This is a genomic window from Pectobacterium cacticida, from assembly GCF_036885195.1.
GTDB classification, from domain to species: Bacteria; Pseudomonadota; Gammaproteobacteria; order Enterobacterales; family Enterobacteriaceae; genus Pectobacterium; species Pectobacterium cacticida.
Genome location: NZ_CP133656.1, coordinates 865,073 through 1,326,445, shown reverse-complemented (window position 1 = coordinate 1,326,445; position 461,373 = coordinate 865,073). Strand labels below are relative to the sequence as shown.

Genomic DNA, 461,373 nt, shown 5'->3' with positions numbered 1-461,373 from the left:
CATGATCGCAGACAGCATCTGTTCAGCCTGCTGTTGCAAGCGGGAGTCGGGGTGCGGTAGAGCCACACTGGTGCGCAGAATACCGTCCTGATGCAGGTTATGGGTAAGCGGATAAAACACGCATTTCCCGTGCGAATCACGCGCGCCCACCAGCGAGACTTCACCTGAAAAGTTAATGCCTTGCTCAACGATGCACGCGCCGTAGCAATCATCAGGCAACGTCTGCGCTTCGCCTGCGCGTAAGCGCCACTGCCCGCGACCATCGTAACCGCCGACACGACGTTTCACGATAGCCAGCTCGCCCAATGAGGCAAATACGTGTGGCCATTCTTCGGCGTTAGCCAGCAGTTGCCAAGGGGCAGTAGCCAGATTCAGCGAGTCCAGCAACTGTTTCTGTGTCAGACGATCGGCTAAGCGAGGAAAAATATCACGATTAACAAACGCCCGATGTTCTGCCAATTCGCGCGTAAGGGCGGTTTCTGGCCAACGCTCGATCTCGGCGGTAATCACACTATGTTGAAAGGGAACAGACTCAGGCTCCGCATCCAACCCTACGGGATACACCGCAATGCCTAACGGTTCGCCAGCCTGGCGTAGCATTCTGCCTAGCTGACCATTACCTAATACACAGACCGGCTTCATGCGTCCTCCCGCGGATCGGGATGAGAGAGCACCTCATCGGTTTGCGCCTGACGCCAGTCCACCAATCGGGCGGCGATGCCACTATCGTGCAGAGCCAGAATTTGTGCCGCCAATAACGCCGCATTTGCCGCACCCGCTTTGCCAATCGCCAACGTACCGACCGGTATACCGCGAGGCATTTGCACAATGGAATACAAGCTGTCTACACCGCTCAACGCCGCGCTTTGTACTGGCACACCGAGTACGGGAACGCGTGTTTTCGCCGCCAGCATTCCCGGCAGGTGTGCCGCCCCCCCGGCGCCCGCGATGATCACATCAAAACCGTTTTGTACGGCTTCTTCAGCAAAGCGAAACAGTTTATCTGGCGTCCGGTGAGCGGAAATAATGTCGACATGAAAGGGGATATTCAGCGTGGTAAGAATTTCCGCAGCAAACTGCATGGTAGCCCAGTCACTCTTTGAACCCATGACGATGGCAATTTTAGCCGGGGCAACGTTGGAAGGCATGCCTGTAATGCTCCTGTAATGGTAGCTGTATTGAACGTATTCGCGACGCCTCTGACATAAGGCCGCATCAGCCAGACAGGGAGACTCTGGCGTTGAGGGCGTAAAGCATAACACGGCATTATGGTGAGGAAAACGGTTGCGTATGCGCAATGATCGGCGACCTTAAACCGCAAGGCAGCAACGCTATTACAGCGGAAAGAAGATGAGTTCGATATTTTGTGGCGTCACCTTAATCATCGACCCTTCTTCATGCCAGGCTCCCAGAACAGCGCGGCGACCAGAGGTTCCACCGAGATCGAGGTCATGGATAGCCGGGCGATGCGTGTGACCATGGATCATGGTTTCCACCTGGTAATACTGCAAACGTTCACGCACGGTGTCTTGATTAACATCCATAATCTGCAACGATTTCTTCTCATTTTCCCGTTGGCTGGCGGCACGCATCTTTGCGGCAACATTTAATCGCAGAGACAAAGGTAATAACAGAAAGAGCCGCTGAATAAGCGGATTGTGAACGCGACGGCGGAATCGTTGATACGCCAGATCGTCGGTACACAGGGTATCGCCATGCAGAATCAGAATCTTTTGGCCGTAAAGATCGAGCACCGTTTCCGTCGGCAACAACGTCATTCCACTTTGTCTGGCGAAACGTTTACCGATCAGAAAATCGCGATTCCCGTGGACGAAGTAGCAGGGAACGCCGCGTTGATGTAGCGCGTACAATTCAGCGGAGATCGTCGTGTGTAACGATTGAGGATCGTCATCGCCAATCCAGGCATCGAAAAGATCGCCAAGAATGTACAGCGCATCGGCATGCACCGCATCATGACGTAAAAAACGCAGAAAACCGGCAGTGATTGCCGGTTCATGAAGACTTAAATGCAGATCGGCAATGAACAACGTTGCCATGCAGATCGGATTATTCGCTGACGGTGACGTGAGTTATCACCACATCTTCTTTCGGCACATCCTGATGCATCCCGCTGCGGCCTGTCGCGACGCCTTTAATCTTATCAACCACATCCATACCTTCGACGACTTCAGCAAAAACACAGTAGCCCCAGCCATCAGCGCGTTCTGAACGGAAGTTTAAGAAATCATTATCGACTACGTTGATAAAGAATTGGGCCGTCGCAGAGTGCGGATCATTGGTACGGGCCATTGCCAGCGTACCACGCGTATTTTTCAGACCATTGTTAGCTTCATTTTTGATCGCGGCGTTGGTTTCTTTCTGCTGCATGCCGGGGGCAAAACCACCGCCCTGGATCATAAAACCATTAATCACACGGTGAAACACCGTGTTGTCATAAAAACCGCTATGGCAGTAGTCCAGAAAGTTTTTTACGGTAATCGGTGCCTTGTCCTCAAACGTATTAATAACGATGTCGCCATGATTGGTATGAAGCGTGATCATAATAATGAACCCTAGATAGCTTTAGTGATAAGAGCGTCGTCAACACAGGATGGTGAACAACAAGAGCGCTTTTATAGCATAACTGGTTGACTGAGTCAGTACTTCGGTGCGACGCGCTATTGCGCGTCAATAACGTCATTGCAAAATCATACAAAGCGCTAGTCATGGCGACAACAGGGGCAGATATCCACTTCAGATACCGTCATGGCGGTTGTTCCCTCGCAATCCCATTCGACGCGCACAGGCTGCGCTTCCGGTTCCGCATGGTGCAGGTATTTGTCAACCGGCTCTTCCGTCAACCCTGTAATCACTTCCGTTGCGATGAGTTTATCTCCGACAAAAACACGCGCCGTCGCCCGTGATGCCTCGCGTGTTTCACCGAATTGGCGATATAAATAGTGAACCGTCAGTTTAATTCCAGACATAACGTTTCTTAACTGTGAAAACAAAAAAACAGTGTATCGCGTTCTCCAGCACTTGTAGAGCCAGAGGTCTCTCTGATTTCTCCAGATCGCGCATAGATAAAATTAAAACCGGCGACTCGCCGTGAGGCTATTCATCCCCGATGAATGGGATAGTAAGTAATCAAAAAGATAAATATTATTCCTTTTGGATATTAATGGAGTTGAAAAAACAGCCGATATTCTCTGTAGTAGGCATGTTTTAATGCAACCGCACCAACTCATTAATGCCGTATTGTTAAATAACAAGACTTGTGTTGAATAACAAAAACACCCCTACGCATTCATTCCTTTACCAGTAAAACATGCGTTCATTGGTGTTGATGGAAGAAATGTCGGCCACCACAAACAGGGGATAGGGTTTCACTCATTGAATTTTTATACAGTTGGCTTTAACACACGCAAGTCATTTACTGGTAAATTTCGTTGCCAGCATTAAAGACAGATAAGAGGGAGTTATACTGTGGTAATTCCAGATATTCAAATTGTCAGTGCGACAACGCCGGCCACAATGCCTCTTATTGGCGCTGCGGCTAACCCCACTGTTGTTGCCGCTATCAGCGCGGGGAATAAAGCTGATACCTCAAAAAATTCCGATTCTCAGGACATGCAAGGCTCGAATGAGAGCACGAAGGTCACGCTGTCTTCGCAAAAGGCGCGCCGTGAAGAAGATAATCCCCCTTCCCCCGCTGAACAGGCGAAGACAACGCAGAAAACCGCTACGGAATACTCTCTGGCAATGACCGGCATCCCTTTGTATAACGGCAAGCTCATTTCGGTGATTAAATACCCAGACGGTAACTCAGAAATGTTTGATGCCTTTACCGGAGAGCGTATCACACAAGAAGATTTGGCACTTATTGGCGCGCTTCACCACGCTGATGAAGGGCAAGTCTTACAATTCGAAAGTAAAACGTCTTATAGCAATTTGTCTGCGGCCGAAGTTTATCAGCAGATTCAGGCGATGCTACATGGCTCAGGCGATGAGAGTATATCTTCCTGATAAAACACGGTTGTCGGTAAAAACAATTACACCGTCCCTGTATCATAGAAAAATATATAGCCCTGTTATAATAATGGGGCTATATAACGCAAACAAGCCTATTAATAATGAGTAATAAGCGCTTGCGAAAATTCAGCTAATCGTGTCAGGCCGTATTCCCATCTTCCAAACCCCGCCTCGGCGTTAATATGACCGGCGTCTCCCACGTCAACCAGTTCACTGCCCCACGCCTGCGCCCAATATTCGGCTCGCGTAAAACGCATTAGCGGATCATTATGGCTGGCGAATGTCAGCACCGGCACCGACAACGGCACCGCTCGAATGCGATCGTCAATCTCAAAACGCCTGGGCTCGGCGGGCGCTACCAACATCACACCGGCAATCCCTGCCAGTCCCTGTTGCGCAACATAACAGGAAGCTAAAGCGCCAAAGCTATGGCCGATCAGAATGACAGGACGTGTGCAGTCGTTGAGTTCACGGCGGATCGCCAATACCCAGCGATCCAAATCTGCATAAAACCATTCTCGCTGGCGTATACGGCGCCAGTGAGGGAAACGCCGTTCCCAATGGCTTTGCCAGTGTTCATCATCGCTATCGCGTAGCCCTGGCACCAACACCATTGTTAGGTGCTGGCTCACTTCCGTTAATCGCCGCTCGATTTCTGTTGTCTGCATCCGCCTTCAACGCTCCTCATTGTTGCCCCATGCTGCCTGCTCAGGGCTATCGGCTACCGCTTATTTTAACAAGCTGGCTCTACAGCTTTTCCCCTTTATTTTTCCTTTCTGGAGTTGCTGCAACGCGCGTTTCGCGCTGTCTTTACGGATAGCAACATAAGCCTGTAGTGGAAACAGATCAATCTTTCCGACTTCCTCAGCCGTTAATCCCGCATCACCGGTTAACGCGCCAAGAATATCTCCAGGGCGAATTTTCGCTTTTCTGCCCCCTTCAATACACACCGTCATCATTTCAGGTTCGAGCGCAACATCGCCACTGCGACTCATCTCATCCGCCGATGCCCAGTGAATCCGCATACCGAGAACATCTTCCAGCAGATTGGCGCGGTTCATTTCCTGTGGCGTACACAGACTTATCGCCAGCCCCTGCATCCCCGCACGACCGGTTCTGCCGATGCGGTGAACGTGGACCTCAGGGTCAAAAGCCAGTTCAAAATTCACCACCAGCGACAAGGCTTTGATATCAAGGCCGCGTGCCGCCACATCGGTTGCGACCAGCACGCGACAACTGTGGTTAGCGAAACGCACCAAAACCCGATCGCGATCGCGCTGTTCCAGGTCGCCATGTAGCGCAGATACGCTAATCCCACGCATGTTCAGCGCGTCAAATACGCTTTGGCAATCCCGCTTGGTATTGCAGAAAACTACGCAGGATGCGGGTTGATAATGGTTCAGAATGGCAATCAATAGCGGAAGACGCCCATCTTTCGTGGTTTCATAGAAGCGTTGTTCAATAACAGGGGCTTCTTTATCGTCTTCAACGTCAAAACGCTGAGGTTGACGCTGAATGCGCGCACTGATCTGTTCGATCTCTTCAGGATAAGTGGCAGAAAACAGTAGTGTCTGCCGATCGAGCGGCGTATAGCCGATGACATCATCAATCGCCTCTGTAAATCCCATGTCCAGCATGCGATCGGCTTCATCCAGTACCAACACTTTCAGGTTATCGAGAGCCAAAGACCGCTTGCGCAAATGATCCTGAATACGCCCCGGCGTCCCGACAACGATGTGCGGCGCATGAACCAGCGAATCGCGTTGCTGCCCCATAGGCTGACCGCCGCATAACGTTAATATCTTAATATTTTGCGCAAAACGCGCCAGTTGACGCAGCGCTTTGCTGACCTGATCGGCGAGTTCGCGCGTCGGACACAATACCAGCGCCTGCGTCGTAAAATCGCTGACGGCAATACGATTCAAGAGCCCGATCCCGAAAGCCGCCGTTTTACCACTACCGGTTTTCGCCCTGGCACGCACGTCCGCGCCGCTCAGAATGGCAGGCAGCGTTGCCGCCTGAACGGGCGTCATGTCGGCGTAGCCTAGTTCATTAAGATTAGATAACTGCTCTGCGGGCAGCGCGAGTGAAGAAAAAGAGGTTGTACGCACAGTGATTACTCTACCAAGGACGAGATAATGAAAGGTGACGCCGAACCAAAGCGCGGCGCAGATTGGCGGCAATCATAGCAGAGTTCGCTACAGTTAACCGATTTACCGCCTATGCAATCCAGCTAATTAGTTTAGCGTATCAGAGAGGATACCCGGACTCGCGAATTCCGATATCACTACGGTCACCGTCAACGTTCTTCTGTAAATTGCTACACAAGGCAGTCGGACTTAGTCAGAGAAACTGAATCTTTAGGTTAAAAAAAATGACATTTATTCCCGCGATTAATTGCGTAGAGTAGGTTTTATCTCTTAATCAGCCACCTCATACCCTGCAGAATGAAGGTGAATATAAGGATAAACTCCTATGAAAAAGATTGGCTTCTTATCATTCGGCCACTGGGCGCCGTCGCCACAGTCGGCGACACGCACGGCGGCTGACGCATTGCTGCAATCTATCGAACTTGCCGTCGCCGCGGAAGAATTAGGGGCCGATGGCGCCTATTTCAGAGTGCATCACTTTGCCCGCCAGTTAGCCTCTCCTTTCCCGCTGCTGGCCGCGATTGGCGCGAAAACCAAACGCATTGAGATCGGCACCGGCGTCATCGATATGCGCTACGAAAATCCGCTGTACATGGCGGAAAGCGCCAGCGCCGCCGATCTTATCTCGGGTGGGCGTTTACAACTCGGTATCAGTCGCGGTTCTCCTGAACAGGTGATCGAAGGGTGGCGCTATTTCGGCTATCAGCCACAAGAAGGCGAATCCGACGCGGATATGGCGCGGCGTCACACCCACGTGCTTTTGGATACGTTACGTGGTGAAGGTTTTGCAAAACCGAATCCTCAGCCAATGTTCCCAAACCCTCCGGGGCTGTTACGCTTGGAACCCTACGCAGAGGGATTACGCGAACGCATCTGGTGGGGAGCGGGTTCGAACGCCACGGCAGTCTGGGCTGCAAAACTGGGCATGAATCTGCAAAGCTCCACGTTAAAGGATGATGAAACTGGCGAACCTTTTCATATCCAGCAGGCGCAGCAAATTCGCGCCTATCGTGCCGCCTGGGCTGAAGCGGGGCATACACGCACGCCGCGCGTCTCTGTCAGCCGGAGCATTTTTGCCCTGGTGGATCATCGCGATCGGGCCTATTTTGGCGCAAGCAGAGATGATAGTGATAAAGTGGGTTTTCTCGATGAAAAAACGCGCGCTATTTTCGGACGTAGCTATGCCGCAGAGCCAGAAACACTGATCCAACAGCTTAAACAAGATGAAGCCATTGCCGAGGCGGATACGTTATTACTGACGGTGCCGAATCAACTTGGCGTTGATTATAACGTGCATGTTATCGCCGCTATTCTGAAATATATCGCGCCAGCGATGGGCTGGCGCTAGTAGGTTATTAGCCGCCACCATTCGCCGTGTTTTAATTAGCGTAAAATACAACGATAATGCAATTCAGATTTGGGGGTAAAACAGGGAGTTTTTACTTGTTTATCCCCAGATTTTTCTGTCTCTGGAATCACGCGGCGCTTTTTAATGCTATTTTGCAAATATAGTTTCTACACCTCTTGAATTCCCCCCCTGACTCGGCGTAGATTTAGCGCCGATCCCGTCATAACTGGTGTGACTCTGGTGATGACAACGGGAAAAATTACTCTTTGGTGATATAACCAACAGCGTAATTATTTCCTTTCATAATAAAACGCACAATCGGGATCGTTGCTGGCGTGGTTTCTGCTGGAGAATAAATCGGTGAAGTATTTTTTTATGGGTATCTCATTCTGTTTAGTCGTTTGGATGAGCACCTTTATGCTGATGGTAGAATAACCTGTCATTTGCCCAATACTGTTTTCTTCGTTGAAGGGCACGCAAAAATATAAAAGGCTGAGGGCATTATACCGTCAGCCTTTTTCGCATCGGTCGTTTAACCCACGAATCAACATAGCGCCTATCCCAATAGGCGTCATTGGCGCCGTCAGTTTGGTCTCGGACAGCGCGCAGAAACCGGAGCGTACACCGAGTACGTGAGGATTTCGAGCACTGCCCAGGGCCAAAATGGCAAGTAAAATAGCCCTAATGGGATAGGTTCATAATCCTTTTCTATCCGGACACCCCATGCATTATGACGCTAAATACGCCGCCTATCGCCAGCCACGGGCCAAAGGCTAGCGGTGTTGCGGCATCTTCTCTACGTAACCCTCGCCAGACAAGTGTCACCATCAGCCCACTCAACGCCGCGACTAAAACCAGGTTCGGCAATGCCTGCCACCCTAACCAGGCACCCAATGCCGCCAAGAGTTTAAAATCACCATATCCTAGCGCCTCTTTGCCGGTTACGGATTTAAACAACCAGTAAAGCAGCCACAACGATAAATACCCCGCCATTGCGCCCACAACGGCATCTTGTAACGGGACAAACGTCTCTGACAGATTAAACAGCAATCCCCCCCACAAGAGCGGTAACGTCAGCGCGTCAGGCAGCAACAGCGTTTTGCTATCAATAACGGCCAACACTAAGAGAAAAGACAGTAAAATCAGCGTTCCACACAACACCATACCGGGTAACCACCGCATCCCCGCTATCAGGAAAAATAGCAGGGTCACGGCTTCCACCAGCGGGTATTGCACAGAGATAGGTTGATGGCAGCAACGGGAACGCCCACGCAACCACAGCCAGCTCAATAGCGGAATATTATCTTTGATGGCAATGGGGCGCTGGCAGTGCGGGCATGTGGAAGGCGGCCACCACAGGTTGTAGCGCAGACACGCGCCACCGAGTTCAGCTTCCCCTATCTGAAGGCCAATATCCTGCCGCCAGCGCCGTTCCAACATGATTGGCAAGCGGTGAATCACGACATTAAGAAAACTGCCTATGATCAACCCCAGTAAGGCGATAGCGCTACACCACCAGGCCGGAAACTCTTGAGCAAATTCCCTTAAACTCTCCATGTTAGTCCCTGATTATTGATAAAGAGACCATCGCTTGCTAGCGTTTGATCGTACGCAGATGGCTGACTTAGGCATTATCGGAACGTTCCAGCACCAATCTCGTCACATCGACTATCCCCGGACGTTGTGCTATCGCCTTTACATCCAACGACATCACTTTTACGCCATGTTGTTGTTCGAGCTCGTTCAGCCAACGTAGCAGACGATTGAAGTCACTGGGGGCCAGCGTCACAGAAGCCTGATTGCCTTGCGGTTGCAAGCGGACTATCGTCAGACCAAAATGTGCCGTGCTTTGTGAAATCAGCATTGGCAAACTGACTTCCTGATCACGCGGCCCGTCTTGAGCCTGATTTCCCGCCGGGATCAACGACGCCTGCTTTTGCATCCAGAGGACGGTCTGTTGCTCACGGGTAATCGTACGTTCCCATTGTTCTTCTCGCTGCTGCCACGGCTGAAAAATAGCGTAATACACCAGACAGAGCAGAAGCATCGACGCACACACCAACATGAGCTGACGTTCTCGTTGGCTCATCGCCTGCCAACGTTGACGTAATTCATTCATGGTTGCTCCTTAAGGTTAACCGCCCTTCAACCTGGTCGTTTTCCTGCCGCATTTCCCCCGTCTGTACCTGATAATACCTCGTAGCCTGTTGCTGAAACTGTTCTAACGCCTGGTATGATGCGCCGAGCAATTCCAGCCGCAATTCTCCGGCGGCGCCATCGTAAGACAGTGATTGAATATTGATAGCGCTATTCTGCGTGATGAGTTGCTGCAAGGGATTCAATTGTTCTAGCAGCCCTTTTCCTGACGGCTTAGCAGCGATACGTTGTAGATGTTGCTGCATCTGCGCACGCGGGTTAACCACCTGGGTTTCAGATGGAAAGATATGCTGATAGACGCGAATGCTCTCCTGCCGCCAGTGTTCAGCCTGCTGATAAAGCTGATAATGTGTCCAGATGGCATTCCCCATGACCAATAGCAGATAACACGCAAAGGCAATACCTACGCCACGCCACGGTAACAGCGTGTTTTGCCACGCTTTCTCCGGTGCATACTCGCCCTGGCGCAGGTCGACCGACGCAGGCAACCGCGCTTGCGCCGCCAGAGTAAACAGATCGGTTTCGTTTTGGACTTTCCACTCGCCTTCTGCCTGCCATTCGTATTGCGCCATTTCTCCACAGACCGATGTAGCGCTGTAGCTGTAGAGAGTAGGCAACGGCATAAATGCCTTCAGCAAATCGCCGCACCAAGAAGATTCTGCCGCCATCACGTGCCCTGTCGGCTGACGGAACAACCACATATCATCGTGCTGCAACGCGCTCCAACCATCTTGATGAACCGGCAATACGCAGGCATCTGGTATTAAGGCATCGATACGGTGCCCAAGCGCATTACACTGCGTCAGCCAATGCTGCATACGGTTTTTTTCTACTACGGCGATAATGGCGTCGTCGCCGTGGATTTCCAACACCGCAAAGTGCAGTTTATCAATGTCTGTGGCTAACCGATCTTCCAGCATAAAGGGCACGACTTGCGCCAACTGGCGTTTCGCCTGCCGCGGAAGCGTCAAGTCATACAGCGTCACATCCGTTGCCGGCACCAGGACGCGGGTAAATGCGACGGAAGCGTACGCTGTCAGCGCGGCGCTAACCTGTTCTATATTGCCGCGCCCCTGATGCTGTACCGTTTCCCCATCGGATGAACGTAGCTGCCATTCGATATCTCCCTGAAGCTCGACAGGAAGACGAACAATGAGGCACGGACGATCTGCGCCTGTTTCCCGATTCAGTGGGGATGTTGCCGCTTTTCGCTTCCCTCTCCCTGCTATTTTCATGGATTCACCGTCCTATATCCTCCATATTGCCGCTGCGCAACCTGTACCTTTTGCCCATTCAGACGAAGTAAGCTGCGTTGATGGAAATCGCTGTCACCGACACGTACCCGGAGTGTGACAAAGAACCATTCACTTTTGACGACCAGCACCCGCTGCGCCGTGTTTTTACTATTTGGCGGCAATAACCCCCCTTGTTGCAAAACTTCGAGACTAGCCCACCCCTTGGGAGGCCGCTGTTGCACCAGCGTTTTCGCCTGCGACATCGTCATTTGGTTCAGAAATACCGCGGATAACAGCGGCGCATCCGCCTCAGTCAACGTATTGATGTTAATTGACATGGTATCCAGCGGTAGCGCACAAACATAAGGCAACAGGCGGCGATAGAGGTCGCTATCCACGCCATAAACCGCCCGTAATTCGCTAATATCACTCATGCGCTGATTGGCAGTACGATAAGGCGATGGCAACATGGCGTAGACCTCGTCTTCAGCGCCATTGGCCGACGGATAATTATCCGCATCAATCCAGTCCCGGACGGCGGCGGTAATTTTCTCCGCTCGTTCAGCCTCCTCACCCAGATTTTTCAACAACAAACGAAAAACCTGAGCCGGATAAGGCGTCTGTACCTGCGTACTCTCGTTATCCACGCCTTGATTGATCGCATTCACGTTAAAGCAGGTACGCGCATCGCGGATCTGCCAGATAACGTCGCCTCCCTCCACGGGAAAACGTTGCCCTGTTAGCGACCAGGGCTGCCCGGCAAACGTGCGCCCCGGCATATCTCTGGCATCGCGCAATAATCTCTGCCCGCTTAATGCTTCAGCGCCCAAGGCATACCACTTCGCCTGCTGACGACTAAGATGACTCTCGGTACGCATAAAGGCGTTCCCGGTGCGCTCCGCAATCGCCGCTGCAATTGTTACCATCAATGCCAGGATAAGAAGCATCACCAGCAGCGCAACGCCGCGCTGACGCGATTTCATTTATCCGACCCGCTGGTAATTAAAAACAGGCGCGACATTTCTCCGTAATCCCTTAAGGTCAACACAACTTCAATCCCTTGTGGTAATTTCGTACTGTTGTCCCAGCGATCGCGCCAGGATTTATCGCTAAAAAAACGGAGCCGGAAGCCATCGACCTGTGTCAACAACGGCTTGACGCCGGGATCGAGCCCCGCTATCGGGTCAGGCGTGGTGTGCGTTAACCGCTCAAGTGTATTTCCCCGCAGCCGGTAAGCCACTGGCTGAAGTTCGGATCGCGGCAATATGCCAAAGGGATTTTGCCAGCCGTTACGCATAAAGCTGACGCCCCAATCATCACTCTTAACCCGATCGCGTCCGGCATAAAATTTCACCGTACTACCCCGACTGTTCCGCGCGATCATTTGAGAGAAATCATTATCCATCTGCGCAAACGCACGCTGTATTTCAGCCAGTCGCGCCGCCTTGCGCTGTGAAATCTCATCGTTACGCATTACGCCATTGAGCACCTGAAATGCGCTGACGCTCAGTGCTGCGAAAATCGCGATCGCCAGGATCATTTCCAGCAACGTAAACCCCTGATGCGGCCGCCTGTACGCCGTTAGCCTCCGCCTTTCCGCTTCACCTTGTGGAGTGATTTTGATGCTCATCATTTCACCACGTAGGTACGTAATGCGGCATCAGCGGCAACGGCATTTTTATTACGCCGCACTTCCACATCCAGCGCATTGGTCTGCGGGTCGCCGGTCTCAATTCCCCGCCAGCGCCAATACCAGCGTATACCCGCGAATAGCGTTTCTCCTTGCACCCAAGAGGCGTCAGGCCAATGCTGCTCCAGCCGCAGTTGAACCTGCTGATTTTCCGCCACCCAACCAGCAAAGGTTTTCTCTTCTAACCGACTCAAGCTGCTAGCCTGTCTGGCCGTCGTTTGCAAAACGGCAACCCCCGCTAACGCAAAAATACTCAGGGCAACCAGCACTTCTACGAGCGTCATGCCATTCTGTCGTCTCATCGTTTTTCGTCCTGATCCATCGATGTTACTAAACGCCCGAAAGCATCCACCTCCAGCCAATGGGAGAGCGATTTATTTTCTGCCGCCACTCGCAGACGAAAAGGGGTAATTTCACCACCGGGCAAAATCAGGATATCGGGATCATCGCCCCGCTGCGTTTTATCCGCTTTTTTCCCTCCGGCCCCCAAAAGTTCAAGCCGCAAGGTCTCTGGCAATGTTGCCGAAGTGTTAACCCGATGCGGCCGCCACGGTTGCCATTGATACCCTTGCCAACGATCGCCGCTGGCGACGGGTACGCCTTCGGCAGCAACAGGCCGCTGGAGTTGATAAAATTGCCAGCGGTCAGGAAAAAGCCGCACGCCCAGCATGTAGTCATTAACCTGGCTGCTTTCAGCGGCAAACGCTAACTGCGCGCGAAAGCGCTCCACCTGCCAGGCGCTGTCATTCTGGCGTTCCGGGGGAAATGTCATGACGACCATGCCAGCCGCGATGCCAGCCAGTAGCACCACTAGCATCATTTCCAGCAAAGTAAACCCCTGCTGCCCGTTCATTGACCGCTTCATTGCGCGTTGCCACCCTTTCCCTACCGCCCTTGAACGTCGGGCTACTTCCTCGCTCGCCACCAACATCAACGAGTGTCGACTCGCCGCCCGTGCTTTTATTTCTTATCAAGATTCCAGTTACCGATGTCATCTTCCGTGCCCGGAAGACCATCAGGCCCCAGGGAGAAGATATCCAATTTGCTATGTTGGCCGGGATTCAATAATTGGTAGTCGCCACCCCACGGATCCTGCGGCAAACGGCGAATATAGCCATCGGCTGGATAGTTACGAGGCTCTGGCTGTACCGTCGGCTTCGTCACCAGAGCCTGCAATCCCTGCTCTGTAGACGGATAACGATTGTTGTCCAACTTGTACATATCGAGCGCGCTTTCCAGAGAAACGATGTCGCTAATCGCTTTCTGCCGATCCGCCTTTTCCTTATTCCCCATCAGATTAGGCACGACCAGACTCGCCAGTACGCCGAGAATGACGATCACCACCATAATTTCCAGCAGGGTAAAACCGCGCTGGCCATCACTGTGCCGATCATAACTACGTTGATCATAATCATGCTGATCATAACTATGCTGAGACTGTTGCATCCTTACTTTTCCTTGTTCAAGTGTTGTTCTCTTACCCACGTATTACAGCGACAAAATCACTAAACTTATGAACTCATTAACGTATTTAATTGCAGAATCGGCTGCAAAATCGCCAGTACGATGAACAAGACGACCGCCGCCATACTCACCACCAGCAGAGGCTCAAACAGCCCCAACGCCAGCGTCATTTGCGCACTGAATTCCCGATCCTGATTATCCGCCGCCCGCTCCAGCATGCTGTCCAGTTCACCGCTACGCTCACCGCTGGCGATCATGTGGCGCATCATCGGAGGGAAAAGTGCCGTCTGCTCCAGCGCTTTATGCAGGCTGACGCCCTCGCGTACCGCATCCGCCGCCAGTGAAAGCCGCTGGCGGGCATAATCATTACTCATGACATCGCCACTAATCCGCATCGCTTGCAACAGCGGTACGGCGCTGGCATTGAGAATGCTCAGTGTTCGTGCGTAGCGAGCCGTATTCAGGCCGCGAACGATTCGCCCCAATAGCGGCAAATACAGCAGGCGGTGGTGAAAGCGGATGCGCCGCTTTTCTTGCCTTAACATGACGCGAAACGCCATAATCCCTGCCACTACCGCCAGCAACACCCACGGCCCAAATGTACGTACCGCCTCACTCATCCCCATTAAAATACGGGTTGAAAGCGGCAGCGCCTGCTTCATGTGTATAAACTGTTCGACGACTTTCGGCACCACCGCCGACAGCAAAATGCTGACCACGGCAATCGCAACCACAGTTAACACACAGGGATAGATCATCGCTTGCTGTAGGCGACTACGCATCTGCTGGCGCTGTTCGGTGTAATCCGCTAGCCGATTTAGCACGGCATCAAGATGACCAGAGGTTTCGCCGGCGGCGACCATCGCGCAGTACAGTCGTTCAAAGCAACTGGGAAAGCAGCTCATGGCATCAGCCAAAGAATGCCCTTCCATAACCTTACTGCGTACCGCCGCCATTAACTGACTCAAATGCGGTTTTTCACTCTGCTTCGCTACCGCGTTCAACGCTTCTTCCAGCGGCAACGACGCTGCCACCAACGTGGCTAATTGACGCGTTAATAGCGCTAAATCAGAGGTGCTGATGCGGATTTTCCGGCGTAGAGAGAACCCCATTGCAGCGGATTTTTGCTGGCTGCTGCGGATTTCCTCCACCGATAGCGGCACCAGGCCGCGTTCACGCAATAGCTGGCGCGCCAGTCTGGCAGAATCGGCCTCCTGGCTGCCACGGCATTTTTTTCCCTGCGCATCCAGCGCCTGATACTGGTACTGTGCCATGTCATTCCTCTTTGGTTACACGGATCACTTCTTCCCAGGTCGTCAGCCCTGCAAGTACCTTCTCCAGCCCGTCCTGGCGGATAGTCATTCGTTGCGCGCCCAGACGTTGCGCGATTGCCATTTCCCCGTCGCGTCGGTGTATCGCCGCACGAATATCATCATCGATTAACACCAGTTCATGGATGCCGATGCGCCCCCGGTAGCCGGTATAGCTACACCGCGCGCACCCCACCGGATTTTGCAGCAACGTTCCTGGCGCAATGCCCATCTGTTTGGCCTGAATCGGGTCGACCGGATGTGGCTGACGGCAGTCCGGACACAACGTCCGGACTAAGCGCTGTGCGAGCACACCCAGCAGAGACGTCGACAGTAGGAAAGGCTCAACACCCATATCCTGCAAACGCGATAGCGCGCCCAGCGCACTGTTCGTATGCAATGTGGATAACACGAGGTGGCCGGTTAGCGAGGCTTGCACGGCAATCTGCGCGGTTTCACCATCACGAATTTCCCCCACTAACACGACGTCCGGATCCTGGCGCAAGATGGCGCGCAGACCTCGGGCGAAGGTCATATCGACTTTGGCATTGACCTGTGTTTGCCCGATGCCTTCCAGTTCATATTCGATGGGATCTTCTACCGTCATAATGTTACGTTCAGAGGCATTCAGACGGCTGAGCGCGGCGTAGAGCGTGGTGCTTTTCCCTGACCCTGTCGGCCCGGTCACCAGAATAATTCCGTGGGGACGCTGTATCAGGCCATCAAGCTGTTGCCGATGGCGTGCCGACATGCCCAGTAGTTCAAGATCGAGCTTAACGCTGTTTTTATCCAATAACCGCAATACCACGCGCTCGCCGTAGTTTGACGGCAGCGTCGAGACGCGCACGTCAATCGCCCGACCGCCGACCCGTAGCGCCATACGCCCATCTTGCGGAATGCGTTTTTCCGCAATATCGAGTTTAGCCATCACTTTGATACGCGACACCAGCAGCGACGCCAGCTTGCGCTGAGGGCGCAATATCTCACGCAAGACACCATCAACACGGAAACGGATAAGCAAATAGCGCTCATATGTCTCAATATGGATATCCGATGCCTTATCCTTAATGGCTTCGGTGAGCATCGCATTGATGAGACGGATAATCGGCGCGTCGTCATCCGCATCAAGTAAATCATCGCTATCGGGCATCTCTTCCACCAGCGTGTAGAAATCCATCTCATTCCCGATGTCTTCCATTAAACGACGGGCTTCTTCCGAATCGCGCTGATAGCTCACCACTAATTGCCGCTCAAACACGTCTTCTGCTACGCGTTCAACGCTGAGCGCGCATCCAGCGATACGGCGCGCCTCCAGCAAGGCGGCTGGCGATGTCTGCGCAACACATATTGCCTGTACGGCAGTTGCACGCTCTCCCTGTAACAACAGAATTTGCTGCGATCGCGCATAGGCGAAAGGCAGCATCGGGCGCAATTCCATGATCTGGGATGCTACGTCGCTCATTTCCTGCCTGCCGGGTAAAACGCCATAATGGAAGCCTGAACGTGACGGAACGTATGGGCATTTCCCCCTTGCGACAGTCGTAGCAAATCATTATTCAAAAGCCCCCCTTCGCCGTTGCTCACGTTTCTCTGCTTTTCTTCTTCGGCATTGAACGCGTGATACTTACTGGCAGAAGCGCTCTGATATTGGCTACGATCGCGGATAATCGACGGGCGGATAAACAGCATCAGGTTACGCTTTGACGTCTCCTGACTGTTTGAACGAAACAAATATCCAAGCAGAGGAATATCCCCCAGGAAGGGAACCTTGCTGGTAGATTCGCGCGTACTTTTATCCAGCAACCCCCCGACTACCACAGTTTCGCCGCTACTAACCAATACCGCGTTATTAACGGTACGCGTATTGAAGGTTGCCCCCAAGTCGGCGCTGCTGCTGGAAGCGGCGTCCGCCACGCTAGAGACTTCCTGCTCGATTTCCAGTAAAACCGAATCGCCTTCGTTGATTTGCGGTTTCACCTTCAGTTTGATACCGACCGTTTTACGCTCTACCGTCTGGAAAACGTTATCGCCAGATGTTGTTTGCGAACCGGCTAAAACCGGCACTTCCTGACCGACGTTAAACGTCGCTTCCATATTGTCCAAGGTGACGATGCTTGGCGTCGCCAGAATATCGTTTTTGCTATTACTGGACAGCGCGGTCATCAGCATGCTCCAGTTCCCTTGATAAAAACCTGCGGCAATGCCATTAAAATTGCTAAGCGCATTCGACGCCGGGCCGGTCGTTCCATCACGTCGATATTGCTCCGCACCCGCCATCATGGTCGTAATCGGTAATCCTGTATTGGTGAACTGTGTCGTGCCAGCATTTTTATTAGCCCACTGCACGCCCAGATTCATCCCATCGGCATCCTGCACCTCTGCGATGATCGCCTCGACCAGAACCTGAGGGCGACGAATATCCAATTGCGCGATCACCTGTTCCAGGTCGCGCATAATGTCAGGCGCCGCATTCACAATCAGCGAGTTGGTTTGTTCATGCGCTTTAATGGATATGTCTTTGCGTAATGCGGGCAGCGCATTTTGCTGGTCGGTTTGAATACTGTCGCCTACGCCAGTGAGCACTTCGACCAAATCGGTCGCCTTAGCATATTTGAGATAGATGACTTTGGTATTGCCTTGCACCGCCTGCTGGCGATCGAGTTGTTTAATCGTTTCGATAACACGCTGGCGGGAATTGGGTTCGCCTCTCACGAGTACCGAGTTGGTACGCTCATCCGCCACGACATTGGCGGTCAACATGCCTGGTAGAGCGGATTTTTCGTCCGTTTTGTTCAGTTCATTGATCATTTTGACGACTTCTGTCGAGGAGGCATAAGACAGCGGAACGCTCGTGACATCGCGATCGCCGGTCTGATCCACCCGCTCGACAATCTTCATCAGCCGCTTTATCACCCCTGCACGACCGGTCATCAATAATACATTCGACGGCTCATAATGCACCACACTGCCAGCGCCGGCGTTATCGTTCAACTGACGTAGCAACGGCGCCAAATCACGAGCGGCAACGTTGTTGACGGGCACAACACGCGTCACCACCTCATCGCCAATGCCCGGTTTTTCATCCGTAGCCAGCGGCATCGAGGTCGATTTTGCATCTTTGGAGCGAATAATTTTCAGGACATTGTTATCCACTGGAACCGCAGTGAATCCATACACATCCAGCACACTCAGGAAGAATTGGTAATACTGTTCTTCGTTCATCATGTCATAGCTGCGTACGGTAATCGTTCCGCTCACCGAAGGATCGATAATAACGGTCTTATTCAGATTTTTACTGACAGTATTAATGAACTCCTGAATATCCGTGTTTTTAAAACTGGCGGAAAATTCAGCGCTCCACGCCACCGATGACGTCATCAACAATATACCGGCACCGATCAATAATATTCCCTTGCGGCGAACATACTCACGCCAGTGCCTTTTACTCAATCCCTGCTGTCTATCGGGAGAAAAAACCTGACGAGTGAAAAATCCTTGTCCCTTGCTAAACAAATTAGTGGTCTCCATCCAGTGTCAGATATATATCCTGCGGTTGGCCATCGCGTTCAATGGTCAATGAAAATTCACGTATATTCGCCAATTGCACTATCGTCTGCCGAGCCTGATTCGCATCACGCAAATCCATGCCGTTTACAGACACCACGAGGTCGTTATCCTGCAAACCAGCGCGGTAAAAGAGATCGGGATTGTCACCAGGAGTCAACTGGTACCCTTTTAGGACATTGTCGTCCATCGCCGGAGAAAGAATGAAAGCGTCCTGCACCATAAAAGCGTCCTGATGCGTTTCGCCTGTCGATGGTTTTTGGGTTCCAGACAATGGCAGCGTATCGGCAGACTTTTCATCCTGATACAAATCTAACGCTTCATAATGCCCCTGATATTGAATCACCACGCGATCGGCGGTGATAGTCACAATTTTGGCATCATAGCCCGGAACGGCATCACCAACGCCGCGGCTATATTGCTGACTGTCTTTTGCGATGATGGCAATAGAGCGCTTAACATCATCACTCGCTAATACCCCAGTCAAACTAATATTTAGCGATGACAGGGGAATATCGTCAGATAATGCGGCGTGGTTAATCACTGGTTCTTCGGTATCGAGGGCATGACCAAACAAGGTAAAGTCGCCCGGTGCTGCAGGCTTTGACTGCGCCTGAGCAGGCGTAACCGATACCCCAACAGGATGGAGGTCTTCGGGAAGGAGCGCACGGCGGGTTAATACAGCCAACTGTTGACAAATCAACAGCAAGATCAACCCCAATGCAATGCGCCGCATTAACGGCGCAGGTAGTGACTGAAAAATGGCAGACAGCGAATGAAAAGACATATCGTTGAAAGCCTGTAATCGTGACATAGGTTATCATCCATAATATTCCCCACATCCTCTGACGTGGGGAAAATGCCTTATTCCGTTGCGGCTTCCCGGATGATGATTTCATCAGCGCGAGTAGCCAGCGCGGCATCATTATTTACACGGTCTTCAAGCCTGATATTTTCAATATGGCCAAAATGCCAGGCTCTGGGTACATTCTCGAAAATGACATTTTTAAAGTTACTGTTTCTCAAAAACGTGATATCCGTGGCCTTTACATTTTTGAATTTTACATTCTCAAAATGCAAGCCCTGATGGTAGGCATCACGTCCGAAAGAAAACTTATACGCCTTAGCCATTTCAGCTACGGTCATCCCATCAACCATGATGCTGTTTCTCTTCGCCGTACCATCGACGGTGACGTCAGAGACGGTCACATCGCGGAACTGCGCAGGTTCAGCAGCCGGCAGGGTATCGTTCACATCCGCTTTATAGTTTATCGTGAAGACAAACGGTTCTTTGACAATATCACGCATCGCGTTATTACGGAATACCACATCGCGCGCCCCACCGCCATAATAGGGTCGACTCTTCATGCGCAGGCCCACATCCGTCTTATTCATTATATTATCTTCAGTAATGATTTTTTCAATCCAGGCGCCGGTATGGCTACCTGTAACCACCGCCCCATGACCACGACGGAAATAGTTATTGAAGATCCAAGCCCCGCTCTGTGCCTTTTGCCCCAGTGTGGTCACCTCGGCGCCATAGCCGGCCGCAAAGTTGACACTGTCATCGCCGGTATCAAAAAAGTTATTGAATACCATAACATTTTGACTATTTCCGAATTCAATACCATCCGCGTTATTAGCGTCGTAGGTTGTGTGTGTCAGTGCATTTATCGCCACATTTTCAGATTCCAGTACCATCACGCCATGGTAGGCAGGATTCAGAATCGTCAACCCGTCCAGATACAGATTACTCACGCCACGCAGTGTCATCAGACTGGATCGACGATTTTTATACGCCTCATCCAGGCTCATGCCTTGCGCAACAGCTTTAGCCGTTTGGTCTTTGGCCAGAATACCGTCATCGCCAACTCGGGTCGCTTTGCTCGCACGATAAAGTGGCAATGTTCTCTTCAATTCATCAGTTTCGGTAACGTTTTTATCACCTGCTTTCAGACCACGCAGCCAACCGTTGCCGTCAATCGTCCCCTGCCCGACAATGCGAATGTTTTTAAAGGTGCCAGCATGGCTACTGCCCCGATCGTCAGTTTCGAGAACATTAATTAGAGAAGGCGGACGCTTAGGCAATTTAGGCGACTGATAAGGATAGAGATAATATCCGCGTGAGATCGGGTAATCATCGCCCTTTTCCGACCCGAGCAACGTCGTCTCTTTCGTCACCTCAAACGTCATGTCGCTATGCAGAAACAACGCCCCCGTTTTAAATGTGCCGCCATCAACCACGACTTTACATCCCTGCGGATAGGCGGCGGGCGTACATGCGTCAATCGCCTTCTGTATTGCCAGCGTATTGTTGGTAATGCCATCGCCTTTCGCACCATAATGAGTGACATACAGTGACGCAGGCGTTGGCGTTGTTTTCTGCACGACGGCTTCGCTATCTGCGGATTCGCGCCCATCGTCATACAGTGCGCGCACGGTAAAGCGGTATTCCGTTTCCGGTAACAGATTCGTCACCTTAAAATTATGGAAATTGACCCGGACATGCCAGTTATCGGTATCGACCGTATTGTAGAAGTTATCAATGTAAGGTTTGGCAGGCGAATGGATATTCTGATTATCAAGAGTACTGCCCAACAGAGTTCCATTCATGTAGACACGGTAATCCTTAATGCCAGCTGGCGGTTTGGCCGGTTTTTCCCAAACCAGCACGACGCTACTGTCGTCATAGGCTAACGCCGGAACGTTGAGATTTTGCGGCGCGGCTAAGCGATCTACCACGGACAGCGCAGTTGAATCCCCCTTGCTGCACCCAGTCACTAAGCTGCTGAGAACGAATGTCGTACAGAGCGTGAAACGAATACCCGGTAAAAAGGCGGCCATAATATTTCCTGTATTTGACGATAATTTCGCTCGATCTCTACATCCCAATGGCAGGTTCGTTACCATAGGAACAGGTAAACGGGCGGAGGGGTTACCAATGAAAAATGACTTAACGCATCTTTAGCGCTGACGGCGAGCATTGAAAGACTATCTCGTTTCGCTACGTTGATATGATGCGATCTCATACCTGAACGACCGCGCAGTGGGAATTCCGTCATGGCAACATGTTGACGCCATTTCAGTTTATCGCTACGGTTTTCAGTTCTATCGCGATGAGGATTCCCTTATTCGATTGCATCATCCTTTCATCAGTAAAAAATTTTTTAAATATGCCTAGATTAGCATGCAGATCAATGAATAATATTTTGGACTGCCTCCTTGTTTATGATGATGAGACGGTAAAAACACTAAGCGAGCACAATACTAAAACATTGTTTCAATAAATCAAATTTCTCTGTTTTTTTTTGCGACTAACATCAAGATTTATTCCATTTTTATTACCATAATAATGGTTTTAATTAGAATAAAGAGGTTATTACATAACCTAATGCATTTATTTCCTTACGCTTATCCGTTTTCACGAAATAAAGCGGTTGGCGGCATACCACTCATCTCACTTTCGTTTATGATGTGACGTGATGGGCGCTAAGGTATATCTTTACGCATTCGAGAATCAGTAAAACCGCCTGCGACTGTCTGTTGAAATTGACAAGAGTCCGTCGAAATAAGAGCCTATCCCAGTTAGCATAATTGTCGCAGTCAGTTTGGTCTCGGACAGCGCGCAGAAACCGGGGAGTACATGAGGATTTCGAGCACTGCCCTGGGCCAAAATGGCAAGTAAAATAGCCCTACTGGGATAGGGTTTAAGGCTCAATAGACCCGAGTAATTCTATCGTAGGCCCCCAGTATGACGGGAATGGAGCATGAAGGATTAGCGCATGGATAACGCATCAAAGTCACCGTCTCACTCTCAACCAGCCTGGCTGACCAACTACCCCATGCCTGGTTATCTCATGGTAATTTATGCTCTACTTTTTATCGCGCTCGGCTGGTTCAGCCACCAGCGTTGGGGTAGCGCTACGAGCTCCCAGCCGCCGACGCTGAGCGTTCAGGCCGCCACTTTGCCCACCGCGCCAAACGCACTTGTAGTCACACCCCAGCCCCCGGAAACGCATGCCGAGGCACCAGTCTCTATGGAGAAAAAGGCCACGCTACCGTTGCCAGCTATCAGCAACGATGAGATCCCGGCGCTGACCTACAGCGCGCACGTTTACACATCGGATGAAGCCAAGCGCAGTATCACGCTTAATGGCCAGCTATTCCATGAAGGCGATTCGCCTATAGAAGGGTTGGTTATTGAACAAATTCAGCAGGATATGACTATTTTTAGCGTAAGAGGAGACGCTTTTATTCTGGAAGCCCTGGAAGATTGGCCTGGCGGAAAATTCAATGAAAATGAACGTTCCGCTATTGAAGAAAGAGAATACGCCGATCCTTAGCTATAAGGCCGTCCACTTAAGCATGAATGTAAAGGGGAAACACGGTGATAGGTTCACACAGAGATACCGATACCTTGTCCATGGTCGCCCCCGGAAGTTTGCTCTTTAAACGATAAGCAAGAGTTCCCCGCTGCACCGTTCCTAATCTTAACTGCGATTGTGCATAGCACTGATAAAAGGCGTCAGCATACGGTTGAATTCCGAGCATTGTCGCTCTTTTGGCGTGCTATCTTTTAATAGCCCCTGATACAGGCTATCGCTACGCTGAGATAAAGCCTGATGGTTTGCGATATTCCAATCTCTTTGTTTCGCCACCGTCAGTGCGGTATTCACTATCGTCTCATCATCGGGAAGATCGCTTCGGTTACACGCCAATTTTAGGTAACGCGTAGCCGCTATCAGTGACGACAATTGATTGAGTTGATCATTAGGAGAAACCGTTACCGCAGAAGACTGCCCCGCCACCGTTCCTTTATGCGCTGGCGTTCCCGTTTGTTGACACCCTGCCAGCGTGACGCAAAGCAGCGCTAACGTGGAAAATTTAGACAAAGATAATGACATGACACACTCATCCTGATTGAGATTAACGGTAGGCATTCTAGCAAATGATAAGCCGCTGTCACGGCATGTTTATGAGGCGCCCCGACAGACGACAGGGCGCCAAAGACATCAGGCAGAAGTTCCCTTGCCGGATACAGACTTCGCTGCGGGTAGGATACCGTCAGCGCGGAACATCGTCTTAATACCTCGCACCGCCTGCCGAATACGATCCTGATTTTCAATTAAGGCAAACCTAACGTGCGTATCGCCATAATCACCAAAACCGATACCGGGAGAAACACAAACCTTTGCTTCCGACAGCAGGCGTTTGGCAAACTCTAACGATCCCAGATGCGCGTAAGCCTCAGGGATTTTTGCCCACACATACATCGAGGCCTTCGGTTCATCAACCATCCAGCCGGCCTCATGCAAACCACGCACCAACACGTTACGTCGCTGACGATACTGTTCGGCAATATCCCGCACACATTGCTGGTCGCCTTCCAACGCCGCGATCGCGGCTACTTGCAACGGCGTAAACGTACCGTAATCGTGGTAGCTCTTAATTCGCGCTAATGCATTGACCAATTCAGAGTTTCCGACCATAAAGCCAATACGCCAGCCTGCCATGTTGTAGCTCTTTGACAGCGTAAAGAATTCCACCGCGATATCCTTCGCGCCAGGAACCTGCATGATCGATGGTGCCTTCCAACCGTCGTAAACGATGTCGGCATAGGCCAAATCATGGATGACCAATACGTTATATTGTTTCGCCAGCTTAACCACGCGTTCAAAAAAGTCCAGCTCGACACACTGTGCCGTCGGGTTCGACGGAAAGCCGAGGATCATCATCTTCGGTTTCGGGATACTCTCGCGAATAGCGCGTTCTAATTCATTGAAAAAATCGACGCCGTCCACCAACGGCACGGAACGTACCTGTGCCCCGGCAATTACCGCGCCATAGATATGAATCGGGTAGCTGGGGTTGGGCACCAACACGGTATCACCATGATCCAGCGTCGCGAGCATCAGGTGCGCCAGCCCTTCTTTGGATCCTATTGTGACGATAGCCTCGCTTTCTGGATCGATATCAACATCATAACGATCGGCATACCAGCGAGCTATCGCCCGGCGTAAACGCGGTATCCCACGGGATGTAGAATAACCATGGGTATCTTCGCGCTGTGCAACGGTACACAATTTTTCCACAATATGAGGAGGTGTCGGGCCATCGGGATTGCCCATACTGAAGTCAATAATATCTTCGCCACGACGACGCGCAGCCATTTTTAATTCAGCGGTGATGTTAAAAACATACGGGGGGAGACGATCGATACGCGTAAAATGACGCGGGGCAGTAGAATCAGCCATAAATCCTCAAATGAACGTGAGCGCCCGGACCGTCCGAGCGACGTAGTGCCAGTATAAGGGCACGCTGTTCGCCTCATTCAAATCGGAGAATACCGTTTTTAAAACCGCAGTCATAGCGCTACGGCTTAAACGACCTGAAGCAAGGTGAACGCCCCCACGCTAGCGTAGTTCATTGTCGCTGTCGATACCCCGGCAGAATAAATATTTATCTGAGAATAAGAGCCTATCCCAGTAGGCGTCATTGTCGCCGTCAGTTTGGTCACGGACAGCGCGCAGAAACCGTAGCGTACACGGAGTACGTGAGGATTTCGAGCACTGCCCTAGGCAAAAATGGCAAGTAAAATAGCCCTAATGGGATAGGATCTAAGTCTATTAATTTCTTACCACATTAATTTCTTATTAAAGGTACGAAAAATGAAGATTAGGGGCCGAAAGAAGCATTACACTTCGTTGCTCGCCCGGACTGCGATATATGATGGGCAATCGAACCGTGAGTACCATTTTTGATGGCATGCACGTTTATCGTGGTACCAGGTGCGAGCGGTTGAGAGGATCGAGTGCCTTACAAACAGGCTGCGCCATAGTAATAGCAAAATCCCCTCAGCGCACATTTGGGGGAGAACCCGTATTAACCTGCATTAAGCAACTATTAAGGAGTGTTGTAATGCAACGTATTGTGTATGTCGATGGACAATTTCTGGAAGAAAATGATGCAAAGATCTCTATATTTGACCGCGGGTTCCTGTTTGCCGATGCGGTTTATGAAGTAACAGCGGTCATTGATGGAAAACTAGTGGATTTCCCCGATCATCTTGCTCGCCTGCAACGCTCCTGTCGTGAGCTATCGCTCACTTTACCCGTCACGCTAGAAGCACTTAAAAATATTCACGCTGAACTCATCAGCAAAAACCAGCTGAAAGAAGGCGCGATCTATTTACAACTCAGCCGGGGCAATGCGGGCGATCGTGATTTTCACTTCCCTTCTCCAGATGTCAAATCAACGCTGGTTTTATTTACTCAGGCGCGTTCGCTGATCGATAACCCCAAAGCCACGACGGGTTTACATATTCTCACCACCGAGGACATTCGCTGGCATCGTCGGGATATCAAGACCGTTAGCCTGCTTGCCGCTAGCCTGGCAAAAGAGTATGCCCACGCGAATCAAGCCGACGATGCCTTCTTTGTCGAAAATGGTTTCATTACTGAGGGAAGTTCCTGCAATTGTTACCTCGTTTTGCATGACAACACGGTGGTTACCCGTCCACTCAGCAACGATATTCTGCACGGTGTTACACGCCAGTCACTACTCAAACTGGTGAAAAAAGAAGGTATTGCACTAGAAGAACGGAATTTTACGCCGCAAGAAGCCTACCATGCCAAAGAGATTTTTGTGACTTCAGCCACAATGCTCGTCCTCCCTGTTGTGATGCTGGACGGGAAAACGATCGGCGACGGCAAGCCAGGAAAAATAACTCAGCGACTCCGTGAAATCTATCTGGATATCATTACTCAGTTGCCATAGCCGCGTTCACATCTTGCCGCTGTAGTTCACTTCCACGTCTGTCCGTGTCCGTTACCCGTTAAATGTCGGATAACGGATGACGGCGCGAGTTACTTATCTTCGCCTGAGGTATCAGCTAACGCCTCCCCCAAATTCTCCAGCACCATCTTTTGTGGTACAGCCAGTGGGATATTTGATGCCCGTAACCGTTTGATGATTTCAAACAACAGATCGCTCTTCGCTTCCGCGACCATTCTCGGGCTACTGACATAACCAGTGACACTCAGCACCATGCCCGTTGGGGTTAACTGACTGAACTTGACGGATGGCGCAGGCAATTCCAGAATCGCATCATGGTTAGTATAAGCATCCAGTAACAGAGCACGGATTGCTTCCGGGTCACTATCCAGTGGAAACGTCAATGCCAGCGTCGCGACGCCCAACGGATTCCCCATGGTAATATTGCGCACATTCTGGGAAATAAACTGCGAGTTCGGCACGATCACCGTCGACCGATCACCCAGTTGGATTTCCGTTGCGCGCACATTAATCCGACGGATATCGCCTTCAACGCCGCTAATACTAACGGAATCCCCTACTTTTACCGGACGCTCCGTCAACAAAATCAGGCCAGAGATAAAGTTTTTCACTATCTCCTGTAAGCCAAAACCAATCCCCACAGACAGCGCACTGACAATCCATGCCAGCTTGTTCCATTGAATCCCCAATGTCGCCAATGTCAGTAAGATAATCAGGATATAGCCGATGTTACTGAACAAGGTGACCAGCGATGCCCGGATCCCTCGCTCTAATGTCGTTTTAGGAAGAAACTCTTCCTCCAACCAGCGTCTTGATGAGCGTAAAACATACACCCCCACAACCAGAAAAATGGCAGCATTGACCAAATGGGCAGGCACAATGCTTAAGGTTTCCAGCCCCTTTCCTCCCCAAATTTCAATGGCTTTTTGCACCAGTTCCAGAGGCGTAGTCGTGCCAAGCGTACCATTCAGTAAGGCAACCGCCGCCATTAAAATTAAAAGCACTTTGCAGCTAGCCGACAATATCAGGGAGGCCTGCGCCAGGTGCCGATCGTCTAAATTGAGCGAATGCTTAACTCGCTTACCGCAAGCATTGTTGGGAGAGAAGAGGCTTTCACAAATATCGGTAGTAAATGTCGAGAGCAAATACAGGCAGGAGAACACCATGCCAACCCACACCAGCTCGAACGCCAGGAAACGGGCCAAAGAAATATAGCCAATGATAAGCGACATCAGTATCGAAAACGCCGTCGCCAAGACAGCAAGGTGAATCACACCAGATAACGTCGAACGCGCTTCCGGCTGGGCGCCCGAATGCACGAGTTGCCGACGCACCTGGTCACTTTTCAGCGCAATTGCCCCCGCAGTAAGCGCTAAGAACAGGGCAGATAATCCGTTTACCATGATAGTGGCTGCGACCGATGTCCCCGCAGTCACCGTAATTTGCTCGATAAAACCGAAAATCAAAATAATGCCCGCGGCAATTACCGGAAACGGCTTCATGGCTTTCGCTACCGGGTTGGCTATCACGGGTAAACGCCACGATGGACGCTGATTTGAAAGAAAGGATCGTCCTAACCCGGCGATCATCGAACAAAAGATGGCCTGTTTTACCAATTCCCCTAGAAATGACGCGACACGTTCCGTCGACTCACCATGGCGCGTGAACGTAAAATCGATCAAATTCGCCACAATACCAATAGTAAGCACGGTAGAGATAACTGATGTCGTGGCCAGGAAACTACGTCGTAATCGCCCTTCCGGTAACCAGTTAATCCCGGCCCAGGTCAGATATTTTTCCAGATAATGACGCCCCATCCCCCCCACAATCGTGGCGATCAGAATCAGGAATACGGAACCATAACGCCAGTCTGGTGCCCATGCAGCCGCAAAAGCAGCGCTGAGCTGATCTTGAAAAACGCTTAAACGATGTATATCTCCAGTTTGCGGCGTCACCATCGGCGCCCAGAAACGCCCCCCCAGAATACTGCCAGAATTCAACGCCAACTGCGTTTTCAACGCATTACGACGCAGCGTCACAATCTGTGCCGACAGATTAGTCGCACTGAGTCTAAAAGACTGAATCTGCTCAATTTGCGCATCTATTTTTGTTTTCTGCGCATTCAAACTATTACGCTTACGCGTTACTTCACTGGTTTCATTAATACTGGAGTCAGATTCAGGCGCTGGCCCTAACACATCCAACTGCGCCTGAATTTGCGCGCGCTGCGGCGTCACTGCATTAGAAAGCGCATCGGCGCTATTAACCAATTCCAGTGTAGCGTCATTCAGTGCGCCAAATTTACTATCATTATTTGCGCCAGAAACCTGCTGCTTAATGCTATCTAACTGTTTTTGTAGCTTGACTAGCTCAGCATCAACATTAATTTTTACGGGAGCACCGGACTGCACAGACTGAGAATCAGAATCCTGACTAACCGCCGATACATGTCCAACAGGGCATAGCATCGCCAGTAAGCAAACTCGCAAGAGCAAAGATGAAAAAATTTTCATAAATCACTCGGTCCAACGTTCGATAAAATAACGGATTCACAGACGACCGGGCAATGACCCCAACGTGTGAAACAACCTACACTCATCCAAACCCCAATGAATGCATCATAGTGTATCAACAGCGTCTGGCGGAAAATACGCGCGTTCATAATCTGAAAAGAATTACTGAACGCATCCCGCAGCTACAATGAAAACTTGCATTGCTATGTCTAGTTCATATGAACGGCAATCACAATTGTGCAAAAAATCCACGCACAAAAATGACTTGCACGAAAGTTGTACAGGCATTCACCGTATAGCGTAAATCCAATGTCAATCCGTTGACTCAAAGGGGCGAGTGGGTATAATCCAGCCCACTGTTGCAACCTGCAACGGCCATTTCTTGTATAACGCGCCCTTAGCTCAGTTGGATAGAGCAACGGCCTTCTAAGCCGTAGGTCACAGGTTCGAATCCTGTAGGGCGTACCATAATTTGGTCTTTTGACGTCGCTTAAAGTCTATAATCCCCTTTAAAATCAGCATTATCCTCTACAGCATGGGCTATCAAGGTCTAGTGTGGTCTCTTGAGTTCTTGCATCACTTGAGGGCATGATAGGGGGCATTCGCAGGTTCAATAAAGGTGATGCCCCCAAATGAAGCTAACCGCTCGACAAGCAGGTTGAGAAAAAAGCAAAAATCGCGGCGGTCAACAACAGCTTTAAGCTTATCGCATTAGAGTGGCACGAACATAAGCGCCCTAACTGGTCGAAGGGTTATGCAGAAGATATTCTTGAATATCTGAAAAAAGACATCTTCCCTTACCTTGGTAAGCGACCAATCACTGACATCAAGCCAAAAGATATGCTGGATGTGCTGAGAAAAATGGAACAACGGGGCGTGCTGGACAAACTGAAAAAGACACGGCAGGCATGCCGACAAATTTTCACCTATGCCATCGTATCCGGTCGGGCAGAATATAATCCGGTAACGGACTTGGCTGGGGTATTGAAAGCACCGAAGCAAAAACACTTCCCTCATCTGCTAGGCTGTGTTCCTTAACTTAACAACCGTTTCAAAAACAACCGTTTCAAAAATAACCTGATCGCCTCCAGCTTTAGCATGCTCAGGTAGTTTCTGGCTGTTTTTTCCGAGCGAGTCGCAATACGACGATTTTCTTTCAATATCGCAAAGCAACGCTCCACGACATTGCGTTTTTTATACAAGCCCGTATTAAGGCACCGACGTCTGTCACGACTGGCTTTCTCATTCGATTTAAACGGAATTACCACTTTTATTCCTTTTTTTCAAACGAATACGGAGGCTGTTACTTGAGTAACCCTTATCCGCCAGTACCGCTTTCGGGCGCGATTTCAAGTACCCACTTTGTCGGATGACCCCGACCCGGTTAAGCAACGTTTCCGCATACTGGCTTTCGTGAGCTTGTCCGCCGCTCAGACAAAAACTTAGTGGTAATCCTGTGCCATCTGTCGCCAAATGGATTTTGGTGCCAAAGCCGCCGCGAGAGCGACCCAGCCCATGGTCCTCGAGTTCATCGGGATGTTTTTTTTGCACCGACTGCTGCTTTCAGGGCGCGAACGTTACTGCCATCCAGCGCGATAACATCCCAGTCAATCAGCGCTTTTTCGTCCAAAATCTGAAGTAATTTATTGAAAATACTGTTCATTACTCCAGTTTTGGACCACCGGTTAAAGCGGTTGTAAATGGTTTTCCAATGACCATAACGCTCAGGTAAATCCCGCCACGGCGCACCGGAGCAAAGCACCCAGAATATACCATTCATGACACGCCTATGCGCAAAGTAAGGACGCCCGCCTCGGGAAGAACCCCTTTCAGATGGCAGCATAGGAGAAATCAGTGCCCATGCTTCATCGGGGAAATCGTAACGCTGCAACTGGCGCGCAGCGTGGGGGATGGGTTTCGCTATCTGTTGTTAGAGTCTGGCTATTCACTGTGTCCCTCAACGTCATCCACGTTTTCTGAACTGCTTAGCCGGCCCCTCCCCTGTGTCCAGCGCAATACCGGTCCGGTTCGTCTCAGCGAGGCGCTACAAATCGTTGCCGATCCTGCATGGCGACTGCGTGTGGATGATGTGAATCGGGAGGTTTGTTTTGTGCTGCGTGATGAATACCGTTCCTTTGCGTCGGCAGCGCCTGTTGCATTGTCTGGCGTCCCCGTAAAACCGGTTATTTCAACGTCGCCGAAGCTCTCCGGAAATCCCTTTACCGGAAAGCATGGGCGCAATAGCGGGCATTAAAAATGGCGAAAAACGGCCAATAATCTTGGCGTTGACATACTAGGTACGGATGGGCGAGGAAGCGGAGCGATCCACCCGTTGAAAGCGGCTGCTGGTTATCGCTCGCGCGGTTCGTTGTTGTCGACAACGTCCTGATAGGCGACGAGATCAAGGAAGGCTTCTGCCTCGACAACCAAATCGTCCTTCATCCGGAATATCCAGATAAACTGGTTGTTATAGGGCGACCTGGAGGTTGTGATGGCCGAAGCATCGAAACGGATGATAACGCTGTCGCCTGAGGCCCAGATGTGGTGTACGTCTGGCGTCAGCGGCGTAGCCAGGCGGCTGACGAGGGGAACCGATGCGCGCTGCACAAAATCCGCCAGGCCGTTGTAAGTACCCGCGACCGGACCGGAACCATGGATCGTCCAGCGGATATCGGGAGCAAGGAGATCGAAAATATTGCCGCGGCCGGACGTCCATTCTTCGAATGCTTTCCGCACGATAGCTTCGTTACGCCCGGTCAGATCAGTGTCAGCTTGCGCGGGTGAAACAGCCGCGACGATGGCCAGAGCAAGCAGTAGATTACGGATGACGATCGCGATGTTTTTGGCTGATGAGAAAAAGGTCATAGAATCACTCCTTTTTTGAAGGGGCTTGGTTGAGGCCCCAACGTGGCGGCATTTATCGGTCTGCGGTATTAATTGACTGATGCGGTCGGCCGAATAGTAATCTCCGTAGTGTCCACGCTCGCGGGCGCCTCGATCACCTGCCGGACCGCGCGAGCGATGTCGGCAGGCTGGAGCGCGACAGCGCGATAGGCACCCATCGCCGCCATGGTTTCCTCATGGGTAATGGTCGAGGCGAGTTCACTTTCAACCACACCGGGGTTGACGCAGGTCACGCGAATATTTGTGCTCTCCTGACGTAACCCATCTGAGATCGCCCGGACTGCAAATTTGGTGGCACAGTAAACCGCTGCAGTAGGCACGACCGATAATGCGCCGATGGAGCCGATATTAATGATCTGGCCGCTACCCTGTGCCTCCATGGTTGGTAGTACTGCGCCGATCCCCCAGAGCACTCCCTTAATGTTGACGTCGACCATATGCTCCCATTCATCCTGCTTACCTGCAGAAAGGGGCGACAGCGGCATCACGCCGGCATTATTGATCAGGACGTCAATTCTCCCCCAGATATCCAACGCAGCCTTGGCGAAGGCCGCCATGGAGAGACGATCGGTCACGTCGAGCGCTCGCGCCTCGGCAATGCCGCCTGCATTGCGGATTTCGGCGATGATGGATTCAAGGCGTTCCAGTCGGCGAGCGCCAAGCAACACGTTGGCGCCAGCCGCGGCCAGTTCTTTAGCAATGCCTTCCCCGATACCGCTGGAGGCTCCAGTAATAAGGACAATCTTGTTCATGTTGTACTCCCCTGAATGATGACAGGAAAAATATGGACCTTATCGATTGATTATGCTATCCCTCAAATACTGAACTTAATGGTTAGCATGGCTGGACAATGAAGTTAGATCTTAACCTTTTGCCGCTTTTCCTCGCCGTTGCGGAAGAGCACAATTTTCGGGCGGCCGCCGATCGTCTGGGCGTAACCCGCTCGGCCATCAGCCAGGGCATGCGACGACTTGAGGATGCCTTTGGAACAGCACTGGTGTTGCGTACGACGCGCTCTGTGCGCCTGACGGAAACCGGAGAGCGTCTGGTTGAAGCGCTGTCGCGGCCGCTCTCCGATATCGGCGCAGCACTTGAAGAGGTGGCTACGGCGAACAACGTGCCACGTGGCCTTCTCAAGATCGCTGTAACCTCAATTGCGGAGAAATTCCTGTCAGGTCCTCTCATCGCTTCGTTCGCAGCGGCATATCCCGATGTGACGCTCGATGTTATGGTCACGGACGAAGATTTCGATATCGTCGCCGCTGGTTACGATGCCGGAGTCAGGTTGGGAGAAGTCATCGAGCAGGACATGATCGCCATTCCCCTGACCGGCGATCAACGAGAAATGGTAGTGGCTGCTCCCGCTTATCTCGCCACCTACGGCACACCGACTCATCCCCATGAGCTTATCAACCATCGTTGCATCGGGTGGCGTCTGAGGCCTAACGTCGCGCCATATCGCTGGGAGTTTGAAGAGAACGGCATCGCCTTCGATGTCGCGGTCGAGCCCCAGATCGCCACCAACGATCTCCGTCTGATGCTAAGCACTGCGCTCGCTGGAGGTGGTATTACTTTTGCCCTGGAGGAGACCTTTCAGCCTTTTGTCGAAACGGGCCAGCTTGTCTCACTGTTGAGTGATTTCCTGCCACCATTCCCCGGCTTCTTCCTGTACTTTCCCCAGCGCCGTAACATGGCGCCCAAAATGCGTGCCCTGATTGAGCATGTCAGGTTATCAAGATAATGAACTGGCCCACCGGCGGGTGGGCACTCGTTATGAAAAAATAGCCATAAACTATTTTTCGATGGCTAAACTAGGTTGTATCAGTCTTTTTCTAAGAAGATTATGTAATTGATGGGCATCGCCTAAAATGGACGTTGGCAGTATAGATGATGTCTGTAAAGAGTTAAGGGATACGAAATATGAGTGTGAAATTCAATCTTAATCAGTTGCATACGATTTATTCAGCGGTATAGATGAGGCACGAACCCACCATTCAATCGCGAGGAAAACGTAGCGTTTCAGGCAGGTGAGAATTTTATCGACGTGCGCCTCTGACCAGAGCCTGAGGCTGTTGGTAGATACCGTGAGGTACAGGCCTTGCGAATCGGTGAGCTTGTAAGATTTTGCGAGAGGTTTCGCGGATCGGACTTTGCTGTCAGTTAACCTATGAGGGTCACTCCCGTTCATCGAACTGAATGACCCGCAATCTGACCCACAAATTCCCCGATACGAAGGGATAAATCAAAACGCATCGGAAAAGATTTTCACGCCAACTTATTGAATTAAAACAATATGGTAATTTATAGGGAGGCATAAAAAAGGAAAGGTGGTGCCCGGACTCGGGATCATTCAGCTTTCTATTAAGTTGAAATGTAGCATAAATTTTAATCGCTCTAGTTGTCAAGACCCGTGGGTTGACCCATTTTTTCATAGATAGATCAGAATGATGGGATACATGGGATAAAGAAATGTCCGGTTCGTTCCTTGGGTTCGATTCCCCATTGATACCGATAAATCGTAATGACATTACCCGGATTCGCCTGATTTCAGAATAATAATGAACAGATGTTCGGTTAGTCGGGCTTTGCGCATGGAGGATCTATCACAGGTAAATAATTGATATTTCGGAATACCTCTAAAAATTAATTATTTAGTTTAATTTTTCACATCTATATGAATGCATTCAGGAAAACCTATTTGACTGTAACTCATCGTTTCGGTAAAGTAACATTTTTGATCAATGAAATCTCTTATAAATTCGTTTCCATAACCAGATTTTATGATTATTTCATCTATTAGTACTTCATTCCAATTATTACTAAGTTCATTGATTTCATTACACACCTTTCTATTTATATCTTCAAAGTCAACTTCATCTATCATTCCCGCTATTTGAAACGCCCTAAGTACATCGCTTGTGTATGACATTCTGAAAAATAGAGAAATTAGCAATCTTAGTGTTATATGCGTGTAATCTAGACTCAATACTCTTGGGAATTCTGCGATGCGATGTAATAGCATTGCAACAAAAAAAGCTGAATGAATGGCGTTTACAGGCAGTAAGGTCCCTAATACACTAATTGCACCGCATGTTAAAAAACCATTGGCGACTGAAGCGTGAGAACCACTTATGGCTGATGTTAGACAAGCGCTCAAAATAACAATAGGTGGCATTTTTATTTTTTTAGACAAATGCCAAACATCAACTTTATCATCACCTATTTCTAGCCAGCCATTCTGTTTTACTCCCCCATGATGGCCATGGCAATCCATAACAAGGATTTTTCCAGAAAAGTCATTAATTGCGTCAATTAGCTCGTGTTTATTGTTAATATCAATAATTTTGACATCAATGCATGCAGATAATTTCTCAATTTTATCTATTGATAGCTCAAGGCAATATTTTATTTCATCATCAGGGCGGAATGAGCGTAAGACTAATATTTTACTCAACTGTGAGGCTTTGATTTCCACCTTTGGATATAAAGATGAGTCTTTTAGGAGAACATTTCCCGGAGTGGAATTTATACGTGAAATTTCATGCGTAAGCATTAATGGTAGATTACCAAATCGGACCCAGTCTAAAGGAGTATCACAGACTAAACTTACTGAGTTAAAATTATCGCAAATGTAATCTATGATTTTTTTTCCTATTCTTCTTTTCATTAGTGTATTAATTGCTTTAATCTTTACCTGAAATTCATTTGAATATATTCCTTGTTTTATAGATTCATATTCGATGGACTTAAATTTATTCAAAAAATGATTAACACCATTTGGCAATCTCAATGCGGGTGAGTTTTTGTGTTTCGCCAAAAATGATATTGCTACTGTGGTTAATTGTAACTCACGGCGTCTTATGTTTACAATACTTTTAAATGATTTATTGTTTAAAAATTCATAATATTCTTCGCCCTTTTTACTTACGATTTGCGTGCTAGAGTAATTTGGGGTTTTTATTACTCCATCGATGAGAAAATGGTATTTTTCATCATCGACCATATTTTTCACTTTCTGAATTGATTCATCTCCTCTTTCATAATAATGAGTGTATAGTCCTGGTGTGTACATAATTACTTCATTAGGAATTGATGATGAATTTAATTTTAAAGAGTAACTATATGAGTCAATACTGTCAATTATGCTTGATATAAATATTCGCTTACTCCCTAAAGCTTTTTTAGACAATATTTCGTAATGAGAAAAACAAAATCCGAGATTGTTAACAAGGAATTCGTTTGGTTTTGTTGCATAGTTTGAGTAGGTGGGTTTATTAATTGTCAATAATGTTTTTTTTCTTTTTGTTAATTTTGATAATTTTAGTTTTATAGATTCCTCTGGGATGGTTTTCTCAAGTTCAATAACCTTTTTATAAAGCATGTTATCAAATGAATATTTGTTTTTTACATCTTTTAATTTTATATGATCTTTAGGCGAATCACCGCAGAGTATAGGTTTGTACCTGAAGCGTTTAGATATTTCTCTGGAGAATTTATAATCTTTTTCCTCATATAGTATGATGATAAATGGAGAATTGAATATATTTATATTTTCTCTGAGGGTTTTTTTATTAAGGAGATATATAGCATCTCTGCTTAGATTCATATCAAACGCATCAGAGTGGAGTTCTTCGAATATTTCATAAATACTTGTTGGTATAAAATTAACAGCATTTAAAATTCTGTAAAAATCAGACTCGATCAATCCCGCACTAAATCCTTGAAATGGGGAGGTTAATTCATCATCTGGCATAATTACTATTTTGAGAATTGACCCAACGTGTTGCATTAATTCCATAATTGATGACTATCCTTTTTATAATAAAAAATTTCACGAGCCTGAAAAAAGAAGCACCGCTGACACTCTCAATAGTAGCACATTTTTGGAGCGGGCGACTCCACAATAGTAAGGTTCTCTCATCACATCGCCGTAAGTATAGCATGAAGCACTCTTACAGGGAATTTACTCCGGCTGTGGGATACTTACAGTCTTACTTCCCCCCGATCAGGGGGGAGGTAAGAGAAGTTTATGGTCTGATAGGAATAGAGGTTTGTGGTTGAATTGGAACTAGTATTTGATTGTATGCGCGCAGAATTTCGTTATAGAGATCCTGATGTTTTGCAGCCCTTACGGTGATGATTAGAGCATATTTGATTTTATCAGCCTTATGGCTAACGATGCTGGCTCCAGCCTCACGAGCATTATAATGAATATCGAATACTGGATTCTTTAATGAAGAACCACGCATATTTTTTGTGCTATGTAAAACTGTTTCCCATTTTCCCATATCAGAGCGACGTTCACTTTCTGTTGAGAACTTTTTCAGCTCAAAGAAACCGCTAGTATCTGCATTTTTACTGCCTTCTTTCACTTTTGAATCGTTAGGCCTAAAGGAAATTTCTAAACCTGCTTTTGTATAAGAGGCTGAATCTTGTGGATCTGTTGCAGTTGCGTAACAGAATGTGGCTGTCAAGTTTACTGTACCCTTTAATCCTCCATCAGGAATAGGTACAGGGGCTCGTAGATATTTTCCTGGCTTTAACTCACCTTGGTAGACTATACGAGCAACTCCATCTGGGCTAATAATAACATCACTCAGATCTTCAGGTAATTTTCCCCAACCAACTTCAGAGCAATGATGTTCAAGCGGTTTGGATGCATGAATAAGTAATGCTTTAATAGCCAATTGACTTAGCTCGTTTCCTAATATGGAACGTATTCCAACAGCAGAGCGTAAAGCGTAAGGGGCTGCAAAACTTGTTCCTCTTTCAGGAGAGACTACAGGTTTTGTACCTTTACTAAGTACATGAAAATATTCTGTCGTTTCACCACCAAAGGCCACTAGATCTGGTTTCATTACACCGGGACTTCTTCCTGGACCCATGGCGCTATAAGAAGCTCTTTTCCATTGAGAGTCATTAGTTGAATCACTAGCTCCAACGGCAAGCGCGTTGACGCAGTCAGAAGGAACTTGAATTCGAGCGTTGCCCGATTGACGATCCATTTCTCCATTATTTCCAACAGCGACAGTCATCAGTGTTTCACCATCGCTCAATAAATCATCCATCACCGAAGTCCATGCATGAACTTCAGTGTCTTCAATAGGAAGGTCTGGTCCCAGACTAAGATTCAAAAACTGGTATTGTCTAGAAAGCAATACTTCCTCTATAAATCCTAGTGTCCTGTATAATTCTAAAGGATCTTCTTCACATGTTTTATTGTCCAGAACCCTTAAATTATCAATAGAGGCATATGGGCGTGGTAATTCTTCTTGGGTATTTATTGGTCCAAATAAAAATGCAGAAGATACAGCTAATCCATGATCAAGTGCATCAGGATCATCTTCTGCATGGTCATCCAGTACTCTGTATGATCTCAGCCAAGGGGTAATAGGATGTTTTTCTGGTAAGCCACCGTCAAGAATTGCAACCCGTATTTCCGGTGAAAGTGGCCCCTCTGATGGAAGGGTGCATTGCGCTTCAGCTCCCTTTGCTCTGCGAATTGGCCGAATACCACGAAGTTTGGGCACAGGTCGAATTACACGCACAAAAGTGAATTTAGCTAGTTTATTAATTTTTATTCTATCCCCTTTAACTGGTAGGAACCAAAGTGTCCCTGCAGTAAAGGCTAGCTCGTTATGGACTATAATATCTAAGGAGTTAGCATATTTTATGAACTGCTGCTGAATAAAGTCGCGACCATCATCAGCTAACAAATGTATCCCGACTTCAAAGTAAGAATTATTATCAATCGCTTTACTTACAATGCGTTCATCTGGTAAGTAAGGCTGAAGTTGTTCTACTCTTGCAAAGTCAATCGCTTCGTCAGAATTAACCTCTAAATCATCTATCCATTTTGTTAAGTTGGAGAATGATGTTCTCTTACCCGCAACAAATATTTGCGTTGTCGGATACTCGGTAACTTCAATCTTTCTTTTCCAACTTTCTGGCGTAATTTTGACTGTCCTACTACCAACAGATTCTAAACCGGTATCCTTTAAGAGCGCTGATGGGAAAAATGACCGCGCAATATAGCTGGGATTCAGGGTGAGTTTAGCAACAGCATAATCATTCGGACATGCAGATGAAGGTAAGGTATTAAAAGCCTCAATTGTGGATTTCACTTGCGGTAGAAGTCTTTGTCTCGCTTCAGACAAAGTGTATACCTCAGATTTATCCATTCTTCTTCTTGGTCCAGGAATGTCATGTGTTAACAGTTCACCTCTACCAATTAAAAAATTCGTTTTTGGCATAATAATTCCTTACTGTGTCTAGTCAACGTTAGCTGAACGATATTTCCTAATAGTATCCCTACTGACGCTGGTCAAATCTGATATAGCGCGCTGAGGTAACTTAGAATTTTTAGTAAGACTAACTGCAATTTCTATCCTTTCGTTTCTATCAAGCTCTGACAACCTCCCTTTTATGAACTCTTCAATTAACTCTTCATCGGACGCGATACCCAGAGCTACAGAACGTCTAAATCTATTTATGGAACGTTCTATGTTACTAAATGACTCGTCTTTAAATGCCAATGCTAAAACATCCATCCATCTCCCAAAAAGAGCATAATCAGGGCCCAAAAATCTTGTTACTGCATCGCGAATAGTAGCTTGGTCTGGTTTATCAAAATTTAATACAAGATCAAACCGACGCCAGAGTGCTGGATCTATCAATTCTGCATAGTTGGTGGCAGCAAGTAATAAGCTTGAGGAAGGCCATTCATCAACTTCTTGTAATATAACCGTTACTAAACGCTTAAGTTCCCCGACATCTGAGTCATCGCTTCTTTTCTTCGCAATTGCGTCAATTTCATCTAAAAGTAATACACATGGACCTTTTTTAGCAAAATCTAGAGCAGCTCTTAAATTGTTGCCACTTTTACCTAAATAGCTGCTCATTACTGCCGTTAGGTCGAGTACATAGAAAGGGACACCCAATTTTTGTGCAAGCCAGCTAGCAGTTAATGTTTTACCAACACCAGGAGGACCCACAAAGATTGCTGATCGAGTTGGCATTAAGCCTAGTTCTTCGAGGCGTTTAATACTTTTACGCTCAAGGATAAGCTGATCCAGGGCATCTTCAATTCCACTTGTTAACATCGGTTTAGATATTTGTGTTTTATCCGATGGTGCTTTTAACAAGGTAAGCCTGGAGTCTTCGTCAACAGGCATCGCCTGCGGAGCTAACTCTGGGGCATTGGCTTTTCTTAACCCTTGAGTGGATTTCTGTGGTTTGCTACGTAAGTATAAATCCAATTGCTCGGACAGTGCTGGCATTGATTCCCGATACTTACGAACTAAACGTGCAACATACAGCCGCACATCATCATATTGTTCAGCGATCACCAGTCGGACCAACTGGGCTAAATCTGATTGAATTCCTCTTAACTCGCCCACTTTATTTTCAACCTCTTGATTTCATCGGATAAATAATATTTTTAATTTGGACTATTTATAGTATTGCATTTTTTAATCTGACGGGGAAGTAAAATACTATATGTAATTACAGTGTTAGGCTCTTGGTCTTAACTAAGTGGGGTTCGATATCTACGCCAGAGTTGCTACTATTTTTCGCCAATGCTTTCCAGTGCGATAGTTGCCATAGAAGAACTACGTATAGTGTTCTAAATTGAGCAATTGCAGTTCAACGAGAGTGTAGATACGAAAAACGTCACGATGCCGTGCTTCCAGCGGGATACGCTGATGGCTGACGATGGCGTATTTCACGCTATTGAACATCCGCTCAATAGCTCGCTTTATCTGCGGATCGGGCACGATATAGAAGACGTACATCCAAAGTTTTTGAGTACGAGTTATCAAATGCTGGGTGATAATTGTCTGATAACGGGCCTTGGTTTTCAGATGCCGCTCAGTCTCAACGGCGATGACGGTTCCGTCTGGTAACGTTATCACCCCGGCCGGGCGATGATATACCTCATAGCGTCTGCGGAATGTTGAATCAGCGCCGCTGATCCACCCATATGCGCCTTTCTTCTCAAGAAGGAGCCGCGATAGCTGACGATCAAGGCGCTGTATCAGTGTCCTGCCAGTGACTTTCGAGGGCTCAAACCGTGCAGGAAAACCATCCTCATGGGATGTGGCAACAACGGATAATCCGTCGTTGGTGATCCCCCATAGTGAGATTTTTTCCATTCTTGTGCAAAACGTCTGTTTTTGAATGAATCCCATGTCGATGGCTTTTGCCAGCAACAGATACAGCGGCTTGTGATTTTTATAATCAAAAAGCAGCATCAGGGTTTTAAAATCGCTGTAGGTTTCTTCTTTCAGAAAGGTGAGCAGAAGTCGCATTTTTTCGTGACTACGCGCCCGGCGTTCACGGTAATCAGAAATCAACATGGTTCCTCCTTCGCATTTTACTGGGGTGTTCGCTCTTTCGGTTTTATCGCCTCATCGCATGGGGGAATACCTTCGCCCACTGGCATGAGTCGACGTCATGAGGCGATCTTGTGGGGATAAAGAGGTGACCGCGATGCGGTCATGCGCCGGAAAATACATTTCCCGGCACAAAACGGCGTGCGCCAGTTCATGCGGGCTGGATGCCCTTATTGCCTGTCGCATGGGGGTAATGTCGCGGCTGAACGCCACGCCAAAACCCCCAACGTCAACGGCAGCACACCGTCGCGCGCTACGCGCGACGGTGTGCTGGGCTGAAGCCCCCCAAATAAACCGACGCGTGGGCGCGTCTTTTTGCTCGCTGGGGCGGCAAAATTTATTCGGCTCCCCCCGGCCAGCTCGGTTTCCCGTGGGGGGAACGCTCGCCGGTGGGTTCGTGCGACGCAAATGAGCCCTTTCTGCGAAAGGGCATTTACTCGCCTCACACCACGGATGAATGCCCGCGAGGCGCAGGCATTCACCCGCTTAAACCCGTCGCGTCCTGCGTCGTGGCTAAATGGTCTGTTGAGCGCTGTCAGCATTGCGAAAATAAAACGTGCTGGCATATCTCTCCCCACTGGAATCAGCCAGTAGGGAAGGCTATCGGGAAAGGACGGTGTTGCTTGCAAACAACTCCGGATCATTTTAGAAGATGCAGTTAGGCTAAATCCTTTGTTCAATAATGAGCACTAAAATCAACCGCTAGTGTAGTTATTATCAATAAGCTTAATATAATTCTTGCAAGATAGCGTCATGAAAATTTAAATACCTGAGGCTATCTTGTACATGCTAATATTTAATAACCTACGAATCGCATTAAAATCACATACTGCTACTGCCATCCGTTTTATGTTTTTCGATTATCTCATCTTGCTCATCACGCAGGTCTACAGGTTTACCATATCGGTTACTTACATATGAGGAAACCTTATCTATTTCTGGATAGATAGAAGCTTCATTAATACCAATTTTCTCAAGCTGAGCGAGAATGGATTCCTTCGAGTTTTTATCAACGAGAAATCTAGCGCCATTTTCAAGTTGATATTTTGATGGTATTGACGCAGGTTGCGACTTGTTTGATTTCATTCCAAAAATCAGAAAAGCCCCATCCTGTCTTATAATTCTAGCGTTATTCAATTTAGGCTTTACACATACAACCGAAGTCAGAGTCGATTTCTTAATTCTATTTATGAAATACGATTTTTCGCGTTTAATATCATCAAGGAAATGGATTAATTTTTCATTATTATCATCATCCAAGCACGCAGTACTGAAGGCCCTTTTCTGCTTTGCTATATTTGAAATGACGGTAACAGCATCACTATCAAAATATTTCACTTCATCAGTGGGAATGCTTAGGACCTTCACCTCTCCATCATAAGAATCAGTTTTATAGGAGGAGCAAGAAAAGAACAATGCAATTAGTGGATTAGTAGTGATATCCAATAGCCTTGTGGGCAAGGAATAATGTTGCATTTTTACTAACGTTTCAAAGGTTGATGCTGTATGTGTAAAGTCATCAGGACATCTTACTAACAGTTCATTATAAATAACATTCTCATTATTTATTAAATCCGACTTTCTGTATATCCCCGGTTCCATTTTATACAAATAACTCGAGTGCCCTCTAAAATAAAATACAAATGAAGATGGCAAAGGTATTTTTTCTAATTCATCTAAAAATTGAGAGACCTTTTTTATTCTAATAACATTTTCGCTCTGGTCTAAAAGACAAGTGCTAAAAAAACCAGTGACGCTATTTTCATTAGAAATAAAGGCCCTAACTTCTTTAACGAAATTAATTGCAGATTGTAAGTTTTTGAATGTTGAACTATATGCAACAAGTTTAGGATTAAAACAACCTAAAAAAGCGGTGTCATTTTCATAGACTTTCTTTTTATAATTTTTAGTTTCTAATAGTGCCTCAATTATTTTAGACGATGCTTTTTTCAACGATTGCAGGGAGCTATATTTTTTACTAATTAGTCGCCCCCCACTCTTATTGTGAAACTCTAAACGATAAGATCCGTCGATTGTTTTTACGTAGCCGCCTGTTATCATTTTATCAAGTCCGCAATTAGAAAATAACAATAAGCATATCCTTTCATTAAAGTCAGTTTCAATCCTTAATTTTAATAGAATGTCTTCTTTTGGCTTGTTTTCTCCTGTCAGCCATCCTCGTAGCAACTACATCTTAGCCATGAGTCAAAGCCACTTAAGGAACTCTGAGTTAGCTTAGCTTTAAGAGCGTAAATCATCACTCAAAGGAGATGGAAGGTCTCAATAGTGGCGATGTAACTGAGCAATTGTGATAATCAATGATCTCAATTGATAACACAATCATATGATTTTTATTGCAAATGATTGATATATAAATACTAGGACAGGAACTCAATATTGAATAGGAAGAATTATGGTTATTCAGCCACGAAAGCAAAAAAGCCCTGACCGTGAGTCACCCACGGCAGAGCTTTAATCAGGCAGAACATATTCAGATGGTTATCTGGCGGTGAGTGAGTGTGCGCGTTTTTGCATCGTGGTAAGGGCAGGGATGAGTAAACTGATTGCGGTTAACCCATGTCCCAACTGGCACAAGCTTTCTGGTGTCGATTCGCACACGTCATTATCGGCAAAGGTAATCAGCGCATCGCCAATGAAATTCAGGCAATGACGTAGCCCGGCGCTGGTTTCGGCGCAATACTCTGTCACCTGCGAGAGTTCGTCATTGTTCATGTGTGAAAAGTCCAGACGAGCCAGCGCGGCACTCATGGCGGAGTAACGGTTCTCATAATCCGGCAGTGATTGATAAGACGCGCCCGTGTTACTATCGGTGTCAGCCATAGCATTAGTCCTCATAATGTTGTGGTCAGAAGCCCGGTTAGTGTTCCTAGCACTGCCGGGCTTCGCTCTTTACTGTTGCAAAACACCATGTAATTGCGGTGTAATTACAACTATGCCATGCTATGGAATTTGTAATTACAATGTCAAGTGAAAAAACAAAAACAGACCAGTATCAAATTCGACTGTCCCACGAGTTTCGTGCGCAATTAGAAGAACAAGCCCATAAGGATGGCGACAAGACATTGGCTACGTGGATAAAGCGTGTTCTGCGTAAGGAACTCCAGACTCGCGGTATTGAACCAAAAGGCTGAGCGGTGGTTAAAGTAGTCAGTCGATATAGAAAATCCTAGCGTAGCAAAAGACGGTTGGCAGAATGCTCGAATGGTTTTAAGACAACGCTCCTGACGGGTTTTCTATCACATAGAAAGCCCGTCAGGAGCCAACAAGCGCAGCGCGTTAGCCAGCCGTATAACTTCGCGCATAAATATACGGTGCGACATATCCTTCGCGGTTGACGTCCAGATAGTCCGACCACCACTGCATCATTTCGATTCTGGCTTCCAGATGTTCCGCTTTATGCACATAGGCAGCCCGCACGCCGTTGCGCTCTTTGTGGCTCATCTGCCGCTCAATGGCATCCTTTGACCAGCGTCCGGACTCGTTCAGGGCGCTACAGGCCATGGTTCTGAAACCGTGACCGCAGATTTCGGTTTGGGTGTCGTAGCCAATCACGCGCAGCGCTTTGTTGATGGTGTTTTCACTCATCGGCTTGTTTAGGGTATGTGCGCCGGGAAAAACGAAGACCGATTCGCCGGAAAGCGCCTGAATCTGTTTCAGCAGGGCGACCGCCTGCCGTGACAGCGGCACCAGATGTTCATCCTTCATCTTGGCTCCGCGTTCTGAGAACCGCACGCCGTTTACTGCCTCGCGCTGGGCGGGCACGTTCCAGATATGCGCTTTCAGATTGAATTCATCCCAGCGGGCAAAACGGAGTTCGCTGGAGCGCAGGAAAACATGCAGATTCAGCTCCAGCGCCAGACGGGTCAGCATCCGGCCTTTGTAGTTCTCAATCTTCTCAAGCAGTTCAGGCAAGCGTTTCAGCGGCAGGGCGGGGTGATGTTGGGTCACGACCGGGGTCACGACGCCATCTAAATCGTAAGCCGGATTGTATTTGATGACGCCCGGCTGCACGGCGTGGCGCATGATTTTGGTCAGGTGCTGGCGTACCCGTCCGGCGACGTCATGCACGCCTTTGTCGTCAATCGCCTTAACCAACTGCGCCAGATGGCGGGTTTCAACCTGAGCGATATCCATCGCACCTATCGCAGGGAAAACGTAGCGTTTCAGGCAGGTGAGAATTTTATCTGCATGGGCGTCCGACCAGAGCTTAAGACTGCTGGTGTGCCATGTCATCGCGATATACTGAAAGGTGCGGGATTCATCAACGGCGGGATTGTTCGTTTTGCGAAGTTGGAAAGGGCTGATGCCGGATGCCAGTAGCTTACGTGCCGCATCGCGCTTTTCGCGGGCCTCTGCCAGCGTAGTCTGTGGATAGGGGCCAAAGGCCAGACGGTTCTCTTTACCGCCGAAGCGATAGCGGAAATACCATAGCTTAGCGCCGCTGGTGGATTCCGTGAGGTACAGGCCTTGCGAGTCAGTGAGCTTGTAAGATTTTGCGAGAGGTTTCGCGGATCGGAGTTTGCTGTCAGTTAACCTATGAGGGTCACTCCCGTTCATCGAACTGAATGACCCGCAATCTGGCCCACAAATTCCCGGATACGAAGGGATAAATCAAAACGCATCGGAAAAGATTTTCACGCCAACTTATTGAATCGCAAAAACATAGGGATTGATAAGGAGGCATAAAAAAGGAAAGGTGGTGCCCGGACTCGGACAAACGCCGAAGGCGTTGAACAGCGCGCTTGTCGCGCTGGCCCTGAAAGGGTGAGCCGCTTGTGGCGAATAATCGAACGTAGTTCGATGGAGAGTCCACACGCCGGAAACGAAAAACCCCCGCCAAAGGCGAGGGTTAAGAAGAAATGGTGCCCGGACTCGGACAAACGCCAAAGGCGTTGAACAGCGCGCTTGTCGCGCTGGCCCTGAAAGGGTGAGCCGCTTGCGGCGAATAATCGAACGTAGTTCGATGGAGAGTCCACTCGCCGGAAACGAAAAACCCCCGCCAAAGGCGAGGGTTAAGAATAAGTGGTGCCCGGACTCGGAATCGAACCAAGGACACGAGGATTTTCAATCCTCGTGCTGAGATAGCCGCAAATAAGCTGCACATTCAACAGAGTGTGCAAAATGAAAATTTTACCCGTAACTTCGCCGAAAGGCGGTGAAGGCAAGTCTACAAAAGCGGCTAACTTGGCTGGTTTCGTGGCTGATGCTGGCCTAAAAACCCTACTTATTGACGGCGATTATTCTCAACCAACTGCCAGCAGTTACTACGCTTTGGAGTATGAAGCACCACATGGGCTCTTTGAGGTGCTCATGCAGATTGCAGACCTCAATAAACCAGAAAGTATAATTTCCCGTACCGTAATTCCTCGACTCGACCTCATCATTTCAAACGATCCTGACGAACTTTTACCTAATGCGATGCTACATGCTCCGGATGGGCGTATACGGCTGAAAAACATTCTTCAACACCCAACTTTTCAACGTTACGACGTTATCGTCATCGACTCTAAAGGCGCGGGCGGTGTGATGGCTGAACTTGTGGTGATGGCGGCCACGGACAGTGTGATTGGTGTGGTTAAACCTATACTTCCGGATGTTCGGGAATTCATTCGCGGATCAACTCGTCTGTTCTCTCGTTTGTCTGCTTTTGAAGCCTACGGGTTCAAAATCCCAGACATCAAGATACTGGTTAACTGCTTTGAGAACACGTTGCTTGACAAGAAAACCCTGAAAGATTTACGCGTAATTGTGTCTGATAAATCCTATTCATACCCCGAAAAAATTAATATCAGCATGCTTGAAACTGTTGTTGATCAACTTGAAGTTTATAAGCGTGGGCATGTTTATCAGCAGCCAGTTCATCGCCTCGAGTATAAAACCGATCGAATAATGTGCCCGGCAGCAGCAGTGACCATGCATAGTCTCGCTTGCGAACTCTTCCCATCCTGGAAAGAACGGTTCGATTCCGTTCTACGGAACCAAACCGGTGCAGAGGAGGTGGGTAATGTCTAACAACACTCCCACATTAAACTTCCCTGTTTCTTTCCAACACATTGCGGCAGAAGAAGTGGCTTGCCTGATTGAAGAGGTGTGTGAGAAAGGCGCTGCGATAAGAGAAAAGCCTGTTGGATTGGTTTCTGCGTTAATTCACGGTGACCATCTTAAAATTAGAGAACTGAGTGATGGCACTGTGTATATGGTCGAAAACGCAGAGCAGCTTCATCACTGGTTTTATGTCATCTGGTTACCATTATGGAAGGCTGTTCGGGAACAAAATATAGAGGCTTACCGTTTGGCGCGAGTTGCTCTATTGAAGGCCTGCATGGGAGAGCTTGCGAATGCTACGGCTGATTTAACGAATAAGCAAATAGTTCAAATGTCGGAACGTGGGGCTCTGGACTCCTGGGAATGTTTGGCGCATTTCGACATTGAAGCATTACAACCAAGAGCGGATATAAAGAGACAAGATATTTTCTGGGCGTTAAGTTTTGTTAGTGATGCACTTTGTGGCGCTATGGCCATGCATCGCGTGGGTGAAGCGGCATTGCTGAAAGAGAATTTTCACACACTAAAATTTGCTAGAAAATATCGTCTGTTTGGGTTGTTACTGGATGCAGGCCCAAACGGAGTGGCTGATCTCTGGGTTGAGTGGTTAGTTCCGCATGTAAGGAAGCTTACCGAAGAACGCTTACCGGAAGAGTGGTGCAGAAACTGGTTACGTAATACCAGCCTGGAGTTCTCATTGCTCCGTGAGCAATTTGATCGCGAAAGTGCGGCGTCAACGCTGAAATCTGAGGGGGAAGCCAACCATGACGCTGAATAATCGCGTAATGCAATGCCTCAACCGGGGAAATCTTTTTGAACTGCGATTTCCATTGGTTACGCACCTTAAGCCATTCGCCCAACCAGAACAGACGGAACATCAACTGCCTGTCTTCCGCTTGTTTGGCTTCAGCCCAAAAAGCATGGCTCAGGTTATCAAAAATATCATCGGGATAAGTAGAATCAATGTCGGACTGATGTTGCTTGTTTGTGTTCATTCTTTTCTCCTGCTGTTGTGGATGAATATGGAATCACTGGCATGTGCTTCTGATCGCGGTCGCGAAACTCATCGATCAGAAAACGTGCATCCAGTGAAAGGGAGTATATCCCTGGCAACTATCAGCCCGACGCCCTTTTCAGATATTTACAGAACCTTACTCAACACGCTGTTTTTACATGACTTTAATGTAGTTTTGGCGTGTGATTCTATCGGGGAGGGAAAATAATGAAGGCGGCTATGACGACGAATAATCGCTTCCAATGTCCTGAGTTACTGACTCAAGAGTCACTGGATGAACTGAGCTTTATTATTGAGACCGTCTGTGAGAAAGGTGAGTTTTTCTGGAAAGGTGAAGAGCCCAGGATCAGCAACTGTCATCTAAAAGTCCGTAAATTGAATGATGGTGCTTTAATTATCAGTACGACTGAACCAGATGAATTACGTACCTGGTTCAGGGACCTATGGTATCCGCTTCACCGTGCTGCGATTGAAAATGATGTTGAACGCTATAGAAATGCAGAAATAGTCCTGTTGCAGAACGATCTACAAGACCTCATCGATCTCCTGGCGAGAGAGAAAGAGGGGAAAGTGCGCGGTACTGGTTTTGGTCATTTGAGTGTGGGACGCAATTATTGGATCTCATTTATTAGTATTATTTACGGGAAAAAGGACGATAAATTCTTACGGGAACCGTTCCGTATTGCTGGACATCTCCGGCAACACTTTAGTTCGGCTCTGGTATTGCACCGCTTCGGTAAAGAAGCGGTGTTCAATGATGCATACCAGTCAAAACAACTCACCAGTCTGAATCAGTTTCAACATCCGTTATTACTGCTTCAGTGGATCTATAGTGATGATGAAGCTGCTCTGGATCAGTGGGTAGAACTCATGCTATCTGAAGTCCAGCCTAGTGTCTTTTCGGCTGATGTTCTTCGTTATATTGCTTCACTTTTTTCTCATGTACTTAAGAGCGCGTCTTCGGAATATGGTTGGCCTCTAGCAATGACGTCAATTCAGTGGGAACCCGTGGTTCTTTCGTTACCAGAACGTCAGTATGCCAGTACTCCAGATATGGACCATATTCAGGACGAGATGGCTTCCCCCCAAAATTCCCATGCCGTTTTACCGAATTCAGGACGGAATGAACCCGAAAAATCATCGGGATTGGATGTTCTAGACCCACAGTGTCCAGTTCAATCTACTCACCCTGATGCAGAGGAGGAAACGGATGATCCGATTCAATGAAATGGGGCGGGAAAGGATTATTGAGGTCATTGGCAATCATAACGCTATCGTCTTGCAGCAAGAAAAACTGCATGGAGTATTTTTTAATCGGTTCAATGTCGGACTGATGTTGCTTGTTTGTGTTCATATTTCTATCTCACAAATAATGGTTGATATGAAATCACTGGCATGTGCTTCTGATCGCGGTCGCGAAACTCATCGATCAGAAAACGTGCATCCAGTGAAAGGGAGTATATCCCTGGCAACTGTCAGTCCGACGCCCTTTTCAGAAGTTTACATAACCCTACTAAAAACAGTTTTATTACATGGCTTTAATGTAGTTTTAGCAGATGGTTATGTCGGGGAGGGAGCGCAATGAAGACTCTCCATCGAGCATTCTGCTCTTGCAACCATTGGCGTTATAAAGACGTTGATGAACAGACCGTTTTTTTTGAAACGTTTCACACTGAACATGCCGGAGAACGTTTACGGTCGCTCCTGGCGAACACGTGGGGCGTTCCTGAATCCTCCGTCATTGTTTACAACGTTTTTCCTGAACGGGAACTATCTCTTCTCTCATTGGATGATTCACCATCACCTGGTGACAAGATGCTGTTTGAGACTGGCTGGGATCGGGATGCCAAACGCCCCCGCTATTTGGATGATTGGCCTCTGATGCTAGTTTCACCCAGAACACATGAGCGCCTGGTGAAAGCATTCATGAGCATTAGTCAGATTGGCTGTGGCGGAAAGGAGGCTGCGCATGGCTAACTCCCAGATGCAACATCTTCCTTTTTCTTTGGAAGCCGAGCAGTCAGTTATCGGGGCATTAATGCTGGAAAACAACCGCTGGGACGATGTGGTTGAACGGATTGTTGCCGGCGATTTTTACAATCGGGCACATCAGCAGATATTTACGGCTATGCAACGGTTGGTCGAGAGAGGTCAACCAATCGACCTCGTAACGCTGTCTGAATCAATCGAAAAGGCCCCTAATAACCTGTTTGAGTCAATTGGGGGATTTGCCTACCTCGCAGAACTGGCTAAAAACACGCCGAGTGCAGGGAATACGAATGCCTATGCTGAAATTGTAAGGGACAGGAGCCAGGCTCGTCAGTTGATTACGCTGGGTAAACAAATCAGCGCTGATGCCATGTCCACGGCACAGGGACGAATAAAAGTGTCTGATATTGCAGAAAAGGCTGAGCAAGCGCTTTTTGACATATCGGAGCAACGTGAAACCAAAAGTGAAACGACAGTCCAACAGGGATTGATGCTAGTTGTAAATCGTTTAGAACGCAACTCTTCCATACCTGATGGAATAACGGGAACGCCTACGGGATATCGCGAGTTAGATAAAGAGACGTGCGGTCTGCAGGAAGCTGACTTTATTATTCTTGCCGCACGTCCTTCAATGGGTAAGACATCGTTAGGGCTAAATTTTGCTGAAAATGCGATTGAACGTATAACTGATAAACCCATATTCATATTTAGCCTGGAAATGCCAACAGAACAATTGCTTATGCGTATGGCTGCATCTATCGCAGGTGTGAGCATCCAGGCAATGCGCAGTGGCCAATTGAGTGATGAAGATTGGGGGAAAATATCCAATGCATTAGGAGTGATGAAATCCTGGGAAGATCGCCTGGTAATTGATGATAACAGCGAGTTAACTCCAACTTTGTTACGTTCCCGCCTACGCCGTTTTATTCGTAAATATGGTCAGCCATGCCTGGTCATGATTGATTACTTGCAGTTAATGAGTTCACCCGGTTCTGAAAACCGTACTCAGGAAATATCGGTAATTTCTCGTTCTCTCAAAGCCATTGCCAAGCATTTTAATGTTCCTCTGCTGGCGTTATCTCAGCTAAATCGTGCGTCACAAACCCGAGCTGATAAGCGACCGACCCTATCTGATCTCAGGGATGGTGGTTCTCTGGAACAGGATGCGGACATGATTATGTTCATCCATCGTGAAGAAGTTTACGACTCTAATACCTCAGAAAAAGGGTTGGCTGAAATCATTATTGGTAAACAACGTCAAGGTCCTGTGGGCACGGTAAAACTTGCCTTTGATGCGCAATATACGCGTTTTAGAGAATGGCATTTAGGCTATGGAGAGAAATACTGATGAATAAAAAAATAGCCTCGTTGCAACTTGGTAACGCAATGCTGCAAGGCAGTAGGGAGCCTGCAACCGCTCAGGTTTCAGCACTACCCGTCAATGAAATGCCGATGGTACTGACGTTGGATCAGATGGCTCCTAACCCTGATAATCCACGTACTACGCGCAATCCCAAATATGACGAGATTAAAGAATCTATTCGTCATAGAGGGTTAGATAATGTACCCAAGGTTACACTTGATCCGAATGTTCCCGGTGTATATATCTTCAGTGATGGTGGTAATACTCGTCATAAAATTCTAAGTGAGCTATGGGAAGAAACTCGCGAAGAACGCTTCTTTCGCCACACGGTTATTTTTAAACCTTGGCCCGGCCGACTTAAGTGTGTCATTGGCCATTTGGTAGAGAACGAAGTTCGTGGTGAGCTGGCTTTTATTGAAAAGGCCTTTGGTATCCAGAAAGCTCGCAAAATTTATGAAGAACAACTTGGTAAATCAGTATCACTGCGTGAGCTGGAAGTATTGCTAGCGGAAGAGGGATTGCCAACCGACAAATCCAGTATCAGTCGTATGGAGAGCGCGATAACCTTCTTGTACCCCTATATGCCAAATTTACTTGAATCAGGATTAGGCGCTCCCCAAATTAGAAGCTTACTATCATCAAGGCATGATGCTGAAAAAATCTGGTCTGAGTATGTTTTGACAGTTTCAACCGAAATGTCTTTTGAGGACGTTTTTGGCGGGTGCTGTAAAAAATTTGATTCTCCAGATGACTGGTCACTGGAAATGTTCAGGGACGAGTTCATCGGTGATCTGGTTAAGGCCTTACCGCACCCATCGCTTAACTACGATCGCTGGGTGATGGAGCTGGATCCGAAAGTGCGTAATCAGCGTAAGCTCTTTGGTGATACCGAGCCATTACCCCCGTTCGTCCATGAATCCCCACTTGAAACCACAAATAAGGATAAAGGCGATGATGCTAACGCCAAATCCACAGCCTCACAACATGGGGATAATGGCGATAGGCACGTTTTTTCGGCACCGGCTTCAACAGTTGCTTCTCCACCGTTAAACAGTGCTGTTGATGAACATCGTCAGCATACTAATGATGAATACGATGAATATGACAGTGATGAAAATGAAGAAGATGAAGGTGCCAAAACAAATGACAGCGCAACCTCTCATGCTAGTAATGGGGGAAATGTGCGTCGCATGGATGATGCTTCGGATCACCACACAACATCTTCTTTACCATCAGAAGAGCATTCATCCCCATTGCCAACATCTTTAGCTCCAGATCTCTCTTTCGCTAATAGTGGTCTGGAGCCTGTCGCTAATATCTGGCAGATATCAGCGTTCCAGGATGATATCGAACATTTGCAGGATAGCGCTTATCGACTGGCATTTGAGCTGGCTGAGGCTATGGGCTATCCCAATGAAATCCAGGAAGCGAAAGGGCCTCTTGATGCTGGCTATATTGCCCCGATGACATCTAAAGCACCGTTTATTCTGTTTCTCAATGGATTAGCTGGCCAGCAAAGCGATGAATCATTCAATATGTTCAGCTTTTGCCTGAATGTTATCGGCTCCGCAAACAAAGGGGATTCACCCGTTCTTGACGATGCTTACACCGTGAAAATGTTACGCTTGATTCGAGTATTACGTCGTTTACGTGAACATCAGCGGCAGATCGTAATGGAACAAGCTGAGCGGTAAAGGATGGGGAAATTACGTTTAGAAAGCGGCACCTATTATGAGGTGCTGCTTAATGCACTATCTAGTGCCATAAAAGAGAAAGAACGCCAGATACGGGATGCGTATACAGAGGATGTCAGAATATTAGATCTGCGCGGTGAAATACTCAGCCAGCATGATGAATGTGACATTTTCTTAAAAACAGCGAATGAATGTACGCCGTTAATTGCTGATTTTCGGCGTATTCATGAGTATTTATTAGACAGGTATTCAGGTTGTTCAAAAAATAAATAACACGTAAATGCAGAGGAAAATCATGAGTGAAAGTTCACTACAAATAGCAAATGTATCTCAGCCAGCAAATAACCTTCTTACCCAGTTAGTGATGGACTTAAAGAGTGGTTATATACGTCGTTGTGAGTCTCTTGGACTAAAACAAGAGGAAATGCAACTACTGCAAAGTTTGACGATTGAAGACTTGCATTATATTTCTAATAGCTCCGTTTCCGTATTGCAGTTCAGCCTTCATCACGAGAATTTTTATCGTCTGGTTCAGCATGCTCGCCGAGAACAGATGCGCGTACAACGCATCGATCGTGCGTTATCACTAGGTGGGTCGATTGAACTCATGCAACACATGTTTGGACTATCCAGTCTGGAAGTCGCTAATCGGCGGCGCATTGCCGGCATTGATGTACGTCCCGGGCGCGGCGTTGTTTTGAGCGAAGAGGAAAGTGTGGTGTTATGGCAGCGTTGGCAATTGGCTTCTGTAGAAAATGTCGACAGTGGCGAAGGGTTGGATGTCATGATGTTAGCTGCAGAGCAGATGGATGTGTCATTGACGGCTGTCTGGCACGCTGTTCGATCATGGAGTCAAACGCATCGGATGAATATTCCCGCTGAATCAGCAAGAAAAACGATATCACGGTGAGGATAATAATGCGTTCTCGTTTATGTGAAATTATGCCGGGATTATATGCTCCGGCAACCGTGCCAAAATCACATTACCACAAGGCTAAGAATCAAATTAGACGCTTTCGAGAAGGCGAGCGAAATTACACCCGTCTTACAGAAAAAAACTCCCGGTATTTAAAAATTGATATCGGTCCGTTTTGGCGTTTATTAAGCCGGAATCATGGTGACTCTTGGGAATTAATGAACCACGAACGTTATAACAACGAAATACGGAAATAATATGAGGTGGAATATGTCGAAATCGAAGTATTAAAAATGAGTCAATTAAAAGATGGCTAATCAGTGTGTTTATGCTGCATCTGACTATTCGGATGCAGAAACAAGTGCATTGATGTTTTTTATTACGAGCCAACAGCCGTATAAGAAACAGTCAGCGATAAGGACAACAATATGAATCTGCCGGCAGACAGCCTGATAGCCTACACCGTTGAGAAGATGAATCTTCGGTTGGCTGAGCGAATACCCGGCGATGACGCAGGACAACTGCGTAGCGGGTTGCTTTACATGGGGAACGTACATGATGCGTATCCCAGACGTTTACTATTAGACACTCGGCTATCTCCTCTGGATAAGATGGCTTGGATGATGATCCGTTTGTATGCCCAGCAAAATGAGGGCGCAATTTTCCCTACGTATGATGAATTACAGCTTCAATTGGCTTCCCCTCACAAAGGTAAGGCCTCCCGGGAGACCATCAGCCGTGTTCTGCTGATGTTGCGGATCACCGGTTGGCTGAGTTTGTGCAAACGCGTTCGCGACAAAAAGGGGCGCGTTCGTGGAAATATTTACGCGCAACATGATGAACCTCTCTCATTTCGTGATGCGGAGATTTTAGATCCCGGTTGGCTGGATATGGTTGCTGAAGCTTGTCAGAACAAAAACAAAACCATCAGTCAGACTGCATATGATGTTCTGAATGAAATCAAGAATGACGTAACGATGAGGCATCGTCATAGCCGTATCGCACTCATAGAAAGTCGTCTGGACGCTATTCAAACTCCACAGCAACTAGCGGCTAGGCAACGGACTCATTACCCGAGTTCGGAATCCGAACTAAGACAAAAATCACCGAGTTCGGACGCAAAATCACTAAGTTCGGAATCCGAACTTAGTCATACAGAAGGGGATAAATCACCTGGTTCGGAATCCGAACTCAGTGGTATTTCAAGGGGGTGTCGCTCAGTTCGGAATCCGAACCGTTACGTACGTAGTAATACACACAGTGTAAAAAGAAATACGTACGTACTGCCGAGTGCATTTGAGCAACTGCTGCTGCCGGATGACCGTGGCATGGTGACAGATCAACTTCAGGCACTGACTAGCGAGCAAGCTGAGCAGGTATTGCAATCGATAAATAGGGTGCTTTCTGACGGTGGACTTACTAACCCGATTGGTTGGCTACTGGCCGTATTGAAACGAGCCCGTGACGGAAAACTCTTCGCACAAAAAACACCGGCACCGTCTGGACGGCCAACGCAATCTCAAGTGGTAGCCTCTCCTGCGGCAGCAACCGATATTATGCCTAAACCTGCCGTACAAGTTTCAAACAAGGCACATGTTCTGAACGTATTGGCTGAAATACGTCGGAAGTGTACCGGTGAATAATAAGTAAGTAAGAGGACTAACAATGCAAAACATCGGAAAGTATAGATATAAAAAAAGTCTTAAAGAGTTTGAAGGTCATGTGCACTTTGCTGTGTGTGTAGCATTTGCGTTTGGGATACTTTTGATGATGTTTTTAATAAGCCTCCTGCTCTGAGCGCATTGTCTGAGATATAGCGGAAATGTGCGGCTGGATGATTGTGGGGATGGTTAAAAAATAGGCGGTGTTGGCACTGCCAACAGCGATTAAAAAATGACCGCATTGAGGATTTAGGTGTCAGAATGGAATGGTTTTGATGGATGAGTGTTGAATTGGTTAAAAAATAGGCTCTGTTGCAGGGCTGCAACAGCGATTAAAAAATAACCACATTGGGAATTTAGGCGCCAGAATGGGATGGTTTTGGTGGGTGGGTGTTGAACTGGTTAAAAAACATACGCTGCTGACACTGCCAGCAATGATTAAAAAATGGCCATAAATTTCTGTTTGTTTAATTCATGGATATTTACAGATCTGTAAAACTGGTTTGGAATTGAGCTGGTTACTCCTTTGCCCTGAATATTTCTAACCTATATCAGAAATATTTTAGGTCAGCACAAGGAGTTAGCGATGTCAGAGTTAGATCATGATATGAATAATGGCACACACCAGGAGCCAGTTTCACCAGAGCCGACAGTTCTATCCCCTACCAGTAATCCTATCCGTGAACGTGAGCCCCGAGCTGGCGCATTGAAATCATCTTTGACTCTAGAACTCCATACTCATTATGCGATTCGGTTATGGGATGGTCGTAGGAGGGGGCACCGGGACGATAATTTGGATAAAAAACCAAAGCATCGAGCGCGTTTTTTTCGGATCTTTAGTATGCCTCAGGTTATTGCCGTTGCTGGCGTGGCAAACAATGATTCGTCTCTAGACAATCCGTACGCAGATGCATTATTGGTTAAGTTAGAAGATGCCCTGACAGTGTCGAGCCAAAAAATACAATCTGACGTTGATGAATTGTCCAGTATTTTAAAATCGATACCTCAAACACTGTCATTAACTGATGTCCGTTCCGTTTCTCCGTTAAATATTGGCGTGTATAGCCGATCACCTCTTGGCTACCGCTGTGTATGGCTGTTGGTCGGATATGATCAACTTGCTATGAGAGTGTTTCAAGCTTTCCACTACGGATTAATTTCCAGAGCGCAAAGAGATAAATATCTCGACAGCAATGGATATGCAGTCAGACAAATTTATGGATTGGTACAAAGTTATCGATCATTCAGTGTCACTCGAAGCGATATTTTATTGAGAACACCTATTGGTATTAAAGCGATAGAACGTTTTGGTGAACCTGATCCTGACGTCATGTCTGGCCGAGTTCGTTCATCGTTCTCATCACCGTTGCATGAGGGAAAATGATGCGACTTTTTCTTTGCGAAAAGCCGAGCCAGGGGCGAGATATCGCTCGTTTTATAGGTGCAAATCAACGAGGAAAAGGCTTTTTATCAGGCGCAGGCGTTGTCGTAACTTGGGCTTTTGGACACCTTCTGGAAATCGCCTCCCCCGAAGAATATGGCGCTCAGTTCTGCAAACCCTGGCGAATGGATGTATTACCGATTTTGCCAACAGAATGGAAAATGATTGTTAAGAAAAATTCTGCTGAGCAATTCGCCGTAATTAGTCGGTTATTGAAACAGGCAGATGAAGTCATTATTGCTACAGATGCCGATAGAGAGGGAGAAGTTTTAGCCAGAGAGTTACTGGATTATTGCCGTTTTACTGGGAACGTAAAACGACTGTGGTTAAGCGCACTTGACGATGCCAGCATCCGAAAAGGGTTAGATAATCTACTCCCTGGAGAAAAAACAGTCCGTCTTTATTATGCCGGTATGGGGCGCAGTAAAGCTGACTGGCTTATTGGGATGAATTTAACGCGAATTTATACCCTTAAAGCTTTGGAGCAAGGTGTAGATGAGCTGTTATCTATAGGGCGGGTTCAAACGCCGACATTAGCGCTAATTGTCCAGAGAGACAACATTATCGAGAATTTTACGTCTAAACCTTACTGGCAGGTATTCACTGATCTTGAAAAATCAGGAGTGATATTTAGGACTCAATGGGTTCCCGCTGCTGGATATTGTGACGATGAGAAGCGATGTGTTCAGCATAATGTGGCGCTTGCAGTAGAGCAGCTCTGCAAACAAACGTCATCAGCATCTGTTATTGATATATCACAAAAGAGAGTGAAAACATCGGCACCGTTATGTTTTAGTTTGAGCGCATTACAGAAAGCTTGTTCCGATAAGTGGGGAATGAGCGCCCCAAAGGTATTAGAAATTGCTCAGTCGCTTTATGAGGTTCATAAAGCAACGACTTATCCTCGAACTGATTGTGGGTATTTGCCTGAATTAATGAAAGGGGAGGTAAACCATGTACTTTCAGCCATTTTGAAGTCAGATCCTTCCATCACCCCACTTGTTAACGAGGTTGATAGTTCTTTTGTTTCCCGTATCTGGAATGACAAAAAAATTTCAGCTCACCATGCAATTATTCCCACAAAACAGCCGTTTGATATCAGTAAACTATCAGATGATGAACTGAATGTTTATCAACTCATTCGATTGCATTACTTAGCACAGTTTTTTCCACTTCAGGAATCTGATATTACGGATGTTACATTTAATTTAGGGGGGCAACTCTTTAAAACCCGGGGTAGCGTGGCTGTAGTAATAGGTTGGAAAAAACTTTTTTCTAATGACAAAGAACCCGATGCTTATTTTGATAAGAATGGAAATGAAGAAGCTCTTCCCATCTTACATACAAATGACATTTGTAATGTGTCAACGTGTGAAGTCAAGGAACAACAGACCAAACCTCCATCTCGCTTTACTGATGGAACATTGATTGATGCAATGAAAAACGCAGCCAGTTTTATTAGTGACCCGACATTAAAAAAAATATTACGTGATAATGCTGGACTGGGTACCGAGGCAACTCGAGCAGGGATAATTGATGTCTTATTCACACGTAATTATCTAAAACGACGTGATAAATTTATCTATTCGACCCAACTGGCCAGAGAGCTGATTTCTCAGCTACCAGAAGCGCTGACGAATCCTGGCATGACTGCACTTTGGGAACAGGCATTAGATGATGTTGCTGAAGGACGCATGTCGTTAGATGCATTTTTACAAAAGCAAAAAGAATGGACATTACGATTAGTCGATAGGGGGCGCCAGCAAGCGATTAAGTTAACGGCTCCAGTCTCCCCGTCGTGTCCTCAATGTGGTGGGGTAATGAGAAAAAGAAACAGCGACAATGGTGCGTTTTGGGGCTGTGCAAAGTATCCACTCTGCAAAGGGATTGTTGGCGAAGGGGTAAAAAAGACTAAACGAGGGAAGAAAAACCTAAAAACTAGGAGTAAACCAGCTACCTGATATTTGCCATATTTGATATGGTAAAGCCGCTTTGATGCAATAGTACCTCGCAGGCTACGAGGTAGTGTTGACGTTCTTACGGGGAACTGACCACTACCAGCCCAACAGATGGCTGCCGCACACTCAGTCGATTTGTAAGACGCATCCACTCCGTGAAAAGCGCGTCAGGAAATTTCCTCGGAGCTATGTTGAAGACCTCAGGGACATGGTACATCCTGTTAGACGGTGTCGGATAAAACCGACACCGTTTTATTTTGCCATTGCGAGAACAGTCCGACAGTCCGAGCCGGACGTATCTCCGCGTCGAGCAGGAGCGAATAGGCGTTTGATTGCCGTAGAACCAGTAACGATTTATCAGTCATTGGTCAGATGTTCTTACAAACTGCAGTTCCCCAAAGGCACTCATCTCAAATGCCGTTTTATTTTCACTCACACATAAACAATTTAGGTTTGACGATATAGTGCTGTGGTTTAAAAATGAACGTGCTTACTCGTCATCTCTGATGACCACCAATGATCTTTCAGTCTGTGAGGATCGCCTTCGGGTGACTGAATCACTTTTCCAGAGCCTGTAAGGAAAAGGGCGTGATTAAGAAGCGCGGTAAATCTGCCATCCTTTGAAAGCAGATGTCACCAAGTAGTTTAAACGCCGCTACGAGCGTGGTGATGAAGGTCCCGCTTAACTAACCAGACAAGCCAGGATAACAGCTGATCCTGACCCTTGACGGGAAAAATAATTCCCTCAAGGGAAATGTTTTTCCCGTCGAATAAATTAACATTCCATGGAGAAATACATTATGTCTGCAAATAACAACAACCAAGCTCAAAACACTGGTAAACCAGAATATTTTAATCTTTTGATTAATGGATTGGGGTATGTCAGTAATATTCGCCAAGTTACTGGTGCATCAGGGCAATTCTTGAGCTGTGTCGTTAATGCGTTGTGTGGTCCTTCAGATGACGCGAGCTATGTTCGCTTTGATGTCACTGTCGCTGGTAAGAAAGCGTCTGACTTGATCGCACGCTGTCAAAAGGCGTCCGATGAGGATAAGAAAGTTCTTATCGGATTTACACTTAGCAACCTCTCTACTGAGATTTTTACATTAAAATCCGGTGATCATGCCGGTGAACAGCGTGTTAGCCAGAAAGCCCGTTTGATTAAGGTGGACTGGATAAAGGTAGGCCAGAATATGGTCTATAAAGCTGAGAAACCCGACTCCGTACCTCCTCAGAATGGCGCTGCTGCAGCTTCTAAAGCCTATGCGGAAAACTCGTTCTGATAACAGGTACTCATTCTAGACACCCCGTTCGCGGGGTGTTTTTCAATGCAAAAGGAGAAGGATTATGGCTTCACGTGGTGTTAACAAAGTAACACTTATCGGATTTTTGGGACAGGATCCAGAAGTTCGTTATATGCCAAATGGTAACGCCGTTACTGGTATTACTATGGCAACGTCAGAAACCTGGCGCGATAAACAAACTGGCGAAGAGAAGGAGCGCACTGAATGGCACCGTGTGGTGATATTCGGGAAGGTCGCTGAAATCGCCGGAGAGTATTTGCGTAAAGGGTCTCAGGTTTACATTGAAGGGCAACTTCAAACACGTAAGTGGCAGGACAGTGCAGGTGTAGATCGTTGGACGACCGAAATTGTAGTCAGCCAGCGTGGTACGATGCAGATGTTAGGATCTCGCCCGAACGACGGAAATAACAACCAAAGTGCAGCCAGTACTGCATGGGGAAAACCTCAGCAGCCAGCTGCATCGGCGCAGAGTGGTACACCTCAATCTCAACGTCCGGCAGGCAATGAACCGCCGATGGATTTTGATGACGACATCCCGTTCCTCGGATTCGGCTATGGCGTATGTCGCAAGGCAATTTACGCGATTTCGTAAACACATGCACCAGTCTTTGACTGGTGCTTTTTTACATGACAGACTTAGTGAAACACTTACTTTGTCTGTGATCTTACGGAGGTAAAAATGACTACACATACTCGATACGAGACTGATGTTGTCGCCTGGGCTAGCGAACAAGCAGCTCTCTTACGCTCCGGTAAATTTTCAGAGATCGACCGTGAAAATATCGCGGAGGAGATTGCAGACGTGGGTAAGAGCGAACAAAGGGAGCTGGCAAGCCGCATGGCTGTCTTGATTGCTCACCTGCTGAAATGGAAATATCAACCTGAACGCCGTGGTTCGAGCTGGGAAAAGACGATCAAAGCGCAGCGCAAAGATGTTGCGTATGCGCTGAAAGAATCTCCCAGCCTGAAAACCAAACTGAATGACCCTGATTGGTATGATGTGATCTGGTCTAAAGCTGTGGCTATTGCTGCGGATGAAACCCATCTTGAAAACCTGCCGGACGAACAAATCTGGACGGTAGAAGAGGTGTTGTATTCCGAATTCTGGCCAAATTAACTTTTCCCGTGTAGCTATGGGACACTAACGCTGGCTCCGGTCAGCGTTTTTCTTTTGTGCGTACGTTTTAGTCTTGCTTATCGGCAGAATAATCGCCTTTTTACCTATTTCAACGGGAGAGTCAGTGTGTCGCAATACTTGTCTCAGGTTTGACTGGCGCATTTTTATTCACCATAATCCAACGTAATGAAAGGTACGCCGATGCCAGTGATACTGAGGTTTAGAGGTTTTACATTTTTCTTCTACTCGAATGAAGGCAACCCCTTGGAGCCAGCACATATCCATGTCCGAGGTTCAGGCGCGGAGGCCAAATTCTGGTTAATGCCAGAGGTTGAACTTGCTCGAAATGATGGGTTTAATGCTCGAGTGTTGAAAGAACTCTCCGAAATTATTGATACTAACAAAGCGTCATTTCTGGAGGCCTGGAATGACTATTTCAGCTAAGAAAGTTTGTTTCGATGAATTCAACATGTGGGTAGAGCTGAGTGATGCTCGTACCTTGGGGGTTCCGTTAGCCTGGTTTCCCAGATTGTTGCATGCAACAGAAGCGGAACGGAATAACTATGAACTGAGTCCCCGTGGTATTCACTGGGATAATCTTGATGAAGATATTTCTGTTGAAGGTTTGCTTGATGGCCGTGGCGATGTTACCCATCGCCCTCACCATGCAGCATGATTATTTTTATTAATCCAATAATGTAACGCTGGCTTCGGTCAGCGTTTTTCTTTTCTGAGCACGTTTTTAGTTTAGCGTTGTCCTGTTTGGGCGTGTCGGCAGAATAACCACCTGATTTTGAGATTTCTCTTAAACGACGGTGGAGACTGATGACAAGACCTATACGGCACCCCCTAAATACGCCAATGCTGGCATGCTTGTCTGCTGCTGCAATGTTGGTCGCTGGATGTGCTCAACAGACAAAAACGTCCTCAGCTCCCCGTCAGAACGTATCCGTATCTCCCAGAGTGAACGATATTTATCAACATCGCTCACCTGAAGTCGTGCGTTATGACCGTTACACACTGGTCAGCACCCGCCCAGCGGATTCACAACGTGATCCTCTCAATCAGGTGATAGACATCACCATGCCGCCGCAACTGGTACGCAGCGTGGGGGATGGGTTTCGGTATTTGTTGTTAGAGTCTGGCTATTCGCTGTGCCCCTCAACGTCATCCACGTTTTCTGAACTGCTTGAGCGCCCGTTGCCTGGTGTGCAACGTAACATCGGCCCGGTTCGTCTCAGCGAGGCATTGCAGATAGTCGCCGGCCCTGCCTGGCGACTGCGTGTCGATGATGTAAACAGGGAAATTTGCTTTGTGCTGCGCGATGAATACCGTTCATTTACTCCTGTCGCCACCGCCGCATTGCCTGTCACCCCCGTCAAACCAGCGGTTCCGCCTCACCCCTCCGCTAACCCCTTTACCGGAACGAGTAGCCAGGCGACGACAACCGCCGGAATGTTAAAAGCAGACAGTCAGCCGTTACCTGTCCCAACCCTGACAACGCTTTCACCGGCGGTGACAGGGAGTAAACCTTCTGCCCCGGGAACGGATGCTCAGGTTACTGCAAATAAACCGGTATTTTCTGCCTCTGTTTCGACGCCGCCTGTGGCTGCTAAAACAGCGCCGTCCGTGACATCATCACTCAAACCTTCAGTGGCGTCGGCTCCCGCCGCTAAAACAATGCCGGGGCCGACAACGGCATTGCCACTGGCGCCCGTTGCGCAGCTGCCGAAAAAAGAAGACACGACAAAATTACTTTCGACACCGTCTAAAGTGAGCGCGGCAACCGATGTGCATGCGCCAATGGTGTCCGTTCCTGCGCCCGCGCCCACTAAACCCCTGGCTTCTGAGGCCAAACCTGCACCGGTCATTACCCCCGTCTGGAAAGCAGATCCCGGCACCACTACGTTACGTGAGTTTTTGACGCGGACGGCTGCTACGGTGGATTGCCCCTATGGCGGAAAATGGGCCGTTGTTTGGCCGATTAATGTCGATTATCCGCTGCCGCCTCGTCTGGTCATCCATGGCAGTTTCGATGAATTCGTGAACCGCATTTTTTATTTATATGGACCTGAGCGGGTCGATACCCCGCTCTACGGCCTCGCCAACCGCAGTCAGTGTGTGGTGGTGGTGTCTGATAAACCACTTAAAACGGGGCTGAAGTAATGCAGGGCATGCTGGTGTTAATGGCGTTGTTAGTCCTGGTCGGTGGGTACCAGAGCTGGCGTGCTCCCGTGGGTGTGCAGAACGATATCGTCATCGAAACCGCCACGGCACGCCAGATGCTGCAGACTGCCAATGCCCTGGGCATGTTAAAGGCCCAGGGTAAACCGGTACTTTCTCTGTGTCCCGGACTTCGTCCCGCAGATTCACTTCCTGTGCCGGGACTGGCGGACACGCAGGAGATTCACTGCACCGAATATAACGGACGGATCATTGTATGGACCCGTGAGGTGCCAGGGCTGGCCAGCACGTTGCGTGAGTATTCGCGTGAGTCCAGATTGCTGGCCCGTTTTGAACGGGGCGGCGTCACCACGCTGGTCGAACCGGCTCCCTGGTCGATTTCATTGCCTGCCAGCGTCTCGGAAGGCTCCCTGGTATACATCAACTGAGAGAAGAAAATGCAGCCATTTTCCCGTCATTTGCCTTGTCGACGTACTCTGCTGGCACTGTTTGTTTCCAGTCTTCTGGCCGGGTGTGCGACACAGGGCTTCCGTCATACTGATGAGCAGGCCAGGCGTGATATCAGCACGGCTGAACAGTTACATGGATTATCGCGTACGAAACCCTCGTCACCGTCTCTCATCTGGGTTGATGAGCCCTGGGTTAATCCCCGTCCGATCCGCGTCAGTACACGTGCACAGCAGTTCAAGTTACCCCCCTGCACCCTGACATTGAATATCGATGGCAGCTTGTCTCTGTATGAAGTCGGGCAACGTATTACGCGTAGTTGCGGCTTCCCGGTGGTGATAACACCTGATGCCATGAGCGTGTTGTCCGGGGGGGCGGCATCGCAGGGGGGCGGTGCAACACGCGCTATCCAGGGAGTACTTCCTCGTCCCGATAACGGAGGACGTCCAGCGCTTGCCAGTATTGGCGGCGTTACATCTACCTCGTCGTTTTCGCCAAATATCAGTGCGGGACTGATTACGGATATCAGTTGGGAGGGGGAGCCCCTAGGCAGGGCACTGGACCAAATTACCTCGCGTTCGGGGCTTAGCTGGAAATTCGAAAATAATCAGATAGTGCTGTATTACCTGGATACGCGAACTTACCGTCTTAAGGTCCTCAATGCCGAAACGGCGATGAACTCTAACTTGACGGGGACCAGCAGTTCAACGGCCGGTGGTGATAACAGTTCGGTCAGTGGCAGTCAGAACTCAGGACAGAGCACGAGCGTTAAGCTGGAAAGCAAAATTCACAATGATATTGCCGAATCAGTCAAATCAATGATCAGCCCCTCCGGCACCTGGCATCTGTCGGGTTCTACGGGAGAGTTGGTTGTTACGGATGTTCCGCAGGTGCTGGACCGTGTTGAGACCTATATCGACAGTCTGAATGTACGTATGAACAAAATGGTCAAGTTGATGGTCAGCGTCTATTCGGTTCAGCGTAAAAGTGCCAGCCAGACGTCACTGGACTGGTCGGTTGTTGCGAATCGTCTAGATCGCTTTGGTATGACCTTAGCAGGCACACCAACAGCCACGACGGCGATTTCTTCTGCCGGTTTTAATGTACTGAATGGCAAGTTTGCGGGCACGACAGCACTGCTTCATGCACTGGAAACGCAAGGCAAAGTGTCTGTTGTAATGTCGCATGAAGCGACAACGACCAATCTTGTGCCAGCACCATTTCAAATCGCAGGTCAGATGGTTTATCTGAGAAATCAGAAAACAACCGTGTCTGAGAACTATGCCACAACTGACATGGAGCCTGGCAGTATCACTACGGGGACGCAGATGACGCTATTGCCGGATATTCGCGATGAAGGGGATATCCAGTTGCAATTTAACTTCAGTCACTCCGATCCGGCACAGCTACGCCGTGAGTCCTCTGAAGACGGCAGAACCAAAATGGAGATGCCCTATACCACGGTACGTAGCTTAAGTGAACGATTCAATCTGAAGCCTAATCAGACGTTGATCGTCAGCGGTTATAACTCGCGCAACCTGACGTCGACCCGGGAAGGGACGATTCATCCTGATGTCACGGTAGCCGGCGGGGGAAAATCCAGTGAGTCGGATGATGTCACCCTGATTATCGCCGTTACGCCGGTGCTGATGTGAGGGCAATACCGTGATTATAGTTCCTCATGAAAACGGTGGCCTGATTGCCGGGTTGCGCTGGGAACCGATGGCGGAGAATCGCCCCCGGCGGTTTGGCCGCGATGTGTTGTCCCTGAAACTCACCCCCGTTCGTGGGCGTAACAAGGGGAATCAGACTTCCGATAGGAGTCAGACTGCCGATATCCATACTGGTGCGCCAGCGGTGACAGGAACTTGCCCGTGGCGAACTGGGCGGTTGTGGTCACTGGCCGCACTGGCGACGAACTGGACGGGGGAAAATGGGTATGGTGTTGTTCAGCTCGGTGACGATGAATACGTTTTCCTGGCGACTATCAGTGGTATTCCGGCCCTTAACGGTGACATCTGCGGTACACGCGACGATATGCTCGCCATCACCAATGAATTTATTGCGCTCACCCCAACACCCAGTACGGGATGGAATGTCGCCTCTACACCTGAAGCGCCGGCTGTGCCTGCCGATATTCTGCCGCGCCGCCGTCGAGACTGGCCTGCGCGTTATCGATTAACGTGCCCAGCAAGAATACAACGTGCGTTATTAGTTAGTGTGCCAGTGCTGTTTGCTGTCGGCATTGCGGGAATGTGGGGCGTGCAATACTGGCAACACTGGTCTGCCCGTCAGGCTCAGGCGGCAAAAGCCAAGCTGGTCGCGATGGCGGCGGGAGATAGCGAGCCTTCTCAAAAAGAAAAACGCGTATTACCCCATCCGTGGGTCGTGCAACCATCAGCTCAAACGTTGTTAACGGTCTGCGAGCGTAAGCTCGGTGGACTTCCCCTGAAGTTGGGTTTTTGGCCATTATCCTCAGCAGATTGCCGGGCTGACGGTGTCATGACGACATGGGTACGGGAAAAAGATAATCGACTGGCGACGGTTGACCGCCTGATCCAGGCCACGAAATCTCTCTCGGGCTCACCGGTTGTCTTGATTGATGAGAGTGGGGATTCTGCGCAAATTGCGTGGTCCTATCCCGCTCTTCCTGGGGGCGGTGACGATCGCGTGATTGAGAGTGAATCTCTTCGTCGGCAGTTGCTGAGTTTCTTTCAGTCCCGAGGTATTCCCCCCTCACTCCAGAGTGTTCCGCCCACATCAATACCGGCGGATGAAAAGGTCATATGGATCCAGGACTGGAGTGCGTTTGCCTTTTCTCATACCTCCCGTTTAGCGCCCTCCTTTCAACTGGCTGGCTTGTCAGCCGCGGGACTTCGTCTGACGCGTGTCGGGCTGACATTGGAAGGGCGGTCATTGACCTGGTCATGGGATGGAACGGCGTACAGTCGTGCCCAGAACAGCGTTGCACCAGAAGGAAATGCACCATGATGAAAGTTTTTTTCCTGTTTCCGTTGCTGTTTACGGCATCGGTATTGGCTTCTGATATGACGGAAATCAGTCCCATTCCTTCCGAGGGTGTCTTGGTTTCTGATGAGCCGACGGTCGATACGCTGAGAGCCGTCGAGCTGGAAATTGATTTATTAAAAGCGCAGCAGGCGAAACAAGATGCGCAGAACGCGCTGGCAGAAAGCCGCCTGAAAGGACAAGCGCTGAAGAATCGACCCGATATTTTACTTCCTTCGACTTCATCGGCATCTGGCGTTGGAATGGGGACGGCGGGCAAAAGCGCAGGGGTAAGCACGGCGGCGCGTTTGAAAGAAATATGGAGCGAAAACGGCACACTACGTGCTGCCGCCGAATTTAATGGTCGCCGTATCGTGTTTCGTCCAGGCGATATCTGGCCTGGTAGCGACAATCGAGTGAAACGCATTACCGCACGGAGCATCGAACTCAGTAATGGGCAGGCCATCCCCGTAGGGGGCGCTCAGTGATGAAAATGATGAGGAGGGCTCAACAATGAAAAATCAATCAGTCAATGCCAATGCAGATTTGGCCTGCCGTGTCCCCGCGCAGTACAGCGATGACATTGCGCTCACGCGCCTGAATAACGAGTCAGTGAGCGTCCGTGTTAACCGGGAAATTCGTGAAGAACCGGCGTTTGTTAGCTGGTTTGCCGGGCTGCGTCGTGCCGGTCTGAAGCCATTACCGCCTGAATTTGTGATGAAAAGCGAACTGGGTCAAGACGGGTTGGTCAATACGCATGATGTGGAGGCGGGGATTAGTGGTGCACAGCGCGAGGTACGTCGGATGTTTCGCAGTGTCATATCGCTGAACGCCTCTGATATTCATGTGCATCTCGATAAGCGTCAGGGAAGCAGGATCCGCACCCGGATCAACGGGCTGCTGTACACCATTCGTGAACCGGATTTTGAGGAAGGTGGGACACTGTTGTCGACCATGATGGAAAGTATGTGCGACACCAAATCCCAGGGATACAACCCGCGGGTTGCTCAGGACGGCCGCGTTAAACCGGAATTTCTGGCAGACATGAACCTGTATGCAGCCCGCTACAGCCATCGTCCGACCGATGACGGTGGCGTTTTCGCGGTGATGCGCCTAATTGAAGACGATCGCGGACGTATCAGAACACTGCAAAGTCTGGGTTATCAACCGGAGCATGAAGCGGTGCTGGAAGAAATTGAACTGACATCTCAGGGGTTGATTGGGCTTTGCGGAACCACGGGCTCCGGTAAATCGACAACGCAACGGGTCCTCGCGGGTCGGTGGCTGGCCAGAAATAACTTTCAGGTCAGCCTCATGACCCAGGAGGCGCCGATCGAGGGGCTGATTTTGGGCGGAGTCCAATGTGCGGTAGATACCGATAATCTCAGTTTTCATCAAGCCGGGGAAGCCTGGGCGGGCGGTGTGGTGATGAATATGCGTCTAGATCCGGATGGTCTTTACACCGGGGAGTCTCGTGATTATGCATCTGCGTATGCTGCATTGGAAACAGCGATTAGTGGCCATCCAGGCTGGTTCGGTATCCACTGTACCTATCCGCTGGATGCACTGAACCGTATGCGTAACTGGGGCATTGATGCGCGTGAGCTGGCCAACCCGACCTATTTTCGGGGGCTAATTGCTCAAACGCTGGTGAATACGCTGTGTCCGTCCTGCGCCTTGCCGTGGTCAGACGCGCTTAAACGTCAGTTGATCCCCCTTGCGCATCAGGCACTGGCCAGACGCATGTTTACTGAGGATGAGCTTACGCAATTACGTTTTCGTAACCCTGACGGCTGTTCTGAGTGCACCAAATCCCTACTGGGAACTGAGATTAATCAGGGGATTAGCGGTCGAACCATCGTCGCTGAAATCGTGCGGCCCGACCGTCATATCATGAAAATCTGGCTAGATGAGGGCAGTTTTGTGGCGCGCCGACGCTGGCTACAGGCGGGCGGATTTAGCCGCGGACAACATTTACGACGTCTGTTGCTGGCTGGCAAAACTGACCTGGTGATGGCGACAGAGCGCATGGATCCGGATGAAGACCGTGATTTTACGGAGAGCGCGTAGTCATGGTGATATTGCTGATATCGACATTCTGTGTATTTCCGGTACTGGGTGTCTTTCTGGTTTTATCTGTGACGTGGCCCCCCTTGATGCGCCGGACATTTTGGCTGAGGGAACGGATTAAGTTTTGGCAGATGGTTCGTACGTACTGGCGAATGGGGATACCGCCGGCAGAGATTTTCGACATTATGCACGATATCTACAGCGATAACGGAAAACGGCGTAATCGCGGTAGCCTGCTGTGCCAGCAATTGGGCGATGCGGTCAGTAAACGTACCTTCGGTGAAATCGGGTTGCCTGGTCCCCGGGATCAAATAGCTACGCTGGAAGATGTCCTGGCTGCGTGGTGTTCGCCATTGGAAGCTGTACTTTTTCGTGTCGGAAATGTCTCGGGCGATATGTCTGAAGCGCTAGACCAATCCATTAGCCTGCTGAGGTACATTCGGCAAATTCGCAGCGCCATGGTGCCAGCATTAGGCCAAATGGGCATGGTGGCGTGCGCTGTTCCGGGGATCCTCTACGGCGTTTCGCAATATCTATTGCCGGCAATGTCAAAGCTTATTCCTGAGGATCGCTGGACGTTACATATCATCATATTGAACAGCGTCAGCAGAGGAATGCAAGAGCACGGCGCCATACTGTGTTTCGTTATCTGCCTTATCACCATCCGTATTATTCGCAATATGCCGAAGCGAGGGGGCGTTATTCGTCGCCGCGTTCTTGAGTTTATTCCTCCCTGGTCAGTCTACTCTACGTTGCAGGGCGCGCTGTTTATGCTCAGCGCCGGCTCGTTGCTGAAAGCGGGTATGTTGCCCCTGGAAGTCCTGAATACACTCAGTAAGCATGCTTCACCGTGGCTGGTTGCACGCCTTGATGCGGCGGCGTTTCGGGTGCGTAGCGGTCGCAATCTCGGGCTGGCGCTCTATGAGAGTGGCTATGACTTCCCGTCCAGGGAAAGCGCCATTTTTCTCAGCCGTGCCGGTGCCAGCCGGGATATTGCGGATGTGCTGACGGATTGGGGAGAGGAGCAGATGCCCGTTACGCTGGAGCGGATCCGATCGCTGAGTGGCTGGCTCACATTCGGACTCGCGGGCGCTATTGGTGCGTTTCTGATTTACGTCATGTTCTCTGTGGTGGGGCTAACGATGACCTTGAGCTCTCAGGGGTTCTGATCTGCATTTCTACATTATGTTTTTCTAACGCTATTTATTATCACGAGGTTACTGAATGGAAATGTCTCTGACTACGTCCCGCCGCAAGGCGGGCATTACAAAATGGCTTACTCCGGCGCGGGGAGGGAATTTGAAGGACGCGATTATCGCCGCAGTGGTCATTGCTGCAATCATTATTCTGGTCTTTCAGTTGGGTACTTATCTCTGGGGATTATATCAGAACAGCGCCACACAAACTGAAGTCACGACCATGCTGGAGCAGTCCCGCAAGCTGAAGAGCCGGGCCGGGTATACCGGTGCGTCAATGGCAACCCTGCGGGCGGTCAATGGGATCCCAAACTCGGTCGATCGCACGGGGGATGTGTATTACAACCGCTACGGCGGAACGTATGCCTTGGCTCCTGCCAGAACAAACGGATCGGCATTTAATAACTCGATTGCGATAACGCTGACGAAGGTATCGGAAGGCGGTTGTGGCGATCTGGCGCAAATGTTCCTGAATGCCGGCGAATCTATCTATTCCGTCACCATTGGCAGTACCGCGATGCTGACGGCCCAAGTCACTACCGGCACATCAACGGCCGCGACGCTGATCGGTACGCAGTGTGATGGCGGTGACAAGACATTGATTATTACCACGTCGCGTTAACGCGTTAATTAATCATGGCCAATGTGTTGCTGCTTATCACGGCTATCTTGCTGGCGTATTTCCCGAGCAACAGCGTTGCTCAGGGAAATACGCCGGTGAAATATACGGTGCAGCCCTGGTTGGCCTGTATTCATACCGCGAGTGTGAAGTATTTCATTGACGCGCTGCTGATTGAAGCAGTGATGGAGCAGGAAAGCAGTTTTAATCCGCGTGCCGTTAACCGAAGTAATTCAAATGGTACTGCGGATTACGGTTTGATGATGGTGAATTCAGGCAATATTCCGAAGTTGATCCGAGAAGGCATTATCTCGACAGCGCAGGAACTGCTGGATAAGCCGTGCCTGAATATTCAGATTGGTACCCGATTGCTGGCATCCCATTTTCAGGTGTGTGGCGTGAGCTGGAACTGCCTGGGGAGCTATAACGCGGGGTTTGGTGATAAGCGTCATCGGCTACGTGAGAACTACGCCAACCATATCTGGGAACGTTATAAACGGTTGTTGCGTGAACGGCGGGGCATCGTCCTGAAATGAGCGTAATTATCGTAGCGCCGCTACTCTTTGTTGGATTGACCATGGTCGCCTGGTTGGCCTGCCAGCATGTGCGCTGGTTCGCCCGTTTTTTAACGCTCCCATCAGCGCCAGTGCTGAATGGGGCAACCCTGGTATTACTCGTCGTCCCATTCTGGCTCGCCAGCCTGACATCGTTTCTCGTTCATGGTGCTGACATTACCCCATTATTAATGCTCGCCGGGTTACTGGCGTGTGCCGTAGCCGACGTGGAAAGGGAATGGTTACCGGACAGCTATACCCTGCCGCTCTTTTTCTTCGCTCTGTATTACTCACCGTTGCCAACCTACATCATTCAGCCCGTGATGGTGATGTCTGCGATGGTCGTGGTGGCGATGCTAATCGCTGTTATTGCCCGGCCGTCGTTGGGCGGCCTTCTACCCGGACGGGGAGACATCATGCTGTGGCTGGTTTTGAGTGCCTGGGCAGGGATCGCTGGCAGCGTGATCCTGTTTATGTCCCTGATTGCCGGCGCGCTGACGATGCAGCTGACTGCGCGTGACCATACGCCACTCGGCCCCTGGATGGCAGGCTGTGGCGCCCTGATTATTCCTTTTACGACGGATGTCCAGCGATTGGCGGACCGTTTTATGTTTATGCTCTGGCACTGATAGAGGTCACCTTATGTTTTCGATAATTACGTCATTGCAGCGCCTGTTGAACCGCTTTATCCGGCGACAACCTGCTCGCGGCAGCTTAATCAAAGACTCAATCATCGGTGTGATAGTTTTTATTGCGTTGAGCGCCCTGGTAGTGCAGGTGATTAGCAATTATGTGACCGAACTGCACTATCAGGCCGTGGCTCGCCATGCCAGCCGAGTCTCTCAAGCGGCAGGGAAGTACCTAGCTGATAAGCATGACGCCTATTTGTGCCAGCTGGCGCCGGCAACCTGTACGACCGGACCCTCTACATCCCTGCCACAACCCTTTACGGCCCAGACGTTGATTGATGCTGGGTACCTTGATGAAGGGATGGGCACAACAACGATAGACAGACAAGTTTATCGATTTGGCGTCAGAGCGCGGGCAGTCAGTGGCTCAATGAAGCCAGCGCTGGAAGCGCTGATGGTCACTACGGGCGGTGAGGCGCTGGACGAAGGTGGCGTTCGTCGGGTTGCACAGCTTATCGAGGGGATGGGGGGATATATCAGTGACCCCACGCTGACCGAGTTAGGTGGGCAGGCGAATACCGCTTATGGGGCGGAATTGTCCTGGGCTCTTCCGGTAACGCCATTTGGGTTAACGGCGGAGCCTGGGCATATCGCGGTAGCCATCAACGGCGGTGTGATCGGTGGTCTGGATAAAGAAAGCGATCGTCTCTATCGCTTCAGCAGTGATGCGCATCCGGAATATAACCAGATGAATACCGCTATCGATATGAATAGTAATAACATCAACAATGCAGAACAGGTCAATGCGAATGAGGTGAATGCTGCGAGATTTGTGGCACTGCAGAGCAAGGGATTTTTTGGCTGGCGCAATGGGAATGATATTGAGGCCTGGCTCAAATGGAATAATGACAAAAAGCGCGCGGAGCTCAATGCAGGAATTAATGCTGAAGGGGACATTAGTTCAGAGAAAAGCGTTACAGCAGTCGATGATGTTACCGCGGGCAATTTGGTAATTGCTGATAAATTCTTGTACCAGAAAACCGTTGTAGTTGCCGATGAAAAGTGTGATTCGATAACTCTGGGACTGACATCGGTGGTCGACACAACCGGCTTTATAGGCCATGACAGCACTGGGGCCGTACTTTCTTGCCAATCCGGTGTGTGGAAATCTCAAGTAATTAAATGTGTCCATATGGACAATCGAACAATGGTGAAAAGTGCGTGGTTTAATGTCTTTGGAGATAACGGAGTATATGGCAATGGGGCGAACGCGCGTATGGATGATCTGTATGTATGGTGTGATGAAAACGGTAATGTTTCATCGTTAGTAGGTTATCCCATGAGTGAGCACCCTTAGGTTCATCATTAAAGCAGGTAAACTGCTTTTGAGCACTTTGCCAATCCGGTGTGTGGAAATCCACTTCATCCGTTCAGCCTGGCACCATCACAATGTGGGGGACACCGGTGCCCCCGGATGGGTGGTTGGAGCTTAACGGGCAGATGTTTGATCCTATCCAAAACCCGATACTTGCTGGCCTTTATACCAGTGGTAGGGTGCCTGATTTTAGGGGCTATTTCCCACGCGGTTGGAATAACGACGCGGCTGTAGATCCTGATGAGTCGCGACATATGCTTTCTGTTCAGAACGACGCCATCAGGAATATTTCCGGTAAATTTAAAACGTTTGACTACAGTACTGACTCACCAACAGGAGCATTTTCATACGTTGAGCGCAGTGGTGCTCTTGTCAGTGGCGGTTTTGTCGGTTGGTACCATTCGATCATCGGATTGGATGCATCTAAGCAAGTACCAACAGCTGAAGAAAACCGGCCCAAAAATATAGCTGTGATGTTTATTATTAAGGCTGGTTAAGTGGGTTTGAGCGCTTTGCCAATCCGGTGCGTGGTCAGGTGATGAAAAATCACAGGGTGCATTGTGTGGTTTTGCATCTGATGATTATTTGTTTGGGAATATTAATATCTATCTTTGCCAGGGACACAATCCCTCAATTTCATGTCCAAATGACTATGTGAAATCGAGGATTTTTCAGGCTGACTCAAACTACTTGTACTCATGTGTAATCACCCGAAATTTATCGGGCGGATGAGTTGCATTATGAGCAGCTAATAATGTAGCTGCATTTCCCACTGATATCGGTTCGATTAGTACCAGAATGAAAATTATACTCATCGAAATAACCGCACGTAACAATCCGATTTGCGTCGGCTATAGCTACAGATCCTGCGTAATATTCGGGCTTCCAACCATGTGGATTTTCACTATTACTAACACTCCATTGACACTGTTTTTGGCTAAACCCATCAGGCATAGGAATCTGTTGTCCATGGGTTATGAGTCCAGTTAGCACAGCGCTTCCTGATGACTTTTTCCACGCACCGGATTGGCAATTTACTCAAAGGTGAAACAAATGGCCTGGCACAGTGAGTCATCGGCCTGCATTTGCCAATTCTGAGAATTGGCTGGCGACTCTCGAACAGCACACCATTGATTTCGATGGTCATTCATACGTACGTAGGATAATGAGCAGTAATCATACGTTCCGAGATCTACCCAGTTACTGGTATAGCCAAAAACATTCATTTCGTATGACGCCGTTTTTGTTTCTTGCTTAGGCCTTTTCCACGCACCGGATTGGCAAAGCGCTCAAACCCACTTAACCAGCCTTAATAATAAACATCACAGCTATATTTTTGGGCCGGTTTTCTTCAGCTGTTGGTACTTGCTTAGATGCATCCAATCCGATGATCGAATGGTACCAACCGACAAAACCGCCACTGACAAGAGCACCACTGCGCTCAACGTATGAAAATGCTCCTGTTGGTGAGTCAGTACTGTAGTCAAACGTTTTAAATTTACCGGAAATATTCCTGATGGCGTCGTTCTGAACAGAAAGCATATGTCGCGACTCATCAGGATCTACAGCCGCGTCGTTATTCCAACCGCGTGGGAAATAGCCCCTAAAATCAGGCACCCTACCACTGGTATAAAGGCCAGCAAGTATCGGGTTTTGGATAGGATCAAACATCTGCCCGTTAAGCTCCAACCACCCATCCGGGGGCACCGGTGTCCCCCACATTGTGATGGTGCCAGGCTGAACGGATGAAGTGGATTTCCACACACCGGATTGGCAAAGTGCTCAAAAGCAGTTTACCTGCTTTAATGATGAACCTAAGGGTGCTCACTCATGGGATAACCTACTAACGATGAAACATTACCGTTTTCATCACACCATACATACAGATCATCCATACGCGCGTTCGCCCCATTGCCATATACTCCGTTATCTCCAAAGACATTAAACCACGCACTTTTCACCATTGTTCGATTGTCCATATGGACACATTTAATTACTTGAGATTTCCACACACCGGATTGGCAATTTACTCAAAGGTGAAACAAATGGCCTGGCACAGTGAGTCATCGGCCTGCATTTGCCAATTCTGAGAATTGGCTGGCGACTCTCGAACAGCACACCATTGATTTCGATGGTCATTCATACGTACGTAGGATAATGAGCAGTAATCATACGTTCCGAGATCTACCCAGTTACTGGTATAGCCAAAAACATTCATTTCGTATGACGCCGTTTTTGTTTCTTGCTTAGGCCTTTTCCACGCACCGGATTGGCAATTTGGCAAACTACTGTAGAGTCTCTCCCTTTAAATTTAGGGACTGACATTTTTGATGAGAAAACGTATAAAAAAGATGCTATTAAGCAATGCGCTGGACAAATATTTCGCTACTGTCTCACGCTATAAGCGGGGGCAGTTGCAGGAATTTTACCGAATAAACGTTATCAAAAGATCGCCTCTTGCTAACCGAAACATGGATGAAATTTCATCAGTTGATATTGCTGGATATCGAGATGACAGACTGGCTCAGATTAATCCACGTACAAAAAAATCTATCAGTGGCAACACTGTTCGTCTTGAGCTTGCGTTGCTCTCCGCATTGTATAATTTAGCCAAAGTTGAATGGGGAACATGTACAACTAATCCCGTTGAGAATGTAAGAAAGCCAACGGTTTCTTCGGGTAGGACGCGCAGGTTAACGTCTCAGGAAGAACGGAAAATAACGCGTTATCTAAAGAGTAGAAACCCTGAGTTATTAGCTATTTTCCGTTTGGCCATTGAGACGGCGATGAGACAAGGCGAAATACTGTCATTACGATGGGAGCATATCGATCTGCGACTCGGTATTGCTCACTTGCCATTAACGAAAAATGGTTCTGCACGTGATGTGCCGCTGTCTTCAAAGGCGCGTCAGGTGCTGAAAGAAATTGGCGAACTGGGGCGTGATGATACGGGACGTGTTTTTACATATACGTCGAGTGGCTTTAAAAGTGCCTGGCGTATCGCATTACAGTCTCTATCGATTAATGATCTGCATTTTCATGATTTGAGGCATGAAGCGATTAGCCGTTTTTTTGAACTGGATACGTTGAATGTCATGGAAATCGCAGCAATCTCAGGGCATAAATCAATGAATATGCTGAAGCGATATACCCATCTCAGAGCGACTCATCTGGTCGGTAAGCTCGATGCGCGTAAGAAACAAGCGCAGAAATTAATTTCGATTTTCATACCTTACCCAGCTGATATCGAGGTTCATGATAATGGTCATGTGACAATGACGTTTTCTGATTTTGATAACCTCATTGTGAGTGCTGCAACTCACGATGAGGCATTACGGAACGCATCGGTAGAGCTGTTACGGTTCCAAGCTATAGCAGCTAAAAATGGCGAAAGGCTTCCCCCTCCTGGTCATATTTCTGTTAATATGACTAATCGTATATTAATCAACCCACTATAAATATTAAAAGGCGATATTGAATTAAATATCGCCTTTTTTTTGAGCAATTTGCATGCTTTCTTTATCCCATACCTCATGGAGTTATTTATGCTCTCCTTATTAATCGCTGTTATTTTTCTTATTTTGTACTGTCCAATTTATTCTATCATATGCTTATTTTATCCGTTTAAGGGATTTACTAATTCATCCATGAAGCATCGAAGTAAACGGTACGCTGTAGTCCATCTGGCGCTTTTTTCTCGAATAGGACACCTTAACAAGAACCAACTGAAAAAATTTAATACTGCATTTATTTGCACATTAGAACTGGCTCTCCAGAAAAAGAAACTACCTATCATTTTCCGTTCCCATTTGATGAGGGCAGCTCAGGTACAATTAGCCAAGCAAGTTTTAGATAAATACGGGTGCTACTATCGAGTATCTCCAGTGTTGTTATCAAAAGTTGAACGTGTTGGTATTATGTGCCAGATCTTGTTACAAGAATGGCGGTTTGTACGCGTCCCACGTAAGGGGATGATGGTTTTAGTCAGAGCTAGATAAATTTTGAGTGTAGGAAATTAATTTACTATGGATTAAGAGAGTACATTACTTCAATGTGATCGATACATTAGATCGAACCGATCGATTTATTTTGTTTTACATGATTAATTATGTTGTTTAGTCTCGTTTGTACATTAAAGCGAATTACTCAACTACATTAAAATAATCTTCTTGTGGAGTCGTAGTGAATGAATCCTACATATACGGCATTAATTGCACTATTGCGTTCAGGGGATATGGTATTCCCTGAAAGTGATGGAAAATATGATGGTGGTAATAGCCAGTTTTCAGTAAGGATCAAACCAGAAAGCAGGGCGTTCCTTGACATGCATGCCGAACGTATCGGTGTTTCAAAGTCTACGCTCTACGGCATTATCTTGGAAGGTGTACTTTCTGAAGCTAGAGCATCAACAGCTGACAAAATGATGGGGGTCTACGAACGTTTTTGTTTGTTGATGGATGCTTATGGGGTAAATGTATTGCAACAGGCGCAATTGCTTGCATCATTTGGTATTAGTCAGGGGGCATTATCCAGCGCAGAACGAACACTGGACTTGCTAAATCCTCAAGTATTGCATCAATTGGCATCATGGTTTGAAATCGACGTGCAGTGGTTGTTCTGTGAGAAAATGTATCCAATGGAATATTGCCATTTTTTTGATCAGGAACCCCTGGATTATAACGTCCTGAGTGAAACTGCGGAGTTGGCCTTCTTTCGTGCAATAGGTGACTGCAATGTTACTTTAGCTTTTACTCGGGAATGGAAAAATATTCATGGGGTAATTAACATCCCAATTATTAAGGTTTTTCGTATATTGAGAAAATGGGATCTTCGGGAAGCGAAAAATGTCAGGTATCTGGCTTATTCACAGAAACAAGTTGAGTCGTTAACTGATGGTTCAGTATTTCCCATTATGATTGTTGATAATTACAAACGTGAATATAAGAGCTATCAAGATTTTTTAGTAGGCTAATTTTTTTATTAATGATGCGCCAACATCAAGGGATTTTTTTAAAAATCAGAAGTGAATGTTGTGCCAGCACCAGGGAATACCAAGAAAACATAATCATAAATATTTATTTAACCTCAATATAGGAATAAAGAATGAAACTTTCATTAATCACACGCAGTTTTATTATTGCGGGGATCGGTGCAATTGCTGCTTCAGCTAACGCTGCTGGAACATGGACTGAAGCTCGCGGAGATGCTATGGGCGGAACCGGTGTTGCTTCCTCGCACTACAGCGCAGCGGCTCTTGTAAACCCCGCGCTGCTGACGAAATTCGATAAATCCGATGATTTCAGTCTGATTTTACCCGCGGTGGGCGCCCAAGTTTCCGATCCGGATAATCTGCAGGATGGTGTCGATCGTATTGATCGCGACTGGAAATCATTTGAACGCGCAGTCAACGCAGGCGGTGATACTAGCTTGGCAGCCACCAAATTACGCGCATCACTGCAAGATCTGTCTGGCAGTCATGCGAAAGCGCATGCCGGTGCGTCAACGGTTGCTGCAGTTCCCAATAGCGTTCTGCCATTTGCCATCGTTGCTAAGGCGTGGGGAACGGCAACAGTCAAAACCAATGTGACAGATAGCGATCTCCAGTGGCTTGATGGCGTGTCAAACGGTACTGCAAACGGCTCAGATCTGAGCTCGTTAACGTCATCCGCCAATGGCCGTGCCGCTGTCGTCGCAGATGTGGGCATTGCGATGGCACGCGAATTCAACATCGGAGGATTCGAGTTCTCTGCCGGTATTACGCCAAAAGTGCAGCGCGTCTATACATTCAATTACAACGTTGCGATCAACAATTATGACAGCTCGGATTTTCGTAGCAGCGACTACCGTAACGATAAAACAGGCGCCAACGTCGATGTCGGTTTTTCAACCAACTTGAATGATAACTGGATTGTTGGTCTTGTCGGCCAGAACCTGGTTGCCCGTAGTATCGATACGAAAGAGGTTAACGGCGTCAAAGACACGTTCAAAATCAAGCCTCAGGCAACACTGGGAACGGCATACAGTAATGGTTTCTTTACTACTGCTCTCGATGTCGATCTGACGCCTGCCAGTCGTTTTAACTCTGATAAAGACAGCCAGTTTGTCAGCGTGGGCGGTGAGCTGAATGCCTGGAAATGGGCTCAACTGCGTGCTGGGTATCGTGCCGATATTCATGACAGTGATAATTCTTATTTCACAGCAGGGATTGGTTTGTCTCCGTTTGATGTCGTACATCTGGATATCACTGGCATGGCGGGAACAGACAGAACGTATGGTGCTGTCGCTCAACTGACGTTCACATTTTGATGACGGCTGGGGCTATCGACAAATAGCCCCACGTTATGAAGGGAAGGCAATATGAAAATCAAAGAGCTGGAAATTTATGGAGAGCCTGGCCAGTTTGCAGGTTCATTTAATGACGATGGCACTCATGCTGGGTTTGAGTTGAAGCCTTGCCCGTTTTGCGGAAGCAAAGAATATCTTGAGTTATGCAACACGTGGACACCGTATTTTTGGGTTGAGTGTGAGTGCGGTGCGAAGGCACGTCTGGTAGGTGTCGACAATGATGCGGCCCATAAAGCAGCAACATCAGAAATCGCCCGCGGGTTATATGAAAAGGCTATGGGTGATGCGGTCAATGCCTGGAACACGCGAACTGAGTTTCGGGACTGACAGACATTAAATAATAAAAATGAACGGTCAGTATCTGAATAATTATGAATACGCCGATGATTAAAGGATTTTATATAATGGCCAAACTAAAACCAATAGATAATAAGGTGTTAATCGATTCTATCGAAAAAATGACTGCCACTGCAATCTGTGTAGGTTGTGGCTGTGATGGCAATAATGCTTGTGTAAATGAATATCATGAAGTCTGTTATTGGCTACGGGTAAACAGAAATACAGGCTTAGGGGTTTGCTCGTAATGTGCAGAGTTTATTGACACCGATATAGACTCAGTAAGGAAATAATTCAGATGAGCATGAATGACCTAAAAGTAAATTTCACTCATGATGGCCAGGTAGTGATTGTCGGCATTCATAGTAAAATAAAATGCAAGATAAAAAACAGTGACGAAACTGTTTGGATTATAAACCACAGCATCACAGTAGATGATGTTAAATATCGTCAGAGTGATTATGGGCGAGAATGGGAACGCATGATCGAACCCAAAGATACGCGACAGTATCGACGCTGGGAGCATAGTGGCGTCCCATATTACTATTTCAGAAAGGTAACATCGGTTCGAATTATTTCATTATTAAATACCATTCTACAACGGGATGAAGTTAAGAAGTTTAATTGGCTTAGGAATTAATACGAAGGGTGATTATGGGGTTCTTCATTGAAATGCGTTGTGAAAAGCGCGGTGAGGGGCGAAGCACAGAGGATAATCGTTGTGAATCGGATGACAACGGGGGACCAATGGATATGGCCGACGATACTCAATCTGGCGTTGTCTCAACCATCAGTTTTTTTAACTCGCGAAGCAAAGAAAGCAGGATGGCGGAATATTCGAGATATTGGCTGGGTTTGTCCTGCATGCCAAAAACATATGACTAAAAATGGTGAGTAATATGACCGTGTTAAAGAGCGCATTTGATTACGTCAATCAGCACTACGGCGTTAATGCCTGCGTTGGGCGACGTGTTATTGCATATGGTCATCCTGGAACAATAGTGCGTGATTTTGGCCAGTACATCGGCGTGGTGCTTGATGATGACCCTGATTCCCCACCTGACCCTTATCACCCAACAGATGGCATTATTTACGGTGATATTGTTGATTACACCCCGCCGAAAATTAACGCCAGGCAAGCCAAGGCTAAGTGTAATTATCAGGAATATCAGGACGCTGATTACGGATATGATTTTGCTGAGTGGTTAGGTATCAACGTTCCACGCGTTGACTACGACAGTAGTCGCGGGGAATGGCGTATGTATCGGTACGGGAATTATCAGGATTCAAGCATCTACGGCGAGTGGTGCAAAACAAAGAAAGATGCTAAGGCCAGTTACAAAGAGGCTTTGAAGAAATACAAGGCTAAATAACATGAAATCAATATGTAAGAAGTGCTCCGATTTTTTAATAGGTGTGTTGGTTCTTTTTGCTATTTTCACCTTCATATCAGCTATCACTCTATCAGGGGAGTATGTTGCCAATATTTTTCGCACAGAGGAACGTTTATATCCTCCATTCGGTGACCCCTATTTTATTGGTTACTGGCTCGCCAACTTTTTTTTAGGGGTTGCCTGCTGGGTTTTACCCTATTTTGTCTTTAAATTAGTTTCTACAATTGGCGCTGACTCTCGAAAAGATATAGCTATAAAATTTATTAGATTAAAGCGCATCATCAATAAGCTTAAAAAACGTTGAAGAAATACAGGGCTAAGATTTCGATACTCCAGTCTTTTGAGGCTGTTAAAACGTTTCACCAATAAATTTTCATCATAGGTCTGTGAAAAAGAGAGTACGTAATGAGAACCCCTCCAGAGGTAAGGTATGTTTTAGTTTTTTCTTTTTTACTATCGATTGTAATAATGCTTTTAATAATAACATCAATCGCAAGTATTTGGATGGGAATTCGACTGACTTTGTTTTCATTAATTTCCTTGCTCGCGACTGCTTATATTATATATATAAAGAAGACATAAGGGATGGAATAGATGGAAACGACATTTCGGCAAGATGAGGCCATCAAATCAGTAAGAGCCGCACTGGGTAAGGCTCATAGAGCAGGGATGGTTATTCGTGTTTACGATGGACATGTTTTATTGGCAACTAAAGATCACGCGAATGATCCACGCTGCGACCTGATGTCGGGGATATATACCGGAGACATGGCGGAATGGATTGATGAGTGTGCGCATGTAAACAATGGAATTAATGCTGATGGGGGATCTGGCGTATGACTGATTTATTGAGCAAAGAAAGGCTGGGAAAAGCACCAGAGTGGCGCAAGGCGCTGAATAAGGCCGTAGAAAACTATCAATATGCCCTGTCTTGGTATGAAGAAAATCGGGATAGTCCATCAGCACAACAGGATATAGAAGATGCTGAAGGCGGGATTGCAAAGCTGATAAGACAGTACGGGGTACTCATTGTCTTGAATTTGCTTGATGAGATAGATGAGGTTCAGGGCCGACTGGCGGCTTATGACAGGGCGGCGAAAGAGGATGAAATGAGTTTCAACGATGCCTCTGCTTTCATTCTCAATAACGGCATGGCTAACGAGGACCGCGCAACTATCGCAATGCGTGCGTATAACCACGGCCGCGCCGTAATGCTCCAGCCTCCAGCGCCAACCGACCGTATCGTGCCGGTCCTGCCTGTTAGGGATGAATACGGCTTCTGGCGACACCCTAACCGCATTGAAACACCATTCGATGAAGGTGGCGCTTCGACGCGAATCTATGAAGCGTGGTTCGCAGAGCGGGGCATGGCCGTGGACTTTACGTACATGAACCAGGTGTTCTGCGACGATTGCGTCTATGGCGAGAACATCGAGCACCCCGCGCTGCATTGGAACCCGGAATCGCCCTGCGGTGACGGCTGGCTCCTGACGGCCATCTTCGACACTGAAGAGGGACCATGCGCTGAATGGGTGCGCTACAAGTCATCGGACAGTGATAAGGAAGCAGGTTAATCTGTATGAATATGAAGATTCATCGCCATGTAGCTGAACAGACTGACGTTGAGGGAATCAAGAACAGGCTGGATTCAGCAACTATGAGGAGCTATTGATAAACGCTGAAGACAAACAATGCTGTCTGACCATTAATGTCACTGATGAATCATGTGCTGACGAATTAATTGTTCTGAACTTTCCCGACATCCGCTCTGCTTACCTGCATTTAATAGCTAGTCGATATCGGACGACGCGTTATTATCAGCAGCTAATTAAAAAAATAGTAGTTCATATATCCTTTCGCTAATTTTATAACGAGGTATAAAAATGAAAAATGAAGAAGAAAAAGAAAAATACATGGAGAAAATCCAAAAACTCCTCCATTTAGCAAAACGCAGTACAAATGAGCATGAGGCCGCTAATGCTATTAGCCAGGCTCAGAATCTAATGCATAAATTTGGCTTGAGCGAGTTAGATATCAATCTGAAATCGATTAAAGAATTTCAGAGCGAGCATTGTCCGTCAAATGCGACAAAACTCCCAGAATACGTGGTCAGTTTGGCCAACATGCTGTGCTATGCATTCGGTGTGCATTGTTATTACACTTGGACACGGAACCATCGACGTTCTGTTGCATTCTACGGTCCTACAGAACGGCCGCAGATTGCTGCATATGGATTCGATGTATTGAGTGTTCAGTTAGTTAAAGCCCGTAGCGAGTTTATTGCCTCACAAAACAAGCGCATCAAACGCAGCACTAAAACCAATCGCGCAGATCAATTTTGTGCAGGTTGGGTAAGAGGAGCTCGCAATGCCATTAACCGGTTTGCTGTTGAACCGGAAGAGCAGCAACTAATGTCGCTGTATTATAAGCAGATCTCCGAAGGATTTAGCGAACTTAAAAGCCGGGAGGCGAAACGCTGTCGTGGGGATGATGATGCATATCATGCGGGCTATCATTTGGGTAAAGATGCTCGACTGCATCAAGCGGTCGGAGGGAAATCAATAATAGGTATTGAATATTGATTTAAACGCTAAATTTCTCATCCCCAATATTCAATAGTGAGATATGAAATGATGCCTGTGAGAGTATTTACATTTTTATCATAGTGATATGGGGATTAAAGTAATGTCAAACAAACAAACTATTAGAACGTTAGTTTAACCTGAACTTAAAGCATCAAAGCGAAAAGCTGTCGGTGTGCAATGTCCGGAAACCGCAATATTTCGGTTGAGGGTGAGCCATCTATCTGGATTGGTTGGAACAACGATTACCGCACTGAGAGTTTTTTGGATGCCCTTGTGGATCCTGAAAATTACGCCTAAAGATGGTAGGCGTTCGGACTGTATCGAGCAGTTATATAGGAAACTGATTAAATTATTCTTAACGAAGGGCAGTTTCGCCTCCTTTCTCGTGGGCTTAATTTCACATGCTCAATGTTCAGTTGTTTGTCGTCTCTGGTTCTCGGTTTTTGCAAAGTATTGGCGAAAACCGCTAACCAAAGGATTTGAGGAATGACAACTGAGTCCTCCGTTACAGACACCATACTTCCCCCTTTATCTGAAGCTCAAGAAGATGATCCGTTTACTGAAGAGGTTAAAGCACATTACGCCAAAACGTCCTCTGCTGATGTTGCTGCAAAGCGGATGGGGATTTTCGACAGAAACGAAAGTGATCATGAATTGCCACGGAGGTCTTGGCAATCGTGGATCTTTAAAAGCCTGCTTGCCGTTTTGTTTTTCGTTCCGCTAGCCGCATGTGTCATGTTTTTTCTGATCGTCCAACAGCAGAGTGTTCAGTTGGACTCGCTAGATGCGGCATTTCGTCGTGGCCAGCTTCAGCAATTGCCGGCAGAGATGCAGGAATTAAAAATTAAAATTGGCGAGCTTCGGAGCGAATTTGTCTCTGTGAAGGAGCTCGACGCATTGCGTCAGTCTCAGAATGATTGGGCTAGCACCCTGGATACGAAACTGAATCAATACATAAAAAATGTAGAAGGGCAATCAGCCATTCCTGAACGGCTAGCACATCTTGAACAGCGTATTAATGATCTGCAGGGAACTGCAGATGCACAGGATAAACGTATTTCCTCTTTAGCTTCTGACTGGCAAAACAGATTTGAAAAGCTAGTGCCGCAAAAGCAGAAGGCTACTCCCGCAAAAAAGTCTCAACGGATAATTAAACCCATGCCCGCCCCTTTTGCATTAACCAGTATTGAGCACCGAGGAGGGCAGCAATATGCCGTCATCATCCCTCATTCAGCAGCAGGTAATCGCTGGTCAGACATACGAATGCTAACGCCCGGCGAATCGGTTAATGGCTGGACGTTATCCCGTATTGACGGAAATCAGGCGCGTTTTCTGGTTAATGGAAAACCTCAAATTCTCACATTGCAGTAAGGAACCGTTATGAAAGTGAAAGCAATGGCGCTAATGCTTACTTTAGCAGGAACGGCACACGCCTCCGTCAATACCAGCATTCATGTTACGCCTGAGTCGAATTCACAAACTCGAGTGGTTGATCAGGGATTGTCTCACCTTCAGTCGACACAGTGGGGGTTGACCGATGAAGAATGGGCTCGATATCAGGACATGATGCGAGGGAAAACGGGCATTCAGTCGCCGGGATTGGATCCGTTAACCACCCTGGGTATTGAAGCTCGCAGCGATGCAGAACGGCGGCAGTTAGCAGAGAAGTGGGTAAAGGAAGAATTTCAGCGCACTGAAAAGATCTTGAAATTTCAGCGTGAGGTGGATGCGGCTTGGGGGCGTATTTATCCGAATGCATTGCCAGTCAACATGGGCAATGCAGGCGGTGTTGCACACGATAACGGTGGTCGATTGGCGTTATTTGTGAAATCCCAGGATTGCGGCAACTGTAATTCGCGCCTCGCAGCCGTTCTGGCGGATGAACGCCCGGTTGACATCTATCTGGTTGACAGCGGTGGGGATGACAACAAACTGCGTGAATGGGCCAGAGAGCGCAATATCCCAGTGGAGCGAGTGCGTAATCGCCAAATCACATTGAACCATGATGGCGGTCGTTGGATTCGATTTGGTAATGGACTGATGCCAGTGTTGTTGCAGCAGGGAGAAAGTGGATGGCGTGTCGCTGCCTTCTGATGCTGGTTATCTTCAGCATTTTTTCTTCCAGTGTTAACGCATCACGACAACCGGTGCCTGACGGGTATCAGCGTGTTGCGTATTTACATCAGGTTCCGCCTGAACTGTTCTATGCACAATCATTACAGGAGTCTAGCCGCAAGCTGCCTCATGGCGTTCGCCCCTGGCCCTGGAGTCTGAATGTTCAGGGGAGAAGCTATCAATATGACAGCCGACTGGAAGCCTGGCAGGCACTACAACGTTTTCTGAAGACGGTACCACATAAAAACATTGATGTTGGATTAGGGCAGGTTAACTGGGGTTGGAACGGTCGTCGTTTTGCAAACTCCTGGGAGGCGTTTGAACCCTACACCAATCTGAATGTTTCAGCACAAATTCTACGTGAATGCTACGAGAGAAAACCGGGCAGCTGGTTACGAGCTGTTGGTTGTTACCATCGCCCTGCCGGCGGAGCTCCAGCTGCAAGATACATTTCTGCGGTACAGCGCAAGCTGGCCATGATTGAACCGATTGAAGCTTCTCACCTTCCTGATATTGCTCCTACCACTCAACTTGTCTGGATCGAACCCCGGAGTGTCAAATAAATGAAAATTATTTCTGCATCTACGCTGTGTTTTCTGGCGATCCCGTTCTTTGTTCATGCAGAACTGAATATTGTCGCTGATTTGGGAGGGAAAGATACCGCATCGTTCTTTGATGGTATTAACCGCCAGGACAATAACGAAGCCAATAATACTGAAAGCCGTACCTGGCTAGGTCAGTCAGGGGAAGGGGCGATGCTGCCGGTGTTGACGCCAGAGCTAACCGTTGGTATTGAAGCATCAAGAACGCTAAATTTGCCTGGAATTGGTGCGTTATTTCTCGTTGGAGACGATCCCGCATCACGTTCCTGGTTGCAAATTAATGCTGCAAAACTGAGCCAGATGAAGGCTGTCGGTTTAATCGTTAATGTAACGGATATGGCTGCGGTTCAGTCCCTGCGAACACTGGTTCCTGATGTGCAGATGGCCCCTGCATCAGGTAGTGAGTTAGCTCGCCGGCTACAATTGCGACATTATCCCGCGCTGATCACGGAGACCTCTGTATCCTCAGAGGTACAACCATGATCCCACAGCGTCCATATCTGGCTGAGGCTGTGATTGCAGACCCTGCCTTGATTGTTGTGCCTATTCTTTTTTTCATTCTTACTGTTGCCGTTATAAGCATGTTGTTCCGCTGGCGTGGCAAAGCTAGCGTGCGTCGCCATCGGCGTTATCGTAAAACGGCCGAACGCTTGTTAAAAAGACTCCCTACCTTGGCAGGCGATGCACAGCGTTTTTCCTATCTCCGTCGTGTTAATCCGTATGTGTTCGAAGAACTCCTTTTACTGGCAATGGAGCGTCAGGGATTAAAGGTGATTCGCAATGCATCATACAGCGGTGACGGCGGATTGGATGGGCAGGTCTTTATTGCAGGGCAACGTTGGTTAATCCAGGCAAAACGCTATAGCAGAGCAATAGATCCCGCGCACATCGCTGCATTCTCGGCATTACTGATACAGCATCGGTGTTGCGGACTATTTATTCATACCGGACGTACTGGAGTTAAAAGCAAGCAGTTCACAACATCAAGTCATCATAGGGCTTTTCCCCTTCATATCATCAGCGGTCAGCAATTACTGGCATTATTGGCCGGCAATCCAGCTTGGATAAATTTAAAAGGTAGAAAATATGAAGATTTCCATTAATTACTGGTATGCAAAGTTATTGGTAAAAGAGATTAGTATTACGTTTTATCGCGTGTTGATTATGTGGCCGAGCCTTATCGCTGGCTCATTATTATTTTTATTTTTCATGATGGGCTCATTGACGGGCGGTTTAGAGCCACTTTATTCAGATGTATTGTCATCTCGGGCACAAGCATATCAATCCGCTCCTCCTGGATATATGAGTGAAAAACACTGTGTGGAATTGCCTACAGAAATGACAATTAGCAATTGCGTGAATAAATCGATGCCATTATCAGGAGTTGTTCATCAAGATCTTAAAAATGCTAATAGCTTTTATTGTTTTATCGTCCTTATCTCAATGTGCATTGAGGGACTTTATCGTTTTCGTTTCTGGCTGTCCCATAAGATGAGTAGAGGCGTATATGGATATGATCATAGTGGATCCGTTTCTGCAAAGCAGAATTGGGATGAGTGATATGGAAAATTGCAATGAAAGAAATATGCCTTTCCTTGAACAGGTCAGAAAGAATACGCCACGATGGGCGTACGATATCATCCAATGCTGGGATGATAAAACATTTCGTTTAGCTGAAGATTTTGTTACGCACAGTTATTGGATCTATCAGGGAAGCATTAACGTATTTCGTATTATTGGTACCATCGATCAAGAATATGCAGGGATGTCATGGTTAGAGTTTTTAGAGTATGGCAAATGGATGGATGCAAATATTGCATTAATAGAGAAAAATCCATTGTATTACGAACCTTACAGTACGCCTGTTGGGATGAACTTTATCAGTCTGGATGGCATTAACTGGTATGTGAATACCGATGGCAACCACCGCAGTTGTTTGGCTCGTTTCTATTTTCACCTTAAGGGGTTGGATAACTCGCAACTACATAATGTCTCACTGAATCTTTTCCATGTTGATTGGGTATTTTTTAACGCTTACCAAAAATTGCAGGCGTTACTCCCTTCATTGCACGAACGGGGATACCACGGGCAACTACATGTCCGCCGCACAATTGTTGAGCGTGAAGACCAGCCTGGCTGGAAGATGGATCGTTTTCATACAGTAGCAACGCTGACATTGTATGTCGGGAAAAACGCCCCTGACGTTCAAACGTTTGAACTGAAAGAGGGTAATGAAGCGTTGCACTGCCTGTCTTTTTTGGAACAGCAACTGTCTTCAGCATCACCAACATGGGGGAGAGATGACCATCGCATGGAGCATGAAAAACTTCCCTGGTGGCGGCGATTCACTGGGAGAAAGAACCAATGAGCGATCGTTATGTCATTGAAGCGTTGCTACGACCAGCCGTTGAACTGAATACAGCCGCGGTATCTGCCACTGCTGCATTTGTCTGTATGCAAGCGCCGTGGGCGATTGCGCTGGCCCCGTCAGTGAGTTACATGACGGCCGGTGGGTTTGCTGTTCTGGCCATGGTACGTACTCGGCAGGGGATGAAAGTGCTGCGTTACCGTCGTAATTTACGACGACTACCGCGCTATGTGATGAGTAGTAAGCAAATTCCAGTCAGCAAACGGCGGCTGTTTATCGGTAAGGGATTTATGTGGACGCAGAAACACACTCAGCGACTGCGTGACACGCTACGTCCGGAAGTAGAACGCTACATTCAGCCATCAACGTTATATCAGGCAGCTCGTAAACTGGAGAATGTGTCAGAACACAGTTTGCCTTGGCTTACCAGGTTGTTAAGCGTCGATTCTCCGCTGAACCCAGTACGACCTTTGCCACCTGTCGGCGGGAAGCCGGTTTTGCATGGTATTGAACCGGATGAAGTGAATGTCACCATGCCACTGGCCGATCGCCCCGGGCATACCATTGTTTTGGGTACGACTCGTGTTGGAAAAACACGGTTGGCCGAACTGTTTATTACCCAGGATATCCGCCGTGGTGATGTGACGATCGTCTTTGATCCAAAAGGCGATCCTGATTTATTACGTCGTGTATGGGCTGAAGCACATCGAGCTGGGCGAGGTGATTCGCTCTACATCTTCCATCTAGGTTGGCCCGAAATATCAGCCCGTTATAACGCAGTTGGGCGGTTTGGGCGTGTATCCGAAGTGGCATCGCGTATTTCTGGTCAACTGGCAGGGGAAGGGAACAGTGCTGCATTTAAAGAATTTGCGTGGCGTTTCGTAAATATTGTAGCCAGAGCTTTGGTTGCATTGGGTGAGCGGCCTGACTACACGCTGATTATGCGTTACGTTAACAATATTGCGGATCTGTATCTGCGCTATGCTGAGAAAATCATTGAAGAAGAACTGCCCGAGCTACAACTGCAGATACGTAATAACCTAGGGGTACTTACTGATGAAGATGTTCCCCGAAATATGCAGGGTCAGCCTAATAGCGTTGGCATCTGGGCGATAGAAGTTGCATTAAGCTCTGAAGTTGGCAAGGCACTCTATGATCCGATTCTTGATGGTCTGCGTAGTGCGGTTCGCTATGACCGAACCTATTTCGATAAAATTGTGGCATCGCTATTGCCGCTACTGGAGAAACTGACTACGGGTAAGACTGCATCTCTTCTGTCCCCGGATTATCTTGATATGGACGACCCCCGTCCCATTTTCGATTGGGAACAAATTGTTCGCAAACGGGGCGTTGTGTATATCGGCCTGGATGCCCTTACAGATAGTGAGGTTGCGACAGCGGTCGGCAACAGCATGTTTGCCGACCTTGTCAGCGTTGCTGGCCATATTTATAAACATGGAATTAATGCCGGGCTCCCGCAACAGAAAGAGGAAAAGGCTGTTATCAACTTGCACTGCGATGAATTCAATGAGCTTATGGGCGATGAATTCATTCCGCTGATCAACAAGGGCGGTGGTGCCGGCGTTCAAGTAACCGCCTATACGCAAACGTCATCGGATATCGAAGCGCGTATCGGCAATGCTGCGAAAACGGCTCAGGTCATTGGTAACTTCAATACACTGATCATGCTGCGTGTCCGGGACAACAAAACCGCAGAATTGCTTACGACGCAGCTGCCTCAGGTTGAGATCTACAGTAAAACGTTGGTTTCTGGTCACTCGGATACGGCTAATGTTGAGACTGGCCAGGATTTTACTTCAAGCACACAGGACCGTGTCGGCACGATAAAAACTCCGCTGATTGAACCGTCTGATGTTGTTAGTTTACCTAAAGGCCAAGCGTTCGCCCTGCTTGAGGGGGGACAGTTGTGGAAAATCAGGATGCCACTGCCGGCGAATGATTTGAATGATGCAATGATGCCAGCCAATTTGCAGGCTGTAGCCACAGAGATGCGCCGTAACTACCGATCCAGTGAGGGATGGTGGAACGGTAGTTCAGTTGGGGGGGAGTAATATGGCCGAACCTGCGCGTAATCCCTCCACACAAAAGCCAGAGCGGCCACATGGATTGCTTTATAACGTATTGTGGGGCTGGCCATGGAAGTTGATTGGTATCATTTTGGGTTCGCTATTACTGAGTTTGCTGATTGAATACGTGGGCATTGCCTTCTTCTGGCCAACGGAAGGGGCGGCACACAGTCAGCAGGTAATGAACACTGAACTGGGCTATTTATCTTCAGAATTCAAACGAAGTCTGTTGTTTTCCGAGCCATCTGTCACCGTGATCCATTGGATCAACACCGGCTATCACTGGGCATTTGTCAACAGTGGCTTTATGGATTGGGTCAGTAATCAATATCAGATGCAGGCAAACAGTCATAGTGAACTCAGTCGTAGCTTAAACGCCTGGAGTGGTTGGCTGGCACAATCATTGCGGGAATATTTGCTGGCCACTGTTTATGTCACGGTGGTGACGCTGGTGAGGGTCACCATCCTGGTTCTCTCGATACCCTTGTTTGCGATGGTGGTAATTGTGGCCATCGTCGAAGGGCTCGGGCGTCGTGACTTGCGGCGCTTTGGTGCAGGCTATGAATCCAGTTTTCTCTATCACCATGCCAAACGTCTGGTGAAACCTGCGTTTTATGTCCCTGCCATGCTGTACCTGTCCTGGCCGATGGCGGTCTACCCTAATTTATTACTGTTGCCGGCAGCACTGCTGTTTGGGACCGCGATTACAGTAACTACTGCCACATTTAAAAAATACCTGTGATTTTAGGGGGAGGATAGACGGTAATGAGTGATGGATCCTGTGAGGCGGCTGTCGCTGCTATTCAGTTTTCGCTGGGGCAGGATGCGGATGAATGCAAGATGTTCCTGCGATACTGGAATGAAGGTGAATTCGATATTCTGAGGGAGGAATGGGGAGGTATCCCTGATGAGGTATTTGTTGGCGCGGATCCCCTCTTTCAGAAGATGAGTGTCTCTTAATTGAGCTGGACAAAAGCGTACAAAACTTGTTTTGTGCGCTTTTGTCAGCAGACAAGCCACGAACGCACAATTTCTGGCGCGTCAGTTTGCTAATTCAATCAGGATCGTGACAATTGCTGCGATTGAAATCCCACATATGAAAATGGAACCGGTATGTAATGCTCTCCATATCCAGGATGGGTATCTAACCTCCATTAAGAGGGAAAACTTGATAAGTAGGAGCCATGCGATTACGAAGCTTGTCCATTTTATTAAAAAGGGAAAATTCATGTGCGATCGTTTCCATGAGGTTTTCACTCCATGTGATGGTAACGAAGGCATGCCTTTGAAAGCATTAATAATTCAATGTCATCAAAATAAAATATTATGATTATCGGAATGTGCCGTACATCAGCTCTATAATCCCAATTATTAGACCAGCGACGCTCAGAATCACACTGAGATATGTTATCAAACTAAATTTTAGAGAGTGAAAATAGAGTTTATCGCTGACCAATCCTCCCTGATTCCTCATCCTATGTGCATCGTCAACTCACTGTGAGGTGTGCATGTTTTCTCCCTCAGTCCGGCTTGCTTGTCTGCTTGGTGCTTCATTGCTGTTTACTCATGCCGTAAATGCATCAGAGAAAGACGAGCTAGCCAGCACGCAACGCCTACTCGATCAGGTCCAGGCCTCGCTGGAACGAGCCCGCGTTGTTGCTGCGCAATCTGACCCCGCCGATCGTGCCCGATACCACTTTGACTATCAACGTATTACTGCGGATTTGAATGCCATCAGAGCAGGTATTGATACCTATTTGGCGCCATCCCGGGCACAGCCGCGTGAAGCTAGCTCAATCGCCGGGAACTACCGTCGGGAGAGTCCCTGATATGTCTATGACTGCCGCACAATCTTCAGCCTTTAAATCTGCATCTGGTTTCGATCCCCAAATACTCAGCCTCATTTGTATCGGCTTTCTGCTGGCCTCGCTGTTTCTGTGGGCTGCCTGGGCATTAAACGATGTCTGGAATGGGTGGGCTAACGAGAAAGTCAGAGATGCTGCGCTAGGGCGGTTTGTGTTCAGAACAATGCTTTTGTTGGTCATGAGCATTTGGATTTTTGCTAGTTAATCATTTTCTACACAGAGGAATTATTCATGTCTATGTTTCGTCGTTTTATCTCATTCCTGTTTTACATTGGAATGTTATCACAGTCCGCTTTTGCGGCTTTGCCTTCGGTTGAGGCTCCCCAATCGAGTGGGGGATCGGGGTTGTTGGGGCAAGCGAAGGGCTATTTACAGGACTTTATTGTACTTGCCGGATTAGTAGTCGCCGCAATCATGTTTATTAACGTCGCTATTGCTGCGGGTCATACCTTCGTTGAAGTTCGTAATGAACGAGCAACCTGGACCAAGTTCGGCGCTATTGTCCTCGTCGGTGTTGTCCTGTTGGTTGCAGTCATCTGGTTGCTGGGCAAATCTGCCAACATTCTTTTGTAAGGCGACGGCATGCAGACCATTCCGTTTTTACCCGATCGCCTAAATGTGGAGCCTGTTGTATTTCGTGGATTTACCACCTCAGAACTGGGGCTTGCAGCGTTGTTTGGCGCTCTTACTGGCCTCCTGGGGTCTCTATTTTTTATTCCTCTTGCCGGATGGGTCATCATCCCTACCGGGATGCTCTTGACCCCTCTGTTAGTCATTGGTTTCGGAGGTAGTTGGATCGTGCGCATTAAACGCGGTAAACCTGAGAACTATATCTGGCAGAAGTTGGAGGAAAAAAAACGACATATTGGTGTAGGGGATAAGACGTTGATTATCCACTCTCAGGGATGGTCATTGCGCCGTAGACGCGATAAGGGACGATCATGAGTATTTATCGTAACGCGGTAAGAAATCGCGACCAGCATATCCTGACATTACGCATTGCCTGTGGTGTTTTGGTGATTCTGCTACTGGTCACGATACTCGGCTGGATGCGGGCACCCAGTAATCTAACGATCCATAATCCACCTGACCTTCGTACCGGCAGCACCAAACCCTGGTGGGAGATTCCTCCGCCAACGGTCTACAGTTTTGCGTTTTATATTTTTCAGCAGTTGAATGCCTGGCCAAAAAATGGCGAACAGGACTATCCCGGCAAGATATTCAGCCTATCCCCGTACCTGACGCCATCCTGTCTGGATTTTCTGAATGCAGACGCGAAAAAGCGCTCCCTTGGTAATGAGCTCCTGGACCGTGTTCGTGTGGTTTACGAGATCCCCGGACGTGGATACAGCGCGGAGAGTGTGGATGTTATCAGCCGTGATAACTGGGTTGTCCGTCTGGATTTGGTTACCGATGAGTATTATCACACCGAACCTGTTAAACGGGTACTGGTGCGTTATCCGCTAAAAGTCGTTCGCTGGGATGGGGATGCAGAGCGTAACCCGTTCGGCCTCGCGCTGGATTGTTATGACGGAATGCCGCAGCGTCTGGAAATTTCGCATCAGCCTCAGTCAGAGAAGAAAAAGGGGATTATGCAGTGAAAGTGAAACCTTCCACAGCTCAGCGACTTTTTCATCGCGGTTTACTGGGATTGTTCATTACAGCATCATTGCACGTTGCCGCTGATGAATTAATTAAATGGGAACGCATCCCCCTGCAGATCCCACTAAAGGTGGGGCAAGAACGCGTTATTTTTGCGGATAAAAACGTTCGTGTCGGTTTCCCGCCGGCACTGAATGACAAGTTACGCGTTCAATCGACAGGTGGGGCGGTTTATCTCAAAGCGGACAGTGCATTTCCTCAAACGCGGTTGCAGTTACAGGATCTGGAAAGCGGCGAGATTATTCTGCTCGATGTGACTGCGTCGCCGAATGGCCCAACAGAGCCTGTTCGTCTGGTATATAGCGGTGATGTCACTACGGTAGATAGCAGCGATCGTCCTGCTAAGGTATCCGGGCATAATGATTCATCTTCCACTACCGGAGCGAAGCCAGACACGAAAGAGTCTAAAGCGCCTCGCTATAACGCCCCCCTACCTGTCGTTCTGACGCGTTTTGCCGCGCAAACACTCTACGGACCATTGCGTGCGGTAGAGCCTGTGAGCGGTATTCATCCCGTTAACCCTCGTCTATCTGGGAAGATCACGACCTTATATCCCTCTGAACCGTTGGATATTACCACGCTGTCGGCCTGGGGAGTTGGGGCGCGCTCCGTTGTGGCGTTACGTGTTCGTAATACGTCCAGCCGAAAGATTGTCCTCGATCCCCGGGTCCTTCAGGGACAGTTTGTTTCTGCCACGTTCCAGCATCGTTGGGTAGGGCCAATAGGTACACCAGAAGACACGACAACATTATACCTGGTCACCGATAGCCGTCCGGAACTGGCATTTGTCGCAGAGCCGGTCGCCAAAATGCCGCCAACATCAGGTAAGGCCAGTAAGAAGGATCGTGTTCATGCAAATTAAGTCCAATACGTTGGTCAAAGTGATTGTGCCATCGGTGCTGGCCATCGGTGCACTGATTGGCGTAAAGAGTTGCCAATCAGATTCAACCCAGACACAGAATGCCGCTGATACAGCAACGACAACACTGGGGTTGTCTCCAGATGAACTCAAAGCGTTGGGCGTCGCGGGTGATACTCCCGAGGATACGTTACGTACGTTGGTCGGCTCGTTAAATCAGGTGCGCCATGATTTAGGCAGATTGAGCCAGCAAAATGAGGACCTGAAAAAACAAAATGAGGCATTGACCCGCCGTAGTACCGATGTGTCAGGGCAAGTGAATGAAGCTGTTTCTGGCGTGCAGCAGTCCTACGATACACAGCAAAAACGCTTACAGGATGAACAGTTACGGCTACAGAATAAAATTCAGGAACTGACCGATAAACTGGCTAATACGATGAGTAATCCCGGAGGCCATATTAGCGGAGGGAGTAACTACCAGGACGCCTCTGGGCACGGTGATATTCCTCTGGGGTTAGGGCTGGACGGCATGGGGAGTGGTTCGAACGGTACGATGTCGCAGGGTGCGGATGGCCTGATATGGGTACAGCCAAAAGATCAGAAACCCACTGACCCTAATAAGGCTTCCAGTTCTGGTATGCCTGCATTGCCTCAGTTTCCTACCTCATTTCTTAATGACAATGAGTTAACGCGCCAGAAAGCGGCGTATGAGCAACAGGTGAAAGGGTACTCGAACGAAAAAAATGAGGTTACAGCAGAGCCAGTTTACACCTTACCTGAGAATTCCACACTGATCGGCAGTCGGGCAATGACGGCGCTGCTAGGGCGCGTCCCGATTAATGGCACTGTGACTGATCCCTATCCATTCAAGGTACTCATTGGTAAAGACAACCTAACCGCAAATGGTATCGATTTGCCGGATGTTGAGGGGGCGATCGTGTCGGGTACTGCCAGCGGTGACTGGACGTTGTCGTGCGTTCGTGGCCAGGTCAATAGTATTACGTTTGTGTTTGCCGATGGCACCGTTCGTACATTGCCGCGAGCTGACGCTAATGGCAACAGTAATAGCAATAATGGCGGTAGCAACCAAGGGGAGAGTAGTACCAGCGGTGGTATTGGCTGGATTTCTGATGAAGCGGGGATCCCCTGTATCGGCGGGGAGCGCAAATCTAACGCATCTACCTATCTGCCCACCATTTTTGCTTTGTCTGCTGGCTCTGGTGCTGCTGGTGCGCTGAGTCAAAACCAGCAGACGACGCAAACAAATGGCTATGGTGGGATGACCTCCTCACTCACGGGGGACGCGGGCCAGGCGGTTCTTGGTAAGGCGCTGGCCGGTGGTCTGAATGAGACGACTGACTGGGTGAAACAGCGCTACGGCCAGACATTTGATGCGATTTATGTCCCGCCAGGTATGCGATTAGCTGTGCATATTACGAGACAACTGGCGATTGATTATGAAGACAAGGGCCGCAAGGTTCGATACGACTTCTCGTTACCGGCTGATGGCAGTAACCAACGTGGTTTGGATTGAGGAGGCGAGATGGAAACCATTCACGACTGCTGGGAAAACATCTGGATCTTTAGTACGGCATCCGCAACCGATCAGCTACGGATTGATATTCACTATTGTCAGTCCGATTCTGAATTACTAGCCAAGAGTCTGGCTGAATCAGCGCAAGCGTCGCTTTACTGGGTTAATGACGCACTATTTCTTGATGTTGGTAGCCATTGTATTCCGGTGCTGGAAGGCTGCTTTTTTGTCAGACAACTACCGCCCGCATCACTCAAACGCTTTGAACTGGCCTGTTTTCTGGAAAAACAGACCGATCCTTTCCTGATGGCCATCGAACAGGGCCATCTTAATGACTGGCACACCGTACGGATGACGGTTGCCGAATTATCCCGTCACCCGATGTGTCGGTCATTTTCGCTCATTGCCGGTCATTTTCATTTATTCCGACGTTCTGGAGAAACACATGCCTAAATGCCAGATTATGGCCACACTGCTTATTATGGTGTTATTGAGCGGGTGCTCGACCTCAAAAGAAGAAATGCTGCCAGCTGGTGAGCACTCCATGTTGGAATTATGGAATGGTGTAGATGGTGAGGGAACAACTCGACGTTCAGCCCAGGCCAGAGATACATTACGCCGACCGCTGAGTGCATTGGAGCTTCAAACGTCGTTACATGACGACCGGAGTTACAGCCGTACTCAGGAGAGTGAAATCAGCCAACAGTTTCCCCGTCTGCCGAACCCAGACATGGTGATATACATTTTTCCTCATCTGGCGGAGGGCAGTACACCGGTTCCCGGATACAGCACGGTCTTTCCGTTCTATAGCCAGACCCAGTATGCGATGCCGGGTGAACGCGTGGAGGCACTGTAATGTTCTCACTATTTAATAAAAAGCGCCTGTCCCGATCTCGGAAAATGCCAGTGTCTGATGAGGTGATCGGAAGTCTTGCTGAAGGCATTCCACTTCAGGTCGCTGGACGAGCGTCACTGCAACGCCCCGGGAAGATGACGATCCAGGATGAAGTAAAGCTGAATCACGCTAACCCTTCAATCATTGATTACCTGCCGTGGGCTGAGTTCCTGGATAACGATAAATGCCTGTTGTTGGATGACGGCATCTCTGTCGGTGCTGTATATGAAGTTTCTCCTGTTGCGACAGAGGGGCGTACGGAAGAGCGCCTGGAACAAATCCGCGATACGGTGGAGGACGCCTTGCAGGACAGCTTTGAGGATCATGATGAGAACCCTTGGGTTGTCCAGTTCTTCTGCCAGGATGAGAACAACGTTGATACCTATCTTGATCGCCTGAGGGGGTATGTCAAACCACATGCCCAAGGTTCGCCATTTTCGGAGGCCTGGCTGAAGGAAACAGAGCGTCATTTACGGGGGATTGCTCGTTCGGAAGGGTTATTTACTGATACTAAAATTACCGGCCAGCCCTGGCGTGGTCAGCAGCGTCGTACGCGTATGGTGGTTTATCGCTGGATTGGTAAAAACAACCGAGACCCGATGCCGCCGATCGCGATGCTCAACCAGGTATGTGAACGTGTGACCAGTGCATTGTCTGGCGCTGGGGTAATGTGTGTGCGACAGAATGGCCATCAGGTACATGGCTGGTTGCTGCGTCATTTTAATCCGTCGCCGGAATGGGTCGATAAAGAGACGTTATATCGTCAGGCCGCCTATTTTGACCGACGCGATACACCTGATGGCACCATGCCGGTACTCAATGATTTTACGGAAACGCTATGGTTCAATCCGCCACGTTCGGACGTGGAGAACGGCGTATGGTGGTTTGATAATCAGGCGCATTGTGCGTTGCCGGTCGAGAAATTACGGCGCCCGCCAAAACCTGGAGCGATTACAGGGGAAATGCTCCGGGGAGAAAAGATCAATGCGTTAATGGATCTCTTTCCGGAAGGTACCACCCTGTGTATGACCATAGTGGTACAGCCGCAAGATAAACTGGAAGCTGATTTTACCCGGCTATCGAAGAAAGCAGTAGGCGAGAACACCGAGTCTGGACGTGTTCGCCAGGATGTTAAAACCGTCAAAGAGTACCTGGGAAATCGGCATAAGCTTTACCGTGCCGGGCTAACATTTTTGCTGCGTGCTGATGATGTGGAAACGCTCAATCATAAACGCGTAGAGCTGACGACGGTGTTACTCGGTGCAAGTTTACAACCTGTGCGACCGGAGTATGACGTTGCACCACTTAACAGCTATCTGCGTGCACTCCCTATGTGCTTCAACCCGGAAACCGATAAGAAACACTGGTATACCCGGCTAACGTGGGTACAGCATCTGGCTGGGTTATTACCTGTAACGGGTCGTGAAACCGGTACGGGGAATCCCGGGATCAGCTTTTTCAACCGCGGGGGAGACGTATTTTCATTCGATCCGTTGAATAAAAGTGATCGCAGCCAAAATGCTCATAAATTGATATTTGGACCGACCGGCGCCGGCAAGTCGGCAACGATGTGCGCGATGTTATCGCAGGTGATGGCCATACACCGCCCCCGACTGTTCATTGCTGAAGCCGGCAACTCATTTGGGCTGTTGGCCGATTATTTTGAAAGCCTTGGACTGACGGTGAATAAGGTCAGTATCAAACCGGGCAATGGGTTGAGTCTGCCGTTGTTTGGTGATGCTTATCAGTTGTTGAACAGTGATGTTCCTCTGGCCATTGATGCAGATGCACTGCCTGAACTGGACGCTGATACAGAAGATGATACAGAAGATCAAGGGGACGAACAGGAGGATAAAAAAGAAAAACGGGACATTTTGGGTGAAATGGAAATTTCTGCCCGCATGATGATCACTGGTGGGGATGCTAAAGAAGAAGCCGAACTAAAGCGTGCCGACCGGGCGATGATCCGTGAGGCCTTGGTTATGGCCGCCAAAGCTTCCTACGCGGCTTCGGAACAAATGCTGCCTTCGCATTTACAACGCGCATTGCTCGATATCTCTATGGATGTAGAACGTAATGAGCAGCGGCGAACTAAAGCGGCCGAGATGGCAGAGTCTTTAGGTATTTTCACACAGGAGGGGAGTTTTGAAGCAGAGCTGTTTAACCGTGAAGGGCAGCTTTGGCCAGAAGCTGACGTCACGCTGATTGATCTGGGCTATTTTGCACGCGAAGGGTACGAAGCACAGATGGCGTTGACCATGGTGTCACTGACGAACACCATTAACAACATTGCCGAGCGTGACCAATACAAGAAACGGGATATCGTTTTTGCTGTCGATGAGGCACATATTGCAACGGTTAACCCACTGTTGGCTCCCTATATGACCAAGATCGTCAAAATGTGGCGAAAATTGGGGGCATGGCTTTGGCTAGCCACGCAGAACCTGGAAGACTTCCCCGATGCGGCCGGCAAAATGCTCAATATGGCCGAATGGTGGCTGTGTCTCGTTATGCCGAAAAAGGAAGTTGATGATATCAGTCGCTTTAAATCCCTGACGGATGAACAGAAATCAGTGCTGATGTCAGCCAGTAAGTTGGATAAATGCTACACAGAGGGCGTCGTTTTATCGAAGAACGTCCAGGCATTGTTCCGTGCGGTTCCTCCCAGTTTGTACCTGGCGCTCGGTATGACGGAAAAAGAAGAAAAAGTGGAACGACGTCGTTTGATGAATGAATTCCATTGTTCGGAGCTGGAGGCGGCAATGCGGGTCGCCAAAGCGCTAGATAAAGCCCGTGGTTTGGTTGACCAGGAGAAAGTAACAGCATGATGACATTGAAATACCCTACGCCGAGCGTCCAGCCGGAAGGTGGCCATTTTCCCGTACTTTTTGGTTTGAAACCGCAAGGTGAGGCAGAAATCTCCCTGAAAAACCATAACGAACTCCAGCAGTTACGTAATGCTATTCGCCAGCGTTTACCTATGCAGTGCAATGTAACATGTCATCCGCATCGGGTTGGCTCTCGAGGGGCGGTAGCGCTGCATTTTGATGGTGGGAACAGCATTGGCCCCTGTGTCGATATTCTGATTTCTGTTGCCGGCATCACGAGTTGGCCAGAAGCTGATGATTACGATCATCCCCGTTGGTACATTTCTGTTCCGGATGCTGTTGATGTGGTTTATTTGGTGCTTTATCTGAAAGAGATAGCCGTTGGCAGTATCGACGCTATCAGCGCTGACGCTTTACGTTTGCAGGAAGGTTCAGAACAATACCAGCGAGATGCTGTCGCCACCACAGAACTGTTGCGAAACAAGCTGACTAAAACTACCTCATAGGTTACGTTGGATATAAGTTTAAAAATCCCCTGAGCACGCAGTTGGTTGGGGGATTTATTTCTATAATGAAGAGGACATCAAAAATGACGTCGCCCTAAATGTTGATGGCACGATGCATTAAATGAATTTTTACTATAGGAATAAGTTGGTCGTCACTCTTCGTCAGACTAATTGAGTACTTTCTAGTCTGATTCTGCTTAAGTGATATTAAAAATGTAATTCATGGATACTCAGTCACCACCATCAGGCCATGTCTCTGGGTGCCCATTGCAGAAGCTGCAACCAGTAATTACGCTAAATTCATCTATATCTGTACTGTAATGACCGCAGCAATCGCACTGGTCAATAGATTCGAAAAAGCTAAAGCATTGAGTGCAGAAATATCCCTCCCCAAACTCACAAACGGAATCGTCGACTTCACATTCGGAGCAGCCTGCCGGAGTGGATGCACAATGGTAGTCGTCTTGTGAGTAACTGCTCGTATCAAAAAGTTCATAACGGGGAACAGAATGCTGGCATTTGGTGCATTCAAAATCCGTTTCATGCCAAGCTCTCAGAGTTTGCTGTTCATTGCATTCCGGGCATGAAAATTCGGCCACCTTGTCCTGTGAAGAGTTACACACCTGACATGACGATGTTTTGATGGAATAACCATTTATTTCAAAAACATCTTTTACCAGTGCAGCAGATTTTCCGCACAGATAACAATCGATAACCTGACCGCCGCTTTTTCTATGATCATCAATTGATTGTTTAACCTGCGTGAATTTAACATCGGCATAGTAGGTGTTTTTTATGAGAAGATTCGTTTCTTGCCCGGCGAGGTAATATCCTAGCGCACCTTCAAAAAGCGACTTCCAATCTTCTTGCATCAATCGGTTCAACGCAAACCAAGCATCAGCCTGCTCAGCAAGAAGTCTCGCTTTTGCTTCTTCGGTAAAGGCATCGTGATAAAAATGGACGACTCGGTTTCGGTGCTTGCGGATTTTGTTAAAGGCTTTAAGGGTGGCCGGTGGCAGGGGCTTTTCCAGTACATCGGACAGTCGTTCACAGGTCTCCGCGAAGGAGATTGATTGAAAATCACCGGTAAGATAATTCGCGCGAATAATTTTCCTTCCGCTGCATACCAGCGACCAGTGTTCATGAGCAAGCGGCACTTTAAGCAGCAACTCGACGGCAGTCCAGAAACTGACGATGGAATGGGTAGGAGAAGTGGAAAATTCATCCTGCGCCTTTTGCAGAAAGTCCATGCCGTTATCCATCAGTCCCCGAATTTCGGGGGATAGTTCAAGGTTGCCAGTTCTCAGTTTTTGGGTGTTCATACGCCTCCTGTGGGTGAATATTTATGGGAAGTAACCTTATTTATTAGCCTTCTTTTCCTTCACCGTTGTCTTTGGCAAGCGCATCTAGAACCGGCTGGTTAATATTTGCTATACATTGCATCATAAAACTTTAAAATTCAATGAGGTGCTCGCTGATGACAATATTGAAGTAATGAAAATTAACTCATCGGTTATTGTAGTTCGTAAATTTTCACTTGCCTAAAAAGAGTTTAACGATGTTTATCTCCCCCGCCTGCTGCAACCTGAAGGGTATTTATTAGCCTAAAGGAGTGCGGTGATGAACAGCAAAATCCATGCTTTTCTTCTCCTGTTTTTACCTGCGCCATTACTGGCCAACCCCGTTGTTTATACCGACCAACAACATCCTCCTGCCAATCTTACCCCTGATACTCAGATAGTCTGGCTGGATGCGCCGGAACGGCTGCAACGTTCTCTGTTTGGCGAGCTTTCAGCATCGATGGAGCAAGCGACAGCACAGGCTCAGGCTGTCATGCGTTCTCCTCAGTGGCAACAACATGAGAATGACCTGCAAATGGCCTATCGTGGTGTCGTGCATGCATGGGAAATCGGTGTACGCAAATATCCCGCTGTTGTTTTTGACGATCACGACGTGGTGTACGGCACGGCTGATGTTGCCAAAGCGCTTGCGTACAAAATGCAGGAAGGGGGACGGCCATGAGTAAATGGCGAGCCCGATTCCGCCCGATTGCTGTTGGCATTATGCTCACGACGGCATATGAACCCGCCGCTATTGCTGCCGTCAATACCGCGCAGATTGTCACCAGTGCTATTTCTCCCGGATGTATCAGTTGGCGTGTTAGTGGTATCTGTTACTGGCTATTCTGCACAAAGTTTGGTTGCACAATTCGCACATCCGTTAAAGTGACTCACTTTATTCCTGATGCAGTTGTGTCCACATACATGGCTCCAGGAGGTAATCCCTGGACAGAAATGTCTCTAGTCAGCCAAGGTGCAGGCGGGTTGGAAAATGCAGTGACCAGTGGATTAACCGACGTCTCTGCGGGCGGCGGGAACGCGGCGGATATTAAAGATCCCGGCCGACGAAAATCCAATATTAGATTTAAGTATGTGGATGCGATTGGTCATCCCGCATCGACACTTATTGGTGGACAAATTCCCGGTTATTCCTGCGATAGCGTCGCCACGCCGTTCATGCCGTATTTTCTGAGCACGTTGGATTCTCTCGCCTGGCGAACGGGCATTCCTGAATCGCTGTATCCGGAGGCGCTCATTCCTGGCCAACGCGAAGTGGGTAGTATGGCATCAGGAAATATGTGGGGAAATATTTATCCCCGCTCTGGATTTATCCAGCATACCGATGACGATAAAGCGTCAGCCGTAGTTGCTCAGCGCGTGGCAGACATTATTACACGTACCGGTCAACCGCATGTCTATCAACCTCTTAAGAGCTCTCGCCGTGATGGATATTGGCCTCCAGAGCCTGTTGTGGAAAACACACAGAACCACAAATGGCAGCGTTTGTCTCCACAGTTGACCACCTCATGCGCGGTATTCCCTGATGGTGACCATATGTCGGCTGAAAATGGTAATGCTGCCTACACTCTCTGGCAACCCTACAGTTGCTGCCAACGCCGCGGACAGCGGTTGTTATCTGTCACAAATTTTTAAGGGATAGTGATGAAAATAAAATATTGTGTGCTGGCCATCGGTCTGCAATTAGCCGCCCCGTTTACCTTTGCCGATCTTCTTAATGTCAACCTTCCCCAGGCAAAGAGTAGTGCGTTGGGCTATGGCGCAGATATCAGTGGTGGGGTCTCGGATAAGTTGTTTTATACGCTCGGTGGCGGTTCCGTGATCTCTCAGCCAGCGACACGGAGCAGTATGCAGAAGCTGGGCGTTGATCTCGGTTGGAGTTCTGATTTGCAGTGCGGCAATTTTGACCTGAAAACAACGGTCGGCAATCAGTTGAACGGCGTGACATCCGGATTTAAAAATCTGATGGGTGAAGTCATTCAGGGAGCAACCGGTGCGGTTGCCAGCTTACCTGGAGCCATTATTCAAAGAGCGAGCCCGGGCCTCTATGACATGCTAACTAACGGTGTGCTTCAGGCAAATGTGGCGTTTGATAAAGCGATGTTCAATTGCCAGAACATGACGAAACGCATGATGGATTTTACGGATTCCAGTAAATGGACACAGTCGGCGTTGGTTGATGAGTACAAACAGATGGTTAACAGCGGAAAAGCTGATGCTATTCAGACAGATAATGATTCCCAAAAGTTGACTGGCAATAACGGTCAAAACTGGATTGGTGGTCAACGACGTGGCGGTAAAGGGCAACCCGCTATTCGCCCAACACATGATTTGGCTGCAGCGGGTTATAACATGATGAACAGCCAACCGGTGTTGAGTACCTCTTCCGTCAGTACTAACAATTGTACGGGTTCAGTTTGTCAAAAATTCGCTAATTCAGAGGAAGCCGCAAAGGCTGTCGTCCAGGTACTTGGCGATCGCTCAATGCGGACATGTAAGGTTGCCTCTGAGTGCACCAGTGGGGATGACGCTCAGCAACCCGGTACTACCCAGGCGGGAACGGGATTTGCCCCTATGCTGGAAGAGGCGACGAAAACCAATCTGGAACAACTGGTGAAGCTGGTCAATGGCGCGGAGAAGCCAACGGCTGCGAACCTGGCCAAACTGAAGGCCGGAAGCCTGACTATCACCAGTGGGGTGATCCGAGCATTACAACGTGACCCGGATAATGCGGCGTTAACTGGCCGACTGGCCAGCGAACTGGCGATGGCGGATACGGTTGAGACGGCATTACTGATGCGCCGTATGTTGATGACCGGTATGTCAGAGCCAAACGCTGCTGCCCAGGAAGCGGCGGTTGATGAAGGAACCCGTCGGATTGAATCGCTCGATCGAGAAATTAATGCCCTGAAGAATGAGATGGAACTCAAGCGTGAACTTGCGCGTAACTCGGTATTGACCATTATTGAGCGAGAAAATAGTCGCGTAGAGACCAATCCGCTGAAACAAATCCAGGACAATACGGATACACGTTTCAATCAGATGACCACTCCTGAAACTCAGAGCAACTAAAGGAATGTTCATGTCTGAATCTAAAAAAAACCATCAAAATACGCCTCCCTTTTTCGAACGACTACGATATGGCACCAAATTGTCATTGTACGCGCTGGCAGTCGGTATAGGAGCTATGTTCATTGCGTTTCTGATTGCCAGTATTGGACTGTCCTATCCGGATGAATTTTTGGATCTGCGCCACTGGATGCAGCGAACGAGTCTCGGCTGGCTGGCCTGGCGACTGATGCTGTATGGCGTATTGGGATGGGGGTTCTGGAAAATCTGGCATGCCCCAGGATGTAAGCCAGAGTATAAAGCGTCGCTAAAACGGATAGCCATCGTGAGCGTGATATTTTTATTGGCGTGCGAATATGCCATCTATATCGATACAGGAGCGACGCGATGACCACAAACAGCTATCTCGAATATTTTCTGACGCTGTTGGGCTGGGTCATTAATAATGGCCTGTGGAACATACTGATTGGTACTGGCCTTTTTGCTGCGCCGCTCGCGTTCAAAGTCGTTGGTATCTGGATGAAAGTCCGGGAAGAAGGGGAGGATGAGGGCAACAAAGGCATGCTGTCACTGCCACGCATCGAGAACGCGCTGTATGGCGCGTTTTTTGTCATGCTGGCCTGTTGTGTGCCGTTGATTAATTTGAGTCTGAGTACCATGGCGTATGATACCTCCAGAGCAAGAACCTGTGGTACCTGGACGCCGCTGGCGCCAAATGACAGCGGATACTCCAGTGTAGTGTCCAGTTTGAATAACCAAACAGCTGCCGTGCCTTTTTGGTGGGCGATGGTACACCGTTTGTCCAAAGGAATTACACAGGCAGCGGTCGCGACAATCCCTTGTCGGCCAGATTTACGCCAGGTACGTTTTGAAGTACAGCGAACCAATATTAGTAACCCGGCACTGGCTGAAGAGCTTCAGGATTTCACCAACGATTGCTACGCACTCGCACTATACATGTGGAAACAACAGGATCAGGGGACAACCAAAGATAAAGGGGTGCTGAAGGATATCGAATGGCTAGGCAGCTCAACGTTTCGTTCCCATTATTATGGTGAACTGAACTCAAAAATGCCGCGGTCAAATTTTCCCTGGAACGATGCCAGAGACAGTGGTCGGCCGAATACGGGACGAGGCGGTTATCCTACCTGTAATGAGTGGTGGTCAGCAAAGGATACTGGTTTGCAAGATAGGGTGGTCAATCAAGCCGATCCGGGTATGTGGTTGCGCCTTTCCGCCGCACTGAAAATGATGGGAAAAAGTACGGACGATTATAAAGAAGCGGTGATCAGGCGGTTGGTGAGTCCCCAGAGTCTGAACATTTCCCAGGGTGGGCAGGTTTACGCTGGCTATGGTGGTAATGCGGATTTTACCACAATGAATACCATCAGTCGGTTCGGTGCTATTGCCGGCGGCGCGTTGGGTAGTTTGGGAGCATTTCCGGCATTTGATGCTATGCGTCAGGCATTGCCGATGGTTCAGGCCATTTTGCTGATGGCTGTCTGCGTCATGCTGCCGCTGATTTTGGCGTTCGGAACGTATCAGTTTAAGCCAGTGATCACCCTGACATTTGTGATATTCGCGCTCAACTTCCTGACGTTCTGGTGGGAACTGGCTCGCTGGCTTGACAGTTGGCTATTGGAAGCGTTGTACAGCTCTGATACTCACAGCCGATTTAATCTGGCGGGCTTTCAGAACACCTCTGACGATATGGTCATGAACTTTGTGATGGGAACGATGTTCATTGTTCTGCCGGCTGTGTGGGTTGGTGCGCTATCATGGGCAGGGCTGGATATCGGAGCTGCGTTATCCAATGCTATTGGTAACGGAGTTAAAGATGCTACAGCTGCGGGAAGTAAGGCCGGTGAATATGCGAATAACTCTATTAAAAGTTTTTCCGGAGGAGTTAAAGAAGGAATGAAATAGAAATATAGATAGTCGGTACAAGGTATCGGCTATCTAATCATCCCACTTATTTTCTTCTTCCCATGAATGCCTGTGGTTGTCCCATGTATTTCTATGGGGATGGTAATGGGATGAGCTGTCTGCAACGTAACTCTCAATATGAGAGTCGGAAGATTTTCCGAGAATTATTGATATAAGCCCAGCAGCAAAGATGAGAACGAAAGAAAGAATAGCTCCGCCCAGCAATACACCAGAAGCAAACAACACAATCCCCGCTGCAATCGGAATATGGCCAACCAACTTCGGTAAATGGTTCTGGGTAGCCCATGCAACGCAGGCTGCATCCCATTGCTTCAGGTGGTTCTTGGTGCTTTTCCAAATACCTGCTGCCTTAAGTCCACGCTGATAGGCTCGGTTCTTTGCTGTGTTTTGCATCTGAATATCCTTCTCAATGAGAATATCTCATGACTATATTTTAACCTAGCTGGGAGCGTAAGTCCATAAAATGAATAGAGATTACACACTGTTTCGCAAGAGATGTCTGCCGCTACAAGACCGGATTTAAATGAATCTATTTTTCATATGCCCAATATGTTCGCCAGTGTGATTTCGACATCAGCCATGACCTGAGGTGAAACCGTATCAATATACTTTGCCCCTCTAGCCTGGAAATCAAGAGAGTTCAATTGATGGCAAAGGATAACCCCGGTCACTTTTCCTTTCTCGCTGTCACCGCCCCCGATATAAACTACGATATTCTTTTCGCGCAAGGAGCCCGCGCCTGATGTTATCGCTGCGCAAGCGGTAACGCCGGTTTCCTTGTTCACGGTATCAACAGATATCACAAGAAAATAGTGTGGCCCGGCAATCTCTTTACCTGCAATGGGATCTGGATTGACTAACCATATTTCACCTCTTTTTGGCGTCCGAGCCATCAAAAGATCTCCCGTCCTGTAGGCTTCAGTTGCTGAAATGGCTGTGTCGCTTCCCTTAGCATTTGGATATCTTCAGCGCTTAAATCAGACACCAGTTCGTCAGGAGACATCCTGCGTTTACGAGGTTTTACTGTCTGTGGCATGATTTTCAGTGCGCCATCATCCTGGACAAGAACGACGTCTTCGCCTTCTTTCCAGTTCATCGCCAGGGCAATTTCCTTAGGAATTGTTACAACGATGGCCCTGCCCTGCTTACGCAGGCGAGCGCTTTTGCCTGTCGTTTTTTCGGCTACAATACTCATGACTTATCCTCTGGTGTAACCATGATAGCACCACTATAGCGTAAAAAATGCGCTATAAAAAGACATAAATAAACGAAATATTATCACTGCTCTGAAGACGTTGTATGATAACTAAATGAGTATGAAAAGGAATACTGCCTGACTACAACACGAGTGCGGAGTTCAACATCAGCCAGATTATTCTTCCCTTAAATACCTTAAAGCATAGGCTGTCCATTATCATTATTGTGGCAATAAATAAAGAGTAGCTAAGGAATAAATATGTCAAATACATCCCGGTTGTTTGAATCCTATGATGCATTGGATTATGTCGAGTTTTTGAGTAAACTGGATTCACCTAAAGTATATCTCTTGGTGGAGGATAAGCCTAGCACCATGTATTATCTTCCCGGTTATGTTATTGAATCATCTGTTACAGGTGAATGGTTTGTTTTTAATCGCGGTGTCTTTGCTTTAGAAGGAGATAGTGGCCTTCGACAAATGAAAGAGTTTCTTTCTTACCTCAAAGATCATGAAGTGATTTTTTCTGCATGGGTAATAATTCAGGATGTTTTGAATAATATGGAATCCGGACTTACGTTATGGCCTGACGTTAAGAGCAAGCTTATACCATTAAGCACATATCATTCAGATGATATTATGTGGAATGCCAGAAAAAGAGTTGTGTCTGCATTTAAGTAAGATATGTACGCTCAACATGGTATTGGTTGGGCGTTTTTAATTTGACTTTATTTTATGGTGTTGGAATGGATTTCATTGCGCTTGTTTTTCTAATTATTATTTTAGTGTTTTGGTTTTTAAAGAGGCCTCCGAATAACAAGGAAAAAAAGGCTCCTCCAACCTTCAAAAACGATAGTGGCATAAAGTATGGGGATTTATCTGTTTTCGATACTGCTCCTAAAAAATGGGAAACAAGAGATGCTCTTTTCTGGGGAGTGATTAATAGTGGTACTTGTATTAATAGGAAAGGTTACTTTTTAAGTGAGTGTGAACGGAAGTTCTATGATAATTTAACCGCATGGCATGGTAATTATTGTGATATTCATTGCCAGGTTTCTTTAGGCCAGTTGACGACAATACCCAAAGGAACCTTGTCGGATGAAGAGTATCGACGTTTTTCAGCAATAGTAAATAATATGGCTTTAGATTACGTCCTTGTTTCAAAGAAAACAAATAAAGTGGTTTGTGTAATCGAACTTGATGATGCAACTCATCAAAGAGAAAAACGTATTGAGCGAGACAGGAAATTAAATAAAATATTGTCTCTGGCAAAAATAGGTTTCTTACGTGTTCCTGTCGGTAATGTTGATGATAAGCCCGATATTTGGAAAGAAAGAGATTCAATCCATTAATACTCTGAGTCGCTAATTTTTTGTCGTTATCCACATATCCACGGACAAATAAGCCAGTGAGTCCGCGCCCTCCAAAGGTGCGGGCGAACGGGAGCTGTCGGCGAGTGTCGAGCCGACTTTGTCGGTGGGTATGTGGGTAACTATTTGACGATTCTGGGTCGGGTTGCTAATATCATTTCCGCTATACCATCGTCTTTGGACGATCACCAATGATCTATCAGTCTGTGAGGATCGCCTTCGGGTGACTGAATCACTTTTCCAGAGCCTGCAAGGAAAAGGGCGTGATTAAGAAGCGCGGTAAATCTGCCATCCTTTGAGAGCAGATGTCACCAGGTAGTCTAAACGCCGCTACGAGCGTGGTGATGAAGGTCCCGCTAATGCACTCAAGTACTGACTCGTTTTATTGAGTACAGTTCGATAGCTTCGGCAACAATTTGATATTGTTCGAGGTTTTCTGTTTTACGCACATTCAAGATACGAATACGTCCAGAGCGACGTCCGACCTTTGCACGAACGTATAAGGCCATTTGGCACATTTGGCCGCTTACGAGAGTCGCAATGGAAGGTCGAAGCTGCGCGGCGTCACTTGCGTGCAAGCGAAGCGAACACCAAGTGACGCGCGAAAGTCGACATCACGCACGTCAGGCGTAATGCGGGTTTGAGACGTATTTACGAATCGAATTATCACGTGTCGTACAGTCTGAGATACGTCATCTGGACGTTTTTACTACGCTCGGCGCGTCCGTTTTCACGGACGGACGCACCGGGAATACCATCAACTTCAATTAACGGCTTCCCGCCTCGGAAAGCGTTAACCCCATGATTAAAGGAGAAATTCGTTTCGATATTGAGGCGTCAGATTTGGGACTGACGGGGAGTATTACCCGATGCCACCCTGAAATGGGTAGCAATCGATCTCCTGCAAAAACTCAACACAGATTAGCTCTGCTACACAATATCAAACGAGCCAGGATGGCGAACAAACCGACACGCGGAGACGTCTGTGACGACGAAAAACTAACAATCTGGCATTTCGTCTGCTTACGCCGCCCTGTCTGTACGGCTGGCCGGGGTAAGCAGATGCATTGCTTCGTCTGATATTCACGCGTTTTGTACGCAGGGAGCAGAAATAAGATGAGCAGAAAATCAGCAAGATCGAAAATTGAAATATTCAGGAAAAACTTCATCACCCATGCCCGCAATGTGTCCGGAGGGTATGCTACAAGCGCGGACAGGATGCGTATTGCGACATATTTTCTTAATTACCTCAGGGATAATGGGATTAAATTACGGCATACAGACAGTATCAAGACACGTCATTTTTCTGGCTATCTTCTCAGCAGAAAAGAAAAGGGCATTTCCGAAAGAACGGTTTGTAATGAACGAGCCGCCCTCCGGGGGGTATTTGGTAGCCTGGGAAAGCAGTCATTAGCCGATCCTGATAATCCGTTACTCAGTAATAAAACGCTGGGGCTGGAAAGCAGCAGCCGCAATGGAACAAAATCCGCCCTGACGGCAGAGGAATTCAGGCAGGCATTTATTGAGGTGGAAAAAAAAGATAAAGGTGTTGCCGCAACAATGTTACTTGCCCAGACTTTGGGATTACGAACAAAAGAAGCTGTTGAATCCTGTAAATCGATTTCAACCTGGAAAAAAGCGCTGGAGACGGGTCAGAATTCTGTCAGGGTTGTTTTTGGCTCAAAAGGTGGCCGTCCAAGAGATACGGTTATTCTGGACAGGGAGGCCTTAAAATATGCCATCAGTTATGCTGAAAAAGTTATGCGGGAAAATAACGGTAAACTTATAGATAAACCTGATATCAGAAAAGCGATCGATAAATACCGGTACCATGTTCGTCGTGTCGGATTAGTGGGGAAAAAAGCGCCACACAGTATGCGTTACCAGTTTTCTCAGGATGCAAGAAAATATTATGAAGAAAAAGGGTTTTCGGAAAAGGAAATTTACGCTCAGGTTTCGATGGATTTAGGTCATGGCGATGGACGAGGACGCTATGTTAAACAGGTCTATTTTAAAGGTGATGAAGATGAGTAAATCCCGATTGTTTGAATATACAGGCAAAACAGAAGTGTCAGGTATTTTAATGACGGTTGTGTCTGTTGAGTTAATCTACGAAATTAATCTTTCAAAATCTGGTTGTGACGAAATTATCATTAAATTTACGTGTGAAACACCGTTAAATGAAAGTGATACGTGCTTTATGATAAGCAGATACTTCTCTGATGAAGTTTATTTTGATGAGAGCGACTATGATGCCTTCATCCGTAAAGACAGCTTTTCTGAAATGCGTGGTATTATTCGGGTTATGCCTACTGAAAATAACCTGAGGGTAAAAACAGGAGGGTGTATTATTCCGATACTTCCTGAAGTGATTGAAGAGATTAAATCCGGGGCCTATGATCCCGATAACGAAGACATAGAGAAAATGGTTAAGCGTCAGTGTGGAGATTTGTTTGATAAAAAAGGTAACCTGATTATTCACTCCTGATAACGTTCTTTGAGTGGGAGATGGAGATTATCAATGCATTCGTTGGTCGCAGTACATTCAGGGCTGCGGCTTTTATGACTCAACCGTTAGTGAATCATTCTGTCCTAGCACAGACATAAGCTGAGAGAGGGTTATAGCATTACTCTTTTCTGGCGTTGTAAATATTCGCGGCGATATCACGTCCATGAGATGTTAATGCACAGGATAGCTGCAGGTTGTGACTTCTGCGTTGCTGAATAAGTCCATGACGATTCAGAGTATGGCATGACGTCCTGAAATGATTGGCGTACAACGTTCTATGGCAATTATTTTCAACCATCTTGAATAGTTTTGTCACGGGTACGAAAAAACACTCCCCTTTTATTTGTTCGATAGCATATAAAAGGAATAGAATATCTTGTTGGTTTTTTGAAATTCTCATGATAGCCCTTATTTATTTGTATCAGGTACGATTTGATATTCTTCCCGCAAACAGTTCAATGCTTTATTCGTATCAGATACGAATAATTTAATGATGCCAGCGTGGCTGAAAATATATTGAACTCTATTCCGTTTTTGGGTATGTTGAGGATGTTAATTGTCGTCTATGACGACCACCAATGGTCCATCAGTCTGTGAGGATCGCCTTCGGGTGACTGAATCACTTTTCCAGAGCCTGCAAGGAAAAGGGCGTGATTAAGAAGCGCGGTAAATCTGCCATCCTTTGAGAGCAGATGTCACCAAGTAGTTTAAACGCCGCTACGAGCGTGGTGATGAAGGTCCCGCTTAACTATCTATCAATCCTCCGGGAAACTACTTCCCGATGACGAGGGGGTGGTTTTCCAAATATTTTATTTCGGAGTAACCACTATGAACGCTTCTACTGCATATCGTGACGGATACTGGGTAGGTCAATTGTTGCTTTCGCTGAAGAAAAAAGTGAAAACGCGGCGGCATGTTTATAAGACCTATAGTTTCCTTCAACTGTTACTCATTTGGGGGAGTGCAGTCATCGTCTTCTGCTTTTTTTATATGAGCAGGTTAGGCGGTTTCCAGCATAAACCTCAGCAACAAGATGAACTGACGGATTCTACCGTCGAACCTGTTAAGGATTCGGCAGAGCAGGCATATCCGGAAGATTCTTTTTAACACCGACTTTAAGTCAGCAACCCAACGGGAAAAATATCTTCCCGTCCGGGTGAGATGTTCTCCCGTTTCTACCAGGAGAACATCATGCAAATGGTCTTACGTCGTACGATTAATTTCACCGAACGTCTGTCTGCGTTGCTGAAGAAAAACATTCAACAGCGCAACGATGGATTTATTGGTGAATGGATACCGAATCGTTCAGGGCATATGAACTTTCGGGCGCGGGTTTCTCGAAGTAATTCCGGATGGAGTTACCAGGTAGAAAGTCGTACCGGTTGGTTAGGCTCAAAATCTTACCGATTTGACGTTCATACTTGTGCTGATGATACGTTTCCACAACGTCACCAGGCGATCAAAGCCGCGCAATTGTTGGCAAAACAATTAGCAACGCTGCGTTATCGGTTTCAGTGACCTTGGAGGATGTATGTCAGCTGGAGATGAAAAGCTAATTAACGCAATTACCAACTATGAATCACTCTGCGACAAATGTAGAGCGCAATCTCAAGAAGCAAAGGGAGAGCTCCTCTACATAAAGAACGCCTTGTCCCATCGCGGGATGGAATATAACACTCTCAATCTCGCGAAATATGGCAGCAAGCGGAGTCTTGATTACATCAAACGTGGTTTGGTTGACGGTTACTCATTAAGTGTATTAGCTCAGACCTGATCTGACAATTACCGGTTATTTATACAGGTATCTGTCAGATTACATCTGGCCTAAATTTTTCTCAGACCAGATGCGCTTTCCATCAAGTAATGTTTCCATTGGCGTCCGGCCACAGCACATTTTCCCCTGATGAGTTCGCTCATTATTATAGTGAGCCAGCCATTCATCAAGATCCGATTGTAATGTGTCGAGAGCACCATACAACTTTTTGCGGAACGTCACCTGATAAAACTCATTCAGTATCGTTTTATGGAACCGCTCGCAGATGCCGTTGGTCTGCGGTGACATTGCCTTCGTTTTCGTATGCTCAATGTCATTTATCGCCAGATAAAGCTGGTAATCATGCTGCTCCACTTTGCCGCAGAACTCAGTGCCCCTGTCGGTCAGTATCCTCAGCATCGGTAGCCCCTGAGACTCATAAAATGGCAGCACACGATCATTCAGTAAATCAGCCGCTGTAATCGGTGTTTTAGTGACGTAGAGCTTGCAGTGTGCCACTTTCGAGTACGTATCAACGAACGTCTGCTGATAGATACGCCCGACGCCTTTCAGGTTGCCTACATAGAACGTGTCCTGTGAACCCAGATAACCCGGATGAGCGGTTTCAATCTCACCACAGGCTTCATCATCACTGGCTTTACGTTCCAGCGCTGCGATCTGGCTGTCAGTCAGTTCAATGCCGTCACGGGCCACTTTTTCTTCCAGTGCTTTCAGGCGTTTTTTGAAGTTCTCAAGGTTATGACGTAACCAGACAGAACGGACACCACTGCCGGAGATAAAAACGCCCTGTTTACGCAGCTCGTTGCTGGTCCTGTGCTGGCCGTGAGCCGGGAATGCGACAGCATAATCAACAACAGCCCGCTCAGTGACCTCATCGGTTCGGTTCTTAAGGTTAGGGGCACGACGGCTGCGATTTATCAACGCATCCACGCCACCTTCCTCGGCCAGCTCGCGATATCGGTAAAACGTATCGCGAGAGACGCCCATGATTTTGCAGGCTTTCGACACGTTACTGAGTTCTTCAGCCAGATTGAGCAAACCGGCTTTGTGTTTGATGATGGGATTGTTAGTATGAAGCATGAGAGTTACCTCGCGTTTTGTATAAGGATTCGACACCCATATCAAAACCGGTAACTCTCAACCTTTCAAGGTCATGTGTCAGATCAAGTCGCGACTAATACACATTAAGCGAGAGCGGAGAGATCGTCAAAACCAGATAGCGTGATATTCATACCCACATGGGGATTTATCCCCGGTGGAGATAAATCCCTTTTCGTTTTGTACCGAAAAAAGGATTTATCAATGTACGATTTCAACACGAAACCTTTCGTCTCGCGTCTGGCCATTCTGCGACGCGATGATGAATTTCTACAACGTTCCACAGCTGAGCTCATCAGGATTGTTTCTGACATTGAGTCTACGTTGATGGAAGCGACTGCACTTATGCATCTCGGCATCGATACGATTGACTGGGGTGATTTTGTGCTGATGACGCTTAACGAGAAAAAGATAGCGTGGGTTGCACGGCAGGTCGGTGAAATTATTGGTCTGAACCTGTTGTCTCCCGTGTTTATCGAAAAATACCTCACAGAGGTTCTCAACATCGGTCTTTCCGTTGATGCTGTTTTCTGGCGGTGCTATTTCAACAAGGGTCTGAAAGATGCAGCAAAAGTGCATGAGAGCCCGAACGCCAGTATCTGGCTCATTGACTACTACCTTTACGCGCTCAGTTTAGACATCAAGCGCAACTGGTATGAAGGCCGGACATTCTACTGACCGGCTGCCATATCGTGACTTAACCCATGCGGGATTTATCCCGCTGGGGATAAATCCCTTTTCAAATTGAAGAGTGGATTTATCTATGAATACTTTACTTAACCGTCTTGCTCGTAATCGTCATTCTGTTGTTGACCTGCTGTGTGTGATTTCTGACATAGAAGGAAAATTGATGGAGATTGGTGCATTCGAGGCACTTCGGATCAACTGTTCTTCTGATGAGGATGGTTTTACAGACAATGATTATCAGATTTTCGAAATCGCAGAATGTCTTGGCGAAACCGTTGGGCTGAATTTTATCCCTGATAATTACAGTCATTATTTGAATGATGTGATTTCACTGGGAAACAAAGTTGCCCAGGGTTTTTGGGATAAGGCCTTTCAGAATGGCGTCCAGGAGGGTAAGCATACCTGCTGGGAATTCTCTTCCTGCCTGGATGGTGACAGCGATTTTGATGGTTACATTGAGTGGCTCGGTCGAGCGCATTGAATACAGTTTTTGATGCATTTTTTGTTACCTTAACCCATACGGGGATTTTTCCCCTATGGGGGGATAAATCCCTTTTCAGATGCACTAACAACCTGTTTTACGTCAATTATCGACCTGCGATAATTCTACCTTTCCCCCAATGGCAATGCTTTCCGCCATCTGGGGGAAAGCATTCGCCCGTAAGAGGTCTTTTATGAGCGAGTTAACCTTTTCTCACACCACTGTTTATCCCGATCGGGAGTCACGTGTCATCAATATGGCATTGGCGCTGCTTGAGCGGAATATCAAGAAACGAAAAGCGGTGACGTCCCCTGATGAAGTTAAAGCTTACTTACGTCTGAAGCTGGAGTGTTTGGATCGAGAGGTTTTTGTCGCGATGTTCCTGAACAATAAGCATCAGTTAATTGCCAGTGAATTCCTTTTTGCTGGATCGATTAACAGCGTTGAGATCCATCCACGTGAAGTCGTCCGCCGTGCTGTTCTTCTGAATGCCGCCGCGGTCATTTTTGCACATAACCATCCTTCCGGTAATGCTGACCCCAGCAATGCCGATCGGCAAATCACCGAGAGGCTGGTTAACGCACTGGCTCTGATTGATGTCCGCGTGCTGGATCATATTGTTGTTGGCCACGGTGAAATGGTGTCGTTCGCCGAACGTGGTTGGTTATAACCACATAAACACTGTCGTCTCATCAGACGTTACCCCGCAGGGGAGAGTCCTCTCCCGCGACGGGATGACTCTCCCTTTTTTATCACCTAAAAGGAGAGTTCATGTCTCACATTGATATCACTCAAGAAGCTCCCACTCCGGATGCTTCGTTTACACCAGAGCAGGAAGACGCAGTCTGTCAGCTGATTCGCAGGGAATGCTTCCGGCGTGATCGCAATGCACTGTTGAAACTGCTCGGCTATCTCACCTTGCTAAAAGTAGCCGGTTCATTGGTGCTTTTGGCGCTCATTTTGTTACTTCGCTGGTTGACTCACTGAGGAGCGGTTATGCCAATGCCTTTACACCTACTGATTGTGCTGTCTACGGGGTTATGGTTCGTTGTGCGCTGGACGTGCAAATGGCTTGCGCGAACGGTCGTGTGGCTTTATCAGGTCTGGCGCCAACGTTCAGAGCCCGTGGAATTGTCAGCGCATCGACTCATTTACACCGGTAAATGGTTGCTCGCAGACGATCATCAATGCTGCGGCCGTGCTGTCGTCTTGAAACAGCGTCACGGATATAAGCCGGGGGTGGAGTTGCAATACTTTGGCGAGGAAGCGGCCCAACCGTTTTACGGCGAACATTATCTGGATAACGAAGACGACGCTGTCGATACCGCATTGACCATGCACCTGAAGCTATTACGGAATGTGCGTCAGCGGCCTAAACCTGAACGGATGCCCGCTGTCGTGACGATTTCGTCAGCGGCGCAGAATGATGAGGCAGCGTGATGCGTTGGCCACAACCTTCTCCGGGTATCGCTATTGATGACTGCGCCTGGGCAAGACTGGTCGCGTTTGTGCCTGAGCCAGCGTACGAAACAGAACGGCTGCATCGTCTGATTCGCCATGCATTAAAAGCTCTGGCGGCGAGTACGCACTCAGAAATAACAACCGGCTACTTTTGTTTACCTGGTGACGGCAATGAATCGGCATCGTTGTGGCAGCAGTTATATCTGCGCTATGAGAATGATGTTGTTCATATCAGCCTGACAGACTAACTCAGCCTATTACTAACCCTGACGGGGACACCCGCAGGGGTGGACCCGTCTTCTTTTTTCGGAGTCCATACCATGAGTTTACTGACCACGAATGAGCAGCTCGGAGCTGCTCGGGCGACACACGATGCAATGCGCACGCTGACACGAGAGCCTGACGTAATTAGTCGTACGCGCAGTCATTTTTATCGCTGGTTACAGGCAGAATTTGACCGTCATTACCACACGTTACGCGATGGTGGTTACCGGCGCTTTCTTGAGGATCAACACCCGACAGAATTGGAGCGCTATGACATAGCCTGTGAGCAGTTACGGCGTGAGGAGTTCAGCCGTTTTGCAGAGCTTCAGACGTTGGGATTGTTTTTACATACCCAGGTTGCGGAGAAGGAGGCTCAGTTCCGCCGCCGGCGTAACCAGTTTCTGATGGCGATGTCGGCGACGGGGATAATCACCTCCGGCGTCGTCTGGGCCTATCTGCATCACGAACAGTTTGTGCAATTGTGCCAGCAAGCGGTGATTGCGGGCCATGCCATCCTGCAACTGTTTACCGCCATACTCTGATTTTTCCCTGAGGGAGCCATCCCTCAGGGGATGGTCCCGTTCGATAGAGACCATTATGAAAACTTTCACATTACAGGATGCCGGTGATATTTGCCGGCTGTTAACAGAACGTCTGATGCAGAGTGTCAACGCGGGTAAAACGCCGTGGCGACAGAGTGTTATTCGCCAGGGGATACCGGAACACGCATTAAGCGGACAACGGTTCACCGGTATTAATGCTTTATTGCTCTGGCAGTCAGCGTTACAAAACGGTTTGATATCAAACCGTTGGCTGACGGGCGATGACCTGCGTTCTCTGGGGGGAAGGATAATTCCCGGACAGAGACCAACCACGGTCGTTCGGTATAAACCCTCACTTTCGCTGTTTCGTGTCATCAACATCGAGCAGTGCGAAGGATTATCCGACATGTTGCAACCCGGATGGCCATGGCCACCGTCTCGCGTTCCTGGCATGGAACGGCTAGGGGAGTGGCAGTTTGCTTCTCAGGTTCAGGTACTTTTCAACGCACAACGCCCGGCAGTTTACCTGCCTGACAGCGATCGCATTGAATTACCCAAGCACGATTTGGATAGCCTTGCCTCACTGCTTATTCGTGCAACCGGGCATCCAACCCGGCTTGGTCGTTTTACGGTTCCGAATGATTTACCTGACATAAACACGTACCTGCAGGAGGCGCTCGTCGCTGATATCGGGCGGGCGTTGCTTGCGGCTAGGGCAGGTATATTTCTTGCCGGCGACCCGATGTGGACAGGAGAACGGGGTTCAGATCCCTGGATACTGTTTAAATCTGCTTCTGAAGCAGGCAAGGCGGTTGATTGGCTGGAAAAACAGCGCTTGGCCACATTGCCGTTCGATGATGTTCAGCATTGGCAGAGACAGGCAGAACATCTGTTAACTACTCATTATGGCCAGCAGTTGGATGATACGACGTTAGTGTGTGACAGCGTGGTGCATCAGCACTTGCGCTACAACATTTCACCGTCACAGGCGGTCAATGCGTTGGCACGGATTTATGACTGGCCGCGGAGTGATATGCCGACGGCATTGTTCACGCCAGAGTTGAATAGCGTTGCTGATGCATTGGCGCGTTTCTCACTGGATCCCGGAAGCCTGGCTGTTCATCGTGTCGCCAGCGACATCGATGATAGCGACGTCGTTCAGGAGGCTCCTGAACTTGGCACGTTGTTGCTACCGCCACCGTTTGCTGAATCGGTCGATGAGGTTGCGGCCAATGATGAGGACGAAGGAGATGATCCGGACGATCCAGGTAATCTGTCGACGCTTCCCTGGGTTGCTAATCAGGGCCGGAAAAATCCACACCGGGAAACGTTTATCCGCCAGTTTCAGGAAATTGCACCGTATGAGAACCGTTGGACGGTCTTCAGCGATTTTATTCACATGTCGGCAGCGGCGTTACATAACCGATGCCATTTTGTGCAGGAAATCGAAGATGATTACATGCGGCGAATAAAACGTTACAAGACAGATGATCAGCGTCGTTTCCCTGTGCTTTTCAACACACTGGTCGACGGTATGGAATTCAGTGCCTCAGATTTTCTCGGCTCTGTTTTTATGGAACTTGAGCTGGGCGATCATCGCCAGGGGCAGTATTTCACCCCCTATTCTGTTGGTTACATGATGGCGAAAATGCAACTGGCTGAGGGTTTGTCAGCACTGTCCAGCGGGGAACGGGATTTCATTACCGTCTCAGATCCTGCGTGCGGCGCCGGTGGCCTGGTTGTTGCAATGGCACAAGCCATGCTTGAAGCAGGCTTTAACCCGCAGAAACAGATGATGGCCGTTTGTGTCGATATCGATCCCGTTGCCGCAATGATGGCGTATGTACAACTGTCTCTGAGTGGTATCCCGGCGATGGTCATCGTGGGTGATACGTTACGCATGGCATTTCACCAAACCTGGCGTACGCCTTTCTGGATGATGTTTGGCTGGGAACGTAAATGGACCCGTGAACAAGAGCGAAAAGCTCAACAGAAAGTCGCCTGACATAACAATTTAACCCCAACCGGGCGTTTCTCCCGGAAGGGGAAGCGCCCTTACTTTATTTGTAAGGAACGTCGATGCTGACTGAGCAGTTTATTCAACAGATCTACCTGAAACACATGAACCTCTTCCTGCATCCGGAGGAGTGGCAGGCCGATATCAGTAACGACCTGCGCGATTACCTGAACACGGATATCGTGTTTCACAGCCCTCGGCTGTTACCGATCATGCAGTTTATGCTCGATAGCATTCCGGGCAATCGCCAACTACGGGCGCGTTGTCAACTGAGTGAGCGTATTCTGACCTTGTGGATTTTGGGGCTGGATGCGCTGGCCACAGCCAGTGGTAATACACGGCTGTTACCGAGAACGTCTCCGGAAAGTAGTGGTCGGGTTGATTGTCTGCTACCAGGCGATCCGTCGGCATTACTGGATTTGTCGGATGCCGACTTTATCCAACTGACGGCACAGGGCGAGCGACATACTGCTGATGTCATCCCTCGCGCGCAGTTGGCACACACAGTGCGGCACTGGTCTCGGTTTGAATGCTGGCTGAGTCGAGCGTTGGCACAAACGGGCGAGCACTGTGTGGCGCAGTTGGCCACATTGCAACGGCGTTGTGACATTGATGAACGGGTTGTCCGACGGTTTGACACGGATTTTGGGTTTATCTCGGTGAATCTGGGGGCAGTTGACCCAGAGCAGATGAACAAGCCTGAAGATCCGGTGGAGTATGTCAAACGGGTTTGCCGCAACGAGATATATCCCGTTGCGTTGGAGAGCCGGATCCATTACCACAATGGCGCCATCATTGGCCGTTTTTCCGTTCAGAACGATGTCGCGAATGTGAACCGATTGACAGTGGCAGACTATGGTGAGGTTGTGCGGCAGGCAATCGCCTGGCTGCGTGACGAACGTCGACGTCTGCAACTCGATAACGACTCACCGGCGCCCGCGTTACGTCTGGTCGCCTGACTTATTACTTAACTTTACCCGGCAGGGGGAACGCCCTGCGGGCCTCCTGCCATCCCTCATTTTGACAGGAGTACACAATGTGCATTATTCATGAATATATTCAACAAGCGTATCAGCGGGCATTAGGTTACGCGCCGGATTATGACGATATATGTTGGCAGTTGGATGTTGACGCCGGTATTACTTACGTTAATACGCAAACGTTGTTTGAAAACGAGCAGTTGACGGCCGTGATGGAAACCCTGCTGGCACGCCTTGATACAGACGACGCTAAGCGTGAACGTAGCCGAAAAGTTCTGACGTTGTGGATAAACGCCACGAACTGGCTGGCTAATGGTAACGGGGTAGATCATGGGTATTTGTATCTTCCCCGGGTTCACCCGCAAATCAGTGGTCGAACCGACCAGTTGCTGCGCGCTGACATCATGCCTCTCTACGAACTGGATGAAGCGGCGTTTCGTGAGGCCTCTGGACAACGCGACAGCATTCCTGAGGAATACATCACGTTGGCACAGTTTCGGCAGAGTGAACGCTACTGGTTTCGGTTTATGGATCACCTGGAGCGATCGTTGCGTGATGTTTCTTATCAGTGTGCAGAAACGCTGACGCAGTTTGTCAGCAACTGCACATTTGAGGCGCGACGGATACGCCGATGGTGTGGTGATGCTGGAGAGATACGTCTGTATATGGCTCCGCAACCCATTGACGACATCGACATCATGGAGTTTGAGGATGACTTTCTGACCCCGTATGTCAATACGGTAGCGGCGGGCATTCATGTGCCGGTGATGTTCCGTGCTGATATTGTCTACAGGAATGGTGTGGTGATGGCCAGTTTTACCGGGGATGCGGAAGTGAACGAACCAGATCATCCTAATGCTTCTGATTATTACGCCGTGGTTGACGATGCTATTGAATGGATTAGGGAAGAGTCAGAGTATGTGGTATCGCAGTTAAATAACATTATTCAGCCAATGGGGGACGTTCATCAATTGGCAGCTTAAAAACAGAAAGCGCTCCTTCGGGGGTGCTTTTTGCTATGGAAACGAATCTTCCGAGGAAAATGAAGTATATTAGGAGAAACCAATTAGGATCAGGCAGGAGAAACCGTGACGCACAATTTAGGGGATTTGCCGCGAGAAGAGCGGGATAAAGTGAACGTTGATTTGGCTGCATCAGGCGTAGCCTACAAAGAACGTCTTAATTTGCCTGTTATCGCAGAGCAGATTGAGAGAGAGCAGCCTGAGCACTTACGTGAGTATTTTCGCCAACGTGTTGCGCATTACAGAGAAATAAGTAAACAATATCCCCGTGGTACTGACCCGATATATCAAAAGATGGCAGAAGATAACGGCAAGAGATAATGTTGACTTCATGTTAAAAATTAAGTGAATTTTATGACTAGCCGTGATCTTACTGCCTTTCGCTATTTTAAGGGAATGAATGCGGTAATGTAATCGGCCTGATTTTGTATTGCATGCTCTATTATTTTTTTCAAAATGCTAATTTCTTGTACGGTCAAGTTGTTATCTTTTTGGGATGTGATCTCGATTATTTTTAGTGATTCGCTCATGCTAATGCCAAGTAATGCAGTGCTATACAAGGTTTCATCGTTGCAATGACCATCAACCTGTAGAGCATGAGGAATAGCACTAATTAGCTGAAAGAATTTTATTGCCAGAGAGGATTTGACGGCGATTTTTGTCGCCTCATCGATTATTTCTAATATGGTTTTATCATCATCGCTATAGCGATATGGAATGAATGTGGTTGATGAAGGAATTGCTGCGCTTGCCAATATGCTGGCTATTTCTTCTGTCATCTCTTTTGCCTTTTTATGAATGAAGCCATTTTTATAGCGCGCAGAGTGATAAAAAACTGGGGGAAACCCTATTCACGGATCTAAAAATTTCCAGAGTGAAGAATTGGTTTTTAATGGCGGTAAAACATACTTTTCCGCACTGTACGGGCATGATTTTTCATCCTGGAGTACGGGCATGGCTTACTCGGATACGGCAGAGCAATCCGCCGTTATCAACTGGAAAGGGCAGTATCTGGTCGTTAACGCGTTTGCTGGCACGGGTAAAACGACAACACTGATTCGCTACGCACAGGCCAATCCTGAACGCAGAATGCTGTACCTCGCCTACAATCGTGCTGTTCGTGATGAAGCGGAGCGTAAATTCCCCTTCAACGTTGAATGTAAGACCTCTCATCAACTGGCCTGGATGAAATTTGGTAAGCATTTTAAGCCAAGATTAACACCCAACTTGCGCATTACCGACATCGCCCGCAAGCTGAATACCCGCCACTGGGTGCTGGCCAGAACGGCATTATCCGCGTTGAACCATTTTCTGTGTAGTGCTTCCCCGGCACTCAGCCATGAACATCTGCCGGACGAGAACGATCGTGATGGACTGGGTGCTGACAAGATATTGGGCGCGGCGCAATTTTTGTGGTGTGAGATGAGCCGCATCGACTCGACGTTCCCCGTAACGCATGATACCTATCTGAAACTGTTCCAGTTATCAGCGCCCGATTTGTCAAAACATTGGGACACGATCCTGTTTGATGAAGCCCAGGATGCCAATCCTGTCATCAGTTCGCTGGTACTCACTCAGAGCTGTAATGTCGTTCTGGTTGGCGATCGTCATCAGCAGATTTACCGTTTTCGCGGGGCAGATAACGCGCTGAATGCGCCAGCACTGGAAGGCGCTGACCGTTTGTGGCTGACGCAAAGTTTTCGATTCGGCCCGGCAGTTGCGGAAATGGCGAATGTCTTGCTGGCGCGCCAGGAGGAAACACATCCGGTGATCGGCAATGGTGGTGATGACGATGTGGTTGATCGACTGCCTGCGAACGTTTCGCGCTACACGGTGCTCAGCCGTACGGTGGCGGGCGTCATTGGTGCCGCGCTCTACGAGAGCATGAAAGAGAAGCGCGTATACTGGGTAGGGGGAATTGAAGGTTATAAAACGGAAGAGCTGGAAGACTTGTACTGGTTTTCAGTCGACATGCCTGAACGAATGCGTACGCCACGTCTTGGCCGAGAATACCGGAATTTTGAAGAGTACAAATCGATTGCCAAGGCAACCAATGATGTCGAAATGAATCAGGCGATTGGCCTGTTAGATAAATACTTCCCGCTGCCGCAAAAATTACAGGTTTTACGCCAGCAAGCGACGACGAATGAGGACGACGCCGATGTTGTGGTGTCGACGGCGCACCGGAGCAAGGGGCTGGAATGGGACACGGTGATACTGAACAACGATTTCTCTGATATTACCGATCCGTTGTTATCGGAAGACGCCAGAACAGATGAAACCAATTTGCTGTATGTGGCGACAACCCGAGCCCGGAAGTTATTGGTCAGGAATGAGCTGCTTAAACTACTCTGTGAACAGAATGAGTCCGATGATCTCACTGAGGCACAGCACTCTGACAAGAGAGAGCCTAACATCGCCGATACGCTGTCATTTATCGACAGTCCCCTTCTTCCCGAATTACCCGGCATTGAAAATAATTTTTAAAATGCAGAAAGGGTTTCAGCTTGCCCCTGTCAGTGAGTCGCTTAAGACTGTGCCGCTTACTGGCCGGAGGCAAACATGTTCAACCGAATAAAAAGATTTTTTGTTGGTACGGATAACATTCCCCGAAGTGAAGCGACGCCGCCTGAATCAGTCTGCCCGTCCGGCTATCATCTTCCACATCCCATTGACATGCTGATTACGTCGCCAAAACGTCGGACCTTTCTCCAACAGCTCAGCGACAATCACTCGCTGCCAGCGACATTTTATCGGCAGTGTTATCTGACGCCGATGTATTCATTGCTCAGTCGAGTTCAGAACCTGCCCGCATCGGAAGAAGGGAATTGGTCGTATTCCGGTGCGTTTGGTGATCTGACGGTACAGTTTACCGCGTATGCAGTGAGAATGGCTAAGGGCAGAACTCTGCCTCCAGGGATCCCGCCAGAGGAACAAGCCGCCCAGGGATTACTCTGGAATGCTGTAGTGTTCTGGTCAGCCTTATTCTATCACTTGCCGCTTCTTTGTGAGTGGGAAGGGGAACTGGATGGCGGAGAAGGCTGGATGCCAGGATTGACTATTCCTGGGAAGCCATTTCGATTTCGGCATTGTATAGATAAATTGCCGCCATCTTGTGCGCAAGGGAGAGTATCTCTGCTGGCCAGCCAGTTACTTCCCCCTTCAGTGCTTCCCTGGTTATCTATAAATCCTGACGCGCTTGATTGTCTGGTTCAACGGATGCAGAGCCGCCCCGCAACCATTACTCTGATTGATGAACTGTTACAGTCGGCAGCGGAAAAATGTGGCGCCCCGCCGTTAGTCAATAGCCCGTTGTCAATGACGCTACCGGGGGAAGAACACGCAGCGGCAGCGCTTTTCCCGTCGGAGCCCTTAGAGGTTTCCGCCCTCACCTCAGCATTGCCTGATAGCGCTTCAGCAGAAAGCTCGCTGACCGGTAATGAGCCGATACCGGTCATGGCCCCTGATGTTTCTGCGGGAGAAACGGAACCGCTACCCCAAACCGCGCCATCCTCCGGAGATGGAGAACACCTCGTAGCGACTCCATCGTCGGATGATACTCAGGCGCTTCTAAGCCTATTTCACGGTATGTCGGCTCCTGAAGCTGAAGAGGTACCTGATGTAATACCTGCTATTACAGATGAAATAGGCAATCAACAGGAAAAGGAGTGTATTACGTTAACTGAGTCAAAGGTAACAACTATTTTTTCGCCAGAAAATAGCGAGGCTATTCGCGATGAGAATAATAAAGGTTCAGTGTTTTTGGAATGGTTATCATCCGGTTTAATTGAAGGGAAAATACGGGTAAACGAAGAAGGTTCCCGTGTTCATATTGTCGCTGGATTTGTTTTTTTATGCGTTCCCGAAATATTTTATTTGTTTCAGAAGGAAACGGGAAATAAAGGGAAACGCAACGCGTTACAGTCATCATTTGAGCGACTAGGCATTCATCGCGTTGCTGATGGTAAACGTTTCCTGCAAGCCAAAATATACAACAGTCCATCGGGAACCGGGACATATAAAAACATTAACGGTTATCTGGTTAAAGCTTCATCACTTTACCGGGGGAACCGTGTTCCTGACGATAGCGCATTATTGATCTTGCCTTGAGGCATGGCAATCTGATTAGCGGACTCATTTTTAGTCTGCATGCAGCAAAGGTAAATTTTGTGCTTTTTATTGGAAGGGAATAAATATGTTATGTAAGTCACTGACCTGGGATGAAATTGTTGATGAGTACTTTTTCTCACATAATTTACGTGAGGCGACAGAAATTAGTTATCGGAAGGTGGTGAGTGCTTTTAGTCGATTTATTGGTATGTCTGTTTTTCCTACCCAGATAACACAGCGGGATGTGTTGAAATGGCGCAGGAATCTATTAAAAGAGCGTAATTTATCCACACATACGTGGAATAATAAAGTAGCTCATATGCGGGCAATATTTAATTTTGCGATGGAACGAAATTTAATAGAGCAGGATAAAAATCCATTTAACGATACGGTCGTTCAAAAAGAAAAAAAGAAGAAGAAAACGTTAACGCGTGAACAACTTACCGCTATTTATCTCCTCATGCAGAGGATGGAAGAGGAAGAGCCTCATGCTACCTGGGGGCAACGATGCGCACTTTATCCCGCCTGGTACTGGCTCACCGTGCTCGATACGCTTCGCTACACCGGGATGAGGCAGAATCAATTGCTACACATTAGGCTGCAGGATATCAATCTGGATGAGGGATACATTGAGCTACGTCTGGAGGGAAGCAAAACACATCGAGAATGGCGCGTCCCTGCAGTGCGCCAACTGCGTGCGAGGCTGGCATCGCTAGTGGCGAGAGCAAAACTGGCAGGGGCAGAACCCTCCGACATTCTGTTTGATGTAACCCGTTTTATGAAATCTTACCGACATAGAGAGGAATATCAGTACGATGAAAAGAGAGCACAGCAAACCCTCCGATCTTTTTTCAACCGATTATCCCGGGATTGTGGATTTCTGGTGTCAGCACATCGTTTCCGTCATACATTGGCGACGGAATTGATGAAAGCGCCGGAACGAAATCTGCTGCTGGTCAAGGATCTACTGGGTCACCGAAACGTCAGCACAACAATGGAATATGTCGAGCTAAACATGGAAATCGTGGGACGGACACTGGAAAAAGAGCTGGCGTTACATACGGATATTTATGCGCAACCCGTTTTACATGACTTGACAGTAGGGTAATTCACTGTAAACATACGCGGGAACGAGGAAAGGGAATCTGCTCCAACAGATTCCCTATCTTGAGGATTTCAGTTCTCATTCACAGTGCAGCCTTTCGATTATCTCTGCACAGGAACGATTTTATGACTGAACCCTGTATTAACCGCCCGTTAAGTTTCTCACTCTTAACCAGCGTGCTTTGATGCAAGTGGTGCCCGGACTCGGAATCGAACCAAGGACACGAGGATTTTCAATCCTCTGCTCTACCGACTGAGCTATCCGGGCAACGGGGCGCATTAAACCTTAATCCCAATTGATCGTCAACATTATTTCAGGAAAAACCATCCAATTGCTTAACTTTACGGCAATCTGAAAAGTTGTTGACGCTTTTACACAAATCTTCCAGAAATACGCGCGGTTAAAGAGTAAATGCTAATAGCTAAAAGAGAAAGCGAAATGGCGAATGATTGGCTTGAACTGCGCCAGCATAAAGATACGGGAATTGAAACGATTAAGGCACATTTTGAGGGGCACGCCTACGATCCACATTGGCATGACAGTTATCTTGTGGGGATAACCCTTTCGGGGACGCAGCAGTTCCACTGTCGGCGCAAGCGACAGTGGAGTCGTCCGGGCGATGCCTTCTTGTTGGAACCCGGTGAAATTCACGACGGTGATGCGCCAATAGATGGCGGTTTAACCTCGACGAGCACTGGCTATCCAATATGCTGCATGGCTTGTATGAATCTACTCCCGAAAGTTACTTGATTCATTTTACTCAAACAGTCAGGGCTCATAAAAAGGAGTGACCTGTGAGTTTGATGCAGTTTCTGTTGTTTGCGTTTGTCGCCTCGATAACGCTGGGGTCAACGAATATCCTGATTTTAACCAATAGCCAGCGCCATAATATTAAAAACACTTCACCTGCGGTGGTCGGTGCCTGCGTGGTGGCAAGCGTTATCGTTCTGATTTTAGGTGCTGGCGCGAGAGAGGTGCTGCGTCAGTATCCGTTGGTTCGTCAGGTGATGTGCTTGGGTAGGCATGCTCGCTTAGGTCAACGCGCCGTTTTTGCGGCACAACGCGAAGCGTAAGACATCTTCAGCCAGGCGTTGAGCGGTGGCGATGCTGGCGGCCTGATGCTTGACCAGTAGGTTGCTCAGACAGCCTTCCAGAATCAATTCCATCTGCTGTGCCACCATTTCAGGATCGTCGGTTTCCAGCGCTTCCAGTAAATCGCGGGTGTACTGGTAAGAGGCTCGCTTCTGCTGTTCCGCAATCTGGTGGATGGGGTGATTGATATCGGGGAAAAAGCTGCACGCAGCGATAAACAGGCAGCCTGGATAACGCTGCTTGTTCACTGATTCACGCAGCACCTGATAGCGCGCCAGTAGCTTCTGCTCAATGGTTTTCTCGTCGTCCAGTAGCAGTTGACGCCGCCAGGTATCGACCTGCTGACTATGATGTCGCAGGCAGTCGTACAGCAGCGCCTCTCGATCCGGCCAGAATGGTGTCAGTTCTTCTACCGTAACCCCCATTTTCTCCGCCAGCATATCCAGCGTTGTCATGGCGAATCCGTGCTGCTCCAGTAGAGTAAGCGCATATTCAAGAACGTCTTCCCGTTGCATCATGTCTCCTCCAGAAGCGCAAAATTAGAGAGAAAGTGTCGTTTATGGGCTGAACTTCTGCAAATGTGCCTGAAATTGTTCAGCGCTCATGAAGCCGGTGATACGCGAGCCAGGGATCTCTTTCCCTTGAGTGTCAAAAAACACAATGGTCGGCAAGCCTAAAACCTGTAGCTTCTTCAGTAACGCATTCTGTTCTTCGCGGTTCGCAGTAACATCCGCCTGTAGCAGCGTGAGATGTGACAAATGATTTTGCACCACTGGGTCGCTAAACGTGTATTTTTCAAATTCTTTGCAGGCAACGCACCAGTCTGCGTAAAGGTCAAGCATAACAGGCTGACTACTGTTTGCCAGCGCGCTGTTGAGATCGGCAATATTAGCGACAGGGGAAAAGTTCAGTGCCGAGGCGTGGGGTTGCGCTACGCCAACAGGAGGAAATACCCAGTCTTGCAGCGGCTTGGCGACGATCACCACGCCTGCTAGTAGCAGCAACTGCACGCCACGCATCCAACCTGTGCTACTGCGCAGCGTCAGCATAAGCGCCCAGCCGAAGAAGGCGATACCTAGCATACTCCACAAGCGCATTCCCCACGTCTCGCCTAGAATACGTTCCAGCAGGAAGATGGGCAGTGCCAGAATGATGAAGCCAAACGCTTCTTTAACGTACTGCATCCACGGGCCGCTGTTCGGCAACAATTTGTTGCCGAACAGCGTGACCAGAATGAGTGGTAAGCCCATGCCCAGCGCGTAGAGGTAAAGCGTGATGCCACCTGCCAGCATATTGCCGCTCTGGGCGATATAAAGCAGGATGGCACTGAGCGGCGCCGTGGTACAAGGAGAACAAATTAGCCCGGCTAACGCCCCCATACAGAATACGCCAGTAACGGAGCCACCCTGCTGACGGTTACTCCACGCTGTCAGCCGGGTTTGCACCGAGGACGGGAGCTGTAGTGCATACAGGCCAAACATAGAGAGCGCCAACGCGACAAACATCATCGACAGGCCAATCAGAATATACGGATGCTGGAGCGCGGCCTGAAAGCGCAATCCGGCGGCGGCGACAACCAGCCCGAGCAGCGTGTAGGTCAGCGCCATACCCTGAACATAGATCATCGACAGCAGTAGCGTTCTGCGCGGCGACAGCTGGTCTTTTCTGCCTAGCACCAGACTGGCAATCAATGGATACATTGGCAGAACGCAGGGAGTAAAAGCGACGCCGATACCAATCAGCAGCGCCCACCACGGCGAGAACGGCATAGGCGTGGCCTGTGGCGGTGGCGTCTGGGCGGATGCGGTATTCGATGTGTCTGTGCCTGCGTTAGCCAGTACCTGGCTGAGAGGAACGACTCGCGTTTCCGGCGGATAGCAGAAACCCGCATCGGCGCAGCCTTGGTAGGTGACGTTAACGGTCGCACCATTTTCGGCCTGTTCAATGGGAACCGCTAGCGCCAGCCGATCCCGCAGGATAAAGACCTGACCGAAGAACGCGTCGTTATGGCTTTCGCCCTGTGGCAGCACTACCTTGCCGAGCGTAGCACCCTGCCCTTCAATCTTGATCTGTGCGCGGTACAGGTAGTAATCAGGATGGATATCCCAACGTAAATTGAGCCGATCGTTTTGCTGCTGAAACTCAAAGGCGAACGCCCCATCGGCTGGCAGAAAGCGCGATGTCGTGCTATTGCCAAACAGTTTTTGACCGAAAGAAGCCGCTGCCTCATTCGGTATGCCGAAAATTGTCCATAACAGGAAAATCAGCGTAAAGATGCGTTGAGCCATGTCAGATAATCGCTATCGCCCCCAGATACCGGCAGGACTAACAGCTCCGGCGTATCGTAAGGGTGTTGTTGTTTCAGATGCGTCAGCAGCGCTTGCTGATGCGAAGTATCGCTTTTTATCAGCATTTGTATTTCAGATTGCTGTTCAAGCTTACCTTCCCAATAATAGAACGAACGGGCTCCTGGCAACAATGTAACGCAGGCGGCAAGCCGTGTTGACAGCAGTGAGCTAGCCAGATGCTGCGCGCAGGCGTCGTCTGGCGCAGTACATAATATGACGACGGTATCGCATAGCGGGTGGTCTGACATCATCCCCTCCGTGCCAAATGAATGAACGAAATCCCAGACTACTGAAACGACACTATACACAATAAACTTCGTTGTGGGACATGGTTGATAAATTGGCATTCTCTGCTAAAAAGAAAGTTCAACCAGAGGAGATCGTAAATGATGTTACCGAGTGGACACACCAAGAGCCGACTCATGAAAAACTTTACGTCGTTGGGGCCTTATATCCGTGAAGCACAGTGTGAAAATACGACCTTCTTCTTTGATTGTCTGGCAGTTTGCGCCAATATTAAGCCCGCGCCCGAACATCGGGAATTCTGGGGGTGGTGGCTACATTTGGAAGATATGGGGCATGCCTTTGCCTATGAGTACCACTATGGTTTATTTGATAAACACGGCAATTGGCGTGAGGAAAAAATTAAGGATCACGCCGTAATGGATCAGGTGGAAAATGCTAAACAGGTATTCCATGTTCGGCTGGAGAAACTGCTAAACTCGCTAGAGCCTACTTGTACTCTGGTTGCGCGACCATGATATTCCCCTGGCGATCCCCGATTTATTCATAGATTTTCGCGTTATGCCTGTTGGCATAACGCGTCTGTCCTGCTACAACGTCTTCTTTATTCTTTTTTAACATCCAATGGCAGAGAAATTATGAGCAGCAGCCAGACGTTGGTTGTGAAACTGGGCACCAGCGTACTAACCGGCGGTTCGCGCCGTCTTAACCGCGCCCATATTGTTGAATTAGTGCGGCAGTGCGCACAGCAGCACGCGGCAGGACATCGGATTGTTATCGTTACTTCTGGCGCCATTGCCGCCGGGCGCGAACATTTGGGTTACCCCGACCTCCCCGCCACAATAGCAACTAAACAACTACTGGCTGCCGTAGGCCAAAGCCGCCTGATTCAGCTATGGGAACAACTTTTCTCCATCTACGGTATTCATGTCGGGCAAATGCTATTAACGCGGGCGGATATTGAAGATCGCGAGCGTTTCCTCAATGCGCGCGACACCCTGCGTGCGTTATTGGATAACAACATTGTCCCCGTTATTAATGAAAATGATGCTGTTGCTACTGCGGAAATTAAGGTCGGCGATAATGATAATTTATCCGCGTTGGCGGCGATTCTGGCAGACGCCGATAAGCTGCTATTGTTGACCGATCAGGCCGGGCTATTTACCGCCGACCCGCGCAATCATCCGGATGCGGAACTGATCCGCGAAGTGACGAGTATCGATGATGCGCTGCGTGGCATCGCAGGTGATAGCGTGTCGGGGCTTGGAACAGGCGGTATGTCGACTAAATTACAGGCCGCCGATGTCGCCTGTCGCGCCGGTATCGATGTAGTGATCGCTGCGGGAAGTCGGCCTGGCGTGATCGGCGATGTGATTGCTGATATCTCGGTTGGGACACGCTTTCATGCACTGGATGCTCCGCTGGAAAGCCGGAAATACTGGATTTTTGGCGCACCGCCGGCGGGGGAAATTACTGTCGATGACGGCGCGCTATCGGCGATTCTCGAACGCGGCAGTTCGCTATTGCCTAAAGGTATTCGTTCCGTTGAAGGGAATTTCTCTCGAGGGGAAGTGATTCGCGTGCGTAGTCTGGCGGGTCGGGATGTAGCACACGCCGTGACGCGTTATAACAGCGATGCGTTACGTATGATTGCCGGTCATCATTCTCAACAGATCGCCGATATTCTTGGCTACGAATATGGCCCGGTGGCTATCCACCGCGACGATATGATTATTAATTAAGGATTTTGCAATGCTTAAAGAAATGGGGAAAGCGGCAAAAGCGGCTTCATATCAACTAGCCACCCTAAGCACTGCTCAAAAAGATCGTGCGTTGCTGATGATTGCGGATTTACTCAATGCCGAAAGTGAGACGATTCTAGCGGCCAATGCACAGGATGTCGCTGAAGCGCGCCAAAATGGCATGAGCGCCGCATTGCAAGACCGCCTGCTCTTAACGCCGGAGAGACTAGATGCGATCGCCAGCGACGTGCGCCAGGTATGTCGCCTGAATGACCCGGTAGGAGAAGTGATTGATGGCCGTCTGCTGGATAATGGTTTGAAACTGGAACGCCGTCGCGTGCCGTTGGGGGTGGTAGGCGTTATTTATGAAGCGCGTCCGAATGTGACGGTGGATGTCGCCAGCCTGTGTCTGAAAACCGGCAACGCAGTGATTTTGCGCGGCGGCAAAGAGACTTATCGCACCAATGCGGCCACGGTGAGTGTGATTCAACGCGCACTGGCACAGAGTGGGCTGCCCACTGCGGCGGTTCAGGCGATTGAAAGCCCGGACAGAGAAATGGTCACCCAACTATTAAAACTGGATCGCTACGTGGATATGCTGATCCCGCGCGGTGGGGCTGGGCTACATAAGCTGTGTCGCGAACAATCCACCATTCCGGTAATCACGGGGGGGATTGGCGTGTGCCATATCTTTGCCGATGAGAGCATTGATTTCGCCAAAGCGCTGACCGTGATTGAAAGCGCCAAGGTGCAGCGCCCAAGCGCGTGCAATAGTCTGGAAACGCTGCTGGTTCATCGCGCCATTGCCGCGCGGTTCCTGCCTGCACTGAGCGAGAAAATGGCACACGCAGGGGTGACGCTTCACGCCAGCCCGGAAGCCTTGAGCGCGCTGAAAAGCGGGCCTGCCAAGGTGGTTGCGGTGGAAGCCAAGGACTACGATGACGAATGGCTTTCTAACGACCTCAACGTGGCGCTGGTGGACGATATGGATGACGCCATTGCCCATATCCGTGAACACGGCACGCAGCACTCTGATGCTATTTTGACGCGCTCCATCAGCAATGCGGAACGCTTTGTGCGCGAGGTGGATTCCTCGGCCGTATACGTCAATGCCAGCACCCGCTTCACCGATGGCGGACAGTTTGGTTTGGGCGCAGAAGTGGCGGTGAGTACGCAGAAACTGCACGCGCGTGGCCCGATGGGGCTGGAGGCCTTAACCACCTATAAATGGATTGGTTATGGCGAAGATTTAATCCGCGCCTAACTGCCCCTTAAGCCTGAAAGTTATAGGATTCTCCGTTATTAGCAGTGAAAATAATGAGAGAATCCTGTTATTCCTCAGGTCGTTTACAAAACCAGCAAACGGACGGCAAAGCTATTGACTTGCTACGATGATTTCACTACTTTGTCACCCCGTAGTCCACCGTCAGTGTTCGCTGGCGAGTCTCGAAGCCGATATAGCTCAGTTGGTAGAGCAGCGCATTCGTAATGCGAAGGTCGTAGGTTCGACTCCTATTATCGGCACCATCCTACCTATTTTAACGTCTCCTTAAGTCTACTTAAATACCCTTTAAACCCTTATAATACGCGGTTTCACGGCCATTGTTGTCTCTGCTCGTCTACTCACGTTCACAGAAATCTACGGTGAGTTGGGGGTATCAATGGGGGTATTCGCTGTTCGGTCTAAAGGAGATACCCCCAGATGAAGCTCAATGCCAGACAGGTCGAGACTGCCAAGCCCAAAGAGAAACCCTACAAGATGGCTGATGGTGGTGGCCTCTACTTATTGGTTAAAACCAACGGGTCACGCTACTGGCGTTTGAAGTATCGTATCGATGGAAAGGAAAAGTTATTGGCGCTGGGGGTATATCCCGATGTGTCCTTAGCTGATGCCAGAGCAAAACGTGATGAAGCTAGAAAGGGTATCGCTGGGGGTATCGATCCTTTAGAAGTGAAAAAAGAACAAAAAGTTGAGCGTGAAGCGCAGGTCAAAAACAGCTTTCAAGAAATTGCGCTTGAATGGCATAACATGAAAGTGAAGAAATGGTCTGCGGGGTATGCCTCTGACATTCTTGAAGCTTTTAACAAAGACGTCTTCCCGTTCATTGGTCAACGTCCTGTTGCAGACATCAAGCCGTTGGAACTGCTAAACGTGCTGAAAAAGATGGAAGACAGGGGAGCTACCGAGAAAGCCAAAAAAGTGCGCCAACGCTGCGGCGAAGTGTTTCGCTACGCCATCGTGACAGGCAGAGCCGAGTATAATCCCGCGCCAGATCTCACCAGTGCCATGCAAGGGCATGAGTCTACACATTACCCGTTCCTGACCACTGAAGAGCTTCCTGCTTTCTTTAAAGCCCTTGCTGGCTACTCTGGCAGTGAATTGATGGTGCTGGCAGCGAGATTGCTGATCATTACTGGCCTGAGAACAGGTGAATTGCGCGGTGCGTTATGGTCAGAAATCGATACCAAGAAAGCGCTGTGGGAAATTTCTGCTGAACGCATGAAAATGCGCCGTCCTCACATCATCCCGCTCTCTACCCAAGCGCTAGCTATTATCGAACAAATCAGAGCGATGACGGGGCAATTTCCTTTACTGTTTCCGGGACGCAATGATCCAAGCAAGACCATGAGCGAAGCCAGTATCAATCAGGTATTCAAGCGAATTGGCTATACAGGGCGGGTTACGGGTCACGGCTTCCGCCATACCATGAGCACCGTTCTTCATGAACAGGGCTACAACACCGCATGGATTGAAACCCAACTGGCGCATGTTGATAAGAATGCTATCCGTGGCACCTACAACCATGCGCAATATCTCGATGGCAGACGTGAGATGCTGCAATGGTATGCCGACTACATGGTAAGTCTTGAGAACGGAAGCAATGTGGTGCAGGGAGCGTTTAATCGGCGTGGGTAAGGATAACTGCTGATGAAAGAAGGGCTATGTCTTAACGGGCATAGCCCTTTTTCATGGCTAAAGCAGATAAGAATTAGGTCAGAATTTAAACTGCATATATATAACATATTGATTATAAATAATATTTAAAGATTTTTTAAAACAAGAAAATAAGTAGCACTTTTTGCTAAATCACTCTACACCCCGCCCAGTGACAGCTCTCTCGCCATCTCATCTATTTTTGTATGAAAAACACTCAATTCAAGTTCAATTCTGATTTTCCGAGGGTTGAACGTCATAAGCGATCTGCAGATACTACATTCATCAAAACAACAACGGAGAAATATATGACAACAAGAAGACTTATTCGCCTGCCGGAAGTGATGAATAAAACAGGATATAGCAAAGCATGGATTTATCGACTTATTAGCAGGGGCGTATTCCCAGAACCGATAAAGATTAGAATAAGAGCCAGAGCTTTTGTTGAAAGTGAAATCGATGAATGGATTGAAAAGATTATTCAGTTATCACGTAAACATGCTGATTAATGAACAATACACTATTAATATGATGAGGAGGTTTTATGTAAAACGTTAAACACTGTGTTTTTTACAATATTATAAAATAAAAACTAAAATATTTTATGCATTAATAATGCAGGGTGTTTTACACTATAAACAAAGAAAAGGAAAAATATATGAATAAGAAAAATAATGGTTTTGATAGGATTGCTACTGAGATGTTTCTACTATCAGCGATGAAAGAGTATTACCGTATCTATTGGGATATAGTCAAAAAAGGGCCCAAAGAGGCATTTAATTTACTTACTGATAATCATCATATGGAAACAGTCTATGACCAAGTAATCGAACGAGCTAAAAAGGGTGTAGCCAAAAATAAGTGCTATCTTATCGATTTCGAAGGGGTGAGAATGGAGGTAATGACGCTGCATACCAAAGCATTAGTGTTAGCCTATATGTAAATCTATTTGGCCCCTTATTGGGGCTGAAAATAAACTAAATATTAAATAATCATATAAAAGTGAGGGTTAATTATGTCTAAAAATAATAAAGTTAAAAACAAATCTACAAAACTGTTCCTTGATCTTGCTAAAAGATCGTTTGAGGTAAGTTGGATCAGTTTACAAAATGATCACGATGGGGATATAAGAGAGTATATTAGTGATCATGATTTTATGAGTGCAACTATCATGTGCGTGATAATGCATATTAAAAATAACTTTGAGAGTTTAACACAGAAAGAAGGAAATAATGGAAATATTGACGAAGTTGATCTTAAGGTAATCGCTAATCTGCTGGTGAGGCATTCGTATTTATTTGTTCATAAATCTTTGTAGTTTCCATTGATGATATATTTGCCTCGTAAGGGGCAGATAAAAACACTTATGACAATAGGAGAAAACTGATGATTGATGAGTTCCACGTTATGTTTATGTATAAAAAAATTCAAGTTGAAGCCGCTACTACTGATATCAAAACACTGAATCAGCTTTTGAAGAAGTTCCGAAAAGTGGTAGAAGAGCGGCGTGAGGAGTATTATCAGGAGATTGGTGAAAATAAGGTGCGTAAGCTAAGGATGAAGAGAATGCAAAAAATACGTGAGCAAATGATACGCGACAGGATTTTACCAGAGGATCTCATTGACTGGTAATAGCCAGTCATAATAATGTATCTTCATTAAGAAATGGAGGTCATTATGTGCTGGGAACTTCACATAGTAAGAACAGAGAATTGGTTTGATAGCGCAAGTGATCCAATAAGCAGTGAAGAATGGCTCCAGCTTGTTAATGATGATAAAGAACTATCAATAGATAACAAGAATGGTGACTTTTTTGCTATATGGAGCGGTCAGAGTGAACACGATGAACCTTGGCTTGATTGGAATGACGGAAGGATTTCAACTAAGCATCCTGATGAAGCTCTTTATTGTAAGATGTTGCAGATAGCTGATAAGCTAAATGCTGTAATCGTTGATGAGGATGATCATAAATATTTACTTCAAAGTGATCTTATAAATCCAACATGGGCAAACTCATCACCGAGTAGTAAAAAACAATCTTTATGGGGAAGGTTAATTTCAAAGCTAAAATAATATTTTTATAGTGGACCCTGTAAATAATTCTGTGTAACTGCCACCGTATTAAAGGTGATCGCTCAGGCGGTCACCGAACTCGATAATAAAACGGCTCATCGCCAGCCGCCAGTTCTGTATCGGCATGCTCCATTTTTTCGAGGCCGACTCGATCGCCAGATAAATCACTTTCCGCACCGAATCGTCCGTTGGGAACACTTTGCGTTTCTTTATCGCCTGACGGATGACGCTGTTCAACGATTCGATGGCATTCGTCGTGTAGATGGCCTTACGGATATCGGGCGGGTAGCCAAAGAATGTATTGAGATTTTCCCAGTGCGTGCGCCAACTCTTACTGATTTGCGGGTATTTCTCATCCCAGATGCCGGAGAATTTGTCCAGCGCCATCAGCGCCGCTTCCTCTGTCGGTGCCTGATACACGGCTTTCAACCCGCTGGTGACTGCTTTGTAATCCTTCCATGAGACGTATTTCAGACTATTGCGTACCATATGGATAATGCATAACTGAATATGGGTCTGCGGATAGACGCTGTTGATGGCCTCCGGGAAGCCCTTCAGACCGTCCACGCAGGCAATGAGAATGTCCTTAAGCCCCCGGTTCTTAAGCTCTGTCAGCACGTTCAACCAGAACTTCGCCCCTTCATTTTCCGCCAGCCACATGCCCAGCAGTTCTTTCTGACCGTCGGTGTTGATGCCCAGCGCAAGGAACACCGCTTTATTGATGACACTGCCGCCATCACGAACTTTCACCACAATACAGTCAAGATAAACAATGGGATACAGTGAGTCTAACGGACGGTTTTGCCATGCAGTAACCTGCTCTTTAACGGCGTCGGTCACTTTAGATATCAGCGTGGGAGAGACATCGGCATCGTACATTTCTTTGAACGTGGCGACAATTTCCCGCGTGGTCATGCCCTTGGCATAGAGGGATAAAATCTGGCTGTCCATCTGCGTGATGCGAGTCTGATTTTTCTTTATTAACTGCGGTTCAAAGGTGCTTTCACGGTCACGTGGCGTGTTGATTTCAAGCTCGCCGTCATCGCACAGCAGGGTTTTAGATGAATAGCCGTTGCGGGTATTCGAGCCTGATTTTGGGGCATTTTTCTCGTGCCCGAGGTGCTCGGTTAACTCAGCATTGAGTGCTGTTTCGACGGTAAGCTTTGTCAGCATACGAGAAAACGCATTCAGGTCAGCTTCGGTTTTAAGGCCTTTAGCCAGTTCAGCAGCGAGTGCTTTGAGTTTCTTTTCGTCCATAATTAGCCTGTCTCTGTTGTTGGAGTGAACATATCAAAAACAGGCAGATACACAATCTAAATTACAGTCTCATCGGAAATGAACTTTCAGTACACAAATTTATTACTTCTCGATTTATTAAAATAAATGCTTCTGATTTTTCATGACCAGAATTTCCACCATGCTTTCTTTTTGAAAGTTGGTAGATTATTTTTGATACCTGCTGAAGGTGTTATCATTTGATTGATCGTTGAGGACATCTTACCCATATAGTCTACCAATGGTATCCATTTCTCTTGAACTAAAACCTCAAAGTGAGTCACAGGAATACCTGCGGATGAGAATTCAGAGTTACTTTGGGTCAGTATTTCTTGGCACCAAAACAGATACGCTTCTCCTACGATAAAACCGTCATCCCAGCTTTCTGTAAAGCCATATGTTGACACAGATTCTTTATGACAACGAGATATATGACTTTCCCCACGTGGTAAGAAATCATTTATTAATGATTTTTCAGCAAGTTGTTGACTGGTATAAAAGCATATTAAATAAAGCCCTTCGGTTGAAGGTAGATCAGCGTAAAGAGATTTGAGAAGCCTATGCGGATAGTCTTCCCCACTTCTGTTTTTCCATCTTCTTGCTCGGAAGATGCCATCCTGAATCTTTCTAATACGGATATCTCTGTCAACTCGATATATGTATTCGGTCATAGTGCTAATTATTATTGAAGTGAATTATTTGCCGTAGAGCCAAACCCGGTTTTTTAGATTTGGCTCAGAGATAATACGATCAGGTATTATCTTTCACTGTCTTGGTGCTTCCGTTGTTTTTGACAGATGCAATGCCCGTTTCACGCGATTGCGTGGTGGCATACATTTGACTTGTCCCAATGATCTGATGATTGGCTGCTTTTAAATTGAAATAGAATTTTCCATTGGAGGCGTCTTTCTTTTCATACCTTTCATCTAAGGGGCTATTTACCTGAACAGAAGCAATGCCATTCTCTGCTGCTCCTTTCGTCGTATAAAGCTCACTGGTAAGGATAATTTCGTGAAAATGCATTTGTGCAATATCAGTATGCCTGAAAACCCACTTGGTGGGAATGAGATGATGAAGTTCATGATTTGTATTGACCTGATTTTTACTTTTATGTCGATATCCCTGTCCTACCTTGACTTTTCCAGCTACGCCAATTAATCTGTACATAAATGCGTACATTTATTATCTGGAGGAGAGTTTACTATGGCACACGTTCGTTTGACCGAATTCCGCCAGAACATTGCCGCCCATTTTGATGAAGTTATCTCATCAAGAGCGCCGTTGCTGGTTACACGCCAAGGGTCAGAAGCAATGGTCATGCTGGCTGAAGGTGAATACGAATCCATTTTGGAAACGCTGCACTTGCTTTCAACTCCGGCAAACACGGATCGGCTACGTGAGAGCATTAAGCAGCTTGGTGACGGGAAAGTGGTAGAGAGGGATCCGACTCTCTGATATGAAACTGCTATGGACAGAGAATGCTTGGCAGGACTATTTATACTGGCAGGAAAATGATCCCGGTATGGTCACAAAAATCAACGATCTGATTAAGGATACCAAACGGTCGCCCTTCAAAGGATTAGGGAAACCAGAACCCCTTAAAGGTGACATCTCAGGCTTTTGGTCGCGACGGATATCCGGTGAACATCGTTTTGTCTACCGTGTGTCGGGAAAAGGCGAGGCTCAGCAACTGGATGTTGTTCAATGCCGGTTCCATTATAAATAGCCTGCACCTAAGTGTATTAGCTGGCTCATGATCTAATACACTTTATCGCTCATTCGCCATGTTATTTTTCCAGCACCGCATTCCGAGTTATTTGATCTCGAAATCTTCCAAGGTCTTACCGCCTTCAAGCGCAGCGGCGATAGCTTTTGGTGTACGGCCCTGACCTGTCCATAACTTTTCATTGCCGTTTTCATCAACGTATTTATATTTAGCGGGACGAGGAGCACGTTTAGATTTCGCTGACTTGGTGGCAGAAACAGAACCAAGCAATTCAGCCGGATCGATACCGTCTTCCAGTAGCTGAGCACGAAGGGCTTCAATTTTTGCCAGACGTTCAGCCTGTTCTTGTTGGGTTTTGGCTTCTTCTTCCCGACGATCTTCAACAATAACGGTGAGTTTTTCCAGCATTTCTTCCAGTGTTGCCAGATCGGTTTCTCGTGCCTGAGCACGCAGAGTACGAATATTGTTTAATAATTTCAGTGTTTCATTCATAGCGTATTATCCTGATGGTGATAAAGAGTCGTCGATAGGTATATCAAAATTTAGTATATATCAGTATGGATGTAGAGGAAATAATGAAAAAGCAGAAACCAAAGAAAAATCCGCGCGTTACATAGATAATTACTCTACCCTCAAAGGCGGTTTTTATTACATGGATAGCAAATCAACCGTTCATCGGTAAAACGACAAGTATCTGTTCTTTACTCTTGTTCAAACATAATTAATTGATTATCTCTTTTTTATCATTTGAATGACAAAGGAGATAAAAATGATCTTGTTGAAAAAAAGAAAAAGTAAAAAAGGGTTTTCGTTACTCGAACTGCTCTTAGTGCTTGGTATTATCGCCGCGTTAGTGGTAGCGGCATTTATTGTTTATCCAAAGGTGCAGTCCTCACAAAGGGCAACAGCAGAAAGTAATAACATTGCAACGATTCAGGCTGGAGTGAAATCCCTTTATACTGCGGTGTCCAGCTATTCAGGATTAAATGAAACCGTCGCGGTTCAGGCAAAGATTTTCCCTGATAATATGTTAGTCAGTGGTAAGCCTGTGAATGCCTTCAAAGGAAATGTTTTATTGGGTACGTCAACCGACAGTCCTTCCGGTGTGGCTAATTCCGCTTTTACCATTACGTATATTGGGGTTCCTGCATCGGAATGCACCAAGATTGTTTCCGGCGTTGGCGCTAACTTTTATAGCGTAGCCATTGGCACAGGTAGCGCTGCATTGTCCACAGGAAATATCAGAAAAGCCAATAGCGATATGAATATGGCGACAGTGGCATCAGCTTGTCAGTCGGGTGGAAACAGCAATACACTTACCTTTACATCATTATAAATAAAAGGGCTGGTGCCCTTTTATCAATTAATCCATTATAGATATCTTGACCACTCTTTTATTTTTGCTAATTAAAATATATGTAAATAAAAAAGGACGGTGGAAATGATTAAACATAAAAAAGGGTTTTCCCTATTGGAAATCACATTAGTGTTAGGTATCGGCACAGCAATGGCATTTATGAAATTTCAGGACATGAAAAGCGATCAAGAGAAAGTAATGGCGAATACTGTAGGTTCACAGATGAAACAAATGGGAGAAGCCGTAAATCGTTATGTCAGCATTCGCTATGACAAGCTTTCAACATTAACTTCAAGCAGCAGCCAGACCAGCGATCCGGGACCAAGAACCTGTTCGGCTAATGGCTGTGAAATTACCTATCAGACGTTAGTCAATGAGGGGCTATTGCCTGCGGGGTATACTGGCGTCAACATGCAAAAATCCTCTTATAAGATTCTGTTAAAACGCGCTGGCACTGCACCTAACTACGTTATTAACGGGCTTGTTATCACAACAAAGCCGTGGTTAGAAGGAAATCGTATTCGCTATGACTTGTTAGGCCGTGCTATGCAAGCGGCAGGTATTGACAGCGGTATGACGCAATCCGCAACGGTGGCATCAGGTACGGGGGGACAATGGACTGAGAATCAAAGTAACTATGCCGGGATAAATGCGACGGGGTTGTTGGCCTACCGAGTAGGCTATGATTCCTCAATGTATTCAGTTTACCTGCGTCGTGATGGGACGCTTCCTATGACAGGGGATCTGAATATGGGCGGTAATGATATTAACCATGTTAAAGATATGACCGCATCAGGAACGGTGTCGGCGTCCAATGTGATTGCATCAAACTCGATAACCGGGAAACAAGGAATGATAAATGACTACCTTGGTGTGGGCTTATCTCAAAGCCGATATAAAAAAGAAAAAACAGGACCTGCGGCCTTTTATGGCAATTACACGCTTGAAGTGAATGGCAATCAGGTTAATTTTGGCAATATCGTGTCAACAGAAAATATTGTTTCGGGAAAAGACTTTATTGGACGTAATGGTAATGGTGATCTATTTTATTTGGGCGGATATGACGCGGATGATTATGAGTTGCGTGTTGGATCTGACAAACCCCTGACGATATACCGTATGGGTGGAGAAAAAAACAATGAGCTTCGCCTGCGTGTTTTGGGTCGCCAAGAAGTTTGGGGAGATTTACATGTCCGCTCACAGTATGGCAGAGATACCGAGGGTAATATTGTCGCATCAGGTAATATTTCAGCAGCAGGAACGGTTTCGGGTCAATATTTACAACCAATATCAATATCAATTCCGGGTGAGGGGTGTATTGATCCGGGAGCAATAAGTAAAGATAGTGCCGAGAAGGTATTGTCTTGTGTAAGCGGAGAATGGAAATCTATGGCCGGAGGTTTACAGGAATACAATGGTCAGTCATGCCCAGAAGGATTGCAGATTTTTGCATATTATGCATATTATGCATATATCCGTGAATCTTGGACTGTAAGTAATCATACAAATTCTCGTTACTACACTGGATGGGTTACCGCTAGTCAACTGAACAAAGTTAGCTATTATGTTACGAATAATAATAAGGATAGTGAGGCAAGCCATGAATACCATCCTTTCGAAATATGGGGAGAGACTACAAAAGTTAAATGTGGATAAATATTGTCTTTTACCAAAGACTATTTTTTAGTCGGGATATTTAAGTCCTGATATGTCTGTTATTCAGGTGATTATGAAAATTTCTGGATTTTATCGCCGTAGCACCAGTGTTTTATCCTTTCTGTTAGCGTAAGGTGGGTAAAGATTTTTTGACAGGATTATGACTTAATAAAAGGTAATCTCTTGGCCTAAATAAAAATCTCATTCATCAATGCTGTTTCTGCATTTGATAGAGCATTCAGGATTGAATCCCCTATCAATATCACTCAGAATTCCGTTATCAATGGAATAATTTACCGTCAAAGGAGAATGACCATGCCGGGTGCGGCTCGTCTTAACGATATCGGAAGCGGTCATGACTGTTTCCCTGAAACTCCGATAACCGAAGGCAGTCCAGACGTTATCATTAATGGTCAGCCTGCCGCCCGACAAGGCGATACGGTTCTGCTTCACGGTTGTCTCTGTCCCAATGCCCCACATGGTGTTCATTCCCGAAAAATAGCCGAAGGTTCATCGACCGTCATTATTAACGGCAAGCCTGCTGCGCGTATTGGTGACGGCATTAGCTGTGGCGGTGTCATCATTTCCGGCAGCGGCAACGTGATTATTGGTGATACACCCCATCGTTCTCCTGTTCATGAATGCGCGAAACAGGCGGTATTAAATCGTTCTCCGATATTGGCACTAACGCCGATGCTGACGGTCGAGCCTGTTTTTGCCAAATCCTGCTTACGTGGCGCGGGTTGTACCGATGCGGGTAAAGAAGAAGAGCCACAGGGCAACATCGGGGAGATGAGTTTTTATGTTGCTGAGCCTGTTGGTGAGTCGGAGGTCCCGGCTGATAAACAAGGTGAAGTAAAACAGTACGCGCAGGCAGCGAAAAAGAAAAACACGTCTTCTGCTGTTTCCCCTCCTAAGTCATTTGCCGGAAAAAACGAACCGTTACCTCAGACCTCGCCCAGTGCGATGGGTAAGCCTCAGATACCTCCGATGGAGCCGTGGTATCAGACAATATTCGGTTTGCTAGTGGGTAAAGCGGACGCCGCCATGTTGCCGCCACCTCCACAGGTGGTCATGGCAGGTACGGCAGCACAGGCGGGTGCGACCGCTGCTGCGGGTGGCGCTGTGGCTCAGGCCAATCAGGATGCCGCAAAAGCACTGACACATCAGATGAAACGCCTTTCTGGTCCATCAATCTGGCAAGGCCAGTTGCAGATGGCGCAAAGTTTCTTGCTGATGGGCGCATTGATTCAGCAACATCTGAAAGGTGAAAAAGACGATCTGTTGACACCGGAGAAATTGCTTGAAGTCGCGAAAAAACAGGGAACGGTTCCAAGTCGTGTGCGTTATCAGTGGGTGGAAGATGAGGAAACAGGCAGGCTGAAGGCGGTTGGCTACCACACCAGTATGGAAAGCGGTCGCGATCAGGTGCGTGTTAGATTACTGAAACATGATTTCCCCAATAACCGTTACGAGTTCTGGGAAGAGGGGGCAACCGGACCGACTATTTTATGGACACCGGATAATCCGGGGGTAGAATTACCCACAGATACGGCACACGGTGAACAGCCTGTTATTCCGTCAGCAGTGCCGGGATTTGAAATTCCAGAGATGGATGATGTCAGCATTCTTGCGACACCAATACCGAAAGAGAAGGATTTTCGGGATTACATTCTGGTGTTCCCTGAGAATGCGTTTCCACCGATTTATGTTTATCTGAGTAAGCCTCCGGTTAACTTGCTTGATGTTGATTTATACAGTAATTTTAAGGGACGTTCACGGCAGGGGAAATACCATGCAGACCATATGCCATCGGCTGCAGCCGTAGTAGAATTTTTGAAGCGGTTATATCCTGATGCTAAAGAGTATGAGTTAGAGCAGATGGCTAAAGATGTCGCGGCGATTATCATTCCCGCCGAAGTTCATCAAAAAATTAGTGAAACTTATGGTTGGCGTAATAGACCGCAAGATATTGAACGAGATTCTCATGATTTACGCGGTGCAGTAGATCGCAACTTTGATGCTATAAAACCTACTTTGAAAGAGTATGGTGTGACAGAGGATCAGTTAGAATCGGCAAGAGAAAAAATGCATAAACTCAATGAAGAACAGGGGTTGTATTAATGTCTGTAAATGTAGAAGCATTAATCAATAGTTTGGGGAAAACTTATCAGGAAATATTTGATTCGGGTTTGCTCCCTTACAAAACCAAGCCGACAGGTTTTTCTGGCAGCTCTAGTATCAGTTTGGATATGGCAAAAGAAGGTATATATCTCTCTTTTAATAGAAATGATCGGGTTCTGAATGAAATTACTTTGATAATGTCAAATAAAAAAATAGGTTATTATTTTCCAAATAAACTACCTAATCCACTAAAAAACACGATGTCAAGAAGTTGGGTTCAGGAGCAGTTTGGCGAACCTTTTAAATCTCTGCCGCCAAGGAAGAGACTAAAAAAAGATATTGGCTATACAGATCTTTACTATTTAAAAAACTATAGCATTCCGGTGAGTATGCAGATAGATTATGATATTAATGAAAAAGTTGAAGCGATAACATATTTACCTACTTCAATGGTTAGATGGTGATCATTTAATAAAGGCCAGTCATGGCCTTCATGATTTATTCTATTTCCTTTTATGCCTGAATATGAAAAGTACGAAATAACAGATCAAGCCGTTCCCAAAGAACGAAGATCAAAATCTCTTTTGCTTTGGGTTCATCCAGTTCAACAACGGCATAAATTAATGCCCGACACTGATCGATGATTTCTTCCAGTTCTAGCGGTGTGTTATCGAACATGATAAGCCTCCGTTGCTGGATGCTGAGTTGTGGCAAAAAAAGCAGCCAGATGCAGATTTTCAGGAAGGGAATAGGTAAACTGACAGACAGCCATAGCGTTACTCCGTATAACGTTGAGGTTAGCCCTTGTCTGGTATTGCCGTACCTTTCAGGGGCGAAACGGGTGTTTAGGTTGTTTTTTGTGAAGGCTGGAACCTGATTGGCTGCAATGTAAGGCTAGGATTGCTGCTAGTCAATTGCTAAACGCGATACAAGAAAATCCATAGCGGGTAAGTCTCCAACCTTTCAGAACTACATTGTCTCAGAGCTACATCCAACAGTTGGATGTTGTTCAAACTAAAAATTTACCATGTATTAAAACTCTTCTCTTTTTCATCTTCTTCTTTCCTAAGCTTTCTGGCAAGCTTAGGGTAATACACCATGCGGTCAACATCTTTGGGCCAGCATACCATCACAGCATAGGCAAGTAGTATCAGTGAAATGATTAATCCAACAAGAGAATGAGTTGTAGTAGGATCCCTATATTTTAGTTGTTCCCAAAGCCAGTCAATAAACATTTTACTGGAACCATCTGATGCAGATAAATACCATTCGCTGAAAAAAACCAAGAAAACACCAAAAGAAATTATTTCAGCATTTCTTTGCTCTTTTTCAATATCATTCCTTTTCCTTTTTTCTTCCGTATAGATCTTGAATGATAAATCATCTCCGACGCCCAATGCATCTTCCCGTAATTCACCAGTAAATACTTCAGTGTAACTTTTTTGATAATTTGTTTTTTCTTTTTTTTGAAAAGGCTTGCTATATTTTATATTTATTAATACAAGTAAAAAAAACAAAGATATTATCTTTAGTATAATTGATGAAAAGATCCCTAAAGCAATAACCATTCCTGCCAGATCAGCTAATGATAAATCAAATTCTTTCCCCAATTTTATGCCGAATAGGCCATTCCCTTTTAGCCAGAAATAGAGGACATCAAAGCATAATGTAAAGTAAATAATTTTGGCTACTTTGGCTGAATCCCATAAACCATCAACAAAGCTTAATAGAGAAATGGGGGAAGTGCTATTGCTGGACGACATGAATAATTTCCTTTTTAATAGATTAACCACTGATATAAAACTCTAATATCAATGAGTGAAAGGGCAGGGTCAAGGCATCCTTATCCGTCCGTATTGCGGCATCAGGCGGTGTTTCTCAAAAGGGATGTAGGCAGCGCGAAAGTAGTTTCTCTCTTGTAGCTTATCTGACGCTAACTTTGTGTATTTTATAACCACAAAAATTGATGCGCACTTTGATGTGCATTATAATGTATGTAATAAAACACGCTTTTAGGTGATCTATGGAACGCATCCTCGCAGAAAAATCTATCAACATCACCGAGTTAAGAAAGAACCCGGCGAAATATTTTATTGATGAACCGGTTGCCGTTCTCTCCAACAACCGTCCCGCTGGCTACATGGTCAGTGCTAAGGTGTTTGAAGAGCTGATCGATCTGTTGGAAGAGAAGCAAGGCAGGGTTCATACCGCTGCGCGGTTCAGGCCATCTGCTGAACGTTTAAGCGATATTGCGGATAGCGGGCAGAAACTGCTGCAAAACGCCTCCGACAAGGATCTGACCGAGTTCACGGAATGAGTATCAGGATTTTCAAGTCAGCACTGATCCGTAAGCAATTGAGCCAACAAGAGCTTGATGATTTGGCGGCGGATTTTCTTTCCTACAAAAAGGATGGCGTGTTGCCAGATACCTTTGGTCGTGATGCACCCTATGATGATGACCGCACCTATCCCTTGGTAAAAGAAGAACAAGTGGCCCACATTCATCTTGCCGATGCGGATGCCCCTTTCCCGAAGTTTTTACGACAGTTCAAACGAACCAGCGATCAGGCGCATTTGGTATACTGCCAAGGTGCGATGGATCCCGATGCCTACCTGCTGATTATCATCCTTAAACCCGAAGCACATAAAATGGCACGCAACAATAACCATATGCATAAGATCGGGATGATGGCAGAAGCGTTCAGGATGAAGCATTAAGTTGGTTAAAAAACACTCGCACAAGCAGGACACAAAATCCATTGGGGGTATCTTTGGGGGTATCATCAAAGATGGAACAGGTAATTTATATTATTAATCAAATGAATAGGATTTAGGTGTTGTTCCTATACCGGTAGCGTGCTGGTACAAATCGCGGCCAAATTGCTGATGCTGACCGGTGTGAGAACCATAGAACTCCGTGCGGCCGAGTGGTCAGAATTTGATCTCGAACACGCAATCTGGGAAATCCCAGCGGAAAGAATGAAAAAGCGGCGTTCTCATCTTGTTCCCTTGTCTACACAAGCGCTATCTTTGCTAAGCCAGTTACAAATCATCAGCGGAAATTATAGATACGTTTTTCCCGGTCGGAACGATCCCAACAAGCCCATGAGCGAGGGAAGCATCAACCGCATGATAAAGCATATCGGTTATCAGGGACGGTTAACGGGGCATGGTTTCAGACATACCATGTCGACTATCCTGCATGAACAAGGCTATGACTCTGCATGGATTGAAATGCAGTTGGCGCATGTAGATAAAAGGCCGGGGAAAACCTTGCCGACAACGCGCCACACTTCTGGTGCTGGCTGACCCGTGCCGCCGGGAACCACGCGGATAAACAGGAGCGCATTTTAGCCGTGCTGTTTATGGTGCTGGCGAACTGCTACGACTGGCAACTGTTCCTTGAAGTCACCGGCCCCGGCGGCAGCGGAAAAAGTATTCTGCTCGAAAACGCCACCATGCTGGCCGGGGAGGACAACAGTTCATACCGACAGATTCGGCTCAATAAGGATTATTCCTGCTCGTAAAGCCAACGCCAAAGAGAGCGAGGTACGAAGATGGTAAATCGTAAACAACAAATTGATCGCCTTAGCAACATGGCGGATAAAGATATCGATTACAGCGACGCGCCAGAACTGTCTGACGCGGTTTGGAACAACGCGGTACGTGGTAAATTCTACAAGTCGGTAAAAGTACAGAAAACGGTACGTATTGACGCAGATGTACTGCACTGGCTTGAAAGTGAAGGTCCGGGCTATCAGACACGGTTAAATAATATTCTGCGCCGGGAAATGGAAAAGGCATTGCGTTCCTGAGTCCGACCCTCTCTTATTGCATAATCTTAAAGAGCGGTTATGGCGATCATGCCGCGACCGCTACTTACACAGTGATTTTCTATCTAATAGTGCTCGCAGCGCTTTATTGCAGGTCATTGTTTTTCAATTCGGCAATGACGGCAGCAGTAACAAAGAGAGCGTTGATCTCAACCTCAACATTCATATTCTCTGGTTTATCATTTACGCTCATTGCTATCTCACTATAGAAGATTCCCCAATCATGCTGCATAAGTGACGAGTGACTCATCGCCTGTTCACCAACTTATTACCCATTAATACATTGATTAGTAAAAATAAAAACCCGTAGTGAAGAGAGTGAGCAGTTTTGTGCAAAATCTTTTTATTGGGACGTCAGAGAATACTTTTCTCAAAAATATCGGCTAATGGTCGAATATTGCCATGGTATCCGGCCACGTTAGCCGCTAACCATTCCTGAACGCCGATATTTTCAAAAGAGACACCATAGCCACAATTGATAATCATATGCTCGAACAATAAACGCTGAGAACGTCCATTGCCTTCCCGAAAAGGGTGAATTACATTCAAATCTGAATAATATTCTGTTAACTGAGTTATTAGCGCTGGACGTTCAAGACCTTGTAAAAAATCATCATTGGATAGCTGCGTAAAAATTTTATTGGCTTCAATTGCAATACGGGATACGGTGCAGAAACGTGTTTGACCTTTAGAAATATCGATACGCCGTATATCTCCTGCCCAATCGAATAAATCCCCGAATATTTTCCCGTGCAGACCACACCAATAATGCAGATCGTAAGGCGGTTCTTCAAATTCAATATCGAGAACAGCCAGTTCGGATAGTTGACGCTCCGCATCGTCGAATTGGCTGTCATCGTTGATGCCGAGCTTATTGATCAGAACATCGCTATCGGGGTAGGTATAAGGATCTTGCCCTGAGCCGTATTTATCAGACATAACCACTCGCCTTATACATGGCTATCAGATTTTTTCTCAGCGCTTCCCTTTCCTGCTTGTCTGCGGGAAGTGGCGTATCCTCAACGCTAAATCCTTCAAGACGCATACTGTCCCGATAGTTTTTGAGTTTCACCTGATTGTAGTAATCACGCTTTTCTTCCAGCGTCACCATACGTGGGGATCGCGTTTTGTCTGACGATGCTTTTGTCGTGATTTTCCGGTGCTGTCTAAATATCGACAAATCGGTATTTTTCAATTTCTCGATCAATCGTTCCCCGTCGCCAAACACGCCCCATGACGAGATAGACAAGGCTTGCCGTTTGCCATTTTTCTCGCGTGATATGCTGATATCCATCGTTGACTGGAGCGTGTTTAACACGTCCTGTACTTTTCTTTCAGAGATACCTGTAGCGTTGACGATAGAGTGCGTATTAGGAGAATCCTCTTGTACCAGAGCCGCGAGTACCGCCATTTCATAGCGCATGTGCTTTCACCTTTAATCCGCATATATATGCGATAAAGAGTATCACAATCACGACCTAGTCGTATCTTACCTGCATGGGTGATGAGTGGCTCGTCACCTGTTCACTCACTGTTAACCGCTTAACTCGCTAAAATTTAAGATAAAAAATGAAAGGTGAAGAGAGTGAACAGTTTTGTGAAAAATCTTTTTATTGGGTGGTATTGTGTATATTACATACGATTCTTAACTTAAAATTAGTTATCCCAAACAAGGAATAAAACGCGGTCTGATGGTTGATACATATTGCCGCCCTGTAAAGACGGCAACATGAGGAAATTAAACGTGCGATGACTGATGTTCCAGCCACTGGTAAACCGATGACAGGTCTTGATCAGCAAACCCATCCTCTACGGCCTTTTGCCAAACATCGGCAATTTTATCCAGTACCGGCATTGTCCCTTGGGATGCCAGCGCTAGCGCTAGCTTCGCATCTTTCAACGCATGAACGAGCTGCATTTGCGGCGCAAACTGATGTTCCGCGATCGCATCTAACTTTACTTTGACGTATGGCGCTGCCAGCGGCCCTCCCTCAAGCGCACGCCAGAACTGCTCAGGACTGAACCCTAGATGCTTCGCTAACAGCGCGCTTTCGGCCACCCCTTGCATCATCGAAATAAGCCACGCATTCAACACCAGCTTCATTTTCTGGCTATTACCCGCAGCGCCAAACCACTGTGTACCCCGCGAAATAGCCGCAAAAACCTGCTCAGCGGCGGCACACTTCTCTTTCTCTCCACTGGCAAGAACCAAAATTTGCGCGTTCTCTGCTGGCGCTTTGGTTCCGGAAACTGGTGCATCAACAAACTGCATCGTCGGCTGTATCTTTTTTAGCAAAGCAATAGCGTCCAGAGTTTCCTGTACGCCAATAGTCCCCATCTGGCAATAAATGGCCTGAGGCTTGCTGGCCGGTGCTATCTCAGCCAGAACCGATAGTGTGGCTTCGGCATCGCTCAGTATGCTGATAATGACATCGGCATCCGCCACCGCCTGCTGAGGCTGAGTATAGAAAGTTAGACCATGGGGCACTAAATCATCCTCTCGTCCCGGAGAACGGTTCCAGGCCGCGACGGTAAAACCTTTTTTCAGCAAGTTATTCGCAAATGCATGCCCCATCGCACCCAGGCCCAACACCGTAACTTTTGGTAAATTCATCATTTTTTCACCTATATTCTGATTATCGCTAATCCTTGATGTATACAAATCATGTTTGCAGCAGCATGAGACTACGCCGGTAAATTCACGGCAATATGCACCGAACCAGCACACATTCCCCCTCGCTTCAATTCTCCTCGAAAATTACTCGGCTGTGACGGTTAAAAATGGGCGAATTGCATAAATACTCTATTACTCCACAAAGACAGGTCAAGAAACCAGCAAAATAATGCTGTTACCGTCAACGTGTTATCCCAGGGGGTAATGCGGGAAAAATTTTTAAGCCATATCGTTCACACAACAGCCTCTCAAAATCAACGAAACGCCGGGATAACTGGCACCGGGCAAAATATTTAGAGTAGTACACCAAAGGAAATAAATTAGCGCACCCAAGATTATCAATAATAATCAGTTCGCCCTCATCATCATGATGCAATCGATACATAATGTTGTATGGCTTTAGCGTCATGGTGACAATGGCATATTGTTTTGCCCACTGCGTCATATGACGCCAGGCAAGCCCGATACCCATCTTATATTTTTCATAACGATGATTGTCGATAATATAGTATTCCAATGTTTTGGAAACGTCCCCCGTATAATCTTTTATAAGATCAAAGATATACCCTCTACCCATATTGGTTTCAACCGTGCCGTGGTAGCGGGACACAATGGGAATAGTAAATACTTCATTTGCTATGCGCTGATAATATTTTAATTCTCGAATGGTTTCACGATCTCTTTCACCGTTCAAATGCACTTTGATGCACTTATCTTGCATCAGCGGATGGTAGTAACAAGCTCGATGGCGCCCTTGCGAGATTAACAGCGAACGGTCCAAGTTAATTATAGTCATCAGGGATCCCTAATTATCGTCATCAGATGTCCCTAATTCTAAGATACAAATAGTCTACCATTCCGAAACGACATGAATATTTACCTGAATGAAAGTGCAATTACTGGCCTTAGATGTGACGATATATCGCCCCAAATCATATTCTTAATCGACTGATTTTGCGCTACATTTAGTACAACATGGATAAAAACAGATCGAGCATAAAACATGACGTCGAGTGTAAAGAAACTGACTGACCTCCGCCGCCGCATTGCCCTTTTATTGTTGGAAAACAAAGCATTGGTTGCCGGTATTATTAACCAGCAATCACGCGCAGTAGATCGCGATGACACAATATCGCATCACAAAATAGATCAGCGTGAAAAAAACAGGCTGCTCGACCAGACCGCAGAAATTAGTGAACTCATCGCGGGGCTACATGCCGCCGATCTTGCCGATCTGCTAGAATCGCTACCACAAGATGAACGCCTGGCGCTCTGGCGACTGATTCCTAATGCGGAACGCGGGCGTGTACTGGTTGAAGCCTCTGATAGCATCTCCGACGATTTGATCGAGGATATGCGGGATAAGGAAATCCTAAGAGCCGTACGGGTACTGGACGTCGATGAACAAGCTCAGCTTTCTCGCCATATTCCCCGTCACCTGTTAGGCCGCATACTCACCTCACTGGAACCGAAACAGCGGGCGCAACTGCGTGCCGCCATCAATTATGATGAAGATTGCCTCGGCCACATGATGGATTTCAAACTCATCACCGTGCGCGGCGATGTTACGCTGGCGGCCGTGCAACGCTATCTGCGCTACCGCAAAACGATTCCCGAATCAACCGACAAGCTGTTCGTTACCGATCGCAAAAATACGCTGCTCGGCGAATTGTCGCTGGCCAATATTCTGCTCCATCCGCCTTCGACTCAGGTGGATGAGGTCATGGATGCTCAGCCGCTGAAATTTCAGCCTGAAGATAACGTTGAAGACGCCGCTGGCGCTTTTGAGCGTTATAACCTCATCTCTAGCGCCGTGGTCGACAGCAAAGGAAAACTCATGGGACGCCTGACAATCGAGGATATTCTGGATGTCGTTAATCGGAAAAGTGACAATAATCTGCGGCGATCGGGGGGGTTAACGCCTTCTGAAGACGTTTATGCGCCCGTGTATAAATCCTTCCGCAATCGCTGGGCATGGTTGGCTGTCAATCTTTGTACTGCGCTTATCGCTTCACGTGTGATCGGTCTGTTTGAAAATACCTTATCCCATCTCGTCGCGCTGGCGACGCTGATGCCGATTGTCGCTGGTATCGGGGGAAATACCGGTAATCAGACAATCACCATGATCGTTCGCGCGCTGGCGTTGCATCAGCTCGAACATGGAAAAAAATCGTACCTATTACTCAAAGAACTCGGCGTAGCGCTGGTCAATGGGGTGATATGGGGCACGATTATGGGGGGGATTACCTACTTACTGTACGGCAGCGCTGCCATGGGGGGCGTCATGATGTTGGCGATCCTGCTGAATTTACTGCTAGCGGCCCTAATGGGCGTAGCTATCCCGCTGATTATGATGAAGTTGGGCCGCGATCCTGCGATTGGTTCCAGCGTAATGATCACCGCCATTACCGATACGGGCGGCTTCTTTATCTTCCTGGGGCTGGCAACGCTGTTTCTGTTACCGTGAACGGGTGGGCACAAAGGTCACGCTCAGCCCTTTGCGCCCACCGGTTATCGTGGAAGTATTACCGCAGTAGGCTCTTAGCCTATACGCCCGGCGCCGTCAGACGCCTGACACAGATAGATCGATGGCTGAAGCCCGGTACGCGCCGGATATTCACGCTCGATCACCTGTTTGACTTCATCCGTCAGCGCCGAGGGGATCAACGCAACAATGCAGCCGCCAAACCCTCCGCCAGTCATCCGCACACCGCCGCGTTCGCCGACATACTCCTGAATCAGCGACACCAGCGTATCAATCGGCGGCACCGTGATTTCAAAATCATCCCGCATGGAGACGTGGGATTCCGCCATCAGGGTAAACAAACGACGCGCATCCTGACGCGACAGCGCGTCGGCCGCCTCCAAAGTACGACGGTTCTCGGTAATCACATGGCGTGCGCGGCGAATCACAACCGGATCCAGCCCGTCGATTCCCGCCTCAAATTGCGATAATGAAACATCGCGCAACGCCTTGACCTTAAAGTGGCGCGCCGCTGCTTCACACTGCTGGCGGCGTGTGTTGTATTCGCTATCCACCAAACCACGTCGCACGTTGGAGTTCACGATCAGTACGTCAACACCGTCGAGCATACGCACGGAACGCCCTTCCAGAGAACGGCAGTCGATCAACATCGCTTGCCCCGCCCGTCCCTGCGCGGAAATAAACTGATCCATTATGCCGCAACTACAGCCAACAAAATGATTTTCCGCCTGCTGACCGTTTAGCGCCACGTCTAACTGACTAATGTCCAGATGATTCAGTTCCTTGAACGTTTGACCAATCGCCACTTCCAGCGACGCCGATGAGCTCAGTCCCGCGCCGGATGGCACATTACCGGAGACCACCATATCCATGCCGCTGAGCGGTAGCCCACGCGCCAGTAAATACTTGACCGTGCCTCGAATATAGTTGGCCCAGGTATAGTCAGGATGTGGCACGATATCCTTAGCAAGATCAAACTCATCCTGCTGATTGGCATAGTCCACCGACACGACCCGCACAATGCCGTCCTGACGCACTGCCGCGCTCACCACGGTCTGATAATCAATGGCACAAGGCAACACAAAACCATCGTTGTAGTCAGTGTGTTCGCCAATCAGGTTGACCCGGCCAGGGGCCTGAATGGCCGCGTGCGGCGCATAACCAAATAATTGGGCAAACACTGACTCGGTTAACTGACGTAGAGAATCAATACGGCTCATAGAAGACCTCAAATTTGTTCACGAAAATGGACATCGCTTACGCTGCGTAACCGTTCAGCGGCCTGCTCTGCCGTCAGATCGCGCTGTGCCTCGGCCAACATTTCGTAGCCGACCATAAATTTGCGTACGCTAGCGGAACGAAGTAATGGGGGATAAAAGTGGGCGTGCAATTGCCAGTGCGCATTATCCTCGCCCTGAAACGGCGCGCCGTGCCACCCCATTGAATAGGGGAATGAACACTGGAATAGGTTGTCGTAACGGCTAGTCAGCTTTTTGAGCATCAACGCTAAATCATCGCGTTGCACATCATTAAGCTGCGGCAATCGCTGTACGACGAACTTAGGCAGTAACAGCGTCTCAAACGGCCACGATGCCCAGTAAGGAACCACCGCTAACCAGTGCGCTGTTTCCACCACGGTACGCGCGCCATCGGCCTGTTCACGACGCACGTAGTCCAACAAAAGCGGCGCCCCATGCTGGGCCAAATAATCCCGCTGTTGTTCATCCTCACGCAGCACTTCATTGGGAAGAAAGTCATTCGCCCACACCTGCCCGTGGGGATGAGGGTTGGAGCACCCCATCATGGTGCCTTTATTTTCAAAAACCTGAACCCACGGATAGCGCTGGCCCAATTCCGCCGTTTGGTCGCTCCAGGTATCGATTACCGATCGCAGCGCCGCTAATGAAAGCTGCGGTAGGCTCTTGCTGTGATCGGGGGAAAAACAAATCACCCGACTGATGCCACGCGCGCGTTGCAGGCGAAAAAGCGCGTCACCGCTCGCTGGCGCGTCGGGCGTATCCTCCATCAGCGCGGAGAAATCATTAGTGAAAACAAAAGTGCCCTGATAAGGCGGATTGATATCGCCGGTAATCCGTTTATTGCCCGCGCACAAATAGCAGGTGGGATCGTAAGACGGCGGCATAGCGCGATCCGGCTCATCCTGTTGGCCCTGCCAGGGGCGCTTGGCACGATGTGGAGAAACGAGTATCCACTCACCCTTCAGTGGATTAAAACGACGATGCGGATGTTCAGTTGGCTCAAACTGCATAAGCTATTCCTCAATACAAATATGAATTCGGTATTACGGTGGCGTCATTCACAGCCAATGGTTGGCGTTGACAACCGTCTGCGACCGGGTAGCGGCAGCGGGTAAGTAAGGAAACACAGTCACGGAAACCATTAAATGTAATCAGTTTCACTCCACAATATGGGTAAAATGGCTGGATTAGCGCCAGATAACGCAGAGGCGCTATCGTTTACTCGCCGCACAAATGTAATCGATTACCCTCAATCTAAACCCCAGAGTGGTATTTTGGAAGCGAGAAATGACCGATGATTGTTGACAGCGATCACATAAGTACGGTCTGGATCAAAATGGGGAGTCAGTCCGGCAGGTAACATTCACGAAAAACCTGTACATTTATAAACAAGTCATCACTTTTTTCTTTTAACTTCTGCGTGAGGCTGCGTTCCGCCTCACCACGCATTTGACCTTTCAGGAATGCCAATGGCCACAATAAAGGATGTCGCTCGTCTATCAGGTGTTTCAGTCGCGACGGTATCGCGAGTCATTAATAACTCGCCTAAAGCCAGTACCGCCTCAAAAGAGGCCGTGCATAAAGCAATGGCAGAATTGCAATATCATCCGAATGCCAATGCGCGAGCGCTCGCGCACCAGAGTGCGGAGACCATGGGTTTGGTTGTTGCGGATGTATCCGATCCTTTTTTTGGGACAATGGTGAAATCCGTCGAGCAAATCGCTCAGGCAACCGGCAATTTTCTGCTGATTGGTAACGGTTACCACAATGCCGAACAGGAAAAGAAAGCGATCGAACAACTCATTCGTCACCGCTGTGCGGGGTTGATTGTGCATGCCAAAATGATCTCGGATGAGGAACTAGCCGCGTTGATGAATCATATCCCTGATATGGTGCTCATCAATCGAACCTTACCCGGCTATGAAAAACGCTGTGTAGCGCTTGACGATCGCTATGGTTCCTGGCTGGCGACACGGCATTTAATTCAGGAAGGGCATCAGAAGATCGGTTTCCTCTGTTCGAATCACCAGATTTCCGATTCCGTGGATCGTTTACAGGGGTATATGGACGCGCTGCAAGAACATGGCATTCCACGGGATGAACGTCTTATCGCCCGCGCCTCGCCAGATGAGTTGGGCGGTGAAGCCGCCATGATGGAACTCCTGAGTCGGGGCGGCAATATGACGGCAGTCGTGTGTTACAACGATTCCATGGCCGCCGGAGCCCTTTCTGTTCTAAGCGACAACAGTATCAGTGTACCGCAGGATATGTCGGTGATTGGGTTTGATGATGTGTTGATCGCCCGTTATCTGCGCCCTCGCCTGACGACGGTGCACTACCCGGTTTCGGCGATGGCGATACAGGCGGCGGAATTAGCGATCGCGTTATCCCACGGCAAGCAACTTAGTGAAACAACCAATATGTTTAGCCCGACACTGGTACGTCGGCATTCGGTTTGCCCACCGAATCATAAGAAATAGCCGTTTTTTCTCCGACGCTGGCCTGATATTTAGGGCCGATCCCATCAGGCCAGCGTCAATGTCATTTCCGCCTCGTATTAAAATGCCCACTTTTTAGCCCTTCTTTGCGCTGCTCACGAGATCGTTTCCCTCAAGCTCTATTACCCTATTGATAAAACGCTCCCGTCGCGGGTATAAAAAATTTTATGCTGTGTTTCAGGCATAAGATCCAACACTGTAACCAGTTACACGCCAATATGTAGCGAATAACATTATTATAATGCCGAAAAATAACCACAATATCGTCTCTAAGTTCGTTAAATTCATGTAAATTTTAGTGTAACTCTTTTGTTTTTTGTGAGAGCAATCATGTCACGCGCCATATTATTACCCCATAATCCTTCGCCATGGAGTGGAAACGCTTTACCTCTATTCACGTCATGTTATTTGGAACATCCCTATTCTTACCCGAATAAGCGAAAGGTATATTATGAAAAGAAAACTGCTGACAACATCCATTGCGCTGAGTTTGGCTATGCTGGCAACCCCTTCTTATTCTGTCGATTTTTCAGGCTACTTCCGTTCTGGCGTGGGGGTATCAAACCACGGGAAACAACAAACTGCCGATAAAACCTATGTAGGACGATTAGGTAACGAGGATGATACCTACGGTGAAATCCAGCTAGGCCAGCAGTTATATAACGAAAATGGTAAAACGTTTTACTTCGACAGCATGATTTCAATGTTATCCAATGGATCGAGCGATGATGAAACCACCGTAGACGACGATGCTGAATTTGGTTTACGTCAGTTAAACCTTCAGGCAAAAGGCTTCGTACCAGGGTTACCAGATGCCGTCGTTTGGGCCGGGAAGCGCTACTACCAGCGCCATGACCTACACATTATCGATACCAAATACTGGAATATTTCCGGTGCAGGCGCGGGGATAGAAAATATCAAAGCGGGCGAAGGCGCATTTTCCTTTGCCTGGATCCGGGGCGATGGGGAAAATATGGAGGTCAACTGTAATAATAGCGTCAATAGTAAAGAATGTTCGGATAGAAAAGATACCTATGACGATCTGAACATTAACTACCTAGATGCACGTTACGCTGGTTGGAAGCCGTGGGACGGCGCATGGACAGAGTTCGGTATTACCTACGCCATGCCAAACGAAGCCGATACGCAGAAAAATATTTTCCTGGCAGAAGGACAGAAGTTCGATCCGAAAAACTCAATGATGGTTACAGCCGAAGTCAGCCAATTCTTTTCTGGGCTTAATTCGTCTCAGAAGCTGATATTGCAATATGCCGATAAAGGATTGGCACATAATATGGTCGATCAAGGCGGCGGCTGGTATGACGTCTGGAAGATCAACGACAGCGCGAAAGGTTTTCGCATTATTCAAACTGGTGATTTACCGATTACCGATCGTATTTCTCTGAATCACGTGGTGACCTACGGCAAAGCAGATGATATCAGCCTTTATAATGATAGTACGGAGCTATTGTCGGGCGTAGCCCGTGGGCAATACGCCTGGACCAAGAACCAAAAAACCTATCTAGAGGTCGGGGCGTACCAGAAAAAAGACAGTTGGAAAAATGGTACAGAAAGCAAACAGAGCGGTGAAAAATACACGCTTGCACATGCCTTCAGTGCCGATATTCCGATGCTAACCCGGCCGGAACTGCGCTTCTTCGTTTCTTACCAGAATCGGGGGGGGCAAAACCGGCACACCTTCAACGACGACCGTAACAACGCGGTGAATTTCGGTATCCAGGCCGAAGCCTGGTGGTAATACAGCAATAACCCTCAGCCCGACGGGTTCATCATTCCCGCCGGGTATTTCCCCCAAGGCTTTCTACGGAAAGCCTTTTTCTATTGCGAGTAACACTCGCTATCCAATTTTCACTGCATCATGTGCGGTAGTACGAAAGTTTCGTGCGTGCTAACTACCGCTCCAATCTGTGATTTCACCTCACACCCGATAAGGCGTGCTGGTCTCTTTATCACGTCGTGATTAGCTATCACTATATGAAACAGCATGAGCTCAAGCGCCGCAGCGTCTGGAACACCCAGGACAGCGGCATATTTCACAATAGCGGATTTATAAATGGCAGAACCAGCGCCCATAGCGGGCGCAGGTTCTGTATAGACGGGGTTTTGACTATTGAGAGCCAGCGACGCCGTGGCTTAACTAGGCGTTAATACGCAGGCCATCAGCATCAAACACCAAACAATGGTGAGGCAAGAAAGAGACGTCAATCTGCTCATACGGCTTGAAGGCGCTGTCGCCTGCCAGCAATAGTTTAAAATTATCAATGCCGCAACATTGACCGAAAAGATAGGTGCTGTTGCCTAAACGCTCGACGACCTCACAACCGAAGGACAGGTGAATCCCTTCCCCTCCCGGCGCAACATGCTCAGGGCGTAGCCCCAGTGTCACCGCGCTGCCAATACGCAGCTCATGAGTACTAATCGGCAGTTCCAGCTCCCGCTGATCGGCGATGTTCACCTTCAGGCTGTTTGGCGTCCAGGCAATCACCTCCGCTGGTAAAAAGTTCATTTTAGGCGAACCGATAAACCCCGCGACGAACTGATTAATGGGATGATAGTAAAGATCCATCGGCGAGCCGACCTGCTCAACCTTGCCGTAATTCATGACCACGATCTTATCTGCCAGCGTCATGGCTTCAACCTGATCGTGCGTCACGTAAATCATGGTTGTTTTCAATTCCTGATGCAGTTTGGCAATATGTAAACGCATATCCACACGCAATTCCGCATCCAGATTCGACAGTGGTTCATCAAATAAGAACACTTTGGGGTTACGCACGATGGCGCGTCCTATCGCCACACGCTGGCGCTGACCGCCGGACAGCTCTTTCGGCTTGCGTTCCAGCAAATGTGATAATTGCAGCGTTTTTGCCACCATTTCTATTTGGTGTTGAATCTGTTCTTTGGGTACGCCATTAACGCGCAGACCGTATCCCATATTCTCGGCGACAGTCATGTGGGGGTACAACGCATAGGATTGAAACACCATCGCCACGCCACGATGCGCGGGGGCAACATCATTCACCACCGCGTCATCAATCAGAATTTCACCGCCCGTAACCTCTTCCAGTCCGGCAATCATTCTCAGCAATGTCGACTTGCCGCACCCCGATGGCCCGACAAAAACGGCGAACTCTCCATCGGCAATCGTCAAGTTCACATCGTGAAGCGTAATCGTCTTGCCAAAATGCTTACTCACTTTATCCAACCGGATTGACGACATAACGGTAACCTCTTGATAATTTTGTTTTTTAGGATGTAAGCGCTGAGTCATAACGGCTCGGTAGTCGTCAACTCTAATGGCCTTCTAGCGCTTTCAGACCGATTTAGCGTCCGTCCGAGCTTACCTGCACGCTGGTCATATTCGCAATATAACAGCAGGGTGTAACCGTTTGCACAAACAGGGGGTTACTTTTGTGCATGAGATCACACCCTTTACATGTTTCACTGGCAGACGTGGCGCACTCTGCTTAATGTAATCCCAACGGGTGTAACCGTTACCCTACACGGCAAAAAATGCGCGATAAAGCGTCAATCGCTGCACAGAGATGAAAACCAGAAAATGTGTACAGGCTAAGACCTCATTTCCTATTGCGCCGCCATGCGGATATAGCGCGACGACAACACTGCGCTGCGGCAGCGAAAATAGCAAAAGAGAACAGTACACCACGCTTTCTTACCATGATGGGCCCACCAGGGCTTTTGAGGACGAATGATGAAAATGAAAACACTGACTACCGTCATTATGATTTCACTGGGTATCAGCGGCGTACTCAGCAAATCCGTGCTGGCCGCCGATAACGAGCTTCTGGTATGGGAAGATATCAAAAAGTCCGACGGCGTCGCCGAAGCCATAAAAGCCTTCGAACAGCAGAACAATGTCAAAATCAAAGTGCTGGAAACCCCTTACGCGCAGCAAATTGAAAAACTCCGTCTGGACGGGCCGGCGGGTATCGGCCCGGATGTGATTGTCATGCCAAACGATCAGGTAGGTACCGCGGTTGTCCAAGGCCTGATCAGCGAACTGAAACTTGATCCTGCATTTCAGTCAAGCTTTACCAAACCCTCACTGGATGCGCTGACCTACAACGGTAAGTTGTATGGCGTGCCCAAAGCGGTTGAAACCATGGTGTTGGTCTACAACAAGGACCTGATGCCGCAACCGCCGGAAAAATTCGACGATTTGTTCACCCTGTCCAAACAGCAACGAGCTGAAGGGCGCTACGGGCTGCTGGCGAAATTTGATGAGATTTACTATGCCTATGGCGTCATCGCCGGGATGGGCGGCTACATTTTTGGTCAGAACAGCGATGGGTCGGCGAATGTCAATGATATCGGTTTGAACAAGCAAGCCACCATCGATGCCGTGAACTACATCAAAAAATTCTATACCGAGGGGCTATTCCCGCCGGGTATCGTCGGTGACAACGGCGCGAACGCGATCGATTCCCTGTTTACCGAGAAAAAGGCCGCCGCGGTGATTACCGGGCCATGGGCGTTCCAACCCTACCAAAACGCGGGCGTTAACTATGGCGTGGCGCCATTGCCACTGCTGCCAAACGGCGAACACCCTCGCTCGTTGCTGGGTGTGAAAGGCTATAGCATTTCCACTTACTCCAAAAATAAAGCGTTGGCGCAGAAATTCATTGAATTCATCAATCAGCCAGAATACGTCAAAACTCGCTTCAAATTGACGGGTGAAATTCCGCCCATCACCGCGCTGACGAACGATCCCCTGATTAAGGACGATGAAAAAGCCCGCGCTGTTGCGATCCAGGCAGGCTACGCCGTTCCGATGCCTAGCGTACCGGAAATGCAGGAAGTGTGGACGCCCGCGAATAGTGCGTTGCAACTCAGTGTAACCGGCAAGCAAGATACCAAAGCGGCTCTGGAATCCGCCGTAAAGATTATCAAAATGCAGATCGAAGCCAACCACAGTAACCAGTAAACCACCGCAACGTGGGTCAACATGGTTCCCCTTGTGTAATCCCAATTTCGTTGGGCGCGGGGAATCCATGTTTTTAAGCAAATGGAGGTAAATGTGACCGTCAACGCCAGCGGCCTTGCGCCACAAGAAAGAGAACGTCGCCACGCCAGAACCGCGTTATTGCTGGCGCTCGTTCCCGGGCTTGGGCAGGTTTATAATCGTCAGTTCGTCAAAGGCGCGTTTTTCTTTATCGTCATGGTTTGCTTTATCAGCATATTCCATGATTTCCTCCGGCACGGCGCGTGGGGGCTGATTACGCTGGGTACCGAACTCCCTCGCGATCATTCCATTTTTTTGCTGGCAAAGGGCATCATTAGCCTGATCGTCGCCGCCTTTGGTATCGGCGTTTACTATTGCAGCCTGCGCGACGCTTACGTGTGTGGCGGCCGACGCGATAAGGGCCTGCCGCTGAATAGCGTGAAGAAGCAATATCAGATTTTGCTGAGCGAAGGCTTCCCCTATCTGATGATCACGCCGGGTTTCATCCTGTTGGTATTTGTTGTGGTTTTCCCGATTATTTTTGGTTTTTCCATCGCATTCACCAATTACGACCTCTATCACACGCCACCTGCCAAGCTGGTCGATTGGGTCGGAATGAAGAACTTTATCAACATCTTCCGGCTCGATCTCTGGCGTTCAACGTTCTTCGACGTACTGCAATGGACGGTCATCTGGACGCTGATTGCGACCACGCTACAGTGTGCCGTTGGCATCCTGCTGGCGATTCTGGTGAACCAAAAAGGGCTGCGCTTCAAAGCCTTGATCCGCACCATCCTGATCTTGCCGTGGGCCGTACCGGGTTTTGTGACCATACTGGTGTTCGCCGGTATGTTTAACGAAACATTTGGCGTGATCAATAACGGTATTTTGGCTGCACTAGGCATTGAGCCTAAAGCCTGGATGACCGATCCGTTCTGGACCAAGACCGCGCTGATTCTGATGCAAACCTGGTTAGGCTTCCCGTTTGTGTTCGCCATGACCACGGGCGTACTGCAAGCCATTCCTGATGATTTGTACGAAGCGGCGACGATAGATGGCGCCAGTAGTTGGCATAAGTTGAAAACCATTACGCTGCCGCTGGTGCTCTACTCCATTGCGCCAATCATCATCACGCAATACACGTTCAATTTTAATAATTTCAATATCATTTATCTGTTCAACAACGGTGGGCCAGCGGTCATCGGTTCCAACGCGGGCGGGACGGATATCCTGGTGTCCTGGATTTATAAGCTGACGATGTCATCTTCCCAATATGCGATCGCAGCCAGCATCACCATTCTGCTGTCGATTTTTGTCGTGGGGATCGCGCTGTGGCAGTTCCGCACAACCAATTCCTTCAAACAAGACAACATGGCGTAGGAAAGTGCGCAGATGAAAAAACACAGTATTAAACGTCAGAATTTTATCAAACTCGGCCTGACCTACCTGCTGCTCATGGTGGTAGCCGTCATTATTATTTATCCGCTAATCTGGACGGTGGGCGCGTCATTGAATCCTGGCAGTAGCCTGCTCAATACCTCGATCATCCCGGATAATTTCTCGTTTATTCATTACCAAGAGCTGTTTAACGGCCAGATCAACTATGCCGCCTGGTACTGGAATTCGATGAAAATCAGCTTTCTGACCATGATCCTGACACTGATCAGCGTCAGCTTTACCGCCTATTCCTTCTCGCGCTTCCGCTTTCGCGGTCGTCAGAATGGCCTGATGCTGTTCCTGCTGTTGCAAATGATCCCGCAGTTCTCCGCGCTGATCGCTATTTTTGTGCTCGCGCAGATGCTGGGATTGGTGAACAGCCATATCGCACTGGTACTGGTCTATGTCGGCGGCATGATCCCGATGAACACCTATCTGATGAAAGGCTATCTGGATGCTATTCCTAAAGATCTGGATGAATCCGCACGCATGGACGGCGCGGGTAACTTTCGCATCTTTATTGAGATTATTATGCCGCTGTCCAAGCCAATCATCGCCGTGGTGGCTTTGTTTTCATTTACCGGCCCGCTGGGCGACTTCATTCTCTCCAGCACCATCCTGCGCACGCCGGATCAGTACACGCTCCCCATCGGGCTTTACAATTTGGTCGCCCAAAAAATGGGTGCCAGCTACACCACGTACGCCGCCGGCGCCGTGCTGATCGCCGTGCCGATCGCCATTCTTTATCTTTCATTGCAAAAGTACTTTGTTTCCGGCCTGACATCAGGCGGAACCAAAGGGTAATCATTCAACATCTGTGCCTACTCCGGGAATAAAAATGAAAATGAAAAAACGCATATTGATGGCCGCCATGGTCGCCACGGGTTTACTTTCCGCCGCTCTGCCGCCAACCGTGTACGCCGCAGAACAGGTAACGATCAAAACGTTAGCCAATGTCCCGGCCGATTTTATTAAAGGCGCGGATGTCTCCATGCTGAACGAGGTGGAGAAGCACGGCGGTAAATTTTATGACGAACATGGCAAACAGAAAGACGCCATGCTGATTCTCAAAGAGAACGGAATTAACTACATCCGACTGCGCATCTGGAACGATCCGAAAGATGCGGCGGGCAACCCTTACGGCGGCGGTAACAACGATTTGGCTACCACACTGGCTCTGGCAAAACGTGCTAAAGCCAACGGGATGAAAGTCTTACTGGATTTCCACTACAGCGATTTCTGGACCGATCCCGCGCACCAGACCAAGCCTAAAGCCTGGGAAGGTATGAGCATGGCGCAACTCACCGCGGCCGTGCATGACTATACGAAAACGGTCATTAGCGCATTCCAAAAAGCGGGCATCATGCCGGATATGGTGCAGATTGGTAACGAGTTGAACGGCGGCATGTTATGGCCGGAAGGGAAAAGCTGGGGCCAGGGCGGCGGTGAGTTCGATCGTCTTGCGGCACTGCTAAAAGCCGGTATTCAAGGCGTTAAGGATGTTCCGGGATCGGATAATGTCAAGATCATGCTGCATCTGGCGGAAGGCACCAAAAACGACACCTTTATCTGGTGGTTCGATGAAATCGTCAAACGCCAGGTTCCGTTCGATGTCATCGGCGCGTCATTTTATACCTATTGGAATGGCCCCATCAGCGCATTGCAATACAACATGAACGACGTTACCAAACGCTACAACAAAGACATTATCGTGGTCGAGGCCGCGTATGCCTATACGCTGGAAAACTGCGATAACACGGAAAACAGCTTCCAGCAAAAAGAGCTGGACGCAGGCGGCTATCCGGCTTCCGTTCAGGGTCAGGCTGATTACCTGCACGACCTGATGCAGAGCGTCCTTAATGTTCCGAATCATCGTGGCAAAGGTATCTTCTATTGGGAACCTATCTGGCTACCGACGCCCGGCGCAACCTGGGCGACGAAAGCCGGCATGAAATACAACAAAGACGAATGGAAGGAAGGCAACGCGCGGGAAAATCAGGCGCTGTTCGACTGTCAAGGCCACGTACTGCCTTCTATCAAAGCGTTTAAGCCGTAAACCGAATTCAACACGTTGACCACCCGTTAGGAGAAAACGATGTTCAAATTTCCCCCGTTAAGCAGCAAAGTGCCGGTGTTGCTGCATGGCGCTGACTATAACCCTGACCAATGGCTGGACAATCCTGACGTCCTGGAAAAAGACATCGAAATGATGAAACAAACCCAGTGCAACGTCATGTCTGTCGGCATTTTCAGTTGGTCCGGCCTTGAACCAGAAGAAGGCCGTTACGAATTCGGCTGGCTGGACAGCATTCTCGACACGCTGTACGCCAACGGGATTTTCGTCTTTCTGGCCACGCCCAGCGGCGCACGCCCGGCCTGGCTTTCGCAGAAATATCCCGATGTTTTGCGCGTAGGCAGCGATCGGGTGCGGGCGCTGCACGGCGGTCGTCACAATCACTGCCTGAGTTCGCCGAACTATCGCGAGAAAGTCAAACAGATCAACACCCGGTTGGCAAAACGCTATTCGCATCATCCGGCGGTCATCGGCTGGCATATCTCTAATGAGTACAGCGGCGAGTGCCACTGTGAGACTTGCCGCAATACTTTCCGCCACTGGTTGAAGGCGCGCTATGGCACCATAGATGCGCTAAATAAGGCGTGGTGGAGCACGTTCTGGAGCCACACCTACACCGATTGGTCGCAACTAGAACCGCCTTCACCGATCGGAGAAGTTTCTATTCATGGTTTGAATCTGGACTGGAAACGTTTTAATACCTCACAGGTCTGTGATTTCTGCGCCGCCGAAATCGCGCCGCTCAAAGCCGAAAACCCGTCCCTGCCGACGACGACAAACTTCATGGAATACTTCTATGATTACGACTATTGGCAGTTGGCAAAGGTTATCGACTTTATCTCCTGGGACAGCTACCCACAGTGGCATAATGCGGAAGATGACTGCGCGCTGGCAGCCTACACCGCAATGTATCACGACCTGATGCGTACGCTAAAAGGCGGGAAGCCATTCTACCTGATGGAATCCACGCCCAGCCTGACCAATTGGCAGCCCATCAGTAAGCTGAAAAAACCGGGCATGCACATTCTGTCCTCGCTTCAGGCCGTCGCGCACGGTTCAGATTCAGTACAATATTTCCAGTGGCGTAAGAGTCGCGGTTCCGTCGAAAAATTCCACGGTGCCGTGGTCGATCACGTTGGACATATTGATACCCGCGTCGGACGTGAAGTGCAGGCATTGGGCAATATACTTAGCCAGTTGGCCCCGGTTACGGGCACGCGTGTTGAGGCCAAGGTCGCCATCATTTTCGATTGGGAAAGTCGTTGGGCGATGGATAACGCTCAGGGGCCGCGCAACGCCGGACTTTTCTACGAAAAAACCGTCAACGAACATTATCGTACCTTCTGGGAACAGGGCGTGGCGGTGGACATCATTAACGCCGATGTCGATCTCAGCGGCTACCAACTGGTGATCGCGCCAATGCTTTATATGGTGCGTGACGGTTTCGGCGAACGTGTCGATGCCTTCGTCAAGCAGGGTGGGCGCTTCGTAACCACCTATTGGTCTGGCGTCGTTAATGAAACCGATCTGTGCCACCTCAATGGCTTCCCGGGGCCGCTGCGGCCAATTATGGGGATTTGGGCGGAAGAAATTGACGCGCTGTACGATCATGAAAGCAACAGCATCAGCGGTCTGGAGGGTAACGAGCACCAGTTGGCAGGCCCGTATCGGGTCACCCATCTGTGCGAACTGATTCACCTTGAGGGCGCGCGGGCGCTGGCAACCTACGACAGCGATTTTTATGCCGGGCAACCGGCGGTAACGGTGAATGATTACGGTAAAGGTCAGGCTTACTATATCGCATCGCGTAACGACCTCGCTTTTCAGCGGGATTTCTTCACTACGCTGATACAAACGCTGAACCTGCCGCGTGCGTTGCCGACCCACCTGCCTTATGGTGTTGTCGCACATCGTCGCGATGACGGGGAAAGTGAATTTATCTTCGTACAGAACTACACGGCAACGCCGCAGCAGGTCACGTTGCCAGACGTCTACGAAGAGATGACGACTGGCGAGACACTTGCAGGATCGCTTGCGCTGTCGGGCTACGGCTGTCGGATCCTACGCCGTGCGTTGCGGTAACAATTTCGCGCTGTCGCACGCGCCATAGCACATGGGCGACCATGATGATCGGTGTTCCGGCTAAACACCCTCATCGTGGTCTGCCTGGCAGGATTGCGATGTAAACGACACTCTCATACGCACGCTGAAACATAAATGAAGAGGTGACTACGATGGGCAAGATTCACAATTTTCGGAAATTGTTTGCGTCGATGTTAGGGAAACAAATTACCGAGATTGAAACGGCTTCGCCGCTGGATAAAGAAAACGTGCAACAATTGGTCAATGCCTTTGGCGGCAAAGAAAATATTGTCAGTCTGGACGCCTGCATTACCCGTTTACGGGTAGAAGTTCACAGCCTGCAACTGGTTAATAGTGAAGAATTACAAAAGCTTGGTGCCATCGGCGTGATTATTATCGGCCATCAGGTGCAGGCGATCTTTGGCACGCAGTCTGATAACCTGCGCCGCGATCTGGCCGCCTGGTTTGAAGGTGATGGCGCAGAAGCACGGTAGCGGTTTTAGGCCTGCTTAGTCGCATTTTTATGCCACTATTGAAGCAGTTTCGTGCGCGATAATACCGTCATTTTCATGCTACCTCGTAGCACGCGCCCGACACGGGGCGGCGCAAACGCCGCTCGCCCCGTGACCCCTAGGCTTTTGGCGGAAATTATGCCGGATAACAACAAGGTCATCATAAGTCACGACATTTGTGGCGCACGAAACCATTTCCACATCCGCATGTAATTTCTACACCCGCATATAATATAAAAGTGTGCCGAAGCCAGCCATGTCCTAATAACGACTCGCGCGGTTCAACAACGCAATATCGTCTGCCGTCAGAACCAGTTGCGTGGCGCTCGCGAGTTCCGCGACCTGTTCCAGCGATGTCGCGCTAGCAATCGGGGCAGTGATACCCGGACGCGCGATCAACCAGGCCAGCGCGACCTGCGACGGCGAGGTCTGGTGCGCATTCGCCACGCTATCCAGCGCTTCCAGGATCGTGCGGCCACGCTCGTTGAGGTATTTCTCCACGACATCCGGTCCACGGGCGCTTTTCGACGCGTCCTCCGGCTGGCGATATTTTCCTGACAGGAATCCGCTTGCCAGCGAGTAATAGCTGATGACGCCGAGCCCATGTTCCCGCGCTAACGGTTCCAACTCGGCTTCATAGCCCTGTCGATCGTAGAGATTGTATTCTGGTTGCAGCGTTTCATAACGCGCCAGATGATTGGTTTTACTGATATCCAATGCGGCGGCCAAACGCGACGCACTGTAGTTAGACGCCCCAATTGCGCGTACTTTTCCCTCTTTAATCAGCGCATCAAATGCAGACAGCGTCTCTTCCAGCGGGGTTTCTTGGTCGTCAGTGTGTGCCTGATAGAGATCAATGTAATCGGTTTGCAAGCGCGTTAATGACGCCTCGACTGCCTGACGAATATAGCGGGGAGACAATCCTTTCTTGCCCTCACCAAGATCCATTCCGACTTTAGTGGCAAGAATAACCTTGTCGCGTTGGCCACTTTTTTTCAGCCAGTTACCGATGATCGTTTCTGATTCACCGCCCTGATTGCCTGGCGCCCAGCGCGAATAAACATCCGCGGTATCAATGAAATTGAGCCGATGGGCAACCAGCGCATCCAACAGGCTGAAGGATGTTGACGCATCGACTGTCCAACCAAACACATTGCCGCCGAACGACAGCGGCGGAACGGCGATCCCTGAGCGCCCCAACTCTCGTGTAGCATTGACTACGACCATAATCACTCTCCTTTTGCATCATGCAGAAAACACCTTACAAAATACACACTACTGTAACCTCCGCATGGCAACACCACTTTCTGTGCGGAAGCGACAGATTTTTCGCTTATAACAGTTTTCTCATAACAATTGGCTTATAAAAATCCGCTTATAACAATCTGTTTATAAAATCTGTTTATAAAATCTGCTTACAATAATTCATCTATAATCATTCGACCGACAAAAACAATCCGCCAGCCTCACGCCGCCGGACGTTTTCCCTACAATCCCTGACATATCTTTCATATTTCCTTCATTTTTGTCCGGCACCCGCTGTTTAAACTAGTAAAATAAGGTCACTGGTCAATCACCTGCCAGATACTACCGCCGACGCTGATACCGCTTAGCCCATATTGGTCAACGTATCACGGGAACGCCGTACTGACCGCGCCACCTGGAGAGAGTAATCCATCATTATGAATGCCAAACGTATCCGAGTTCTGCTGATACTCGCCGCCGTTATCGCCATTAGCGTACTGATCTGGCGCTACCTTGCCCAGACATCGCCCGCGGTGTCCGGATCGGGAGAACATACCGCTAGCGCATCCCATGCGGTAAACAGCGGCGGCGGCCGTCGCGCCACGATGCGCATGCTGGCGCCGGTACAGGCGGCGCTGACGCAATCTGCCTCGGTACCGTATTATCTTTCCGGTTTAGGCACAGTTACAGCGGCCAATACCGTGACGCTGCGCAGTCGCGTCAATGGGCAACTGATGGCGTTACACTTCCAGGAAGGGCAACAGGTGAAGGCTGGCGATCTGCTGGCGGAAATCGATCCACGGCCTTTTCAGGTTGAGTTAACGCAGGCTCAGGGGCAATTAGCCAAAGATCGCGCGGTGTTGGCGAACGCCCGACAGGACTTAGCGCGTTATCAACAACTGGTGAAGACCAATCTGATCTCACGTCAGGAATTAGATGCACAAATTGCCGCCGTTCGGCAGGCGGAAGGCACAGTAAAAGCCGATGAAGGCGCTGTCGCCAGTGCGCAACTCCAGTTGGATTATAGCAAAATCACCGCACCTATCGGGGGGCGGATAGGCTTAAAGCTAGTCGACGTCGGAAATTACATTACCAGCGGCGATGCCAATGGCATTGTCGTGATTACGCAGATCCATCCTATCGATGTCGTCTTTACCGTCCCGGAAGCGAACATCTCCACGATTTTACAGGCGCAAAAATCAGGCCAGCCGCCCGTGGTGGAAGCCTGGGATCGCGCCAATCAAAAGAAGCTTTCGCAGGGCATCCTGCTAAGTATGGATAACCAGATCGACCCCGCTACTGGCACCATCAAGCTCAAGGCTCGTTTTGACAATCTGGACGATGCCCTATTCCCCAATCAATTCGTGAATATCCGCATGAAGGTCGATACCTTAACTCATGCCGTCGTCGCGCCATCGGCCGCCGTGCAAATGGGTAACGAGGGCCGCTTCGTCTGGATAGTGAATGATAAGAATGAGGTAAGTAAACGCCAGGTGACCACAGGTATTCAATATGGGCAATGGGTCGTCATTACCGCTGGACTTGATGCCGGCGTACAGGTCGTGACCGACGGAATCGATCGTCTGACTGAAGGCGCGGCGGTGGAAATTGTGCCCTCGGCGTCAACGGAGAAAACGCCTGTGACCACCGGAGAACCGCGCTGATGCAGGACACGGTTCCAACTCACGGCGGCGGGCCATCACGCCTATTTATTTTGCGCCCGGTCGCTACCACGCTGTTGATGATCGCTATTCTGCTGGCGGGTATTATCGGCTATCGGGCGCTACCGGTTTCGGCGCTACCTGAGGTCGATTACCCGACGATTCAGGTCATTACTCTCTATCCCGGCGCCAGCCCCGACGTCGTGACCTCGGCGATCACCGCGCCGCTGGAACGGCAGTTCGGCCAGATGTCGGGGCTAAAACAGATGTCGACGCAGAGTTCAGGCGGTGCCTCTGTGATTACGCTCCAGTTCCAACTCGCGCTATCGCTGGATGTCGCCGAACAGGATGTGCAGGCCGCCATCAACGCGGCAAGCAATCTGTTGCCTAACGATCTACCTTATCCGCCGACTTATAGCAAAGTGAACCCGGCCGATCCCCCGATTATGACGCTGGCCGTCACCTCCAGCGCGATGTCGATGACGCAGGTGCAAGACATTGTAGACAACCGCATCGCCCAAAAAATCTCGCAGGTGGCGGGCGTCGGGCTGGTATCGTTAGCCGGTGGCCAACGTCCGGCCGTGCGCGTCAGGTTGAACGCCCCGGCGTTGGCGGCTTACGGTCTGACCAGCGAAACGATCCGTAACGCAATTACCGCCGCCAACGTGAATTCCGCCAAAGGCAGCCTGGACGGCCCTACGCGTTCGGTGACGCTTTCCGCCAACGATCAAATGAAGTCCGTTGACGATTACCGCAAGCTGATTGTCGCGTGGAAGAACGGCGCGCCGGTACGGCTTCAGGATGTGGCAACGATTGAGCGGGCCGCCGAAAATAGCCTACTTGGCGCCTGGGCTAATCGGCAGCAAGCCATCATTATCAACGTCCAGCGCCAGCCGGGAGCGAATGTCATCACAACGACTGACAGCATTAATGCGATGTTGCCCGCGTTGAAGGCTAGCCTGCCAAACTCTGTCGACGTTACTACACTGACCGATCGCACCACCAGTATTCGTGCCTCGGTGAAAGACGTTCAGTTCGAGCTACTCTTAGCGATTGCGCTGGTCGTGATGGTAATTTACCTGTTCTTGCGTAATGCCGCCGCGACGCTGATCCCCAGCATTGCCGTGCCGCTGTCGCTTATCGGCACCTTTGCCGCCATGTATTTGCTCGGTTTCTCCATCAATAATCTGACGCTAATGGCGCTCACGATCGCCACCGGTTTCGTGGTGGACGATGCTATTGTGGTGATTGAAAATATCGCCCGCTATATCGAAAAAGGGGAAAAACCGCTTAACGCGGCGTTAAAAGGCGCAGGAGAGATCGGTTTCACGATCATCTCGTTAACCTTCTCTCTCATCGCGGTGCTGATCCCGCTGCTGTTCATGGGCGATATCGTCGGGCGTCTGTTTCGCGAATTTGCCGTCACGCTGGCTGTCTCTATCCTGATTTCCGCCGTCGTCTCGCTTACGTTGACGCCAATGATGTGCGCTCGCATGCTAAGCCATCAGTCGCTGCGCAAACAGAACCGTTTCAGCCGCGCCAGCGAACGCGTTTTCACGCGTCTGGTTGAGGGCTACGGCGTCTGGCTAAGAAAGGTATTGAATCACCCGTGGCTGACGCTAAGCGTCGCGCTCGGCACGCTGGTGCTGACGATCCTCCTTTATATCTGGATCCCAAAAGGCTTCTTCCCGATACAGGATAACGGCATCATTCAGGGCACCGTGCAAGCGCCGCAAACCGTCTCGTTCAGTAATATGGCTGAGCGTCAGCAGCAGGTCACATCGATTATCCTGAAAGATCCGGCGGTGGAGAGTATTTCCTCATTTATTGGCGTCGATGGCACCAATGCCGCATTAAACAGTGGCAGGCTGCAAATCAATCTGAAACCGCTCAGTGAGCGCAGCGAACGCATTCCAGAGATCATCCGTCGTCTGCAACAAGAAACCGCGCAGCTTCCCGGCATTCAGCTATATCTGCAACCGGTGCAAGATCTCACAATCGACACGCAGATCAGCCGCACGCAGTACCAGTTTACCTTGCAAGCGATGTCGCTGGATGAACTCAGTCTCTGGGTGCCGAAGTTAATCACCGAGCTGAAAACGCTACCGCAATTACAGGATGACAGTAGCGACTGGCAGGACGGCGCGGCAGTTGCCTATATCAATGTAAACCGCGATAACGCCAGCCGTCTGGGCATCACGATGTCTCAGGTTGATAACGCGCTATATAACGCCTTTGGTCAGCGATTGGTGTCCACGATTTATACGCAAGCCAGCCAGTACCGTGTAGTGTTACAACAGGACACGACCCACAATACCGGCCTGGATGCGCTGAACGACGTGCGCCTCATCAGCAGCGACGGCGGCACCATTCCGCTCAGCACTATCGCCACCATTGAAGAGCGCCGCGGACCGCTAACGATCAACCACATTGACCAGTTCCCATCGACGATCATCTCCTTCAACGTCGCCAACGGTTATGCGCTGGGTGAAGCGGTCGAGGCCATCACGCAGGCGGAGCAGCGAATGGATCTGCCAGCGGATATCACTACCCGTTTTCAAGGCAGCACATTGGCGTTCCAGTCGGCGCTAAGCAGCACCGTATGGCTCATCGTGGCGGCGATTGTCGCCATGTACATCGTGCTCGGCGTATTGTATGAAAGCTTTATTCATCCGATTACGATTTTATCTACGTTACCCACGGCGGGCGTCGGCGCACTGCTGGCGTTGATGATGGCGGGCAACGAGTTGGATGTCATCGCTATTATCGGCATCATTTTGCTCATCGGTATCGTGAAGAAAAACGCCATTATGATGATCGACTTTGCGCTGGCGGCCGAACGAGAACAGGGAATGACGCCTTATGACGCCATTTATCAGGCGTGTCTATTGCGTTTCCGCCCAATATTGATGACGACCATGGCGGCACTGCTCAGCGCACTGCCGCTGATGTTAAGCACTGGCGTCGGTGCGGAACTGCGCCAACCGCTGGGCGTGTGTATGGTTGGCGGGCTAATCATGAGCCAAATCCTGACGCTGTTTACCACACCGGTGATTTATCTGCTATTTGACCGTTTAGCGCTACGCTTACGTCCCGCATCGCGTCAGAAGGAAGAAGCCGAGTGAAATTCTTCGCCCTGTTTATCCATCGCCCGGTGGCCACCCTGCTGCTAACGTTAGCCATCGCACTCTGTGGTCTATTGGGCTTCCGCCTGTTGCCAGTGTCCCCGCTGCCGCAGGTGGATTTTCCGGTGATCGTCGTCAGCGCGTCGCTGCCCGGCGCTTCGCCGGAAACGATGGCCTCGGCCGTCGCCACGCCGCTGGAGCGCGCCCTCGGCAGGATCGCAGGCGTGAGCGAAATGACGTCAACCAGCTCACTCGGCAGCACGCGCGTCATTCTGGTATTTAATCTCGACCGGGAGATCAACGGTGCGGCGCGTGATGTGCAAGCGGCAATCAACGCAGCGCAAAATCTGCTGCCGTCGGGAATACCTGGGCGCCCTACCTACCGCAAAGTTAACCCGTCCGATGCGCCCATTATGATCCTGACGCTGACGTCGGACACCTACAGTCAAGGCCAGCTATACGATTTCGCCTCTACCCGGCTTGCACAGAAGATTTCGCAGATGGATGGCGTCGGCGATGTGTCTATTGGCGGGAGTTCGCTACCCGCCGTGCGCGTCGCACTCAATCCGGTCGCGCTCTTTAATCAGGGCATTTCTCTGGATGAGGTACGGCAGGCGATTGCGCAGGCGAACGTGCGCCAGCCGCTTGGTTATGTGGCAAATAGCCAGAAAAGCTGGCAGATCCAGACCAATGATGAGCTCAAGACCGCCGCTGCCTACACGCCGCTGATTATCCACTACCGCGACGGCGCTGCCGTCCGGCTGGGGGATGTCGCGACCGTGGAAGATGCGGTACAGAACGCCCGCAATGCCGGTATGGCGAATGGCAAACCCGCGATTCTGGTCATGATACGCCGTGCGCCGGATGCCAATATTATTACTACGGTAGACAGCATTCGCGCGGCGATGCCGGAACTGCGCGCCAGCCTGCCTGCCGCGATACAACTGGATATCGCGCAGGATCGTTCGCCCACCATTCGCGCTTCGCTGGCGGAAGTGGAGCAATCCCTGGTTATCGCCGTTGCCTTGGTGATTCTGGTGGTCTTTCTCTTCCTGCGATCCGGGCGCGCCACTGCCATTCCTGCGCTGGCGGTGCCGGTTTCGCTGATTGGTACTTTCGCCGCGATGTATCTGTGCGGTTTCAGCCTGAACAACCTGTCGCTGATGGCGCTCACCATTGCCACCGGGTTCGTGGTGGATGACGCCATTGTGGTGCTGGAGAATATCTCCCGCCATATAGAAGCGGGGATGAAGCCCATGGCGGCGTCGCTGCAGGGCGTGCGCGAAGTGGGCTTCACCGTCTTGTCCATGAGCCTGTCGCTGGTTGCTGTGTTTATCCCGCTGCTATTGATGGATGGCTTGGTGGGACGGTTATTCCGTGAATTTGCCGTCACGCTATCGGTGGCGATCATGATTTCGCTGCTGATCTCGCTGACGCTGACGCCCATGCTATGCGCGCGACTGCTGCGCGCGGCGCCCAAGCGTAGCCAGCCACGCACCCGTGGCTTTAATCGCTTACTGCTGGCGTTGCAACAAGGCTATGGGCGTTCGTTGAAGTGGGTGCTCCAGCATGCACGCTGGGTTTTGCTGCTCCTGCTGGGAACTATCGCGCTCAACGTCTGGCTGTATATCAGCATCCCGAAGACCTTCTTCCCGGAACAGGACACCGGCAGGCTGATGGGGTTTATCCAAGCCGATCAGAGTATTTCCTTTCGCGCGATGAAGGTGAAACTCCAGAACTTTATGACCGCAGTCGGCAGTGACCCCGCGGTGGATAATGTGACCGGATTCACCGGCGGATCGCGTGCCAACAGCGGTATGATGTTTATCTCGCTTAAACCGCTGTCCGAACGCAATGTGTCGGCACAGCAGGTGGTCAGTCGTCTGCGCGCCAAGCTGGCGAATGAACCCGGCGCTAACCTGTTTTTAATGCCGGTGCAGGATATTCGCGTTGGCGGGAGGGAAGCGAACGCGGGATATCAGTACACGTTGTTATCCGATGACCTAAGTGCGCTACGCACCTGGGAACCGAAGATTCGGGCCGCGTTCAGCAAACTACCGGAACTGGCCGATGTCAATTCCGATCAGCAGGACAAAGGCGCGGAAATGGCGTTAACCTACAACCGCGATACGATGGCGCAGCTTGGCATCAGCGTTTCTGCGGTCAATGCCCTGCTTAACAATGCCTTCGGGCAACGTCAGATCTCAACGATTTATCAGCCCTTGAACCAATATAAGGTGGTGATGGAAGTCGATGACGCCTACACGCAGGACGTCAGTTCACTGAACAAGATGTTCGTGATTAATAGTGAGGGCAAACCCATCCCGCTCTCTTATTTTGCCAGTTGGAAACCCATCAACGCACCGCTGTCGGTGAACCATCAGGGGTTGTCTGCCGCGTCGACCATCTCTTTCAACCTGCCGGAAGGCACCGATCTTTCCAGCGCGACGGCGGCGATAGAAAGAACCATGACGTCGTTGGGCGTGCCATCGGTAGTGCGTGGTCAATTCTCGGGCACGGCGCAGGCGTTTGAGCAGTCGCAGTCTTCACAACTGTGGCTTATTCTGGCGGCGATAGTCACCGTCTATATCGTGCTGGGCGTGTTATACGAAAGCTACGTGCATCCGCTGACCATCCTTTCTACCCTGCCCTCGGCGGGTGTCGGCGCGTTGCTGGCATTAGAATTGTTCGGCACCCCCTTTAGTTTGGTCGCCCTGATTGGCATTATGTTGTTGATTGGGATCGTGAAAAAGAATGCGATTATGATGGTGGATTTCGCGCTAGTAGCACAGCGTAGCGGCAAGCTAAACGCGCAGGAAGCTATTTTTCAAGCCTGTTTACTGCGTTTTCGCCCGATTATGATGACCACTTCAGCCGCGCTGTTTGGCGCCTTGCCGCTGGTGCTGACCAGCGGAGACGGCGCGGAAATGAGGCAACCACTCGGTATCACGATCGTCGGCGGGCTAGTAATGAGCCAGATTCTCACGTTGTACACCACCCCGGTGGTGTACCTGTTTTTCGACAAGCTACGCAATATGCGGCGCAAAGCCCCGGAGCGGGATTTGTCACTGTCGTGATAATAATCAATATGTTATTTCAGGGGGAGGTTTCGTGCGCTCAAGCTTCACCATTTTTCTGGTAGCGCCCCGAACGCGCCCGACCAAGGACGGCTCAATTGCCGTCGCCCTTGGAACCCTGGCTTGTGGCGCTAAATTGTACCGCTACGCGGTGCCTTCGCCGCAAGCCGTCTCTTTACGGGCCGCCAGTGACGCGTTTACTCGCCCCATCAATGGGACTCGCCCTTCGGGCCAGCACAAGTGCTGTTCAAAAACGCCTCGACGTTTTTGTCCGGCGCTGCACTGGCTTTCGTGGCGTCCATGCCGCTCTCCCGTGAGCCAGCTTACGCCTCAGTACAATTTTTTACGCCAGGGGCGACAACAATGAATTCCGCCTCCGTCCGCTGGCAGCTTTGGATCGTTGCCTTTGGCTTTTTTATGCAGACGCTGGATACTACTATCGTAAATACCGCGCTGCCTTCTATGGCCGCGAGTCTGAATGAAAGTCCGCTGCACATGCACTCGGTGATCGTGTCCTATGTGCTGACGGTGGCGGTGATGCTGCCCGCCAGCGGCTGGCTGGCGGATCGGCTCGGCGTGAAGAACATCTTTTTCACCGCGATCCTGCTGTTTACACTCGGATCGCTGCTGTGCGCCCGTTCGGATACGTTGAATGAACTGCTGGCGTCACGCGTGATTCAGGGTGTCGGTGGTGCGATGATGGTGCCGGTGGGGCGGCTGACGGTAATGAAAATCGTCCCGCGCGATCAGTATATGGCGGCGATGACCTTCGTGACGCTGCCCGGCCAAATTGGCCCGCTTGTCGGGCCTGCGCTCGGCGGTTTTCTGGTGGAATATGCCAGTTGGCACTGGATCTTCCTTATCAATCTTCCCGTTGGCATTATCGGCGCACTGGCCACATGGTTCCTGATGCCTAATTACACGATGCGCACTCAACGCTTTGACATCAGCGGCTTCTTGTGGCTCGCCGTCGGCATGGCTACACTCACGCTGGCGCTGGACGGTAACCGCAGCCTCGGTATTCCGCCGATCGCTATTTTTGCGTTAATTACCGCCGGGCTTATCGCATTACTGAGCTATTGGCTGCACGCACGTCGTAACGAGAAAGCGCTGTTCAACCTGCGTCTATTCGACACCGCCACCTTCTCCATCGGCCTGACGGGCGGGCTTCTGGCTCGCATCGGTAGCGGTATGCTGCCATTTATGACGCCGCTATTTTTACAGTTAGGGATGGGATTTTCTCCCTTCCATGCCGGGCTGATGATGGTGCCGATGGTGCTCGGCAGTATGGGCATGAAACGTATTGTGGTGCAGGTCGTCAATCGATTCGGCTACCGCCGCGTGCTGATGGTCTCGACGCTCTTGCTGGCGCTGGTGACGGCGTTGTTTGCGCTGGTCGCGCTCATGCAATGGGTTTGGATGATCCCCATCGTGTTATTCTTCCTCGGCACGGTGAACGCCATCCGCTTTTCCACCATGAACACGCTGACGCTGAAGGATCTACCGGACAGGCTTGCCAGCGGGGGTAATAGCTTACTGTCGATGACCATGCAATTATCCACCAGCCTTGGCGTCAGTGTTGCGGGGATCCTGCTCGGCATGTTCTCCCAGCCGCACGTAGCGGCGGGAATTGGGGAAACACACAGGGTGTTTATTTACACCTATCTTAGCATGATCGTCATCATCGCCCTGCCTGTACTGATTTTTAACCGTGTCCCGCAGGACACCATCAAGCAGTCAACGCTGTCACGTCAATCGTGAGGTTATGATGAAATTCGGCATTACCGCCAAACTGTTCCTCGCGATTTTCGCTACCTGTATGCTAGTGCTGATTACGATGCACTGGGGTGTGCGAATCAGCTTCGAGCGCGGCTTTATCGATTACATTAAGCACGGCAACGAACAGCGCATCATGCAGCTTCGCGATGCGCTGGCAGAACAATATCAGCAGCACGGAGACTGGTCATTCCTACGCAACAATGAGCGCCTGGTGTTCAAAATGCTGCATACGCTCGATCAAAACGGCGACACCGACAACAGCCTGCAAGGATTGCGCGTGCGCCTCTGGGTGCTGGATACCGATAAACATAAGTTGTTTGGTTCACCCGCGCCCATGCCTGATGAAGCCACCTGGCAGCCGATTCAGGTACAAAACCAGACGGTCGGCTGGGTTGTCGCTTCGCCCGTTGAACGCCTGACCCGCAATGCCGATATCAGCTTCGATCGCCAACAACAACGCACTAGTTGGTTGATTGTGGCGCTCTCAACGCTGCTTGCCATCATTGCCACCTGGCTGACCGCCCGTGGATTGCTCGCGCCCGTTAGGCGATTGGTAAAGGGGATGCACAGTTTAGCGTCAGGCGATTTCAGCACTCGCGTTGCGGCAAGCTCACATGATGAACTTGGCAGGCTGGCACAGGATTTTAATCAGCTTGCCAGCACGCTGGAAAAAAACGAACAGTCTCGCCGTGCATTTATGGCCGATGTTTCCCACGAGCTACGCACACCGTTAGCGGTGCTGCGCGGTGAGCTCGAAGCCTTGCAAGATGGCATGCGCAAGCCCGATGCCTATTCGCTACATTCACTTCAGTCGGAGGTCGCGACACTCACCAAACTGGTGGACGATCTGCACCAGCTCACACTGTCCGATCGCGGGGCGTTGGCTTATCGGAAAACGTCTGTGGACGTGACGCATATTCTGCATATCGCAATTGCCGCGTTCCATGAACGTTTTCAGAAGAAGCGAATTTCGCTTACCACGCATTTGCCCAAGCAGGCCTGCGTCTTTGGCGATCCGGATCGTTTAAGCCAATTATTTAATAATCTGCTAGAAAATAGCCTGCGCTACACCGATGAACCGGGGCAACTCGCTATTACCCTCTTTGAACGAAATAAACGCTGGATCATCGTCTGGCAGGACAGCGCCCCCGGCGTGACCGACGAGCAACTCACGCTAATTTTCGCGCGCTTTTATCGCGCGGAAGGCTCCCGAAACCGCGCCAGCGGCGGTTCTGGGCTGGGGCTGGCTATCTGTAATAATATCGTTGAGGCGCATAGCGGACGGCTGTATGCTGAACATTCGCCATTGGGCGGCGTGATGCTAACCCTTGAGCTGCCTTTGCACGTATCTAATTAAGCGTTAAGCGCACAACTGAAAACGAAACGACACTGAGCTATGACAACCGCATCCGATTTCGCCGTGACGCCACCGATTCTGATCGTCGAAGATGAGCCTAAATTGGGGCAACTGCTGGTGGATTATCTTCAGGCCGCTGACTATGCCACACACTGGCTGTCCAACGGCAATGACGTCGTCGCATGGACGCGACAGCACTCCCCCACCCTTATTTTGCTGGATTTGATGCTGCCCGGTTGCGATGGCCTGACGCTCTGTCGTGCTATCCGCCAGTTTTCTAATGTGCCGATTATCATGGTCACCGCGCGCAGCGAAGAGATCGACCGCCTATTGGGACTAGAGATTGGCGCAGACGACTATATCTGTAAACCGTTCAGCCCGCGTGAGGTAGTCGTGCGTGTCAGAACGCTATTGCGCCGCTGCGGCTGGCAAAATGACGGTATGAAAGCCCGCGAGAAAAGCGATGCGGCGTTATTGATTAATATAACTGCTTTTCAGGCCAGCTATTTGGGGCAGAATCTCGACCTGACACCAGCGGAGTTTCGCCTGCTCAAAACACTCTCCAGCGAGCCAGGCAAGGTCTTTTCTCGCGAGGCGCTGTTGGACAAACTTTACGATGACTATCGTGTGGTCACCGATCGTACCATCGATAGCCATATCAAAAATCTGCGGCGCAAACTGGAATCGTTAGATGAAGCAACGTCGTTTATCCGTACGGTATATGGTATCGGTTATCGCTGGGAGGCCGCCCATTGCCACGAGGTTTAGCCATTATGGTCAAGAAGCTGGACGGTAAGATCCCCGACCGAGCCAGAAACGTTATCCTCAGCGCAGTCAAAAATACTGTCTGACTTAATGAAAAATTTGTCATTTTTTCTTTCCCTGCGGCTGTTATCTTTGTAAACCTAAATGAATAAATGGCACCGTGCGGGTATTAGCGCCGGTCGCACAACGGATACAGGGGTGAATCAATGTCAGGCTTAGTGAATGGCAAATGGGTAAATGGCGATGTTGCGGCGGAAGAAATCAAAAACGGCGCCTTCTACCGCGAGGAGACGCAATTCCGGCAAACGTCGTTAGTGCCAGAGGCCGGTCGTTACCAACTTTTTGTCTCTTACCTCTGCCCGTGGGCATCGCGCACGCTGATCTTCCGCAAGCTTAAAGGGTTGGAGGACATCGTTTCACTTTCAGTCGCTAATCCCCGTATTGCTAATAACGGCTGGGAGTTTGATACCCCCCAAGAGGCGGGTAAGCATGTCGGGGCTATTCGTTATTTGCACCAGTTATACACCGCTACCGTACCCAACTATACCGGAAAGGTTTCCGTGCCCGTGCTGTGGGACCGTATAGAAGGGCGCATCGTAAATAATGAATCGGCAGACATCATTCGCCTGCTAAACAGCGAATTTAACGACCTGACGGGCAACTATCTCGATTTTTATCCTTCTGCATTGCACAGTGAAATCGATCGTTGGAACGACATCGTCTACCACAATGTGAATAATGGCGTGTACAAAACCGGTTTTGCCAAAACGCAGGAACATTATAACGATGCTGTTACTGCGCTTTTCGCCACGCTCGATCAATTGGACGACCATCTGGACACTCATCGCTTTATGCTCGGCGACACGCTGACCGAAGCCGACTGGCGTCTGTTTGTCACGCTGGTGCGTTTTGACGTGGCTTACCATGGCGCGTTCAAATGCAATCTACAGCGCATCGCCGACTACCCGAATCTGTCAAATTACCTGCGTGCGCGGAGACCGTTAATATCGACCATATTAAAGCGGGTTATTACGGTATTGCCTGGCTGAATCCAACACAAATCGTGCCGATGGGGCCACGTGTCGATTTATATCAACCACATAACCGTGAACGGTTTGGCCCCTCCCGTGTCGCCACACGCTAATGTCACCCCATCGTCCTGCTATAACGGCAGGCTGCTTTGAGTAACGGTAAACATGGGCCTATTTTCCGTTTGCCGTTTACTGCAATTTTCCGCTATTAGCGCTAGAATCCTCCGCCATTACTGCGCCCACGAGGGCGCAGCCTGACTTGTCATCAGAATTGAGAGATACCATGTTTAAACCGGAACTGCTTTCTCCGGCCGGTACGCTGAAAAATATGCGTTATGCCTTTGCCTATGGCGCTGACGCGATTTATGCCGGCCAACCCCGCTACAGCCTGCGCGTGCGCAATAACGAATTCAATCATCAAACGTTGGCGCAGGCCATCAATGAGGCACATGAACTCGGTAAGAAATTCTACGTTGTCGTTAATATCGCGCCGCACAATGCCAAACTGAAAACCTTTCTGCGCGATCTGCAACCCGTCGTTGACATGGGGCCGGATGCCCTGATCATGTCCGATCCGGGTTTGATCATGCTGGTACGAGAAAACTTTCCGCAGATGGCGATTCACCTTTCCGTTCAGGCCAACGCGGTCAATTGGGCAACGGTGAAATTTTGGCAGCAGATGGGGTTAACGCGGGTGATTTTGTCCCGCGAACTGTCACTGGAGGAGATTGAGGAAATTCGTCAAAACGTGCCGGATATGGAATTGGAGATCTTCGTTCACGGCGCATTGTGCATGGCCTACTCCGGTCGCTGCCTACTGTCTGGCTATATCAATAAACGCGATCCCAATCAAGGCACCTGTACCAACGCCTGTCGCTGGGAATATAAGGTGCAGGAAGGAAAAGAGGATGAGGTCGGGAATATCGTCCATCAGCATGAGCCTATCGCGGTGAAAAACGTCGAACCCACGCTGGGTATCGGACAGCCAACCGACAAAGTGTTTATGTTGGAAGAAAGTATGCGCCCCGGCGAGTATATGAGTGCCTTTGAAGACGAACATGGCACTTATATCATGAATTCCCGGGATTTACGGGCGATCCAACATGTTGAGCGCCTGACAAAAATGCAGGTGCATTCGCTGAAAATCGAAGGTCGGACAAAATCATTTTATTATTGCGCCCGCACTGCGCAGGTATACCGCCGCGCTATTGACGATGCTGTCGCGGGTAAACCCTTCGATCCAACATTATTGGCAACGCTGGAGGGATTGGCACACCGTGGTTATACCGAAGGTTTTCTACGCCGCCACGTGCATGAAGATTACCAAAATTACGACTACGGCTATTCCGTTTCCGATCGCCAGCAATTTGTCGGGGAATTTACCGGTATTCGCCGCAACGGGTTGGCTGAAGTAGCGGTGAAGAACAAGTTTTCCTGCGGCGATAGCGTGGAGATGATGACGCCCAACGGCAATATCCAATTCATCATCGACGCTATGGAGAATGCCAAAGGTCAACCTGCCGATGTGGCGCCGGGCAACGGCCATATCGTCTATTTGCCTGTACCAGAGGATGTCTCGCTGGATTACGCGTTACTGCTACGCAACCTACCGGGCACGACGACCACACGCAATCCTAATGCCAAATAAACGAGAGCCCTAGCCTGGCGCCTGTACGCTCCCTTCTCAGAGAGATCGTTGCAAAGCGCCTGGCGATTAACAAATATTAGAAACAGATCACATCAATTCGTCGATCTTGTGGTTACTATTGCATCGCTGAGAAAATAGAGAACGAAAATAAGCGTAGTAATACTACTAGGAACCACCTCCTTGGCCAGCTCAATCTCCCTTGAGCTGGCTTTTCTTTTTCTCTCTCCCAATCTTCCCGCGGTTAACATTCACCGATGCTTCTGATTTCTACCTACGCATTTACTGTCTATGATTAACGTTAACGCTTCTATATCAATAGCCTCACAGCCAGAGAAAGACGACATGGGAAATAATTCGATTACCTTGCTGATTTTGAATGGAAAAAGCACCGATAACGAAGAACTTCGCGCGGCCATCGAAGAACTGCGCAATGCGGGCTATACGCTACATGTTCGCGTTACCTGGGAATATGGCGATGCCTTACGTTATGTAAAAGAGGCGATCCAGCTCAACGCGGATAATGTGATTGCCGCGGGTGGCGATGGCACCATTAATGAAGTCGCCGCCGCGTTAGCTGAGCAGCCCACAACGCGGCGCCCCTGTCTGGGGATTGTGCCGCTAGGTACAGCAAATGATTTCGCCACCAGTTGCCAAATCCCAACAACGATGCACAGCGCTTTAATTCTGGCGATCGAAGGCCGTGCTAGCGCGATTGATCTCGCCAAGGTGAACGACAGTCACTATTTTATTAATATGGCGACGGGCGGTTTTGCTACACGTATTACGACCGAAACCCCGGCGAAAATGAAGGCAGCGCTAGGGAGCGCCTCTTACGTACTGAATGCGCTCTTTCGCATGGATATGCTGCAAGCTGAGCGCTGTGAGGTTCGCGGACCAGATTTTCACTGGTCGGGAGAAACGCTGGTCATCGCGGTGGGAAACGGCCGTCAGGCCGGCGGTGGGCAACCGCTTTGCCCCAGAGCGTTAATCAACGATGGACGGCTGGAATTGAGCATCTTATCAGCCACCGAATTACTGCCTAACCTGCTTCAGGCCTGGTTTACCGGCAGCGAAAACCAGAACATGATTTCCACGTCCTTACCGTGGCTGGAGATCACCGCGCCGGACGAAATAACGTTCAATCTCGACGGTGAACCGCTCAGCGCCAAGCGTTTTCATATCGAGGTGCTTCCGGCGGCGATCCATTGCCGATTGCCGCCCCAGTGTACGCTATTGGAATAGTGAAAAATGTCGCTTATTCCCGCTTCAGGCGGTTGCTGTTTGCCAGATACAGCGTGACAACCAGCAATAGGATCGCAGAGGAATACACCAGCGTATCCAGCGGGTTTTTGTGATCGACAATAATCAGGCGGACAATGGCGGTAATACCGATATAAATAAAATAACGTAGCGGGAAGTGATAACCAGACTGAAAGTACTTCACGATCAGCGCAATAAACTCAAAATAAAGGAAGTAGATGACGATGCCTTCTATCAGCTGGTAGGAAGAATCCTTCTCGCTAGAGATCAATAGCACCTTCGCCAGATGAATCGTCTCCTTAACCAAAAAAACCACCAGTATCGTGGCCAGCGCCAACAGGCCGATATTGAGTATGGTCTGAAGTGCTTTGGCCGCCATCGTACTGCGAGCAGAACCTGCCATAGATTATCTCCACATCTTATGAGCTTGCCCAGCAACGGTGGACACAGCCTTAAGCAAAATTTCTTTCCTCAAATTGCACCGGGCCTAGCCTGCCATTCGCGCTAGGCCGTCGGTGCCGATTGTAATCTATCTCAATATATTCGAATACCGCCGATTTCATCTCCGCCCACATGGTGAATCTCTCCCCGTGAAGGCATTCTATTTTCAGGATAAAAAGAGATCTTCCACGCAGGCATAATCGTAATAGCAACCTTTCGCGCTCATACTGCCACACAGCATATGGCGTTTCAGCAACGCCTGATACTCCGCTGAACAAAACTGCCCATCCTGGTCGGAACGAACAATGACATTATCGGGGCGTTTACGCCTCCAGAGCGCTATCTGTAACGCATTACAGGCCAGTTGTCCCGTCATCCGTGATGACACCCGCTCACTTTGGTTAAGCCCGATGACAACAGGGCTTACACGGTCGAACATCATCACTCTGGAATGACAGCACATCTAACCGGGCCCTTTGGATCTCGCCACACGATACAGCATTGGAAAGCGGCACTAAAATGCGCGGGGATAGAGGATCTCCGCTTTCACGACCTATGCCACACATGGGAAAGCTGGCTGATGCAAGCCGGAGTGCCGATATCTGTGTTGCAGAAAATGGGCGGGTAGGAATCTATCGAAATGGTTCGACGCTATGCGCATCTGGCCCCCAATCATCTCACCGAGCACGCACGACAAATTAATGCTGTTTTTGACGTTGGTGTCCCAAATCTGGTCCCTGGTTAGCAACGGAACAACAGGATATAGTTAGTAAGTGATTGATTTAACTGGTTCGATAATGGGAGAAATACCTGACACGCATTGCATTGATAATATTATTATTGGCTAAAAGAACGTGGTAGTGTTTGCGTTGCCAAAACAAGATCTGTAAGGCCAAACGCCTTGAACAACGCCGCCTCATGTTGCAATGGTGGGCTGATTTTCTGGATGCTAGCCGCAGCGGTATGGTTAGGCCGTTTGAGTTTGGGCAGAAGGGATAAATAGCGAAAGGTCACGGATGGCCCGTTATTTTTCAAAAAACTTATTCCTTCTGGTTTTTTGATTCTACCAAGAACATAATCTGACACTATAGATATTCTGCCTACCCTTACTGACAAATCCATATAACAAAATGCCAGCAAACAAAAAAATTCGTAATGCAGAAAAAACTAACGTAATAAAAGGAATTTTAAATTATGAAAAATTTTTACTCGATGGTTTTACGCTGGCATTAGTAAATATGAATACCAAGTAGAGAAGGATATTTCTGGTTAAAAAACAAAATCTGTTGAATTGCCAACCTAAAGACTCGCAGAGTATGATCAACTTTCCAAAGCACTTGAAGATACTTATAACAAACCCGATGAAGAGGGGTACGAGGTTGTGAAATTCTGCCTCTGAATCTCGGTACGTCAGAACAGAATCATGCAATTCTTAGTAACGGCAACAAAAAATATCTCGGTGATACCGGCTTTTCTGTTACCCGTGGTGCAACACCTTGTAGTCAACGTTAACGATTTCTATATTGCTTAAAAACAGCCCTTGTTAATCATCAACGCAAGATATAAGTAATTTTTTAACTAATAACGCCCATCCTCTGAGGGAAATAGGTGCTGATTCTTCTTTGATAATGCCAATTTTCTCCCGTCATTCACTGGTCAGAAGGGGAGAATAGCCAGTTCTTCATCACGCTCCGCCAGTTAGCGCTTGAAGCGTGCATTTTCGGCCGCCAGTTCATCCTCGTGCACTGAGGTGGTCATCTGTTGCTGTCCTTTACTGCGCTAGTGATAGAGCAGCTACTTATACTGGTTGGCTTACCGTTAGTTCTACTTCGCGTCCACAGGCAACATTCAAAAATCACATTCGATCGTTATAACCGATCAATATCATAAAATTGATCTGTATAAACGATCACAAAAATCATTTCAATTAGCCGATAATAGCTTTCATCAGAATACCGTCTTACCGTTCGCTGTTAAAAAGCGGGTGGGATCCTCGGCAACAGATAAAATAAAAAAATAGCATTAAACGACACGGAATGTCGCGCTATGAACGGAATATAGCGCTCAAACGTTATTTATCGCTATATAAAGGAATCCTGTATGAAAGAACTTATCTATTTCTCAATTGGTCTGATTGTTGGCGCAATAATAATAAAAAACCGCTATGCCACCGATGAATTGAAAAAGGAACTGGAGCGCGAACGCGCCCGTAGCGACTACGCAGACGCGGTTAAAGCATAAACACACAGTAAATATTATCAGACCGATTGAGGGGACACGATGTCCGATCCAAAAGATAGATTATTCCGACACTTGGCGCTTCTTCGCCTGATCCCTCGTGAACCGAAAAGCATTTCTACTCTCGAATTACTGGAAAAGATTAAAGAACAACAGTTTGAAATCGACTTGCGTACCTTACAACGGGATCTTGTCGGCATCAGCCTGTATTTCCCGCTGCTGTGCGACGAAAACCGACGTCCTTATCACTGGAGTTTTCTTAAGGATACGCCGCAATTCGATTTACCGACACTGGATACGCCTACCGCGCTGGCTTTCGTCTTTGCAGAGAACTATCTGGAAAGACTGTTGCCGCCCAGTGTGTTGGCGCGGCTGAAGCCCCATTTTGCCATGGCCCGGCAGCGGTTACAGGGGCTTACACATAACAACCTAGGGCTGTGGGCAGAGCGTGTGCGTGCATTACCCAATGGCAAAACGCTGCTCCCCGCCGACGTGGATGCGGATGTTTGGGAAGAGGTGTCCACCGTACTGATGGAGCAGCGCCAGCTACAGATTGTTTATCTCAGCCGCAGCAAAGGCGAGTCCAAACGTTTACGCATCCACCCCGCGGGATTGGTGGCCCGACACGCTGTCAGCTACCTGATTGGCACCGTCGATGGTTATAACGATTTACGCCATTTTGCCTTGCATCGCATCCAGCAAGCCACGCGGCTGGAAATGCCTGCCTGCCAGCAGGACGGTTTTGATATAGACCATTACATCCAGTCCGGTGCATTCTCCTCGCGCCAACGTGAGCAAGAGGTGATGTTGGTTGCCGATATCCATCCACAAATCGCCTGGCTGCTACGAGAAACACCACTTAGCCACCAGCAAAGCCTGAAGCCCGTGCCGAACAGCGGCTGGTATCGACTCCGTGCCCTCGTCCCGCTAGATCAAGAAACGCTGTGGTGGATCTTTGGATTGAACGACAACATCCGGGTGTATGAGCCCGATGTGTGGGTGCAGGAGATTAAGAAAAAGGTGGAGAGGCTGAGGCAAATGTATGAAGAACAGGCATATGGTGCATGAGTAAAAGAGTCAGTAAACACATCTACTTTGGAGGCTGTGATGAACAACAATGATAGCGACACGTCATCTTCCTTCAGGGACGACGACAGTCACCATCGCAACGACGAAATACCGCAGGATAAATTTCGCACCACTACCGCACTGGCGAGTGACGAAGTGGTGCAGCGCTTTGGCAGCGCCAACGCCGAGTATCTGAAAGGGTATCGCGGCATCGATAATGAAACGGGTCAACGGTTTGCTAAGGGCCTAGCTGATGTGGCGAAACACAAAGTCAATCCCGATTATGCTGCACAAAATATCAAACAACAGGCGGGCTTCTCCGCAGAGATCGCAGCAACCAGCCGCGACAATGCTGAAGCCATTATTCATCATCGTCCCGTGCGTACAGTACGCAGCGACGATCTGCCAGAATATGGCAGAAACCATAATGTTGTGGATCGCGTACAGCTACTCGACGGCACGATTATTGATGGCTCACAAAGTCAGATGAAATTTGTCGGTAACCGCAATGCACTCTTCAGCAAAATTGCAAAAGAAGACGGCAAATTCGCACGTTATCGTGGCGTCAAACTTGAGCTACCGTCAGAACAATTTGAAGGTGCCGCGATATTTTGCCGTGATGAAGCCAATAAGCTGCGAAAAGAGGCAAATCGTGTCGAAACATTAGGCAAACAGGACGTTGCTGACCGGAAACGCCGCGAAGCCGATAACTACGACCAGCTTGCCGACAATGTATCTGACAGCGGCATGACCACCGAACAGGCCATCTATTACCGTCAACACCCGAAACTGGCGACCGCGATGGATATTGCGCGCACCAGCCACCGGGCCGGTATCGAAGGTGCCCAATATGGCGCCGTGATTGGGGGAGCCATCTCATTATTAACCAACGCATTCAACGTGGCGCAGCACGATAAATCGTTGGGTAATGCCGTGCAGGCTGTGGCCAGCGATACCACCAAGGCGGCGGTACTAGGATACAGCACCGCCTTCGCGGGCTCCGCCATCAAAGCAACACTGCAACAATCTGAAAAACAAACATTGCGCGCCCTCGCAGGCACTAGCGTCCCGGCACTGGCCGTTAATATTTGCTTGTCTCTCGGTATTTCCGTCAAACGCTACGTCAACGGCGAAATCAGCGAGGCTGAATTCCTCAACGAAGTCGGAGAAAAAGGGGCTGGCATGCTCTCCAGCGGCATGATGGCCACGCTTGGACAGTTCGCCATTCCCATTCCTGTTGTCGGTGCAGCTATCGGCGGGATGATTGGCTATACGCTTTCTTCTTTGTTCTATCAGAGCGCGTTGGACGCAGCGCGGGGAGCCGCCCTTTCACGAGAAAGATTACAACATATCCGTGCCATCCAAACCGTTGCACGAGCCCGTATAGCGGAAGAGCAAGCCGTGCTGGATGAGTTTACTCTCCGGGAAATACCTCAATTACACCGGGAGACAGAACATCTGTTTAAAGCAGCCATATCTGGTGCTCATGACATTGATAGCTTAGCGCGTGCCATTAATGACTATGCCACGTTGTTAGGTAAAGAATTGCAATTTCATACGATGTCGGAGTTCGAAGCATTTATGGACTCAGACCGCCCTTTGACGCTGTAAGAGAAAAATCAGGATACGTATGCTCATTAAATTATTGCCGGATAGTGAAAAAACGCTTCTCCTTGATCTCGCCACTCTGCTGGCGCTTTCCGATAAGCCGTTGCTGTGGGACGGCAAAACCAAGGATGAACTGAGAACCGATTACAATCTCAATGCTCTGTCCATCCAGCTCGGAACACTGGAAAAAGAACTGTTGTCCGAACTGGAACAATCCGTCAAAACATTCGACTTACCGATAATGGAGGCGCCTACTGCGTTAATCGAAAGCAAGCTCACCAAAAAACTGAAAGCTTATCCGCTGCTAAAAATAGACGCAGTGGAAACCCGAGTACTCGCCGCCAGCTCGGTTTTAAAAACATTACTTAAAGACAAACGATCTGACGATCCCAGTATTCCGAAAATCATTCTTTTGCAACTTATTTTAATCGCACTACGCGCTGGTCATATTTCCAATATTGAATGGTTACTGCTTAAAGAAATCCAACTGCACTATCAACTACAGGATTTTATTTTTAAAGACCTATTGGAGCGTGCCGAAGCACTAAATAGTGAAATTAGTAAAACTCTCGCCCTCGTTCTTGAATAAAGGAGATACATGATGCCTATTCCAATTATTATTGGTGCCGTAGCCGCAGCGGCGGGTTTATACGGTGTCGCTAAAGGTGCCATCGGTGTGAAAGATCACCTGGATGCTCAAAATATTAATGACAGCGCCCAAACTATGGTGGACGAAATTAATCAGAACGTTGATAGCCATCGGCAATCTACCAACAACGCCATCGAAGATTATGGTCAGCGCAAATTACGGGCATTTAATGGCGTAATTAGCGACTTTATCGAAACCTTTGGCCGCTTAAAGAATGTCAATCTTGTCGAAAGCCCCGAATTGGAAAAGCTGAATGCAGGTGATTTTTCAACCACTACGCTGACGGCCTTGCAACAAAATTATCAGATGCTTAAAGATGCCGGTCTGGGCCTTGGTGCCGGTATGGGCAGCGGTGCAGCGCTGGCTTTCGGTGCTTACAACGGCACAATGCTGCTGGCAACGGCTGGCACCGGTACCGCCATATCCTCTCTTTCAGGTGCCGCAGCAACCAATGCGACATTGGCATGGCTAGGCGGCGGTACGCTGGCCAGTGGTGGTTACGGTATGGCGGGCGGCATGATGGTGCTGGGTGGGATCGTCGCTGGTCCCGCGCTGGCAATTTTCGGCCATATTCTAGGGAATAAAGGTGAAGAAGCGCTAAACAATGCATACAGCAACATGGAGCAGGCAAAAACCATTCACGCTCAGGGTATAGCGATCGTGGAAAAACTTCAGAGTATTGAGCACGTTACGACACTGGCAAACAAAACGTTTAGCCTAATAAGTAGCCGCCTGCGCGGTGCTGTGCGTCAGATGAAAGAAGCCATTGCCATTCACGGAGATGATTTTCCCTTATTCCCTCAGGATAGTAAGGAGGCCGTTTTTCTCTCCGTCAAATATGCTCAATTAATTAAGGCCATGATTGATACGCCGATCCTCGATCAGGACGGTAATCTGGTGCTCTCTACAGAAAAACGTATTTTGGATATTTCAGCCGTTGCTAACGGTAAAAAATCAACGCTGGATACACCGGTAGCGTGATACTGACAACGGGCTCGCGATCATAAGCGAGCCTGACTGGTGAAATGATGATGCACTGTAACGAAAACGCCTTTCCCTGCACTCGGTGCGGGCTGTGTTGCCAGCGCGTTAATCTGGCACAGGAAACCCGTTATCTCGATCGGGGAGATGGGACTTGCCAACATTATGACCCAGAGAGTAAAGGATGCCGTATTTACCACCAACGCCCGGCGATTTGCCGAGTAGATTTACAATATCAACTCAACTATATCCACCTTTACTCATGGGAAGAATTTGTGGCCTTAAACCTGTCAGTTTGCAGACAATTAAATGATGAAAAAAACTAAGCCGCTATAAATACGCACAGAATATCGTTTTTACGACACTGTCGAATAAAACGACACAGAATGTCGCGTGAAGATTGGAATATATTATTCAAAATATCATAACCGAAAAATATCATAAGGTGGCAGGTTGATTGAAATTCACTTCGACAAATCATAGCAATATACCCTAAATAATTCGAGTTGCAGGAAGGCGGCAAACGAGGGAATCCCGATGAGCTTACGTGAGTAAGTGATTCGGGTGACTGAACGAAGCCAACGCACATGCGGCTTGAAGTATAACGGGTATAGCACTCGCTACTATCGGGAGTGAGTACACAATAGTAATTCGCCATATCGTTCTGGTCGACGGTAAAAAAGTAACCCAGTCGCTCTCTGAGGTGCTACATGGTTTCGCTTAATAAAAATTATTTAACGATATTTAATCAACAGGATAAATCGGCGACTCGATTGAGCCAGGCGATTGAACGGCTTTCATCGGGTCTGCGCATCAACGGCGCGAAGGATGATGCCGCCGGTCAGGCTATTGCCAACCGGATGACCGCCAATCTGAATGCCAACAGCGTCATCATCAACGGCATGAAAGACGGTCTCAGCCTGATGCAAACAGCTGAGGGCGGGCTGGATGCCATCAATAACCTGATACAACGCGGCAGGCAGCTCGCGGTGCAGGCGGCAAACGAAATACTGTCCGATACCGATCAGGCCAGCCTGAATGGTGAATACCAGCAGATTAAGGAAGAGATCGACCGCATCGCCTCATCGACACAGATCTTTGGCCGCTATCCGTTGGCTCCTGCTGAACCGGGCCCTCAGCCTGCCAAATTAGGGGAAACCTTGCCACTGGCTGAAAAATTTCCTGTCCCCAATATCAATCATCAATTTCCCTCTGGGGTAATTTCGCTAGCTTACATTCCTGCTGGCGCAAAAAATATCACCATCACCATCGACTCATTAAGCGCCGATGACGATATCCAGCTCTTTGCGCGAGATGGCAGGCATCTGGCTGGTACACCCGCAGAAGGCGCAGACGCCGATATCGTCTGGTCAGCAAACGGTGTGACAGATGAAAGCACCATGAATACCGCCGTGATTACGCAAGATAACGGCTTTTTACCTGGAGCCACCTACTCGGCAGATTCGCTGCTGCAAGCCGGGGAATACAATATCAATACGGGGACGCAGACCACTTATCAGGGCATGACCATCACCTACAGCGGCGATGGCGACCGTTTCGAAGATGCCAACACCGGGGGCTTTAACGATGGAAATGTGGGCGCAGCAAACCGACTGGAAAAGATTCATATTGATGAGGTAACGGAAGATCTGATTGTCATTGTAGTTGGCAGCGGTGTGTTTTACAGCAACGCAAGCTGGGATGAACTGCCTACACCAACAGAGCCGGCCCCGCCATTGCCGCCATCAGTACCGATCAGCAAAGAAACGACGTTTGTTGTCGGAGCAAGTTTCGATGATGCATTGCAAACGGTCACCCTCAGCCCAACGCCAGCTGACAGCCAATCGCTAGGACTTTCCGATGTCATGCTGGGTACACCAGAACAGGCCAGAGCGGCATTAGGCACGTTCGACAATGCGCTAAAAAAACTGGACGGTTACCGCAGTGAATACGGCAGCCAGATGAATCGCTTTGCATCCGTCACTGCCGTGCTATCACAGGAGAAGGTTACCACCGCTGCCGCTCGCTCACGCATCTTGGATGCGGATTATGCCGTTGAGGTTTCCGCGATGACAAAATCCCAGATCCTACAGCAGGCATCGATGGCCGTCTTGTCACAAGCCAATCAGCAGTCGGGGAACGTATTAAAGCTGTTACAGGGATGATACGCCATCAGGAGTACCACTTTGCTATTTTCTACTGAATCACTATCACCATGAGCATTGAAATATTCAGCCGCTGCTCTTTCACCACGGCGGCGTTTACCTATCTGGGAAATAGCGATGGTGATAATGTATCCATCACTGTTGTTGATATTGAACACGGTATCGACATGACGCTATTGACACACATCATTACCGATACTCAACGGACATTCATTATTATTCTCAACAACCGCAAACATGCTCCTGTGATGGTGACTAAAAAGGTATTACTGTTATCAAAGCACGCCTCGATGAGCACGATTAAGAAAGTGATCTCTGCCCTGTCATCGTTCAGAGAAATAAAAGGCAAGACGATATCATTGTCACCGAATGAGAAAATGTTCTTCGGCTATTGGCTGGACGGAATAGCAATAAAAACCATCGCAGAGAAAATGGCGATAACCCATAAAACCGTCAACAACATGAAAAACAATATCTACAGAAAATACGGCATAAAGGATCTGCTCACCTTTTTACTCATCGCCAGAATCTCACATATGCAAAGTATCGCTGACGCCGAACATCACAGGGTTATCTACGTTGATAAGGTGGCATGAGATAACATTCTGAGAGCAACATGAGGCTTGAATCCCACTGATTTTGCGAGCATTATCGCAATATATTCCCTTTCAGTTTGTGTTGCGTATGCCATCTGTCCAGGAACTTCAAACTGCAATTTCCAATATGTCTATATGGCGTAAAGGTGATCAACGTGCGCCTCATAAGCCATTGTTGCTGCTTTATGTTCTATCGGCCTATCAACAAGGGCACCCGCGCCTGCTTCACTATGGCGACGAAATCCGTCCGCAGCTCTTGGCACTTTTGAACAGCTTTGGGCCACAGCAGCGTGCTCATTACCCTGAAATGCCTTTCTGGCGGCTGAAGGGAGATGGCTTTTGGCAGTTGCAGAACGACGAGCATTGTTTACCGCAGAAAGGGGGTAAAGAGCCGCCAAATCGTGAGCTGGTTCAGCACAGCATCATGGGAGGATTTGATGCAGACAGCTATCAACTATTGTGCAAACAGCTGCAACTTAGCGATACACTGGCCCAACAGATTTTAAGCGGGAATTTTCCTGAAAGTGTTTAGAAAATCATTGCCAACCGCCTTAAGCTGTCGCTAGATGATGTACGCAAATATCGCGATCCCTATTTCCGCCAAACGGTACTACGAGCATACCAATATCGTTGTGCGGTCTGCAGTTATGATTTACGACACGATACGACGCCTGTCGGCCTCGGAGCGGCACACATCAAATGGAAGCAATACGGTGGCCTTGCACCGTGACCAATGGATTAGCCTCGTGCTCAGTACATCACTCTGCGTTTGATATTGGCGTTATCGGTATTGATGACAGTATGAAGTTGATGGTTTCTGAAGGTGTGAATGGCAGCAAGATCGTTGAAAGGCTATTCTGGGACTTTGAGGGGGAATTGCCCCTACTAAAACGGACACATTTAATTAGCTGTTAACATGGCATCACAATATTCCTGTAGGGATTTCATGTTCAGCCCCTTGTGTGGATACAGATGATTATAATCATCTATCTTCCTGGTTCCAGCAACGGATTTCAAAGCCGTCAGAGAACAACCGTGTATCCGATTTCAGTGTTATCACATTACCAGTATGATCGCGGTGTTTATTCTCATGTCCCGATTTTGCCAGCAGTAGGTTATTGAGTTTCATTATCCGGTATACCCGCTTTGGATTTACCCGGCAACCATCTTTCTTTAGCTTGCGATTCAGATGTGCGATGACCCTGCGATAGCCACTTGTTTAGCGTTGACTGCATATCTTTATGATTAATGGCAATAATTCTTCGTCGACTTCCTTGCTGTAACACGCCATTCAGGGTATTCGCTGCCCATTCAGGCGCTCCCTCCACCCAGCGATCGTAGGGACGGGGCTGGATAGTTTCATGCTTCCGTTGGTTGGCCACATCGTACAGTCTGCGCAGGCCGTAACGGTTTGTGGTTTCAACATCCACGGTGATCCCCATCGGGCGCAGGCGCGTCATTAACGGGATAGAGAAGCTGTTGAGGGTGTACTGCACCATCCGCTCCACCTTGCCCTTAGTCTGTGCCCTGAAGGTACGGCACTGCCGGGGGGAGAGCCCCATCTCTTTGCCGAACTGCCACAGGGAGGGATGGAACCGGTGCTGCCCGGTCTTGTAAGCATCACGCTGGAGTACCACTGTTTTCATATTGTCGTACAGAACTTCCCGCGGTACACCGCCGAAGAAGCTGAACGCATTGCGGTGACAGGATTCCAGCGTGTCGTAGCGCATGTTGTCGGTGAACTCGATGTAAAGCATTCTGCTGTATCCCAGAACAGCAACGAATACATGCAGGGGTGACTTGCCGTTTCGCATGGTCTCCCAGTCAACCTGCATCTGCCGCCCGGGCACGGTTTCGAAGCGAACGACCGGTTCTGCGTGTACGGGGAGTGTCTGCGAACGGATGAACTCTCTCAGGAGAGTCAGCCCTCCACGATAGCCCAGCGCCATGGTTTCCCGGGAAATAACGGTCGCAGGGATTTTATAAGGATGCGCATCGCTGATCCGCTTAGAGATATAATCACGGTATTCATCGAGCAACGATGATGATGCCGGACGTGGTGAATACTGTAGTTTTCAGATTTGGCTTTTAGGTGGTGGCGGACAGTATTACGCGAAATACCCAGTTCTCTGGCAATGGCCCGGATACGCATTCCCTCGCTTGTGCAGGACTTTAATTTCTATACGAATCTCAAAAGTGATCATGAGCTCCCCTGTATTCAGAGGAGCAGATTACCACCTGAACAATTTTCAACCGCTGGGGTGGATCAGTTTTGCACCGTTGGTAACAAAAAAAGAGGGGGGCAACGTCGCTTGCCATTTTTCTGGATGAATGCCGGCGTGATGGCATCGAGCCGTATAAATCCTACAGCGGCAAGATAACGACACGGCTGACGCCGGAACGTCATGCCGCATTGGCGACAATGGCACAGGCCAGCGGCGTTTCTATCAATGAGCTGCTGAATGAAGGCGTCGACCTGGTCATTGGGCGGCACGCATAAAAAAAGCCCAGCAGTTACGCTAGGCTTATGAAAAATAAAAACTTTTGGATGTTGCGAAAGCGCTATCTTAGTTAAGACGCTCTTTGATACGAGCAGACTTACCAGTACGCTCACGCAGGTAGTACAGTTTGGCTTTACGCACGGCACCACGACGTTTAACAGTAATGCTGTCAACAACCGGAGAATGTGTCTGGAATACACGTTCTACGCCTTCGCCGTTAGAAATTTTGCGAACAGTGAATGCAGAATGCAGACCGCGGTTACGAATAGCGATAACCACGCCCTCGAATGCCTGCAGACGTTTTTTGCTACCTTCAACAACCCATACCTTCACTTCTACGGTATCACCCGGACGAAATGCAGGCACGTCCTGCTTCATTTGTTCGTCTTCGATTTGCTTAATAATGTTGCTCATAATATGTCTCTTACCCTAGGTAAACTGATAGTTGGGTTCACGCGGTAAACCGGCGTGACCACCTAATACTCTTGCTGCGTAGACTGATACTCACGTTGGAATTCAGCCAGCAACCTTGTTTGCTCGTCAGTCAGAGCTAGGCTTTTTAGAAGTTCAGGCCTTCTAAGCCAGGTTCGACCCAGCGACTGTTTCAATCGCCAACGACGTATTTCTGCATGATTGCCAGACAGTAACACTGTCGGAACCCCCATGCCCTCCAATATTTCAGGACGAGTAAAGTGCGGACAATCCAACAATCCATCGGCAAAAGAATCTTCTTCTGCTGAAGCCTGATGCCCCAGAACACCCGGTATAAAACGGGCTACGGAGTCAATCAGTGTCATTGCTGGCAGTTCCCCACCGCTAAGCACGTAATCCCCTATCGACCACTCTTCATCGATTTCAGTGTTAATTACACGCTCATCAATCCCTTCATACCGTCCACAGACCAGAATCATCTTCTGGTTTGTAGCGAGTTGACGTACGCCTTGCTGATCTAATTTACGACCCTGAGGTGATAAATAAATCACTCTCACGCCGTCGCCTGCCGCTGCTTTTGCTGCATGGATAGCATCCCGCAAAGGTTGCACCATCATCAGCATTCCGGGACCACCACCATAAGGCCGATCGTCCACGGTATGGTGCCGATCGTAAGTGAAGTCACGCGGACTCCAATACTGTACATTCAGCAGGCCATTTTTAACCGCCCGGCCAGTGACTCCGTAATCAGTAATTGCCCGGAACATCTCTGGAAACAGGCTAATCACTCCAATCCACATCGTCTCGTTCCGCCGGATGCTACTGGTCGACTCAGAACTCAAAAGCCCGGATCCCAGTCTACTTCAATAGTCTGAGTAGAAAGATCGACGCGCTTAACAACCTGTTCAGTCAGGAACGGAACCAGTCGCTCCTTGACTCCGAAGGCATCTTTCAAGTTGGCCTTTATTACCATCACATCGTTTGAGCCGGTTTCCATCATATCAATGACTTTACCTAACTCGTAACCTGTTACGGTCACAACCTGACAGCCAATAAGATCCTTCCAGTAATAATCACCCTCGCCCAGATCGGGAAGTTGTGACGAATCTACGACGATTTCACAATTAGTCAGTAAATTAGCCTTATCACGGTCATCGACATCTTTCACTTTAATGATCAGATCCTGACTGTGATATTTCCAGCTTTCAATTTCGATAAGCTGCCAACCGCTTTTGCTCTGGATAAACCAAGGTTGATAATCAAAAATGCTTTCGGCATCTTCGGTGGATGAAAACACTCTGAGCCAACCTCGGATGCCATATGCCGATCCTATTTTCCCCATCACGACTGGGTCAGCAGGAGGTTTCGGGCTGCGTTGATTGCTCATTATCACCACCGCAACAGATTACGCTGCTTTCTTAGCGTCTTTGATTAGCGAAGAAACGCGATCGGACACGGTTGCACCCAGACCAAGCCAATGCTCAATGCGATCCAGATCCAGACGCAATGCTTCTGCCTGACCAGTTGCGATGGGGTTGAAGAAACCCACACGTTCGATGAAACGACCGTCGCGCGCATTGCGGCTATCGGTCACGACTACTTGATAGAACGGGCGTTTTTTCGCGCCGCCACGTGCCAAACGAATTGTTACCATAACATCCTCTTTAGTGAATAAAACAACTGGGCCCCATCGAGGAACGGAGCCCAGTATGTCATATAAAAAGCCCGAAGATTTTACTCATTGTGGCGCAAAAAGCAATCTAAAGCGCATAAATACGCCGAAGGTTTATTTGCATGCACAGATTCAACGATTATCTTCCCGGAAACCCAGGAGGCATCATCCCCTTCATACCGCGCATCATTTTCGCCAACCCACCGTTTTTCATCTTCTTCATCATGCGTTGCATATCATCAAACTGTTTAAGAAGACGATTGACATCCTGTACCTGCATACCAGACCCCATCGCAATACGACGCTTGCGCGATCCTTTGATAATCTCGGGTTTAGCGCGCTCCTGAAGCGTCATTGAATTAATGATCGCCTCCATTCGCACCAGCACCTTATCATCCATTTGCGATTTAACATTATCCGGTAATTGCCCCATGCCAGGCATTTTGCTCATCATGCTCGCCATGCCGCCCATATTGCGCATCTGTTTAAGCTGATCCAAAAAATCAGTTAAATCAAAGCCATCGCCTTTCTTCAGTTTTTTAGCGAGCTTTTCTGCCTGAGTACGGTCGACTTTGCTTTCAATATCTTCAATTAGCGAAAGCACATCCCCCATACCCAGAATGCGTGATGCGATGCGTTCAGGGTAAAACGGCTCCAGCGCTTCGATTTTTTCACCAACGCCGAGAAATTTAATCGGCTTGCCAGTAATATGGCGGATTGATAACGCCGCTCCGCCACGCGCGTCACCATCAATTTTAGTGAGGATCACACCAGTAAGCGGCAGCGCTTCATTAAAGGCTTTCGCCGTATTCGCCGCATCCTGACCCGTCATGGCATCAACCACAAACAGCGTTTCAACGGGATTAATCGCCGCGTGAACCTGTTTGATTTCATCCATCATCGCGTCATCAACGTGGAGACGACCCGCAGTATCGACCAGCAGAACATCGTAAAACTTTAACTTTGCGTGTTGTAATGCGCGTTCGACGATGGCAACCGGCCGCTCTTGCGCATCTGACGGGAAGAAGTCGACGCCGACCTGCTGCGCTAACGTTTCCAACTGCTTAATTGCCGCAGGACGATATACGTCAGCAGAAACCACCAGCACTTTTTTCTTCTGCTTTTCACGTAGGAATCTCCCCAGCTTACCGACGCTGGTCGTTTTCCCCGCACCTTGCAGACCGGCCATAAGAACGACAGCAGGCGGTTGCGCAGCAAGATTGAGTTCTGCGTTAATTTCGCCCATAGCGCTGACAAGTTCGTTTTTAACAATTTTGACGAACTCTTGACCCGGCGTCAGACTTTTATTGACGTCATGCCCAACTGCACGTTCTTTTACTCGATTAATAAAATCACGCACCACGGGTAAAGCAACGTCGGCTTCCAGCAATGCCATACGGACTTCACGCAGCGTTTCTTTAATGTTTTCTTCAGTCAACCGTCCACGGCCACTGATATTGCGCAATGTGCGCGAGAGTCGATCGGTTAAATTTTCAAACATATCTCATGCTCAACGTAAGACAAGCCGCCAGCGCGACACGAATGGAAGGGATTATACACCAAAGCAGGAACGATCTCAGTGCTGCTAACGGAGAACTGTTGGTGCCCATGGCGACTGACGTTATACTGGCTTTCTATTTTACTTGTTGATGTTTACTTACCTATTCGTATGTCTGTTTTCGCTATTGTGGCGCTCGCCGCCTACACTCTCAGCCTCGGACTGATTATCCCCAGTCTGCTGCGCAAGAACAGTGCATATCGTCGGCTGGCAATACTCTCGGCCAGCGTTGCGCTAATCTGTCATGCGGTGGCTCTCTACCAGCGCATTTTCGCTGTTCAGGTGGGCCAAAACCTTAGCCTACTGAATATTGGTTCGCTGGTCAGCCTCATCATCTGCACCGTGATGACGATTGTCGCGGCACGTAATCGTGGCTGGTTTATTCTTCCTATCGTCTACACTTTTGCGTTGATTAATCTCGCCTTCGCCAGTTTTATGCCGAGTGAATATATTACGCATCTGGAAGCATCACCAGGCCTGATGATCCATATCGGTATGGCGCTTTTCTCCTATGCCACATTGCTCATTGCCGCCCTTTATGCGTTTCAACTCGCCTGGCTCGACTATCTGCTCAAGAATAAGAAACTCGCATTTGCTACAGATATGCCACCATTGATGAGCATTGAGCGTAAAATGTTTCACATCACGCAGGTTGGCGTCATTTTGCTCACGCTAACGCTGGGTACAGGCTTGTTGTATATGGATGATCTAATTAATAATAAAGAGAATTTGCATAAAGCCGTATTCTCTTTATTCGCCTGGTTCATCTATATATTACTGCTCTGGGGGCATTATCACGAAGGCTGGCGAGGACGGCGCGTTGTCTGGTTCAATCTGCTTGGCGCATTGATGATGACGCTTTCCTACTTTGGCAGTCGGGTTATTCAGCATTTTCTTGCGGTCTAACATGCCATAAAAAAGGAGCTGATTTCAGCTCCCTTTTTTCATCTGTTCAACAACCAAAATCAGATGTGAAGTTCGGCCAATTTCTCTTTTGGCAGCGCCAGATCGTCATTTTTGTTAATACCGATGTTGCTATCCACGATGTGCTGGGCGATCTCTTGTGCTTCTTTCAGTGAATGCATCGCATAAGTGCCACACTGATATTCATTCAATTCGGGGATCTTACGCTGATCGGTTACTTTCAGCACGTCCTTCATGGCGGCTTTCCAGGCATCGGCAACGCGTTGCTCATCCGGCGTACCAATCAAACTCATGTAGAACCCTGTACGACACCCCATTGGAGAAATATCGATAATTTCAACGCCATCACCGTTTAAATGATCTCGCATAAAACCAGCAAACAGATGTTCTAACGTATGGATCCCACGTTCCGGCATGACTTCAATATTGGGTCGACAAAACCGCAGGTCAAACACCGTGATGTTATCGCCATGAGGGGTTTTCATGGTTTTAGCGACCCTAACGGCCGGCGCAGCCATACGAGTATGGTCAACGGTAAAGCTATCTAGTAACGGCATAATGCCACCTCCTCATAGAAAAAATTTTTTTCTCGTTTCTGTGAAACTTTTCTTTTTCAGGTGAGTCTGACTTAATGAAAGACGCGCATTTATTATCATCATCCCTATTAGATATGTATCTTTGGCCACAGCTTCTGTGGCCTTTTCTTTTTAATGTGCACTAATGTGCGGCCAAATAGGCATCAAAACTCATCGTATCTTCAGACTCAATCTGACGTTGACGCTGCAAAGAAACTTCACTCGCTGCCGCCAATTGCGCTTCAGTCAATACTTGTAGCGGTTCACTGCAAAGCATTTTGCGATATTCTTCCGCTAAATTCAGCCCTACGCTACCTCTGCCACCTTGCTTCATCATAGTCAATAATCGACCAGAGAATGTCGTTTCTGGATCGTCAAAGCCAACAAGTAGTTCATCACACACCTGCTGATAGTGTGGCTGACTGTTTTCCGCGTCCAGCACTTCCGCAACACGACGTAAATCCGCAAACAGAGATTTCCCCACCTGAGCAATCGGCTGTTGGATGGTTTCACACCGCATGCCCACCGTTTGCCCTGGTTTACGCCCCTCGAGAATCACCCGGTTCCAGTTTTTACGCGTACAAAGTAGTTCATCCGAGCTCATTTCCGGCGCATCCGCCAGCACACACCAGATTAAAAATAAATCCAGAAAACGTACCTGACTTTCACTCACACCCGTTGGGGAGAAAGGATTGATATCCAGCGAGCGTACTTCGATATACTCAATTCCGCCACGCAGCAAAGCATCAGATGGCGTTTCATTAGCCCGTGTCACTCGCTTCGGGCGAATCGGAGCATAAAGTTCATTCTCAATCTGTAAAACGTTCGTATTCAATTGTAAATAGCGGCCATCTTTCTTTATGCCAATTCGTGCATATTCCTCAGATGGCGTTTTTATCGCACGCTTCAGCGCAGCCACATAGGTTTCCAGATCGTTAAACGTAATTCCTAGATTGCTCTGTGATTTATTGGTATAGCCTAAATCGCTCAGCCGCAAAGAGGTCGCATAAGGTAGATAAAGCATACCATTTTCCGTGCGCTCAAACGGCAGCGCGGTTTCACGCCCTTTCAGGAACGAAGCGCAGATCGCCGGAGAGGCGCCAAACAAGTAAGGTATTACCCAGCCAAAACGATAATAGTTGCGGATTAGTCTGAAGTATCCCTCCGAAATAGCTTTTTTACCGCTCGCTTCATCAGCGATACCCGCGCGGGCTTGCCAGAATGACAGAGGAAGGGAGAAATTATAGTGCACACCGGAAATGGTCTGCATCAACGCACCATAACGGTTTTTTAACCCTTCACGATAGAGCGTCTTAAATCGCCCAATGTTAGATGAGCCATATTGCGCCAGTTCAATATTCTGCTCGCTATCGATAAAACACGGCATACTTAATGGCCACATCTGTTCATCGCCTAGGTTGCGAGCCACATAGCGATGGATATCGCGCAGAAATGTCAGTAGATGATCAATATCTTTATCGACCGGCGTAATAAACTCTAACAGCGCTTCTGCGAAATCCGTTGTAATCCACGGATGCGCCAACGCCGACCCTAAAATCTCGGGGTGACGTGTGGTGGCAAGATGCCCATCTGCTGTTACACGTAAAGTTTCACGTTCAATTCCACGCTGAATTCCTTTCACCGCCGATGGGTGTTTTTCCAGCCAAGAAAGTGCTTCTGAAATGTCCGGGATCAAATCGACCTCCCGTTGTTAAATGTAATGTTTGTAAGCATAATTCAAACTCAGTAGCACTCACCAGTTCACTCTGCCACCTGGTTAAGACCACCACGCTATCCCTTGTAACGTTATACCTGCCAATACGATATATCGCAGCCCTTTTCCAATACTGATAAAAACTGCTGAGCGCACCCAGGGCATACGTAGCCAACCCGCTAACACGCATAGTAAATCACCGACTATCGGTACCCAGCTAAATAACAGTGCAGTACAACCATAGCGCTGTAGCCAGCTCGTAGCCACTGCATAACCAGCTTGCTGTTTTGGCTGAGGGAGTAAGCGCCCTATGACTATATTGGTTAACCCGCCTAACGTATTTCCTACCGTTGCTACAGCGATTAACCCGTAAGGTTCTACGTCGCCAGATAGCAATAATGCGACTAACAGTATTTCTGAACTGCCTGGCAACAATGTTGCACTGAGTAGACTACCCCAGAAAAGAGAAAAAAAAGCCCATAACTCATTCACTATGTTCGGACGTTCGGACATCAACTACGGCCATATTGGCTCGTTTAGCAGCTTCAATACCGTAGTCTGCATCTTCAAACACAATACAGTGCTCAGGTGCAACAGAAATTAACGCAGCACAACGCAGAAAAGTGTCGGGAAAAGGCTTATGTTGCACAACATCCTCAGCTCCAACAATAGCGTCAAAGTAACCACGCAGCCCTAGATGGGTTAGCAGCCTGTCAGCCATGACATGCGTACTACCTGTGCCAATAGCCATAGGACGCCGCCCATAATAGTGCTTAACGACGTCCATCAACGGCAGTGGACTTACGGTATCCAACAACATTTCCTCAGCAACAGCTGTTTTTTCTACCGCCAGTTGGTGGGGATTAATATCGGCCTGATAACTTTCAATAATACATTGCGCTATGCGCCAGGTCGGCGAGCCGTTTAGCGCGGTCATCGCGCTAGCATCATATTTCATGCCATATCGAGCAAGAACCAGATCCCACGCCTTATGGTGCGTCGGCTCAGTATCCAACAAGGTGCCATCCATATCAAAGATTAGCCCCTGATAGCGATCGTACATCATGACTCCATGCTCACAGAAAAGAGAGCCTACTTTAGCGTAAAGTTAAAACGTTGTCGCTTATTCAATAACCTTATAGAAAACAGGATATTATCATTGAAAAACAAAGCGTCGGACATCTATACGTTTTCTCAATAACAATTGATAAACAGTACGAGAAAAAAAAGCGGAACTTTATTTTGACAAAGAGAGGTGAATTGAATTCTGAGGGAATATTAAACGTTTGCTATTACGCTGATAATAAAGTAATAACTTTTGTTCTTTAGTAATGGTGCATCCGGGAGGATTCGAACCTCCGACCGCTCGGTTCGTAGCCGAGTACTCTATCCAGCTGAGCTACGGATGCAAAATATGATATAGGAGAAACTGAGGCGATAAATAGCATTCTAAAATGGTGCATCCGGGAGGATTCGAACCTCCGACCGCTCGGTTCGTAGCCGAGTACTCTATCCAGCTGAGCTACGGATGCATCTGTTTCTGTTTAAAATGCGACTTACGATTAATTACATTATACCGTGCAAAGGTAAACATTTAATGGTGCATCCGGGAGGATTCGAACCTCCGACCGCTCGGTTCGTAGCCGAGTACTCTATCCAGCTGAGCTACGGATGCTAACTAAATGGCGGTGAGGGAGGGATTCGAACCCTCGATGCAGCTTTTGACCGCATACTCCCTTAGCAGGGGAGCGCCTTCAGCCTCTCGGCCACCTCACCTTGCATTACCTATTTCACAACAAAGAATTTTTCTTAGTGCTCACCGGTACTGCGTGGCGCACATATTACTTTCCCACACTTATAAGTCAAACAATTTTTCCCACCGCACGATTGTTTGAGCAATTCGCATCCAAGCCGCGTATTTTCACAACAAAAAGTTTGTTTTATCGGCAGAAAAACAGATGGTTACTTATCTTACGACGCGAGGCACACGATAGAAATGAGTACAAGGATTAAAGATAACGGGGAAAAGCAATTGCGTCCCGCAAACACGAGACGCATTGTCAATCAGTATGACGTTGGTTGAGATTTTTCGGCCTGAATACGCTGATAGATCTCTTCACGGTGGACAGAAACCTCTTTTGGCGCATTGACACCAATACGCACTTGGTTGCCTTTCACTCCTAATACGGTAACCGTCACCTCATCGCCGATCATGAGGGTTTCGCCAACTCGACGAGTCAAAATAAGCATTCTTTGCTCCTTGAAAGATTATAAAGAGTCGGGTCTCTCTGTCTCCCCGCCATTATCCATCATGTGCTGTGAAAACGTAAACCTAGACGATGGTATAACCACACTCACCACACTCTGGTTTGTCACTACTTGTTAGTTTAGTCGATATCAGTAGCTTGTGCTTTTGTTAGCACAACCGCAGGACCGCGAATGTAAAACTTCAGAATATCTGAAGATAACATTCTTTCTATCCTACTTTTACACTCTTTCTCGCAGAGAAAAACGCCACAACCAAAAAGTTATGGCGTTTCTTGTCAGATAATGTAAATAAATGTGTTACCTACACTTACAGTTTGGCGGTGACCCAAGCTTCAACGCTTGCCAACGCAGTCGGTAGCGCAGACACCTCTGAGCCCCCGGCTTGTGCCATATCTGGACGCCCGCCGCCCTTACCGCCAACCTGTTGGGCAACAAAACCAATCAGCTCACCGGCTTTTATACGATCGGTCAGATCTTTAGTGACACCTGAAATCAGGCTAACTCGGCCCTCAGTCACCGTTCCGAGGACGATAACAGCAGACCCAAGCTGATTTTTCAGATCATCCACCATCGTGCGCAAAAGTTTCGGATCCACATTGTCTAGTTGCGTAACCAACAACTTCACGCCGCTTACTTCTTTCGCTTTGCCGGACAGTGACGAGCTTTTTTGCGCGGCTTGCTGAGACTTCAACAGTTGAAGCTCTTTCTCAAGCGCACGCGTACGATCTAGAACAGAGCGTACCTTATCCGTCAGGTTGTGACTATCCCCTTTCAGTAGTTGCGCGATATCATGTAGAACGTCACTCTGTCGGTGTAGCGCCAAAAGCGCATTTTCCCCAGTGGTGGCTTCAATACGTCGTATTCCAGCAGCCGTACCCGACTCAGAAATGATGTGGAACAAGCCGATATCACCAGTGCGACTTGCGTGCGTGCCTCCGCAAAGCTCAATGGAAAAATCCCCCATCGTCAGAACTCGCACATGATCATCATACTTCTCGCCAAACAGCGCCATTGCGCCTTTAGCTCTGGCATCATCCAGCGCCATAATCTCAGTTTGCACTATATGATTTCGGCGGATTTGCGCGTTGACAATATCTTCGACCTGACGAATCTGTTCAGGTTTCATCGCTTCAGTGTGCGAGAAATCAAAACGCAAATAACTATCGTTAACCAAGGAGCCTTTCTGTGCAACGTGCTTGCCCAGAACTTGACGTAACGCCGCATGCAACAAGTGGGTCGCAGAATGGTTCAAACGTATGCGATCACGACGTTGATGATCTACGACAGCATCAACATTGTCGTTAACACATAAAGTACCTTGGGTCAGTTTACCGATATGGCCGATTGCCCTGCCATATTTTTGTGTATCCTGAACAGCAAAACAGATACGTGCATTTTTCAGTTCCCCCTGGTCACCAACCTGCCCACCAGACTCACCATAAAACGGTGTTTCGTTCAAAATCACAACCGCTTCATCACCCTCTGAAATCTGCTTAACTTCGCAACCATTATGATAAAGCGCAATCACTCTAGCCTGTTGCTGCGTTCTTTCATAACCACAGAATGGCGTATTTTCATCCACGCGAATAAGGTTGTTATAATCGACATCAAATCCGCTGGCTTCGCGTGCACGCTGACGCTGTGCGTCCATAGCCGCTTCAAAGCCGTCTTCATCAATTTTCAGTCCATGTTCACGACACACATCCGCAGTGAGGTCAAGGGGGAAGCCATAGGTATCATAAAGGCGGAAAGCCGTTTCGCCATCCAGCGTATCCCCTTCCAGTTTTTTAATTTCTTCATCAAGCAGAGATAAACCACGCTCAAGCGTGCGGGCGAACTGTTCTTCTTCCACCTTTAGCGCGTGCTCAACGATTGACTGCTGCTTTTTCAATTCTGCGGCGGCCGGACCCATAACGTCGATTAACGGTGCAACCAATTTGTAAAAAAAGGCATCCGTAGCGCCCAAAATATTACCGTGACGTGCAGCTCGACGAATAATCCGACGCAGAACATACCCGCGACTCTCATTAGATGGCATCACACCATCGGCAATCAAGAATGCACAGGAACGAATATGGTCGGCAATAACACGCAACGATTTATTGGTTAAATCCGTCGTGCCAACTGCATTTGCCACCGCCTCAATTAATGTCTTGAAGAGATCGATGTCATAATTCGAATTGACATGCTGCAACACTGCGGAAATACGCTCTAATCCCATCCCCGTATCAACGGATGGTTTCGGTAATGGCAACATCGTGCCATCAGCCTGGCGATTAAACTGCATGAATACCAGATTCCAGATTTCGATATAACGATCGCCATCTTCATCAGGACTCCCGGGCGGGCCTCCGGCAATGTGTTCGCCATGATCATAAAAAATCTCGCTGCATGGTCCACACGGCCCCGTTTCGCCCATCTGCCAAAAGTTATCAGAGGCGTAGGGACCGCCCTTATTATCTCCGATACGAATAATTCTTTCGCGGGGTACACCGATTTCATCCGCCCAAATGTTGTAAGCCTCATCATCTGTAGCATATACCGTTACCCACAGCTTTTCTTTCGGCAAACCAAACCACTGTGGAGAAGTCAGCAGTTCCCACGCATAGTGGATAGCATCATGTTTAAAGTAATCGCCAAAGCTGAAGTTACCCAGCATCTCAAAAAAAGTATGATGCCTTGCGGTATACCCCACGTTTTCCAGATCGTTATGTTTTCCGCCTGCGCGCACACAACGCTGCGAGGTTGTCGCTCGGACATAACGACGTTTATCCAGTCCGAGGAACACATCTTTAAATTGGTTCATACCCGCATTGGTGAATAGCAATGTCGGATCATTGTTAGGCACCAAAGAGCTGCTATCAACAACCTGGTGTCCCTTACTATGGAAAAAATCGAGAAACGCTTGACGGATCTCAGCGGTGCTCTTGCTCATAATTGTCCTGGAATCAAGCTAGAAGAACAGATCGCGGGCAAGGTTAGTCCAGCATGCTGACGCTACCGAGCAACTCACGAACAAAAAAAGTGGGAATAAGATAAATTTTCTTCAGTGGGAAGTAAAATACCGTGTGGGCTCAATCAGAAAATTTTGTATAAATCGATTGGATCTCTTCATGGGAAAAGCCACGGTAGCGGAGAAATTGCTGATGCTTAATTTTGCTTTTCCATTCATCAGACAGAGGATGCCCAAATTTTCGTTCTGCAACCGTTTTCGCCAATGCACACCAATCAATATCGCTTTCGCCAAATGCCGTAGTTAATATTATTTTATCAACCCCTTTCTGACTTAGCTCGGCCTTGATCCTTTGGGCACCATAACCCTGGCAACTCCTGCTGCTGATATAGCGAAGCGCATAGCGTTTATCATCCAGCCAGCCATGCGCCTTACAATACGCAATAACAGCCTCCACCTGGTCTTTTACTGACGGGTCTGTGGAAGTCCCTGTGCTTTCTGCTTTATCACAATACGCCGCACATTTGCGGCGTATTGTGGCTTCGTTATAATCGCGAACAGAAAGCACATTCATCACATAACGTAATGGTTTATTCATCGATCTGCCCGCTAACGTGCTCTGATATAGCCCATCCAACTACGGTTAAAACTCATCTTTACCTTCGTCAGCGAATTCAGCTTCGGTATCGCTAATGTCCGCGGCTGGCGTAAGCTCATTGCCTTTATGCAACAGCATTTCACGTAATTTTTTATCCAACTCCGCTGCAACCGTGGGATTCTCTTTCAGAAAGTTGCTGGCGTTTGCTTTACCTTGACCGATCTTATCGCCGTTATAGCTATACCAGGCACCAGCTTTCTCAATTAGCTTGTGTTTTACCCCGAGATCAATCAGTTCCCCATGGGTATTGATGCCTTCTCCGTACAGAATTTGGAACTCAGCCTGTTTAAACGGCGCTGCTACTTTATTTTTCACGACTTTAACGCGGGTTTCACTGCCAATAACTTCCTCACCCTCTTTAATCGCGCCAGTACGGCGAATATCCAAACGGACAGAGGCGTAGAACTTCAGGGCATTCCCCCCCGTGGTCGTCTCAGGGTTACCGAACATCACACCAATTTTCATACGGATCTGGTTAATGAAAATAAGCAGCGTATTGGCTTGTTTCAAGTTACCGGCCAATTTACGCATAGCCTGGCTCATCATGCGTGCAGCCAGCCCCATGTGAGAGTCACCGATCTCTCCTTCAATTTCGGCTTTTGGCGTCAGTGCCGCAACGGAATCCACAATGATCACATCAACCGCGCCCGAGCGTGTTAATGCATCACAAATTTCCAATGCTTGCTCACCGGTATCCGGCTGAGAGCACAACAAATTATCGATATCCACACCGAGCTTTTTCGCATAAATCGGATCCAACGCATGCTCCGCATCGATAAACGCACAGGTTTTGCCTTCACGCTGAGCAGCAGCAATCACCTGTAACGTCAGCGTCGTTTTACCGGAAGACTCTGGGCCATAAATCTCAACGATACGCCCCATAGGCAACCCACCGGCACCCAAAGCGATATCAAGGGATAACGAACCTGTAGAAATAGTTTCAACGTCCATTGAGCGATCTTCGCCCAACCGCATGATGGAACCTTTACCGAATTGCTTTTCGATTTGGCCCAGCGCTGCTGCAAGTGCCTTTTGTTTATTCTCATCAATAGCCATTTCTGCTCCTGTCATGCGGCGTAAAGTGGTTGTCTCTACGCGGCAGCTTAATCATGAATTACCGGATAATTAATGACATTATACTGTATGCGCATACAGCATCAAGATTATTTTTTCAGGAATGCATCGAGTAGCGTTTGTAACGCAAAGTGAACAGATTGCAAACGTACCGCATTTCTATCTCCACTAAACCGCATTGTTCGCGCCAATACGTTCCCCTGTTTATCGATAAAGCCAAACCACACCGTGCCCACAGGTTTCTCTTCAGTCCCCCCATCAGGGCCAGCAACGCCGCTAATTGATACGGCGAAATCTGCATCGGCAGCACTTAAAGCGCCGGCCGCCATTTCACAAACGACAGCTTCACTCACCGCACCATAACGTTCCAATGTTTCTGCATGCACATTAACTAAGCGCTGTTTAGCTTGGTTACTGTATGTTACAAACCCATAGTTAAACCAACCCGAACTCCCCGCCACATCGGTAATAGATTTAGCCAGCCAGCCCCCAGTGCAGGATTCTGCACACGTCAATGTGGCGCTACGCGCCTGAAGTTTTGCCCCCACCAGGGCACTTAACTGCAAAATGTTTTCTTCCATCATTGCCGACTCATCTTAATCAACGCCTGTTTAATCAGGGTAACACTTTTCCTTGAAAAAGACGTTCCACCGCGCGGAATGCGAGACGCATAGCAAAAAAAGAGGAGAATGAAAGGAATTCCGATAGTACTTGGAAAGTAAACTCCACAGTTCGGATTAAGATAGGGAGGACAGCATGTGACAAAACATTATTTAAGATTGAACAAAATTACATACAGCCAGCACAACTGGTGCATCGCCAGTCTTCTTTATTAATTGCTTGAAAGAAAAATCTAAAATTACACTCCTCAAGTGGGACATTATTAACTTCAAAAGCATCAGCTAACCAGTCAATATTTTCCAGTATCCAATCATCCTCATCTAATCCATCCCGATAAGTCTCATCATCAGGATCGATAATGGAGTAGATGCCCTGAGTTCCCATATGATTTTCTTGATATTTTTCAGATAATGCAAAAACACTTTCTTTATAGGAAATTAACCAATGGCCGTGACAAAGCAAATTGCCATTACGACTCCACTTAGCAAGAAATGGATTACTCATTGTTATTCTCACCAGCAAAAAACGCTGATCAAAACCGTAGCATGGCATATTTAAAAAGTAAACAACCAATATTTAATACTTTATTAAAGACCTAACAACATGAGTATAAATATCGATTACACCTAATGGGTATTAAAATTTCAGCAATAAATTGACGAATATCATTTTATATCAGACTAACGCAACAGCAAAAAAGGAATTACACCTATAAAAATGGCGCGAGGAGTGACCATTATCGTTGTGCCAAGGCTCTCGTTCAGTCAAAATGATGTACATATGCCCATTACGGGGTAATTTCCATTAGGGAGGATAATGCGTGTTCCCCTCTTTTTTAAAAAAAATTTCGGCGCAAGACGACAACTACGCCAATACCATAAGCGGCAACATTATGATCAATCGCCCTGCTGAGCGTCTATACGAGCTTTGGCGTAAGCCGGAAACATTGCCGATCCTAATGGGGCACTTCGCCAGTATAGAGATACTGAATGATACTGACTCAAACTGGCGGATAAACACGCCAATTGGCGCACTTATTGAATGGCAAGCTCGTATTATCGACGAAAAATCCGGAGAGTATATTCACTGGCGTTCACTTAAAGGCGCGCGCGTCCCCAACGAGGGTAGGCTTTCTTTCCAGCAACCTACTCCGCAAATGGGTACCGTCGTCACGCTGACGATTCGCTATAATCCTCCCGGAGGATTGATCGGGAGGAAGATCGGCCAAATGTTTGATCTGTTTTCACGCGATATGTTGACGAAGACGCTCCACCGTTTCAAAAAACTGGCGGAAGATGAGCTCGCCTAAATAATGTCGGTAAGGATAACAAAGAGTAATCACTCACCGCGTTTTCGATCTACTGCTTTCTCATAAAGAGGAAATAGAATGCTGGAATTGATTCAAACTGTCGGTCTCGGCCTGATGCTAATCCTGCCTCTGGCAAACCCACTGACAACCGTGGCGGTATTTTTAGCGATGTCCAGTAACATGAGCCAAGAAGAGCGAGATCGTCAAATCTTTCAGGCTTCGCTGTATATCTTTATTATTATGACTGTTGCCTACTATGCAGGCCAGATCGTGATGAATACGTTCGGGATATCTATTCCTGGATTGCGTATCGCTGGCGGGCTCATTGTCGCATTTATCGGCTTTCGAATGCTTTTTCCGCAACAACATCCAGAACATGCCCCGGAGATTAAAAGCAAAAAAGAAGAGATGGATGGCAGTTTTTCCGCCAATGAGGTTAATATCGCCTTCGTGCCACTGGCGATGCCCAGCACCGCCGGGCCAGGAACCATTGCTCTTATTATTAGCTCTGCATCACAAATTAAGAGCGGCGTCGATATTACGCCCTGGGTGATTACCGTTGCCCCCGTGCTCACATTCATTCTGATTAGCGTTATTGTTTGGCTCAGCCTGAAAAGCTCTGGACTGATTATGCGCCTGATAGGCAAAAGCGGCATTGAAACCATTTCAAGGCTAATGGGATTCCTGCTGGTGTGTATGGGAGTACAATTCATCATTAATGGTACGCTGGAAATCGTCAATTCTCTTCATTAAATTAATAATTATATCAATAAGTTGCCTGGATATTTATCTATCCATAATAGAAGTGATGTGCGGGGATTATCGAACGGCTTTTTGCTAAAAATAAATTGTATTATGGAAAAAAGATTGTATTCCACGCAAAAAAAACCCGCCGATGGCGGGTTTTTCACGAAATCGGTATAATTAAATAGCGTTAACGTTAGCAGCAGAAGGACCTTTGGCACCATCGGTGATTTCGAACTCTACACGCTGACCTTCAGCCAGAGTTTTGAAACCATTGCTCTGGATGGCAGAGAAGTGCACAAACACGTCTTTGCTACCGTCTTCTGGAGTAATGAAACCGAAGCCCTTGGACTCATTAAACCACTTAACACTACCTTTAATCTTAGACATCAAACTTACCTTTACATGAATGAAAGACACAAAATCTGTGTCACGTACAGTACAGCAATAGATTGGCCTTTTGTCCAGTTGAAGTTGGATAAAAAGTGATAAAAATCGCTAAAAAGATGCATTAGATGGCCGGACGGCTCCGGTTTATCGGTACGCTCAATACAAAAACGCATCTATAAACGCTTTCTTTACTTTTACCATCGCAAGGAAATTGTCATGGTAAGTAAAGCACAGGGTTTGCTCTGCACCCGCCATACCATGGAGCAGGATTTTTACCGCCTGCGCATTCAGGAACGATTTGGTGTGGAGGTCGTGGTTCCCGACCATGAGGGGAAAGAGATCGTTAACCGCATCATTTACGACGAACTCTGTCTAGGGAACATTAACGACGTCTCACGGCAGGCCTATCGCGGCATTATCCAGCAGCTTGAACAGCAAGGCGCAGAAGGCATCATCTTGGGTTGTACAGAAATTCCGTTACTGATCGGTGATCAGGATGCGATAGTTCCTCTTTTTGATACCAGCAAGCTGCACGCGATTGCGGCAGCAAAATTTGCACTTAACCAATCATCCATATGAATTAATTGAATAAAATAGAAATCACCCACAAACTTAATAATACCCTCTTTTATTCACTCAAGTTTCCTCTTTTTGCATAAAAAAAGCAGCATGAGAGACTCAATACTGCTTATTCGTATGATTTTATGCCTGGGATGCAATGACTAGCAGTACTTTTATTATTTGCGTAACATTGCTTCAATAAAATCTTTCCAAGTACTCACTTCTACTTCTACCATGCGAACCTCTTGTCAATCAAAGACCGCGCATTATACGCACACTTTTTAATCAGGAAAAGCGTTATGAAAGTATAAAAAGTGTACTTCCACCAATTTCTGCCACACAGTTCGCAGTAGATCTCCCCGTCATTTTTCGGCATGCTGGATCATCGCACGATCGGACCCGCGGGGCCATGCTGTCCGGTACAGCTATCGTCATGCTACACAATAAACAGAAAGGATTTTACCGCTATGGCGCTGACCATGTATGGCATTAAAAACTGTGACACCATAAAGAAAGCGCGCCGTTGGCTGGACGAACAACAAGTTGCGTATCACTTCCATGATTATCGCGCCGATGGGCTGGATGAACAGCAGCTACAGCGCTTTATCAACCAACTGGGGTTTCGGGCCTTACTCAATACACGTGGGACAACCTGGCGTAAACTCAGTGAAGAACTGCGTGAACATATCAACGGCGATACACAAGACAGCGCAAAGGCCGCTAAAAAGCTCATGCTGGAGCAGCCAGCGGTCATTAAACGACCGTTACTGATTGCCGACGATGGCAATGCGCTGCTGGGATTTAGTGTTGACAGCTACCAGAAATTTATTGCGGAGAATACATAACGTGTCTTGCCCAGTCATAGATCTCGCTCAACAGTTGATTAAACGCCCTTCACTCAGCCCGAATGACGAGGGCTGCCAGGCGCTCATGATTGAACGCCTGACGGCGATAGGCTTTACCGTCGAAACCATGAATTTTGGTGATACCCAGAATTTCTGGGCATGGCGCGGCACAGGAAAAACGCTGGCCTTTGCCGGACATACTGACGTGGTTCCCAGCGGGGATGAAAGTCAGTGGCAGTACCCGCCGTTTGAACCGATCATCCGCGACGGCATGTTGTATGGACGCGGCGCGGCGGACATGAAAGGTTCACTGGCCGCGATGGTGATTGCCGCCGAGCGCTTTGTCGCCGCCCACCCGGATCATCAAGGGCGTCTCGCATTTCTGATTACCTCGGACGAAGAAGCCAGCGCTATTAATGGAACGGTAAAAGTGGTCGAGGCGCTGATGGAGCGCCACGAGCGGTTGGACTACTGTCTGGTAGGTGAACCGTCCAGTACGCATATCGTGGGCGATGTAGTAAAGAACGGTCGTCGCGGCTCTATTACAGCGGATTTGCACATTCATGGCGTACAGGGCCACGTTGCCTATCCTCATCTCGCGGATAATCCGGTTCACCGCGCGGCACCGGCGCTAAACGAACTCGTTTCCACCGAGTGGGATCGGGGTAACGATTTCTTCCCACCCACGACCATGCAAATCGCCAATATTCAGGCCGGCACCGGCAGTAATAATGTCATTCCCGGCGAACTCTTTGTGCAGTTCAATTTTCGCTTCAGCACCGAATTAACGGATACGTTAATCCAACAGCGCGTGGCGGAACTACTCGACCGACACCAGCTTAATTACACTATTAATTGGAAACTCTCTGGTCAGCCGTTCCTGACCGCACGGGGCGAACTGGTCGATGCCGTGGTAAATGCCGTCAAGCACTACAACGAAATTACCCCGGAACTACTGACGAATGGCGGCACCTCCGATGGTCGTTTTATTGCCCGCATGGGCGCGCAGGTCGTTGAACTGGGCCCTGTCAATGCCACGATCCATAAAGTGGATGAATGCGTCAGCGCGGCAGATCTGCAACTGCTGAGCCGGATGTATCAGCGCATTATGGAGCAACTCATCGCATGATGACGCCAGCAATGTTAACCGGGAAAAGCGACCAACATCTGATCGCGCTTGACCGTCACCATCGGCTTCAACCCGAGGCGGCAACGGCGTTTCGGGCACTGCAACAGGCGGCGAAGACGGCAGGATTCAACTTGCAGCCTGCAAGTTCGTTTCGCGATTTCGCCCGCCAACGTCAGATCTGGAACAGCAAGTTTCGCGGCGAGCGTCCCGTGATGGATGCAAACAGCCAGCCTCTGGATGTGTCCTCTTTGGGCGAAGGCGAGCGCTGTGAAGTGATTCTACGCTGGTCAGCCATGCCCGGTGCCAGCCGTCACCATTGGGGCAGTGATTTGGATATCTACGATCCCGATTTATTACCCGCTGGCGGTTCGCTCCAACTGGCGCCATGGGAATATGAAGATGGCGGCTATTTTTCTGCGTTGAACGCATGGATGAGTGCGCACATGCATGAATACGGTTTTTATCGGCCCTATGCGCACGATCTTGGCGGTGTCGCAGTCGAACCCTGGCATATTAGCTATTATCCCTTAGCAAAATATGCGGCAGAACAGCTAACGCCCGACCTCTTGCTTACCGCCTGGCAAGATGAAGATATCGCTGGCTACGCTTGGCTTTGCCAACACTTGCCACAGCTGTTTACTCGTTACATTCATAACGTTGATGAGGCATGAGCATGGAATGGTTGGCTGATTACTGGTGGATAATCCTGATTATCCTGGTAGGAATGCTGATTAATGGCATAAAAGAGTTGCGTAACGTTGACCATACGCGTTTTCTGCTTAACAAACCGAAACTGCCCCCACATCGTGACAACAACGATAAATGGGATGATGAAGACGACAATTGGCCAAAGAAAAAGCCCTGATTCGGGGCATTGTCACACCGTCTCCCGCACAGTGAGCGGTCCGAGTTATCACGCGGCGGGAATAAAATTTTCGGCTCGTTCCAGCAGAAAATCATAAAATTCTTTCGCACACACTGAAAGCTGGCGCGCTTTGTCCGTTACCAGATAAATGCCGCGCTGTAGCGATAAATCCCGAAACGGGACAATCGCAATATCTTTGTGCTGGAACTGGAACAGCGTCAGCCCCGTAACAATACTCACGCCATAATTAGCCGCCACCAGCCCCATCATAGTTGTCAGTTGACGCACCTCCAGTATATAAGTCCCCCCTTCTGGCTCGATAAGCCGATCGGTATATTGCCGGATACTGGTGCCTTTACAGAATCCGACAAACGGGTACGCCACCACATCAGCGACATCAACACTTTCGCGCTGCGCCAACGGATGGGAATGATGACAGATAAGATAAAATCTGTCGGCAAACAGCATACGGGAGCTAAACGTTCCTGCCGACGGCTGGCCCGCCGTCAGCGCCAGATCGGCGCTTCCATCCAATACCGCTTTCAGACAACGATCCCACTGCGTATCCAGTAGCTCAACCTTAATCTTAGGGTACACGCGGTGGTATTGCGCTAGCACCTGAGGCAACCACTCCACCGCCATTGATGGCAGTATTGCCAGCACAATCTTCCCTTTATATCCGGTAGCGTAAGATTTAATTTCATCAACAGCATCATCATGGGTTTGTACCAAACGACGGGCAATATCAATGAAATGAAGGCCATCGGCATTGAGCTGCACTTTACGTGTATCACGGTCGAATAACCGATAGCCGACTTCCTCCTCCAGCCCCGCAATTAATGAACTAAATGCTGGCTGTGAAAGATTTATTTTCTGCGCGGCTCTCGTGAAATTATCCGTTTCTGTCAACGCGATAAAAGCGCGTAATTGTTTTATCGATAAGTTCATAATGTTTTCGTATAAATAAAACCCAGTCTCCAGCATTAAAATAACAAAAACAATATGGATTAACGATAAATTTCATTTTTATGATCCCTACCTCATTTATTAAAACCTCCTAAACCAAAATTATCATCCATAAGAAATCGCATTACTGATTAATATCACGAGCCATAAAAACCAATTAGACAAAAAGGCCACAACAAACCATATAAATCAACCAATTAAAATTAATAAGAAAAACAAAATAATTAATTCTATCGACAAATAAAATAAACTAATTAGATTTACCAATAAAACCATTTCGATTATGGATTAGTATAAAGACAATCCCAGGTGATAAAAATGATTCAGACAAAAAAACAAAACAACTCTGGGAAAAGCATTCTTTTCTTATTTGTTAATTATTACATGGATTGTTATTAGGTTGTTTAATTTTTTGTAAAAGAAACCATACAATTATACTAATGAGGAGTTTTTATGCTAGCTCTCATCGGGGTGCTAACCATAGCCACCTTGCTCTTTTTTATCATGACAAAACGAATGTCACCTCTGGTCGCACTTATTGTCATTCCCGTTCTCGGCGCTCTCGCAGCAGGAAGTGGCACCGATACGGCGAAATATGTGGTGGATGGTATTACTAAGCTGGCGCCGATGGCGGCAATGTTTGTTTTTGCCATTGCGTTCTTCGGCGTAGTAACCGATGCCGGCATGTTTGATCCTATCATTAAAGGTATCTTACGCATGGTCGGCACCAGTCCGGTAAAGATCATTATCGGTACGGGCGTATTGGCGCTGATTGCGCATCTGGATGGTAATGGTGCCGTCACCTTCCTCATCACCATTCCAGCAATGCTACCGCTTTTTAACAAACTCGGTATGGACAAACGTATTCTGGTCGGCATTACCGCACTCAGCGCGGGCGTTAATTTCCTGCCGTGGACCGGGCCGATGATCCGCGCCGCTGCGGCGTTAAATACGACAACGCACGACCTCTTTATTCCGCTCATTCCTGCGCAACTCTGCGGCCTGACCTTTATGGTGCTCATGGGCTATTACTGGGGCAAGAAAGAAGAAAAACGTCTGGGATTGGCAGCGGGAAATCCGCTGGCAGGCAGCTCGCCGACCATCGCGCCTGAAGTGCATGTTAAAGAGTTAAGTGATGCGGAGAAAGCGCTGCGTCGTCCGAAGATGTTCTGGGTCAATATTGCCTTGGTACTAGCCGTTATCGGCACGATGGTATTTACCCGAATTTCGCCGACGGTCGCCTTCATGATCGCGCTAACGCTGGCGCTGATGTTCAACTATCCCAACGTTGAAATGCAGAAAGAGCGTATTAATGCCCATGCTAAAGCCGCATTAATGATGGCCAGTATCCTGTTTGCCGCAGGCGCGTTCACGGGCATCATGGGCGGTTCTGGTATGTTGAAAGCCATGTCGCTCGCGGCCGTTAACTTCGTACCTGAATCCTTTGCCTCCCACATCCCGTTTATCGTCGGCCTGATCGCTATGCCACTGAGTTTGGTATTCGACCCGGATTCATACTATTTCGGCATCATGCCCGTGATTGCCCACACCGTGGACATGTTAGGTATTCCACCGATTCAGGTAGCTCAGGCGTCCGTCCTCGGCCAGATGACCACGGGTTTCCCGGTCAGCCCGTTAACCCCAGCCACTTTCCTACTGGTCAGCCTGGCAGGCGTTGACCTCGCCGACCACCAAAAATTCTCTATCCCTGTGCTCTGGGCCGCAAGCGTCATCATGACGTTCGTCTGCGTTCTCTTCGGCGTCTTTCCCTTATAGGAAACACATCGTTTCTCATCGAGAACGCTAACAGACACATTCATTGATAAAGGTAACATTATGAAGACACTTCGTATTGGTTCCGGCGCCGGCTATGCTGGCGATCGTATCGAACCCGCTGTAGAACTCGCGCAAAAAGGCGACATTCACTATCTGGTATTCGAATGCCTGGCAGAGCGCACTATTGCCATTGGCCAAAAGCAGAAACAGCAGAATCCAGAAAAAGGCTACAACGAGCTGCTGGCTGACCGCATGCACGCCGTGCTGCCAATCTGTCTGGAAAAAGGCATCAAGATCATCACCAATATGGGATCGGCGAACCCTGTCGCCGCGGGCCAACGTGTGCTGGAAATCGCTAAATCACTCGGCGCACATAAACTGAAGATTGCCATCGTGACCGGTGACGATGTGCACTCAGTGCTGATCGCACAGGATTCCAAATTGGATGAGATCGGCCAGCCGGTTTCACGCTGTGGTAAAGACATTATTTCCGCTAATGCCTATCTGGGCGCTGATGCATTAGTAGAAGCGCTGCGTCAGGGCGCGGATGTCATTATTGCGGGCCGCGTTTCCGATCCGTCACTGTTTCTGTCCGCCATGATGTATGAATTCAATTGGGCGGCTGATGACTGGGATCGTCTGGGGAAAGGCACCTGTATTGGTCACCTCCTGGAATGCGCAGGCCAAATCACTGGCGGTTACTATGCCGACCCCGGCATTAAAGATATCCCGAATCTTGAGCGGTTAGGCTTCCCGATCGCGGAAATTAGCGAAGATGGTCATGCAGTAATTACCAAAGTTGAGGGTTCAGGCGGTTGCGTTTGTGTGGACACCTGCAAGGAGCAACTGCTATATGAAATTCACCGTCCCGATAGCTATATCACCCCAGACGTCATTGCCGATTTCAGTCATGTCACTTTTACGCAGGACGGTGAGAATCGCGTACGTGTTCAGGGTGCCACCGGACGCGCTAAGACCGATACGCTAAAAGTCTCTGTTGGTTATCAGGATGGATTCATCGGCGAAGGCGAAATCTCTTACGCTGGCCCTGGCGCCGTAGCGCGTGGCCGCCTGGCGCTGGATATTGTTAAAGGGCGTTTTGCGCTGTGTCAGATTAACTTTCAGGAAGTGCGCTATGACCTGATCGGCGTTGATGCCCTGCATGGCGCACAACGTTCTAAAAGCAGCGCGCCCTATGAGGTACGCGCGCGCGTCGCGGCACGTTGCACCTCCAGAGCACAGGCGGTGAAAGTGGGCAATGAAGTGGAGACGCTCTACACCAACGGCCCCGCAGGCGGCGGCGGCGTTAATAAATCCGTAAAAGAAATACTGGCGATGGATTCTACTCTGCTGGCTCGTTCCTTCGTCACCCCCGCCGTTGATTACCTGGAGATTAAATAATGAAACTACGTGAAATAGCACACTCCCGTACTGGCGATAAAGGCAACACGTCCAATATTTCGTTAATCGCTTACCGGCCGGAAGACTATGCCGAGTTGAAAGAAAAAGTGACGGCAGAAAAAGTGAAGGCCTGGTTCGCCGATATCGTAACCGGTGATGTTGTCCGCTTTGAAATACCCAGTATCGGCGCACTAAACTTCGTCATGTATGGCGCTCTCGGCGGTGGCGTTACGCGCTCGCTGGCGCTTGACATGCACGGCAAAGGATTAAGTTCAGCCATATTAGATATGGATATTTAATCCAGTAATTGGAAATAGGGGATGGGGTTAATTAACCCTACCCTATTCTTAACAGCCACTCTTATTCGCCGCCACGATAATCGGGATACACAATCCTGAAGGTATTCGTGCAGCTATTTTTAGAGTAATTACCTTCAGAGTAAAAATGCAATGAATAATAAAGTCATTGATGCCCACCAATTCCGCAATTATTTATTCGACGGAATGACAATTATGTTCGGTGGGTTTATGGGCATCGGAACACCGAAATTATTGGTAGATGAGATCATAAAAGCTGGCGTTTCTCATTTAACACTCATTGGCAATGATACCGGGTTTGTCGATACTGGCGTTGGGCCACTCATTGCTAATGGCCAGGTTAAAAAAGTCATCGCTTCACATATTGGCACCAACCCGGAAACCGGACGCCGCATGCTTTCTGGCGAAATGGACGTCGAACTGGTGCCGCAAGGAACGTTAGCAGAGCGTATTCGCAGCGGCGGCGCGGGTCTTGGTGGTTTTTTAACGCCGACTGGCGTGGGTACGATCGTTGAAGAAAATAAACAGAAAATAACCATTAATGATATTACCTATTTATTAGAGTTGCCTATTAAGGCGGATCTCGCGTTATTACAGGCCGGTATTGCCGACACCAGCGGAAATCTGATTTATCACCTCACCGCCCGTAATTTCAACCCACTCATTGCGCTCGCGGCAAAGAAAGTCGTTGCGCAATGCGAACAAATTGTTCCGGTTGGTCAATTGTCTCCGGAATGTATTGTCACACCGGCAGCACTGGTCGATCACCTTTATTTGGGAGAGCAATAATGGATGCGAAAGAATTAATCGCTCGCCGCGTCGCGCTGGAGTTGAAAAACGGCGACGTGGTGAATCTGGGAATTGGTCTACCCACCAAAGTCGCGAATTACGTACCACACGGCGTTGAAGTCACCTTCCAATCTGAGAATGGTTTTTTGGGATTGGGCCCGGTGACCGAGCCGGATAGCAACCTGGTCAACGCCGGAGGTCAGCCATGCGGCATGGTGCCGGGCGCGGCGATGTTTGACAGCGCGTTTTCCTTTGCGCTGATTCGCGGTGGTCACGTCGATGTCTGCGTGCTGGGCGGTTTGCAAGTTGATGAACACGGTAGCCTCGCCAACTGGATGGTGCCCGGAAAAATGGTACCCGGCATGGGCGGCGCCATGGATCTGGTCGTCGGCGCGAAGAAGGTGATTATTGCCCTTGAGCACTGTGCCAAAAATGGCGACGCGAAACTATTGCACCGGTGCACCTACCCGCTAACTGCCGTCAATAAAGTCAGCATGGTCGTTACCGAATTAGCCGTCTTCCAGTTTATCAACCAGCACATGGTGCTGACTGAAATCAGCCCTGACATCACCTTAGACGCACTGCGCCAAAAAACCGAGGCGAACTTCATCGTGTCCGCCGATGTAAAACCCTTCAGCATCCATTAATCGAGGCGATCATGAACGACTCCGTTGTTATTGTTTCAGCCAAACGCACCGCGATTGGCAAATTCGCAGGTAGCCTGGCGAACACTTCCGCGATTGAAATGGCATCCGCGACTATTCGTGACTGCCTGTCGACGTTACCGGACACATTAGCGATCGATGAGGTCATCCTCGGCAACGTACTGCAAGCTGGGCTGGGGCAAAACCCCGCGCATCAGGCCAGTCACGCTGCTGGACTTTCCGTAGAAACGCCATCGCTCACCGTTAGTAAAGTGTGCGGTTCGGGTCTGAAAGCCGTGGTGCTGGGGGCACAGTCTATTCTGTCCGGCGATAATCAGGTTTGCGTGACGGGCGGAATGGAGAACATGAGTGCCGCGCCTTACTTGTTGGAAAAAGCACGGCACGGTTACCGCATGGGGAACGGCAAACTCATCGACATCATGATCAACGATGGTTTGTGGTGTGCGTTTAACGATTATCACATGGGCACCACGGCGGAAAATATCGCCGAACGTTACCAGCTCACACGTGAAGATCAGGATCGGGTGGCGCTGGCCTCTCAGCAGAAAGCCGTCGCGGCGATCGAGGCCGGTCGTTTCAACGCTGAAATCACCCCGTTGACGTTGCGTAATAAAAAAGAGACGCGAATCTTCGATCGGGATGAATACCCGCGAGCCGATACCACGCTCGCCTCGCTTGCCGCATTACGTCCAGCGTTCTCCGCCAACGGCACCGTGACGGCTGGCAACGCATCTGGCATTAATGACGCTGCCGCGACGCTGGTGTTAATGCGTGAATCTGAAGCGACAAAACAGGGAATTACGCCATTGGCACGTATCCGTAGCTGGGCCTCTGCCGGCGTGCCGAGCGAGGTGATGGGGTTAGGGCCAATTCCGGCGACGCAGAAAGCCCTGATCAAGGCCGGGTTAACGATTAGCGATATTGACCTTATTGAAGCGAATGAAGCCTTTGCCGCACAGTTTCTGGCCGTACAGCGCGATCTTCAGCTCGACCCGGAAAAAGTGAATGTTAACGGCGGCGCGATCGCACTGGGCCATCCTATTGGCGCGAGCGGTGCGCGTATCCTCGTCACACTGGTCCACGCGCTGCACAGTTATAACAAAACGCTGGGGCTAGCAACGCTATGTATCGGCGGCGGGCAAGGTATCGCGATGATCGTCGAGCGCGTGTAGCACCACGTCCCTTCGATTAAAACGGTATTAGATTACCGATCTGTCCGTATAGCATAGTGTGGATATGGGATGAAGGTAAAAGCCAATAAACACATTCTTATTATGCGCGAACCATACGGATGGAACGCTTATCCCTGGTGGTTATCGCCAGAACAAAACGTGCATCTATCGCAACGAATATACCTTGCGGCATCGGGCGACAGATCACAATTGCAACATTCACCTTAGGGCGTTATTCCAACATGATAGCGCCCTGATCCAGCAAAAATAACAGAGTCTCACTGTCACTTTCCTGTGTTTATTGCACAAAGATCGGTGAAGGGGAATAAGGCTAATCTCTAGCCGAAACCGTTTTTCGTGCAAATAAGGTTTATTCACCAGAATAACGCCTCTCATTAGCAGCAATTGGCTTGCCAAATCCCTGTTTTTCCTGGGAGGCGGTTCCGTGCTCTAAAAATACAGGGAAAATATAATGACATCAGCACAGCTATTTTCATCAAATAAAGCCATCTTGTTAAAAAAGAGCGTATCCAGGCGGTCAGTCATCGCTGCCCATATGAGTCTTGTGTTACTGGTATTGGCTGGCTGCGGCAGTAGCGGAGGCGGTGGTGGAACCGCCAGCATCGCGCCGACGTCGCCCTCTCCCGCCACGCCAACCACACCCACCACGCCGGAAACGCCGATATCTTCTGCCGTTAAAGTCGGAATTATCGACTCTGGTTTGGAAGCAGGCCGCCCAGAATTTAATTACAGCCATCTGCACTTTTCAACGTTTGTCGGCGATAACACTCAAGTTAACGATAATCAGGGAGTGAATGGGCACGGCACACTGGTAGCTCTGGCGCTAGCAGGCCTTGCAACGGAAAAATCTGTGGGCGGCATTGCGCAGGATAGCGAACTTTATATTGCGCAAACATCGTTAAATAACCGTATTAGTCACCAAAACACCACCCAAGCCGTAAATTGGCTGCTCGGTTCAGGTGTGAAAATTATTAATATGTCCTACGCTGCCGATGCACGATTGACGACGACCGAAGCATTTAACCGTGCCAAAGATAATCCTGACTACCGCTTAATTCGTGACGAATTAAAAAGCATCGTCAATGCTGAAGCGCTGAGTATTGTCGCTACAGGAAATGATGCGGGTTCAGTACCGTCACCGAATACCCAAATTCCACTCATTTTTGGTGAAAGCGCGTTGCAAAAGGGTATTTTGGCCGTGACGGGTTATATTCCAGAATGGGTTGGGCAAGACGGAACAGAACGTCCTGCTGAACTTTACCTTTTTGATAAATGTGGCAACGCCGCCGCTTACTGCATGAGCGCGCCAGGTTATGTCGATTACCCTCTGGCCAACAGCGACACAATAGAGCGAAGTCACGGTACGTCGTTTGCAACGCCGCGTGTTACCGGAGGGGCGTCACGCGTCAACGCGATTTACCCATGGATGACCGGCTACAACCTCCAACAAACGTTGCTCACTACCGCGACCTACCACACCGATGGATATACGCGCTACGACGCAGAAAATGCTTACTATGAAATCATCAAAGACAGCGATGGCAATATTACCGGGAGTATCTTTCATCCCGCCTATATTTCCGTCGCTGACACCGCCAACGGCCGTCCTTATAACGACACTTTTGGCTGGGGCGATCTCAACGTCGATAAGGCGATGAAAGGCCCGGCGATGTTTTATGCCGATAACTTCACCGCTCGCTTAACGGCGGGCGACTACACGTTTGCTAACGATATCAGCGGTGATTACGGCCTGATTGTCAACGGCGCCAACAATGCGGGCGGCGTTCTGCATTTAACCGGCAGTAACACCTATAGAGGCGACACGCTGATTACCGCCAACAGCCTGTTCATTGACGGCTCAATCGCGGGTAACGCCAGCGTGTCCGGCTCCGGCACGCTGGCAGGCAAAGGACGTATTGGCGGCAATGTAAGTAACACCGGGACCGTTGCTACCACCACGGTAGGCGGGCTGACCGTCGCAGGCAATTACACGCAGGGCAGTTCCGGCCTGCTGAGCGTAACGTTAGCCACCCCATTCACCGTTGAAGGCCGCGCAGCGCTGGATGGTGGGCTGCGTGTTGGTTTGCCTAATAATACCTATGTCGTTCAGGCACAAGAAACGCTCTTGCACAGTCATCAGGGCATTAGCGGCACGTTCAGTAATCTCGACCTCGGCCTGTTCCTGACCGGCAACCTAACCTACGGCAGTAACGATGTGATCGGCGCTTTCAGCCGTCTGAATACCGTTGATGCGGTAACCGCCAGCGGCTTAAGCAGTGCTGCACAGTTGCAAACGGCGGCCAATATCGAGTCAGCATTACAGGTCGCTGACCGTTGGTCTTCCCAATCGTCAACGTCCGCACAACAATCCGGTTTGCTGGCGCAGGCCACAGCGTTTCAACGGTTAGGTAGCGCGAGCGCCGCCGCCATTGCGCTGGATTCATTGTCCGGTCAGGCGCATGCGTCCAGCAACGCCATCCTGTTTAACAGCCTGGATTATCAAAATCAGTTGCTGAACAACCGTCTGGATTTATTGGGAAGAGAGAAAAGCTACGGCCTGTGGATTGAGACGGGCAAGTTGCGCGGTGACCTGAAACAGTCCGGCTATCTGGGCAACCATTACGACATCACGCTGACCGCCATCGGCGCAGATACCGATTTCGGCGCGCCAGGGTTACGCGCCGGGATTGCCTATACCAACAGTCAGATCAAAGCCGACTACGACGGTAGTGGCGGCAGCAGTGAGAATGAGCTGCACGGGGTGATGAGCTATGCCCGTTATAACCTCACGCCAGAATGGTACGTTCAGGGAAATCTGAGCTATCAGCGCGGCCACGATAAGCTGAAGCGCGCTATCCTGTTGGGCAATGTCGAGGCCGTTTCCAGCCGCACCTCAAGCGATAGCTGGCAGGGTCTGCTCAAAACGGGCTACGATCTGGCGCTCAACGATATCTTTAGCGTGCAGCCCTATGCCGGGCTCAAATACAGCCACCTGTCTACTGGCGGCTTTACAGACACCGGCAGCGCACTCGGCCTGACGGGAGAAGGCGACGACTATTCTCGCACCGTTGGCCTGACGGGAGTGAACCTGAGAGCGCTGCTGCAATGGAATCAGGGATGGTGGAGCAGCGTCGGCCTTAGCGGAGAATATCAACACGCGTTTAGCAACCCGTCGCTCGACGTTTCCGCTCGCTGGCGCGGGCTTGGCCGTGAAGGAGAGCGTCTCAATATTCCGGGCATTCGACTGGATAAAGACTCGCAGTGGGCGGGCGTGAGGCTGGACGTGGGTAAAGCCGCCGATGCCCGTTTCTTCCTGCGTGCTGACAAACACTTTGCCGATCGCGGTAACGAAGAAGTGCTGCGCGGCGGGGTTGACGTTTCCTTCTGATAGCCATGACGCCGATGATGACATCGGCTAATCCTTTTAGCGTCAGGGTGATTGCTCCACCGGGCTATTCCAGTCGGGTGTTTTTCGCCCTGCGAGATGACGAATAAAAAAGTCCCACATCAGTCGCTGACCGTATGCACTGCTGCTTACACCATGACCGCCACCGGGCATGTAGAACAGGTCAAAATCTTTATTGGCTTTAATCAACCGATCGACAACCTGCATCGTTGTGGATGGATCGACGTTTTCATCCAACTCCCCGACCATAAGCAACAATTTACCCTGTAAACGCCAGGCATTTTCTGCATTGGAAGACGCCGTATACTCCTTGCCTATTGGCCACCCCATCCACTGCTCATTCCACCAGATTTTATCCATGCGGTTATCGTGACTGCCTGAATCCGCCACTGCGACAGTATAAAATTCAGGATGAAAGAGCAGTGCTGCCATCGCGCTCTGGCCCCCCGCGGAAACACCGGTAATACCGACGCCACGTGCAATGTCATACCAGGGATACTGTCGTGCTACTGCCTGATGCCACAGAATCCTATCGGGGAAACCCGCATCCTTTAGGTTACGCCAGGCGACATCGTGAAACGCACGCGAGCGATTATTGGTGCCCATACCGTCAATCTTTGCCACAGCAAAACCTAACTCGGTCAGGGGTTCGGGCCAAAAGGAAAAATCTTTCGGCACAAAAGAGCCATGTGGTCCGGCATAAATACCTTCAATGACCGGATATTTTTCATCCGCGTTAAGATGACGCGGCGGATAGATCATTCCCCAGATTTCGGTTTTTCCGTCTCTACCCGGTGCCATAAACGGAACAGGCGGACGCCAGCCAGCAGAACGCAAGCGACTGATATCAGTGGTGTTAACGCGCATAACGGCCCGATTATCGGTCGTACGATAGAGCGTGGTGATCGGCGGCAGATCGTAGCGCGAGTAGGTATCGATATAATAATCGCCGTTGGGTGAAAAATTCAGCGTGTGGTTGGCGGATTCCGGTGTTAATGTCGTCAGCCCGCTGCCGTCAAAACCGATTTTATAGCCGTGTGTGTAATAGGGATCTTCACCTTGATTGATACCTGATGCACTGAAGTAAATAACCCGATTTTTTTCATCAACCCAGTTAACGGCGCGTACCACCCAATCACCCTGGGTAATGGCATTTTTCACTGTTCCGGTTACCGCATCATACAGGTACAGATGCTGCCACCCACTGCGCTCTGAAGCCCAGACGATCTCTGTACCGTTCGCCAGATCGTGCCGGTAATATTTACCGCTACCGGTCAATACCCCTGTCAGCGGCATATAATCGATAAACGTGTCCGCTGTTTCGTTAATCAGCGTGCGTGCCTGGCCCGTTTCACTATCTACTTCAATAACCCGATATACCTGATGGCCACGCTGATTATATTCAAATGTAAAAGTACGCCCGTCTTTGCGCCACACGGGATATGAGAGCGAATAAGGATTCGGAAACAGTATAGGTTCAATAGCCGTCATTCGGCGTGAAGCTACCTCAACCACGACGGGTTGAGGGATATCCAATACATCGCCCGGTTTAGGGTAGACAATCTGACGGTGTTTCGGCTGTAACTGGTCTGTGGGGGAGGATTCAATATAGTGAACATAACGTTTCTCAGCCCGCTGTATGCGAAACATCACCAGTTTCGTACTGTCCGGAGACCAGCTCAATCTCTCGATCTCGTACTCATTCTCCGCTGTTCCATCCTGCGTGATGGTGGTCCGTTCACCATCCTGCTTACCAATCAGCACCAGATTGTGATTATCAACGATCGCCTCCCATTTACCATCGGGCGATATCCGGCTCTGGTACGCGGGAACCTCTTGCTTTTGTTCTGCTGATTGGGAGAGATCGGACACAACCCGACATTGGTAGCGATGAATATCACAACCAAGCAGCCGTGCCCCGTGAGGGATAAATAACAGTTTTGCCTGTTCGTTATAATCAACCTGTTCAAACGGCAGAGTCGTCGCCGTCACTGGCTTGGTGAGCAATGGGGTGAGCGCCTGCGCCAACCGCTCATGATCGAAAGCAGGCTGTTGCGTCTGGTTGGCAGCATCCACCCGCACAAACTCATAGCCGCCAGGCTGCTCCGCCGTTGCGGCAACCGAGCGGCGGTAGACAAAAGATCGACCATCCGGCTGCCACACCATCTGCCCTGGATAATGGTCAATCAATGTCCGATAATGCTGCCCCAATGCTTTAATCCGATGGTAATCCTCGCGGTTCAGATCGGGCGACTCATTCGCCACGCCAGGCAAGGCCACGCTCGTTAAAATCACTATCAATACGCTGATAGTGTGGCGCGTTATCGCCAGTCTGGTTTTCCCTGTCATAATAGTTATTACTTCCGGTTCGCGGTGTCAGATGTAAATGGTGAGTATGGAAAGCGGCCAGCGTTTCCCGATGTGCCACGCTGATAATGGCACTATTAGGCAAACCGTCAATCAGCGCCTGATAAATCCGCTGCTCTGTCTCGGAGTCGAGCGCACTAGTGGCTTCATCTAGGAAAATAAAATCGGGACGATGCAGCAAAGTACGTGCTATTGCCACCCGCTGCTGCTCACCGCCTGATAACCGCTGTTGCCAGCGATCTTCATCATTCAGTTGTTCGGCCATATTCGGTAATGCGCTGTCTATCAGCGCCTGCCGACATGCCTCATCGCTAAAATCACGCGCATGACTGGGGTAACACAACGCGGCTTTCAGCGTGCCTGTCGGAAGGTAGCTTTTTTGCGGTAAAAACAACGTACGACAGCGGCGAGGCCGCGCAATCGCCCCGCTACCGTGCTGCCATAACCCGGCACAGGCGCGCAACAATGTGCTCTTACCCACCCCAGACGCCCCGTCGATCATCCAGCGTTCTCCCGGCAATACTTGCCAGTTGTCTAATGCTGCTAGTGCCCGACCATCCGGCGTGAGCAACTGCAGGTTATGGCAGGAAAAATCAGAGCCATCGTGCTCCGTAATTCGAATGGGCGATGGCGACAGCTCGCTTTTATTCAGCGCTTCTTCCATATCCTGCAAACGCTTCGTCAGCGCCAGCCAGCGCGTGAAGGACTGATACGCCTGCATAAAGTAACTTAGCGTCGCACCGAGGGAGCCGTAGGCCATCTGAATCCGGGTGAGATCGCCAAAGGTGATCTCACCACGTAATAGTTGTGGTAAAGCCAGTAGGGTCGGTAGGGGGGAAAGGAAATGGCTAAACAAACTCTGGCCAAACGACACTTTGAAACCACGCAGCAGCACGGCCAGCGCATTGTCACGCACGCGTGAAAAGCGCTGGGCAAGCCGCTCTCCTTCGCGCGCCCCCCCGTGGTAGAAAGCCACCTGCTCTGCGTTTTCGCGCAATTGCACCCCCAGAAAGCGGAAGTCTCCTTCCGCATTCTGCTGGTTCATATTCAGCTTAATCAGTGACTTACCAAGCCAGTGTGACAGCGCGACCTGAAGTACGTACTCGATATACAGGGCATAGACCATGTAGCCGGGGATCGCCCAGTCACTGCCCATAAACGAAAAACGCAGCACTCCAGACACCGACCACAGCAGCGCCGTGTACGTGACGGTGCTGATGATGACCGAGATAATGCTGAGAAAAAAATTCAGCGAAGCCGACACCAGCTCGTTAACGTCATCGGCGATACGCTGATCGATATTCGGTAGCGCACCGTCCCTTTCTATTTGGTAATAAGCCGATGTTCCTGTCCACCGCCGAATGTAGTGGAGCGTCATCCAAGTTCGCCAACGTAATGCCAGATACCCTTGAGCAAGTACATTTGTCCACTTCAGCATCATGGCCCCCAAACCGAGCAAAAAGCTGAAAATAAATAACGGTTTTATTTTCGCCCAATCTAGTCCTATCAATGCATCAGTGAATTTCCCGGCTATCCGGTTCGCCTCCACATTGATATAAGCCGTACCCAGATTAATGCTAATAATCATCGCCAGTATGAGCAGCGCCAAATATTTTTCTGGCGTCTGCCAATAGGGCATCAGAATCTGGCTGATACCCGGCCTTGCCATACTTGTCTCGCTTGCGTTCATGCGCCGTATCTACCTGCTGATTCGTGTGAATGTCCGTGCTCGTTTTCGCCTAACGGATTATCAGAACGAATACGTCCCGGTAAGGCGCCATGTCCGCCCTTCTTTCACCCCGATATATAGCGGCGTCGAGCTGATGTAGTAGATATCACGATCGAAGACGTTATTAACACCTAATGTGAGAGACCAATCAGGCTGACGATAAAATATGGATGCATCTGTTGAAAACTGGCTCCCTACCTTAATATCTTGACTGTCCCTACTGTTTTGCACACCTGAAGAGCCATTCACACCAATTGAAGCCCCCATCCCCTGATAACTACCGGACTGTATTTCATAAGAGGTCCAGGCGTTAACAGAATGACGAGGTGTATTGGTGCTGCTGGAAAGAATCGTGGTCGGATCCTTGTTTTCCGAATAGGTATAGCTCGCTGTCACATCCCACCCCGGCAACAGAGAACCGTTCAGGTCAACATCAAAACCTTCACTTTTTCGCCCCGTAGTCGCAATAGGGAAACCACTGCTATCGCTTACCGTCAAGTTTTTCTGTTCAATACTGAATACCGCCGTCGTTAACGTTAGATTGTCGTCGAGCAGGTTAAACTTTAGTCCGGCTTCTTTCGACTGCCCCGTCGTCGGCGGAAGCTGAGCGCCTGAACGTGAGACTTGTGCGCTGCCGCTAAAACTATTCAGCAAGTTGGCATAAATCGTGATGTCCGGTGTGATGTCGAAACTGACACCATAATTGGGGATCCACTTCGTAGCGGTATATGTTGAGGCTATTGATCCTATCAGGTAAGAGTTATTCCATGTCGAGCGCTTAAGCGCCAGTTGGAAATGCAGACGGTCAAAGACATCAATCTGATCTTGTAACAGGAGACCACTTTGAATCAACTTGGTAGTGTAAGTTCTGCTGCTTGGCTCACCGATGCCGGGGAATACTAACGAATCTGGGTTGTACACATTGCCATTGTTCAGCAAAATAAAATCACCGTCATAGCTAGCATAACGCTCATGCTTATAATCATGGCCGATCAGTAGCGTCTGCGTGACAGGCCCGGTTTTGATTTTGCCACGAATATCGTTTTGCAGGCTCCATGTCTGATTGGTGGATTTATAGGCCAATGGATGGCTAGTTTTGTCGCCATTCGCTGCAATCTCGAGCGCTTCGTTCATCTTCATCTGAGATGCCGTGCTTTGGAAACCCGCTTTACTGTTAAATGTCCAATCACCAGTAAGCTTTTGCTCCAGATCATAATAAGCATTCGTCGTTTTCATCTTATTATGATCGTCTTTATCTCCCAGACGATATTCCGGTAGCTTCTGTATCTTTCCGTTAGCATAAATCGTCCCAGCAGGGCCAGACTGACGCATCTGATTAGCCTCTGCACCAATCGTGATACGCGTATTATCATTCCGCCATGTGAGTGCCGGTGCGAAGTAATCGCCATGATTGCCATTATAATCAGGGAAGGCATGCTGAGATTTCATGGTTGAGGCATTCAAACGGTAACTAAACGCTTTATCATCCGTCAGTGCCCCGCCCAGATCGATAGCCGTTTTAAACTCACCGTAGCGAGCGGCTTCAACTTTGAGCACATGCAATGGTTCGGTTACCGGTTTTTTACGTACGACATTTATCGTTCCTGCTGCGGAACTACTCCCCGCTAGCACCGACTGCGGCCCTTTTAACACTTCTACGCGCTCAATGCCTTCGATTGCCGTCCCTTGGCCGATGCCCGCATTGCTGGATCCCGACAGGCCGTCCGTCGCACCAGACGTGACAGCATAACCGCGCATCCAGTATGTGGGCGTACCACGGTTTGACTGGATAGTAACCACGCTCCCTGAGTTTTTCAGCGCCTCTTCCAGCGAAGTCGCCTGACGAGCGTTAATCAATTTATTACTGATCACCTGAACCGACTGTGCCGTTTGCTGTAACGACGTGCTGGTGCGTAATGCGGAAGATGAGGTGCTAGGGTTTAATACCGTTTCATCTTCACTACTTGCACTAACGGTAATCGCGGGCAACGTTTTATCGCCGACCAATGCCATTTCAGCATCGTTAGCGCGGGAAGACACAATAGTTAACGTGCCATTGTCCGTCGTTGTCAGTAATAGCGGCGTACCTTGCAGTAAGCGCAGGATCGCCTGACGCGTAGAATAGTTACCATTAAGTGCGGCACTCTGGTAATTCGCCACCAGCGCAGGATTAAAAGAGAGAGTCTGTTTGCTTTGACTGGCAATAGCCAATAAGCCTTTTTGCAGATCGCCTGCTGGAATAGAAAACGCGATCGTATCATTCTCACTGGCGGCATAGACACTCATGGGCGTCGCTGTTACACCGATGAATAGCGTAGAATTGATTGCCAGCATATTAGTGAAAAATAAGCGTTTCTTAAAACCCAATCCCAGAATGGGCGAGGCAGCATTGCGTTTTTTCATTTTTCCCTCGTCAATCGCTTCAAAAAAATCAGTTTTTATTGGTCTTCGTATGAGTTGTGCAATGACGATGAAAAAGTGACAGCAGGAATAGATTTTTTTTATGAATTAATTTTCCTTCAATAAGATTAGCGTTGATTTAAAAAACGAATTCTCCGTTCTTCCACCATTCAATGCATTAGATATATGGGAAATGCCATCAATAGTCCTTCGAAAGGGCTTTATCACCTCGTCATATCAAAATGCGCGAAAAAATTTTTACAACTTTCTTAGTAACATAACAATTGTAAATAAACATATAAGAAAAACGTTGTTTGACTCATCCGTGTTTTGTCTTAAAACGCAATATAGGACTTATTGTTGTTTTCGCTGTTTGCGGCCTCGAATTACCCCGATTCAAAGATTATCTGCTTACGTCGTGAGTTATGTTACTGAGGATGCCCATGTACACAGAGGCTGTTAAAAAACCCGACTTGCTGTCGCTGATATTTCGCAGCGATTATCGCTGGCTAACGGAAAAATTACGCCGTCGTATTGCCTATGGCTGTGAAGCGGAAGATGTCGCTTCCGAGGCCTTTCTGCGTTTAGCCTCTCTGCCGAATCTCGCCAACGTACAAGAACCGCGCGCGATGTTAACAACCCTCGCCAAGCGCGTACTGTATGAAAATTGGCGTCGGCGCGATCTGGAAAGAGCCTATCTAACAGCGCTGGCGAGTAAACCAGAGTTTCACCACCCATCACCGGAAGAACAATCGCTATTACTGGAGGCGCTGTTTACCATCGATCAAGCGCTGGATGGACTCTCCCTCAAAGCTAGGCAGGCCTTTTTATTAAGCCAGCTCGATGGCATGACCTATGCAAACATTGCCATACAACTCGATGTCTCCGTCAGTATGGTCAGAAAATACATTGCCAAAGCGCTGACCAACTGCTATTTGGCCACGCAGGACAGCAGTGACTTATAGGTGAACCACATGGCACGACAACACATAGGTGACCCAATTGTCGAGCAGGCGATTGAATGGATGGTGCTACTGCGTTCGGGTGAGGCGACCCAGACCGATTATGATGAGTATCGCCGCTGGCGATATGAGAACGCGTTGCATGAGCGCGCCTGCCAACGTATCGAGCAAACGCTGGGGAAATTTCAGCCGCTGCTTGCCGCGCTCCCCCATGAGCCTATCCGACAAGCGCTATTGGCACCATCTGGCCGACGCAAAGCCCTGCAATACGGGTTGGGGATGGTCGCTATCGCCTCGTTAAGCAGCCTGTTGCTTAATCAGCACTATCCTCTGTCGCCGCTTTTGTCCGATGTAAAAACCGCTACAGCGCAGCGCCAGCAAGTTCCACTCAGCGATGGCAGTACGCTCATGTTGAATGCACGTACCGCCGTCGACATCAATATTGAGCCAAAGAATAGCATCCGTCAGATCGGGGTTTTCAACGGCGGTATCTTTGCGAAAATTAAACCGGATACCCAACGCCCTTTTATTATTGATACCCAGATGGGCAATATCGTCGCACTTCAGGCCAATATAAACGTGCGCTATGAAAGTGGTGGCGTACATGTCGGTGTGCTGGACAATATTGCCAAAGTGACTAACCGTGCGGGGCAAAGCCTGAGGCTTCATGCCGGCCAGGGCGTATGGTTCGATCATTCAACGCTCTATCAGGTTGCCGTCGCATCGGAAGCGGAAAGCGCCTGGATGCAGGGGCGTCTGGAAGTTCACGATCGCTCTTTGGCTTCAGTCATCAGCGCACTGCGTGATTACACTCCCGGAATCATCCGCTTGGATCCCACTATCGCCGATCTACGCGTCAGCGGTAATTTTCCGTTAGATAACCTGAACTACACACTGGATTCGCTGGCGCAAACCATGCCTATCGCCATTGTGCATACCACCGATTATTGGATACATATCCGCGCCGCCAAACCGACATAAACGGTAATCAAGCAAAATATTTCATGCGAGTGGTGACACTTTTTCCGCCTCGTTGCACATCGTTAATAGAGGTCATTCCCCCTCCGATGATCGAGGCTGAATGAAGCATTCGATACCGTAAGCAAGAGCAACAGAGGAAAACGTGCAACAGGCATCCATGCAACACCCGTCATTAAACGCCCATGTTGATGCGGCTCTCGCCGTACAGCATGATGTCTCCCTTATCCAGCCGTCACATAACATGATGGTGGCAACGCCTGTTCGGGGAGAAATAGGGAAGATAGCGCTCAGCTTTCTGACCGTCGCACTTGTCCATGCGAGCGTCATCGCCCTGCTCATCACTCGTACGACCGAATACACACCGATCAATCTGCTTAATCCGGCCGCCAGCGTGAGCATTCAGGCTACGATGGTGGAAGCGCCAGTACCAGAGCCTATTCCCGAACCATCGCCGGAGCCACCCGTGCTGACGTCGGAACAGGGAGAACGCGAGATTGCGCCGGTTCCCGAAAAAGCGATCGTTAAGGAACAGCCAACGCCACCACCGCCGGTCAAAAAAGTAGTCCACCAGCCGCCTGTGAAGCCCGTGGTAAAACCACAGCCTGTCCGCCCAAAAACAACCGCCGAACGTCAGCCTGCGGCGCGTCCAGCGCCGGAAGCCGTCCCCGCAAGACCAGAGGCCGCGGCAGGATCAGTCACCACCGTCAGCAAAGGCAATCTGATGCACAATAGCCCAGGTGCACAACCTAAGCAGGTAGCCTCCGTGGGCTGCGTCGTCCCGCAACCTGATTATCCCCGTCGCGCCAAACGTCTTCGGCAGGAAGGCGACGTACTCGTGCGTCTGGTGATTAACCCAGAAGGACGTTTGATTCGGCATGACATTGCCCGCAGCAGCGGCCATGACATGCTCGATCAGGCTGCAGTTAATGCTGTGGCGCAGGCACGTTGTACGCCTTACCGCGAAAACGGCCAGGCTATTACTGTCATGACGATCCAGCCCATCAATTTCCGGCTGGCTCACTAAGAAAGCACCAGAGCGGCAATGGCATAACCGCCATTTTGCAGACACACCCGAATCAGGTTATTGTAAAAGAGGTCATAAATGAACACGTTAGATATCCACCATTTTTGGCAACAGGGCGATATAGTTACCCACTCGGTAGCTATCATTCTGCTGATCATGTCGCTATTGTCATGGACGGTCATGCTGCTTAAAGCGCGTCAGCTACTCATGCTGAACAAGAGCGTGCAGTGCAGCCGTCACACCTTTTGGCAAGCTACCAACCTGCAAGAAAGCATAGAAAAATTGGGTAAACAACGTTTTAACCCATTCCGCGATCTGGTGATTGAAGGCCATGCATTACTCAAACATCCGAATAAATTTTCGTCTACACTCGGCGGGCATGTCGATCTCAGCGACTGGCTGGTACGCGGTCTGGGTAACACACTGGACACTAATGCCGGAAAACTGCAATCAGGACTGGGAACATTGGCCTCCATCGGCAGTACCGCACCGTTTATCGGCCTATTGGGTACCGTATGGGGTATTTTTCACGCCCTGCAAACCATCAGCACCATCGGCCAACCCGATCTAGCGCAAGTTGCAGGCCCTGTTGGCGAAGCGCTAATCATGACCGCGTTTGGTTTGTTCGTAGCGATTCCCGCTGTTTTAGGGTTCAACGCCATTAACCGCCGCAATCGCATCGTACTGCATGCTATGAATCGCTTTGCGCACGACCTCCATGCATACCTACTGACGGGCTCACGCGTGGACACTAGCCTTACTGGCTTGGATAGCACAACAGCGCAGTATGAATCTGTGCACCCCGTAGAACGCTCAGCCTGAAGAGGAATGCCGCTATGAGTATGACGTCCCCGTTTGAAAGCCAGGAAGACGCGCTGCTTAACGACATCAACATGACGCCGTTTATCGATGTCATGCTGGTGTTGCTAATCGTGTTTATGATTACCCTGCCAGTCATCAACCACGCCGTGAAAGTGGAACTACCACGAGCCAGCGTAGAGAAAATCACAAAGGATCCACAAGCGGTAGACATCGCGATTACCGCGACGGGACAGATTAATTGGAATAAAGAAGCGATTGATGATGCGCAGTTGATCGCCAAACTTGATGCCGCATCGGCCGAAGGCGCTCACCCCAATATACGGCTATTTGCCGATCAGGCAGTCGAGTATGGTCGGGTGGCGTATGTCATGACCAGCGCCCAGCAGCGCGGCCTGAACAAAATCGATTTCGTCCTGCAACCGGTAAAAAACCCCTGATCACATTTTGCGCACTGATGCTGACCGTTTCTCTGGCATCAGTGTGCCAAGACTTTTTACTTCACTCCCCCCAACGTAAAAAAGTTTCGCAATGCGGTGACGCTTTTCTTTTCTTGTTGCACATCACCAGTAGAACACTGCAACGCATGGATACCAATGATGCCTTTTCTTGATGATTCTCCCGTTCTTGCTTCGCCACAAACCGATACGCTTCAGTCGCTGGCAGGTGAAGTGCTGGACTTCGCGGCCGCCAAAGGCGCCAGTCAGGCAGTAGTGCATGTCTCGCAGGGGAACAGCCGAACAATACGCGTTAGGAACGGCGATATTGATACGCTGACGCAAAACCACAGTCGCTTTTTGTCTGTCACAGTCTACTTCGGCCAACGGGCGGGGAGTGTGTCATCTACCTTATTTAGCCGGGAAGCATTAAGAGATGCGGTGGACGAAGCCATCACGCTGGCAAAATACGCCGATGAGGACCCCTGTAACGGTCTGCCGGAACCACAGCATTTTGCGCGCGATATTTACGATCTTGCGCTACACAGCTCCGATACGCTGACAGTTGAGCAAGCGCTGGCGCTGGCGCTACGTGCCGAGCAGGCTGCCAATAGTACACACGAGCATAGCTACAGTGAAAGTACGGAAATCACCTCGCAGCAGAGTGACTTTATTCTGGCGAACTCCGCCGGCTTTGCCGCAGGCTACCCGACGTCGTTGCACACGCTGTGGAGCCACGCGATTGCCCGTAATGATTCGCAACGCCAGCAGGGCTTTTGGTACACCGTCGGCCGAGCACCTTCGCAATTGGCAGAGCCGGAAGCTATCGGCCATACTGCGGCGCGGCGCGCAATGGCTCAACTTGGGGCAAAAAAGCTGTCAACCCGTCGCTGTCCGGTGTTGTTTGAAGCGCCTGCGGCACACAGCTTAATTCATCATCTGATCGGTGCGTTGAGCGGAACATCACTCTACCGTTCCTCATCGTTTCTGGGTCAGTGCCTCGGAGACACCATCATCGCCCCGCATCTGAGCTTGTATGAAAACCCGTTAATTCCCGGCGCGCTGGCCAGCGCCTGCTTTGATGCCGAAGGCGTCGCCGCCGTTCCGCGCCACGTCATCCGCGACGGTATCGCTCAGGGCTATTTTCTCTCCAGCTATAGCGCTCGGCGACTGGGATTGATGACTACTGGACACGCAGGCGGTGCCTATAACCTCACCGTTAGTAGCAATCAGAACCACCCCGCCGATGATTTACCGACGCTACTGCGCCGTATGCACACAGGGCTACTGGTGACCAGACTGCTGGGGCACGGGCTTAACCCTATGACAGGCGATTATTCACAGGGGGTAGCAGGATTTTGGGTCGAAAACGGCGACATTCAGTATCCGGTCGAAGAAATCACCATTGCAGGCAACCTGAAAACGCTGCTTCTGCAATGCGTCGCGCTCGGCGCGGATATCCACACGCAGGGCAATCTCTCCTGCGGTTCTCTATTGATTGAAGAGATGCAGATCGCCGGGCAGTAATCCCACATCGCGTCACAGAAACAGGATCATCATCATGGCCATACACGCCACCACGACCCCCGTCTCACCTGCGCTGTCGGCATTTTCGCTGGAAACGACAGAGATAACACACGCACTAAACCACATCATGCAGCGCCAGGTAGACTATGCCGATCTCTATTTTCAACGCCGCCAGCATGAAGGCTGGCAGATAGAAAATGGTATTGTGCGCCCAACAGGATTTAGCCGCGATCAGGGCGTTGGCGTCCGCGCCGTCAGTGGTGAGAAAACCGCCTTTTCCTACACCAACGATCTTAGTCCGCAGGCCATTCTCCAGGCCGCCAGTACCGTAAGAGAAATCAGCCGTCAGGGGCAAGCCGCCAGCGTGGCCTTACCGGCATCATTGCCACACAGTGCTGCCACGCTCTACCCGTCAGACAATCCCTTGCTCGCGATCACGGAAGAACATAAACGCCAGTTGCTGTTTTCGATCGATCGTCAGGCGCGTGCCCGCGATCCCCGAGTGACGCAGGTAACGGCCTACCTGAACGCCTCGCATGAAACCATTCTTATCGCCCGGCATGACGGCCGACTCGCTGCCGACGTTCGTCCGCTGGTGAATTTGGTCATCAATGTGGTGGTCGAGCAACAGGGTCGCCGTGAGAATGGCTCCAGCGGTGGCGGACGGCGGCTCAATTATGGATTTTTTACCGAAGAAACGGTCAGCCACTGGGTTAATCAAGCCGTCGATCAGGCACTAAATAATTTGGGCGCCAGCCCAGTGCCAGCAGGCACCTATAGCGTGATCCTCGGCGCTGGTTCACCCGGCATCCTACTGCATGAAGCCATAGGACACGGACTGGAAGGCGATTTTAACCGCAAAGGCAGTTCTGCTTTTTCCAGCTTGTTAGGAGAACGCGTCGCCGCGCCAGGTATTACCGTCGTGGATGACGGCACGCTCGCTAACCGACGCGGCTCGCTGCATGTGGATGATGAAGGCACACCATCGCAATGCACGACACTAATTGAAGACGGTATCCTGCGCGGCTATTTACAGGACAGCCTAAACGCCAAACTGATGAAGACCGCCCTAACAGGCAACGCGCGTCGCTCGTCCTATTCCACATTACCACTGCCGCGTATGACCAACACCTACATGCTGGCGGGGCAGTATCCAGCCGAAGAAGTGATCGCCTCGGTTAAAAACGGTCTCTATGCCGTTGGCTTCGGCGGCGGGCAGGTTGATATCAGCAGTGGGAAATATGTCTTTTCCACCACGGAAGCCTACCTGATCGAGAATGGCCGTGTCACTCGGCCGGTTAAAGGCGCCACCTTGATTGGCCACGGACCAGAAGCGCTGCTGCACGTCGCAATGGTAGGCAACGATCTGGCCCTGGATGACGGCAATATCGCATGTACCAAAGAAGGACAGTCATTGCCCGTCAGCGTCGGCCAGCCAACGCTTCGCATTGACAACATGACCGTAGGCGGCTCGCAGTAAGCCGTATTGCCACGGTTGATTGTTCCCCGACCTAATTTACTTACGATTCTCTCTGAACGGAGACACCATGTCAGACACCATTATCACCGCCAGCGACACCTCGCTGGATGCGTTGCTCACGACGAGCGACAAGCCCATTCTGCTCGACCTCTGGGCTCCCTGGTGCCAGCCGTGTAAAACGCTGGCTCCTCTGCTAAACACGATTGCCGACAACACGCCTGATAACCTGACCATCGCCAAGTTGGATGTAGAGCAATATCCGGCACTGATGCAGCGTTTTGGGGTACGCGGCATTCCTACGCTGCTGCTGTTTAAAAGCGGACAGGAAATCTCCCGGCAGATCGGAGTGAAAACACTGGCACAGCTACGCGGTTGGCTGGAGTCGCACCATATTGCGATGCAGAACACCGTGCAACCGCTGGCAGATGGTCGCATAACGTGGGGCGCGTTCTATGGTGATGCTTCTCTGCATGCTTTTCTCCACCAGCGACTGCGCCAACATGCAGCAGACGGCGATATTGAACACGCCGTCGCTCCCTACTGGCAGGACAACAAAGGCTCGGTTTCTGCCGTATTAGCACACAATGCAGACATTCGCATCTTCGAGCGGGTTACCGGCCTGCCTGCCGCACTCGGCCTGCTGCTGGAGAAAATACCGAGCACCACACCGGCGCAAGTTGACGCGCTTTTCACCGCGCTCACGCCGGGAAAAGCCGTAGAGGGCGTCGCGCTGCAATGGATGCACCATTGGTTAAGTCACGAGGGAAATCCGTGGTCTGACTGTCTGGCAGATAAAACCGTCGACAGCCTGCGCCAGCAGTGGACTCACGCCATTTCACGGTTGTTAGCGGGTGAAGTGGTAGCGGAAAGCGAATGGACGGCTCTGCATCAGCAGGCGATAAGCTGGGAAGAAGCAGCCCCCAGTGAATTGGGACTGGAAAAAAATATTGCGACAATACTCGCCAGCCTATCGCCGCCGCCTGCTGCATCCGATGCCGATAGCTGGCGGAGCATTAGCATTACACTTGGCTTCACCCTGGCACAGTTTCTACAAATTAACGACGGATGGGATACTGCGGAACGCGCCATTCCTGCTAAGCGGGAAGCCTGGTTCGAAAAACAGGAAAATACCTCGCCAAATCGACAGCTAACACGAGAGCAAATAACCCAGTTACGTGAACAATGGCGGCAGGAAAACGCTGAATTTTCCGCCAAAGAGGATCTATTTTATCAACGCTATCCACAATTGCTAGAAGCGCAAAAGAGCGCCTTGCAGGAAGCTCTGTGGGAATTACTTCGCCAGACACCTGCTTTCAAAACACCACAGTAGTCATGCCATTATTGGCATCGTCATAATGATGCGTTTCGGGGATGAGACGCATCCTCTGTCACATGAGCGGGGAGCGCTTGCGCCCGCCAGCGCTCACAGCGCCGCGCATCAAGATCGTGTAGTGCATTGGCGGTTTCTGCGCGCCAGCGTTTCAGAAGCGCTTTTCTGCCACTTAACCCCAGCGTCGTCGCTATCCGCACGTCGTCGGTCGGTGCCTCCACCAGTAAGCGTAGCGCTGGTGACGGTAGGAGGGTGTGTTCCATCAATCGACAAAGCGCGGCGAAGCTAGCTTCCATCGGTCGATGCGCAAACGCAAACCCCGCCAGTTCTCGCCAGTCATCTTCATTCAGTTCGGTATCGCCTGCCTGCGGCAGCGCAAGGCTTAGTGGGATCTGGCGCTGCAACCAACGCCAGTCGCGCGCCAACTGCTGGTGACCCTGCTGCGCCAGTTGGCGCCCCGCCTCACTCAGCGGCAGCACCGCCATCGCACTGTAGCAGCCGCTGCTGGCCTCAAGATGACTGCCAATACGCACCAGTTGAAATCCACAAGATTGCCAAAATGCCCACAGATCTGGCTGATAACCGAAACTCACTGACAGATAATCCAGCGCCTGTTGCTGTGCTTCACGCATCTGCACGGCGATTAGCGCCTTACCTATTCCTCGCCGACGGGACGATGACATAACGGCAATGCGACTTACGCGACGGCCACGCAACGTCGGCGCATGCCACAAACCCGCGTGCGCCGCCAGCGACTGTGCCACCAAATTTCCGCGCGGTCGCCGCCGACCAGCCCACACTTCATGGGCCAACGCGGCAGGTAACCCGCCTTCTTCCAGCAACCACAGGACGCCACAAATATTGCCCGCTATCTGTGCGCTCACGATGTGCATGCCGGGCGCATCCATCAGGCGGCGTAAATCCAGCGGTGAAGTACGGTAATGCGCGCTGCACAGGAGCGCGTAGCACTTTGTCAGGCGTGCGGGATGGTTCGACCACGCTTCGGCGCATTCAATTCTTATTTCAGGCTCCGCACAGGACTGAAAACCAGGTTGGCTCAGAGAATGATATACGTCAGCGTCGTTGAATAGCAGTGACCGATCCAACACCCGCTCCAACGGATCGTTCGCGGCCCAGCGCAAAGGATCGTCCAACGTTAACACGCGACACTGTGGCAATGTCGCGCAAAATTTCAGCAAAAATCCTCTTCCCGTACCTTCATACCCTTGCACTGTCGTGGTCATTAGAATGCGAGAAAAATAGGGTAATAGCGCGGAGAGGACGGAAGTGGGAATCGCAGCCGCTTCATCAATTAACAACCAGTCGATATCAGGTGCGCCATGAAGGCAACAGTGCGCCAGCAGCGCATCCGGTGCCCAAAATCGCGCTTCGGAACAGGCGTGCAGTTGCATAATATCCGCCGCCGCGCGAGAAGGTGCGGTAATCCAACAGGTTCCATGGCTCCGCTGCGTCAGCATGCCTGCCAGCGCCGACTTTCCCCGCCCACGCGGTGCGGTAATGACAAATACACCCGATTCTGCGACGCTCAGTTCCTGTAAAATCTGCTGCTGTCGCGTGGTCGGTTCACCGTTCGCCGACTGCCAGTCAGCGCGCACGGCCAGTGGCGGGATAACAATATCCTGGCCCTGTCGCCAGACTACCACGTCCTCGTCGGCTAACAGTTGGCGCTGGAAATGATGGATAAAACGCGGGGTGGCAATCGGCTGGTCTTGTTCGCTCCAGCGCAGGCTGTCTTCATCCGGCAAGGTCGGCCATGACTGCCACGGCGGCACCAGCATAATCAGCCAGCTACCGGCCTGTAACGTGCCGGACAGCATCGCCAACGCCTCAACATCTAAGCCATTACGCGCATCAAATACCGCATGCAGCAACTCGCGTCCCAGTAGCGTCCGTACTCGACTGGCTGGCAGCGAAACAACAGAAGCTGGCGGGGATTCGCTAACCCACAACCAGTCGCCAGTTGATTGACGACTAAGCGCCAGCGCCTGCTGTTCACACCAGTCCGCTTCACCACTCAGCGCCAGCAATCGCCGGATGCCATAACGGTGCTGCTGACGCTGGCTAGCGAGAAAATCACGCCGCATCATCTCACCCATCGGATCAGGTTTTACCAATCAGTAAGGAGAGCAGCCCGGCGGCAATCAGCGGCCCAACAGGTACGCCGCGAAACAGCGCCACGCCCATCACCGTCCCCACCAGAAGCCCCGCCACAACGGAAGGTTGATTGCTCATCAGCGACACGCCGCGTCCACCCAACCAGGACACGACAACGCCAATGAGGATAGCCAGCAGGGATTTCCAATGCAAAAAGGAGTGGATGACTTCATTGGCGGTAATTTTCCCACTGGCAATCGGCGCCATCACACCAATCGTCAAAATAACGATACCGATACTCAGGCCATATTTTTCCACCCACGGGAAATAACTATTCAACGGTGTAATACGTATCGCCAGCAACACTAAAATCGCCAGCGTGACGGTCATATTGTGGCTGATGATACCCAGCCCCGCGAGGACAAGCAGAATTAACAATGTTGGATCGAAGTAAGCCATGAAACGTCCTTACCCATGAATCAGAAAAAAGCGCTCAAAAGGAACATACGCAAAAGCGGCTAATGATAGCACTGAACAATATGGCAAAGGACTCATCTCTCGATAAACTGCCGACCGCACGGCGTTGCATTAGAAGAGATCACGCGTTATACATCGCCGTTTTGCACTAGAGATAAATCTCATCGCACGGCCCATGAACATGACCGTGCGATCGTGGCGGATCAAAAGAAGGTTGGCATAATTTCAATGACATTCAGATCATCATCGACCAGGTTGATCTGTCGCCACTTATCAAATGTCAGACAAGGGTGAGACGCTCCAAACGCCATGATGTCACCAACGCGTAGATGATGTTCTCGTGGAATCTGTAAATAAGCATGCTGATCCATCATCGCGGTAATGTGGTAATCCGCCCCCAAGATCACCGCATCACATTTTTCTTTCCCTAAAGGATAGTGGCGCAACGGTTCGGGATATCCCGCATCAAACGCAATATCTCGCTTACCAAATGCAATGATGGCGCACCCCGGCTCTGGCAAGGATTGCACATGGGCCCATACCTCCATTGCAGGCAGTAGCGCAGCGTCCATCTCTGGATGACGATGCAGCACGCCAGCCTGCGCCGCTTTATATAATCCATGGTCATGAACCAGATAACATCCGGGCCGCAACAGCGGCGTAAATAGCCTATCTGCCTGTAAGCGAACAAATTCGTTAGCAATCAAATCATACCAGGCGGAGCCAGATGCGGTGACATAAGGATGGGCGATGCCAAATTTTCCTTGCGTCTGTAGCGCTACGGCGGTTTCCACCAGATAAGCGGCAAAGGCGCGGATCGCGCTTTCCGGTTGCTCACCGTGGATCACCCCCTCGTAGCCTTCGATCCCTGTTAATACCAACGCGGGGGATGCCTCGATAGCAGCCAGCACCGCATTGATCTGCCGATCGTTTCGACAGCCACAGCGGCCATGAGGTACGCCAATTTCCAACATCACGTTTAGCGATAACCCGCGAGCGCCAAAATAATCCCCGAGCGCTTGCACATTATCCGGGTTTTCCACTAAGCAGTGGAATTCCAGCCCGTCTTGTGTCAACAGGTCGGCGATTATCGCCATATTGGGTTCGCCCACGAGTTGGTTGGCCATTAAAATCCGCCGCACGCCGTGCTCATAGGCGACCGAGCTTTGCACGGCTGTCGCCAGGGTAATTCCCCATGCGCCCTGTTCTAACTGACGTCGAAAAAGGGCGGGCGCCATGGTGGTTTTACCATGCGGCGCTAATTGTGCGTGGTGAGCATTGACGTAGGTCTGCATCCAACGCAAATTATGATTTAGCGCACTCTGGTGCAACACCAGTGTAGGCAAGCTGACCTGCTTTAGCAGGCTATCGCCCAATCGGGCATGGCCTTTGTCATAATGAGACATATTTTGTGATCTCAGTTATCTGTTTTGCTTTCCAGCCAACCGTTGCTCCATTGCCCGTGCGCATTCCATCAACACGCTACGGTAACGATCGTGGTTAATATAAGCATCTCCGCGCGGCGCCACGATACAAAAGGTGGCCGTACACTGATGCTGGCTATTGTAAATGCCGGCCGCAAAACAGTGGGTATAGGTATCCGCTATGCTATCGAAAGAGAAAAAACCGTCTCGATGCGCTTGACGGATTTCTTGTAAAAACTGCTCGGTGGATAGTCTTGAACCGTCTGGTAACGTGAAGTCCTCTGTTGGAACAAGTTCGAGGATCGCTTCATCGCTCATGTGCCCAAGTAACAATCGTCCAGACGCCGTCCAGGGGATCGGTATATCTTCACCCACGCCGGAGGAAATGCGGAAAGCCCGCTCCCCCTCGCGCATGAGTGCAACATTATATTTTCTCCCGTTGAGCAGACACATCTGCGCGGTTTCATGGGTTCGTTCGACGATCTGCTGCAGAAAACGATCGGATTCACGAGTAAAATCAAAATGGCTAAGGTGCGCCTGCCCCAAAAAATAGAGTTCTCTACCGAGGTACACCAGGCCATCATGCCCTACCGACTCAAGAATTCGCCGCGCCAGCAATAGCGCGACCAGCTCATACACCGTTGATTTCGGGGCATTGATGCCTTTGGCGATATCATGCGGCCGCAGCGGCTGCCGTTGTGTCTTCAGGTACTCGAGTATTTCAAACGCGCGATCAAGCCCACGCGCCCGCCGCTTTATCTCTGGAACCGTCATGACTTCCCCTTCAGCTATTACTTATCTTTCAGATAGTTATACTGGCTTATAAGCAATGCAGTCAATTTCCACTTTGCAATCCACCATCATGCTGGATTGCACGCACGCACGCGCGGGAGCATGAGGGGAGAAATATTCCGCGAAAACGTTATTAAAACTCCAGAAATCCCGGGGATCGTCCAACCAGACCCCAACTCTAACAACGTGCTCCAGACCATATCCCGCCTCTTCAAGAATGGCGATCACGTTCTGCATGGTTTTATGGGTTTGCGCAATAATGCCGCCGTCAACAATCTCCCCTTTCTCCATCGCCACCTGGCCAGACACGTATAGCCAACCATCCGCTTGTACTGCGCGTGCGAAAGGTAACGGCTGACCACCAGCACCACGCTCACCAGCACCGTAACGGGTAATACTCATATTATCGCTCCTGTCATTGTGATTTTTTCATCGATTAAAAATGGGAATGCTTAATAAACTCGGCCAACCGTGGGGACGCTGGCTGATGAAAGATATGTTTAGGATGACCTTCCTCTTCAATACGTCCCTGATTCATAAAAACAATTCGATCGGAGACTTCGTAAGCAAAGCGCATTTCATGTGTGACCAGCAACATGGTCATGCCGTCTTCCGCCAGGCTTTTGATCACCGCCAGGACTTCTCCGACCAATTCAGGATCCAACGCAGACGTCACCTCATCAAACAACATTAGGCTTGGATTCATCGCAATAGCGCGGGCAATGGCAACCCGCTGCTGTTGACCACCGGATAATTGACCAGGATAGTGATCGCGTCGCGCCAATAAACCAACGCGCGCCAACCAATGTTCCGCCGTATTAACCGCTTCATCCTTTGACATTTTTTTCACTTTCAGTAGCCCAAGCGTCACATTCTGTAGTGCCGTCAGGTGCGGAAATAAATTGAACTGCTGAAACGCCATCCCCGTCATAGCACGATGCTGTGCAATCACTTTTTCAGAATGGCGTATCCGCTGGTTTTGTTGTTGGTGGTAACCGATCGGTTGATTGTTAAGTAAAATCTCGCCTTGCTGAAATTCTTCCAATAAATTCACACAGCGTAGCAACGTGGTTTTACCTGAACCGCTCGAACCAATGAGCGTCACGACATCACCGCGTGCAAGAGTGAGATCGATCCCCTTAAGGACGTCAACCTGATCATATCGCTTGTGGAGATTATTGATTTTCAAAAGTGGCACGTCAGCCAATATGCCCGGTGTCTGATTCATGGCAATCTCACTTTCTTTTCCAGATGATGGCCCAAACGCTCAATAGAGAAGTTAATAATGAAGAACAGTAGCCCGGCAAAGGCATAAAAGGGCAGCGTCATAAACGTGCGGGCGATTACCTGCTGCGAACTAAGCAATAACTCGGCCACGCCAATGACGGACAGCAGTGTTGATGCTTTGACGATTTCCGCCGCAGAATTTACCCAAGTCGGCAAGATCTGCCGCAACGCCTGTGGTAATTGGACATAACGAAGATCCTGAAAAAATGTCAGGCCGATCGACTTAGCGGCTTCACTCTGTCCTCTTGGTATCGCCTGCAATGCTCCACGAATTATTTCCGCCATATGAGAACTGCAAAACATCGATAGCGCTATGACGCCAGATTCAAAAGCGCCGATATGCCACCCCAGGGCCGGAGCAATATAAAAACAGGCCAGTACCAGCACCAACACAGGTGTGCCGCGTATCACATCAATATAAAATCGAAACAGCCACCGCACCGGCCTACGCCCATAACTTAACAATAGCCCTATTACCGCGCCCAACAATGTACCGAATAAAATCGCCAGTACTGAACCGGATACCGTAATAGCAAAACCCTGTGCCAATGTGGTTTTTGCCTGCCAAAGTTGATACCACCAGCTAAAGGGATCGTTCATCTTTTCTCCTTAATGCGTCAGCGCTAATCGGTGCTCAAGCGCACGCAACAATGCAGCTAATAGGTAGCAAGCCGCGATGTACAATAGGCTGGTTATCAGCCAGGTCTCGATCACCCGATAACTCTCCAAATTGATTTTTCGCGCGTAAAAAGTCAGCTCAGGCACGGCAATAGCGGCAGCCAGCGACGTGTCTTTGAACAAGGAGATAAAGTTATTGCTAAGGGAAGGCAGTACATTGCGAAACATGACCGGAATGATAATGTAGCATTTGATTTGCCACTCCTTCATGCCGATGGCCTGCCCCGCTTCTCGTTGGCCTAATGGAATCCCCAACAGGCCAGCCCGAAACACTTCCGCCAGATAGGCGCCGGCATATAGCGATAGCGTGACAATGAACGAGCCGAGTTGATCTAAACGAACGCCCAAACCTGGCAAGGCGAAATAAATTATCAGAATCAAAATCAGGATCGGCAGATTTCGTACGACGGTAACATATAGCGACGCAGCCCAGCGTAAACCCGCGTTTTTCGACAGCATGCAGAATGCTGCCGTTAATCCTAATGCGCAGCCAATAGCGATAGAAATTAACGCTAACGTAATCCCCAGCCATAAGCCTGAGAGCAATAGATCAAAATTTTGCCACACCGCGGAAAAATTTAGTTGATAGTCCATGACATCACCTCAATGCGCCAGGCAGCGCGATCTGTCCGGCGCAATCATGCTTATTTATATTCAACGGGGAAACCAATCTGAGGTGTATTCAGCGTGACGCCGAACCATTTTTTATAGGCCGCCGCATAGTCAGCAAAATCGACGCCCACCATTGATTCATGCAACACCGTGTTAACGAAGTTAAGCCAATCCTGATCGCCACGTTTCATCGCACAAGAATAGGACTGCGGGCTCCATGCATAATCCGGCGAGCGATAACGCCCCGGTGTCTGCACCATTAGCCATTTCGCCGAGGCCTGATCCGTAGCGACCGCATCCGCACGCCCAGAATTGAGCGCCTGGTACATTAAATCGACGCTTTCATATTGCAGGACATTGGCTTTCGGCAACGCCTGATGAACCAATTCTTCAGCGTATACATTTTGCAATACCGCTACATTCAGATCGCTTCCCGCCGCATTCATGTCTGCGACCTGCTGATGTTCACTGCTTGCCAACAGCAATAACGCGACCCCTTCACGATAGTAAGGAATGGTAAATGCTACCTGCTGCGCCCGTTGTGCCGTCACCGTCATTGATTGACAGGTTAAATCGACCTTATCCGTCATCAGATTCGGCACGCGGGCATCCGACGATTGCTGGACGAACCTTACTTTACTGGCATCATTGAACAGCCCTTTCGCAATAATGCGTGCAATATCAACATCAAAACCTTGCAACTGACCATCCGCGCCTTGAAAACCCCACGGCGCATTCGTACTTGACGTCCCCACAACCAAATAGCCGCGTTCCAGTACGTCATCCAGTTTTGCAGCATGCGCTTGCGTGACACAACTAAAGACGGTTGCCGCGAACAAACATCCCGTCATCCAATTGGCTTTACCGTTACCCCATTTTTCATTGAACATAATTCACTCCATTTCCGCTATAACGAACAAGTGTATGTGGTAATGGAATTAATGCAGAAAACGCGCCAAAAATTGGCGATGCGGGAAAAATGCCAATAAAAAAAGCAATACATTGTTAATTAAGGATTAATTCTTAAATACGGCGGTAATGTGGACCGGATCAATCGACAAACCGGTTGTCGGAGCACGGATATAAGCACCGCGATGCGCTTCAGCAGTGCGCCCTGCGTTTGATTTAGTGCAAGAGGGAATGGAAACAGCAATAAGGTGTTAGGATTGGAGACAGCCTGACAGAATCAACACGATTCGACAGGCTGAAGGTAAACGATTGCGCGGTTAGTCTAATTTTACGCCGATACGGTGCGCGACTTCTTCATAGGCTTCAATTAAGCCACCCAGGCTCTGACGGAAGCGGTCTTTATCCATTTTGTTCAGCGTTGCTTTGTCCCACAGGCGGCTACCGTCTGGTGAGAACTCATCTCCCAGCACGACTTCGCCTTTGAACAGACCAAACTCCAGCTTGAAATCGACCAAAATCAGCCCGGCGTCGCCAAACAGTTTGCTCAACACGTCGTTCGCTTTGTAGCTGAGTTCCTTCATACGAGCCAGATTCTCTTCGCTCACCCAGCCGAACGTCTTGCAGTAGGATTCATTCACCATCGGATCATGCATCGCATCGTTTTTCAGGAACAGATCGAACAACGGCGGGTTTAATTCAATCCCTTCCTCGATGCCCAGACGTTTTACCAGCGATCCCGCCGCGCGGTTGCGCACCACACACTCAACCGGCACCATGTCGAGCTTTTTTACCAATACTTCAGTATCAGAGAGTAAACTCACCATTTGGGTTGGGATGCCCGCTTCTTCCAGTTTACTCATGATGAAATGGTTGAACTTGTTATTCACCATGCCTTTGCGGTCAAACTGCTCAATGCGCGCACCATCTCCTGCTGATGTATCATTGCGGAACTCCAGCACCAGTAGATCGGGATCTTCGGTGGTGTAGACGGTTTTCGCCTTTCCACGATACAGCTCAGCTAGCTTTTGCATCTTTAATTACTCCACACAGTGAGGGTCAAAAAATACGACCCGAGATTTAACGCTTTCCCGAACTGTCGCTGATAGCGCCCGTTCATTCGGGTAGAAAGGGTTGAATGAAGAAGGGTCGGATTATCCGACCCTGATTTATGAGTTATTTATTGAACGCCGCCTGGAATACAGCCACCAGCGCATCATTCTGAGACTGGGTTAGCGTATGCCCTTTAGCATCGATAAATTGCAGACTGCTGCGGTTATCTAAATCGCCGACCTGCAATTTGTAATCACCGTTAGGCAATTCAGGATTTTTGGCGCCTAAATCATCCCACGTACCGTCGCTTGGTGCACGGTATGTGACAGAGACCGACCCCTGCGGGCGGCTACGATCGTTCACTTTCATACCGATCTTATCCAGCGCGGCAGGTAAACGATCCCACACTACCGCATAGGTACCTCGCACAATCAGCAGCGGGAGCCCCGTATCATCTGCGCCGCTCTGCACATCCAGCGAACCAACGGTACGATTTGCCAGCGCGTTTTCACGCGCTGTGGCTTGAGCATCCAAACCATTACTCAATGCATTTAGCATCAGGCCAGCATAGCGCTGAGTCTGATCTGGCGTCGTCACGGGCTGACCGTTGAGTTGTAGGCCTAACAGTTTCACAATCAACGCAACCTGATAGCCTTGCTGCTGCACGGAAATCTGATAACGTCCCTGGTACGGTATGGCTTCATCTTCACGCGGCCAGGGTATCCAACCCGTCGTCAGTGTTTGACTGGCATCCTGACGGTCGGCGATCGTAAATGCGTTATCTTGCAACACGCGGATAACCTGCGGCCAAAGTTGGCTATTTTGCGCGCTGTTTTCTAACATCAGCGTCGCGGTATCGCCTGAGATCTGGGTGCGCGAACCATTCAACAACGCCAATGGCTGTACCGGAGGACGAATATCCAGCGCCTTGCCGATCGCCCCCTTTGAGGTGACCGCCGGTATGTCATAATCCCCATTCTGCACCGGTAAAATCATTCCGGCGGGCGTATTCAACGCATGCGGCGCCGGTGTCTGCAAATAGGATTCATCGCCATTGACCTGACGCTTATAACGCTGATCGCTGGAACAGGCTGCAAGCAACATCACGAATGACAGGCCAACAACTTTCGCCACCATCGACTTTTGTAATGAATAACGCATTAAATCTCCCTAACGGTTACTGCAAACCTGCTTGCTTAAGCGCTTGCCCCACCACCGTGCGACCGGATTCGGTCAACGGCGTCATCGGCAAACGCAGCGTATCGGTCGCGATAAGTCCCAATTCCTTACAGGCCCACTTCACCGGAATAGGATTGGGTTCAACAAATAATTTCTTATGCAGAGGCATCAGGCGCTGATTCAAACGACGCGCCTCGGCAAACTGGCCCTGCGCTGCAAGCCGACACAGTTCCGCCATTTCACGTGCGGCAATGTTTGCCGTTACGGAGATCACGCCTTTACCGCCGAGTTGCATAAAATCCAGTCCGCTGGCGTCATCGCCACTCAGCAAAATGAAATCTTCGCTCACCAGTGCTTGGATCTGGCTAACACGACTTAAGTTCCCCGTGGCTTCTTTAATTGCGACAATATTTTTTACTTCAGACAAGCGAGCGACAGTCTCTGGCAGCATGTCGCAGCCGGTGCGGGAAGGGACGTTATACAGGATTTGCGGCAGATCGGTATGCTCGGCAATCGCTTTGAAGTGCTGGTATAGGCCTTCCTGCGTTGGTTTATTATAGTACGGCGTCACCGTCAGGCAGCCCACAACGCCAGTGCCGTGAAAACGTTTAGTCAGAGAGACGCCCTCGGCGGTAGCATTTGCGCCCGTTCCGGCAATGACAGGGATACGTCCATCGCTCAATTCTAACGTTAGCAGTACGACATCGCCATGTTCCTCATGGCTTAGCGTGGCGGATTCTCCCGTCGTACCGACAGAAACTATCGCCGATGTCCCGCTAGCGACATGATAATCAATCAATTTTTTCAAGCTCGCCCGATCGACGGCGCCTTTGGCGTCCATCGGCGTAACCAACGCAACAATACTTCCCGTAAACATTGACCATCCCCTCCACAAACAAGTGCTTCATGGTACTTTTGACCTCTATGCAAAAGCAAGCGGACAAGGGCGTAGTCGGCACCTGACGCAGGTTTTTTTATGACGCAGGGAACGGAATTAAAAATCCTTCTGCGGTTTTACGACGCGCGGCGTTAAAAATTGCTCCAGGCTTTTTTACGGCGGGCTATCCCTGCCCGCCGCCCTCCGGGCCGCCGCAAGCGGCGTTAAAAATTGCTCCAGGCTTTTTTACGGCGGGCTATCCCTGCCCGCCGCCCTTCGGGCCGCCGCAAGCGGCGTTAAAAATTGCTCCAGGCAATTTTTTATGTTTACCATGTGATTAAGGGGAAAAAAAAACAGGACGCATGATGTTGCCACACTCACAGGAACACTATCTGGTCATTACCGCGCTGGGCGTTGATCGCCCCGGTATTGTCAATGCGATTACCCGCCATGTCAGTAGCTGTGGCTGTAATATCGAAGATAGCCGTCTTGCTATGCTGGGCAAAGAGTTCACTTTCATTATGTTGCTGTCCGGTAGCTGGAACGCCATAACGCTGATTGAGTCAACCCTACCGCTGAAAGGGGCGGAGATGGATTTATTGATCGTAATGAAGCGAACGGAGTCTCACGTCAGCCAGCCAACACCGTCTACCGTCCGGGTAAAGGTTGACGTTGCCGACTCTCCTCATATTATTGAGCGTTTTACCCATTTGTTCGACGCTCATCAGTTGAACATCGCTGAGCTGGTTTCCAAAACGCAGCCGGCAAAGGGCGGCGAACCGCCACAGCTGTATATTCAGATTGCCGCGCACAGTTTTGCCACGCTGGATAGATCAATTATTGAGCCAGCCTTTCATCAGCTATGTACAGAACTGAACGCACAAGGCAGTATTAGCGTCGTTAACTATGCCCAGTAGCATCATGTTGCAAAATTATGGGTTTATCCACAGCATAAAAGAGAAATAAGACGGAGAGTCGTGATGAACACACTGAAAGCCGGTGATACCGCACCGAAATTTAGCTTGCCCGACCAGGATGGCGAACAAGTAAATTTAACCGACTTCCAGGGACAGAAAGTGTTGGTGTATTTTTACCCTAAAGCGATGACACCCGGATGTACCGTTCAAGCCTGTGGCCTGCGCGATAACATGGACGAGCTGAAAAAATATGGTGTAGACGTTCTCGGTATTAGTACAGACAAACCCGAAAAGCTGTCCCGCTTTGTTGAGAAAGAAGTCTTAAATTTCACGCTGCTGTCTGATGAAGATCACCGCGTGTCGGAAAGTTTTGGCGTTTGGGGAGAAAAAACCTTCATGGGGAAAACGTATGATGGCATTCATCGTATCAGTTTCCTGATTGATGAAAATGGCAAGGTAGAGAAGGTTTTTGATGATTTCAAAACCAGTAATCACCACGAGATCGTTCTCGATTATCTGAAAAACGCCTGATTCGCGATTGTCATACCGGCACCGTAACAGGTGTCGGTATTCCTAGTTATTCGCCCTCTTCTCCACGTTTTTCCCGCCCGGGCATTTCTTTGTCTGCTATCGCTGGCTAAGATAGTTGCAGAATGCGTTCACGTTAGCTTTTGTTGATAAGGTTATCTTCTGTATGCCTATTCAGTTAAGAAAAACGGTCATGCCCGTCCTGTTGGGAGCATTACTGGCTAGCAACCTACTCCCCGTACAGGCCGACACACAGGATCGGCTGCCTGAGATTGGCACCACAGCAGGTGGTACGCTCAGTATCAATCAGGAACTGGCGATGGGGGATTTTTATGTCCGCCAGTTGCGGGCAGGCGCACCGCTGATCAACGATCCGCTACTGTCGGCTTATATTAACCAACTGGGTAACCGGTTGGTCAAACAGGCCAATTCGGTACGCACGCCGTTTCATTTTTATCTGATCCAGAATGATGACATCAATGCCTTTGCTTTTTTTGGCGGTAATGTGGTGTTACATTCCTCGCTGTTTCGTTATTCCGATAGCGAAAGCGAGCTTGCTTCTGTGCTAGCGCATGAAATCTCTCATGTTACCCAGCGCCACCTGGCTCGCAGTATGGAATCACAGCAGCGTAACGCCCCGCTCACCTGGGTCGGCGCGTTCGGTTCTATCTTATTGGCGATGGCCAACCCGCAGTTAGGGATGGCTGCGCTCAGCGGTACAATGGCCGGTGCGCAGCAAGGGATGATTACCTTTACGCAGGCAAATGAGCAAGAGGCGGACCGTATCGGGATTCAAGTCTTACAGCGTGCGGGATTTGATCCGCAAGCTATGCCAAATTTCCTGCAAAAGCTGGCTGACCAATCGCGTTATGCATCAAAACCACCGGAAATATTGCTGACACACCCATTGCCCGAAAGCCGTTTGTCGGACGCCCGCAATCGCGCTAACCAGATGCGCTCAACACCCGTGCAGTCTTCTCAGGATTTCTTCTTCGCCAAAATACGCGTCTTTGGTATGTACGGTTCATCCGATCGTCCGCAGAATAACGATCTGCTGGTGCAATGGGAGAAAGGTAACGTGCGGGAGCAACTGGCAGCAAAGTACGGACGAGCGATTCAGCTTTACCAGGCTAAGAAGTACGATGAGGCGCGTAATGTGCTGCAACCTCTGCTCGACAAAGCGCCTAAAAACCCATGGTTTGTCGATCTCATGACGGATATCGATTTGGGGCAACACCGCGCGTCACAGGCGATTAGCCGCTTACTAAGCGTGCCGGATATGCAGAGTAACCCCGTACTTCAGCTTAATTTGGCGAATGCTTATGTGGAAGGGAAGCAGCCCGCTGCCGCCAGCAGAATTCTGTACCGCTACACCTACGCACACCCTGATGATACCAACGGCTGGGATTTACTGGCGCAAGCCGCGGCAGCCCAAGGGCAACGGGCGGAGGAACTAGCCGCACGCGCAGAAAGCCTCGCGCTCAGTGGCCAACTCGATCAGGCGATCCGGCTACTGAGCAATGCGAGCTCGCTGGTTAAATTGGGTAGCCTGGAGCAGGCGCGCTACGATGCTCGCATCGATCAGCTTCGCCAATTGCAGCAGCGCTTTCGTCAATACCAAAAATCTTGATAAGAGGCATGACCATGACACACTCGTCTACCAGCGCATCCGTGACGATCTATCACAACCCCCGCTGTTCTAAAAGTCGTGAAACACTGGCGCTGCTACAGGAAAGGAACATTACGCCTAACATCGTGCTCTATCTCGACACGCCGCCCGATGCCGCAACGCTAGCTCAACTCGTTCGACAATTAGGCTTTTCTAGCGCACGCCAATTAATGAGAACCAAAGAAGAGGTATATCGCCAGTTAGCGCTATCGGCTCCTTCGCTAACGGAAGCCCAGTTAATCCAGGCGATGGTCGATAACCCGAAACTCATTGAACGCCCCATCGTTGTAGCAGGCGGTCAGGCGCGCATTGGTCGTCCGCCGGAGCAGGTGTTGGATATTCTGCCACAGTAAACCACCTGCTTGAAAAGCGAGGGTTACTAAGAGGCGTTATTTATAACCCGAGGATCTCTTTCACAAAAGGGATGGTCAGCTTGCGCTGAGCGGTGATCGAGGCATGGTCAAGCTGATCGAGCGTCATAAACAACGTGCGCATTTCACGATCCAGCCGCTTGAGCAAAAAACGACTGACATCTTCGGGCAATTCAAACCCACGCAGCCTGGCTCGTAGCTGTAACGCTTCCCCCTTCTCATCATCTGATAGGGGTTGCAATTTATATATCTGCCCCCAGTCAAGGCGAGACGCTAAATCAGGTAAATGTAACTGCAACTGGCGCGGTGGACGATCGCCGGTAATCAGCAATCGGGTACGCCCGGTTTCCTGAATACGGTTATAGAGATTAAACACCGCCATTTCCCATTCATCGTCACCCGCGATTGTTTCGATGTTATCGATGCAGACCAGCGCCAGTTGCTCCATGCCTTCCAGTACATCCGGCACAAAGTAAGCGCGTTTATCTAATGGCACATAACCCACCGCGCGTTCCTGACGCGACAGTTCGGTACAGGCGGCATGCAGCAAATGACTGCGCCCACCGCCTTCGCGCGACCAGAAATAGATATAGCTGCCATGTTCCTGATGCAAAGCATTATTAAGCGCGGCAAGCAGAGACGCATTTTCACCCGCATAGAAACTGGCAAAAGTCTCGTCATCGGGTAAATACAGTGGCAATGAAAGTTGCGCCGGCGTGTTCAGAATCACCTCTAGCAAAACGGGCAGGAAACCGGATTGAGTCTATCACAGAAACCCACCTCTGTTGAGGATGCGCTGCTCGCTACCTCAACAGAGAGCATGGTACGGGTACGAATTACGGACGCGAGCCGTCTTCTTCCGGCGCATCGAGGATCGTTTCCTCTTTGCGGAACAGGCTGATAACCTTAAACACCAGACTCATGCCAATACCCACTACCGTTGCTAGCGCCATGCCTTTCAGTTCCGTAGCGCCCAGATGCACTTTTGCTCCACTCACGCCAATGATCAAAATGACAGAGGTTAAGATCAGATTTTGCGCCTTGTTGTAATCCACTTTGGATTCAATCAACACGCGGATACCCGATGCACCGATCACGCCATACAGCAGCAGTGACACACCGCCCATAACCGGAACCGGTACTGCCTGAATCGCGGCGGCCAGTTTGCCCACACAAGACAATAAAATCGCCAGGACCGCCGCGCCGCCGATTACCCAGGTGCTATACACTTTGGTTATTGCCAGCACACCGATGTTCTCGCCATAAGTCGTATTCGGGGTGGAACCAAAGAAACCAGACAGCATGGTAGAAATGCCGTTAGCGAACATAGAACGGTGCAGACCCGGATCGCGCATCAGATCTTTCTTGACGATATTCGCCGTCACGACCAGATGCCCAACATGCTCGGCAATCACCACCAGCGCCGCCGGCAAAATCGTCAGAATGGCAAACCATTCAAAGCGTGGCGTATAAAACGTCGGCATCGCAAACCAGTGCGCTTCACGAATCGGCGTTAAATCCACCACGCCAAGCGCGAATGACAGCGCATAACCCGCTAGTACACCGATCAATATTGGGATAATCGCCATAAATCCGCGAAACAAGACCGATCCCAGGATGGTAATCGCCAACGTCGCGAGTGAAATCGTCACCGCGGTAGAATCGACGGAGGCGCCATCGGCAGGCAGTAGCCCGGCCATCCCCGCCGCAACACCCGCCAGTTCCAAACCGATCACCGCAACGATCGCCCCCATTGCCGCCGGTGGAAACAGCACATCTAACCAGCCAGTGCCCGCTTTCTTAACGATCAGCGCCACCACGCAGAACAACAGGCCGCACATGATGAATCCGCCCAGCGCAACCTCATACCCTAGCGGCAACAGCAGTAAGACCGGAGAAATAAACGCAAAGCTCGACCCTAAATATGCCGGAATCTTTCCTTTGCAAATGAATAAATAAAGTAATGTGCCCACGCCATTAAACAACAATACGGTTGCCGGATTGATCTTAAATAGGATGGGAACCAGCACGGTAGCGCCAAACATCGCAAACAGATGTTGGAAACTCAACGGGATAGTTTGTAGCAAGGGAGGGCGTTCACTCACTCCGATGGCGCGACGAGTCATCTTTAATATCCTCTGTAGTATGGCTATTTATTTTGCAGGAATACCCGCACGTCTTATCACTGCCGGATTCATCTCACCCATAGGAATGGGGCAAGAGAGTTGTGGCGGTTAATGTCACAAGGACGCCGCCTGTGACGTAACACAGGCGGCAGCGAACCTTAGGAATGGGTCGGCCCACATCCATAAAAAAGCCGACTATCACGTCGGCTTGTCAGCTATTTAGTACCGAATATTTTATCGCCCGCATCACCCAGCCCCGGCATAATATAGCCGTGCTCGTTGAGACCTTTATCAATGGACGCCGTGTAAAGCTCAATATCCGGATGAGCTTTTTCGAGCGCGGCAATCCCTTCTGGAGCGGCGACTAATACCAGTACCTTAATGCTGTGGCAGCCTGCTTTTTTCAGCAGATCGATGGTCGCGATCATGGAACCACCGGTAGCCAGCATCGGATCTACCACCAGCGCCATACGCTCTTCGATATTGGACACCAGCTTCTGGAAGTAAGGCACAGGTTCCAGCGTTTCTTCATTGCGATAGATACCAACCACGCTAATACGCGCACTGGGGACGTTTTCCAGTACGCCTTCCATCATCCCCAGGCCAGCACGCAGAATCGGCACGACGGTGATTTTCTTGCCTTTGATCTGATCAATTTCCACCGGACCGCACCAGCCATCAATGGTAACTTTCTCAATAGCCAAATCGGCCGTGGCTTCGTAAGTTAGCAAACTTCCCACTTCGGAAGCCAGTTCACGAAAACGCTTCGTGCTAATATCGTTCTCACGCATCAAACCCAGTTTATGTTTGACGAGTGGGTGTTTCACCTCGACGATCTTCATTACTCTCTCCCCATCGGCTAGTGGGCGGGCAAAAATGTCAAACGCATTTTAAACACCGCTATGGCGGCCCGCCAGGCGGACATAAAAGCCCGTCGTAAAAAAATCGCCGGATTATACCGCCTTTTATATAGAGCGCCATATGATTAAGTCTGATCCAGATCAACCCCAAAAAGAAATTGTTGTCCTCAACGAAATGCAGTCAGCCGATGACGCATCGCTCGCAAACGATTGCCTACGCTGTTAGAATTGCCGCGCATTATTTTTACTACAGTATGCTTTCTGAACACAATCCGTAACCTTCGTGGGGACTCAGCAGTGACCGACAAAACCTCTCTCAGCTACAAAGACGCAGGCGTGGATATCGATGCGGGTAATGCATTGGTAGACCGTATTAAAGGTGTAGTGAAACAAACTCGTCGCCCGGAAGTTATGGGTGGGTTGGGTGGTTTCGGTGCCTTGTGCGCCTTACCGCAAAAATACCGCGAACCGATCCTGGTTTCCGGCACTGACGGAGTCGGCACTAAACTGCGCCTGGCGATGGATCTGAAACGCCATGACACGATCGGTATCGATCTGGTTGCGATGTGCGTAAACGATCTGGTTGTTCAGGGCGCTGAACCGTTATTTTTCCTCGACTATTACGCGACGGGCAAACTGGATGTCGATACGGCTGCCAGCGTAATCACCGGTATCGCTGAAGGGTGTAAACAATCAGGCTGTGCGCTGGTCGGTGGCGAAACGGCTGAAATGCCAGGAATGTATCACGGCGAAGATTACGATGTTGCCGGTTTCTGCGTCGGTGTTGTAGAAAAGGCAGACATTATCGATGGCAGCAAAGTTCAGAACGGCGATGTTCTGGTCGCGCTTGCATCCAGCGGCCCACACTCAAACGGCTATTCTCTGGTGCGCAAAGTGCTTGAAGTGAGCAACGTTCATCCAGAGCAATTCGAACTAGAAGGCAAGCCGCTGGCCGATCACCTGCTGGCGCCGACCAAAATCTACGTGAAATCCATACTCGCCCTGATTGAGGAAGTGGACGTCCATGCGATTTGTCATCTGACCGGCGGCGGTTTCTGGGAAAATATCCCGCGTGTGCTGCCAGAAGGCATGCAGGCGACTATCGACGAATCCAGTTGGCAATGGCCAGCGGTTTTCAACTGGCTGCAACAGGCTGGTAATATCAGCCGCCACGAAATGTATCGCACGTTTAACTGTGGTGTTGGTATGATTATCGCACTGCCAGCCGAACGGGCAGATGAAGCCGTCGCATTGCTTAATCGCAGCGGTGAGAATGCATGGAAAATCGGCGTCATTACTCAAACCGATGCCGGAGACGCAGTGGTTATTAACTAATGAAAAACATTGTGGTGCTGATTTCAGGTCATGGAAGTAACTTACAGGCGTTAATTGACGCCTGTAAGAACGGACGCGTTAAAGGAAAAATTGCCGCCGTATTCAGCCATAATGCGGAAGCATACGGGTTGGAACGCGCGCGGCATGCCGGGATTCCTACCTGCGTCCTGAATCCTGATGATTTTGCCGATCGCGCCGCGTTTGATACGGCGCTAGCAAACGAAATAGAGAAGTATGAACCAGCGCTGGTGGCTCTGGCGGGCTATATGCGGATTCTCAGTCCAGAATTTGTCGCGCAATTCGCGGGAAGAATGCTTAACGTTCACCCTTCTCTGCTGCCTAAATATCCTGGGCTGCACACGCACCGCAAGGCGCTGGAAAATGGCGATCGTGAACATGGTACATCAATACACTTCGTCACCGATGAACTGGATGGCGGCCCGCTCATTCTGCAAGCAAAAGTGTCCGTTTTGAGCGACGATACCGAGGAGAGCCTGAGCCAGCGCGTTAAATCGCGCGAGCACACGATTTATCCAATGGTCGTCAACTGGTTTCTGAACGGTAGGCTGGTCATGCGTGATAACGAAGCCTGGCTGGATAGCGTGCGCATTCCCCCGCAGGGCTATACGGCTGGATAAGCCAGTTCTGCTCATTTCTCATCATTTCGTCAGGCTCTGCGCTAGAGTCTGACACTCTCCTTGTCTGTAATGGCATTGCCATGTCCGCGGACTCCTGATAATAAAGGTTCATATTTCTCTTCTTTATAAGGATTGACGATGTCGAGTACGAGCAGTTCCGTTCGGCTACGGCCGCTGGAACGAGACGATCTCACTTTTATTCATCAGTTGGATAACAATGCCAGCGTGATGCGTTATTGGTTTGAAGAGCCTTATGAGGCCTTTGTCGAACTTAGCGATCTATACGACAAACATATTCATGATCAGAGCGAGCGACGCTTCATTATTGAACACGAGCAAACCAAAGTCGGCCTCGTTGAACTGGTGGAAATTAACCACATCCACCGTCGCGCAGAATTTCAGATCATTATCGATCCCGCTTATCAAGGCCACGGCTATGCCAGCGCGGCGGCCAAACTGGCGATGGATTACGGCTTCTCGGTATTAAACCTCTACAAGCTGTATCTGATTGTGGACAAGGAAAACAACAAAGCGATCCATATTTACAGCAAGCTAGGCTTTGAAGTGGAAGGCGAACTGATCCACGAGTTTTTCATCAACGGTGAATACCGCAATACAATCCGTATGTGCATTTTCCAGCACCAATATCTGGCGAAACACAAAAGCGTGACGGGTATTGGCGGCGAAGCACCGGGAAGTTCTATCAGCCAGTAAGGTAAAAAGATAGATTTCCTCTGTTATCCGGCATCAAAAATTATGCAGCGGTGAGCTTGACCGCCGAGTGAGCGACAGGACGTCGCGAAAGCCAGTGCCGCGTCGGGAACGCGTCACTGGCGGCTCGGTTAGCGGTCATGAACACCGATGGAACCGCGTAGCGGCATAATTTAGCCAGAAGCCAGGGTTCGCAGGGCTGCGGCGCTTGAGCGCCCTGCGTCGGGCGCTTATAAGGTTTTGCATAAACGTGGCGGCGGTACTGCGCACGAAACTTTCTCTGTGTTTGCATAGCAATTCGTCTCAGAGAAAATTGCGTATTCTTATACGCAATTTAACCCGCGAACTGCCGGAACAAGGCCTTACCACGCAATAGCCGCAGGCCTATCCAGCCGCCGCAGAGCGACAGGAGAAATGCGGCGATTAGCGGGAGCGTTACCCACATCGTAATATTGGGTTCCCAGGCAAAGTTGAACACCTTACGTTGCAATAGCCACAGCGCCGATTCTGCGCCGATCGCCGCTGCCGTTCCCGCGACCAATCCCAGCACGGCAAACTCGCACCATAGTGTGGTGCGCAACAGGCGCAATCCCGCGCCTAGCGTGCGGTAAACCATCAATTCCTGACGCCGCTGACGCATGCCAACCTGAATCTGTGCCAACAACAGTAACACGCCGCAGAACAATACCAGAATGACCATAATTTCCAGCGCCCGACTGACTTGCTGTAACACCTGCCCAACCTGACGCAAAATACTGCCGATATCCAGCACGCTGATTGTCGGGAATTGGCGATTCAACTGCGCGATCAACTTTTCATCGCCATCGTAGCGGAAACTGGTCAGCCAGGACTGCGGCTGGTTATCCAACGCCCCTACCGGGAAAATAAAGAAGAAGTTTGGACGCAGGCTTTCCCAATCCACCTGGCGGAAGCTCGTTACCTTAGCGCTAAAGGGCTGTGTGTCACCAGTAAAGGTCAGCGTATCGCCAATTTTGATCCCCATCTCTTTGGCTTCTTTCTCTTCCATCGAGACTTCGCCGGCTTTCGGCGCCTCGCCTTCCACCAGTATGTTGTGCGGCGGGATCCCATTCATCCAGGTTAAATTCAGCTCCCGGTTTACCGTGTTGCCTCCCGGATCGTCCTCATGGATCACTTCCGTCGCAATCTGCTGATTGATCTTCGTCAACCGCGCGCGAATAATCGGGTAAAAATGTTCCGGCATCACATCATGCCGATCGAGAAATTCCTTCACCTGCGGCACCTGATCCGTCGCGATGTTCAGCAGGAAATAGTTCGGACTGCCCGGCGGTAACTGCTGTTGCCAGCGCTCCAATAAATCACCGCGCATTACCAGTAGCAGCGCTAATAGCATGAAGGACAGCGAAAAAGCGGCGAGTTGGCTGAGCGTGGACCACGGCTGACGCAACAGGCGATTAATGGCCAGACGCAGCGCCAATCGTTTAACCGTCAACCGCCGTAATAGCAGTAGCCCGCCCCAGCCAATAACACCTAACAGGAACGATAGCACCGCCATGCCACCGAGCAGCGACCATAGCAGTACCCCGCCGCCAGACAGCACGGCCAGTAGGCCAACGACAATAATCAGGACAACCGGCAGGTAATAGCGTAGCGGCCACACATTCGCCACCACATCCTGACGCAACACACGCAGCGGTTGTGTCGCCAGCAGCAGTCGATAGGGGCGAAGACCAACCAACAGCGAGATCAGCACCAGCGACCCCAGCGCCCACGCCCACGGCCATAGCCCGGAGGCGGGCAGTACAGCGGGCAGCACCGGCGCCAGCATTTTCATTAACAGCGCCTCAAACCCCAGACCAAGCACGCTACCGCACACCGCCGCCAGACCGAGCACGGAAAGCCATTGGCCAATGATTAAGCGCCTTAACGCCTGTCTTCCCGCACCCAGCGTTTTCAAAATGGCGACGAGATCGTAACGACTACGGCAATAGTGTCCCATCGCCACCGCCACTGCCGCGATAGACAACAGCAACGTCAGCAGCGCCGATAGCAATAGAAACTGCTGCGACCGCTTTAATGATTGACTTAGCGCGCCTTCGGAATCTTCCATGCCATACCAGCGCTGATCGGGCTTAAGTTGTGGCTTGATGAAGTCGCTGAATGCACTAATCTGCTGTTCATTGCCGGAAAACATGTAGCGCCAGGTAATGCGCCCGCCAGGCTGAATCGCCCCGGTTTTTTCGACATCATCCAGGCTCATTAGAATACGCGGCGCGGTATCGAACGGATTGAAGCCGGAATCTGGCTCCTGAATCAGCTCGCCACTGATACGCAGTGACGTATCGCCGACATCAAGCATGTCGCCGACCTTCAGCCCGAGTAACGCGAGCAGGCGCGGCGCCACCAACACCGTCCCCGCTTCTGCATGCAGCCCTTCAGGGCGCGTCTGCAAATTGCCATACAGCGGATAGCGCCGATCGGTAGCTTTGACCCGCGCCAACTGAGGCGTATCGCCCGCGAACGTCATGGTCATAAAAGAAATTTGCCGACTGAGCGTCAGGCCACGTTTCTGCGCTTCTTGAAGCCACTCCTCTGCAACAGGGCGTGCAGCGCGGAGTACACGATCGCCCGCCAGAAAATCCCGGCTCTGCTGACTGAGCCCCTTCTCCATGCGGTCACTGATAGTGCCTAAGGCTAATACGCAAGCCACCGCCAACGTTAACGCCAGCCATACAATTAATAATGAAGGAGAGCGCCATTCGCGCCAAAACCACCGCCAGATCATGCGTCCTCCCGTAACTTGCCATCCACCAAGCGCAGGCGTCGCTCACAGCGGGCTGCCAATTGCTCATCATGGGTCACTAAAATTAACGTGGTGGCATAATCGCGATTGAGGGAGAACAACAAATCAACGATGCGCTCACCGGTTTGACGATCCAGATTCCCAGTCGGCTCATCAGCGAATAAGACGTCAGGACGGCCACTGAATGCGCGTGCCAGCGCCACCCGTTGTTGTTCGCCACCGGAAAGCTGAGCCGGAAGATGATGTAAGCGCTTCCCTAAGCCAAGTTGCTGGAGAAGCTGCTCGGCCTGTGTCCTGCTATGGCTATCGCTTTCACCGCGCAGCAACGCAGGCAGTTGAACATTCTCCAACGCATTCAACGTCGGTACCAGCATAAAAGACTGAAACACGAAACCGACATGCTGGGCGCGTAGCGCCGCACGGCCTTCTTCATCCAATGCGTTCAGCGATTGCCCCATCAGAGTAACGTTACCTTCGGTGCCATCATCCAGTCCGGCCAAAATCCCCAATAGGGTCGATTTACCCGAACCAGACTCCCCGATCAGGGCAATGGTCTGCGCAGGTTTGACAATAAGCTCAACTCCGGTAAGGATGGAAAGCCGATTATCTCCTTGACCAACGTGCTTACTAAGATGATGAACTTCAAGAATGTTTTCTACAGGTGTACTTTTGCTTGGCGTAGCACTCGCTGGGCTGGTCTTCGCAAACATGTTTTCGTCCTTTTGCTTCTGGGATTATGCAGCGTACGCGCTTTCGCCGCTGACACATTATTAATTCTGGGCGATAGCCTTAGTGCGGGCTACCAAATGCCGGTCGCTAACGCCTGGCCAACGCTGTTGAACACACAGTGGCAAACACAGAAGAAAGGCATTGCGGTGGTTAACGCCAGCATTAGCGGTGACACCGCCGCACAGGGCTTGGCGCGTCTTCCTGCTTTGTTGGAACAACATCAGCCACGTTGGGTGTTGATTGAACTCGGCGGCAATGATGGTCTACGGGGGTTCCCGGTGCCCACTATCGAACAGAATCTGGCGCAGATCATCACGCTGGTCAAACAGGCTAATGCTCAACCGCTATTAATGCAGATTCGTTTGCCGCCCAACTATGGCCGTCGCTACATCGAATCATTCAGCAATCTCTACCCCAAATTGGCGGAGCAGTTTGCGCTTCCGTTGCTGCCTTTCTTTATGGAGCAAGTGTATCTTAAACCGGAGTGGATGAAGGAAGATGGCATCCATCCGACTCGGGATGCCCAACCGTTTATCGCGGAATGGATGGCGAAGCAGTTGGAACCCTTAGTTAACCATGAGTCTGAATAAATAGGCTTTTGAATTAGGTAAAGTTATGCAAAAAACGGTCTTCATCACCGGGTGCTCTAGCGGTATTGGCTTAGTTGCCGCACAGGATCTGCAAAAACGCGGCTATCGTGTGATTGCGGCCTGCCGCCGCGCAGAGGATGTCACGCGGCTGACCACGCTGGGGCTGGACGCGATAGCGCTCGATCTCGATGATCATGCCAGCGTAGAACGGGCCGCGGCGGAGGTGATTAGGTTGACCAACAACCGCCTTTATGGTTTGTTCAATAACGCCGGATACGGCTTGTACGGCCCGCTTAACACCGTTTCACGCCAGCAGCTCGAACGGCAGTTTTCCAGCAATCTATTCGGCGCACATCAGCTCACGCAGTTGCTGCTCCCCGCCATGCTGCCGCACGGCGAAGGCCGCATCATCCAGACGAGTTCCGTGTTGGGACTGGTGTCAACACCGGGACGCGGTGCGTATGCCGCTAGTAAATATGCGCTGGAAGCCTGGTCGGATGCATTACGCATGGAGCTGCACGGCAGCGGAGTGCATGTGAGCCTTATCGAACCCGGTCCAATCAAAACACGTTTTACTGATAACGTGGCGCAAACGCAAACCGATAAACCGGTCACCAATCCCGGCATTGCCAAACATTTCGCGCTGCCGCCAGAAGCAATATTACCTAAACTCCATCATGCGCTGGAAAGTTCACGACCCCAACTACGCTATCCCGTAACGCTGGTCGCTCATACCTTGACCTGGCTGCGCCGTCTTCTTCCGGGGCAGCTGCTCGATAGCATATTACGAAAGTAAGGTAGCAGAAAGTAGCGGATTATACGCATACCACGGCACGGGCTTGTAAGTTGCGCTCGCAAGCCCCATCTAAAGATCAATCAAATTCAGGAAGTAAGAGAGAACATTCATGCTAGAACAACAAGCGACTGCCGTTGACGTTAACGAATCCAACCTGCATCAGGTTCTGGAACACTCCACAACACTCCCTGTCTTGTTTTACTTCTGGTCGGCGCGTAGTCAGCACTGCCTGGAACTGGATCCGGTGTTGGACAAACTGGCGCAGGAGTACGCCGGGCAATTTATTTTGGCAAAGGTGGATTGTGATACCGAACAGCGCGTCGCCGCCCAATTTGGCCTACGTTCGATCCCAACCATTTATCTGTTCAAGGACGGGCAGCCGCTGGATGGCTTTCAGGGGCCGCAGCCGGAAGACGCTATTCGTGAATTATTGAAACGCGCATTGCCGAAAGAAGAAGAGCTAAAAGTCGCACAGGCGCAGCAGTTGATTCAGGAAAATAAGCTGCCGGAAGCGATACATTTGCTGAAAGAAGCTTGGCAGCTTAGCCAACAGCGTAGCGATATTGGTTTGATGCTGGCGGAAGCGCAAATCCAAGTCAAACGCAGTGAAGACGCGGAAGCCGTGTTAGCAACCATTCCTTTACAAGATCAAGATACTCATTATCACAGTCTCATCGCGCAGATTGAATTACTAAAAAAAGCGGCGGATACGCCAGAAATTCAGCATTTGCAGCAGCAACTGTCCGCCGATCCCCAAAATGCGGATCTGGCGGTTCAGTTGGCGCTACAACTGCATCAGGTTGGTCGTAACGAAGAAGCGCTTGAACTGTTGATGGGATTCCTGAAAAAAGATTTAACCGCGGCAAAGGGTAATGCACGTAAAACGCTGATGGACATCATGGCCGCCCTCGGCACCGGCGATTCGCTCGCCGCCCGCTACCGTCGGCAACTCTATTCGTTGCTATATTAATTCTCTTGTGAAAAAGGCCAGAACCTTAATTCTGGCCTTTTTATTTGCAGGTAAGCATTAGCCATCGGCTTATAGGCTTATAGGCTTATAGGCTTATAGGCTTATGCTAGATTCATGTGATGGTTTCGGGCGTGCTAACTCGGCGTAAAAAATTATGCTGAGGAGATAGCAGACTTAGGATGAGCCGCAGGACGCGGCGAAAGCTTGCGCCTCGTCGGACAAAAACGTCAGAGACGTTTTTGAACAGCACTTGTGCTGGCCCGAAGGGCGAGCCCCGTTTATGGGGCGAGTAAACGTGTCGCAAGCGGTCCATTAAGCCTGATGCCGACGAAGGCACCGCGTTAGCGGCATAATTTCCGCCGAAAAGCCTGGGGGCGAGCGGCGTTTGAGCCGTCCCTCGTCGGGCGCGTGCTACGTGGTAGCATGAAAATAACGGTATCATCGCGCACGAAACTCCCCAGAAAGCCGAATAGAAATATAGCTAGGCAGAGCCCCTCAATCCCCCGCTGACTACAGCGTCTTCAACACCGTGATCCAGCCGTGCCCGCCGTACACTGACCAGCCATTTAGCCAGCGACGCAGCATGTTCATCGCCAGCATCGCCACGACTTCCTGATGCGTTTTCAGGCTATAGCGCTGTACGTTGAACTGTATCGTTTGGGCGAAAGTTCCTTCCGGCGTATGCAGCGCTAATGACAGTTCCGCCTCATTCCGACGCCCCACCACCAGCGCTAATGACGCCCCCTGACGTTCCGCCAGATGACGAGCATAATCCGCCAGCGCTGGCAGGCTGGCGTCCTCAACGTGTGCTAGCAGTTCCCCACCCACTAGCGGCGTATTCGCCGACTGAAGCTGCCAGTTGAGCAACCCCGCCGTAAAGTGCTCGCTTACCGCCAACGTGCTATGCCGTTCGGTCAGACGCCGTGCAAGCTGAGCTGGAAGCCCTTCCGTGCCCTCGAATATAGCGTTTTCCCCCGCCACGCTACGCACCGTCTCCCAGATCTGTGCCATCTTTTCCTGCTGGGCTGCGGGGCCAGTCAGCTTCAGCTCGATAATCGGCATTGAAGATCGGTAGCCCAGCACCGCGCCCGGCGGTAACGCCAAGCCATCCAACTGGCTGGCCAAATCGCTCTCTGAACGACCAAAGGTCGTCAAACGCAGACAGAGGGGAGGCTCGGCAATAGCAAAACGTTCACGCAAACGCGGCATAATTTGCTGCTCGACCATCACCTTAAATTCAGACGGCACCCCCGGCGTAAAAAACATCAGACACCGATTCAAGTGCAACGCAAAACCGCAGGCGGTGCCAACCGGATTATCGACGAGTTCTGCGCTGGCGGGAATTTGCGCTTGTTTGCGATTGCTGGGTGCCATCACTCTACCGCGTTCGGCAAAGAAAGCTTCGATACGCTCCAGCCACTCGCCATGCTCTACCAGTTCTTCTCCAGCGGCCGTGGCCGCCGCCAATGCGCTGAGATCGTCGCTGGTCGGGCCCAGACCGCCGTTTACAATCAGAATATCGGCTATCTGGCTACGCTGCGTGATGGCAGTCACCAGCGCATCAAGATCGTCGCCCACCGTCATCCGGCTGGCCATCGGTAATCCCTGCTCAAACAAATAATTCGCTAACCAGGCCGCATTGGTATCAACAATCTGTCCATGCAGCACTTCATCACCGGTACATAACATCTCGACCCTAAGCATTTTTTATTCCTCATGACGATCCTGAAACCACTTTAAAATAAAAAAGCGCGTGGATGCAGTTATCCATGCGCTTTTCTTTCAATCATGTTATCTCATTCATTTAAGCAACCGATTGGTGACAATGTCATGTCTCCATAGGCGCTGACATCGATAGGTGAACATGGTCAGAAGTTCAGCCCTATGCCAACATAGGCGGAATCCGCTAGTCGGTTATCGGGCCCATTTTCGTGAGCCATATTGATGTAACGATAACCAACGTCAACGCTCAACGGCGCAAATACCTGCCAACGAACGCCCGCCTTCCCTTCAACATAGTGATCGACATGGCTGGAGAATGCATCGGGAGAATAATACCCTTCGCCATACAGTGAGAACTGACGGCTCAGCGGCCACTGCACACCACCGCCTAACGCCACGCCATAACCATCATCGCCATGGTCCTGATTCAGATATAGCGCTTTGCCCCCCAGCGTCAGCTTGAGTACGCCAAGCGGGAGCGTGTATCCCAGGCCAAAGCCGTATACATCATTATCGTTATCGCCGTGGGCATAGCTCACATTACCTGCCAGCCCTGGAATGCCCATGCCGAAGCCCGCGCTGGCACCCGCATAGTCGCGCCCCGCTTCGCCGCTAACGCTTATCGCATAGGCTGAAGCGCTGGCAAGCCATAGGCCTCCGACGCAGGCAATCACAAATTTCTTCATTTTTAATATCCTTAAAACCGTCGTTAATCGCGCGTGTAAAGGTGCTATCGATAACGATTTTACCCGAATCTCTCTTTCACTCCAGTATCAAGTTGTCGCGAAACATCACCGTTTTTTTCCACATGACGTTAAAAAAGCGCATGCCTCTCGACAAGATGTGCCGATTTTTTGGCTAAAAACCACACCATGTACAATAGTATTACTATCGGCGTACTCATTAGCACAAATGAAGGAAGCAATGATGGACAAGAAAAAACTGACAACCATAGCCGGCGCACCGGTGGTTGATAATAATAACGTAGTCACAGCAGGCCCTCGCGGCCCCATGCTATTGCAAGATGTCTGGTATCTGGAAAAGCTGGCGCATTTCGATCGTGAGGTCATTCCTGAACGGCGCATGCATGCCAAAGGGTCCGGCGCCTATGGCACCTTCACCGTCACCCACGATATTACGCGTTATACCCGAGCGAAAATTTTTTCCGCAATTGGCAAACAAACCGAAATGTTCGTGCGGCTCTCCACCGTCGCCGGAGAACGGGGAGCGGCAGATGCGGAACGCGATATTCGCGGCTTTGCTTTACGTTTCTATACCGAAGAGGGCAACTGGGATCTGGTCGGTAACAATACCCCCGTTTTTTATCTCCGCGATCCGCTAAAATTCCCGGATCTCAACCATATCGTCAAGCGCGATCCTCGTACTAATTTGCGCAATCCTACCTACAAATGGGATTTCTTTTCCCATTTGCCAGAAGCGCTACATCAGTTAACCATCGATTTTAGTGACCGGGGATTACCCGCTTCATTTCGTCATATGCACGGTTTCGGTAGCCATACATTCAGCTTTATTAACCACGCGAATGAACGCTTCTGGGTGAAATTTCATTGGCTGTGTCAGCAAGGCATCAAAAATTTGATGGATGAGGAAGCAGAAGCGTTAGTGGGAAAAGATCGCGAGAGTTCGCAACGCGATCTGTTTAACGCCATTGAAAATGGGGATTTTCCACGTTGGCATCTGAAAATACAAATCATGCCGGAAGCGGAAGCCTCCAAGGTGCCATATAACCCCTTCGATCTGACCAAAGTCTGGCCGCATGGCGATTATCCCCTGATTGACGTAGGCTACTTTGAATTAAACCGTAACCCCGACAACTACTTTTCCGAAGTAGAGCAGGCTGCGTTTAACCCTGCGCATGTCGTGCCCGGCATCGGTTTTTCACCCGACAAAATGCTGCAAGGGCGTCTGTTCTCCTACGGCGACGCGGCACGCTATCGTTTAGGCGTAAACCATCATCAAATCCCGGTGAATAGCCCCAAATGCCCATTCCATAACTACCACCGTGATGGCGCGATGCGCGTTGATGGCAACAGCGGCAATGGCGCAACTTACGAGCCCAACAGTTTCGGTGTGTTTCAGGAGCAGCCTGACTTTAGCGAACCTCCTCTGACCCTGGATGGCGCTGCCGATCATTGGAATCATCGCGAAGATGACGACTACTACAGCCAGCCCCGCGCACTGTTTGCTCTGCTAAGTGAAGAAGAGCATCAACGCATGTTCAAGCGTATTGCAGAAGAGCTATCGCAGGTGCCAGAAGCCATTCAGCAACGGCAGATCGCGTTGTTTAATCTTGTCGACCCGGCCTATGGCGCAGGCGTCGCAAAAGCATTAGGCAAGTAGCCGCAACAGGCGTGAGGTTCTCCTCACGCCTTGCTAGCGTCATGTTTTTGGCTCACCCACATTTTAACGTGCTGGCGAGAGATTTTTATCCCGGTATGACGTAATTCATCCGGCATTGCGTAGTAGGCGACCGGGCGCTGAAAACCGGCGAGTTGGGGCTGCAACCATTCGCGCACCGCCTCCAGCGTCGTGGTTTGCGCCACTGCCAATACCGCCACGGGACGGTGGCCAAACTCGACATCTTCAACGGGGACGACGCAGGCTTGCTGAATATCGGGATGCGTCAACAGCACCGCTTCAATATTCTCCGGCTGAATGCCTTCTCCGCCGCTAAAAAACTGATTATCCAGCCGCCCTAAAATATGCCACTCGCCCTCGGCAAACACGCCACGATCCCGCGTGTGGAACCAGCCATCGCCATCCACCAATGGAATCAGCGCACCGTCACGCCAATAACCCGCCGCCAACGTGCTGCCACGCAGCAGAATCTCTTCCTCCACCAGCTTGATTTCCCGGCCTTGCAGCGGCATGCCGACGCCAGAGCGCCCGTCAGCTCGCTTGGCGCAAACGGTGGATGCCAACTCCGTCAGTCCATAACCGCACCAGCAACGCACGCCCTGCGCTTCCGCTTGCTGCGTCAGTGCATGAGGGATCGCCGACCCGCCCAATAAAACGGATCGCAATGTGGTAGGAACGGTCTTCTGCGTCAGCAACCGCCATAATTGCGTCGGCACCAGAGAGGCATGAGAACAACCGCGCAGCGCGCTGTCTAACGGCTGGTGCGCGCGTACCACTATCGTCGCGCCGGTAACCAGCCAGCGCCAGACGATGCCCTGCCCGGAAACGTGGAAGAGCGGGAGTGACAGCAGCCAGCTATCACCGGAAGAAAATGCCATCATCCGCACTACACCTTCCGCGCTGGCAAGATGGGCGGCATAGGTATGCGCGACAGCTTTGGGCATTCCGCTGGAACCGGATGTCAGCGTTAGCGTCGCCAGCCGTTCCGCCTGCCAATGGACTCGATGAGTATCACGATAGTCAGCGGAAAGAGGAGGAGCTAACGTCTCAGACGGCAAATAAAGCGCGTCAACCGAATCCAGCCCGCGTTGCTCATTCAGATTCAGCCCCCGCTCTATGTTAAGCGCGGGCAGCAATACCGACGTCAGCGCTTCCGTCAACTGCGGATTCAGCGGCAGCACGCGTGCGCCGCACTGTAATAGCGCCAGATAGCTGCACAGCATCTGTAGGCTATTTTTTCCACATAACGCGACCGTACTCTCGGCGCGAACGCCCTGCTGCGCGAACGCCACCGCCAAACGATCCACCTGCTCTGCAAGCGCCCGCCAGCGCCAATGGGTGTCTTCGTCGATTAGCGCAACAGTGTCAGGAGACTGGTTAGCCCAGTGGCGCCACGGCCAGTCAGTTAGGATTGCCATATCATGTCCAGCTGTTCCGTGGCCAACAGCGGCAATGCGCTGCCCGGCCACGGGTGAATCACCTGCGCCTGCATTAAATCCAACGTGTCCAGACCGGGGATCGTATCTGGCGTCAGCCAGTGCGCCAGGCGCGCGAGCTGTGTTAACCCCAAGCTGGATTCAATACTGGAACTGATCACCGCCGTTAACCCCGCCCGATGCGCCTCCTGCACCAGTCGCTGGCAGCGCGCGAGATTACCAATCAGCGTAGGCTTGATAACGATCGCACTGACTCCCGACTCCGCTTCCACGCGGAAATCCGCGTCGCGCACGCTTTCGTCCCAGGCAATATTGATACCGGTTTCCCGCGCAAACGCACACGATTCTTCGCGGGTTTTACACGGTTCTTCGAGAAAAGCGATGCGTGGACGTAATGACGGCGTGACGTAGCGAGCGAATGCCTGCGCTTTGGCACCAGTCCAGCTACGATTCGCATCCAGACGAAGTTTCAAATCCGGCAGCGCTTCCAGCAATACGTTAACGATCATCCCATCACGCACCGCCTCATACAGGCCGACTTTGATCTTTGCCACTTTCTCGCCCGGCATCGCCTGTAGCATCGCAAACAGCGCATCGGGATCGCCATTACACAATGGCGCATTACGGTAGTCGGCCGCCTGCGGTAAATGCTGATCCAACTCGGCCTGCGCACAGCTCAATCCAAACGCAACAGACGGCGGAAGATCGTCAGAAAAGGCCTGCCCTGCCACCCACGATGGCAGTTGTTCAAGCGCGGCTGATTCTGCCTCCGCCAGCGTTTCCACACTGAATTCCGGCAACGGCGCAATCTCCCCCCAGCCTAACCGTTCGCCATCTTGTAGACGCACGATAAGGCCATCGCGGGTTTTCAGGCGCTGATGGCGCAACACCACGCCCGCATCCATCGGTACGCGATAGCGATAAAGCGTGACTCGGCGCATTATGGGTTCCGTTTGAATTTGCTGAAATCTGGCTGGCGTTTTTCATTGAAGGCGTTGCGGCCCTCCTGACCTTCGTCCGTCATGTAGAACAGCATGGTGGCGTTACCCGCCAACTCCTGCAAACCTGCCTGACCATCGCAGTCCGCGTTGAGTGCCGCTTTCAGGCAGCGCAGCGCCATCGGGCTATTTTGCAGCATTTCGCGGCACCAGCGCACCGTCTCTTTTTCCAGGGCGTCTAGCGGAACCACTGTGTTCACCAGCCCCATATCCAGCGCTTGCGCCGCATCGTACTGACGGCACAGGAACCAGATTTCACGCGCTTTCTTCTGACCGACGATGCGCGCCATGTAAGACGCGCCCCAACCGCCGTCAAAGGAACCGACGCGGGGGCCAGTTTGACCGAAGATGGCGTTATCTGCCGCAATGGTCAGATCGCACATCATGTGTAAAACATGTCCACCACCGATGGAATAGCCCGCCACCATAGCGACAATCGGCTTTGGACAAGTACGGATCTGGCGCTGGAAATCCAGCACATTGAGGTGGTGTACACCGCTGTCATCCTGGTAGCCGCCATAATCACCGCGAACCTTCTGATCGCCGCCGGAACAGAAAGCTTTATCGCCCGCGCCAGTCAGAATAATCGTCCCGATGCCATCGTCGTAACGCGCATTGTCGAGCGCGCGAATCATTTCTTTTACCGTTTGCGGGCGAAAGGCATTACGTACCTGGGGCCGGTTAATGGTGATTTTGGCAATCCCATCAATGGATTTATGGTAGAGGATATCGACAAAGTCGCCGCTGCAATCGTGCCATTCGATTGGTGCGTAAAGCTGTTCTTCACTCGGGTAAAGCATAATTATCAATCCTTAACGGGAGGCGAAATAAAAGCGCGAACCCGATCGGCATAGACCGTTGGGTTCGCCTGATGAGCATTATGGCCCGCCTGTGCAACGCGTACGACGGGCAGGCCATAGTGCGCCGCCAGCGTGTGAAATTTCACGTCGCTGGCACCGCATAAATACATAAAGGGCAGCGACAGGTGCCGAAGCGCATCGGCTAAAAAGGGCTGTTGGCCCAGCGACGTCGCTTCCAGCATAGTTGCGACGGAAGCGCCATGATTCCGACACCGATGCGTAATAAGCTGCTCGCGTTGTTGGTCATTCAGATCGGCAAAGACCGCCTGCCGATACCAATCCTGTAAGACCATGGGTAACGTTTCCTGCCGAAAGCGCTGCGCCCAACGCGCGTCATGGCGGCGGCGTTCCTCACGCTGAGCGGCGGTTGGCAGACCAGGGTGTCCGCCTTCGACCAGTAACCCCAGCATGCCGTCATGCTGGCCCGCGCAGGCGTGATACATCGCAATACGTCCGCCGAGCGAGTAGCCCAGCAGCCAGTAACGTTCGACGCCCTGCTCACTCAGCGTCGCGCTAAGTTGACGATTCACTGCGGCAAAATCGGTTGTGACAATCGTTCGTGACGCGCCGTGTCCGGGTAAATCCACCAGCAGCACGGGCCAATCAGGAAAAAACGGCAAAATTGGCAGCCAGTCCTCCCCACTACCTAATAAACCATGCAGGCAGACTAGCCACGGCTGCATCGGGGATAGCGTGCTCGGCATCACTTTTCGGCAGTTCAGCGGATGAAGATTTAATAGGGCCACATCGCCACCTGTGCAACCAGTTCATTGAGCGTTTCCGCGCCGTCTTGCGGTTCAACGATCGCTTCCAACAAGGTTACGCCCCCCTCAACCCAGCTTGTCGCTACCGCATCCGCTACGGCTTCCCAGGTTGTGGCTCGCACGTAATTCAGGCCAAACATGGCGGCGGCATGGCCAAACTCCACATTTTGCGGCATGCAGTAGAACGTGTCGCGTTGCGCAACGGGGGTCGGCAGTAGGGAAAATATTTGACCACCGTTATTGTTCACGACAATTAACACCAACGGAGCGGGAGATTGACGTAGCAGCGCCAGCGCATTCAAATCGTAGAGCGCAGAGAGATCGCCGACGATGCCCAGCGTCGGTTTTGCCGTGGCACGCTGCACGCCGGCCAGCGTGGAGATCAGGCCATCAATACCGCTGGCGCCGCGATTACCAAACACCGGATATCCTGGCGGAAGTTGCGCCAACGCATCGATCAGACGAACGACAAGGCTATTACCGACGAACAGTTGTCCATCCGGCGGCAGCAGCGACGAAATACGCCGCGCCAGTTGCGCCTCACCAAAGCGGGAAGCCAGATGCGTATCAATCTGCCGCTGTGTTTTATCGGCCATATCCACCAACATATCCGCCCACGGCGCCTGTTGGTGCGCCGGGTGCGCAGACAGCCACTCGCCCACGTCAGCGACCAGACGACGTCCGCGATGGTGGGCCGGGTCGAGCCGCCCCGGCAACGCGTCAATCAACCAGAACTCTTGTGGCTGGCACTGCGCCTGCCATTGCAACACGCGCTTACCGGTGAGGCTCCCGCCAAACTGTAAGACGATGTCCGCCTGTCGTAAGCACGCTATCGCCCCCGGATGCGCCAGCCAAATATCTGCACAAGGCAGCGGCTGACCGCTTTGCGAAAGCACATCGCCAATCAACGGCCAGCCGAGCGTGTTAGCCCACGCGACGAGACGTGCGCCCTGCTCCGGCCTCACGCGACCGACAAGAACAACGCCGCGCTTTTGCCGCCATTGTAACCAGTCTGACTGCACCGTTAGCGTACTCTGGCGCATTTCACGCAGCCAGGGTTCACGACTGTGCCACCAGTCGCCCAACGCCATCAGCCAATCCTGATACGCCATGTCATCATCGGCGCCGTATAACGGTTCGGCAAAGGGGCAGTTGACGTGCAATGCGCCGTGCGTCAAGCGCGCCATGGCGCTATCCACGGAGGAAACCAGCCAACTTGCCGGAATATCAGGTGTGGGGCGCGGCAAATCCAGCGCCAAAGTAGGATGCGATGCGTAAAGCGCCGACTGACGAATCGCCTGATTGGCCCCACAGTCAATCAGTTCCGGGGGACGGTCAGCCGTCAGGATCACTAAACGTTCGCCGGTAAGCCCGGCTTCGATGACGGCAGGATACAGGTTTGCGGCAGCCGTACCTGACGTCACAATAATTGCCACCGGCTCACGCGAGGCTTTTGCCAGCCCCAGCGCCAAATGTCCCAACCCGCGTTCGTCAAAGTGCGTGTGGCAAATCAGCGCAGGATTATCCGCTGCCGACAAGGTGAGCGGCGTTGAACGAGAACCCGGCGCGATACAGACATGATGGACGCCATGACGGGTCAGCGATTCCAACAATAATGTCGCCCAGCGGCGATTAAATACACTTGTTGACATGATGAACTCAACGGCTCAAGTTGCAGATTATGCCCGCCATTTCCCTGCGTGGGCTTCATGCCCACGGTAAATGATGGATTAAGGCAAAAGATTCATGATCGAACGGTTGGCAACCAAGCCGACCTTTAGCGAACGCCACGATCGCACTCATTATATTTTTTTTAAACTCACTGACTTTGATATAACCCCGTACTTGGCACAACAAACATAAAACAAAACTATGACATATCACCGTCTAACAGCGATCTAAGCCCGGCAGCTTTGTTTTTCAGCTCCTGCCATTCTTGTTCTGGATCAGATCCCGCGACAATTCCTGCACCGGCGTAAAGCGTCACAATATGATCCTGCACTTGAGCCGAGCGCAACGCCACGCTGAATTCCGTCTGCTGGCGCGAAAGATAACCTGCAGATCCTGCATACCAGCCGCGTTCAAACGGTTCATGTTTTTCGATGAAACGGCGCGCCGCGTGCCGAGGCAAACCGGCAACTGCCGCCGTCGGCTGTAATGCATGCAGGCACGCCGTATCGGATGTGGTACGTAATGTTGCGTGAATAGTACGACGCATATGCTGCACCTTACGCAAACGCACGATTTCCGGCGGCATCACATCCAGCGTCTGTGCTAACGGCTGTAAGCGTTGGCAAATATCGTCGACAACCAACTGATTCTCGCACTGATTTTTGGGATCGTTCAGCAACCAATCGGCCAATTCAGCAGCTCTATTCGCATCGCGATCGCCTGCCACCGTGCCTGCCAGCGCCTCCGTTGCCAATTCCTCTCCCCGACGACGATAAAGCCGCTCCGGGCTAGAACCGAGAAACGCATGGTGGGCGTCGTGCGCCAGCATAAAATGGTAACAATGGTGGTTCACCGCGCGGCTGGCGGCCATAAAGGTGGTAGCCCGTAACGGCTGTGTTAGCGTTAACGTCGTCGCCCGCGCCAGGACAACCTTTTCCATCAACCCAGCGTTGATGTCCTGTAGCGCCCGCCCAAGAAGGTCTACCCATCCCTGATGCGACGGCTGATGCTCTACGGACTGAACCTGAGCATGTAAAGGCGGCAATGGCTCGGATGACAATAGATGGGTAATGAATACCGAGGCATCGGCAGCATCCTGCTGTAATGAGGTTTCGCTGAATAGATTAATGCTCAGACTCAGCCTATTCCCACGACATCGCAGTTCTACTCTGGGTAAAAACAGATACGCTGGCGATGAGATATTGTCAGCTTTCATTTGATTAAAAGCATTCATCCCCCAAATACGCACATCGGGATCGCGCGCCAGCTGAATAAGAAAGGTTTCTGCGTCCTGAATATGGCGAAACTCACGCACCTTGCCGCACAGGACGGTCTCTTCGCGCTCTTGACGATGCTGCCAATAAAATTGCGGATATACCCGTTGAGCCGCTAGCCACGGTAACAACTCGGGCACCTCGCTGAGGCTAAAAGTCAAAGAATGCGAGATTTGTCTGAAGCCCGCGCACGCTGGCTGCGGCTCGCGCAAATCCTGCTGCAAACGCCGCAGCAAGTCGGAAAGTCGTGTCACCTTTACCCCGGAAACCTAACGTAAAGTAAGGGATTATACGGGAAAAAACGGGGGCGGGTGAGAGGTTATGCAAGGCCGCTTAACACCTGTTAATGGGAGACGCCTCACTACATTTTTGCCTCACGCGGTTATTCCTAGCGCCTCTTTCAGTTGGCGTCATTGGCGCCGTCAGTTTGGTCGCGGACAGCGCGCAGAAACCGGAGCGTACACGGAGTACGTGAGGATTTCGAGCACGGCCCTGGGCGAAAATGGCAAGTAAAGCGGGCCTAATGGGATAGGTTCTTACAATCTTAACTTCAGCTATGAACGGATATCGCACCAAACGGCAAAACGGGGAGCCGTGCTCGCTTTAAGATCTTATTTCATCATCATTGTTATTCTCTATTTCTCTATCCCTCTATTTTTCTGCCGATGGTTTCATCGGCATTTTTTTGTGACATCCCCCTTGCTAAATACAGTCCTCCGCCTCTTACTGAGGCGCCAGGATTCTTTCCCTTCGAGCAGCGAGTTATGGTAAAAATAGACCCTTGTGACATTGACCGGATAGTCTTGCCAGAATGAGTAGCACACTGAATGTCGGCCCGTTATTCGTGAACCCGAATATCTCCGGCCAAAAGACCCGGATAGCAACGCGCATCGTCTTCTTTGTCGCGGGTTTTGCTATGGCTTCCTGGGCACCGCTGGTGCCATTTGTCAAAACGCGACTGACCATCAGCGACGCTTCTTTGGGGATGCTATTGCTTTCTCTTGGTATTGGCTCTCTCTTCGCGATGCCGCTAACCGGGTTCCTCACCAACAAGTGGGGATGCCGTCGCGTGATTCTGCTGGCTAGCGCGCTGCTTTGTGTGATATTGCCGACGTTAACCCAGGCCGGAACGCTGCCGCTAATGGCATTAGCACTTCTTTTCTTTGGCATTGCTATCGGTATGATTGATGTCGCGATGAATATTCAGGCCATTATCGTAGAACGCGCCAGCGGTCGGGCAATGATGTCCGGCTTTCATGGTTTCTTTAGCATTGGGGGGATCGTCGGCGCAGGCGGCGTCAGCGCCCTGCTATGGCTTGGTTTGTCCCCATTAAAAGCAATACTGGGGATTGTTGCGCTGGTGTTGATATTCACGGCGATGGCGCAAAAACACCTGCTACGTTCCGCGAATCAGGATAGCGGTAGCCCGTTATTTGTTCTACCACGCGGTTGGGTGATGTTTATCGGTTCGCTGTGCTTTATCATGTTTCTAGCCGAGGGTGCCATATTGGACTGGAGCGCCCTCTTTTTAACCGTCGAACGTAACTTGAGCGGTGCGCAGGCTGGCCTGGGCTATGCGGCGTTTTGCGGCGCAATGACACTCGGTCGGCTAAATGGCGATCGCATCGTTAATCGTGTCGGACGCTACGCTATATTGGCCGGAGGCAGCCTCTGCGCCGCGCTCGGTCTGTTTTTAACGATTGCCGTTGATCATGCCGTAATCGCCATTTTGGGCTTTATGATGGTAGGATTGGGTGCATCAAACGTCGTCCCCATTCTTTTTAGCGCGGCAGGAAACCAGAAAAGCATGTCACCCAATCAGGCCATCGCCTCGATCACGACCGTCGGCTATGCGGGTATTCTGATCGGCCCGACCCTTCTCGGTTTTATTGCGCAGCTCAGTAACCTGGCTATCGCATTCGGGTTTGTTGCACTGCTGCTGTTGGTCGTCAGCGCAAGCGCGCGTGCCGTTGTCCGTTAACCAGGAGCGTCAGTTGATGCCAGCCATGACACTGCGTTATTTTTCTCTCGTTACGATATTGTCTCTCCTGCTTACCGCCACGTTTGGTTATAGCTACATCAACGACGTGTTGGCTGAGAGGAAAAAGACGTTAACCACCATTGCTCAAGGTATACAAAAACGTATCGATACCTATCGTTTTTTTACCTATCAAATATATGGCAAACTGAACAGCACCCCTGCGGTTGACGCCCAAGCGGCGAGCACGACTGCCATTAATTTAATGCCGAATGTTTTTTACGTAGAAAAGAATGGTCAAAAAACAGACGCGCTGATTTTTGGACAGCATAATAAAGAGACATTGGCGTCGGCTTATCGAATCTCGCGCTATCTTGATGTGCTTTGGGGGGCTGAAAATAACGTCTATTCCATGTATTACCTGAACGGTATCGATAACAGCCTCACCATGATTTCTACTCAGACGCTGAAAGATATTTATTCTCAGTTTCGGGGCAATTATATTACGGTTATCGCCGAGTCTCGGCGGACAGAAATGTTGCAACAGGCAAATATACTAGACGAGCGCGAGAGTTTTTCGCCACTGCGTAAGTTGCGATTTTATAACGACTACTATTTTACACTCCTCACTACATTCAATCAGCCTGGCCATCTGGCAACGATTCTTGCTTTCGATCTGCCGATTAACGATCTCATTCCAAATTCGCTCCCGCGCGAGCGTCTGATGCTAAAGCCGGATACACCGGCTGCCAGCAGCCAGGATAGCAACAACACTGGTGAGGACGTGGCCAGCGTGGAGCTTCGCGGTGATAATATCGACATTTCCGCTACGCTCGTTAATGCGCCGCTAAAAATCGTCTTTCAGATGCCCGTCAGAAGCCTGGTTATCGATTCTCTGCGTAATAATGTCTGGTTTCTGTTATTGAACCTGATGCTACTGAGTTTATCCATTGCTGGCTTTTATCTTTTCCGCCGTAAATATGCACAGCCTAGCGAAACGGCCGCGCCCCAATTGGAAAAGGAACTGGATATTTACCGCGAAACCACCAGCAAAATTCCGATGGGGGTACTGGTTTATGATTTCAGTAGCAATAAAGTCGTCATACAAAATGAGCGCGTAGAACGCCTGCTCCCGCACCTTAGCCTGCAAAAAATCGCTAATATGGCAGACGAGCATCAAGGCGTTATTCAGGTCACAATTAATAACGAAATGTATGAAATCCGCCTAATACATAGTCAGCATGCGCCGGAGTATTGCCTATTCCTGTTGCGTGAACAGGACAAAGAGATTCAGGTACAGCGGCAATTACTGCTGGCTCAGCGGGAGTATGAAAAGAATATTCATGCCCGAAAATGCTTATTCCAGAACCTACTCAGCGAATGCACTCAGCCGCTGAACACGCTGCAACAGCATATTGACACATTACACCACTGCGAGACGGAAACCGAACAGACGGCAATACTTCATCAGCTAACGGCGGATATCCATTGTGCTATCGAGCTACTGGAAAATATCGCCCTGCATGAAAAATTGGAAGCGCAGGAATGGCATGCCGTCACTGAAAGTTTCTCGCCGCGGGCGTTAATGGATGCCGTTCTGCTTGAATTGCTACCACGATTGCGACAGAAGGGATTGGCTTTATTTCATCATTACCATCTGGAGAGTAACCAAACATACCGGGGTGACGCCGAACTGCTGAAAAAAACACTGGCGCTGCTGCTGAATTATTCGGTGACCAATACAGATTACGGCAAGATTACGGTGTCGGTAGATAGAAAAGAAAATCAGCCGGACACGCTGATTATCCAAATCAGCGATACGGGAACCAATATTTCAGACAAAGAACAGGAAAATATCCAACATCCTTTTCTCCACCCCACCGCATCCGATCGTTTCAAGCGAAATTCAGGATTGACCTTATTTTTGTGTAATCAGCTCTGTAATAAACTGGGGGGTAACTTAACCATTAACAGTAAACCAGGGTTAGGTACACATTATATTTTAACGCTAAAACTAGAACCGGAAGCGCGCCCTGTTGAAGAAGAAAAGCTGTTGGATGGTATGACTATCCTATTGGATATTACGTCTGAAGAAGTACAGCATATTGTCGGCAATATGTTAATCGGCTGGGGGGCTAACTATCTGGTTAGCGATGAACGCCAGGTGAACCAGAAAGCCGATATATATATTACTGACGACCCACAGAATAAGGCCGAATACACGCTGCTATTAAGTCATGACGATGACGCAATAACGCCAGTGGGCCCGCGCCGTTTAAGGGTGAATTATAATATCAGCCACCTCCTTTTGGAGGCATTACTTCAGCTGATCGAGTTACAACTGGAAACCTCTCCCGATACGCTACAGGAAAGAGGACGGGATGATGTCGAATTTTATGCAACACAATTGGCATCAAGCGACTATTACTCGCTGTTCGTGGAGACAGTACCAGATGATTTAAAGAGGCTGTATACTGAAGCGACAGCAGGCGATTTCCCGTCACTTTCGCAGACGGCACATCGGCTGAAAGGCGTGTTTGCTATGCTGAATCTTCACCCCGGTAAGCAGCAGTGTGAACAACTTGAACAGCATATCATCGCGCGTGATAGTGAACAGATAGAGGCTAGCCTTCGTGAAATAGATAGATTTGTCAATGCATTACTATCCCCAAGAGAGCCTAAAGGGCAGCAAGGTAGCCAACAAGATGAGTAACCTAAACGATGAGTAACCTAAACGTAATTATTGCCGACGATCATCCTATTGTCCTTTTTGGCATCAAAAAATCTCTTGAGCAGATTGAGTGGGTCAATGTCGTTGGCGAATTTGAAGACTCTACAGCGCTAATCAACAACCTGTCTAAACTGGATGCTAACGTCTTAATTACCGACCTTTCTATGCCTGGCGACAAATACGGTGATGGCATTACCCTCATTAAATACATTAAGCGCCATTTTCCCCATCTTTCCATTATTGTTCTCACCATGAATAATAATCCCGCCATCCTAAGCGCCGTGCTGGATTTAGATATCGAAGGCATCGTGCTGAAACAGGGTGCGCCAACCGATTTACCCAAGGCGCTGGCGGCCCTGCAAAAAGGGAAGAAATTTACACCCGATAGCGTCTCCAAAGTGTTGGAGAAAATCAGCGCCAGCGGCTATGGCGATAAACGCCTTTCTCCGAAAGAGAGTGAAGTACTTCGCTTGTTTGCTGAAGGCTTCTTAGTCACTGAAATCGCTAAAAAACTCAACCGCAGTATTAAAACGATCAGCAGCCAGAAGAAGTCAGCGATGACCAAACTCGGCGTCGAAAACGATATAGCTTTGCTTAACTACCTGTCTTCCGTTAATGGCGGCGCGACACAGGTCGACTAAGCGCCTCTTCATCACCTGTACCAGCAACCGCCGGTGCAGGTTATTCCGCGTCTGTTCGCGCCTGCCGCACCACATTGCTGTAATACGCCAGTGCCTGTTGCAAGGTATCTAACGTCACTGGTTTTGACAAACAGTGATCCATCCCGGCGCCAAGACAACGGTTACGTTCTTCCGCTAACGCATTCGCCGTTACGCCAATCACCGGAAAACGAAGCCCTTGCGCACGGATACGCTGGGTAAATAAATAACCATCCATATTCGGCATATTGACATCCGTCAGCACGATATCAATATGGTGATGACCCAATACGCTTAACCCATCGACGCCATCATTCGCCGTTATCACCTGATAGCCCAGAGAAACGAGTTGATCGGCAAGCAGTCGGCGATTGATAGGATGATCGTCAACCACCAGGATCATGATGTCGTTATTCCCGGCCTGGTCATAGCGCGTCAGCGGCGGTGAATTCTCGACACGCGTCCGGTCCTCATTTTCGGAACGATAAATTTTTTCAAGCAGATCGGGCAGGTGCTGCGGCGTGGATGTTCCTTGTACCCAATGGCCTGTGCTCACTTCCTGAGCTTGTCCGGTATGAGCCCCACTCAACATGATATGCGCTCGGACGGTGACGTCTTCTTCTGGCAGAAAATCGCCAACCATGACATCTTCCGGCGATACGGCTTGATTCTGATAACGCGCGACCTGCATCCCACGATCTTGTAACAGCCTGAATAAATAAGCCTCAAGCCGGGCATTACGTATTCTCAGCCAACACTTTTTCCCTTGTAAGCTGGCGCTGATCGCCGCGGGAGCATAGCGGGCTTGATACAAGGGAATTCTGACGCCAAATAGGCTGCCGAGCCCCGGTTCCGACTCAATGGTAATATCCCCATCCATCAAATTAACCAGTTTTTCACAAATTGCCAGACCTAACCCCGTCCCCTGAAAATGACGTTGAACACCGCTCCCAGCCTGGAAAAAAGGATCGAACAGCTTCACCGCTTCGCGCGACTGAATGCCCATACCGGTATCACGTACTACAAATTCCAAATACCCATCACGGCAGCCAACGCTAAAAATGATGCACCCCGTATCCGTGAATTTGATAGCATTGCTGAGCAAATTAGACAACACCTGCTGTAAACTAACGGGATCGCCAAACAGGCAAATCGGCACATTAGGATCGATAAAGCAGTACAAGGTCAGGCGCTTTTTTACCACGAGCGGAAGGTAATTGCTGGTGATATGGCTAATGACTTCATGAGGCGCGAATTCACACGGCTCTATCTTCAATTGCTCCGATTCGATCTTGGAAAAATCAAGAATATCGCTGATGATCTTCAGCAGCAGCGAGGAAGAATTATTCATTGCCGCGACCAGGCGATTGGCGTCCGGGGGGAGCGACTTGGTTTGTAGCAAATCGAGGTTACCAATAATACCGTAAAGCGGTGTCCGTAATTCATGGCTGACGGTGGCAAGGAACATCGATTTCGACTGACTTGCCTGCTCGGCGGCATTCGCCATTTCCTGTAGCGACTCTTCCATTTTTACCCGAGCGCTAACATCCAGTAGCACACAGATCGCCACATTCTCATTGCGATAACGCGAATGGACAAAGCTGATTTGCAAGTGGTGATTACGACTGGTCACGACATCCACAAAGGTAGACTGCTGCTCACAGATAATGCGGGTAATGCGTACCCTATCCTCATGGGTCAATAGACTGAGATAGTTATGCGCCAATTCATTACTGAGGATATTAGTGCCGTCATGAATACGCAGAATACAAATCCCTACGGGTGCCGATGCGACAATCTTACGGTTGAATTGCTCATTTTCCTCTAGCTGAAACGCATTTACCTCCGCGGGCAACAGCATTTTTCGCTCAAAAATCCGCGCCAGCACGAACAGCAAGACCGCCGACGAAAGGTTCAGCACAAGCATGTTGATCATCAGTCCGCTGATATAGGATAGCAGCACCTTTAAAGGCAACGAATACACGATGCTAAATGAAGTTGGCGGCAACGCCTTTTTCAAAATAAGTTCATTATAACCATTGATATAACCAAAAAAATTTGGCTCGGGAGGATAGCTATCTACCGTTGAAACATCCTGCGTTTTATCATTGGAAAATTGTAAAACTACCTGATTATATTGATCCAATAGTTTGGCACTAATCGGATATTTTCCGACGAAGGTGAAATCATCCATACGCATTGTCTGTTCAACGCCCAGAATCACTTCCAGTTTGTTATTCACATAAATGGGCGTCAGCGCATACAAGTAGCCGACATCCGGGTCAGATGTCGGCGTAATCCAATAGTGCGTTTCATCGCGCCCGGTCTGGGTAAAATTATTTTGCTCCTGGAATCTAGCTTGCAGATTCTTTAGCAAATTATCGAGGTCAATAAACTGATTACGAATACTAAAGTCAACAACACAGCGCCGATCGGCACTGACGAGAAAAAATCGATTAAGATCGTAGATAGCAGAAAAATTATCCTGCCAATCGTGTAAAAATCGGCCTAACAAAAGCGGCATAGTGCTTCCACTATGCTGCCTGGAGCAGATGGCGCCAGGGACTAGCGCATGCATGGAGGCTTGAGGATCCTCGCCCATCGTCGGCATAGTTTCCTGCTGAGCCAATACCAGGCGATGGGCCGCCAGACTCTTGAGTTCGCGCACAATATCCGACACATGCCGCACATATCCTTGCGACTGATCGAAGCTAAGATTAAACGCCTGCCGCAATTCCGACTCTTTTTTATTTAATTCGTGAGTCAGGTAAAAAATGGATATCAATGCCCCCAACACCCACAGCATAACCGCCAGAACCCGGAATAAATAACGGGAAACTTTTAATGTGGTATGAAATGAGGCGAGATATTTCAAGTGGATACCGTTAAATGATGGAAGAACCCATTTGTTGATACACTACCGAGAGTCGATAAAAAAAGCCAGCGCGTCGCGCTGGCCTATTCTGCCCATTTTGGGTTAATGAAACAGCTTATTCATCATCTTCAGCGACATCGTCATCGCCATCAATGTCGTCAACACCATCGTCGTCTTCGACAATATCGCCCTCAACGCTCACGACACCATCCAGCTCTTCCTCTTCCACGGGTTCAGCAACACGTTGCAGGCCGACGACATGTTCGTCTTCCGCCGTCCGAATCAGCGTTACGCCCTGCGTGTTACGGCCAACGATGCTGACCTCTGACACCCGGGTGCGCACCAATGTGCCTGCATCGGTAATCATCATGATCTGGTCTGCGGTATCGACCTGCACAGCGCCCACCACTTTACCGTTGCGTTCGCTGACCTTAATAGAGATAACCCCTTTGGTCGCACGCGATTTGGTCGGATATTCGCTCACAGCAGTACGTTTGCCAAAGCCATTTTGCGTAACGGTTAGAATATCGCCTTCACCGCGAGGAATGATCAGCGAGACTACGCGATCGTCACCTTGCAAGTTGATACCACGCACCCCCATTGCCGTACGGCCCATGGAGCGCACCGCCTGCTCGGAAAAGCGAACCACTTTACCTTCCGCAGAAAACAGCATGACTTCATCACTGCCATCGGTCAGATCAACGCCAATCAACTCGTCACCATCGTTCAGATTCACCGCGATGATACCCGCACTACGTGGACGACTAAATTCTGTCAGCGCCGTTTTCTTCACCGTTCCGCTGGCGGTCGCCATGAAGATGTGACGCCCTTCCTCGTATTCACGTACCGGCAGAATCGCGGTAATACGTTCATTCGGCTCAAGCGGCAGCAGATTAACAATTGGACGACCGCGCGCGCCACGGCTGGCCTCCGGCAATTGGTACACCTTCATCCAGTACAGGCGCCCCCGGCTGGAGAAGCACAAAATCGTGTCATGAGTGTTCGCCACCAGCAAACGATCGATAAAGTCTTCTTCCTTAATACGCGCGGCTGATTTACCACGACCACCACGACGTTGAGCTTCGTAGTCGCTAAGCGGCTGATACTTCACGTAACCTTGGTGAGACAGCGTAACAACAACATCTTCTTGGTTGATCAGATCTTCGATGTTGATATCAGCCGTGTTCGCCGTGATTTCCGTACGGCGTTCGTCGCTGTATTGCGTTTTGATCGCCTCCAGCTCTTCACGGATAACTTCCATCAGACGGTCGGGGCTATTGAGGATATAAAGCAGTTCGGCGATCTCCGCCAGCAATGCTTTATATTCATCTAGCAGTTTCTCGTGCTCCATGCCGGTCAATTTCTGCAGGCGTAGATCCAGAATCGCCTGCGCCTGTTGTTCCGTCAGGTAGTAGTGGCCCTCGCGGATACCAAATTCAGGATCCAGCCACTCAGGACGCGCCGCATCATCGCCTGCACGCTCTAACATGGTGGCGACGCTGCCTAATTCCCACGCTTGCGCAATCAGTGAGGCCTTCGCTTCTGCGGGGGAAGCAGCACGACGAATCAGTTCGATAATCGGATCAATGTTCGCCAAAGCGATCGCCAGACCTTCCAAAATATGGGCGCGGTCACGGGCTTTTCGCAGTTCAAAAATAGTACGACGCGTCACGACTTCTCGACGGTGACGCACAAACGCCGCCAGAATGTCCTTTAACGGCATGATCTTCGGCTGGCCCTGATGTAACGCCACCATATTGATGCCGAATGACGTTTGGAGCTGTGTCTGCGAATACAGGTTATTCAGCACCACTTCGCCTACGGCGTCGCGTTTGATCTCAATGACGATACGCATGCCATCTTTATCAGATTCGTCCCGCAGCGCGCTAATGCCGTCAATGCGCTTGTCTTTAACCAATTCGGCGATTTTCTCTATCAGACGCGCTTTGTTCACCTGATACGGAATTTCATGCACGATGATGGTTTCACGTCCGGTTTTTTCGTCCGCTTCCACCTCGGCACGCGCCCGAATGTAAATTTTGCCACGCCCGGTACGATAGGCTTCTTCAATGCCGCGTCGGCCATTAATGATCGCCGCCGTCGGGAAATCCGGGCCGGTGATATGTTCCATCAGCCCTTCAAGGCTAATGTTTTCATCGTCGATATAGGCCAGACAGCCGTTAACCACTTCTGTCAGGTTGTGCGGCGGAATGTTGGTGGCCATCCCAACAGCGATACCGGAAGAACCGTTAACCAGTAGGTTAGGAATACGCGTAGGCATGACGTCAGGAATCTGCTCGGTGCCGTCATAGTTCGGCACAAAATCGACCGTCTCTTTGTCGAGATCGGCCAGCAGCTCATGGGCGATTTTCGCCATGCGAATTTCGGTATAACGCATTGCCGCCGCGGAGTCGCCGTCAATCGAACCAAAGTTGCCCTGACCATCGACCAGCATATAACGCAATGAAAAAGGCTGCGCCATACGCACGATAGTTTCATAGACGGCGGAATCGCCGTGCGGGTGGTATTTACCGATGACATCCCCGACGACACGGGCGGATTTTTTATACGGTTTATTCCAGTCGTTACCCAGTACGCTCATCGCATACAGTACGCGGCGGTGTACCGGTTTCAGTCCATCACGAACATCTGGTAATGCGCGCCCGACAATTACGGACATCGCATAATCCAAATATGAGCTTTTCAGCTCGTCTTCAATGTTGACCGGTGTGATTTCTCTGGCAAGGTCGCTCATGGAGCCGCTATCCCTCTATTTAGGCATCTACCCGTGTTCAGAAACGTGAACCGTTCAGAAAAGGTGAACTGTTCAAAAGGTGAAAAATTATATCACAAACCGCCGTTTCGGGGGAAACTCCCTTACGCTTGGGATAGACGCGTTCCCCGATGTCATGCCGATCGTTTGAGGATCGGGATATCGGGGCGGCCACGGCGCTGCGCAGGCGTCATGAAGAGAGTATACTCACGGCGGTAAACGATGACGAAAGGCCGTGATGACCCATGAATGTAGAAAATCAAACTCCGAATGTTGACCAGCAGGAGATTGCCAAATTTTCCGCCATCGCCTCGCGCTGGTGGGATTTAGAAGGCGAATTCAAACCCTTACACCGTATTAATCCGCTACGGCTGGGTTATATTTCTGAGCATGCGGAAGGCCTGTTCGGCAAGAACGTGTTGGACGTCGGCTGCGGTGGCGGCATTCTGGCGGAAAGCATGGCGCGCGAAGGCGGCAACGTCACTGGCTTGGATATGGGGGCCGAACCGCTACAGGTCGCGCGTCTGCATGCCCTGGAAAGCGGCGTCACCGTCGATTATGTGCAGGAAACGGTAGAGGCGCACGCGCTCGCGCATCCCGGCCACTACGATGTCGTCACCTGCATGGAAATGCTGGAACACGTTCCCGATCCGCAATCGGTAGTACAAGCCTGCGCTACCTTGGTCAGACCTGGAGGACACGTCTTTTTCTCGACCATCAACCGCAATGCCAAGGCGTGGCTGATGGCGGTAATTGGCGCGGAATATGTATTAAATATGGTGCCGCGCGGCACGCACGATATTAAGAAATTCATTCGTCCGGCCGAGCTAATGCATTGGATTGATGGGACGCCGCTGCGGGAAAAGCATATCATCGGGCTGCACTACAACCCGTTGACGGATCGCTTTACGCTTGGGCGAAATGTGGATGTAAACTACATGCTGCACACGCGCCATGAAAAATAGCGTTAACTCAGAGTAATCTTAAATGCGGCGCGGCTTTTTTAGCCGCGCTATTTTCGTTTTCTGCTGTCAAAATCAGCAAAGTCTCCGTGCTTTCTTTTTCTTATCAAATGTCAGAATAACGTTGACATCGCTACAGGCCTTATCGAATGAGGTTTTTAACAATTCGCCGTTTCTCAATCCTCAAAATTCATAAAAATCAACCCTTGTTCTTCAACGAATCCCAACTACAATACGCATCATGTAGTAGCCATTTTGCAAAAAATATCTATATCTAGTATTTATCCACAGAGTTAGTCACAGCGCTGATTCTGTGAATAAACAGGGGATATTTTTTATTTTTCACCAACAGGTAAATCCCAACATGAACCAAAGCTTGCTCGTTACTAAACGCGATGGTAGTAAAGAAAAAATCAATTTAGACAAAATCCACCGCGTCATTACTTGGGCCGCAGAAGGTTTACACAATGTCTCCGTCTCTCAGGTTGAACTGCGTTCGCACATTCAGTTTTATGACAGCATCAAAACCTCTGATATTCATGAAACCATCATCAAGGCCGCTGCCGATCTGATCTCGCGCGAAAGCCCGGATTACCAATATTTAGCCGCGCGTCTGGCCATCTTCCATCTGCGCAAAAAAGCCTATGGCCAGTTCGAACCACCTGCCCTACTCACCCACGTCACTAGGATGGTGGAACTGGGCAAGTACGACAAGCACCTGCTGGAAGACTATAGCCCGGAAGAATTCGCGCAGATGGACACCTTTATCGATCACTGGCGCGACATGAATTTTTCTTACGCTGCGGTTAAACAGTTGGAAGGGAAATATCTGGTACAAAACCGCGTCACGGGCGATATCTACGAAAGTGCGCAATTTCTATACATGCTAGTCGCCGCGTGCCTGTTTTCCAGCTATCCACGGGAAACGCGTCTGGATTACGTCAAACGCTTTTATGACGCCATTTCCACATTCAAAATTTCGCTGCCGACGCCGATCATGGCGGGTGTGCGCACGCCAACACGCCAGTTTAGTTCCTGCGTATTAATCGAATGTGGCGACAGCCTGGATTCCATTAATGCCACCTCAAGCGCCATCGTGAAATACGTTTCCCAGCGTGCCGGCATCGGCATCAACGCGGGTCGTATTCGCGCACTCGGCAGCCCGATTCGCGGTGGCGAAGCGTTTCATACGGGATGCATCCCTTTTTACAAACACTTCCAGACGGCGGTGAAATCCTGCTCTCAGGGCGGTGTACGCGGTGGGGCTGCCACCCTGTTCTACCCATTGTGGCATCTGGAAGTAGAAAGCCTGCTGGTGCTGAAAAACAACCGTGGCGTAGAAGGCAACCGCGTTCGTCACCTCGACTACGGCGTTCAGTTGAACAAACTGATGTACCAGCGTCTGGTAAAAGGTGAAGAGATCACATTGTTCAGCCCCTCCGATGTGCCAGGGCTATATGACGCCTTCTTTGCCGATCAGGATGAATTCGAGCGACTGTACGTACAATACGAGCAGAATGCCCGTATTCGTCAAAAACGCATTAAAGCGGTCGAACTGTTCTCATTAATGATGCAGGAGCGCGCCTCCACAGGGCGTATCTATATTCAGAATGTCGACCACTGCAACACACACAGTCCGTTTGACCCTCAGGTTGCGCCAGTGCGCCAGTCCAACCTGTGCCTGGAAATCGCGTTACCGACTAAGCCGCTAAACGACGTGAATGACGCTGGCGGTGAAATCGCCCTGTGTACACTGTCGGCCTTCAACCTTGGCGCCATTAATCATCTGGATGATTTGGAAGAGTTGGCAACGCTGGCCGTCCGCGCGCTGGATGCCCTACTGGATTATCAGGATTACCCTATTCCTGCGGCAGAGCGTGGCGCGATGGGGCGCCGCACGCTGGGTATTGGCGTGATCAATTTTGCCTATTATCTGGCGAAAAACGGCGTACGCTACTCCGACGGTAGCGCCAATGGTCTGACGCACAAAACATTTGAAGCGATTCAATACTATTTGCTGAAGGCATCTAATGAGCTGGCCCGCGAGCAAGGCGCCTGTCCGTGGTTCAATGAAACGACCTATGCGCAAGGTATTCTGCCTATCGATACCTACAAACGTGATCTGGATGCGATTTGCGATGAACCGCTGCATTACGACTGGGAAACGCTGCGTAACGATATTAAAACGTTCGGTTTGCGTAACTCTACGCTGTCGGCGCTGATGCCGTCTGAAACGTCGTCTCAGATCTCCAACGCCACTAATGGTATTGAACCACCACGAGGACATATCAGCGTTAAAGCGTCTAAAGACGGCATTCTGCGCCAGGTGGTGCCGGAATACGAAACGCTAAAAGACGCCTACGAGCTGCTGTGGGATATGCCCAATAATGACGGCTATCTGCAATTGGTGGGGCTGATGCAGAAATTTGTCGATCAGGCTATCTCCTCCAACACCAACTACGATCCGTCACGTTTTCCGTCTGGACGAGTGCCGATGAAACAGTTGCTGAAAGATCTGGTCACGGCCTACAAATACGGCGTGAAAACGCTGTATTACCAAAACACCCGTGACGGCGCCGAAGATGCTCAAGACGATTTGCAGGCAGAGCCACAGGACGACGGCTGCGAAGGCGGCGCGTGTAAGATTTAAGCCAAAAACAAAAGACGGCAATACTGCCTTTTATTCCTTTTATTTATTGCGGGCGTCCCTGCCCGCCCCCAGCGGGATTGCCGCCGCGACATTGAAAAATGCCCCGGCATTTTTTGGGAGAGATTTATGGCCTATACCACATTTTCACAAAATAAAAATGACCAGTTGCTTGAACCCATGTTCTTCGGTCAGTCGGTTAACGTCGCACGCTTCGACCAGCAAAAGTACGAAATTTTTGAAAAGCTGATCGAAAAGCAATTGTCTTTTTTCTGGCGCCCGGAAGAGGTCGACGTATCACGCGATCGCATCGACTATCAGGCGCTGCCTGAGCATGAAAAACATATCTTTATCAGTAACCTGAAATATCAAACGCTGCTGGATTCAATTCAGGGGCGGAGCCCGAACGTCGCGTTGCTGCCGCTGATTTCCATCCCTGAGCTGGAAACCTGGGTCGAAACCTGGGCTTTCTCAGAAACCATTCACTCACGTTCTTACACGCACATCATTCGTAACATCGTGAACGATCCATCGTTGGTGTTTGACGATATCGTAACTAACGAAGAGATTCTAAAACGCGCCAAGGACATCTCTGGCTACTATGATTCGCTGATCGAACTTACCGGCTACTACCATCTGCTGGGCGAAGGCACGCATCAGGTCAATGGTAAAAGTGTGACCGTCGATCTGCATGCCTTAAAGAAACAGTTGTATCTGTGCCTGATGAGCGTAAACGCGCTGGAAGCCATTCGCTTCTATGTCAGTTTCGCCTGCTCGTTTGCTTTTGCGGAACGCGAACTGATGGAAGGCAACGCGAAAATTATCAAGCTGATCGCCCGTGATGAAGCGTTGCATTTGACCGGCACGCAACACATGCTAAACCTGATGCGCTCTGGCCATGACGACCCGGAAATGGCGCAAATTGCCGAGGAATGTCAGCAAGAGTGTTACGACCTTTTCGTGCTCGCCGCCCAGCAAGAAAAAGAGTGGGCGGAATATCTGTTTCGCGATGGTTCGATGATTGGCCTGAACAAAGATATTCTCTGCCAATATGTGGAATACATTACCAACATTCGCATGCAGGCGGTTGGGCTACCGCTGCCCTTCCAGACGCGCACCAACCCTATTCCCTGGATCAATGCCTGGCTGGTTTCTGATAACGTGCAGGTCGCCCCGCAAGAAGTCGAAGTCAGCTCTTATTTGGTCGGCCAGATCGATTCAGAGATCAGCGATGACGATCTGAGCGATTTCCAATTGTAACCTATGAGCATTCCAACGATCGTACTGCGCACATCCGGTGCGCAGTTTCCCTGCACGGATGACGGACGCTCCCTACTGGATGTGCTGGAATCTAATCAGGTCAACATTGAATATCAGTGTCGTTCCGGCTATTGCGGTTCCTGTCGGTTACGCCTGATAAAAGGCAATGTCGCCTATCGCCACCCCCCACTGGCCTGTATCCAGCCGGATGAAATCCTTCCTTGCTGCTGTCGACCTCAGGGCGACATTGAACTCGATCTATAACCGAACCACGTTTTATATTGCTAACTCCCGCGCGTGAAGATTATTCCATTGAATCAGCCCGACTATTGGGTTATTTTTCCCCTTCCCCAAATAAGGAAATAATATAATTTTAAAATACTGATTATATATAGCAAAAAGGATATATCACATGAGAATAAGGACGAAGTTAAATACTGGATTTAGTTCAGGGATGTTACTCGTCATCATTGTTGGAATTATTTCAACCATTAACTTATCTAGCTTTAATCATCAGATAGAAAAGATTGTTCAAACGCTGTATCCCACTACGGCTTATGCCAATGCCGCGATTAGTGAAATAAATAACGTATTCGTTGAACAATCCGCTCTCTTTATCTATGAAAAGCAGGAAGACATTGATACGACGATTGAAACAATTAAGAAACATCGTGGCAACCTAGCCGAAAAATTAAGCCAATTACAGCATTTGGTAGCCAATGACTCGGAACTCAACAACAAATTAGCTGAACTAAAAAAGGCATATCAAGCCTTCTCTCAATCGAGTGACCGCTTACTTCAGGATGCTAAGGTGGGTAATGAAGCCCGGCTACGTGACCAGGCATTAAATGTGACCTGGCCACTTGGCGCAAAGCTAAAATCGCTCGCTGAACAGTTTATTAGTGAATCGAATAACAGAATGATCCAATCAGAAAACGGCGTGCATGATAAATATAACTCAGCTAAGTTATTACTTTTATCTATTATTGTAGCCGGGGGGATTTTAAGTTTTATCATTTCCCATCTCGTCATTCGCAGTATCATTCCACCATTAACGCAGGCATTACATCAGGCGCAACACGTCGCAAAAGGAAATCTGACGCATTCTCTCCAAAGTACAACGAAAGATGAAGCCGGGATTTTACTTAATGAATTAAATAATATGACGGCCAACCTGCGACGTATTGTCAGTCAGGTTCGAGATTGCGCTGGTGCAATTTCTACCGCGACATCACAATTAAGCGCGGGAAATAGCGATCTATCAGCTCGCACAGAACACCAGGCCAGCGCGTTGGAAGAAACCGTGGCTTCCATGGAGCAATTAACCGCGACGCTGAAAAATACCGCCGACAATACTCATCGTGCCGACATTCTCGCGTCAGAAGCTGAAAAGGATATGCTTAACAGTACTAAAACGATGAAACAAGCGACAGAAAAAATGCGCGCCATTAGCGATGCATCGCGACGTATGGTGGATATTATCGGCACGATTGATGGCATCGCATTTCAAACTAATATCCTGGCGCTCAACGCGGCCGTTGAGGCTGCCAGAGCTGGCGAGCAGGGGCGTGGGTTCGCCGTCGTCGCGAGCGAAGTGCGCAGCCTGGCGCAGCGCAGCGCATTAGCCGCCAAAGAAATTAAAGCACTCATTGATGACTCTGTGAATAAAATCCATGAAGGGATGGAGATGGTAGAAACCGCAGAATCGTCAATCGGTTCACTGGTCAAAAATGCGGCCAGCGTCGGCCAAATTATGAATGAAATCGCACGTGCCAGCCAAGAGCAAAGCGAGGGTATCAATCAGGTCAATATTGCTGTCGGCCAAATTGACCACGCCACACAGCAGAATGTGTCATTAGTCGAGCAATCGGCGGCGGCCACGCAATCCCTGCAAGATCTTGCTCAGCAATTGTCGGCATCCGTTGCCACTTTTGTGCTGGCTGATACCGCCAGCGCTCCTCATCCCCTCAACGCGCCGCAACCCCTATTGGCAGGATTGCCGCCGGCAACAAGCCAACACGGTAGCTGACTTCTGCTTGATCTTTTACCTTCATTCTTTAGCCGATCGGCGAAGGCCGGTCGGCTGTCGTTAAAGCCAACGATAGGTTTTAGCTACGGATGGCGCTAGAATCGGTAACGTAATACATTCTTGTCTAATTCTCTCTGGGACACTAACGAAAACCATCATATATAGAGGTTAATACTATGCTCACCGTCATTCCCATTTTGATTTTTGTTGCGCTTATCATCGTCTGGTCAGGCATCAAAATCGTACCTCAGGGATACCAATGGACTGTAGAGCGGTTTGGTCGCTATACCAAGACGCTGATGCCGGGGCTTAATTTGGTTGTACCGTTTATGGATCGCGTTGGCCGCAAAATTAATATGATGGAACAGGTGCTGGATATTCCCTCGCAGGAAGTCATTTCAAAAGATAACGCCAACGTGACTATCGATGCCGTGTGTTTTATTCAGGTTATCGATCCGGCGCAGGCCGCCTACGAAGTCAGCAATTTAGAACAGGCCATCGTCAACCTGACGATGACCAATATCCGTACCGTTTTAGGGTCGATGGAACTGGATGAGATGCTGTCTCAACGCGATAGCATTAATACTCGGCTGTTGCACATCGTTGATGAGGCCACGAATCCGTGGGGCATTAAAATCACCCGTATTGAAATTCGTGACGTTCGCCCACCAGCCGAACTGATTGCCGCGATGAACGCGCAGATGAAGGCCGAACGTAATAAACGTGCCGATATCTTGGAAGCCGAAGGGGTACGTCAGGCAGCGATCCTCAAAGCCGAGGGAGAAAAACAGGCGCAGATCCTGAAAGCAGAAGGGCTGCGTCAATCCGCTTTCCTGGAGGCGGAAGCGCGTGAACGTGCGGCACAAGCCGAGGCTCAGGCTACCAAGATGGTTTCTGAAGCTATCGCCGCAGGAAATATTCAGGCGATTAACTATTTTGTCGCGCAGAAATATACCGATGCCTTGCAGCAAATCGGTTCTTCTAATAACAGTAAAGTGATTATGATGCCGTTGGAAGCCAGCAATCTGATGGGTGCGATCGGCGGGATCACGGAACTGATTAAAGACAGCCAAAATAGCCGGAGTAATAATGGGCAGTGAACTGGTGATGGAAAATGCGCACTGGTTCTGGCTGTCACTCGGTGGCCTGCTGTTAGCCGCCGAAATGCTGGGCGCCAGTGGTTATCTACTGTGGAGCGGTTTAGCCGCCGTGTTGGTCGGAGTGCTCACGTGGGTGATGCCGCTAGGTTGGGCGTGGCAGGGAACGATTTTCGCCATCCTGACTATCGCCACGGCCCTGCTGTGGTGGTATTGGCTGCGTAAGCGGACACAATCACTCCCCTCTTCTACGCTCAATCAACGTGGGAAACAAATGATCGGGCTACGCGCCACCTTGACCGAGCCAATAACCAACGGTTTCGGCCGGGTTAACATCGGCGACAGCAGTTGGCGCGTGAAAGCAGAGCAGAACTTGCCGGCCGGTACCTCTGTGGAAGTGATTGCCATTGATGGTATCACGCTACATGTACGTCCGACTGAGCGATAGCGATACTGGGCTAGCCTTTCACCTTGATAATAATTACGCTGTTGCCTACGCAGGCCGTCGGCAACAGCCCGCTAGGTTATTGATTATCGGGCATTCCGCACTGCCGTCACCGGGGCACTGCTCAGCCAGCGCCAGCAACTGTTCGCGCATTGCTTGCAATTCTTCAATGTGCTTCTCAATTTCCTGCACTTTTTGCAAGGTACGTGCTTTAACATCCGCACTCCGCCGCCGAGGATCGTTAAATAACATCACCAGTTCCCGGCACTTATCCAGATTAAAACCCACCTGACGCGCCTGACGTAGCAGCGTTAGCTCTTCAACGTGATGATCATTATAGCGACGGTAACCCTTTTCAGAACGTCGCGGTGGCGTCAATAGCGACTTTTCTTCATAAAAACGAATAGTTTTATTGCTCAGTCCCGTTTTTTTCGCAACATCACTGATATTCATGATTTCCCCTTGACCTTACCCTTACTGGAAGGTTTACCTTACCCAATAACTAGTGGAAATCGGATCGGCGGTCAACGCCTTTCACCACCGATGACGATTGCGGGAGAAAATTATCATGTCTCAATCTATTGTCTTGTCATTGCAGGGTCTCACCTGCGGGCACTGTGTTCAGCGCGTTGAAAACGCATTGAATACGTTGCCTGGCGTGGATCAAACCCACGTTACGCAGCGGTACGCCAGAATCAGTGGCGACATTAATTCACAAACAGTCATCGACACTATCAAGCAAGCAGGCTACGACGCACAGCTCGCCACCACGCCGGATGTATCTCTCCAGCTTTCCGGCCTCAGTTGTCATCACTGCATTGCCGCAACACGTAATGCGTTGGATGCCGTTCCCGGCGTTGTCGCCACGGAAGTGACTAAAGAGCAGGCTATCATTTACGGTGAAGTTGAGGCGAGCGCGCTTATCAATGCCGTTGAAGCTGCTGGCTATCACGCCACCTTACAGGAGCACGTACACCCAAAAACTGAGCCGCTGGCACAGGTAGCGACGGCGTCGGAAGCGCTGCCAGCGGCTAAACATGACCTTCCGACAGAAATAACATCATCAGGCGACATCGAAGACAGCGTGCAGCTTCTGCTGCACGGAATGAGCTGCGCCAGTTGCGTAAACCGCGTACAGACGGCGTTGCAAAGCGTTAGCGGCGTCACACAGGCACGCGTGAACCTAGCCGAACGCAGCGCATTGGTCAACGGCCATGCCTCATCGCAAGCGCTGATTGCTGCCGTAGAACGCGCGGGCTATGGCGCGGAAATTATTCTGGACGAGAAAACCCGCCGTGCGCGCCAGCAGCAAACCGCTCAGCAAGCTATCCGCCGGTTTCAATGGCAGGCCGCACTGGGGTTACTGTTGGGTGTGCCATTGATGCTATGGGGCGTATTGGGTGGCAGCATGAGCCTGACCCCGGAAAACCAAACATCGTGGCTGGTAGTGGGCATTTTGACGCTGGCCGTCATGGTACTGGCGGGCGGCCATTTCTACCGCAACGCCTGGCGTAGCCTTAGAAACGGGGCCGCGACCATGGATACGCTGGTCGCTCTGGGAACCGGCGCCGCCTGGCTCTACTCTATTAGCGTTACGCTATGGCCGGATTTTTTCCCGATGGCGGCGCGTCATCTGTATTACGAAGCTAGCGCAATGATTATCGGTTTAATCAATCTGGGCCACGCGCTGGAACAACGTGCCCGCCAGCGTTCCTCACGAGCCTTGGAACGATTGCTGGATTTAACGCCGCCCACGGCGCGCGTTGTCACGCCGGAAGGTGAGCGATCTATTCCCTTATCCGACGTGCAGTCCGGCATGACGCTGCGCCTGACAACCGGCGATCGCGCCCCTGTCGACGGTGAAATTTTGCAAGGCGAAGCGTGGATGGATGAAGCCATGCTGACCGGCGAGCCAATCCCGCAATTCAGAACGCCTGGCGATACCATTCACGCAGGCACGCTGGTTTCCGACGGTAGTGTCCTTTTCCGGGCGGATGCCACCGGCAACCAAACCACGCTATCACGCATCATCCGGTTGGTCAGACAAGCACAAAGCAGCAAACCCGCGATTGGTCAGCTCGCGGATCGTATTTCCGCCGTTTTTGTTCCCGTCGTGGTTCTCATTGCCCTTCTCAGCGGCGCAATCTGGTTCTTCGTCGGGCCACAGCCGCAAATGGTTTATACACTCATTATCGTTACCACCGTGCTGATTATAGCGTGCCCCTGTGCACTCGGGCTGGCAACACCGATGTCGATTATTTCCGGCGTCGGACGCGCCGCAGAATTAGGTGTGCTAGTGCGCGATGCCGATGCCTTACAACAGGCCAGCAAACTGGATATTTTGGTGTTTGACAAGACCGGCACGCTCACCGAGGGGCAACCACGACTGGTGGCAATTCACACGTTCGGCGATGTCACGGAAGCCCAAGCGCACGCCTGGGCAGCGGCGCTGGAACAGGGTTCTCATCACCCGCTGGCAAAGGCGATTAGTGAACGCGCAGAAGATCTTACGTTAATGCCGGTCGAACAGTTCCGTACACTACGCGGTCTCGGCGTTAGCGGTAAGATCGGCAACGCCACCCTGCTACTGGGGAATTCGACGTTACTCAAACAGCATCAGGTCGATACTACAGCGGGTGACCCTATCATTAGCGAACAGGCGCAACGCGGCATCACGCCCGTATTGCTCGCGGCAAATGGTCGCCTCAGTGCGATATTCTCTATCCACGATCCGCTGCGGGCCGATAGCGTCAGCGCCTTGCAGCGCCTACACCAGCAGGGGTATCAGTTAGTGATGCTGACAGGGGATAACCCGCTCACGGCGCAGCGTGTCGCGCAAGAAGCGGGTATCGATCGCGTGATTGCCGGAGTATTGCCAGACGGTAAAGCCGAAGCCATTAAAAAACTACAGGCTCAAGGCAAACGCGTGGCCATGATTGGCGACGGCATTAACGATGCACCGGCGCTGGCGCAGGCCGACGTCGGCATTGCGATGGGCGGCGGCAGCGATATCGCCATCGAAACGGCCGCCATCACACTAATGCGCCACAGCCTGCACGGCGTCGCCGATGCGCTAGCGCTGTCCAATGCCACACTGCGCAATATGAAACAGAATCTGCTAGGCGCGTTTATCTATAATTCTCTCGGGATACCGATTGCGGCAGGCGCGCTTTATCCGCTGACCGGGACATTACTCAGCCCGGTAGTGGCGGGTGCCGCAATGGCGCTTTCGTCCATCACCGTCGTCAGCAACGCGAACCGTCTATTACGTTTTACACCTAGACAGTAACCACTACGCCCCTGGAAAGGGGCGCCTCGCTGCATTATCTTCTTACAACGCCACGTTAATGCAGCTGCCGGTATACCTTGTATTGTTTCGCCTCTAACGTTTAGCATAGTTATCCCCTATCAGGAGACGGAATCCATGAGGCAACTGCTGCGCAGCATCGCGACTTTTCTTGGCATTATTTCACCGCTGACCTATGCCTACCCGGCCATAGACATACAGCTCGCCAATGAACGACAGTTGCATCTGGTGGGCAGCATTCATATGGGAAGTCAGGATATGGCACCCCTGCCCGATGCGTTGTTACAGCGACTCCGCCAGGCAACCGCGCTCATTGTTGAAGCCGATATCTCTGATACGATATCGCCTTTTCAATATAGTGACGCTGAGCAGCCCCTTATTCAGCGTCTCAGCCCGGAAAACTACCGCCGGTTGCAGAAAATTTGCGTTTCGCTCGCGTATGATATCAGTAATATCGATACGCTACCGAGCTGGCAAGCTGCGCTAATGTTGCAGGCGAGGCAGGCTCAGTTTCTGGGGTTACGCCCTGATAACGGCATCGATTATCAGTTAATTAATGCCGCAAAATCTTTCGGCGTTCAGATTATCGAGTTGGAAGGGCAGCAAACGCAGGTTGATCTACTACAGCAGTTGCCGCACGGCGGCCTGTCACTGTTGGAGGACACCCTCAAACATTGGGACATCAATGCTCGTCTACTTCAAACGATGGTCGGTTGGTGGCTTGACAACAAACCCGGCGACTATCAGCCGGATATTCCAGCAACGTTCAGCAATGAAATGGCCGACTTATTAATGGGACAGCGCAATCGTCGCTGGCAACAACAGCTTCAAACGCTACCGCCGGGTAACTACGTTGTGGCTGTCGGTGCGCTGCATCTGTATGGCGATGAGAATCTACCCTCGCTGCTCAGAAACGCCCATCCAGCCTCTCAGTAAAAATACATGATGACGGCACCCAGAAGCGTGCCGTCTTTCAAAGGGGTAAGGAGAATGAAATCATGACACCCGCAGTCAATCTGCTCGAAAAAAATAAGGTCGCGTTTACGTTACACAGCTATCACCATGACAGCGATGTCACCAACTTTGGCGAAGAAGCGGCAATAAAACTAGGGCTAAACAAGGAGCAGGTTTATAAAACACTGCTCGTCTCGCTGAATGGTGACGCGAAGAATCTCGCTGTAGCGGTTACGCCGGTTGCTGGCATGCTGGACCTTAAAAAAGTTGCTCGGGCATTGTCGGCCAAAAAAGCCGATATGGCCGATCCTATTATTGCTCAGCGCGTAACGGGTTATCTGGTAGGTGGCATCAGCCCACTGGGGCAAAAAAAACGGCTACCGACCGTGATTGATGAGCAGGCACGCCAGTTCGACACTATTTTCATTTCCGGCGGCAAACGTGGGTTGGACATTGAGTTGTCGGCGAACGATCTGGCGCGACTGCTAAGCGCCACCTTCGCCGAGATTGCCAAGCATGATTAATGCCCGCGGTTAAACGCACATCCACAGTAGAGTACGTGTCTGAAAAAGAAGCAGGTAGCAGAGGACTCCACGGCCAGTGCGTCCCCGGCTACCGCTTCATAATCAGTTACCGATCGACTATTGCCCCTTTTTCCAATTGCATTGTCGGGCCTTCTTTCACATTCAGCGTCAACCCCTTGGTTTGCAGTTCAGCATTCCTGACGCGCATCCCTTTATCCGCATCAATACGCACGTTATCAAAGTGGAAGCCACTGAGCGGCGCTTCCGGTACACCGATAATATATGCCGCCGCTTTGGTCTTGCCGGTAGACTCCAGATTTTCAATGGTGACATGACTAAAATGCGGTGTCTTGTATTGATCAAACGGTTGCTTTGGATCGGTGTCCGGCGGGTAGATCTGCTCCCCCATCGTGAATCCGCCTTCAGCGAGCATCTTATCTACCTCTGACTGCACAATTGGCGCGGCTTTATAATAAGCGGCAAAGACCAACGGTATTTCAACATCCACCATTTTAGTATTTCGATAGGTGATGTTTTTCACTTCGCCGCCTTTACCGCGAGGGGTTTTAATACGAATACCGTACATAGATCCTTCGAACTGGTTGTTTTCGACCAGCACGTTATTTACCCCGCCGGAGGTTTCGCTACCGATGGAAATACCACGCCCCTGCTTTAATACGTTGTTGGCGATATAGATATTATCCACGACGCCATTCGGGAAACGGCTATCCGGTTTCTCAGCTTTTATCGCGATATGATCGTCATTACAGTCGATATAATTGTTAGTGATTCGAATATTCTGGCTGTCAATGGGATCGATCGCGTCGGTATTTGGCGCATGCCACGGCGACAGAATACGTGTGCCGTTCACATCCACATCGTGCGAATAACGCATCACAACGTGAAAGCTTGGGGAATGGGTGAGCGTGACGCCATCCACCAGTACGTTGCTGGAACTTTTGATATAAATCAGGCGGGGGCGATCGGTTCCGCCTTTTTTGCCCGTTGCACGGATATTCTCACGCCAGCGTTCCCACCAGACGGCGCCCTGCCCGTCAATCGTCCCCTGACCGGTGATGGCCACATTCTGTGCGTCGGCAATGCTGATAAAGGGAAGCCAACCATTTTCCGCTTCAGCATACTTGGTTTTTTCCGTCGCGCGATAGGCCGCGACTTCGGTCGATGCCACGATAGTCGCATCTTTTGCCAAGTTCAGCCTAATGTTGCTTTTCAGGAACAACGGGTCGACCAGATAGTTACCGCGCGGAACATGTACCGTGCCGCCTCCGGCGGCGGCACAATCATCAATTGCTTTCTGGAAGGCATCGGTATTCAGTGCGATCTGTAGACGGTGACCTTCGGCCCCATATTGCGTGACATCACAGATTTTATCCGGGAATTTTACTGAACTGGCAGCCTGAGCCGATCCAGGCTGGATACCCAGCGTGATGCAGGAAGCCATCAATGACAGAGCAAGACCACTACGCATACTTAACCCCCAAAATAATGAAATATTATTTCAATAAAATAACACCAGTATTCCACTAAAAAATAAGGGGCGATCACGTTTTAGATTCATTTGTAATAATTACATTAAGGCATGAATTTTTTTATGCAATTGCCCTATTTGCATCGGGGAGCGCGTCGTATTTCATCAGGAAAATCACGATGAGGAAGGGAAAGGCGTATTACCGATGTTGTGCTGGCCAGTGGCCCCGTGTGGCCAGCACCGATAAAAAAGCGGCTTATGCCGTCAGGCGAGCAAAAGCGTCACGGATTTCCTGTTCAGGCAGATCCACACCAATAAACACCAGTACACTCTTTCTCTCTTCGCCTGGCTGCCACTCACTGTCCCAGTCGGCGCTGTATAAGCGCTGCACACCTTGAAACAGTAAACGACGGTCATCACCATCAATCGCCAGAATACCTTTATAGCGCAGCAGATTATCGGAAAATTGCAGTAAGAGATTTTCCATCACATCAGAAACGGACTGGAGATCAACGGCCTTATCGAGATTAACGACTATCGACTGCACGTTATTTTGCACAGGTGCGATAAAGCGAAATACCGGGGTTTTCACTTCCAAGTTATCGTTAAGAATAAAACCATTTATGTTAAACAATACACTGATATCGATATTGCCATGGACGACGGTGTAAATGGGCGCCCGCGCATTAATACGCTGAATGCGCGGTAACAGCGTCTCATCGCTTGCCACATCGGTTTTAGTCAGCAATATGCGGTCGGCATAGCCAATCTGTGACTGGGCAATGGTGAACTGATCAAGTTGTTGCTGTGCGTGCACCGCATCCACCAGCGTAATAATACCGTCCAGCACAAAGCGCTCACAGAGGGTTTCATGTGAGAAAAAAGTCTGTGCTACTGGCCCAGGATCGGCCATACCGGTACATTCAATAATGACATGATCAAAATCCAGCGTTCCGTTATCGATGCCATCGATAAGATCGAGCAGGGCATTAGCCAGTTCATTAGACTGCGTGCAACAAATGCACCCATTGCTCAGGGTCGTAATCTGGCTGGCACGTTCACCGATTAATGCGTTATCAATCGGGACTTCGCCGAACTCGTTTTCAATGACGGCAATTTTGTAACCATGGTTAGCGGTGAGGATATGACGCAATAAGGTCGTTTTACCCGCGCCGAGAAAACCCGTTAATATAGTGACACAGACGGGTTTAACCGTATCAAGCAATTGAGGTTGAGTCATAACAGATTCCCAGTCATTAACAGCAACGCATCCCGCCTTTGCCGTCTCCGCCATAGCGCGCCTGTTGGCGTTCGCGGAAGAATTCTTCATACGTCATCACCGGTTTATCCGGGTGATTAGTCTGCATATGCTGCACATAGGTATCATAATCCGGCATACCCACCAGCATACGCGCCGCCTGGCCTAAATATTTTCCTGCCTTACCCAAATTGCCAAACATCATTACCTCCAGGACATCACCGATGATAGCGCTAGATAAAAAATACCCTGTATAACGTTATACATTATACAGGGTACCGATACCCGTCATCTTTCACGTTCAGCCTTGCTAGCTGTCTCGCAAAATCCGACGGGGCAAATCGCTTAGTGGCCAGAAGACACTTTTACGCCACCTTCAGGCACCGGTACATATGGTGTTTCCTGATCGGTACGTTCCGCCACTTTACGTGCAGCCAGCGCTTCTTTAATACCGTAGGCAATAATACTGTACACCACAATCAGGAACAGAATACTCAAACCCGCATTGGTGTAGTTATTAATGACAATGTGGTTCATGTTAGCAATCTGTTGCGCACTGAGATCAGCACCGCCTTCCGCAATTTTACTCTTGAACATATTCGCCATGTAGAAGAAGCCTTCCAACTGCGGATTGTCGCTGAACAACTTCAAGCCCAGCGCCCACGTGGTACAAATCAATAACCACACTGTCGGAATCAACGTGACCCAGATGTATTGCGCGCGTTTCATCTTAATCAAGATGACGGTAGCCAGCACCAGCGCCACCGCCGCCAGCATTTGGTTAGAAATACCGAACAGCGGCCACAGGCTCTTCACACCGCCTAACGGATCGACTACGCCTTGATACAGGAGATAACCCCATAGGCCGACGCAACCCGCGGTACCAATAATCCCGGCAATCAGAGAGTCGGTTTTCTTCAGGAACGGGACAAAGTTACCCAGCAGATCTTGCAGCATAAAGCGACCTGAACGTGTCCCTGCATCTAACGCGGTCAGAATAAACAGTGCTTCAAACAGAATACCGAAGTGATACCAGAAGCCCATATCAGCGGCAGGAATAATCTGGTGGAATACGTGCGCGATACCAACAGCTAGCGTTGGTGCGCCACCAGCACGGTTCAATACGGAAGGTTCACCGATATCTTTCGCCGTTTGCGTAATCAGATCGGGCGAAATAACAAAGCCCCAGGAACTGACGGTCGCCGCCGCGTGCGCGGATACCTCCTGCAACTGTGCGAGGATCATCGGCGCATCTGCCGTGCCCAGTCGGTGTAAATCAGGCATCTCAATGCCGAGCGCCGCTGGCGGGGTATTCATTGCGAAGTAGAGGCCAGGCTCAATAATCGACGCCGCGACCAGTGCCATCATAGCAACGAAGGACTCCATCAACATGGCGCCGTAACCGATGAAACGCGCATCGTTTTCGCTCGCCAACAGTTTCGGCGTCGTGCCAGAAGAAATCAGCGCATGGAAGCCCGATACCGCACCACAAGCGATAGTAATAAACAGGAATGGGAATAACGTACCTTTCCAGACCGGCCCGGTGCCATCGACAAACTGCGTTACCGCAGGCATTTTCAGATCCGGGTTCAGGATCACGATACCAATCGCCAGACCAACGATGACGCCTATTTTCAGGAAGGTCGCCAAGTAATCACGCGGAGCCAGGATCAACCACACAGGCAACAGTGCGGAGACGAAGGCGTAGCCAATCAACGTATAGGTAATCGTGGTATCTTTAAAGGTGAGCGCCGGTCCCCAGTATGGGTCGCTTGCGACGACGCCACCGAACCAGATAGCCAATACCAACAAGATAATACCTATCACGGAGACCTCACCGACTTTACCCGGGCGGATATAGCGCATGTAGATCCCCATGAACAATGCGATCGGCACCGTCGAACAAACGGTAAAGACCCCCCACGGGCTTTCGGCCAACGCTTTCACCACGATCAGCGCCAGTACGGCAAGAATAATGATCATAATGAGGAAGCAGCCGAACAGCGCAATCGTCCCCGGAACAGGGCCCAGTTCTTTTTTAACGATTTCGCCTAATGAGGCGCCGTTACGCCGGCTGGAAATAAACAGGACCATAAAGTCCTGTACCGCCCCCGCCAGCACGACCCCAGCCAGCAACCATAGCGTCCCCGGCAAGTAACCGACCTGTGCGGCCAGTACCGGCCCGACTAACGGACCGGCGCCAGCAATGGCAGCAAAGTGGTGGCCGAACAGGACGTTACGGTTCGTTGGCACATAGTTAAGACCATCGTTATTGATAACAGCAGGCGTAGCTCTGGTGGGATCTAACTTCATGACTTTCTGTGCGATATACAGGCTGTAATATCGGTAGGCCACGAGGTAAACGGCTACGGAAGCAACAATAATCCAGAGTGCACTAACATGCTCACCGCGGCGTAATGCGACAACGCCGAGGCACGCTGCCCCAATGATTCCAAGAATCATCCAGGGGATGTGTTTAAGAATGGAACGGCTCTTCATAAGACATCCTTCAATTAAAAAATCACAATCGTTTAATTTGTTAGCTGTGGAAAAAGAAATTTTGGTAAAACATTGCGCGATAACACAGGTCATCGCGTCTTTTGGGTACAGGAAGATCCTAGCGGTACATTACGCCTTCGCGTACGCACGCGCGTAAGGTAATCGGGTAGGCGGTAAAATAGCGTGCTAAGCGGTTAAAATGACGTGATAAGTGGCGAGGATGTGGTCATTCGACATTCCTCTCGCCAAAAGACAAGATTCCGCGAAGAGAAAGATAATAATAAAGAAAGGCCGCAAGAATCGCGGCCGTAAAATAAGGAGAGTAAACGGGACGTCGTTAAAGCCCCACTCGACGCTTATGATTTATAAACAATCTCGCCTTTCGGTGCATAGGCTTCTGCGTCCAGAGGGGAATGTTTTTCGATGTACTGCTTTAACACTTCCGCATCCACAAAGCCGGTATTCACATAACCCGGTAAATTATCAATACGTGGATAACCATCCCCTCCCAGTGCATTAAAGTTTAACGTTGCCATGCGGTAAACCTTATCCGCTTGTAACGACTCACCTTTGATTTTCACGTTCTGTACGCCCTGCCCATCTGCCGTCAGGCTAACGTTGAGGAACTGCGCATAGGCACCGGAATCCACTTTTTTGTTGGCGGCGACAGCGAGGTATTTCTCGACATCGCTGCCTTTCATATCGATATATACCAGCGTGTTGGCAAATGGCTGAACTTTCAAGATATCCTTATAGGTAATATCACCGGACTCAATCGAGTCGCGTATGCCACCGCCGCTCATGACGGCAAAGTCAGCCGCCGCGCGCTCAAGCTGTGCTGAGAGCAGCAGACGCGCCAGATTCGTCTGCCGAAAGCGCACCTGATTGCGGTCGCCTTCGAGTTTCCCGTTCACGCTACCGATCTTGACTCCCAACTGCGCCTGTCCCTTTTCCTGGAATGGCGTCAACATTTTCAGCATGTCAGGATCTTGCGCAATTTCACGCGTATAGAAAACGCGTTGTGTTTTGCCGTCCTTTTCTACCTTTCTCTTCAAGTTGACGGGTATCAACTGATAATGCTCAAGTTTTAGTATACCGTTGCGGAAGGTAAAATCGGCACGACCAACATATTTCCCCCACTCATGCGCCTGAACAATCCAGGTGCCATTTTGGCGGTCGGGCGCGCATGGCGTCCCTGGCACATAATCCACCTGTTTCTTATTTTCCTGCGCCATGCACACCGGATCCTGCGAATGGCCGCCGACAATCATATCCAAATAACCCGCGGGCAGGCTACGCGCCATCTCCACATCGCCCGGGGCATTGGAGCCGTGGTGACCATCGTCATAGTGCCCCATGTGCGTCGCGGCAATGATCACATCCGGTTTTTCGTGCGCACGTAACTGCTCAACAACCTGTTTCGCTTCACGAGCAGGATGACGGAATTCGATATCGGTAAAATACTCAGGATTACCTAATTTAGCCGTATCATCCGTTGTCAGGCCGATAACAGCGATTTTTACGCCTTGTTTATCAAACAGGGCATAAGGCTTAAATAAACGCGATGAAGTGCTTTTTTGATAGATATTGGCGGATAATAACGGGAATTTCGCCCATTTTTCCTGTTGGCGCAGTACCGATAGCGGATTATCGAATTCATGATTTCCCAACGCCATCGCATCATAGCCAACCATGTTCATACCACGAAAATCAGGCTCTGCATCCTGTAAATCCGATTCCGGTACGCCAGTATTGATATCCCCGCCGGAAAGCAGCAATACGCTCCCCCCTCGACCTTCAACTTCCTGACGTATCTCGTCAACCAGCGTTTTTTGTGCCGCCAGCCCATATTCACCATGGTCGTTATGCCAGAAATGGCCATGGTGGTCATTGGTATGCAAAATCGTGATGGAATACGTTTTATTTTTTTCCCAAGCCATTGACATCGCTGGCGTTAACACCAGCGATACCGCCATCACACATCCCAGAGTTCGTATTGAAAAGCGCATGATAAATCTCCGTTTATTCTAAAAACGCAGTGGTTACACTGAGAAATTCATCACACAAGCTAGCACAGCAAGATGAACAATGCGCGAGACACATTCATGTTATCCGCGAGCCATGCGCGATAGCCGACAACCCCAGATTAAGCATTGCATAGGTAGCGATCGCCGCCTGACCTGTTTCTGTCGTCTTATCGTCATGGATTCTTGCTAATTTGGATATTTCATCGCAATAGGCAGTTATCATGCCGCTTATCTTCTGTTTACAGCCGTTTTATGTCAGCAGATAAAGCGGTTTGATTTAATATTCACCGTCGCCATTGCCGTTCAACATCAATAACGTCGTATCATCATAATAATTACGCATGTTTATCAATGCTTATTAGAAGAAATTACCGGTAAATCTATGTTACACTGCCTTTAGCTTGATAAACTGATATTTTTCATAAAATACCATTTTTACCCAAGCAACATTTCGCTATATGCAATAGAATTTGTGTGTATACCCAGTAACATTGGCGTTGCAGCCAGACAGTAGACGAACGCATTCCAAACGCTATTGATGCAGTCACAAAGCGATAAGAATACGTGAGGGCCGCTAACCACGTTGCCGCGTCAAGACAAAAAGGGTAAATCGGTTTAATTATGTTTCACCTATGGCACAAGGAGTTGGGATGCATGCTGCAACACCGCTAATTTCTACTATCGCTGGAGGGCTGGTTCTTGCCTTCCTCCTTGGCATACTGGCCCATCGCCTGCGAATCTCTCCCCTTGTTGGCTATCTTGCCGCTGGCGTGCTCGTTGGCCCCTTCACCCCCGGTTTCGTGGCTGATACGTCATTAGCATCGGAACTCGCTGAACTTGGCGTAATCCTGCTAATGTTTGGCGTTGGCCTCCACTTCTCGCTGAAAGACCTCATGGCGGTAAAGTCCATCGCGATTCCTGGCGCGATAGCCCAGATTGTCGTAGCGACATTGCTGGGGATGGGGTTATCCACAATGCTGGGCTGGAGCCTGGCGAGTGGTTTAGTTTTCGGCCTTTGCCTGTCCACCGCCAGTACAGTGGTTCTGTTACGCGCACTGGAGGAACGGCAGCTAATCGATAGCCAGCGTGGCCAAATTGCTATCGGCTGGCTGATTGTAGAAGATCTCGCCATGGTGCTTACTTTGGTGCTACTGCCAGCCTTCGGCGACATGATCGGCGCAGAACATGCCGATACCAGCAAACTGCTGACCGATCTCGCCTGGACCATCGGTAAAGTCATTGCGTTTATTACCATAATGATTGTTGTAGGCCGCCGTCTGGTGCCGTGGGTGTTGGCAAAAAGCGCCAGCACCGGATCGCGCGAGCTTTTCACGCTGGCGGTTTTGGCGATGGCGTTGGGTATTGCTTTTGGCGCGGTGAAACTTTTCGATGTCTCCTTTGCTTTAGGTGCGTTCTTCGCTGGCGTGGTGTTGAACGAGTCCGAACTCAGCCAGCGTGCAGCGCACGATACGTTACCGCTGCGCGATGCTTTCGCCGTGCTGTTTTTCGTCTCTGTCGGCATGCTGTTTGATCCGATGATCTTGATTAACGACCCGGTTTCCGTGCTTATTACGCTGGCCATCATCGTGTTTGGTAAGTCAGCCGCCGCGTTCATGCTGGTTCGACTTTTTGGTCACTCAAAACGCACGGCGCTAACCATTTCCGCCAGCCTGGCGCAGATCGGGGAATTTGCCTTTATTTTAGCCGGGCTCGGTATTGTATTGGGGCTGCTGTCTGAAGAGGGACGGAATCTGGTACTGGCTGGCGCCATTCTCTCAATCATGATTAACCCGCTGCTATTTACGCTTCTCGAACGCTATCTGGCGAAGCATGAAACCATTGAAGAGCAGATTGTGGAAGAAGCGATTGAGGAAGAAAAACAGATCCCTGTTGATATGTGCAACCATGCTCTGCTAGTTGGCTATGGCCGCGTGGGGAGTCTCATTGGCGCCAAACTACATCAGGCCGGTATCCCGATCGTTGTCATTGAGAATTCACGCACGCGTGTCGATGCCTTACGTGAACGGGGAATTAAAGCCGTGTTGGGTAACGCCATCAAACCCGAAATTATGGATATTGCACGTCTGGACTGCGCCCGTTGGCTATTATTGACCATTCCGAACGGCTATGAGGCAGGAGAAATCGTCGCCGCAGCGCGAGAAAAGCGTGCCGACCTGGAAATTATTGCCCGGGCACACTATGACGATGAAGTCAGCTATATTATTGAACACGGCGCCAACGAAGTCGTCATGGGCGAGCGGGAAATCGCCAACAGCATGATTTCAATGTTGAAGCTAGAGGAACTCTCGCCCGACTCTCAGGCGTGTCCGATCTAGCGTTAATCATAAAATTAGTGGCCGATTTTACCTAATATTATGGCTTAGGCATGGATTTAAGGGCCACCACGGTGATGACGTTCCCGGCAAGGATGCCTCGCACCGTGGTCACCCTCGCCACCCCGCGTCTTAAACGATCGGCATGAAGCTTATTTTGCCCATCATTTTTGCTCCATTAGATATGCCTTTATAGATGCGTTGCCAACGATCGCCGCTCTACGACATCGTTTTTCTAACCAATTGCTCCAGCAGATCGATATGCAGCGGATCGTCATTAAGCGCAGGAATATAGTGAAATGCTTCTCCGCCAGCATGCAGGAAGATTTCCCGGTTCTGTTCCTGAATTTCTTCCAATGTTTCCAGACAGTCAGCGGCGAACCCCGGACATATGATCTGAATATGTTTGATTCCCTGGTTAGGTAACCCTTTCAGGGTTTCATCCGTATATGGCGTCAACCAAGGCTCCCGGCCAAAACGTGACTGAAAGGTCATCATCACTTTCTCTTGCGGCATCCCCAGCGCGCTAATCAGCGCTTCCGTCGTCGCCCGACAGCGTTGTGGATAGTCATCCCCTTCGTTGGCATATCGGACAGGAATGCCATGATAAGAAATCACCAGTCTGTCTGGCTCGCCATATTCAGCAAATGATTGTTCAACTCGGTGCTTTAGCGCGGCAATATAAGCCGGGTGTTCGGCGTAATCCCGAATAAAGCGAATAGCCGGCAGTTGACGGTTATCACGTAGCTGCGCGGCCAGGCCATCCCATACGGCGGCAGTTGTGGAACAAGAGTATTGCGGGTACATCGGCAAAACGACCAGTTGCGTTACGCCCTGCGCCAGTAATTTATCCAGTGCCGAGCGCAGGCTCGGCGAGCCATAGCTCATCCCCAATTCAACCGGTGTTTCCGGCATTCGCGCCGCTAATGCCTGCTGCTGTCGTTGACTAATCACCAACAGCGGCGACCCCCCTTCCATCCAGACCGATTGATAGAGTTTTGCCACTCGCGGCGAACGGATTGGTAAGATGATACCGCGTAGCAGTGGCCACCATAACAGGCGCGGCGTATCCACCACCCGTCGGTCGCTCAAGAATTCAGCCAGATAGCGCTTGACCGCCTGCGGTGTCGGCGCGTTAGGCGTCCCTAAATTCACCATCAACACGCCGTATTTTTCTTGCCTCATCGCTATCATCCTTCTTATGAAGAAGCAGGCTTTTTCTCGCCCACCAGTGCGCCATATTTAGCTCTATTGTAGCGAAAAAAAACCGGATAAATAGGGATAGCGAGCAGGGTCAAACCGATACTATCAATAGGCGGAACAACCAATGGGAGGAACAACGTTGGTAGGAGTGGCAATATGAACAATGCCAGACGCAGTCTGGCATTGTTCATAAAATCATTTATACGAAGGATTAGCCCAGAATCGTTTCCAGCTCTGCACGAATTTCTTCGACTTTTCGTGTCCCTTCTATTTTGAAATAGCGTGTATTACCCGCATCCGCTTCCTTCTGATAATAAGAAACCAGCGGCGCCGTTTGCTGATGATACTCAACCAGACGTTTACGCACGGTATCTTCCTGATCGTCCTTACGGATGCTCAGATCTTCCCCTGTCACATCATCTTTACCTTCCACTTTCGGCGGATTAAATTTGATATGGTAGACACGACCTGACGCCGCATGCACACGACGCCCCACGATGCGATCGATAATCAATTCATCAGGAACCGCGAATTCGATAACGTAATCCACATTGATGCCCGCGTCTTTCATCGCATCAGCTTGCGGAATCGTGCGTGGGAATCCATCCAACAGGAAACCGTTACGGCAATCTTCCTGGGCGATACGTTCTTTAACCAGAGCAATGACCAACTCATCGGTGACCAGCTTACCTGCGTCCATGATTTCTTTGGCTTGCTTGCCCAATTCAGTGCCCGCTTTAACCGCGGCTCGCAGCATGTCGCCTGTGGAAATCTGCGGTATACCGTATTTTTCCATAATGAATTGTGCCTGAGTACCTTTGCCTGCGCCCGGAGCGCCCAGCAGAATAATACGCATCGCGTAAATCCCCTTGCTATGTAATTTTTATAAAATAAATTTGAAAACGCTAAACCATACCATTCCAGACGCTTATGCTCAAGGAACGGGCTCGGTTCAGCTATTGAGGATAAATGAAAAAAGCAGAGGTAGAGAAACCCCGCTATAAACCTAAAGCCGCTCGTTTAAGAATCGATAAACAGGGGGAACCACGGCACGAGGTTCCCTACCGGGAATCTCATCACCGCGTTTCCCCCATATTCAGGCTTAAGTGAACGGCATTACGGTATTAATCGAGGCTGAAGGAGAGCAATATCAAGCACCCAGCAGTTTATTCATCCGGCGAATGAACTGGTTCGGATCGTCCAACGTACCGCGTTCAGCCAATAAGGCTTGATCCAGTAGCAGTTCGACCCATTCGCCGAAGGCAGCGTCATCTGATTCATCAGCCGCACGTTTAATTAACGCATGCTCCGGGTTCAATTCAAAAATGTATTTTACTTCCGGTGCCGGCTGGCCTGCCGCCGCGAACAATTTCGCCATTTGCGTGCTCATCTCGTCCGCATCCGTCACCACAATCGCAGGTGTATCGGTCAAACGGTGTGTAAAACGCACGTCTTTAACCCGATCGCCCAACAGGGTTTTCACCCGTTCAACCAAAGGTTCCAGCGCTTTTTGCGCTTCTTTCTGCGCCTCACTTTCTTCGTCAGCCAGTTTGTCTAATGCCTCATCGGCTTTGCTGACAGATTGGAAGGATTTACCATCAAACTCGGTCAGGTAGCTCATCATCCACTCATCAATGCGATCGGACAACAGCAATACCTCAATACCTTTCTTGCGGAACAATTCCAGATGCGGGCTGCTTTTTGCCGCCGCGTAACTGTCTGCCGTGATGTAATAGATCTTGTCCTGACCTTCCACCATCCGGCTAACGTAATCTTCCAGAGAGACTGTTTGGGCAGAGCTGTCAGAATGCGTGGAGGCAAATCGTAGCAGTTTCGCGATGGCTTCTCGGTTGCTTGGGTCTTCCGCCGGGCCTTCTTTCAACACCAGACCAAATTGCTGCCAGAATGTCTGGTATTTTTCCGCGTCGTCTTTCGCCAGTTTGTCCAGCATTTGCAGCACGCGTTTAGTCAGCGCATTACGCAGATTCTGCGTCACGCGGCTATCCTGCAAAATTTCACGTGACACGTTCAGCGGCAGATCGTTGGAATCAATCAGGCCGCGAACAAAACGTAGGTAGTTCGGCATGAACTGTTCGGCATCATCCATAATAAAGACGCGCTGCACATATAATTTCAGGCCGTGTTTATGATCGCGATTCCACATATCCCAAGGCGCGCGAGCGGGAATATAGAGCAGGCTGGTGTATTCCTGCTTGCCTTCTACGCGGTTATGGCTCCAGGTGAGCGGATCGGTGAAATCATGGGAGATGTGCTTGTAAAACTCCTTGTACTCTTCATCGCTGACATCAGATTTACTGCGTGTCCAGAGCGCCTGCGCCTTGTTAATTTTTTCCCAACTTACGGTGGGTTCTCCGCCTTCCTCTTCGCTTTCTTTCCGAGATTCAATTTCTACCGGCAACGCAATATGATCTGAGTATTTGCTGATGATGGAACGCACGCGCCAGTCATCGAGAAACTCGTCTTCACCTTCACGCAGGTGCAACGTAATCTCCGTGCCGCGATCGTCTTTGGTAATGTCGGCAATCGTGTAATCACCTTCACCAGCCGATTCCCAGTACACCCCTTGATCGGCACTCGCGCCCGCCGCACGAGTGCGCACGGTCACTTTATCTGCCACAATGAAGGCCGAGTAGAAGCCCACACCAAACTGGCCGATCAGTTGACTATCTTTAACCTGATCGGACCCCATCGATTCCAGAAAGGCCTTAGTACCTGATTTAGCAATAGTCCCTAAATTATCAATCACTTCGTCGCGGCTCATGCCGATGCCGTTGTCAGAAATGGTGAGGGTGCGCTTCTCTTTGTCGGTAGACACCCGCACGCGCAGGTCACCGTCGCCCTCATACAACTCCGGTGCTGAAAGCGCCCGGAAGCGTAATTTATCTGCCGCATCGGAGGCGTTCGAGATCAATTCACGCAGAAAGATTTCTTTATTGGAATAGAGCGAATGGATCATCAAATGCAAGAGTTGCTTCACTTCGGACTGAAACCCACGGGTTTCCTGGCCTTTCATACTCATTGTTGCTTACCTCAATCCTAATGTTATTCAGGCTGATTAAACCGACGATAGGTAGCAAATGGGGATAAATCATGGAGATTTCAAGGGGGAGATCTACGTGAAAAAACAAAACAGCGGCTACCTACCAACAATACCGTGGGTAGCCAACAGATTAAAATCGGAAAGGCTGGCGGCCCGCAAGTGAATGGGAGAGGGTTGTGCCATCGACCATTTCAAGCTCACCGCCAACGGGGACGCCATGTGCAATACGGCTGGCCATCACACCATACTGCGCACACAATTCAGCAATATAATTCGCTGTAGCATCGCCTTCCACCGTCGGGTTGGTTGCCAGAATCACTTCGGTTATAGGTTCCACTTGCAAGCGCTCTTCTAGACGCCCTAAACCAATATCATCCGGGCCAATGCCATCGAGTGGCGATAAATGCCCCATTAACACAAAGTAACGGCCAGCGAACTGCCCCGTCTGTTCAATAGCCTGAATATCCGCCGGGCTTTCCACCACGCAAATCTGCCCGTTTTGCTGGCGACGCACATTAGAGCAAATCGTGCATATATCCTGCTCGGTGAATGTTCGGCAATCGCTGCAGTGGCCTATTTCGGACATCGCCCGCGTCAACGCCTGTGCCAGTCGCATACCGCCGCTACGATTACGTTGCAACAGATGAAATGCCATACGTTGTGCCGACTTGGGCCCAACGCCCGGTAAACAGCGTAGTGCCTCCATCAATGATTCAAGCAGCGGACTGGTCTGCATCAGAATGGCATCTTGAAGCCCGGCGGCAATTGCATGCCGCTGGAAACCGACGCCATCTTCTCTTTTTGCGTTTCCGCAATTCGGCGGGCAGCGTCATTGAATGCCGCGGCGATTAAATCTTCCAGCATTTCTTTATCATCTTCCATCAGGCTGGGATCGATTTCTACACGGCGGCAGTTATGCGCGCCATTGATGGTAACTTTAACCAAACCTGCGCCCGATTCGCCCGTGACTTCCAGATTTGCAATCTCTTCCTGCATCTGCTGCATTTTTTCCTGCATCTGCTGAGCCTGCTTCATCAGATTGCCAATTCCACCTTTACCAAACATAGTTTTCTCTCTATCACGTCGGGCTGCGCACTCGCAGCGGTTAAACAGGGCGGATACTTTCTTCGTCCAGTTCCGCATCAAAAAAACGCCGCAGCGTTTGAATCGTCTTATCGCTCAGAATCGACTGACGCGCCTGCGCCAGTTTCTCCTCATAGATAGCCTGACGCCATTCCAACGGCGTTCGTACCGCCGGATTGTCGTCTTCCGTAATCAGTAATTCTACAGGATGCCCGTAATATGCCGCCAATGCTTCCTTTAGCGTCTCCTGTGCCGCAGGCGAATTCAAGTGCCGCTGAGATGATCGTAGGTGCAAATGAATTTTCCTGCCCGCCTTATTTTCTTTAAACGCATTCAGCGCCAGTTGTTGAACCAGTTTTGGCAGCGTCAGGCGATGGATTTCCGCTGCCCAGGCATCCCGTTCGATGGACTCCTCCGCCAAACGTGCCGCTAACTCCGGCGTCTTTTCATATTCTAATGCCGAACGCAGCGCCTTCGGCGTCGTCACGTCGACCTTCTTATCATCGGCTTTCGTTTGCGCTCGCCAACGATACGCTTCCGGCTTTTTAAGCGTGGCACGAGAGGTTTGCTCATGTTGCCGTTGGCTACGCTGCTCAGTAACCGAGGCCAACCGCTCCAGCGCTGAGGTTGCCGGCCGCGTAGTATCGGACGCTGCCGGTTCAGCCTTTTTTAGCGGTTTACTCCCTTGTCTGCGCAGGAGTTGACTTCTCGCCTGTAACAATTGGGCCGTGGCATCAGGCAGTTCGCGCTCACCCGGCAGATCGGCAGAATTGCTTGGCGCTGTTGGCCCATCGAATGGCGGCGCAGGCGCAGAGATCGTTTCTGACGGTTCAGGCACATAGGCGGGGGTCGATACGTCAGTGGGACATTCGCTGCCTTGCGGCGCGGATCGACGAATCGGCGGCGGCGCACCGGCATCAGACTGAAACTCGGCAGAGGCAATCTCATGAACCGACGCTGCGGCTACCGGGGTAACTGGGTCGGCGATAATCTGGCGCGGGTGGAACGCTAGCGCTCTCAGCAGCGTCATTTCAACGCCCATCCGACGATCTGGCGCAAAAGGCAATTCTTTACGACCGATTAACATCGTCTGGTAATAAAGTTGTACTTCCGCTGGCGGGAGAATACGTGCAATATCCCGCATCCGCGCTTCAACAGCGGCATAATCTTCACCCAACGCCGTCGGCAATAGTTGAATCATCGCAATCCGATGTAATAGCGTCTGGATTTCAACCAGCAACGACTCCCAGTCCACACCGCGTGCCGCAACCTGATCCAGTAGCGACATCACCTGCCCGCCATCGCCTTTCGCTAACGCCTCAATCAGCGCTAGCGGTTGTTCATCGTCCAGCGTACCGAGCATTTGGCTGACGGTTGCTGCCGTGACCTGCCCATGCCCCATTGCAATCGCTTGATCGGTCAGACTTAACGCATCGCGTAAGCTCCCATCGGCCGCACGAGCCAAAAGCTGTAACGCTCGAGGTTCGCTGGCGAGGTTTTCGGCCTGTAGCACATGTTCCAGATGCGCGCGAATCTGTTCGACATCCAGCGCTTTGAGGTGGAATTGCAGGCAGCGTGACAGAATAGTCACCGGTAACTTCTGCGGATCGGTCGTCGCAAGAAGAAACTTGACGTGCGGAGGCGGTTCTTCCAGTGTTTTGAGCAATGCATTAAAGCTATGGCGCGATAACATGTGTACCTCATCAATCAGGTACACCTTGAATCGTCCCCGGGCGGGGGCGTACTGCACGTTATCCAACAACTCACGCGTATCTTCGACTTTTGTCCGAGACGCCGCATCAATTTCAATTAAATCGACAAAACGCCCTTGTTCTATTTCGCGACAGTTGTCACATTGGCCACAGGGTGTAGCGGTCACACCTTGTTCGCAATTCAGCCCTTTAGCCAACAAACGGGCAATCGACGTTTTCCCGACGCCGCGAGTGCCAGAAAATAAATAAGCATGATGAATTCTGCCTAGGGAAAGACCATTCGCCAATGCAGTCAGGACATGCTCCTGACCGACAACTTGGGTAAACGTTTGAGGGCGCCACTTACGGGCAAGAACCTGATAGCTCATCAATACCGCAATAGTCGTGTTATTGAGGCAATTATGCTAACACAGCCACGCCGCTATCGGCGAGGCTGTTATGATCAATGCCCAGGGAAGTCAACCAGGCTATAACAGGCGACGCCCATCTCTGTCAGACGCTGCTCGCCTCCCAGATCGAACAAGTTAATGACAAAAGCGGCATCAGTCACCGTGCCACCTAAACGACGGATCAATTTCACGGTAGCTTCGAGCGTCCCGCCGGTGGCCAGCAGATCGTCGATGACTAACACGCGATCATCCGTGGAGATCGCGTCAGAATGGATTTCCAGCGTATCTGAACCATACTCAAGTTCATAGCTTTCACTGATCGTCGGACGTGGCAGCTTGCCCGGTTTGCGCACGGGAACAAACCCCACACCGAGTGCTAAAGCAACCGGGGCGCCAAACAGGAAACCACGCGCTTCCGTACCGACCACTTTTGTCACACCGCTGTCACGGTAGCGGTTCGCCAGCATCTCAATACTCGCCGCGTAAGCCACCGGATCCTCCAGCAGACTGGTAACATCACGGAACAAAATGCCCGGCTTCGGATAATCTGGGACGCTTTTGATACTGTTTTTAATTAATTCGACCTGCTGCGCTGTTACGGTCATCATAGTTGTGCCTGATAAAACATCGTTGTACCTGATAAACGTGCTGAACATACCATGCTGACCACTCCACGCTTCCCTTCATCGCATACTTTCTTGCATCATATCGCGGAAGGCGCGGAGTAATGGCGACTCGCACATGAAAACGCCCAAATCTAGTCAAAGTGACGGATAAATGCAACCATCCTCGCGCGGCGGTGGCGTTTTGGCTATTCATCACAAAGGCCGTCGTTAGGCTATCTTTTCGGATTCACGTCCTGCATATGTTGTTCTGGATCAACGACGGGCAAACGAAGCATGAAGGTGAGTAGAACCACCATAATAACCAGCAAAAGTATCCTGACCCACAGCAACTTAACCAGCCAGAGTGAAAGCGCAAATGTTATCATAATCAAGGAGACGGCCTTCCATTTCGCTCCCGGCGGCAACGCTCGATGCTGCTGCCAATGACGCAGATAGCTGCCAAACCAGGAGCGATACAGTAACCAGTCATGAAAACGTGGAGATGAGCGAGCAAAGCACCAGGCTGCGAGTAATAAGAACGGTGTGGTCGGCAATAAGGGCAACACGACCCCTAATGTTGCCAGCACAACAGAAATCCAGCCCAATATTATTAGCAATACGCGATACATATTCACCTTTATGCTCAATGCTGGGTTCGCTATCCATCCGTTGGATCTACTATAGTGTAATGTCTATTGCACTTTACCATCACCTTGCCCAACAGATTAATTAAGATATTCTCATCCGCTGTATTTGGTGACGTAGACACGCTATACGATATAGCATGCGTCAGCTCCCCATGAAAGGCGGTTCGCTGAATAGTCTGCCTGCTTAAAGGAAGTAAAGTGAACACGTATCAATTGCTGCAACAGCTTGAACAGCACATTAAAACACTAGCAAAAGCGCTTGAGCCGCTGGCGGATCATTCCGTACCGCAATCGCGCTTTGATCGCCAGCTTTTTAGTTGTTACGGTACTCGACTCCGGGATTATCGCACCGAGGTTGAACAAAATTTTCAGGCAATGAAATCGCTAGCGACGGAACAGCGCACCGATCGTGTCGCATTTCTGGCGGAGAAACTGGTTAGCCAGATAGCCGCATTACAACGTGAATTAGCGACACAATCCTTACGCACGCAAGAGTCCGGCAGCGTGCCGCAGCAAAGCGACATTTATCATAAGCTGGCTGAACACCAGGATTATGAACGCCGCCTACTCGCTATGATTCAGGACAGAGAAAGCCTGCTTATCATGCAGACGCACTTTAATGAACAACAGCGTTTACAAAAGGAATTAGCGGCGCTGGAAGGTCGGCTATCCCGCTGTCGTCAGTCATTATCGCGATTAGAGCGGCAGATCGAGCGTCAGGAGCAAGGGCGCTAGCACAGCGGATGATAAAGAGAGATACAGTATGTCACTGGAAAACGCCCCGCCCGAAGTTAAGCTGGCGGTTGATTTAATTATGTTGCTGGAGGAAAACCAGATCGATCCCCATATCGCTCTGGCCGCATTGGAGATTGTACGAACCGACGTTGAGAACAAATGTTTACAGAAAGCGAGCGGTGCTCAATCTATTGCACAAGGCCAAAAGACTGTAGGGAAAAGCTAAAAACACCCGCACGGTCGAGAAACTGGCTATTTCGCGGACTCACGTAATGCCGAACTAAAATGCAGCATATCGATAAAAGCATCCACCAACGCCGGGGCTTCGCCATCAAGGTCAAAACTTTCCGGCATAAATAGCCAATTCTCCATCACGCCGGAGAAATAGGCCCGCAGCGCAATTGCCGCACGACGAGGATGGAGTTCGGTTGGCAGCATACCCATACCAATGCATTGAACCAGGTTTTCTTCAATATCCATATAACAAGAAAGATAAAGTGCCTTGCGCGCATTATTAGATTGCAACATTTCTCCGACAAATTCGCATTTGTGGAATGCGATCTCCATAATGGATCGCCAATGCGTATCACTGGCCGTTAAACGCAGCATATAAATCAATAATTCACGCATCACGCGGAGTGGATTATCAGGGAATTTTGTCTGATACTCTATTTCAAACTCACTGATTTTTGACTCGGCCAATGCCCAGATTTCATCAAAAATTTCGGCTTTGTTCTTAAAGTGCCAGTAAATAGCACCGCGGGTCACACCGGCAGCAGCCGCAATATCAGACAATGACGTCGCAGATACGCCATGCTCAGAGAACACTTTTAACGCAGTGTCTAGTATCTGTTGACGGGTTTCCTGAGCCTGTTTTTTGGTTTTTCGCGCCATGATAGTTTGGTTTTTCGTGCCATATCGCTGTATTTGAAGGAAAGTGAGATTTACATACATTCAAGTATGTATGTAACATAGCACGAACATAACGCTATAGCAGCAATGGGTTTTGGGACTTGTGATCCATTGGTCGAATTCAAATCGGACACTTGAGGTTTATTTATGAACAAAAACAGAGGGCTAACGCCTCTGGCGGCAGTTCTGATGCTTTCTGGCACCTTAATGCTTGCAGGCTGTGATGACGGTAGCAATCAGCAAAGTAGTGCACAGCAGCAGATGCCTGAAGTGGGCGTTGTTACGTTGAAAACGGAAGCGCTGAATGTCACGACCGAATTGCCGGGCCGAACAAGTGCTTATCGCATTGCTGAGGTTCGCCCACAGGTTGGCGGTATTATTCTCAAACGTAACTTCGTTGAAGGATCTGACATTAAGGCAGGCGCATCGTTGTATCAGATCGATCCTGCGACCTACCAGGCAAACTACAATAGCGCTAAAGGCTCACTGGCGCAGGCGCAGGCGCAGGCAGAAATTGCCCGCCTAACGGTTAATCGTTATAAACCGCTGCTAGGCACCAACTACGTGAGTAAGCAGGATTACGATCAGGCCGTTGCGGCCTCTCGCCAGGCCGATGCTGCTGTGCAGGCGGCTAAAGCCGCGGTTGACACGGCGCAAATTAATCTGGCCTACACGAAAGTTAACTCGCCTATCTCGGGACGTGTGGGGAAATCCACCGTGACAGAAGGCGCATTAGTGTCAACCGGACAGGCCACAGCATTAACTACAGTGCAACAGCTTGATCCAATCTATGTTGATGTCACCCAGTCCAGTAATGATTTTTTGCAACTAAAGAGAGCGTTGGAAAACGGCACGCTAAAACAAAGTCAGGGGAAAGCGAATGTCCGTCTGCTGCTTGAAGACGGGACTGAGTACGCGGAGGCGGGTACGCTGGAGTTTTCTGATGTTACGGTAGATGAGACCACAGGCTCCATCACACTACGTGCCATTTTCCCTAATCCGCAGCATAACCTTCTCCCCGGTATGTTTGTTCGTGCGCGCGTTGATTCCGGTATTAATCCATCAGCCCTATTAGTGCCGCAGCAAGGCGTTACGCGCGATCCGCGTGGTCAGGCTACCGCGATGGTGGTTGGGGAAGGCGACAAAGTAGAACTTCGTACGCTGACAACGAGTAAAGCAATAGGCAACAAATGGTTAGTTGTCGATGGCTTAAAAGCCGGCGATCGCGTTATCGTCACAGGTCTGCAAAAAATCAGGCCGGGTGTGCAGGTAACCGCTAAAGAAATCGCTCAAGAGAATCAGCAGGCGCAGCAAGCGCCAGCAGAACCCGCGAAGTCTTAAGACGTCCTAACAGGAGCCGGTACAATTCATGGCTAAGTTTTTTATAGATCGACCCATTTTTGCCTGGGTGCTCGCCATCATGGTGATGCTGGCAGGGTTGTTGGCAATTGTTAAGTTACCTATTGCTCAGTATCCGACAATCGCGCCCCCAGCGATTGATATATCAGCAAACTATCCGGGTGCCGATGCCTCAACGCTGCAAGATTCCGTTACGCAGGTTATCGAGCAAAATATGAACGGCATCGATAACCTGATGTATATGTCATCTAGCAGTGATTCCTCAGGCACCGTTCAGATTACGTTAACCTTTGATGCGGGCACCGATCCGGACATCGCGCAGGTTCAGGTGCAAAATAAGTTACAACTGGCCATGCCGCTGCTGCCACAGGAAGTACAACAGCAAGGGGTAAATGTTCAGAAATCAAGCAGTAGCTTCCTCATGGTTGCCGCCTTTATCAGTGACGACGGTAAAATGTCCCAGCAGGATATCGCCGACTACGTGGCGGCAAACGTTAAAGATCCCATCAGCCGTACCTCTGGCGTAGGTGATGCACAATTGTTCGGCTCGCAATACGCCATGCGTATCTGGTTGGATCCAAATAAGCTCAACAAATATCAATTAACCGCAGGTGATGTTAGCGCGGCCATTCGGGTTCAAAACAACCAAATTGCTGCGGGACAATTAGGTGGGACGCCTCCAGTTCCCGGTCAACAATTAAACGCCTCTATCATTGCGCAAACCCGGCTGAATTCACCGGAAGAATTTTCTAACATTCTGTTGAAAGTTAATCCGGATGGTTCTCAGGTTCGCCTTAAAGACGTTGCTCGCGTCGAGCTGGGCGCTGAGAGCTACGACGTTATAGCGCGTTATAATGGTAAACCCGCTGCGGGTATCGGTATTAAGCTGGCAACGGGCGCAAACGCGCTAGATACAGCAACCGCAGTAAAAAATGAGCTCACCAAGCTGGAAGAGTTCTTCCCTGCTGGCCTGAAAGTCGTATACCCGTACGATACAACACCTTTCGTCAAAATCTCGATCAACGAGGTGGTGAAGACGCTGGTGGAAGCTATCGTACTGGTATTCCTGGTCATGTACCTGTTCTTGCAAAACTTCCGCGCGACGCTGATTCCAACAATTGCCGTGCCCGTCGTTTTACTGGGGACGTTTGCCATCCTTTCCGCGTTTGGTTATTCCATTAACACCTTGACGATGTTCGCCATGGTTCTCGCCATTGGACTTTTAGTGGATGATGCCATCGTTGTGGTAGAAAACGTGGAACGCGTCATGGCGGAAGAAGGCCTGCCCCCTAAAGAAGCCACTAAACGTTCCATGGAACAGATCCAAGGGGCGTTGGTCGGTATAGCTTTGGTCCTTTCCGCCGTGTTTATCCCAATGGCGTTTACCGGCGGCTCCACCGGGGCTATCTATCGCCAGTTCTCCATTACGATTGTTTCTGCAATGGTGCTATCGGTTCTGGTCGCGTTGATTTTGACGCCAGCGCTCTGTGCAACACTGCTTAAACCTATCGCCAAGGGCGATCATGGTGAGAAAACGGGCTTCTTTGGCTGGTTTAATAGAATTTTTGAGAAAAGCACGCACCACTATACGGATAGCGTGGCGAATATCCTTCGCAGCACAGGACGTTATCTGGTTATCTATCTATTAATAGTAGTCGGCTTGGCGCTACTATTCCTGCGTTTACCCACCTCTTTCCTGCCGGACGAAGACCAGGGGGTTCTCCTGAACATCGTTCAGTTACCCTCCGGTGCAACACAGGAAAATACGCAGAAAATTATGGATAGAGTGGCAAATTATTATCTCGAAAATGAGAAAAATAATGTCAATTCAGTGTTTACTGTCTCAGGCTTTGGGTTCTCTGGTCGTGGGCAGAATACCGGTCTGGCTTTCGCCAGTCTAAAGGACTGGAGTCAACGCAGCGGGGCAGAAAACAAAGTCCAAGCAATTGCGGGCAGAGCGAATGCCGTCTTCAGCCAGTATAAAGAAGCGATTGTCATAGCGGCTAACATTCCGGCAATAGTCGAACTGGGCACTGCGACGGGCTTCGATTTCCAATTGATTGACCAGGCTAACCTGGGGCATGAAAAACTGACAGAAGCGCGTAACCAGTTGCTGGGTATGGCGGCGCAACACCCTGATACTCTAGTGCAGGTTCGTCCTAATGGGATGGAAGACACACCTCAGTTCCGTCTTGATATTGACCAGGAAAAAGCGCAGGCGCTTGGTGTATCACTGTCAGATATCAGTTCAACGTTGGCAACGACACTGGGTGGTTCCTATGTGAATGACTTTATCGATCGCGGTCGCGTGAAGAAAGTTTATGTTCAGGCCGATGCACCTTTCCGTATGCTGCCGGATGACATTAAAAACTGGTACATCCGTGGTAATAACGGACAAATGGTACCGTTCTCTGCATTCACAACTAGCCACTGGGAATACGGTTCACCACGCTTAGAGCGTTATAACGGTCAACCCTCTATGCAGATACAGGGCGAAGCGGCGCCAGGTAAGAGTACCGGTGAAGCGATGGCAATGATGGAAAGTTTCGTTGCCCAATTACCGCAAGGTATTGGCTACGAATGGACGGGGATGTCCTATCAGGAGCGATTATCAGGGAACCAGGCTCCCGCGATCTATGCTATTTCGTTGATTGTTGTGTTCCTGTGTCTGGCAGCGCTTTATGAAAGCTGGTCAATCCCCTTCTCCGTCATGCTGGTGGTTCCATTGGGGATTATTGGTGCGCTGATTGCAGCAAATATGACAGGTCTTGAAAACGACGTTTACTTTAAAGTGGGCCTGTTGACAACCATAGGGCTATCCGCGAAAAACGCCATATTGATTGTCGAATTTGCTAAAGATCTGATGGAAAAAGAAGGTAAAGGGCTGATAGAAGCAACGCTCGATGCTGTTCGTATGCGTCTTCGCCCAATCCTGATGACGTCACTGGCTTTCATACTTGGCGTCATGCCGTTGGTCATCAGTAGCGGTGCTGGTTCCGGCGCTCAGAACGCCGTTGGTACCGGGGTAATGGGCGGAATGATTACCGCTACCGTGCTAGCCATATTCTTCGTTCCCGTGTTCTTTGTTGTCGTCCGCCGTCGTTTTGGTAAGAAGGTAGACGGTACGACAGCCCACTAGTAACGAAACTATCAACACTTTTTGTAAAAGGCCGCCTAGCGGCCTTTTTTACGCCTCCGATTGGCTTAAGAGCCACAGTGCCAGAACTCACTCCGTGCAATATTGCGTTTCCCCTTGTAGCGTTGCGGGTACTGTCGCGCGGACAGCGCCAATAGTTAAACGCTTTAATAACAGTTGATCCTCAAACTAAATGAGTGCACTATATTATTATGTTATAACATTACATTTGAGGTAATTATGAAAGCAGGCATTCATCCCGACTATCGCACCGTGGTATTTCATGATACCAGTGCCGATGTCTATTACAGGATAGGCTCAACAATTAGAACCGAGCGAGAAATTGAGCTTGAAGGGCAGAGATACCCCTACGTCACGATTGATGTGTCTTCAGCCTCGCATCCCTATTATACCGGCAAGCAAAAAGAATATTCCAAAGAAGGCAGTACGGCCCGCTTCCAGCAACGCTTTGGAAACTTTTTCAAGTAATCAGGAGGAACGATAAGTGCAGGTACTCAGCTCACTGCGTGCAGCAAAAAATCGTCATAAAGATTGTATTGTAGTCCGCCGTCGCGGGCGCGTTTACGTAATATGCAAATCAAACCCGCGCTTTAAGGCGGTACAAGGCGGAAAAAAGAAAAAAGGTTAATCTTTCTTTAACTCACTCCGTACAGCCTGTGTCATGATACCCGCGCAGCTGTACGGATTTACTCAAATAAAAAACTGCCGAAACAATAAGATAATCCACATCATCCGCCTGGCTGCCGAAACACGAGACGATACTTTTACGGTCCCTACCCACTCATTCAGATTAGAGTATTAAATTAATCGCCATCACGTTTATTCAATGCGCCTTGATACGACATAAATCTGGCGGTTAATCAAAACAAATAGCGGTGAAAACTTTATCTATTGCCCGTGAACGTTATGAATGCTTTTGCTATAGTTATATATCATCATACTGCCGTAACCGACATCACATAGCTATACTTAAGGCCAAGTCGTGGTAAAGAGGTATTTACCCCAGCCCTGTTTTGCGAGATAGTAGAGTATAGATGGTGAAAGTCCGAGTTGTTTCGTTCTTTTTGAATAAACCTCAATGGTTCAACATATTGCCTGTAATAGCATCGAAATAGAATATGATCTCCCCTTAATAAATTCACGTTGTAGTCCATAACAGCAGTAATCTTCCCCGGCGTTGTTATCGATAACATAGGGGCAAGGACAGGAGCCAACACATACATATCTCGAAGTATAACGGGTATAATGTCTTTTCATCAGTCTACCTGTTTATAGATGTTAACCGCAGTAACACTAAATAACGGCTTAACGGAGGGATTGATATGGATGAATACACACCAAAACATTATGATATTGCCCAACTCAGGTTCTTATGTGAAAATCTGTGTGACGAAAGCATAGCGACGTTAGGTGATAGCAGCCATGGTTGGGTCAATGATCCGACATCTGCGATCAATCTCCAATTAAACGAACTTATTGAGTATATCGCTACATTTGTTCTTACTTTTAAAATAAAATACCCCAACGAGAGCGAGCTTTCAAAGCAGGTTGAAACGTATTTGGATGATACTTATGTTTTGTTTGGCAACTATGGTATCAATGATGCTGAACTGCGGCGTTGGCAGAAGTCCAAAACAACATTATTCGGAATGTTCTCAGGGGAGAACATCTGTACGCCTGCTAAAAGTTAAGCAATAATTTATTTATATATATTTAACCACCAGGTACTATTTGTATAGGTCATTATGAAGAAAATCGACTATTTGATGCGTTTGCGTAAATGCACAACTATTGACACGCTGGAACGCGTTATTGAAAAAAACAAGTATGAGCTCTCTAATGATGAATTGGAGATGTTCTTTTCCGCCGCCGATCATCGTTTAGCTGAACTGACGATGAACAAGCTTTATGATAAAGTTCCAACTGCGGTATGGCGTTACGTTCGCTAATACATAGCTGTCCGCGTACAAAATCGATATCGACTACATTGCGCCGATATTATTATCGGCCTTTGTTTTTATTATCCTTTTATTTTATTACTCATACGTCATTTGTAACAAATTGTATTTTTCATATTAAATAAAAATGAGTTTTCCTCCTTCCCGATGTTTATTTCTCTCTAAGTGCTAGCAAACGAATCGATAACGTTACTAATCCTCCATTCCGGAATAGAAACCACTTTAAGATTATGCACGAAGTAGAAATGTACAATATTCTTTCTACACAAGTTGAAATCAGCGTAAATGTCTTTTTAAACTTAACGCTTATGTCGGAGGGACACAACATGATGCCGGGGTATTGTCACACGATGGAAAACCGAATTTATCGATGAGGAATGAAGAGTAATCTGACAGCCAGACGCGCCTAAAAATAGAAATGGTGGAGGCCCTACCAGCTACATCCCGGCACACACGTCTCCTGCTGCGGCTGCTTCCTTCCGGACCTGACCGAATCCACAGGTTAGTGTTGCGAGAGAACCGATAGGGCCTCCATTGACAACTCTGCAATGACGCCTACTACAAACGTTAGTGGCAACACATAACAAAGCGGTGGCATTATCAGCGATGGAATACGCAATTGCAAGCTAACACATGCTAACCGGTGTTTTCTTACCCATATAGCTATGTCACTATGAAATACAACCGCGTAGGAGTACAGGAACATACCGTGATGTCAGAAGAAAATGATAATTTTCGCCAACGCGTATTTCACATTGTCGCGGCGATCCCTTATGGGAAAATAGCAACTTATGGCGATATTGCACAGCTTGCAAACTCCCCTAAAGCAGCGAGGCAAGTGGGTGGCGTATTAAAACGCCTGCCGAAAGACAGCAAACTCCCATGGCATAGAGTAATCAACCGCAAAGGTGAAATATCATTAACTGGTGGTGATTATTTGCGCCAGAAATCTGCGCTACAGGCGGAAGGGATTGTATTCAATCGTCAGGGAAAGGTTAATCTTACTGAATATCGCTGGCAATACGCGCCATAACGAACGGCGCGTAGCCACTAAATCAAGCTGACTATCACGGCCGCCAGCGTCTCTAACTGCTGGGAGGCTGGTTTGCTGAAGGGGAAGAGACTGTTCCCGTATTGTTTGCGGGTAAAGCAACAGAAGCAACAGGGGTTAACACCAAATCAACGTTATTAACGCCGTTGGTAATAACGGGTAAGACATTCTCTGTTACCATAACAATGTGGTTATCAATGGCAACCGCAGCACTCAGTAGGATTCGCGCATTGGGCTGAATATCTGCCGGGTTATACGGTAATCTAAACGAGAAAGGCGACTGTTTTCCATCGGTACGCGTTACGCGCTGCGTAATTACCTTCGATGGCACGCCTACCAACGACGCATCAGAAACGGTCACGGTCAATACAGCGTTGTGGGGAAGTGCTATGCGCTGAGGAATATTCACACTACCAGTTACCGCTGGCATCGCTATAACCGGACGTGATGAAGAAGTACTGGTGACAGGCTCCCCAGTTAGCGGGGAAACGCCATAATCATTCTTTTGAGCGCATGCAGTTAACACCAACGATAGCGTGATACCGCCTAAAATATGCCATAATTTCATTCAGTCAGTCTCCTTTGTTATTGCCAAACTATCGGTATCGAACATCAGCATTCAAAATAGTATGATTTGTCCAACATCTTAATTATGGTGCAACATTCTGTTATTTTCCTTAAAGTCGAATATTTATTGCAAAAAACAGAAAAAATTAAAAACCTTACACTTTAAAAAACAAATAGATAACCAATCATCACTACCTAGGGTGGCCGACATGATTAATCAATCACTGCAACACCTTCTCGACCTCCTACATTTAGAAAAACTTGAAGAAGGACTGTTTCGCGGACAAAGCGACGATCTCGGACTACGTCAGGTCTTTGGCGGGCAGGTTGTTGGGCAGGCCATGTCAGCGGCCAAACAGACCGTACCAGCCGAACGCAATATCCACTCTCTACATGGCTACTTTTTGCTACCTGGAGACAGTCAGAAGCCTATTATTTATGATGTAGAGAACCTGCGAGATGGCAATAGTTTCAGCACGCGACGTATTAGCGCCATTCAGAATGGTCGACCTATATTTTATATGACAGCCTCTTTTCAAAGCCATGAAGACGGGTTTGAACACCAGAATGTAATGCCAGACGTCGCGCCGCCAGAAGCGCTGAAATCCGAGCAGGAGATTGCTCAGTCTATACAACATCTCTTGCCGCCCCGCTTACGCGATAAACTCATTCAGTCCAGCCCAATTGAAATGCGCCCGGTAAAATTCTACAACCCCTTAAAAGGTCAAGCAGATAAGCCAGTGCGCCATGTCTGGTGCCGTGCCAATGGCTCACTTCCTGAAGACAAGCGTATTCACCAATATCTACTTGGCTACACATCTGATTGCAATTTCCTACTTACCGCTCTACAACCTCATGGTGTTGGCTTTTTGGAGCCCGGTGTGCAGGTAGCCACAATAGATCACGCAATGTGGTTTCACCGCGATTTCCGGTTTGATGACTGGCTATTGTATTCGGTGGAAAGCACCTCAGCATCCGGCGCGCGGGGCTTCGTGCGTGGGCAATTCTACACCCGTGACGGCGTGTTAGTTGCCTCTAGCGTACAGGAAGGCGTAATACGTCGCCGTCAGTAATCGAGAAAGTATGAAATTAATAACCTCACTCACGACCAGAGGTTCAAAGTAGTAAAAACCGTTTGAGATGGAAAACAATTGTGGGGTAGTACGAATTACGAATAATTTAGGCGTAGTACAAATAGTACAGGCGCGGATTAGTTCCGCGCCTGTACACTGTGAAAATACCTTACTTATTGGTTATAAGCGCTCTCACCATGGCTGTTAACGTCCAGCCCCTCACGCTCTTGCTCTTCAGGTACACGCAAGCCGACAATCATATCCGCCACTTTGAAGGCAACAAATGCCACAACGCCTGACCACACCAAACAAACAATTACGCTGAATAGCTGAACCCAAACCTGATGCGCCATTGTCACGCCTTCCGCATAGCCTGTTCCGCCCAGCGACGCCGAAGAGAATACGCCCGTCAGAATACAACCGACGATCCCACACACGCCATGAACGCCGAATACATCACAGGGATCATCGACACGCAGCCATCTTTTCAGTACGGTTACGCCCCACAAGCCCGCTATGCCACCAGCTAGCCCAATGATCAGTCCGCCGCCCACGCCGACTGTACCCGCAGCCGGTGTAATGGCCACCAGGCCAGCGATACAGCCTGAGCATGCGCCTAATAAAGACGGTTTTCCTCGTACAATCCACTCTCCAGCGACCCATGCAAGAATTGCAGCAGCGGTAGCGACCACCGTATTCAGAAAGGCCAGCGCAGCGATGCCGTTGGCCGCCCCCGCAGACCCTGCATTGAAACCAAACCAGCCAATGTACAGAATTGCCGTACCGATAAACACCATCGGCAAATTGTGGGGTTTAAAAGCTTCTTTGCCAAAACCTGCACGTTTACCCAATAGGTAAGCACCAACCAACCCAGCAACCGCCGCATTGATGTGTACAACCGTCCCCCCAGCGAAATCAAGCGCGCCATCTGCGGCCAGATAACCACCGCCCCATACCATATGCGTCATTGGCAAATAAGAGAATGTCAGCCATATCGCAACAAAAATGAGTACCGCAGAGAAGCGAATACGTTCAGCGATTGCCCCGACAATCAGTGCCACGGTGATGCAGGCAAAGGAAGCCTGATACGCCACATGCACAAACTGATAGAACGTTCCACTCACGGACTCTATCCCAATACCTTTCAACATGAATGTGCTTAGGCCACCGAAGAAAGCGTTACCTTCACTGAACGCCAGGCTGTAGCCATAAACCACCCACAGAATACAGACCATCGCGAAGGATACACTCACCTGAGCCATCATGGACAGGACGTTTTTTGAACGAATCAAGCCACCATAAAATAGTGCGATACCCGGTATCGTCATAAACAGTACCAACGCGGTACAAATCATAATGAAAGCGTTATCCGCTTTATCAATCGTCGGTGCAGCAGCCATTGCCCACGATGGGAGCAATGCCGCTGTAGCGAGACCTAATGAAGAGAAGAGTTTTTTCATTTTCATCCATCCCTATTTACGTATCTACGTTAGGTGTTGTTAAAGTGCGGACTCGTCAGTTTCACCCGTACGAATACGGATAACCCTTTGCAATTCGGCGACAAAAATCTTGCCATCACCAATTTTTCCGGTGTATGCGGCTTTACTGATGACGTCTATCACTTCATCCAGTTGGTCATCCGCAATTGCGATATCAATTTTTACCTTGGGTAAAAAGTTAACGCTGTACTCTGCGCCACGGTATAGCTCGGCATGTCCTTTCTGACGACCAAATCCCTTCACCTCAGTGACGGTGAGTCCCTGGATGCCGACAGAGGATAATGCTTCACGCACATCTTCCAGCTTGAATGGTTTTATCACCACAGTAACCAGTTTCATTCATCTTCCCCCTAGCCATTACGTTCAGGCTTTCGCCCGTCACTTGTTCGATTACAGATCTACGAAGTCGGTACACGCCATGATTAAAGCAAAGGGTGTGCCATAAATGATTTATCTGGCATAAATCGGGATAGGGTACGCTTGCAGGGAGTAGAGCGGTTATAAATCAAACACGTCGAGAACGAAAAATGGGAAAAACAGGGCAAGGGCAGCACCAAATTAGTGCAACAGGGGTATTTTCAGTGCAAGCCGAGTAAAAACACCAAGCCGTGTGCTTATTGATGGTGCGAAACAACATCCAGACGTCAGCGCTGCACCATACAAGGCGGTGCAGGCTCTTGCATCAAAACCACAGTATTAGACTGGGCAAGATTCCGCGCTAATTGCGGCAAGATCCTCTTTGGCAAGCTGCAATTGATACATTTGGTAGTAACGCCCTTGTTGTTGCAACAATTGCTTATGCGTTCCCCGTTCAACGGCTTGACCATGGTGGAGCACCATAATCATGTCGGCCTCAACAATAGTGGAAAGACGGTGTGCAATGATGACCAAAGTCGTTTGCTCCCTGATAATACGCAATGCTTTTTGCACCGCCTGCTCCGTACCCGAATCAATATTTGCCGTGGCCTCATCGAGAATCAGGATTTTGGGCGGTTGCACTAAGACTCGCGCAATCGCTAGCAGCTGTTTCTGTCCTGTAGATAAGTTATTCCCCTGCTCACCAATCCGCGTATGCAAGCCTTCTGGGAAATCTCTAACCAGATTAGCAAGCTGCACGACTTCCAGCACGCGCCAGACGGCATCTTCACTGATATCACGCCCCAACGTCACATTGACAAACATGGACTCCGCCAGCACAACTGGGTCTTGTTGCACCATTGCCACATTTTGGCGCAAAACGGTGTGAGACAGCGTCGATAGCGGACGTCCATCAAGTCTTATCTCTCCCTCATTCGGCACATAATATCCCATCAACAGGCTTGCCAGCGTACTTTTGCCGCTGCCTGTATGCCCAACCAGCGCAACAAAACCACGGTCCGGTATCGTCAGGGAAATATCCCGTAATACGCGTTTTTCTGTGCCATAGGAGAATGAGACCTTGTCTATATCGATACGTCCCGTAACCAAAGGGCGTTCATCATCGCCATAGCGCTGCTGTTTGCCGTCCATTAGTTCAAAGATACGTTCTCCGGCGACCACGGCCTGCTGAAACATAGACTGCTGAGTTGTCAGCTCAATCAAAGGTTCATTCAGACGACCCAGGTAGTTGATAAATGCGTACAAAACACCGACCCCTACCGCGTCATCAGCGTTAAGACCAAACTGAAACAATAAACCACATAACACCATCGCAGAAAATAAGCTCAACAACGGCCTGAGTAGAATCCCATCTAGACGCAACGCCTTCATACGCGCTTCATAATGTTCACGACTGGCGGTGCCTAACTTATTGCCAAAGCGAGCCTGCTGACGAAACTGTTGAATGACCCCCATCCCATTAATCACTTCGTTAAAACCGTCATTAATATTGGCCAGATAGCTTCTTACTCTACGCACGATAGGCGTACTAAAGTGATGGTAAAGCACCATGACTACGGCTACCGCGGGAAAAATCATCAACGCAACCAGCGCCATCCGCCAGTTCAAACTAAACATGGCTACCAACATCGCGCCAACCAGTGCCGCACTGCGTAGCACAGTCGAAACTACCGTGATATACAGATCTTTCACGACTTCAGTGTCATTGGTGACGCGTGCAATCAACTGCCCGACAGGCTCTTTGTCGAAGGTACTCAGCGGCTGACGCAATGCAGCATCCATTACATCAATACGTAGTTGCTGCACAACCCCCACCGCGACGCGGTTGAACAACAGCGCTTGAAAATAGTGTAGTGAAGCCGCCAGTATTTGCAGCAGGATATAGGCCGCGGCTAGCCCCGCCGCCACTGCCAAGGGGAATTCACCTTTAGCCACCAAATGGTCGATAAAATAGCTTACTAACATGGGGCCTGAGACCTCTGCGCCAGCGGCGACCCATAACATCAAAACCCCAATCAATAGCGGTTTCTTCCAAGGTGAACCATAGGCCAACAGGCGTTTCAACGTTGCCCCGAACGGGTTGGCGCTATTCATTTTTTGTTCCTTCCGGCTGCGGCGCATCATCCAACGCCGCTTCTAACTGTTGGTAACGGTACATATCTCGGTACCATCCAGGCTCAGCCGCCAGCACACGGTGCGCACCACGCTGCACGAGTTGCCCCTGTTGCAACACGATGATTTCATCCGCGTCAGCCAACGTTGACAGACGATGCGCGCTGACAATCAACGTGCGCTTTTCACCCCATGTTTTCAGGTTCTGCAAAATCTGGTGCGCTGTCCGCCCGTCAACCGCAGACAACGCATCATCCAGTACCAGGATTTCCGCTTCTTGTAGTAGTGCTCGCGCAATCGCAATACGCTGTTTTTGCCCTCCCGATAACATTACACCACGCTCGCCAACTTCCGTTTGGTAGCGCTGGGGTAAGCGCAGAATATCGTCATGGACGTTTGCAAGACGCGCCGCCTGCTCGATCTCTACTGGCGTGGCATCGGGGCGACCGAGTGCGATGTTTTGTGCCACCGTGTCCGAAAACAAAAAAGGCATTTGTCCCACCACGGCGAAACGGCTACGTAGTTCATCCAACCGCAGATCGCACAATGGCCGATCGTGATAGCGAATTTCGCCTGACTGGATATCGAAGTGACGCAAGATTAGCGCCAATAATGTGCTTTTACCCGCTCCCGTTGGCCCGCATAATCCCAACATACTGCCCGGTGCTAACGTAAAATGGATATTCTGCAAAGCGTCATGAGAAGTGTCCGGATAACGAAATGCGTCAATATTCACGGCCAACTCGCCACGCCCGGCAGGCAAGGACGCTTTGCCATCTTTCACTTCGGGTTCTTCCGCCAACAGTTGACGAATACGACTATATGCCGCGCTTCCCCGCTCAACTATATTAAACATCCAGGCCAGCGCCAGCATCGGCCAGATCATTAATCCCAGATACATCACAAAGCTGGTCAGCAGCCCTAACGTGAGTGAGCCGTTAATCACCATCCAACTACCGCCACCAATTGCCAGTAAATGCGACAATCCCACGGCAATATAGATAGTGGGATCGAAACGGGCATCAACCTGAGCAACATGCATATTCTTGGCACCGGCATCCGTTGCCACCTGCGCAAAACGTGCTGATTGGTAATTTTCCAATCCAAAGGCTTTAATCATGCGAATACTGGTTAAACTTTCTTGCGCCTGATCGTTGAGCGAAGAAAATGCCGCCTGTGCGGCTCTAAACCGGTTATGCAACTGGGTGCCATAGCGTTTGATGAAAAGCGCCATGATCGGCATAGGAAGTAAGGCCAATAATGTGAGTTCCCAACTAATCTGCGTGCACATGACAATCAGCACCGCACATCCCATTACCATAGAGTCGACCAGCATCAGCACCCCTTCACCTGCGGCAAAGACGACCCGATCAACATCATTTGTGGCACGAGCGATCAGATCACCGGTACGATGACGCTGATAAAAGGCAGCATGCTGACGACTGAGTTGGCGGTAAAAATTTTCTCGTAGCTCCACCGCCAGTCGATATGACGCACCAAACAGAAACACGCGCCACACATAGCGCAGCACATAGACTATGACTGCGGTCAACAATATCACGCCAATCCACATCATCACTTTAGTCATCGGCATGCCGTGTTGCGTCACACCATCGACGAGCACGCCAACCAATTTAGGCGGAAGCAATTGCAGTACGGCAATGACAATCAAGAGCGCGATCGCCCCCAGATAGCGACGCCATTCACGGCGAAAATACCAACTCAGTTGAGCAAAGAGTCTCACGCGATTTTTATTCCAATGGGCAGAGAGGTCATGACAAACTCAGAAAACATTATATAAAGGGCGAATGTACGGTAAATCATAAGGATAGTGGCAGTGCCGTAGTATATTTGATTCGTTCCATAGCAAAACTGGATGTTACATCGACTAGCCCAGGAATACCATTTACCAACCGTTTATAGAAATCATCGTAACTTTTCATATCGGCGACCTGAACCTGCATCAGATAGTCATATTCTCCAGCCATGCGATAAAAGGCCAAAACTTCCGGCATATCGGAAACCACGCTGGTAAACGTTTGATACCAATCGCGGTTATGCTGCTGCGTCTTCAGCAGGACAAATGCCGTTAACCCCAAACCTAAACGCTCTTCATCTAGCAACGCGACTCGCGCCCGAATAATTCCAGCGTCTTCCAAACGCTTCAAGCGTTTCCAGCACGGCGTAGATGTAAGGTTCACCGCGTCGGCCAATGTTTGTAGTGAAAGAGTGCAATCCTGTTGTAGCAGATTCAGCAGTGTGCGATCGATTTTATCCAGCATGGTTCTATTCCCAACGATGCGATTAGCTACCCCAACTTTCTCCCATCAGGGATGAAAGTAATATTCCTTCAGCCAGAAACCACGATGTAAGCCGGGTAGGCACAACACATAGATGATGGCCTTAATAACATGTAGCATAATGGTCTCCAGCACAGCTGAATAGAATTTATTTCCCCATAATGAAAATATTATGGTAAAAGCACCCCCTGAACCGGTGATTTAGTAGATTAAAAGGTGATTTTTTTATCCTAAAAACTCGTTAATCTATTTAGATAATCATTGCAACGAGTTTTTATCATGAGCACTATCTGGGTCAAAAATGCTATCCGTGCTATTGAGGCTGATTTTCAGCGTTCTGCCGACACGCATCTTATTCGTTTAATATTGCCCAACTACCCCGGCATCTATTTCTATCTCAAGGACGAAAGTACACATCCCAGCGGTAGCCTGAAACATCGTTTGGCGCGTTCGCTATTTCTCTATGGGCTGTGCAATGGCTGGATTAACGAAGGAACGCCCATTATCGAAGCATCATCCGGTAGCACGGCTGTGTCAGAAGCGTATTTCGCCCGTTTACTTGGTCTACCGTTTATCGCCGTAATGCCCTCATCTACAGCAAAAAGAAAAATCGAGCAAATCACCTTCTATGGCGGACGCTGCCACTTTGTCGAGCAGTCAGGGCAAATCTACGCGGCATCCGAACAGCTAGCCCAAGAGATGAACGGCCACTATATGGATCAGTTCACTTACGCGGAACGCGCCACCGACTGGCGCGGCAATAATAATATTGCTGACAGTATTTACCGCCAAATGGCGCGCGAGCCGTATCCAGAGCCTAACTATATTGTAATGAGTGCCGGTACTGGCGGTACGTCGGCAACACTCGGTCGTTATATTCGCTATCAGGGGCTAGATACACGGTTAGTCGTTGTCGATCCTGAAAATTCCGTCTTCTATGACTATTACCAGCAACGGGACAAAACCCTCACGGGGCCGTGCGGAAGCCGGATAGAAGGTATTGGTCGTCCGCGTGCCGAACCCTCTTTTATTCCCAGCGTCATTGATGACATGATTAAAGTCCCTGATGCCGCCAGCATCGCGACGCTGCACTGGCTGGAAAGTGTGTTAGGACGTAAAGCTGGTGCATCTACCGGTACGAATGTCTGGGGTATGCTGCAATTGGCCAAAGAAATGGTTCAACGTGGACAAAAAGGGGCAATCGTTTCTCTGCTGTGTGACAGCGGTGAGCGCTATCTGGACACTTACTACAATAGCCACTGGGTAGAAGAACATATCGGCGACATTCGCCCCTACGCCGATATGCTTAACAGCCCAGTAGGTTCCACTCTGAAACCGGACCCCGCCTTGCATAAACCGGCTTGAGATGGCGGCGGCGCTGAATGCTGACCATTTTTCAGGTAATATGACGGTTTTACACCGCCTGACGTCACAAATGCTAGGCGGTTAACGTCGCATTAAGGTGGATGAAAAATGAAGCGTGCTGTTGTCGTTTTTAGCGGTGGGCAAGACTCTACAACCTGCCTGATTCAGGCTTTGCAACATTATGATGACGTCCACTGCATCACCTTCGATTATGGGCAACGTCACCGCGCGGAAATTGATGTTGCGCGGGAACTCAGCGTAACGCTAGGCGCCACGGCGCATAAAGTGCTAAACGTAGGCCTGCTGAATGAACTGGCCACAAGCAGCTTAACACGCGATAGCATTCCTGTTCCTGATTACGACGCTAACTCACAGGGTATTCCTAATACTTTTGTTCCTGGAAGAAACATTCTTTTCCTGACGCTCGCAGCTATCTACGCTTATCAGGTCGGGGCGGAGGCCGTCATTACTGGCGTCTGTGAGACAGATTTCTCTGGCTACCCGGATTGCCGTGACGAATTCGTCAAGGCGCTGAATCAGGCGATTGTCTTGGGTATCGCCCGTAATATTCGTTTTGAAACACCGCTGATGTGGCTCAATAAGGCTGAAACCTGGGCGCTGGCTGACTACTACCAGCAACTTGATACCGTGCGTTTTCATACGCTAACCTGCTATAACGGCATTAAGGGTGAGGGGTGTGGACAATGCGCCGCCTGTCATTTACGGGCCAACGGACTGGCGCAATATCAAAACGATCCCGCTGCGGTTATGGTCTCACTAAAGCAAAAAACAGGATTACGCTAACATTTCACGCTGCAACACAAAGGCCTGCAGCCCAGACAAGATGCTCAACTGGGCTGCGACCAACATTACAGTTTCAATCGCGAGAGATTACGCTCAACCAATGCCGCGCCAATCCCCGGCACCTCAGTTAATTGTTCGATCTGGGTAAAGGGTCCATTTTTTTCACGGTAGCTCACTATCGCTTCCGCTTTTTTCAGACCGACACCGTTCATGACATCGGCCAGTTCAGCTACGTCTGCCGAATTGATGCTTACCTTGTCCTCGTCGCTATCAGGGAGCGTGGCTTTTTCCGCTTTCTGATCCGCTGGTGCGGACTTTACCGCAACTGCCGCACCGTCGACGGCTTTAGGCACCGCCTGAGCGAGTAATGGCAACCCCGATAAACTCATTCCAATGATTAAGCACAACGCTTTTATTCCTGACTTTTTCATGCTGTTTCCTCCATGTGTGTGACAGCGCAATCACCTTGCCGCAGATCCATCGGTATCGCAAACGGCGGAATTTAAATGTGGAAAAGGCCGCGAAAGCGGCCTTTAGTTATTGCAATGGTTTACAAAATTTTGCGGGATTTATTGCTATTCCTGCGCTGCATTTCCCATCTTGATTTCCGCTTCACTGCGCAAACTAGACAACAGTGAATCAAACAGCGAGCCCAGTGAACTTTGTTGAATCTGGCTGGCAAACTGTGTTTTCTGTTCATCGTTGAGCTGATGTGGCGTCACGCTATCCAGCGCAACCAGCACGACATTACCAGCCTGATCCTGTGTTATCGTGTAAGTCGGCTTATCTTTCTGCGGATGTGGCATCGCAAAGATAGCCTCAGCCATCACATCACCCTGAGAGAGAGAGGACAGCGTTTTTGCTTCGCCAAAACTCAACCCAGCCGCTTTAAGCGCATCGTCCTTCCCTTGCTTTAGCTCAGCCAACATTTTTTCAGCGTCCACTCTAGCCTGCTGCTCGGCCTTCTGGTGTTTTAATGTCTCTACGATTTCGGAACGAACCTGCTCAAGAGGGCGCGTACTTTCAGGCTTATGAGCGGTGATTCGTAATACAAAAGCGCGATCGCCATCAACATTTATCACATCGGAGTTATTACCCGGCGCACCGTTTTCCCCCAACAAGGCGCCGTTAAAGATTGCTTGCGTGACAGGCGGGAAGTTCAGCGCTGCGGGTATATTCTCCCGGGTAAACCAGTCAGTCTGTGTAGCCTTCACCCCTGCGACGTCTTCCGCTGAGGCCAGAGACTCGTTATCATTGCTCGCCGCTTCACTCACTTTTTGCTGCAACGCATAGAACGCATCCTGCGTCTTTTCATGCTTCACTTTCTCAGCTATTTCAGCACGCACTTCACTCAACGGTTTAATTTTCTGTGGCTGAATATCGTCAAGACGCACGATCAGATAGCCAACTGAGGATTTAATCGCTGCGGAAATCTGACCTTTCTCCGTCAATTTGGCCTGCTTAAGCTCATCAATCATGCTGTCCGCGTCCATCCAACCCAAATCGCCACCGTTACGGCGCGAGATGATGTCCGTTGATTTTTCTCTTGCTAGCGTAGCAAAGTCACCGCCTTGTTTTAGCGCATTCAAAACCGACGTCGCCGCTGACTCATCCTTTACCTGAATAACGCTGAATTTTTTGCGCTCCGGCTGTGAATAGTCGTTCTTATGCTGTTCATAGAAATCGTTAATCGCTGCATCGTCAACCTTCACATCCTCCATGATGCGAGCCGCATCCAACAAGATGTAGCTCACTTTGAATTCTTCTGGAGCGATGAAATTCCCTTTATGTTGATCGTAATATCCCTGAATTTCATTATCAGCTACCGTCTGGGCTTGCGACCTGGCAGCGACATCCAGAGTGGCGATACGGACGACGCGATCTTGTGCAGCCAGTTTCACCAGGTGATCAATCTCCTGTGGCAGCAGGAATGCCGTATTGCCGAAACCGCGAATCAACTGCTGAGATGTCAGTTGCTTACGCAACATCTCAGCATACATCTCTGGGGTGATGCCAAGTCGACGAACCTGATCCAGATACTTTTCGTTATCAAAACGGTTGTTAGTCTGAAACGCCGGGACGTTGAAGATCGCCTGTTTGATCTGCTCATCGCTGATATTAAGCCCCAGCTTATTGGCATACTGATCCAATAAGACTTCATCAATGAGTTGTGAGAGTGCCTGCCTACGCAACTGCTGCATGTAACCATCGTTGCTCGCCAAGAGAGAAAAGTTCTCGCCCAACGTTTCCTGCTGACGACTACGTTCGTTTTGTACCGCTTGTTCAAGCTGTGCACGGGTAATTTCCTGCCCATTCACCTTTGCGGCATAATCGCCTGAACCACCAATAAGATAATCACCAACGCCAGTAAGAACGAATGATGCGATGATCAAAGCAAGAATAATTTTGAGCACGACGTTATTCGCAGCCGTACGTAAATTGTCCATCATAATGTGACAACACTCCGCTGTAGAATGGATAAAACTCCCTGCGCTGGCCGAGGCCATGCATCCTTGCGATAGCTATAGCCTAAAACAAGGCTAGGGCGCACTTAAGCTTATAACCCGACACCTGAACGATCCGTTGCGATGTTTACTGTTCGACGATAGCATCTGCTATTTTCGCACCGCTTCGACACGATTCCGCCCAGTGCTAAGTTAGTATGATGCTCTATAAATAAAAGGCACATCATAAAATGATGCGCCTCGTATCTTACCTTACCAATATCCTTACGTCAGGTATTGTTTGGCACCCACGATGGTTATCAACCAAACCTGTGGCGTAGTAATCAGTTAACGGCGTCTTTTAGCGTCTTACCCGCACGGAAACCAGGTACTTTTGCCGCTGGAATGCTGATTTCCTTACCTGTTTGTGGGTTACGCCCGGTACGAGCCGCGCGCTCGCGCACGGTGAAAGTACCAAAACCAACCAGGGCAACATCATCCCCTTCTTTCAGGGATTCGGTAACGGAACCAATAATTGCATCTAACACACGTCCTGCCGCCGCTTTGGAAATATCAGCACCTGCGGCAATTTTGTCGATCAATTGAGACTTGTTCACTCTGTCATCCCCTTTGGAATTCTCTTATCGCGCTTTAACGGCCCAAGACACGATACGTCGTTTATTATCAATGTTGTCAGGCTCAATCCGTTAAGGCTTGAACCAACAGTGCACTAACTTAGCGGTACAAAAAAAAGCTGGCAAGCACGATTTCACTCACCAGCTCTGATTTTCTCAAGAGTCTATGCGACAGGTCACTATTTTACCTTGTCTTTAGGCTTGGATGCCGAGAGCACCTGTATACCGGAAGGCGCATTTTGCAACGCTAACGCCAGCACTTCTTCAATACGTTTCACCGGGTGAATATCAAGATCCGCAATGACGTTCTGTGGGATATCTTCCAGGTCTCGCTTGTTGTCATCTGGAATCAACACCGTCTTAATGCCACCTCGATGAGCAGCCAGCAGTTTCTCTTTCAGACCACCGATTGGCAACACCAGACCGCGCAGCGTGATTTCTCCCGTCATCGCCACATCGGCACGTACCGGATTCCCCGTCAAACAGGAAACCAGTGCGGTGCACATAGCGATACCCGCACTCGGCCCATCCTTTGGCGTCGCCCCTTCAGGAACATGGACGTGAATATCGCGTTTCTCGTAAAAATCCGCATTGATACCCAATTTTTCCGCTCTGGCACGCACCACAGTGAGCGCCGCCTGAATCGACTCTTGCATGACTTCGCCCAATGAACCGGTATAGGTCAGCTTACCTTTACCCGGCACACAGGCAGTTTCAATGGTGAGCAACTCACCACCAACTTCTGTCCAGGCCAAACCAGTGACTTGCCCGACACGATTTTCATCGTCAGCGCGCCCATAGTCAAAGCGCTGTACTCCCAGGAAATCTTTGAGATTCTCGCCGGAAATCTGAATATGCTTGATAGATTTATCCATCAGCAGCATTTTGACGGCTTTCCGGCAGAGCTTGGATATTTCACGCTCCAAACTACGCACGCCGGCTTCACGCGTGTAATAGCGGATAATCCCCACAATCGCACTGTCTTCTACCGACAACTCACCCTCTTTCAGCGCGTTACGCTCTATTTGTTTGGGTAATAAATGTTTTTTAGCAATATTCAGTTTTTCGTCTTCGGTATAGCCGGACAGGCGAATAACTTCCATACGATCGAGCAACGGGGCCGGAATGTTCATGGAGTTTGATGTAGCAACAAACATCACATCGGACAGATCGTAATCGACTTCCAGGTAGTGATCGTTAAATGCGACATTCTGCTCAGGATCGAGCACTTCCAATAAGGCCGAAGCCGGATCGCCACGCATGTCGGAAGACATCTTATCGATCTCGTCCAGCAGGAATAGCGGGTTTTTCACACCAACTTTCGCCATTTTCTGGATCAGTTTGCCCGGCATAGAGCCAATATAGGTGCGGCGGTGCCCACGTATTTCCGCTTCGTCACGCACACCGCCCAGCGCCATGCGGACATACTGACGTCCTGTCGCTTTGGCAATTGACTGACCAAGCGATGTTTTCCCCACCCCCGGCGGCCCCACCAGGCACAGAATTGGCCCTTTGATCTTACTGACACGACTCTGTACTGCGAGATATTCGAGAATGCGTTCTTTAACACGATCCAGACCGTAATGATCGGTATCCAGCATCTCCTGCGCTTTTCGCAAGTCTTTCTTCACCTTGCTGCGCGCATTCCACGGCACCTGCACCATCCAATCGATATAGCTACGTACCACTGTCGCTTCCGCCGACATGGGAGACATCATTTTCAGCTTTTGTAATTCAGCTTCGGCTTTCTCACGAGCCTCTTTCGGCATTTTCGCCGCTTCAATCTTACGTTTTAACGCCTCATGTTCATCCGGCGCATCATCCATCTCGCCCAGCTCTTTCTGAATGGCCTTCATTTGCTCATTCAGATAGTACTCACGCTGGCTTTTTTCCATTTGCTTCTTAACACGGCCACGAATCCGCTTTTCTACCTGCAAAAGGTCGATTTCGGATTCCATCATCGCCATGAGGTACTCTAAACGTTCGGTGATATCGAACATTTCCAGTACCGACTGCTTGTCAGCCAATTTGAGCGGCATATGCGCAGCAATGGTGTCAGCTAAACGCGCAGCGTCATCGATGCTATTCAGAGATGTCAGGACTTCCGGCGGAATCTTCTTGTTTAGCTTGATGTATCCTTCAAACTGATTGATTGCCGTACGCATGAGCACTTCCTGTTCGCGCTCATCAATTGCCGGGGAATCAAGATATTCTGCTTGTGCGGCGAAATGCTCTCCGCCGTCTGAAAGAGTAGTAATGCGCGCGCGCTGTAACCCTTCGACCAACACTTTTACCGTACCGTCAGGCAGCTTAAGCATTTGAAGAATTGAGGCTACCGTCCCTACCGAGAAAAGATCGTTAATACTTGGCTCATCCGTTGAGGCCTCTTTCTGTGCCACCAGCATGATCTTCTTATCATGATCCATTGCGGCTTCAAGGCACCGAATCGATTTCTCCCGACCAACAAACAACGGAATGACCATGTGCGGATAAACCACCACATCGCGCAACGGCAATACGGGGATTTCTATGCGTTCGGAACGCTCAGGGTTCATAGAGCTCTCTCTTAGTTTCGTTTCCGCCAGGTTATGGGAATCTCGTGAAACGCGGTTTTCACGGGTTTCATCAAATAGGTATTTGAGTATATGGGGATAAATGTCTCACATTCAACGATCGTCATACGTGTAAAAAACCAATGGGGGATAAAATCCCCCATTTTATTCTTCAAGACGACTTAACTGATTAATTATTCGCCGGATGCCTGCTGCGTTCCTGACTTACCATAGATCAACAGGGGATCTGACTGGCCTGCAATAACGGATTCATCAATGACAACTTTATCAACGCTTTCCAGCGATGGCAGATCATACATAGTATCCAGCAGGGCAGCCTCAACAATAGAGCGAAGACCACGAGCACCCGTTTTACGCGCCATCGCTTTCTTGGCTATTGCCGCCAGCGCTTCATCACGGAATTCCAGCTCAACACCTTCCAGATTGAACAGCGCTTGATACTGCTTAGTCAATGCGTTTTTCGGTTCACGCAGAATCTGAATCAAAGCGTCTTCGCTCAATTCCCTTAACGTCGCCACCACAGGCAGACGGCCAATAAACTCAGGAATCAAACCGAATTTAATCAGATCGCCGGGTTCAACATTACTTAACAACTCACCCTCTGTCGCTTTTTCAGCCGATCCCTTAACCGTAGCATTAAAGCCAATGCCACGCCCCGTATCAATACGTTGCTCGATCACTTTATCAAGCCCGGCAAACGCGCCACCGCAGATAAAGAGAATCTTGGAGGTATCAACCTGCAAAAATTCCTGTTGAGGATGTTTGCGACCACCCTGCGGAGGAACCGCCGCAATGGTGCCTTCAATCAGTTTTAACAGCGCCTGCTGCACACCTTCACCAGATACATCACGGGTGATCGACGGATTGTCAGACTTACGAGAAATCTTGTCGATTTCATCAATATAGACAATCCCACGCTGCGCTTTCTGGACATCGTAGTCACACTTCTGCAACAGCTTCTGAATGATATTTTCAACATCTTCACCCACGTAACCTGCTTCAGTCAGCGTGGTCGCATCCGCCATTGTGAACGGAACATCCAGAAAACGCGCCAGCGTCTCAGCCAGCAGCGTTTTACCGCTTCCCGTCGGGCCGATCAGCAAGATATTACTTTTACCCAGCTCAATCCCATTACTGCTGTCACCATTACGCAAGCGTTTATAGTGGTTATATACCGCAACAGCCAGCACCTTTTTAGCCTGCTCCTGACCAATAACGTAATCGTCAAGGTGACGGCGAATTTCATGTGGCGTCGGCAACGCGCTACGCTCACGGTGTGGCGCAACTTCCTTAATTTCTTCGCGAATAATGTCGTTACACAAGTCAACACATTCATCGCAGATATACACCGACGGGCCGGCAATCAGCTTACGCACTTCATGCTGGCTTTTGCCGCAGAAAGAGCAGTACAGTAATTTTCCTGAACCGTCTTTGCGCTTATCTGTCATGAGTTAAACCTCTTTTTCGTCTTTTGCCCGCAGGCCAACCACAGCGATATTGCTACAACGAACGCCGATACTTATAGCCAATACGCGCAAAACAACCTCGCACAACAGACTATCGGTCGAACACTGATTTTTAGCGACCCCAGACCGCGATTACGGCAAACATTATGCGCGGTGGGTGAATACGGAGTCTACCAAGCCGTATTCTACTGCCTCACTGGCAGAGAGAAAACGATCGCGCTCGGTGTCTCTTTCTATTACTTCAAGAGGTTGCCCCGAATGTTTCGCCATCAGTTCATTCATTTTAGCTTTCACTTTCAGTATTTCTTTGGCATGGATTTCAATATCCGTTGCCTGCCCCTGGAAACCGCCTAATGGCTGGTGAATCATCACGCGCGAGTTTGGCAAGCAAATACGCTTACCTTTCGCCCCTGCCGTCAACAGAAAGGAGCCCATTGAACAAGCCTGCCCCATACAAATCGTGCTGACATCCGGTTTGATAAACTGCATGGTATCGTATATGGACATCCCAGCAGTAATCACTCCACCAGGAGAATTAATGTAGAGATAGATGTCTTTCTCAGGATTTTCGGCTTCCAGAAACAGCATTTGCGCCACAACCAGATTCGCCATATGATCTTCTACTTGGCCAGTCAGGAAGATTATCCGTTCTTTTAGCAGACGGGAATAAATATCGTAAGAACGTTCCCCACGCGAGGTCTGTTCAACCACCATCGGCACTAACGCCATATGGGGTGCTTGTCTTTCTTGTTCGCCACTGTATGACATTCACGTCTCCTAGATAAAATGCGTCGGGCACGCGTAATTGCGTTGTTCAATCATTGTATCGATCGATTCTACTAGAGATAGGGAGGGATGACTACGCCACCTTATCCCTTCGCAGTAGTGCAACCTATACGACCAAGAATCCTTACCAGCCGTGCCAACGTCTCTTTTTCAGAGAATGGGGACCCACGCATTGAGTTTCAAGCTTACACTATCAATCGCGCCCGATTAAAGAGCCAATCATTTTATTATTAATACGTTATCGGCACTGAAAATCTGAGGTTTAGCGCGTCACCGCTCGGATATCCTCATCTCTCGGGTTAATCATAGCGCAATTTCAGTCCATCACGCCGCACTCCGTGCCTAAGTCCGTTCTGGAAACGACAGGTAACCCAAACGATAATTATTACTTCAAAATGCGTAACGCCATAAGCAAAAGCCCACACAATACAGTGTGGGCTTTGTCTGAAAAGCAGCCAACTATACGTTAAATAACATTAACGTAAGCAGGATTTATGCGTTAGCCGTTTGATTCATCAACTCATTGAAGCTGACCGATTTCTCAACCACTTTCGCTTGAGCAAGCACAACTTCTACGGCTTGCTCTTCCAATGCGACGTTACGCATATTGTTCAGCAATTCTTTATTTTTACTATAGAATTCGATAACTTCCTGCGGATCTTCGTAAGCAGAAGCCATCTCTTCGATCAGTGCATTAACGCGCGCTTCGTCAGCTTTCAGTTCATTGCCGCTGATGACTTCACTCAGTAACAGGCCGATAGTAACGCGGCGCTTAGCCTGCTCCTCAAACAGCTCACGCGGTAATTCCAGCGCTTGCTTCTCGTTGCCACCGAAACGCTGTGCCGCCTGACGACGTAACACATCAATTTCACTATCTATCAACGCTGCCGGTACGTCGATTTCGTTGGCCTTGATTAGCCCATCCAGAACCTGCGTTTTCACACGGTTTTTCACCGCGCCTTTCAGTTCACGTTCCATATTTTTACGGACTTCAGCACGCAGGCCTTCCAGAGAACCATCAGCGACGCCGAAACGCTTGATAAATTCTTCGGTCAATTCTGGCAGTTCACGCTCTTCCACTTTTTTCAGCACGATAGCAAACTGTGCCGCCTTCCCTTTCAGATTTTCAGCGTGGTAATCTTCTGGGAAGTTCACATCGATAGTGAATTCTTCACCCGCTTTGTGCCCAACAACGCCATCTTCGAAGCCCGGGATCATGCGATTCTGCCCCATTGCCAGAACGAAGTCAGACGCTTTGCCGCCTTCAAAGACTTCACCGTCGATAGAGCCAGTGAAATCGATAGTGACACGATCTTCCGCTGCCGCAGCACGATCAGTGTCTTTCCAGGTCGCCTGTTGCTTACGTAGCGTTTCCAGCATGGTATCAACATCAGCGTCAGTCACTTCAACAACCGGTTTTTCAACTTCGATCGCATCCAGGCCTTTCAGTTCAACTTCCGGGTACACTTCAAACTCAACGGAATAAGTAAAGTCAGCATCTTTATCATAGCTACCTGGAACATACTTAACGCGCCCTGCGGGAACCAAATTTTCTTGTTGCAGCGCATTAACCAAGTTCAACTCCATAGCCTCACCCAAAGCATTATTCAGTGCGTCTGCACCATAACGTTTTGCAATCAATGCTTTAGGTGCTTTACCGGGACGAAATCCATCAATCTTTGCCCGTTTCGCAAACGTTGTGAGTTCGCGATCAACCGCATTTTCAATATCTTTTGTGGGGATCGTAATATTTAAACGACGTCCCAGGCCTTGAGTGGTCTCAACTGAAACTTGCATCTTGTTACCTCAAAAAATCACAGTGATCGGTCAACCCCAAAACTATTCTCGCGACGAAAAAACCCTCACGACAGCAAGACTGATTTAAGCAACTGGCACCAAGGCGCACAGGCTGGGATCAACCCCGCAGAACCGGGAAATTGCCAACCCCGTTCCCTGTAGTCAGAAGCGTCCCGAATACATTCAGGAAAAATAGACGCAGCATTATAGCGGCATAGCGGTGATGAGTCGAGAACGGCGCGGGGACGATTATCACTACGAATTCATACTTTCACGCTTTTGCCAATAACCCATGCTTCACTGTCTGGAGCGGCTTTGGGTTACTACTATGAACGAATACCTCCGCCACCGCAGGGCGGTGAAGGCGGGACGGTGTTTTGCAACGTGGCCCACTCTTTTTCTGTATAAGTATGCAGCGCTAACGCATGTACTGAATTCGCTAGTTCTTCAGCCAATACCGCATAGACAGCGCGATGTCGCCCAATCACACGTTTACCCGCGAATTTGTCGCTAACCACGACCACGTTAAAATGGCTTTCCGCTCCAATAGGGACGTTATGCCGATGGCTTTCATCCATCACTTCAAGATGAAGAGGCTCAAACCCCATACGCAGCTTTTCTTCTATCGTTTCGCGCATCATAAAATGCTCCTGTCAGCTTGAAAAAATGAAACATAAACGCAGCATGGCGATAGGCATTCATACCAAAGCCATCAAATAAACTGCTATTTTTTAAAAGATCCCACCAGATAGGGCGATTAATAGCCTATCTCAGTAGGCGTAAATGGCGTAGTCAGTTTCGCAGAAACCGGGGCGTACACAGAGCACGCAAGGATTGAGAACACTGCCCAGAGCCAAAATGGCAAGTAAAATAGCCCTTATAGGATGGGGCAAAGCAGAAAGGATGCTGAAGCACATTGATGTACCATCGTTAATCTTGGTGCGATAAAACCGATTTTCCGGCCAATGGCACGAGAAAAAAGATGCTTTTCGGAACGATTTACCGCTGTTCAACCCTTTTTCCTTACGGCGACGATGATATGATATCGACAATTTCCGTCGGCTCACTACATTGATTTTTTTACTGAGAATATACGAATGTTGAAAAAATTACTTTACCCTTTTCTGGCTGCCATCCTACTTGCTGGATGTGCAACGCAGAGCAACACACTAAACATAGCCCCCAAAATTAGCCTGCCGTCTCAGGACCCAACATTGATGGGCGTGACGATCAGCATTAATGGTGCGGATCAACGCGCCGATCATGCGCTAGCGAAAGTAAATCGTGACGGCCAGTTGATTACACTGACGCCTTCGCGCGATCTGCGCTTTCTATTGCAAGAAGCATTGGAAAAGCAAATGACCGCACGTGGCTATATGATCGGAACTGGCGGCCCAGTCGCACTACAGATTGTGGTTAATCATTTATATGCCGATGTTTCCGAAGGAAATCTGCGCTACAACATCACGACCAAAGCAGACATCTCCATCATTTCTCAGGCGGTAAATGGCAATAAGCAGGTGAAGAACTATCGTTCGACGTACAATGTTCAGGGTGCCTTCACGGCTAGCAACGATAAAATTACCGCTGCGGTTAACACGGTATTGGGTGATGTCATCAACGACATGGCGCAGGACACCAGTGTTAGCAACTTTATCAAAGAAAACGCCCGTTAATTACTCTATGCCGCTTCCCTTGCGTCAGGGATAGTTCTCAGCAAGGGAAAGGACTCAGTATGTTTAATCGCATCAGTGCCTTATTCAGCCAACGTAATTCGCTTTTTATGCTGTTACTTGGCTTCGCCTCAGGTTTACCATTAGCCTTGACATCCGGCACACTGCAAGCCTGGATGACGGTAGAAAATATCGATCTCAAAACCATCGGTTTTTTCTCCTTAGTGGGCCAGGCCTATGTATTTAAGTTTCTCTGGTCCCCTCTCATGGATCGCTATACCCCGCCGTTTCTTGGCAGACGCCGCGGATGGTTGATTCTCAGCCAACTACTGCTCATTGTCGCTATTGTGGGTATGGGGTTTATGAACCCGGCGCATGATCTCGGGTGGCTGGCGGCGTTAGCCGTGTTGGTCGCCTTCTGTTCAGCGTCCCAGGATATTGTTTTTGATGCCTATAAAACGGATTTACTGCCTGCGGAAGAACGCGGCATAGGCGCGGCCACCTCAGTATTAGGCTACCGTCTTGCCATGCTAGTTTCCGGCGGGCTGGCGCTATGGATGGCGGATCGCTATCTCGGCTGGCAGGCAACCTATTGGCTCATGGCGGGGCTTATGTTGATTGGAGTGTTCGCCACCTTATTAGCACCGGAACCGTTAAATAGTCAGCCTGCGCCACGCACGATAGAGCAAGCCATTGTTGCTCCGCTGCGAGATTTCTTCACCCGCAACAACGCCTGGCTCATTTTACTGCTCATCGTGCTATATAAGCTCGGCGACGCCTTTGCGATTAGCTTAACAACCACCTTCTTAATACGTGGAGTTGGCTTCAATGCGGGTGATGTTGGGTTAGTCAATAAAACGCTAGGGCTAATTGCCACCATTATTGGGGCGATTTACGGCGGACTATTGATGCAACGACTCTCGTTATTCAGAGCGTTGATGTTCTTTGGGCTTCTTCAAGCCTTATCCAACGCGGGATACTGGCTTTTGGCGATCACTGCCAAAAACCTATTTACGATGGCCACGGCCGTTTTTCTAGAGAATCTCTGTGGTGGGATGGGCACAGCGGCTTTCGTCGCGCTGTTAATGACGCTGTGTAATAAATCTTTCTCAGCCACACAATTTGCTCTCCTTTCTGCCCTTTCTGCTATAGGGCGGGTTTACGTTGGGCCGATTGCGGGCTGGTTTGTTGAATCCTATGGCTGGGCATGGTTCTATCTCTTTTCCATTTTTGCAGCATTACCCGGCCTGGCAATCCTGTCCATCTGCCGCGAAACACTGGAATACACCCAGAAGACAGACACCTTTCAGGTTCGCTCCACATTCCAGAATTATTATCAGAAGGCCGTCCTAATGTTAGGATTGGGCGTAGTTTTACTGGCATTGTGGCTCATCCTGCTTATTAGCGACGCATTGAGTGGGTTCTCACTACCGCTATTGGCAGAATGTTTGCTCATTGTCGGCGCCACGCTCTCGCTGCTGGGCGTTATCTTAGGTAGTTTGCTGGATTACCTGTCACTGAGGCGCTCATCAACACCATGAGCATAAAGATAACATTGCTCAGGTGGCATTGACGTTCCTTGAGCAATCATCCCATTTTCACTTAGAGCCTATCTCAGTAGGCGTCATTGTCGCAGCCAGTTTGGTCTCGGACAGCGCGCAGAAACCGGAGCGTACACGGAGTACGTAAGGATTTAGAACACTGTCCTGGGCTAAAATGGCAAGTAAAATAGTCCTAGTGGGATAGGTTCTTAATTATCTCCCTTATAATTATCTTACCGATGGGCATTTTATTTCTGCGCCCAAATCTCGATGCCCTCATTTTATTCGCCATCACAAACACAAATCGAACACATCTCCTTACCCAAAAAGGATTGGAAAATAGGCGTTACAATAAGTTGTAATTTCTTATTATCCATCCATACTCTTAGTGAGGTATGGCCTTAATTGACTGTATTTAAAAATTATTTTTATTTCGAATATTCTTGTGACATCGAAGGCAAAAATCAGCAACAAACGACTGACAAAACCTTAATCATGTTTACAGTGCAGTAACCTTCCCGTAAAATGCCCGCTCGCGTGAAATGACAATAGAGCCCTTGTTATTGAGGTCGCTAGATGAGACTCAGGAAATACAATAAAATTTTTGGGATGCTGTCATTATTCGCAGCCACAATGCTATTGAGTGGTTGTGATATGGCGCTGATGAACCCCAAAGGAGAGATCGGGTTAGAGCAAAGATCGCTAATACTGACTGCCATCGGGCTGATGTTGATCGTTGTGATCCCCGTTATCGTTATGACGATAGCCTTTGCCTGGAAGTTTCGTGCTTCCAATGAAAAGGCGAAATACACCCCGAATTGGTCACACTCCAATAAAATTGAGGCCGTAGTCTGGACTGTGCCTATTATCATTATCGTCATCCTTGGCACGATTACCTGGAAGACAACCCACGCGCTTGATCCTTATAAGCCGTTGGAATCAGACGTTAAACCTATCAATGTCGATGTTGTATCACTTGACTGGAAATGGCTGTTTATTTATCCGGATCTCGGTATTGCGACCGTTAACGAACTGGCTTTCCCGGCCAACGTTCCCGTTGCCTTCAAGATTACTTCTGATTCCGTGATGAACTCTTTCTTCATTCCTCGCCTTGGTGGACAAATTTACGCCATGGCCGGCATGCAGACGAAGCTCCATTTAATCGCGAATGAGCCAGGAAAATACGACGGTATTTCTGGCGGATATAGTGGTAAAGGCTTCTCAGGCATGAAATTCACCGCGATTGCTACGCCAACGCAACAAGCGTTTGACCAATGGGTTGCGAACGTCCGCGCGTCCTCTAATACGCTCAATACAATGGATGAATTCAATGCATTGGCGAAGCCAAGTGAGTTTCATCCTGTCGAATACTTCTCTAGTGTCCAGCCGGATTTGTTCAATAATATTATTCGCAAATTCATAGGCAATGACATGAACATGCAACATCACGATGAAGGCATGAAACACGATGAAAACATGCAGCATGGTGAGAGTATGAACATGGGCGAGCATAGCTCGCACAACGGAGCCGAGGGATAATACGATGTTCGGAAAACTTACACTTGATGCGGTTCCGTATCACGAACCCATTATTATGGTCGTCGTGGCGGCGATCATCGTTGGCGGCCTTGCGCTACTGGCGGCAATAACCTATTTCGGGAAATGGAAATGGCTGTGGACGGAATGGTTTACCTCCGTCGATCATAAAAGAATCGGTATTATGTACATCATCGTCGGTTTGGTGATGATGATTCGTGGTTTTGCCGATGCCATCATGATGCGTGGTCAGCAGGTTTTAGCCTCTGCCGGGCAAGAAGGGTTTCTAAACGCGCACCATTACGATCAGATTTTCACCGCGCATGGTGTCATCATGATCTTCTTTGTGGCGACACCGTTTGTCGTTGGTCTCATGAACCTCGCGGTTCCGTTACAGATTGGTGCACGTGACGTCGCTTTCCCCTTTCTGAACTCTCTCAGTTTCTGGCTATTTGTTGCCGGTGTCATTCTGATCAACCTCTCACTGGGTGTCGGTGAGTTTGCACAGACGGGTTGGGTGGCCTATCCACCACTGTCCGGGAAGGAGTACAGTCCCGGCGTCGGGGTCGATTACTGGATATGGAGTCTACAGGTATCCGGAGTCGGTACGACACTGACAGGGGTTAACTTCTTCGCCACCATTCTGAAGATGCGTGCGCCGGGCATGTCACTGATGAAGATGCCGGTGTTTACCTGGACGGCACTGTGTACCAACGTGCTGATTATCGCCGCATTCCCCATCTTGACCGTGACTATCGCGCTACTGACGCTTGACCGTTATCTCGGCACCCATTTCTTTACTAATGATATGGGTGGCAACATGATGATGTACATCAACCTGATTTGGGCATGGGGTCATCCTGAAGTCTACATCCTGGTGTTGCCGGTGTTCGGTATCTATTCCGAAATCGTCGCTACGTTCTGTAAAAAACGACTGTTTGGCTACACCTCTCTGGTATGGGCAACTATTGCGATTACGGTTTTATCATTCGTCGTTTGGCTACACCACTTCTTTACCATGGGGTCTGGAGCAAACGTCAACGCCTTCTTTGGCATTGCCACTATGATTATCTCAATCCCAACCGGGGTTAAGATTTTCAACTGGCTGTTCACCATGTACCAAGGCCGTATTCAATCCCATTCAGCGATGCTCTGGACCACGGGCTTCATCATCACCTTCACTATTGGCGGTATGACAGGTGTCCTGCTGGCGGTGCCGGGCGCTAACTTTGTTCTGCATAACAGCCTGTTCCTGATTGCTCACTTCCATAACGTGATTATCGGCGGTGTCGTGTTTGGTTGTTTTGCTGGGATTACTTACTGGTTCCCGAAAGCTTTTGGCTTTACGCTGAACGAAACCTGGGGTAAGCGGGCATTCTGGTTCTGGATTATTGGCTTTTTCGTCGCCTTTATGCCGCTGTATGTTCTTGGTTTCATGGGCATGACGCGCCGTCTGAGCCAGCACATTAACCCGGAATTCCACCCGTTACTGGTTGTTGCTTCTATTGGTGCCGTACTGATTGGTATCGGCGTGTTGTGTCAGGCCATTCAGTTCTACGTCAGTATCCGCGATCGTCACCAGAATCGTGATCTGACGGGTGACCCGTGGGATGCCCGCACACTTGAGTGGTCCACTTCCTCTCCGGCACCGTTTTATAACTTCGCTACCGTGCCGCACGTCAATGAACGTGATGCGTTCTGGGAAGCCAAAGAGAAAGGTGAGGCTTACCAGCGTCCTGCCAGCTATGAAGAAATTCATATGCCGAAAAACACCGGTGCCGGCGTGATTATATCCGCTTTCAGCCTAGTATTCGGATTTGCCATGATCTGGCATATCTGGTGGCTGGCCATTATCGGCTTCGCAGGCATGATTGTGACCTGGATTGTGCACAGCTTTAATCAAGACGTGGATTACTACGTACCGGTTAAAGAAATTGAGCACATTGAGAATCAGAACTTTGATCAACTCAGTAAGGCAGGCGTGAAACATGTCAACTGAAACTCTGACTAACAATAATAGCGCCCATGCCGAGCATGGGCACCATGACGCAGGAGCTACCAAGGTATTCGGCTTTTGGGTCTACCTGATGAGCGATCTCATCATTTTCGGGTCGCTGTTTGCAACCTATGCGGTGCTGGTTAACGGTACGGCTGGCGGCCCAAGCGGGAAGGATATTTTCGATCTGTCTTTCGTGCTGGTAGAAACTTTTGCGTTGCTGTTCAGTAGCATTACCTACGGCATGGCGATGATTGCCATGAACAAGGGGTATAAATCTCAGGTCAATACCTGGCTGGCGATAACCTTCCTGTTCGGTTTGGTGTTTATTGGGATGGAAATCTATGAGTTCCATCACTTGATCGCGGAGGGTTATGGCCCGGATCGTAGTGCGTTCCTGTCTGCCTTCTTTGCGTTAGTCGGCACCCATGGGCTCCACGTTACGGGGGGGCTAATTTGGTTGGTCATCATGATGGTTCAGATATCCAAACGAGGCCTAACAGCGACGAATAAAACACGCTTAATGTGCCTGAGTTTATTCTGGCACTTCCTCGATGTGGTATGGATCTGTGTCTTCACCGTCGTTTATTTGCTGGGGGCGATGTAATGAGTCATTCAACAACCGATCATGCTGGCGCCAGCCACGGTAGCGTGAAGTCATATGTGATAGGTTTTGTCCTGTCTGTTATTTTGACAGTCATTCCTTTCAGTATGGTGATGAACGGCACAGCCTCACATAGCGCCATTCTTTTCTCGGTGGTGGGTTGTGCGGTGGTGCAAATTCTGGTGCACCTGGTGTACTTCCTGCACCTGAATACATCCTCAGAAGAGCGCTGGAATGTCGTGGCTCTTGTGTTTGCCGTCCTGATTATCACTATTGTCGTCGTGGGTTCCATCTGGATTATGATGAGCGCACACCACAATATGATGATCCAGTAACAGAGCCGTAAATGATGATTAAGCAATACCTGCAAGTTACTAAACCAGGCATTATTTTCGGAAATCTGATTTCCGTCATCGGTGGATTTCTCCTTGCGGCTCAGGGCAGCATTGATTATTCCCTGTTTCTCGCGACCCTTATAGGCGTGTCGCTGGTCGTGGCCTCTGGCTGTGTATTTAACAATGTCATTGATCGCGATATCGACAAGAAAATGGAGAGAACCAAAAATCGGGTTCTGGTTAAAGGCCTGATTTCGCTGAAGGTAACGTTGGTTTATGCATCGTTGTTAGGTATTGCCGGCTTTGTTCTGCTGTACACTGCCGCGAATCCGCTAGCCATGTGGCTGGCGGTGATGGGCTTCATCGTGTATGTCGGCGTGTACAGCCTGTATATGAAGCGGCATTCTGTCTATGGCACGCTGATTGGCAGTCTGTCCGGCGCCGCGCCACCCGTTATCGGCTATTGCGCCGTGAGTAACCAGTTCGACGCCGGTGCGATGATTTTGCTGCTGATTTTTAGTCTGTGGCAAATGCCGCACTCCTATGCAATTGCAATTTTTCGTTTCAAAGATTATCAGGCGGCCAATATTCCAGTTCTGCCCGTGGTAAAAGGTATCTCCGTTGCGAAAAACCACATCACGTTGTACATCGTGGCATTTGCGGTAGCGACATTGATGCTATCTCTCGGCGGCTATGCGGGTTACAAATACTTGGCCGTTGCCGCAGCGGTTAGCATATGGTGGCTTGGTATGGCGTTGTCGGGTTATAAAAATGCCATTGATGACCGCGTGTGGGCAAAGAAATTGTTTATTTTCTCCATTGTTGCGATTACCTCACTGAGCGTTATGATGTCTGTGGATTCCATGGCTCCCGCACATGATGCCTTGCTGACCTACTTGCGTTAACAAAAAACCACATGCGCTGCATGCGCGAGAATAAGCATTTAAAAACAGGCAGGTCGTCTGCCTGTTTTACTTCCCTCCCCTTCCACCACCTCCGTGTTTTTCTTCTGCCAAATCACGTAACAAACCTATCGTTTACTGGCTGGTCAATAACACACTAAAATAGCGCCGACAGTTTTCAGAGGTAATGAATGAACGACAATAAAATGACCCCAGGCGAATTGCGCGCCACATGGGGTTTAGGCACCGTTTTTTCACTACGCATGCTTGGCATGTTTATGGTGTTACCCGTACTAACCACCTACGGCATGGCCTTACAAGGTGCCAGTGAGGCGCTGATTGGGATCGCCATTGGCATTTATGGGCTCATGCAGGCCATTTTTCAGATTCCTTTCGGTTTGCTGTCTGACCGTCTTGGCAGAAAACCACTGATTGTTGGCGGACTGCTCATTTTCGCACTCGGCAGCGTTATTGCCGCACTAAGCGATTCTATCTGGGGGATAATTCTCGGCCGTGCATTACAGGGCGCGGGGGCAATCTCGGCTGCCGTCATGGCATTACTTTCCGACCTAACGCGCGAGCAAAATAGAACAAAAGCGATGGCATTTATCGGCGTTAGCTTTGGCGTTACCTTTGCTATCGCCATGGTCGTTGGTCCTATCGTTACCCACGCCTTTGGCTTACAAGCGCTTTTTTGGGGCATCGCCCTTCTGTCACTCGCTGGCATTTTCATTACCTTAACGCTGATCCCAACTGCGCCAGCCCACATTCTGAATCGAGAGTCGGCGATGGTGCGTGGCAGCTTTCGCAAAGTGCTGAGTAATCGCCGCCTGTTGAAACTGAATTTCGGCATCATGTGCCTACATATCTTATTGATGTCGAGCTTCGTTGCTGTGCCTCGTGCAATGGAATCCGCAGGGTTAGCGCCGCAAGACCATTGGAAGGTCTATCTGGTCACCATGCTGATATCCTTTATCGGTGTCGTACCCTTTATTATTTATGCCGAAGTCAAAAGGCAGATGAAGCAGGTTTTCGTCGGTTGCATCATGATACTCATCGCGGCGGAGATCGTTCTAGGGTTTGCGGATCGGCATCTCTGGCAAATTATCGTCGGCATACAGCTATTTTTCCTGGCATTTAACATTATGGAAGCGCTGTTGCCATCACTGATTAGTAAAGAGTCGCCTGCAGGCTATAAAGGCACGGCGATGGGGGTTTACTCCACCGCACAATTTATTGGCGTCGCCATTGGCGGTAGTCTCGGCGGCGGGGTGTTTGAACTTTATGGCGCCTCCGCCGTGTTTGCCACTGGCGTGGCGATTTCTGCGCTCTGGCTGGCCCTCGGCTTGACGATGCAGGAACCACCGTATCTCAGTAGCCTGCGAATTACGCTGCCTGCACTGGCATTGCAGGATAATGACCTGGAACAAAAAATTCGTACTCAGCCTGGCGTTGCCGACGTGGTTATCATGCCGGATGAATACAGCGCCTACGTAAAGATCGACACTAAAAAAACCAACAGACAACAATTAGAACGCTTCGTGGGCCAATCCTGAGCCGTCAAAAAGAAAAGGCGCACTTGTTGGCCTTTTCTTCCCTCAGCCCACAGACAGAGAGCTAAGCATCAATCACGGAAATTGGTAAATTGGAAAGGTTGCCCTAAATTACCGCCGCGAATCAACGCCATTACCCCTTGTAAATCATCACGTGATTTACCCGTGACTCGAATCTGCTCCCCCTGAATCTGCGCTTGCACTTTCAACTTACTGTCTTTAATCAGCTTGATGATTTGCTTCGCCAGCGTAACTTCAATACCTTGCTTCAGCTTCGCTTCCACACTATAGGTTTTGCCACTGTGCTCCATCGCTTCCGGGATTTCCAGCGCTCCGCCTTCAATACCCCGCTTAACTAGCTTTTCACGCAAAATATCGACCAACTGTTGTACCTGGAAATCAGACTCACTGGCTACTTTGATACTCTGCGATTTCTCATTGAGTTCAAAGCTGGCCGGAACATTACGAAAATCCCAGCGAGTACTCAGATCGCGCGTTGCGTTTTCCACCGCGTTACGGACTTCCTGCATATCAATTTCCGAAACAATATCGAAAGATGGCATAATTCATTCTCCTGACAAATGTGGCTGGCGAGCATAATAACCGCTCTTCTACGATAAGCAAGATGCCAGACACGATCCCGATTTTTACTCAGTATCAGGTAAACAGGCCGAATAACACCGAGTTATAGTGTGAACGATAGCCTATGATAGGAGATCGATAGTGCCTGCATCTAACAAGGGAGACGCACATGAAAATCACCGTTCTTGGCTGTGGCGCACTGGGGCAACTTTGGCTCTCTGCATTGCATCAGCAAAGGCATGATGTCCAGGGATGGCTACGCATTCCTCAACCATATTGTTCGGTCAATGTCACCAAGTTGGACGGTCAGCACTGTAATCTCAATGTGACGGCGAACGATCCCGAACACCTCGCTCAAAGCGAACTGCTGCTGGTAACATTAAAGGCCTGGCAGGTTTCCGATGCCGTCACCGCACTATTGCCGCAACTCAGCCCACATTGCACGATTCTGCTTTTGCATAACGGGATGGGAACACGAGAAGAATTGCCGACCCTAGCGCAACCGCTCGTGTTTGGCGTCACGACGCATGCCGCTCGGCGTGATGCAACCAACGTTGTACACGTTGCCGCGGGTACAACACATATCGGCACTTTTAATGGCGATAGCAGTCAAAGCCATTTGGCTGAGGTGCTGCACCATGCCTTACCCGATGTCGCCTGGCACACCAACATTACCGCCACCTGCTGGCTGAAACTGGCGGCCAACTGCGTCATCAATCCGCTAACGGTAAAATATCGTTGCACGAATGGCGAGCTTTCCGCCTACCCCGAGCTTATTGCCACACTCTGCCAAGAGGTAGCCAGCGTTATGGAACGGGAAGGCTTCCATACATCCCGAGAGAGTCTACAAATTTACGTCAATCAAATTATTCAGAACTCGGCGGCAAACACCTCATCGATGTTGCAAGACATCCTCGCACAACGACACACCGAGATCGATTACATTACCGGCTACTTGTTGCGCCGTGCTCGCCTGCATGGCCTCACGCTCCCCGAAAATGCCCGCCTGTTTGACGAGATTAAGCAAGAGGAAAATGATTATGACCGCATGGGTACGGGAGTGTCAGGAGCCTGGTAGGGCAGTAAGAAATTGGGCCGCACAGCTATAGATTTATCTTGGGGTGAAAATGGGCAAAACGACTACACAACTCAGGTGGCTACAGAGAATGTATGATTGTCGCGCTGCGTTTTACCGTCACTGGGATGTACTGTGATGAATAAGGCGCGTCAGCGCCTTATCCCTTTACGGACGATAAACCTTAATATTGCTGAAACCTTGCTCGCGTAGATACAGCGCCTGTAAGCGACTCATTACGCCACGTTCACAGTAAAGCAGGTAAGTTTTACTCTGATCCAAATCGCCAAACTGCGCTCCCAGCTTGTAAAACGGTAACGATTTTATATCAACCTGCTCTAACTTAAGCGGTTTATCATCCTGTTCATCCGGCGCACGGATATCTAACAGCACATCGGTTGGCGCAATTGAGGCAACCGTTTCGACTTCAATGACGTCCTGCCTGGTCTGCTCTGCGATCTCACGAATGTCAATATTCCGCGCTTCGCTCACTACGCGTTCCAAAATAGCAAAATCAAAGCGGCTTTCTTCAGCCTCAATCTTCGCTTTGACCGCCTTCACCGTCGGACTTTTCGAGATCACACCACAGTATTCCGGCATTGTTTTAGCAAAATCTTCCGTTCCTAATTCACGCGCCTGTTTGATAATGTGCTCTTTATCATGTGAAATCAGCGGACGTAGAATCAGGGTATCAGATGCGTTATCAATCAAACGTAGATTGGTAAGCGTTTGGCTGGAAACTTGCCCCAATGCTTCGCCGGTCACTAGGGCTTGAATACCATAACGCTCAGCGATTTTGGAGGCCGCGCGCACCATCATGCGCTTCAAAACGACCCCCATTTGGCCATCATCAATTTTTTCCAGGATTTCACCCACCACAGGATCAAAATCGATGGCAATAAAACGCACCCGGTGTGAGCTACCAAAACGATGCCATAAATAATGCGCGACCTGTTTCACACCAATCTCATGAGCCGCCCCTCCGAGATTGAAGAAACAATAATGTACGCGGCATCCGCGACGCATCAGCATATAGCTGGATACGCCGGAATCAAAACCGCCAGAAATCAGCGATAGCACATCTTCCTGCGTACCGATCGGGAAGCCGCCGATCCCTTCATAACGCCCTTTAATCAGCAGCAAGCGGTCCTGCTCGATTTCCAGATGCACCGTAACCTGCGGTGCAGTAAGGTTGACTCGCGCCGTTTCAATGTGTTGATTCAATCCGCCGCCCACATAGCGTTCGACATCCTGAGAACTAAACTCATGCTTACCACGGCGTTTAACTCGGACACAAAATGTCTTGCCTTCCAGACGCTCACGATACAGCGCCAGCGCCTGTTCAAAGATATCGTGCATATCGGTATAGGCGTGGTCTTCAACTTCCAGGATATGGTGAATACCTGGGATTCTCGTCAGCGCCTCACGAATCGCCTCACGCTGGCTTTCATCTTTAGCCCGAACCTCAATATGATCCCAGTGACGGACAACCGCCAGCGTTTCATCATAGTGTTTTAATACGTTGCGAATGTTGCCGGTGAGAATCTTGATAAAGCGCAACCGCACCGATTGACTTTTGATGGTGATTTCCGGGAACAATTTAATGATAAACTTCATGGCGGCTGTCGTTACTTGATAAGAAAGGCGTAAATAAATTTACACTGAGCACAAAAATCACGTTATCGGTAAAATTAGCCCAAACGGAGATGATTTTACCGATAGCATCCAGGGCGCGGAGTATATCATTATATGAAGATATACTGTGCGCTTTAACCGTATAATTGTTGCGTGTCTCAGAGAGAGTACTAGCATCATCACCCTCTGCTGGCCCATATCAACAGCGTTCAACATCATCAGGATTCTAAAACCACTATGCCTAAGAAGACCGAGCCGCCAGTGAGCTTCGAAAGTTCGCTGAACGAACTGGAAAGAATCGTCACCCGCCTCGAATCCGGCGAATTGCCGTTGGACGACGCGTTGAATGAATTTGAACATGGCATCCAACTCGCTCGCCAGGGACAGCAAAAATTGCAACTGGCGGAACAACGCGTACAAATTCTGCTAAGCGATGATCCTGAGGCGCCGCTGTCGCCGTTTACGCCGGATAATGACGCGCTATGACCGAATTCAGCGTGCAACTGAATGCACATTACCAACGCGCTAATCGTATGCTGGAGCATTACATCGCCAGACTCCCCTTTCAGAGTAGTCGACTGGTCAATGCGATGGCGTATGGCTTACTCTTAGGTGGCAAACGCCTGCGGCCATTTCTGGTTTATACTACAGGTGAACTGTTTAGTGTGCCGTTAGTCAATTTAGATGCGCCTGCTGCGGCAATAGAGTGCATCCATGCCTACTCTTTGATTCATGACGATCTGCCTGCGATGGACGACGACGATTTACGACGTGGGCAACCGACCTGTCACATTAAATTTGGTGAGGCTAGTGCCATTCTGGCGGGAGATGCACTACAAACGCTGGCTTTTTCTATTCTGTCCGACGCGCCGATGCCCCAGGTCTCTGACCGCGATCGACTGGCGATGATTTCAGAATTAGCACAGGCAAGTGGTGTCGCTGGGATGTGCGGCGGGCAGGCTTTCGATCTGGAAGCGGAAGGCCATCATGTCGATTTAGCGGCATTAGAGCGGATTCACCGTCATAAAACCGGGGCCTTGATTCGCGCCGCTGTTCGACTAGGTGCGTTGGCCGCTGGTGACGTTGGCCGTGCAGCGCTACCTCATCTGGATCGCTATGCTAATGCGATCGGCCTCGCCTTTCAGGTTCAGGACGATATTCTCGATGTTGTAGGGGATAGTGCGACTACCGGCAAACGTCAGGGCGCCGATCAGCAACTCGGTAAAAATACTTATCCCAGTTTGTTGGGATTAGATAATGCTCGAAAAAAAGCACAGGAGCTCTATCAGGAATCGCTGGCATCATTAGATGCACTCGCCGTCTCCAGCTCTAGGTCCCTGAATATTGCACCGCTACAGGCGCTGGCGAATTTCATCGTTGAACGCGATAAGTAATTACTTAATGAGTTTCTAATGAGTTTAGATACCGCGAAGTACCCGACATTGGCGTTAGTAGAAACACCGGATGAACTTAGGTTATTACCGAGAGAGCGTTTGCCAACGCTATGCGACGAACTACGCCAATATCTACTGGACAGCGTCAGCCGTTCAAGCGGCCATTTTGCTTCAGGGCTAGGAACGGTTGAATTAACGGTTGCGCTACATTATGTCTATAACACGCCTTTCGATCGCCTTATCTGGGATGTGGGCCATCAGGCCTACCCGCATAAGATCCTGACGGGACGCCGAGATCGTATTTCAACGATCCGCCAAAAAGGCGGGTTGCATCCCTTTCCGTGGCGTGATGAAAGCGAGTATGACGTATTAAGCGTTGGACACTCATCCACCTCAATCAGCGCCGGGTTAGGGATGGCCGTCGCCGCGGAGCGTGAAGGGAAAGGACGTCGTACCGTATGTGTCATTGGCGACGGCGCAATTACCGCGGGCATGGCCTTTGAGGCGATGAACCATGCTGGCGACATCCGCACCGACCTGCTGGTCGTATTGAACGACAATGAAATGTCGATTTCGGAAAACGTTGGTGCATTAAACAACCATCTCGCACAGCTGTTATCCGGCAAGCTTTATGCGAGCCTGCGTGAAGGCGGCAAAAAAGTGTTATCCGGCCTACCGCCAATCAAAGAACTGGTGAAACGCACCGAAGAACACCTTAAGGGGATGGTTGTACCGGGTACGCTCTTTGAGGAATTGGGTTTTAATTATATTGGCCCAGTTGACGGCCATGACGTTCAGGCGCTAGCAGCCACACTGAAAAACATGCGCAGCCTGAAAGGCCCGCAGTTACTGCACATCATGACGAAAAAAGGCAAGGGCTACGCTCCTGCCGAGCAAGATCCTATCAGTTGGCATGCGGTACCAAAATTCGACCCCGCCAGCGGTACATTACCGAAAAGCAAAGAAGGCGCGCTCCCCACCTATTCGAAAATTTTCGGGCAATGGCTACAAGAAACGGCGGCCAAAGACAGCAAGCTTATGGCGATTACGCCTGCGATGCGCGAAGGATCCGGCATGGTGCAGTTCTCCCGCGACTACCCGCAGCAATATTTCGACGTGGCGATTGCTGAACAGCACGCCGTCACGTTTGCGGCGGGTCTGGCCATCGGTGGCTATCATCCGGTGGTCGCCATTTACTCGACGTTCCTGCAACGCGCCTACGATCAGGTCATTCACGATGTGGCGATCCAAAATTTACCCGTTCTGTTTGCTATCGATCGCGGCGGAATCGTCGGTGCTGACGGACAAACACATCAGGGCGCATTCGATCTTTCCTTCTTACGCTGCATTCCGAATATGGTCATCATGACGCCCAGCGATGAAAACGAGTGCCGCCAGATGCTACACACGGGATATTGCTACCAAAAAGGGCCGACGGCGGTACGTTACCCGCGCGGAAACGGCACGGGAACTGAACTTACCCCTTTATCCATACTCCCCATCGGCAAAGGTGTGGTGCGTCGTCAGGGTAAAACAGTCGCAATTTTGAACTTCGGTACGCTATTACCAGAAGCCCAGGATGCAGCAGAACAACTAAACGCTACGCTCGTCGATATGCGGTTTGTGAAACCGCTGGATGAAGAACTATTAGAAGCGCTAGCGCAGACGCACGGTTCATTCGTAACATTGGAAGAAAATGCCATTATGGGTGGGGCGGGAAGCGGTGTGAATGAATTCATCATGGCGAAAAGGCTTGCCATTCCAGTGCTGAATATAGGCCTACCGGATATTTTTATTCCGCAAGGCTCACAGGAAGAAGTCCGAGCCGATCTGGGGCTGGATGCTCCGGGCATAGTACGTAGAATCACGCAGTGGATGAAATAAAAAGCACGCTACAACCGGAGCTTAGGCTCCGGTTCATTAGGCGGTAGTCTGATGAAACAGTCGCTCAGAATATCGCCACGTGATAGCCGATAAAATAGATAATCCCCGCGGAGATCACACCAGCGACGATATCATCGACCATGATCCCCATACCACCATGCACGTTGCGATCAAACCAACGAATCGGCCAGGGTTTCCAGATATCCAGACAACGAAAGACAACAAATCCGGCGGCCACCCATTGCCATTCATCCTCAGGGATCGCCATCAGGGTAATCCACATACCGACAAACTCGTCCCAGACGATGCTGCCATGATCGTGAACGCCCATATCTTTTGCTGTTCGATGGCACAGGTAAACACCGATGCAAATGCTGAGCATCACCAACAGAGAATATAATTCAAGCGGCAGGAAAGACATGAGATACCACAGGGGGATCGCCGCTAGCGACCCTGCGGTGCCAGGCATCCAAGGGGACAGACCGCTACCCAACCCCGTCGCCAGCAGATGCCACGGGTTACTCAACCGTAAGCGGCTCTTCGCCACCTTATCGCCTTTCATTTTACGCGTAGAATCGGTTTTATGCGCTAAAATGGTCATACCCTTTCCAATTCAGCTCGGTCGCCTTATTGTCCCTGAAAAAGCGCAAACCTTCAGACGCAGGTCCGATTTGCCCGATACAAGTGTAAGCGGCACCAAGATGCCCCAAGGCGAGTTCCAATGCCCCACGGTTTATTTCCGGCACGGTAAAGCACAATTCGTAATCTTCGCCGCCAGATAGCGCCCAGCGCAACGCTTGCTCTTCGTCAACACAGTTACGCAGCCACTCTGATTGCGGTATCGCATCCAGATTGATCCGCGCGCCGCACCCGCTAGCCTTCAGGATATGCGGCAGATCGGAGATAAGCCCGTCGGAAAGATCGATCGCCGCGCTGGCAAGATCGCGCAATGCCTGACCTTGCAGGATTCTGGGATGAGGACGAAGATGGCGCCGAACTAACCCTTGCCGGGCTTCATCATCATCGACATGTAGGGTGTGCTGGAGGATAGCTAAGCCAGCGGCGCTATCACCTAATGAGCCAGTGACATAAATCCAGTCGCCTATTCTCGCTCCGCTACGCGTTAACGCCCGTCCAGCTGGCACCAGGCCGTGGATGGTCAGCGTCAGGCTCAGCGGGCCACGCGTTGTATCCCCACCAACTAATTGCATACCGTAATAATCGAGCAGTTCGAATAGGCTGTCACTGTAGGCAGACAGCCATTGGCTATTGCTTTGCGGCAAGGTAATGGCAAGAAAAAGCCAGGCAGGATCCGCGCCCATCGCAGCCAGATCGCTTAGATTAACCGCCAAGGATTTGTATCCCAGATCGGCAGGATCGATTTCAGGTAGGAAATGAACACCCGATACTAGCGTGTCGGTACTTACCGCCAGCACTTGTTTATCTGCCACCGTCAGTAATGCGCAGTCATCACCGATACCTACTTCAACATCGCGACGTGCGCCTCTGCCCCGATTAAAATAGCGGGCAATAAGGTCAAACTCACCTTCAACCATAACCTTTCCAGCCAGATAAGTTCAAAAGCGATTGAGGCCGGATATCCGGCCCCGACGCGATTCATATTTACTTCTTACTTTTACGCACACTCGGTGCGGCTTTATCCAGTACGCCATTCACAAATTTATGGCTATCTTCAGCGCCAAAGGTTTTGGCCAGCTCGATGGCCTCATTAATCGCCACCTTGTAAGGAACGTCTTCGCGCTTACTCAACTCAAACATCGCCAAACGTAGAATCGCTTTTTCAACCTGACCCAGTTCGTCAATCTGGCGAGACAGAAAAGGCGTCATCAGTTGATCCAGTGCTTCAACCTGAGTGGCTACGCCCACCAGCAATTCACGAAAATAGGTAATGTCGACATCTTTAACATCCTGATCGCTCAGGAATTGATATTCAACATCGGCAATAGCATTTTTAGATAATTGCCAGGAGTAAAGCGCTTGAACCGCACATTCACGAGCGCGGCGGCGAGCAGCAGGTTTCACGGAATTCCCCTTAGGTAATCAGGCTTACTTAATCGCTTTCAATACATTAATCATTTCTAACGCGGTCAAGGCGGCTTCAGCGCCCTTATTTCCCGCTTTCGTGCCAGCACGCTCAATCGCTTGTTCGATGCTTTCTGTCGTTAGCACACCGAAAGCAACAGGGATTTCGCTGTCCATCGCCACGGAAGACAGGCCAGAGCTACACTCGCCTGCGACATATTCAAAATGCGCCGTTCCACCACGAATGACCGTTCCTAGCGCAACCACGGCATCATAGCCGCCATTTTGGGTGCTTTTGGTCAGTGCCCGAACCGTCAAGGGGAGTTCGTAAGCGCCCGGTACCCAAACGACGGTGATGTTTTCGTCTTTAACCTGACCAATGCGCTTCAATGCATCAAGCGCCCCTTCCAACAGACTGTCATTGATAAAATGGTTAAAACGCGCGATTGCAATCGCCACACGGGCATCAGGAGTAGCAACAACACCTTCGATAACGTTCATAGCTTTCCTTGTATCTGGTCTCTATCATGGCCCGCAGGGGGGCGGATTCTATCATAATTTTTATTGGCGCGTATCCGGTTTTGTCTTGCTCGCGCCGCGTATTGCATACGTATCAGACTGTGGGTTTCAAGCGTAATCGTAAATCTGGCCCAATCTGACGAACCTCTACGACATCAAACTCCGGCGCCTGAGACAGGCGGCTCACTCCAGGCAAGAGGCATAGCGAACGGGCATTTTCGCCCAATAGTTTGGGCGCAAGATAGACGATAAGTTCATCCACGACGCCGGCCTCCAGCAACGCACCCGCCAGGCTAGCACCGGCCTCAACCCAGACCGAGTTAATTTGACGTTTTCCCAGCGCCTCCATTAGCGCCACCAAATCTACGCCGCCATGGCGCTCCGGCAGCATTATATGCTCAACACCACGCGGCCAGACTTGGTCATCAACTCGCACTTGTGCCAACCAGGTCTCACCCGGTTGGCTAATAATTTTATGCTGCGGCGTTACTCGTCGCTGGCTGTCTACTATCACCCGCACAGGTTGTCTGAGATCCGCTTCGAAATAGCATTTCTGCACATCGTCGCCTAATTCTGCCCACCGCACGGTAAGAGCGGGATCGTCGGCTAGCACCGTCGCGCTACTACTCAGAATCGCCGCACTTTCCGCACGAAAACGCTGTACATCCTGACGGGCCTGCGGGGAAGTTATCCACTGGCTTTCACCGGAAGCCATTGCCGTACGGCCATCCAAAGATGCCGCCATCTTAAGCTGTACGTAAGGAAAGCCGGTTCGCATACGCTTAAGAAAGCCTACATTCACTTTCTCGGCTTCCGCCATCATTAAGCCATGGCTGACGGCAATCCCTGCTTGCTGTAAGCGGCTTAACCCTCGACCAGCAACCTGCGGATTGGGATCCTGCATCGCTGCCACCACACGGGAAACACCAGCACTAATCAGCGCATCAGCGCACGGTGGCGTGCGGCCATGATGGCTACACGGTTCCAGCGTGACGTATACCGTCGCGCCACGCGCACGTTCCCCTGCCATTCTGAGCGCATGTACTTCAGCATGTGGTTCACCCGCACGGAAATGATACCCCTCCCCGACAATTTCGCCATCACGCACGATCACGCAGCCAACATTAGGGTTCGGCGTCGTTGTAAAACGACCACGGCGCGCCAGTCCCAACGCGCGCGCCATGTATAATTCATCCTGCGGCAATTGACCGTTTCCTCGAAAAACGCGCATTCCGGCTCCTGTTATCTTTAACGGCTCGGCACCATTTAATCCTGTAAACGTGCGATTTCTTCGCCAAATTCGCGTATATCTTCAAAACTACGATACACCGACGCAAAACGGATATAAGCCACTTTATCGAGTTTTCTTAAGGCTTCCATCACCAGATTCCCCACCATTTTGGTGGTCACTTCCCGTTCTCCCGTCGCGCGCAGATGAGATTTTATGTGGTTAATCGCCATTTCGACATCATCAGAGCTCACCGGCCTTTTTTCCAGCGCTTTCAACATACCGCTACGTAATTTATCTTCATTAAAGGGTTCGCGAACTTCGTTACTTTTGATGACGCGCGGCATCACCAACTCGGCCACTTCAAAGGTGGTGAAACGCTCATGACAAACCAGACACTGTCGACGACGACGTACTTGCGAACCTTCGCCGACCAGTCGGGAATCAATAACTTTGGTATCAACGGCGGAACAAAACGGACAATGCATGATGTATCCTGACCAGGAATTCTTAACATACAGATAGTTTACCCTGAAATACCGGACTCACCAAAAACCCCAGACTCCGGTTGCGAAGCGGTTCGCATCTTATACGACTACGGGTTGAAAAAAACGGTTTTACCTATGACGTAGTTTTAATCACAGCTAAACTCTGATTGAGTAATCAACGGATCAATGAGCAGATTATCGGAAAGGGGAACCACAGACATGAGAACCCGCTATGACATATTGGCCTTGCTATCAGTTTTGGTCTTACTTACCGGATGCGCCGAACAACATCAGATGCCAGAATTACAGGAGCGGCTCGGGCAGTTAAATCAACAATTACACACGTTGAACAACCAGGCCACAGCGTTAGAACAACAGAATACGTTGAACGCCCATTCAACATCTGGAGCCTATTTATTGCCTGCCGCGCAAACCAGTGCGTTGCTGGAAAGTCGTATTGGTCAACTCAGCATAGCGTTACGCAACATTGAAACTGAAGCGAATGGGACCCGCGCACTGCTGTATATTCATATTCTTGATGCGCCAGGGTTACCAGCCTTTAGGGCGCAACTTGACTGGGGAAGCCTCGATCCTGTGAACGGTAAGCCTTTGGCCAGCAGCGTACAAACGCAATCTTTTATTGTTTCACCTACACTGTTACCAAAAGCTGAAGCGCTAATCGAATTACGCTTGAGTGGCCTCTCTCCTCAAGAGCTTGGATTCATTCGTGTACATCAAGTGGAGAAAATACAAAGTCCACCTCCTATTGCCGCTACTGACACCCCTTAGTTATGCATCGTCCTATACTGACAATAAAAAACCCGCGTTGCCGCGGGTTTTTTCAGATTCATGTTTAGTTAATCAAGGCAATATCGACGGTTGATCCGCGCCTTCCTTTTCTACTTTCTGAATCAGAAGGTGTTCACGTTTCATACCCAGTTTCAACGCCAGAGCAGAAGAAACATAGATGGAAGAGATAGTACCGATGATGACGCCGATAAACATCGTCAACGAGAACCCATGTAACAATGCCCCGCCAAAGAACATCAGAATCAAGATCATCGCCAGCGTGGTCGCTGACGTGATGATGGTACGATGTAACGTTTGTGTCAGAGAAATGTTGGTAATTTCGTAAGGTGTACCGCGACGAATCTTACGGAAATTCTCACGAATACGGTCAGACACAACGATTTTATCATTGAGTGAATAGCCAATAACTGACATCAGAGAGGCAATAATCGTCAGGTCGATCTCAACATAGAACAGAGATAGAAGACCGACAGTGATGATCACGTCATGCGCCAAGGCCAGCACCGTCCCCAGTGCCATTCGCCATTCAAAACGAAAACCGATGTAGATGAGGATAGCAATCAGCGCAGAAAACAGTGCTAAGGCGCCTGCCTGTGCTAAATCGCTTCCCACACTTGGCCCTACAAACTCGATACGCTTTACCGTTGCATGCTGCTGAAAAGTATCATTCACCACCTTCAAGACTTTGTTACCAAGCGCTTCGTTCTCATTGCCCGAGACAGGAGGCACGCGCACCATCACGTCACGGCTGCTACCGAAATTCTGCACCTGCGGCTCTGCAAACCCAGAGGTTTCCAACGAGCTGCGCAGGGTATCGAGATCGATAGGCGTCTCAAGATTAATCTCGATGACGGTACCACCGGTAAAATCAAGGCCCCAGTTAAAACCTTTAACGCCTATGATCGCAATTGAGATAATCAGCAATAGACCGGAAATCACAAATGCCAATGTGTCCCAGCGCATGAAATCATAGACTTTACGTCCATGATTAAGTTGTTCAATGTTGTATTCCTGTGCCACAACGCACTCCTCAGATAGACAGCTTGTTGATGCGTTTACCGCCGTAAAGCAGGTTAACGATGGCACGAGTACCGACGATCGCCGTAAACATTGAGGTTGCAATCCCAATCGCAGTGGTAATAGCAAACCCTTTAATAGAACCGGTGCCCACCGCATACAGGATAATAACTTTAATCAACGTGGTGACGTTCGCATCAACGATGGAACTGAATGCACCCTTATAGCCCTCATGAATGGCCTGTTGCACGGTACGGCCATTACTGAGTTCTTCCTTGATACGTTCGTTAATCAAGACGTTAGCATCCACGGCAACCGCCAGCGTAAGGACGATACCCGCGATCCCCGGCATGGTCAGTGTTGCCCCCGGCAATAGCGACATCACACCGACAATCAACACCAGGTTGGCGATTAGCGCACTGGTCGCGATAACACCAAACTTTTTATAGAAGAAGACCATAAAGAGAATCGATGCGATCAAACCCCATAAGCAGGCTTCCAACCCCTGAGTAATATTTTGCATCCCCAGCGTTGGCCCAATAGTACGCTCTTCCACAATTTGGATTGGCGCTATCAGCGCACCGGCTCGCAGCAATAGCGCAAGCTGACGCGCCTCGTTCGGGTTATCAATACCGGTAATACGAAAACTGTTACCCAGTCGCGACTGGATTGTCGCCACGTTGATAACTTCTTCATGTTTTTCTAGCACGGCGCGGCCCGCCGCGTCTTTCTTACCGCTGTCCTTATATTCCACAAACAGCGTCGCCATCAACTTACCGATGCTATCTTTGGTGAAGTTGGACATGGTGTTGCCACCCGCGCCATCCAGAGAAATATTCACCTGTGGGCGATTGTATTCATCCATACTGGATGTGGAATCGGTGATATGGTCGCCCGTCAGAATCACGCGTTTAAACAACACAACGGGGGAACCATCACGCATGTTCTTCACTTCGGAATCGCCCGGTACACGACCATTTGCCGCCGCCGTCGCATCAACATCGGTATTGACCAGACGGAACTCCAGCGTCGCGGTTGCGCCAAGAATTTCTTTCGCACGCGCCGTGTCCTGAATACCCGGTAGCTCAACAACGATACGATCGGCACCCTGACGCTGTACCAGCGGTTCAGCCACGCCCAGTTGGTTGACTCGATTACGCAGGATATTAATGTTCTGCTGTACCGCGTACTGGCGAGCTTCACGCAGGCGTTCATCAGACATCACAGCACGTAGCAGGTTGCTACCGCTGCTGCTAAGCACCAGATTACGGTGCCGAGGCGTTAGATAGCTAATACCGGCATCACGCGCTTGCGCATCACGAAAACGGATTTCGACGCCGTAATTATCAATCTTGCGCACGGAAGCATAAGGAATGTTCTTCTCACGCAGATCGCTGCGCAATGTGTCCAGGGTTTGTTCTTGCAACTTACCCAGCGCCGTATCCATATCGACTTCCATCAGGAAGTGGACACCTCCGCGCAGGTCAAGCCCTAATTTCATCGGCTCGGCCCCCAGCAACCGCAGCCAGGTTGGCGTGGCAGGAGCAAGGTTAAGCGCGACGACAAATTTTTCGCCTAGCGCATTAACAAGCGCTTCGCGCGCACGAATCTGAATATCAGGGTTAGAGAAACGAGCCAGAATTGCACCGTTTTCTAATGCAATCGACTTGCTGGCAATATTTTGTTCTTTTAAGACATTCTGGACTTGGATCAGCGTCGTTTCACTGGCGGCGATTCCGCGCGCGCCAGTGACTTGTACCGCCGGATCCTCACCATATAGGTTAGGAAGCGCATAGAGCAGGCCGACTAATAACACCACGACCAGCATCAGGTACTTCCACAAAGGATAACGATTTAACACGGCAGTTCCCTTTGGGAAAATCGGAAATTACAGGGCCTTAATCGTGCCCTTCGGCAGCACGGCAGCCACGAAATCGCGTTTAATAACCACTTCATTGGTTTCATTCAACGCAATCGCAATATAGCCCGTTTCGGACACTTTAGTCACACGGCCTACTAAACCACCGGTCGTTAACACCTCATCGCCTTTGCTAATGGAATCCATTAACTTTTTGTGCTCTTTGGCACGTTTTTGCTGGGGACGCAGGATCATAAAGTAAAAAATCAGACCAAAAACGGCCAGCATAATAACCAGAGAGTACGGGCTTCCCTGTGCCGGAGCGCCTGTTGCAGCTACAGCATCGGAGATGAAAAAACTCATTTAAATATCCTCTTTTTTGTCAAAAGATAAGCTATCAAACAGATAAATTATCAACTTTACCATCGTGAAAACGCTTCACAGCAACATGCTGTTGTTACAAAACAGCCATTTAAACGGGCTATCAACGACTCACGGCAACATTTTTTCAGCAAGCGGCGGAATGGGTTTGCCCATCCGCTGATAAAAATCCACCACAAAGTGCTCTAATTTACCCTCTTCAATGGCCTGACGTAAACCCGCCATTAAACGCTGATAATAACGTAAATTATGAATGGTATTGAGCCGCGCTCCGAGTATTTCGTTGCAACGGTCAAGATGATGCAAGTAGGCACGACTATAATTGCGACACGTGTAGCAATCACAGTGTTCATCCAACGAACTCACATCGTCTTTATACTTTGCATTACGGATTTTCACCACGCCATCCGTCACGAAAAGATGTCCGTTACGGGCGTTGCGTGTTGGCATAACACAGTCAAACATATCGATACCGCGCCGAACGCCTTCAACCAAATCTTCCGGCTTACCAACACCCATCAAATAGCGTGGTTTATCGGCGGGGATCTGCGGACAAACGTGTTCCAGAATACGGTGCATATCTTCTTTAGGTTCACCCACGGCTAAGCCGCCCACAGCGTACCCATCAAAGCCAATGTCTACCAGCCCTTTTACCGATACATCGCGTAAATCTTCGTAAACACTTCCTTGAATAATGCCAAACAGCGCATTTTTATTCTGTAATTCGTCAAAACGCTGGCGGCTGCGTTTCGCCCAACGTAGCGACATCTCCATAGAACGCTTTGCGTAATCCCAATCGGCAGGATAGGGAGTACATTCATCAAAGATCATCACGATATCGGAACCGAGATCGTATTGAATCTCCATCGATTTTTCCGGACTAAGAAAAATCGCGTCTCCATTAATCGGGTTACGGAAATGCACGCCCTGTTCGGTAATATTGCGAATATCACCAAGGCTAAACACCTGAAATCCGCCGGAATCCGTCAGAATCGGGCCATGCCATTGCATGAAATCGTGTAGATCGCCGTGCCGCTTCATGACTTCCTGGCCGGGACGCAGCCATAAATGGAAGGTGTTACCAAGCAAGATTTGCGCGCCAGTATCCTTGACCTCTTCCGGCGTCATCCCTTTCACCGTGCCGTACGTGCCTACGGGCATAAAAGCCGGCGTTTCCACCACGCCACGTTCAAAAATCAATCTGCCACGTCGCGCGCGGCCGTCCGTAGTTTGTAATTCGTACTTCACTTGCTCTCCTGCATCAGAAAGACAGTCTGATAGTAATGTGTATTAATGCCTGACAGAACGTAGTCTGCGACATCGCTATTGCACAGAAAACAGGGCTTATCCCACTTTTTCTTGCTCAGCCAGCGTGTTACGCGTAATAAACATCGCATCGCCGTAACTGAAAAAACGATACTGCTCTGCTACCGCTTCACGGTAGGCCGCCATCGTATTCTGATAGCCAGCAAAGGCCGACACCAGCATGATGAGGGTCGATTCGGGCAAATGGAAATTGGTTACCAGCGCATCGATTATGCGGTAGTGATAACCTGGATAGATAAAAATGTTGGTATCACCAAAGAACGGCGCGATCGGTGCGTTCTGGCTGGCCTGTGCGGCACTTTCCAGTGAGCGTACCGAAGTCGTGCCAACGGCTACTACACGATTCCCGCGCGCCTTACACGCCAGCACGGCATCGACAACGTCCTGCGGCACTTCGGCATATTCGGCGTGCATGATGTGATCTTCGATCGTCTCTACGCGCACCGGCTGGAAAGTCCCCGCTCCCACATGCAGCGTGACAAATGCCATTTCGATGCCCTTCTCGCGCAGCGCTGCCAGCATCGGTTCATCAAAATGTAAACCTGCCGTCGGCGCCGCGACTGCCCCCGGACGCTGACTATAAACCGTTTGATAAAGCTCACGGTCGGCATCCTCATCGGGTCTGTCGATATAAGGCGGCAAAGGCATGTGACCGATGTCATTCAGAATGGTCAGCACATCGCGGGAATCATCGAAATGCAGCTCAAATAACGCATCATGACGCGCGGCCATCGTGGCCCTAACGCTTTCATCATCGCCCAACAACAGTTCCGTGCCCGGTTTTGGCGCTTTCGACGCCCGAACGTGCGCCAGCACCCGATGATCGTCCAAAACACGCTCCACCAGCACTTCCAACTTGCCGCCACTGGCTTTGCGACCAAAGAGGCGAGCCGGAATAACGCGCGTGTTGTTGAACACCAGCAGGTCGCCCGGAGACAGCATATCCAGCAAATCGGTAAACACGCCGTGCGTCAGGTTTCCAGTCGGCCCATCCAGCGATAACAATCGGCAACCGCTGCGTTCCGCTTGTGGGTAATGGGCAATCAACGATTCAGGAAGCTCAAACGAAAAATCGGCAACACGCATGGTCATTCACTTAGCTGTTAACACATCAAAAATGGGCGGCCTAGTCTAGAGCCGCGAGCACATGGCTGCAAGAGATAAGCGCACGCCCAGAGAAGATGGGGTGCCTAATAAAGGAAGAAATAGCTATACTACCGCCATGAATTTTCTTGCTCACCTCCATCTAGCCACGCTGGCCGACAGTTCTCTGCTAGGTAATTTAATGGCAGACTTTGTGCGCGGTAACCCGCAGGATCGCTACGCTGACGACATCGTTGCGGGTATCCGCCTACACCGACGCGTTGACTCACTAACTGATAGCCTGCCAGAGATCAAACAGGCGCGACGGTATTTCAGCGATGAATTCCGTCGTGTCGCCCCTATTTCATTGGATGTCTTATGGGATCACTACCTTTCTCGCCACTGGATCCAGTTAGTGCCGGAAACACCTCTACAAACGTTTATCGATAGCGCGCAACGGCAAATAGAGCCCCATCTGGCGCAAACCCCCGAACACTTCCAGAACCTAAATCGCTATCTGTGGCCGGAACGCTGGATGACACGTTACGCAGAGCTGCCGTTTATCGCCGATGTGCTGCACAGAATGTCGGTGCGTCGTCCGAAACTGGCTACGTTATCCGGTTCGTTTCAGGATATTGAGCACCACTATCACCAATTTGAAACGCTCTTCTGGCAGTTTTATCCGCGGATGATGCAGCTAGCCAAAACACATCAGCTGTAAACTGACGTATGTTCAATTTTACTACGTGGTATAGTGTTCTTTCCAAAAAGGGCGCTTTCCGCTAAAAAGATTGCTGGCCTCTATTGAAAGGAAATAACAATGAGATTAATAGGTGTAACCTATCTTATTGATTGGCCTCTTCGCCTGTATTCCCTTAGGTAGAGCCCCTATACTTATTACGGTTTTCCACTTCTTATCACTAATTGTAATCTACAGGAGTAATTATGGTCCTGGTAACTCGTCAAGCTCCAGACTTCACCGCCGCCGCCGTTTTGGGTAATGGCGAAATTGTCGAAAATTTCAACCTAAAGAAACACATTAACGGTAAAGCTGCCGTAGTCTTCTTCTGGCCAATGGACTTCACCTTCGTTTGCCCATCGGAACTGATTGCATTCGATCACCGCTATGCCGAATTCAAAAAACGTGGTGTAGAAGTTGTTGGCGTCTCTTTCGATTCCGAATTCGTTCACAACGCATGGCGCAAAACCCCTGTGGAAAAAGGCGGCATTGGCGAAGTCCAATACGCGATGGTCGCGGACGTTAAGCGCGAAATCCAGAAAGCCTATGGCATCGAACATCCTGAAGCGGGTGTTGCACTACGCGGATCTTTCCTTATCGACAAAAATGGCATCGTTCGTCATCAGGTTGTCAACGATCTGCCGCTGGGCCGTAACATCGATGAAATGCTACGTACCGTTGATGCACTGCAATTCCACGAAGAGCACGGCGAAGTGTGCCCGGCACAGTGGGAAAAAGGTAAATCTGGTATGGGTGCGTCACCCGATGGCGTAGCAAAATACCTGTCTGAAAACGCAGACAAGCTGTAATCAACGGTTTGCTGGCATAAATGATTTATAGCCATTAAGTCAGCCGAATCGCGGTTGGCTTTTTTTTCGCGTTATTTTCTCATTACCCTCTACATTCATCCTTCCGCTGCTATGCCAGAAAATACAAAATGTTGACTCGCGGCACGAAATCCTTAGCCTTAACGCCACATCGCATCACGACACGACAGATTCATCGGAATACAAGGAGAATGCATGCAACAAAACCTCGCGCTATGGCTAAGAGAGGCTGGGATACAGCACGCCAGTCTCATTGCATTACTGATTGTTCTTGGGCTGATATTGCTCATTTCTGCCGTGATTCATCTGATTTTACATCAGGTCGTTTTGAAACGAATTGTGCTACGTTCGCTCAATAAGCCAGGAAAAACGGGAGGACGCGCGTGGAAACAGGCGCTAACGCAACATAACTTATTCAACCGACTGGCTTTCTTACTACAAGGGGTGATCCTCAATATTCAGGTCGTTGTGTGGCTTCCCTCGCAGAGTGAAACTCGAGAAGCACTCATCATCTGCTCCCAAGTTTGGATCATGTTTTTTGCCCTGCTGTCGCTGTTTTCGCTACTCGACGTTCTGCTAAGTATTTCTGCCCGTACCCAAGTCGCCGCCCAATTGCCGTTACGCGGTATTTTTCAGAGTTTGAAACTGATTGCCAGCATCATCATCAGTATCATGGTCGTGTCTCTGCTTATCGGAAAATCGCCGCTGATTCTCATTAGTGGTTTAGGTGCGATGGCCGCCGTACTAATGTTGGTCTTCAAAGATCCGATTTTAGGTTTGGTGGCCGGTATCCAACTCTCCGCTAATGATATGTTAGCGCTGGGAGACTGGCTCGAAATGCCGAAATACGGCGCTGACGGCGCGGTGATTGACATCGGGCTGACTACGGTAAAAGTGAAAAACTGGGACAATACTGTCACCACCATTCCCACTTACGCACTGGTATCCGATTCCTTCAAAAACTGGCGTTCGATGTCAGAATCAGGAGGTCGACGTATTAAGCGAAGTATTAATATTGATACCACTAGCGTTCATTTTATGACGGAAGATGAGCAGGCGCGGCTACTACGGAGCACCCTCCTATCGCCTTACATTCATAACAAAAAGAGTGAATTGGAACGGCACAACGCACAGGCTGCCGCCGATTTGGCATCGCCGCTGAATGGTCGGCGTCTGACCAATCTAGGCACTTTCCGCGCCTATCTTCAGGCTTACTTACGCGCTCATCCAGGGATCCATAAAGGAATGACGCTGATGGTACGGCAACTTGCGCCAACCTCAGAGGGGGTGCCGCTGGAAGTCTATGCGTTTACCAACACGACCGCCTGGGTCGAGTACGAAGGCATTCAGTCCGATATCTTCGACCACATCTTTGCGGTTCTGCCGGAGTTTGGTCTGCGTATTCATCAGACGCCAACCGGTCACGATATGCGAGTAATGGCGCAGCAAATGACGGCGCAGAAAGCGTAATATCTCATGCAAAGGAACGAAAGCGGCTGATACCGAATGAAAACGGGAGTAACGGAATAGAAGAATAAAGCGTTTGCGCCAGGGACAAAAACGTCAGGAACATTTTTGAACGTCGCTTGCGACGGCCCTGAAAGGGGTGAATCTCAGGGATGAGATTCATATCTGCGCAGGCCGAGCGACCATGGGCGTATTCACAGCGTCTTTACGATCTATCCGTTACTCCCGCTCTGCGGACTTTGTCAGCAACCTCGCTTCTTCTAATAGCAAGCGACGAGTTTAATTCTGTATAGTCACCGCGTTCTGACGTTTCCTCTTCCAGACATAGCCCACCAAAAGCAGCGCTATCCAGATAATACCGACATACAGCGACACGCGAGTATCCGGGAAATAGCCAATCAGGCCGATGATAAAAAGAAGGAAGATAATGCCACATATCGACGTGGCAATACCGCCGCGCAGCGGGAATGCCAGTGCCTTAACTTCATTCGGGTTCAAACGGCGGCGAAACGCAATCTGGGAAAGTAGAATCATGATCCACACCCACACGGTGGCAAACGTTGCCAGTGAAGCGATCACCAGAAACACTTTGCCGGGCATAATGTAATTCAGATACACCGCCACGAGCAGCGCAGTCATCATCACGACCACCGTTACCCATGGAATACCGCGTTTGGAAACGCGACTAAACACCCTAGGTGCATGACCCTGTTGCGCCATGCCATGCAACATGCGCCCGACACCAAACACATCGCTGTTAATCGCAGATAGCGACGCGGTAATCACCACAAAATTCAGGATACCCGCCGCCGCCGTGATCCCCATATGCTGGAATGTCAATACGAATGGGCTGCCATTCGTCCCGACCTGATTCCACGGGTAAATGGACATAATCACAAACAGCGTCCCGACATAGAACACCAGAATCCGCCATGGCACTGAGTTAATCGCTCGCGGGATAGATTTATGCGGCTCTTTCGCTTCACCGGCGGTGATCCCGATGATCTCCACGCCGCCATAGGCAAACATCACCAGTTGCAACGATAAAATCATCCCCATCACGCCGTTACTGAAGAACCCGCCATGACTCCACAGGTTATGAATACCGGTAGGTTGGCCGCCATTGCCAATTCCCCAAATGATGATACCGATACCGGCGACAATCATAATGATAATGGTGGCGACCTTGAAGAAAGAGAGCCAGAACTCCAACTCACCAAAGGCTTTCACATTCATCAGATTAATCGCGCCAATGATGAGCACCACGCTCAAAACCCATACCCAATGCGGCACGGCAGGAAACCAGACCCCCATATAGATACCGAATGCGGTAACATCGGCAATGGCGACGATCAGCATCTCAAAACAGTAAGTCCAACCGGTGATATAGCCCGCCAAAGGCCCTAGATAATCCTGAGCATAGCGAGAAAACGAGCTAGATTGCGGATTGTGTACCGACATTTCGCCCAGCGCGCGCATGATAATGTACGCAACCACGCCACCGATCAGATAAGCCAACAACACGCTGGGACCGGCCATTTGGATCGCATTAGCGGAACCATAAAACAGGCCGGTTCCAATCGCAGAGCCTAAAGCGATAAAACGAATATGCCGCGTGCTTAACCCACGCTTGAGCGTTGAGGATGGTTGTTCCATTGATAAGCAAACCCTGTCTTAGACAAAAAAAATAGGACAAAAAGAAAAACCACAGGCCTCTGCCTGTGGTACAGAAATCCAACATGACACTTGAACAATACGGCATCAAACAGCCTCGGCGCAGTGAGAAAACGCTATGACTGATGTACCGCCACGTCCCGGCGACCGCATTGTCTGTCATAAATCACTACAACCAACAAAACTAGCAGCGATGGCGGCAACCAGGCCAATCCTTGTTCACTGAGTGGCAGGTTAAGGCCCCACTCTGGCAATAGTGATTTGAAAGTCGACGACTTTATACCATCGATCATGCCAAATAACAGACTGACTAACATCACAGGCGCCACAATACGAGAAGCACTATTCCACCAACGTAGCGTAAAGCTCAATAACACCAGAATGATACACGGCGGATAAATTGCCGTAAGTACAGGAATAGAGAGCTGGATCAGATGGCTTAAGCCCAAATTGGATACCACCATAGAAAATGCGCCTAATACCCATACCAGCGTGCGATAGGACAGCGGTAGATATTGTGCAAAGAATTCGGCACAGGCACAGGTTAGCCCCACCGCCGTCACCAGACATGCGATGAAAATTAGCAACGCCAGAAAACTGCTGCCCATATTGCCAAAGGTGTGTTGCACGTAAGCGTGAAGAATTTCAGCGCCGTTTTGCGCCTGCGGCACGAGTTCACCGCTGACTGAGCCAAGCCGAAAAAGACTTAAATAGACCAGCGTCAAACCGACACCGGCAATTAATCCCGCCCAAACGGTGTAACGCGTCAGTAACCCTGGGCTTGTCACGCCACGAGATCGGGCGGCGTTTACGATCACAATACCAAAGACCATCGCACCCAGTGTATCCATCGTCAGATAACCGTTGACGAAACCGGTGGAAAACGGCAAATGCTCATACGCCTCAGACGCAGGGATCGGCGAACCGGCAGGCCACAATACTGCCGCTATCCCCAGCACCGCCAGCGCCAGAATTTTCAATGGCGCGAGTACATGACCTACTGTATCCAGCAATTTGCCTGGATACAGGGATATCGCAATAACAATGGCGAAATAAATCAGGCTATAAATCAACAGCGGAGACGCGGTGTTGCCGACTAAAGGCGCCAGACCGACTTCAAACGATACCGTTGCGGTGCGCGGCGTCGCAAACAGCGGCCCCACGGCCAAATAGCACACCGTAGCCAAAACTAAACCCGCTTTTTTACCCATCGGCGAGCTCAGCGCTTCAACACCGCCGCCAACCCGGGCTAGCGCGATCACGGTCAGCACGGGCAAACCCACCGCCGTAAGCAGGAAGCCTATCGCTGCCGTCCAAACCTGTTCTCCCGCTTGCGCTCCCACCATCGGCGGGAAAATAATATTCCCCGCGCCTACGAATAAAGCAAAGGTCATAAAACCTAATGCCATAATATCTTTGGACGTTAAACGATGACTCATAGCGATGTCGTAATGCCTGTATCAAATCGGTAAAAAGAAGCTGTGTCGCGTATTGTTGCCACAAATCGGCCCATACATAGGTAATCGAAAAGCACAACGATCAACACGCTGGCGACGTATAAAGGGCAAGTCGCATAGAGGCGTTATTTTGCACAGCGATATAGGGGCATAAGTAAAACTTCTGTAGCGTTAAAAGACAAGCGATGATCCTAAAACCAAGATATCAGCCCGCATTTTATAGAAATGCTAGAATAAAATTCTGCTAAATGTGGTTTGCGTATCACACGATTTATGCATTTATCGATGTTTTTTGCAAAAAAAGAGTTCAATGCCGTAGCGGCATGCGCTTTTCAACCATTAAGCGCATTGCTCAGGATAAGATAGATAGCGATCAGGATAAGACCCTATCCCATTAGGGCTCTACGTAAAATAAAAATTAAGGCCGAATCCTGAGATCCGGCCTTTTATCATCGACAGGCAAACGCGACGTGACGCGCTTTACCCCCACACGCGATGCGCAATATCCACAACAAGTTTCAACTTATTCCACTGCTGCTCTTCGGTCAGACTATTCCCTTCTTCCGTTGAGGCAAAACCACACTGCGGGCTCAGACAAAGCTGGTTGATATCAACATACTTAGTGGCTTCCTCAATACGCGCCTGAACCACATCGGCATCTTCCAGTTCACCCGTCTTGGTGGTGATCAGCCCCAACACCACCTGCTGATGACCCGGCTTCACAAAACGCAGCGGCTCAAACCCACCCGCTCTTTCGCTATCGTATTCCAGGAAAAACGCATCGACGTTCACTTCGCCAAACAGAATTTCCGCCACGGGTTCATATCCGCCTTCGGAAATCCAGGTTGATCGGAAATTACCCCGGCAAACATGTAAACCAATAACCAAATCAGCGGGTTTATCCGCCAAGGCTTTATTCAGGACATCGGCATACGTGCGCGCTAATTGCGCCGGATCATCACCACGTTCACGCATCTGACGCTTTTGATCGTCTGAACAGAGATAGGCCCATACGGTATCATCCAATTGCAGGAAACGGCAGCCAGCATCATAAAAGGCGTGAATCGCATCGCGCCAGGTTTGCGCCAGATCATCAAAATAGTCGGCCAGATCGGGATAAACCGTTGCATCAATCGCTTTGCGTCCACCGCGAAAATGCATCACGCTCGGACTAGGAATCGTCATCTTGGCGACGGCATCCCCTGAAATACTCTTCAGATAGCGGAAATGATCGAGCATGGGATGTTGGGCGTTAAAACGGACTTTATCCACAACGCGAATGGCATGGGATTTGGTTTGAATACCGTTGAATTGGATACCGTGTTCAGCTTCGTAACGTTCTACGCCATGTAAATCGGCGAAGAAATCGAAGTGCCACCAGGCTCGACGAAATTCACCATCGGTAACCACCTGCAAGCCCGCTTCACGTTGCTTTTCCACTACGCGCAAAATCTCACGATCTTCGATATTACGCAGAGTGATGTCGTCAATCTCGCCTGCCTGATGCTGAATGCGAGCCTGCTTGATGGCCGCTGGACGGAGAAAACTGCCGACGATTTCGGCACGAAAAGGGAATGAATGGGTTGCCATGTATTGCTCCTGAACTATTGCCCGCACGCTTCTTCAAGAAAAACGCACACTGGAAAATGGTTTCTATATGAAATAATCATCCAGAATGATTGTTACATCATACATCTATTTAGCCATCTGGACGTCTGAATTTGTCGCTATCCTGTCATGTAACCCTGATCAGGGCAATTGAAGAATGCTCATGTAACATGAATAAAATTCATTTAAGGTTAAGTATGGTCATATACGGACAGGCGACGACATTATTTCAGCAAGCCAATCTGCTGTCGCGCCTGATGCCGCACGGCCTCCGGCAATGGCAGGTAACCATCCTGGCTGACCAGCGACTGCCCCGTTTCAGAGAGCACGCGATCTAAAAAAGCCGCCACCAGCGCATCCAGCGCCTGGCCGGGTGCCTTATTCACATAGATGTAGAGATAGCGGGTGTAGGGATATAAACCACTGCGGATATTTTCAGTTGAGGGGAAGATATAATCGTGCCCTTCCACCGCCAGAGGTACCATCCTGACTCCACTCGCGCGAAAGCCCACGCTGGCGTAGCCAATAGCCTCGGTTGAGGCGGCAACGGCCTGCACGACAGAGGACGATCCGGGCAACTCATTCACTTGCGGAAGAAAATCACCGCTGCAAAGCGCCCTTTGTTTGAAAAAGCCATAGGTTCCCGACGCTGAATTTCGTCCATAGCGCAGTAACGCGCGCCGTTGCCAACTGCCGTGCAAGCCGAGGTCGCCCCAGAATTTTATCGGCTGGTGGTGGCCGCAGCGCTGCGTAATGGAAAAGATTGCATCCAACTGTGAAACATTCAGCCCAGGTAGTGGGTTATCCTGATTAACCAACACAACCAGCGCATCCATCGCTACCGGCACAGCCAAGGGTGGATAACCATAGTGTCGGACAAATGCCTCGATTTCACTGGCTTTCATCGCCCGGCTCATCGGCCCAAGTTGCGCCGCTCCCGATGCCAGAGACGTTGGCGCGGAAGATGACCCAGCGGCCTGAATCTGTAAATTCACGTTTGGGTAGTGCTGGTTGAAATCAGCCGCCCAGAACGTCATGAGATTAGCCAGCGTATCCGATCCCGCGCTGGATAGATTCCCCGCCAGCATCTGGCGAGGCTGAGCAAAACAAAACGCGCCGATCAGCAGTAGCCAAGCGCCAGCAATACGAATGGCGAGTCTCATCAATACTATTTTCCGTCAGGCCGAAGATTTTGTCGTATTCTCGGCCAGAGAGGTCGGTACAATCAACGGGTTCGGCAGGGTAAAGACAAATCGCGCTCCCAAACCATCCTCGCTCATGATTTCCAGACGGGAATCATGGTGGCTGAGCGCGTGTTTAACAATTGCCAGCCCCAGCCCGCTGCCACCGGTCTGCCGTGAACGCGCTTTGTCAACCCGGTAAAAGCGTTCTGTTAGGCGTGGTAAATGCTCGGCCGCAATTCCCGGCCCGTTATCGCTAACCTGAAACTGCGCCCCCTGCGGAACCTTCTGCCAACACACTTCGATATGCGTCCCTTCTGGAGTATGGTTAACGGCGTTATAGACCAGATTGGATACGGCGCTACGGAGTTGTTCTTCATTGCCAAACACGCGAAGGTTTTCATTTACGCGGAAGACTATCTCATGGCGTCCCTGGCTCAGCGTCTGCGCTTCTCGTTGCAATACGCGCAATATCAGCGGAATATCTACTTTTTCATTTAGATCAATCGCCGTAGCCGCCTCAATACGGGATAACGTTAGCAGTTGTTTAACTAATCCGTCCATCCGCCGAGTCTGCTCCTGCATCGTACTCAACGCTTTCCCTCGCAACGCCGCATCCAACGTATCTTCCTGCATCATTTCCAAATACCCTTGCAGCACCGTAAGCGGCGTTCGCAGCTCATGACTGACATTAGCGAAAAAGTTACGTCTGGCGCCTTCAAGCTGGTGCATTTGCGTAACATCGCGTACCACCATCAGTAACTGCCCTGCGGAATACGGCATTATGCGAAATTCAACATGGTGGGAATTATTCAATTGCAGTGTGAGAGGGCGGCTAAAATCCTGCGCCTTCATGTAATTGGTAAAGTCGGGATAACGTAATAAGTTAAGAATATTTTGACCGTTATCCTCCGGCCAACGGAAACTTAACAGATGCTGCGCCAGATGATTACACCAAAAGATGGTCCCGTCTTCGGTAGTCATTACCACGGCATCGGGTAAAGATTCGGCACCGCTACGGAATCGTTTGATTAAAAGCGCCAGTTCGCGGCGACGGCGGCGATTACGTAATTGCATCTGATAAAGGCCGTAAAACAGCGGCTCCCAGCTCCAACGGCCGGGCGGCGGCGTCATACTGCGATCGACCCACAGCCAATGGGATAGTTTCAACTGGTTATAAAAATTCCAGCAGAGCAGGCTCAGTACGGCGACCAGCAGGAACCAGGGCAGATAGCCAAAAATCAGCCCCAGTAGCACCGCAGGCAAACAAAAAAAAGCCAGCTCCAATGCTAGCCTTTTCCAGGATAAACGCTCTAGCACGTTAACATTTCTCCGGTGAATACCACCTCAGTAACGCGTTGAAAAACGGTAACCCGTTCCCCGAACGGTTTGCACCATTTTGTCATGCCCGCTGGTTTCCAGCGCTTTACGCAGGCGACGAATATGGACATCGACGGTTCGATCTTCTACATAAACGTTAGTGCCCCACACATGATTGAGCAACTGTTCCCGACTATAAACACGCTCGGGGTGTGTCATAAAAAAATGCAGCAATTTAAATTCCGTCGGCCCCATGTCCAACGCAAGCTCTTCGGTCGTCACGCGATGCGAGGAAGGATCGAGGCTTAATCCACGCATTTCGATCACATCTTCCACCGCCATCGGCGAAATGCGGCGCATAACCGCTTTGATGCGTGCAACCAACTCTTTGGGCGAAAACGGCTTGGTAATATAATCATCCGCGCCGACTTCCAGCCCGCGCACACGGTCCTCTTCCTCACCGCGGGCGGTCAACATCATCACCGGAATATCACGCGTCAGCGCCTCCCGCTTCATATGCTTGATAAATTGCAAGCCCGAACCACCCGGCAGCATCCAGTCTAATAGCACCAAATCAGGAAAGGGTTCCGACAACTGCGTTACCGCGCTGTCATAATCTTCAGCTTCAACTGGCTGATAGCCATTTTGCTCCAGTACAAAGCAAACCATTTCACGGATTGGTGCTTCATCTTCCACGACTAATATGCGTTTTGCCATCGTTAATCCTGTCGTTAATCATCGTCGCTGTTAGCAGGCGGAGGCATTATGCGTCAGTTTTATGACAGATTTATGAAAAACGCCTGACCTCTCATTGTAGGCTATTGCACCCTAGACATCCTGTTTTTCGAGCCGCATTGCAAACGCTCAATTCCCCGCGCGACAGCCATCACCCTTGCTCTATATAATCGTAGCATGACGATGACAGATCACTATCGCGACGAGATAGGCGTTTCCTTATTCGCAATTCGCATAATGAATAATGACAATGCCTATCGTATAAATATTGAGAGAGCCCAATGCGCATTATCCACACCGCCGATTGGCATTTAGGACAATATTTTTATTCCAAAAGCCGCGCCGCGGAACATCAGGCTTTCCTGCACTGGCTCATTGCCCAGGTGGTTCAACATGAAGTCGACGCTGTTATCGTCGCGGGGGATATTTTTGATAACGGTTCCCCCCCTAGCTATGCGCGAGAAATGTACTATCGCTTTGTCGTTGAACTACAGCGAACAGGCTGCCAGCTTGTCATTCTCGGTGGAAACCATGACTCGGTGGCGATGTTAAACGAATCCCGTGATGTACTGGCCTGCCTGAATACGCAGGTCGTTGCCAGCGCCAGTGATGATCCCGCTCAACAGGTGCTGTTACTGGAAAACCGTCAGCATCAACCCGGCGCCCTGCTCTGCGCAATTCCTTATTTGCGTCCACGAGATGTGCTCACTAGCAAAGCCGGGCAATCAGGCGATGAAAAACAGTTCGCGCTTCAGGAAGCGATTACGACGCACTACCAGCGCAGTTACCAACTGGCTTGCCAAAAACGTGATGAACTCGGCCTGCCGCTACCGATTATTGCAACCGGGCACCTGACGACCATTGGCGCGACCGCCTCCGAATCTGTGCGTGACATCTATATTGGCACGCTCGATGCTTTCCCTGCCCAGGCTTTCCCTCCCGCAGATTATATCGCGCTTGGCCATATTCATCGGCCGCAACGCGTAACCCAAAGTGAGCATATTCGCTACAGCGGTTCCCCCATCCCGCTCAGTTTTGATGAACTCAACAGTGAGAAATCAGTCTGTCTGGTCAGCTTCACCGCCGATGATTTGTCGAAAACACCGCCACGGATACAGATAGATACCCTGCCAATCCCCGTGACCCAGCCGATGCTGTTGATGAAAGGCAGTCTGCGCGACATTGAGCAGCGGCTCACCGCTTTCAAAACCTATCAAGGGGATAAACCGGTATGGCTGGATATCGAACTCAACACGCAGGATTACCTGAGCGACATGCAGAAACGCATTCAGGCCATGACCGAGGGCTTGCCTGTCGAGGTGCTTCGACTCCGGCGCGCACGTGAACAACGTATGCAGGCGATTATCCGACAGGATAAGGAAACGCTGAATGAATTAAGTGTTTATGACGTTTTTGAACGTCGTCTGGCAATGGAGGCCGACCTGGAAAATGGTTGCCAACAGCGCATGCGCACGCTGTTTAATCAGGTTATTAACGAATTAGAAAATAGCGAGGCTGCCGAATGAAAATTCTCAGCCTGCGCTTAAAAAACCTTAACGCGTTGAAAGGCGAATGGAAGATCGATTTCACGCAGGAGCCTTTTTCCAGCAACGCTCTATTCGCCATTACCGGCCCGACAGGCGCCGGGAAAACGACGCTACTCGACGCCATTTGTCTGGCGTTATACCACGAGACGCCACGCCTTGGGCTGCTTTCCGCCAGCCAGAATGATTTGATGACGCGTAACACCGCAGAATGCCTTGCCGAGGTCGAATTTGAGGTCAAAGGCGTCGGATATCGTGCCTTCTGGAGCCAACGTAGGGCAAGAAATGCGCCTGATGGCAACTTACAGTCTCCCAAGGCCGAACTCGCGCTTATTGAAGGCGGTAAAATTCTGTGTGAAAAGCTGAATGACAAAAAAGACATGATCACACAGCTCACCGGGTTGGATTTCGGCCGCTTTACGCGATCTATGATGTTATCGCAGGGACAATTTGCCGCCTTCCTCAACGCTAAGGCGGACGATAGGGCGGCACTTCTGGAAGAATTAACGGGTACAGATATCTACGGCCTGATTTCCGAACGCGTTTATGACAAGCACAAACAAGCCAGCGTCGCATTGAACACGTTACAGACGCGCGCACTCAGTATTCAATTATTGAGCGATGAACAACGCCAGCAGATAGAAAATCAGCTTGCCGAACTGACGCAACAGGAGCAACAGCGCAACGCCGAACGTGAGCAAACACTGACTGCGCTGCGCTGGTTTGAGCAACTGACGCTGCAGCAAACGAGGGTAACGCATGCGCAGGCGCAACATACGCGCGCCGAATCCGCCATCCAGCAGGCCAGATCGCAGCTCGACAAATTAGCCAACAACGAACCGGCAGAAAAACTGAGACCGCTACATCAGGAAAAAGAGCGCTACCGTCAGGAGTCTCTGGCACTCGCCCAGCGGATTGAGCACTTGTCCCGATCGCTGGCCGATAAGCAAAGTGAGTTAACTACTCTGCGCCAGCAGGAGGAAAAGGCGGAGCAAGACGTTAGCAAACATAAACGAGAGCGGCAGGAACAAGAGCGTTTGATCAACGAGCAGGTCGTGCCGCTTGACCAGCGCATTGCTATGCTGGAACAGCAAAAAAACCAGCGGCAGGATGAACTGGCAAAAACGCAGGCTCGCCTGCACGCCAACGAGTCTAAACAAACACAGGTCGCCGCAGAACAACGGCAAGCTAAGCGGCAGCTTGAACAGATCCAATCTTATCGCCAGCAACACGCACATCACCAGCAATGGGGAGAGCTGTTACCGCTATGGCGTACCCAATTTCGCCAGTTGCGCCAGTTGCAGGACGATCGACAAAAGCTGAACCACAAACAGGCACAGCATATGGCAGAGTCGACGGCATGGCAGCAAGAAGCCGACAAGCTGGCGATACAGTTGCGTGAGCAACAAAAGGCCGTTAATGCTGTGCGCCAGCTGTTCACTCAACATGATGAAACGCGGCAACTTCAGGATGCGCACCAGCCACTTTCCGCTCTGTACCAGCGCTTTAATCAGCTCATGGATCAGCAGGCTATATGTCGGCAACTCGCCACCGTCAGCGACCAATACCAGCGCCTTCAGGTGAGCAAGCAGCAACATCTCGCCAAACTCGTTGAGACACAAGACCATATCGACCAGTTAGAAATATTGCAGAAACAGCAGCAGTCTGAACATCAGCAACGCAGCGAGCGTCTGGCCGATTTGGAAACGATATATCGGCAGGAAATGCATATTGTTAAGCTGGAAGCCGAACGCCAGCGGCTACAGGCGGGAGAGGCGTGCCCGCTATGCGGCTCAACGGAGCACCCCGCCATCGAGCGCTATCAGGCATTGCAACCGTCTGAAACGCAACGGCGTCTGACGGCACTACAACAGGAGGTGAACCAGTTAACCATCGCGCTGGCAAACACCACTGCTGAGCTGAACGCACGCTTACAGCAGCGGGAACAGCTGCAATTGGAGCTTGCTCAATGCGATAGCGAGCATCAGGCTCTGCTGCAACAATGGCAAGATGTCAGTGAGCGCTTACAAGTTACCTACTCGCTGGAACAGCAGGACGAAATAGCCGTCTGGCTTACAGAGCGTGAAGCCGAAGAACAGGCCATTCGACAGCAGATTGCCGCACGCGAGCAATTGCAAAAACAGTGGCAGGAAAGTAAGGATTTACTGACTGCCGCAGAGGCATTACAGCGAGAACTCGAGCAGAAGATCGCGTTGAATATCCAGCAGCAATCCTCGCTAAGCGTTACGCAACAAGAGATCGATCAATCACTGCAAAACGTGCATCAGCAGATCGCACAACATACTCAGGACATCACGCAGACGCTGACAACGGTGGGGCTTCTTTTGCCAGACGCTGACACACAGGATGGCTGGCTGGCTCAGCGTGACAGAGAATGGCAAGACTGGAAAACCAAAGAGCAGGAGCAATCTCGCTTAATTCCTCTGTTAGCCACGTTGGAAAGCGACCTACAGCATCTGAATCACAACGTGACCGAAGCAAAACAGCAATGCCAAACGCAGCAACAGCAGTTGGAACAGCACCTTGCGTTGCTCAGTGCAAACCAACAGGCGCGGCAGGCATTGTTCGGGGACAGACAAATCGCCACCGTGCGCGAACAGCTACAGCGAGCCAGCCAGCAGTACGACGATGCGCTGAGGCTAGCCCTATCAGCTCGACAGCAAACCGAAACGGCGTTAAGCCGTCTGACGGGAGAGCTGGCTAGCACGCAGCAGCAATATGACCAGTGTACACGCCAGCATGAGAGTGCGGCCGAACGCTTTACTCTGGCGTTGCAGCAAAGCACTTTCATTGATGAAACCACCTTTCTCGATGCGCTGCTTGATGAACAGGAACGCCAGACATTGCAGGAACTTAAGGAAACACTGTATCAGCACTTGCAGCAGGCAACGGCGCTGCGGCAGCAGGCTGAACAGGCGCTCCTTGAACAGCAACAAAAACGACCAGCCTCTCTGACGGAAGACATCACGCAAGAAGCGATACAGCAACGGTTGGTGACGCAGGATGAAACGCTGAAAACCAATCTGCGACAACAGGGTGAACTTCAACGCCAATTGGCTGACGATCGGCTACAGCGCCAGAGCCAACAAACCTTGCTCAATGAGATCGCCCAAAGCCAGCAACGGTATGATGACTGGGAAACGTTAAATTCGTTAATCGGATCCAGTAAAGGGGATAAATTCCGCAAGTTTGCTCAGGGGTTGACGTTGGACCATCTGATTTATCTCGCCAATCTCCAGCTTGCACGCCTGCACGAGCGTTACCAGCTAAAACGTAAGCCCGGCGGCGAACTGGAATTATTGGTGATGGATACCTGGCAGGCTGATGCCGAACGCGACACCAAAACGCTATCCGGCGGTGAGAGTTTTCTGGTCAGCCTGGCGCTGGCGCTGGCGTTATCCGATCTGGTTAGTCATAAAACCAGCATTGACTCGCTCTTTTTGGATGAAGGCTTTGGCACGCTGGATGCCGAGACGCTGGATATTGCGCTGGATGCGCTGGATAACCTGAATGCATCCGGGAAAACTATCGGCGTCATTAGCCATATTGAAGCCATGAAAGAACGCATTCCCGTGCAAATCAACGTACAGAAAGTTAACGGATTGGGTATCAGCCGGTTAGCGTCACACTACGCCGTATAGACCGTGATCCGTCTTCAAAACGTGGTGAGAATTCCGCTGACTCCCGGCATTTTTATTCTACATTACGGTTTCGAATTCGTTATCATGCGCGCAATATTGCAAACCCGCGTGCCAACCAGCGCGCCCAGTCAGGGATAACACCATGTTGTGGTTTAAAAACGTAATGATTTACCGCCTAAGCCAGGACAGCACGCTGTCCAAGGGTAACGGTTTATCTATAGATGAGCTGGAAAAACGCCTCAATGCCTTCGCATTTAGTCCGTGCGGTAGCCAGGATATGATGAAAACGGGTTGGGTTTCGCCAATGGGCTCCCATAGCGATGCATTAACGCACGCCGTTAATGGGCAAATTGTCATTTGCGCCCGCAAAGAAGAAAAGATTCTGCCGTCTCCGGTTATCAAGCAAACGCTTCAGGCCAAAATCGAACGTCTGGAAGCCGAACAGCATCGTAAGCTCAAAAAAACCGAAAAGGATTCACTAAAGGACGAAGTGCTGCATAGCCTTCTTCCACGCGCGTTCAGCCGTTTTAGCCAGATTTGGCTGTGGATCGATACGGTAAATGGTTTGATTATGGTCGATGCCGCCAGCGCAAAAAAAGCAGAGGATACGCTGGCGCTACTACGCAAAACGCTGGGATCGTTGCCGGTGGTGCCGCTGACTATGGAAACGCCTATTGAGCTAACGCTAACCGAATGGGTGCGCTCAGGCGAACCACCCGCCGGGTTTACACTACAGGATGAGGCAGAATTGCAGGCAATCCTGGAAGACGGTGGGGTTATCCGCTGTAAAAAACAGGATTTGGTCTGCGATGAAATCGCCGTACATATTGAAGCAGGAAAAGTCGTCACCAAGCTGGCGCTGGACTGGCAGGAACGCATTCAACTGGTTTTGTCCGAGGACGGTTCACTAAAACGGTTGAAATTCTCTGACACATTGCGTGAACAGAACGATGATATCGACCGGGATGATTTTGCCCAACGGTTTGATGCTGATTTCATTTTGATGACCAGCGAACTAGCGGCATTGATCGCCAACCTGATTGAGGCGTTGGGCGGCGAAGCCCAACGTTAATACGCCTGGGTATGACCCGCTAACGGGATGCGGGCTCATACCGATACGGCAGCGGAACTTAGACTCGGAACGCGCCAACTACGGCATTCAATTCTTCGGCTTGGGACTGCAATGCCCCCGACGCGGCCGCCGATTCTTGTACCAGTGCGGCGTTTTGTTGCACCATCGAATCTAATTGCGCGACCGCCTTATTGATCTCATTGATGCCGCGCATTTGCTCATCCGCCGCATGTGTGATTTCAGACATCACCGTGCTCACCGTGGAAACGCCACCGACAATTTCATTCATCTTGTCACTTGCCTGGCGTACTTGCACCGATCCGGATGTCACACTTGAAACCGTTGCCTCAATCAGCTCTTTAATTTCTTTCGCTGCCTGCGCGCTACGTTGTGCCAGATTACGCACCTCTCCCGCAACAACGGCGAAGCCCCGGCCCTGCTCGCCTGCCCGCGCCGCCTCTACCGCTGCGTTAAGCGCTAAAATGTTAGTCTGAAATGCTATGCCATCGATCACGCCAATGATATCCCCGATTTTTCCAGATGCGACGACGATATCTTCCATCGTGACAATGACGTCGGAGACAACCTGCCCTCCCGTCCCGGCATCTTGCGACAGCAGTAGCGCTTTGGCGTTAACTTGCTGCGCCGACCCAGCCGACTGCGTCACTGCGGCAGAAATTTCTTCCAGAGAGGCCGCCGTTTGCTGGATGCTCGACGCCGCAGACTCAGTACGCGCTGAGAGATCGTTATTCCCCGCTGAAATCTCATCCGCCGCCATCTGAAGCGAGGCGCTGATGTCGCGGATTTGCATGATGACCTGGCTGATCTTATCGACAAAAATATTAAAGGAACGGGCAATCTGGGCGACCTCATCATGCCCTTCATCCGGTAAACGCTGGGTCAGATCGTTATTACCATTGCTAATATCATCCATCGCATCACGAATTTGTAACAATCGTTTGAGCGCTGACGTAATAATAAAGCCAATCACCAACGTCCCCAGCAGCGCGATAGAAACCAGCGTAATGACCGAGGTAGACAGTAGGGAACGCATTCCCGCTGTCGCCTCAGTTTTATCAACCACGACCAGCATGAACCAGTTCGTTCCCGTAATCGGCTTTGCCAGCACCAGTTTAGCCGAACCGGAAAAATCAACCTCTTGGGCGTTGCTGGCTGAGAGCGCCTCATCCAGATTAATATTGGGAGCAATCTCGGTAATATTTTTCAGCGTCAGATTTTCATCTGGATGTGCGATGATCGTTCCGTTACGATCAAGCAATACGCCGAAACTGCTTGGGCTCGGTTTGATCGCTTTAACGTTTTCAATCACGCTTTCCATCGTGACATCGCCGCCGACAACGCCTTTCACCGTCGTGCCGTCCAGCACAGGAGCAGCAAAGGAAACCACCAGCTTATGCGTCCCCGCATCAATATAAGGCTCCGTCACTAAAGGCTTACCTTCTTTAACGGCCTGCTGATACCAAGGTCTGATGGTCGGGTTATAATCGTTCGGAATACCCTCAGGCTCAGAAAATTTGGCTGTCCCATTGGCGTAACCCATGTAAACATTAATAAAACCGCCGGATGCCGCAATCTGCTTAAATAATGGGATCGGATCCTCATCCTTTATGGCGCGATCGTGCAGCGCGGCAATCATCTGCGTTTTAGACGCCACCCAGTCGCTAACCGCGATACTGTGGCTTATCGCTACGGCATCCAGCGTATTCTGGATAGCTTCCTTATTGGTATTATTCGCTATGGTGTAATTTAAAAAAGTATTAATAACTAGGGAAAATACAACAATGATCGAACAGGCCGCAAGAATGCGGGAACGCGTTGTTTTCAGCATAAAAAAGACTCTTTATATAGAGTGTCCATACTCTTCATAACGGCGTAACAAAATAAAACTTGAGCATCGCGAGCCGCTTCAGATGCCGTTCATCCCGAAAAGCGACAAATTAATTACTATATTTAACTGGTTCATAGTTAAAATAAAGTCACAAATTTCACAATTAGTCGATCAATCCAGAATTTAATACCAAGATAATAAAAATATTAGGTGGGAAAAACTTTTCAGATATAACAAAATATTATTAACAAGGTACATTATTTACTGGGCATTAACAAGTCAGGGATAATTCTTAATAAAAACCGCTTTATTCATTGTACTATTAATCAACCACATCATAGCAATGTATTAACATAACGAATAAGCCATTCTATTAATAGAAGATAAGGTGACCGCTCACGGGTTTGGGAAATAACGAGGAAATAAAAGTGGCATTCCGCGATAACGAAAAAACCACTTTACGTAGAGTAAGAGAAAAAGAGAGGTTACAAATATTTGCACAGGTAGGCGGTTGGCTCCACTACCCGTAAATTAAATTCGCTTTTCCCTGGAACAAAAAACGTTTCGCCGGGGGCGAAAACCTGCCAGTCTGGCGATCCAGGTAACAGCACTTGTAACGCCCCGGTGATCACCGTCATCTCTTCCGGCTGCCCGGTTCCAAACGTGTATTCTCCCGCCTCCATCACGCCAATACTCGCGCGGCCAATGCCGTCGCCTTCAAAACCGATTGACTTCACTTTCCCTGCAAAATACTCATTCACATTCAGCATAGCTGCGGCACCTGTCGTCAAAAAACGTAGAAAATTCATATTAAAAGGAGACCAGAGCCGCTGTCACGATTTATTCCTTAAAAATGCGCAATTCGGACGTCAACTCACGTGGGTTTAGCTTATCTGGTTATCCTTTACTTACGCAGCCGACAGGCGTAACGCGTTTAGCACGCTAGCCACAATTGCTTCCGGCGTCTGCGACGCATCAATGACATGATGTGCGACGCCGCGATAAAGCGCCTCACGCGCGGCCAGCACCTCGGCCATTTCCTCTGCGATGGGGCGGCCGGTCAATGTGGGACGCTGGTGATCCTGAGGGTTTTCCTCCAAACGCTGAGCCAACAGTTCTGCCCCAGCATGGAGATAAATCACGATGCCATTATCATGCATAAAACGCCGATTCGCTTCCGCAAGCACCATACCGCCGCCTGTTGCGATAATGCTACGGCTGGCAGTAACCTGCTGTAGCACCAGACTTTCGCGCTGGCGGAACCCATGCCACCCTTCCTGTGCAACAATATCAGCCACTGTCATATGGGTCGTCTGCTGCATAAACTGGTCGGTATCGACAAAGTCATACCCCAATGTCTGCGCCAGTTGATGTCCAACAGTGGTTTTTCCACAACCTCTGGCACCAACGATAAAAATGGGCTGTGTCATATAATGACGGATCCTTATTTTCTGTATCACCCGCCCCATCATACTTCTGACGATATGCACATCGGCGCATCCACCATTCAAATGATGTCGGCTAGCTAAAATGATGGGGTGATTGCTTACTTTGTCGTGGCTGAATCATACCGATAAAATCGGTAAAGAGGGAAGTGACTTCTCGGAGGAAACAAAACACTTAGCGCGAAAACCCTGAAGATTCTCGCGCTATTATAAATAAAGCCAGAGTCTAACTATGTTACTTATTAACCTTGACGTTGTTGATCTGCCATGTAGTGTCGCGGGTCAGATTAACATTTTTCATTGTGACGACTATCGGCTTTTTCGCATTTTCGCCGTTGAGCACCACCACGCCTTTGGTTTGCGATGTCACATCGTTAAACGTAATGTCGCTCCAGTCGGGAACATTATTTCCTGATTTTTTCTCATACACGGTATCAATCACAATGGGTTTCTTCACATTCTTCATGACAACATGGTTATACCGAATGCCATTTACCACCCCGGCAGCAGACTTATCACTTTTAATGCGCAACCCATTCGTGGTGCCGTTCATCGTCAAATCATCAACGGTCACATTGTAAACGCCCATCGTTTCACTGCCGATCGACATCCCGTGCCCCGTCCCGAATTCGTTATGCAGAATAGAAATATTGCGTGTTTCAGGACGTCCTTTGTACGCTTTGATCGCCACGTTATCATCACCCGTCGAAATTTTACTGTGGGCAATAGTGACATTCTTTGACGACATCGGATCGATGCCATCGGTATTTCTGGCATTGGACGGCGTGTTTATCGTCGTTTTCCAGGCGGTAAAACCATCACCATCGCTAAATACGACGTGGAAATTTGGCGAGTTAATTAGCGAGACGTTATATAACGTGAAATTTTTGCTCTTATTAATCTGAATCAATCTGGGCGTATTTTGCTTTAACTTCTTCACTTTGGCGTCGGCGGCTAAATCCCACCAGCTCACCTTTTTATCCTGAAGCTTTACACCACCTTGACCATCAATGGTGCCCGGCCCGTAAATACCGCTACCTGTCGTGCTTGTCGCGGTGATAAACGCATAACAACCTTTACCATTTTTATCGACGACACCACAGGATGAGGGGGCATTTTCAAACGCCTTGGCATTATTGATCGCGCGTAGCGTGACGCCGTTATCAATCAGCAGACTCACCCCCGAAGGCAGCGTGAGCGGGCCACTGAGGAAAATGGACGAACTTCCCGCGCTCAATCTTACCGCTTTTCCTTGACTGCAATTATTCAGAGCTTTTTGAATGGCCCCGGTGGCCGTGTCGCTACCGGCTTTAACCACGGCGCAGGTAGCCGGAGCTTTCGGCTCCGTTACCGTCCGGGAATCCGAGGCAAATGCTGATGCGCTAAATAGACCAATAAGCCCTACGGAGAATGAAAAAACTCGCTTACCTGATAGATATTCCATGTCAAACCTTACCTTATAGACATCCGCAATTTTACCGTGACGTAAAGGAACAACGCCTCCATCTCCTACTTCGCAGAAGAATAAGAAAGATGAAGCGCCTTTATAGAAACGAAAAATTGTCGCACATGCATATGTAGATTAATAAAAATTCCATTTACATAAACATGTCTTTTTAGAAAAAGACACTACATTTTATGCGCGATTAAAATACCATCAAAAAAGTAAATGGCGCATCAACATAACGTAACAACAGAACATCATCGCGCATGAAATAAAAATATAAATGATACAATTCTTATGCCATTAATATTCATTATTAATCATGATAATATATGCAGTCATATCAATTCACGATTAATAATTAAATAATAATACAATAAGAAAACATAACATTAATGGACACAGTCAATATTTTTATTTTAATAACCTGATCGATCTCAATAATTCCGCCAATTTATGATTCATTCTTTTATTCTCACGATATACTTCCTTTGATGCGCCAGAACACACTCTTTATTTTGGTCAAAAGAATAAAGAGAAAAATATCTGTTTAACTTACAAGGAAAACCTATGTTTAAGTATTTAACGCCGATATTTTTATGTACTGCTGCTTTTTCTTTTCAGGTGCAGGCTGACGACACCATGCTGATGCTACTGAAAAAAGATAATGCCACCTATTTAAGCTGGTCTACCGATGCTGGCAATGTGGTGCGCCAGGATGTGTATCGCAGCAACAATAACAACCCGGCTACTAGCCAGAAGATTGCCGAACTCAATGCCACCGACAGAACATTTATGGATGTAACCGCTAATCCGAAGTCGGACTATTGGTATTGGGTCGATACCGTTAGCACTAATAACCGCGTCTTGAAGTCTAACGCTGCGCCGACCAATCCGGAGCTGGAACCGGTATCGTTACGTGCCGCTTCACTTAAAGCTGCCAGCTCTGAATGTAAGGCTGGCGCGGTCATTAAAAATAAAACGGTTGATTGCGGCGGCAAAACGCTGGGCCTGAGTTGTAAAGGCGACAGCGATAAGCAACCTCCGGTTATCACACTGGAAAATGCCAATATTAAGAACCTGCGTATCTCAGCAAAGGGCGGTTCCGACGGAATCCACTGTAAATCAGGCAATTGCCGTATTGAGAATGTTGTCTGGGAAGATATCTGTGAAGACGCGGCGACCAACAACGGTAAAACCATGACCATCGTCGGCGGCATTGCCCACAACACGACTAACGGCCCTGGCGGCAAGCCGGATAAAGTACTGCAACATAATTCGAAAAACAGCCTCACCATCGTACAAGGCAACTTCACGCTGACGGGTCAACACGGCAAGCTGTGGCGATCCTGTGGTAATTGCACCAATAATGGCGGCCCGCGTAACCTCACCATCATCAGCGCTACCGTAGACGGCACCATCGACAGCATCGCTGGCGTGAACCGTAACTTTGGCGATGTTGCTGAAATTCGCAGCCTGCGCATTAAGGACTATAAACCGGGTAAACCTAAGGTGTGCGAAGAGTTCACTGGCGTACAAAAAGGTCAGGGCGAATCCCCTAAACATGGCGAAAAATGGGACACCAAAAACTGTAAGGTCAGCCGTTCAAACATTAAACGGCTGTAATTCGCTTATCACCATCTACCGCTAAACGCGTTCCCCTCTGGGGTTCTGGCGCATCAACGACGGCAGACCGCATTTTTCTAAGTGCGGTCTGCCGAATTATTGCTGGCGCAGACAGTAAGAAGATCGTAATCCCCGCACCTTAAAGCGTGACGGCAGTTGTCATCATTTGTTCATCAAGGTTAGATATTTTTACTTAAAAATAAATTTGCCCATATATTAACCATGGTTTCTTCACCCATCACCCATACCAGATCACACATCCGGGGTACGCCGATAGCGCGAGATCTGTGCATACCTCTGCCCAATGTTTCTCCTGATGCCGACAATGCCACCGTTTTGCAGTTGTTTAATCAAAATAAAGAGTGGGTCAGCCTACCAGTTGTGGAAGAAGGGCGTCCTTTCGGCTTAATCAACCGCCACATTTTTCTTTCGCAGATGTCACGTCCTTTTTATCGTGAACTGTATGACAAAAAGAGCTGCATCGCATTTATGGATAAAAATCCGCTGATTGTCGATGCGCTAGCGCCATTACATGATGTGGCGAATCAAACCGTCATTACCGGTGATAAATCCCTGACGGACGGTTTCATGATCACCGAAAATGGGCGTTATATTGGTATAGGATTAGGCATTGATCTCATCAAAGCCGTCTCTGATATGCATCTGCGCCAACATCAACAGATTATGCAGAGCATCGAATACGCTAGCGTCATTCAGGCCGCGATGCTGACGGCGTCAACGCAGACTATGTCGCAAACACTTACCGACTGGTGTTTAGCCTGGGAGCCTCGAGACTGTGTCGGCGGCGATTATTATGCATTCAAAACCTATCCACATGGCTGGCTCGCTGTCGTCGCCGACTGTACAGGACATGGCGTGCCCGGCGCCTTCATGACCTTGATTTTTTCTTCGGCACTGGAACAGTCGCTCACTCAGTGTGGGCCGATGCTGCCAGCACAGTTATTACAAGCGATCAACCGCCACATTAAAGACACTCTCGGGCAGCGCAGTGAAGCCGATCAGCTCTCGATCTCTAACGACGGCTGCGATGCCATGATGGTGTTTTATGACATGACGCGCAACACGCTGACGTTTTCCGGAGCGAGGATGCCAGCATTCATGCTGCAACGCAACACCGGGCAACTCATGCCTCTCCAGTGCGATCGTATGGGGATCGGCTATACCGAAACGCCTTATGATTACCAGTGGTCAAGTTATGAACTGCCCATACAGGACAACGATATATTTTTCACCACCACGGATGGATTGACAGATCAAATCGGCGGAGAACGTAGGATTATGTTTGGTAAACGCCGGTTAGAGGAACATCTCCGCCACTATCAAAATCAGCCGATGAGTGAGCTCGCCAATCAGCTCCTCTCGGTACATAAAATCTATCAGGGCGATCAGACCCGGCGAGATGATTTGACATTTTGGGGCTTCCGACATTGTTCGACTGTTATTTAACCAGGTAGAGAGAATGATGCCAACGATCAACTATACCGAGTACTTTCCACCCTCGCACCAACCCGACATCGCGTTATATTACGTCGGCTATTTTTCACAGAATATTATTAGTTCACTGGCCGAAACCATGCGGCTACAGTTAGAAAAAAAGCAGCTTCCAGCGAATCTCCGCCGCCGATTGTTTTCCACCTTCGTCGAAATGGTGCAGAACATTACACGCTATTCCGCTATACCGTTAACCGCGCTCGACAATCCCACCGAGGTACGCCATGGCTCCGTATGTCTGGGTTACGAAAATGGCAAATACTTCTTGTCATGCGCAAATCCAGTACACCCCGATGATGTTGAAACGCTACGAGGACGTCTTGAGCCACTACGTGTGATGACGTTAGATGAAATTCGGTTCGCTTACAAAGTCTCCCTGCGCGAGGAAAGCCCGTCATCAAGCAAGGGCGCGGATATGGGGCTGTTAACCGTAGCGCGCGATGCCAGTGAGCCTCTCCAGTTTGCGTTCCGAACCGATGCCGCGACGGGACTATCTACGTTCTACCTGAAGGCAATCCTTTGATATGAACACCATAATAACCCCAAATAACCTCCATATTGCGGGGACATCCTGTACCCCGACCGTTGATTTTCAGTTTGACTCACACCGTCTTTATCTTTCGGGCGAATCTTATCCCGAGAATGCAGCCGCGTTTTACCGTCCATTGCTTACCGAAATTGAGGCCTATTTACAGGCGTTGTCGAGCTATGCTGAATCGATGATGCCGGAAGAGACGTTGCCAAACGTCGAAATTCATGTTTCCTTGATTTACTTCAATAGTTCCAGCACCAAGATGCTATTTAGTTTATTTAACCTGCTTAACCAGGCGGCTGAATTGTCACTACCAATTGCCTTATATTGGTATTACGACAAAGACGACGACATTGCGGAAGAATTTGGTGAAGAGCTTCACATCGATTTCCCGGCGCTGACCTTTCACAGCATGATTATAAGTGATGACCATGAGCTCAATTGATCTGTTTACACCGGAATACGATATTCTGCTTGCTGCGCGTAACATCGCTAATCAACAAGAAAGGCCGGCAGAAGTCTATCGCGACACGTTGCTGGCACTAACCGACCATTATCAACGCTTAGTGCGAGAATCGTACCGCTTGATTTCACGCAGCGATCGCGCGGAAAAAGAGCTGAACCGCCTCAACGCTCAACTCAATCAATTGGCGGTCGAGCTGGAGTACAAGGCTAATCACGATCCTCTGACTGGTGTGTATAACCGTGGCGCGATTATTGAACGCATAAACCTCGCCCTGGGACGCAATTCGGCAGCGATTATCGTGCTGGATATCGATCATTTTAAGCAGGTGAACGATACCTACGGTCATCCTACTGGCGACGCTGTCATCTGCGATCTGGTATCACGCGTGCAGCGTATCATGAATACCACAAGCAGCATTGGCCGCGTCGGCGGCGAAGAGTTCACCATTCTGCTGGAAGAGCATACGCTCATACAGGCCGTCGCGCTTGCCAACCGCCTCCATCAGGATCTTAATAAGATACCGCTCAGCGTATTACCACAACGACGCGTTACCGCTAGCTTCGGCGTCAGTTGGGCGCCACAAAACACCTGTTTCGATGCGCTTTACGGAGCCGCAGACGCCGCACTCTATCAGGCTAAAGAAAAAGGAAGGAACAGGGTGGAGTTTCATTGACATCCTCCCCGCCCCAAAGGACGGGGTTTTACGGCGCACCTGATAAACCGCCGTCAGCACACCGGTTAGCGCGCTGACGGACGATGCTGGCGCTATGATGGAAGATGTGGATAAACGCCTGGGCCAATCGGCAGGCCTAATAAATACCACACGATAAGCAGCAGTAACCAAGCGGTAAAGAACACGATGGGATAAGGGATCACCAGTGAATAATAAGTCCCGAGTTTAGCCTCTTTGTTATAACGCTGTAAAAATGACAAGAACAGCGGTAAAAACGGCGATACCGGCGCGAGGGGGATCACGGAAGAATCCGCCACGCGGAAGACGATCTGCGCAAAGGCGGGATGAAATCCCAATAGCATAAACATCGGAACAAAAATCGGCGCTAATATCGACCAAATTGCCGAGCCGCTGGCGATAAACATGCAGAGAAACGCGGACAGGAAAATCAACCCGATAAATGCGGGCATCCCCGTCATACCGATTGCTTCCAGTAGATCCGTCAAACCAATAGCAATAAATTTACCCATATTGCTCCAGTTGAAGAATGCCACAAACTGGGAAAGCGGAAAAACCATCACGATAAAACCTGCCATTCCCTTCATCGGATCGATCATGAGTTGCGGCAGATCGTTTTGCGTTTTTATCTGTTTAGTTACGATCCCGTAGGGAATGGATACCGCAAAGAAGAACAAGATGATTAAGGGCACGATCCCGCGAATAAAAGGCGACGGCATGACGGTATGCAACACCGGATCGCGCAGCGGCCCCCATTCCGGCACGACCAATAGCGCCACCAGTGCGAGAAACACTAACGCAGCAATACCGCTGGCGCGCAGGCCACGATTCTGCTCCGGTGTAAGCACCGAGAGCGCAGCATTATATTCCCCCTTATAAGGCGGCAAACGGGGCTCGATAAACTTATCGGTTAACAGCGCCCCAACCACCGTCAGTAACACCACAGAGGCCGACATAAAGAACCAGTTATCTACCACACTGACATGCACAGCGGGATCGATCACCTTCGCCGCTTCGGTACTCAGGCCGGATAAGAGGACATCCGTTGTCACGATCAACATATTCGCGGTAAAACCCGATCCTACGCCAGCAATGGCCGCCAGCAGCCCCGCGACCGGGTGACGCCCTACGGCGAGGAATATCAATGCGCCCAACGGCGGCATCACGACCAGAGCGGCATCGGAGGAAATATGGCTAAAAAAGGCGATAAACAGCACCATATAGCTGGCATAGCGGGCACTGACATACGAGGCCATCTTATACATCAATGCCTGTAGCAGCCCCACTCGCTCCGCCAGTCCCGCGCCGAGTACTAAAGCCAAAATAGCACCCAGCGGGGCAAACCCACTGAAGTTCTTGATCACATTCGGTAACATCCACTGAAGCGCTTCCACGCTGAGTAGATTTTTTACGCGTACCACCTCGCCGTTAGCAGGGTTGGTTGCACTTAATCCCAGCCAGGAGAATAGCGCGCTCGCCATCATCAGTACCGCGATCAAATAGATAAAAAGTAGAAAGGGGTTGGGAATCTTATTACCCACCCGTTCAATCCACTTGAATAATCCGCCAGGTGGCATTTGCTCACTTCCCGCTGTCGTACTCATGGTTTTTCCCCTGTACTCATTTTATAAGAGGTTATCGATAATGTTTTTATAGGGTGCGCGACGGGAACGACGCAGCGCCACCTTTGCCTGAAAAGCAAATTAAATGTCTTATCTTTTTACGTATTAACTTGGCGTGAATATCGACCTGGATTTCACACGATGCCGCAATATGATGCTGCCAGCCCCCGGCTTTACCGGAGTAGCCAGCATTGAACCGCGCGTGGCAAACAGGGTGAAGTGACCCACGCTATTTGCATTTATCTCTCGAACTCATTGATATTGAGTGCTAGCAATGCCAGCGTCGTGACCGCGACATCCATTACGCTTTCGTCAAAATCAAATTTTTCGTTGTGGTGCCCCGCACTCAGCTCCGTGCCAAACACCACATAAGAAGCTAACCCCCCACAGGCCTTAACGCGTTCCATCAGATAGGTGGCATCTTCAGAGCCGGCGGCGTCCGTCTGACTATCGATAACCTGCGTTATTCCCTGAACCTGTTCGGCCTGGCGGTGAATAAACGCCACCCATTCAGGACTCGGTTTACTGCTTTGCGCCGCGCCCATCAATGCAATATCCACCTCGACGTCGTGCATCACCGCCGCGCCTTCGATGACCTTTAAGGCTTGTTGATAAACAAATTCGTTAACCGCATTAGTCGCGCCACGCGTTTCCACCTTCATCGTGGCGAGTGAAGGCACCACGTTGCGCCCTGTGCCAGCCTGTAGCACACCGACATTAATGCGAGAACTGCCCGCGCTATGACGCGGGATGGCATGTAGCCCCAGCGCGGCCTGCGCGGCAGCCAATAGCGCATTGCGCCCCTCTTCCGGGCGCCCGCCTGAGTGGGCCGCCACTCCACGATAGGTGACATCCAGCTTAGTGGTCGCCATAAAGGTGTCATTGCCGCACACGATGTGCCCGCGCGGCACACCCGTACCAATATGGATCGCGGTAAAGTAATCTACGTCGTCCACGACACCGGCATCGGCCATCGATTTCCCTCCGCGCGTCCCCTCTTCCGCGGGTTGAAAAACAATTTTGATCGTGCCGCACAGTTGGTCGCGCATTGCCATCAGCACCTGCGCCAATCCCAATCCGATAGTCGTATGACCATCATGCCCACAGGCGTGCATCATCCCTGGATTGCACGATGCGAAACCGTCGCGAAAAGGACGGTGCTCGTCCGCGAGACATTCATTGAGATCCAAGGCATCCATATCCACACGATAACCGATGACCGGGCCTTTGCGTCCCGTGTCCAACGTCGCCACCAGCCCGGTAAAACCGCCGGAAAAATAGGGTAACCATTGTTCTAACGCCCCTTGATCCCGTGCTCGCTGTTCTTGTGCCAGTAGCACGCTCTCAGGCGGCAACCCCATACGCGATTCTGCCCGAATGGCGTCACGTCCTAATGTCAGGTGATAACCCAATTGATGCAGTTGTTCAGCCACGAGCGTCGCGGTACGGAATTCAACCCAGCCTGATTCGGCAAATTTGTGTAAATCACGGCGTGTGGTACGCCATTGCTGGGAAAATTGCTGCACGCACTGCGCTAAATGAGCATAAAGAGTCTCTGCTGACATGACGTTACCTCTATTACTGGGTTGTGCTGCGCTATAGGAGCGGCATTCTTCATCACCGTCGGCAGCGATGAGAAAATAGCTTGAATGAAAAAAATGTACACAACCTCACCATCGTGGATAAGATGACAAGATGTTTTTAGTGATAAATGATAGTTATCATTAAGGGAGTGAGGTGGAACCAATATGGCGCAGAATGTGAAATTGCATCAATTACAGTCGTTTGTCGAAGTGGCGCGGCATGGCAGCATCCGCGCCGCCGCACGTCATCTATCGCTATCACAGCCTGCGCTGACCAAAGCAATTCAGGAACTAGAGAATTGCCTGGGCACACGACTGTTCTTACGTCACCGTCAGGGAGTGGTGCTAACCGACTGTGGCGAAGCCTATTTTCATCATGCCAGTCTGGTGATGGAAGAGCTTCGCGTCGCCCGTGAAGACATACAGCAACGGCTTGGACAGGCGTCAGGCCGGGTAAACATCGGTGTTGGCGCTAGCGTCGTAAATACCGTGATGCCGGATATCATTAACCGGTTTCATCGTCTCTACCCGCGCGTCAAACTGCGCATTACAGAGGGGCAACTCGTGGCGATGATCGCCGAGCTACGTCAGGGTAAGCTGGATTTCACCATCAATACCTATTCGGGTTCATCCTATGATAACGAACTGTTATATGAAAAACTTATGGAAAAAGAATACTGCATTGTGGTTAGGAACGACCACCCGCTACGCAAGGCACATGAACTAGATGATTTGATGGACTATGAATGGGTACTACCCACGCCGCGCGGTAGCTATTACACTCGGCTATTTGATCTGTTCAACACGCTCCCCCGACAGCCGCATGTCAGCGTGACCTGCGAAACCCTGCTATCAACGATGAGCCTGGTCGCGCGCACCGACTTTATCAGCATTATGTCACGCGACATCGCCGAGGATCCGATATTGGGTGGACGCCTTCGGGTTCTGGAGTTAGATACTCCCTTACCCAAGGCTCACTTTTATTTGATTCAGCGTAAAGACACCCTGCTATCCCCGATGGGCGCACAGTTAGCCAAGTTATTTCGGCTACATTGCCAGTCCTGACCGTGCGCGGCTGACAGCTTCACCGAGCTGCCATACGGCCATGGCATAATGTGTGCTGCGGTTGTAACGTGTAATGGTGTAGAAGTTCGGCAGCCCGAACCAATACTGATAGCCCGTACCGACATCCAGCCTTAGCAGACTGGCTTCACGATATCCCGCCAGCGATTGCTGCGGCGTCAAGCCTGCGGCCTTAAGTTCCGCCAGTGAATAGCGGGTAGTAAAACCCTGGGCCAACTGTGGAGCCTGACCATTTGCCTGCACCGCCACGGGTGCTCCGGCAACCCAGCCGTGCGCTTTAAAGTAGTTAGCCACGCTACCTATCGCATCCACCGGATCCCACAAATTGACATGACCGTCGCCATCAAAGTCAACAGCATAATGCTTAAAGGATGAGGGCATAAATTGACCATAACCCATTGCGCCAGCATAAGAGCCGCGCAGACTAAGCGGATCGTTTCCTTCGTTGCGCGCCATCAGCAGAAACGTTTCCAGTTCGCCCGAAAAATACTCGGCACGACGCGGATAATTAAACGCCAGCGTTGCCAACGCATCAATAATGCGCGTTTTCCCCATCACCCTGCCCCACCGTGTTTCAACGCCAATGATGCCGACGATGATTTCAGGTGGAACTCCATAGATATTATGGGCGCGCTGTAATGCATCCTGATATTGATTCCAGAACGCAACGCCATTCTGCACATTATCTGGCGTAATAAACTTATTGCGGTAACGATTCCAGGCACCGTTCGGCCCGGAAGGCGGACGCGACGTCGGGGCTTGCCGGTCCATCAGGCGGATCACCCAATCCAGACTTTTCGCCTGCGCCAGTACGTCATGCAATTGCTGACGGTCGAAACCGTGCTCCCGCACCATTTTGTCGATAAACTGCGCAGCGGCAGGGTTAGCCGCAAAATCGCCGCCTAGGGGATGCGCCCGATGTGCGGGCTCCAGCAGAAAACCGCCGCCCTTAAAAGGGTTGCCCGAAGGCGTTTCTGCGGGAGGGGGCGCTGGCTGACTACTACAGGCCGAAAGTAAAACGAGCACAGGAAGCAAGCGAACCGAATGGCGCATTAGATATCCCTATAGCAGGTTAGAAATGAGTACCTGCTATGGTAAAGGATTGTCTGGCGTGAAAAAACCAGCCAGAGAGGAAAAAAAGCGACGCGCCGATGACCGACAAAGCCGCGCCTATCAGCGTTACGAATCAGTTTTTCTTCACAAACTCGGATTTCAGTTTCATCGGGCCGAAACCGTCGATCTTACAGTCAATATTATGATCGCCTTCCACCAGACGAATACCTTTCACGCGGGTGCCGATTTTCAGCGGCGTTGAACTTCCCTTTACTTTCAAATCTTTAATCACCGTCACCGTATCACCGTCCGCCAGTAGGTTACCATTAGCGTCTTTGACCACTAGCCCATCTTCCTGCTCCGCTATATTGTCTGCCAGAGACCACTCATTCCCACATTCAGGGCAGTTAAACATTTCACCATCCTGCCACGTGTATTCGGAACTGCATTTCGGACAATGGGGTAGCTGTTGCATGATAACTCCTGAATAATCTTCAATAAAAAGCAATAAATATCATTTAATAACGATCGTAGTTTTACTATTTTACCTTTTTACCGCCATTTTTAATAGTGAGTGGGGGTTTAGCATGACTTTGTCCCTTCTGCTCTTTCCCTGAAATTATTCCCACCTAATTACGCCTTTACGTCGCCATTTCGTAATCCACCGCGTTTGATAACCCAGCGACAGGTTGGATAGTTTTTAAACTGCCATAATCCACATACCAGCGGCTGCCAAGAGAATGCGTAAGAATTTCCTGAGCGAACCGGTCTGAGCCGATCATGCGCCAAAATCCCTTTTCGCCATCAAGTATATCCAGACTACCGCTCATGCCCTGTAGCGCCATAACAACGGCCTGCACCGCAGCCTGCGCAACCGGAGCGACAGCATCTTTTATCGATAACAAGGGACGTTGCTGCCAGTTGTACTGATGCAGGGCAAGATCACGAACATATTTTGTACAAGCCTGGATGATTGATTTGAAGTGATGTTTATGATCTGATAGTGGTTTATCAGGCACATTCCATGAGTTTTGATTCGTTCACGCACTATTTCTCCAATATTCAAGAACCGCGTCAGTCGGCAAAGATTACCGACTCGCTTATCGATATTTTGTTTTTAACCTTGTGTGCTGTTATTGCGGGCTGCGATGGGTGGGAGGATATTGAAGATTTCGGTGAAGCGCGGCTTAACGCCACGCTTTGATTTAAAGGCAGAATACATCTTCACTCGATTACTACGGAATCGGTGTAACCAACGGCTCGCCAGCAAAATAGGCGTTGACATTTTCCAGCACCAGACGCGACATCTCTTTGCGCGTCGCCCAGGTAGCACTGGCCATATGCGGTGTGACCACCACATTTGCCCGGTGTAACAATGCGTGCGGGACGTGCGGTTCGTCGGTGAAAACATCCAGACCGGCTCCCCCGAGTGTCCCCTCTTCGATGGCTTCAATCAGCGCCCGCTCATCAACTACCGATCCACGGGAAATATTAATCAGAATGCCTTCCGCGCCCAGAGCATTCAATACATCGCGGTTAACGAGGCCGCGGGTTTCAGCACCTCCGTTGGTACAGACCACCAGAAAATCACTCGCCTCGGCCAGCGATAGCAATGTTGCATGGAAGGTGTGATCCATGTCGGCAAGTGCGGCGCGATCCGTATAGGCGATCGACATATCAAATGCAGCAGCGCGTTTGGCGATAGTCCGCCCAATACGCCCCATGCCAATAATGCCTAACCGCGCCCCTGAAACTTTACGGGTCCACGGGTAACCGCCCTTCTGCCATCCCCCTTGTTCGATAAAGCGTTGTGCTCCGGGGATCTGGCGTGACGTTGCCAGCATCAACCCTATGGCCAGGTCGGCAACATCATCCGTCAATACGCCGGGGGTATGGGTCACGGCGATCCCACGCTCTCTTGCTGCGGCAACATCAATACCGTCATAGCCCACACCAAAATCGCTGATAAGTTCAAGGTTAGGTAGCTGCGCCATAAATTCGCGACTAACCACGGCTTCGCCGTTGGTGATTACGACACGAAACTCTGCGGCCAACCGGTCAAACTCCCCGGCGGCCATGTCGTTGTATTCATACACATCGTATAGCGCGTTCAGTTGTTCATTCAACAGATCTGGCAGCGATGCCTGTTTCAATACTTTCTGTTTAACCGCAGTATTCTTCATAATGAGACCTTAGTGTTGCGATAACGATGATTCTGACGATGTTCTCGCCATTATTTTGGACGGGCGACCGACATAGATACCGACGATGCCGCCGATAACCAATGCCGTAGCAATGATCAATAAACCATAATGGAAACTGCCGGTGACGTCCTTAATTTTTCCCAGCAATGGCGGCAATCCCAGACCGGCAAAGTTGGCAATAGCATTAATGAAAGCGATAGAAGCCGCTGCAGCGACACCCGCTAATTTTTCAGTCGTTACCGCCCAGAATATTGGGGTCAGTGCGAAGTTAAAACCAACGGTCAATACCAGCATAATATAGGCAATAAAGAGATTACTGGTGTATATCGACGCGGCCAGCAGTAAGCCGGAAATAATTAACGGCACGCCCAGATGCAGTGAGCGCTCTTTGGTCAGATCCGAATGACGTCCATTCACGTACATAAACAGAGCGGCAAAAGCAAAAGGAATGGCCGACAAAACGCTAATAACAAAATTGCTCTGTGCGGTAGCCACACTTTTAATAATTAATGGCAGGAAGAGCGTAATACCAATTGAGCAAAATGCCTGCAAGAACCACACCAGACTCAATAGCAATACCACTTTGTTCCTGAGGGCACTGGCCCATGAGTGATGTTTCCCTACGTCTGCGCTCCCCTTCTCTTGTTCTAACGTCGTGTTCAGCCACTTTTTCTCGTCCGCACTCAGCCAGGAGGCATGGTTTGGCGTATCCGGCAGGCATAACAGTACCAGACAGCCGAGAATAATGGCCGGGATACCTTCCATCGCAAACAGCCAGCGCCAGCCCGCGATATCGGCAATACCGTGCATATTGAGAATACTGCCGGAAATGGGTAATCCAATCACTGACGCCAGCACCGAGCCCATATAGAAGAACGACATGGCACGGGCTCGGTTGCTCTTGGGAAACCAGCAGGAGATATAGTAGATAATCCCCGGTGTAAACCCAGCTTCCGCCATACCCAGCAAAAAGCGCATCACGTACAGTTGTGTCGGCGTATGGATCAATGACATCCCGGTGCTGACAATCCCCCAGGTAATCATGATGCGCGCAATCCAGATACGTGCACCAACCCGCGTCATAATGACGTTACTGGGTATTTCAAAAATGATGTAGGAGATATAGAACATCCCTACCCCCAGGCCATACATACTGGCAGACAGGCCCAAATCGGCATTCATTTGCAGTGCCGCAACGGATATATTGGTTTTATCCAAATTGGCAACAAAGTAGCAAATAATAATAAAGGGTATTATTTTTGCATTTAATTTACTGAGTGTTGTAGAGCACGGATCGATGTTCATTATTGTCACCTTAATGAGTCTAACCCTAGTGTCATGGCATAAGATGGCCATTCCACACCGTGTGGATTCAAAAGCAAATACGGATAATCGATATTTTATTAATGACTTTATTGATATATTCTTACTGTATATTCCTTTTATTTAACCTATATAGGATGGGTTACCATTCGGCTACGGCACCGTCTTCATGACGCCAAATTGGGTTGCGCCAATCAGGTGCGTTCTTACTGCATTCAATCACCAACGCTTCATTAATTTCAACACCCAATCCGGGTTTATTCAGCGGATAGAAATAACCATCGGTCATGGTAAAATCGTCTTTATTAACGACATAATCCAATAATTCGGCACCCTTATTATAATGGATACCCATACTCTGTTCTTGGAATACCGCGTTACGCGCCACAAAATCCAGATGCAGGCAAGAAGCCAATGCGAGCGGCCCCAATGGGCAGTGCGGTGCCAGCGAAATATCGTAAGACTCTGACATCGCCGCAATTTTGAAGCATTCTGTGATCCCACCCGCGTGGGACAGATCCGGTTGGATAATGGCTAAACCCCCGTTGGCCAATACGCGTTTGAACTCAAAGCGCGAGAACATGCGTTCACCAGCCGCAATGGGAATATGCGTTTGCGCGGCCAAGCGAGGATAATATTCGGCCTGCTCAGCCAGTACCGGTTCTTCGATAAATAGCGGACGGTAAGGTTCGAGCTCTTTAATCAGGATCTTCGCCATAGGTGCATTGACGCGGCCGTGGAAGTCGAGTCCGAACTCAATGCTGTTACCGAATGCCTCACGTATTTGCGCCACGACGGCGACGGCGGCGTCAACGTTGCGTGAGTTGTCTATCAAGCCCATCTCTTCGCAACCATTAAGTTTAAAGGTATCAAAACCAATGCCTTTCAACTTTTTAATGCCTTCAATCACATCCGCTGGACGGTCGCCGCCAACCCAACTGTAGGCTTTGATCTTATCGCGAACCAAACCACCGAGCAGTTGATAGACAGGAACCCCCAGGGCTTTGCCCTTAATGTCCCACAGAGCCTGATCGATGCCGGAAATCGCGCTCATTAGAATCGGACCACCGCGATAAAATCCACCACGATAGAGCGTCTGCCAAATGTCATTGATTCGCGCCGGATCCTGCCCGATCACATATTCAGACAGCTCATGCACAGCGGCCTCAACACTGCGGGCACGGCCTTCAACAACCGGCTCTCCCCAACCGACAATGCCTTCATCCGTTTCTATTTTCAGGAACATCCAGCGTGGCGGTAGCCGGTATGTGGTTAGTTTAGTCACTTTCATCGGGTCGATTCCTTATAGGCTTTAACAAACGAGTTGGCTTGCTGTGCCGTACGTTCAACTGATTGTCCGGCACGGTAGAGATCGCTTCCTAACCCGGCACCGATACAGCCGGCATTAAGATAGAGATGTAAATTAGCAGGCGTGATACCACCCACCGCAAAAACCGGAATTTCTGGCGGTAGCACGGCTTTCAACGCTTTGATGTAATCCGGTCCAAATGAGTTGGAAGGGAAGACTTTCAGCGCCTGAGCGCCCGCATCCAACGCAGCGAAGGCTTCCGTCGCCGTCGCGCAGCCAGGGCAAACGGTCATGCCATATCCCACCGCTCGGCGAATCACTTCCGGCTGAATATTGGGGGTGACCACCAGACGGCTGCCCATTGCATTCAGTTCATCAACTTGCGCAGGTTGCAACACCGTACCGGCACCAATCAGCGCACGATGCCCAAACGCCTTCACCGTTTCACTGATGCTGCGCTGCCAGTCAGGAGAGTTGAGTGGGATCTCCACTGCATCAAAACCTGCCTCTAACAATGCTGCCACATGCGTCTGAACCTCTGGTGGCGTAATGCCACGCAGAATGGCGATCAACGGAAGATTAGTATTCCAACTCATTGATAATAATCCTTATACCAGTTTGGAAGGCGCGGTTACCTTCCAGTGTTTGCCAGGTCAGCCCGGCAAACTTCAATGCTTGCTGATAACGCGCGGTCAATTTTGGACTACCAATCAAGGTGATGGGTTTATCGCCAGTGGCGCAGTATTGCTGCTGCATTTGCGCCACTTCATTGCCGATTAATACCCCTGATAGCCATTCACTGACGGCGCTTTTATCCAATTGCCCTAATACATGCGCTGCACGGACCTCAAAAAGGCTGCGAATAATGTTGGTTTCCTGGAAACCCCTCTCCAGCCCTTGCTGAAATACTGCCGGATTTGCCTGTTGCTCCGTCAGACCGATACCAATCAGCGAATGGTGCATCAGCAAATGGTGGAGTTCGCCGGTCATGACGGTGCGAAAATCAACAATCACGCTGCCATCAATCTGCACCCATTTACTGTGCGTGCCCGGCATCAAATACAGTGAAGCCGGACATTCTGTATAAGCACCGATTAACTGTGTTTCTTCACCGCGAATGACATTGCAATTACCCTCGTTGATCACACTCAGACCGGGAATAATCCACGCGTAGAACGGCGCGGCCTGCTCAACCCGCGTTAACTGTTTGGACAAATCAGTCAGCCGCGTAGGGCAAGGCAGATAAGGTACTGTCATCCATCCTGCGTTGCTGCCAACCATTCCTGCCATCAGAACCGGTACCTGATGAGTTTGCCATGGCAAAAGTGTGTCGCGGAAAACCTGTTTGGGTGTACGGCCATTGAGTCGGGTCACCCCCGCTTCTGACTCTAGGTAGTCAGTACACTCACCGTTCAGGTAGAGCCAGGCGCGCAAGTTGGTCGAGCCCCAGTCAATGGCGATATAACTTTCTCTCATGTAATATCCTTCAGCCTTTTGGTCGAGCTGGCGATCATTGTCAATGCCGCATGTTCTGCTGCATCTACGTTCTGATGCCGTATTGCATCATACAAATCCTGATGTTCCTGCAATGTGCGCGGCATGTTGGCTTTATCGGCCATATAGGTCCGTTCAAATACGGCACGCTGCAAGGAACTTATCGCTACACTGAGTTGTTGCAGCACCGGGTTATGCACCGATGCCAGTACCGCTTCATGAAAACGGATGTCAGCCTCATTGAACGCGTCACGATTTTGGTGATAAGCGATCATGTCGTTCAGCGCCTTTTCAATAAAGGCCAATTCACTGGAGGTCGCTCTTTCCGCAGCCCAACGGGCAACGACCGGTTCAACCAGATTACGTACCTCGCTCATCGCCGAGATCAGTCGGGGGTCATAATCATTCGCCAACGACCACTGCAGAACATCCGTATCCAGGTAATTCCATTGATTACGTAAAGCCACAAAGGCACCGCGATAGCGTTTTATTTCCACCAGCCGCTTCGACATCAACGAGCGAAGCACTTCACGAATGATGTTCCGTGACGTCTGGAACTCTTCACACAGCTCGGTTTCCGCTGGCAGTGCAGACCCGGGGGCATATTTACCACTGACGATTTGCTGCCCTATCTCGAGAATAATGCGATCGGTTTTGCTCAACTCTTGGCTACTCATAGATGCTCCACGAAAGATAAAAGGGAAACGTTGCCGAGTATTTTATTTGTATCGCGCCTATGCGTCGCAAGATCACCGCACAATTCACAACTATTGTTCATAAACTTTAAGTGGATTGTAGTACAATGATTTAATTACGTACTGCAATATAGATCACAAAACGGCCACCGACTTAAAGTTCTGCGAAAAGCAGGGGGTAGGGATGTGTGCGAAGAACGTTTAACGGTTCTGGAACACCTTATGGAACACCTTAATGAGCTAAAAAAATAAAAGTACATAGAAGTGATATCAATGGGGGCTACGGCGGTGAGGTGATTAATCCAATAGCATCACACAAGTATATCCCTTTGACATATTCCAAGAACATTCTTCTCAAACGAAAACTATCTACTAGGTGACAAATAGCAATCAATTAGAAATAGCAATGCCTCACCAAATTGCTATTTCTATAATCGTTCCTATTTTAAATATTTTTTTGGTGATTTAAAATCACACTAATTCTGAGAAACATTAATTTAGCTATTGTTATCATTTTTACCTTAAAAAATCCCCCTTTGATTTAAAAACGCATAACAACATAATTCCATAAATAAGCATAAAAAACTTAATACTATTTATTACAATACGATATTCATAATAATCATAAATAGCGAAACATAGTGGCAAAAGGAAAGGTATTAACATATCTCTCCAAGATAAACGTGATACAAACAAGATGTAATGTAAGCGTCCGGTGAACTCATATTGTTAACAAAACTCTGCTGCCACATGCTGCCCTCATTCAATACAACGAACCTGAGGTAAAATATGGCAAAACGCTATTCTCACCGTGAACGGCAACAGCATCTCGACGCCTGGCAACAGAGTGGTTTAACTAAACAACAATATTGCCAGCAACAGGATATCAATGTGGCGACATTTTATTACTGGCTAAAACATCATCACGATGATGCCGCCGTCCCCGCCGCATTTATTCCTGCGCGCCGGGTTATGCCGGGAAATTACAACGCCGACACGGTGATGCTCAACCTCCCCAACGGCAGTTCGGTCAGTTGTCTTCCCGCCCAACTACGGGCCGTGATGCAGGCCTTGTCCCTGTGTTAACGCCGCAACACATCTGGCTGGCGCGCGAGCCAGTCGATATGCGCCGGGGTATCGATACCCTGACCCAATACATTACCGACCACCTGCACTAACCCTGGCAAGGGGAAGCCGCTTTTGTCTTCTGCAACAAGGCGCGCTCGCGTATCAAAGTCCTTCGCTGGGACAAACACGGTGTCTGGCTGTGTCTTCGCCGTCTTCATCAGGGCCATTTTATCTGGCCGAAACAGGGGGATGTCGCCTGGATGTTGTTGCCCGAACAGTTCGACTGGCTGATAAAAGGCATCGACTGGAAACGGGTAGACGGCCTGGATTTAACGCAATGGAAATAAAAATGAATGTGAATTAATGCATTGATTTTAAATGACAATAAATCTCTGTTTTGATAAAATCCCTGCATGGATATCGACTCGCTGCTGACCTCACAAAACCCCGATGAACTGCGCTCCCTGGCGTTGAAATTACTCGCGGACCTTGAGCGGCAGACGCAGCGAAACCACTCCCAGGCAGGCTATATCCAGCAACTCGAAGAGGCGCTGAAAAATGCCCGTCACTGGCGTTTTGGCCGAAAAAGCGAAGCCTTCCAGGGGGAACAGCGCGGACTGTTCGATGAAGATATCGAAGCCGATGTCGCCGATATCGAACAGCAACTGGTTGCACTGTTACCTGCGCCGAACGCCCCAAAACAGCAGGTCGCCAAACGCCAGGCTCTGCCGCCTGAACTGCCCCGGGAGGAGGTCCGTCTGGCCCCGGCGTCCGATAGCTGCCCGGACTGTGGTCATCCCCTGCGCTTCATCCGTGATGAAATCAGCGAACGGCTGGAATATGTGCCGGCCCGCTTCATCGTGCATCGCCATGTTCGCCCGCAGTTCAGTTGTGAACACTGCGAGACCGTGGTTAGCGAACCGTTACCGGCACAACTGATTGAAAAAGGTCTGCCCGGCCCGGGGCTACTGGCGCAGGTGGTATGTGCCAAGAGCCTTGACCACCTGCCGCTCTACCGTCAGCAGGCGATATATCAACGCAGCGGTGTCGACCTGCCTCGCCGTACCCTGGCGGGCTGGTTCGGCGCGGTTGGCTCCGCGCTCAAACCGCTGGCCGACGCGCTCCATCACGACCTGTTGCAACACCCGGTTCTGCAGGCCGACGAAACCCCGCTGTCTATCCTCGACCCCGGCAAGGGCAAAACCCGGCGCGGTTACCTGTGGGCTTATATCACCGCCCGGGGGGCTGACCGGGCGATAGTGCTTTATGACTGCCAGCCGGGGCGCAGTGGCCACTATGCCCGTGATGTGCTTGAGGGCTGGCGCGGCACCCTGGTAGTGGATGGATATGCGGGTTACCAGGCGTTGTTTGACCGTGGTCAGGCCCTTGAGGCCGGCTGCTGGGCACACGCCCGGCGCAAGTTCTTCGCGCTGTTCACCGCCAACAAAAGCCCGGTCGCCAGGCTGGCTCTGGACACCATCCGCGAGCTGTACAAACTCGAGCGCAAAATCAAACACCGGTCCGCAGATAAAAGGCGCCAGTGGCGACAGCGCTATGCGAAACCCCGACTGGCGGTCTTCCACTCGTGGTTGTTGTTGCAACAAACGCAAACGGCCCCGAACTCTGGGCTGCGTAAGGCGCTGGATTATACCTTGAAGCGCTGGACGGCGTTGCTGCGCTACCTGGATGATGGCCGGGTGCCTATCGACAATAACCGCACTGAAAACAGCCTCCGCCCGGTGGCCGTAGGCCGCAAGAACTGGCTTTTTGCCGGGTCGTTGCGTGCCGGACAAAGGATGGCGTCTATCCTGAGTCTGCTGGAAACCGCGAAACTCAACGGCCACGACCCGTATATCTGGTTGCGGGATGTGTTGACCCGCTTACCGAGCTGGCCCAACAACAGACTCAATGAGTTATTACCTTACGCCGAAAACCGCTTCTGCTAACCCCCGTAAGCTTATTACATTATTTTAATCACACAACGCGAGTGCGCCGTTCGCTTACGGGCCATCTCCGTTCTGCCTATATCGTGCCAGTGTTTTAACGCTGATCCCCAGATAGAGCGCTGCCAAATCAACACCCAATGTCGTGTCATCAGGCATTTCACCAAACAAACTCCAGACCTCAGAAAGCTCTCGTAATGTTTCGATAGTTGACATGTTTCATATCCAAATAAGATTATTTCTAATCTTCTTCTTCAAGTTCTAAATCAAGGATAGCATTTAACTTACCCAGACATTCCTCAACAATATAATCGTCAACTTTTTCAACTGGTGAGGAAGAGCTAACACGATCTTTAATATCTAAAAATCGTGATTGATTTAAAACAATTTTACCCGCTGTTTTTGTGCCTGCACCAGATAATGTAACAAGAAATCCTTCTTCACTTGCAATATCTGATGCGCCTTGCGTAATTGGGGCAATAAAAACCATACCTATCTTGTTAACATTAGAGGGTGATAATATCAAACAAGGTCGAGTGTTATCTTTTACCCCTGTCCTAATCTCATGACCTCGTGTTGGTGATAAATCAATATTCCAAATTTGCCCACGCTTAAACTTACTGGTTCCTTTTTTCGGTGGCATTAATAAATTTCCTTACCTGATGGTTCTAAACCTTCCCACATGTCTCCGACAGAGGGAGCATTTGGATCACATTCAGCTAAAAGCTGATCAAGTGAATACTTAGGAACCTTTCTTCCTTTTTTCTTTTTGGAAAAAACGATTCGAAGTTCATCTTCATTTTCGTTATCTACGCTAATGCTTAATTGTGTCCCCTCATCTAAATTATATTTTTTTACAATAAAACTGGGCCAAATTGTGCCTAAACTGTTTCCCCATTTTTTCATTTCAATATCAGCTAAAGCTGAATTGTTGAACTGCATTGTGTTTTTTTTCATCGCGCGCTCTCCGTCAAATTAAGTTATACATAGTATAACCCTGTTCACAAACTAGTCAACAGGCAGCGGTGGATATTTAGCCGACGCCAACAGCGAATTATAGAGTTTAGGCGCAGTCATCAGCATATGTAGCTCAATCCGTTGCAACGCTTCAAAAATGCGCTCTTGATCTGGATCGGCATAACGCTCTGTGGGATCGGTGGTGTTGCGATGGTTAAGCAGACGTTTTACCACTGCATAGGAAGTCAGTTCTTCCGCGACACGTCCGAAGGTTCTGCGCAGGTCATGCATTCCGAGTTTGATAATCCCTGCATCCTTACACAGATATTCCCGCAGGCTTTTACTGTCAGAATAATGACCGATTTTACTTCTTGTCGAACGGACAGGGAAAACCCAGCGTTGTCTCTTTGGGGATTTCTCTTCGTAAAATACAATATCTCGTCTGTCTTCAAGGATACGCTTCACCGCATCACAAATCGGAAGCTCGTGGTCATTGCGGTTTTTCGTATCATAGAAACGGATAAATCCTTTCTCTAAATCGACATAGCTCGTCGTTCTGACTTCTTCATCGGTCAGCATCTCCCGCCAGCACAATGATGCGGTTTCTTCCTTTCTCGCCCCTAAAAGCACCGTCAGAAGCAAATAATCACAACCGATACGGTTGAAGCTTCGCTTGTTGTGTAATGCCGTCAGAAAGCATCCCAGCGTATCTTTAGGTGATAACGGGTTCCTCACCCCTTTTGCCCGATAACTGTCTTCCAGTTCAGAGCGGGTGCGGTATTTTTTCTGCACTTTCAGGATGGTAAAAGGGTTGTAGGTCAGGGACGCTTGCCGTTGCTGTGTCTGGGCATTAATCGCTTCGATTTCGATAGCATGTTGGACGGAAACATTCGCCCAGCGAAAGGTCTGTTCGGCCGCTGTTCTGGCCCTTGACGCAATCTCATCAAACTTACGTAAAATCTCATTGCCCGACAGGTCTTTTACCCGCAGGCTTTCCCATTCCTTCAAACGGTTTTCAGCTTTGTTCAGCACATAAAGGGGATTGAGTTTAGCTGGTATGGTTCTTCCTGACAGGTGATTACGATATTCAGCGAACACTTCACTCATCGTCAGTTCGGCAACATTGATTTCTTTTATGATAGCATTCGGACAGGTTGCGCGTCGTTTGCTTCATCGTCTGGGCAAAGTTGCGAACCGTTTCGCGTGCCTGATCGATATTGGCAAAATCAGATACATTTCCAATCGTGGCTCTGATAACTTCCTGTGGTGCTTTGCCTCCGGTTGCCGTTCGTTGGCCGGAATCCACGCGGCGCTGGATGATGTAGGTTTTTTCGTGGCACTGATTTTTACCCAAAGCCTACGGTGAATCGCGGTGGTTATCGGTGATAAAATAAGGTTTTCGCCCTGGGTTAGGAGCATAGATGATGCGCCCTTCGGGAGCGAAAGCTATTTCACATTACTAACTACCCTATTGATTATAATGTACTTATCAAGTGTCATTTCATCGATGTAGCCCTAATATCAATCGGAAAGGATGATATCTCATCTAGTTAGTATACAAATTTATGGATTCAGGTGGTTTTTTGACGGTTTTATAAACGGCCACCTGAGTTAACAGATAGAGTAAAAACCGAGTAAAATCAATATGAATGAAGCCACAGACAAGGACTTCGCCGCCCACACGCCGATGATGCAGCAGTACCTTAAACTAAAGGCGGAACATCCGGAAATTCTGCTGTTTTATCGTATGGGCGATTTTTATGAACTGTTCTATGACGATGCTAAGCGGGCTTCCCAGTTGCTGGATATTTCGCTAACCAAGCGGGGCGCCTCAGCGGGTGAGCCAATCCCCATGGCTGGCGTGCCTCATCATGCCGTCGAGAATTATCTTGCCAGACTGGTGCAAATGGGTGAATCCGTCGCGATTTGTGAACAAATCGGCGATCCAGCCACCAGCAAAGGCCCGGTTGAACGTAAAGTCGTTCGCATTGTTACGCCAGGCACCATCAGCGACGAAGCGCTGTTGCAAGAAAAGCAGGATAATTTGTTGGCGGCAATCTGGCAGGATGGGCGAGGTTTTGGTTATGCCACGCTGGATATTAGCTCTGGGCGCTTCCGTGTCAGTGAACCTGCCGATCGGGAAACGATGGCGGCTGAATTACAGCGTACCAATCCAGCAGAATTGCTCTATCCTGAGTCCTTTGACTCCATGGATTTGATCGAAAATCGCCATGGGCTGCGCCGTCGTCCACTATGGGAATTTGAATTAGATACCGCGCGCCAGCAGCTCAACATGCAATTTGGCACCCGCGATTTAACCGGTTTCGGCGTAGAACAGGCGACGCTTGCGCTGCGGGCCGCCGGATGTCTGTTGCAGTACGCGAAAGATACGCAGCGTACCTCGCTGCCACATATTCACGGAATGACGATGGAACGTCAGCAGGATGGCATTATCATGGATGCCGCCACTCGGCGTAACCTTGAACTGACGCAGAATTTATCTGGCGGAACAGAAAATACGCTGGCTGCCGTGTTGGATTGTACCGTGACGGCAATGGGCAGCCGGATGCTGAAGCGCTGGATTCATATGCCTAGCCGCGATATTGAGGTACTCAAACAGCGCCAACAGGCTATTAGCGCATTACAAGATATTGCGCCGACATTGCAACCCTCACTGCGTCAGGTTGGCGATCTTGAACGCATTCTAGCGCGTCTCGCATTACGCACGGCACGCCCTCGCGATCTGGCGCGCATGCGCCATGCTTTCCAACAATTTCCCGATATTCGTGAACAACTTTCATCACTCGACAGTGATGCCGTTCGCCGTCTGGTCAGTCTGATCGGGCAATTTGATGAACTCCGCGATTTACTGGAGCGGGCGATTGTCGAAACACCGCCTGTGCTGGTTCGAGATGGCGGCGTTATCGCACCGGGCTACCATGCGGAATTGGATGAGTGGCGCTCACTAGCCGATGGCGCCAGCGATTATCTCGATCGGCTGGAGATTCGCGAACGCGAAAAACTGGGAATCGATACGCTAAAAGTCGGCTTTAATGGCGTACACGGCTATTACATTCAGGTTAGCCGTGGTCAGAGTCATCTGGTGCCGATCCACTATGTCCGCCGTCAGACGCTGAAAAATGCCGAGCGCTATATTATCCCGGAGTTAAAAGAGTACGAGGATAAGGTTCTGACATCAAAAGGCAAAGCGCTCGCGCTGGAGAAAGCGCTCTATGACGAATTGTTCGATCTGCTCTTGCCTCACCTTGCCGAACTTCAGCAAAGCGCGGCCGCGCTGGCCGAACTGGATGTTCTGACGAATTTAGCTGAACGTGCCGATACGCTGAACTATGTTTGCCCCACGCTGAGTGATAAACCCGGTATCAAGATCGCGGGGGGGCGTCATCCCGTCGTTGAGCAGGTACTGCATGAGCCATTTATCTCAAATCCGTTATCGCTGTCGCCACAGCGTCGCATGCTGATTATCACTGGTCCCAATATGGGCGGGAAAAGCACCTATATGCGTCAGGCCGCACTGATTGTGTTAATGGCGCATATCGGCTGTTTTGTCCCTGCGGATCAGGCCGTTATTGGCCCGATCGATCGCATTTTTACCCGCGTGGGTGCGGCAGACGATCTGGCTTCGGGCCGCTCCACCTTTATGGTGGAGATGACGGAAACGGCGAATATCCTGCACAATGCCACGGAAAACAGTCTGGTATTGATGGATGAGATCGGTCGAGGAACCTCGACTTATGATGGGTTGTCGCTGGCATGGGCCTGTGCTGAGAACCTGGCGAATCGTATTAAAGCGATGACGCTCTTTGCAACGCATTACTTTGAACTCACTACCCTGCCGGAAAAAATGGAAGGGGTGGTCAATGTCCATTTAGATGCCCGCGAGCATAACGATACCATTGCCTTTATGCACAGCGTACAAGATGGCGCAGCCAGCAAAAGTTACGGTCTTGCCGTCGCCGCGCTGGCTGGCGTTCCGAAAGAGGTAATCAAGCGAGCGCGCCAGAAGCTAAGGGAGTTGGAAGCATTATCGAATCATGCATCATCCAGCCATGTTGATGGTGCGCAGTTGGCATTGCTGGGCAATGATGATCCGCCACCGGCCATTGAGGCGCTGGAAGCGATTGACCCTGATTCGCTCACACCGCGTCAGGCGCTGGATTGGCTTTATCAGCTTAAGTGTATTAGCTCAGACCTGATCTGACAATTACCGGTTATTTATACAGGTATCTGTCAGATTACATCTGGCCTAAATTTTTCTCAGACCAGATGCGCTTTCCATCAAGTAATGTTTCCATTGGCGTCCGGCCACAGCACATTTTCCCCTGATGAGTTCGCTCATTATTATAGTGAGCCAGCCATTCATCAAGATCCGATTGTAATGTGTCGAGAGCACCATACAACTTTTTGCGGAACGTCACCTGATAAAACTCATTCAGTATCGTTTTATGGAACCGCTCGCAGATGCCGTTGGTCTGCGGTGACATTGCCTTCGTTTTCGTATGCTCAATGTCATTTATCGCCAGATAAAGCTGGTAATCATGCTGCTCCACTTTGCCGCAGAACTCAGTGCCCCTGTCGGTCAGTATCCTCAGCATCGGTAGCCCCTGAGACTCATAAAATGGCAGCACACGATCATTCAGTAAATCAGCCGCTGTAATCGGTGTTTTAGTGACGTAGAGCTTGCAGTGTGCCACTTTCGAGTACGTATCAACGAACGTCTGCTGATAGATACGCCCGACGCCTTTCAGGTTGCCTACATAGAACGTGTCCTGTGAACCCAGATAACCCGGATGAGCGGTTTCAATCTCACCACAGGCTTCATCATCACTGGCTTTACGTTCCAGCGCTGCGATCTGGCTGTCAGTCAGTTCAATGCCGTCACGGGCCACTTTTTCTTCCAGTGCTTTCAGGCGTTTTTTGAAGTTCTCAAGGTTATGACGTAACCAGACAGAACGGACACCACTGCCGGAGATAAAAACGCCCTGTTTACGCAGCTCGTTGCTGGTCCTGTGCTGGCCGTGAGCCGGGAATGCGACAGCATAATCAACAACAGCCCGCTCAGTGACCTCATCGGTTCGGTTCTTAAGGTTAGGGGCACGACGGCTGCGATTTATCAACGCATCCACGCCACCTTCCTCGGCCAGCTCGCGATATCGGTAAAACGTATCGCGAGAGACGCCCATGATTTTGCAGGCTTTCGACACGTTACTGAGTTCTTCAGCCAGATTGAGCAAACCGGCTTTGTGTTTGATGATGGGATTGTTAGTATGAAGCATGAGAGTTACCTCGCGTTTTGTATAAGGATTCGACACCCATATCAAAACCGGTAACTCTCAACCTTTCAAGGTCATGTGTCAGATCAAGTCGCGACTAATACAGCTTAAGAAAATGCTTTAACGCGCAATAAATGTAGAAAAGCACTGGAGACCAGTGCTTTTCTATCGTTGTACTTTTTTCTATGCGCTTCAGTTTATTAGCGCATCGCAGTCCGCTTGGACCCTCATCTGCGCTTTACTACCGCTATTGGGTATCACCGCTTTCACCATTTGGCCTTCTTCCATTGACGGAATCACGGCAAAATGAGCGGTTAGAACAAGTAATACCGGCTCAGCGGCTTTAACTCTCACGCGAAAATATTGCCTTTCTAACTCCGCGCTATCATCCATTACAAAGGTTTTACCTGTTGCGCAGTCCGAGAATGTCGCAACATCCGCCATATAACGATACATCCCCTTCATTACCATCGGCGTGTTAGGTAAGGGCTGCTCGGTTGCAGTCAACTGATGAGGGAGAGAGGAATCGATAGGCAGTCCTTGCTGATCCAGCATTTCCAGTCCGTTATCGGCGGGGCGGAAATAGCGTTTTTCTCCTGCGCTATCCGTTAGCACCAGTTTGTCCGCCGTGCGTCGCCATTGTCCGTAGGAAGCGAAGGTATTATTGCCTTCTCGTGTCGTCTGATACTTTTCCCGCAAAATAAACGTGCCATCCTTTTCCAAGAACAGCGACGTGTCAATTCCCTCGCAGTCCGCACAGGGTAAAACACCACGGTAACTTTGCGCCATTGGTCTGAGCTGCTCTTCCTGAGCTTGTGAGCGAGTATGGCACCCAATCAATCCGGCAATCCCTGCAATGAGCAGTACACCAATAACCCATTTTTTCATCATTATATTCCTACCGTCTCCTCTATCCTGCTTTTATCGTTCTGGCTCAATCATTGAGAAATATCTACGCTGCCATCATCTCTAAGTCTGAGGCCTTTTCCACTCGGAAAATGCAAATTCCAGACTATTCTTATCATCAGACAACCATATCATGCCGTCCTGCAACGTTGCCTGCAATATCATCGTGCGCCTGACAAGACCAACGAGTTGAGTCAGTTGGTTATCATCCAAAAAGCGGATGGTCAGATTCCTGAATCCGGCGACTTTACCCGACATCGTATTCCACCAAACGTGCGCCGCTCGTTCGTTGTATGCATACAGCACCACGGATTTTGATCGACTACAGGCTTTCTTCAGCCTTTTTTCATCGGGCAAACCTAGCTCAATCCACAGTTCAAGCCCCAGAGTATCATTATGTTGCCAGATTTCCGGTTCATCATCGGCACTAAGCCCTTTGGTGAAATGCAGATCTTCATCAGCATGGCAGATCCACGCTAAGAGTCGCAGCATCATGCGCTGTTCCGTTTCGGAAGGGTGCTGCGCTATCGTTAGGTTTGCGTCATGGAAAAAATGCCTATCCATATCGGCAATATTGATTGTTGCTTTGTAAACCGTTGCTTTTAATGCCATCAGCCACCTCATTGCTAAACGCTATAGTTTACTTGAGTCAGCGCCATCGTCACAGTAAAGGTAATCTCTGCCGCGTAACTCAACGGCGTGGCTCTAACGGCTACTGATATCCTGTTAGGGCCTATGCTATAGTCGATCGTATAAGTCGAGTTTATGTTCATGGGTTTACCACACGGCGCTTTACAACAGGTGATGATGCATGAATATCTATCGGGCCAGGCTTTAAAGGGAGGATATAATGCAAGAATACAGTGAGTTAGTTCGTCGCTTATACGCCCAAATCGCTAGTGGTGACTTGGGTTATATACCCGATTCGCTGGGTTGTGTTTTAAACACCCTGGATGGTATTGCGGCAAATCACGCATTGCCATCCTCCGTCAGGGAACAGGCGGCTTTTGCCGCCGCTAACTTATTGGTGAGTGATTATGTCAATGAGTCATGAATATCAACCCATTAATTGTGATGATTACGATAGCCTTGAAGCGACTTGTCAGCAACGCCTGACATTGACGCTAGAACTGCGCGACGGTGAAGAGGTAACGGGGAAAGCCAAAGAGATAATTTCGCGTAAGCATATTGAATACTTGGTGATTGAAATCGCCAACGCAACGCGTGAGCTACGCCTAGATCATATTGTCAGTTTTAGCCATCCGGAGATAGGTAAGGTAGTCGTCAGCGAAGCCTAGCTGCCTCATTCCGTCATTCAGCAGCGATAAGCTACTGGGCCCCAAACGGACAACCTGCGTTGTCCGTTTTTTTTTGTTGCCGCGTGCCAATCCCCATCGTTTCCACGCATGTCGTTCATGGGGATTAACCCGCGTTCGCTTTATCCCAGCGTATATGCCACTCAGCGCCGTTTTCTCTCACTTGCCCCGCTTGCGTAACAAACTGCCCCATGGCTGCAATTAGTTGATCATTGTAAAACACCAACGGGGTACGGTCGCGCCACCAGGGGGGAACGCCTAACTCTTGCCACAGTTTCTTGATATGCCGCCCATGAGCCCTACCGACTATATGCACAATTCCACTGGTTGAAAAACGAACAGTCACTGCCTCACCATTTTCCGCCGCACGCACTTTCATCCCGCTATCGGCCAGCACTAACGAGCCAAGATTGTCGGGCAGCGGCAATGGGCATAACATCGGCTGCCAGGGTAGAACGCAGTTTTGTAGCGGTATCATCGGTGACAGCAGATAAAGATGCCGACGAAAGCGGCGAACCTGCATCTGATTCAATTGCAATTGTGGTTTCGCATCCTGACGGCTTATCGCCACCTCCTCCCAGATCCGTTGCAATCGATCGCGTGTGGGCATTGTCATCCCCTGCCGCGCCAGCCAGCGGCGCAGCAGCGCAAAACGCCGCGCTGGGCTTAACTGAGCCAGACCGTCAATACTCAATGCGCCATCAGGCCGACATAACGCTTGCAATGATTCCTCCAGCAGCTCGTCAAGCAATTGTTCCTGCTCGGCACAAAGCTGCGCGCTGCGCGCGACGGCTTTGGAAAAATGCGGCCAGCGCTGCGCCAAATGCGGTAAAATCTGGCGGCGCAGAAAATTGCGGTCGAAACGCTCATCCTGATTGCTATCATCCTCAATCCACTGAAGCTGATGCCGCTGAGCGTAAGCTTCCAACTGGAGACGAGAAAAACCGAGTAGTGGCCGCACAAGCTGATGAGCGCCCAATGTACTTTTCGCCGCCATCGCGGACAGTCCGGCTGGGCCGCTGCCGCGCTTTAACGCTAGCAGAAAAGTTTCGCTCTGGTCATCAAGGTGTTGCGCCGTCAACAGGGTTTCTCCTGCTTCAAGGTGGGCTTGCAGCGCCTGATAACGTGCCGTTCTGGCTGCGGCTTCAAGGCCGCCGTTTTGCGTCTCGACCGTTACCGATAATGCGCTAAAAGGCACCTGCCAGCGTTGACACTGCTGACGACAATGTTCGGCCCAGCTATCCGCTCGCGGATTTAAACCATGATTCACGTATGCGGCACGAACTGCCAGACCGGATTGCCGACGCGCGGCGACCAGTAGATGCAACAACACACTAGAGTCCAGGCCGCCGCTATAAGCTAGCAAAATCGACCTGCAATCCGCCGTTTGCGCTAAAATCGTCGGAAGCAAGTCGTCGTCAGGTTCAGTGCCATTCACGATAAGATCTCATAAAGTTCTAGAGGTAAGCCGTCAGGATCGAAGAAAAAAGTAAACCGCCGCTGCGTTTCTGGATCGCTCCTGACTGGCTCACAGACGATGCCTGAACGCGCAAGTGAAGCGACAGCCTGCTCGACATCCGCGACAGAGAAAGCCAGATGTCGCAACCCACAGGCTTCAGGGCGATTCACCCGCTTGGGGGGATGAGGAAAAGAAAATAGCTCAAGAATATAGCGACCATTCAGTGAGAGATCGCCTTTCCATGATTGTTGTGCATCGCGAAAAACCTCATGGTTTAGCGAAAACCCCAGCACATCGCAATAAAAGCGTTTACTGCGTTCGTAATCAGAGGCAATCACTGCGATGTGATGTACATCGAGCAATTTCAGCATGTTACACCTCATAGCAAAAATCCGCTGTCATTGCTGACAACGGATTTTCAGAGCAACGCAATAGCCCGATTGATCAACGACAATCAGACTATCCCTTTATCAGCAGTAACCATAGTTCATCAGACGCTGATAACGACGGTTTAACAATTCTTCTTCCGATAGATCGTCAAGGTCAAGCAGATCGGCCAGTAATTGCGCTTTCAACGATTCGGCCATAGCCGGCACGTTACGATGAGCGGAACCCAGTGGCTCAGGGATCACGGTATCGATCAGCTTCAGCTCTTTCAGTCGTGGGGCAATAATACCCATCGCTTCAGCCGCCAATGGCGCTTTTTCCGCACTCTTCCACAGGATAGACGCACACCCTTCCGGTGAAATCACCGAGTAGGTGCTGTATTGCAACATATTGACTTTGTCGCCTACACCGATAGCCAACGCGCCGCCAGACCCGCCTTCCCCGATAACGGTACAGATAATCGGCACGCGCAGCGTCGACATTTCACGCAGGTTGCGCGCGATAGCCTCAGACTGCCCGCGCTCCTCGGCACCGACGCCAGGATAAGCGCCCGGTGTATCAATGAAGGTAATGATCGGCATCTTGAAGCGCTCGGCCATTTCCATCAAACGCAATGCCTTACGATAGCCTTCTGGGGCTGGCATCCCGAAGTTACGACGAATCTTTTCTTTAGTTTCTCGGCCTTTTTGATGACCAATAATCATCACCGGACGCCCATCCAAACGCGCAATCCCACCGACAATGGCCTTGTCATCGGCATAGGCACGATCGCCTGCTAATTCATCAAAATCAGTAAAAATGAGTTTGATATAATCAAGCGTATAAGGGCGCAGAGGATGACGCGCTAATTGCGCAATCTGCCAGGCACCTAAATCAGAGAAAATTTTATGCGTCAATTCGACGCTCTTCTCACGCAGGCGACGGACTTCTTCGTCCAGATTAATATCCAATTTTTCGTCTTGACGGCTGACTGCGGTCAGCGAGTCAATTTTCGCTTCCAACTCTGCAATCGGCTGCTCAAAATCAAGAAAATTCAGACTCATAGTTATCCTATATTAGTCAAATTCCAGTTCTACCTGCTCATTACCGACTAATGCCCGCAACTCATTGAGTAGCGCATCGGCAGGCGTTACACGCCACGCGGCACCAAAACGGAGACGAGCGCGCGCATCTTCACGCTGGTAATAGAGATACACTGGGATCGTCCCCGATCGATGGGGTTCCAACGATTGACGGAGGCGGTTTAACAGTTGCTCATCAATTTGCCTGTCAGTCAGCGAGATAGCAAGCCCGCGCGCATATTTTTCCCGCGCTTCGCTGATATCCATTAACTCTCTAACGGTCATTTTAAGCCCACCGCTAAAGTCATCAAAGCTGACCTGTCCACTGGCGATAAGAATACGGTCTTTCTCAAGTAAATGCTGGTATTTTTCCAGAGCATCGGTAAATAGCATGATCTCAAGGCGACCGGAACGATCGTCCAACGTACAGACGCCGATACGGTTGCCACGCTTCGTAACCATAACGCGCGCCGCCAACACCAATCCGACAGCGGTGGTCATTTTGCCTCTCTCCGTCGGATGCATGTCTTTTAAACGCACGCCCCCAGCATAACGCTCAATTTCTTTAATATACTGTGTGATCGGGTGACCAGTCAGATACAGCCCCAGCGTTTCCCGTTCACCATCTAACACCACCTGTTCAGGCCACGGCGGCACCGTGCTATAGGATTGTTCAACCTGTTCAGGCGCTTCCGCTAAAACACCAAACATATCCACCTGGCCGATTGCTTCCGCTTTTGCGTGCTGGTCAGCGGCCTTTAACGCATCAGGCAACGCATTCATTAGCGCGGCACGATGTGGCCCCAAACGATCAAACGCACCCGACATGATCAATTTTTCCATCACTCGTCGGTTCAGCTTTTTGATGTCGGTGCGCGCACAGAGATCGAACAGTTCCCTGAAATAGCCGCCCTGATTGCGAGCCTCAATAATCGCTTCAATTGGCCCTTCGCCTACCCCTTTGATCGCGCCGATCCCGTAAACGATCTCGCCGTCGTCATTGACATGGAAGTGATACAGCCCGCTGTTTATGTCTGGGGGCAGGATTTTTAGCCCCATTCGCCAGCATTCGTCCACCAAACCTACCACTTTATCGGTGTTATCCATATCGGCTGTCATCACCGCCGCCATGAATTCAGCCGGATAATGCGCCTTGAGCCACAACGTTTGGTAAGACACCAGCGCATAGGCGGCAGAGTGCGATTTATTGAAACCATAGCCGGCAAATTTTTCCACCAGGTCGAAAATTTTCATCGACAATTCGCCGTCGATGCCCATTCTCTCCGCCCCTTCCTTAAAAACGGAACGCTGTTTGGCCATCTCTTCGGGTTTTTTCTTACCCATCGCGCGACGCAGCATGTCCGCACCACCCAGCGTGTAGCCAGACAATACCTGAGCGATCTGCATGACCTGTTCCTGGTACAGGATAATACCGTAGGTCGGTTCCAGTACAGGTTTAAGGGACTCGTGCTGCCACTCGATATCAGGATAGGATATGGCTTCACGCCCATGTTTACGGTCGATGAAGTTATCCACCATACCGGATTGCAACGGCCCCGGCCGAAACAACGCCACCAGCGCGATCATATCTTCAAAACAGTCGGGCTTCAGACGTTTGATCAAATCTTTCATGCCGCGCGATTCGAGCTGGAATACTGCCGTAGTTTCCGAGCGTTGCAACATGTCAAAACTTTTCTTGTCGTCAAGTGGAATAGCCGCGATATCAATCGGCTCCAAACCCTGTTTCGCACGACGGGCGTTAATCATCTCTAATGCCCAGTCGATAATAGTCAGCGTGCGCAGGCCAAGAAAGTCGAACTTCACTAACCCGGCATATTCCACATCGTTTTTATCAAACTGGGTAACCGGATGGTTTCCTTCCGCATCACAATACAGTGGGGCGAAATCGGTAATTTTGGTGGGTGAGATCACTACCCCACCCGCATGTTTACCGGCGTTACGCGTCACCCCTTCGAGCTTACGCGCCATGTCGATGAGGGCCCTAACTTCCTCATCAGCGTCATAAATTTCCTGTAACTGCGGTTCAGCCGCAAAGGCTTTTTCCAACGTCATGCCCGGATCGGGCGGCACCAGTTTTGAGATCCGATCGACAAAGCCGTAAGGGTGCCCAAGCACGCGCCCCACGTCGCGAATAACCGCTTTCGCCGCCATCGTACCAAAGGTGATAATTTGCGATACCGCATCACGGCCATACATCTCCGCCACGTGATCGATAACCCTGTCGCGTTTTTCCATGCAAAAATCGACGTCGAAGTCAGGCATGGAAACGCGTTCAGGATTTAGGAAACGTTCGAACAGCAGGTCGAATGCCAGAGGATCCAGATCGGTGATTTTTAATGAATAGGCCACTAACGAACCGGCACCAGAACCACGCCCCGGCCCTACAGGCACGTCGTTATCTTTTGACCACTGGATAAATTCCATCACGATAAGAAAGTAACCAGGGAAACCCATTTGGTTAATGACGCTCAGTTCAGTATCAAGCCGCTCATCGTAGGCGGGCCGCCGCGCAGCACGAACTTCAGGATCGGGGAATAAGAATTCGAGACGTTCTTCCAGCCCTTTTTTGGCGCACTGAACCAGGAAGTCTTCCGTGGTCATATCGCCCGTTGGGAATTGCGGTAAAAAATACTCCCCCAGACGAATCGTTACGTTACAACGTTTGGCAATTTCGACACTGTTTGCCAGCGCTTCGGGGATATCTGCGAATAGCTCGCACATTTCCGCTTCCGAGCGCAGGTACTGCTGCGGACTATAGTGGCGCGGGCGTTTAGGGTCATCAAGCGTATAACCATCATGGATCGCGACACGAATTTCGTGAGCATCGAAGTCTTCGCTACTCATAAAGCATACTTCATTGGTCGCCACGACAGGCAAACCGTACTTCGTCGCTAATTCGACTGCCGCATGCAAATAACTTTCCTCATCAGGACGGGATGTGCGAATCAGTTCCAAATAGTAGCGCTGAGGAAAATGCTCTTGGTAAAACGCCAGACACTGTTCGGCCTGCGCCTGATTGCCGCGAAGTAAAAACTGCCCCACATCGCCGCGACGACCACCAGAGAGTAAAATCAGCCCTTCCTGATAGTCAATCAGCCAATCGCGATCGATTGTTGGACCAGCGGCACCATAGCCTCGTTGGTAGGCGCGAGAGATTAATAACGTGAGATTCTGGTAGCCCACATTATTCATGGCCAGGATCGTAAGATGCGCGAGTTCATCGCCTAATTCTTCGCTTTCGACGTAAAAATCGGCACCGATAATCGGCTTGACGCCTACGCTATGTGCGCCGCCATAGAACTTAACCAGCCCACACAAATTGGTGAAATCGGTAATCGCCAGCGCCGGCATACCAAGCGCCGCCGCCTTTTTTACCAGCGGCCCCACTTTCGCCAGCCCATCGATCATGGAATAGTCACTGTGAACACGCAGGTGAACAAAACGGGGTTCGGCCATATCCAGATCCCAGAATTTATCGATTAGCCAGCATGGCGACGGCACAATACCTGTGCAGAGCCATACCGAGCGTGAATAATGATGCCTTACGCCAGCCCTAACACGCGTTTTACTGGCGCAAAGCTCCGACGGTGAAATGCGGTGGCACCCAACGTAGCCAGCTTCTCCAAATGAAAAGCCGTCGGGTAGCCCTTATGTTGCGCGAAACCATAGCCGGGAAAGCGGCGATCCAGTTCAACCATCTCACGATCGCGAGTGACTTTCGCCATGATCGACGCCGCGCTGATTTCGGCTACGCGGCTATCTCCTTTAACGACAGCCTGAGCAGGCATTGGCAACGCCGGACAGCGATTGCCGTCAATAAGCACATAATCTGGTGCAATCGCCAACCCGGCGACTGCGCGTTGCATCGCCAGCAGCGTTGCATGCAGGATATTCAAGCGGTCGATTTCTTCCGGCTCGGCCCGCCCCAGGCTCCACGCTAGCGCTTTTTCTTTGATTTCATCATAGAGCGCCAGCCGACGTTTTTCACTCAGTTGTTTTGAGTCCGCTAGTCCGATAATGGGTCGCGCTGGGTCAAGTATCACAGCGGCCGTCACAACCGCCCCCACCAAAGGCCCGCGTCCAACCTCATCGACGCCCGCGATACAGGTCGCTGACGGATAAATAAACATTTCACTCATGGTTTGCTTAACGTGATATTACGGATCGAATGATTAACGCGTACTGGCTAATGCCAGCACTGCCTGTGCCGCCTGCTCGTCAGCGTTACAGCGGATCTGCTGGTGCAGATCGGCAAACGTCGCGAGAAGCTCAGCCGTTTTTTCTCTATCGGTAAACAGCGGCAGTAAGGCGGCAACCAGCTTGTCCGGCGTACAATCGGTCTGTAACAATTCGGTGACCAGCTCACGCCCTGACAGTAAATTGGGTAACGACACCCACGGCGTTTTAACCAGACGCTTCGCTAACCAGAAGGTGAAGGGCTTCATGCGGTACCCCACCACCATCGGACATTTCGCCAGCATGCATTCCAGCGCCGCCGTGCCAGACGCCAACAGCGCCGCATCACTGGCAAGCATAGCTTCACGCGCCCGGCCATCCAGCAAATGCACGCGTAAATCGGGAGCCACACTGTTTTTGATCTGCTCAAACTGCTCACGCCGCTTGCTGTTCACCAGCGGAACGACAATTTGCAGATCGGGAAATTGTTCGCGCAGCAGCGCTGCCGCTTGCAGAAAATCAGCACTAAGCATCTCAACTTCTGCGCCACGACTCCCCGGTAGCAATGCCAGACAGGGTGTATCTGGTGCGATCCCCAACGCGGCTCGCGCCGCCAGCTTATCGGGATGCAGTGGCATCGCATCGGCCATGGTGTGGCCGATAAAGCGACAAGGCACATTGAAACGATCGTAAAACGCTTTTTCAAAAGGCAAAAAAGCCAACACCAGATCGGTGGCTCTACCTATTTTGAAAACACGTTTTTGACGCCATGCCCATACAGAAGGGCTGACATAATGGATCGTATGAATGCCACGTCGTTTAAGATTGCCTTCCAGAGTGATATTGAAATCAGGCGCATCAATACCGACAAAGACATCGGGTTGGAGTTCGGAAAAGCGTCGGGTTAAGTCCCGCCGAATTTTCAGCAGACGAGGAAGCCGTTCCAGCACTTCCACAATCCCCATTACGGCCAGTTCTTCCATCTCATACCAGGACTCGCATCCCTCTGCCTGCATGCGCGGCCCGGCAACGCCGACAAAGCGGGCATCTGGCACCCTCTCTTTCAGCGCTCGGATTAAACCGGCACCGAGGATATCGCCGGACGTTTCCCCGGCAACAAGTCCTATCGTTAAAGGTCGTGATGCCATAGGCTAACGGATGATACCGCGAGTAGAGCGGGCAAAGAAATCGCTAAAGGCCTGCACCGCAGGATGTTCCGCTGCCAATGCGTCGATTTCCGGCTTCACCTCATCCAGGGTTTTACCACTGCGATAGATCAGCCGATAAGCATTACGAATCGCATGCAGGGTATCCTTTTCAAATCCTCGACGCTTAAGACCTTCTATATTCAGGCCAAATGGCGTGGCATGGTTACCCTGCGCGATAACATATGGCGGCACGTCCTGCGCCACCCCGGAACAACCGCCCACCATTACGTGAGCACCGATAATGCAGAACTGATGTACCGCCGTCATTCCACCGATAATCGCGAAATCATCAACGGAAACATGACCGCCCAGCGTCGCATTATTCGCCAGAATACAGCGATTGCCCACAACACAGTCATGTGCGATATGTGTGTTGATCATCAATAAGTTATCGCTACCAACTTTCGTCAACCCACCGCCTTGTGTCGTACCACGATGAATCGTAACACTCTCTCGAATGCGGTTACGATCGCCAATTTCTACGCGCGTTGGTTCCCCGGCATATTTGAGATCCTGATTCACTTCACCAATTGACGTAAATTGATAGATCTCGTTGTCGCAACCAATCTTAGTGACGCCATTGATGACGACATGTGACTTCAGCACCGTTCCCGCGCCGATCTCGACCTGAGAACCGATATAGCAGAAGGGGCCGATATGAACACCAGCGCCTATACTGGCACCGTCTTCAACAATCGAGCTTGGATGAATAAAGGCGGTTTTATCAATCACGTTATCAAGACTCCCGACGACGAGCACACATCATCGACGCTTCACAGGCTACTTCGCCATCTACTTTGGCAACACCTTTAAAGCGTGCAACGCCGCGACGCTCTTTGATGAATTCGACTTCAAGGATCATTTGATCGCCAGGCTGTACTGGACGCTTGAAGCGCGCTTCGTCCACAGCAGCGAAATAATACAGTTCACCGGGTTCCAGTTTCCCTACGCTTTTAAACGCCAGTATACCCGTTGCCTGAGCCATTGCTTCCAGGATCAGCACGCCAGGAAAAATGGGTTTGCCTGGGAAATGACCCTGAAAGAAAGGCTCATTGAAGGACACATTTTTCACCGCACGCAAAAACTTCCCTTCTTCAAAATCCAGTACCCGATCAACCAGCAAAAATGGAAAACGGTGCGGTAATAATTCTAAGATCTCTTCAATATGCAGAGTATGAGTGTCAGTAGTCAAAATACTCTTCCTGTCCATAAAAACTGATGCCATCAACAACACGGCCTGCGCAGACCCTAAATTAGGCGTCTTCAGGCAGGCCGCAAATAAAATACAAGTGATTAAACGTTATCGACTTTTCGTTCAACGGCTTTCAACCGTTTGCTTATCTCATCAATATTCATCACCAGTGCTGCGGTTTTGCGCCATACCTTGTTGGGTTGTAAAGGAATACCCGAAGAGTATACGCCAGGTTTAGTGATTGGTCGCATGACCATCCCCATTCCCGTTACCGTCACTTTATCGCAGATTTCCATATGCCCATTAATTACGCTGGCGCCGCCAATCATGCAATAACGCCCGATTTTCAAGCTACCCGCCATAATGACGCCACCGGCTACGGCGGTATTGTCGCCAATCACAACGTTGTGCGCAATCTGACATTGGTTATCGATGATGACGCCATTGCCAATGACCGTATCATCTAACGCGCCGCGGTCGATGGTCGTGCTAGCACCAATCTCAACGCGATCGCCAATAATAACCGTCCCTAGCTGCGGGATTTTTACCCAGATGCCACGATCGTTAGCATAGCCAAAACCATCCGACCCGATAACCGCGCCCGATTGGATCAGACAATGCTCGCCTACTTCTACGCGGTGATAAATTGTCACGTTTGCCCACAAACGCGTACCGGCACCAATGCGTGCTTCTTTGCCAATAAAACAGCCGGGACCAATGACTACGCCATCACCCAAGTGCGCACCGGATTCTATAACGGCATTAGCGCCAACAGACACCTGCTGCCCCAACGTCGCATCCGGAGATATCACTGCGCTAGGTGCAATATCCGTTGCTGGCTGTGGCGTAGTATCCAGCAGTTGCGCCATGCGCGCATAGGTAAGATAGGGGTTTTTCACCACCAGCGCGGCAACCTGACAATATGGCAAATCCGCTTCCGCCAGCACAACGGCCGACGCCTTCGTACTAGCCAATTGCTCACGGTAACGGCTGTCAGAAAGAAATGTAATTTGTCCGGTTTTTGCCGAATGCATTGAAGCAACAGCGGTGATGACGATGTCGCCATCACCGTGTAATTGTGCATCCAACTGTTGAGCTAATTCGCCCAGTCGAATTGAAAACATGGTTTATTTAACCTGTTTCAGCACATCGGCAGTGATATCTTTCGCATTCGCTACATAGGCAACGGCGTTAGCATCGATGACGACATCATAACCTTCTTTGCTTGCCACGGCTTTCACTGCATTCTGAATTCGGCTCAGGATCTTATTGCGCTCTTCCATCTGGCGACGACGGTTGTCTTGATCGAAAGCCTGCGCTTTTTTGGAAAATTCCTCACGCTGCGCCATGATGTCTTTTTCCATCTTAGTGCGTTCGCTCGCTTTCATCGTGGAACCATCGCGTTGCAGTTTCTGCATCTTGGTCTGCAAACTGTTTTCCATGGTTTGCAACTCGGAAGCGCGACCTTTAAATTCATTTTCCAGTTGTTTGCCAACGGCTTCACGCTGCGGCAATTGTTGGAAAATGCTGGAAACGTTAACAACGGCAATTTTGTCAGCAGCCTGAACGCTGGCTGAAGCCACCAATGCTAAACCGAATCCTACGGCACATAACCACTTTTTCACTATAAACTCCTCAACCTGACCCCATTTGGGCCCTAATACTTTGATGACGAGCATCGCATCATGACATCAACGGTGTTCCCAATATTGATGCTAAATAGCGATGCAGCATTCTCTGCATACGACCTAAGCACGTCACACTACCAGGTTTTACCGATGTTAAACTGGAACTGTTCCGACTTGTCTCCATCGTACTTTTTAACCGGCTGGGCATAGGAAAAGACCAATGGCCCAAGCGGAGACATCCACTGTAAAGCGATGCCGCTGGAAACGCGGAAGTTGCTCGCCTTACTGTAATCTGGTACGCCAGCTTTTACGGTTTCAGCCGTATTTTTCCAGTTGGTATCCCACACCGTACCGCCATCGACAAAGAAGGATGTCCGCACGGAATTGGCATATTTATCACTGATAAACGGGGTCGGCACAATGAGTTCCGCACTGAGCACGGCCATCGCATTGCCCCCTACAGCATCATCCAGGTTGTCTGTATCAATCGGGCAACCGGAATAAGAACCAGGGAGAGGCTTAGCACACTGATAATACGCCGCTTTCGGCCCAATCGTATTTGACTGGAAACCACGCACCGTACTGGAACCACCGGCATAAAAGTTGTCGTAGAACGGGACTTCTTTACTACCTATCCCATCAGCGTAGCCCGCACGCGTGCGCCCCATCACCACCCAGTTACCGCTATCGGTTAATGGGAAATAACTCGCCGCATCAAACGTCAGTTTGTAGTATTCATTATCCGAACCCGGCACAGCAATCTTGGCATTCGCGGAGGCACGCGTTCCTTTGGTTGGGAAATAACCGCGATCCAGATTGTTATATGACCACCCGGTATTCAGGAAGAAATCGTTCGCTTTGAAATCGGCGCTAGATTTATTACCTTCCTCAACCACGGAAGGATTCACCCCCACTGAATTAAGATAACGCCACATCGCCAACTGCGGTCGCATATCTGACAGATCGTTATGAACATAATCCAGGCCGATACGCAGCGAATTGTTTTCATTGATTGGGAAGCCGAGGGTACTGCCAACACCATAGCTCACGTTGGTGTAATCGGACAAATCAGCGTCTGACGCTTCAAATTTGTTATAAAAGATACGACCGCCAAGGCTGACGCCATCAACGGTGAAGTACGGATCCGTAAGCGACAGTTCGGCATACGTCTGGTAATCGTTTTTCGTCCCACTGATCCCAACGGAGTTACCCGTTCCCAACCAGTTATCCTGTTGAACACCAGCCTGGAAACTTACGCCGCTTTCCGTACCAAAACCAACACCGAAGTTGAATGTGCCGGTGTTGCGTTCTTTGACTTTGTAAGTCACATCAACCTGATCGGGAACGCCAGGAACGCGCTGGGTTTCTACGTCAACATTTTCAAAGAACCCTAATCGATTTAGGCGCTCTTTGCCCTGTTCAACCAGATCATTACCCAGCCAGGCACCTTCCATCTGGCGCATTTCACGGCGTAAAACGGCATCTTTAGAGGTGTCGTTACCTTCAAAACGAATATGGCGGACATAGAAACGGTTACCCGCATCCACATTGATATTTAACTTCACCGTCTTATCGGCGTCATTAATCTCCGGCTGTGTGACGACACGCGGATAGGCATAACCATAACGCCCTAACAGCGTTTTGATCTCTTCCTCCATCCTAGTCACTTTCGCACCGTTGTAGAGTTCGCCGGGTTCAATCTTCGTCAACCCTTCAATTTCTGCCGAATGCCCTGCCAGATTACCTTTCACCACGACACCGGACAGTTTGTATTGGTCGCCTTCGGTCATATTGATGGTGATATAGATGCCTTTCTTATCCGGCGTTAAGCTTACTTGAGTGGAATCAATGTTGAAGCGTGCATATCCACGATCCAGATAGAAACTTCGTAGCGTTTCCAGGTCACCAGATAGTTTCTGTTTCTGGTATTTACGATCGCCGACCACATTCCACCACGGCACTTCATCACGCAATTGGAAACGCGAGATTAATTCATCAGAGCTGAATGCTTTATTACCGATAACATTGATCTGCTGGATCTTAGCGGAAACCCCTTCGGTGAAAACCAGCTTCAGGTCTACGCGATTACGTGGGAGGGGCGTAACAACGGCTTTGACTGATGCGCTGTACTTGCCCACGCTGTAGTAGAAATCTTCTAACCCTTTTTCAATGCTGGTGAGCGCAGTACGATCCAGCGCTTCGCCGACACGTACGCCGGAGGCCTCCAGGTTTTCTTTCAACATGTCGTCTTTGACGGACTTATTGCCGGAAAAGGTGACACTGGCGATTGTCGGACGCTCTTTCACCTGCACAATCAACGTCCCGCCATCGCGCAGGACACGAACATCCTCGAAATTTCCAGTCGCAAACAAGGCACGGATGGTGTTGCCAATATCATCGTCACCGATGGTATCGCCAACGCGGACGGGCATACTGAGTAATGCAGCGCCGACGGCTACCCTTTGCAGGCCCTCGAAATGAATGTCCTTCACTACGAACCCGTCTGCACCGTATACGGTTGCGCTGCTAAACAGCAGCGACGCTATGAGCAACTTTTTGATCGCCATCGTTGTTATGCGTTTTTCCTAACCTAATCTCGCGTCTAAAGACGAGAGAAATCATTGAAAAGTGCAAGCCCCATTAACAGCATTAGCAACACTGTGCCAATGCGATAGCTGACATCTTGCACACGCTCAGAAACCGGCCTGCCTTTGAGTTTTTCAACTGCCAGAAAGAGCAGGTGTCCACCATCCAATACCGGCAGAGGGAATAGATTGATAACCCCCAGGTTGACGCTGATTAAGGCTAAAAACATCAGATAATAAATCAATCCATAATCTGCTGACATTCCCGCCCCCTGAGCAATCGAAATAGGCCCGCTCAGGTTGTTCAGCTTAACATCACCCACGACCAGTTTCCCTAACATACTGACGGTCAATCGCATCAGTTGCCAGGTTTTGTCCGTTGCCTGATAGATCGCGCCAAACGGCCCATACTGTCGTACTGTCCTAAATTCTTCAGGTAATGGCGTTACGCTAGGCATGACACCTGCCAACCCCACCACACTGCCATTCCCATCGGATTTGCTGGCTGGCGTTAACGTCAATGCAACTGTCGAACCTTTACGCTCTACCTCCAAAGCAATGGCATGCCCCGGATTATCGCGCACGGCAACAACAAAATCTCGCCATTGCGTTAATGCCTGCCCGTTGACTTTAACGATCCTATCACCGACTTGCAAACCGGCTTCCTCTGCCGCCGAACCGGCTTGTACTTGCTGCAATATCGGCTCTATTTGCGGCCCGCGCGGAATAATTCCGAGTGAGGAGGCAGGATCTTGCTTATCTGGCTCAAACTGCCAATCACGTAAATCCAGCGTTTTTCGAACAACACGATCGCTCCCTAAAGGCGCGACACCGATTTCGACCTCGCTATCACCGATTTTACCGATCAACGCCAGACGCGCCGAGTCCCAATCAGGCGTTTCGATACCATCGATAGACTTTAGTTCCATTCCTGGCGATATTTCAGCCTGCGCCGCAATAGAGTTGGGCAAAATTTCACCCACCACCGGTCGCACGCCCGGCACGCCCAGAATAAATACCAGCCAGTAAGCGGCTATAGCAAACAGGAAATTGGCTAGCGGACCCGCACTCACGATCGCCGCGCGCTGCCAGACAGTTTTACGATTAAATGATTGGTGGCGAAACTCTGGCGCAACGGAATCAACTCTCTCATCCAACATTTTGACGTAACCGCCCAGTGGGATTAACGCAACCACAAATTCTGTGCCGGTACGATCGCGACGCCGCCAAAGTGCGCGCCCAAAACCTATGGAAAAACGTTCAACTTTCACGCCGCAACGACGCGCCACCCAGAAATGGCCAAACTCATGGACGGTGACCAATGCGCCAAGTGCAATGATAAACGCGGCAAGATTCCAGAGAAAACTCAGCATAAATAGCTCTATCAGTTTATCCTAAGCCACGCTAAACAACAGCAGCATCAGGCAAGAAAATACGGGAACCGCAGCCGTCAGACTATCGATACGATCGAGCACGCCACCGTGGCCAGGAATCAAATGGCTACTATCTTTGATGCCCGCCTCACGTTTAAACATGCTTTCCGTTAAATCCCCCAGCACCGAGGCCAGCGCAGCCGCAATCGAACAAATTAGCAACGTCGATGTCACCACGGTCAGTGGCGCATAGAAGCTAAACAGCAAAGAGATGAGTGCAGAGGTTGCCAGGCCTCCCAGAAAGCCCTCCCAGGTTTTTCCCGGTGAAACTTTTGGCGCAAGCTTACGTTTACCCAATAATTTGCCAAACAAGTAGGCTCCGCTGTCCGCTCCCCACACCAATAACATGACGTACAGTAACCACCATGCTCCCGCAAAGGGATCCAGCGCGTAATGGTAATGGCGAAGCGCAATCATACCCCAGAAAAAAGGAACAATTGTCATAATGCCGAATACCAGACGCAGCGCACGCGAATGCCGCCAGAGTGAAGCTGAAGCCGGATAGAACAACACTAAAAATAGCGCGATACCCCACCACACAAGTGATGACCAGAGCGCGATACTGATCTGCGGAATATGGACGGAGTAATGATAGGCTGGGAGAGATAACAACATCAAGGCCAATAACAGGCCACATAGGATCGCAAGCCATAGGCGTTGCCCATAAGAGGCGAAACCAGCCAATTGGCCCCACTCCCACGCGGCTAACATACATACCGCCAGCGTAACCAGCGTGAATCCCAAGGGAGGCAGTAAAAAAAGCGCCGCAATAACGATAGGGATTAAAATAAAAGCAGTAATCAGGCGATACTTCAGCAAAAGTTCCCCCTAGGATGCAGCGGCATCGATAGGTGTTGTTCCCCCGAAGCGGCGCTCACGTTGTGCAAAAGCATTCAGCGCACCTTCAAAGACGTGTTCATCGAAATCAGGCCAGAGGACATCAGTAAAGTAAAGCTCAGCATAAGCAATCTGCCACAGAAGAAAATTACTGATGCGGTGCTCGCCCCCCGTTCTGATGACTAAATCAACCGGCGCCAGATCGTTCAGGCAGATGTACTGGCATAATGATGCCTCGCTAATACTATCCGGGCGCAAAAGGCCTTCCTGTACCTGTTCCGCAAGTTGCCGTATACCCTGGATAATATCCCAACGCCCACCATAATTCGCAGCAATATTCAGTGTAAGCCCCTGATTCTTTTCTGTCAGCCCCTCCGAACGACGAATTCGCTCTTGTAGACGCGGGCTGAAACGACCAATATCGCCAATGACCCGTAAGCGAACATTGTGTTTATGCAGGCTCTTGACCTCGCTATCCAGCGCACGCACGAACAGTTCCATGAGCGCAGAAACTTCCTGTGCCGGACGGTTCCAGTTTTCGCTGCTAAATGCGTAAAGCGTTAGCGCATCTAATCCATGGCTAACGGCGAAGCTTACTGACCGTCGCACAGCCTTTACACCGGCCTGATGGCCAAAAATTCGCATTTTTCCACGGTTTTTCGCCCAGCGCCCGTTACCATCCATGATAATGGCGACGTGCCGTGGCCCAACGGGGGACAAATCGTTAGTATTTTTTTGATTATGAGACGGCATAACGCGTACTTATTTCCTCAAGCAAGAAATACAACAGTCCTTCCGTAACACAGACCCCGTTAGCGCAAAAAAGCCGTGAACGATCACGGCTTAGCTTTATAGTCGATTAAACCAGTTAGTAAAACCAACCATTGAGTGTGGCAGACTATACCACCTCCACCGCACATGAACAAATCGTGCCATGGGTTTCACCGATTATCGCGCGTAATGCGTAAGAGCCTGCGTTGCGGCCAGCCTGGCCCAGTTGTCAATGAACAACACATCATCAACGCTCTCGGGTTCTGGCAACGTAAGTTGTTCAATAACATGCCGATTTACCGTCACAATATCCGTAAAGCGAATCTGCGACCGCAAAAAAGCATCAACCGCTATTTCATTCGCGGCGTTCAGTGCCGTTGTAGCAGATTGGCCGTGGTCACAAGCCTCTATCGCTAACTGTAAACAAGGATAGCGCGCATAGTCCGGTGCTGAAAATGTCAACGCGCCAATCTGGCAAAAATCTAACGCTTTTACGCCCGATGCGACACGATCGGGGTAAGCCATAGCATGGGCAATCGGCGTGCGCATGTCGGGAACGCCTAACTGCGCAAGAATGCTGCCGTCACGGTAGCGCACCATCGAGTGAATCGCCGACTGCGGATGAATGATGACTTCCATCTGCTCGGCAGAGGCATTAAATAGCCAGCGCGCCTCAATATACTCAAGCCCTTTATTCATCATCGTAGCAGAATCGACTGAAATTTTGCGCCCCATTGACCAATTCGGATGCGCACAGGCCTGATCCGGCGTCATGTCTGCCAGAGCAGACACCGGTGTCTCACGAAAAGGACCACCAGAACCCGTCAATATAATGCGTTCCACACCATACTGCGACAATGAAGCGTAACCTAATTGGCGCTGAATTTGCTCAGGTAAACTCTGAAAAATCGCATTATGTTCGCTATCTATCGGTAATAGTTGAGCGCCACTTTGCGCCACAGCATCCATAAAGAGACGCCCGCAGGTGACTAACGATTCTTTATTCGCTAACAAAATCTGTTTTCCAGCGCGGATAGCCGCCAGCGTGGGCAATAATCCTGCCGCACCGACAATGGCAGCCATCACCTGATCAACCCCATCCAGTGCTGCAAGTTCACACGCCGCCTGCTCTCCAGCCAGCACCTCTGTTTTGCAACCATGCTGCGCTAATTGTTGACGTAGTTTGGCCGCGGTTACCTCGTCAGCCATTGCAGCATATGCTGGTTGAAAAGCCAGACACTGTTCCAACATTAACTTCACGTTATAGCCGGCCGACAGGGCGCGCACGGCAAATTTATCGGGATTTGCTTTAATGACGGCCAATGAACTGACGCCAATAGAGCCAGTGGAACCAAGAATTGTCAGTTGCTTCATTAAAATGCTCTGAATAACCAGATGTTATGACAGGAAGGTACACGAGTCTGAGATGATTACCATGATATATTCCTGTTATCGAGCACAGTCACCATAATCGCAGGTATACACATAGCATAAATTATTTATTACCCAGAGGGGCTGGCCTTCAATGATTAACTGCATCGCAAGCGATCAATAAGAATAGCGAGCCTTTATAAAATAAAGCGTCGAGGAAAAAGGGGATCTCCCACAGATTTCCTGCGACGCCAGATCTTATAAGCCGATTAGAAGGCCATCAGTTCCGCTTCTTTCTCCGCCAGTGCCGTATCCACTTTCTTGATGAAGCTGTCAGTCAGTTTCTGTATATCCTCCTGAGCGCGACGTTCATCATCTTCACTGATCGCTTTATCTTTCAGTAATGCTTTCAATTTATCGTTAGCATCACGACGTACATTACGTACGGAAACACGCCCTTGTTCAGCTTCGCCGCGAACCACTTTAATCAGGTCCTTGCGGCGCTCTTCGGTTAATGGCGGAAGGGGAACACGAATAACGGAACCCGCCGAAGATGGGTTTAGACCAAGATCGGAAGCCATAATTGCCTTTTCAACCGCCGGGCCAAGAGAACGATCAAATACCGTGATAGCTAACGTGCGAGAATCTTCTACGACAACGTTAGCAACCTGACGCAGCGGCGTTGCGCTGCCATAATATTCGACCTGAATACCATCAAGGATACTCGGCGATGCACGGCCGGTACGGATTTTACTGATCTGATTCTTAAACGCCTCAACACATTTATCCATGCGCGTTTCAGCATCTTTTCTGATTTCATTAGTCACGTTGTGAACCCTTGAAGACTGGTTGCCTGGCGGACCATGTCAGGACACGATCCGGAGAATCATTAATGCCAGCGCTAGACTGGCGTATGGCGTAATACTGGAAATATATTACCCCAATAATTGCGTTACTGACTGATTAACGTGCCTTCTTTTTCTCCCATAACAACGCGGCGCAACGCACCTGGCTTGTTCATGTTGAAAACACGAATGGGTAGATTATGATCGCGTGCCAGCGTAAATGCGGCAAGATCCATTACTTTCAATTCACGCTCCAACACGTCCTGATAAGTCAGTGTATCGTATAACGTTGCTGAAGGATCCTGTACTGGATCGGCAGAATAGACACCATCGACCTTGGTCGCTTTCAATACGACATCGGCCTCAATCTCAATTCCGCGGAGGCATGCGGCAGAATCGGTGGTAAAAAAAGGATTACCTGTCCCGGCGGAGAAAATCACCACGCGATTATTACGCAGCAAGCTGATCGCTTCCGCCCAACTGTAATTATCGCAAACGCCATTCAAAGGGATAGCTGACATCAGGCGGGCGTTCACATAGGCACGATGCAATGCATCGCGCATTGCCAGACCATTCATGACGGTCGCCAGCATTCCCATGTGGTCGCCCACGACACGGTTCATCCCCGCTTTAGCCAGGCCCGCGCCGCGAAACAGGTTACCACCACCGATCACTACGCCGACCTGAATGCCTAACTCAACCAGTTCTTTCACTTCCTGAGCCATGCGATCCAGAATGCTCGCATCAATACCAAAACCTTCGGTTCCCTGTAAAGCTTCGCCACTGAGCTTCAGCAGGATTCGTTGATAGACGGGTTTTGCGTTGGTTGCCATGGTGTTCTTATCCTACGGGCTGTCGTCGTATTGGAGGGTTGTCAAAACTATGCTGTCCACTCAACTTCCTATCTTAGTGCAAGAAGCCAAGCGTACTGAAACTCTTTGGGCTGGATAAAAGGAACCGCCTACCGGCGGCCCTTTTTTACCTATTAAGACTGCTTACTCATGGCTGCGACTTCAGCAGCAAAATCAGTCTCAACTTTTTCAATACCTTCACCCACTTCAAAACGGATAAAGCTCGTCACTTCAGCATTGTGCTCTTTCAGCAACTGACCAACAGATTTTGCTGGCTCCATAACGAAAGGCTGGCCTGTCAGTGACACCTCGCCGGTGAATTTCTTCATACGGCCTTCGACCATTTTCTCTGCGATTTCTTTTGGTTTGCCAGACTGCATCGCGATTTCCAACTGAACCTGATACTCTTTCTCTACCACTTCAGCAGACACATCTTCTGGCTTAACAAATTCAGGCTTGCTTGCAGCAATGTGCATCGCCAAGTGCTTAACCAACTCTTCATCCGCACCCTTCGCAGCGACCAGAACGCCAATGCGTGCACCGTGTTGATAATTACCCAGAACGTCGCCTTCCAGAGCGGCAACACGGCGAATATTAATGTTCTCACCGATTTTTGCCACCAGCGCCACGCGTTCTTCTTCAAACTGGGCCTTCAGAACGTCAACATCAGTAATCTTGCCTGCAACCGCAGCGTCTAACACCTTGTCGACAAATGCCAGGAAGCCGCTATCTTTAGCAACAAAGTCGGTTTGGCAGTTCACTTCCAGGATCACCGCGTAATGACCGTCGATCTTAGTCTTGATTACGCCATCAGCAGCAACATTACCTGCTTTTTTCGCCGCCTTAATCGCGCCGGATTTACGCATGTTCTCGATTGCCAGCTCAATGTCGCCGTTAGCTTCAACCAGCGCCTTTTTACATTCCATCATGCCAGCAGCGGTACGCTCACGCAGCTCTTTTACCAATGATGCGGTAATTTCAGCCATTCTAAAATCCTCGGAAGATTTATTCTGCCTGGTCGTCACAACCAAACAGCCTTAAAAGTGAAAAAGGGGCCATATAAAGGCCCCTAACCAAACTAGTACTACCTGGTTAATAAGGGCTCAGCGAGCCAGACTTATTATTCAGCTTCGACTAAGCCTTCTTCTGCCTGCTCAGCCAAATCCTGAGAACGGCCTTCGCGAACAGCAGTAGCAACAGCGCTCAGGTACAGGTTTACTGCACGAATTGCGTCATCGTTACCAGGGATGATGTAGTCAACGCCATCAGGATCGGAGTTGGTATCAACCACGGCGAAAACCGGAATACCCAGATTGTTAGCTTCTTTGATTGCGATGTGCTCGTGATCGGCGTCGATAACAAACAGCGCGTCTGGCAGGCCACCCATATCTTTGATACCGCCCAGGCTGTTTTCCAGCTTGTCCAGCTCACGAGTACGCATCAGTGCTTCTTTTTTGGTCAGCTTGTCGAACGTGCCGTCTTGAGATTGGGTTTCCAGATCTTTCAAACGTTTGATGGACTGGCGAACGGTTTTCCAGTTCGTCAGCATACCGCCCAACCAGCGATGGTTCACGAAGAACTGATCGCAGTTATTGGCTGCATCTTTTACCGCTTCGCTTGCTGCGCGCTTAGTACCAACGAACAGAATTTTGCCTTTGCGAGAAGCAATTTTGCCCAACTCAGCCAGAGCGTCATTGAACATTGGTACGGTTTTTTCAAGGTTGATGATGTGAACTTTGTTACGCGCACCGAAGATGAACGGCTTCATTTTCGGATTCCAATAACGAGTCTGGTGACCAAAGTGTACGCCAGCCTTGAGCATATCGCGCATGGAAACAGTTGCCATGATTACCTCTATTAATTAAGTATGGGGTTATGCCTCCACATGTCCCATTGCGCCGACCCCATCCGGTGAAACACCTTAGGAGCACCCCGGCGAACGTGCCGACATGTGTGTGTTATTTACACAAAATGAGTTTAGTCGATGTCGCTGAATATCCATTACCGATATCCAGCCGGATCATCGGCGCGCTTTATACCATAGTTCCGTTGTTGACACCAGAAATTGTTCCCCGATTACCCGCGTATGGGAATGTTAGTTTGGCAAGCCAGCAACAGGACTGGTAACATACGTGACTAGTTATTTACCTTATTAATCATCGTGTCTTAATCGACACCTGTGGACAACCACCAATGGCCATTTCAATTAAAACTCCTGAAGACATCGAAAAAATGCGCGTGGCGGGCCGTCTGGCGGCCGAAGTTCTGGAAATTATCGAACCCCATGTGGTTCCGGGCGTGAGTACTGCCGAGTTGGACAGAATCTGTCACGATCATATTACTAACAAGCAGCAGGCTATTTCTGCCTGCCTGGGTTACCACGGTTTTCCTAAATCCGTCTGTATCTCTATCAATGAAGTGGTATGTCACGGTATTCCTAGCGACGAGCGTTTTTTAAAAAACGGCGATATCGTTAATATCGATGTCACCGTCATTAAAGATGGTTTTCACGGCGATACGTCAAAAATGTTCATTGTGGGTAAGCCGACTATTCTGGGTGAGCGCCTCTGCCGTATCACTCAGGAAAGTCTCTATCTGGCGCTGAAAATGGTGAAACCAGGCATCCGCTTGCGCACATTGGGCAAAGCTATTCAACAGTTCGCGGAAAGTAACAATTTCTCCGTGGTGCGTGAATATTGTGGACATGGCATCGGTAGAGGCTTTCATGAAGAACCACAAGTTTTGCATTATGACGCGGACGACGGTGGGGTGATATTACAGGCAGGCATGGCATTTACCATTGAACCCATGCTAAATGCCGGTGATTACCGTATTCGCACGATGAAAGACGGCTGGACGGTAAAAACCAAAGATCGCAGCTTGTCGGCACAATACGAGCATACTATTGTAGTAACCGATAACGGCTGCGAAATAATGACGTTGCGAAAGGACGAATCCTTCCCCAGCATCATTACGCATGAACAGTAAACATTAAGCCGGCCGATGCCGGTTTTTTATGGCGTGCGGAAAGCACGTCTCCTTCGTGTCGTCGCAAGCGACGTTGAAAAACGCGCTCTGCATTTTTTATGGGCTGCGCTATGACAGAAAACCGCTTTCCGCCAGACAATATGCTACCTACCTCCTGCTCGCCAAATAGCTTGGTAAACATGGCACCAGCAATACCTAGCCCCGCGTCGCCACTGACCTATTCCGACGACATGCTGAATTGCCAGACATTAAAACAGCAGTTAGAACTGTTTCAATGCTGGCTAGGGTCTGAATTTCGATCTGGCGTCAGTGCGGAAAAACTCATTGATGCCAGAACGTTGTTCATCGACCATTTGTTGCAACGGCTGTGGTATTTCTACGGCTTTGAAAATATCGCCCAAACCGCACTGGTCGCCGTTGGCGGATATGGCCGTGGTGAATTACACCCCCTTTCTGATATCGATGTCCTGGTATTAAGTCAGACGGCGCTGAGTGAGGAGCATTCCCAGCGCGTCGGTCAATTTATTACCTTACTATGGGATCTGAAGCTGGAAGTTGGCCATAGCGTCAGGACATTGGAAGAGTGCTTACAGGAAGGCCGCGCGGATATTTCCGTCGCGACCAATTTGATCGAATCGCGCATGATATGCGGTGATGTCGCCCTATTTCTCTCGCTACAAAAACACGTATTCAGCGATGAGTTCTGGCCGTCTTCTCTATTTTTCCCGGCAAAAATCGCTGAGCAGCAAGAGCGGCATCAACGCTATCACGGCACCAGCTATAATCTGGAGCCCGATATCAAGAGTAGCCCAGGTGGACTACGCGATATTCATACATTGTTATGGGTTGCAAGACGCCACTTCGGCGCCACCTCACTCGACGAAATGGTAGGTTTCGGCTTTCTGACCGAAGCCGAGCGCAAAGAACTTAACGAATGCCAGAGCTTTTTGTGGCGTATCCGCTTCGCTCTGCATCTAATCCTACCGCGTTACGACAATCGACTCCTGTTTGACCGGCAGCTCAATGTCGCACAGTTATTGCAATATCAAGGCGAAGGCAATACGCCTGTCGAACGGATGATGAAGGATTTCTACCGCATGACGCGTCGCGTCAGCGAGTTGAACCAGATGCTATTGCAACTCTTTGACGAAGCCATTCTGGCGCTGGACGCGAGCGAAAAACCCCGGCCGATTGACGATGAATTTCAACTACGTGGATGTCTAGTGGATCTCCGTGATGAAAATCTGTTCATCAAAAAGCCCGAAGCCATTATGCGTATGTTCTATTTAATGGTGAGCAATCGCGATATCAGCGGCATTTACTCCACCACATTACGCCAATTGCGCCATGCGCGCCGCCATCTCGCTAACCCACTTTGCACTATCCCGGAAGCGCGCCAGCTATTTATGGCGATTCTACGTCATCCTCATGCGGTCAGCCGGGCGCTGTTGCCCATGCATCGGCATAGCGTGCTATGGGCCTACATGCCGCAATGGGGGAATATCGTTGGTCAAATGCAGTTTGATCTATTTCATGCCTACACCGTGGATGAACATACGATCCGCGTTTTGCTCAAGCTGGAAAGTTTCGCCGACGAAGATACGCGGCCACAACACCCTCTGTGCGTCGAGATATTTCCCCGCCTGCCACAGCCGGAATTATTGCGACTGGCTGCGCTATTCCATGATATTGCGAAAGGGCGCGGCGGCGATCACTCTGAGCTTGGCGCACAGGATGTGCTGGAATTTGCTGCGCTACACGGGCTGAACTCGCGTGAAGCACAACTGGTCTCCTGGTTGGTGCGCTGCCATTTGCTGATGTCCGTCACCGCGCAGCGGCGCGATATTCAGGATCCTACCGTGATACAGCAATTTGCTACGGAAGTGCAAAGCGAAACGCGCTTGCGCTATCTGGTTAGCCTGACGGTTGCCGATATTTGCGCCACCAATGAGACGCTGTGGAACAGTTGGAAACAGAGTTTATTGCGTGAACTCTATTTCGCGACTGAGAAACAGCTACGCCGCGGCATGCAAAATACGCCGGATTTACGTGAACGCGTCCGCCATCATCGTCTACAAGCGCTGGCGCTGCTGCGCATGGATAATATTGACGAAGAGGCATTACACCATATCTGGAGCCGCTGCCGCGCCGATTATTTTCTGCGTCACTCGCCAAACCAGCTTGCCTGGCACGCCCGCCACTTACTGGAACATGACGTCAACAAACCGCTGGTACTTATCAGCCACCAGGCCAGCCGTGGCGGTACCGAGATCTTTATCTGGAGCCCGGATCGACCCTATCTCTTTGCGGCAGTCGCGGGGGAATTAGATCGACGCAATCTGAGTGTGCACGACGCACAGATATTTACCAGCCGTGACGGCATGGCGATGGATACCTTTATTGTATTGGAACCCGATGGCAGCCCGCTGGCGCAGGATCGGCATGAAATGACACGCCATGCGCTAGAACAGGCGTTGACACAGCGACATTACCAATATCCGCGCATGCGGCGTTCATCGCCTAAGTTGCGCCATTTCAGCGTACCAACCGAAGTCAATTTTCTGCCGACACACACGGACAGGCGCAGCTATATGGAGTTGAGCGCACTCGACCAACCGGGCTTGCTGGCGCGTATCGGTGAAATTTTCTCTGAACTCAACCTATCACTGCACGGCGCACGGATTTCCACCATCGGTGAACGCGTAGAGGATCTTTTCATCCTTGCGGACAGTGACAGACGCGCATTAAAACCGGAATTACGCCTTAAATTGCAAGAACGGTTGACAGAAGCCCTTAACCCAAACGATAAAGTATCATTGAGTTAATTTTTACAATCAGGAAAGAGAAACCAGGATGCATCAACAACTACAGAACATCATTGAGACGGCTTTTGAGCGCCGCGCTGAAATTACGCCCGCCAATGCGGACACAGTTACGCGAGAAGCCGTTAATCAGGCGATTAGCCTGCTGGACAGCGGCGCCTTACGCGTGGCCGAAAAAATCGACGGTCAGTGGGTTACTCATCAATGGCTGAAGAAAGCCGTACTGCTCTCTTTTCGTATTAACGATAATCGCCTTATCGACGGCGGAGAAACGCGCTTTTTCGACAAAGTGCCGATGAAATATGCGGACTATGATGAAGCGCGTTTTCAGCAGGAAGGTGTGCGCGTTGCTCCGCCAGCCAGCGTGCGCCGCGGTGCCTATATCGCGCGTAATACCGTCCTCATGCCGTCCTACGTTAACATCGGTGCCTACGTTGATGAAGGCACGATGGTCGATACCTGGGTCACTGTGGGTTCCTGTGCCCAGATCGGTAAAAATGTTCACCTGTCCGGTGGCGTAGGCATTGGCGGTGTTCTTGAGCCATTGCAGGCTAACCCAACTATTATCGAAGATAACTGCTTTATCGGCGCCCGTTCTGAAGTGGTGGAAGGCGTCGTCGTTGAGGAAGGTTCCGTCATCTCTATGGGCGTTTTCATCAGCCAGAGCACGCGTATTTACGATCGTGAAACCGGAGAAGTTCATTATGGCCGAGTGCCTGCCGGTTCTGTCGTGGTTTCCGGTAATCTACCGTCCAAAGATGGCAGCCACAGCCTATACTGCGCCATTATTGTGAAAAAAGTGGATGCGAAAACCCGCGCTAAAGTGGGTATCAACGAGTTATTGCGCTCCATTGATTAAACGACAAACGGCGGGCCGATGAAGCCCGCCTTTTTACGCTCGAATGATAATCAGGACTCTCTAAAACCGAGAAGGTGGCGCTATGTATGACAATCTAAAAAGCCTGGGCATTACCAACCCCGATGATATCGATCGCTATAGCCTGCGTCAGGAAGCGAACAATGACATCCTGAAAATCTATTTTCGTAAAGATAAGGGCGAATTTTTCGCTAAAAGCGTGAAGTTTAAATATCCACGCCAGCGCAAGACCATCATGGCCGACAACGGCGGTCAGAATTACAAAGAGATTAACGAAATTAGCCCCAACCTGCGCTATGTAATTGATGAATTAGATAAGATTTGCCAGCAAGAACAGGTTGAAGTCGACCTTAAACGTAAGATCCTTGACGATTTGCGCCACCTGGAAAACGTTGTCTCTAACAAAATCACCGAAATCGAAGCCGATTTAGAGAAACTGACCAAGAACCGGTGATCGCCACATCGCTAATAACAAAAACTGGCTAATTATCTCGCGGCGAGCTAAGTCATAACGAAAACGGGAGCACAATAGGCTCCCGTTTCTCATTTCAGAGCTACATCACTGCGCCTCAACCAAATCGGCCCATGCTTCAACCCACGGACATGAAACGACTTCCGGTTCAGGATGTTCAGCGGCATCAATGTCCAATACCTCGCCTAGACGCTTAGCGCCGATTTCCTGTAATAGCGCATCGAAAAGATGGCCTCCCGCGCAAAAATTCGGGTAGCTGCTGTCGCCCAATGCGATCACGCCATAGCGTAACGCAGGCTGATACCCCCCTTTCTCGCGTAGCTCAGCATAAAGCGGGGCAATGGAATCCGGCAATTGGCCCTGTCCCGTGGTTGACGTTACCACCAAAACCGTGTGCTCACGATAGCCCAGCCAGGATTCCAGTGTGGCGTCTTCAAAAACCCGAACCTCGTGACCGCGCTCTTTAAGAATATTTTCAGCTTCTTCGGCCACCAGCAATGCATTCCCGTAGACCGTACCCACAAAAATACCAACCTGCGCCATGCTTTCGACTCCCTTTTTCATTCGATGTCGTTATACCAACGTT

Annotated in this window: 429 protein-coding genes, 7 tRNA genes, 1 other RNA gene and 19 pseudogenes (1 of these 456 running past the window's edge); 247 read left to right on the top strand and 209 right to left on the bottom strand. The window is 49.7% G+C overall.

What is annotated here, in order from left to right; translation table 11 throughout:
- The 5 genes from purK to RFN81_RS06335 form a co-directional block, all read right to left on the bottom strand.
- Window positions 1-642, bottom strand: the 5' portion of a protein-coding gene (gene purK / locus RFN81_RS06355) for a 5-(carboxyamino)imidazole ribonucleotide synthase (protein WP_264498283.1). It extends 429 nt beyond the left edge of the window; the window shows 642 of its 1,071 coding nt (coding positions 1-642); the start codon lies at window positions 640-642; its stop codon lies off the left edge, out of view.
- A complete protein-coding gene (gene purE / locus RFN81_RS06350) occupies window positions 639-1,148 on the bottom strand; it encodes a 5-(carboxyamino)imidazole ribonucleotide mutase (RefSeq protein ID WP_264498282.1) in 510 nt (169 codons plus the stop codon). The genes purK and purE overlap by 4 nt, the downstream gene beginning before the upstream one ends.
- A 186-nt stretch (window positions 1,149-1,334) precedes the next feature.
- Window positions 1,335-2,057 carry a UDP-2,3-diacylglucosamine diphosphatase gene (lpxH, locus tag RFN81_RS06345; RefSeq protein WP_264498281.1) on the bottom strand — a complete coding sequence of 241 codons (723 nt, stop codon included), beginning with the start codon at window positions 2,055-2,057 and terminating at the stop codon, window positions 1,335-1,337.
- 10 nt (window positions 2,058-2,067) lie between these two features.
- Window positions 2,068-2,562 (bottom strand): peptidylprolyl isomerase B, encoded by a 495-nt coding sequence (gene ppiB / locus RFN81_RS06340; RefSeq protein ID WP_264498280.1) that lies wholly within the window; start codon window positions 2,560-2,562, stop codon window positions 2,068-2,070.
- A 158-nt stretch (window positions 2,563-2,720) separates the two neighbouring features.
- The gene (locus RFN81_RS06335; RefSeq protein WP_264498279.1) at window positions 2,721-2,987 is read right to left on the bottom strand and encodes a hypothetical protein; all 267 of its coding nucleotides are present in this window, start codon (window positions 2,985-2,987) and stop codon (window positions 2,721-2,723) included.
- Window positions 2,988-3,486: 499 nt separating this feature from the next.
- Here RFN81_RS06335 and RFN81_RS06330 point away from each other — a divergent pair, with 499 nt between their 5' ends.
- The gene (locus RFN81_RS06330) at window positions 3,487-4,026 is read left to right on the top strand and encodes a hypothetical protein (RefSeq protein ID WP_264498278.1); all 540 of its coding nucleotides are present in this window, start codon (window positions 3,487-3,489) and stop codon (window positions 4,024-4,026) included.
- Window positions 4,027-4,127: 101 nt separating this feature from the next.
- On the opposite strand, the gene RFN81_RS06325 is transcribed toward RFN81_RS06330, so the two are convergent.
- Both RFN81_RS06325 and dbpA read right to left on the bottom strand, forming a co-directional pair.
- On the bottom strand, window positions 4,128-4,700 hold the full coding sequence (locus RFN81_RS06325; RefSeq protein WP_264498277.1) for an alpha/beta hydrolase: 573 nt from the start codon (window positions 4,698-4,700) through the stop codon (window positions 4,128-4,130).
- A gap of 60 nt (window positions 4,701-4,760) precedes the next feature.
- Entirely contained in the window at window positions 4,761-6,143 is a 1,383-nt protein-coding gene (dbpA, locus tag RFN81_RS06320; protein WP_264498276.1) for an ATP-dependent RNA helicase DbpA, read from the bottom strand.
- 364 nt (window positions 6,144-6,507) lie between these two features.
- On the opposite strand from dbpA, the gene RFN81_RS06315 reads away from it, so the two are divergent.
- Both RFN81_RS06315 and RFN81_RS18715 read left to right on the top strand, forming a co-directional pair.
- The gene (locus RFN81_RS06315; RefSeq protein ID WP_264498275.1) at window positions 6,508-7,530 is read left to right on the top strand and encodes an LLM class flavin-dependent oxidoreductase; all 1,023 of its coding nucleotides are present in this window, start codon (window positions 6,508-6,510) and stop codon (window positions 7,528-7,530) included.
- Window positions 7,531-7,905: 375 nt separating this feature from the next.
- On the top strand, window positions 7,906-7,965 hold the full coding sequence (locus RFN81_RS18715; RefSeq protein WP_349874647.1) for a membrane protein YpdK: 60 nt from the start codon (window positions 7,906-7,908) through the stop codon (window positions 7,963-7,965).
- Window positions 7,966-8,238: 273 nt separating this feature from the next.
- Here RFN81_RS18715 and RFN81_RS06310 read toward each other — a convergent pair whose 3' ends face one another.
- The 13 genes from RFN81_RS06310 to RFN81_RS06250 all read right to left on the bottom strand — a co-directional run bounded on the left by RFN81_RS06310 (window position 8,239) and on the right by RFN81_RS06250 (window position 21,794).
- Window positions 8,239-9,087, bottom strand: a complete 849-nt coding sequence (locus tag RFN81_RS06310) for a prepilin peptidase (protein WP_264498274.1) — start codon at window positions 9,085-9,087, stop codon at window positions 8,239-8,241.
- Between the two features lie 67 nt (window positions 9,088-9,154).
- A complete protein-coding gene (locus tag RFN81_RS06305; protein WP_264498273.1) occupies window positions 9,155-9,649 on the bottom strand; it encodes a type II secretion system protein M in 495 nt (164 codons plus the stop codon).
- Window positions 9,642-10,922: a type II secretion system protein GspL gene (gene gspL / locus RFN81_RS06300; RefSeq protein WP_264498272.1), complete on the bottom strand. Its 1,281-nt coding sequence runs from the start codon at window positions 10,920-10,922 to the stop codon at window positions 9,642-9,644. Before gspL ends, RFN81_RS06305 begins: the two co-directional genes overlap by 8 nt.
- Window positions 10,919-11,905, bottom strand: coding sequence for a type II secretion system minor pseudopilin GspK (gene gspK / locus RFN81_RS06295; protein WP_264498271.1), 987 nt, complete (start codon window positions 11,903-11,905; stop codon window positions 10,919-10,921). Before gspK ends, gspL begins: the two co-directional genes overlap by 4 nt.
- Window positions 11,902-12,555 (bottom strand): type II secretion system minor pseudopilin GspJ, encoded by a 654-nt coding sequence (gene gspJ / locus RFN81_RS06290; RefSeq protein WP_264498270.1) that lies wholly within the window; start codon window positions 12,553-12,555, stop codon window positions 11,902-11,904. Before gspJ ends, gspK begins: the two co-directional genes overlap by 4 nt.
- On the bottom strand, window positions 12,552-12,914 hold the full coding sequence (gene gspI / locus RFN81_RS06285; RefSeq protein ID WP_264498269.1) for a type II secretion system minor pseudopilin GspI: 363 nt from the start codon (window positions 12,912-12,914) through the stop codon (window positions 12,552-12,554). Before gspI ends, gspJ begins: the two co-directional genes overlap by 4 nt.
- Window positions 12,911-13,477, bottom strand: coding sequence for a type II secretion system minor pseudopilin GspH (gene gspH / locus RFN81_RS06280; RefSeq protein ID WP_264498268.1), 567 nt, complete (start codon window positions 13,475-13,477; stop codon window positions 12,911-12,913). The genes gspI and gspH overlap by 4 nt, the downstream gene beginning before the upstream one ends.
- Window positions 13,478-13,572: 95 nt before the next feature.
- Window positions 13,573-14,058, bottom strand: a complete 486-nt coding sequence (gene gspG / locus RFN81_RS06275; protein WP_264498267.1) for a type II secretion system major pseudopilin GspG — start codon at window positions 14,056-14,058, stop codon at window positions 13,573-13,575.
- A gap of 65 nt (window positions 14,059-14,123) precedes the next feature.
- Window positions 14,124-15,350, bottom strand: coding sequence for a type II secretion system inner membrane protein GspF (gspF, locus tag RFN81_RS06270; protein WP_264498266.1), 1,227 nt, complete (start codon window positions 15,348-15,350; stop codon window positions 14,124-14,126).
- 1 nt (window position 15,351) lies between these two features.
- Entirely contained in the window at window positions 15,352-16,848 is a 1,497-nt protein-coding gene (gene gspE, locus RFN81_RS06265) for a type II secretion system ATPase GspE (RefSeq protein WP_264498265.1), read from the bottom strand.
- Window positions 16,845-18,764, bottom strand: coding sequence for a type II secretion system secretin GspD (gspD, locus tag RFN81_RS06260; RefSeq protein WP_264498894.1), 1,920 nt, complete (start codon window positions 18,762-18,764; stop codon window positions 16,845-16,847). The genes gspE and gspD overlap by 4 nt, the downstream gene beginning before the upstream one ends.
- 136 nt (window positions 18,765-18,900) lie before the next feature.
- Window positions 18,901-19,764 carry a type II secretion system protein GspC gene (gspC, locus tag RFN81_RS06255; RefSeq protein ID WP_264498264.1) on the bottom strand — a complete coding sequence of 288 codons (864 nt, stop codon included), beginning with the start codon at window positions 19,762-19,764 and terminating at the stop codon, window positions 18,901-18,903.
- 50 nt (window positions 19,765-19,814) lie between these two features.
- Window positions 19,815-21,794: a glycoside hydrolase family 28 protein gene (locus RFN81_RS06250; protein ID WP_264498263.1), complete on the bottom strand. Its 1,980-nt coding sequence runs from the start codon at window positions 21,792-21,794 to the stop codon at window positions 19,815-19,817.
- 938 nt (window positions 21,795-22,732) lie between these two features.
- On the opposite strand from RFN81_RS06250, the gene gspB reads away from it, so the two are divergent.
- Window positions 22,733-23,293, top strand: coding sequence for a type II secretion system assembly factor GspB (gene gspB / locus RFN81_RS06245; protein WP_264498262.1), 561 nt, complete (start codon window positions 22,733-22,735; stop codon window positions 23,291-23,293).
- A gap of 147 nt (window positions 23,294-23,440) precedes the next feature.
- Here gspB and gspS read toward each other — a convergent pair whose 3' ends face one another.
- Together gspS and alaC are read right to left on the bottom strand one after the other, a co-directional pair.
- Window positions 23,441-23,854 (bottom strand): type II secretion system pilot lipoprotein GspS, encoded by a 414-nt coding sequence (gene gspS / locus RFN81_RS06240; protein ID WP_264498261.1) that lies wholly within the window; start codon window positions 23,852-23,854, stop codon window positions 23,441-23,443.
- A 108-nt stretch (window positions 23,855-23,962) separates the two neighbouring features.
- Complete coding sequence (alaC, locus tag RFN81_RS06235) at window positions 23,963-25,204, bottom strand: alanine transaminase (RefSeq protein ID WP_264498260.1); 1,242 nt, start codon at window positions 25,202-25,204, stop codon at window positions 23,963-23,965.
- Window positions 25,205-25,868: 664 nt separating this feature from the next.
- On the opposite strand from alaC, the gene RFN81_RS06230 reads away from it, so the two are divergent.
- Window positions 25,869-26,726 (top strand): D-amino-acid transaminase, encoded by an 858-nt coding sequence (locus RFN81_RS06230; RefSeq protein WP_264498259.1) that lies wholly within the window; start codon window positions 25,869-25,871, stop codon window positions 26,724-26,726.
- 89 nt (window positions 26,727-26,815) lie between these two features.
- Here the strand turns inward: RFN81_RS06230 and RFN81_RS06225 are convergent, their stop codons facing one another.
- On the bottom strand, window positions 26,816-29,257 hold the full coding sequence (locus RFN81_RS06225) for a DUF3772 domain-containing protein (RefSeq protein WP_264498258.1): 2,442 nt from the start codon (window positions 29,255-29,257) through the stop codon (window positions 26,816-26,818).
- Between the two features lie 391 nt (window positions 29,258-29,648).
- On the opposite strand from RFN81_RS06225, the gene RFN81_RS06220 reads away from it, so the two are divergent.
- A tRNA-Arg gene (locus RFN81_RS06220) sits at window positions 29,649-29,725 on the top strand.
- Between the two features lie 180 nt (window positions 29,726-29,905).
- Window positions 29,906-30,280 (top strand): annotated as a pseudogene (locus tag RFN81_RS06215) (tyrosine-type recombinase/integrase); the annotation flags it as partial.
- Window positions 30,281-30,291: 11 nt separating this feature from the next.
- On the opposite strand, the pseudogene RFN81_RS06210 reads toward RFN81_RS06215, so the two are convergent.
- A pseudogene (locus RFN81_RS06210) lies at window positions 30,292-31,148 on the bottom strand (IS5 family transposase).
- On the opposite strand from RFN81_RS06210, the pseudogene RFN81_RS06205 reads away from it, so the two are divergent.
- Window positions 31,146-31,484: pseudogene (locus tag RFN81_RS06205) on the top strand (pilus assembly protein); the annotation flags it as partial. The pseudogenes RFN81_RS06210 and RFN81_RS06205 overlap by 3 nt on opposite strands.
- Before the next feature lie 122 nt (window positions 31,485-31,606).
- Here RFN81_RS06205 and RFN81_RS06200 read toward each other — a convergent pair.
- Window positions 31,607-32,122 carry a nuclear transport factor 2 family protein gene (locus tag RFN81_RS06200; RefSeq protein WP_264498257.1) on the bottom strand — a complete coding sequence of 172 codons (516 nt, stop codon included), beginning with the start codon at window positions 32,120-32,122 and terminating at the stop codon, window positions 31,607-31,609.
- Window positions 32,123-32,190: 68 nt separating this feature from the next.
- Window positions 32,191-32,913: an SDR family oxidoreductase gene (locus tag RFN81_RS06195; protein ID WP_264498256.1), complete on the bottom strand. Its 723-nt coding sequence runs from the start codon at window positions 32,911-32,913 to the stop codon at window positions 32,191-32,193.
- Window positions 32,914-33,011: 98 nt separating this feature from the next.
- On the opposite strand from RFN81_RS06195, the gene RFN81_RS06190 reads away from it, so the two are divergent.
- A complete protein-coding gene (locus RFN81_RS06190) occupies window positions 33,012-33,902 on the top strand; it encodes a LysR family transcriptional regulator (protein WP_264498255.1) in 891 nt (296 codons plus the stop codon).
- A gap of 264 nt (window positions 33,903-34,166) precedes the next feature.
- Here the strand turns inward: RFN81_RS06190 and RFN81_RS06180 are convergent.
- From RFN81_RS06180 to mobC, 5 genes and pseudogenes are all read right to left on the bottom strand, one after another.
- Window positions 34,167-34,349 (bottom strand): annotated as a pseudogene (locus RFN81_RS06180) (Arm DNA-binding domain-containing protein); the annotation flags it as partial.
- A gap of 468 nt (window positions 34,350-34,817) precedes the next feature.
- Window positions 34,818-36,959, bottom strand: a complete 2,142-nt coding sequence (locus RFN81_RS06175; RefSeq protein ID WP_264498254.1) for a CHAT domain protein — start codon at window positions 36,957-36,959, stop codon at window positions 34,818-34,820.
- Between the two features lie 229 nt (window positions 36,960-37,188).
- On the bottom strand, window positions 37,189-39,414 hold the full coding sequence (locus RFN81_RS06170; RefSeq protein ID WP_264498253.1) for a S8 family peptidase: 2,226 nt from the start codon (window positions 39,412-39,414) through the stop codon (window positions 37,189-37,191).
- Window positions 39,415-39,432: 18 nt separating this feature from the next.
- Window positions 39,433-40,560 carry an AAA family ATPase gene (locus tag RFN81_RS06165; RefSeq protein ID WP_264498252.1) on the bottom strand — a complete coding sequence of 376 codons (1,128 nt, stop codon included), beginning with the start codon at window positions 40,558-40,560 and terminating at the stop codon, window positions 39,433-39,435.
- Window positions 40,561-40,773: 213 nt separating this feature from the next.
- On the bottom strand, window positions 40,774-41,520 hold the full coding sequence (gene mobC, locus RFN81_RS06160) for a MobC family replication-relaxation protein (RefSeq protein WP_264498251.1): 747 nt from the start codon (window positions 41,518-41,520) through the stop codon (window positions 40,774-40,776).
- Window positions 41,521-41,661: 141 nt separating this feature from the next.
- Here mobC and RFN81_RS06155 point away from each other — a divergent pair, with 141 nt between their 5' ends.
- The gene (locus tag RFN81_RS06155; RefSeq protein WP_264498250.1) at window positions 41,662-41,835 is read left to right on the top strand and encodes a hypothetical protein; all 174 of its coding nucleotides are present in this window, start codon (window positions 41,662-41,664) and stop codon (window positions 41,833-41,835) included.
- 543 nt (window positions 41,836-42,378) lie between these two features.
- Here RFN81_RS06155 and RFN81_RS06150 read toward each other — a convergent pair.
- Both RFN81_RS06150 and RFN81_RS06145 read right to left on the bottom strand, forming a co-directional pair.
- A complete protein-coding gene (locus RFN81_RS06150) occupies window positions 42,379-43,743 on the bottom strand; it encodes an FRG domain-containing protein (RefSeq protein WP_264498249.1) in 1,365 nt (454 codons plus the stop codon).
- A 312-nt stretch (window positions 43,744-44,055) separates the two neighbouring features.
- On the bottom strand, window positions 44,056-44,397 hold the full coding sequence (locus tag RFN81_RS06145; protein ID WP_264498248.1) for a hypothetical protein: 342 nt from the start codon (window positions 44,395-44,397) through the stop codon (window positions 44,056-44,058).
- A gap of 140 nt (window positions 44,398-44,537) precedes the next feature.
- Here RFN81_RS06145 and RFN81_RS06140 point away from each other — a divergent pair, with 140 nt between their 5' ends.
- Complete coding sequence (locus tag RFN81_RS06140; protein WP_162847981.1) at window positions 44,538-44,708, top strand: hypothetical protein; 171 nt, start codon at window positions 44,538-44,540, stop codon at window positions 44,706-44,708.
- A gap of 145 nt (window positions 44,709-44,853) precedes the next feature.
- Here RFN81_RS06140 and RFN81_RS06135 read toward each other — a convergent pair whose 3' ends face one another.
- Window positions 44,854-46,134 (bottom strand): tyrosine-type recombinase/integrase, encoded by a 1,281-nt coding sequence (locus tag RFN81_RS06135; RefSeq protein WP_264498247.1) that lies wholly within the window; start codon window positions 46,132-46,134, stop codon window positions 44,854-44,856.
- 564 nt (window positions 46,135-46,698) lie between these two features.
- Between RFN81_RS06135 and RFN81_RS06130 the strand changes: the two genes are divergently transcribed.
- The 31 genes from RFN81_RS06130 (at window position 46,699) to RFN81_RS05980 (ending at window position 74,657) form a co-directional block, all read left to right on the top strand.
- Complete coding sequence (locus RFN81_RS06130) at window positions 46,699-47,589, top strand: ParA family protein (RefSeq protein ID WP_264498246.1); 891 nt, start codon at window positions 46,699-46,701, stop codon at window positions 47,587-47,589.
- Window positions 47,582-48,400, top strand: a complete 819-nt coding sequence (locus RFN81_RS06125) for a hypothetical protein (protein ID WP_264498245.1) — start codon at window positions 47,582-47,584, stop codon at window positions 48,398-48,400. The genes RFN81_RS06130 and RFN81_RS06125 overlap by 8 nt, the downstream gene beginning before the upstream one ends.
- Window positions 48,387-48,845 carry a hypothetical protein gene (locus RFN81_RS06120; protein WP_264498244.1) on the top strand — a complete coding sequence of 153 codons (459 nt, stop codon included), beginning with the start codon at window positions 48,387-48,389 and terminating at the stop codon, window positions 48,843-48,845. The genes RFN81_RS06125 and RFN81_RS06120 overlap by 14 nt, the downstream gene beginning before the upstream one ends.
- An 11-nt stretch (window positions 48,846-48,856) precedes the next feature.
- A complete protein-coding gene (locus RFN81_RS06115; RefSeq protein ID WP_264498243.1) occupies window positions 48,857-49,864 on the top strand; it encodes a hypothetical protein in 1,008 nt (335 codons plus the stop codon).
- Window positions 49,848-50,222, top strand: a complete 375-nt coding sequence (locus RFN81_RS06110; RefSeq protein ID WP_264498242.1) for a hypothetical protein — start codon at window positions 49,848-49,850, stop codon at window positions 50,220-50,222. The genes RFN81_RS06115 and RFN81_RS06110 overlap by 17 nt, the downstream gene beginning before the upstream one ends.
- On the top strand, window positions 50,219-50,614 hold the full coding sequence (locus RFN81_RS06105; protein ID WP_264498241.1) for a hypothetical protein: 396 nt from the start codon (window positions 50,219-50,221) through the stop codon (window positions 50,612-50,614). The genes RFN81_RS06110 and RFN81_RS06105 overlap by 4 nt, the downstream gene beginning before the upstream one ends.
- Window positions 50,607-51,974 carry an SPI-7-type island replicative DNA helicase gene (dnaB-PI, locus tag RFN81_RS06100; protein WP_264498240.1) on the top strand — a complete coding sequence of 456 codons (1,368 nt, stop codon included), beginning with the start codon at window positions 50,607-50,609 and terminating at the stop codon, window positions 51,972-51,974. Before RFN81_RS06105 ends, dnaB-PI begins: the two co-directional genes overlap by 8 nt.
- Entirely contained in the window at window positions 51,974-53,683 is a 1,710-nt protein-coding gene (locus tag RFN81_RS06095) for a ParB family protein (RefSeq protein ID WP_264498239.1), read from the top strand. The genes dnaB-PI and RFN81_RS06095 overlap by 1 nt, the downstream gene beginning before the upstream one ends.
- 3 nt (window positions 53,684-53,686) lie before the next feature.
- Window positions 53,687-53,956, top strand: a complete 270-nt coding sequence (locus RFN81_RS06090) for a hypothetical protein (RefSeq protein WP_264498238.1) — start codon at window positions 53,687-53,689, stop codon at window positions 53,954-53,956.
- Window positions 53,957-53,978: 22 nt separating this feature from the next.
- Window positions 53,979-54,593 (top strand): DUF2857 domain-containing protein, encoded by a 615-nt coding sequence (locus tag RFN81_RS06085; RefSeq protein WP_264498237.1) that lies wholly within the window; start codon window positions 53,979-53,981, stop codon window positions 54,591-54,593.
- A gap of 8 nt (window positions 54,594-54,601) precedes the next feature.
- Complete coding sequence (locus tag RFN81_RS06080; RefSeq protein ID WP_264498236.1) at window positions 54,602-54,856, top strand: hypothetical protein; 255 nt, start codon at window positions 54,602-54,604, stop codon at window positions 54,854-54,856.
- A 171-nt stretch (window positions 54,857-55,027) separates the two neighbouring features.
- A complete protein-coding gene (locus RFN81_RS06075) occupies window positions 55,028-56,242 on the top strand; it encodes an STY4528 family pathogenicity island replication protein (RefSeq protein WP_264498235.1) in 1,215 nt (404 codons plus the stop codon).
- 604 nt (window positions 56,243-56,846) lie between these two features.
- Window positions 56,847-57,644: a PFL_4669 family integrating conjugative element protein gene (locus RFN81_RS06070; RefSeq protein WP_264498234.1), complete on the top strand. Its 798-nt coding sequence runs from the start codon at window positions 56,847-56,849 to the stop codon at window positions 57,642-57,644.
- Window positions 57,644-59,662, top strand: coding sequence for a DNA topoisomerase III (locus RFN81_RS06065; RefSeq protein WP_264498893.1), 2,019 nt, complete (start codon window positions 57,644-57,646; stop codon window positions 59,660-59,662). Before RFN81_RS06070 ends, RFN81_RS06065 begins: the two co-directional genes overlap by 1 nt.
- A gap of 797 nt (window positions 59,663-60,459) precedes the next feature.
- The gene (locus RFN81_RS06060) at window positions 60,460-60,942 is read left to right on the top strand and encodes an STY4534 family ICE replication protein (RefSeq protein ID WP_264498233.1); all 483 of its coding nucleotides are present in this window, start codon (window positions 60,460-60,462) and stop codon (window positions 60,940-60,942) included.
- Between the two features lie 64 nt (window positions 60,943-61,006).
- Window positions 61,007-61,555 carry a single-stranded DNA-binding protein gene (locus RFN81_RS06055; RefSeq protein WP_264498232.1) on the top strand — a complete coding sequence of 183 codons (549 nt, stop codon included), beginning with the start codon at window positions 61,007-61,009 and terminating at the stop codon, window positions 61,553-61,555.
- A gap of 87 nt (window positions 61,556-61,642) precedes the next feature.
- Window positions 61,643-62,080 (top strand): DUF29 domain-containing protein, encoded by a 438-nt coding sequence (locus RFN81_RS06050; protein WP_264498231.1) that lies wholly within the window; start codon window positions 61,643-61,645, stop codon window positions 62,078-62,080.
- 201 nt (window positions 62,081-62,281) lie between these two features.
- Window positions 62,282-62,524, top strand: a complete 243-nt coding sequence (locus RFN81_RS06045) for a DUF4160 domain-containing protein (protein ID WP_264498230.1) — start codon at window positions 62,282-62,284, stop codon at window positions 62,522-62,524.
- Complete coding sequence (locus RFN81_RS06040) at window positions 62,508-62,756, top strand: DUF2442 domain-containing protein (protein ID WP_264498229.1); 249 nt, start codon at window positions 62,508-62,510, stop codon at window positions 62,754-62,756. Before RFN81_RS06045 ends, RFN81_RS06040 begins: the two co-directional genes overlap by 17 nt.
- Window positions 62,757-62,905: 149 nt before the next feature.
- Entirely contained in the window at window positions 62,906-64,246 is a 1,341-nt protein-coding gene (locus tag RFN81_RS06035; protein WP_264498228.1) for a TcpQ domain-containing protein, read from the top strand.
- Entirely contained in the window at window positions 64,246-64,692 is a 447-nt protein-coding gene (locus RFN81_RS06030; protein ID WP_264498227.1) for a type IV pilus biogenesis protein PilM, read from the top strand. The genes RFN81_RS06035 and RFN81_RS06030 overlap by 1 nt, the downstream gene beginning before the upstream one ends.
- 9 nt (window positions 64,693-64,701) lie before the next feature.
- A complete protein-coding gene (locus RFN81_RS06025) occupies window positions 64,702-66,366 on the top strand; it encodes a PilN family type IVB pilus formation outer membrane protein (protein WP_264498226.1) in 1,665 nt (554 codons plus the stop codon).
- 10 nt (window positions 66,367-66,376) lie between these two features.
- The gene (gene pilO2, locus RFN81_RS06020) at window positions 66,377-67,702 is read left to right on the top strand and encodes a type 4b pilus protein PilO2 (RefSeq protein WP_264498225.1); all 1,326 of its coding nucleotides are present in this window, start codon (window positions 66,377-66,379) and stop codon (window positions 67,700-67,702) included.
- Window positions 67,699-68,205 carry a type IV pilus biogenesis protein PilP gene (gene pilP / locus RFN81_RS06015; RefSeq protein ID WP_264498224.1) on the top strand — a complete coding sequence of 169 codons (507 nt, stop codon included), beginning with the start codon at window positions 67,699-67,701 and terminating at the stop codon, window positions 68,203-68,205. Before pilO2 ends, pilP begins: the two co-directional genes overlap by 4 nt.
- A gap of 25 nt (window positions 68,206-68,230) precedes the next feature.
- Window positions 68,231-69,787, top strand: a complete 1,557-nt coding sequence (locus tag RFN81_RS06010) for an ATPase, T2SS/T4P/T4SS family (RefSeq protein WP_264498223.1) — start codon at window positions 68,231-68,233, stop codon at window positions 69,785-69,787.
- Between the two features lie 131 nt (window positions 69,788-69,918).
- Window positions 69,919-70,956: a type II secretion system F family protein gene (locus RFN81_RS06005; protein WP_264498222.1), complete on the top strand. Its 1,038-nt coding sequence runs from the start codon at window positions 69,919-69,921 to the stop codon at window positions 70,954-70,956.
- A gap of 55 nt (window positions 70,957-71,011) precedes the next feature.
- A complete protein-coding gene (locus RFN81_RS06000; RefSeq protein ID WP_338539455.1) occupies window positions 71,012-71,605 on the top strand; it encodes a type 4 pilus major pilin in 594 nt (197 codons plus the stop codon).
- Window positions 71,606-71,619: 14 nt separating this feature from the next.
- Window positions 71,620-72,138, top strand: a complete 519-nt coding sequence (locus RFN81_RS05995) for a lytic transglycosylase domain-containing protein (protein WP_264498220.1) — start codon at window positions 71,620-71,622, stop codon at window positions 72,136-72,138.
- Window positions 72,135-72,785 carry a prepilin peptidase gene (locus RFN81_RS05990; protein ID WP_264498219.1) on the top strand — a complete coding sequence of 217 codons (651 nt, stop codon included), beginning with the start codon at window positions 72,135-72,137 and terminating at the stop codon, window positions 72,783-72,785. Before RFN81_RS05995 ends, RFN81_RS05990 begins: the two co-directional genes overlap by 4 nt.
- Before the next feature lie 13 nt (window positions 72,786-72,798).
- The gene (pilV, locus tag RFN81_RS05985) at window positions 72,799-74,142 is read left to right on the top strand and encodes a shufflon system plasmid conjugative transfer pilus tip adhesin PilV (RefSeq protein WP_338539454.1); all 1,344 of its coding nucleotides are present in this window, start codon (window positions 72,799-72,801) and stop codon (window positions 74,140-74,142) included.
- A 92-nt stretch (window positions 74,143-74,234) separates the two neighbouring features.
- Window positions 74,235-74,657: a phage tail protein gene (locus RFN81_RS05980; RefSeq protein WP_264498217.1), complete on the top strand. Its 423-nt coding sequence runs from the start codon at window positions 74,235-74,237 to the stop codon at window positions 74,655-74,657.
- Window positions 74,658-75,459: 802 nt separating this feature from the next.
- On the opposite strand, the gene RFN81_RS05975 is transcribed toward RFN81_RS05980, so the two are convergent.
- Window positions 75,460-75,882, bottom strand: coding sequence for a phage tail protein (locus tag RFN81_RS05975; protein ID WP_264498217.1), 423 nt, complete (start codon window positions 75,880-75,882; stop codon window positions 75,460-75,462).
- A 608-nt stretch (window positions 75,883-76,490) separates the two neighbouring features.
- Here RFN81_RS05975 and RFN81_RS05970 point away from each other — a divergent pair.
- From RFN81_RS05970 to RFN81_RS05820, 31 genes are all read left to right on the top strand, one after another.
- The gene (locus RFN81_RS05970; protein ID WP_264498216.1) at window positions 76,491-77,618 is read left to right on the top strand and encodes a tyrosine-type recombinase/integrase; all 1,128 of its coding nucleotides are present in this window, start codon (window positions 76,491-76,493) and stop codon (window positions 77,616-77,618) included.
- A 728-nt stretch (window positions 77,619-78,346) separates the two neighbouring features.
- A complete protein-coding gene (locus RFN81_RS05965) occupies window positions 78,347-79,132 on the top strand; it encodes a hypothetical protein (RefSeq protein ID WP_264498215.1) in 786 nt (261 codons plus the stop codon).
- A 131-nt stretch (window positions 79,133-79,263) separates the two neighbouring features.
- A complete protein-coding gene (locus RFN81_RS05960) occupies window positions 79,264-80,466 on the top strand; it encodes a conjugal transfer protein TraF (protein ID WP_264498214.1) in 1,203 nt (400 codons plus the stop codon).
- Window positions 80,467-80,517: 51 nt separating this feature from the next.
- The gene (locus RFN81_RS05955; protein ID WP_264498213.1) at window positions 80,518-80,832 is read left to right on the top strand and encodes a Lar family restriction alleviation protein; all 315 of its coding nucleotides are present in this window, start codon (window positions 80,518-80,520) and stop codon (window positions 80,830-80,832) included.
- Window positions 80,833-81,139: 307 nt separating this feature from the next.
- A complete protein-coding gene (locus RFN81_RS05950; RefSeq protein ID WP_264498212.1) occupies window positions 81,140-81,481 on the top strand; it encodes a hypothetical protein in 342 nt (113 codons plus the stop codon).
- Between the two features lie 259 nt (window positions 81,482-81,740).
- Window positions 81,741-82,214 (top strand): hypothetical protein, encoded by a 474-nt coding sequence (locus RFN81_RS05945; protein WP_264498211.1) that lies wholly within the window; start codon window positions 81,741-81,743, stop codon window positions 82,212-82,214.
- Window position 82,215: 1 nt separating this feature from the next.
- Window positions 82,216-82,539, top strand: a complete 324-nt coding sequence (locus RFN81_RS05940; protein ID WP_264498210.1) for a hypothetical protein — start codon at window positions 82,216-82,218, stop codon at window positions 82,537-82,539.
- A gap of 290 nt (window positions 82,540-82,829) precedes the next feature.
- A complete protein-coding gene (locus tag RFN81_RS05935) occupies window positions 82,830-83,075 on the top strand; it encodes a hypothetical protein (protein WP_264498209.1) in 246 nt (81 codons plus the stop codon).
- Window positions 83,072-83,809 carry a hypothetical protein gene (locus RFN81_RS05930; RefSeq protein ID WP_264498208.1) on the top strand — a complete coding sequence of 246 codons (738 nt, stop codon included), beginning with the start codon at window positions 83,072-83,074 and terminating at the stop codon, window positions 83,807-83,809. The genes RFN81_RS05935 and RFN81_RS05930 overlap by 4 nt, the downstream gene beginning before the upstream one ends.
- Window positions 83,810-84,118: 309 nt before the next feature.
- On the top strand, window positions 84,119-84,817 hold the full coding sequence (locus RFN81_RS05925; protein WP_264498207.1) for a DUF2786 domain-containing protein: 699 nt from the start codon (window positions 84,119-84,121) through the stop codon (window positions 84,815-84,817).
- Window positions 84,818-85,306: 489 nt separating this feature from the next.
- Entirely contained in the window at window positions 85,307-86,191 is an 885-nt protein-coding gene (locus RFN81_RS05920; RefSeq protein WP_264498206.1) for a hypothetical protein, read from the top strand.
- Window positions 86,192-86,200: 9 nt separating this feature from the next.
- Entirely contained in the window at window positions 86,201-86,914 is a 714-nt protein-coding gene (locus RFN81_RS05915; RefSeq protein WP_264498205.1) for a TIGR03759 family integrating conjugative element protein, read from the top strand.
- Window positions 86,914-87,498: a transglycosylase SLT domain-containing protein gene (locus tag RFN81_RS05910; RefSeq protein ID WP_264498892.1), complete on the top strand. Its 585-nt coding sequence runs from the start codon at window positions 86,914-86,916 to the stop codon at window positions 87,496-87,498. Before RFN81_RS05915 ends, RFN81_RS05910 begins: the two co-directional genes overlap by 1 nt.
- Entirely contained in the window at window positions 87,499-88,020 is a 522-nt protein-coding gene (locus RFN81_RS05905) for an integrating conjugative element protein (protein ID WP_264498204.1), read from the top strand.
- The gene (locus tag RFN81_RS05900; protein WP_264498203.1) at window positions 88,017-88,640 is read left to right on the top strand and encodes a restriction endonuclease; all 624 of its coding nucleotides are present in this window, start codon (window positions 88,017-88,019) and stop codon (window positions 88,638-88,640) included. Before RFN81_RS05905 ends, RFN81_RS05900 begins: the two co-directional genes overlap by 4 nt.
- Window positions 88,624-89,097: a hypothetical protein gene (locus RFN81_RS05895; RefSeq protein WP_264498202.1), complete on the top strand. Its 474-nt coding sequence runs from the start codon at window positions 88,624-88,626 to the stop codon at window positions 89,095-89,097. Before RFN81_RS05900 ends, RFN81_RS05895 begins: the two co-directional genes overlap by 17 nt.
- A complete protein-coding gene (locus tag RFN81_RS05890; protein WP_338539453.1) occupies window positions 89,045-89,905 on the top strand; it encodes a hypothetical protein in 861 nt (286 codons plus the stop codon). The genes RFN81_RS05895 and RFN81_RS05890 overlap by 53 nt, the downstream gene beginning before the upstream one ends.
- Window positions 89,902-91,977, top strand: a complete 2,076-nt coding sequence (gene traD, locus RFN81_RS05885; protein ID WP_264498200.1) for a type IV conjugative transfer system coupling protein TraD — start codon at window positions 89,902-89,904, stop codon at window positions 91,975-91,977. The genes RFN81_RS05890 and traD overlap by 4 nt, the downstream gene beginning before the upstream one ends.
- A gap of 1 nt (window position 91,978) precedes the next feature.
- Window positions 91,979-92,734, top strand: a complete 756-nt coding sequence (locus RFN81_RS05880; protein ID WP_264498199.1) for a TIGR03747 family integrating conjugative element membrane protein — start codon at window positions 91,979-91,981, stop codon at window positions 92,732-92,734.
- Window positions 92,735-92,757: 23 nt separating this feature from the next.
- Window positions 92,758-92,952: a hypothetical protein gene (locus RFN81_RS05875; RefSeq protein WP_264498198.1), complete on the top strand. Its 195-nt coding sequence runs from the start codon at window positions 92,758-92,760 to the stop codon at window positions 92,950-92,952.
- A gap of 548 nt (window positions 92,953-93,500) precedes the next feature.
- Entirely contained in the window at window positions 93,501-93,821 is a 321-nt protein-coding gene (locus RFN81_RS05870; protein WP_264498197.1) for an RAQPRD family integrative conjugative element protein, read from the top strand.
- A 1-nt stretch (window position 93,822) separates the two neighbouring features.
- Entirely contained in the window at window positions 93,823-94,062 is a 240-nt protein-coding gene (locus tag RFN81_RS05865) for a TIGR03758 family integrating conjugative element protein (RefSeq protein ID WP_072037276.1), read from the top strand.
- A 26-nt stretch (window positions 94,063-94,088) separates the two neighbouring features.
- Window positions 94,089-94,430 (top strand): TIGR03745 family integrating conjugative element membrane protein, encoded by a 342-nt coding sequence (locus tag RFN81_RS05860; RefSeq protein ID WP_264498196.1) that lies wholly within the window; start codon window positions 94,089-94,091, stop codon window positions 94,428-94,430.
- A 9-nt stretch (window positions 94,431-94,439) separates the two neighbouring features.
- Window positions 94,440-94,802, top strand: a complete 363-nt coding sequence (locus tag RFN81_RS05855) for a TIGR03750 family conjugal transfer protein (protein ID WP_264498195.1) — start codon at window positions 94,440-94,442, stop codon at window positions 94,800-94,802.
- Window positions 94,799-95,458, top strand: coding sequence for a PFL_4703 family integrating conjugative element protein (locus tag RFN81_RS05850; RefSeq protein WP_264498194.1), 660 nt, complete (start codon window positions 94,799-94,801; stop codon window positions 95,456-95,458). The genes RFN81_RS05855 and RFN81_RS05850 overlap by 4 nt, the downstream gene beginning before the upstream one ends.
- Window positions 95,459-95,502: 44 nt before the next feature.
- Window positions 95,503-96,381, top strand: coding sequence for a TIGR03749 family integrating conjugative element protein (locus RFN81_RS05845; RefSeq protein WP_264498891.1), 879 nt, complete (start codon window positions 95,503-95,505; stop codon window positions 96,379-96,381).
- A complete protein-coding gene (locus RFN81_RS05840) occupies window positions 96,371-97,912 on the top strand; it encodes a TIGR03752 family integrating conjugative element protein (protein ID WP_264498193.1) in 1,542 nt (513 codons plus the stop codon). Before RFN81_RS05845 ends, RFN81_RS05840 begins: the two co-directional genes overlap by 11 nt.
- A 9-nt stretch (window positions 97,913-97,921) precedes the next feature.
- Window positions 97,922-98,365: a hypothetical protein gene (locus tag RFN81_RS05835; protein ID WP_264498192.1), complete on the top strand. Its 444-nt coding sequence runs from the start codon at window positions 97,922-97,924 to the stop codon at window positions 98,363-98,365.
- The gene (locus RFN81_RS05830; protein ID WP_264498191.1) at window positions 98,358-98,768 is read left to right on the top strand and encodes a TIGR03751 family conjugal transfer lipoprotein; all 411 of its coding nucleotides are present in this window, start codon (window positions 98,358-98,360) and stop codon (window positions 98,766-98,768) included. The genes RFN81_RS05835 and RFN81_RS05830 overlap by 8 nt, the downstream gene beginning before the upstream one ends.
- Window positions 98,768-101,635: a conjugative transfer ATPase gene (locus tag RFN81_RS05825; protein ID WP_264498190.1), complete on the top strand. Its 2,868-nt coding sequence runs from the start codon at window positions 98,768-98,770 to the stop codon at window positions 101,633-101,635. The genes RFN81_RS05830 and RFN81_RS05825 overlap by 1 nt, the downstream gene beginning before the upstream one ends.
- Complete coding sequence (locus RFN81_RS05820; RefSeq protein ID WP_264498189.1) at window positions 101,632-102,141, top strand: acetyltransferase; 510 nt, start codon at window positions 101,632-101,634, stop codon at window positions 102,139-102,141. The genes RFN81_RS05825 and RFN81_RS05820 overlap by 4 nt, the downstream gene beginning before the upstream one ends.
- 230 nt (window positions 102,142-102,371) lie before the next feature.
- Here the strand turns inward: RFN81_RS05820 and RFN81_RS05815 are convergent, their stop codons facing one another.
- Window positions 102,372-103,463 carry a hsdR gene (locus RFN81_RS05815; RefSeq protein ID WP_264498188.1) on the bottom strand — a complete coding sequence of 364 codons (1,092 nt, stop codon included), beginning with the start codon at window positions 103,461-103,463 and terminating at the stop codon, window positions 102,372-102,374.
- A gap of 298 nt (window positions 103,464-103,761) precedes the next feature.
- On the opposite strand from RFN81_RS05815, the gene RFN81_RS05810 reads away from it, so the two are divergent.
- Genes RFN81_RS05810 through RFN81_RS05790 form a run of 5 tightly spaced genes read left to right on the top strand, consistent with a single transcriptional unit; the run spans window position 103,762 to window position 108,494 of the window.
- A complete protein-coding gene (locus RFN81_RS05810) occupies window positions 103,762-104,163 on the top strand; it encodes a TIGR03757 family integrating conjugative element protein (RefSeq protein ID WP_264498187.1) in 402 nt (133 codons plus the stop codon).
- Entirely contained in the window at window positions 104,160-105,134 is a 975-nt protein-coding gene (locus RFN81_RS05805) for a TIGR03756 family integrating conjugative element protein (protein WP_264498186.1), read from the top strand. The genes RFN81_RS05810 and RFN81_RS05805 overlap by 4 nt, the downstream gene beginning before the upstream one ends.
- Before the next feature lie 9 nt (window positions 105,135-105,143).
- The gene (locus tag RFN81_RS05800; RefSeq protein ID WP_264498185.1) at window positions 105,144-106,571 is read left to right on the top strand and encodes an integrating conjugative element protein; all 1,428 of its coding nucleotides are present in this window, start codon (window positions 105,144-105,146) and stop codon (window positions 106,569-106,571) included.
- Between the two features lie 10 nt (window positions 106,572-106,581).
- Window positions 106,582-106,959, top strand: coding sequence for a hypothetical protein (locus tag RFN81_RS05795; protein ID WP_264498184.1), 378 nt, complete (start codon window positions 106,582-106,584; stop codon window positions 106,957-106,959).
- Window positions 106,956-108,494, top strand: a complete 1,539-nt coding sequence (locus RFN81_RS05790) for a conjugal transfer protein TraG N-terminal domain-containing protein (protein ID WP_264498183.1) — start codon at window positions 106,956-106,958, stop codon at window positions 108,492-108,494. Before RFN81_RS05795 ends, RFN81_RS05790 begins: the two co-directional genes overlap by 4 nt.
- 33 nt (window positions 108,495-108,527) lie before the next feature.
- On the opposite strand, the gene RFN81_RS05785 is transcribed toward RFN81_RS05790, so the two are convergent.
- The 3 genes from RFN81_RS05785 to RFN81_RS05775 form a co-directional block, all read right to left on the bottom strand.
- Window positions 108,528-108,908 carry a hypothetical protein gene (locus RFN81_RS05785; RefSeq protein WP_264498182.1) on the bottom strand — a complete coding sequence of 127 codons (381 nt, stop codon included), beginning with the start codon at window positions 108,906-108,908 and terminating at the stop codon, window positions 108,528-108,530.
- A gap of 143 nt (window positions 108,909-109,051) precedes the next feature.
- On the bottom strand, window positions 109,052-109,408 hold the full coding sequence (locus RFN81_RS05780; RefSeq protein WP_264498890.1) for a type II toxin-antitoxin system PemK/MazF family toxin: 357 nt from the start codon (window positions 109,406-109,408) through the stop codon (window positions 109,052-109,054).
- A complete protein-coding gene (locus tag RFN81_RS05775; protein ID WP_264498181.1) occupies window positions 109,408-109,710 on the bottom strand; it encodes an AbrB/MazE/SpoVT family DNA-binding domain-containing protein in 303 nt (100 codons plus the stop codon). The genes RFN81_RS05780 and RFN81_RS05775 overlap by 1 nt, the downstream gene beginning before the upstream one ends.
- A gap of 261 nt (window positions 109,711-109,971) precedes the next feature.
- Between RFN81_RS05775 and RFN81_RS05770 the strand changes: the two genes are divergently transcribed.
- From RFN81_RS05770 to RFN81_RS05740, 7 genes are all read left to right on the top strand, one after another.
- Window positions 109,972-110,391 (top strand): hypothetical protein, encoded by a 420-nt coding sequence (locus RFN81_RS05770; protein WP_264498180.1) that lies wholly within the window; start codon window positions 109,972-109,974, stop codon window positions 110,389-110,391.
- Between the two features lie 65 nt (window positions 110,392-110,456).
- Entirely contained in the window at window positions 110,457-111,062 is a 606-nt protein-coding gene (locus RFN81_RS05765) for a DUF2726 domain-containing protein (RefSeq protein ID WP_264498179.1), read from the top strand.
- 1,134 nt (window positions 111,063-112,196) lie between these two features.
- Window positions 112,197-113,114, top strand: a complete 918-nt coding sequence (locus tag RFN81_RS05760; protein ID WP_264498178.1) for an integrase domain-containing protein — start codon at window positions 112,197-112,199, stop codon at window positions 113,112-113,114.
- Complete coding sequence (locus RFN81_RS05755) at window positions 113,107-113,568, top strand: hypothetical protein (RefSeq protein ID WP_264498177.1); 462 nt, start codon at window positions 113,107-113,109, stop codon at window positions 113,566-113,568. Before RFN81_RS05760 ends, RFN81_RS05755 begins: the two co-directional genes overlap by 8 nt.
- A gap of 849 nt (window positions 113,569-114,417) precedes the next feature.
- Complete coding sequence (locus tag RFN81_RS05750; protein WP_264498176.1) at window positions 114,418-114,696, top strand: hypothetical protein; 279 nt, start codon at window positions 114,418-114,420, stop codon at window positions 114,694-114,696.
- Between the two features lie 84 nt (window positions 114,697-114,780).
- Complete coding sequence (locus tag RFN81_RS05745) at window positions 114,781-115,107, top strand: hypothetical protein (protein ID WP_264498175.1); 327 nt, start codon at window positions 114,781-114,783, stop codon at window positions 115,105-115,107.
- Window positions 115,108-115,120: 13 nt separating this feature from the next.
- On the top strand, window positions 115,121-115,363 hold the full coding sequence (locus RFN81_RS05740; RefSeq protein WP_264498174.1) for a hypothetical protein: 243 nt from the start codon (window positions 115,121-115,123) through the stop codon (window positions 115,361-115,363).
- A 39-nt stretch (window positions 115,364-115,402) separates the two neighbouring features.
- Here RFN81_RS05740 and RFN81_RS05735 read toward each other — a convergent pair whose 3' ends face one another.
- Window positions 115,403-116,443: an IS481 family transposase gene (locus tag RFN81_RS05735; RefSeq protein ID WP_264497225.1), complete on the bottom strand. Its 1,041-nt coding sequence runs from the start codon at window positions 116,441-116,443 to the stop codon at window positions 115,403-115,405.
- 222 nt (window positions 116,444-116,665) lie between these two features.
- On the opposite strand from RFN81_RS05735, the gene RFN81_RS05730 reads away from it, so the two are divergent.
- The 11 genes from RFN81_RS05730 (at window position 116,666) to RFN81_RS05680 (ending at window position 124,236) form a co-directional block, all read left to right on the top strand.
- Window positions 116,666-117,139, top strand: coding sequence for a hypothetical protein (locus tag RFN81_RS05730; RefSeq protein ID WP_264498173.1), 474 nt, complete (start codon window positions 116,666-116,668; stop codon window positions 117,137-117,139).
- A gap of 85 nt (window positions 117,140-117,224) precedes the next feature.
- Window positions 117,225-117,629, top strand: a complete 405-nt coding sequence (locus tag RFN81_RS05725) for a hypothetical protein (protein WP_264498172.1) — start codon at window positions 117,225-117,227, stop codon at window positions 117,627-117,629.
- A gap of 193 nt (window positions 117,630-117,822) precedes the next feature.
- Window positions 117,823-118,299: a RadC family protein gene (radC, locus tag RFN81_RS05720; RefSeq protein WP_264498171.1), complete on the top strand. Its 477-nt coding sequence runs from the start codon at window positions 117,823-117,825 to the stop codon at window positions 118,297-118,299.
- 101 nt (window positions 118,300-118,400) lie between these two features.
- On the top strand, window positions 118,401-118,616 hold the full coding sequence (locus RFN81_RS05715; protein WP_264498170.1) for a hypothetical protein: 216 nt from the start codon (window positions 118,401-118,403) through the stop codon (window positions 118,614-118,616).
- Window positions 118,617-118,625: 9 nt separating this feature from the next.
- The gene (locus RFN81_RS05710; RefSeq protein ID WP_264498169.1) at window positions 118,626-119,069 is read left to right on the top strand and encodes a hypothetical protein; all 444 of its coding nucleotides are present in this window, start codon (window positions 118,626-118,628) and stop codon (window positions 119,067-119,069) included.
- Window positions 119,069-119,338, top strand: coding sequence for a hypothetical protein (locus tag RFN81_RS05705; protein WP_264498168.1), 270 nt, complete (start codon window positions 119,069-119,071; stop codon window positions 119,336-119,338). The genes RFN81_RS05710 and RFN81_RS05705 overlap by 1 nt, the downstream gene beginning before the upstream one ends.
- Window positions 119,339-119,410: 72 nt before the next feature.
- Window positions 119,411-119,896 carry a hypothetical protein gene (locus RFN81_RS05700; protein ID WP_264498167.1) on the top strand — a complete coding sequence of 162 codons (486 nt, stop codon included), beginning with the start codon at window positions 119,411-119,413 and terminating at the stop codon, window positions 119,894-119,896.
- A 55-nt stretch (window positions 119,897-119,951) separates the two neighbouring features.
- Entirely contained in the window at window positions 119,952-121,901 is a 1,950-nt protein-coding gene (locus tag RFN81_RS05695; RefSeq protein WP_264498166.1) for an ArdC-like ssDNA-binding domain-containing protein, read from the top strand.
- A 74-nt stretch (window positions 121,902-121,975) separates the two neighbouring features.
- Window positions 121,976-122,872 carry a hypothetical protein gene (locus RFN81_RS05690; RefSeq protein WP_264498165.1) on the top strand — a complete coding sequence of 299 codons (897 nt, stop codon included), beginning with the start codon at window positions 121,976-121,978 and terminating at the stop codon, window positions 122,870-122,872.
- Between the two features lie 77 nt (window positions 122,873-122,949).
- Window positions 122,950-123,876, top strand: a complete 927-nt coding sequence (locus RFN81_RS05685) for a hypothetical protein (protein WP_264498164.1) — start codon at window positions 122,950-122,952, stop codon at window positions 123,874-123,876.
- 105 nt (window positions 123,877-123,981) lie between these two features.
- Window positions 123,982-124,236 (top strand): DNA polymerase III subunit theta, encoded by a 255-nt coding sequence (locus RFN81_RS05680; protein WP_264498163.1) that lies wholly within the window; start codon window positions 123,982-123,984, stop codon window positions 124,234-124,236.
- A gap of 62 nt (window positions 124,237-124,298) precedes the next feature.
- Here RFN81_RS05680 and RFN81_RS05675 read toward each other — a convergent pair whose 3' ends face one another.
- On the bottom strand, window positions 124,299-124,694 hold the full coding sequence (locus tag RFN81_RS05675; RefSeq protein ID WP_264498162.1) for a hypothetical protein: 396 nt from the start codon (window positions 124,692-124,694) through the stop codon (window positions 124,299-124,301).
- 175 nt (window positions 124,695-124,869) lie between these two features.
- Here RFN81_RS05675 and RFN81_RS05670 point away from each other — a divergent pair, with 175 nt between their 5' ends.
- The 3 genes from RFN81_RS05670 to RFN81_RS05660 all read left to right on the top strand — a co-directional run bounded on the left by RFN81_RS05670 (window position 124,870) and on the right by RFN81_RS05660 (window position 129,133).
- Window positions 124,870-126,402: a UvrD-helicase domain-containing protein gene (locus RFN81_RS05670; protein ID WP_264498161.1), complete on the top strand. Its 1,533-nt coding sequence runs from the start codon at window positions 124,870-124,872 to the stop codon at window positions 126,400-126,402.
- A 75-nt stretch (window positions 126,403-126,477) separates the two neighbouring features.
- Window positions 126,478-128,025: a conjugal transfer nickase/helicase domain-containing protein gene (locus tag RFN81_RS05665; protein WP_264498160.1), complete on the top strand. Its 1,548-nt coding sequence runs from the start codon at window positions 126,478-126,480 to the stop codon at window positions 128,023-128,025.
- Between the two features lie 85 nt (window positions 128,026-128,110).
- Complete coding sequence (locus RFN81_RS05660; protein WP_264498159.1) at window positions 128,111-129,133, top strand: tyrosine-type recombinase/integrase; 1,023 nt, start codon at window positions 128,111-128,113, stop codon at window positions 129,131-129,133.
- Window positions 129,134-129,321: 188 nt separating this feature from the next.
- Here the strand turns inward: RFN81_RS05660 and RFN81_RS05655 are convergent.
- A tRNA-Phe gene (locus RFN81_RS05655) sits at window positions 129,322-129,397 on the bottom strand.
- 171 nt (window positions 129,398-129,568) lie between these two features.
- Between RFN81_RS05655 and RFN81_RS05650 the strand changes: the two are divergent.
- Window positions 129,569-129,900, top strand: a pseudogene (locus RFN81_RS05650) (AraC family ligand binding domain-containing protein); the annotation flags it as partial.
- Window positions 129,901-129,924: 24 nt separating this feature from the next.
- Window positions 129,925-130,140 (top strand): annotated as a pseudogene (locus tag RFN81_RS05645) (LysE family translocator); the annotation flags it as partial.
- A 21-nt stretch (window positions 130,141-130,161) separates the two neighbouring features.
- Here RFN81_RS05645 and RFN81_RS05640 read toward each other — a convergent pair.
- The 3 genes from RFN81_RS05640 to cutA are packed head-to-tail and all read right to left on the bottom strand — an operon-like array spanning window position 130,162 to window position 132,818.
- Window positions 130,162-130,737, bottom strand: a complete 576-nt coding sequence (locus tag RFN81_RS05640) for a transcriptional regulator (RefSeq protein WP_264498889.1) — start codon at window positions 130,735-130,737, stop codon at window positions 130,162-130,164.
- A 42-nt stretch (window positions 130,738-130,779) separates the two neighbouring features.
- Window positions 130,780-132,510, bottom strand: a complete 1,731-nt coding sequence (locus RFN81_RS05635) for a protein-disulfide reductase DsbD (RefSeq protein WP_264498157.1) — start codon at window positions 132,508-132,510, stop codon at window positions 130,780-130,782.
- On the bottom strand, window positions 132,486-132,818 hold the full coding sequence (gene cutA / locus RFN81_RS05630) for a divalent cation tolerance protein CutA (RefSeq protein WP_264498888.1): 333 nt from the start codon (window positions 132,816-132,818) through the stop codon (window positions 132,486-132,488). The genes RFN81_RS05635 and cutA overlap by 25 nt, the downstream gene beginning before the upstream one ends.
- A 138-nt stretch (window positions 132,819-132,956) precedes the next feature.
- Between cutA and crl the strand changes: the two genes are divergently transcribed.
- The 10 genes from crl (at window position 132,957) to RFN81_RS05580 (ending at window position 139,563) form a co-directional block, all read left to right on the top strand.
- A complete protein-coding gene (crl, locus tag RFN81_RS05625; protein ID WP_264498156.1) occupies window positions 132,957-133,331 on the top strand; it encodes a sigma factor-binding protein Crl in 375 nt (124 codons plus the stop codon).
- Between the two features lie 120 nt (window positions 133,332-133,451).
- The gene (gene proB / locus RFN81_RS05620) at window positions 133,452-134,555 is read left to right on the top strand and encodes a glutamate 5-kinase (protein WP_264498155.1); all 1,104 of its coding nucleotides are present in this window, start codon (window positions 133,452-133,454) and stop codon (window positions 134,553-134,555) included.
- A 10-nt stretch (window positions 134,556-134,565) separates the two neighbouring features.
- Window positions 134,566-135,819 carry a glutamate-5-semialdehyde dehydrogenase gene (proA, locus tag RFN81_RS05615; protein WP_264498154.1) on the top strand — a complete coding sequence of 418 codons (1,254 nt, stop codon included), beginning with the start codon at window positions 134,566-134,568 and terminating at the stop codon, window positions 135,817-135,819.
- 187 nt (window positions 135,820-136,006) lie between these two features.
- A tRNA-Thr gene (locus RFN81_RS05610) sits at window positions 136,007-136,082 on the top strand.
- Window positions 136,083-136,257: 175 nt separating this feature from the next.
- On the top strand, window positions 136,258-137,472 hold the full coding sequence (locus RFN81_RS05605; protein WP_264498153.1) for a tyrosine-type recombinase/integrase: 1,215 nt from the start codon (window positions 136,258-136,260) through the stop codon (window positions 137,470-137,472).
- A 326-nt stretch (window positions 137,473-137,798) separates the two neighbouring features.
- Window positions 137,799-137,999 (top strand): helix-turn-helix transcriptional regulator, encoded by a 201-nt coding sequence (locus RFN81_RS05600; protein WP_264498152.1) that lies wholly within the window; start codon window positions 137,799-137,801, stop codon window positions 137,997-137,999.
- A 149-nt stretch (window positions 138,000-138,148) separates the two neighbouring features.
- Entirely contained in the window at window positions 138,149-138,433 is a 285-nt protein-coding gene (locus RFN81_RS05595) for a hypothetical protein (RefSeq protein WP_264498151.1), read from the top strand.
- Window positions 138,434-138,505: 72 nt separating this feature from the next.
- Window positions 138,506-138,808 (top strand): hypothetical protein, encoded by a 303-nt coding sequence (locus RFN81_RS05590; protein ID WP_039325217.1) that lies wholly within the window; start codon window positions 138,506-138,508, stop codon window positions 138,806-138,808.
- 68 nt (window positions 138,809-138,876) lie between these two features.
- Window positions 138,877-139,122, top strand: coding sequence for a DNA-binding protein (locus RFN81_RS05585; protein WP_264498150.1), 246 nt, complete (start codon window positions 138,877-138,879; stop codon window positions 139,120-139,122).
- A gap of 45 nt (window positions 139,123-139,167) precedes the next feature.
- The gene (locus RFN81_RS05580; RefSeq protein WP_264498149.1) at window positions 139,168-139,563 is read left to right on the top strand and encodes a hypothetical protein; all 396 of its coding nucleotides are present in this window, start codon (window positions 139,168-139,170) and stop codon (window positions 139,561-139,563) included.
- Between the two features lie 48 nt (window positions 139,564-139,611).
- Here RFN81_RS05580 and RFN81_RS05575 read toward each other — a convergent pair whose 3' ends face one another.
- From RFN81_RS05575 to RFN81_RS05565, 3 genes and pseudogenes are all read right to left on the bottom strand, one after another.
- Complete coding sequence (locus RFN81_RS05575) at window positions 139,612-140,820, bottom strand: IS256 family transposase (RefSeq protein WP_264495962.1); 1,209 nt, start codon at window positions 140,818-140,820, stop codon at window positions 139,612-139,614.
- Between the two features lie 140 nt (window positions 140,821-140,960).
- Window positions 140,961-141,509, bottom strand: coding sequence for a hypothetical protein (locus tag RFN81_RS05570; RefSeq protein WP_264498148.1), 549 nt, complete (start codon window positions 141,507-141,509; stop codon window positions 140,961-140,963).
- 79 nt (window positions 141,510-141,588) lie between these two features.
- Window positions 141,589-141,849: pseudogene (locus tag RFN81_RS05565) on the bottom strand (YegP family protein); the annotation flags it as partial.
- Between the two features lie 192 nt (window positions 141,850-142,041).
- Between RFN81_RS05565 and RFN81_RS05560 the strand changes: the two are divergent.
- Both RFN81_RS05560 and RFN81_RS05555 read left to right on the top strand, forming a co-directional pair.
- Complete coding sequence (locus RFN81_RS05560; RefSeq protein WP_264498147.1) at window positions 142,042-142,293, top strand: type II toxin-antitoxin system Phd/YefM family antitoxin; 252 nt, start codon at window positions 142,042-142,044, stop codon at window positions 142,291-142,293.
- A gap of 1 nt (window position 142,294) precedes the next feature.
- On the top strand, window positions 142,295-142,564 hold the full coding sequence (locus RFN81_RS05555) for a Txe/YoeB family addiction module toxin (RefSeq protein ID WP_264498146.1): 270 nt from the start codon (window positions 142,295-142,297) through the stop codon (window positions 142,562-142,564).
- An 87-nt stretch (window positions 142,565-142,651) separates the two neighbouring features.
- Here the strand turns inward: RFN81_RS05555 and RFN81_RS05550 are convergent, their stop codons facing one another.
- On the bottom strand, window positions 142,652-143,056 hold the full coding sequence (locus RFN81_RS05550) for an H-NS family nucleoid-associated regulatory protein (protein ID WP_264498145.1): 405 nt from the start codon (window positions 143,054-143,056) through the stop codon (window positions 142,652-142,654).
- A gap of 277 nt (window positions 143,057-143,333) precedes the next feature.
- Between RFN81_RS05550 and RFN81_RS05545 the strand changes: the two genes are divergently transcribed.
- From RFN81_RS05545 to RFN81_RS05530, 4 genes and pseudogenes are all read left to right on the top strand, one after another.
- On the top strand, window positions 143,334-143,900 hold the full coding sequence (locus RFN81_RS05545; RefSeq protein ID WP_264498144.1) for a type 4 pilus major pilin: 567 nt from the start codon (window positions 143,334-143,336) through the stop codon (window positions 143,898-143,900).
- Window positions 143,901-144,005: 105 nt separating this feature from the next.
- Window positions 144,006-145,577: a shufflon system plasmid conjugative transfer pilus tip adhesin PilV gene (locus RFN81_RS05540; protein WP_264498143.1), complete on the top strand. Its 1,572-nt coding sequence runs from the start codon at window positions 144,006-144,008 to the stop codon at window positions 145,575-145,577.
- Between the two features lie 315 nt (window positions 145,578-145,892).
- Window positions 145,893-147,302 (top strand): annotated as a pseudogene (locus RFN81_RS05535) (S-type pyocin domain-containing protein); the annotation flags it as partial.
- Window positions 147,303-147,700: 398 nt separating this feature from the next.
- A complete protein-coding gene (locus RFN81_RS05530) occupies window positions 147,701-148,165 on the top strand; it encodes a DUF6392 family protein (RefSeq protein WP_264498141.1) in 465 nt (154 codons plus the stop codon).
- 49 nt (window positions 148,166-148,214) lie between these two features.
- Here RFN81_RS05530 and RFN81_RS05525 read toward each other — a convergent pair whose 3' ends face one another.
- Window positions 148,215-148,379 (bottom strand): hypothetical protein, encoded by a 165-nt coding sequence (locus tag RFN81_RS05525; protein ID WP_264498140.1) that lies wholly within the window; start codon window positions 148,377-148,379, stop codon window positions 148,215-148,217.
- Between the two features lie 344 nt (window positions 148,380-148,723).
- Window positions 148,724-149,464 (bottom strand): hypothetical protein, encoded by a 741-nt coding sequence (locus RFN81_RS05520; protein ID WP_264498139.1) that lies wholly within the window; start codon window positions 149,462-149,464, stop codon window positions 148,724-148,726.
- A 260-nt stretch (window positions 149,465-149,724) separates the two neighbouring features.
- Here RFN81_RS05520 and yafN point away from each other — a divergent pair, with 260 nt between their 5' ends.
- The 5 genes and pseudogenes from yafN (at window position 149,725) to RFN81_RS05495 (ending at window position 151,516) form a co-directional block, all read left to right on the top strand.
- Window positions 149,725-150,018: a type I toxin-antitoxin system antitoxin YafN gene (gene yafN / locus RFN81_RS05515; RefSeq protein WP_027711146.1), complete on the top strand. Its 294-nt coding sequence runs from the start codon at window positions 149,725-149,727 to the stop codon at window positions 150,016-150,018.
- On the top strand, window positions 150,015-150,419 hold the full coding sequence (locus tag RFN81_RS05510; protein ID WP_039325243.1) for a type II toxin-antitoxin system YafO family toxin: 405 nt from the start codon (window positions 150,015-150,017) through the stop codon (window positions 150,417-150,419). Before yafN ends, RFN81_RS05510 begins: the two co-directional genes overlap by 4 nt.
- 123 nt (window positions 150,420-150,542) lie before the next feature.
- Window positions 150,543-150,959, top strand: a pseudogene (locus RFN81_RS05505) (tyrosine-type recombinase/integrase); the annotation flags it as partial.
- A pseudogene (locus tag RFN81_RS05500) lies at window positions 150,959-151,186 on the top strand (hypothetical protein); the annotation flags it as partial. The pseudogenes RFN81_RS05505 and RFN81_RS05500, both read left to right, overlap by 1 nt.
- A gap of 72 nt (window positions 151,187-151,258) precedes the next feature.
- On the top strand, window positions 151,259-151,516 hold the full coding sequence (locus tag RFN81_RS05495) for a BrnA antitoxin family protein (RefSeq protein WP_039351569.1): 258 nt from the start codon (window positions 151,259-151,261) through the stop codon (window positions 151,514-151,516).
- 372 nt (window positions 151,517-151,888) lie between these two features.
- Here the strand turns inward: RFN81_RS05495 and RFN81_RS05490 are convergent, their stop codons facing one another.
- From RFN81_RS05490 to RFN81_RS05475, 4 genes are all read right to left on the bottom strand, one after another.
- Entirely contained in the window at window positions 151,889-152,473 is a 585-nt protein-coding gene (locus tag RFN81_RS05490; protein ID WP_264498137.1) for a putative adenosine monophosphate-protein transferase Fic, read from the bottom strand.
- Window positions 152,466-152,957, bottom strand: coding sequence for a YhfG family protein (locus RFN81_RS05485; RefSeq protein WP_264498136.1), 492 nt, complete (start codon window positions 152,955-152,957; stop codon window positions 152,466-152,468). The genes RFN81_RS05490 and RFN81_RS05485 overlap by 8 nt, the downstream gene beginning before the upstream one ends.
- Before the next feature lie 315 nt (window positions 152,958-153,272).
- Window positions 153,273-154,151 carry an NAD(P)-dependent oxidoreductase gene (locus tag RFN81_RS05480; RefSeq protein WP_264498135.1) on the bottom strand — a complete coding sequence of 293 codons (879 nt, stop codon included), beginning with the start codon at window positions 154,149-154,151 and terminating at the stop codon, window positions 153,273-153,275.
- A gap of 238 nt (window positions 154,152-154,389) precedes the next feature.
- Window positions 154,390-155,004, bottom strand: a complete 615-nt coding sequence (locus tag RFN81_RS05475; RefSeq protein WP_264498134.1) for a YrbL family protein — start codon at window positions 155,002-155,004, stop codon at window positions 154,390-154,392.
- Between the two features lie 207 nt (window positions 155,005-155,211).
- Between RFN81_RS05475 and mgtE the strand changes: the two genes are divergently transcribed.
- Window positions 155,212-156,675: a magnesium transporter gene (gene mgtE, locus RFN81_RS05470; protein ID WP_264498133.1), complete on the top strand. Its 1,464-nt coding sequence runs from the start codon at window positions 155,212-155,214 to the stop codon at window positions 156,673-156,675.
- A 74-nt stretch (window positions 156,676-156,749) separates the two neighbouring features.
- Here the strand turns inward: mgtE and galK are convergent, their stop codons facing one another.
- Together galK and galT are read right to left on the bottom strand one after the other, a co-directional pair.
- The gene (gene galK / locus RFN81_RS05465; RefSeq protein ID WP_264498132.1) at window positions 156,750-157,913 is read right to left on the bottom strand and encodes a galactokinase; all 1,164 of its coding nucleotides are present in this window, start codon (window positions 157,911-157,913) and stop codon (window positions 156,750-156,752) included.
- Between the two features lie 8 nt (window positions 157,914-157,921).
- On the bottom strand, window positions 157,922-158,962 hold the full coding sequence (galT, locus tag RFN81_RS05460) for a galactose-1-phosphate uridylyltransferase (protein WP_264498131.1): 1,041 nt from the start codon (window positions 158,960-158,962) through the stop codon (window positions 157,922-157,924).
- A 459-nt stretch (window positions 158,963-159,421) separates the two neighbouring features.
- On the opposite strand from galT, the gene galR reads away from it, so the two are divergent.
- Window positions 159,422-160,432 (top strand): HTH-type transcriptional regulator GalR, encoded by a 1,011-nt coding sequence (gene galR, locus RFN81_RS05455; RefSeq protein ID WP_264498130.1) that lies wholly within the window; start codon window positions 159,422-159,424, stop codon window positions 160,430-160,432.
- 469 nt (window positions 160,433-160,901) lie between these two features.
- Complete coding sequence (locus tag RFN81_RS05450; RefSeq protein ID WP_264498129.1) at window positions 160,902-162,209, top strand: maltoporin; 1,308 nt, start codon at window positions 160,902-160,904, stop codon at window positions 162,207-162,209.
- Between the two features lie 399 nt (window positions 162,210-162,608).
- Here RFN81_RS05450 and RFN81_RS05445 read toward each other — a convergent pair whose 3' ends face one another.
- The gene (locus tag RFN81_RS05445) at window positions 162,609-163,691 is read right to left on the bottom strand and encodes an ABC transporter ATP-binding protein (RefSeq protein ID WP_264498128.1); all 1,083 of its coding nucleotides are present in this window, start codon (window positions 163,689-163,691) and stop codon (window positions 162,609-162,611) included.
- A 492-nt stretch (window positions 163,692-164,183) separates the two neighbouring features.
- On the opposite strand from RFN81_RS05445, the gene RFN81_RS05440 reads away from it, so the two are divergent.
- From RFN81_RS05440 to RFN81_RS05415, 6 genes are all read left to right on the top strand, one after another.
- On the top strand, window positions 164,184-165,416 hold the full coding sequence (locus RFN81_RS05440; protein WP_264498887.1) for an extracellular solute-binding protein: 1,233 nt from the start codon (window positions 164,184-164,186) through the stop codon (window positions 165,414-165,416).
- A gap of 81 nt (window positions 165,417-165,497) precedes the next feature.
- Window positions 165,498-166,814 (top strand): carbohydrate ABC transporter permease, encoded by a 1,317-nt coding sequence (locus RFN81_RS05435; protein ID WP_264498127.1) that lies wholly within the window; start codon window positions 165,498-165,500, stop codon window positions 166,812-166,814.
- Between the two features lie 12 nt (window positions 166,815-166,826).
- Window positions 166,827-167,675, top strand: coding sequence for a sugar ABC transporter permease (locus RFN81_RS05430; RefSeq protein ID WP_264498126.1), 849 nt, complete (start codon window positions 166,827-166,829; stop codon window positions 167,673-167,675).
- A 34-nt stretch (window positions 167,676-167,709) separates the two neighbouring features.
- Entirely contained in the window at window positions 167,710-168,927 is a 1,218-nt protein-coding gene (locus RFN81_RS05425; protein WP_264498125.1) for a glycoside hydrolase family 53 protein, read from the top strand.
- Window positions 168,928-168,966: 39 nt separating this feature from the next.
- Window positions 168,967-171,027 carry a beta-galactosidase gene (locus tag RFN81_RS05420; protein ID WP_264498124.1) on the top strand — a complete coding sequence of 687 codons (2,061 nt, stop codon included), beginning with the start codon at window positions 168,967-168,969 and terminating at the stop codon, window positions 171,025-171,027.
- A 152-nt stretch (window positions 171,028-171,179) separates the two neighbouring features.
- Window positions 171,180-171,521 (top strand): glucose PTS transporter subunit EIIB, encoded by a 342-nt coding sequence (locus RFN81_RS05415; RefSeq protein WP_378929120.1) that lies wholly within the window; start codon window positions 171,180-171,182, stop codon window positions 171,519-171,521.
- Window positions 171,522-171,800: 279 nt separating this feature from the next.
- On the opposite strand, the gene RFN81_RS05410 is transcribed toward RFN81_RS05415, so the two are convergent.
- Complete coding sequence (locus RFN81_RS05410) at window positions 171,801-172,766, bottom strand: aldo/keto reductase (RefSeq protein ID WP_264498123.1); 966 nt, start codon at window positions 172,764-172,766, stop codon at window positions 171,801-171,803.
- A 455-nt stretch (window positions 172,767-173,221) separates the two neighbouring features.
- Between RFN81_RS05410 and RFN81_RS05405 the strand changes: the two genes are divergently transcribed.
- From RFN81_RS05405 to yegS, 9 genes and pseudogenes are all read left to right on the top strand, one after another.
- On the top strand, window positions 173,222-174,448 hold the full coding sequence (locus RFN81_RS05405; protein ID WP_264498122.1) for an MdtA/MuxA family multidrug efflux RND transporter periplasmic adaptor subunit: 1,227 nt from the start codon (window positions 173,222-173,224) through the stop codon (window positions 174,446-174,448).
- Window positions 174,448-177,570 (top strand): MdtB/MuxB family multidrug efflux RND transporter permease subunit, encoded by a 3,123-nt coding sequence (locus tag RFN81_RS05400; RefSeq protein ID WP_264498121.1) that lies wholly within the window; start codon window positions 174,448-174,450, stop codon window positions 177,568-177,570. The genes RFN81_RS05405 and RFN81_RS05400 overlap by 1 nt, the downstream gene beginning before the upstream one ends.
- Window positions 177,567-180,647, top strand: coding sequence for a multidrug efflux RND transporter permease subunit MdtC (gene mdtC, locus RFN81_RS05395; protein ID WP_264498120.1), 3,081 nt, complete (start codon window positions 177,567-177,569; stop codon window positions 180,645-180,647). Before RFN81_RS05400 ends, mdtC begins: the two co-directional genes overlap by 4 nt.
- Window positions 180,648-181,010: 363 nt before the next feature.
- Window positions 181,011-182,408 carry an MFS transporter gene (locus RFN81_RS05390; RefSeq protein ID WP_378929310.1) on the top strand — a complete coding sequence of 466 codons (1,398 nt, stop codon included), beginning with the start codon at window positions 181,011-181,013 and terminating at the stop codon, window positions 182,406-182,408.
- A gap of 7 nt (window positions 182,409-182,415) precedes the next feature.
- The gene (gene baeS / locus RFN81_RS05385; RefSeq protein ID WP_264498885.1) at window positions 182,416-183,783 is read left to right on the top strand and encodes a two-component system sensor histidine kinase BaeS; all 1,368 of its coding nucleotides are present in this window, start codon (window positions 182,416-182,418) and stop codon (window positions 183,781-183,783) included.
- A 39-nt stretch (window positions 183,784-183,822) separates the two neighbouring features.
- On the top strand, window positions 183,823-184,551 hold the full coding sequence (gene baeR / locus RFN81_RS05380) for a two-component system response regulator BaeR (RefSeq protein WP_264498118.1): 729 nt from the start codon (window positions 183,823-183,825) through the stop codon (window positions 184,549-184,551).
- A 203-nt stretch (window positions 184,552-184,754) separates the two neighbouring features.
- Window positions 184,755-185,692, top strand: a pseudogene (locus RFN81_RS05375) (glutathione S-transferase family protein).
- A gap of 170 nt (window positions 185,693-185,862) precedes the next feature.
- Window positions 185,863-187,227, top strand: a complete 1,365-nt coding sequence (gene yegQ / locus RFN81_RS05370; protein WP_264498117.1) for a tRNA 5-hydroxyuridine modification protein YegQ — start codon at window positions 185,863-185,865, stop codon at window positions 187,225-187,227.
- A gap of 342 nt (window positions 187,228-187,569) precedes the next feature.
- Window positions 187,570-188,469 (top strand): lipid kinase YegS, encoded by a 900-nt coding sequence (gene yegS, locus RFN81_RS05365; RefSeq protein WP_264498116.1) that lies wholly within the window; start codon window positions 187,570-187,572, stop codon window positions 188,467-188,469.
- 13 nt (window positions 188,470-188,482) lie between these two features.
- On the opposite strand, the gene psiE is transcribed toward yegS, so the two are convergent.
- Together psiE and RFN81_RS05355 are read right to left on the bottom strand one after the other, a co-directional pair.
- Complete coding sequence (psiE, locus tag RFN81_RS05360) at window positions 188,483-188,890, bottom strand: phosphate-starvation-inducible protein PsiE (protein ID WP_264498115.1); 408 nt, start codon at window positions 188,888-188,890, stop codon at window positions 188,483-188,485.
- 49 nt (window positions 188,891-188,939) lie between these two features.
- Window positions 188,940-189,370, bottom strand: a pseudogene (locus RFN81_RS05355) (IS3 family transposase); the annotation flags it as partial.
- On the opposite strand from RFN81_RS05355, the pseudogene RFN81_RS05350 reads away from it, so the two are divergent.
- The 6 genes and pseudogenes from RFN81_RS05350 to RFN81_RS05325 all read left to right on the top strand — a co-directional run bounded on the left by RFN81_RS05350 (window position 189,326) and on the right by RFN81_RS05325 (window position 195,472).
- A pseudogene (locus RFN81_RS05350) lies at window positions 189,326-189,673 on the top strand (tyrosine-type recombinase/integrase). The pseudogenes RFN81_RS05355 and RFN81_RS05350 sit on opposite strands and share 45 nt — an antisense overlap.
- 1,355 nt (window positions 189,674-191,028) lie before the next feature.
- A complete protein-coding gene (locus RFN81_RS05345) occupies window positions 191,029-191,169 on the top strand; it encodes a hypothetical protein (protein ID WP_264498114.1) in 141 nt (46 codons plus the stop codon).
- A 39-nt stretch (window positions 191,170-191,208) separates the two neighbouring features.
- Window positions 191,209-192,234: a helix-turn-helix transcriptional regulator gene (locus RFN81_RS05340; protein WP_264498113.1), complete on the top strand. Its 1,026-nt coding sequence runs from the start codon at window positions 191,209-191,211 to the stop codon at window positions 192,232-192,234.
- A 39-nt stretch (window positions 192,235-192,273) separates the two neighbouring features.
- Window positions 192,274-193,845 (top strand): hypothetical protein, encoded by a 1,572-nt coding sequence (locus tag RFN81_RS05335; protein WP_264498112.1) that lies wholly within the window; start codon window positions 192,274-192,276, stop codon window positions 193,843-193,845.
- Window positions 193,846-193,864: 19 nt separating this feature from the next.
- Complete coding sequence (locus RFN81_RS05330) at window positions 193,865-194,431, top strand: hypothetical protein (protein ID WP_264498111.1); 567 nt, start codon at window positions 193,865-193,867, stop codon at window positions 194,429-194,431.
- Between the two features lie 9 nt (window positions 194,432-194,440).
- Window positions 194,441-195,472 carry a hypothetical protein gene (locus RFN81_RS05325; RefSeq protein ID WP_264498110.1) on the top strand — a complete coding sequence of 344 codons (1,032 nt, stop codon included), beginning with the start codon at window positions 194,441-194,443 and terminating at the stop codon, window positions 195,470-195,472.
- A 20-nt stretch (window positions 195,473-195,492) separates the two neighbouring features.
- Here RFN81_RS05325 and RFN81_RS05320 read toward each other — a convergent pair whose 3' ends face one another.
- Entirely contained in the window at window positions 195,493-195,636 is a 144-nt protein-coding gene (locus RFN81_RS05320; RefSeq protein ID WP_264499053.1) for a hypothetical protein, read from the bottom strand.
- Between RFN81_RS05320 and RFN81_RS05315 the strand changes: the two genes are divergently transcribed.
- The 4 genes and pseudogenes from RFN81_RS05315 to RFN81_RS05300 all read left to right on the top strand — a co-directional run bounded on the left by RFN81_RS05315 (window position 195,586) and on the right by RFN81_RS05300 (window position 199,148).
- Entirely contained in the window at window positions 195,586-195,798 is a 213-nt protein-coding gene (locus RFN81_RS05315; RefSeq protein ID WP_264498884.1) for a YkgJ family cysteine cluster protein, read from the top strand. The two genes, RFN81_RS05320 and RFN81_RS05315, sit on opposite strands and share 51 nt — an antisense overlap.
- Before the next feature lie 384 nt (window positions 195,799-196,182).
- Window positions 196,183-197,637, top strand: coding sequence for a flagellin (locus RFN81_RS05310; protein WP_264498109.1), 1,455 nt, complete (start codon window positions 196,183-196,185; stop codon window positions 197,635-197,637).
- A gap of 50 nt (window positions 197,638-197,687) precedes the next feature.
- Entirely contained in the window at window positions 197,688-198,233 is a 546-nt protein-coding gene (locus RFN81_RS05305; RefSeq protein WP_264498108.1) for a helix-turn-helix transcriptional regulator, read from the top strand.
- Between the two features lie 88 nt (window positions 198,234-198,321).
- Window positions 198,322-199,148, top strand: a pseudogene (locus RFN81_RS05300) (phosphorothioated DNA-binding restriction endonuclease).
- A gap of 67 nt (window positions 199,149-199,215) precedes the next feature.
- Here RFN81_RS05300 and RFN81_RS18710 read toward each other — a convergent pair.
- Together RFN81_RS18710 and istA are read right to left on the bottom strand one after the other, a co-directional pair.
- Entirely contained in the window at window positions 199,216-199,422 is a 207-nt protein-coding gene (locus RFN81_RS18710) for a hypothetical protein (protein ID WP_378929306.1), read from the bottom strand.
- A gap of 133 nt (window positions 199,423-199,555) precedes the next feature.
- Window positions 199,556-200,437 (bottom strand): annotated as a pseudogene (gene istA, locus RFN81_RS05295) (IS21 family transposase); the annotation flags it as partial.
- A 113-nt stretch (window positions 200,438-200,550) separates the two neighbouring features.
- On the opposite strand from istA, the gene RFN81_RS05290 reads away from it, so the two are divergent.
- Window positions 200,551-200,733: a toxin-antitoxin system HicB family antitoxin gene (locus tag RFN81_RS05290; RefSeq protein WP_319800201.1), complete on the top strand. Its 183-nt coding sequence runs from the start codon at window positions 200,551-200,553 to the stop codon at window positions 200,731-200,733.
- A 67-nt stretch (window positions 200,734-200,800) separates the two neighbouring features.
- Here the strand turns inward: RFN81_RS05290 and rplS are convergent, their stop codons facing one another.
- The 5 genes from rplS to ffh all read right to left on the bottom strand — a co-directional run bounded on the left by rplS (window position 200,801) and on the right by ffh (window position 204,339).
- Window positions 200,801-201,148: a 50S ribosomal protein L19 gene (rplS, locus tag RFN81_RS05285; RefSeq protein ID WP_264498107.1), complete on the bottom strand. Its 348-nt coding sequence runs from the start codon at window positions 201,146-201,148 to the stop codon at window positions 200,801-200,803.
- Window positions 201,149-201,210: 62 nt separating this feature from the next.
- Entirely contained in the window at window positions 201,211-201,966 is a 756-nt protein-coding gene (trmD, locus tag RFN81_RS05280) for a tRNA (guanosine(37)-N1)-methyltransferase TrmD (RefSeq protein WP_264498106.1), read from the bottom strand.
- A 38-nt stretch (window positions 201,967-202,004) separates the two neighbouring features.
- The gene (gene rimM, locus RFN81_RS05275; RefSeq protein ID WP_264498105.1) at window positions 202,005-202,553 is read right to left on the bottom strand and encodes a ribosome maturation factor RimM; all 549 of its coding nucleotides are present in this window, start codon (window positions 202,551-202,553) and stop codon (window positions 202,005-202,007) included.
- Between the two features lie 18 nt (window positions 202,554-202,571).
- Window positions 202,572-202,820, bottom strand: coding sequence for a 30S ribosomal protein S16 (rpsP, locus tag RFN81_RS05270; protein WP_011094872.1), 249 nt, complete (start codon window positions 202,818-202,820; stop codon window positions 202,572-202,574).
- A 157-nt stretch (window positions 202,821-202,977) separates the two neighbouring features.
- Window positions 202,978-204,339, bottom strand: coding sequence for a signal recognition particle protein (ffh, locus tag RFN81_RS05265; protein WP_264498104.1), 1,362 nt, complete (start codon window positions 204,337-204,339; stop codon window positions 202,978-202,980).
- A 168-nt stretch (window positions 204,340-204,507) separates the two neighbouring features.
- Here ffh and RFN81_RS05260 point away from each other — a divergent pair, with 168 nt between their 5' ends.
- Window positions 204,508-205,302, top strand: a complete 795-nt coding sequence (locus RFN81_RS05260) for a cytochrome C assembly family protein (RefSeq protein WP_264498882.1) — start codon at window positions 204,508-204,510, stop codon at window positions 205,300-205,302.
- Window positions 205,303-205,361: 59 nt separating this feature from the next.
- On the opposite strand, the gene luxS is transcribed toward RFN81_RS05260, so the two are convergent.
- The 14 genes from luxS to RFN81_RS05190 all read right to left on the bottom strand — a co-directional run bounded on the left by luxS (window position 205,362) and on the right by RFN81_RS05190 (window position 215,687).
- Window positions 205,362-205,877, bottom strand: coding sequence for an S-ribosylhomocysteine lyase (gene luxS, locus RFN81_RS05255; RefSeq protein ID WP_264498103.1), 516 nt, complete (start codon window positions 205,875-205,877; stop codon window positions 205,362-205,364).
- Window positions 205,878-206,037: 160 nt separating this feature from the next.
- The gene (gshA, locus tag RFN81_RS05250; RefSeq protein ID WP_264498102.1) at window positions 206,038-207,591 is read right to left on the bottom strand and encodes a glutamate--cysteine ligase; all 1,554 of its coding nucleotides are present in this window, start codon (window positions 207,589-207,591) and stop codon (window positions 206,038-206,040) included.
- 81 nt (window positions 207,592-207,672) lie between these two features.
- On the bottom strand, window positions 207,673-208,122 hold the full coding sequence (locus tag RFN81_RS05245) for a YqaA family protein (protein WP_264498101.1): 450 nt from the start codon (window positions 208,120-208,122) through the stop codon (window positions 207,673-207,675).
- A complete protein-coding gene (gene yqaB, locus RFN81_RS05240) occupies window positions 208,094-208,672 on the bottom strand; it encodes a fructose-1-phosphate/6-phosphogluconate phosphatase (RefSeq protein ID WP_264498881.1) in 579 nt (192 codons plus the stop codon). Before yqaB ends, RFN81_RS05245 begins: the two co-directional genes overlap by 29 nt.
- A gap of 269 nt (window positions 208,673-208,941) precedes the next feature.
- Window positions 208,942-209,018: transfer RNA gene (locus tag RFN81_RS05235), tRNA-Arg, on the bottom strand.
- 46 nt (window positions 209,019-209,064) lie between these two features.
- Window positions 209,065-209,141: transfer RNA gene (locus RFN81_RS05230), tRNA-Arg, on the bottom strand.
- A gap of 66 nt (window positions 209,142-209,207) precedes the next feature.
- Window positions 209,208-209,284: transfer RNA gene (locus tag RFN81_RS05225), tRNA-Arg, on the bottom strand.
- A gap of 8 nt (window positions 209,285-209,292) precedes the next feature.
- Window positions 209,293-209,385, bottom strand: a tRNA-Ser gene (locus tag RFN81_RS05220).
- A gap of 288 nt (window positions 209,386-209,673) precedes the next feature.
- Window positions 209,674-209,859, bottom strand: a complete 186-nt coding sequence (csrA, locus tag RFN81_RS05215; protein WP_005972168.1) for a carbon storage regulator CsrA — start codon at window positions 209,857-209,859, stop codon at window positions 209,674-209,676.
- A 325-nt stretch (window positions 209,860-210,184) separates the two neighbouring features.
- The gene (gene alaS / locus RFN81_RS05210) at window positions 210,185-212,812 is read right to left on the bottom strand and encodes an alanine--tRNA ligase (protein WP_264498100.1); all 2,628 of its coding nucleotides are present in this window, start codon (window positions 212,810-212,812) and stop codon (window positions 210,185-210,187) included.
- A gap of 139 nt (window positions 212,813-212,951) precedes the next feature.
- A complete protein-coding gene (recX, locus tag RFN81_RS05205) occupies window positions 212,952-213,428 on the bottom strand; it encodes a recombination regulator RecX (protein ID WP_264498099.1) in 477 nt (158 codons plus the stop codon).
- Window positions 213,429-213,473: 45 nt separating this feature from the next.
- Window positions 213,474-214,544, bottom strand: coding sequence for a recombinase RecA (gene recA / locus RFN81_RS05200; RefSeq protein ID WP_264498098.1), 1,071 nt, complete (start codon window positions 214,542-214,544; stop codon window positions 213,474-213,476).
- A 107-nt stretch (window positions 214,545-214,651) separates the two neighbouring features.
- Window positions 214,652-215,146 carry a nicotinamide-nucleotide amidase gene (gene pncC, locus RFN81_RS05195; RefSeq protein WP_264498097.1) on the bottom strand — a complete coding sequence of 165 codons (495 nt, stop codon included), beginning with the start codon at window positions 215,144-215,146 and terminating at the stop codon, window positions 214,652-214,654.
- Between the two features lie 205 nt (window positions 215,147-215,351).
- Window positions 215,352-215,687 carry a hypothetical protein gene (locus RFN81_RS05190; RefSeq protein ID WP_264498096.1) on the bottom strand — a complete coding sequence of 112 codons (336 nt, stop codon included), beginning with the start codon at window positions 215,685-215,687 and terminating at the stop codon, window positions 215,352-215,354.
- A 316-nt stretch (window positions 215,688-216,003) separates the two neighbouring features.
- On the opposite strand from RFN81_RS05190, the gene RFN81_RS05185 reads away from it, so the two are divergent.
- Complete coding sequence (locus RFN81_RS05185) at window positions 216,004-216,492, top strand: SRPBCC family protein (protein ID WP_264498095.1); 489 nt, start codon at window positions 216,004-216,006, stop codon at window positions 216,490-216,492.
- Window positions 216,493-216,570: 78 nt separating this feature from the next.
- Window positions 216,571-217,245: a MarC family NAAT transporter gene (locus RFN81_RS05180; RefSeq protein ID WP_264498094.1), complete on the top strand. Its 675-nt coding sequence runs from the start codon at window positions 216,571-216,573 to the stop codon at window positions 217,243-217,245.
- Window positions 217,246-217,416: 171 nt separating this feature from the next.
- On the opposite strand, the gene cspE is transcribed toward RFN81_RS05180, so the two are convergent.
- On the bottom strand, window positions 217,417-217,626 hold the full coding sequence (cspE, locus tag RFN81_RS05175) for a transcription antiterminator/RNA stability regulator CspE (protein WP_005976270.1): 210 nt from the start codon (window positions 217,624-217,626) through the stop codon (window positions 217,417-217,419).
- A 234-nt stretch (window positions 217,627-217,860) separates the two neighbouring features.
- Here cspE and RFN81_RS05170 point away from each other — a divergent pair.
- Window positions 217,861-218,205, top strand: a pseudogene (locus tag RFN81_RS05170) (aspartate/glutamate racemase family protein); the annotation flags it as partial.
- Between the two features lie 158 nt (window positions 218,206-218,363).
- Here the strand turns inward: RFN81_RS05170 and ypfM are convergent.
- The gene (gene ypfM / locus RFN81_RS18705; RefSeq protein ID WP_137739554.1) at window positions 218,364-218,423 is read right to left on the bottom strand and encodes a protein YpfM; all 60 of its coding nucleotides are present in this window, start codon (window positions 218,421-218,423) and stop codon (window positions 218,364-218,366) included.
- 231 nt (window positions 218,424-218,654) lie between these two features.
- On the opposite strand from ypfM, the gene RFN81_RS05165 reads away from it, so the two are divergent.
- Genes RFN81_RS05165 through RFN81_RS05150 form a run of 4 tightly spaced genes read left to right on the top strand, consistent with a single transcriptional unit; the run spans window position 218,655 to window position 221,026 of the window.
- On the top strand, window positions 218,655-219,032 hold the full coding sequence (locus RFN81_RS05165; protein WP_264498093.1) for an ArsC family reductase: 378 nt from the start codon (window positions 218,655-218,657) through the stop codon (window positions 219,030-219,032).
- A gap of 1 nt (window position 219,033) precedes the next feature.
- The gene (gene dapE, locus RFN81_RS05160) at window positions 219,034-220,161 is read left to right on the top strand and encodes a succinyl-diaminopimelate desuccinylase (protein WP_264498092.1); all 1,128 of its coding nucleotides are present in this window, start codon (window positions 219,034-219,036) and stop codon (window positions 220,159-220,161) included.
- Complete coding sequence (locus tag RFN81_RS05155) at window positions 220,158-220,832, top strand: M15 family metallopeptidase (protein WP_264498091.1); 675 nt, start codon at window positions 220,158-220,160, stop codon at window positions 220,830-220,832. Before dapE ends, RFN81_RS05155 begins: the two co-directional genes overlap by 4 nt.
- 2 nt (window positions 220,833-220,834) lie before the next feature.
- A complete protein-coding gene (locus tag RFN81_RS05150) occupies window positions 220,835-221,026 on the top strand; it encodes a YpfN family protein (RefSeq protein ID WP_264498090.1) in 192 nt (63 codons plus the stop codon).
- Between the two features lie 48 nt (window positions 221,027-221,074).
- On the opposite strand, the gene RFN81_RS05145 is transcribed toward RFN81_RS05150, so the two are convergent.
- Window positions 221,075-221,974 (bottom strand): LysR family transcriptional regulator, encoded by a 900-nt coding sequence (locus RFN81_RS05145; protein ID WP_264498089.1) that lies wholly within the window; start codon window positions 221,972-221,974, stop codon window positions 221,075-221,077.
- Window positions 221,975-222,445: 471 nt separating this feature from the next.
- Between RFN81_RS05145 and RFN81_RS05140 the strand changes: the two genes are divergently transcribed.
- From RFN81_RS05140 to RFN81_RS05110, 7 genes are all read left to right on the top strand, one after another.
- A complete protein-coding gene (locus RFN81_RS05140) occupies window positions 222,446-223,768 on the top strand; it encodes a CitMHS family transporter (RefSeq protein WP_264498088.1) in 1,323 nt (440 codons plus the stop codon).
- A 60-nt stretch (window positions 223,769-223,828) separates the two neighbouring features.
- On the top strand, window positions 223,829-225,169 hold the full coding sequence (locus RFN81_RS05135; protein ID WP_264498087.1) for an acyclic terpene utilization AtuA family protein: 1,341 nt from the start codon (window positions 223,829-223,831) through the stop codon (window positions 225,167-225,169).
- Window positions 225,169-225,468 carry an AtuA-related protein gene (locus RFN81_RS05130; RefSeq protein WP_264498086.1) on the top strand — a complete coding sequence of 100 codons (300 nt, stop codon included), beginning with the start codon at window positions 225,169-225,171 and terminating at the stop codon, window positions 225,466-225,468. Before RFN81_RS05135 ends, RFN81_RS05130 begins: the two co-directional genes overlap by 1 nt.
- Window positions 225,469-225,618: 150 nt before the next feature.
- A complete protein-coding gene (gene atoD, locus RFN81_RS05125; protein ID WP_264498085.1) occupies window positions 225,619-226,275 on the top strand; it encodes an acetate CoA-transferase subunit alpha in 657 nt (218 codons plus the stop codon).
- Complete coding sequence (locus tag RFN81_RS05120) at window positions 226,275-226,922, top strand: 3-oxoacid CoA-transferase subunit B (RefSeq protein WP_264498084.1); 648 nt, start codon at window positions 226,275-226,277, stop codon at window positions 226,920-226,922. The genes atoD and RFN81_RS05120 overlap by 1 nt, the downstream gene beginning before the upstream one ends.
- Before the next feature lie 11 nt (window positions 226,923-226,933).
- Window positions 226,934-228,112: an acetyl-CoA C-acetyltransferase gene (locus RFN81_RS05115; RefSeq protein WP_264498083.1), complete on the top strand. Its 1,179-nt coding sequence runs from the start codon at window positions 226,934-226,936 to the stop codon at window positions 228,110-228,112.
- A gap of 472 nt (window positions 228,113-228,584) precedes the next feature.
- Window positions 228,585-231,521 carry an autotransporter domain-containing protein gene (locus tag RFN81_RS05110; RefSeq protein WP_264498082.1) on the top strand — a complete coding sequence of 979 codons (2,937 nt, stop codon included), beginning with the start codon at window positions 228,585-228,587 and terminating at the stop codon, window positions 231,519-231,521.
- Window positions 231,522-231,563: 42 nt separating this feature from the next.
- Here the strand turns inward: RFN81_RS05110 and RFN81_RS05105 are convergent, their stop codons facing one another.
- Genes RFN81_RS05105 through RFN81_RS05095 form a run of 3 tightly spaced genes read right to left on the bottom strand, consistent with a single transcriptional unit; the run spans window position 231,564 to window position 238,038 of the window.
- Window positions 231,564-233,888 carry a S9 family peptidase gene (locus RFN81_RS05105; RefSeq protein WP_264498081.1) on the bottom strand — a complete coding sequence of 775 codons (2,325 nt, stop codon included), beginning with the start codon at window positions 233,886-233,888 and terminating at the stop codon, window positions 231,564-231,566.
- Window positions 233,794-235,596 carry an ABC transporter ATP-binding protein/permease gene (locus RFN81_RS05100; protein WP_264498080.1) on the bottom strand — a complete coding sequence of 601 codons (1,803 nt, stop codon included), beginning with the start codon at window positions 235,594-235,596 and terminating at the stop codon, window positions 233,794-233,796. The genes RFN81_RS05105 and RFN81_RS05100 overlap by 95 nt, the downstream gene beginning before the upstream one ends.
- 60 nt (window positions 235,597-235,656) lie before the next feature.
- Entirely contained in the window at window positions 235,657-238,038 is a 2,382-nt protein-coding gene (locus tag RFN81_RS05095; RefSeq protein ID WP_264498079.1) for a TonB-dependent siderophore receptor, read from the bottom strand.
- Between the two features lie 440 nt (window positions 238,039-238,478).
- Between RFN81_RS05095 and RFN81_RS05090 the strand changes: the two genes are divergently transcribed.
- From RFN81_RS05090 to trxA, 8 genes are all read left to right on the top strand, one after another.
- The gene (locus RFN81_RS05090; RefSeq protein ID WP_264498078.1) at window positions 238,479-239,000 is read left to right on the top strand and encodes a sigma-70 family RNA polymerase sigma factor; all 522 of its coding nucleotides are present in this window, start codon (window positions 238,479-238,481) and stop codon (window positions 238,998-239,000) included.
- Between the two features lie 9 nt (window positions 239,001-239,009).
- Window positions 239,010-239,978, top strand: coding sequence for a FecR family protein (locus RFN81_RS05085; protein WP_264498077.1), 969 nt, complete (start codon window positions 239,010-239,012; stop codon window positions 239,976-239,978).
- 142 nt (window positions 239,979-240,120) lie between these two features.
- Window positions 240,121-241,002: an energy transducer TonB gene (locus tag RFN81_RS05080; RefSeq protein ID WP_264498076.1), complete on the top strand. Its 882-nt coding sequence runs from the start codon at window positions 240,121-240,123 to the stop codon at window positions 241,000-241,002.
- 78 nt (window positions 241,003-241,080) lie between these two features.
- Entirely contained in the window at window positions 241,081-241,824 is a 744-nt protein-coding gene (locus tag RFN81_RS05075) for a MotA/TolQ/ExbB proton channel family protein (protein WP_264498075.1), read from the top strand.
- A 14-nt stretch (window positions 241,825-241,838) separates the two neighbouring features.
- Window positions 241,839-242,261: an ExbD/TolR family protein gene (locus tag RFN81_RS05070; protein ID WP_264498074.1), complete on the top strand. Its 423-nt coding sequence runs from the start codon at window positions 241,839-241,841 to the stop codon at window positions 242,259-242,261.
- 156 nt (window positions 242,262-242,417) lie between these two features.
- A complete protein-coding gene (locus tag RFN81_RS05065; RefSeq protein ID WP_264498073.1) occupies window positions 242,418-243,785 on the top strand; it encodes a TldD/PmbA family protein in 1,368 nt (455 codons plus the stop codon).
- A gap of 34 nt (window positions 243,786-243,819) precedes the next feature.
- Window positions 243,820-245,265 carry a metalloprotease TldD gene (gene tldD, locus RFN81_RS05060; RefSeq protein ID WP_264498072.1) on the top strand — a complete coding sequence of 482 codons (1,446 nt, stop codon included), beginning with the start codon at window positions 243,820-243,822 and terminating at the stop codon, window positions 245,263-245,265.
- A 67-nt stretch (window positions 245,266-245,332) separates the two neighbouring features.
- The gene (gene trxA / locus RFN81_RS05055; RefSeq protein ID WP_264498071.1) at window positions 245,333-246,595 is read left to right on the top strand and encodes a thioredoxin; all 1,263 of its coding nucleotides are present in this window, start codon (window positions 245,333-245,335) and stop codon (window positions 246,593-246,595) included.
- A gap of 20 nt (window positions 246,596-246,615) precedes the next feature.
- On the opposite strand, the gene RFN81_RS05050 is transcribed toward trxA, so the two are convergent.
- The 12 genes from RFN81_RS05050 to dapA all read right to left on the bottom strand — a co-directional run bounded on the left by RFN81_RS05050 (window position 246,616) and on the right by dapA (window position 257,995).
- Window positions 246,616-248,703 carry a tRNA(Met) cytidine acetyltransferase TmcA gene (locus tag RFN81_RS05050; protein ID WP_264498880.1) on the bottom strand — a complete coding sequence of 696 codons (2,088 nt, stop codon included), beginning with the start codon at window positions 248,701-248,703 and terminating at the stop codon, window positions 246,616-246,618.
- 13 nt (window positions 248,704-248,716) lie between these two features.
- A complete protein-coding gene (locus RFN81_RS05045; protein WP_264498070.1) occupies window positions 248,717-249,169 on the bottom strand; it encodes a DUF441 domain-containing protein in 453 nt (150 codons plus the stop codon).
- Window positions 249,170-249,390: 221 nt separating this feature from the next.
- Window positions 249,391-250,593, bottom strand: a complete 1,203-nt coding sequence (locus tag RFN81_RS05040; protein WP_264498069.1) for an amino acid deaminase — start codon at window positions 250,591-250,593, stop codon at window positions 249,391-249,393.
- 15 nt (window positions 250,594-250,608) lie between these two features.
- Window positions 250,609-251,385, bottom strand: coding sequence for an IclR family transcriptional regulator (locus RFN81_RS05035; protein ID WP_264498068.1), 777 nt, complete (start codon window positions 251,383-251,385; stop codon window positions 250,609-250,611).
- Window positions 251,386-251,421: 36 nt separating this feature from the next.
- Window positions 251,422-251,805 (bottom strand): RidA family protein, encoded by a 384-nt coding sequence (locus RFN81_RS05030; RefSeq protein ID WP_264498067.1) that lies wholly within the window; start codon window positions 251,803-251,805, stop codon window positions 251,422-251,424.
- 34 nt (window positions 251,806-251,839) lie between these two features.
- On the bottom strand, window positions 251,840-252,631 hold the full coding sequence (locus tag RFN81_RS05025) for an amino acid ABC transporter ATP-binding protein (RefSeq protein WP_264498066.1): 792 nt from the start codon (window positions 252,629-252,631) through the stop codon (window positions 251,840-251,842).
- Window positions 252,628-253,290, bottom strand: coding sequence for an amino acid ABC transporter permease (locus RFN81_RS05020; RefSeq protein WP_264498065.1), 663 nt, complete (start codon window positions 253,288-253,290; stop codon window positions 252,628-252,630). The genes RFN81_RS05025 and RFN81_RS05020 overlap by 4 nt, the downstream gene beginning before the upstream one ends.
- Window positions 253,291-253,299: 9 nt before the next feature.
- Window positions 253,300-253,962, bottom strand: coding sequence for an amino acid ABC transporter permease (locus RFN81_RS05015; protein WP_264498064.1), 663 nt, complete (start codon window positions 253,960-253,962; stop codon window positions 253,300-253,302).
- Between the two features lie 50 nt (window positions 253,963-254,012).
- Entirely contained in the window at window positions 254,013-254,870 is an 858-nt protein-coding gene (locus RFN81_RS05010) for a transporter substrate-binding domain-containing protein (protein WP_264498063.1), read from the bottom strand.
- Between the two features lie 336 nt (window positions 254,871-255,206).
- Window positions 255,207-255,920, bottom strand: coding sequence for a phosphoribosylaminoimidazolesuccinocarboxamide synthase (gene purC / locus RFN81_RS05005; protein ID WP_264498062.1), 714 nt, complete (start codon window positions 255,918-255,920; stop codon window positions 255,207-255,209).
- Between the two features lie 142 nt (window positions 255,921-256,062).
- Window positions 256,063-257,100 (bottom strand): outer membrane protein assembly factor BamC, encoded by a 1,038-nt coding sequence (gene bamC / locus RFN81_RS05000; protein ID WP_264498061.1) that lies wholly within the window; start codon window positions 257,098-257,100, stop codon window positions 256,063-256,065.
- Between the two features lie 16 nt (window positions 257,101-257,116).
- Window positions 257,117-257,995, bottom strand: a complete 879-nt coding sequence (gene dapA, locus RFN81_RS04995; protein WP_264498060.1) for a 4-hydroxy-tetrahydrodipicolinate synthase — start codon at window positions 257,993-257,995, stop codon at window positions 257,117-257,119.
- Between the two features lie 365 nt (window positions 257,996-258,360).
- Here dapA and RFN81_RS04990 point away from each other — a divergent pair, with 365 nt between their 5' ends.
- From RFN81_RS04990 to arsC, 4 genes are all read left to right on the top strand, one after another.
- Window positions 258,361-258,912 (top strand): glycine cleavage system transcriptional repressor, encoded by a 552-nt coding sequence (locus RFN81_RS04990; protein ID WP_264498879.1) that lies wholly within the window; start codon window positions 258,361-258,363, stop codon window positions 258,910-258,912.
- Between the two features lie 63 nt (window positions 258,913-258,975).
- A complete protein-coding gene (bcp, locus tag RFN81_RS04985) occupies window positions 258,976-259,443 on the top strand; it encodes a thioredoxin-dependent thiol peroxidase (RefSeq protein ID WP_264498059.1) in 468 nt (155 codons plus the stop codon).
- Window positions 259,444-259,606: 163 nt separating this feature from the next.
- Window positions 259,607-261,070 (top strand): tetratricopeptide repeat protein, encoded by a 1,464-nt coding sequence (locus RFN81_RS04980; protein ID WP_264498058.1) that lies wholly within the window; start codon window positions 259,607-259,609, stop codon window positions 261,068-261,070.
- Between the two features lie 14 nt (window positions 261,071-261,084).
- Window positions 261,085-261,462 carry an arsenate reductase (glutaredoxin) gene (gene arsC, locus RFN81_RS04975; protein WP_264498057.1) on the top strand — a complete coding sequence of 126 codons (378 nt, stop codon included), beginning with the start codon at window positions 261,085-261,087 and terminating at the stop codon, window positions 261,460-261,462.
- 40 nt (window positions 261,463-261,502) lie between these two features.
- On the opposite strand, the gene hda is transcribed toward arsC, so the two are convergent.
- From hda to upp, 3 genes are all read right to left on the bottom strand, one after another.
- Window positions 261,503-262,210, bottom strand: coding sequence for a DnaA inactivator Hda (hda, locus tag RFN81_RS04970; protein ID WP_264498878.1), 708 nt, complete (start codon window positions 262,208-262,210; stop codon window positions 261,503-261,505).
- Window positions 262,211-262,316: 106 nt separating this feature from the next.
- Complete coding sequence (gene uraA, locus RFN81_RS04965; protein WP_264498056.1) at window positions 262,317-263,606, bottom strand: uracil permease; 1,290 nt, start codon at window positions 263,604-263,606, stop codon at window positions 262,317-262,319.
- 215 nt (window positions 263,607-263,821) lie between these two features.
- Entirely contained in the window at window positions 263,822-264,448 is a 627-nt protein-coding gene (gene upp, locus RFN81_RS04960) for a uracil phosphoribosyltransferase (RefSeq protein ID WP_264498055.1), read from the bottom strand.
- A gap of 315 nt (window positions 264,449-264,763) precedes the next feature.
- Between upp and purM the strand changes: the two genes are divergently transcribed.
- The 3 genes from purM to speG all read left to right on the top strand — a co-directional run bounded on the left by purM (window position 264,764) and on the right by speG (window position 267,153).
- A complete protein-coding gene (purM, locus tag RFN81_RS04955) occupies window positions 264,764-265,801 on the top strand; it encodes a phosphoribosylformylglycinamidine cyclo-ligase (protein ID WP_264498054.1) in 1,038 nt (345 codons plus the stop codon).
- Window positions 265,801-266,439, top strand: coding sequence for a phosphoribosylglycinamide formyltransferase (purN, locus tag RFN81_RS04950; protein ID WP_264498053.1), 639 nt, complete (start codon window positions 265,801-265,803; stop codon window positions 266,437-266,439). Before purM ends, purN begins: the two co-directional genes overlap by 1 nt.
- Window positions 266,440-266,577: 138 nt before the next feature.
- The gene (gene speG, locus RFN81_RS04945; protein WP_264498052.1) at window positions 266,578-267,153 is read left to right on the top strand and encodes a spermidine N1-acetyltransferase; all 576 of its coding nucleotides are present in this window, start codon (window positions 266,578-266,580) and stop codon (window positions 267,151-267,153) included.
- 40 nt (window positions 267,154-267,193) lie between these two features.
- Here the strand turns inward: speG and RFN81_RS04940 are convergent, their stop codons facing one another.
- From RFN81_RS04940 to ybbA, 3 genes are read right to left on the bottom strand one after another with little or no spacing between them, the layout of a single operon-like run.
- Window positions 267,194-267,442: a hypothetical protein gene (locus RFN81_RS04940; protein WP_039554379.1), complete on the bottom strand. Its 249-nt coding sequence runs from the start codon at window positions 267,440-267,442 to the stop codon at window positions 267,194-267,196.
- Window positions 267,443-267,484: 42 nt separating this feature from the next.
- A complete protein-coding gene (ybbP, locus tag RFN81_RS04935) occupies window positions 267,485-269,914 on the bottom strand; it encodes a putative ABC transporter permease subunit YbbP (RefSeq protein ID WP_264498051.1) in 2,430 nt (809 codons plus the stop codon).
- Window positions 269,911-270,642: a putative ABC transporter ATP-binding protein YbbA gene (ybbA, locus tag RFN81_RS04930; RefSeq protein WP_264498050.1), complete on the bottom strand. Its 732-nt coding sequence runs from the start codon at window positions 270,640-270,642 to the stop codon at window positions 269,911-269,913. Before ybbA ends, ybbP begins: the two co-directional genes overlap by 4 nt.
- Here ybbA and tesA point away from each other — a divergent pair.
- The 3 genes from tesA (at window position 270,565) to RFN81_RS04915 (ending at window position 273,017) form a co-directional block, all read left to right on the top strand.
- The gene (tesA, locus tag RFN81_RS04925) at window positions 270,565-271,251 is read left to right on the top strand and encodes a multifunctional acyl-CoA thioesterase I/protease I/lysophospholipase L1 (protein WP_319800192.1); all 687 of its coding nucleotides are present in this window, start codon (window positions 270,565-270,567) and stop codon (window positions 271,249-271,251) included. The two genes, ybbA and tesA, sit on opposite strands and share 78 nt — an antisense overlap.
- A 25-nt stretch (window positions 271,252-271,276) precedes the next feature.
- Window positions 271,277-272,047, top strand: a complete 771-nt coding sequence (locus RFN81_RS04920) for an SDR family oxidoreductase (protein WP_264498049.1) — start codon at window positions 271,277-271,279, stop codon at window positions 272,045-272,047.
- A gap of 109 nt (window positions 272,048-272,156) precedes the next feature.
- On the top strand, window positions 272,157-273,017 hold the full coding sequence (locus RFN81_RS04915) for a thioredoxin family protein (protein WP_264498048.1): 861 nt from the start codon (window positions 272,157-272,159) through the stop codon (window positions 273,015-273,017).
- Between the two features lie 510 nt (window positions 273,018-273,527).
- Here the strand turns inward: RFN81_RS04915 and RFN81_RS04910 are convergent.
- Window positions 273,528-274,721: a nicotinamide mononucleotide deamidase-related protein YfaY gene (locus RFN81_RS04910; protein WP_264498047.1), complete on the bottom strand. Its 1,194-nt coding sequence runs from the start codon at window positions 274,719-274,721 to the stop codon at window positions 273,528-273,530.
- Window positions 274,722-274,885: 164 nt separating this feature from the next.
- Window positions 274,886-275,425, bottom strand: a complete 540-nt coding sequence (locus RFN81_RS04905) for a YfaZ family protein (RefSeq protein ID WP_264498046.1) — start codon at window positions 275,423-275,425, stop codon at window positions 274,886-274,888.
- A 238-nt stretch (window positions 275,426-275,663) separates the two neighbouring features.
- Between RFN81_RS04905 and RFN81_RS04900 the strand changes: the two genes are divergently transcribed.
- Complete coding sequence (locus tag RFN81_RS04900; RefSeq protein WP_264498045.1) at window positions 275,664-277,100, top strand: catalase; 1,437 nt, start codon at window positions 275,664-275,666, stop codon at window positions 277,098-277,100.
- A gap of 23 nt (window positions 277,101-277,123) precedes the next feature.
- On the opposite strand, the gene menE is transcribed toward RFN81_RS04900, so the two are convergent.
- The 6 genes from menE to menF form a co-directional block, all read right to left on the bottom strand.
- On the bottom strand, window positions 277,124-278,536 hold the full coding sequence (menE, locus tag RFN81_RS04895) for an o-succinylbenzoate--CoA ligase (protein ID WP_264498044.1): 1,413 nt from the start codon (window positions 278,534-278,536) through the stop codon (window positions 277,124-277,126).
- Window positions 278,524-279,495 carry an o-succinylbenzoate synthase gene (gene menC, locus RFN81_RS04890; RefSeq protein ID WP_264498043.1) on the bottom strand — a complete coding sequence of 324 codons (972 nt, stop codon included), beginning with the start codon at window positions 279,493-279,495 and terminating at the stop codon, window positions 278,524-278,526. The genes menE and menC overlap by 13 nt, the downstream gene beginning before the upstream one ends.
- Entirely contained in the window at window positions 279,495-280,352 is an 858-nt protein-coding gene (menB, locus tag RFN81_RS04885) for a 1,4-dihydroxy-2-naphthoyl-CoA synthase (RefSeq protein WP_264498042.1), read from the bottom strand. Before menB ends, menC begins: the two co-directional genes overlap by 1 nt.
- A 5-nt stretch (window positions 280,353-280,357) precedes the next feature.
- Window positions 280,358-281,116 (bottom strand): 2-succinyl-6-hydroxy-2,4-cyclohexadiene-1-carboxylate synthase, encoded by a 759-nt coding sequence (gene menH / locus RFN81_RS04880; protein ID WP_264498876.1) that lies wholly within the window; start codon window positions 281,114-281,116, stop codon window positions 280,358-280,360.
- A gap of 29 nt (window positions 281,117-281,145) precedes the next feature.
- Complete coding sequence (gene menD, locus RFN81_RS04875) at window positions 281,146-282,828, bottom strand: 2-succinyl-5-enolpyruvyl-6-hydroxy-3-cyclohexene-1-carboxylic-acid synthase (protein WP_264498041.1); 1,683 nt, start codon at window positions 282,826-282,828, stop codon at window positions 281,146-281,148.
- 218 nt (window positions 282,829-283,046) lie between these two features.
- Window positions 283,047-284,375, bottom strand: a complete 1,329-nt coding sequence (gene menF, locus RFN81_RS04870) for an isochorismate synthase MenF (RefSeq protein ID WP_264498040.1) — start codon at window positions 284,373-284,375, stop codon at window positions 283,047-283,049.
- 557 nt (window positions 284,376-284,932) lie between these two features.
- On the opposite strand from menF, the gene RFN81_RS04865 reads away from it, so the two are divergent.
- The 3 genes from RFN81_RS04865 to rcsB are packed head-to-tail and all read left to right on the top strand — an operon-like array spanning window position 284,933 to window position 289,471.
- Window positions 284,933-286,102 (top strand): MFS transporter, encoded by a 1,170-nt coding sequence (locus RFN81_RS04865; RefSeq protein ID WP_264498039.1) that lies wholly within the window; start codon window positions 284,933-284,935, stop codon window positions 286,100-286,102.
- 16 nt (window positions 286,103-286,118) lie between these two features.
- Window positions 286,119-288,812 (top strand): phosphotransferase RcsD, encoded by a 2,694-nt coding sequence (gene rcsD, locus RFN81_RS04860; RefSeq protein WP_264498038.1) that lies wholly within the window; start codon window positions 286,119-286,121, stop codon window positions 288,810-288,812.
- A gap of 8 nt (window positions 288,813-288,820) precedes the next feature.
- Window positions 288,821-289,471 carry a response regulator transcription factor RcsB gene (gene rcsB, locus RFN81_RS04855; protein WP_205551193.1) on the top strand — a complete coding sequence of 217 codons (651 nt, stop codon included), beginning with the start codon at window positions 288,821-288,823 and terminating at the stop codon, window positions 289,469-289,471.
- A 40-nt stretch (window positions 289,472-289,511) separates the two neighbouring features.
- On the opposite strand, the gene rcsC is transcribed toward rcsB, so the two are convergent.
- Both rcsC and gyrA read right to left on the bottom strand, forming a co-directional pair.
- Complete coding sequence (gene rcsC / locus RFN81_RS04850; protein WP_264498037.1) at window positions 289,512-292,364, bottom strand: two-component system sensor histidine kinase RcsC; 2,853 nt, start codon at window positions 292,362-292,364, stop codon at window positions 289,512-289,514.
- A 115-nt stretch (window positions 292,365-292,479) separates the two neighbouring features.
- A complete protein-coding gene (gyrA, locus tag RFN81_RS04845; RefSeq protein WP_264498036.1) occupies window positions 292,480-295,119 on the bottom strand; it encodes a DNA topoisomerase (ATP-hydrolyzing) subunit A in 2,640 nt (879 codons plus the stop codon).
- A 263-nt stretch (window positions 295,120-295,382) separates the two neighbouring features.
- Here gyrA and ubiG point away from each other — a divergent pair, with 263 nt between their 5' ends.
- From ubiG to RFN81_RS04810, 7 genes are all read left to right on the top strand, one after another.
- Entirely contained in the window at window positions 295,383-296,102 is a 720-nt protein-coding gene (ubiG, locus tag RFN81_RS04840; protein WP_264498035.1) for a bifunctional 2-polyprenyl-6-hydroxyphenol methylase/3-demethylubiquinol 3-O-methyltransferase UbiG, read from the top strand.
- A gap of 361 nt (window positions 296,103-296,463) precedes the next feature.
- Window positions 296,464-298,749: a class 1a ribonucleoside-diphosphate reductase subunit alpha gene (gene nrdA, locus RFN81_RS04835; RefSeq protein ID WP_264498034.1), complete on the top strand. Its 2,286-nt coding sequence runs from the start codon at window positions 296,464-296,466 to the stop codon at window positions 298,747-298,749.
- Window positions 298,750-298,875: 126 nt separating this feature from the next.
- The gene (gene nrdB / locus RFN81_RS04830) at window positions 298,876-300,006 is read left to right on the top strand and encodes a class Ia ribonucleoside-diphosphate reductase subunit beta (RefSeq protein ID WP_264498033.1); all 1,131 of its coding nucleotides are present in this window, start codon (window positions 298,876-298,878) and stop codon (window positions 300,004-300,006) included.
- A 3-nt stretch (window positions 300,007-300,009) separates the two neighbouring features.
- Complete coding sequence (gene yfaE, locus RFN81_RS04825; protein ID WP_264498032.1) at window positions 300,010-300,270, top strand: class I ribonucleotide reductase maintenance protein YfaE; 261 nt, start codon at window positions 300,010-300,012, stop codon at window positions 300,268-300,270.
- Window positions 300,271-300,418: 148 nt separating this feature from the next.
- Window positions 300,419-302,035 (top strand): methyl-accepting chemotaxis protein, encoded by a 1,617-nt coding sequence (locus tag RFN81_RS04820; protein ID WP_264498031.1) that lies wholly within the window; start codon window positions 300,419-300,421, stop codon window positions 302,033-302,035.
- 176 nt (window positions 302,036-302,211) lie between these two features.
- On the top strand, window positions 302,212-303,135 hold the full coding sequence (locus tag RFN81_RS04815; protein ID WP_264498030.1) for an SPFH domain-containing protein: 924 nt from the start codon (window positions 302,212-302,214) through the stop codon (window positions 303,133-303,135).
- A complete protein-coding gene (locus tag RFN81_RS04810; RefSeq protein WP_264498029.1) occupies window positions 303,125-303,580 on the top strand; it encodes an NfeD family protein in 456 nt (151 codons plus the stop codon). The genes RFN81_RS04815 and RFN81_RS04810 overlap by 11 nt, the downstream gene beginning before the upstream one ends.
- A gap of 45 nt (window positions 303,581-303,625) precedes the next feature.
- Here the strand turns inward: RFN81_RS04810 and cueR are convergent, their stop codons facing one another.
- On the bottom strand, window positions 303,626-304,030 hold the full coding sequence (cueR, locus tag RFN81_RS04805; protein ID WP_264498028.1) for a Cu(I)-responsive transcriptional regulator: 405 nt from the start codon (window positions 304,028-304,030) through the stop codon (window positions 303,626-303,628).
- A gap of 115 nt (window positions 304,031-304,145) precedes the next feature.
- Here cueR and copA point away from each other — a divergent pair, with 115 nt between their 5' ends.
- From copA to ybaK, 3 genes are all read left to right on the top strand, one after another.
- Window positions 304,146-306,866, top strand: a complete 2,721-nt coding sequence (gene copA / locus RFN81_RS04800) for a copper-exporting P-type ATPase CopA (protein WP_264498027.1) — start codon at window positions 304,146-304,148, stop codon at window positions 306,864-306,866.
- A gap of 135 nt (window positions 306,867-307,001) precedes the next feature.
- Window positions 307,002-307,820: a TraB/GumN family protein gene (locus RFN81_RS04795; protein WP_264498026.1), complete on the top strand. Its 819-nt coding sequence runs from the start codon at window positions 307,002-307,004 to the stop codon at window positions 307,818-307,820.
- 62 nt (window positions 307,821-307,882) lie between these two features.
- Window positions 307,883-308,362: a Cys-tRNA(Pro)/Cys-tRNA(Cys) deacylase YbaK gene (ybaK, locus tag RFN81_RS04790; RefSeq protein WP_264498025.1), complete on the top strand. Its 480-nt coding sequence runs from the start codon at window positions 307,883-307,885 to the stop codon at window positions 308,360-308,362.
- Between the two features lie 106 nt (window positions 308,363-308,468).
- On the opposite strand, the gene RFN81_RS04785 is transcribed toward ybaK, so the two are convergent.
- From RFN81_RS04785 to ushA, 5 genes are all read right to left on the bottom strand, one after another.
- Window positions 308,469-309,851 (bottom strand): glycoside hydrolase family 28 protein, encoded by a 1,383-nt coding sequence (locus RFN81_RS04785; RefSeq protein ID WP_264498024.1) that lies wholly within the window; start codon window positions 309,849-309,851, stop codon window positions 308,469-308,471.
- 256 nt (window positions 309,852-310,107) lie between these two features.
- The gene (yjiA, locus tag RFN81_RS04780) at window positions 310,108-311,091 is read right to left on the bottom strand and encodes a GTPase (RefSeq protein ID WP_264498023.1); all 984 of its coding nucleotides are present in this window, start codon (window positions 311,089-311,091) and stop codon (window positions 310,108-310,110) included.
- A 16-nt stretch (window positions 311,092-311,107) separates the two neighbouring features.
- On the bottom strand, window positions 311,108-311,311 hold the full coding sequence (locus RFN81_RS04775; RefSeq protein WP_039353071.1) for a YbdD/YjiX family protein: 204 nt from the start codon (window positions 311,309-311,311) through the stop codon (window positions 311,108-311,110).
- Window positions 311,312-311,454: 143 nt separating this feature from the next.
- Window positions 311,455-313,608, bottom strand: a complete 2,154-nt coding sequence (locus tag RFN81_RS04770) for a carbon starvation CstA family protein (protein WP_264498022.1) — start codon at window positions 313,606-313,608, stop codon at window positions 311,455-311,457.
- A 356-nt stretch (window positions 313,609-313,964) separates the two neighbouring features.
- Entirely contained in the window at window positions 313,965-315,617 is a 1,653-nt protein-coding gene (gene ushA, locus RFN81_RS04765; RefSeq protein WP_264498021.1) for a bifunctional UDP-sugar hydrolase/5'-nucleotidase UshA, read from the bottom strand.
- Window positions 315,618-316,285: 668 nt separating this feature from the next.
- Between ushA and ybaL the strand changes: the two genes are divergently transcribed.
- A complete protein-coding gene (gene ybaL / locus RFN81_RS04760) occupies window positions 316,286-317,971 on the top strand; it encodes a YbaL family putative K(+) efflux transporter (protein ID WP_264498020.1) in 1,686 nt (561 codons plus the stop codon).
- A gap of 216 nt (window positions 317,972-318,187) precedes the next feature.
- On the opposite strand, the gene hemH is transcribed toward ybaL, so the two are convergent.
- The 9 genes from hemH to RFN81_RS04715 all read right to left on the bottom strand — a co-directional run bounded on the left by hemH (window position 318,188) and on the right by RFN81_RS04715 (window position 326,650).
- Window positions 318,188-319,153, bottom strand: a complete 966-nt coding sequence (hemH, locus tag RFN81_RS04755) for a ferrochelatase (protein ID WP_264498019.1) — start codon at window positions 319,151-319,153, stop codon at window positions 318,188-318,190.
- Window positions 319,154-319,167: 14 nt separating this feature from the next.
- A complete protein-coding gene (locus RFN81_RS04750; RefSeq protein WP_264498018.1) occupies window positions 319,168-319,362 on the bottom strand; it encodes a hypothetical protein in 195 nt (64 codons plus the stop codon).
- Between the two features lie 20 nt (window positions 319,363-319,382).
- Window positions 319,383-320,027 carry an adenylate kinase gene (gene adk, locus RFN81_RS04745; protein ID WP_264498017.1) on the bottom strand — a complete coding sequence of 215 codons (645 nt, stop codon included), beginning with the start codon at window positions 320,025-320,027 and terminating at the stop codon, window positions 319,383-319,385.
- A 294-nt stretch (window positions 320,028-320,321) separates the two neighbouring features.
- Window positions 320,322-322,205 carry a molecular chaperone HtpG gene (htpG, locus tag RFN81_RS04740; RefSeq protein WP_264498875.1) on the bottom strand — a complete coding sequence of 628 codons (1,884 nt, stop codon included), beginning with the start codon at window positions 322,203-322,205 and terminating at the stop codon, window positions 320,322-320,324.
- 157 nt (window positions 322,206-322,362) lie between these two features.
- The gene (gene recR / locus RFN81_RS04735; RefSeq protein WP_264498016.1) at window positions 322,363-322,968 is read right to left on the bottom strand and encodes a recombination mediator RecR; all 606 of its coding nucleotides are present in this window, start codon (window positions 322,966-322,968) and stop codon (window positions 322,363-322,365) included.
- The gene (locus RFN81_RS04730; protein WP_264498015.1) at window positions 322,968-323,297 is read right to left on the bottom strand and encodes a YbaB/EbfC family nucleoid-associated protein; all 330 of its coding nucleotides are present in this window, start codon (window positions 323,295-323,297) and stop codon (window positions 322,968-322,970) included. Before RFN81_RS04730 ends, recR begins: the two co-directional genes overlap by 1 nt.
- A gap of 40 nt (window positions 323,298-323,337) precedes the next feature.
- On the bottom strand, window positions 323,338-325,395 hold the full coding sequence (gene dnaX / locus RFN81_RS04725) for a DNA polymerase III subunit gamma/tau (RefSeq protein WP_264498014.1): 2,058 nt from the start codon (window positions 325,393-325,395) through the stop codon (window positions 323,338-323,340).
- A gap of 74 nt (window positions 325,396-325,469) precedes the next feature.
- Complete coding sequence (gene apt, locus RFN81_RS04720; protein ID WP_264498874.1) at window positions 325,470-326,021, bottom strand: adenine phosphoribosyltransferase; 552 nt, start codon at window positions 326,019-326,021, stop codon at window positions 325,470-325,472.
- 233 nt (window positions 326,022-326,254) lie between these two features.
- Window positions 326,255-326,650, bottom strand: coding sequence for a DUF454 family protein (locus RFN81_RS04715; protein WP_264498873.1), 396 nt, complete (start codon window positions 326,648-326,650; stop codon window positions 326,255-326,257).
- Between the two features lie 216 nt (window positions 326,651-326,866).
- Between RFN81_RS04715 and priC the strand changes: the two genes are divergently transcribed.
- Both priC and rsmS read left to right on the top strand, forming a co-directional pair.
- On the top strand, window positions 326,867-327,403 hold the full coding sequence (priC, locus tag RFN81_RS04710; RefSeq protein WP_264498013.1) for a primosomal replication protein: 537 nt from the start codon (window positions 326,867-326,869) through the stop codon (window positions 327,401-327,403).
- A 28-nt stretch (window positions 327,404-327,431) separates the two neighbouring features.
- Entirely contained in the window at window positions 327,432-327,629 is a 198-nt protein-coding gene (gene rsmS / locus RFN81_RS04705) for a pleiotropic regulatory protein RsmS (RefSeq protein ID WP_264498012.1), read from the top strand.
- 26 nt (window positions 327,630-327,655) lie between these two features.
- On the opposite strand, the gene acrR is transcribed toward rsmS, so the two are convergent.
- Window positions 327,656-328,297, bottom strand: a complete 642-nt coding sequence (gene acrR / locus RFN81_RS04700) for a multidrug efflux transporter transcriptional repressor AcrR (RefSeq protein WP_264498011.1) — start codon at window positions 328,295-328,297, stop codon at window positions 327,656-327,658.
- Window positions 328,298-328,462: 165 nt separating this feature from the next.
- Between acrR and RFN81_RS04695 the strand changes: the two genes are divergently transcribed.
- From RFN81_RS04695 to RFN81_RS04670, 6 genes are all read left to right on the top strand, one after another.
- On the top strand, window positions 328,463-329,656 hold the full coding sequence (locus RFN81_RS04695) for an efflux RND transporter periplasmic adaptor subunit (protein ID WP_264498010.1): 1,194 nt from the start codon (window positions 328,463-328,465) through the stop codon (window positions 329,654-329,656).
- 28 nt (window positions 329,657-329,684) lie between these two features.
- Window positions 329,685-332,813, top strand: a complete 3,129-nt coding sequence (locus RFN81_RS04690) for an efflux RND transporter permease subunit (protein ID WP_264498009.1) — start codon at window positions 329,685-329,687, stop codon at window positions 332,811-332,813.
- A 237-nt stretch (window positions 332,814-333,050) separates the two neighbouring features.
- Entirely contained in the window at window positions 333,051-333,299 is a 249-nt protein-coding gene (locus tag RFN81_RS04685) for a type B 50S ribosomal protein L31 (RefSeq protein ID WP_264498008.1), read from the top strand.
- 16 nt (window positions 333,300-333,315) lie between these two features.
- Entirely contained in the window at window positions 333,316-333,459 is a 144-nt protein-coding gene (gene ykgO, locus RFN81_RS04680) for a type B 50S ribosomal protein L36 (RefSeq protein ID WP_264498007.1), read from the top strand.
- Between the two features lie 694 nt (window positions 333,460-334,153).
- Complete coding sequence (tomB, locus tag RFN81_RS04675; protein WP_264498006.1) at window positions 334,154-334,522, top strand: Hha toxicity modulator TomB; 369 nt, start codon at window positions 334,154-334,156, stop codon at window positions 334,520-334,522.
- 54 nt (window positions 334,523-334,576) lie between these two features.
- Entirely contained in the window at window positions 334,577-334,780 is a 204-nt protein-coding gene (locus RFN81_RS04670) for an HHA domain-containing protein (protein WP_005976087.1), read from the top strand.
- 437 nt (window positions 334,781-335,217) lie between these two features.
- On the opposite strand, the gene ffs is transcribed toward RFN81_RS04670, so the two are convergent.
- An RNA gene (ffs, locus tag RFN81_RS04665) (signal recognition particle sRNA small type) lies at window positions 335,218-335,314 on the bottom strand.
- Window positions 335,315-335,501: 187 nt separating this feature from the next.
- Between ffs and RFN81_RS04660 the strand changes: the two genes are divergently transcribed.
- The gene (locus tag RFN81_RS04660) at window positions 335,502-335,822 is read left to right on the top strand and encodes an MGMT family protein (protein WP_264498005.1); all 321 of its coding nucleotides are present in this window, start codon (window positions 335,502-335,504) and stop codon (window positions 335,820-335,822) included.
- Window positions 335,823-335,874: 52 nt separating this feature from the next.
- On the opposite strand, the gene RFN81_RS04655 is transcribed toward RFN81_RS04660, so the two are convergent.
- Complete coding sequence (locus tag RFN81_RS04655; protein ID WP_264498004.1) at window positions 335,875-336,408, bottom strand: YbaY family lipoprotein; 534 nt, start codon at window positions 336,406-336,408, stop codon at window positions 335,875-335,877.
- 211 nt (window positions 336,409-336,619) lie between these two features.
- On the opposite strand from RFN81_RS04655, the gene tesB reads away from it, so the two are divergent.
- A complete protein-coding gene (gene tesB / locus RFN81_RS04650) occupies window positions 336,620-337,480 on the top strand; it encodes an acyl-CoA thioesterase II (RefSeq protein ID WP_264498872.1) in 861 nt (286 codons plus the stop codon).
- Between the two features lie 173 nt (window positions 337,481-337,653).
- Here the strand turns inward: tesB and amtB are convergent, their stop codons facing one another.
- The 5 genes from amtB to RFN81_RS04625 all read right to left on the bottom strand — a co-directional run bounded on the left by amtB (window position 337,654) and on the right by RFN81_RS04625 (window position 343,751).
- A complete protein-coding gene (gene amtB / locus RFN81_RS04645; protein WP_264498003.1) occupies window positions 337,654-338,940 on the bottom strand; it encodes an ammonium transporter AmtB in 1,287 nt (428 codons plus the stop codon).
- A gap of 39 nt (window positions 338,941-338,979) precedes the next feature.
- A complete protein-coding gene (glnK, locus tag RFN81_RS04640; RefSeq protein WP_264498002.1) occupies window positions 338,980-339,318 on the bottom strand; it encodes a P-II family nitrogen regulator in 339 nt (112 codons plus the stop codon).
- A 357-nt stretch (window positions 339,319-339,675) separates the two neighbouring features.
- Window positions 339,676-341,451: a SmdB family multidrug efflux ABC transporter permease/ATP-binding protein gene (locus RFN81_RS04635; RefSeq protein WP_264498001.1), complete on the bottom strand. Its 1,776-nt coding sequence runs from the start codon at window positions 341,449-341,451 to the stop codon at window positions 339,676-339,678.
- The gene (locus RFN81_RS04630; RefSeq protein WP_264498000.1) at window positions 341,444-343,213 is read right to left on the bottom strand and encodes a SmdA family multidrug ABC transporter permease/ATP-binding protein; all 1,770 of its coding nucleotides are present in this window, start codon (window positions 343,211-343,213) and stop codon (window positions 341,444-341,446) included. The genes RFN81_RS04635 and RFN81_RS04630 overlap by 8 nt, the downstream gene beginning before the upstream one ends.
- Window positions 343,214-343,289: 76 nt before the next feature.
- A complete protein-coding gene (locus tag RFN81_RS04625; protein WP_264497999.1) occupies window positions 343,290-343,751 on the bottom strand; it encodes an Lrp/AsnC family transcriptional regulator in 462 nt (153 codons plus the stop codon).
- 297 nt (window positions 343,752-344,048) lie between these two features.
- Between RFN81_RS04625 and RFN81_RS04620 the strand changes: the two genes are divergently transcribed.
- Complete coding sequence (locus RFN81_RS04620; protein WP_319800191.1) at window positions 344,049-345,134, top strand: PLP-dependent cysteine synthase family protein; 1,086 nt, start codon at window positions 344,049-344,051, stop codon at window positions 345,132-345,134.
- 108 nt (window positions 345,135-345,242) lie between these two features.
- Window positions 345,243-345,938, top strand: a complete 696-nt coding sequence (gene queC, locus RFN81_RS04615; RefSeq protein WP_264497998.1) for a 7-cyano-7-deazaguanine synthase QueC — start codon at window positions 345,243-345,245, stop codon at window positions 345,936-345,938.
- A 65-nt stretch (window positions 345,939-346,003) separates the two neighbouring features.
- On the opposite strand, the gene RFN81_RS04610 is transcribed toward queC, so the two are convergent.
- The 8 genes from RFN81_RS04610 to bolA all read right to left on the bottom strand — a co-directional run bounded on the left by RFN81_RS04610 (window position 346,004) and on the right by bolA (window position 356,280).
- On the bottom strand, window positions 346,004-346,369 hold the full coding sequence (locus tag RFN81_RS04610) for a helix-hairpin-helix domain-containing protein (RefSeq protein WP_264497997.1): 366 nt from the start codon (window positions 346,367-346,369) through the stop codon (window positions 346,004-346,006).
- Window positions 346,370-346,513: 144 nt separating this feature from the next.
- Window positions 346,514-348,388, bottom strand: a complete 1,875-nt coding sequence (gene ppiD / locus RFN81_RS04605) for a peptidylprolyl isomerase (RefSeq protein ID WP_264497996.1) — start codon at window positions 348,386-348,388, stop codon at window positions 346,514-346,516.
- Between the two features lie 338 nt (window positions 348,389-348,726).
- Window positions 348,727-348,999, bottom strand: coding sequence for a nucleoid-associated protein HU-beta (gene hupB, locus RFN81_RS04600; protein WP_264497995.1), 273 nt, complete (start codon window positions 348,997-348,999; stop codon window positions 348,727-348,729).
- 197 nt (window positions 349,000-349,196) lie between these two features.
- Window positions 349,197-351,572 carry an endopeptidase La gene (gene lon / locus RFN81_RS04595; RefSeq protein WP_264497994.1) on the bottom strand — a complete coding sequence of 792 codons (2,376 nt, stop codon included), beginning with the start codon at window positions 351,570-351,572 and terminating at the stop codon, window positions 349,197-349,199.
- Between the two features lie 191 nt (window positions 351,573-351,763).
- Window positions 351,764-353,038 (bottom strand): ATP-dependent protease ATP-binding subunit ClpX, encoded by a 1,275-nt coding sequence (clpX, locus tag RFN81_RS04590; protein ID WP_264497993.1) that lies wholly within the window; start codon window positions 353,036-353,038, stop codon window positions 351,764-351,766.
- 162 nt (window positions 353,039-353,200) lie between these two features.
- Entirely contained in the window at window positions 353,201-353,824 is a 624-nt protein-coding gene (gene clpP / locus RFN81_RS04585; protein WP_264497992.1) for an ATP-dependent Clp endopeptidase proteolytic subunit ClpP, read from the bottom strand.
- A 510-nt stretch (window positions 353,825-354,334) separates the two neighbouring features.
- Window positions 354,335-355,639: a trigger factor gene (gene tig, locus RFN81_RS04580; protein ID WP_264497991.1), complete on the bottom strand. Its 1,305-nt coding sequence runs from the start codon at window positions 355,637-355,639 to the stop codon at window positions 354,335-354,337.
- A gap of 326 nt (window positions 355,640-355,965) precedes the next feature.
- The gene (bolA, locus tag RFN81_RS04575; protein WP_264497990.1) at window positions 355,966-356,280 is read right to left on the bottom strand and encodes a transcriptional regulator BolA; all 315 of its coding nucleotides are present in this window, start codon (window positions 356,278-356,280) and stop codon (window positions 355,966-355,968) included.
- Between the two features lie 456 nt (window positions 356,281-356,736).
- Between bolA and RFN81_RS04570 the strand changes: the two genes are divergently transcribed.
- From RFN81_RS04570 to RFN81_RS04535, 8 genes are all read left to right on the top strand, one after another.
- Window positions 356,737-357,315 (top strand): lipoprotein, encoded by a 579-nt coding sequence (locus tag RFN81_RS04570; RefSeq protein WP_264497989.1) that lies wholly within the window; start codon window positions 356,737-356,739, stop codon window positions 357,313-357,315.
- A 59-nt stretch (window positions 357,316-357,374) separates the two neighbouring features.
- Entirely contained in the window at window positions 357,375-358,853 is a 1,479-nt protein-coding gene (gene ampG, locus RFN81_RS04565) for a muropeptide MFS transporter AmpG (RefSeq protein WP_264497988.1), read from the top strand.
- 576 nt (window positions 358,854-359,429) lie between these two features.
- Complete coding sequence (gene cyoA, locus RFN81_RS04560; protein WP_264497987.1) at window positions 359,430-360,392, top strand: cytochrome o ubiquinol oxidase subunit II; 963 nt, start codon at window positions 359,430-359,432, stop codon at window positions 360,390-360,392.
- 4 nt (window positions 360,393-360,396) lie between these two features.
- On the top strand, window positions 360,397-362,388 hold the full coding sequence (gene cyoB, locus RFN81_RS04555) for a cytochrome o ubiquinol oxidase subunit I (protein WP_264497986.1): 1,992 nt from the start codon (window positions 360,397-360,399) through the stop codon (window positions 362,386-362,388).
- A complete protein-coding gene (locus RFN81_RS04550) occupies window positions 362,378-362,992 on the top strand; it encodes a cytochrome o ubiquinol oxidase subunit III (protein WP_264497985.1) in 615 nt (204 codons plus the stop codon). Before cyoB ends, RFN81_RS04550 begins: the two co-directional genes overlap by 11 nt.
- Complete coding sequence (locus RFN81_RS04545; RefSeq protein ID WP_264497984.1) at window positions 362,992-363,324, top strand: cytochrome o ubiquinol oxidase subunit IV; 333 nt, start codon at window positions 362,992-362,994, stop codon at window positions 363,322-363,324. Before RFN81_RS04550 ends, RFN81_RS04545 begins: the two co-directional genes overlap by 1 nt.
- A 14-nt stretch (window positions 363,325-363,338) precedes the next feature.
- Entirely contained in the window at window positions 363,339-364,229 is an 891-nt protein-coding gene (gene cyoE / locus RFN81_RS04540; RefSeq protein ID WP_264498870.1) for a heme o synthase, read from the top strand.
- 188 nt (window positions 364,230-364,417) lie between these two features.
- Window positions 364,418-365,782: an MFS transporter gene (locus RFN81_RS04535; protein ID WP_264497983.1), complete on the top strand. Its 1,365-nt coding sequence runs from the start codon at window positions 364,418-364,420 to the stop codon at window positions 365,780-365,782.
- 68 nt (window positions 365,783-365,850) lie between these two features.
- On the opposite strand, the gene RFN81_RS04530 is transcribed toward RFN81_RS04535, so the two are convergent.
- Window positions 365,851-366,342: a YajQ family cyclic di-GMP-binding protein gene (locus RFN81_RS04530; protein WP_264497982.1), complete on the bottom strand. Its 492-nt coding sequence runs from the start codon at window positions 366,340-366,342 to the stop codon at window positions 365,851-365,853.
- A 188-nt stretch (window positions 366,343-366,530) separates the two neighbouring features.
- Between RFN81_RS04530 and panE the strand changes: the two genes are divergently transcribed.
- Entirely contained in the window at window positions 366,531-367,439 is a 909-nt protein-coding gene (gene panE, locus RFN81_RS04525) for a 2-dehydropantoate 2-reductase (protein WP_264497981.1), read from the top strand.
- 165 nt (window positions 367,440-367,604) lie between these two features.
- On the opposite strand, the gene thiI is transcribed toward panE, so the two are convergent.
- Window positions 367,605-369,053, bottom strand: coding sequence for a tRNA uracil 4-sulfurtransferase ThiI (gene thiI, locus RFN81_RS04520; protein ID WP_264497980.1), 1,449 nt, complete (start codon window positions 369,051-369,053; stop codon window positions 367,605-367,607).
- A 255-nt stretch (window positions 369,054-369,308) separates the two neighbouring features.
- Here thiI and xseB point away from each other — a divergent pair, with 255 nt between their 5' ends.
- Genes xseB through dxs form a run of 3 tightly spaced genes read left to right on the top strand, consistent with a single transcriptional unit; the run spans window position 369,309 to window position 372,349 of the window.
- Window positions 369,309-369,557, top strand: a complete 249-nt coding sequence (gene xseB / locus RFN81_RS04515; protein ID WP_264497979.1) for an exodeoxyribonuclease VII small subunit — start codon at window positions 369,309-369,311, stop codon at window positions 369,555-369,557.
- Window positions 369,554-370,465 (top strand): (2E,6E)-farnesyl diphosphate synthase, encoded by a 912-nt coding sequence (gene ispA / locus RFN81_RS04510; protein ID WP_264497978.1) that lies wholly within the window; start codon window positions 369,554-369,556, stop codon window positions 370,463-370,465. The genes xseB and ispA overlap by 4 nt, the downstream gene beginning before the upstream one ends.
- A gap of 18 nt (window positions 370,466-370,483) precedes the next feature.
- On the top strand, window positions 370,484-372,349 hold the full coding sequence (gene dxs / locus RFN81_RS04505) for a 1-deoxy-D-xylulose-5-phosphate synthase (protein WP_264497977.1): 1,866 nt from the start codon (window positions 370,484-370,486) through the stop codon (window positions 372,347-372,349).
- A 64-nt stretch (window positions 372,350-372,413) separates the two neighbouring features.
- Here the strand turns inward: dxs and pgpA are convergent, their stop codons facing one another.
- The 6 genes from pgpA to nrdR all read right to left on the bottom strand — a co-directional run bounded on the left by pgpA (window position 372,414) and on the right by nrdR (window position 376,627).
- Window positions 372,414-372,911 (bottom strand): phosphatidylglycerophosphatase A, encoded by a 498-nt coding sequence (gene pgpA / locus RFN81_RS04500; protein WP_264498869.1) that lies wholly within the window; start codon window positions 372,909-372,911, stop codon window positions 372,414-372,416.
- A gap of 19 nt (window positions 372,912-372,930) precedes the next feature.
- The gene (thiL, locus tag RFN81_RS04495) at window positions 372,931-373,905 is read right to left on the bottom strand and encodes a thiamine-phosphate kinase (RefSeq protein WP_264497976.1); all 975 of its coding nucleotides are present in this window, start codon (window positions 373,903-373,905) and stop codon (window positions 372,931-372,933) included.
- 67 nt (window positions 373,906-373,972) lie between these two features.
- Window positions 373,973-374,392, bottom strand: a complete 420-nt coding sequence (gene nusB / locus RFN81_RS04490) for a transcription antitermination factor NusB (protein ID WP_264497975.1) — start codon at window positions 374,390-374,392, stop codon at window positions 373,973-373,975.
- A gap of 24 nt (window positions 374,393-374,416) precedes the next feature.
- Complete coding sequence (gene ribE, locus RFN81_RS04485) at window positions 374,417-374,893, bottom strand: 6,7-dimethyl-8-ribityllumazine synthase (protein WP_264497974.1); 477 nt, start codon at window positions 374,891-374,893, stop codon at window positions 374,417-374,419.
- A gap of 112 nt (window positions 374,894-375,005) precedes the next feature.
- A complete protein-coding gene (gene ribD / locus RFN81_RS04480; protein ID WP_264497973.1) occupies window positions 375,006-376,142 on the bottom strand; it encodes a bifunctional diaminohydroxyphosphoribosylaminopyrimidine deaminase/5-amino-6-(5-phosphoribosylamino)uracil reductase RibD in 1,137 nt (378 codons plus the stop codon).
- Window positions 376,143-376,177: 35 nt separating this feature from the next.
- Window positions 376,178-376,627 carry a transcriptional regulator NrdR gene (gene nrdR, locus RFN81_RS04475; RefSeq protein WP_005975999.1) on the bottom strand — a complete coding sequence of 150 codons (450 nt, stop codon included), beginning with the start codon at window positions 376,625-376,627 and terminating at the stop codon, window positions 376,178-376,180.
- Window positions 376,628-376,846: 219 nt separating this feature from the next.
- Between nrdR and RFN81_RS04470 the strand changes: the two genes are divergently transcribed.
- Window positions 376,847-377,416, top strand: a complete 570-nt coding sequence (locus RFN81_RS04470) for a DUF3251 domain-containing protein (RefSeq protein WP_264497972.1) — start codon at window positions 376,847-376,849, stop codon at window positions 377,414-377,416.
- A gap of 72 nt (window positions 377,417-377,488) precedes the next feature.
- Here RFN81_RS04470 and secF read toward each other — a convergent pair whose 3' ends face one another.
- The 5 genes from secF to queA form a co-directional block, all read right to left on the bottom strand.
- Window positions 377,489-378,457 carry a protein translocase subunit SecF gene (secF, locus tag RFN81_RS04465; RefSeq protein ID WP_264497971.1) on the bottom strand — a complete coding sequence of 323 codons (969 nt, stop codon included), beginning with the start codon at window positions 378,455-378,457 and terminating at the stop codon, window positions 377,489-377,491.
- Window positions 378,458-378,467: 10 nt separating this feature from the next.
- Window positions 378,468-380,315, bottom strand: a complete 1,848-nt coding sequence (gene secD / locus RFN81_RS04460; RefSeq protein WP_264497970.1) for a protein translocase subunit SecD — start codon at window positions 380,313-380,315, stop codon at window positions 378,468-378,470.
- Between the two features lie 27 nt (window positions 380,316-380,342).
- Window positions 380,343-380,675, bottom strand: coding sequence for a preprotein translocase subunit YajC (gene yajC / locus RFN81_RS04455; protein WP_264497969.1), 333 nt, complete (start codon window positions 380,673-380,675; stop codon window positions 380,343-380,345).
- A 129-nt stretch (window positions 380,676-380,804) separates the two neighbouring features.
- Window positions 380,805-381,941: a tRNA guanosine(34) transglycosylase Tgt gene (gene tgt, locus RFN81_RS04450; RefSeq protein WP_264497968.1), complete on the bottom strand. Its 1,137-nt coding sequence runs from the start codon at window positions 381,939-381,941 to the stop codon at window positions 380,805-380,807.
- 96 nt (window positions 381,942-382,037) lie between these two features.
- Window positions 382,038-383,105, bottom strand: coding sequence for a tRNA preQ1(34) S-adenosylmethionine ribosyltransferase-isomerase QueA (queA, locus tag RFN81_RS04445; RefSeq protein ID WP_264497967.1), 1,068 nt, complete (start codon window positions 383,103-383,105; stop codon window positions 382,038-382,040).
- Window positions 383,106-383,241: 136 nt separating this feature from the next.
- Between queA and RFN81_RS04440 the strand changes: the two genes are divergently transcribed.
- The 3 genes from RFN81_RS04440 (at window position 383,242) to RFN81_RS04430 (ending at window position 386,138) form a co-directional block, all read left to right on the top strand.
- Complete coding sequence (locus tag RFN81_RS04440) at window positions 383,242-383,823, top strand: ACP phosphodiesterase (RefSeq protein WP_264498868.1); 582 nt, start codon at window positions 383,242-383,244, stop codon at window positions 383,821-383,823.
- Between the two features lie 224 nt (window positions 383,824-384,047).
- Entirely contained in the window at window positions 384,048-384,650 is a 603-nt protein-coding gene (locus tag RFN81_RS04435) for a peroxiredoxin C (RefSeq protein WP_264497966.1), read from the top strand.
- A gap of 213 nt (window positions 384,651-384,863) precedes the next feature.
- Window positions 384,864-386,138: a mechanosensitive ion channel family protein gene (locus tag RFN81_RS04430; RefSeq protein WP_264497965.1), complete on the top strand. Its 1,275-nt coding sequence runs from the start codon at window positions 384,864-384,866 to the stop codon at window positions 386,136-386,138.
- 276 nt (window positions 386,139-386,414) lie between these two features.
- Here RFN81_RS04430 and proY read toward each other — a convergent pair whose 3' ends face one another.
- The 6 genes from proY to phoB form a co-directional block, all read right to left on the bottom strand.
- Window positions 386,415-387,791, bottom strand: a complete 1,377-nt coding sequence (proY, locus tag RFN81_RS04425; protein ID WP_264497964.1) for a proline-specific permease ProY — start codon at window positions 387,789-387,791, stop codon at window positions 386,415-386,417.
- Window positions 387,792-387,925: 134 nt separating this feature from the next.
- Entirely contained in the window at window positions 387,926-389,248 is a 1,323-nt protein-coding gene (gene brnQ, locus RFN81_RS04420; protein WP_264497963.1) for a branched-chain amino acid transport system II carrier protein, read from the bottom strand.
- A gap of 498 nt (window positions 389,249-389,746) precedes the next feature.
- Window positions 389,747-390,856 (bottom strand): cobalamin-independent methionine synthase II family protein, encoded by a 1,110-nt coding sequence (locus tag RFN81_RS04415; protein WP_264497962.1) that lies wholly within the window; start codon window positions 390,854-390,856, stop codon window positions 389,747-389,749.
- Between the two features lie 242 nt (window positions 390,857-391,098).
- Window positions 391,099-392,037: a PstS family phosphate ABC transporter substrate-binding protein gene (locus RFN81_RS04410; RefSeq protein ID WP_264497961.1), complete on the bottom strand. Its 939-nt coding sequence runs from the start codon at window positions 392,035-392,037 to the stop codon at window positions 391,099-391,101.
- A 15-nt stretch (window positions 392,038-392,052) separates the two neighbouring features.
- Window positions 392,053-393,375 (bottom strand): phosphate regulon sensor histidine kinase PhoR, encoded by a 1,323-nt coding sequence (gene phoR, locus RFN81_RS04405; RefSeq protein ID WP_264497960.1) that lies wholly within the window; start codon window positions 393,373-393,375, stop codon window positions 392,053-392,055.
- Window positions 393,376-393,402: 27 nt separating this feature from the next.
- Window positions 393,403-394,092: a phosphate response regulator transcription factor PhoB gene (gene phoB / locus RFN81_RS04400; RefSeq protein WP_264497959.1), complete on the bottom strand. Its 690-nt coding sequence runs from the start codon at window positions 394,090-394,092 to the stop codon at window positions 393,403-393,405.
- A gap of 299 nt (window positions 394,093-394,391) precedes the next feature.
- Here phoB and sbcD point away from each other — a divergent pair, with 299 nt between their 5' ends.
- From sbcD to rdgC, 3 genes are all read left to right on the top strand, one after another.
- Window positions 394,392-395,636: an exonuclease subunit SbcD gene (sbcD, locus tag RFN81_RS04395; RefSeq protein WP_264497958.1), complete on the top strand. Its 1,245-nt coding sequence runs from the start codon at window positions 394,392-394,394 to the stop codon at window positions 395,634-395,636.
- Window positions 395,633-399,316 (top strand): AAA family ATPase, encoded by a 3,684-nt coding sequence (locus tag RFN81_RS04390; RefSeq protein ID WP_264497957.1) that lies wholly within the window; start codon window positions 395,633-395,635, stop codon window positions 399,314-399,316. Before sbcD ends, RFN81_RS04390 begins: the two co-directional genes overlap by 4 nt.
- Before the next feature lie 142 nt (window positions 399,317-399,458).
- Entirely contained in the window at window positions 399,459-400,388 is a 930-nt protein-coding gene (gene rdgC, locus RFN81_RS04385) for a recombination-associated protein RdgC (RefSeq protein WP_264497956.1), read from the top strand.
- 58 nt (window positions 400,389-400,446) lie between these two features.
- Here the strand turns inward: rdgC and RFN81_RS04380 are convergent, their stop codons facing one another.
- The 4 genes from RFN81_RS04380 to RFN81_RS04365 all read right to left on the bottom strand — a co-directional run bounded on the left by RFN81_RS04380 (window position 400,447) and on the right by RFN81_RS04365 (window position 405,126).
- Window positions 400,447-402,237: a methyl-accepting chemotaxis protein gene (locus tag RFN81_RS04380; RefSeq protein WP_264497955.1), complete on the bottom strand. Its 1,791-nt coding sequence runs from the start codon at window positions 402,235-402,237 to the stop codon at window positions 400,447-400,449.
- Window positions 402,238-402,722: 485 nt separating this feature from the next.
- Window positions 402,723-403,007 (bottom strand): pyrimidine/purine nucleoside phosphorylase, encoded by a 285-nt coding sequence (ppnP, locus tag RFN81_RS04375; protein WP_264497954.1) that lies wholly within the window; start codon window positions 403,005-403,007, stop codon window positions 402,723-402,725.
- A gap of 138 nt (window positions 403,008-403,145) precedes the next feature.
- Entirely contained in the window at window positions 403,146-403,667 is a 522-nt protein-coding gene (aroL, locus tag RFN81_RS04370; RefSeq protein WP_264497953.1) for a shikimate kinase AroL, read from the bottom strand.
- Window positions 403,668-403,917: 250 nt separating this feature from the next.
- Entirely contained in the window at window positions 403,918-405,126 is a 1,209-nt protein-coding gene (locus RFN81_RS04365) for a glycoside hydrolase family 28 protein (RefSeq protein WP_264497952.1), read from the bottom strand.
- Window positions 405,127-405,696: 570 nt separating this feature from the next.
- Between RFN81_RS04365 and pelI the strand changes: the two genes are divergently transcribed.
- The 5 genes from pelI (at window position 405,697) to RFN81_RS04340 (ending at window position 409,935) form a co-directional block, all read left to right on the top strand.
- Window positions 405,697-406,752, top strand: coding sequence for a pectate lyase PelI (gene pelI / locus RFN81_RS04360; protein WP_264497951.1), 1,056 nt, complete (start codon window positions 405,697-405,699; stop codon window positions 406,750-406,752).
- A gap of 222 nt (window positions 406,753-406,974) precedes the next feature.
- Window positions 406,975-408,219, top strand: coding sequence for a SpoIIE family protein phosphatase (locus tag RFN81_RS04355; RefSeq protein ID WP_264497950.1), 1,245 nt, complete (start codon window positions 406,975-406,977; stop codon window positions 408,217-408,219).
- A gap of 13 nt (window positions 408,220-408,232) precedes the next feature.
- The gene (locus RFN81_RS04350) at window positions 408,233-408,787 is read left to right on the top strand and encodes a SiaB family protein kinase (RefSeq protein WP_264497949.1); all 555 of its coding nucleotides are present in this window, start codon (window positions 408,233-408,235) and stop codon (window positions 408,785-408,787) included.
- 1 nt (window position 408,788) lies between these two features.
- Window positions 408,789-409,241, top strand: coding sequence for a DUF1987 domain-containing protein (locus RFN81_RS04345; protein WP_264497948.1), 453 nt, complete (start codon window positions 408,789-408,791; stop codon window positions 409,239-409,241).
- Complete coding sequence (locus RFN81_RS04340; protein ID WP_264497947.1) at window positions 409,228-409,935, top strand: GGDEF domain-containing protein; 708 nt, start codon at window positions 409,228-409,230, stop codon at window positions 409,933-409,935. The genes RFN81_RS04345 and RFN81_RS04340 overlap by 14 nt, the downstream gene beginning before the upstream one ends.
- A gap of 92 nt (window positions 409,936-410,027) precedes the next feature.
- Here RFN81_RS04340 and abgT read toward each other — a convergent pair whose 3' ends face one another.
- Together abgT and RFN81_RS04330 are read right to left on the bottom strand one after the other, a co-directional pair.
- Window positions 410,028-411,557, bottom strand: coding sequence for a p-aminobenzoyl-glutamate transporter (gene abgT, locus RFN81_RS04335; RefSeq protein ID WP_264497946.1), 1,530 nt, complete (start codon window positions 411,555-411,557; stop codon window positions 410,028-410,030).
- A gap of 257 nt (window positions 411,558-411,814) precedes the next feature.
- A complete protein-coding gene (locus RFN81_RS04330) occupies window positions 411,815-413,140 on the bottom strand; it encodes a M20 family metallo-hydrolase (RefSeq protein ID WP_264497945.1) in 1,326 nt (441 codons plus the stop codon).
- 183 nt (window positions 413,141-413,323) lie between these two features.
- Between RFN81_RS04330 and RFN81_RS04325 the strand changes: the two genes are divergently transcribed.
- Window positions 413,324-414,223, top strand: coding sequence for a LysR family transcriptional regulator (locus RFN81_RS04325; protein ID WP_264497944.1), 900 nt, complete (start codon window positions 413,324-413,326; stop codon window positions 414,221-414,223).
- Here the strand turns inward: RFN81_RS04325 and mltB are convergent.
- The 3 genes from mltB to RFN81_RS04310 form a co-directional block, all read right to left on the bottom strand.
- Window positions 414,206-415,294: a lytic murein transglycosylase B gene (mltB, locus tag RFN81_RS04320; protein WP_264497943.1), complete on the bottom strand. Its 1,089-nt coding sequence runs from the start codon at window positions 415,292-415,294 to the stop codon at window positions 414,206-414,208. The genes RFN81_RS04325 and mltB overlap by 18 nt on opposite strands.
- Before the next feature lie 133 nt (window positions 415,295-415,427).
- The gene (locus RFN81_RS04315; RefSeq protein WP_264497942.1) at window positions 415,428-415,769 is read right to left on the bottom strand and encodes a zinc ribbon domain-containing protein YjdM; all 342 of its coding nucleotides are present in this window, start codon (window positions 415,767-415,769) and stop codon (window positions 415,428-415,430) included.
- Window positions 415,770-415,935: 166 nt separating this feature from the next.
- Window positions 415,936-416,313 (bottom strand): hypothetical protein, encoded by a 378-nt coding sequence (locus RFN81_RS04310; protein ID WP_264497941.1) that lies wholly within the window; start codon window positions 416,311-416,313, stop codon window positions 415,936-415,938.
- Between the two features lie 5 nt (window positions 416,314-416,318).
- Here RFN81_RS04310 and RFN81_RS04305 point away from each other — a divergent pair.
- Window positions 416,319-416,483 (top strand): annotated as a pseudogene (locus tag RFN81_RS04305) (transposase family protein); the annotation flags it as partial.
- Window positions 416,484-416,529: 46 nt separating this feature from the next.
- Here RFN81_RS04305 and RFN81_RS04300 read toward each other — a convergent pair.
- From RFN81_RS04300 to dgoR, 6 genes are all read right to left on the bottom strand, one after another.
- On the bottom strand, window positions 416,530-417,477 hold the full coding sequence (locus RFN81_RS04300) for a 2-hydroxyacid dehydrogenase (RefSeq protein WP_264497940.1): 948 nt from the start codon (window positions 417,475-417,477) through the stop codon (window positions 416,530-416,532).
- A 9-nt stretch (window positions 417,478-417,486) separates the two neighbouring features.
- Window positions 417,487-418,803: an MFS transporter gene (locus RFN81_RS04295; protein ID WP_264497939.1), complete on the bottom strand. Its 1,317-nt coding sequence runs from the start codon at window positions 418,801-418,803 to the stop codon at window positions 417,487-417,489.
- Between the two features lie 160 nt (window positions 418,804-418,963).
- On the bottom strand, window positions 418,964-420,112 hold the full coding sequence (dgoD, locus tag RFN81_RS04290) for a galactonate dehydratase (RefSeq protein ID WP_264497938.1): 1,149 nt from the start codon (window positions 420,110-420,112) through the stop codon (window positions 418,964-418,966).
- Window positions 420,109-420,726, bottom strand: a complete 618-nt coding sequence (locus RFN81_RS04285; RefSeq protein ID WP_264497937.1) for a 2-dehydro-3-deoxy-6-phosphogalactonate aldolase — start codon at window positions 420,724-420,726, stop codon at window positions 420,109-420,111. Before RFN81_RS04285 ends, dgoD begins: the two co-directional genes overlap by 4 nt.
- Complete coding sequence (locus tag RFN81_RS04280; RefSeq protein ID WP_264497936.1) at window positions 420,710-421,606, bottom strand: 2-dehydro-3-deoxygalactonokinase; 897 nt, start codon at window positions 421,604-421,606, stop codon at window positions 420,710-420,712. Before RFN81_RS04280 ends, RFN81_RS04285 begins: the two co-directional genes overlap by 17 nt.
- On the bottom strand, window positions 421,603-422,301 hold the full coding sequence (dgoR, locus tag RFN81_RS04275) for a D-galactonate utilization transcriptional regulator DgoR (RefSeq protein ID WP_264497935.1): 699 nt from the start codon (window positions 422,299-422,301) through the stop codon (window positions 421,603-421,605). The genes RFN81_RS04280 and dgoR overlap by 4 nt, the downstream gene beginning before the upstream one ends.
- A gap of 807 nt (window positions 422,302-423,108) precedes the next feature.
- Here dgoR and tnpA point away from each other — a divergent pair.
- The 3 genes and pseudogenes from tnpA (at window position 423,109) to tnpC (ending at window position 425,333) form a co-directional block, all read left to right on the top strand.
- Window positions 423,109-423,405: an IS66 family insertion sequence element accessory protein TnpA gene (tnpA, locus tag RFN81_RS04270; RefSeq protein WP_264497934.1), complete on the top strand. Its 297-nt coding sequence runs from the start codon at window positions 423,109-423,111 to the stop codon at window positions 423,403-423,405.
- Window positions 423,399-423,734: pseudogene (tnpB, locus tag RFN81_RS04265) on the top strand (IS66 family insertion sequence element accessory protein TnpB). Before tnpA ends, tnpB begins: the two are co-directional and overlap by 7 nt.
- 66 nt (window positions 423,735-423,800) lie before the next feature.
- Window positions 423,801-425,333 (top strand): IS66 family transposase, encoded by a 1,533-nt coding sequence (gene tnpC, locus RFN81_RS04260; RefSeq protein WP_264497933.1) that lies wholly within the window; start codon window positions 423,801-423,803, stop codon window positions 425,331-425,333.
- A 54-nt stretch (window positions 425,334-425,387) separates the two neighbouring features.
- Here tnpC and RFN81_RS04255 read toward each other — a convergent pair whose 3' ends face one another.
- From RFN81_RS04255 to RFN81_RS04240, 4 genes and pseudogenes are all read right to left on the bottom strand, one after another.
- A complete protein-coding gene (locus RFN81_RS04255) occupies window positions 425,388-425,546 on the bottom strand; it encodes a hypothetical protein (RefSeq protein ID WP_264499052.1) in 159 nt (52 codons plus the stop codon).
- Window positions 425,547-425,571: 25 nt separating this feature from the next.
- A complete protein-coding gene (locus tag RFN81_RS04250; RefSeq protein ID WP_264497932.1) occupies window positions 425,572-425,973 on the bottom strand; it encodes a type II toxin-antitoxin system PemK/MazF family toxin in 402 nt (133 codons plus the stop codon).
- Window positions 425,973-426,287, bottom strand: coding sequence for a hypothetical protein (locus RFN81_RS04245; RefSeq protein ID WP_264497931.1), 315 nt, complete (start codon window positions 426,285-426,287; stop codon window positions 425,973-425,975). The genes RFN81_RS04250 and RFN81_RS04245 overlap by 1 nt, the downstream gene beginning before the upstream one ends.
- 51 nt (window positions 426,288-426,338) lie before the next feature.
- Window positions 426,339-427,787 (bottom strand): annotated as a pseudogene (locus RFN81_RS04240) (tyrosine-type recombinase/integrase).
- Window positions 427,788-427,932: 145 nt separating this feature from the next.
- Here RFN81_RS04240 and mutS point away from each other — a divergent pair.
- The gene (gene mutS / locus RFN81_RS04235) at window positions 427,933-430,509 is read left to right on the top strand and encodes a DNA mismatch repair protein MutS (RefSeq protein WP_264497930.1); all 2,577 of its coding nucleotides are present in this window, start codon (window positions 427,933-427,935) and stop codon (window positions 430,507-430,509) included.
- Window positions 430,510-430,543: 34 nt separating this feature from the next.
- Here the strand turns inward: mutS and RFN81_RS04230 are convergent, their stop codons facing one another.
- The 3 genes from RFN81_RS04230 to RFN81_RS04220 form a co-directional block, all read right to left on the bottom strand.
- Window positions 430,544-431,584 carry an IS481 family transposase gene (locus RFN81_RS04230; RefSeq protein WP_264497225.1) on the bottom strand — a complete coding sequence of 347 codons (1,041 nt, stop codon included), beginning with the start codon at window positions 431,582-431,584 and terminating at the stop codon, window positions 430,544-430,546.
- Between the two features lie 189 nt (window positions 431,585-431,773).
- On the bottom strand, window positions 431,774-432,472 hold the full coding sequence (nlpE, locus tag RFN81_RS04225) for an envelope stress response activation lipoprotein NlpE (RefSeq protein ID WP_264497929.1): 699 nt from the start codon (window positions 432,470-432,472) through the stop codon (window positions 431,774-431,776).
- A gap of 78 nt (window positions 432,473-432,550) precedes the next feature.
- Window positions 432,551-433,099: a YaeQ family protein gene (locus RFN81_RS04220; protein ID WP_264497928.1), complete on the bottom strand. Its 549-nt coding sequence runs from the start codon at window positions 433,097-433,099 to the stop codon at window positions 432,551-432,553.
- Between the two features lie 238 nt (window positions 433,100-433,337).
- Between RFN81_RS04220 and RFN81_RS04215 the strand changes: the two genes are divergently transcribed.
- Window positions 433,338-433,541 (top strand): YaeP family protein, encoded by a 204-nt coding sequence (locus RFN81_RS04215; protein WP_264497927.1) that lies wholly within the window; start codon window positions 433,338-433,340, stop codon window positions 433,539-433,541.
- Window positions 433,525-433,785 carry a Rho-binding antiterminator gene (gene rof / locus RFN81_RS04210; RefSeq protein ID WP_264497926.1) on the top strand — a complete coding sequence of 87 codons (261 nt, stop codon included), beginning with the start codon at window positions 433,525-433,527 and terminating at the stop codon, window positions 433,783-433,785. The genes RFN81_RS04215 and rof overlap by 17 nt, the downstream gene beginning before the upstream one ends.
- A gap of 124 nt (window positions 433,786-433,909) precedes the next feature.
- Here the strand turns inward: rof and tilS are convergent, their stop codons facing one another.
- The 19 genes from tilS to rpsB form a co-directional block, all read right to left on the bottom strand.
- Window positions 433,910-435,241, bottom strand: a complete 1,332-nt coding sequence (gene tilS / locus RFN81_RS04205) for a tRNA lysidine(34) synthetase TilS (protein ID WP_264497925.1) — start codon at window positions 435,239-435,241, stop codon at window positions 433,910-433,912.
- Window positions 435,238-435,633, bottom strand: a complete 396-nt coding sequence (locus tag RFN81_RS04200) for a VOC family protein (RefSeq protein ID WP_264497924.1) — start codon at window positions 435,631-435,633, stop codon at window positions 435,238-435,240. The genes tilS and RFN81_RS04200 overlap by 4 nt, the downstream gene beginning before the upstream one ends.
- A 99-nt stretch (window positions 435,634-435,732) precedes the next feature.
- Window positions 435,733-436,692 (bottom strand): acetyl-CoA carboxylase carboxyl transferase subunit alpha, encoded by a 960-nt coding sequence (accA, locus tag RFN81_RS04195; protein ID WP_264497923.1) that lies wholly within the window; start codon window positions 436,690-436,692, stop codon window positions 435,733-435,735.
- Between the two features lie 12 nt (window positions 436,693-436,704).
- Window positions 436,705-440,187, bottom strand: a complete 3,483-nt coding sequence (gene dnaE / locus RFN81_RS04190) for a DNA polymerase III subunit alpha (RefSeq protein ID WP_264497922.1) — start codon at window positions 440,185-440,187, stop codon at window positions 436,705-436,707.
- A gap of 86 nt (window positions 440,188-440,273) precedes the next feature.
- Entirely contained in the window at window positions 440,274-440,870 is a 597-nt protein-coding gene (gene rnhB / locus RFN81_RS04185) for a ribonuclease HII (RefSeq protein WP_264497921.1), read from the bottom strand.
- Between the two features lie 33 nt (window positions 440,871-440,903).
- The gene (lpxB, locus tag RFN81_RS04180) at window positions 440,904-442,055 is read right to left on the bottom strand and encodes a lipid-A-disaccharide synthase (protein ID WP_264497920.1); all 1,152 of its coding nucleotides are present in this window, start codon (window positions 442,053-442,055) and stop codon (window positions 440,904-440,906) included.
- Window positions 442,056-442,058: 3 nt separating this feature from the next.
- Window positions 442,059-442,847 (bottom strand): acyl-ACP--UDP-N-acetylglucosamine O-acyltransferase, encoded by a 789-nt coding sequence (lpxA, locus tag RFN81_RS04175; RefSeq protein ID WP_264497919.1) that lies wholly within the window; start codon window positions 442,845-442,847, stop codon window positions 442,059-442,061.
- Between the two features lie 4 nt (window positions 442,848-442,851).
- Window positions 442,852-443,325 (bottom strand): 3-hydroxyacyl-ACP dehydratase FabZ, encoded by a 474-nt coding sequence (gene fabZ / locus RFN81_RS04170; RefSeq protein WP_172644777.1) that lies wholly within the window; start codon window positions 443,323-443,325, stop codon window positions 442,852-442,854.
- An 83-nt stretch (window positions 443,326-443,408) separates the two neighbouring features.
- Window positions 443,409-444,431 (bottom strand): UDP-3-O-(3-hydroxymyristoyl)glucosamine N-acyltransferase, encoded by a 1,023-nt coding sequence (gene lpxD / locus RFN81_RS04165; RefSeq protein WP_264497918.1) that lies wholly within the window; start codon window positions 444,429-444,431, stop codon window positions 443,409-443,411.
- Window positions 444,432-444,434: 3 nt separating this feature from the next.
- Window positions 444,435-444,932, bottom strand: coding sequence for a molecular chaperone Skp (skp, locus tag RFN81_RS04160; RefSeq protein ID WP_264497917.1), 498 nt, complete (start codon window positions 444,930-444,932; stop codon window positions 444,435-444,437).
- A 137-nt stretch (window positions 444,933-445,069) separates the two neighbouring features.
- Complete coding sequence (gene bamA, locus RFN81_RS04155) at window positions 445,070-447,502, bottom strand: outer membrane protein assembly factor BamA (RefSeq protein ID WP_264497916.1); 2,433 nt, start codon at window positions 447,500-447,502, stop codon at window positions 445,070-445,072.
- 35 nt (window positions 447,503-447,537) lie between these two features.
- Entirely contained in the window at window positions 447,538-448,893 is a 1,356-nt protein-coding gene (rseP, locus tag RFN81_RS04150) for a sigma E protease regulator RseP (protein ID WP_264497915.1), read from the bottom strand.
- A gap of 21 nt (window positions 448,894-448,914) precedes the next feature.
- Window positions 448,915-449,772, bottom strand: coding sequence for a phosphatidate cytidylyltransferase (gene cdsA / locus RFN81_RS04145; RefSeq protein ID WP_264497914.1), 858 nt, complete (start codon window positions 449,770-449,772; stop codon window positions 448,915-448,917).
- Window positions 449,773-449,781: 9 nt separating this feature from the next.
- On the bottom strand, window positions 449,782-450,543 hold the full coding sequence (gene ispU, locus RFN81_RS04140) for a (2E,6E)-farnesyl-diphosphate-specific ditrans,polycis-undecaprenyl-diphosphate synthase (RefSeq protein ID WP_264497913.1): 762 nt from the start codon (window positions 450,541-450,543) through the stop codon (window positions 449,782-449,784).
- 195 nt (window positions 450,544-450,738) lie between these two features.
- The gene (ispC, locus tag RFN81_RS04135) at window positions 450,739-451,935 is read right to left on the bottom strand and encodes a 1-deoxy-D-xylulose-5-phosphate reductoisomerase (RefSeq protein WP_264497912.1); all 1,197 of its coding nucleotides are present in this window, start codon (window positions 451,933-451,935) and stop codon (window positions 450,739-450,741) included.
- 266 nt (window positions 451,936-452,201) lie between these two features.
- Window positions 452,202-452,759 (bottom strand): ribosome recycling factor, encoded by a 558-nt coding sequence (gene frr / locus RFN81_RS04130; protein WP_264497911.1) that lies wholly within the window; start codon window positions 452,757-452,759, stop codon window positions 452,202-452,204.
- Window positions 452,760-452,884: 125 nt separating this feature from the next.
- On the bottom strand, window positions 452,885-453,610 hold the full coding sequence (gene pyrH, locus RFN81_RS04125) for a UMP kinase (protein WP_264497910.1): 726 nt from the start codon (window positions 453,608-453,610) through the stop codon (window positions 452,885-452,887).
- 152 nt (window positions 453,611-453,762) lie between these two features.
- Window positions 453,763-454,614: a translation elongation factor Ts gene (gene tsf, locus RFN81_RS04120; protein WP_264497909.1), complete on the bottom strand. Its 852-nt coding sequence runs from the start codon at window positions 454,612-454,614 to the stop codon at window positions 453,763-453,765.
- Between the two features lie 134 nt (window positions 454,615-454,748).
- Window positions 454,749-455,474: a 30S ribosomal protein S2 gene (rpsB, locus tag RFN81_RS04115; protein ID WP_264497908.1), complete on the bottom strand. Its 726-nt coding sequence runs from the start codon at window positions 455,472-455,474 to the stop codon at window positions 454,749-454,751.
- 347 nt (window positions 455,475-455,821) lie between these two features.
- Between rpsB and map the strand changes: the two genes are divergently transcribed.
- From map to RFN81_RS04095, 4 genes are all read left to right on the top strand, one after another.
- On the top strand, window positions 455,822-456,616 hold the full coding sequence (gene map, locus RFN81_RS04110) for a type I methionyl aminopeptidase (protein WP_264497907.1): 795 nt from the start codon (window positions 455,822-455,824) through the stop codon (window positions 456,614-456,616).
- 179 nt (window positions 456,617-456,795) lie between these two features.
- The gene (gene glnD / locus RFN81_RS04105; protein WP_264497906.1) at window positions 456,796-459,441 is read left to right on the top strand and encodes a bifunctional uridylyltransferase/uridylyl-removing protein GlnD; all 2,646 of its coding nucleotides are present in this window, start codon (window positions 456,796-456,798) and stop codon (window positions 459,439-459,441) included.
- A 28-nt stretch (window positions 459,442-459,469) separates the two neighbouring features.
- Window positions 459,470-460,297 (top strand): 2,3,4,5-tetrahydropyridine-2,6-dicarboxylate N-succinyltransferase, encoded by an 828-nt coding sequence (dapD, locus tag RFN81_RS04100; RefSeq protein WP_264497905.1) that lies wholly within the window; start codon window positions 459,470-459,472, stop codon window positions 460,295-460,297.
- A gap of 82 nt (window positions 460,298-460,379) precedes the next feature.
- The gene (locus tag RFN81_RS04095; protein ID WP_264497904.1) at window positions 460,380-460,769 is read left to right on the top strand and encodes a DUF3461 family protein; all 390 of its coding nucleotides are present in this window, start codon (window positions 460,380-460,382) and stop codon (window positions 460,767-460,769) included.
- Between the two features lie 105 nt (window positions 460,770-460,874).
- On the opposite strand, the gene RFN81_RS04090 is transcribed toward RFN81_RS04095, so the two are convergent.
- Window positions 460,875-461,330 carry a flavodoxin gene (locus RFN81_RS04090; RefSeq protein WP_264498867.1) on the bottom strand — a complete coding sequence of 152 codons (456 nt, stop codon included), beginning with the start codon at window positions 461,328-461,330 and terminating at the stop codon, window positions 460,875-460,877.
- Between the last annotated feature and the right edge of the window lie 43 nt (window positions 461,331-461,373).

Excerpts from the sequence above, each read along its gene's own strand:
- radC (WP_264498171.1), top strand. The coding sequence starts at position 117,823 with ATGAGCGAGTTAACCTTTTCTCACACCACTGTTTATCCCGATCGGGAG.
- purN (WP_264498053.1), top strand. The coding sequence starts at position 265,801 with ATGAAAAACATTGTGGTGCTGATTTCAGGTCATGGAAGTAACTTACAG.
- RFN81_RS05425 (WP_264498125.1), top strand. The coding sequence starts at position 167,710 with ATGAAAATGAAAAAACGCATATTGATGGCCGCCATGGTCGCCACGGGT.
- RFN81_RS05150 (WP_264498090.1), top strand. The coding sequence starts at position 220,835 with ATGGAATGGTTGGCTGATTACTGGTGGATAATCCTGATTATCCTGGTA.
- RFN81_RS05635 (WP_264498157.1), bottom strand. The coding sequence starts at position 132,510 with ATGGCTCAACGCATCTTTACGCTGATTTTCCTGTTATGGACAATTTTC.
- RFN81_RS05065 (WP_264498073.1), top strand. The coding sequence starts at position 242,418 with ATGATGCCTTTTCTTGATGATTCTCCCGTTCTTGCTTCGCCACAAACC.
- mgtE (WP_264498133.1), top strand. The coding sequence starts at position 155,212 with ATGACGTCGAGTGTAAAGAAACTGACTGACCTCCGCCGCCGCATTGCC.
- RFN81_RS04435 (WP_264497966.1), top strand. The coding sequence starts at position 384,048 with ATGGTCCTGGTAACTCGTCAAGCTCCAGACTTCACCGCCGCCGCCGTT.
- RFN81_RS05915 (WP_264498205.1), top strand. The coding sequence starts at position 86,201 with ATGAAAGTGAAAGCAATGGCGCTAATGCTTACTTTAGCAGGAACGGCA.
- RFN81_RS05020 (WP_264498065.1), bottom strand. The coding sequence starts at position 253,290 with ATGAACGATCCCTTTAGCTGGTGGTATCAACTTTGGCAGGCAAAAACC.
- RFN81_RS05910 (WP_264498892.1), top strand. The coding sequence starts at position 86,914 with ATGCTGGTTATCTTCAGCATTTTTTCTTCCAGTGTTAACGCATCACGA.
- RFN81_RS05545 (WP_264498144.1), top strand. The coding sequence starts at position 143,334 with ATGATCTTGTTGAAAAAAAGAAAAAGTAAAAAAGGGTTTTCGTTACTC.
- RFN81_RS06070 (WP_264498234.1), top strand. The coding sequence starts at position 56,847 with ATGTCAGAGTTAGATCATGATATGAATAATGGCACACACCAGGAGCCA.
- RFN81_RS05010 (WP_264498063.1), bottom strand. The coding sequence starts at position 254,870 with ATGTTCAATGAAAAATGGGGTAACGGTAAAGCCAATTGGATGACGGGA.
- RFN81_RS06040 (WP_264498229.1), top strand. The coding sequence starts at position 62,508 with ATGACTATTTCAGCTAAGAAAGTTTGTTTCGATGAATTCAACATGTGG.
- RFN81_RS05390 (WP_378929310.1), top strand. The coding sequence starts at position 181,011 with ATGAATTCCGCCTCCGTCCGCTGGCAGCTTTGGATCGTTGCCTTTGGC.
- RFN81_RS04980 (WP_264498058.1), top strand. The coding sequence starts at position 259,607 with ATGCCTATTCAGTTAAGAAAAACGGTCATGCCCGTCCTGTTGGGAGCA.
- ispA (WP_264497978.1), top strand. The coding sequence starts at position 369,554 with ATGACCGAATTCAGCGTGCAACTGAATGCACATTACCAACGCGCTAAT.
- proY (WP_264497964.1), bottom strand. The coding sequence starts at position 387,791 with ATGGAACAACCATCCTCAACGCTCAAGCGTGGGTTAAGCACGCGGCAT.
- cutA (WP_264498888.1), bottom strand. The coding sequence starts at position 132,818 with ATGTCAGACCACCCGCTATGCGATACCGTCGTCATATTATGTACTGCG.
- RFN81_RS05835 (WP_264498192.1), top strand. The coding sequence starts at position 97,922 with ATGGAAACCATTCACGACTGCTGGGAAAACATCTGGATCTTTAGTACG.
- baeS (WP_264498885.1), top strand. The coding sequence starts at position 182,416 with ATGAAATTCGGCATTACCGCCAAACTGTTCCTCGCGATTTTCGCTACC.
- RFN81_RS05035 (WP_264498068.1), bottom strand. The coding sequence starts at position 251,385 with ATGACGGTTCCAGAGATAAAGCGGCGGGCGCGTGGGCTTGATCGCGCG.
- RFN81_RS06045 (WP_264498230.1), top strand. The coding sequence starts at position 62,282 with ATGCCAGTGATACTGAGGTTTAGAGGTTTTACATTTTTCTTCTACTCG.
- RFN81_RS06125 (WP_264498245.1), top strand. The coding sequence starts at position 47,582 with ATGTCTAACAACACTCCCACATTAAACTTCCCTGTTTCTTTCCAACAC.
- RFN81_RS05340 (WP_264498113.1), top strand. The coding sequence starts at position 191,209 with ATGTCCGATCCAAAAGATAGATTATTCCGACACTTGGCGCTTCTTCGC.
- pgpA (WP_264498869.1), bottom strand. The coding sequence starts at position 372,911 with ATGAAAGGCGATAAGGTGGCGAAGAGCCGCTTACGGTTGAGTAACCCG.
- tnpA (WP_264497934.1), top strand. The coding sequence starts at position 423,109 with ATGGCAAAACGCTATTCTCACCGTGAACGGCAACAGCATCTCGACGCC.
- RFN81_RS04410 (WP_264497961.1), bottom strand. The coding sequence starts at position 392,037 with ATGAGACTCGCCATTCGTATTGCTGGCGCTTGGCTACTGCTGATCGGC.
- ffh (WP_264498104.1), bottom strand. The coding sequence starts at position 204,339 with ATGTTTGAAAATTTAACCGATCGACTCTCGCGCACATTGCGCAATATC.
- RFN81_RS06170 (WP_264498253.1), bottom strand. The coding sequence starts at position 39,414 with ATGCCAAAAACGAATTTTTTAATTGGTAGAGGTGAACTGTTAACACAT.
- RFN81_RS05525 (WP_264498140.1), bottom strand. The coding sequence starts at position 148,379 with ATGTTCGATAACACACCGCTAGAACTGGAAGAAATCATCGATCAGTGT.
- RFN81_RS06080 (WP_264498236.1), top strand. The coding sequence starts at position 54,602 with ATGCGTTCTCGTTTATGTGAAATTATGCCGGGATTATATGCTCCGGCA.
- rpsB (WP_264497908.1), bottom strand. The coding sequence starts at position 455,474 with ATGGCAACTGTTTCCATGCGCGATATGCTCAAGGCTGGCGTACACTTT.
- RFN81_RS04545 (WP_264497984.1), top strand. The coding sequence starts at position 362,992 with ATGAGTCATTCAACAACCGATCATGCTGGCGCCAGCCACGGTAGCGTG.
- ispU (WP_264497913.1), bottom strand. The coding sequence starts at position 450,543 with ATGCCGTCTCATAATCAAAAAAATACTAACGATTTGTCCCCCGTTGGG.
- RFN81_RS05850 (WP_264498194.1), top strand. The coding sequence starts at position 94,799 with ATGAGTATTTATCGTAACGCGGTAAGAAATCGCGACCAGCATATCCTG.
- RFN81_RS04365 (WP_264497952.1), bottom strand. The coding sequence starts at position 405,126 with ATGGAATATCTATCAGGTAAGCGAGTTTTTTCATTCTCCGTAGGGCTT.
- RFN81_RS05400 (WP_264498121.1), top strand. The coding sequence starts at position 174,448 with ATGCAGGACACGGTTCCAACTCACGGCGGCGGGCCATCACGCCTATTT.
- csrA (WP_005972168.1), bottom strand. The coding sequence starts at position 209,859 with ATGCTTATTTTGACTCGTCGAGTTGGCGAAACCCTCATGATCGGCGAT.
- RFN81_RS05405 (WP_264498122.1), top strand. The coding sequence starts at position 173,222 with ATGAATGCCAAACGTATCCGAGTTCTGCTGATACTCGCCGCCGTTATC.
- phoB (WP_264497959.1), bottom strand. The coding sequence starts at position 394,092 with ATGGCAAAACGCATATTAGTCGTGGAAGATGAAGCACCAATCCGTGAA.
- tomB (WP_264498006.1), top strand. The coding sequence starts at position 334,154 with ATGGATGAATACACACCAAAACATTATGATATTGCCCAACTCAGGTTC.
- gspG (WP_264498267.1), bottom strand. The coding sequence starts at position 14,058 with ATGCAACAGTCTCAGCATAGTTATGATCAGCATGATTATGATCAACGT.
- RFN81_RS04750 (WP_264498018.1), bottom strand. The coding sequence starts at position 319,362 with ATGAACAATGCCAGACTGCGTCTGGCATTGTTCATATTGCCACTCCTA.
- RFN81_RS04280 (WP_264497936.1), bottom strand. The coding sequence starts at position 421,606 with ATGAGAGAAAGTTATATCGCCATTGACTGGGGCTCGACCAACTTGCGC.
- gspL (WP_264498272.1), bottom strand. The coding sequence starts at position 10,922 with ATGAAAATAGCAGGGAGAGGGAAGCGAAAAGCGGCAACATCCCCACTG.
- RFN81_RS06055 (WP_264498232.1), top strand. The coding sequence starts at position 61,007 with ATGGCTTCACGTGGTGTTAACAAAGTAACACTTATCGGATTTTTGGGA.
- RFN81_RS05410 (WP_264498123.1), bottom strand. The coding sequence starts at position 172,766 with ATGGTCGTAGTCAATGCTACACGAGAGTTGGGGCGCTCAGGGATCGCC.
- brnQ (WP_264497963.1), bottom strand. The coding sequence starts at position 389,248 with ATGAGTCATCGTTTAACGTCCAAAGATATTATGGCATTAGGTTTTATG.
- cyoB (WP_264497986.1), top strand. The coding sequence starts at position 360,397 with ATGTTCGGAAAACTTACACTTGATGCGGTTCCGTATCACGAACCCATT.
- RFN81_RS05110 (WP_264498082.1), top strand. The coding sequence starts at position 228,585 with ATGACATCAGCACAGCTATTTTCATCAAATAAAGCCATCTTGTTAAAA.
- RFN81_RS04315 (WP_264497942.1), bottom strand. The coding sequence starts at position 415,769 with ATGCAACAGCTACCCCATTGTCCGAAATGCAGTTCCGAATACACGTGG.
- RFN81_RS04300 (WP_264497940.1), bottom strand. The coding sequence starts at position 417,477 with ATGAAGAATACTGCGGTTAAACAGAAAGTATTGAAACAGGCATCGCTG.
- RFN81_RS05600 (WP_264498152.1), top strand. The coding sequence starts at position 137,799 with ATGACAACAAGAAGACTTATTCGCCTGCCGGAAGTGATGAATAAAACA.
- acrR (WP_264498011.1), bottom strand. The coding sequence starts at position 328,297 with ATGGCGCGAAAAACCAAAAAACAGGCTCAGGAAACCCGTCAACAGATA.
- RFN81_RS05790 (WP_264498183.1), top strand. The coding sequence starts at position 106,956 with ATGACCACAAACAGCTATCTCGAATATTTTCTGACGCTGTTGGGCTGG.
- RFN81_RS05770 (WP_264498180.1), top strand. The coding sequence starts at position 109,972 with ATGTCAAATACATCCCGGTTGTTTGAATCCTATGATGCATTGGATTAT.
- RFN81_RS04530 (WP_264497982.1), bottom strand. The coding sequence starts at position 366,342 with ATGCCATCTTTCGATATTGTTTCGGAAATTGATATGCAGGAAGTCCGT.
- RFN81_RS04670 (WP_005976087.1), top strand. The coding sequence starts at position 334,577 with ATGAAGAAAATCGACTATTTGATGCGTTTGCGTAAATGCACAACTATT.
- rimM (WP_264498105.1), bottom strand. The coding sequence starts at position 202,553 with ATGAGCAATCAACGCAGCCCGAAACCTCCTGCTGACCCAGTCGTGATG.
- gspC (WP_264498264.1), bottom strand. The coding sequence starts at position 19,764 with ATGTCACGATTACAGGCTTTCAACGATATGTCTTTTCATTCGCTGTCT.
- RFN81_RS05925 (WP_264498207.1), top strand. The coding sequence starts at position 84,119 with ATGAAAAATGAAGAAGAAAAAGAAAAATACATGGAGAAAATCCAAAAA.
- gspB (WP_264498262.1), top strand. The coding sequence starts at position 22,733 with ATGGATAACGCATCAAAGTCACCGTCTCACTCTCAACCAGCCTGGCTG.
- accA (WP_264497923.1), bottom strand. The coding sequence starts at position 436,692 with ATGAGTCTGAATTTTCTTGATTTTGAGCAGCCGATTGCAGAGTTGGAA.
- RFN81_RS05095 (WP_264498079.1), bottom strand. The coding sequence starts at position 238,038 with ATGAAAAAACGCAATGCTGCCTCGCCCATTCTGGGATTGGGTTTTAAG.
- sbcD (WP_264497958.1), top strand. The coding sequence starts at position 394,392 with ATGCGCATTATCCACACCGCCGATTGGCATTTAGGACAATATTTTTAT.
- recR (WP_264498016.1), bottom strand. The coding sequence starts at position 322,968 with ATGCAGACCAGTCCGCTGCTTGAATCATTGATGGAGGCACTACGCTGT.
- RFN81_RS05335 (WP_264498112.1), top strand. The coding sequence starts at position 192,274 with ATGAACAACAATGATAGCGACACGTCATCTTCCTTCAGGGACGACGAC.
- dnaX (WP_264498014.1), bottom strand. The coding sequence starts at position 325,395 with ATGAGCTATCAGGTTCTTGCCCGTAAGTGGCGCCCTCAAACGTTTACC.
- RFN81_RS05165 (WP_264498093.1), top strand. The coding sequence starts at position 218,655 with ATGGCGCTGACCATGTATGGCATTAAAAACTGTGACACCATAAAGAAA.
- yqaB (WP_264498881.1), bottom strand. The coding sequence starts at position 208,672 with ATGTACGATCGCTATCAGGGGCTAATCTTTGATATGGATGGCACCTTG.
- RFN81_RS06010 (WP_264498223.1), top strand. The coding sequence starts at position 68,231 with ATGAAAAATCAATCAGTCAATGCCAATGCAGATTTGGCCTGCCGTGTC.
- nrdB (WP_264498033.1), top strand. The coding sequence starts at position 298,876 with ATGGCCTATACCACATTTTCACAAAATAAAAATGACCAGTTGCTTGAA.
- RFN81_RS05045 (WP_264498070.1), bottom strand. The coding sequence starts at position 249,169 with ATGGCTTACTTCGATCCAACATTGTTAATTCTGCTTGTCCTCGCGGGG.
- menD (WP_264498041.1), bottom strand. The coding sequence starts at position 282,828 with ATGTCAACAAGTGTATTTAATCGCCGCTGGGCGACATTATTGTTGGAA.
- RFN81_RS05605 (WP_264498153.1), top strand. The coding sequence starts at position 136,258 with ATGAAGCTCAATGCCAGACAGGTCGAGACTGCCAAGCCCAAAGAGAAA.
- RFN81_RS05890 (WP_338539453.1), top strand. The coding sequence starts at position 89,045 with ATGGATATGATCATAGTGGATCCGTTTCTGCAAAGCAGAATTGGGATG.
- upp (WP_264498055.1), bottom strand. The coding sequence starts at position 264,448 with ATGAAGATCGTCGAGGTGAAACACCCACTCGTCAAACATAAACTGGGT.
- RFN81_RS04695 (WP_264498010.1), top strand. The coding sequence starts at position 328,463 with ATGAACAAAAACAGAGGGCTAACGCCTCTGGCGGCAGTTCTGATGCTT.
- RFN81_RS06050 (WP_264498231.1), top strand. The coding sequence starts at position 61,643 with ATGACTACACATACTCGATACGAGACTGATGTTGTCGCCTGGGCTAGC.
- amtB (WP_264498003.1), bottom strand. The coding sequence starts at position 338,940 with ATGAAAAAACTCTTCTCTTCATTAGGTCTCGCTACAGCGGCATTGCTC.
- RFN81_RS05970 (WP_264498216.1), top strand. The coding sequence starts at position 76,491 with ATGAGAAAACGTATAAAAAAGATGCTATTAAGCAATGCGCTGGACAAA.
- gyrA (WP_264498036.1), bottom strand. The coding sequence starts at position 295,119 with ATGAGCGACCTTGCCAGAGAAATCACACCGGTCAACATTGAAGACGAG.
- RFN81_RS04440 (WP_264498868.1), top strand. The coding sequence starts at position 383,242 with ATGAATTTTCTTGCTCACCTCCATCTAGCCACGCTGGCCGACAGTTCT.
- gspI (WP_264498269.1), bottom strand. The coding sequence starts at position 12,914 with ATGAGACGACAGAATGGCATGACGCTCGTAGAAGTGCTGGTTGCCCTG.
- gspH (WP_264498268.1), bottom strand. The coding sequence starts at position 13,477 with ATGAAGCGGTCAATGAACGGGCAGCAGGGGTTTACTTTGCTGGAAATG.
- RFN81_RS05660 (WP_264498159.1), top strand. The coding sequence starts at position 128,111 with ATGTTATGTAAGTCACTGACCTGGGATGAAATTGTTGATGAGTACTTT.
- xseB (WP_264497979.1), top strand. The coding sequence starts at position 369,309 with ATGCCTAAGAAGACCGAGCCGCCAGTGAGCTTCGAAAGTTCGCTGAAC.
- RFN81_RS05575 (WP_264495962.1), bottom strand. The coding sequence starts at position 140,820 with ATGGACGAAAAGAAACTCAAAGCACTCGCTGCTGAACTGGCTAAAGGC.
- RFN81_RS05085 (WP_264498077.1), top strand. The coding sequence starts at position 239,010 with ATGGCACGACAACACATAGGTGACCCAATTGTCGAGCAGGCGATTGAA.
- RFN81_RS06085 (WP_264498237.1), top strand. The coding sequence starts at position 53,979 with ATGAGTGAAAGTTCACTACAAATAGCAAATGTATCTCAGCCAGCAAAT.
- RFN81_RS04905 (WP_264498046.1), bottom strand. The coding sequence starts at position 275,425 with ATGAAGAAATTTGTGATTGCCTGCGTCGGAGGCCTATGGCTTGCCAGC.
- RFN81_RS05305 (WP_264498108.1), top strand. The coding sequence starts at position 197,688 with ATGAGCATTGAAATATTCAGCCGCTGCTCTTTCACCACGGCGGCGTTT.
- RFN81_RS05855 (WP_264498195.1), top strand. The coding sequence starts at position 94,440 with ATGCAGACCATTCCGTTTTTACCCGATCGCCTAAATGTGGAGCCTGTT.
- RFN81_RS05880 (WP_264498199.1), top strand. The coding sequence starts at position 91,979 with ATGGCCGAACCTGCGCGTAATCCCTCCACACAAAAGCCAGAGCGGCCA.
- RFN81_RS06005 (WP_264498222.1), top strand. The coding sequence starts at position 69,919 with ATGGTTCGTACGTACTGGCGAATGGGGATACCGCCGGCAGAGATTTTC.
- lpxH (WP_264498281.1), bottom strand. The coding sequence starts at position 2,057 with ATGGCAACGTTGTTCATTGCCGATCTGCATTTAAGTCTTCATGAACCG.
- RFN81_RS05760 (WP_264498178.1), top strand. The coding sequence starts at position 112,197 with ATGAGCAGAAAATCAGCAAGATCGAAAATTGAAATATTCAGGAAAAAC.
- gspK (WP_264498271.1), bottom strand. The coding sequence starts at position 11,905 with ATGAAATCGCGTCAGCGCGGCGTTGCGCTGCTGGTGATGCTTCTTATC.
- RFN81_RS05115 (WP_264498083.1), top strand. The coding sequence starts at position 226,934 with ATGAACGACTCCGTTGTTATTGTTTCAGCCAAACGCACCGCGATTGGC.
- gspS (WP_264498261.1), bottom strand. The coding sequence starts at position 23,854 with ATGTCATTATCTTTGTCTAAATTTTCCACGTTAGCGCTGCTTTGCGTC.
- RFN81_RS05805 (WP_264498186.1), top strand. The coding sequence starts at position 104,160 with ATGAGTAAATGGCGAGCCCGATTCCGCCCGATTGCTGTTGGCATTATG.
- rpsP (WP_011094872.1), bottom strand. The coding sequence starts at position 202,820 with ATGGTAACAATTCGTTTGGCACGTGGCGGCGCGAAAAAACGCCCGTTC.
- RFN81_RS04220 (WP_264497928.1), bottom strand. The coding sequence starts at position 433,099 with ATGGCATTAAAAGCAACGGTTTACAAAGCAACAATCAATATTGCCGAT.
- RFN81_RS05140 (WP_264498088.1), top strand. The coding sequence starts at position 222,446 with ATGCTAGCTCTCATCGGGGTGCTAACCATAGCCACCTTGCTCTTTTTT.
- pelI (WP_264497951.1), top strand. The coding sequence starts at position 405,697 with ATGTTTAAGTATTTAACGCCGATATTTTTATGTACTGCTGCTTTTTCT.
- RFN81_RS05190 (WP_264498096.1), bottom strand. The coding sequence starts at position 215,687 with ATGAGTAATCCATTTCTTGCTAAGTGGAGTCGTAATGGCAATTTGCTT.
- abgT (WP_264497946.1), bottom strand. The coding sequence starts at position 411,557 with ATGAGTACGACAGCGGGAAGTGAGCAAATGCCACCTGGCGGATTATTC.
- RFN81_RS05490 (WP_264498137.1), bottom strand. The coding sequence starts at position 152,473 with ATGTCTGATAAATACGGCTCAGGGCAAGATCCTTATACCTACCCCGAT.
- cyoE (WP_264498870.1), top strand. The coding sequence starts at position 363,339 with ATGATTAAGCAATACCTGCAAGTTACTAAACCAGGCATTATTTTCGGA.
- gspJ (WP_264498270.1), bottom strand. The coding sequence starts at position 12,555 with ATGATGAGCATCAAAATCACTCCACAAGGTGAAGCGGAAAGGCGGAGG.
- tnpC (WP_264497933.1), top strand. The coding sequence starts at position 423,801 with ATGGATATCGACTCGCTGCTGACCTCACAAAACCCCGATGAACTGCGC.
- RFN81_RS04635 (WP_264498001.1), bottom strand. The coding sequence starts at position 341,451 with ATGAATAGCGCCAACCCGTTCGGGGCAACGTTGAAACGCCTGTTGGCC.
- RFN81_RS04795 (WP_264498026.1), top strand. The coding sequence starts at position 307,002 with ATGAGGCAACTGCTGCGCAGCATCGCGACTTTTCTTGGCATTATTTCA.
- RFN81_RS05345 (WP_264498114.1), top strand. The coding sequence starts at position 191,029 with ATGAAAGAACTTATCTATTTCTCAATTGGTCTGATTGTTGGCGCAATA.
- menH (WP_264498876.1), bottom strand. The coding sequence starts at position 281,116 with ATGCCGAGCACGCTATCCCCGATGCAGCCGTGGCTAGTCTGCCTGCAT.
- RFN81_RS05870 (WP_264498197.1), top strand. The coding sequence starts at position 93,501 with ATGTTTTCTCCCTCAGTCCGGCTTGCTTGTCTGCTTGGTGCTTCATTG.
- RFN81_RS04355 (WP_264497950.1), top strand. The coding sequence starts at position 406,975 with ATGGTTTCTTCACCCATCACCCATACCAGATCACACATCCGGGGTACG.
- ribD (WP_264497973.1), bottom strand. The coding sequence starts at position 376,142 with ATGCGCGTTTTTCGAGGAAACGGTCAATTGCCGCAGGATGAATTATAC.
- RFN81_RS05510 (WP_039325243.1), top strand. The coding sequence starts at position 150,015 with ATGAGTATCAGGATTTTCAAGTCAGCACTGATCCGTAAGCAATTGAGC.
- crl (WP_264498156.1), top strand. The coding sequence starts at position 132,957 with ATGATGTTACCGAGTGGACACACCAAGAGCCGACTCATGAAAAACTTT.
- RFN81_RS05030 (WP_264498067.1), bottom strand. The coding sequence starts at position 251,805 with ATGAGTATTACCCGTTACGGTGCTGGTGAGCGTGGTGCTGGTGGTCAG.
- RFN81_RS05960 (WP_264498214.1), top strand. The coding sequence starts at position 79,264 with ATGAAACTTTCATTAATCACACGCAGTTTTATTATTGCGGGGATCGGT.
- RFN81_RS05450 (WP_264498129.1), top strand. The coding sequence starts at position 160,902 with ATGAAAAGAAAACTGCTGACAACATCCATTGCGCTGAGTTTGGCTATG.
- ybaK (WP_264498025.1), top strand. The coding sequence starts at position 307,883 with ATGACACCCGCAGTCAATCTGCTCGAAAAAAATAAGGTCGCGTTTACG.
- htpG (WP_264498875.1), bottom strand. The coding sequence starts at position 322,205 with ATGAAAGGCCAGGAAACCCGTGGGTTTCAGTCCGAAGTGAAGCAACTC.
- RFN81_RS04990 (WP_264498879.1), top strand. The coding sequence starts at position 258,361 with ATGTTGCCACACTCACAGGAACACTATCTGGTCATTACCGCGCTGGGC.
- RFN81_RS05745 (WP_264498175.1), top strand. The coding sequence starts at position 114,781 with ATGCAAATGGTCTTACGTCGTACGATTAATTTCACCGAACGTCTGTCT.
- RFN81_RS04690 (WP_264498009.1), top strand. The coding sequence starts at position 329,685 with ATGGCTAAGTTTTTTATAGATCGACCCATTTTTGCCTGGGTGCTCGCC.
- RFN81_RS06145 (WP_264498248.1), bottom strand. The coding sequence starts at position 44,397 with ATGGCTGACACCGATAGTAACACGGGCGCGTCTTATCAATCACTGCCG.
- RFN81_RS05775 (WP_264498181.1), bottom strand. The coding sequence starts at position 109,710 with ATGAGTATTGTAGCCGAAAAAACGACAGGCAAAAGCGCTCGCCTGCGT.
- RFN81_RS05100 (WP_264498080.1), bottom strand. The coding sequence starts at position 235,596 with ATGAACGCAAGCGAGACAAGTATGGCAAGGCCGGGTATCAGCCAGATT.
- clpP (WP_264497992.1), bottom strand. The coding sequence starts at position 353,824 with ATGTCATACAGTGGCGAACAAGAAAGACAAGCACCCCATATGGCGTTA.
- RFN81_RS05130 (WP_264498086.1), top strand. The coding sequence starts at position 225,169 with ATGAAACTACGTGAAATAGCACACTCCCGTACTGGCGATAAAGGCAAC.
- RFN81_RS04470 (WP_264497972.1), top strand. The coding sequence starts at position 376,847 with ATGAGAACCCGCTATGACATATTGGCCTTGCTATCAGTTTTGGTCTTA.
- RFN81_RS05415 (WP_378929120.1), top strand. The coding sequence starts at position 171,180 with ATGGGCAAGATTCACAATTTTCGGAAATTGTTTGCGTCGATGTTAGGG.
- galK (WP_264498132.1), bottom strand. The coding sequence starts at position 157,913 with ATGAGCCGTATTGATTCTCTACGTCAGTTAACCGAGTCAGTGTTTGCC.
- cueR (WP_264498028.1), bottom strand. The coding sequence starts at position 304,030 with ATGAATATCAGTGATGTTGCGAAAAAAACGGGACTGAGCAATAAAACT.
- purE (WP_264498282.1), bottom strand. The coding sequence starts at position 1,148 with ATGCCTTCCAACGTTGCCCCGGCTAAAATTGCCATCGTCATGGGTTCA.
- RFN81_RS06335 (WP_264498279.1), bottom strand. The coding sequence starts at position 2,987 with ATGTCTGGAATTAAACTGACGGTTCACTATTTATATCGCCAATTCGGT.
- recA (WP_264498098.1), bottom strand. The coding sequence starts at position 214,544 with ATGGCTATTGATGAGAATAAACAAAAGGCACTTGCAGCAGCGCTGGGC.
- menC (WP_264498043.1), bottom strand. The coding sequence starts at position 279,495 with ATGCGCCGAGTCACGCTTTATCGCTATCGCGTACCGATGGATGCGGGC.
- RFN81_RS05795 (WP_264498184.1), top strand. The coding sequence starts at position 106,582 with ATGTCTGAATCTAAAAAAAACCATCAAAATACGCCTCCCTTTTTCGAA.
- RFN81_RS05700 (WP_264498167.1), top strand. The coding sequence starts at position 119,411 with ATGAGTTTACTGACCACGAATGAGCAGCTCGGAGCTGCTCGGGCGACA.
- RFN81_RS05155 (WP_264498091.1), top strand. The coding sequence starts at position 220,158 with ATGATGACGCCAGCAATGTTAACCGGGAAAAGCGACCAACATCTGATC.
- pilV (WP_338539454.1), top strand. The coding sequence starts at position 72,799 with ATGTTTTCGATAATTACGTCATTGCAGCGCCTGTTGAACCGCTTTATC.
- RFN81_RS04920 (WP_264498049.1), top strand. The coding sequence starts at position 271,277 with ATGCAAAAAACGGTCTTCATCACCGGGTGCTCTAGCGGTATTGGCTTA.
- dgoR (WP_264497935.1), bottom strand. The coding sequence starts at position 422,301 with ATGAGTAGCCAAGAGTTGAGCAAAACCGATCGCATTATTCTCGAGATA.
- RFN81_RS04285 (WP_264497937.1), bottom strand. The coding sequence starts at position 420,726 with ATGAGTTGGAATACTAATCTTCCGTTGATCGCCATTCTGCGTGGCATT.
- RFN81_RS04535 (WP_264497983.1), top strand. The coding sequence starts at position 364,418 with ATGAACGACAATAAAATGACCCCAGGCGAATTGCGCGCCACATGGGGT.
- RFN81_RS04255 (WP_264499052.1), bottom strand. The coding sequence starts at position 425,546 with ATGTCAACTATCGAAACATTACGAGAGCTTTCTGAGGTCTGGAGTTTG.
- RFN81_RS05665 (WP_264498160.1), top strand. The coding sequence starts at position 126,478 with ATGTTCAACCGAATAAAAAGATTTTTTGTTGGTACGGATAACATTCCC.
- RFN81_RS06315 (WP_264498275.1), top strand. The coding sequence starts at position 6,508 with ATGAAAAAGATTGGCTTCTTATCATTCGGCCACTGGGCGCCGTCGCCA.
- RFN81_RS05875 (WP_264498198.1), top strand. The coding sequence starts at position 92,758 with ATGAGTGATGGATCCTGTGAGGCGGCTGTCGCTGCTATTCAGTTTTCG.
- RFN81_RS05135 (WP_264498087.1), top strand. The coding sequence starts at position 223,829 with ATGAAGACACTTCGTATTGGTTCCGGCGCCGGCTATGCTGGCGATCGT.
- RFN81_RS05420 (WP_264498124.1), top strand. The coding sequence starts at position 168,967 with ATGTTCAAATTTCCCCCGTTAAGCAGCAAAGTGCCGGTGTTGCTGCAT.
- RFN81_RS04660 (WP_264498005.1), top strand. The coding sequence starts at position 335,502 with ATGTCAGAAGAAAATGATAATTTTCGCCAACGCGTATTTCACATTGTC.
- atoD (WP_264498085.1), top strand. The coding sequence starts at position 225,619 with ATGAATAATAAAGTCATTGATGCCCACCAATTCCGCAATTATTTATTC.
- RFN81_RS06035 (WP_264498228.1), top strand. The coding sequence starts at position 62,906 with ATGACAAGACCTATACGGCACCCCCTAAATACGCCAATGCTGGCATGC.
- RFN81_RS05595 (WP_264498151.1), top strand. The coding sequence starts at position 138,149 with ATGAATAAGAAAAATAATGGTTTTGATAGGATTGCTACTGAGATGTTT.
- RFN81_RS04820 (WP_264498031.1), top strand. The coding sequence starts at position 300,419 with ATGAGAATAAGGACGAAGTTAAATACTGGATTTAGTTCAGGGATGTTA.
- RFN81_RS04910 (WP_264498047.1), bottom strand. The coding sequence starts at position 274,721 with ATGCTTAGGGTCGAGATGTTATGTACCGGTGATGAAGTGCTGCATGGA.
- RFN81_RS05695 (WP_264498166.1), top strand. The coding sequence starts at position 119,952 with ATGAAAACTTTCACATTACAGGATGCCGGTGATATTTGCCGGCTGTTA.
- tig (WP_264497991.1), bottom strand. The coding sequence starts at position 355,639 with ATGCAAGTTTCAGTTGAGACCACTCAAGGCCTGGGACGTCGTTTAAAT.
- RFN81_RS05980 (WP_264498217.1), top strand. The coding sequence starts at position 74,235 with ATGTGGGGGACACCGGTGCCCCCGGATGGGTGGTTGGAGCTTAACGGG.
- RFN81_RS05245 (WP_264498101.1), bottom strand. The coding sequence starts at position 208,122 with ATGTCCGAACGTCCGAACATAGTGAATGAGTTATGGGCTTTTTTTTCT.
- RFN81_RS05180 (WP_264498094.1), top strand. The coding sequence starts at position 216,571 with ATGCTGGAATTGATTCAAACTGTCGGTCTCGGCCTGATGCTAATCCTG.
- RFN81_RS06095 (WP_264498239.1), top strand. The coding sequence starts at position 51,974 with ATGAATAAAAAAATAGCCTCGTTGCAACTTGGTAACGCAATGCTGCAA.
- RFN81_RS06250 (WP_264498263.1), bottom strand. The coding sequence starts at position 21,794 with ATGGCCGCCTTTTTACCGGGTATTCGTTTCACGCTCTGTACGACATTC.
- cyoA (WP_264497987.1), top strand. The coding sequence starts at position 359,430 with ATGAGACTCAGGAAATACAATAAAATTTTTGGGATGCTGTCATTATTC.
- RFN81_RS04295 (WP_264497939.1), bottom strand. The coding sequence starts at position 418,803 with ATGAACATCGATCCGTGCTCTACAACACTCAGTAAATTAAATGCAAAA.
- baeR (WP_264498118.1), top strand. The coding sequence starts at position 183,823 with ATGACAACCGCATCCGATTTCGCCGTGACGCCACCGATTCTGATCGTC.
- RFN81_RS05090 (WP_264498078.1), top strand. The coding sequence starts at position 238,479 with ATGTACACAGAGGCTGTTAAAAAACCCGACTTGCTGTCGCTGATATTT.
- speG (WP_264498052.1), top strand. The coding sequence starts at position 266,578 with ATGTCGAGTACGAGCAGTTCCGTTCGGCTACGGCCGCTGGAACGAGAC.
- RFN81_RS05145 (WP_264498089.1), bottom strand. The coding sequence starts at position 221,974 with ATGAACTTATCGATAAAACAATTACGCGCTTTTATCGCGTTGACAGAA.
- recX (WP_264498099.1), bottom strand. The coding sequence starts at position 213,428 with ATGAATAAACCATTACGTTATGTGATGAATGTGCTTTCTGTTCGCGAT.
- RFN81_RS05675 (WP_264498162.1), bottom strand. The coding sequence starts at position 124,694 with ATGACAGAAGAAATAGCCAGCATATTGGCAAGCGCAGCAATTCCTTCA.
- RFN81_RS06130 (WP_264498246.1), top strand. The coding sequence starts at position 46,699 with ATGAAAATTTTACCCGTAACTTCGCCGAAAGGCGGTGAAGGCAAGTCT.
- rseP (WP_264497915.1), bottom strand. The coding sequence starts at position 448,893 with ATGCTGAGTTTTCTCTGGAATCTTGCCGCGTTTATCATTGCACTTGGC.
- RFN81_RS04655 (WP_264498004.1), bottom strand. The coding sequence starts at position 336,408 with ATGAAATTATGGCATATTTTAGGCGGTATCACGCTATCGTTGGTGTTA.
- RFN81_RS04625 (WP_264497999.1), bottom strand. The coding sequence starts at position 343,751 with ATGCTGGATAAAATCGATCGCACACTGCTGAATCTGCTACAACAGGAT.
- RFN81_RS05320 (WP_264499053.1), bottom strand. The coding sequence starts at position 195,636 with ATGTTGGCAAGTCCCATCTCCCCGATCGAGATAACGGGTTTCCTGTGC.
- RFN81_RS05750 (WP_264498176.1), top strand. The coding sequence starts at position 114,418 with ATGAACGCTTCTACTGCATATCGTGACGGATACTGGGTAGGTCAATTG.
- RFN81_RS05325 (WP_264498110.1), top strand. The coding sequence starts at position 194,441 with ATGATGCCTATTCCAATTATTATTGGTGCCGTAGCCGCAGCGGCGGGT.
- thiL (WP_264497976.1), bottom strand. The coding sequence starts at position 373,905 with ATGGTTGAAGGTGAGTTTGACCTTATTGCCCGCTATTTTAATCGGGGC.
- cspE (WP_005976270.1), bottom strand. The coding sequence starts at position 217,626 with ATGTCTAAGATTAAAGGTAGTGTTAAGTGGTTTAATGAGTCCAAGGGC.
- yajC (WP_264497969.1), bottom strand. The coding sequence starts at position 380,675 with ATGAGTTTTTTCATCTCCGATGCTGTAGCTGCAACAGGCGCTCCGGCA.
- RFN81_RS05690 (WP_264498165.1), top strand. The coding sequence starts at position 121,976 with ATGCTGACTGAGCAGTTTATTCAACAGATCTACCTGAAACACATGAAC.
- RFN81_RS06030 (WP_264498227.1), top strand. The coding sequence starts at position 64,246 with ATGCAGGGCATGCTGGTGTTAATGGCGTTGTTAGTCCTGGTCGGTGGG.
- RFN81_RS06195 (WP_264498256.1), bottom strand. The coding sequence starts at position 32,913 with ATGAACAAGATTGTCCTTATTACTGGAGCCTCCAGCGGTATCGGGGAA.
- RFN81_RS05105 (WP_264498081.1), bottom strand. The coding sequence starts at position 233,888 with ATGACAGGGAAAACCAGACTGGCGATAACGCGCCACACTATCAGCGTA.
- RFN81_RS05785 (WP_264498182.1), bottom strand. The coding sequence starts at position 108,908 with ATGCAAAACACAGCAAAGAACCGAGCCTATCAGCGTGGACTTAAGGCA.
- ppiB (WP_264498280.1), bottom strand. The coding sequence starts at position 2,562 with ATGATCACGCTTCATACCAATCATGGCGACATCGTTATTAATACGTTT.
- RFN81_RS04785 (WP_264498024.1), bottom strand. The coding sequence starts at position 309,851 with ATGCGTAGTGGTCTTGCTCTGTCATTGATGGCTTCCTGCATCACGCTG.
- yjiA (WP_264498023.1), bottom strand. The coding sequence starts at position 311,091 with ATGACTCAACCTCAATTGCTTGATACGGTTAAACCCGTCTGTGTCACT.
- RFN81_RS05725 (WP_264498172.1), top strand. The coding sequence starts at position 117,225 with ATGAATACTTTACTTAACCGTCTTGCTCGTAATCGTCATTCTGTTGTT.
- RFN81_RS05520 (WP_264498139.1), bottom strand. The coding sequence starts at position 149,464 with ATGTCGTCCAGCAATAGCACTTCCCCCATTTCTCTATTAAGCTTTGTT.
- RFN81_RS05260 (WP_264498882.1), top strand. The coding sequence starts at position 204,508 with ATGTCTGTTTTCGCTATTGTGGCGCTCGCCGCCTACACTCTCAGCCTC.
- RFN81_RS05755 (WP_264498177.1), top strand. The coding sequence starts at position 113,107 with ATGAGTAAATCCCGATTGTTTGAATATACAGGCAAAACAGAAGTGTCA.
- RFN81_RS05825 (WP_264498190.1), top strand. The coding sequence starts at position 98,768 with ATGTTCTCACTATTTAATAAAAAGCGCCTGTCCCGATCTCGGAAAATG.
- galT (WP_264498131.1), bottom strand. The coding sequence starts at position 158,962 with ATGCAGTTTGAGCCAACTGAACATCCGCATCGTCGTTTTAATCCACTG.
- traD (WP_264498200.1), top strand. The coding sequence starts at position 89,902 with ATGAGCGATCGTTATGTCATTGAAGCGTTGCTACGACCAGCCGTTGAA.
- hemH (WP_264498019.1), bottom strand. The coding sequence starts at position 319,153 with ATGAGGCAAGAAAAATACGGCGTGTTGATGGTGAATTTAGGGACGCCT.
- RFN81_RS05710 (WP_264498169.1), top strand. The coding sequence starts at position 118,626 with ATGCCAATGCCTTTACACCTACTGATTGTGCTGTCTACGGGGTTATGG.
- RFN81_RS05550 (WP_264498145.1), bottom strand. The coding sequence starts at position 143,056 with ATGAATGAAACACTGAAATTATTAAACAATATTCGTACTCTGCGTGCT.
- RFN81_RS06075 (WP_264498235.1), top strand. The coding sequence starts at position 55,028 with ATGAATCTGCCGGCAGACAGCCTGATAGCCTACACCGTTGAGAAGATG.
- rcsD (WP_264498038.1), top strand. The coding sequence starts at position 286,119 with ATGCCAGCCATGACACTGCGTTATTTTTCTCTCGTTACGATATTGTCT.
- tsf (WP_264497909.1), bottom strand. The coding sequence starts at position 454,614 with ATGGCTGAAATTACCGCATCATTGGTAAAAGAGCTGCGTGAGCGTACC.
- arsC (WP_264498057.1), top strand. The coding sequence starts at position 261,085 with ATGACACACTCGTCTACCAGCGCATCCGTGACGATCTATCACAACCCC.
- RFN81_RS05070 (WP_264498074.1), top strand. The coding sequence starts at position 241,839 with ATGAGTATGACGTCCCCGTTTGAAAGCCAGGAAGACGCGCTGCTTAAC.
- RFN81_RS05075 (WP_264498075.1), top strand. The coding sequence starts at position 241,081 with ATGAACACGTTAGATATCCACCATTTTTGGCAACAGGGCGATATAGTT.
- queA (WP_264497967.1), bottom strand. The coding sequence starts at position 383,105 with ATGCGTGTTGCCGATTTTTCGTTTGAGCTTCCTGAATCGTTGATTGCC.
- RFN81_RS04095 (WP_264497904.1), top strand. The coding sequence starts at position 460,380 with ATGTATGACAATCTAAAAAGCCTGGGCATTACCAACCCCGATGATATC.
- RFN81_RS06140 (WP_162847981.1), top strand. The coding sequence starts at position 44,538 with ATGTCAAGTGAAAAAACAAAAACAGACCAGTATCAAATTCGACTGTCC.
- ppiD (WP_264497996.1), bottom strand. The coding sequence starts at position 348,388 with ATGATGGACAATTTACGTACGGCTGCGAATAACGTCGTGCTCAAAATT.
- bcp (WP_264498059.1), top strand. The coding sequence starts at position 258,976 with ATGAACACACTGAAAGCCGGTGATACCGCACCGAAATTTAGCTTGCCC.
- fabZ (WP_172644777.1), bottom strand. The coding sequence starts at position 443,325 with ATGGACAGGAAGAGTATTTTGACTACTGACACTCATACTCTGCATATT.
- lpxB (WP_264497920.1), bottom strand. The coding sequence starts at position 442,055 with ATGGCATCACGACCTTTAACGATAGGACTTGTTGCCGGGGAAACGTCC.
- glnD (WP_264497906.1), top strand. The coding sequence starts at position 456,796 with ATGGCACCAGCAATACCTAGCCCCGCGTCGCCACTGACCTATTCCGAC.
- RFN81_RS05840 (WP_264498193.1), top strand. The coding sequence starts at position 96,371 with ATGCAAATTAAGTCCAATACGTTGGTCAAAGTGATTGTGCCATCGGTG.
- RFN81_RS05930 (WP_264498208.1), top strand. The coding sequence starts at position 83,072 with ATGACTGATTTATTGAGCAAAGAAAGGCTGGGAAAAGCACCAGAGTGG.
- RFN81_RS06135 (WP_264498247.1), bottom strand. The coding sequence starts at position 46,134 with ATGAACGGGAGTGACCCTCATAGGTTAACTGACAGCAAACTCCGATCC.
- copA (WP_264498027.1), top strand. The coding sequence starts at position 304,146 with ATGTCTCAATCTATTGTCTTGTCATTGCAGGGTCTCACCTGCGGGCAC.
- RFN81_RS05440 (WP_264498887.1), top strand. The coding sequence starts at position 164,184 with ATGAAAATGAAAACACTGACTACCGTCATTATGATTTCACTGGGTATC.
- RFN81_RS05895 (WP_264498202.1), top strand. The coding sequence starts at position 88,624 with ATGAAGATTTCCATTAATTACTGGTATGCAAAGTTATTGGTAAAAGAG.
- tesA (WP_319800192.1), top strand. The coding sequence starts at position 270,565 with ATGATGAACTTCAAGAATGTTTTCTACAGGTGTACTTTTGCTTGGCGT.
- dxs (WP_264497977.1), top strand. The coding sequence starts at position 370,484 with ATGAGTTTAGATACCGCGAAGTACCCGACATTGGCGTTAGTAGAAACA.
- nrdR (WP_005975999.1), bottom strand. The coding sequence starts at position 376,627 with ATGCATTGTCCGTTTTGTTCCGCCGTTGATACCAAAGTTATTGATTCC.
- RFN81_RS06305 (WP_264498273.1), bottom strand. The coding sequence starts at position 9,649 with ATGAATGAATTACGTCAACGTTGGCAGGCGATGAGCCAACGAGAACGT.
- RFN81_RS05555 (WP_264498146.1), top strand. The coding sequence starts at position 142,295 with ATGAAACTGCTATGGACAGAGAATGCTTGGCAGGACTATTTATACTGG.
- bamA (WP_264497916.1), bottom strand. The coding sequence starts at position 447,502 with ATGGCGATCAAAAAGTTGCTCATAGCGTCGCTGCTGTTTAGCAGCGCA.
- RFN81_RS04250 (WP_264497932.1), bottom strand. The coding sequence starts at position 425,973 with ATGCCACCGAAAAAAGGAACCAGTAAGTTTAAGCGTGGGCAAATTTGG.
- RFN81_RS05860 (WP_264498196.1), top strand. The coding sequence starts at position 94,089 with ATGTCTATGTTTCGTCGTTTTATCTCATTCCTGTTTTACATTGGAATG.
- RFN81_RS05780 (WP_264498890.1), bottom strand. The coding sequence starts at position 109,408 with ATGGCTCGGACGCCAAAAAGAGGTGAAATATGGTTAGTCAATCCAGAT.
- trmD (WP_264498106.1), bottom strand. The coding sequence starts at position 201,966 with ATGTGGATTGGAGTGATTAGCCTGTTTCCAGAGATGTTCCGGGCAATT.
- RFN81_RS04390 (WP_264497957.1), top strand. The coding sequence starts at position 395,633 with ATGAAAATTCTCAGCCTGCGCTTAAAAAACCTTAACGCGTTGAAAGGC.
- RFN81_RS05810 (WP_264498187.1), top strand. The coding sequence starts at position 103,762 with ATGAACAGCAAAATCCATGCTTTTCTTCTCCTGTTTTTACCTGCGCCA.
- lpxD (WP_264497918.1), bottom strand. The coding sequence starts at position 444,431 with ATGTTTTCAATTCGACTGGGCGAATTAGCTCAACAGTTGGATGCACAA.
- RFN81_RS06000 (WP_338539455.1), top strand. The coding sequence starts at position 71,012 with ATGGAAATGTCTCTGACTACGTCCCGCCGCAAGGCGGGCATTACAAAA.
- thiI (WP_264497980.1), bottom strand. The coding sequence starts at position 369,053 with ATGAAGTTTATCATTAAATTGTTCCCGGAAATCACCATCAAAAGTCAA.
- RFN81_RS05480 (WP_264498135.1), bottom strand. The coding sequence starts at position 154,151 with ATGATGAATTTACCAAAAGTTACGGTGTTGGGCCTGGGTGCGATGGGG.
- alaC (WP_264498260.1), bottom strand. The coding sequence starts at position 25,204 with ATGGCTGATTCTACTGCCCCGCGTCATTTTACGCGTATCGATCGTCTC.
- pncC (WP_264498097.1), bottom strand. The coding sequence starts at position 215,146 with ATGATGGAAGAAAACATTTTGCAGTTAAGTGCCCTGGTGGGGGCAAAA.
- RFN81_RS05920 (WP_264498206.1), top strand. The coding sequence starts at position 85,307 with ATGACAACTGAGTCCTCCGTTACAGACACCATACTTCCCCCTTTATCT.
- RFN81_RS04550 (WP_264497985.1), top strand. The coding sequence starts at position 362,378 with ATGTCAACTGAAACTCTGACTAACAATAATAGCGCCCATGCCGAGCAT.
- RFN81_RS05640 (WP_264498889.1), bottom strand. The coding sequence starts at position 130,737 with ATGCAACGGGAAGACGTTCTTGAATATGCGCTTACTCTACTGGAGCAG.
- mltB (WP_264497943.1), bottom strand. The coding sequence starts at position 415,294 with ATGCGCCATTCGGTTCGCTTGCTTCCTGTGCTCGTTTTACTTTCGGCC.
- RFN81_RS04770 (WP_264498022.1), bottom strand. The coding sequence starts at position 313,608 with ATGAAGAGCCGTTCCATTCTTAAACACATCCCCTGGATGATTCTTGGA.
- rplS (WP_264498107.1), bottom strand. The coding sequence starts at position 201,148 with ATGAGCAACATTATTAAGCAAATCGAAGACGAACAAATGAAGCAGGAC.
- RFN81_RS05560 (WP_264498147.1), top strand. The coding sequence starts at position 142,042 with ATGGCACACGTTCGTTTGACCGAATTCCGCCAGAACATTGCCGCCCAT.
- nlpE (WP_264497929.1), bottom strand. The coding sequence starts at position 432,472 with ATGATGAAAAAATGGGTTATTGGTGTACTGCTCATTGCAGGGATTGCC.
- aroL (WP_264497953.1), bottom strand. The coding sequence starts at position 403,667 with ATGACACAGCCCATTTTTATCGTTGGTGCCAGAGGTTGTGGAAAAACC.
- RFN81_RS05580 (WP_264498149.1), top strand. The coding sequence starts at position 139,168 with ATGTGCTGGGAACTTCACATAGTAAGAACAGAGAATTGGTTTGATAGC.
- RFN81_RS04380 (WP_264497955.1), bottom strand. The coding sequence starts at position 402,237 with ATGCTGAAAACAACGCGTTCCCGCATTCTTGCGGCCTGTTCGATCATT.
- ribE (WP_264497974.1), bottom strand. The coding sequence starts at position 374,893 with ATGAACGTTATCGAAGGTGTTGTTGCTACTCCTGATGCCCGTGTGGCG.
- RFN81_RS05705 (WP_264498168.1), top strand. The coding sequence starts at position 119,069 with ATGCGTTGGCCACAACCTTCTCCGGGTATCGCTATTGATGACTGCGCC.
- purC (WP_264498062.1), bottom strand. The coding sequence starts at position 255,920 with ATGCAAAAGCTAGCTGAGCTGTATCGTGGAAAGGCGAAAACCGTCTAC.
- RFN81_RS06060 (WP_264498233.1), top strand. The coding sequence starts at position 60,460 with ATGTCTGCAAATAACAACAACCAAGCTCAAAACACTGGTAAACCAGAA.
- RFN81_RS05050 (WP_264498880.1), bottom strand. The coding sequence starts at position 248,703 with ATGATGCGGCGTGATTTTCTCGCTAGCCAGCGTCAGCAGCACCGTTAT.
- RFN81_RS05865 (WP_072037276.1), top strand. The coding sequence starts at position 93,823 with ATGTCTATGACTGCCGCACAATCTTCAGCCTTTAAATCTGCATCTGGT.
- RFN81_RS05975 (WP_264498217.1), bottom strand. The coding sequence starts at position 75,882 with ATGTGGGGGACACCGGTGCCCCCGGATGGGTGGTTGGAGCTTAACGGG.
- RFN81_RS04620 (WP_319800191.1), top strand. The coding sequence starts at position 344,049 with ATGAGCACTATCTGGGTCAAAAATGCTATCCGTGCTATTGAGGCTGAT.
- RFN81_RS04345 (WP_264497948.1), top strand. The coding sequence starts at position 408,789 with ATGAACACCATAATAACCCCAAATAACCTCCATATTGCGGGGACATCC.
- gspF (WP_264498266.1), bottom strand. The coding sequence starts at position 15,350 with ATGGCACAGTACCAGTATCAGGCGCTGGATGCGCAGGGAAAAAAATGC.
- yafN (WP_027711146.1), top strand. The coding sequence starts at position 149,725 with ATGGAACGCATCCTCGCAGAAAAATCTATCAACATCACCGAGTTAAGA.
- RFN81_RS04340 (WP_264497947.1), top strand. The coding sequence starts at position 409,228 with ATGAGCTCAATTGATCTGTTTACACCGGAATACGATATTCTGCTTGCT.
- RFN81_RS04940 (WP_039554379.1), bottom strand. The coding sequence starts at position 267,442 with ATGCAAACACAGAGAAAGTTTCGTGCGCAGTACCGCCGCCACGTTTAT.
- RFN81_RS04775 (WP_039353071.1), bottom strand. The coding sequence starts at position 311,311 with ATGTTTGGCAATTTGGGTAAGGCAGGAAAATATTTAGGCCAGGCGGCG.
- mobC (WP_264498251.1), bottom strand. The coding sequence starts at position 41,520 with ATGTTGATTTCTGATTACCGTGAACGCCGGGCGCGTAGTCACGAAAAA.
- rof (WP_264497926.1), top strand. The coding sequence starts at position 433,525 with ATGTCAATGAGTCATGAATATCAACCCATTAATTGTGATGATTACGAT.
- yfaE (WP_264498032.1), top strand. The coding sequence starts at position 300,010 with ATGAGCATTCCAACGATCGTACTGCGCACATCCGGTGCGCAGTTTCCC.
- RFN81_RS04730 (WP_264498015.1), bottom strand. The coding sequence starts at position 323,297 with ATGTTTGGTAAAGGTGGAATTGGCAATCTGATGAAGCAGGCTCAGCAG.
- queC (WP_264497998.1), top strand. The coding sequence starts at position 345,243 with ATGAAGCGTGCTGTTGTCGTTTTTAGCGGTGGGCAAGACTCTACAACC.
- RFN81_RS05685 (WP_264498164.1), top strand. The coding sequence starts at position 122,950 with ATGTGCATTATTCATGAATATATTCAACAAGCGTATCAGCGGGCATTA.
- RFN81_RS06155 (WP_264498250.1), top strand. The coding sequence starts at position 41,662 with ATGCGCCGGAAAATACATTTCCCGGCACAAAACGGCGTGCGCCAGTTC.
- uraA (WP_264498056.1), bottom strand. The coding sequence starts at position 263,606 with ATGACTCGTCGCGCCATCGGAGTGAGTGAACGCCCTCCCTTGCTACAA.
- RFN81_RS05540 (WP_264498143.1), top strand. The coding sequence starts at position 144,006 with ATGATTAAACATAAAAAAGGGTTTTCCCTATTGGAAATCACATTAGTG.
- RFN81_RS05430 (WP_264498126.1), top strand. The coding sequence starts at position 166,827 with ATGAAAAAACACAGTATTAAACGTCAGAATTTTATCAAACTCGGCCTG.
- RFN81_RS05570 (WP_264498148.1), bottom strand. The coding sequence starts at position 141,509 with ATGACCGAATACATATATCGAGTTGACAGAGATATCCGTATTAGAAAG.
- RFN81_RS04810 (WP_264498029.1), top strand. The coding sequence starts at position 303,125 with ATGGGCAGTGAACTGGTGATGGAAAATGCGCACTGGTTCTGGCTGTCA.
- RFN81_RS04350 (WP_264497949.1), top strand. The coding sequence starts at position 408,233 with ATGATGCCAACGATCAACTATACCGAGTACTTTCCACCCTCGCACCAA.
- dnaB-PI (WP_264498240.1), top strand. The coding sequence starts at position 50,607 with ATGGCTAACTCCCAGATGCAACATCTTCCTTTTTCTTTGGAAGCCGAG.
- RFN81_RS04430 (WP_264497965.1), top strand. The coding sequence starts at position 384,864 with ATGCAACAAAACCTCGCGCTATGGCTAAGAGAGGCTGGGATACAGCAC.
- RFN81_RS05955 (WP_264498213.1), top strand. The coding sequence starts at position 80,518 with ATGAAAATCAAAGAGCTGGAAATTTATGGAGAGCCTGGCCAGTTTGCA.
- RFN81_RS04325 (WP_264497944.1), top strand. The coding sequence starts at position 413,324 with ATGGCGCAGAATGTGAAATTGCATCAATTACAGTCGTTTGTCGAAGTG.
- rnhB (WP_264497921.1), bottom strand. The coding sequence starts at position 440,870 with ATGAGTGAAATGTTTATTTATCCGTCAGCGACCTGTATCGCGGGCGTC.
- RFN81_RS05495 (WP_039351569.1), top strand. The coding sequence starts at position 151,259 with ATGGTAAATCGTAAACAACAAATTGATCGCCTTAGCAACATGGCGGAT.
- clpX (WP_264497993.1), bottom strand. The coding sequence starts at position 353,038 with ATGACAGATAAGCGCAAAGACGGTTCAGGAAAATTACTGTACTGCTCT.
- RFN81_RS06120 (WP_264498244.1), top strand. The coding sequence starts at position 48,387 with ATGACGCTGAATAATCGCGTAATGCAATGCCTCAACCGGGGAAATCTT.
- ppnP (WP_264497954.1), bottom strand. The coding sequence starts at position 403,007 with ATGCTGAATGTGAATGAGTATTTTGCAGGGAAAGTGAAGTCAATCGGT.
- RFN81_RS06115 (WP_264498243.1), top strand. The coding sequence starts at position 48,857 with ATGACGACGAATAATCGCTTCCAATGTCCTGAGTTACTGACTCAAGAG.
- psiE (WP_264498115.1), bottom strand. The coding sequence starts at position 188,890 with ATGGCAGGTTCTGCTCGCAGTACGATGGCGGCCAAAGCACTTCAGACC.
- RFN81_RS05120 (WP_264498084.1), top strand. The coding sequence starts at position 226,275 with ATGGATGCGAAAGAATTAATCGCTCGCCGCGTCGCGCTGGAGTTGAAA.
- pilP (WP_264498224.1), top strand. The coding sequence starts at position 67,699 with ATGATGAAAGTTTTTTTCCTGTTTCCGTTGCTGTTTACGGCATCGGTA.
- RFN81_RS05965 (WP_264498215.1), top strand. The coding sequence starts at position 78,347 with ATGAATCCTACATATACGGCATTAATTGCACTATTGCGTTCAGGGGAT.
- alaS (WP_264498100.1), bottom strand. The coding sequence starts at position 212,812 with ATGAGCAAGAGCACCGCTGAGATCCGTCAAGCGTTTCTCGATTTTTTC.
- RFN81_RS04090 (WP_264498867.1), bottom strand. The coding sequence starts at position 461,330 with ATGGCGCAGGTTGGTATTTTTGTGGGTACGGTCTACGGGAATGCATTG.
- RFN81_RS05040 (WP_264498069.1), bottom strand. The coding sequence starts at position 250,593 with ATGTCTCATTATGACAAAGGCCATGCCCGATTGGGCGATAGCCTGCTA.
- RFN81_RS05815 (WP_264498188.1), bottom strand. The coding sequence starts at position 103,463 with ATGAACACCCAAAAACTGAGAACTGGCAACCTTGAACTATCCCCCGAA.
- ampG (WP_264497988.1), top strand. The coding sequence starts at position 357,375 with ATGTTTAATCGCATCAGTGCCTTATTCAGCCAACGTAATTCGCTTTTT.
- RFN81_RS05445 (WP_264498128.1), bottom strand. The coding sequence starts at position 163,691 with ATGTCGTCAATCCGGTTGGATAAAGTGAGTAAGCATTTTGGCAAGACG.
- bamC (WP_264498061.1), bottom strand. The coding sequence starts at position 257,100 with ATGCGTTATTCATTACAAAAGTCGATGGTGGCGAAAGTTGTTGGCCTG.
- RFN81_RS05730 (WP_264498173.1), top strand. The coding sequence starts at position 116,666 with ATGTACGATTTCAACACGAAACCTTTCGTCTCGCGTCTGGCCATTCTG.
- gspD (WP_264498894.1), bottom strand. The coding sequence starts at position 18,764 with ATGACGTCATCGGTGGCGTGGAGCGCTGAATTTTCCGCCAGTTTTAAA.
- ispC (WP_264497912.1), bottom strand. The coding sequence starts at position 451,935 with ATGAAGCAACTGACAATTCTTGGTTCCACTGGCTCTATTGGCGTCAGT.
- yegS (WP_264498116.1), top strand. The coding sequence starts at position 187,570 with ATGGGAAATAATTCGATTACCTTGCTGATTTTGAATGGAAAAAGCACC.
- RFN81_RS05485 (WP_264498136.1), bottom strand. The coding sequence starts at position 152,957 with ATGCGCTATGAAATGGCGGTACTCGCGGCTCTGGTACAAGAGGATTCT.
- RFN81_RS05940 (WP_264498210.1), top strand. The coding sequence starts at position 82,216 with ATGAAATCAATATGTAAGAAGTGCTCCGATTTTTTAATAGGTGTGTTG.
- RFN81_RS04570 (WP_264497989.1), top strand. The coding sequence starts at position 356,737 with ATGTTGAAAAAATTACTTTACCCTTTTCTGGCTGCCATCCTACTTGCT.
- RFN81_RS05765 (WP_264498179.1), top strand. The coding sequence starts at position 110,457 with ATGGATTTCATTGCGCTTGTTTTTCTAATTATTATTTTAGTGTTTTGG.
- dgoD (WP_264497938.1), bottom strand. The coding sequence starts at position 420,112 with ATGAAAGTGACTAAACTAACCACATACCGGCTACCGCCACGCTGGATG.
- RFN81_RS05735 (WP_264497225.1), bottom strand. The coding sequence starts at position 116,443 with ATGCTTCATACTAACAATCCCATCATCAAACACAAAGCCGGTTTGCTC.
- RFN81_RS04715 (WP_264498873.1), bottom strand. The coding sequence starts at position 326,650 with ATGTATCGCGTATTGCTAATAATATTGGGCTGGATTTCTGTTGTGCTG.
- ybbP (WP_264498051.1), bottom strand. The coding sequence starts at position 269,914 with ATGATCTGGCGGTGGTTTTGGCGCGAATGGCGCTCTCCTTCATTATTA.
- RFN81_RS04230 (WP_264497225.1), bottom strand. The coding sequence starts at position 431,584 with ATGCTTCATACTAACAATCCCATCATCAAACACAAAGCCGGTTTGCTC.
- RFN81_RS05715 (WP_264498170.1), top strand. The coding sequence starts at position 118,401 with ATGTCTCACATTGATATCACTCAAGAAGCTCCCACTCCGGATGCTTCG.
- RFN81_RS06200 (WP_264498257.1), bottom strand. The coding sequence starts at position 32,122 with ATGACCTTTTTCTCATCAGCCAAAAACATCGCGATCGTCATCCGTAAT.
- RFN81_RS05670 (WP_264498161.1), top strand. The coding sequence starts at position 124,870 with ATGGCTTACTCGGATACGGCAGAGCAATCCGCCGTTATCAACTGGAAA.
- RFN81_RS04865 (WP_264498039.1), top strand. The coding sequence starts at position 284,933 with ATGAGTAGCACACTGAATGTCGGCCCGTTATTCGTGAACCCGAATATC.
- mutS (WP_264497930.1), top strand. The coding sequence starts at position 427,933 with ATGAATGAAGCCACAGACAAGGACTTCGCCGCCCACACGCCGATGATG.
- dnaE (WP_264497922.1), bottom strand. The coding sequence starts at position 440,187 with ATGGCCGAACCCCGTTTTGTTCACCTGCGTGTTCACAGTGACTATTCC.
- RFN81_RS05590 (WP_039325217.1), top strand. The coding sequence starts at position 138,506 with ATGTCTAAAAATAATAAAGTTAAAAACAAATCTACAAAACTGTTCCTT.
- panE (WP_264497981.1), top strand. The coding sequence starts at position 366,531 with ATGAAAATCACCGTTCTTGGCTGTGGCGCACTGGGGCAACTTTGGCTC.
- rdgC (WP_264497956.1), top strand. The coding sequence starts at position 399,459 with ATGTTGTGGTTTAAAAACGTAATGATTTACCGCCTAAGCCAGGACAGC.
- ushA (WP_264498021.1), bottom strand. The coding sequence starts at position 315,617 with ATGCGCTTTTCAATACGAACTCTGGGATGTGTGATGGCGGTATCGCTG.
- tldD (WP_264498072.1), top strand. The coding sequence starts at position 243,820 with ATGGCCATACACGCCACCACGACCCCCGTCTCACCTGCGCTGTCGGCA.
- RFN81_RS05310 (WP_264498109.1), top strand. The coding sequence starts at position 196,183 with ATGGTTTCGCTTAATAAAAATTATTTAACGATATTTAATCAACAGGAT.
- RFN81_RS04415 (WP_264497962.1), bottom strand. The coding sequence starts at position 390,856 with ATGGCAACCCATTCATTCCCTTTTCGTGCCGAAATCGTCGGCAGTTTT.
- ubiG (WP_264498035.1), top strand. The coding sequence starts at position 295,383 with ATGAATGTAGAAAATCAAACTCCGAATGTTGACCAGCAGGAGATTGCC.
- RFN81_RS05025 (WP_264498066.1), bottom strand. The coding sequence starts at position 252,631 with ATGAATCAGACACCGGGCATATTGGCTGACGTGCCACTTTTGAAAATC.
- proB (WP_264498155.1), top strand. The coding sequence starts at position 133,452 with ATGAGCAGCAGCCAGACGTTGGTTGTGAAACTGGGCACCAGCGTACTA.
- ybaL (WP_264498020.1), top strand. The coding sequence starts at position 316,286 with ATGCATGCTGCAACACCGCTAATTTCTACTATCGCTGGAGGGCTGGTT.
- RFN81_RS04330 (WP_264497945.1), bottom strand. The coding sequence starts at position 413,140 with ATGTCAGCAGAGACTCTTTATGCTCATTTAGCGCAGTGCGTGCAGCAA.
- RFN81_RS05585 (WP_264498150.1), top strand. The coding sequence starts at position 138,877 with ATGATTGATGAGTTCCACGTTATGTTTATGTATAAAAAAATTCAAGTT.
- RFN81_RS06090 (WP_264498238.1), top strand. The coding sequence starts at position 53,687 with ATGGGGAAATTACGTTTAGAAAGCGGCACCTATTATGAGGTGCTGCTT.
- RFN81_RS05015 (WP_264498064.1), bottom strand. The coding sequence starts at position 253,962 with ATGGACTATCAACTAAATTTTTCCGCGGTGTGGCAAAATTTTGATCTA.
- RFN81_RS05900 (WP_264498203.1), top strand. The coding sequence starts at position 88,017 with ATGATCCCACAGCGTCCATATCTGGCTGAGGCTGTGATTGCAGACCCT.
- RFN81_RS06105 (WP_264498241.1), top strand. The coding sequence starts at position 50,219 with ATGAAGACTCTCCATCGAGCATTCTGCTCTTGCAACCATTGGCGTTAT.
- lon (WP_264497994.1), bottom strand. The coding sequence starts at position 351,572 with ATGAACCCTGAGCGTTCCGAACGCATAGAAATCCCCGTATTGCCGTTG.
- RFN81_RS05530 (WP_264498141.1), top strand. The coding sequence starts at position 147,701 with ATGTCTGTAAATGTAGAAGCATTAATCAATAGTTTGGGGAAAACTTAT.
- RFN81_RS06175 (WP_264498254.1), bottom strand. The coding sequence starts at position 36,959 with ATGGAATTAATGCAACACGTTGGGTCAATTCTCAAAATAGTAATTATG.
- RFN81_RS06230 (WP_264498259.1), top strand. The coding sequence starts at position 25,869 with ATGCAACGTATTGTGTATGTCGATGGACAATTTCTGGAAGAAAATGAT.
- adk (WP_264498017.1), bottom strand. The coding sequence starts at position 320,027 with ATGCGTATTATTCTGCTGGGCGCTCCGGGCGCAGGCAAAGGTACTCAG.
- RFN81_RS05995 (WP_264498220.1), top strand. The coding sequence starts at position 71,620 with ATGGCCAATGTGTTGCTGCTTATCACGGCTATCTTGCTGGCGTATTTC.
- RFN81_RS04245 (WP_264497931.1), bottom strand. The coding sequence starts at position 426,287 with ATGAAAAAAAACACAATGCAGTTCAACAATTCAGCTTTAGCTGATATT.
- proA (WP_264498154.1), top strand. The coding sequence starts at position 134,566 with ATGCTTAAAGAAATGGGGAAAGCGGCAAAAGCGGCTTCATATCAACTA.
- RFN81_RS06025 (WP_264498226.1), top strand. The coding sequence starts at position 64,702 with ATGCAGCCATTTTCCCGTCATTTGCCTTGTCGACGTACTCTGCTGGCA.
- RFN81_RS06110 (WP_264498242.1), top strand. The coding sequence starts at position 49,848 with ATGATCCGATTCAATGAAATGGGGCGGGAAAGGATTATTGAGGTCATT.
- RFN81_RS04900 (WP_264498045.1), top strand. The coding sequence starts at position 275,664 with ATGATGGACAAGAAAAAACTGACAACCATAGCCGGCGCACCGGTGGTT.
- pyrH (WP_264497910.1), bottom strand. The coding sequence starts at position 453,610 with ATGGCAACCAACGCAAAACCCGTCTATCAACGAATCCTGCTGAAGCTC.
- RFN81_RS05935 (WP_264498209.1), top strand. The coding sequence starts at position 82,830 with ATGGAAACGACATTTCGGCAAGATGAGGCCATCAAATCAGTAAGAGCC.
- trxA (WP_264498071.1), top strand. The coding sequence starts at position 245,333 with ATGTCAGACACCATTATCACCGCCAGCGACACCTCGCTGGATGCGTTG.
- rsmS (WP_264498012.1), top strand. The coding sequence starts at position 327,432 with ATGTCACTGGAAAACGCCCCGCCCGAAGTTAAGCTGGCGGTTGATTTA.
- map (WP_264497907.1), top strand. The coding sequence starts at position 455,822 with ATGGCCATTTCAATTAAAACTCCTGAAGACATCGAAAAAATGCGCGTG.
- RFN81_RS04685 (WP_264498008.1), top strand. The coding sequence starts at position 333,051 with ATGAAAGCAGGCATTCATCCCGACTATCGCACCGTGGTATTTCATGAT.
- RFN81_RS05945 (WP_264498211.1), top strand. The coding sequence starts at position 81,741 with ATGACCGTGTTAAAGAGCGCATTTGATTACGTCAATCAGCACTACGGC.
- RFN81_RS05475 (WP_264498134.1), bottom strand. The coding sequence starts at position 155,004 with ATGACTATAATTAACTTGGACCGTTCGCTGTTAATCTCGCAAGGGCGC.
- RFN81_RS06190 (WP_264498255.1), top strand. The coding sequence starts at position 33,012 with ATGAAGTTAGATCTTAACCTTTTGCCGCTTTTCCTCGCCGTTGCGGAA.
- galR (WP_264498130.1), top strand. The coding sequence starts at position 159,422 with ATGGCCACAATAAAGGATGTCGCTCGTCTATCAGGTGTTTCAGTCGCG.
- RFN81_RS06310 (WP_264498274.1), bottom strand. The coding sequence starts at position 9,087 with ATGGAGAGTTTAAGGGAATTTGCTCAAGAGTTTCCGGCCTGGTGGTGT.
- luxS (WP_264498103.1), bottom strand. The coding sequence starts at position 205,877 with ATGCCGTTACTAGATAGCTTTACCGTTGACCATACTCGTATGGCTGCG.
- RFN81_RS05950 (WP_264498212.1), top strand. The coding sequence starts at position 81,140 with ATGAGCATGAATGACCTAAAAGTAAATTTCACTCATGATGGCCAGGTA.
- RFN81_RS05830 (WP_264498191.1), top strand. The coding sequence starts at position 98,358 with ATGCCTAAATGCCAGATTATGGCCACACTGCTTATTATGGTGTTATTG.
- rcsB (WP_205551193.1), top strand. The coding sequence starts at position 288,821 with ATGAGTAACCTAAACGTAATTATTGCCGACGATCATCCTATTGTCCTT.
- menE (WP_264498044.1), bottom strand. The coding sequence starts at position 278,536 with ATGGCAATCCTAACTGACTGGCCGTGGCGCCACTGGGCTAACCAGTCT.
- RFN81_RS04610 (WP_264497997.1), bottom strand. The coding sequence starts at position 346,369 with ATGAAAAAGTCAGGAATAAAAGCGTTGTGCTTAATCATTGGAATGAGT.
- RFN81_RS05820 (WP_264498189.1), top strand. The coding sequence starts at position 101,632 with ATGATGACATTGAAATACCCTACGCCGAGCGTCCAGCCGGAAGGTGGC.
- RFN81_RS05330 (WP_264498111.1), top strand. The coding sequence starts at position 193,865 with ATGCTCATTAAATTATTGCCGGATAGTGAAAAAACGCTTCTCCTTGAT.
- RFN81_RS04215 (WP_264497927.1), top strand. The coding sequence starts at position 433,338 with ATGCAAGAATACAGTGAGTTAGTTCGTCGCTTATACGCCCAAATCGCT.
- RFN81_RS04915 (WP_264498048.1), top strand. The coding sequence starts at position 272,157 with ATGCTAGAACAACAAGCGACTGCCGTTGACGTTAACGAATCCAACCTG.
- apt (WP_264498874.1), bottom strand. The coding sequence starts at position 326,021 with ATGACCGTAACAGCGCAGCAGGTCGAATTAATTAAAAACAGTATCAAA.
- RFN81_RS06065 (WP_264498893.1), top strand. The coding sequence starts at position 57,644 with ATGCGACTTTTTCTTTGCGAAAAGCCGAGCCAGGGGCGAGATATCGCT.
- gspE (WP_264498265.1), bottom strand. The coding sequence starts at position 16,848 with ATGAGCGACGTAGCATCCCAGATCATGGAATTGCGCCCGATGCTGCCT.
- RFN81_RS04815 (WP_264498030.1), top strand. The coding sequence starts at position 302,212 with ATGCTCACCGTCATTCCCATTTTGATTTTTGTTGCGCTTATCATCGTC.
- RFN81_RS05990 (WP_264498219.1), top strand. The coding sequence starts at position 72,135 with ATGAGCGTAATTATCGTAGCGCCGCTACTCTTTGTTGGATTGACCATG.
- RFN81_RS06325 (WP_264498277.1), bottom strand. The coding sequence starts at position 4,700 with ATGCAGACAACAGAAATCGAGCGGCGATTAACGGAAGTGAGCCAGCAC.
- RFN81_RS05905 (WP_264498204.1), top strand. The coding sequence starts at position 87,499 with ATGAAAATTATTTCTGCATCTACGCTGTGTTTTCTGGCGATCCCGTTC.
- RFN81_RS04200 (WP_264497924.1), bottom strand. The coding sequence starts at position 435,633 with ATGCTGAAATTGCTCGATGTACATCACATCGCAGTGATTGCCTCTGAT.
- RFN81_RS05435 (WP_264498127.1), top strand. The coding sequence starts at position 165,498 with ATGGAGGTAAATGTGACCGTCAACGCCAGCGGCCTTGCGCCACAAGAA.
- dapA (WP_264498060.1), bottom strand. The coding sequence starts at position 257,995 with ATGTTTACGGGAAGTATTGTTGCGTTGGTTACGCCGATGGACGCCAAA.
- glnK (WP_264498002.1), bottom strand. The coding sequence starts at position 339,318 with ATGAAACTGGTTACTGTGGTGATAAAACCATTCAAGCTGGAAGATGTG.
- yegQ (WP_264498117.1), top strand. The coding sequence starts at position 185,863 with ATGTTTAAACCGGAACTGCTTTCTCCGGCCGGTACGCTGAAAAATATG.
- ybbA (WP_264498050.1), bottom strand. The coding sequence starts at position 270,642 with ATGTTTGCGAAGACCAGCCCAGCGAGTGCTACGCCAAGCAAAAGTACA.
- nrdA (WP_264498034.1), top strand. The coding sequence starts at position 296,464 with ATGAACCAAAGCTTGCTCGTTACTAAACGCGATGGTAGTAAAGAAAAA.
- RFN81_RS06225 (WP_264498258.1), bottom strand. The coding sequence starts at position 29,257 with ATGAAAATTTTTTCATCTTTGCTCTTGCGAGTTTGCTTACTGGCGATG.
- RFN81_RS05740 (WP_264498174.1), top strand. The coding sequence starts at position 115,121 with ATGTCAGCTGGAGATGAAAAGCTAATTAACGCAATTACCAACTATGAA.
- bolA (WP_264497990.1), bottom strand. The coding sequence starts at position 356,280 with ATGATGCGCGAAACGATAGAAGAAAAGCTGCGTATGGGGTTTGAGCCT.
- dapD (WP_264497905.1), top strand. The coding sequence starts at position 459,470 with ATGCATCAACAACTACAGAACATCATTGAGACGGCTTTTGAGCGCCGC.
- RFN81_RS05800 (WP_264498185.1), top strand. The coding sequence starts at position 105,144 with ATGAAAATAAAATATTGTGTGCTGGCCATCGGTCTGCAATTAGCCGCC.
- menB (WP_264498042.1), bottom strand. The coding sequence starts at position 280,352 with ATGCTTTACCCGAGTGAAGAACAGCTTTACGCACCAATCGAATGGCAC.